General features: G+C 43.1%; 457 protein-coding genes, 10 tRNA genes, 2 rRNA genes, 2 other RNA genes, 38 pseudogenes and 3 riboswitches (2 of these 512 only partly in view). Of the genes and pseudogenes, 407 read left to right on the forward strand and 102 right to left on the reverse strand.

The features are described from left to right. The 3 genes from FNL97_RS06250 to FNL97_RS06260 all read left to right on the forward strand — a co-directional run. On the forward strand, positions 1-375 hold the 3' portion of the coding sequence (locus tag FNL97_RS06250; protein WP_015864323.1) for a CPBP family intramembrane glutamic endopeptidase. 231 nt of this gene lie to the left of the window's left edge; the window shows 375 of its 606 coding nt (coding positions 232-606); its start codon lies beyond the left edge, outside the window; its stop codon occupies positions 373-375. Beyond that, positions 372-947, forward strand: coding sequence for a LysM peptidoglycan-binding domain-containing protein (locus tag FNL97_RS06255; protein ID WP_015864322.1), 576 nt, complete (start codon positions 372-374; stop codon positions 945-947). The genes FNL97_RS06250 and FNL97_RS06255 overlap by 4 nt, the downstream gene beginning before the upstream one ends. 90 nt (positions 948-1037) lie before the next feature. Continuing rightward, entirely contained in the window at positions 1038-1490 is a 453-nt protein-coding gene (locus tag FNL97_RS06260; protein ID WP_015864321.1) for a YpbF family protein, read from the forward strand. 27 nt (positions 1491-1517) lie between these two features. Here FNL97_RS06260 and FNL97_RS06265 read toward each other — a convergent pair whose 3' ends face one another. Genes FNL97_RS06265 through FNL97_RS06275 form a run of 3 tightly spaced genes read right to left on the reverse strand, consistent with a single transcriptional unit; the run spans position 1518 to position 2609 of the window. Next, positions 1518-2087, reverse strand: a complete 570-nt coding sequence (locus tag FNL97_RS06265) for a manganese catalase family protein (RefSeq protein ID WP_015864320.1) — start codon at positions 2085-2087, stop codon at positions 1518-1520. A 34-nt stretch (positions 2088-2121) separates the two neighbouring features. Continuing rightward, a complete protein-coding gene (locus FNL97_RS06270) occupies positions 2122-2382 on the reverse strand; it encodes a spore coat protein CotJB (protein ID WP_015864319.1) in 261 nt (86 codons plus the stop codon). Beyond that, positions 2379-2609 carry a spore coat associated protein CotJA gene (locus tag FNL97_RS06275; RefSeq protein WP_015864318.1) on the reverse strand — a complete coding sequence of 77 codons (231 nt, stop codon included), beginning with the start codon at positions 2607-2609 and terminating at the stop codon, positions 2379-2381. The genes FNL97_RS06270 and FNL97_RS06275 overlap by 4 nt, the downstream gene beginning before the upstream one ends. A gap of 111 nt (positions 2610-2720) precedes the next feature. Between FNL97_RS06275 and FNL97_RS06280 the strand changes: the two genes are divergently transcribed. The 6 genes from FNL97_RS06280 (at position 2721) to FNL97_RS06305 (ending at position 8342) form a co-directional block, all read left to right on the forward strand. Continuing rightward, positions 2721-3113: a hypothetical protein gene (locus FNL97_RS06280; protein WP_235603552.1), complete on the forward strand. Its 393-nt coding sequence runs from the start codon at positions 2721-2723 to the stop codon at positions 3111-3113. 8 nt (positions 3114-3121) lie between these two features. After that, the gene (locus FNL97_RS06285) at positions 3122-3907 is read left to right on the forward strand and encodes a metallophosphoesterase (RefSeq protein WP_041269701.1); all 786 of its coding nucleotides are present in this window, start codon (positions 3122-3124) and stop codon (positions 3905-3907) included. 106 nt (positions 3908-4013) lie between these two features. Then, complete coding sequence (locus FNL97_RS06290; RefSeq protein WP_015864315.1) at positions 4014-4604, forward strand: genetic competence negative regulator; 591 nt, start codon at positions 4014-4016, stop codon at positions 4602-4604. A 255-nt stretch (positions 4605-4859) separates the two neighbouring features. Then, a complete protein-coding gene (locus tag FNL97_RS06295; protein WP_143415227.1) occupies positions 4860-6146 on the forward strand; it encodes a Glu/Leu/Phe/Val family dehydrogenase in 1287 nt (428 codons plus the stop codon). A gap of 88 nt (positions 6147-6234) precedes the next feature. Beyond that, on the forward strand, positions 6235-7215 hold the full coding sequence (locus FNL97_RS06300) for a YpdA family putative bacillithiol disulfide reductase (protein WP_015864313.1): 981 nt from the start codon (positions 6235-6237) through the stop codon (positions 7213-7215). A 161-nt stretch (positions 7216-7376) separates the two neighbouring features. After that, entirely contained in the window at positions 7377-8342 is a 966-nt protein-coding gene (locus FNL97_RS06305; RefSeq protein ID WP_062677587.1) for an asparaginase, read from the forward strand. A 195-nt stretch (positions 8343-8537) separates the two neighbouring features. Here FNL97_RS06305 and FNL97_RS06310 read toward each other — a convergent pair. Then, positions 8538-8680: pseudogene (locus FNL97_RS06310) on the reverse strand (asparaginase domain-containing protein); the annotation flags it as partial. Between the two features lie 167 nt (positions 8681-8847). On the opposite strand from FNL97_RS06310, the gene prsW reads away from it, so the two are divergent. From prsW to FNL97_RS06365, 11 genes are all read left to right on the forward strand, one after another. Continuing rightward, positions 8848-9522, forward strand: coding sequence for a glutamic-type intramembrane protease PrsW (prsW, locus tag FNL97_RS06315; RefSeq protein ID WP_143415228.1), 675 nt, complete (start codon positions 8848-8850; stop codon positions 9520-9522). Positions 9523-9614: 92 nt separating this feature from the next. Next, positions 9615-10427, forward strand: coding sequence for a spore cortex-lytic enzyme (gene sleB, locus FNL97_RS06320; protein WP_143415229.1), 813 nt, complete (start codon positions 9615-9617; stop codon positions 10425-10427). Positions 10428-10447: 20 nt separating this feature from the next. Next, complete coding sequence (gene ypeB, locus FNL97_RS06325) at positions 10448-11791, forward strand: germination protein YpeB (RefSeq protein ID WP_015864309.1); 1344 nt, start codon at positions 10448-10450, stop codon at positions 11789-11791. Positions 11792-11906: 115 nt separating this feature from the next. Continuing rightward, a complete protein-coding gene (locus FNL97_RS06330; protein WP_062677584.1) occupies positions 11907-12599 on the forward strand; it encodes a flagellar brake protein in 693 nt (230 codons plus the stop codon). 38 nt (positions 12600-12637) lie between these two features. Continuing rightward, positions 12638-12817 carry a YpfB family protein gene (locus FNL97_RS06335; RefSeq protein WP_041269932.1) on the forward strand — a complete coding sequence of 60 codons (180 nt, stop codon included), beginning with the start codon at positions 12638-12640 and terminating at the stop codon, positions 12815-12817. A 90-nt stretch (positions 12818-12907) separates the two neighbouring features. Next, positions 12908-13582, forward strand: coding sequence for a (d)CMP kinase (gene cmk, locus FNL97_RS06340; RefSeq protein WP_015864306.1), 675 nt, complete (start codon positions 12908-12910; stop codon positions 13580-13582). Continuing rightward, positions 13579-14166 (forward strand): lysophospholipid acyltransferase family protein, encoded by a 588-nt coding sequence (locus tag FNL97_RS06345; RefSeq protein ID WP_041269700.1) that lies wholly within the window; start codon positions 13579-13581, stop codon positions 14164-14166. The genes cmk and FNL97_RS06345 overlap by 4 nt, the downstream gene beginning before the upstream one ends. A gap of 153 nt (positions 14167-14319) precedes the next feature. Further along, positions 14320-15483, forward strand: coding sequence for a 30S ribosomal protein S1 (gene rpsA / locus FNL97_RS06350; RefSeq protein ID WP_015864304.1), 1164 nt, complete (start codon positions 14320-14322; stop codon positions 15481-15483). A gap of 13 nt (positions 15484-15496) precedes the next feature. Then, complete coding sequence (gene fni / locus FNL97_RS06355; RefSeq protein WP_015864303.1) at positions 15497-16546, forward strand: type 2 isopentenyl-diphosphate Delta-isomerase; 1050 nt, start codon at positions 15497-15499, stop codon at positions 16544-16546. A gap of 361 nt (positions 16547-16907) precedes the next feature. Continuing rightward, entirely contained in the window at positions 16908-18221 is a 1314-nt protein-coding gene (locus FNL97_RS06360) for a Ger(x)C family spore germination C-terminal domain-containing protein (protein WP_205729485.1), read from the forward strand. Beyond that, entirely contained in the window at positions 18221-18448 is a 228-nt protein-coding gene (locus FNL97_RS06365) for a hypothetical protein (protein WP_143415230.1), read from the forward strand. Before FNL97_RS06360 ends, FNL97_RS06365 begins: the two co-directional genes overlap by 1 nt. A 128-nt stretch (positions 18449-18576) precedes the next feature. Here FNL97_RS06365 and FNL97_RS06370 read toward each other — a convergent pair whose 3' ends face one another. Then, positions 18577-18711, reverse strand: coding sequence for a YpzI family protein (locus FNL97_RS06370; protein ID WP_015864298.1), 135 nt, complete (start codon positions 18709-18711; stop codon positions 18577-18579). A gap of 121 nt (positions 18712-18832) precedes the next feature. Here FNL97_RS06370 and FNL97_RS06375 point away from each other — a divergent pair, with 121 nt between their 5' ends. The 37 genes from FNL97_RS06375 to ypjB all read left to right on the forward strand — a co-directional run bounded on the left by FNL97_RS06375 (position 18833) and on the right by ypjB (position 50441). Continuing rightward, on the forward strand, positions 18833-19429 hold the full coding sequence (locus tag FNL97_RS06375) for a YphA family membrane protein (RefSeq protein ID WP_062677579.1): 597 nt from the start codon (positions 18833-18835) through the stop codon (positions 19427-19429). Beyond that, positions 19426-20313 carry a YIEGIA family protein gene (locus FNL97_RS06380; RefSeq protein ID WP_015864296.1) on the forward strand — a complete coding sequence of 296 codons (888 nt, stop codon included), beginning with the start codon at positions 19426-19428 and terminating at the stop codon, positions 20311-20313. Before FNL97_RS06375 ends, FNL97_RS06380 begins: the two co-directional genes overlap by 4 nt. Positions 20314-20319: 6 nt before the next feature. Continuing rightward, positions 20320-20505 carry a capping complex subunit for YIEGIA gene (locus tag FNL97_RS06385; protein ID WP_015864295.1) on the forward strand — a complete coding sequence of 62 codons (186 nt, stop codon included), beginning with the start codon at positions 20320-20322 and terminating at the stop codon, positions 20503-20505. A gap of 101 nt (positions 20506-20606) precedes the next feature. Continuing rightward, positions 20607-21917 (forward strand): ribosome biogenesis GTPase Der, encoded by a 1311-nt coding sequence (der, locus tag FNL97_RS06390; RefSeq protein ID WP_143415231.1) that lies wholly within the window; start codon positions 20607-20609, stop codon positions 21915-21917. Positions 21918-21997: 80 nt separating this feature from the next. Continuing rightward, the gene (locus tag FNL97_RS06395) at positions 21998-23035 is read left to right on the forward strand and encodes an NAD(P)H-dependent glycerol-3-phosphate dehydrogenase (protein ID WP_041269699.1); all 1038 of its coding nucleotides are present in this window, start codon (positions 21998-22000) and stop codon (positions 23033-23035) included. A 200-nt stretch (positions 23036-23235) separates the two neighbouring features. After that, positions 23236-23439 carry a DUF2768 domain-containing protein gene (locus tag FNL97_RS06400; RefSeq protein WP_015864292.1) on the forward strand — a complete coding sequence of 68 codons (204 nt, stop codon included), beginning with the start codon at positions 23236-23238 and terminating at the stop codon, positions 23437-23439. A gap of 24 nt (positions 23440-23463) precedes the next feature. Further along, complete coding sequence (locus FNL97_RS06405; protein ID WP_015864291.1) at positions 23464-24186, forward strand: YphF family lipoprotein; 723 nt, start codon at positions 23464-23466, stop codon at positions 24184-24186. A gap of 156 nt (positions 24187-24342) precedes the next feature. Then, positions 24343-25821, forward strand: a complete 1479-nt coding sequence (gene spoIVA, locus FNL97_RS06410; protein ID WP_062677576.1) for a stage IV sporulation protein A — start codon at positions 24343-24345, stop codon at positions 25819-25821. Between the two features lie 316 nt (positions 25822-26137). Next, entirely contained in the window at positions 26138-26410 is a 273-nt protein-coding gene (hbs, locus tag FNL97_RS06415) for a non-specific DNA-binding protein Hbs (RefSeq protein ID WP_015864289.1), read from the forward strand. Positions 26411-26545: 135 nt separating this feature from the next. Then, positions 26546-27112, forward strand: a complete 567-nt coding sequence (folE, locus tag FNL97_RS06420; RefSeq protein WP_015864288.1) for a GTP cyclohydrolase I FolE — start codon at positions 26546-26548, stop codon at positions 27110-27112. A 33-nt stretch (positions 27113-27145) separates the two neighbouring features. Then, positions 27146-27370: a trp RNA-binding attenuation protein MtrB gene (mtrB, locus tag FNL97_RS06425; RefSeq protein ID WP_015864287.1), complete on the forward strand. Its 225-nt coding sequence runs from the start codon at positions 27146-27148 to the stop codon at positions 27368-27370. A 69-nt stretch (positions 27371-27439) separates the two neighbouring features. Next, the gene (locus FNL97_RS06430; protein ID WP_015864286.1) at positions 27440-28276 is read left to right on the forward strand and encodes a heptaprenyl diphosphate synthase component 1; all 837 of its coding nucleotides are present in this window, start codon (positions 27440-27442) and stop codon (positions 28274-28276) included. Positions 28277-28280: 4 nt separating this feature from the next. Next, a complete protein-coding gene (gene menG, locus FNL97_RS06435; RefSeq protein WP_015864285.1) occupies positions 28281-28985 on the forward strand; it encodes a demethylmenaquinone methyltransferase in 705 nt (234 codons plus the stop codon). Between the two features lie 17 nt (positions 28986-29002). After that, a complete protein-coding gene (gene hepT / locus FNL97_RS06440; RefSeq protein ID WP_015864284.1) occupies positions 29003-29965 on the forward strand; it encodes a heptaprenyl diphosphate synthase component II in 963 nt (320 codons plus the stop codon). A 101-nt stretch (positions 29966-30066) separates the two neighbouring features. Further along, entirely contained in the window at positions 30067-30513 is a 447-nt protein-coding gene (ndk, locus tag FNL97_RS06445) for a nucleoside-diphosphate kinase (RefSeq protein WP_062677611.1), read from the forward strand. Positions 30514-30642: 129 nt separating this feature from the next. Then, entirely contained in the window at positions 30643-31416 is a 774-nt protein-coding gene (locus FNL97_RS06450; RefSeq protein WP_143415232.1) for a CheR family methyltransferase, read from the forward strand. A 118-nt stretch (positions 31417-31534) separates the two neighbouring features. Continuing rightward, positions 31535-32701 carry a chorismate synthase gene (gene aroC, locus FNL97_RS06455; protein ID WP_015864281.1) on the forward strand — a complete coding sequence of 389 codons (1167 nt, stop codon included), beginning with the start codon at positions 31535-31537 and terminating at the stop codon, positions 32699-32701. Between the two features lie 2 nt (positions 32702-32703). Beyond that, positions 32704-33831, forward strand: a complete 1128-nt coding sequence (gene aroB, locus FNL97_RS06460) for a 3-dehydroquinate synthase (RefSeq protein WP_015864280.1) — start codon at positions 32704-32706, stop codon at positions 33829-33831. Continuing rightward, positions 33797-34177, forward strand: coding sequence for a chorismate mutase (gene aroH, locus FNL97_RS06465; protein ID WP_062677574.1), 381 nt, complete (start codon positions 33797-33799; stop codon positions 34175-34177). Before aroB ends, aroH begins: the two co-directional genes overlap by 35 nt. A 196-nt stretch (positions 34178-34373) precedes the next feature. Continuing rightward, the gene (gene trpE, locus FNL97_RS06470; RefSeq protein WP_015864278.1) at positions 34374-35900 is read left to right on the forward strand and encodes an anthranilate synthase component I; all 1527 of its coding nucleotides are present in this window, start codon (positions 34374-34376) and stop codon (positions 35898-35900) included. Beyond that, entirely contained in the window at positions 35893-36912 is a 1020-nt protein-coding gene (gene trpD, locus FNL97_RS06475; protein WP_081189537.1) for an anthranilate phosphoribosyltransferase, read from the forward strand. The genes trpE and trpD overlap by 8 nt, the downstream gene beginning before the upstream one ends. Continuing rightward, on the forward strand, positions 36905-37681 hold the full coding sequence (trpC, locus tag FNL97_RS06480) for an indole-3-glycerol phosphate synthase TrpC (RefSeq protein ID WP_062752719.1): 777 nt from the start codon (positions 36905-36907) through the stop codon (positions 37679-37681). Before trpD ends, trpC begins: the two co-directional genes overlap by 8 nt. Continuing rightward, the gene (locus FNL97_RS06485) at positions 37668-38306 is read left to right on the forward strand and encodes a phosphoribosylanthranilate isomerase (protein ID WP_015864275.1); all 639 of its coding nucleotides are present in this window, start codon (positions 37668-37670) and stop codon (positions 38304-38306) included. Before trpC ends, FNL97_RS06485 begins: the two co-directional genes overlap by 14 nt. Next, positions 38299-39513, forward strand: a complete 1215-nt coding sequence (gene trpB, locus FNL97_RS06490; RefSeq protein ID WP_062677570.1) for a tryptophan synthase subunit beta — start codon at positions 38299-38301, stop codon at positions 39511-39513. Before FNL97_RS06485 ends, trpB begins: the two co-directional genes overlap by 8 nt. Further along, complete coding sequence (gene trpA, locus FNL97_RS06495; RefSeq protein ID WP_062752715.1) at positions 39467-40282, forward strand: tryptophan synthase subunit alpha; 816 nt, start codon at positions 39467-39469, stop codon at positions 40280-40282. The genes trpB and trpA overlap by 47 nt, the downstream gene beginning before the upstream one ends. A gap of 38 nt (positions 40283-40320) precedes the next feature. Further along, complete coding sequence (gene hisC, locus FNL97_RS06500; protein ID WP_015864272.1) at positions 40321-41418, forward strand: histidinol-phosphate transaminase; 1098 nt, start codon at positions 40321-40323, stop codon at positions 41416-41418. Between the two features lie 56 nt (positions 41419-41474). Further along, a complete protein-coding gene (locus FNL97_RS06505; protein ID WP_015864271.1) occupies positions 41475-42578 on the forward strand; it encodes a prephenate dehydrogenase in 1104 nt (367 codons plus the stop codon). A 15-nt stretch (positions 42579-42593) separates the two neighbouring features. Further along, positions 42594-43880 carry a 3-phosphoshikimate 1-carboxyvinyltransferase gene (aroA, locus tag FNL97_RS06510; RefSeq protein WP_143415233.1) on the forward strand — a complete coding sequence of 429 codons (1287 nt, stop codon included), beginning with the start codon at positions 42594-42596 and terminating at the stop codon, positions 43878-43880. Between the two features lie 88 nt (positions 43881-43968). Beyond that, positions 43969-44262: a hypothetical protein gene (locus FNL97_RS06515; protein ID WP_286173495.1), complete on the forward strand. Its 294-nt coding sequence runs from the start codon at positions 43969-43971 to the stop codon at positions 44260-44262. A 119-nt stretch (positions 44263-44381) separates the two neighbouring features. Continuing rightward, positions 44382-45638, forward strand: coding sequence for a tetratricopeptide repeat protein (locus FNL97_RS06520; protein ID WP_172713566.1), 1257 nt, complete (start codon positions 44382-44384; stop codon positions 45636-45638). A 56-nt stretch (positions 45639-45694) separates the two neighbouring features. Further along, entirely contained in the window at positions 45695-46228 is a 534-nt protein-coding gene (locus FNL97_RS06525) for a ReoY family proteolytic degradation factor (RefSeq protein WP_015864268.1), read from the forward strand. An 86-nt stretch (positions 46229-46314) separates the two neighbouring features. Beyond that, on the forward strand, positions 46315-46770 hold the full coding sequence (locus FNL97_RS06530; RefSeq protein ID WP_143415235.1) for a YpiF family protein: 456 nt from the start codon (positions 46315-46317) through the stop codon (positions 46768-46770). 149 nt (positions 46771-46919) lie between these two features. After that, a complete protein-coding gene (locus tag FNL97_RS06535; RefSeq protein WP_015864266.1) occupies positions 46920-47426 on the forward strand; it encodes a QcrA and Rieske domain-containing protein in 507 nt (168 codons plus the stop codon). A gap of 3 nt (positions 47427-47429) precedes the next feature. Further along, positions 47430-48104, forward strand: a complete 675-nt coding sequence (gene qcrB / locus FNL97_RS06540; RefSeq protein WP_015864265.1) for a menaquinol-cytochrome c reductase cytochrome b subunit — start codon at positions 47430-47432, stop codon at positions 48102-48104. A gap of 47 nt (positions 48105-48151) precedes the next feature. Beyond that, on the forward strand, positions 48152-48919 hold the full coding sequence (locus tag FNL97_RS06545; protein WP_143415236.1) for a menaquinol-cytochrome c reductase cytochrome b/c subunit: 768 nt from the start codon (positions 48152-48154) through the stop codon (positions 48917-48919). Positions 48920-49000: 81 nt separating this feature from the next. Next, positions 49001-49594 carry a lipoprotein heptaprenylglyceryl N-acetyltransferase LhaT gene (gene lhaT, locus FNL97_RS06550; protein ID WP_143415237.1) on the forward strand — a complete coding sequence of 198 codons (594 nt, stop codon included), beginning with the start codon at positions 49001-49003 and terminating at the stop codon, positions 49592-49594. Between the two features lie 58 nt (positions 49595-49652). Beyond that, complete coding sequence (gene ypjB / locus FNL97_RS06555) at positions 49653-50441, forward strand: sporulation protein YpjB (protein WP_062678518.1); 789 nt, start codon at positions 49653-49655, stop codon at positions 50439-50441. 28 nt (positions 50442-50469) lie between these two features. Here the strand turns inward: ypjB and FNL97_RS06560 are convergent, their stop codons facing one another. Continuing rightward, positions 50470-51339, reverse strand: a complete 870-nt coding sequence (locus FNL97_RS06560; protein WP_062678517.1) for a YitT family protein — start codon at positions 51337-51339, stop codon at positions 50470-50472. Between the two features lie 143 nt (positions 51340-51482). Here FNL97_RS06560 and FNL97_RS06565 point away from each other — a divergent pair, with 143 nt between their 5' ends. The 18 genes from FNL97_RS06565 (at position 51483) to FNL97_RS06650 (ending at position 67866) form a co-directional block, all read left to right on the forward strand. Next, positions 51483-51821 (forward strand): nucleotide pyrophosphohydrolase, encoded by a 339-nt coding sequence (locus FNL97_RS06565; protein WP_015864260.1) that lies wholly within the window; start codon positions 51483-51485, stop codon positions 51819-51821. After that, positions 51821-52621: a 4-hydroxy-tetrahydrodipicolinate reductase gene (gene dapB, locus FNL97_RS06570; protein ID WP_015864259.1), complete on the forward strand. Its 801-nt coding sequence runs from the start codon at positions 51821-51823 to the stop codon at positions 52619-52621. Before FNL97_RS06565 ends, dapB begins: the two co-directional genes overlap by 1 nt. A 26-nt stretch (positions 52622-52647) precedes the next feature. Next, positions 52648-53070, forward strand: coding sequence for a methylglyoxal synthase (mgsA, locus tag FNL97_RS06575; RefSeq protein WP_015864258.1), 423 nt, complete (start codon positions 52648-52650; stop codon positions 53068-53070). Next, positions 53060-53770 carry a bacillithiol biosynthesis deacetylase BshB1 gene (gene bshB1 / locus FNL97_RS06580; protein ID WP_015864257.1) on the forward strand — a complete coding sequence of 237 codons (711 nt, stop codon included), beginning with the start codon at positions 53060-53062 and terminating at the stop codon, positions 53768-53770. Before mgsA ends, bshB1 begins: the two co-directional genes overlap by 11 nt. A gap of 2 nt (positions 53771-53772) precedes the next feature. Beyond that, a complete protein-coding gene (gene bshA / locus FNL97_RS06585) occupies positions 53773-54900 on the forward strand; it encodes an N-acetyl-alpha-D-glucosaminyl L-malate synthase BshA (protein ID WP_015864256.1) in 1128 nt (375 codons plus the stop codon). Positions 54901-54904: 4 nt separating this feature from the next. Beyond that, positions 54905-56119: a CCA tRNA nucleotidyltransferase gene (locus FNL97_RS06590; protein ID WP_143415238.1), complete on the forward strand. Its 1215-nt coding sequence runs from the start codon at positions 54905-54907 to the stop codon at positions 56117-56119. Next, on the forward strand, positions 56077-57066 hold the full coding sequence (locus FNL97_RS06595) for a biotin--[acetyl-CoA-carboxylase] ligase (RefSeq protein ID WP_143415239.1): 990 nt from the start codon (positions 56077-56079) through the stop codon (positions 57064-57066). The genes FNL97_RS06590 and FNL97_RS06595 overlap by 43 nt, the downstream gene beginning before the upstream one ends. Before the next feature lie 262 nt (positions 57067-57328). Further along, positions 57329-58168 (forward strand): 3-methyl-2-oxobutanoate hydroxymethyltransferase, encoded by an 840-nt coding sequence (panB, locus tag FNL97_RS06600; RefSeq protein WP_143415240.1) that lies wholly within the window; start codon positions 57329-57331, stop codon positions 58166-58168. Further along, on the forward strand, positions 58165-59013 hold the full coding sequence (gene panC / locus FNL97_RS06605) for a pantoate--beta-alanine ligase (RefSeq protein WP_143415241.1): 849 nt from the start codon (positions 58165-58167) through the stop codon (positions 59011-59013). The genes panB and panC overlap by 4 nt, the downstream gene beginning before the upstream one ends. Positions 59014-59053: 40 nt before the next feature. After that, the gene (gene panD, locus FNL97_RS06610; protein ID WP_143415242.1) at positions 59054-59437 is read left to right on the forward strand and encodes an aspartate 1-decarboxylase; all 384 of its coding nucleotides are present in this window, start codon (positions 59054-59056) and stop codon (positions 59435-59437) included. 77 nt (positions 59438-59514) lie between these two features. After that, entirely contained in the window at positions 59515-62280 is a 2766-nt protein-coding gene (gene dinG, locus FNL97_RS06615) for an ATP-dependent DNA helicase DinG (RefSeq protein ID WP_143415243.1), read from the forward strand. 285 nt (positions 62281-62565) lie between these two features. Continuing rightward, positions 62566-62736 (forward strand): YpmA family protein, encoded by a 171-nt coding sequence (locus FNL97_RS06620; protein ID WP_015864249.1) that lies wholly within the window; start codon positions 62566-62568, stop codon positions 62734-62736. Positions 62737-62742: 6 nt separating this feature from the next. After that, positions 62743-63225 (forward strand): cell wall elongation regulator TseB-like domain-containing protein, encoded by a 483-nt coding sequence (locus tag FNL97_RS06625; RefSeq protein ID WP_015864248.1) that lies wholly within the window; start codon positions 62743-62745, stop codon positions 63223-63225. 21 nt (positions 63226-63246) lie between these two features. After that, positions 63247-64437 (forward strand): pyridoxal phosphate-dependent aminotransferase, encoded by a 1191-nt coding sequence (locus FNL97_RS06630; RefSeq protein ID WP_015864247.1) that lies wholly within the window; start codon positions 63247-63249, stop codon positions 64435-64437. A gap of 145 nt (positions 64438-64582) precedes the next feature. Next, the gene (asnS, locus tag FNL97_RS06635) at positions 64583-65875 is read left to right on the forward strand and encodes an asparagine--tRNA ligase (RefSeq protein WP_143415244.1); all 1293 of its coding nucleotides are present in this window, start codon (positions 64583-64585) and stop codon (positions 65873-65875) included. Positions 65876-65940: 65 nt separating this feature from the next. Continuing rightward, positions 65941-66648: a DnaD domain-containing protein gene (locus tag FNL97_RS06640; protein WP_015864245.1), complete on the forward strand. Its 708-nt coding sequence runs from the start codon at positions 65941-65943 to the stop codon at positions 66646-66648. Between the two features lie 59 nt (positions 66649-66707). Further along, positions 66708-67379, forward strand: a complete 672-nt coding sequence (gene nth / locus FNL97_RS06645; RefSeq protein ID WP_062678512.1) for an endonuclease III — start codon at positions 66708-66710, stop codon at positions 67377-67379. Further along, a complete protein-coding gene (locus FNL97_RS06650) occupies positions 67363-67866 on the forward strand; it encodes a YpoC family protein (RefSeq protein ID WP_143415245.1) in 504 nt (167 codons plus the stop codon). The genes nth and FNL97_RS06650 overlap by 17 nt, the downstream gene beginning before the upstream one ends. A 26-nt stretch (positions 67867-67892) precedes the next feature. Here FNL97_RS06650 and FNL97_RS06655 read toward each other — a convergent pair whose 3' ends face one another. Together FNL97_RS06655 and recU are read right to left on the reverse strand one after the other, a co-directional pair. Beyond that, positions 67893-70631 carry a PBP1A family penicillin-binding protein gene (locus FNL97_RS06655; RefSeq protein ID WP_143415246.1) on the reverse strand — a complete coding sequence of 913 codons (2739 nt, stop codon included), beginning with the start codon at positions 70629-70631 and terminating at the stop codon, positions 67893-67895. A gap of 36 nt (positions 70632-70667) precedes the next feature. Beyond that, a complete protein-coding gene (recU, locus tag FNL97_RS06660; protein ID WP_081189457.1) occupies positions 70668-71273 on the reverse strand; it encodes a Holliday junction resolvase RecU in 606 nt (201 codons plus the stop codon). A gap of 262 nt (positions 71274-71535) precedes the next feature. On the opposite strand from recU, the gene FNL97_RS06665 reads away from it, so the two are divergent. Then, positions 71536-71784, forward strand: coding sequence for a hypothetical protein (locus FNL97_RS06665; protein ID WP_143415247.1), 249 nt, complete (start codon positions 71536-71538; stop codon positions 71782-71784). Between the two features lie 63 nt (positions 71785-71847). Next, positions 71848-72216 carry a YppE family protein gene (locus tag FNL97_RS06670; RefSeq protein WP_062678507.1) on the forward strand — a complete coding sequence of 123 codons (369 nt, stop codon included), beginning with the start codon at positions 71848-71850 and terminating at the stop codon, positions 72214-72216. A 43-nt stretch (positions 72217-72259) separates the two neighbouring features. On the opposite strand, the gene FNL97_RS17925 is transcribed toward FNL97_RS06670, so the two are convergent. Both FNL97_RS17925 and FNL97_RS06675 read right to left on the reverse strand, forming a co-directional pair. Further along, complete coding sequence (locus FNL97_RS17925) at positions 72260-72430, reverse strand: hypothetical protein (RefSeq protein WP_162839696.1); 171 nt, start codon at positions 72428-72430, stop codon at positions 72260-72262. Positions 72431-72513: 83 nt separating this feature from the next. After that, positions 72514-72714, reverse strand: coding sequence for a YppF family protein (locus FNL97_RS06675; RefSeq protein ID WP_062678506.1), 201 nt, complete (start codon positions 72712-72714; stop codon positions 72514-72516). Positions 72715-72884: 170 nt separating this feature from the next. On the opposite strand from FNL97_RS06675, the gene FNL97_RS06680 reads away from it, so the two are divergent. Beyond that, positions 72885-73223, forward strand: a complete 339-nt coding sequence (locus FNL97_RS06680) for a YppG family protein (RefSeq protein WP_062678505.1) — start codon at positions 72885-72887, stop codon at positions 73221-73223. A gap of 35 nt (positions 73224-73258) precedes the next feature. Here FNL97_RS06680 and FNL97_RS06685 read toward each other — a convergent pair whose 3' ends face one another. Both FNL97_RS06685 and FNL97_RS06690 read right to left on the reverse strand, forming a co-directional pair. Then, complete coding sequence (locus FNL97_RS06685) at positions 73259-73513, reverse strand: sigma-G-dependent sporulation-specific acid-soluble spore protein CsgA (protein WP_062678504.1); 255 nt, start codon at positions 73511-73513, stop codon at positions 73259-73261. Further along, complete coding sequence (locus FNL97_RS06690) at positions 73513-73701, reverse strand: hypothetical protein (RefSeq protein WP_062752683.1); 189 nt, start codon at positions 73699-73701, stop codon at positions 73513-73515. Before FNL97_RS06690 ends, FNL97_RS06685 begins: the two co-directional genes overlap by 1 nt. Positions 73702-73829: 128 nt before the next feature. Between FNL97_RS06690 and FNL97_RS17930 the strand changes: the two genes are divergently transcribed. Beyond that, positions 73830-73973 (forward strand): hypothetical protein, encoded by a 144-nt coding sequence (locus tag FNL97_RS17930; protein ID WP_172713567.1) that lies wholly within the window; start codon positions 73830-73832, stop codon positions 73971-73973. Positions 73974-74014: 41 nt separating this feature from the next. Here FNL97_RS17930 and FNL97_RS06695 read toward each other — a convergent pair whose 3' ends face one another. Then, the gene (locus tag FNL97_RS06695; RefSeq protein WP_089097833.1) at positions 74015-74482 is read right to left on the reverse strand and encodes an Hsp20/alpha crystallin family protein; all 468 of its coding nucleotides are present in this window, start codon (positions 74480-74482) and stop codon (positions 74015-74017) included. 146 nt (positions 74483-74628) lie between these two features. On the opposite strand from FNL97_RS06695, the gene FNL97_RS18320 reads away from it, so the two are divergent. From FNL97_RS18320 to FNL97_RS06720, 7 genes and pseudogenes are all read left to right on the forward strand, one after another. Further along, the gene (locus tag FNL97_RS18320) at positions 74629-75189 is read left to right on the forward strand and encodes a hypothetical protein (protein WP_286173498.1); all 561 of its coding nucleotides are present in this window, start codon (positions 74629-74631) and stop codon (positions 75187-75189) included. Positions 75190-75225: 36 nt separating this feature from the next. After that, positions 75226-75375 (forward strand): hypothetical protein, encoded by a 150-nt coding sequence (locus tag FNL97_RS18325; RefSeq protein WP_286173500.1) that lies wholly within the window; start codon positions 75226-75228, stop codon positions 75373-75375. A gap of 35 nt (positions 75376-75410) precedes the next feature. After that, positions 75411-75752, forward strand: a complete 342-nt coding sequence (locus FNL97_RS18330) for a sensor histidine kinase (RefSeq protein WP_233131648.1) — start codon at positions 75411-75413, stop codon at positions 75750-75752. 16 nt (positions 75753-75768) lie between these two features. Next, positions 75769-75930 (forward strand): hypothetical protein, encoded by a 162-nt coding sequence (locus FNL97_RS17935; protein ID WP_162839694.1) that lies wholly within the window; start codon positions 75769-75771, stop codon positions 75928-75930. Positions 75931-75945: 15 nt separating this feature from the next. Further along, positions 75946-76509, forward strand: a complete 564-nt coding sequence (locus FNL97_RS06710) for a glycerol-3-phosphate responsive antiterminator (RefSeq protein WP_062678501.1) — start codon at positions 75946-75948, stop codon at positions 76507-76509. Positions 76510-76700: 191 nt separating this feature from the next. After that, complete coding sequence (locus tag FNL97_RS06715) at positions 76701-78365, forward strand: glycerol-3-phosphate dehydrogenase/oxidase (protein ID WP_143415248.1); 1665 nt, start codon at positions 76701-76703, stop codon at positions 78363-78365. A gap of 204 nt (positions 78366-78569) precedes the next feature. Continuing rightward, positions 78570-79491 (forward strand): annotated as a pseudogene (locus FNL97_RS06720) (alpha-galactosidase); the annotation flags it as partial. A 28-nt stretch (positions 79492-79519) separates the two neighbouring features. Here FNL97_RS06720 and FNL97_RS06725 read toward each other — a convergent pair. Continuing rightward, positions 79520-80302 (reverse strand): EcsC family protein, encoded by a 783-nt coding sequence (locus FNL97_RS06725; protein ID WP_143415249.1) that lies wholly within the window; start codon positions 80300-80302, stop codon positions 79520-79522. 142 nt (positions 80303-80444) lie between these two features. Between FNL97_RS06725 and FNL97_RS06730 the strand changes: the two genes are divergently transcribed. The 5 genes from FNL97_RS06730 (at position 80445) to FNL97_RS06750 (ending at position 86160) form a co-directional block, all read left to right on the forward strand. Further along, positions 80445-81629: a galactokinase gene (locus tag FNL97_RS06730; protein WP_143415250.1), complete on the forward strand. Its 1185-nt coding sequence runs from the start codon at positions 80445-80447 to the stop codon at positions 81627-81629. After that, a complete protein-coding gene (gene galE, locus FNL97_RS06735) occupies positions 81626-82612 on the forward strand; it encodes a UDP-glucose 4-epimerase GalE (protein ID WP_143415251.1) in 987 nt (328 codons plus the stop codon). The genes FNL97_RS06730 and galE overlap by 4 nt, the downstream gene beginning before the upstream one ends. A gap of 2 nt (positions 82613-82614) precedes the next feature. Continuing rightward, positions 82615-84132 carry a UDP-glucose--hexose-1-phosphate uridylyltransferase gene (galT, locus tag FNL97_RS06740; RefSeq protein ID WP_143415252.1) on the forward strand — a complete coding sequence of 506 codons (1518 nt, stop codon included), beginning with the start codon at positions 82615-82617 and terminating at the stop codon, positions 84130-84132. Then, on the forward strand, positions 84129-85064 hold the full coding sequence (locus FNL97_RS06745; protein ID WP_143415253.1) for an aldose epimerase family protein: 936 nt from the start codon (positions 84129-84131) through the stop codon (positions 85062-85064). The genes galT and FNL97_RS06745 overlap by 4 nt, the downstream gene beginning before the upstream one ends. Positions 85065-85134: 70 nt before the next feature. Further along, positions 85135-86160 carry a LacI family DNA-binding transcriptional regulator gene (locus FNL97_RS06750; RefSeq protein WP_089097826.1) on the forward strand — a complete coding sequence of 342 codons (1026 nt, stop codon included), beginning with the start codon at positions 85135-85137 and terminating at the stop codon, positions 86158-86160. 17 nt (positions 86161-86177) lie between these two features. Here the strand turns inward: FNL97_RS06750 and FNL97_RS06755 are convergent, their stop codons facing one another. Continuing rightward, positions 86178-86621, reverse strand: a complete 444-nt coding sequence (locus FNL97_RS06755; protein WP_062752630.1) for an Hsp20/alpha crystallin family protein — start codon at positions 86619-86621, stop codon at positions 86178-86180. 341 nt (positions 86622-86962) lie between these two features. Here FNL97_RS06755 and FNL97_RS06760 point away from each other — a divergent pair. After that, positions 86963-87301 (forward strand): annotated as a pseudogene (locus FNL97_RS06760) (helix-turn-helix domain-containing protein); the annotation flags it as partial. Continuing rightward, a pseudogene (locus FNL97_RS18700) lies at positions 87282-87401 on the forward strand (zinc ribbon domain-containing protein); the annotation flags it as partial. The pseudogenes FNL97_RS06760 and FNL97_RS18700, both read left to right, overlap by 20 nt. A 51-nt stretch (positions 87402-87452) precedes the next feature. Here FNL97_RS18700 and yoyC read toward each other — a convergent pair. After that, positions 87453-87743 carry a protein YoyC gene (gene yoyC / locus FNL97_RS06770; protein ID WP_015864218.1) on the reverse strand — a complete coding sequence of 97 codons (291 nt, stop codon included), beginning with the start codon at positions 87741-87743 and terminating at the stop codon, positions 87453-87455. A 388-nt stretch (positions 87744-88131) separates the two neighbouring features. Next, positions 88132-89409: pseudogene (locus tag FNL97_RS06775) on the reverse strand (IS110 family RNA-guided transposase). Between the two features lie 544 nt (positions 89410-89953). On the opposite strand from FNL97_RS06775, the gene FNL97_RS06780 reads away from it, so the two are divergent. From FNL97_RS06780 to FNL97_RS06830, 11 genes and pseudogenes are all read left to right on the forward strand, one after another. After that, positions 89954-91510: ribosomal RNA gene (locus FNL97_RS06780) — 16S ribosomal RNA — on the forward strand. 620 nt (positions 91511-92130) lie between these two features. Next, a 23S ribosomal RNA gene (locus FNL97_RS06785) occupies positions 92131-95065 on the forward strand. The 16S and 23S rRNA genes sit together here with 7 tRNA genes alongside, the layout of an rRNA operon. A 324-nt stretch (positions 95066-95389) precedes the next feature. Further along, positions 95390-95466 (forward strand) — tRNA-Arg (locus tag FNL97_RS06790). 3 nt (positions 95467-95469) lie between these two features. Further along, positions 95470-95546: transfer RNA gene (locus FNL97_RS06795), tRNA-Pro, on the forward strand. Between the two features lie 215 nt (positions 95547-95761). After that, positions 95762-95832 (forward strand) — tRNA-Trp (locus FNL97_RS06800). A gap of 47 nt (positions 95833-95879) precedes the next feature. After that, positions 95880-95954, forward strand: a tRNA-Gln gene (locus FNL97_RS06805). Between the two features lie 3 nt (positions 95955-95957). After that, positions 95958-96029: transfer RNA gene (locus tag FNL97_RS06810), tRNA-Gly, on the forward strand. A gap of 6 nt (positions 96030-96035) precedes the next feature. Further along, positions 96036-96109, forward strand: a tRNA-Cys gene (locus FNL97_RS06815). 5 nt (positions 96110-96114) lie between these two features. After that, positions 96115-96185: transfer RNA gene (locus tag FNL97_RS06820), tRNA-Gly, on the forward strand. A 1114-nt stretch (positions 96186-97299) separates the two neighbouring features. After that, positions 97300-97373, forward strand: a tRNA-Arg gene (locus FNL97_RS06825). Between the two features lie 182 nt (positions 97374-97555). Beyond that, positions 97556-97783: pseudogene (locus FNL97_RS06830) on the forward strand (alkaline phosphatase); the annotation flags it as partial. Here FNL97_RS06830 and FNL97_RS18335 read toward each other — a convergent pair. Beyond that, positions 97784-97958 (reverse strand): annotated as a pseudogene (locus FNL97_RS18335) (amine oxidase); the annotation flags it as partial. It abuts the pseudogene before it with no gap. Positions 97959-98312: 354 nt separating this feature from the next. On the opposite strand from FNL97_RS18335, the pseudogene FNL97_RS06840 reads away from it, so the two are divergent. The 4 genes and pseudogenes from FNL97_RS06840 to FNL97_RS06855 all read left to right on the forward strand — a co-directional run. Next, a pseudogene (locus FNL97_RS06840) lies at positions 98313-99605 on the forward strand (dynamin family protein); the annotation flags it as partial. Positions 99606-99730: 125 nt separating this feature from the next. Further along, positions 99731-100813 carry an RNA-guided endonuclease InsQ/TnpB family protein gene (locus FNL97_RS06845; RefSeq protein WP_143415254.1) on the forward strand — a complete coding sequence of 361 codons (1083 nt, stop codon included), beginning with the start codon at positions 99731-99733 and terminating at the stop codon, positions 100811-100813. 41 nt (positions 100814-100854) lie between these two features. Further along, positions 100855-101409: pseudogene (locus FNL97_RS06850) on the forward strand (GTP-binding protein); the annotation flags it as partial. A 397-nt stretch (positions 101410-101806) separates the two neighbouring features. Beyond that, the gene (locus FNL97_RS06855) at positions 101807-102136 is read left to right on the forward strand and encodes a hypothetical protein (protein WP_172713568.1); all 330 of its coding nucleotides are present in this window, start codon (positions 101807-101809) and stop codon (positions 102134-102136) included. A gap of 101 nt (positions 102137-102237) precedes the next feature. Here the strand turns inward: FNL97_RS06855 and FNL97_RS06860 are convergent, their stop codons facing one another. Then, positions 102238-103116, reverse strand: a complete 879-nt coding sequence (locus tag FNL97_RS06860; RefSeq protein ID WP_143415256.1) for an IS982 family transposase — start codon at positions 103114-103116, stop codon at positions 102238-102240. 276 nt (positions 103117-103392) lie between these two features. Here FNL97_RS06860 and FNL97_RS06865 point away from each other — a divergent pair, with 276 nt between their 5' ends. From FNL97_RS06865 to FNL97_RS06875, 3 genes are read left to right on the forward strand one after another with little or no spacing between them, the layout of a single operon-like run. After that, positions 103393-106230, forward strand: a complete 2838-nt coding sequence (locus FNL97_RS06865) for an SNF2-related protein (RefSeq protein WP_286173505.1) — start codon at positions 103393-103395, stop codon at positions 106228-106230. A 37-nt stretch (positions 106231-106267) separates the two neighbouring features. Next, positions 106268-109267, forward strand: a complete 3000-nt coding sequence (locus tag FNL97_RS06870; RefSeq protein WP_015864214.1) for a site-specific DNA-methyltransferase — start codon at positions 106268-106270, stop codon at positions 109265-109267. Between the two features lie 14 nt (positions 109268-109281). Beyond that, positions 109282-112428, forward strand: a complete 3147-nt coding sequence (locus tag FNL97_RS06875; protein ID WP_143415258.1) for a DEAD/DEAH box helicase family protein — start codon at positions 109282-109284, stop codon at positions 112426-112428. A gap of 618 nt (positions 112429-113046) precedes the next feature. Here the strand turns inward: FNL97_RS06875 and FNL97_RS06885 are convergent. Then, positions 113047-114288, reverse strand: a complete 1242-nt coding sequence (locus tag FNL97_RS06885; protein WP_143415259.1) for an aminopeptidase — start codon at positions 114286-114288, stop codon at positions 113047-113049. Between the two features lie 663 nt (positions 114289-114951). Here FNL97_RS06885 and FNL97_RS06890 point away from each other — a divergent pair. The 4 genes from FNL97_RS06890 to FNL97_RS06905 all read left to right on the forward strand — a co-directional run bounded on the left by FNL97_RS06890 (position 114952) and on the right by FNL97_RS06905 (position 119013). After that, on the forward strand, positions 114952-116115 hold the full coding sequence (locus FNL97_RS06890) for an NAD(P)/FAD-dependent oxidoreductase (protein WP_143415260.1): 1164 nt from the start codon (positions 114952-114954) through the stop codon (positions 116113-116115). A gap of 46 nt (positions 116116-116161) precedes the next feature. After that, entirely contained in the window at positions 116162-117127 is a 966-nt protein-coding gene (locus tag FNL97_RS06895; protein WP_143415261.1) for an ornithine cyclodeaminase family protein, read from the forward strand. 24 nt (positions 117128-117151) lie between these two features. Beyond that, positions 117152-118612 (forward strand): sodium/proline symporter, encoded by a 1461-nt coding sequence (locus FNL97_RS06900; RefSeq protein ID WP_143415262.1) that lies wholly within the window; start codon positions 117152-117154, stop codon positions 118610-118612. Positions 118613-118815: 203 nt separating this feature from the next. Next, the gene (locus FNL97_RS06905; protein WP_062677841.1) at positions 118816-119013 is read left to right on the forward strand and encodes a hypothetical protein; all 198 of its coding nucleotides are present in this window, start codon (positions 118816-118818) and stop codon (positions 119011-119013) included. Positions 119014-119064: 51 nt separating this feature from the next. Here the strand turns inward: FNL97_RS06905 and FNL97_RS06910 are convergent, their stop codons facing one another. Next, the gene (locus tag FNL97_RS06910) at positions 119065-119406 is read right to left on the reverse strand and encodes a winged helix-turn-helix transcriptional regulator (RefSeq protein ID WP_143415263.1); all 342 of its coding nucleotides are present in this window, start codon (positions 119404-119406) and stop codon (positions 119065-119067) included. 257 nt (positions 119407-119663) lie between these two features. On the opposite strand from FNL97_RS06910, the gene FNL97_RS06915 reads away from it, so the two are divergent. The 4 genes from FNL97_RS06915 to FNL97_RS06930 all read left to right on the forward strand — a co-directional run bounded on the left by FNL97_RS06915 (position 119664) and on the right by FNL97_RS06930 (position 122062). Next, a complete protein-coding gene (locus tag FNL97_RS06915) occupies positions 119664-120176 on the forward strand; it encodes a DoxX family protein (protein WP_143415264.1) in 513 nt (170 codons plus the stop codon). A gap of 320 nt (positions 120177-120496) precedes the next feature. After that, a complete protein-coding gene (locus FNL97_RS06920; protein ID WP_143415265.1) occupies positions 120497-120886 on the forward strand; it encodes a VOC family protein in 390 nt (129 codons plus the stop codon). Positions 120887-120905: 19 nt separating this feature from the next. Next, on the forward strand, positions 120906-121697 hold the full coding sequence (locus tag FNL97_RS06925) for a YhfC family intramembrane metalloprotease (protein ID WP_062756203.1): 792 nt from the start codon (positions 120906-120908) through the stop codon (positions 121695-121697). Beyond that, positions 121694-122062, forward strand: a complete 369-nt coding sequence (locus FNL97_RS06930) for a VOC family protein (RefSeq protein ID WP_143415266.1) — start codon at positions 121694-121696, stop codon at positions 122060-122062. Before FNL97_RS06925 ends, FNL97_RS06930 begins: the two co-directional genes overlap by 4 nt. A gap of 303 nt (positions 122063-122365) precedes the next feature. Here FNL97_RS06930 and FNL97_RS06935 read toward each other — a convergent pair whose 3' ends face one another. The 3 genes from FNL97_RS06935 to FNL97_RS06945 form a co-directional block, all read right to left on the reverse strand. After that, complete coding sequence (locus tag FNL97_RS06935; RefSeq protein ID WP_143415267.1) at positions 122366-123031, reverse strand: YwrJ family protein; 666 nt, start codon at positions 123029-123031, stop codon at positions 122366-122368. Positions 123032-123217: 186 nt separating this feature from the next. Further along, positions 123218-124537: a hypothetical protein gene (locus FNL97_RS06940; RefSeq protein WP_143415268.1), complete on the reverse strand. Its 1320-nt coding sequence runs from the start codon at positions 124535-124537 to the stop codon at positions 123218-123220. A 120-nt stretch (positions 124538-124657) separates the two neighbouring features. After that, positions 124658-125743, reverse strand: a complete 1086-nt coding sequence (locus FNL97_RS06945) for a CotH kinase family protein (RefSeq protein WP_143415269.1) — start codon at positions 125741-125743, stop codon at positions 124658-124660. 215 nt (positions 125744-125958) lie between these two features. Between FNL97_RS06945 and FNL97_RS18840 the strand changes: the two genes are divergently transcribed. From FNL97_RS18840 to FNL97_RS06960, 4 genes are all read left to right on the forward strand, one after another. Next, the gene (locus tag FNL97_RS18840) at positions 125959-126426 is read left to right on the forward strand and encodes a CotG/ExsB N-terminal domain-containing protein (RefSeq protein ID WP_502707799.1); all 468 of its coding nucleotides are present in this window, start codon (positions 125959-125961) and stop codon (positions 126424-126426) included. A gap of 282 nt (positions 126427-126708) precedes the next feature. Beyond that, on the forward strand, positions 126709-127881 hold the full coding sequence (gene bioF / locus FNL97_RS06950; protein WP_143415270.1) for an 8-amino-7-oxononanoate synthase: 1173 nt from the start codon (positions 126709-126711) through the stop codon (positions 127879-127881). A gap of 298 nt (positions 127882-128179) precedes the next feature. After that, positions 128180-129103 (forward strand): glutaminase A, encoded by a 924-nt coding sequence (gene glsA, locus FNL97_RS06955; RefSeq protein ID WP_015864197.1) that lies wholly within the window; start codon positions 128180-128182, stop codon positions 129101-129103. Positions 129104-129124: 21 nt separating this feature from the next. Then, a complete protein-coding gene (locus FNL97_RS06960) occupies positions 129125-129523 on the forward strand; it encodes a cytosolic protein (RefSeq protein WP_143415271.1) in 399 nt (132 codons plus the stop codon). Positions 129524-129793: 270 nt separating this feature from the next. On the opposite strand, the gene FNL97_RS06965 is transcribed toward FNL97_RS06960, so the two are convergent. The 5 genes and pseudogenes from FNL97_RS06965 to FNL97_RS18845 all read right to left on the reverse strand — a co-directional run bounded on the left by FNL97_RS06965 (position 129794) and on the right by FNL97_RS18845 (position 132359). Further along, positions 129794-130126 carry a hypothetical protein gene (locus FNL97_RS06965; RefSeq protein ID WP_015864195.1) on the reverse strand — a complete coding sequence of 111 codons (333 nt, stop codon included), beginning with the start codon at positions 130124-130126 and terminating at the stop codon, positions 129794-129796. 70 nt (positions 130127-130196) lie between these two features. Beyond that, positions 130197-130379: pseudogene (locus FNL97_RS18340) on the reverse strand (hypothetical protein); the annotation flags it as partial. 242 nt (positions 130380-130621) lie between these two features. Beyond that, positions 130622-131704 carry an RNA-guided endonuclease InsQ/TnpB family protein gene (locus FNL97_RS06980; protein ID WP_143415273.1) on the reverse strand — a complete coding sequence of 361 codons (1083 nt, stop codon included), beginning with the start codon at positions 131702-131704 and terminating at the stop codon, positions 130622-130624. A 62-nt stretch (positions 131705-131766) separates the two neighbouring features. After that, a complete protein-coding gene (locus FNL97_RS06985; protein WP_143415274.1) occupies positions 131767-131970 on the reverse strand; it encodes a hypothetical protein in 204 nt (67 codons plus the stop codon). 224 nt (positions 131971-132194) lie between these two features. Beyond that, a complete protein-coding gene (locus FNL97_RS18845; protein WP_502707800.1) occupies positions 132195-132359 on the reverse strand; it encodes a hypothetical protein in 165 nt (54 codons plus the stop codon). A 141-nt stretch (positions 132360-132500) separates the two neighbouring features. Between FNL97_RS18845 and FNL97_RS06990 the strand changes: the two genes are divergently transcribed. Together FNL97_RS06990 and FNL97_RS06995 are read left to right on the forward strand one after the other, a co-directional pair. Next, positions 132501-132827 carry a nucleoside triphosphate pyrophosphohydrolase gene (locus tag FNL97_RS06990; RefSeq protein ID WP_015864194.1) on the forward strand — a complete coding sequence of 109 codons (327 nt, stop codon included), beginning with the start codon at positions 132501-132503 and terminating at the stop codon, positions 132825-132827. Next, on the forward strand, positions 132820-135273 hold the full coding sequence (locus FNL97_RS06995) for a DEAD/DEAH box helicase family protein (RefSeq protein WP_143415275.1): 2454 nt from the start codon (positions 132820-132822) through the stop codon (positions 135271-135273). Before FNL97_RS06990 ends, FNL97_RS06995 begins: the two co-directional genes overlap by 8 nt. A 213-nt stretch (positions 135274-135486) precedes the next feature. Here the strand turns inward: FNL97_RS06995 and FNL97_RS07000 are convergent, their stop codons facing one another. After that, entirely contained in the window at positions 135487-136803 is a 1317-nt protein-coding gene (locus FNL97_RS07000; protein ID WP_143415276.1) for a M20/M25/M40 family metallo-hydrolase, read from the reverse strand. Positions 136804-136888: 85 nt separating this feature from the next. Here FNL97_RS07000 and FNL97_RS07005 point away from each other — a divergent pair, with 85 nt between their 5' ends. The 8 genes and pseudogenes from FNL97_RS07005 to FNL97_RS07045 all read left to right on the forward strand — a co-directional run bounded on the left by FNL97_RS07005 (position 136889) and on the right by FNL97_RS07045 (position 143734). Next, positions 136889-137812, forward strand: a complete 924-nt coding sequence (locus FNL97_RS07005; RefSeq protein ID WP_143415277.1) for a tetratricopeptide repeat protein — start codon at positions 136889-136891, stop codon at positions 137810-137812. Positions 137813-137816: 4 nt separating this feature from the next. Further along, entirely contained in the window at positions 137817-138260 is a 444-nt protein-coding gene (locus FNL97_RS07010; RefSeq protein ID WP_286173506.1) for a DUF4275 family protein, read from the forward strand. A 380-nt stretch (positions 138261-138640) separates the two neighbouring features. Beyond that, entirely contained in the window at positions 138641-140209 is a 1569-nt protein-coding gene (locus FNL97_RS07015) for a plasmid pRiA4b ORF-3 family protein (protein ID WP_143415278.1), read from the forward strand. Between the two features lie 94 nt (positions 140210-140303). After that, a complete protein-coding gene (locus FNL97_RS07020; RefSeq protein WP_235603611.1) occupies positions 140304-140723 on the forward strand; it encodes an HI0074 family nucleotidyltransferase substrate-binding subunit in 420 nt (139 codons plus the stop codon). Next, positions 140707-140989 (forward strand): annotated as a pseudogene (locus tag FNL97_RS07025) (nucleotidyltransferase family protein). Before FNL97_RS07020 ends, FNL97_RS07025 begins: the two are co-directional and overlap by 17 nt. 20 nt (positions 140990-141009) lie before the next feature. Further along, positions 141010-141864: a Cof-type HAD-IIB family hydrolase gene (locus FNL97_RS07030; protein WP_143415279.1), complete on the forward strand. Its 855-nt coding sequence runs from the start codon at positions 141010-141012 to the stop codon at positions 141862-141864. Positions 141865-142348: 484 nt separating this feature from the next. Further along, positions 142349-143128, forward strand: a complete 780-nt coding sequence (aroD, locus tag FNL97_RS07040; RefSeq protein WP_143415281.1) for a type I 3-dehydroquinate dehydratase — start codon at positions 142349-142351, stop codon at positions 143126-143128. A gap of 57 nt (positions 143129-143185) precedes the next feature. After that, positions 143186-143734: a shikimate kinase gene (locus tag FNL97_RS07045; protein ID WP_143416293.1), complete on the forward strand. Its 549-nt coding sequence runs from the start codon at positions 143186-143188 to the stop codon at positions 143732-143734. Positions 143735-143882: 148 nt separating this feature from the next. Here the strand turns inward: FNL97_RS07045 and FNL97_RS07050 are convergent, their stop codons facing one another. Beyond that, positions 143883-144296 (reverse strand): hypothetical protein, encoded by a 414-nt coding sequence (locus tag FNL97_RS07050; protein WP_143415282.1) that lies wholly within the window; start codon positions 144294-144296, stop codon positions 143883-143885. A gap of 466 nt (positions 144297-144762) precedes the next feature. Between FNL97_RS07050 and FNL97_RS07055 the strand changes: the two genes are divergently transcribed. Then, on the forward strand, positions 144763-145185 hold the full coding sequence (locus FNL97_RS07055) for a GtrA family protein (RefSeq protein WP_143415283.1): 423 nt from the start codon (positions 144763-144765) through the stop codon (positions 145183-145185). A gap of 160 nt (positions 145186-145345) precedes the next feature. After that, a complete protein-coding gene (locus FNL97_RS07060; protein WP_015864178.1) occupies positions 145346-145630 on the forward strand; it encodes a DUF3784 domain-containing protein in 285 nt (94 codons plus the stop codon). Positions 145631-145666: 36 nt separating this feature from the next. Here FNL97_RS07060 and FNL97_RS07065 read toward each other — a convergent pair whose 3' ends face one another. The 3 genes from FNL97_RS07065 to FNL97_RS07075 all read right to left on the reverse strand — a co-directional run bounded on the left by FNL97_RS07065 (position 145667) and on the right by FNL97_RS07075 (position 148917). Further along, entirely contained in the window at positions 145667-146908 is a 1242-nt protein-coding gene (locus FNL97_RS07065) for a glutamate-5-semialdehyde dehydrogenase (RefSeq protein WP_143415284.1), read from the reverse strand. Next, complete coding sequence (gene proB / locus FNL97_RS07070) at positions 146905-148029, reverse strand: glutamate 5-kinase (RefSeq protein ID WP_062756253.1); 1125 nt, start codon at positions 148027-148029, stop codon at positions 146905-146907. The genes FNL97_RS07065 and proB overlap by 4 nt, the downstream gene beginning before the upstream one ends. A 330-nt stretch (positions 148030-148359) precedes the next feature. Then, positions 148360-148917, reverse strand: a complete 558-nt coding sequence (locus tag FNL97_RS07075; RefSeq protein ID WP_286173509.1) for a VanZ family protein — start codon at positions 148915-148917, stop codon at positions 148360-148362. Positions 148918-149107: 190 nt separating this feature from the next. On the opposite strand from FNL97_RS07075, the gene ilvD reads away from it, so the two are divergent. Both ilvD and megL read left to right on the forward strand, forming a co-directional pair. Continuing rightward, positions 149108-150784 (forward strand): dihydroxy-acid dehydratase, encoded by a 1677-nt coding sequence (ilvD, locus tag FNL97_RS07080; protein WP_143415285.1) that lies wholly within the window; start codon positions 149108-149110, stop codon positions 150782-150784. Positions 150785-150915: 131 nt separating this feature from the next. Then, positions 150916-152106 (forward strand): methionine gamma-lyase, encoded by a 1191-nt coding sequence (megL, locus tag FNL97_RS07085; RefSeq protein ID WP_143415286.1) that lies wholly within the window; start codon positions 150916-150918, stop codon positions 152104-152106. 204 nt (positions 152107-152310) lie between these two features. Here the strand turns inward: megL and FNL97_RS07090 are convergent, their stop codons facing one another. Together FNL97_RS07090 and FNL97_RS07095 are read right to left on the reverse strand one after the other, a co-directional pair. Beyond that, entirely contained in the window at positions 152311-154275 is a 1965-nt protein-coding gene (locus tag FNL97_RS07090) for an ATP-binding protein (protein WP_172713569.1), read from the reverse strand. Positions 154276-154399: 124 nt separating this feature from the next. Then, the gene (locus FNL97_RS07095) at positions 154400-155107 is read right to left on the reverse strand and encodes a response regulator transcription factor (RefSeq protein ID WP_143415288.1); all 708 of its coding nucleotides are present in this window, start codon (positions 155105-155107) and stop codon (positions 154400-154402) included. Between the two features lie 126 nt (positions 155108-155233). Between FNL97_RS07095 and qhpC the strand changes: the two genes are divergently transcribed. From qhpC to paaX, 24 genes are all read left to right on the forward strand, one after another. Beyond that, positions 155234-155551, forward strand: coding sequence for a quinohemoprotein amine dehydrogenase subunit gamma (gene qhpC / locus FNL97_RS07100; protein WP_143415289.1), 318 nt, complete (start codon positions 155234-155236; stop codon positions 155549-155551). 28 nt (positions 155552-155579) lie between these two features. Next, on the forward strand, positions 155580-157214 hold the full coding sequence (gene peaA / locus FNL97_RS07105; protein WP_143415290.1) for a quinohemoprotein amine dehydrogenase subunit alpha: 1635 nt from the start codon (positions 155580-155582) through the stop codon (positions 157212-157214). Positions 157215-157256: 42 nt separating this feature from the next. Continuing rightward, on the forward strand, positions 157257-158681 hold the full coding sequence (locus FNL97_RS07110) for a radical SAM/SPASM domain-containing protein (protein ID WP_143415291.1): 1425 nt from the start codon (positions 157257-157259) through the stop codon (positions 158679-158681). 15 nt (positions 158682-158696) lie between these two features. Beyond that, positions 158697-159770: a YncE family protein gene (locus FNL97_RS07115; RefSeq protein ID WP_143415292.1), complete on the forward strand. Its 1074-nt coding sequence runs from the start codon at positions 158697-158699 to the stop codon at positions 159768-159770. 13 nt (positions 159771-159783) lie between these two features. After that, complete coding sequence (locus FNL97_RS07120; RefSeq protein WP_143415293.1) at positions 159784-160698, forward strand: hypothetical protein; 915 nt, start codon at positions 159784-159786, stop codon at positions 160696-160698. A 16-nt stretch (positions 160699-160714) separates the two neighbouring features. Beyond that, positions 160715-161710 (forward strand): peptidase U32 family protein, encoded by a 996-nt coding sequence (locus tag FNL97_RS07125; protein ID WP_143415294.1) that lies wholly within the window; start codon positions 160715-160717, stop codon positions 161708-161710. Further along, positions 161707-163488, forward strand: coding sequence for an ABC transporter ATP-binding protein (locus tag FNL97_RS07130; protein WP_143415295.1), 1782 nt, complete (start codon positions 161707-161709; stop codon positions 163486-163488). Before FNL97_RS07125 ends, FNL97_RS07130 begins: the two co-directional genes overlap by 4 nt. Beyond that, positions 163460-164188 (forward strand): S8 family serine peptidase, encoded by a 729-nt coding sequence (locus FNL97_RS07135; RefSeq protein ID WP_143415296.1) that lies wholly within the window; start codon positions 163460-163462, stop codon positions 164186-164188. Before FNL97_RS07130 ends, FNL97_RS07135 begins: the two co-directional genes overlap by 29 nt. 255 nt (positions 164189-164443) lie before the next feature. Next, on the forward strand, positions 164444-165595 hold the full coding sequence (locus tag FNL97_RS07140) for an iron-containing alcohol dehydrogenase (protein ID WP_143415297.1): 1152 nt from the start codon (positions 164444-164446) through the stop codon (positions 165593-165595). 24 nt (positions 165596-165619) lie between these two features. Next, positions 165620-167089, forward strand: a complete 1470-nt coding sequence (locus FNL97_RS07145; protein WP_143416295.1) for an aldehyde dehydrogenase family protein — start codon at positions 165620-165622, stop codon at positions 167087-167089. A 376-nt stretch (positions 167090-167465) separates the two neighbouring features. Further along, positions 167466-167867, forward strand: a complete 402-nt coding sequence (paaI, locus tag FNL97_RS07150; protein WP_062755107.1) for a hydroxyphenylacetyl-CoA thioesterase PaaI — start codon at positions 167466-167468, stop codon at positions 167865-167867. Between the two features lie 457 nt (positions 167868-168324). Further along, complete coding sequence (gene paaK / locus FNL97_RS07155) at positions 168325-169650, forward strand: phenylacetate--CoA ligase PaaK (protein WP_062755109.1); 1326 nt, start codon at positions 168325-168327, stop codon at positions 169648-169650. 94 nt (positions 169651-169744) lie between these two features. Next, positions 169745-170713, forward strand: coding sequence for a 1,2-phenylacetyl-CoA epoxidase subunit PaaA (gene paaA, locus FNL97_RS07160; RefSeq protein WP_062755111.1), 969 nt, complete (start codon positions 169745-169747; stop codon positions 170711-170713). Positions 170714-170731: 18 nt separating this feature from the next. Further along, positions 170732-171085, forward strand: a complete 354-nt coding sequence (paaB, locus tag FNL97_RS07165) for a 1,2-phenylacetyl-CoA epoxidase subunit PaaB (RefSeq protein ID WP_062755113.1) — start codon at positions 170732-170734, stop codon at positions 171083-171085. Next, on the forward strand, positions 171061-171903 hold the full coding sequence (paaC, locus tag FNL97_RS07170; RefSeq protein WP_062755114.1) for a 1,2-phenylacetyl-CoA epoxidase subunit PaaC: 843 nt from the start codon (positions 171061-171063) through the stop codon (positions 171901-171903). Before paaB ends, paaC begins: the two co-directional genes overlap by 25 nt. Positions 171904-171935: 32 nt before the next feature. After that, entirely contained in the window at positions 171936-172415 is a 480-nt protein-coding gene (gene paaD / locus FNL97_RS07175) for a 1,2-phenylacetyl-CoA epoxidase subunit PaaD (RefSeq protein ID WP_062755116.1), read from the forward strand. Positions 172416-172443: 28 nt separating this feature from the next. Continuing rightward, complete coding sequence (locus tag FNL97_RS07180; RefSeq protein ID WP_062755118.1) at positions 172444-172755, forward strand: EthD family reductase; 312 nt, start codon at positions 172444-172446, stop codon at positions 172753-172755. Next, positions 172748-173524 (forward strand): enoyl-CoA hydratase/isomerase family protein, encoded by a 777-nt coding sequence (locus FNL97_RS07185; RefSeq protein WP_081189481.1) that lies wholly within the window; start codon positions 172748-172750, stop codon positions 173522-173524. Before FNL97_RS07180 ends, FNL97_RS07185 begins: the two co-directional genes overlap by 8 nt. Before the next feature lie 16 nt (positions 173525-173540). After that, on the forward strand, positions 173541-174314 hold the full coding sequence (locus FNL97_RS07190) for an enoyl-CoA hydratase-related protein (RefSeq protein ID WP_143415298.1): 774 nt from the start codon (positions 173541-173543) through the stop codon (positions 174312-174314). A 25-nt stretch (positions 174315-174339) separates the two neighbouring features. After that, positions 174340-175857, forward strand: a complete 1518-nt coding sequence (locus FNL97_RS07195; protein WP_062755123.1) for an aldehyde dehydrogenase family protein — start codon at positions 174340-174342, stop codon at positions 175855-175857. A 97-nt stretch (positions 175858-175954) separates the two neighbouring features. Then, a complete protein-coding gene (locus tag FNL97_RS07200) occupies positions 175955-176833 on the forward strand; it encodes a 3-hydroxyacyl-CoA dehydrogenase (RefSeq protein WP_062755125.1) in 879 nt (292 codons plus the stop codon). Then, complete coding sequence (locus FNL97_RS07205; protein WP_143415299.1) at positions 176827-178035, forward strand: thiolase family protein; 1209 nt, start codon at positions 176827-176829, stop codon at positions 178033-178035. The genes FNL97_RS07200 and FNL97_RS07205 overlap by 7 nt, the downstream gene beginning before the upstream one ends. 14 nt (positions 178036-178049) lie before the next feature. After that, the gene (locus tag FNL97_RS07210; RefSeq protein ID WP_062755129.1) at positions 178050-178838 is read left to right on the forward strand and encodes an enoyl-CoA hydratase-related protein; all 789 of its coding nucleotides are present in this window, start codon (positions 178050-178052) and stop codon (positions 178836-178838) included. A 132-nt stretch (positions 178839-178970) separates the two neighbouring features. Beyond that, on the forward strand, positions 178971-179846 hold the full coding sequence (gene paaX / locus FNL97_RS07215) for a phenylacetic acid degradation operon negative regulatory protein PaaX (RefSeq protein ID WP_062755293.1): 876 nt from the start codon (positions 178971-178973) through the stop codon (positions 179844-179846). Between the two features lie 61 nt (positions 179847-179907). Here paaX and FNL97_RS07220 read toward each other — a convergent pair whose 3' ends face one another. Next, positions 179908-180432 carry a gamma carbonic anhydrase family protein gene (locus FNL97_RS07220; RefSeq protein ID WP_062755131.1) on the reverse strand — a complete coding sequence of 175 codons (525 nt, stop codon included), beginning with the start codon at positions 180430-180432 and terminating at the stop codon, positions 179908-179910. 68 nt (positions 180433-180500) lie between these two features. On the opposite strand from FNL97_RS07220, the gene FNL97_RS07225 reads away from it, so the two are divergent. The 10 genes from FNL97_RS07225 (at position 180501) to lpdA (ending at position 190994) form a co-directional block, all read left to right on the forward strand. Next, positions 180501-181454 (forward strand): NAD(P)H-dependent flavin oxidoreductase, encoded by a 954-nt coding sequence (locus FNL97_RS07225; protein WP_143415300.1) that lies wholly within the window; start codon positions 180501-180503, stop codon positions 181452-181454. 244 nt (positions 181455-181698) lie between these two features. Beyond that, complete coding sequence (locus FNL97_RS07230; RefSeq protein ID WP_062755135.1) at positions 181699-182712, forward strand: ABC transporter substrate-binding protein; 1014 nt, start codon at positions 181699-181701, stop codon at positions 182710-182712. A gap of 20 nt (positions 182713-182732) precedes the next feature. Next, entirely contained in the window at positions 182733-183725 is a 993-nt protein-coding gene (locus tag FNL97_RS07235) for an ABC transporter permease (protein WP_062755137.1), read from the forward strand. Beyond that, positions 183700-184494, forward strand: coding sequence for an ABC transporter ATP-binding protein (locus tag FNL97_RS07240; RefSeq protein ID WP_062755139.1), 795 nt, complete (start codon positions 183700-183702; stop codon positions 184492-184494). The genes FNL97_RS07235 and FNL97_RS07240 overlap by 26 nt, the downstream gene beginning before the upstream one ends. 149 nt (positions 184495-184643) lie before the next feature. Next, positions 184644-185042 carry a thioesterase family protein gene (locus FNL97_RS07245; protein ID WP_062755141.1) on the forward strand — a complete coding sequence of 133 codons (399 nt, stop codon included), beginning with the start codon at positions 184644-184646 and terminating at the stop codon, positions 185040-185042. A 14-nt stretch (positions 185043-185056) separates the two neighbouring features. Beyond that, the gene (locus tag FNL97_RS07250; protein WP_062755143.1) at positions 185057-186193 is read left to right on the forward strand and encodes a Leu/Phe/Val dehydrogenase; all 1137 of its coding nucleotides are present in this window, start codon (positions 185057-185059) and stop codon (positions 186191-186193) included. Positions 186194-186211: 18 nt separating this feature from the next. Next, positions 186212-187282 (forward strand): pyruvate dehydrogenase (acetyl-transferring) E1 component subunit alpha, encoded by a 1071-nt coding sequence (gene pdhA, locus FNL97_RS07255; RefSeq protein ID WP_062755145.1) that lies wholly within the window; start codon positions 186212-186214, stop codon positions 187280-187282. Then, positions 187279-188274, forward strand: a complete 996-nt coding sequence (locus tag FNL97_RS07260) for an alpha-ketoacid dehydrogenase subunit beta (protein ID WP_062677988.1) — start codon at positions 187279-187281, stop codon at positions 188272-188274. The genes pdhA and FNL97_RS07260 overlap by 4 nt, the downstream gene beginning before the upstream one ends. Before the next feature lie 17 nt (positions 188275-188291). Next, positions 188292-189545 carry a dihydrolipoamide acetyltransferase family protein gene (locus FNL97_RS07265; protein WP_143415301.1) on the forward strand — a complete coding sequence of 418 codons (1254 nt, stop codon included), beginning with the start codon at positions 188292-188294 and terminating at the stop codon, positions 189543-189545. After that, on the forward strand, positions 189546-190994 hold the full coding sequence (gene lpdA, locus FNL97_RS07270; RefSeq protein WP_062755149.1) for a dihydrolipoyl dehydrogenase: 1449 nt from the start codon (positions 189546-189548) through the stop codon (positions 190992-190994). Here the strand turns inward: lpdA and FNL97_RS07275 are convergent. Then, positions 190986-191294 (reverse strand): hypothetical protein, encoded by a 309-nt coding sequence (locus FNL97_RS07275; RefSeq protein WP_223812193.1) that lies wholly within the window; start codon positions 191292-191294, stop codon positions 190986-190988. The genes lpdA and FNL97_RS07275 overlap by 9 nt on opposite strands. A 303-nt stretch (positions 191295-191597) precedes the next feature. Between FNL97_RS07275 and FNL97_RS07280 the strand changes: the two genes are divergently transcribed. Next, on the forward strand, positions 191598-192767 hold the full coding sequence (locus tag FNL97_RS07280; RefSeq protein ID WP_021292746.1) for an ISL3 family transposase: 1170 nt from the start codon (positions 191598-191600) through the stop codon (positions 192765-192767). 370 nt (positions 192768-193137) lie between these two features. Next, positions 193138-193857, forward strand: a complete 720-nt coding sequence (locus FNL97_RS07285) for a CAP domain-containing protein (protein WP_062755151.1) — start codon at positions 193138-193140, stop codon at positions 193855-193857. Positions 193858-193927: 70 nt separating this feature from the next. Here FNL97_RS07285 and FNL97_RS07290 read toward each other — a convergent pair whose 3' ends face one another. Continuing rightward, positions 193928-194818 (reverse strand): LysR family transcriptional regulator, encoded by an 891-nt coding sequence (locus FNL97_RS07290; protein WP_143415302.1) that lies wholly within the window; start codon positions 194816-194818, stop codon positions 193928-193930. A 202-nt stretch (positions 194819-195020) separates the two neighbouring features. Between FNL97_RS07290 and hpaB the strand changes: the two genes are divergently transcribed. The 17 genes from hpaB to FNL97_RS18850 all read left to right on the forward strand — a co-directional run bounded on the left by hpaB (position 195021) and on the right by FNL97_RS18850 (position 210838). After that, entirely contained in the window at positions 195021-196496 is a 1476-nt protein-coding gene (gene hpaB / locus FNL97_RS07295; protein ID WP_062677983.1) for a 4-hydroxyphenylacetate 3-monooxygenase, oxygenase component, read from the forward strand. Positions 196497-196519: 23 nt separating this feature from the next. After that, entirely contained in the window at positions 196520-197503 is a 984-nt protein-coding gene (hpaD, locus tag FNL97_RS07300; RefSeq protein WP_062677982.1) for a 3,4-dihydroxyphenylacetate 2,3-dioxygenase, read from the forward strand. Between the two features lie 20 nt (positions 197504-197523). Then, a complete protein-coding gene (locus FNL97_RS07305) occupies positions 197524-198945 on the forward strand; it encodes an aldehyde dehydrogenase family protein (RefSeq protein WP_143415303.1) in 1422 nt (473 codons plus the stop codon). 23 nt (positions 198946-198968) lie between these two features. Further along, the gene (locus FNL97_RS07310; RefSeq protein ID WP_172713570.1) at positions 198969-199445 is read left to right on the forward strand and encodes a flavin reductase family protein; all 477 of its coding nucleotides are present in this window, start codon (positions 198969-198971) and stop codon (positions 199443-199445) included. Positions 199446-199449: 4 nt separating this feature from the next. Beyond that, the gene (locus FNL97_RS07315) at positions 199450-200328 is read left to right on the forward strand and encodes an adenylyltransferase/cytidyltransferase family protein (protein ID WP_172713571.1); all 879 of its coding nucleotides are present in this window, start codon (positions 199450-199452) and stop codon (positions 200326-200328) included. A 123-nt stretch (positions 200329-200451) separates the two neighbouring features. Further along, positions 200452-201369: a 2,4-dihydroxyhept-2-ene-1,7-dioic acid aldolase gene (gene hpaI, locus FNL97_RS07320; protein WP_081188912.1), complete on the forward strand. Its 918-nt coding sequence runs from the start codon at positions 200452-200454 to the stop codon at positions 201367-201369. Between the two features lie 24 nt (positions 201370-201393). Continuing rightward, complete coding sequence (locus FNL97_RS07325; RefSeq protein WP_143415305.1) at positions 201394-202209, forward strand: fumarylacetoacetate hydrolase family protein; 816 nt, start codon at positions 201394-201396, stop codon at positions 202207-202209. After that, on the forward strand, positions 202184-202921 hold the full coding sequence (locus tag FNL97_RS07330; RefSeq protein WP_062677977.1) for a fumarylacetoacetate hydrolase family protein: 738 nt from the start codon (positions 202184-202186) through the stop codon (positions 202919-202921). The genes FNL97_RS07325 and FNL97_RS07330 overlap by 26 nt, the downstream gene beginning before the upstream one ends. An 18-nt stretch (positions 202922-202939) precedes the next feature. Then, complete coding sequence (locus FNL97_RS07335) at positions 202940-203326, forward strand: 5-carboxymethyl-2-hydroxymuconate Delta-isomerase (RefSeq protein WP_062677976.1); 387 nt, start codon at positions 202940-202942, stop codon at positions 203324-203326. A gap of 22 nt (positions 203327-203348) precedes the next feature. After that, complete coding sequence (gene hpaE, locus FNL97_RS07340) at positions 203349-204863, forward strand: 5-carboxymethyl-2-hydroxymuconate semialdehyde dehydrogenase (protein ID WP_143415306.1); 1515 nt, start codon at positions 203349-203351, stop codon at positions 204861-204863. Positions 204864-204916: 53 nt separating this feature from the next. Further along, positions 204917-205561 (forward strand): GntR family transcriptional regulator, encoded by a 645-nt coding sequence (locus FNL97_RS07345; protein ID WP_062677974.1) that lies wholly within the window; start codon positions 204917-204919, stop codon positions 205559-205561. A 252-nt stretch (positions 205562-205813) separates the two neighbouring features. Beyond that, positions 205814-206983 (forward strand): ABC transporter substrate-binding protein, encoded by a 1170-nt coding sequence (locus FNL97_RS07350; protein WP_062755163.1) that lies wholly within the window; start codon positions 205814-205816, stop codon positions 206981-206983. Between the two features lie 82 nt (positions 206984-207065). Then, positions 207066-207947 (forward strand): branched-chain amino acid ABC transporter permease, encoded by an 882-nt coding sequence (locus FNL97_RS07355; RefSeq protein WP_062677972.1) that lies wholly within the window; start codon positions 207066-207068, stop codon positions 207945-207947. A gap of 14 nt (positions 207948-207961) precedes the next feature. Next, positions 207962-209026: a branched-chain amino acid ABC transporter permease gene (locus FNL97_RS07360; RefSeq protein WP_062677971.1), complete on the forward strand. Its 1065-nt coding sequence runs from the start codon at positions 207962-207964 to the stop codon at positions 209024-209026. Beyond that, a complete protein-coding gene (locus FNL97_RS07365) occupies positions 209023-209799 on the forward strand; it encodes an ABC transporter ATP-binding protein (protein WP_143415307.1) in 777 nt (258 codons plus the stop codon). The genes FNL97_RS07360 and FNL97_RS07365 overlap by 4 nt, the downstream gene beginning before the upstream one ends. Then, entirely contained in the window at positions 209800-210555 is a 756-nt protein-coding gene (locus FNL97_RS07370; protein WP_062677969.1) for an ABC transporter ATP-binding protein, read from the forward strand. It abuts the gene before it with no gap. Positions 210556-210652: 97 nt separating this feature from the next. Beyond that, positions 210653-210838: a flavin reductase family protein gene (locus tag FNL97_RS18850; protein WP_375781772.1), complete on the forward strand. Its 186-nt coding sequence runs from the start codon at positions 210653-210655 to the stop codon at positions 210836-210838. Positions 210839-211119: 281 nt separating this feature from the next. Here FNL97_RS18850 and FNL97_RS07380 read toward each other — a convergent pair. Beyond that, positions 211120-212559, reverse strand: a pseudogene (locus FNL97_RS07380) (IS1182 family transposase). 343 nt (positions 212560-212902) lie between these two features. Between FNL97_RS07380 and FNL97_RS07385 the strand changes: the two are divergent. Together FNL97_RS07385 and FNL97_RS07395 are read left to right on the forward strand one after the other, a co-directional pair. Beyond that, on the forward strand, positions 212903-214174 hold the full coding sequence (locus FNL97_RS07385) for an MDR family MFS transporter (protein WP_143415308.1): 1272 nt from the start codon (positions 212903-212905) through the stop codon (positions 214172-214174). 225 nt (positions 214175-214399) lie between these two features. Continuing rightward, complete coding sequence (locus FNL97_RS07395) at positions 214400-215164, forward strand: TcaA second domain-containing protein (protein ID WP_062677968.1); 765 nt, start codon at positions 214400-214402, stop codon at positions 215162-215164. Between the two features lie 30 nt (positions 215165-215194). Here FNL97_RS07395 and FNL97_RS07400 read toward each other — a convergent pair whose 3' ends face one another. Next, entirely contained in the window at positions 215195-215857 is a 663-nt protein-coding gene (locus tag FNL97_RS07400) for an SIMPL domain-containing protein (protein WP_015864161.1), read from the reverse strand. Between the two features lie 19 nt (positions 215858-215876). Further along, positions 215877-216011, reverse strand: coding sequence for a hypothetical protein (locus tag FNL97_RS18345; RefSeq protein WP_015864160.1), 135 nt, complete (start codon positions 216009-216011; stop codon positions 215877-215879). A 222-nt stretch (positions 216012-216233) separates the two neighbouring features. Here FNL97_RS18345 and FNL97_RS07405 point away from each other — a divergent pair, with 222 nt between their 5' ends. After that, complete coding sequence (locus FNL97_RS07405; protein WP_143415309.1) at positions 216234-216866, forward strand: 5-bromo-4-chloroindolyl phosphate hydrolysis family protein; 633 nt, start codon at positions 216234-216236, stop codon at positions 216864-216866. A 16-nt stretch (positions 216867-216882) separates the two neighbouring features. Then, the gene (locus FNL97_RS07410) at positions 216883-218073 is read left to right on the forward strand and encodes a toxic anion resistance protein (protein WP_089097787.1); all 1191 of its coding nucleotides are present in this window, start codon (positions 216883-216885) and stop codon (positions 218071-218073) included. Positions 218074-218102: 29 nt separating this feature from the next. Here the strand turns inward: FNL97_RS07410 and FNL97_RS07415 are convergent, their stop codons facing one another. Then, positions 218103-218564, reverse strand: a complete 462-nt coding sequence (locus FNL97_RS07415) for a YndM family protein (protein WP_143415310.1) — start codon at positions 218562-218564, stop codon at positions 218103-218105. Between the two features lie 27 nt (positions 218565-218591). Further along, positions 218592-218720 (reverse strand): hypothetical protein, encoded by a 129-nt coding sequence (locus FNL97_RS18350; RefSeq protein WP_286173512.1) that lies wholly within the window; start codon positions 218718-218720, stop codon positions 218592-218594. Between the two features lie 151 nt (positions 218721-218871). Here FNL97_RS18350 and FNL97_RS07420 point away from each other — a divergent pair, with 151 nt between their 5' ends. The 5 genes from FNL97_RS07420 (at position 218872) to FNL97_RS07445 (ending at position 223221) form a co-directional block, all read left to right on the forward strand. Further along, on the forward strand, positions 218872-219069 hold the full coding sequence (locus FNL97_RS07420) for a YozQ family protein (protein WP_143415311.1): 198 nt from the start codon (positions 218872-218874) through the stop codon (positions 219067-219069). 361 nt (positions 219070-219430) lie between these two features. Beyond that, positions 219431-219838 carry a vWA domain-containing protein gene (locus tag FNL97_RS07430; RefSeq protein WP_062678027.1) on the forward strand — a complete coding sequence of 136 codons (408 nt, stop codon included), beginning with the start codon at positions 219431-219433 and terminating at the stop codon, positions 219836-219838. A gap of 280 nt (positions 219839-220118) precedes the next feature. Next, positions 220119-221420, forward strand: coding sequence for an ammonium transporter (locus FNL97_RS07435; RefSeq protein WP_143415312.1), 1302 nt, complete (start codon positions 220119-220121; stop codon positions 221418-221420). 19 nt (positions 221421-221439) lie between these two features. Next, positions 221440-222483 (forward strand): DUF294 nucleotidyltransferase-like domain-containing protein, encoded by a 1044-nt coding sequence (locus FNL97_RS07440; protein WP_143415313.1) that lies wholly within the window; start codon positions 221440-221442, stop codon positions 222481-222483. Further along, positions 222484-223221, forward strand: a complete 738-nt coding sequence (locus tag FNL97_RS07445; protein ID WP_143415314.1) for an exonuclease domain-containing protein — start codon at positions 222484-222486, stop codon at positions 223219-223221. A 36-nt stretch (positions 223222-223257) separates the two neighbouring features. Here FNL97_RS07445 and FNL97_RS07450 read toward each other — a convergent pair whose 3' ends face one another. Further along, positions 223258-223752 (reverse strand): PCYCGC domain-containing protein, encoded by a 495-nt coding sequence (locus FNL97_RS07450; RefSeq protein ID WP_143416296.1) that lies wholly within the window; start codon positions 223750-223752, stop codon positions 223258-223260. A gap of 147 nt (positions 223753-223899) precedes the next feature. After that, positions 223900-224874: an ABC transporter substrate-binding protein gene (locus FNL97_RS07455; protein WP_143415315.1), complete on the reverse strand. Its 975-nt coding sequence runs from the start codon at positions 224872-224874 to the stop codon at positions 223900-223902. A 182-nt stretch (positions 224875-225056) separates the two neighbouring features. Between FNL97_RS07455 and FNL97_RS07460 the strand changes: the two genes are divergently transcribed. From FNL97_RS07460 to FNL97_RS07510, 11 genes and pseudogenes are all read left to right on the forward strand, one after another. Then, positions 225057-226058: a FecCD family ABC transporter permease gene (locus FNL97_RS07460; protein ID WP_143415316.1), complete on the forward strand. Its 1002-nt coding sequence runs from the start codon at positions 225057-225059 to the stop codon at positions 226056-226058. Continuing rightward, positions 226055-227101: a FecCD family ABC transporter permease gene (locus FNL97_RS07465; protein WP_143415317.1), complete on the forward strand. Its 1047-nt coding sequence runs from the start codon at positions 226055-226057 to the stop codon at positions 227099-227101. The genes FNL97_RS07460 and FNL97_RS07465 overlap by 4 nt, the downstream gene beginning before the upstream one ends. 20 nt (positions 227102-227121) lie before the next feature. Then, on the forward strand, positions 227122-227934 hold the full coding sequence (locus FNL97_RS07470; RefSeq protein WP_143415318.1) for an ABC transporter ATP-binding protein: 813 nt from the start codon (positions 227122-227124) through the stop codon (positions 227932-227934). Continuing rightward, positions 227934-228680 (forward strand): IucA/IucC family C-terminal-domain containing protein, encoded by a 747-nt coding sequence (locus FNL97_RS07475; RefSeq protein ID WP_143415319.1) that lies wholly within the window; start codon positions 227934-227936, stop codon positions 228678-228680. The genes FNL97_RS07470 and FNL97_RS07475 overlap by 1 nt, the downstream gene beginning before the upstream one ends. A 73-nt stretch (positions 228681-228753) precedes the next feature. Next, positions 228754-229677 (forward strand): annotated as a pseudogene (locus FNL97_RS07480) (diguanylate cyclase domain-containing protein); the annotation flags it as partial. 5 nt (positions 229678-229682) lie between these two features. Then, positions 229683-229898, forward strand: a complete 216-nt coding sequence (gene tnpA, locus FNL97_RS18705) for an IS200/IS605 family transposase (protein WP_205729486.1) — start codon at positions 229683-229685, stop codon at positions 229896-229898. Positions 229899-229913: 15 nt separating this feature from the next. Further along, complete coding sequence (locus FNL97_RS07490) at positions 229914-231377, forward strand: RNA-guided endonuclease TnpB family protein (RefSeq protein ID WP_108430373.1); 1464 nt, start codon at positions 229914-229916, stop codon at positions 231375-231377. A 267-nt stretch (positions 231378-231644) separates the two neighbouring features. Continuing rightward, a complete protein-coding gene (locus tag FNL97_RS07495) occupies positions 231645-232127 on the forward strand; it encodes a GNAT family N-acetyltransferase (RefSeq protein ID WP_286173513.1) in 483 nt (160 codons plus the stop codon). 434 nt (positions 232128-232561) lie between these two features. Further along, positions 232562-233511 (forward strand): annotated as a pseudogene (locus FNL97_RS07500) (IS630 family transposase). Between the two features lie 99 nt (positions 233512-233610). Further along, the gene (locus FNL97_RS07505; RefSeq protein WP_015864140.1) at positions 233611-234234 is read left to right on the forward strand and encodes a histidine phosphatase family protein; all 624 of its coding nucleotides are present in this window, start codon (positions 233611-233613) and stop codon (positions 234232-234234) included. Positions 234235-234277: 43 nt separating this feature from the next. Then, a complete protein-coding gene (locus tag FNL97_RS07510; RefSeq protein WP_205729487.1) occupies positions 234278-234715 on the forward strand; it encodes a hypothetical protein in 438 nt (145 codons plus the stop codon). A gap of 162 nt (positions 234716-234877) precedes the next feature. Here FNL97_RS07510 and FNL97_RS07515 read toward each other — a convergent pair whose 3' ends face one another. Genes FNL97_RS07515 through FNL97_RS07525 form a run of 3 tightly spaced genes read right to left on the reverse strand, consistent with a single transcriptional unit; the run spans position 234878 to position 237222 of the window. Then, positions 234878-236233, reverse strand: a complete 1356-nt coding sequence (locus tag FNL97_RS07515; RefSeq protein ID WP_172713594.1) for a nucleoside recognition domain-containing protein — start codon at positions 236231-236233, stop codon at positions 234878-234880. A gap of 7 nt (positions 236234-236240) precedes the next feature. Continuing rightward, the gene (locus FNL97_RS07520) at positions 236241-236975 is read right to left on the reverse strand and encodes a FeoB small GTPase domain-containing protein (protein WP_062677948.1); all 735 of its coding nucleotides are present in this window, start codon (positions 236973-236975) and stop codon (positions 236241-236243) included. Next, positions 236962-237222 (reverse strand): FeoA family protein, encoded by a 261-nt coding sequence (locus FNL97_RS07525; RefSeq protein WP_062677947.1) that lies wholly within the window; start codon positions 237220-237222, stop codon positions 236962-236964. The genes FNL97_RS07520 and FNL97_RS07525 overlap by 14 nt, the downstream gene beginning before the upstream one ends. A gap of 268 nt (positions 237223-237490) precedes the next feature. On the opposite strand from FNL97_RS07525, the gene FNL97_RS07530 reads away from it, so the two are divergent. The 10 genes from FNL97_RS07530 (at position 237491) to FNL97_RS07575 (ending at position 248822) form a co-directional block, all read left to right on the forward strand. Further along, complete coding sequence (locus tag FNL97_RS07530; protein ID WP_143416298.1) at positions 237491-239491, forward strand: acetoacetate--CoA ligase; 2001 nt, start codon at positions 237491-237493, stop codon at positions 239489-239491. Positions 239492-239680: 189 nt separating this feature from the next. Continuing rightward, the gene (locus tag FNL97_RS07535) at positions 239681-240652 is read left to right on the forward strand and encodes an iron-hydroxamate ABC transporter substrate-binding protein (protein ID WP_143415321.1); all 972 of its coding nucleotides are present in this window, start codon (positions 239681-239683) and stop codon (positions 240650-240652) included. A 27-nt stretch (positions 240653-240679) separates the two neighbouring features. Continuing rightward, the gene (locus tag FNL97_RS07540) at positions 240680-241717 is read left to right on the forward strand and encodes a FecCD family ABC transporter permease (RefSeq protein ID WP_286173514.1); all 1038 of its coding nucleotides are present in this window, start codon (positions 240680-240682) and stop codon (positions 241715-241717) included. Next, the gene (locus FNL97_RS07545; protein ID WP_015864132.1) at positions 241714-242709 is read left to right on the forward strand and encodes a FecCD family ABC transporter permease; all 996 of its coding nucleotides are present in this window, start codon (positions 241714-241716) and stop codon (positions 242707-242709) included. The genes FNL97_RS07540 and FNL97_RS07545 overlap by 4 nt, the downstream gene beginning before the upstream one ends. Before the next feature lie 112 nt (positions 242710-242821). Further along, positions 242822-243796 carry an ABC transporter ATP-binding protein gene (locus tag FNL97_RS07550; RefSeq protein WP_015864131.1) on the forward strand — a complete coding sequence of 325 codons (975 nt, stop codon included), beginning with the start codon at positions 242822-242824 and terminating at the stop codon, positions 243794-243796. Further along, positions 243793-244566 (forward strand): ABC transporter permease, encoded by a 774-nt coding sequence (locus FNL97_RS07555; RefSeq protein WP_062677944.1) that lies wholly within the window; start codon positions 243793-243795, stop codon positions 244564-244566. Before FNL97_RS07550 ends, FNL97_RS07555 begins: the two co-directional genes overlap by 4 nt. Positions 244567-244568: 2 nt before the next feature. Then, positions 244569-245357, forward strand: a complete 789-nt coding sequence (locus FNL97_RS07560; RefSeq protein ID WP_015864129.1) for an ABC transporter permease — start codon at positions 244569-244571, stop codon at positions 245355-245357. A gap of 371 nt (positions 245358-245728) precedes the next feature. After that, positions 245729-247564 carry a monovalent cation:proton antiporter family protein gene (locus FNL97_RS07565; protein ID WP_143415323.1) on the forward strand — a complete coding sequence of 612 codons (1836 nt, stop codon included), beginning with the start codon at positions 245729-245731 and terminating at the stop codon, positions 247562-247564. Between the two features lie 145 nt (positions 247565-247709). Further along, positions 247710-248258, forward strand: a complete 549-nt coding sequence (locus FNL97_RS07570) for an NUDIX hydrolase (RefSeq protein WP_286173515.1) — start codon at positions 247710-247712, stop codon at positions 248256-248258. A 195-nt stretch (positions 248259-248453) separates the two neighbouring features. Continuing rightward, positions 248454-248822 (forward strand): Na-translocating system protein MpsC family protein, encoded by a 369-nt coding sequence (locus FNL97_RS07575; RefSeq protein ID WP_081188889.1) that lies wholly within the window; start codon positions 248454-248456, stop codon positions 248820-248822. A gap of 215 nt (positions 248823-249037) precedes the next feature. Here FNL97_RS07575 and FNL97_RS07580 read toward each other — a convergent pair whose 3' ends face one another. Beyond that, complete coding sequence (locus FNL97_RS07580) at positions 249038-249451, reverse strand: hypothetical protein (protein WP_143415324.1); 414 nt, start codon at positions 249449-249451, stop codon at positions 249038-249040. Between the two features lie 86 nt (positions 249452-249537). On the opposite strand from FNL97_RS07580, the gene FNL97_RS07585 reads away from it, so the two are divergent. From FNL97_RS07585 to FNL97_RS07600, 4 genes are all read left to right on the forward strand, one after another. Next, the gene (locus FNL97_RS07585) at positions 249538-250212 is read left to right on the forward strand and encodes an SOS response-associated peptidase (protein ID WP_108430359.1); all 675 of its coding nucleotides are present in this window, start codon (positions 249538-249540) and stop codon (positions 250210-250212) included. Then, positions 250209-250604 (forward strand): thiol-disulfide oxidoreductase DCC family protein, encoded by a 396-nt coding sequence (locus FNL97_RS07590; RefSeq protein WP_143415325.1) that lies wholly within the window; start codon positions 250209-250211, stop codon positions 250602-250604. The genes FNL97_RS07585 and FNL97_RS07590 overlap by 4 nt, the downstream gene beginning before the upstream one ends. A 192-nt stretch (positions 250605-250796) precedes the next feature. Further along, complete coding sequence (locus FNL97_RS07595) at positions 250797-251441, forward strand: DUF4306 domain-containing protein (protein ID WP_143415326.1); 645 nt, start codon at positions 250797-250799, stop codon at positions 251439-251441. Beyond that, a complete protein-coding gene (locus FNL97_RS07600; protein ID WP_081188885.1) occupies positions 251441-251869 on the forward strand; it encodes an HIT family protein in 429 nt (142 codons plus the stop codon). The genes FNL97_RS07595 and FNL97_RS07600 overlap by 1 nt, the downstream gene beginning before the upstream one ends. Before the next feature lie 57 nt (positions 251870-251926). On the opposite strand, the gene FNL97_RS07605 is transcribed toward FNL97_RS07600, so the two are convergent. Next, on the reverse strand, positions 251927-253108 hold the full coding sequence (locus FNL97_RS07605) for an MFS transporter (protein ID WP_143415328.1): 1182 nt from the start codon (positions 253106-253108) through the stop codon (positions 251927-251929). Between the two features lie 255 nt (positions 253109-253363). On the opposite strand from FNL97_RS07605, the gene FNL97_RS07610 reads away from it, so the two are divergent. Continuing rightward, positions 253364-254890, forward strand: a complete 1527-nt coding sequence (locus FNL97_RS07610) for an NAD(P)H-hydrate dehydratase (RefSeq protein ID WP_143416301.1) — start codon at positions 253364-253366, stop codon at positions 254888-254890. A gap of 11 nt (positions 254891-254901) precedes the next feature. Further along, on the forward strand, positions 254902-255141 hold the full coding sequence (locus FNL97_RS07615) for a hypothetical protein (RefSeq protein WP_240345749.1): 240 nt from the start codon (positions 254902-254904) through the stop codon (positions 255139-255141). 37 nt (positions 255142-255178) lie between these two features. Here FNL97_RS07615 and pdxR read toward each other — a convergent pair whose 3' ends face one another. Continuing rightward, positions 255179-256573, reverse strand: a complete 1395-nt coding sequence (gene pdxR / locus FNL97_RS07620) for a MocR-like pyridoxine biosynthesis transcription factor PdxR (RefSeq protein ID WP_143415330.1) — start codon at positions 256571-256573, stop codon at positions 255179-255181. 105 nt (positions 256574-256678) lie between these two features. On the opposite strand from pdxR, the gene FNL97_RS07625 reads away from it, so the two are divergent. From FNL97_RS07625 to FNL97_RS07645, 5 genes are all read left to right on the forward strand, one after another. Next, positions 256679-257227 carry a pyridoxamine 5'-phosphate oxidase family protein gene (locus tag FNL97_RS07625; RefSeq protein WP_015864118.1) on the forward strand — a complete coding sequence of 183 codons (549 nt, stop codon included), beginning with the start codon at positions 256679-256681 and terminating at the stop codon, positions 257225-257227. A gap of 88 nt (positions 257228-257315) precedes the next feature. Continuing rightward, positions 257316-257540 (forward strand): hypothetical protein, encoded by a 225-nt coding sequence (locus FNL97_RS07630; RefSeq protein ID WP_062677339.1) that lies wholly within the window; start codon positions 257316-257318, stop codon positions 257538-257540. Beyond that, positions 257512-258213, forward strand: a complete 702-nt coding sequence (pxpB, locus tag FNL97_RS07635; protein WP_143415332.1) for a 5-oxoprolinase subunit PxpB — start codon at positions 257512-257514, stop codon at positions 258211-258213. The genes FNL97_RS07630 and pxpB overlap by 29 nt, the downstream gene beginning before the upstream one ends. Next, positions 258188-259174, forward strand: a complete 987-nt coding sequence (locus tag FNL97_RS07640; protein ID WP_143415333.1) for a 5-oxoprolinase subunit C family protein — start codon at positions 258188-258190, stop codon at positions 259172-259174. The genes pxpB and FNL97_RS07640 overlap by 26 nt, the downstream gene beginning before the upstream one ends. Continuing rightward, positions 259164-259919, forward strand: a complete 756-nt coding sequence (locus FNL97_RS07645) for a LamB/YcsF family protein (protein ID WP_143415335.1) — start codon at positions 259164-259166, stop codon at positions 259917-259919. Before FNL97_RS07640 ends, FNL97_RS07645 begins: the two co-directional genes overlap by 11 nt. Here FNL97_RS07645 and FNL97_RS07650 read toward each other — a convergent pair. Together FNL97_RS07650 and FNL97_RS07655 are read right to left on the reverse strand one after the other, a co-directional pair. After that, positions 259909-260561: pseudogene (locus tag FNL97_RS07650) on the reverse strand (LysE/ArgO family amino acid transporter). The gene FNL97_RS07645 and the pseudogene FNL97_RS07650 sit on opposite strands and share 11 nt — an antisense overlap. A gap of 129 nt (positions 260562-260690) precedes the next feature. After that, positions 260691-261047: a phosphotransferase gene (locus FNL97_RS07655; protein ID WP_062677343.1), complete on the reverse strand. Its 357-nt coding sequence runs from the start codon at positions 261045-261047 to the stop codon at positions 260691-260693. 137 nt (positions 261048-261184) lie between these two features. On the opposite strand from FNL97_RS07655, the gene FNL97_RS07660 reads away from it, so the two are divergent. The 9 genes and pseudogenes from FNL97_RS07660 (at position 261185) to thiE (ending at position 269900) form a co-directional block, all read left to right on the forward strand. Then, positions 261185-262039: a GNAT family N-acetyltransferase gene (locus tag FNL97_RS07660; RefSeq protein ID WP_143415336.1), complete on the forward strand. Its 855-nt coding sequence runs from the start codon at positions 261185-261187 to the stop codon at positions 262037-262039. Continuing rightward, positions 262036-262704: an HAD-IA family hydrolase gene (locus FNL97_RS07665; RefSeq protein ID WP_143415338.1), complete on the forward strand. Its 669-nt coding sequence runs from the start codon at positions 262036-262038 to the stop codon at positions 262702-262704. Before FNL97_RS07660 ends, FNL97_RS07665 begins: the two co-directional genes overlap by 4 nt. 151 nt (positions 262705-262855) lie before the next feature. Further along, the gene (locus FNL97_RS07670; protein WP_143415340.1) at positions 262856-263344 is read left to right on the forward strand and encodes an HAD hydrolase-like protein; all 489 of its coding nucleotides are present in this window, start codon (positions 262856-262858) and stop codon (positions 263342-263344) included. Positions 263345-263567: 223 nt separating this feature from the next. Next, positions 263568-264506: pseudogene (locus FNL97_RS07675) on the forward strand (AMP-binding protein); the annotation flags it as partial. 150 nt (positions 264507-264656) lie between these two features. After that, entirely contained in the window at positions 264657-266324 is a 1668-nt protein-coding gene (locus FNL97_RS07680) for a DUF6044 family protein (protein ID WP_143415342.1), read from the forward strand. Between the two features lie 12 nt (positions 266325-266336). Next, a complete protein-coding gene (locus FNL97_RS07685; RefSeq protein ID WP_062677348.1) occupies positions 266337-267368 on the forward strand; it encodes a glycosyltransferase family 2 protein in 1032 nt (343 codons plus the stop codon). A gap of 60 nt (positions 267369-267428) precedes the next feature. Next, positions 267429-267540, forward strand: a riboswitch (TPP riboswitch). A gap of 61 nt (positions 267541-267601) precedes the next feature. Further along, a complete protein-coding gene (gene thiM / locus FNL97_RS07690) occupies positions 267602-268411 on the forward strand; it encodes a hydroxyethylthiazole kinase (protein ID WP_143415343.1) in 810 nt (269 codons plus the stop codon). Between the two features lie 14 nt (positions 268412-268425). After that, positions 268426-269229 carry a bifunctional hydroxymethylpyrimidine kinase/phosphomethylpyrimidine kinase gene (gene thiD, locus FNL97_RS07695; RefSeq protein WP_143415345.1) on the forward strand — a complete coding sequence of 268 codons (804 nt, stop codon included), beginning with the start codon at positions 268426-268428 and terminating at the stop codon, positions 269227-269229. An 11-nt stretch (positions 269230-269240) separates the two neighbouring features. After that, positions 269241-269900: a thiamine phosphate synthase gene (gene thiE, locus FNL97_RS07700; RefSeq protein ID WP_143415347.1), complete on the forward strand. Its 660-nt coding sequence runs from the start codon at positions 269241-269243 to the stop codon at positions 269898-269900. A gap of 38 nt (positions 269901-269938) precedes the next feature. Here thiE and FNL97_RS07705 read toward each other — a convergent pair whose 3' ends face one another. Beyond that, complete coding sequence (locus FNL97_RS07705; protein WP_015864105.1) at positions 269939-270934, reverse strand: acyltransferase family protein; 996 nt, start codon at positions 270932-270934, stop codon at positions 269939-269941. A gap of 99 nt (positions 270935-271033) precedes the next feature. On the opposite strand from FNL97_RS07705, the gene FNL97_RS07710 reads away from it, so the two are divergent. The 3 genes from FNL97_RS07710 (at position 271034) to tatAY (ending at position 271639) form a co-directional block, all read left to right on the forward strand. Continuing rightward, positions 271034-271216 (forward strand): hypothetical protein, encoded by a 183-nt coding sequence (locus tag FNL97_RS07710; protein WP_081188854.1) that lies wholly within the window; start codon positions 271034-271036, stop codon positions 271214-271216. Beyond that, entirely contained in the window at positions 271216-271395 is a 180-nt protein-coding gene (locus tag FNL97_RS07715) for an H-type small acid-soluble spore protein (RefSeq protein WP_015864103.1), read from the forward strand. The genes FNL97_RS07710 and FNL97_RS07715 overlap by 1 nt, the downstream gene beginning before the upstream one ends. A gap of 76 nt (positions 271396-271471) precedes the next feature. Continuing rightward, positions 271472-271639, forward strand: coding sequence for a sec-independent protein translocase protein TatAY (gene tatAY / locus FNL97_RS07720; RefSeq protein ID WP_015864102.1), 168 nt, complete (start codon positions 271472-271474; stop codon positions 271637-271639). Between the two features lie 25 nt (positions 271640-271664). On the opposite strand, the gene FNL97_RS07725 is transcribed toward tatAY, so the two are convergent. Both FNL97_RS07725 and FNL97_RS07730 read right to left on the reverse strand, forming a co-directional pair. Next, positions 271665-273137 (reverse strand): amino acid permease, encoded by a 1473-nt coding sequence (locus tag FNL97_RS07725; RefSeq protein ID WP_143415349.1) that lies wholly within the window; start codon positions 273135-273137, stop codon positions 271665-271667. A 157-nt stretch (positions 273138-273294) separates the two neighbouring features. Continuing rightward, positions 273295-273484: riboswitch (Lysine riboswitch) on the reverse strand. A gap of 232 nt (positions 273485-273716) precedes the next feature. Next, positions 273717-275093: an ISLre2-like element ISGsp4 family transposase gene (locus tag FNL97_RS07730; RefSeq protein ID WP_143415351.1), complete on the reverse strand. Its 1377-nt coding sequence runs from the start codon at positions 275091-275093 to the stop codon at positions 273717-273719. A 410-nt stretch (positions 275094-275503) separates the two neighbouring features. Here FNL97_RS07730 and FNL97_RS07740 point away from each other — a divergent pair, with 410 nt between their 5' ends. The 5 genes and pseudogenes from FNL97_RS07740 to FNL97_RS07755 all read left to right on the forward strand — a co-directional run. After that, positions 275504-276691: an IS701 family transposase gene (locus FNL97_RS07740; protein WP_047817716.1), complete on the forward strand. Its 1188-nt coding sequence runs from the start codon at positions 275504-275506 to the stop codon at positions 276689-276691. Between the two features lie 180 nt (positions 276692-276871). After that, positions 276872-277051: an IS200/IS605 family transposase gene (tnpA, locus tag FNL97_RS18355; protein ID WP_233252989.1), complete on the forward strand. Its 180-nt coding sequence runs from the start codon at positions 276872-276874 to the stop codon at positions 277049-277051. Continuing rightward, the gene (gene tnpA / locus FNL97_RS18710) at positions 277026-277241 is read left to right on the forward strand and encodes an IS200/IS605 family transposase (protein ID WP_205729486.1); all 216 of its coding nucleotides are present in this window, start codon (positions 277026-277028) and stop codon (positions 277239-277241) included. Before tnpA (FNL97_RS18355) ends, tnpA (FNL97_RS18710) begins: the two co-directional genes overlap by 26 nt. 15 nt (positions 277242-277256) lie before the next feature. Then, positions 277257-278720, forward strand: coding sequence for an RNA-guided endonuclease TnpB family protein (locus tag FNL97_RS07750; protein ID WP_012749498.1), 1464 nt, complete (start codon positions 277257-277259; stop codon positions 278718-278720). 155 nt (positions 278721-278875) lie between these two features. Next, positions 278876-279268, forward strand: a pseudogene (locus FNL97_RS07755) (YitT family protein); the annotation flags it as partial. A gap of 15 nt (positions 279269-279283) precedes the next feature. Here the strand turns inward: FNL97_RS07755 and FNL97_RS07760 are convergent. From FNL97_RS07760 to FNL97_RS07770, 3 genes and pseudogenes are all read right to left on the reverse strand, one after another. Then, positions 279284-280642 (reverse strand): S8 family peptidase, encoded by a 1359-nt coding sequence (locus FNL97_RS07760; RefSeq protein ID WP_143415355.1) that lies wholly within the window; start codon positions 280640-280642, stop codon positions 279284-279286. Positions 280643-280726: 84 nt separating this feature from the next. Next, positions 280727-282121 (reverse strand): peptide MFS transporter, encoded by a 1395-nt coding sequence (locus FNL97_RS07765; protein WP_143415357.1) that lies wholly within the window; start codon positions 282119-282121, stop codon positions 280727-280729. A 372-nt stretch (positions 282122-282493) separates the two neighbouring features. Further along, positions 282494-283228 (reverse strand): annotated as a pseudogene (locus tag FNL97_RS07770) (histidine kinase N-terminal domain-containing protein); the annotation flags it as partial. 91 nt (positions 283229-283319) lie between these two features. Between FNL97_RS07770 and FNL97_RS07775 the strand changes: the two are divergent. From FNL97_RS07775 to FNL97_RS07895, 26 genes are all read left to right on the forward strand, one after another. Further along, entirely contained in the window at positions 283320-284327 is a 1008-nt protein-coding gene (locus tag FNL97_RS07775; protein ID WP_143415359.1) for a YncE family protein, read from the forward strand. After that, a complete protein-coding gene (locus tag FNL97_RS07780) occupies positions 284296-284973 on the forward strand; it encodes a response regulator transcription factor (protein ID WP_205729489.1) in 678 nt (225 codons plus the stop codon). Before FNL97_RS07775 ends, FNL97_RS07780 begins: the two co-directional genes overlap by 32 nt. Further along, positions 284974-286380, forward strand: a complete 1407-nt coding sequence (locus tag FNL97_RS07785) for a sensor histidine kinase (protein WP_143415363.1) — start codon at positions 284974-284976, stop codon at positions 286378-286380. A gap of 74 nt (positions 286381-286454) precedes the next feature. Further along, positions 286455-287378, forward strand: a complete 924-nt coding sequence (cysK, locus tag FNL97_RS07790) for a cysteine synthase A (protein WP_143415364.1) — start codon at positions 286455-286457, stop codon at positions 287376-287378. 288 nt (positions 287379-287666) lie between these two features. After that, positions 287667-288302 carry a Bax inhibitor-1/YccA family protein gene (locus FNL97_RS07795; RefSeq protein ID WP_143415366.1) on the forward strand — a complete coding sequence of 212 codons (636 nt, stop codon included), beginning with the start codon at positions 287667-287669 and terminating at the stop codon, positions 288300-288302. A 210-nt stretch (positions 288303-288512) separates the two neighbouring features. Then, the gene (locus tag FNL97_RS07800; RefSeq protein ID WP_143415368.1) at positions 288513-289295 is read left to right on the forward strand and encodes a hydroxypyruvate isomerase family protein; all 783 of its coding nucleotides are present in this window, start codon (positions 288513-288515) and stop codon (positions 289293-289295) included. 37 nt (positions 289296-289332) lie between these two features. Further along, a complete protein-coding gene (locus tag FNL97_RS07805; RefSeq protein ID WP_143415369.1) occupies positions 289333-290244 on the forward strand; it encodes an NAD(P)-dependent oxidoreductase in 912 nt (303 codons plus the stop codon). A 165-nt stretch (positions 290245-290409) separates the two neighbouring features. After that, positions 290410-291741, forward strand: a complete 1332-nt coding sequence (locus FNL97_RS07810; RefSeq protein WP_143415371.1) for an FAD-binding oxidoreductase — start codon at positions 290410-290412, stop codon at positions 291739-291741. A 1-nt stretch (position 291742) separates the two neighbouring features. Beyond that, positions 291743-293101, forward strand: a complete 1359-nt coding sequence (locus tag FNL97_RS07815; protein WP_143415373.1) for a (Fe-S)-binding protein — start codon at positions 291743-291745, stop codon at positions 293099-293101. Beyond that, on the forward strand, positions 293098-294555 hold the full coding sequence (locus FNL97_RS07820; protein ID WP_081189218.1) for an FAD-binding oxidoreductase: 1458 nt from the start codon (positions 293098-293100) through the stop codon (positions 294553-294555). Before FNL97_RS07815 ends, FNL97_RS07820 begins: the two co-directional genes overlap by 4 nt. Before the next feature lie 114 nt (positions 294556-294669). After that, a complete protein-coding gene (locus FNL97_RS07825; RefSeq protein ID WP_143415375.1) occupies positions 294670-296853 on the forward strand; it encodes a malate synthase G in 2184 nt (727 codons plus the stop codon). Between the two features lie 188 nt (positions 296854-297041). Continuing rightward, positions 297042-298250 (forward strand): NAD(P)-dependent malic enzyme, encoded by a 1209-nt coding sequence (locus FNL97_RS07830; protein ID WP_143415376.1) that lies wholly within the window; start codon positions 297042-297044, stop codon positions 298248-298250. Between the two features lie 266 nt (positions 298251-298516). Next, positions 298517-299287 carry an IclR family transcriptional regulator gene (locus FNL97_RS07835; protein ID WP_015864083.1) on the forward strand — a complete coding sequence of 257 codons (771 nt, stop codon included), beginning with the start codon at positions 298517-298519 and terminating at the stop codon, positions 299285-299287. A gap of 118 nt (positions 299288-299405) precedes the next feature. Continuing rightward, positions 299406-301664 (forward strand): DEAD/DEAH box helicase, encoded by a 2259-nt coding sequence (locus FNL97_RS07840; RefSeq protein WP_143415378.1) that lies wholly within the window; start codon positions 299406-299408, stop codon positions 301662-301664. A 17-nt stretch (positions 301665-301681) separates the two neighbouring features. After that, positions 301682-302947: a ribonuclease H-like domain-containing protein gene (locus FNL97_RS07845; RefSeq protein ID WP_143415380.1), complete on the forward strand. Its 1266-nt coding sequence runs from the start codon at positions 301682-301684 to the stop codon at positions 302945-302947. A gap of 344 nt (positions 302948-303291) precedes the next feature. After that, positions 303292-303525: a CotD family spore coat protein gene (locus FNL97_RS07850; RefSeq protein ID WP_015864080.1), complete on the forward strand. Its 234-nt coding sequence runs from the start codon at positions 303292-303294 to the stop codon at positions 303523-303525. Positions 303526-303591: 66 nt separating this feature from the next. Next, positions 303592-304158: an SLOG family protein gene (locus tag FNL97_RS07855; RefSeq protein ID WP_015864079.1), complete on the forward strand. Its 567-nt coding sequence runs from the start codon at positions 303592-303594 to the stop codon at positions 304156-304158. Between the two features lie 43 nt (positions 304159-304201). Next, positions 304202-304498 (forward strand): cell division regulator GpsB, encoded by a 297-nt coding sequence (gene gpsB / locus FNL97_RS07860; protein ID WP_015864078.1) that lies wholly within the window; start codon positions 304202-304204, stop codon positions 304496-304498. Between the two features lie 123 nt (positions 304499-304621). Beyond that, an RNA gene (rnpB, locus tag FNL97_RS07865) (RNase P RNA component class B) lies at positions 304622-305030 on the forward strand. A gap of 129 nt (positions 305031-305159) precedes the next feature. Then, complete coding sequence (locus tag FNL97_RS07870) at positions 305160-306866, forward strand: putative bifunctional diguanylate cyclase/phosphodiesterase (protein ID WP_143415382.1); 1707 nt, start codon at positions 305160-305162, stop codon at positions 306864-306866. A gap of 131 nt (positions 306867-306997) precedes the next feature. Beyond that, on the forward strand, positions 306998-308152 hold the full coding sequence (locus FNL97_RS07875) for a THUMP domain-containing class I SAM-dependent RNA methyltransferase (protein WP_143415384.1): 1155 nt from the start codon (positions 306998-307000) through the stop codon (positions 308150-308152). Positions 308153-308250: 98 nt separating this feature from the next. After that, positions 308251-308421, forward strand: coding sequence for a hypothetical protein (locus FNL97_RS17940; protein ID WP_015864075.1), 171 nt, complete (start codon positions 308251-308253; stop codon positions 308419-308421). 204 nt (positions 308422-308625) lie between these two features. Next, positions 308626-310566: an ATP-dependent DNA helicase gene (locus tag FNL97_RS07880; protein ID WP_143415386.1), complete on the forward strand. Its 1941-nt coding sequence runs from the start codon at positions 308626-308628 to the stop codon at positions 310564-310566. 92 nt (positions 310567-310658) lie between these two features. Further along, positions 310659-312161, forward strand: coding sequence for a carboxypeptidase M32 (locus FNL97_RS07885; protein WP_015864073.1), 1503 nt, complete (start codon positions 310659-310661; stop codon positions 312159-312161). Positions 312162-312253: 92 nt separating this feature from the next. Continuing rightward, on the forward strand, positions 312254-312580 hold the full coding sequence (locus FNL97_RS07890; protein ID WP_050497511.1) for a transposase: 327 nt from the start codon (positions 312254-312256) through the stop codon (positions 312578-312580). Next, complete coding sequence (locus FNL97_RS07895) at positions 312577-313461, forward strand: IS3 family transposase (protein ID WP_143415388.1); 885 nt, start codon at positions 312577-312579, stop codon at positions 313459-313461. The genes FNL97_RS07890 and FNL97_RS07895 overlap by 4 nt, the downstream gene beginning before the upstream one ends. A 176-nt stretch (positions 313462-313637) precedes the next feature. Here the strand turns inward: FNL97_RS07895 and FNL97_RS07900 are convergent, their stop codons facing one another. Genes FNL97_RS07900 through FNL97_RS07910 form a run of 3 tightly spaced genes read right to left on the reverse strand, consistent with a single transcriptional unit; the run spans position 313638 to position 315923 of the window. Then, the gene (locus tag FNL97_RS07900) at positions 313638-315287 is read right to left on the reverse strand and encodes a b(o/a)3-type cytochrome-c oxidase subunit 1 (RefSeq protein ID WP_143415389.1); all 1650 of its coding nucleotides are present in this window, start codon (positions 315285-315287) and stop codon (positions 313638-313640) included. After that, on the reverse strand, positions 315287-315757 hold the full coding sequence (locus FNL97_RS07905; protein WP_143415391.1) for a cytochrome c oxidase subunit II: 471 nt from the start codon (positions 315755-315757) through the stop codon (positions 315287-315289). Before FNL97_RS07905 ends, FNL97_RS07900 begins: the two co-directional genes overlap by 1 nt. 22 nt (positions 315758-315779) lie before the next feature. After that, entirely contained in the window at positions 315780-315923 is a 144-nt protein-coding gene (locus FNL97_RS07910) for a cytochrome c oxidase subunit 2A (protein ID WP_062677375.1), read from the reverse strand. 449 nt (positions 315924-316372) lie between these two features. Then, a riboswitch (purine riboswitch) is annotated at positions 316373-316474 on the forward strand. Positions 316475-316604: 130 nt separating this feature from the next. Here FNL97_RS07910 and FNL97_RS07915 point away from each other — a divergent pair. The 17 genes and pseudogenes from FNL97_RS07915 to FNL97_RS07995 all read left to right on the forward strand — a co-directional run bounded on the left by FNL97_RS07915 (position 316605) and on the right by FNL97_RS07995 (position 330281). Then, positions 316605-317192: a xanthine phosphoribosyltransferase gene (locus FNL97_RS07915; protein ID WP_143415392.1), complete on the forward strand. Its 588-nt coding sequence runs from the start codon at positions 316605-316607 to the stop codon at positions 317190-317192. Beyond that, positions 317189-318496 carry a nucleobase:cation symporter-2 family protein gene (locus tag FNL97_RS07920; protein WP_143415394.1) on the forward strand — a complete coding sequence of 436 codons (1308 nt, stop codon included), beginning with the start codon at positions 317189-317191 and terminating at the stop codon, positions 318494-318496. Before FNL97_RS07915 ends, FNL97_RS07920 begins: the two co-directional genes overlap by 4 nt. Before the next feature lie 277 nt (positions 318497-318773). Continuing rightward, positions 318774-319847 (forward strand): type III polyketide synthase, encoded by a 1074-nt coding sequence (locus FNL97_RS07925; RefSeq protein WP_143415396.1) that lies wholly within the window; start codon positions 318774-318776, stop codon positions 319845-319847. Further along, complete coding sequence (locus tag FNL97_RS07930) at positions 319847-320413, forward strand: isoprenylcysteine carboxyl methyltransferase family protein (RefSeq protein ID WP_143415398.1); 567 nt, start codon at positions 319847-319849, stop codon at positions 320411-320413. Before FNL97_RS07925 ends, FNL97_RS07930 begins: the two co-directional genes overlap by 1 nt. Before the next feature lie 88 nt (positions 320414-320501). Beyond that, positions 320502-324188 carry a dynamin family protein gene (locus FNL97_RS07935; protein WP_143415400.1) on the forward strand — a complete coding sequence of 1229 codons (3687 nt, stop codon included), beginning with the start codon at positions 320502-320504 and terminating at the stop codon, positions 324186-324188. Beyond that, positions 324185-324917: pseudogene (locus tag FNL97_RS07940) on the forward strand (DNA polymerase beta superfamily protein). Before FNL97_RS07935 ends, FNL97_RS07940 begins: the two are co-directional and overlap by 4 nt. A gap of 152 nt (positions 324918-325069) precedes the next feature. Further along, on the forward strand, positions 325070-326152 hold the full coding sequence (locus FNL97_RS07945) for an RNA-guided endonuclease InsQ/TnpB family protein (RefSeq protein ID WP_143415402.1): 1083 nt from the start codon (positions 325070-325072) through the stop codon (positions 326150-326152). A gap of 210 nt (positions 326153-326362) precedes the next feature. After that, on the forward strand, positions 326363-326641 hold the full coding sequence (locus FNL97_RS07955; RefSeq protein ID WP_143415405.1) for a YpbS family protein: 279 nt from the start codon (positions 326363-326365) through the stop codon (positions 326639-326641). Continuing rightward, entirely contained in the window at positions 326638-327474 is an 837-nt protein-coding gene (locus FNL97_RS07960; RefSeq protein WP_143415407.1) for a sulfurtransferase, read from the forward strand. The genes FNL97_RS07955 and FNL97_RS07960 overlap by 4 nt, the downstream gene beginning before the upstream one ends. A 65-nt stretch (positions 327475-327539) precedes the next feature. Beyond that, positions 327540-327680 (forward strand): protein YpzF, encoded by a 141-nt coding sequence (gene ypzF / locus FNL97_RS17945; protein ID WP_015864064.1) that lies wholly within the window; start codon positions 327540-327542, stop codon positions 327678-327680. An 87-nt stretch (positions 327681-327767) separates the two neighbouring features. Further along, positions 327768-328283 (forward strand): redoxin domain-containing protein, encoded by a 516-nt coding sequence (locus tag FNL97_RS07965; RefSeq protein ID WP_143415408.1) that lies wholly within the window; start codon positions 327768-327770, stop codon positions 328281-328283. Between the two features lie 127 nt (positions 328284-328410). Then, positions 328411-328542, forward strand: a complete 132-nt coding sequence (locus FNL97_RS07970) for an FbpB family small basic protein (protein WP_082798099.1) — start codon at positions 328411-328413, stop codon at positions 328540-328542. Positions 328543-328597: 55 nt separating this feature from the next. Continuing rightward, positions 328598-328741: an acid-soluble spore protein N gene (locus tag FNL97_RS07975; RefSeq protein ID WP_015864061.1), complete on the forward strand. Its 144-nt coding sequence runs from the start codon at positions 328598-328600 to the stop codon at positions 328739-328741. Positions 328742-328774: 33 nt separating this feature from the next. Beyond that, positions 328775-329008 carry a small acid-soluble spore protein Tlp gene (tlp, locus tag FNL97_RS07980; RefSeq protein ID WP_015864060.1) on the forward strand — a complete coding sequence of 78 codons (234 nt, stop codon included), beginning with the start codon at positions 328775-328777 and terminating at the stop codon, positions 329006-329008. Between the two features lie 116 nt (positions 329009-329124). Further along, positions 329125-329541 (forward strand): acyl-CoA thioesterase, encoded by a 417-nt coding sequence (locus FNL97_RS07985; RefSeq protein ID WP_015864059.1) that lies wholly within the window; start codon positions 329125-329127, stop codon positions 329539-329541. A 13-nt stretch (positions 329542-329554) separates the two neighbouring features. After that, positions 329555-329857, forward strand: coding sequence for a hypothetical protein (locus FNL97_RS07990; protein WP_015864058.1), 303 nt, complete (start codon positions 329555-329557; stop codon positions 329855-329857). 19 nt (positions 329858-329876) lie between these two features. Next, positions 329877-330281, forward strand: a complete 405-nt coding sequence (locus FNL97_RS07995) for a hotdog fold thioesterase (RefSeq protein WP_015864057.1) — start codon at positions 329877-329879, stop codon at positions 330279-330281. Between the two features lie 77 nt (positions 330282-330358). On the opposite strand, the gene FNL97_RS08000 is transcribed toward FNL97_RS07995, so the two are convergent. Further along, positions 330359-330646: a HesB/YadR/YfhF family protein gene (locus tag FNL97_RS08000; protein WP_015864056.1), complete on the reverse strand. Its 288-nt coding sequence runs from the start codon at positions 330644-330646 to the stop codon at positions 330359-330361. A 109-nt stretch (positions 330647-330755) separates the two neighbouring features. Between FNL97_RS08000 and FNL97_RS17950 the strand changes: the two genes are divergently transcribed. Further along, on the forward strand, positions 330756-330893 hold the full coding sequence (locus FNL97_RS17950) for a hypothetical protein (protein ID WP_015864055.1): 138 nt from the start codon (positions 330756-330758) through the stop codon (positions 330891-330893). 267 nt (positions 330894-331160) lie between these two features. Continuing rightward, positions 331161-332099 (forward strand): magnesium transporter CorA family protein, encoded by a 939-nt coding sequence (locus FNL97_RS08005; protein ID WP_062677371.1) that lies wholly within the window; start codon positions 331161-331163, stop codon positions 332097-332099. A 19-nt stretch (positions 332100-332118) separates the two neighbouring features. Here the strand turns inward: FNL97_RS08005 and FNL97_RS08010 are convergent. Then, positions 332119-332394, reverse strand: a pseudogene (locus FNL97_RS08010) (DUF502 domain-containing protein); the annotation flags it as partial. Positions 332395-332555: 161 nt separating this feature from the next. On the opposite strand from FNL97_RS08010, the gene FNL97_RS08015 reads away from it, so the two are divergent. The 7 genes and pseudogenes from FNL97_RS08015 (at position 332556) to yodN (ending at position 337319) form a co-directional block, all read left to right on the forward strand. Beyond that, a complete protein-coding gene (locus tag FNL97_RS08015; RefSeq protein WP_143415410.1) occupies positions 332556-333995 on the forward strand; it encodes an NAD(P)/FAD-dependent oxidoreductase in 1440 nt (479 codons plus the stop codon). A 114-nt stretch (positions 333996-334109) separates the two neighbouring features. After that, entirely contained in the window at positions 334110-334595 is a 486-nt protein-coding gene (locus FNL97_RS08020; protein ID WP_143415412.1) for a tetratricopeptide repeat protein, read from the forward strand. Between the two features lie 79 nt (positions 334596-334674). Then, on the forward strand, positions 334675-335670 hold the full coding sequence (bioB, locus tag FNL97_RS08025) for a biotin synthase BioB (protein ID WP_062755965.1): 996 nt from the start codon (positions 334675-334677) through the stop codon (positions 335668-335670). A 113-nt stretch (positions 335671-335783) separates the two neighbouring features. Continuing rightward, positions 335784-335903: an FAD-dependent oxidoreductase gene (locus FNL97_RS08030; RefSeq protein ID WP_015864049.1), complete on the forward strand. Its 120-nt coding sequence runs from the start codon at positions 335784-335786 to the stop codon at positions 335901-335903. Then, positions 335879-336079, forward strand: a pseudogene (locus FNL97_RS08035) (pyridine nucleotide-disulfide oxidoreductase); the annotation flags it as partial. The gene FNL97_RS08030 and the pseudogene FNL97_RS08035, both read left to right, overlap by 25 nt. Before the next feature lie 247 nt (positions 336080-336326). After that, the gene (locus tag FNL97_RS08040; RefSeq protein ID WP_041269683.1) at positions 336327-336545 is read left to right on the forward strand and encodes a YozE family protein; all 219 of its coding nucleotides are present in this window, start codon (positions 336327-336329) and stop codon (positions 336543-336545) included. 129 nt (positions 336546-336674) lie between these two features. Next, complete coding sequence (gene yodN / locus FNL97_RS08045) at positions 336675-337319, forward strand: germination protein YodN (protein WP_062677719.1); 645 nt, start codon at positions 336675-336677, stop codon at positions 337317-337319. Here the strand turns inward: yodN and FNL97_RS18370 are convergent. After that, the gene (locus tag FNL97_RS18370; RefSeq protein WP_255265223.1) at positions 337301-337423 is read right to left on the reverse strand and encodes a hypothetical protein; all 123 of its coding nucleotides are present in this window, start codon (positions 337421-337423) and stop codon (positions 337301-337303) included. The two genes, yodN and FNL97_RS18370, sit on opposite strands and share 19 nt — an antisense overlap. Before the next feature lie 137 nt (positions 337424-337560). Between FNL97_RS18370 and FNL97_RS08050 the strand changes: the two genes are divergently transcribed. Next, positions 337561-337746 carry a YozD family protein gene (locus FNL97_RS08050; protein WP_041269910.1) on the forward strand — a complete coding sequence of 62 codons (186 nt, stop codon included), beginning with the start codon at positions 337561-337563 and terminating at the stop codon, positions 337744-337746. Positions 337747-337763: 17 nt separating this feature from the next. On the opposite strand, the gene FNL97_RS08055 is transcribed toward FNL97_RS08050, so the two are convergent. Continuing rightward, positions 337764-338114: a DUF2515 family protein gene (locus FNL97_RS08055; protein WP_286173521.1), complete on the reverse strand. Its 351-nt coding sequence runs from the start codon at positions 338112-338114 to the stop codon at positions 337764-337766. On the opposite strand from FNL97_RS08055, the gene FNL97_RS18375 reads away from it, so the two are divergent. The 3 genes from FNL97_RS18375 to FNL97_RS17955 all read left to right on the forward strand — a co-directional run bounded on the left by FNL97_RS18375 (position 338064) and on the right by FNL97_RS17955 (position 339020). Then, complete coding sequence (locus FNL97_RS18375; RefSeq protein WP_082798123.1) at positions 338064-338270, forward strand: hypothetical protein; 207 nt, start codon at positions 338064-338066, stop codon at positions 338268-338270. The two genes, FNL97_RS08055 and FNL97_RS18375, sit on opposite strands and share 51 nt — an antisense overlap. Positions 338271-338427: 157 nt before the next feature. After that, positions 338428-338745, forward strand: a complete 318-nt coding sequence (locus FNL97_RS08065) for a YodL domain-containing protein (RefSeq protein ID WP_062677717.1) — start codon at positions 338428-338430, stop codon at positions 338743-338745. 116 nt (positions 338746-338861) lie between these two features. Next, a complete protein-coding gene (locus FNL97_RS17955; protein ID WP_160331302.1) occupies positions 338862-339020 on the forward strand; it encodes a hypothetical protein in 159 nt (52 codons plus the stop codon). Between the two features lie 72 nt (positions 339021-339092). Here FNL97_RS17955 and yoyE read toward each other — a convergent pair whose 3' ends face one another. Next, positions 339093-339251, reverse strand: coding sequence for a protein YoyE (gene yoyE, locus FNL97_RS17960; RefSeq protein WP_015864042.1), 159 nt, complete (start codon positions 339249-339251; stop codon positions 339093-339095). Between the two features lie 296 nt (positions 339252-339547). Between yoyE and FNL97_RS08070 the strand changes: the two genes are divergently transcribed. From FNL97_RS08070 to FNL97_RS17970, 6 genes and pseudogenes are all read left to right on the forward strand, one after another. Beyond that, positions 339548-339949, forward strand: a complete 402-nt coding sequence (locus FNL97_RS08070) for a hypothetical protein (RefSeq protein WP_041269682.1) — start codon at positions 339548-339550, stop codon at positions 339947-339949. A gap of 319 nt (positions 339950-340268) precedes the next feature. Beyond that, positions 340269-340976 carry a purine-nucleoside phosphorylase gene (gene deoD, locus FNL97_RS08075; protein WP_015864038.1) on the forward strand — a complete coding sequence of 236 codons (708 nt, stop codon included), beginning with the start codon at positions 340269-340271 and terminating at the stop codon, positions 340974-340976. 164 nt (positions 340977-341140) lie between these two features. Then, on the forward strand, positions 341141-341986 hold the full coding sequence (locus FNL97_RS08080) for a M15 family metallopeptidase (protein ID WP_015864037.1): 846 nt from the start codon (positions 341141-341143) through the stop codon (positions 341984-341986). A gap of 273 nt (positions 341987-342259) precedes the next feature. Continuing rightward, a pseudogene (locus tag FNL97_RS08085) lies at positions 342260-343428 on the forward strand (IS256 family transposase). Positions 343429-343642: 214 nt separating this feature from the next. After that, the gene (locus FNL97_RS17965; protein WP_012749540.1) at positions 343643-343783 is read left to right on the forward strand and encodes a hypothetical protein; all 141 of its coding nucleotides are present in this window, start codon (positions 343643-343645) and stop codon (positions 343781-343783) included. Positions 343784-343794: 11 nt separating this feature from the next. After that, positions 343795-343941 carry a hypothetical protein gene (locus FNL97_RS17970; RefSeq protein ID WP_012749539.1) on the forward strand — a complete coding sequence of 49 codons (147 nt, stop codon included), beginning with the start codon at positions 343795-343797 and terminating at the stop codon, positions 343939-343941. A gap of 223 nt (positions 343942-344164) precedes the next feature. On the opposite strand, the gene FNL97_RS08090 is transcribed toward FNL97_RS17970, so the two are convergent. Next, positions 344165-345094, reverse strand: a complete 930-nt coding sequence (locus FNL97_RS08090) for a DMT family transporter (RefSeq protein WP_100660200.1) — start codon at positions 345092-345094, stop codon at positions 344165-344167. 159 nt (positions 345095-345253) lie between these two features. On the opposite strand from FNL97_RS08090, the pseudogene FNL97_RS08095 reads away from it, so the two are divergent. Next, positions 345254-346422, forward strand: a pseudogene (locus tag FNL97_RS08095) (ISL3 family transposase). 458 nt (positions 346423-346880) lie between these two features. Here the strand turns inward: FNL97_RS08095 and FNL97_RS08100 are convergent. Next, a complete protein-coding gene (locus FNL97_RS08100) occupies positions 346881-348317 on the reverse strand; it encodes a DDE-type integrase/transposase/recombinase (RefSeq protein ID WP_143415414.1) in 1437 nt (478 codons plus the stop codon). A 169-nt stretch (positions 348318-348486) separates the two neighbouring features. On the opposite strand from FNL97_RS08100, the gene FNL97_RS08105 reads away from it, so the two are divergent. The 8 genes and pseudogenes from FNL97_RS08105 to FNL97_RS08140 all read left to right on the forward strand — a co-directional run bounded on the left by FNL97_RS08105 (position 348487) and on the right by FNL97_RS08140 (position 352896). Continuing rightward, entirely contained in the window at positions 348487-349074 is a 588-nt protein-coding gene (locus tag FNL97_RS08105) for a hypothetical protein (RefSeq protein WP_143415416.1), read from the forward strand. Positions 349075-349222: 148 nt separating this feature from the next. After that, positions 349223-349519: a hypothetical protein gene (locus FNL97_RS08110; protein ID WP_062754767.1), complete on the forward strand. Its 297-nt coding sequence runs from the start codon at positions 349223-349225 to the stop codon at positions 349517-349519. Between the two features lie 439 nt (positions 349520-349958). After that, positions 349959-350069, forward strand: a pseudogene (locus FNL97_RS08115) (D-alanyl-D-alanine carboxypeptidase family protein); the annotation flags it as partial. 206 nt (positions 350070-350275) lie between these two features. After that, positions 350276-351154, forward strand: coding sequence for a cation diffusion facilitator family transporter (locus FNL97_RS08120; protein WP_062677715.1), 879 nt, complete (start codon positions 350276-350278; stop codon positions 351152-351154). Between the two features lie 152 nt (positions 351155-351306). Then, on the forward strand, positions 351307-351441 hold the full coding sequence (gene yjcZ, locus FNL97_RS08125; protein ID WP_143416302.1) for a sporulation protein YjcZ: 135 nt from the start codon (positions 351307-351309) through the stop codon (positions 351439-351441). Between the two features lie 105 nt (positions 351442-351546). Then, positions 351547-352479, forward strand: a complete 933-nt coding sequence (gene rarD, locus FNL97_RS08130; RefSeq protein ID WP_062677714.1) for an EamA family transporter RarD — start codon at positions 351547-351549, stop codon at positions 352477-352479. 130 nt (positions 352480-352609) lie between these two features. Next, complete coding sequence (locus FNL97_RS08135; RefSeq protein ID WP_073967981.1) at positions 352610-352708, forward strand: YjcZ family sporulation protein; 99 nt, start codon at positions 352610-352612, stop codon at positions 352706-352708. A 35-nt stretch (positions 352709-352743) separates the two neighbouring features. Then, positions 352744-352896 carry a YjcZ family sporulation protein gene (locus FNL97_RS08140; RefSeq protein ID WP_143415418.1) on the forward strand — a complete coding sequence of 51 codons (153 nt, stop codon included), beginning with the start codon at positions 352744-352746 and terminating at the stop codon, positions 352894-352896. Positions 352897-353189: 293 nt separating this feature from the next. Here FNL97_RS08140 and FNL97_RS08145 read toward each other — a convergent pair whose 3' ends face one another. The 4 genes from FNL97_RS08145 to FNL97_RS08160 form a co-directional block, all read right to left on the reverse strand. Beyond that, the gene (locus tag FNL97_RS08145) at positions 353190-354557 is read right to left on the reverse strand and encodes an MATE family efflux transporter (protein ID WP_062677712.1); all 1368 of its coding nucleotides are present in this window, start codon (positions 354555-354557) and stop codon (positions 353190-353192) included. Positions 354558-354652: 95 nt separating this feature from the next. Then, complete coding sequence (locus FNL97_RS08150; protein ID WP_143415420.1) at positions 354653-355309, reverse strand: TatD family hydrolase; 657 nt, start codon at positions 355307-355309, stop codon at positions 354653-354655. Continuing rightward, complete coding sequence (locus FNL97_RS08155) at positions 355302-356486, reverse strand: alanyl-tRNA editing protein (protein ID WP_143415422.1); 1185 nt, start codon at positions 356484-356486, stop codon at positions 355302-355304. Before FNL97_RS08155 ends, FNL97_RS08150 begins: the two co-directional genes overlap by 8 nt. 164 nt (positions 356487-356650) lie before the next feature. Then, complete coding sequence (locus tag FNL97_RS08160; protein ID WP_015864029.1) at positions 356651-357814, reverse strand: tetracycline resistance MFS efflux pump; 1164 nt, start codon at positions 357812-357814, stop codon at positions 356651-356653. Positions 357815-358170: 356 nt separating this feature from the next. Between FNL97_RS08160 and ilvA the strand changes: the two genes are divergently transcribed. Then, on the forward strand, positions 358171-359379 hold the full coding sequence (ilvA, locus tag FNL97_RS08165; protein ID WP_097354572.1) for a threonine ammonia-lyase: 1209 nt from the start codon (positions 358171-358173) through the stop codon (positions 359377-359379). Positions 359380-359419: 40 nt separating this feature from the next. Here ilvA and FNL97_RS08170 read toward each other — a convergent pair whose 3' ends face one another. Continuing rightward, positions 359420-359671: a DUF6154 family protein gene (locus FNL97_RS08170; RefSeq protein ID WP_062754754.1), complete on the reverse strand. Its 252-nt coding sequence runs from the start codon at positions 359669-359671 to the stop codon at positions 359420-359422. Between the two features lie 30 nt (positions 359672-359701). On the opposite strand from FNL97_RS08170, the pseudogene FNL97_RS08175 reads away from it, so the two are divergent. Then, positions 359702-360127, forward strand: a pseudogene (locus FNL97_RS08175) (GNAT family N-acetyltransferase); the annotation flags it as partial. Positions 360128-360172: 45 nt separating this feature from the next. On the opposite strand, the gene FNL97_RS18380 reads toward FNL97_RS08175, so the two are convergent. The 3 genes from FNL97_RS18380 to FNL97_RS08185 are packed head-to-tail and all read right to left on the reverse strand — an operon-like array spanning position 360173 to position 361018. Next, a complete protein-coding gene (locus FNL97_RS18380) occupies positions 360173-360307 on the reverse strand; it encodes a hypothetical protein (RefSeq protein ID WP_269766142.1) in 135 nt (44 codons plus the stop codon). 5 nt (positions 360308-360312) lie between these two features. Further along, complete coding sequence (locus tag FNL97_RS08180; protein ID WP_015864024.1) at positions 360313-360561, reverse strand: hypothetical protein; 249 nt, start codon at positions 360559-360561, stop codon at positions 360313-360315. Positions 360562-360580: 19 nt separating this feature from the next. Then, entirely contained in the window at positions 360581-361018 is a 438-nt protein-coding gene (locus FNL97_RS08185; RefSeq protein WP_143415423.1) for a flavodoxin family protein, read from the reverse strand. Between the two features lie 155 nt (positions 361019-361173). Between FNL97_RS08185 and FNL97_RS08190 the strand changes: the two genes are divergently transcribed. The 14 genes and pseudogenes from FNL97_RS08190 to FNL97_RS08255 all read left to right on the forward strand — a co-directional run bounded on the left by FNL97_RS08190 (position 361174) and on the right by FNL97_RS08255 (position 373927). Continuing rightward, on the forward strand, positions 361174-361818 hold the full coding sequence (locus tag FNL97_RS08190) for a TetR/AcrR family transcriptional regulator (RefSeq protein ID WP_143415425.1): 645 nt from the start codon (positions 361174-361176) through the stop codon (positions 361816-361818). Between the two features lie 146 nt (positions 361819-361964). Continuing rightward, the gene (locus FNL97_RS08195; RefSeq protein ID WP_015864021.1) at positions 361965-363107 is read left to right on the forward strand and encodes an acyl-CoA dehydrogenase; all 1143 of its coding nucleotides are present in this window, start codon (positions 361965-361967) and stop codon (positions 363105-363107) included. Between the two features lie 61 nt (positions 363108-363168). Next, complete coding sequence (locus FNL97_RS08200; RefSeq protein WP_143415427.1) at positions 363169-364803, forward strand: AMP-binding protein; 1635 nt, start codon at positions 363169-363171, stop codon at positions 364801-364803. A gap of 75 nt (positions 364804-364878) precedes the next feature. After that, positions 364879-366231 carry an acetyl-CoA carboxylase biotin carboxylase subunit gene (gene accC / locus FNL97_RS08205; RefSeq protein ID WP_143415429.1) on the forward strand — a complete coding sequence of 451 codons (1353 nt, stop codon included), beginning with the start codon at positions 364879-364881 and terminating at the stop codon, positions 366229-366231. A 22-nt stretch (positions 366232-366253) separates the two neighbouring features. After that, the gene (locus FNL97_RS08210) at positions 366254-366466 is read left to right on the forward strand and encodes an acetyl-CoA carboxylase biotin carboxyl carrier protein subunit (protein ID WP_015864019.1); all 213 of its coding nucleotides are present in this window, start codon (positions 366254-366256) and stop codon (positions 366464-366466) included. A 13-nt stretch (positions 366467-366479) separates the two neighbouring features. Then, positions 366480-367379: a hydroxymethylglutaryl-CoA lyase gene (locus FNL97_RS08215; RefSeq protein WP_143415431.1), complete on the forward strand. Its 900-nt coding sequence runs from the start codon at positions 366480-366482 to the stop codon at positions 367377-367379. Between the two features lie 17 nt (positions 367380-367396). Continuing rightward, positions 367397-368179 carry an enoyl-CoA hydratase gene (locus FNL97_RS08220; RefSeq protein WP_143415433.1) on the forward strand — a complete coding sequence of 261 codons (783 nt, stop codon included), beginning with the start codon at positions 367397-367399 and terminating at the stop codon, positions 368177-368179. An 11-nt stretch (positions 368180-368190) separates the two neighbouring features. Next, positions 368191-369753, forward strand: coding sequence for an acyl-CoA carboxylase subunit beta (locus tag FNL97_RS08225; protein WP_143415434.1), 1563 nt, complete (start codon positions 368191-368193; stop codon positions 369751-369753). Positions 369754-369840: 87 nt separating this feature from the next. After that, positions 369841-370032, forward strand: a non-coding RNA gene (gene ssrS, locus FNL97_RS08230) — 6S RNA. A gap of 175 nt (positions 370033-370207) precedes the next feature. Beyond that, positions 370208-370648, forward strand: coding sequence for a MarR family winged helix-turn-helix transcriptional regulator (locus FNL97_RS08235; protein ID WP_143415436.1), 441 nt, complete (start codon positions 370208-370210; stop codon positions 370646-370648). Positions 370649-370652: 4 nt separating this feature from the next. Beyond that, positions 370653-371291 carry an HlyD family secretion protein gene (locus FNL97_RS08240; RefSeq protein ID WP_062677700.1) on the forward strand — a complete coding sequence of 213 codons (639 nt, stop codon included), beginning with the start codon at positions 370653-370655 and terminating at the stop codon, positions 371289-371291. Positions 371292-371301: 10 nt separating this feature from the next. Further along, a complete protein-coding gene (locus FNL97_RS08245) occupies positions 371302-372996 on the forward strand; it encodes a DHA2 family efflux MFS transporter permease subunit (protein WP_143415438.1) in 1695 nt (564 codons plus the stop codon). A 420-nt stretch (positions 372997-373416) separates the two neighbouring features. Beyond that, positions 373417-373643, forward strand: a pseudogene (locus FNL97_RS18715) (transglycosylase domain-containing protein). Positions 373644-373711: 68 nt separating this feature from the next. Next, a complete protein-coding gene (locus tag FNL97_RS08255; RefSeq protein ID WP_062677696.1) occupies positions 373712-373927 on the forward strand; it encodes a DUF6501 family protein in 216 nt (71 codons plus the stop codon). Between the two features lie 107 nt (positions 373928-374034). Here the strand turns inward: FNL97_RS08255 and FNL97_RS08260 are convergent, their stop codons facing one another. The 4 genes from FNL97_RS08260 to FNL97_RS08275 all read right to left on the reverse strand — a co-directional run bounded on the left by FNL97_RS08260 (position 374035) and on the right by FNL97_RS08275 (position 379142). Continuing rightward, positions 374035-375243, reverse strand: coding sequence for an MFS transporter (locus FNL97_RS08260; RefSeq protein ID WP_143415440.1), 1209 nt, complete (start codon positions 375241-375243; stop codon positions 374035-374037). A gap of 145 nt (positions 375244-375388) precedes the next feature. After that, positions 375389-376531: a Ger(x)C family spore germination protein gene (locus FNL97_RS08265; protein WP_143416303.1), complete on the reverse strand. Its 1143-nt coding sequence runs from the start codon at positions 376529-376531 to the stop codon at positions 375389-375391. Further along, positions 376528-378054, reverse strand: coding sequence for a spore germination protein (locus FNL97_RS08270; protein ID WP_143415442.1), 1527 nt, complete (start codon positions 378052-378054; stop codon positions 376528-376530). Before FNL97_RS08270 ends, FNL97_RS08265 begins: the two co-directional genes overlap by 4 nt. A 2-nt stretch (positions 378055-378056) precedes the next feature. Further along, the gene (locus FNL97_RS08275; RefSeq protein WP_143415444.1) at positions 378057-379142 is read right to left on the reverse strand and encodes a GerAB/ArcD/ProY family transporter; all 1086 of its coding nucleotides are present in this window, start codon (positions 379140-379142) and stop codon (positions 378057-378059) included. A gap of 311 nt (positions 379143-379453) precedes the next feature. Here FNL97_RS08275 and FNL97_RS08280 point away from each other — a divergent pair, with 311 nt between their 5' ends. Both FNL97_RS08280 and FNL97_RS08285 read left to right on the forward strand, forming a co-directional pair. After that, the gene (locus FNL97_RS08280) at positions 379454-380386 is read left to right on the forward strand and encodes a DMT family transporter (RefSeq protein WP_143415446.1); all 933 of its coding nucleotides are present in this window, start codon (positions 379454-379456) and stop codon (positions 380384-380386) included. Beyond that, positions 380367-381296, forward strand: a complete 930-nt coding sequence (locus FNL97_RS08285; protein WP_143415448.1) for a DMT family transporter — start codon at positions 380367-380369, stop codon at positions 381294-381296. The genes FNL97_RS08280 and FNL97_RS08285 overlap by 20 nt, the downstream gene beginning before the upstream one ends. A gap of 45 nt (positions 381297-381341) precedes the next feature. On the opposite strand, the gene FNL97_RS08290 is transcribed toward FNL97_RS08285, so the two are convergent. Beyond that, positions 381342-382598, reverse strand: a complete 1257-nt coding sequence (locus FNL97_RS08290) for a sensor histidine kinase (RefSeq protein WP_143415450.1) — start codon at positions 382596-382598, stop codon at positions 381342-381344. A gap of 242 nt (positions 382599-382840) precedes the next feature. On the opposite strand from FNL97_RS08290, the gene FNL97_RS08295 reads away from it, so the two are divergent. From FNL97_RS08295 to FNL97_RS08320, 6 genes and pseudogenes are all read left to right on the forward strand, one after another. Further along, positions 382841-383257: a GntR family transcriptional regulator gene (locus tag FNL97_RS08295; protein WP_062677690.1), complete on the forward strand. Its 417-nt coding sequence runs from the start codon at positions 382841-382843 to the stop codon at positions 383255-383257. Continuing rightward, complete coding sequence (locus FNL97_RS08300) at positions 383223-384122, forward strand: ABC transporter ATP-binding protein (RefSeq protein ID WP_143415451.1); 900 nt, start codon at positions 383223-383225, stop codon at positions 384120-384122. The genes FNL97_RS08295 and FNL97_RS08300 overlap by 35 nt, the downstream gene beginning before the upstream one ends. After that, positions 384097-385809, forward strand: coding sequence for an ABC-2 transporter permease family protein (locus FNL97_RS08305; RefSeq protein ID WP_143415453.1), 1713 nt, complete (start codon positions 384097-384099; stop codon positions 385807-385809). Before FNL97_RS08300 ends, FNL97_RS08305 begins: the two co-directional genes overlap by 26 nt. Positions 385810-385938: 129 nt before the next feature. Beyond that, on the forward strand, positions 385939-386103 hold the full coding sequence (locus tag FNL97_RS08310; RefSeq protein ID WP_286173524.1) for a hypothetical protein: 165 nt from the start codon (positions 385939-385941) through the stop codon (positions 386101-386103). A gap of 94 nt (positions 386104-386197) precedes the next feature. After that, entirely contained in the window at positions 386198-387280 is a 1083-nt protein-coding gene (locus FNL97_RS08315; RefSeq protein ID WP_143415455.1) for an RNA-guided endonuclease InsQ/TnpB family protein, read from the forward strand. 36 nt (positions 387281-387316) lie between these two features. Then, a pseudogene (locus tag FNL97_RS08320) lies at positions 387317-387811 on the forward strand (HAD-IC family P-type ATPase); the annotation flags it as partial. 35 nt (positions 387812-387846) lie between these two features. Here FNL97_RS08320 and FNL97_RS08325 read toward each other — a convergent pair. After that, positions 387847-388071: a YczF family membrane protein gene (locus FNL97_RS08325; protein WP_143415457.1), complete on the reverse strand. Its 225-nt coding sequence runs from the start codon at positions 388069-388071 to the stop codon at positions 387847-387849. Positions 388072-388199: 128 nt separating this feature from the next. On the opposite strand from FNL97_RS08325, the gene FNL97_RS08330 reads away from it, so the two are divergent. From FNL97_RS08330 to FNL97_RS08365, 8 genes and pseudogenes are all read left to right on the forward strand, one after another. Beyond that, positions 388200-389831 (forward strand): spore germination protein, encoded by a 1632-nt coding sequence (locus tag FNL97_RS08330; protein ID WP_143415459.1) that lies wholly within the window; start codon positions 388200-388202, stop codon positions 389829-389831. Further along, entirely contained in the window at positions 389828-391036 is a 1209-nt protein-coding gene (locus tag FNL97_RS08335; RefSeq protein ID WP_143415461.1) for a Ger(x)C family spore germination protein, read from the forward strand. The genes FNL97_RS08330 and FNL97_RS08335 overlap by 4 nt, the downstream gene beginning before the upstream one ends. Positions 391037-391049: 13 nt before the next feature. Next, positions 391050-392147, forward strand: a complete 1098-nt coding sequence (locus FNL97_RS08340; RefSeq protein WP_143416304.1) for a GerAB/ArcD/ProY family transporter — start codon at positions 391050-391052, stop codon at positions 392145-392147. Between the two features lie 184 nt (positions 392148-392331). Continuing rightward, positions 392332-393783: a SpoIIE family protein phosphatase gene (locus FNL97_RS08345; protein WP_205729491.1), complete on the forward strand. Its 1452-nt coding sequence runs from the start codon at positions 392332-392334 to the stop codon at positions 393781-393783. 40 nt (positions 393784-393823) lie between these two features. Further along, positions 393824-394255, forward strand: coding sequence for an ATP-binding protein (locus FNL97_RS08350; protein ID WP_143415463.1), 432 nt, complete (start codon positions 393824-393826; stop codon positions 394253-394255). Then, positions 394248-394679 (forward strand): STAS domain-containing protein, encoded by a 432-nt coding sequence (locus FNL97_RS08355; protein WP_062754706.1) that lies wholly within the window; start codon positions 394248-394250, stop codon positions 394677-394679. The genes FNL97_RS08350 and FNL97_RS08355 overlap by 8 nt, the downstream gene beginning before the upstream one ends. A 298-nt stretch (positions 394680-394977) precedes the next feature. Next, a pseudogene (locus tag FNL97_RS08360) lies at positions 394978-396714 on the forward strand (ABC transporter ATP-binding protein). Next, the gene (locus FNL97_RS08365) at positions 396695-398491 is read left to right on the forward strand and encodes an ABC transporter ATP-binding protein (RefSeq protein ID WP_143415465.1); all 1797 of its coding nucleotides are present in this window, start codon (positions 396695-396697) and stop codon (positions 398489-398491) included. Before FNL97_RS08360 ends, FNL97_RS08365 begins: the two are co-directional and overlap by 20 nt. A 34-nt stretch (positions 398492-398525) precedes the next feature. Here FNL97_RS08365 and FNL97_RS08370 read toward each other — a convergent pair whose 3' ends face one another. Together FNL97_RS08370 and FNL97_RS08375 are read right to left on the reverse strand one after the other, a co-directional pair. Then, positions 398526-399173, reverse strand: coding sequence for an MOSC domain-containing protein (locus tag FNL97_RS08370; protein WP_143415467.1), 648 nt, complete (start codon positions 399171-399173; stop codon positions 398526-398528). Beyond that, entirely contained in the window at positions 399174-400184 is a 1011-nt protein-coding gene (locus tag FNL97_RS08375) for an LLM class flavin-dependent oxidoreductase (RefSeq protein WP_143415468.1), read from the reverse strand. Between the two features lie 313 nt (positions 400185-400497). On the opposite strand from FNL97_RS08375, the gene FNL97_RS08380 reads away from it, so the two are divergent. The 12 genes and pseudogenes from FNL97_RS08380 (at position 400498) to FNL97_RS08435 (ending at position 408286) form a co-directional block, all read left to right on the forward strand. Then, positions 400498-401055, forward strand: a complete 558-nt coding sequence (locus FNL97_RS08380) for a thioredoxin family protein (RefSeq protein ID WP_062677452.1) — start codon at positions 400498-400500, stop codon at positions 401053-401055. A 200-nt stretch (positions 401056-401255) separates the two neighbouring features. Continuing rightward, entirely contained in the window at positions 401256-401456 is a 201-nt protein-coding gene (locus FNL97_RS08385; protein ID WP_143415470.1) for a cold-shock protein, read from the forward strand. A 233-nt stretch (positions 401457-401689) separates the two neighbouring features. Further along, positions 401690-402076 (forward strand): gamma-glutamylcyclotransferase family protein, encoded by a 387-nt coding sequence (locus FNL97_RS08390; RefSeq protein ID WP_015863997.1) that lies wholly within the window; start codon positions 401690-401692, stop codon positions 402074-402076. A gap of 6 nt (positions 402077-402082) precedes the next feature. After that, positions 402083-402391 carry an ABC transporter permease gene (locus tag FNL97_RS18385; protein ID WP_286173527.1) on the forward strand — a complete coding sequence of 103 codons (309 nt, stop codon included), beginning with the start codon at positions 402083-402085 and terminating at the stop codon, positions 402389-402391. Further along, positions 402295-402600, forward strand: a pseudogene (locus tag FNL97_RS08400) (type I glutamate--ammonia ligase); the annotation flags it as partial. The gene FNL97_RS18385 and the pseudogene FNL97_RS08400, both read left to right, overlap by 97 nt. 213 nt (positions 402601-402813) lie before the next feature. Beyond that, complete coding sequence (locus FNL97_RS08405) at positions 402814-403698, forward strand: sulfite exporter TauE/SafE family protein (protein WP_062677448.1); 885 nt, start codon at positions 402814-402816, stop codon at positions 403696-403698. Between the two features lie 259 nt (positions 403699-403957). Then, on the forward strand, positions 403958-404911 hold the full coding sequence (locus tag FNL97_RS08410; RefSeq protein ID WP_143416306.1) for an MBL fold metallo-hydrolase: 954 nt from the start codon (positions 403958-403960) through the stop codon (positions 404909-404911). A gap of 182 nt (positions 404912-405093) precedes the next feature. Next, positions 405094-405888 (forward strand): SGNH/GDSL hydrolase family protein, encoded by a 795-nt coding sequence (locus FNL97_RS08415; protein ID WP_015863994.1) that lies wholly within the window; start codon positions 405094-405096, stop codon positions 405886-405888. Further along, the gene (locus tag FNL97_RS08420; protein WP_143415472.1) at positions 405885-406802 is read left to right on the forward strand and encodes an ABC transporter ATP-binding protein; all 918 of its coding nucleotides are present in this window, start codon (positions 405885-405887) and stop codon (positions 406800-406802) included. Before FNL97_RS08415 ends, FNL97_RS08420 begins: the two co-directional genes overlap by 4 nt. After that, positions 406795-407775, forward strand: coding sequence for an ABC transporter permease (locus tag FNL97_RS08425; RefSeq protein ID WP_062754692.1), 981 nt, complete (start codon positions 406795-406797; stop codon positions 407773-407775). Before FNL97_RS08420 ends, FNL97_RS08425 begins: the two co-directional genes overlap by 8 nt. Before the next feature lie 263 nt (positions 407776-408038). After that, a tRNA-Pro gene (locus tag FNL97_RS08430) sits at positions 408039-408112 on the forward strand. Positions 408113-408193: 81 nt separating this feature from the next. Then, positions 408194-408286 (forward strand) — tRNA-Ser (locus FNL97_RS08435). Between the two features lie 133 nt (positions 408287-408419). Here the strand turns inward: FNL97_RS08435 and FNL97_RS08440 are convergent. Beyond that, the gene (locus tag FNL97_RS08440) at positions 408420-409055 is read right to left on the reverse strand and encodes an FMN-dependent NADH-azoreductase (RefSeq protein ID WP_143415473.1); all 636 of its coding nucleotides are present in this window, start codon (positions 409053-409055) and stop codon (positions 408420-408422) included. A 383-nt stretch (positions 409056-409438) separates the two neighbouring features. Here FNL97_RS08440 and FNL97_RS08445 point away from each other — a divergent pair, with 383 nt between their 5' ends. From FNL97_RS08445 to FNL97_RS08510, 14 genes and pseudogenes are all read left to right on the forward strand, one after another. After that, positions 409439-410521, forward strand: a complete 1083-nt coding sequence (locus tag FNL97_RS08445) for an RNA-guided endonuclease InsQ/TnpB family protein (RefSeq protein ID WP_015863580.1) — start codon at positions 409439-409441, stop codon at positions 410519-410521. 36 nt (positions 410522-410557) lie between these two features. Continuing rightward, a pseudogene (locus tag FNL97_RS08450) lies at positions 410558-410713 on the forward strand (pirin-like C-terminal cupin domain-containing protein); the annotation flags it as partial. A 273-nt stretch (positions 410714-410986) separates the two neighbouring features. Further along, positions 410987-411841 carry an MBL fold metallo-hydrolase gene (locus FNL97_RS08455; RefSeq protein ID WP_143415475.1) on the forward strand — a complete coding sequence of 285 codons (855 nt, stop codon included), beginning with the start codon at positions 410987-410989 and terminating at the stop codon, positions 411839-411841. 143 nt (positions 411842-411984) lie between these two features. After that, entirely contained in the window at positions 411985-412257 is a 273-nt protein-coding gene (locus FNL97_RS08460) for an autorepressor SdpR family transcription factor (protein ID WP_174525696.1), read from the forward strand. Then, complete coding sequence (locus FNL97_RS08465) at positions 412254-412892, forward strand: SdpI family protein (RefSeq protein WP_143415477.1); 639 nt, start codon at positions 412254-412256, stop codon at positions 412890-412892. Before FNL97_RS08460 ends, FNL97_RS08465 begins: the two co-directional genes overlap by 4 nt. A 78-nt stretch (positions 412893-412970) precedes the next feature. Further along, positions 412971-413720, forward strand: coding sequence for an oxygen-insensitive NADPH nitroreductase (gene nfsA / locus FNL97_RS08470; RefSeq protein ID WP_143415479.1), 750 nt, complete (start codon positions 412971-412973; stop codon positions 413718-413720). Between the two features lie 421 nt (positions 413721-414141). After that, a complete protein-coding gene (locus tag FNL97_RS08475; RefSeq protein ID WP_143415481.1) occupies positions 414142-414453 on the forward strand; it encodes a metal-sensing transcriptional repressor in 312 nt (103 codons plus the stop codon). 13 nt (positions 414454-414466) lie between these two features. After that, a complete protein-coding gene (locus tag FNL97_RS08480; protein ID WP_143415483.1) occupies positions 414467-416860 on the forward strand; it encodes a heavy metal translocating P-type ATPase in 2394 nt (797 codons plus the stop codon). 21 nt (positions 416861-416881) lie between these two features. Further along, a complete protein-coding gene (gene copZ / locus FNL97_RS08485) occupies positions 416882-417085 on the forward strand; it encodes a copper chaperone CopZ (RefSeq protein WP_015863983.1) in 204 nt (67 codons plus the stop codon). A gap of 693 nt (positions 417086-417778) precedes the next feature. Further along, positions 417779-418333: an SSO2105 N-terminal domain-containing protein gene (locus tag FNL97_RS08490; RefSeq protein WP_082798163.1), complete on the forward strand. Its 555-nt coding sequence runs from the start codon at positions 417779-417781 to the stop codon at positions 418331-418333. Further along, positions 418305-418622, forward strand: coding sequence for a hypothetical protein (locus FNL97_RS18390; protein ID WP_041269676.1), 318 nt, complete (start codon positions 418305-418307; stop codon positions 418620-418622). Before FNL97_RS08490 ends, FNL97_RS18390 begins: the two co-directional genes overlap by 29 nt. A 139-nt stretch (positions 418623-418761) precedes the next feature. Further along, positions 418762-419190: a DUF5082 family protein gene (locus FNL97_RS08495; RefSeq protein WP_286173529.1), complete on the forward strand. Its 429-nt coding sequence runs from the start codon at positions 418762-418764 to the stop codon at positions 419188-419190. Positions 419191-419255: 65 nt separating this feature from the next. Then, the gene (locus tag FNL97_RS08500; protein ID WP_286173530.1) at positions 419256-419972 is read left to right on the forward strand and encodes a transposase; all 717 of its coding nucleotides are present in this window, start codon (positions 419256-419258) and stop codon (positions 419970-419972) included. Positions 419973-420369: 397 nt separating this feature from the next. Next, positions 420370-420609, forward strand: coding sequence for a transporter suffix domain-containing protein (locus FNL97_RS08510; RefSeq protein ID WP_015863979.1), 240 nt, complete (start codon positions 420370-420372; stop codon positions 420607-420609). 532 nt (positions 420610-421141) lie between these two features. Here FNL97_RS08510 and FNL97_RS08515 read toward each other — a convergent pair. Continuing rightward, on the reverse strand, positions 421142-421837 hold the full coding sequence (locus tag FNL97_RS08515) for an LptM family lipoprotein (RefSeq protein WP_015863978.1): 696 nt from the start codon (positions 421835-421837) through the stop codon (positions 421142-421144). A gap of 420 nt (positions 421838-422257) precedes the next feature. Here FNL97_RS08515 and FNL97_RS08520 point away from each other — a divergent pair, with 420 nt between their 5' ends. The 7 genes from FNL97_RS08520 to FNL97_RS08550 all read left to right on the forward strand — a co-directional run bounded on the left by FNL97_RS08520 (position 422258) and on the right by FNL97_RS08550 (position 426678). Continuing rightward, entirely contained in the window at positions 422258-422806 is a 549-nt protein-coding gene (locus FNL97_RS08520) for a GNAT family N-acetyltransferase (RefSeq protein ID WP_143415485.1), read from the forward strand. 138 nt (positions 422807-422944) lie between these two features. Beyond that, entirely contained in the window at positions 422945-423406 is a 462-nt protein-coding gene (locus FNL97_RS08525; protein WP_143416307.1) for a hypothetical protein, read from the forward strand. Next, positions 423403-423732: a hypothetical protein gene (locus FNL97_RS08530; RefSeq protein WP_062679167.1), complete on the forward strand. Its 330-nt coding sequence runs from the start codon at positions 423403-423405 to the stop codon at positions 423730-423732. Before FNL97_RS08525 ends, FNL97_RS08530 begins: the two co-directional genes overlap by 4 nt. A 2-nt stretch (positions 423733-423734) precedes the next feature. Further along, a complete protein-coding gene (locus FNL97_RS08535) occupies positions 423735-425012 on the forward strand; it encodes a glutathionylspermidine synthase family protein (protein WP_143415487.1) in 1278 nt (425 codons plus the stop codon). Between the two features lie 5 nt (positions 425013-425017). Next, positions 425018-425416, forward strand: coding sequence for a DUF350 domain-containing protein (locus FNL97_RS08540; protein ID WP_143415489.1), 399 nt, complete (start codon positions 425018-425020; stop codon positions 425414-425416). Between the two features lie 54 nt (positions 425417-425470). Then, positions 425471-425932, forward strand: a complete 462-nt coding sequence (locus FNL97_RS08545) for a GNAT family N-acetyltransferase (protein ID WP_143415491.1) — start codon at positions 425471-425473, stop codon at positions 425930-425932. 77 nt (positions 425933-426009) lie between these two features. Then, on the forward strand, positions 426010-426678 hold the full coding sequence (locus FNL97_RS08550) for an HAD family hydrolase (RefSeq protein ID WP_015863971.1): 669 nt from the start codon (positions 426010-426012) through the stop codon (positions 426676-426678). A gap of 174 nt (positions 426679-426852) precedes the next feature. Here FNL97_RS08550 and FNL97_RS08555 read toward each other — a convergent pair whose 3' ends face one another. Then, a complete protein-coding gene (locus FNL97_RS08555; RefSeq protein ID WP_143415493.1) occupies positions 426853-428274 on the reverse strand; it encodes an amino acid permease in 1422 nt (473 codons plus the stop codon). A gap of 407 nt (positions 428275-428681) precedes the next feature. On the opposite strand from FNL97_RS08555, the gene FNL97_RS18395 reads away from it, so the two are divergent. The 14 genes and pseudogenes from FNL97_RS18395 to FNL97_RS08625 all read left to right on the forward strand — a co-directional run bounded on the left by FNL97_RS18395 (position 428682) and on the right by FNL97_RS08625 (position 438960). Continuing rightward, positions 428682-428816 carry a hypothetical protein gene (locus tag FNL97_RS18395; RefSeq protein WP_286173531.1) on the forward strand — a complete coding sequence of 45 codons (135 nt, stop codon included), beginning with the start codon at positions 428682-428684 and terminating at the stop codon, positions 428814-428816. Positions 428817-428861: 45 nt separating this feature from the next. After that, positions 428862-429614, forward strand: a complete 753-nt coding sequence (locus FNL97_RS08560; protein WP_143415495.1) for an NAD-dependent protein deacylase — start codon at positions 428862-428864, stop codon at positions 429612-429614. Between the two features lie 254 nt (positions 429615-429868). Next, positions 429869-430051 (forward strand): annotated as a pseudogene (locus FNL97_RS08565) (acyl-CoA dehydrogenase family protein); the annotation flags it as partial. A gap of 38 nt (positions 430052-430089) precedes the next feature. Continuing rightward, positions 430090-430854, forward strand: a complete 765-nt coding sequence (locus tag FNL97_RS08570; RefSeq protein ID WP_143415497.1) for a beta-ketoacyl-ACP reductase — start codon at positions 430090-430092, stop codon at positions 430852-430854. A gap of 22 nt (positions 430855-430876) precedes the next feature. Continuing rightward, positions 430877-431326 carry a MaoC family dehydratase N-terminal domain-containing protein gene (locus FNL97_RS08575; RefSeq protein ID WP_015863966.1) on the forward strand — a complete coding sequence of 150 codons (450 nt, stop codon included), beginning with the start codon at positions 430877-430879 and terminating at the stop codon, positions 431324-431326. After that, a complete protein-coding gene (locus FNL97_RS08580) occupies positions 431323-431724 on the forward strand; it encodes a MaoC family dehydratase (RefSeq protein WP_015863965.1) in 402 nt (133 codons plus the stop codon). The genes FNL97_RS08575 and FNL97_RS08580 overlap by 4 nt, the downstream gene beginning before the upstream one ends. An 80-nt stretch (positions 431725-431804) precedes the next feature. Then, positions 431805-431990 (forward strand): annotated as a pseudogene (locus FNL97_RS08585) (thiolase family protein); the annotation flags it as partial. A 54-nt stretch (positions 431991-432044) separates the two neighbouring features. Next, on the forward strand, positions 432045-432650 hold the full coding sequence (locus FNL97_RS08590; protein ID WP_062679169.1) for a TetR/AcrR family transcriptional regulator: 606 nt from the start codon (positions 432045-432047) through the stop codon (positions 432648-432650). A gap of 702 nt (positions 432651-433352) precedes the next feature. Beyond that, a complete protein-coding gene (locus FNL97_RS08600) occupies positions 433353-433781 on the forward strand; it encodes a MerR family transcriptional regulator (RefSeq protein ID WP_205729492.1) in 429 nt (142 codons plus the stop codon). A gap of 33 nt (positions 433782-433814) precedes the next feature. Beyond that, on the forward strand, positions 433815-434765 hold the full coding sequence (locus tag FNL97_RS08605) for a sporulation protein (RefSeq protein ID WP_143415501.1): 951 nt from the start codon (positions 433815-433817) through the stop codon (positions 434763-434765). Positions 434766-434794: 29 nt separating this feature from the next. Beyond that, positions 434795-435484: a zinc metallopeptidase gene (locus tag FNL97_RS08610; protein ID WP_015863960.1), complete on the forward strand. Its 690-nt coding sequence runs from the start codon at positions 434795-434797 to the stop codon at positions 435482-435484. A gap of 76 nt (positions 435485-435560) precedes the next feature. Then, positions 435561-436895, forward strand: a complete 1335-nt coding sequence (locus FNL97_RS08615; protein WP_015863959.1) for a hemolysin family protein — start codon at positions 435561-435563, stop codon at positions 436893-436895. A gap of 130 nt (positions 436896-437025) precedes the next feature. After that, a pseudogene (locus tag FNL97_RS08620) lies at positions 437026-437266 on the forward strand (YybH family protein); the annotation flags it as partial. Positions 437267-437808: 542 nt separating this feature from the next. Next, entirely contained in the window at positions 437809-438960 is a 1152-nt protein-coding gene (locus tag FNL97_RS08625; protein WP_143415503.1) for a DNA polymerase IV, read from the forward strand. A 102-nt stretch (positions 438961-439062) separates the two neighbouring features. On the opposite strand, the gene FNL97_RS08630 is transcribed toward FNL97_RS08625, so the two are convergent. From FNL97_RS08630 to FNL97_RS08635, 3 genes and pseudogenes are all read right to left on the reverse strand, one after another. Continuing rightward, positions 439063-439548, reverse strand: coding sequence for a QueT transporter family protein (locus tag FNL97_RS08630; protein ID WP_062754636.1), 486 nt, complete (start codon positions 439546-439548; stop codon positions 439063-439065). 284 nt (positions 439549-439832) lie between these two features. Next, complete coding sequence (locus FNL97_RS18855) at positions 439833-440207, reverse strand: DUF7852 domain-containing protein (protein WP_502707809.1); 375 nt, start codon at positions 440205-440207, stop codon at positions 439833-439835. After that, positions 440204-441125, reverse strand: a pseudogene (locus tag FNL97_RS08635) (IS256 family transposase); the annotation flags it as partial. The gene FNL97_RS18855 and the pseudogene FNL97_RS08635, both read right to left, overlap by 4 nt. 239 nt (positions 441126-441364) lie before the next feature. On the opposite strand from FNL97_RS08635, the gene FNL97_RS08645 reads away from it, so the two are divergent. The 6 genes from FNL97_RS08645 to FNL97_RS08670 all read left to right on the forward strand — a co-directional run bounded on the left by FNL97_RS08645 (position 441365) and on the right by FNL97_RS08670 (position 447946). After that, a complete protein-coding gene (locus tag FNL97_RS08645; protein ID WP_062679142.1) occupies positions 441365-443536 on the forward strand; it encodes a YhgE/Pip domain-containing protein in 2172 nt (723 codons plus the stop codon). A 263-nt stretch (positions 443537-443799) separates the two neighbouring features. Continuing rightward, entirely contained in the window at positions 443800-443940 is a 141-nt protein-coding gene (locus tag FNL97_RS18400; RefSeq protein WP_286173532.1) for a LacI family DNA-binding transcriptional regulator, read from the forward strand. Positions 443941-444186: 246 nt separating this feature from the next. Continuing rightward, positions 444187-444666, forward strand: a complete 480-nt coding sequence (locus FNL97_RS08655) for a PH domain-containing protein (RefSeq protein WP_015863954.1) — start codon at positions 444187-444189, stop codon at positions 444664-444666. Further along, on the forward strand, positions 444659-446140 hold the full coding sequence (locus FNL97_RS08660) for a PH domain-containing protein (RefSeq protein ID WP_286173533.1): 1482 nt from the start codon (positions 444659-444661) through the stop codon (positions 446138-446140). The genes FNL97_RS08655 and FNL97_RS08660 overlap by 8 nt, the downstream gene beginning before the upstream one ends. Positions 446141-446146: 6 nt before the next feature. Continuing rightward, positions 446147-446461 carry an NAD(P)H-dependent oxidoreductase gene (locus FNL97_RS08665; RefSeq protein WP_286173558.1) on the forward strand — a complete coding sequence of 105 codons (315 nt, stop codon included), beginning with the start codon at positions 446147-446149 and terminating at the stop codon, positions 446459-446461. Positions 446462-446809: 348 nt separating this feature from the next. Beyond that, on the forward strand, positions 446810-447946 hold the full coding sequence (locus FNL97_RS08670; RefSeq protein ID WP_041269672.1) for a KamA family radical SAM protein: 1137 nt from the start codon (positions 446810-446812) through the stop codon (positions 447944-447946). 118 nt (positions 447947-448064) lie between these two features. Here FNL97_RS08670 and FNL97_RS08675 read toward each other — a convergent pair. Continuing rightward, positions 448065-448514 (reverse strand): annotated as a pseudogene (locus FNL97_RS08675) (hypothetical protein); the annotation flags it as partial. Positions 448515-448945: 431 nt separating this feature from the next. Here FNL97_RS08675 and FNL97_RS08680 point away from each other — a divergent pair. Beyond that, on the forward strand, positions 448946-450010 hold the full coding sequence (locus FNL97_RS08680; RefSeq protein ID WP_143415507.1) for an RNA-guided endonuclease InsQ/TnpB family protein: 1065 nt from the start codon (positions 448946-448948) through the stop codon (positions 450008-450010). 284 nt (positions 450011-450294) lie between these two features. After that, positions 450295-451284: a lipoate--protein ligase gene (gene lplA, locus FNL97_RS08685; protein WP_015863948.1), complete on the forward strand. Its 990-nt coding sequence runs from the start codon at positions 450295-450297 to the stop codon at positions 451282-451284. Between the two features lie 491 nt (positions 451285-451775). On the opposite strand, the gene FNL97_RS08690 is transcribed toward lplA, so the two are convergent. The 5 genes and pseudogenes from FNL97_RS08690 to FNL97_RS08710 form a co-directional block, all read right to left on the reverse strand. Continuing rightward, positions 451776-453152 carry an ISLre2-like element ISGsp4 family transposase gene (locus tag FNL97_RS08690; RefSeq protein ID WP_286173534.1) on the reverse strand — a complete coding sequence of 459 codons (1377 nt, stop codon included), beginning with the start codon at positions 453150-453152 and terminating at the stop codon, positions 451776-451778. Between the two features lie 408 nt (positions 453153-453560). Next, positions 453561-453665: pseudogene (locus FNL97_RS08695) on the reverse strand (DUF1572 family protein); the annotation flags it as partial. 79 nt (positions 453666-453744) lie between these two features. After that, on the reverse strand, positions 453745-453894 hold the full coding sequence (locus FNL97_RS08700) for a hypothetical protein (protein ID WP_205729493.1): 150 nt from the start codon (positions 453892-453894) through the stop codon (positions 453745-453747). Positions 453895-454227: 333 nt separating this feature from the next. Continuing rightward, a pseudogene (locus FNL97_RS08705) lies at positions 454228-454590 on the reverse strand (MFS transporter); the annotation flags it as partial. Between the two features lie 592 nt (positions 454591-455182). Further along, positions 455183-455278 (reverse strand): annotated as a pseudogene (locus tag FNL97_RS08710) (transposase); the annotation flags it as partial. A gap of 246 nt (positions 455279-455524) precedes the next feature. Here FNL97_RS08710 and FNL97_RS08715 point away from each other — a divergent pair. Then, positions 455525-456352 carry an ABC transporter ATP-binding protein gene (locus FNL97_RS08715; RefSeq protein WP_143415509.1) on the forward strand — a complete coding sequence of 276 codons (828 nt, stop codon included), beginning with the start codon at positions 455525-455527 and terminating at the stop codon, positions 456350-456352. A 338-nt stretch (positions 456353-456690) separates the two neighbouring features. Here the strand turns inward: FNL97_RS08715 and FNL97_RS08725 are convergent, their stop codons facing one another. The 4 genes from FNL97_RS08725 to modB all read right to left on the reverse strand — a co-directional run. Next, the gene (locus tag FNL97_RS08725) at positions 456691-458154 is read right to left on the reverse strand and encodes an RNA-guided endonuclease TnpB family protein (RefSeq protein ID WP_143415511.1); all 1464 of its coding nucleotides are present in this window, start codon (positions 458152-458154) and stop codon (positions 456691-456693) included. 416 nt (positions 458155-458570) lie between these two features. Beyond that, on the reverse strand, positions 458571-459974 hold the full coding sequence (locus FNL97_RS08730) for an amino acid permease (RefSeq protein WP_143415513.1): 1404 nt from the start codon (positions 459972-459974) through the stop codon (positions 458571-458573). Between the two features lie 318 nt (positions 459975-460292). Next, positions 460293-460943 (reverse strand): ATP-binding cassette domain-containing protein, encoded by a 651-nt coding sequence (locus FNL97_RS08735; RefSeq protein WP_143415515.1) that lies wholly within the window; start codon positions 460941-460943, stop codon positions 460293-460295. Positions 460944-460987: 44 nt separating this feature from the next. Continuing rightward, on the reverse strand, positions 460988-461373 hold the 3' portion of the coding sequence (gene modB / locus FNL97_RS08740; RefSeq protein ID WP_015863942.1) for a molybdate ABC transporter permease subunit. It continues 289 nt past the right edge of the window; only the last 386 of its 675 coding nucleotides appear in the window; its start codon lies off the right edge, out of view; the stop codon is at positions 460988-460990.

Consider the following 461373-nt stretch of genomic DNA (forward strand, 5'->3'; position numbering starts at 1 on the left):
CCGGAACATTGGTATGATGATGGAGGAATTAACGAAAAAATTTTCCAAAACCGGTCGATTCCGCATATCTTTTTTTTATGTTTATTGATCGCTTTTAGTGAAGAACTATTGTTTCGTGGAGTGATCCAGACGCATTTTGGCTTGTTTATTGCCAGCATCGTGTTCGCTTTGTTGCACGTGCGCTATTTAGAAAAGTGGTTTTTATTTGGGATGGTCGTATTGTTAAGTTTCTTTCTTGGATATATTTACCAACGGACAAACAGTCTTTGGGTCACCATTTTTGCTCATTTTCTTATTGACTTTATCTTGGCGATCGATATTCGTCTTCATTATGTCCGCAACATGAAAGAGGGAGACGGGAGTGATAATGTGTGAATCATGATCAAGCAGAATCATTGCGCGAATTAGTGGAACAAAGAGACGAAATGGTGCAGCAAGAAGATGTATTATCACTTCCATCGCGCAGGGAGGTGCATAGACAAAAGAAATCAAAAAAACGGGTGAAATGGAAGTTAAAATATCCGCTTATTCGCTTGTTAGCACTATTTTTTATTTTACTTCCGATTTCGATGTTAAGCATTTATTATGCAAATGATGATTCAAAAACAGTGACTGTTGTAACACGCAGTGAGACGGGCAGCTACGAACAAATTGACATTGCTCCTGCTGAGGAAAAGGCGGCGCCGCCATCAAGCGAGCCAAGCTCGCAAAAAAAAGATCGGCCTGAATCAGACGCACAAAAAGAAAATAAAGCTTCGGATAAGCAAAAAAAGCAAAAGATTATTACACATACAGTCCAAGAAAATGAAACATTGTACAGCATTGCGATGAAATATTATCAAAGTGATAAAGGAATGGAAATGATAAAAAAATGGAATCATTTAAAGAGCGCACAGCTTCATAAAGGACAAGTGCTGCAAATTCCGGTGATGGACGCTGAAAAGTAAGGAGGCGTACCATCACTTTTTTGTTCTACCTAAATGGGCTCGTACATACGTTTATAATAGAGGTCAGTGAAAAAACGAGGGGATCCGGCCGTGAGCAAAGTATTTTTCGAACAGCTTCATATTGATGAAGTAACAAAACAAATGCTGCTTGGAGTGATTGAAAAGAAGCAAAAATGGGAACGTTTGAAGAAACGGGTCCTGTCTTTGCAGATTGTCACTTTAGGTGGATTTGCGGTATTTTTCGTATATGTTTTATTTTATCTGATTTTTCCCAGCGGTACATTGACTGCGTTTATTAAGATGTTTTTAGAAAAAACAGTGCATTTGTATATATTATTATTGTTGTTTACATTGTATTGGGCCATTTTATATTACAAAAAAAAGTGCGATAAAGCAGAAGAAGAATTTCATTCGCTTCGCTGTGAAATCATTCAAAAAAGCGCCGATTTATGGAAAGAAGAGCAGCAATGGAAAGAGCGCCATAAATTGTTTGAGATCATGAAAAAGGAGTACGATATTAATTTGTATTATGAAAATAGCTGAATGGTACTCCATTCAGCTACCTTTCGATTAAAAAATTTTCTTGCGGTCACGCTCTTCTTTTAAAATTTCGACTGCTTCGCGAAAACGCTGGGCATGAATGATTTCACGTTCACGTAAAAAGCGAAGCCCATCGTTTAAATCTGGATCATCGCTCATATTAATAATCCATTGATAGGTTGCCCGCGCTTTTTCTTCGGCAGCGATATCTTCATATAAATCGGCAATTGGGTCTCCTTTCGCTTGAATGTATGTCGCCGTAAATGGAACTCCAGCGGCATTATGATAAAATAAAGCGCGGTCATGATCGACATAGTGTGCGTCAAGACCTGCTTCTTTCAGCTGTTCTAGGGTGGCGTCTTTGGTTAATTTGTATACCATTGTCGCAATCATTTCCAAATGAGCTAATTCTTCGGTTCCAATATCTGTGAGCAAACCGACTACTTTATCAGGGATGGAGTAGCGTTGATTTAAATAACGAAGCGCAGCGGCGAGTTCTCCATCCGCACCTCCATACTGTTCAATTAAATATTTCGCCAATTTTGGGTTGCATGTGCTGACACGAACAGGATATTGCAATTTTTTTTCATAAATCCACATCGTCATTTCCTCCCTTTACAGCGAGTTGTTTTTGCTATACTTGCCAAGGCCAAGGAGAATCATTCCAATTCCACGGATAATTGGAATAGCTGTTTCCATATTGCTGAAGTGGACCATAACAGGATTCAAACTGTTTTTTCAGTTGTTTCCGTTTTTGCGCAAGCTGGTTAAATTGCTGGATGGCTTGGTAGTCAGTAGGATGGGTGTCGAGGTATAACGTTAAGTCGACGAGGGCAAAATCAACCGCTTGGAGCTGTTCTAAAAGTTCATAGTATTCTTTTGGCAACTGTTTCATTGGTAATCACCTTTAGTTTTCATTTCATAAGGACCATAATATGGATCATAAAAAATTTTCCAAAGGGTTCCTTTTTTTAACGCTTCATGCAATGGGAATTGCGGCAAGTTTGGCGGCTGAAATCCGACATATTGATTTGGAGCGGTGACATAGGTTTTGACGCGAATTGGCGGGCAAGGGTCAAATGGGCTTACATAAGGTTCGTATTGCTTTCGTGTTGTGAACATAAGAAACCTCCTTTTTCGGCAGAACTTCAGTCTATATTTATGACCATTGCGTTTTGTTCATGACTTCTTTTTTCGGTGAATACATGTAAGAAAAAAGGGAGGAAACAGGTTGTGTTTTATCTGTTATATATTGCTGTCGGATTTTTATGCGGGTATTTTATGATTCATTGGATGCCGCCAGTGACTCCGTTTGATTTTGCCTATTTTATCACTGAACTTATTTTTAATCCTTTGCGGACGTTTTTAGCAATGATTTGTTTTTTTATTGGTTTTTTAGCCAATGCAGTAGTGATCCGCACCGTCATTGAAGGAGTGATTTTATGCTTGCAGCGAAAGCAGGTGCGTTGGAAGGAATGGTTTATTTGCTGCGGGGGGATGGGAAGCTTTTATTGGCTATTTCAATGGGAAACGAGGCTCGCTGCTTTATTTTTTATTTTCTCTTTGATTTATGGTATGATATCGGTGGATTTGGATCGTTCTCGTCAATATAATCGAAACTTATAGGGGGAGTTATATTGATTTGGATCATTTTTTTTGCTTTTTTTTGTATATTGGCTTATATGTGGTGGGAAGCGCATCGAAACCGCGTTGTTCACATTGAATTGACCTTTCCTCAGTTTCCAAGTAGTTTTCGGGCGTTTTCCATTTTTTTTATTTCTGATCTTCATCGGCGGGTATTGGCAAAAAGAATTGTGGAGGAGATAAAAGGAAAAGCGGATATTGTTTTAGTTGGCGGGGACCTTACGGAAAAAGGGGTGCCCGTCGCGCGTGTCAAGGAAAATATTCGCCGTTTAAAAATGATTGGACCGGTTTATTTTATTTGGGGGAATAATGATTATGAAACGGAATATGATTTGCGCTCGCTTTTAGTGGAGGAAGGAGTGCATATATTGGAAAATAGCGCTGTTATGCTGCAATCCCCGAATGGGGAGAAGCTTGCTCTCATTGGAGTGGAGGATATGAGCAAACGGCGCGCAAGATTGGACCAAGCGCTTCAAGGGGTGGATGAGGATGCATTTCGCATCCTTGCTTCGCATAATCCGAAAATCGTCGGTCGTCTTCGTCCCGAACATCATATTTCGCTTGTGATCAGCGGTCATACGCATGGAGGGCAAATTCGTTTCTTTTCGTTTGGGCTCTATGAAAAAGGCGGTTTAAAAAATGTGAACGGAACAGCCGTTTATGTCAGCAACGGGTACGGGACGACAGCCGTTCCGCTTCGCTTTGGAGCCCCTGCGGAAACGAATTTGATCACCATTTGTTCACGGAAAGAAGATAAAGAAAAAATGCTTGTCTAAATGACTATAAACGATGTAAACTCATTAATAATAACAAACGAACCATTTATGAATTATTTCATACAATAAACATAAGAGATGGCTGTGTAGGTAAGGAGGGGTGTTGATGCGTCTTGAACGCTTAACCCACAATAAAATCAAAATTTTCCTTACGTTTGATGATTTGATGGATCGCGGTTTAACGAAAGAGGATTTATGGAAAGATACGTTTAAAGTTCATCAATTGTTTCGCGATATGATTGAGGAGGCAAGCGAGGAGCTCGGCTTTGAAGTAAACGGGTCGATCGCAGTGGAAGTATACTCTTTACCAGCACAGGGAATGGTTGTTATCGTAACAAGTGAGGGCGAATATGACGACATGGAGGAAGAATTTGCTGACGATTATATTGAAATGCAAGTAACGCTCGATGAGAGCGATGACATATTTTATGAATTTCAGACGTTTGAAGATGTCATTCAGCTCGCTCATCGTCTTTACTCGATCGGTTGTCTAGACGGAACCCTCTACTCCTACCAAAATCGTTTTTACTTGCATGTCGCTGAGGAACCGCCGATCCCAATCGATAACTTTGTTGCTTTATTAGCGGAATTTGCCAGCCCTTCAACGATAACGATACATCGCGTGCAAGAATATGGTAAGAAGCTAATTGAACATCGAGCCATTGAACAACTTGTTCGTTATTTTCCAGTGCGTTAATGCTTTATCAGACCCCATCGTATGGACAAGGGGTCTGGCTTTTTATTTTTTCCATATGTTAGATGACAAGGAAAATAAATATATACTAAGGAAAAGACAGCTTATTGACATAAAAGCGATGTAAATGGTTGTAAATAGCCGTAAATCTCTTGGCATTTTATTTTTTTTCCTTTGCATAAATAAAAAGAAAGTGTATACTATGACATGAAAGGTGACAATATCAAATATTACAGCGAATTTATAGGAGGTTTACGTATGGTAGCTGACAAGCATACCAACGAAGAAAATCTGGAAGAAAAAGCGGAAAAATATGATGTATTAACAGCAACACAAACTGTTATACATAGAGCATTGGAAAAATTAGGGTATCCAGAAGAAGTATATGAGTTGCTCAAAGAGCCGATTCGCATGCTGACAGTGAGAATTCCTGTGCGCATGGATGACGGTACTGTAAAAATTTTTACCGGCTACCGTGCCCAGCATAATGATGCCGTTGGTCCAACTAAGGGAGGCGTTCGTTTCCATCCAAACGTAACAGAGCGTGAAGTGAAAGCGCTGTCTATTTGGATGAGCCTAAAATGTGGCATTGTCGATTTGCCGTATGGCGGTGGAAAAGGCGGAATTGTATGTGATCCGCGTACGATGTCATTCCGTGAATTAGAACGATTAAGCCGTGGTTATGTTCGCGCGATTAGCCAAATCGTTGGTCCGACAAAAGACATTCCTGCACCAGATGTCTTTACGAACTCGCAAATTATGGCATGGATGATGGACGAATATAGCCGCATCGACGAATTTAACTCTCCTGGATTTATTACAGGAAAACCTTTAGTGCTAGGCGGGTCGCACGGGCGCGAAACCGCGACGGCAAAAGGGGTTACGATTTGTATTCGCGAAGCGGCGAAAAAACGCGGTATCGACTTGAAAGGAGCACGCGTGGTCGTTCAAGGTTTTGGAAACGCGGGAAGCTATTTAGCAAAATTTATGCATGATGCCGGTGCGAAAGTCATTGGCATTTCCGACGTATATGGAGCTCTTTACGATCCGAACGGTTTAGATATCGATTATTTGCTTGAGCGCCGCGACAGCTTTGGTACGGTAACGAAATTGTTTAAAAATACAATTACGAACAAAGAATTGTTAGAGCTTGATTGCGATATTTTAGTTCCAGCCGCAATTGAAAATCAAATTACGAAAGAAAATGCGCCAAATATTAAAGCAAGTATTGTCGTGGAGGCGGCAAACGGTCCAACGACGCTAGAGGCGACGGAAATTTTAACGGAACGCGGCATTTTGCTTGTTCCAGACGTATTAGCTAGTGCCGGCGGTGTAACGGTATCCTATTTTGAATGGGTGCAAAACAACCAAGGATATTATTGGACAGAAGAAGAAGTCGAAGAACGGTTGGAAAAAGTAATGGTCAAAGCGTTTAATAACGTGTATGAGATGGCGCAAACCCGCCGCGTAGATATGCGCTTGGCTGCTTATATGGTCGGCGTTCGAAAAATGGCGGAAGCGTGCCGTTTCCGCGGATGGGTATAAAGAGCGAGAGAACATATTTGCAACATTCCAAAAAATCCCCTATCATATGATAGGGGATTTTTTGCTGGTGTAAGGAGTGAATCGCGGAATGAAAGAAGAAAAAATCATTATTGTTGGCGGTGGTCCTTGTGGGCTTGCTGCGGCGATCGCTTTGCAAGATGTCGGTTATCGTCCGTTAGTAATAGAGAAAGGAAATATCGTTAATTCCATTTATCATTTTCCGATTCATCAAACGTTTTTTAGTACGAGTGAGCGTCTTGAAATTGGCGGGGTTCCGTTTATTACGGAAAATCGGAAGCCAAAGCGAAATCAAGCACTCGCTTATTATCGCGAAGTAGTTACGAGAAAACAAGTGCGTGTACAAACGTTTGAAAAAGTGGAGCAAGTAGAAAAACAAGAAGATGGAACATTTCTTGTCCAAACGACAAAAGAACGATATCGTGCCCAATACGTTATTATTGCTACCGGATATTATGACAATCCAAATTATATGAACATACCGGGAGAAGATTTACCGAAAGTAACGCATTATTTTAAAGAAGCGCACCCGTATTACAACACCGATTGTGTTGTCATTGGCGGAAAAAATTCTAGCGTGGACGCAGCGTTGGAACTTGTCAAGGCGGGAGCACGTGTCACGGTATTGTACCGGGGAAGCGGATACTCGCCAAGCATCAAACCTTGGATTTTGCCGGAATTCGATTCTCTCGTCCGCAAGGGAATTATTAAAATGGAGTTTAACGCTCATGTAAAAGAGATTACGGAGGATGCCGTCATTTACGAAGTAGGGGGCGAAATCAAAAAAATTAAAAACGATTTTGTATTTGCGATGACAGGATATCATCCTGATCATGAATTTTTGAAAAAGATGGGAGTCGGGGTCGATCCAGAAACAGGCCGGCCGCTTTATGATCCAGAAACAATGGAAACGAATGTACGCGGAATTTTTATCGCAGGTGTCATTGCGGCAGGAAATGATGCCAATGAAATTTTTATTGAAAACGGGCGCTTTCACGGTGAGCAAATCGCTGCTTGTATCGCAAAACGGGAAAAGGAGAAAGGGCAATAACAGAAGGAGGCTGGTTTTTTTCAGCCTCTTTTTTATCATTCCATAAACATTTCTTGCAGTTTCTGCGGATCGTTTAGACAGTCTATTTTTTTATTTATCGACAACCATTATTTTGTGTTGTAATTCATTTATGCTATTATGTTTCTAAAGAGGTGACATTAATGAAAAAAGTGGCACTAATTACTACAGGTGGAACAATAGCAAGCAAAAAGACAGAAGAAGGCAAATATGTTTCAGGGGAAATGACGGGAGAAGAATTAGCACAAATTTGCAATTTACCTGATGATATTAAAATTGAAATACATTCTTTATTTCAACTGCCGAGCATGCATATTACATTTGAGCATTTATTAACCTTAAAAAACAAAATCGAAGAAATTTATCAAGATAAAACAATTGATGGCATAGTTGTTACACATGGAACAGACACGCTCGAAGAAACCGCATATTTTTTAGATTTAACGATTTCAGATGATCGCCAAATCGTTTTAACAGGCTCACAACGCTCTCCAGAACAACAGGGAAGTGATGCTTATACAAATATTCGCCATGCGGTTTATACGGCTTGTAATGACGATTTAAGAGGTGTAGGAACGGTTGTAGTATTTAATGAACGCATATTTGTGGCCAGACATGTGAAAAAAGTACATGCTTCTAATTTACAAGGCTTTGATGTTTTTGGATATGGGTATTTAGGGATTATCGATAATGATAAAGTATACATATATCAAAAGCCAATTAGAAGGGAAACATACAAAATAAAAAATGAAATACCTGAAGTAGATATAATCAAATGCTATTTAGACGCTGACGATAAATTTATAAAAGCAGCCATAAACGCTAATGTAAAAGGAATTGTTTTAGAAGGGGTAGGCAGAGGACAAGTATCACCAAAAATGATGGGCGCAATAAAAGAAGCTGTATCGAAAGAAATAAAAGTTGTAATTACAACAAGTGCAGAAGAAGGGGAAGTATATACGACTTATGATTATTTAGGCAGCGCTTATGATCTTGTTAAAAATGGAGTTATTTTAGGGAAAGATTTAGACAGTAAAAAGGCAAGAATAAAATTAGCCGTATTGATTGCAGCCAATGAAGATAATTTAGAAGGGAAATTCAGTATATAAATGGGCACAAGGACAGTGTAGTTAACACACTGTCCTCTTTATTAAATAGGGAATATCTGGATGAGGTGAGCCGCATCATATTATCATATATACACTTTATACTCAAATATTCTCTATAAAATCGAACTTTTAATTTATTCATAAAATTATTATCGAATCTCTAGTTTTGTGCTTGTCTGATTTTATCTAGCACCACGGGTTAAATATATTTGATAAATCACACGTATGAGTTTTTGTCACGTTTTTAGCTGTGTGGATTTCGTCATTGAGTACGGCCCCAACACCCCTTTTCCGCGCGCTTCTTCTCTTCCGGCTACTTTGACAGATGAAATTAGGTTATCATCTTCCTTCATCGAAATAGTACCGCCTGTATGAATAATAAGGATTTTTTTCATCATTCTTCCTCCTTAAAGAAAGTTCTGCTATGATGAAATATCGGAAGGTTATTTTCAAATGCCACATTCTCATGTTACCATAAAGAAAACGGATGGAAACGGGGATTTGTATGTTAACGTTAATTTCGTCTGGCATTGCCCCAGGTGTTGCGCTGCTTAGTTATTTTTATTTAAAAGATGAATATGAAACCGAACCGCTATCCATTGTGTTGAGAACATTTGTTATTGGGGCGCTTCTTGTGTTTCCCATTATGTTTATTCAATATGTGTTTCATGTGGAAGGAATCGCAGCCTCTAAGATAGCTCGCGCCTTTTTTTTGTCGGGATTATTGGAAGAGTTTGTGAAGTGGTTTATTGTCTATTTTTTTATTTATGACCACCGCGAGTTTGATGAGCCGTACGATGGCATCGTATACAGCGCAAGTGTATCGCTCGGTTTTGCGACGATGGAAAATATTTTGTATTTATTGGCAAACGGTGTAGAATTTGCCGTAACAAGAGCGTTTTTACCTGTCTCAAGCCATGCTTTATTCGCGGTCATTATGGGGTTTTATTTTGGAAAAGCAAAATTTACTATAAAAAAGCGGCGCTACTTATTTCTTTCTTTTTTTCTGCCATTTCTATTGCACGGGACGTATGATTTCATTTTGTTGACACAGGAAAAATGGAGTTATTACATGGTTCCGTTCATGCTGTTATTATGGTGGTCTGCTCTTCGAAAAGTAAAACAAGCGAAAGGATTACATGATTACGATAGAATCCCTTCAGCAAAAAGCCAAGCATAATACGCTTGGTTTTTTGTTTTTTTTTGCATAAAAAGGCAAATTCGAAAGAAAATAGGGATAAAACAACAGAAGTAATACGGGAGGGTTCGCGTATGATAAGGAAAATAAAGTGGCATTTATGGTTTGCCGTATTGGTTGCTTGTTTGTTTATCTGTGGAAAACCAGCGGAAGAAGTAAAAGCGTTTTCGAATCAAGTGATTCAGCGTGGGGCGGTTGGAGATGATGTCATTGAATTACAAGCACGATTGCAGTATATCGGATTTTACAAGGGAAAAATTGATGGAGTTTTTGGCTGGAATACATATTGGGCAGTGCGCAACTTTCAATATGAATATGGGCTTCCAGTCGACGGGCTTGTCGGTGAGAGTACAAAAGCAAAACTAGTAAAGGTATCGAAATATCATGAGCAATTTGTGAAGGAGCAAATTCGCAAAGGCAATTCGTTTACCCATTACGGGGGCATTCCGTTAAGCCAGCAAGTAAAAAGAAATAAAAGGGGCGGCGGAAACAGCTCGGCAAAATCAACAGCATCCAATGTGCCAAACGGTTTTTCACAAAACGATATTCAATTGATGGCAAATGCCGTATATGGAGAAGCGCGCGGAGAGCCTTATATCGGCCAAGTCGCCGTGGCAGCCGTCATTTTAAATCGCTTAGAACATCCTTCGTTTCCAGATACGGTGGCGGGAGTGATTTTTCAGCCTGGGGCATTTACTGCAGTAGCCGATGGGCAAATTTGGCTGACGCCGAATGAAACGGCAAAAAAGGCGGTGCTAGATGCGATTAACGGTTGGGATCCTACCGGTGGAGCCATTTATTATTTCAACCCATCGACAGCAACGAGTGCATGGATTTGGAATAGGCCGCAAATTAAGCGGATCGGTCAACACATTTTTTGTAAATAATGCAGGAGGTGAACAAAAAAATGATACGAAATTTATTAATCGGAGTACTGTCACTTGGAATTGTCGGAACAGCGTATTGGGGATATCGGGAACACCAAGAAAAAAACGCGATATTAATTCATGCTGAAAATAACTATCAGCGTGCTTTCCACGACTTAACCTATCAAATTGACTTATTGCATGATAAAATCGGCACAACGCTTGCCATGAATTCCCGTGCATCACTTTCTCCGGCTTTGGCTGAAGTATGGAGAATCGCCTCAGAAGCCCATACAAGTGTCGGACAATTGCCGCTTTCTTTACTCCCGTTTAACAAAACGCAAGAGTTTCTTGCCAAAATAGGGGAGTTCAGCTATCGGGCAGCGATTCGCGATTTAGAAAAAGAACCGCTTACGAATGAAGAATATCGCACGTTACAAGCCCTATATAAAAATGCGGCAAATATTCAACAAGAACTTCGCAATGTTCAACATTTAGTTTTAAAAAACAACTTGCGTTGGATGGATGTGGAATTAGCGCTTGCTACAAACGACAGCCCTGACGATAACATTATTATTGATGGGTTTAAATCAGTCGAAAAAAATGTAGATACTTTCTCGAGATCATCAGAATTTAGCCCGACATTTATTGGGTTGAAGAATAAAGAAAAAGGTTTTGTCCGTGCGAAAGGAAAACCAATTTCAAAAACAGAAGCGAAACAAATTGCTCGTTCTTTTCTTGGGTTAAAAGGAACGGAAAACATAAAAGTGACAACAAGTGGAAAAGGAGCAGATGAGCGCTTTTACAGTTTGACGATCCGCGATCCAAAAAAGAAAAGCAGTATTTATATGGACATTACAGAAAAAGGTGGTTATCCGATTTGGGTCATCGATAGCCGTCCAATAAAAAAACAGGCGATTAGTTTGCATGAAGCGGCAAATAGAGGGATGAAATTTTTGCAGAAGCACAAGTTTAAGAATTTAGAGCTATATGATAGTTCCCAATATGATAACGTAGCTGTATTAACATTTGTGACAAATGAAAACGGAATTCGCATTTATCCGGAAGCAATTAAAATGAAAGTAGCTCTTGATGATGGAACGATTGTCGGCTTCTCTGCGCGTGATTACTTATCTTCTTCCGTTAAACGCCCGCTGTCAAAACCAAAATTGACAGCAGAACAAGCGAGGAAAAAAGTAAATCCAAATTTAAAAGTAATGGAACAGCGCCAAGCAATAATTGTAAACGATATGAACGAGCAAGTGCTCTGCTATGAATTTTTAGGAACACTTGGAGAAGACACATATCAAATTTTTATTAATGCAAACACAGGAATGGAGGAAAAAGTCGAAAAGCTGCAAAGCGTTGAACAAAACTATAGTTAAAGGATATGTTTGTATAGGTGCAAATCCTATCTCTCCCTTTACCAAAGGAAAAGCTTGATGCAAGCTTTTCCTTTTTGTTTTAATAAACATGAGAAGAAAATGAGAGGGAGAGACGATGTTAAAAATAGGGGATACGATAATGTTAGAACCAGCAGGCGGGGAAGAGGAAAAATATAAAAGCAAAGTGGCAGAAATAAGTGACGGTTATATACATATTAACTATCCAATTAATGTAAAAACAGAAAAAACCGTGTTTTTATTAAATGGAATGCAATTTAAAGCAAGTTTTGTTGGGCCGGATCATTGTCTTTATTTATTTGAAACAGAAGTAATTGGAAAAGTGCGTAAGCCGATACCAATGGTTGTTCTTTCCTATCCAGGAGTAGATAAGTTAGTGCGCATTCAGCGTCGCCGTTATGTAAGAGTGGAAGCGAATACGGATGTGGCGATTCATCCTCTCCATCAAGAATTTATGCCGTTTACAACGATGACGACTGATATTAGCGCTGGCGGAGCCGCGATCGTATTGCCAGAGCATAAGCAAAAGCAGCTGCTTCCTGGAATGGTGGTAGAGGCATGGTTTGTACTTGCTATGAAATCAGGAGAATATCATTATTTAAAAGTGAAAGCAAAAATCGTTCGTATATTTCAAGCGAAAAACAGTGATATATATAAAGCGTCCTTACAATTTTTGGATGTATCTCCGCAAGATCGCGTACGATTGATTCGATATAGTTTTGAACAGCAGTTAGAGATAAGAAAAAGAGAGGAAGATATTGCGAATAAATGGCGAAAAAGCGTGGAATAATGGCTATATAAAAAACGGAAAGCGGGCTGTTGGTTCCAATGAAACGAGTGGAATCTATTTTACTAAAGCTTGTTATTATTCAGTTTGTTTTTTTAATCATTGCTCAATGGCTCATTTTATATACTCCGCTTAGCCCTTATTTAGGAAAAATTTATGAATATGAAGGCGTTAGCAGACAAGAAAAGACAAAAACAATCGAAACAATCATCGACCGCTAGCGGCCTATATGGTAAAATGGCATCGAAGCACGCAGGAGTTTCCTGCTTTTTTCTTTGATAAAAAATCATGTAGATATGATAGGAGGAATTATGAGAAACAACATTCGCATTGCCATTGATGGACCAGCGGCAGCAGGGAAAAGCACTGTTGCGAAAATTATAGCGAAACGGCTCTCTTATCTTTATATTGATACTGGCGCGATGTACCGGGCACTAACGTACGTGGCGCTGCAACAAAAAGTTGCGCTTGATGACGAACAAGCATTAATTTCTTTGTTAAAAAATACATATATTGAATTAAAATCATCTGAACAAGGGCAGCTTGTATTTGTCAATGGAGAAGACGTTACAAACATTATTCGCAGTGAAGAAGTAACCAATGCAGTATCGCTAGTCGCAAAACACCCGTCAGTGCGGGAAGAAATGGTGGCGCGCCAACGCGCTCTCGCAAAAAATGGCGGTGTCGTAATGGATGGCCGTGATATTGGCACATATGTTCTTCCGAATGCAGAAGTAAAAATCTTTTTGAAAGCATCTGTGGAAGAAAGAGCAAAGCGTCGTCATGCGGAAAACATTGCTAGAGGATTTCCATCTGACTTAGAAACGTTGAAAAAGGAAATTGCACGCCGTGATCAAATCGATTCGGAGCGTGAAGTAGCACCGCTTAAGAAAGCGGAAGATGCGATAGAAATTGATACTACGTCACTGTCGATTGAAGAAGTGGTGGATCGCATTATGGAAATTGTAAACGAAAGGATTGGGTGACGGTGGATTTTTATTCGTTTGCCAAGGGAGTTGTAAAAAGCATTTTAACCCCTCTTTACCGTATTGAGGTGATAGGGGCGGAGAAGTTTCCGAAAGAAGGAGGAGTACTTCTTTGCGCAAACCATATTAGCAATCTCGATCCGCCAATCCTTGGAATTACTGCTCCAAGACCGATTCATTTTATGGCGAAAGAGGAATTGTTTCGTGTTCCGCTCTTAAAAAACTTAATTACGACTTTGCATGCGTTTCCGGTAAAAAGAGGAATGAGCGATCGCCAAGCATTGCGAACCGGCTTAGAAGTGTTAAAACAAGGGCATGTGTTAGGCATTTTCCCAGAGGGAACACGAAGCAAAGATGGAAAATTAAAAAAAGGGCTGCCTGGCGTCGGTTTTTTTGCGCTTCGAACAAGTGCCGCTGTTGTTCCATGCGCCATTATTGGTTCATATCGTCCGTTTGTGCCGCTTAAGGTTGTTTACGGATCACCGATTGATATGACGCCACTAAGAGAGAAAAAAGCATCACCGGAAGAAGCGACAGCTTATATTATGCAACATATCCAAGCGTTATTAGATCAGTATCGATAAGCATTCAGTTACATGTCTATTGAGAAAATATGGTATACTAAATAGAAAAACGGTCCTATTGTACATCATGGTTTGGATTGATATAGCGATGATGTAGGTGGTGCTTTCTTATGGAGGAAGCACGGACCGTCAGTCGATTAAGGAGGGTTTAACATGGCAGAGGATATGAATTTAGAAGTGAATGTATATAAGGTAGGTGATATCGTCCGAGGCAAAGTGGTAAAGCTAGAAGATAAACAAGTGCTTGTCGATATTGAAGGAAGCAAACAAAGCGGGATTATTCCAATTAGTGAATTATCTAGTTTGCATATTGAAAAAACAAGTGATGCTGTCTCTGTCGGCGATGAAGTGACGGCGAAAGTCAAAAAAGTAGAAGAAGGCGAAAACGAAGAGGATGGATTGTTAATTTTATCAAAAAAAGCGGTAGACGCAGACCGCGCTTGGGAAGAGTTAGAGAGAAAATTTGCCAGCGGAGAAACGTTTGATGTCGTCGTAAAAGACATCGTCAAAGGCGGGCTTGTTGCTGATGTAGGAGTGCGTGGATTTATACCCGCTTCTCTTGTAGAACCTCACTATGTTGAAGACTTTTCTGATTATAAAGGGAAGACGCTTGCAGTAAAAGTGGTAGAGCTTAACCGTGAAAAAAATCGCATCATTTTATCACATCGTGCTGTTGTGGAAGAAGAGCAAGAACGCAAGCACAAGGAGGCGCTTAGCCGTTTAGAGCCAGGACAAGTGCTTGAGGGAACCGTACGCCGTGTCACCGACTTTGGCGTGTTTGTTGATGTTGGCGGCTTTGATGGACTTGTACATATTTCGCAGCTTTCCCATACACGTGTCGCCCATCCGTCCGAAGTCGTAAAAGAAGGAGAAACCGTAAAAGTAAAAGTGCTTGCGGTTGACGAAGAAAATGGCCGCGTCTCCCTTTCGATCAAAGAAGCAATGCCGGGCCCTTGGGAAGGGATTGCTGAAAAAGTCGCCCCTGGCGATATCGTCACTGGCAAGGTAAAACGGCTTGTACCGTTTGGCGCGTTCGTTGAAATTTTCCCAGGCGTCGAAGGCCTTGTCCACATTTCACAAATCTCTAATAAGCGCATCGGCACCCCTCATGAAGTGCTAAAAGAAGGAGAAGAAGTAAAAGCGAAAGTGCTTGATGTAAACGAAGCGGAGCGCCGCATTTCGTTAAGTATGCGCGAGCTGATCGAAGAAGAAACAGCACCTGAAGAAGATTATAGCCAATATACAAAGCCGTCTAATGAAGTAAGAGGTTTTCAAATTGGCGAAGTCCTCGGGGAACAGCTGAAAAAATTAAAATAACGAGGATGAAGCAATGAGCAGAGCAAAGCGGAAAATCGAACATATTCAGCATGCGCTCTCTACTGCCGATCAAGGTGCAAGCGGATTTGATGACATTACGTTTGTTCATCAAAGTTTACCTGATGTACGCATGAACGATATTCACTTGCATACTGCTTTAGGCGAACTTTCGTTAAGTTCGCCTTTCTTTATCAATGCGATGACCGGCGGCGGAGGAAAACAAACGTTTGAAATTAATAAAGGATTAGCGGAGGCGGCAAAACATTGCCGGATAGCGATGGCCGTTGGTTCGCAAACATCGGCGCTAAGAGACAATAAACAGCGAGGAACGTTTGAAATTGTACGAAAAGTAAATAAAAACGGCATTATTTTTGCGAACATTGGCAGTGAAGCAACTGTCGATGATGCGAAGCGTGCTGTAGATATGATTGAGGCGGACGGTCTGCAAATTCATTTAAATGTGGTGCAAGAGCTTGTGATGCCGGAAGGAGATCGTGATTTTACGGGAGTACTGCTTCGCATCGAACAAATTGTTCAAGCCGTTCAAGTCCCTGTTATCGTAAAAGAAGTAGGATTTGGCATGAGCAAGGAAACTGCTTCGCGCTTAGAAGAAGTAGGCGTGAAAATCATCGATGTTGGAGGCTTGGGCGGCACCAATTTTGCCCGTATTGAAAATAAACGACGTTCCAACATAATAACGTATTTTAATGATTGGGGGATTCCAACGGCGGCATCAATCGTAGAGGTAGCGCAAACCTCTCCTTCTTTAGTCGTGATCGGCAGCGGCGGTGTCCGTACAGCGTTGGATGCTGCGAAAGCGATCGCCCTAGGAGCATCCGCGGTTGGAATGGCGGGACCATTGTTGCGAACGCTTGTCGAACAAGGAGTGGAAGCGTTAGTTGCCTCTATCGAGGAGCTTCATCACGATTTAACGTTGATTATGGGGGCGCTGGGGGCAAAGACGATCGATAAGCTGCAGCGTGTGCCGCTTGTCATTCGCGGTGATACGCATCATTGGTTAACGGAAAGAGGCTTTGACACGAAAGTATATAGTTGCCGATAAATTCACCCTTCATCCCGATGACCAAAATCACGGGACGAAGGGGTTTTTCATTAACCCCCTCTGAGTAAAGTGGGGAGATGAATCGCGGTGTTTTTTATTCTTTAAATCGAACATATATTCTATAAAAAGATCAACAAAATCTATGCTCCATGGACAAAAAAGGTTCTTTCGCACGCCGAAAGCTGGCCTCGTTTGGCTGTACACCTGCAACCGTGAGTTGGAATAAGTGCCTCCGGCTAGCGAAGGAATGATTTTTTCATGTTTTAAATAACTTTATTGTCAAAAAAAGGGGTTATCGTATTTTAAAAATGGAAAAAATAAAAGTTGAGAACGCCTGCTTGTTAGAAAGAAGGGGAATTGGATGTTTTTTTTTAAAGAAAGGAAGAAAAGAAAACAAATCATAAAGAAACAAGAACAAGATCAAAAACAACAGAACCAAAATCAGCAACAACAGGACTTTCTTTCTACCGACTTAAATAAAAATCTGCAAAAACTGCAAAATATCTATCAAAATTGTATGGATGTCGTTTTTCGCCCATTTCAAATTGGTGGAAAAACAAAGGCTGCCCTTATTTATATCGACGGTTTAGCTGACATCGAAGAAATCGATGCGGGCGTGCTCACCCCTTTGATGAAAGAAAATAATGCCAAGGAGAATACCGATCAGTTCATTCATGTCAATCATATACTAGAACAAAAATTGACCGTTTCTAAGGTAAAGAGAGTACAAACAATAACAGAGTGCATTGAACAGATCTCTGGTGGAAATCCGGTCTTGCTTATCGATCAACAAAGCGAAGGATTCGCTTTAGGTTTGGCACATTGGGAAAAACGTTCCATCGAAGAACCGGTGGGGGAATCTGTGATAAGGGGGCCGCGGGAGGGCTTCACCGACAATGTATTAGTGAGTGAAGGAACTGCGAAAAGTGTGCTTGAATTGGTCCCTCCGATTGAGCAAAGCTCATCAGAAGTGCTGCGGGAATTGTCAGAATCGCAGCTTTTATTGCGAGTAACGGTAAAAGATGTTCTGCAAATGCTAAGCGGCGATGCCGGTGCAGCGGCTCTTCCCATGGTGAAGATCAAGCCGCCGGAAGAAGGGAAAAAAGAACTGCAGCCCATTGCGTTTATCCAACGTACCGCCATTTTTAAGAAGGATAAAATGATCGGAGATATTGATGATCAGTTGACTCGGGGCGTGCTTTGGCTCAGAAATGAGATTAAAGAGGCGAATATCACGATTAAGCCGAAAGGGGAAAAGGGAAATATTACGGCCACGCTGATAAGAGCGCATACGGGACTTATCCCGAAATATGAGAAAGGCAAATGGAAGATGATCGTAAAGGCGACTGCGGAAGACGATATCATATTAAACGGAACAAAATTAGATTTGCTAAACCCTAAGTATACGAAAATGATCGAAAAAGAATTGGCAAAGGAGACGAATAAGCGCATTAGAAACACATTGAAAAAAGTACAAAAAGAAATGAAAGCCGATATTTTTGGCTTTGCAGATACTTTCCACCGGAAATATCCAAGAGAATGGAACCGGGTAAAGGATCGCTGGGAGGAAATCTTCCCTGACGTTGAAGTGGTTGTGAAGACGAAGGTATATGTCCGCAGACCGGGCATAGACACTGCTCCGCAAGGATTGCCTGAACAAGAGGTGAAAAAATAATGAAAATTGGATTAATACTAGGTACTCTTGTCTTGGTTGCCCTCATCTTTCTATACGAGTGGCCGCGAATAAACCGGACGCAGAAAAAAGAAAAAGCCGTTTTTGTTGTACTTTTAAGTCTGGGAACGATTCTTGCGATAGTGTTAATATGGAACCCCGATCTTCCAGGTCCGACGCAGATGATCGACTATATTTATAAACCACTCGGGCGAATGATGGAAAAATAAAAGTTCTTGATGTTCTGCTTTTTCAATTTGAAAGCTGACTCCATTTGTAATCATGGAGTCAGCTTTTTTGATGCTATCCTTTTTAATCTTTCTGCACTTGTCGCAGATAAATGCGGTGCGTCTACTTTTTAGTGTTGATTTCGTTCTCTTGCTGCTTCTGGGTCTTCGAGTCTTGTTGCGCCTTTGTGTTCGATAGATTGATCACGGTCGGACTCGACGCGGTGTGATTGTTTTAGCTTTTTTTCTTGCCGGTCTTTGCCCACTTTGTTTTCGCTCCTTTCTTTTTCTATGTCATTCTTTACTATAACTATTTTTTATTTTCCTTATGCGCGAATGAATGTTCATAAAAGATGAAATAATGAACATAATAAGGGGGCAGAAGGTATGGAAGGTATTTATTTTTACTCCTTTTTTTGGATAATATGGATGATCGCAACTTTTTTTATGAAAAAAACACGCCAACGGACGATGTTGGCCGCGATCGCATTGATTACCATTATCCTCTCATCTGTTTCGCTGTATATAGGCAGTTTTTGTGTAACGCTTTCTTTTTTATTTCTTTTTTTCTTATCCTGTTATTTCACGGCAAAGCAAACTCGTCGGAAGCTTCTATATTTAGTGATCGCCGCATTGACGATTGCCTTTGCCTATACATCTTTCCAATTGCTCGTTCTTTTTGACCCAGTATGGATATGGATGGATCGTACATGGATGCTTGCAGGGATGCTATTCATAATATGTTTTCTATTTTACGAAAATATTCAATCACGCTTAGTATGCTTGATCATTGGAAGCTGCCAAGGAGAAATATTGTACTCCATCATTTCCAAAAGAGTAGCGTTTTCATATGTCATTGGTTCTTTTTCTTTTTTAGACACAATATCCATTAGTGCGTTTTGCTTGCTTATTTGGACGCTATTCGAGCAGATTGCAGTGTATGTCGATGGAAAAAAACAAATAAGGGGGACAAGACAGCCATGAATGAATATACTTTTCCCATTCTATATGGAGTTGTGGTTGGAGTGCTGACACGGTTATATTTATTACGGACAGACTATCGTCAATATCCGACATATTTGCACGGAAAAACCATTCACATCGCTCTTGGTGTGATTGCTGCTGGCCTCGGCACCATTGCCGTTCCGGCCATTATGGAAAAAGAATTTACAGCCATCACTTTTTTAGCGCTTGCTGCGTCGCAGTTTCGTGAAGTGCGCAATATGGAACGCAATACATTGAACGAACTTGACCAATATGAACTTGTGCCGCGCGGAAAGACATATATTGAAGGAATTGCCATTGTTTTTGAAGGGCGCAACTATTTAGTTATTTTTACTTCTTTCTTTTCCACACTTGCGTATTTAATATGGAATGTTTGGGCAGCAATGGTTGTCAGCGTGATTTGTTTGTTCATTGCGCACCGGTTAATGACCGGGAATCGCTTAAAAGATATTGCAGACGTGGAATATGTAAAGCCGCATTTTGAAGGAGCGGGATTATATGTTGATAACATTTACATTATGAATATCGGGCTGCAAGCACGCCGCGAAGAGATTTTGCGATATGGGATGGGGTTTATTTTAACGCCGAAAAATTTTAATGCGCGCACAACGATTGCAAACCTGGGACAACGGCAGGCGATTTTGCATGACGTATCTTCCGCGCTTGGAGTATATCGCGATTCAGGGACGCCGGCGCTTGTGCCCCTAGCCAAACGGGATTTAAATGATGGGCGTGTGGGTATTTTTATTTTGCCGCAGGTGAATGACATCGAAAAGGCAAAAAAGATTATTGAGAATGCACCGATATTAGAAAATGCTATTCGTATGCCAAAAAAACGGCAGTTTATTCGAAGGGGAGAATAGAAGAATATGACACATGAGAAAATGATCCTAGCTGTCATTACAACGAATGCGCAAAAAGTTGCGGGAGGGGCTCCGATTTTTACATGTGAAACAAAAGAAGAAATGGAGAGGATCGCCGCCAATTTAGAAGCGATTCTTGATGGGATTGCTCATGAGCTGGCAGAAGAATTATTCATCATTGTCAAGCATTAGATTATTGTTGGCGAATGGTGTTTTTGATAAAATAAAACAGCTGTACCCTTCCTTGAAGGGTGCTTTTTTACAGTCGCGATACGTAAAGAAAGGGTGATAGCATGACCAATCCAGTTGTAGCAATTGTTGGACGTCCGAATGTTGGAAAATCAACGATTTTTAACCGAATCGTTGGTGAGCGTATTTCCATTGTGGAGGATGTACCTGGGGTGACTCGCGACAGAATTTACAGCAGCGCGGAATGGTTAAATCATAAATTTTACTTAATTGATACAGGCGGGATCGATATTGGCGATGAGCCGCTTTTAGTGCAAATTCGCCAACAAGCGGAAATCGCGATCGATGAAGCAGACGTTATTATTTTTATGGTAAACGGCCGTGATGGAGTGACAGCGGCTGATGAGGAAGTAGCGAAAATTTTACACCGTTCTAACAAACCTGTTGTCCTTGCGGTGAATAAAATTGATAATCCAGAAATGCGCGATCTCATTTACGATTTTTATGCACTTGGGTTTGGCGATCCATATCCGATTTCCGGTTCGCACGGAACGGGGCTCGGTGATTTATTGGATGCAGTAGTTCGCCACTTTCCAAAACGCGGTCAAGAAGAATACGAAGAAGATGTAATTAAGTTTTGTTTAATCGGACGGCCGAACGTTGGCAAATCATCCCTTGTTAATGCCATTTTAGGAGAAGAGCGCGTCATTGTCAGCGATATTGCCGGTACGACACGGGATGCTGTCGATACAACGTTTGTGAGGGAAGGACAAGAATATGTTATTATTGATACAGCAGGAATGAGAAAAAGAGGAAAAATTTATGAAAGCACCGAAAAATATAGTGTATTGCGCGCGTTAAAAGCGATTGAGCGCTCTGATGTCGTTCTCGTTGTTTTGAACGCCGAAGAGGGGATTATCGAACAAGATAAAAAAATTGCCGGATATGCCCATGAAGCGGGGCGAGGTGTAATCATTGTTGTAAACAAATGGGATGCGATTGAAAAAGATGACAAAACATTAATCGAATTTGAGCGGAAAATTCGTGATCATTTTCCATTTCTTGATTATGCGCCAATTATCTTTGTTTCTGCAAAAACAAAACAACGCTTACATAAATTATTGCCGCTCGTTCGCATGGTGAGTGAAAATCATGCGATGCGCGTGCAAACAAATGTGTTGAATGAAGTGATTATGGATGCAGTAGCAATGAATCCGACACCAACGCATAACGGACGGCGCTTAAAAATTTATTACATGACGCAAGTGGCTGTAAAACCGCCAACGTTTGTTGTTTTTGTCAACGACCCAGAATTGATGCATTTCTCCTATGAACGCTTTTTAGAAAACCGCATCCGCGATGCGTTTGGCTTCGAAGGCACACCAATAAAAATCATCGCCAGACCAAGGAAATAAGAAAAGCGAAGGGCGCCTGCTCATCGGCGACACCGAAAAGCGGAGGCGGCAAGCAATTTTATAAAAGGAAGTGAGAAACGATGGAGCAAATTACAGTGCTAGGAGCAGGAAGCTGGGGGACAGCGCTTTCCATTGTTTTAGCAGATAACAAATATCTTGTTCGTCTTTGGGGGCACCGTTCGGAGCAGATTGAGGAAATAAACACAAAACGGACGAATGAAAAATATTTGCCAGGGATTCAGCTGCCTGAAGGAATTGTTGGTTATGATGATCTTTGTCGAGCGCTAGATCATATTCAAACGGTTGTGTTAGCTGTACCGACAAAAGCAATTCGAGAAGTATTACGGAAAGTGGGCAATTGTATTCATGAACCAATCACCATTGTAGCAGTGAGTAAAGGAATTGAACCAGACACACATAAACGTGTCTCTGAAATCATTGAGGAAGAAATGGGAGAGCTTTTGCAAGATGTTGTCGTCTTATCTGGCCCGAGCCATGCCGAGGAAGTAAGCTTGCGCCATCCGACGACCGTAACCGTTTCTTCGAAAAACATGAAAGCGGCGGAGCGCATTCAAGATTTGTTTATGAACCACCAATACTTTCGCGTTTACACCAATCCGGATTTAATTGGGGTTGAACTCGGTGGAGCATTGAAAAATATTATCGCTTTAGCTGCCGGTATTACGGATGGATTAGGATATGGGGATAATGCAAAAGCGGCCCTTATTACAAGAGGTCTTGCAGAAATTGCCCGCTTAGGCTGCGCGCTTGGTGCCAATCCGCTGACCTTTGCCGGATTAACAGGCGTCGGCGACTTAATTGTCACATGTACAAGTGTTCATTCACGAAATTGGCGCGCTGGTCATATGTTGGGAAAAGGAAAAAAGCTGGATGAAGTGCTTGAAAGCATGGGAATGGTTGTAGAAGGGGTAAGAACAACGAAAGCGGCTTATCAGCTTGCCAAAAAACTCGGAGTAAAAATGCCAATCACGGAAGTGCTTTATGAAGTACTGTTCGACGGAAAAGATCCAAAAGATGCGGTGGATTCGTTAATGTCGCGCGGGAAAACGCAAGAGATGGATGATTTAATGAATATTCTTACGGAATCGCAACAGTAAAAATAAAGAAAATAGGCGTTCGATGATACAAGTTGTTTGTACTTCGCATACAATACTACGAACAACTATAGACTTGAGCTTCCGGAACAAGGGTATTATTGTTAAACTGAAGTAAAGAAAGCCCCGCTTTACTTCAGTTTTTTTTGCGCCGTGTATTAGGTGATATGCTATAATAAGTGTCGAAAAAAGGAGGAAAAACGATGTCACCGGCGTTGGCGAAAATGTGGATTGCCATTACCTCAATGGTATTCATGTTTATTTCGGTATTTTCAATTTATATTAGCCGTTATAAAGCAAAAAACAAGATTATTCGATTTATTTTGGCATTTATCGCTTATGTCCTTATGATTTTAGCAGGAATTATTATTATTTTTGTCGTATTTAGCGGACCTACACCAGAATAGACACGGTTAAAGGATGGATTGTAAATGAAATGGATTGTTCGTTGCATGGCATTGTGCTTGATGTTATTCTCTCTCTCAGGCTGTCTGTATCCAGAAGAACGGTTAAAACAAAATCAAATTCCGTACGAAGACCAAGTGGCTGCGGTGCAATCGGCAGTTAATCAATACCGTGAAGCGACGGGGGGGCTTTTGCCGATAAAAACGCGCGATATGAAAACTCCGATTTATCAAAAGTATCCTATTGATTTTAATAAATTAATACCACGTTATATGCAGGAACCACCAGGAAACGCCTATGAAAGCGGCGGGATTTTTCAATACGTCATTGTAGATGCCGAAAACAATCCAACCGTTAAGTTGCTTGACTTGCGCTCAGCCGAACAAATTCGCGAACTGAAATTGCGTTTGAAAATGTATCAAGATCAACATAAATATCCTCCGTTTAAGAAAATGATCGCAAAAGGAGTATTTACACTTGATTATAAAAAGCTCGGTTATAAAGAGCCGCCGCATGCTGTCAGTCCATTTTCGGGAAACAATTTGCCATTTGTCATTGACTATAATGGAGAAATTTATATCGATTATCGCATTGATTTATATAATGCGTTAAGAAAAGAAAAACACCATTATCGGCCAGGTGATGATATTCGCGATATATTAGTGAAACATTCGTTGTTTGTGCCGGCTTACTCCCTTCCATATACGATTGATCCCAAAACAAATGAACCAATTTTTTTAACGAATTAAGTCATGAACCCTTCTCTAGGAAAATACATTCTAGAGAAGGGATTTTTTATATTTTAGTCATAAATGAATAGGACAACATCATATTCATATAGTGTCCTACAATACTAGCAAATTTGGTTGTTAACTATAACGACCCAAAGACTGGAGGGGAGTCATTTGGAAAAAGTCGATATTTTCAAAGATATCGCCGAGCGAACTGGTGGCGATATTTATTTAGGAGTAGTCGGAGCGGTCCGGACCGGTAAATCTACTTTTATAAAAAGATTTATGGAACTTGTCGTCATCCCTAACATTAAAAACGAAGCAGATAAAGCGCGTACGCAAGATGAACTGCCGCAAAGCGCCGCTGGAAAAACGATTATGACGACGGAGCCAAAATTTGTACCGAACCAAGCTGTTACCGTAAAAGTCGATGAGGGATTAGAAGTAAATATTCGCCTCGTTGATTGTGTAGGATATGCTGTTCCAGGCGCAAAAGGCTATGAAGATGAAAACGGCCCGCGTATGATTCATACCCCATGGTACGAGGAGCCGATTCCGTTTCACGAAGCGGCAGAAATCGGCACACGAAAAGTGATTCAAGAACATTCTACGATCGGTGTGGTCATTACGACCGACGGCACAATCGGCGAGATTCCGCGCCAAGATTATGTGGAAGCAGAAGAGCGCGTCATTAATGAGCTGAAGGAAGTCGGTAAGCCGTTTATTATGATTATTAATACCGTTCGCCCTCATCATCCTGATACAGAAGTTCTTCGTCGCGAGCTTGCGGAAAAATACGATATTCCAGTGTTGGCAATGAGCGTAGAAGGCATGCGGGAAGCGGACGTTTATAACGTGCTTCGTGAAGCATTATATGAGTTTCCGGTATTAGAAGTGAATGTGAACTTACCGAGCTGGGTCATGGTGCTCCGCGAAGATCATTGGCTTCGCGAAAGCTATCAAGAAGCTGTGCGCGATACGGTAAAAGACATCAAACGGCTGCGCGATGTCGACAGAGTTGTGCAGCAATTCAGCGAATATGATTTTATTGAAAAAGCCAGCCTTGCCGGCATTGAAATGGGGCAAGGAATTGCGGAAATTGACTTATATGCACCAGATGAACTGTATGATCAAATTTTAAAAGAAGTCGTTGGTGTAGAAATTCGCGGAAGGGATCATCTATTACAGCTCATGCAAGATTTTGCCCATGCAAAAGCCGAATATGATCAAATTGCTGATGCGCTGAAAATGGTTAAACAAACCGGTTACGGTGTTGCAGCGCCGGCGCTTTCCGATATGAGCCTAGAAGAGCCGGAGATTATTCGCCAAGGATCTCGCTTCGGTGTTCGGCTAAAAGCGGTAGCTCCGTCCATTCATATGATTAAAGTGGACGTCGAATCGGAATTTGCTCCAATTATCGGTACGGAAAAACAAAGCGAAGAACTTGTCCGTTATTTAATGCAAGATTTCGAAGATGATCCTCTCTCCATTTGGAATTCAGACATATTTGGCCGTTCGCTTAGTTCGATCGTCCGCGAAGGCATTCAAGCAAAACTTGCCCTGATGCCGGAAAATGCGCGTTACAAGTTAAAAGAAACGCTAGAGCGTATTATTAACGAAGGCTCTGGCGGTTTAATCGCAATTATTTTATAAAAAAGGCTCCATGTTTGGAGTCTTTTTTTTACTGCCCGCATTACTATGTGAGAAAATGATAGAAACCCTTGAAAACAAGGATTTTATCTTGATAACGTATAGGACATATGATAATCTTTTATCAGAAAAAGTTGCTTTCTTTGGTGAAATGTGCCTAAATTTTATTGATTTGTTGAAAATGTGTTGAATTATAGCGATAAATTGTTTAATATTAGGCATGTCACCGAATTTTATACGTATAGAAATATGAGAAAATGTGAAGAAATGGAATTAGTAAGAAGTTTTTTTACAACTCTCTTGGGAGGAGGTGAATGGTATGAATAAAACGGATTTAATCAACGCAGTTGCTGAAACTAGCGGTCTTTCCAAAAAGGACGCAACAAAAGCAGTAGATGCTGTATTTGAATCTATTACGGAAGCGTTAAGAAAAGGTGATAAAGTTCAATTAATTGGATTTGGGAACTTTGAAGTGCGTGAGCGTGCAGCTCGTAAAGGGCGCAATCCGCAAACAGGAGAAGAAATGGAAATTCCTGCGAGCAAAGTTCCTGCTTTCAAACCAGGTAAAGCTCTTAAAGATGCTGTAAAGTAAGCTTACATAATAAAGCAATCAAGAGCTTTTAAGGAAGGGTAGCGATATGCTTCCCTTCTTTTTTGCTTTTTTTTCGTTATATATGCTAGAATCGGATTACATTCAGCTTTTATGATGCAGGAGGATGTTGTTTGTATGCCACACGTGAATTATGAACAAATTGAATATGCAGTTCGGTTGATTTTAGAGGCGATTGGGGAAGATCCGAATCGTGAAGGATTGGTCGATACGCCAAAACGAGTTGCGAAGATGTATGCCGAAGTATTTGCGGGATTGCATGAAGATCCAAAGCAGCATTTTCAAACCGTGTTTAGTGAAGACCATGAGGAGTTAGTGCTAGTCAAAGATATTCCGTTTTACTCTATGTGCGAGCATCATTTAGTTCCGTTTTTTGGAGTCGCTCATGTCGCATATATTCCTCGCGGCGGAAAAGTCACAGGGTTAAGCAAGCTGGCACGAGCGGTGGAAACAGTAGCTCGCCGCCCACAATTGCAGGAACGCATTACAGCGACAGTGGCTGATTCGATTATGGAAACACTCGATCCATATGGAGTAATGGTAGTGGTCGAAGCAGAACATATGTGCATGACGATGCGCGGCGTGAAAAAACCAGGAGCAAAAACAGTGACAACGGCGGTGAGAGGAGTATTTGAAACGGACCAAGTCGCCCGTGCAGAAGTGCTTTCGCTCATAAAAGGATAAAATATACGAATAACTAAAAAGGAGGAGAGAGTTATGAATATAAACAGCGACTATATCGTTATTAAAGCACTCGAGGATGGTGTGAACGTCATCGGGCTAACAAGAGGCGCGGATACACGTTTTCACCATTCGGAAAAGCTCGATAAAGGCGAAGTGTTGATCGCTCAATTCACTGAACATACATCAGCCATTAAAGTAAGAGGAAAAGCGTATATTCAAACGAGACATGGAGAAATTGAGTCAGAAGGAAAAAAGTAATTTAACGATTTTCTATTGAAACTAGAGCGTTTACAGAAAAATTATGTTATAATTACTCCGTTATATTGTATGCAAATTTTTGGGGCAAGGGTGATTATATTGAAAAACATCATGATAAAAATCGCATTGTTAAAAGAGCAAATTGAACGATTTCTTCACCATTCTTATTTGCTTCAGCATATACCGTCAAGACCAATCGACGAAGATCGCATTTTGCTATCATTATCCATGTTAGAAGATGCGCAAATTTCCCCAGAGAAAGCTGACCATTATATTATTCCAATGATGCTTGTCCAAATCGCCCTTGATACCCATGACGAAGTAACAAATTCTGTTTCCAACCATGAAGACGATGATTTGAAAACAAGACAACTGGTGGTCCTTGCAGGGGATTTATATAGCGGTTTATATTACGATTATTTAGCAAAGTTGAATGAAATTTCGATGATTCGTCTGTTTGCAGAGGCCATTAAAGAGATTAATGAGCATAAAATTCGATTATATCAAAAAGATATTGAACGAATTGAAACATTATTCGACAGTGTTGGAACGATTGAGTCAGCATTAATTTGCAAAATGGCAGAGCATTTTTCTGCGCCGTTATGGGTAAATTTTTCGTATGATTACTTGCTGTTAAAACGGTTAAACAAGGAAAGAGAGACGTTTATCCATTCTGGTTCTTCCGTTTTGTTTGAGCAAATGGCAAATATCGTATTTCCAAAAACAAAAACGGTGACAAAAGAGCAAAAACATTATTTGCTCCATATTTGTAATCGCTATATTGACCATTGCAAAGAGAAATTGCTAAAAATAAAATTAGAAGTCAATGAGGCGTTGCAAATCCGCATTTCCGAGTTAACTGGCGGTTTTTCAGCCATCGCGAAAAAGACGGTGGAAGAAGGGTAGAAGTATGTATCAATCAAAAGAAGAACGGGTTCATCATGTATTTGAAAAAATTTATAAACATTACGATCGAATGAATTCGGTCATTAGTTTCCGGCGTCATCTCAAATGGCGTGAGGATACGATGAAGCGAATGAATGTACAAAAGGGGAAAAAGGCGCTCGACGTTTGCTGCGGTACTGCCGATTGGACGATTGCGCTTGCTGAAGCGGTCGGGCCAAGCGGTGAAGTATACGGGCTTGATTTCAGCAAAAATATGTTGCAAGTTGGCGAACAAAAAGTAAAAGAACGCCAGTTGGCAAACGTAAAACTGATTCACGGCAATGCGATGAACATACCATTTCCTGATAATACGTTTGATTATGTAACGATTGGCTTTGGTTTGCGCAATGTACCTGACTATATGACGGTGCTGAAAGAAATGTATCGCGTTGTAAAGCCAGGCGGCAAAGTCGTTTGCCTTGAAACATCGCAGCCGACGTTAATTGGTTTTCGTCAGTTATACTATTTTTACTTTCGCTTTATTATGCCTCTATTTGGAAAGTTATTTGCAAAGAGTTATGAAGAATATTCGTGGCTTCAGGAATCGGCGCGCGATTTTCCTGGAAGAGATGAGCTTGCACAGATGTTCCGCGACGCCGGCTTCGTCGATATTGAAGTCAAATCGTACACATTTGGAGTTGCTGCGATGCATTTAGGTCATAAACGATAATAGTTAAGGTGAACAGGATGAAGTTAAAAGCAATGTATTCGTTTTTGAATACGGATTTACGTGCAGTTGAAAAAGAATTAGAAAAAACGGTCCAGTCCGATTACTCGCAATTGAGCGAGGCTGCGCTACACTTGTTGCAAGCGGGCGGAAAACGGATCCGTCCCGTTTTTGTATTGCTTGCCGCAAAATTCGGTACATATGATATTGAACGAATTAAACATGTGGCAGTGGCGTTGGAGTTAATCCACATGGCTTCACTCGTTCATGATGATGTGATTGATGATGCGGAGCTAAGGAGAGGAAGAAAAACGATTAAGGCAAAATGGAACAATCGTTTTGCCATGTATACCGGCGACTATATGTTTGCCCGTTCTCTTGAACAGATGGCACGCCTTGAGAATCCGCTTGCTCATCGCATTTTAGCGAATACGATTGTCGAAGTATGCCGTGGTGAAATTGAACAAATTAAAGATAAATATCGTTTCGATCAAAACCTTCGTTGTTACTTGCGGCGCATCAAACGAAAAACAGCGCTATTGATTGCGGCAAGCTGCCAGCTCGGAGCGATTGCCGCAAACGCTGCAAAAGACGTGGCAGAGCGTCTTTACTTATTTGGCTATTATGTTGGCATGTCATTTCAAATTACGGATGACATTCTTGATTTTACCGGCACGGAAGCAAAGCTCGGCAAGCCGGCGGGAAGTGATCTATTGCAAGGAAATGTAACGCTTCCTGCGTTATTCGCGATGGAGGATAAACATGCAAGAGAGAGAATTACAGCTGTTCATCCGAAAACAACGCCAAACGAAATGAAAGAAATTATTACGTTGATTAAACAAACTGGTGCGATCGAAAAATCGTATGCGCTTAGCGACCGCTATCTGCAAAAAGCGTTTCGTGTATTAGAAACGCTGCCAAACAATAAGGCGCGTTCCACATTATATGACATAGCAAAATATATCGGAAAAAGGGATTTCTAGCGCTTTCAAGGACATTATTGCTAATGCGCGAAAACAATGGTACTATTTTGTTGGGAATCCGATTTCCTAGTACATATCACAGTAGGGGTGGAGAATTGATGATGCAAAGAACGTTTATCATGGTCAAACCTGACGGGGTTCAGCGCAACTTAATCGGCGAGATTGTTGCTCGCTTTGAGAAAAAGGGATTCCAGCTTGTCGGTGCAAAGTTAATGCAAGTATCCCGAGAGTTAGCAGAACAGCATTATGCGGAACATAAAGAACGTCCGTTTTTCGGAGAGCTAGTAGACTTTATTACATCAGGCCCTGTATTTGCAATGGTATGGGAAGGCGAAAACGTTATTGCGGCGGCTAGACAAATGATGGGAAAAACAAACCCGCAGGAAGCAGCGCCTGGCACGATTCGCGGTGATTATGGTCTGACTGTCGGGAAAAACGTCATTCACGGTTCCGATTCCCCGGAAAGCGCTGAACGGGAAATTCGCTTATTTTTCAAAGAAGAAGAGCTTGTCAATTATTCAAAATTAATGAACGAATGGGTATATTAGAAAGAAGACCGGTCAGTGACATGGCCGGTTTTTTATTTCTAATTTTCTGTTCTCTTTTTAGCTGGTTTTACGATATACTAGGGCATAGGCGCACTCGTTTGGAAATGAGAAAAGAGAGGAAAAACGACAATGAACGGCTACCAGTGGTTTATTGAGAACATCAAGCGAAAAACAGGCATTGACCTTGCTCAGTATAAAGAAGCGCAAATGAAAAGACGCTTAACGTCGCTCTATGAAAAAAGAGGATTAAAAAATTTTCAAGAATTTTTTCAAGCAATGGAAAAAGACGAGGCATTGTTTCATGAATTTCTTGACCGAATGACGATTAACGTGTCGGAATTTTATCGAAATGCGAAACGGTGGGAAGTGCTTGAAAAAAAGATTTTGCCGAAACTCTTCGAACAAAACCGCCGCTTAAAAATATGGAGCGCTGCCTGTTCTACCGGAGAAGAACCTTATACGGTAGCGATGATTTTATCGAAATACATACCGCTAGCCCATGTCTCCATTTTAGCAACAGATATCGATGAAAACGCGATTGCCCGCGCGAAAATAGGGCTGTATACGGAACGGTCATTGCAAGAAATTCCGGAAGAAATGAAAAAAAAGTTTTTTAAGAAAGAAGGAATGTATTATAAAATCGACGAAAAGATAAAAAGAACGGTGACGTTTAAAAAGCATAACTTGCTTGCCGATCCATTCGGCCGTCAATTTGATTTAATTGTATGCCGCAATGTGCTTATTTATTTTACAGAGGAGGCAAAACAACAACTCTACTATAAATTTAATCAAGCGTTGCGGCCAGGCGGAATACTGTTTGTCGGCAGCACGGAACAAATTTTTAACCCAGCCTTGTACGGTTTTGAAATAGAAGACACATTTTTTTATCGCAAAATAAAATAGTTTATGAAAGAGTTCATCGGCAAGATGAATTCTTTTTTTATCAAAAACTATTTTCATTTTTTTAATTTATGATATATTGTTACTTAACCGCGTTAAAGAGTTGAAGGGAGAGAACAGGATGAGATATTTAACAGCGGGAGAATCACACGGACCACAGTTAACGACTATTTTAGAAGGAGTGCCGGCTGGGCTGACGCTGCTTGCTGAACATATTAATAAAGAGCTGGCAAGAAGACAAAAAGGGTACGGCCGTGGTCGGCGGATGCAAATTGAAAAAGATGAAGTGAAAATTTTCAGCGGTGTGCGCCACGGGAAAACGTTAGGCTCGCCAATCACGCTTGTCGTAGAAAACCGTGATTGGAAACATTGGCAAAACATTATGTCAATTGAGCCGATCGATTCAGCAGAAGAAGTAAAACGGAAGGTGACGCGTCCGCGTCCTGGGCATGCCGATTTAAATGGTGCATTAAAATACGGGCATCGTGATATGCGCAATGTATTAGAACGATCGTCAGCCCGGGAAACGACGGTGCGAGTTGCGGCGGGAGCGGTGGCAAAGCGGATTTTAGAAGAGCTTGGCATTCGCGTCGCCGGACATGTGATAGAAATTGGCGGAGTTCGTGCGGAGCGAATGGATTATCGTTCGCTTGAGGAATTGCAGCAAGTGACAGAAGAGTCGCCGGTGCGCTGTTTTGATGAAAAAGCGGCAGTCAAAATGATGGAAGCGATCGATGAAGCGAAGAAAAACGGCGACTCGATCGGCGGCATTGTGGAGGTCATTGTCGAAGGAGTCCCTGCAGGGGTCGGCAGCCACGTTCATTACGACCGGAAGCTTGATGCGAAAATTGCCGCGGCGATTGTGAGCATTAACGCATTTAAAGGCGTTGAATTTGGCATCGGCTTTGAAGCGGCGCGACGCCCGGGAAGCGAAGTACATGATGAAATTATTTGGAGCAAAGAAAAAGGATTTACGCGCCGGACAAACCGCGCCGGTGGATTTGAAGGCGGGATGACAACCGGGATGCCAATTGTCGTACGCGGGGTAATGAAGCCGATTCCAACGCTTTACAAGCCATTGCAAAGCGTGGATATTGAAACGAAAGAGCCGTTTACAGCAAGCATCGAGCGTTCGGACAGCTGTGCGGTACCAGCGGCAAGCGTTGTCGCCGAAGCAGTAGTCGCTTGGGAAGTTGCTTCGGCAATCGTCGATCAGTTCGGTCAAGACCGAATGGATCTCATTAAAGAAAACGTAGAAAAAATGCGCCGTTATGCAAGGGAGTTTTAACGATGGAACAAATCGTTATTGAAACGAAAACAAAACAGTACCCGTTATTTCTCGGTGAAGGGATCATTGAGTCTCTTCCGGACATTCTCCGGCAATTGTCTTTTTCCAAAGGGACGAAATTGCTTATTATCACCGATAAAACGTTGGAACAATTGTATTTATCGAGACTTTGCGCATTGCTTGCCAATGATTATGATGTGTACACATATGTCATACCGAGCGGGGAAGAGGCGAAATCATTTGAGCAATACTATGCATGTCAAACCGCTGCGCTTCAATACGGGCTTGACCGCAAATCGCTTATTCTTGCCTTTGGCGGCGGCGTTGTCGGCGATTTAGCTGGATTTGTCGCTGCCACTTATATGCGCGGCATCCCATACATTCAAATCCCGACGACGCTTCTTGCGCATGACAGCGCCGTTGGCGGCAAGGTGGCGATCAATCATCCGCTTGGAAAAAACATGATCGGAGCGTTTTACCAGCCGGAAGCGGTCGTTTATGATATTGCTTTTTTGCGTTCCTTGCCGGAAAAAGAATTGCGCTCCGGTTTTGCCGAAGTAATTAAGCACGCGCTTATTCGCGACCGCGATTTTTATCAATGGCTGCGGCAAGAAATCCGCGAGCTTGCGGACTTAAAAGGGGAGCGATTGCAATATTGCATTAAAAAAGGAATTGAAGTAAAGGCAAGCGTCGTGCGGGAAGATGAAAAAGAAACTGGCGTTCGCGCGCATTTAAATTTTGGGCATACGCTTGGGCATGCGCTTGAGAATGAACTTGGCTATGGAGCGATGACGCATGGCGATGCGGTGGCGCTTGGGATGCTCTTTGCGATTTTTGTAAGCGAGCGGGTGTATAACATATCGCTGGATTACGATCGTTTTTCTTCTTGGTTTCGTACATATGGATTCCCTGTTTCCATTCCGAAACAACTAAATATAAACCGTCTCCTTGAAAAAATGAAAGGGGATAAAAAAGCAAGAGCAGGAACGGTCCGCATGGTGCTTTTGAAAGACATTGGCATGGCAGAAATAAAACCGCTCGATGATGAAACGCTGCTGGCATTGCTTCGCAAATTTCAGCGGGAGGAGGGAGAGAATGATCCGCGGAATTCGAGGTGCCATTACTGTTGAACGCAATGAAGCGGAGGAAATTGTCGATGCCACAGAAACATTGCTGAAAGAAATGATTCGCGCCAATGACGTAACCGCAAGCGATGTATCGTTCGTTCTTATATCTGTTACCGAAGATATTACCGCGGCGTTTCCAGCACAAGCGCTGCGCCGCATAGAAGGATGGACGTACGTTCCGGTTATGTGTATGAGAGAAATTCCGGTTCCCAACTCATTGCCGCGTTGCATACGTGTGATGATGACTGTTGAGACAACGAAGAAACAAGAGGAAATTTCCCACATTTATTTACGTGATGCCGTCACATTGCGCCCAGATTTGTCATTGACAAAAAAAACAGAAATGTAATATCATAGTAAACAAAAGTAATAAGCAGAGTAAGAGCAGAGCTTAGGGTAGATGAGAATGAGTGAGTTTAGTTGAGGTGAGTTTTTTTGTACGTGTGATGAGAAATCTACCCAAAGACATCTGTCTTTGGGTTTTTTATTCCCCTTTTTCGCCTCATAAACCCTCATTCTCCATCCGAATGAACGGAGGAGAGATAATGAAAAACTGCACAATCACCACTTTTTTGGAAGATGCGGTTCATTTCCAGACCATTCCGATTGTACGCCGCTTTTTTGCAGATGTGTTTGAACCAGTGAAAATATTTGAAAATTTAAAAAGTGAAGCGGTGTTTTTGCTAGAAAGCAAAGATGATCAATCGCCATGGGCCCGCTATTCCTTTATCGGTTTATCGCCGTTTTTAACGATTGAGAGTGAAACCGGCCATACGTTTTCTGTGATGGATGAGCGCGGCGAAGAAATGATGAAAGCTTCTTCGTTAAAAGAAGCATTTCTGTTCATTGAGCAGAAGCTGCGCGTCAAGCAGCTTGCAAGCGAGATACCATTTACCGGCGGCGCGGTCGGTTTTTTAGGATATGATTTCATTTCCGCAATCGAAAAAGTCCCAATTCATTCCAATCGCGATATTTCCTTGAAGACGGGTTATTTTACGTTTTGTGAATCGTTGATCGTGTTTGATCATCATAAGCGTGAGATTGTGTTTATTCATTATGTCCGCATATCCGACAAGGACACAGAAGAAGCGAAGAAGAGAAAGTACGGGGAAGGGTTAAAGCGAATCGAAACATTGATGAAAAAAGCAGCAAGCGGAAGGGAAGAGCCATTGTTATTGCTTCATCACGATGACGAAGAAACGCGTGTTTCCTTTCAAGGTGTCATATCCAATTATGACAAAGCATCATTTATGAGGGATGTAGAAACCATTAAAAGCTATATCGCCAACGGAGATGTTTTTCAGGCGGTATTGTCCCAGCGATTTACCGTTCCGATTCAAGTGAGCGGGTTTCACATTTATCGAATGCTGCGTCATATTAATCCGTCGCCATATATGTTTTATTTTCAGCTAGACGGTATCGAAATTGTCGGAAGCTCTCCGGAAAAGTTAATTCAAGTGCATAACCGTCATATGGAAATCCACCCGATCGCCGGGACTAGAAGAAGAGGACGGTCGGCAGAAGAAGATGAGCATCTTCAAAGGGAGCTTTACAATGACCCGAAAGAGAGAGCCGAACATTATATGTTAGTAGATTTAGCCCGCAACGATATCGGAAAAGTAGCGAAATATGGTACAGTCGAGACGCCAGTGTTAATGGAAATTGGAAAGTTCTCCCATGTCATGCATCTGATTTCGAAAGTAACGGGTGTGTTAAAGGAAGGAATTCACCCGATTGACGCGCTGTTAGCGGCCTTTCCAGCCGGAACGGTAAGCGGTGCGCCGAAAGTAAGGGCGATGCAAATTTTACAGGAGCTAGAACCGACGGCAAGAAATTTATATGCTGGAACGATTGCCTACATCGGTTTTGACGGCAATATTGATTCATGTATCGCGATTCGCACTGCGATTGTAAAAGACGGTTATGCTTACGTGCAAGCAGGCGCGGGAATTGTCGCGGATTCCGTTCCAGAATTGGAGTGGAAAGAAACGCGCAATAAAGCGAGCGCCTTAATCAAAGCGATGGAACGTGCCGAACGATTGTTTGCGAAAGGAGAGAATATATATGTTTAAGCAACTTCTTGCCAAATGTATTGAGGGGTATACGTTGACAGAAGAAGAAGCGTATGAGGCGATGATGATGATAATGTCTGGAGAAGCCTCTGCCAGCCAGATTGCCAGTTTCTTATCCATTTTGCGATTGCGCGGGGAAACGGTCGATGAATTGACAGGATTGGTGAAAGCGATGCGCAGCCGAATGATGACGCTCGATTATGAAGAAGAAGCCATTGATACGTGCGGAACAGGGGGAGACGGGGCATCGACATTCAACATTTCCACTGCGGCGGCGATCGTCGTATCATCACTTGGTGTCAAAGTGGCCAAACATGGCAACCGAGCGGTTTCCTCAAAAAGCGGAAGCGCGGACGTATTAGAAGCGCTTCATATTGATATTCAAGCAACCCCGGAGGAAGCGAAACGAGCGCTAAAAACGAAAGGATTGGCTTTTTTGTTCGCGCCGCTATATCATTCCGCCATGAAATATGCTGCATTGCCGCGTAAAGAAATCGGGTTTCGCACTGTATTCAATTTAATTGGACCACTTTCGAATCCAGCACGGTGCAAGCGGCAAGTAATCGGTGTTTATTCGACACAATACGCGGAAAAACTTGCGGAAACTCTTCACCGACTTGGCTCGGAACACGTTTTATTGGTAACCGGAAAAGACGGACTTGATGAATGCAGCATTTCGGCGGAAACAGATGTAGTCGAACTGAAACATGGTGAAATTCGCCGTTTCACGATCGCGCCGGAACAATATGGGCTCGCGCGTGGAAAGTTAGAACACGTTCAAGTTCGTACGGTTCAACAAAGTGCTGAACTATTAAAGGCAGTAGTGGAAGGAAGAGCAAACGAAAGCGCGATCAATATCGTCATTCTTAATGCTGGCGTCGCGTTATATGCGGCGGGGAAAGCAGCGACGATTCGCGAAGGGGTCGAAATGGCAAAAGAAGCGATGATGACAAAGAAAGCCTATGAACAATTTGAGCGACTGCGCATGAAAGAGGTAGAAAAGTATGCTTGAACAAATTATTGCAACGAAAAAGAAAGAAATAGAGACACTCACATTGCCAAAGCCTTTGCAAAACGTACAGCGTCGTTCGTTATCGGCGGCGCTGAAAAAACCAAACCGTTCTATCGGTCTTATTGCGGAAGTGAAAAAGGCTTCCCCGTCAAAAGGGTTAATTCGACCGGATTTTCATCCTGTGGCGATCGCAAAAGCGTATGAAAAAGCGGGGGCGGATGCGATCAGCGTATTGACGGATGAACGATATTTCCAAGGACACCGCGGCTATTTAAGCGATATAAAGCAAGCGGTACAGCTTCCGATTTTGCGCAAAGATTTTATTATTGATCGTATTCAAATCGAAGAGAGCGTACGAATTGGAGCTGACGCGATTTTATTAATCGGCGAAGCGCTGCCGGCAAAAACGTTGTATGAGCTATATCAGGAAGCATACGACAAAGGATTGGAATGTTTGGTCGAAGTGCATGAGCGTAAAACGCTGGAAAATATTTTAGATATTTTTATTCCAGAAATCATTGGGATTAACAACCGCGATTTGCATACGTTTGTCACCTCTTTGGAAACGACAAGCAAGGTCATTCCGTTTGTACCAACCGCAAGCATCATTGTCAGCGAGAGCGGCATTGGCACTTCTCTTGATTTAAAAACGGTGCAAACATACGGTGCAGACGCCGTGCTCGTCGGAGAATCGCTGATGAGAAAAGACGACGTGGAAGCAGCGATTTACGAATTATTTCGGGAGGTTGAATCCATTGCCGGTCCTTAAATATTGCGGCAACCGCACCGCGTCTGATTTACAAAAAAGCGTTCGAAGCAGAGCAAATTATGTTGGGCTGATTTTTGCGGAAAGCAAACGAAAAGTGGAAGTGGAAATGGTAAAACAATGGCTCCAATATATATCGCTTGGCGGCAAACAGCTTGTCGGCGTGTTTGTCAACGCGCCAATCGATCAAATCATCCACGCGGCGTCACAACTTCCGCTTGCGGTGATCCAATGCCACGGCCATGAAACAGTCGAACACATTGCAAAAATAAAAGAAATGACAGATCTTTCCGTTTGGAAGGCGATTCATCACGATGAAAAGGCGCTCGCGAAGATGAAGCAATATGCCGGTGTTGCGGACGGATATGTAGTAGATAGTCGTGTAAACGGGGCGTGGGGCGGAACCGGAATGACATTCGATTGGGAAAATGTTCCGTTTTATTTAGAGGAAGCTGCGCGGCAAGCAGTTCCTTGTTTCATTGCCGGGGGAATCACCCCGGAAAATATTGAAAAGCTGCTTTCGTACCGTCCTTACGGCATCGACATCAGCAGCGGCATCGAAGAAAACGGAGAAAAAAGCATAAAAAAAATGAAAGAAATTGAAGAGAAGGTGGCGAATTATGTATAACGTTCCAAACGAGAATGGCAGATTTGGCGATTTTGGCGGAAAATTCGTTCCGGAAACATTAATGCGGCCGCTTGAGGAAATAGAAGAAGAGCTTGCCAAAGCACTTGCCGATGAGGAGTTTAAAGCAGAATACGTCCGAATTTTACAAGAGTATTCTGGACGTCCAACACCGCTTACTTTTGCGTCTAATTTAACGAAAAAACTAAATGGTGCAAAAATTTACTTAAAACGAGAAGATTTAAACCATACAGGCGCCCATAAAATCAATAACGCGATTGGGCAAGCATTGCTTGCAAAACGAATGGGAAAGAAAAAGATTATTGCGGAAACGGGAGCAGGTCAGCACGGTGTTGCCGCGGCGACGGTAGCGGCTCATTTCGGGATGGAATGCATCGTATTTATGGGGGAAGAAGATATAAAACGTCAGGAATTAAACGTATTCCGGATGAAATTATTAGGTGCCAAAGTCGTTCCTGCATATAGTGGAAATCGTACCTTAAAAGACGCGACAAACGAGGCGATCCGCTATTGGGTGCAACATTGCGATGATCATTTCTATATGATCGGTTCTGTTGTCGGCCCGCATCCATATCCGAAAATGGTGCGCGAATTTCAGCGTATTATCGGTGATGAGGCGAAACAGCAATTCCTCGAACGGGAAGGAAAACTTCCGGATGTGATTGTGGCGTGCGTGGGCGGCGGAAGCAACGCAATTGGCATGTTTTATCCGTTTTTAGAAGATAACGTGACGCTTGTTGGTGTAGAAGCGGCGGGAAAAGGAATCGATACGCCGCACCATGCTGCAACGATCACAAAAGGGACAAAAGGAGTCATTCATGGGTCGCTGACGTATTTATTGCAAGATGAACATGGGCAAATTATTGAGCCATATTCTATTTCCGCAGGCCTCGATTATCCAGGTGTTGGACCGGAACACGCTTATTTAGCCAGCATCGGCCGCGTTCGTTACGAAAGTGTTACGGATGAGGAAGCGATTTGGGCATTTCAATTGTTATCTCGGGAAGAAGGGATCATTCCGGCGATCGAGTCAGCGCATGCTTTAGCGAAGGCGGTTCAACTTGCGAAAACGCTTCGAAGCGATCAAACGGTGCTCGTATGTTTATCTGGCCGCGGTGATAAGGATGTGCAGACAATGATGAATGTTGCAAAAGGAGGAAACGGCATTGCAGTTGCTAACCGTAACTAAACCGATGTTTATTCCGTTTATTGTCGCCGGAGATCCCCGGCCGGATATAACGATCGAACTCGCATTGGCGCTTCAGGAAGCAGGAGCTGACATTCTTGAACTAGGCGTTCCGTATTCCGATCCGTTAGCGGACGGACCGATTATTCAACGGGCGGCAAAAAGAGCGCTTCGCCAGCAAATGACATTAAAAAAAGCAATTGAATTAGTTCCGGAAATGCGAAAAAAAGGAGTAAAAATTCCGATTATTCTCTTTACGTATTACAATCCTGTGTTACAATTAGGAGAAGAATCCTTTTTTGCTTTAGCGCGAAAAAATGAAGTGAACGGCATTTTAATTCCAGATCTGCCGTTTGAAGAAAGTGAGCTGATTCGTAAACTCGGTGAAGCGACGGGAATTCCACTTATTTCTCTCGTAGCACCGACGTCGAAAAAACGAATTGAAATGATTGCCTCCAATGCGCAAGGATTTTTATATTGCGTTTCATCACTCGGTGTGACCGGCGTGCGTGATACATTGCCGGAAACATTAAACGACTTTTTAACCGAAGTAAAGCGGCATAGCCGCGTTCCTGTCGTTGTTGGATTTGGCATTTCGACAAGCGAACAAGTTAGCATGCTAAAAAACTATTGTGACGGGGTCGTCATTGGCAGCGCGCTTGTTCAAAAAATTGAACAGCTTAACGACCTTTTGCAAACGGAAGAGAAAAAAGAGGAGGCGCTTGCCGAGTTTCGCCGTTACGCTCGCTCGCTAACAGCACCGTTGCGATAAATACGGCATGCAATAACTGAAGGATAGGGAGTGTCATCATGGAAATTAAAACACAGTTGCGGGGGCTTCCCCCTTATCAGCCGGGAAAATCTATTGAAGAAGTAAAACGAGAGTACGGGCTTACCGATATTATTAAACTAGCATCCAATGAAAATCCATATGGTTGTTCACCTGCTGTGAAAGAGGCGGTGATGAAACAATTAGATCATCTTGCCATTTATCCCGATGGATACGCACGTCTGTTGCGCGAAAAAGTTGCCACACATTTAGGGGTCAACGAAACACAGCTTATTTTCGGCAACGGGTCGGATGAAGTCGTGCAAATTATTTGCCGCGCGTTTTTATCTCCGAATACGAATACGGTGATGGCTGCGCCGACGTTTCCACAATATCGTCATAACGCGGTGATTGAAGGGGCGGAAATTCGTGAAATTCCGCTGGTGGATGGGCGACATGATCTAGAAGCAATGCTGAATGCAATTGATGAACAAACGCGCGTCGTTTGGATATGCAACCCGAACAACCCGACAGGGACGTATGTGAACGAGCAGGAATTAACCTCTTTCCTTGAGCGAGTTCCTAGCCATGTCCTTGCCGTTTTGGATGAGGCGTATTATGAATACGCAACGGCGAATGATTATCCGCAAACCGTTCCACTTCTCCGCCAATATGATAATTTAATGATTTTGCGTACGTTTTCAAAAGCATACGGTTTAGCAGCGCTGCGGGTTGGATACGGTATTGCCAGCGAAACGCTCATTCGTGAGATCGAACCGGCGCGCGAGCCATTTAATACATCAAGCGTCGCGCAGGCAGCTGCCATTGCTGCTTTAGATGATCAAGCATTCATTCGCGAATGTGTCGAAAAAAATAAACAAGGGTTAGAGACGTTTTATCGTTTTTGTGAGGAAAACGGGCTGCGCTATTATCCGTCACAAGCGAACTTTATTTTAATTGATTTTGGTATCGAGGGAAACGAAGTGTTTCAATATTTGCTTGAGCGGGGCATCATCGTTCGCTCCGGCAATGCGCTCGGTTTTCCGACATCGGTGCGCATCACGGTTGGTTCCAAAGAGCAAAACGAACGAATCATTCATGCATTAACGCAAATGTTGAAAGAAAAGCAGCTTATATAAGGCCGTCCCGTTGCTTTTAAGCAACGGGAGCATTTTTACACAAGAAGGTGAAGCAGTTGGAAGGAAACGTCTTTGTTGTTGGACTTGGTTTAATCGGTGGTTCGATGGCGCTAGCGATAAAAAAAGCGCATCCGAACGCCGTCATTATCGGATATGATGTAAATGAGAATGAGCTGAAACTTGCTCGTTCATTAAAAGTGATTGATGAAATTGCTTCTTCCCTTGAACAAGGGATGAGACAGGCTGATCTAATCATTTTAGCCACTCCTGTTATGCAAACGGAAAAAATCTTGGCGGAGATGCCTTTCAGCGTATTAAAAGAAAATGTAATTGTCACGGATGTTGGAAGCACAAAGCAACGAATTGTCAAACATGCAAAACAGTTAGGAAAGCAAGGAATAACGTTTATCGGCGGCCATCCGATGGCAGGTTCGCATAAAAGCGGCGTTGCTGCAGCAAGGGCGCATTTGTTTGAAAACGCCTTTTACGTTTTGACGCCGACGAATGATGTAGCGGCAAGGGATGTGGAACGGCTAAAAGAGTGGCTAAAGGGAACGAAAGCACAGTTTGTTGTGCTGTCGCCAGAAGAACATGATCGCATTACTGGAGTGATTAGCCATTTTCCGCATATTATTGCAGCAAGTCTTGTCCATCAAGCACAACAGTATGAAAAAGAAAATCCGCTTGTCAGCCGTCTTGCCGCAGGGGGGTTCCGCGATATTACGCGCATCGCTTCAAGCAACCCGGAAATGTGGCGCGATATTTTTATACATAATAAAGACGAAATGTTGGCGCTATTTGATGGCTGGATTTCAGAGATGCAAAAGCTTCGTTCCATTGTGGAAGAGGAAAATAGCGAAGCGATTTACCGGTATTTTTTACAAGCAAAACAATTTCGCGACGGGCTTCCAGCGCGAACGAAAGGGGCAATTCCATCTTTTTACGATCTATATGTCGATGTTCCTGATTATCCTGGGGTTATTTCCGAAATTACCGGCTATCTTGCAAAAGAACAAATTAGCATAACAAATATTCGTATTATTGAGACAAGGGAAGAAATTTACGGTGTGCTCCGCCTTAGCTTTCAAAGCGAGGAAGATCGGGCGAAGGCGAAAGCCTGTATTCAAAGACATACGAATTACGAAACATATGAAGTGTAAACGGAGGGGGAAGATGTGCAACCGTTGCGAACCAATATTTCATCATTACGAGGAACCATCAATGTTCCAGGGGATAAATCGATTTCCCATCGCGCTGTGATGCTTGGAGCAATTGCTAATGGAACAACGACCATCGCGAATTTTTTACAGGGAGAAGATTGTTTAAGTACGATCGATTGTTTTCGAAAATTGGGAGTGTCGATTGAGCAAAACGGAAGCGATGTTGTTGTCGAAGGAAAGGGATTAAAAGGTCTTAAGGAGCCATCTGACATTTTAAATGTTGGCAACTCCGGGACAACAGCGCGATTATTGCTCGGGATTCTAGCGGGCTGTCCGTTCCATTCTTGCTTAATTGGCGATGAATCGATCGCCAAAAGGCCGATGGCTAGAGTGACAAAGCCGCTAAAAATGATGGGTGCGCACATTGACGGCCGCGAGCATGGGAACTATACCCCGTTATCCATTCGCGGCGGCGAACTTCAGCCCATTCATTACGAGTCTTCTGTCGCGAGCGCACAAGTGAAGTCGGCGATTTTATTGGCGGGATTGACAACAAATGGAACTACGACAGTAACGGAACCACATCGTTCTCGTGACCATACAGAACGGATGATTCGGTTATTCGGTGGAAACGTAACAGTGGACGATCTTACAGTTTCCATTACCGGACCGCAGCAGCTAGTAGGCACAAATATATACGTTCCGGGAGATATTTCGTCTGCCGCCTTTTTCTTAGTAGCTGGCGCGATTGTACCAAACAGTGAAATTACGTTAAAAAATGTCGGACTCAATCCGACAAGAACGGGAATTATCGATGTGCTGCAAAAAATGGGGGCGGAAATAGCGATCGAGAATATTCGTAATGAACAAACGGAACCGCTTGGTGATATTACCGTTCGCACCTCGAATCTAACAGCAGTGGAAATTAGCGGTGCTCTTATTCCGCGGCTAATTGACGAAATTCCAATTATCGCCTTGCTCGCAACGCAGGCCGAAGGTACGACTGTTATTAAAGATGCAAGCGAATTGAAAGTGAAGGAAACGAACCGAATTGATACGGTTGTGGCAGAATTGCGCAAACTTGGCGCCGATATTGAAGCGACAGACGATGGTATGATCATTCATGGAAAAGCACCGTTAAAGGCAAAGGAAGCCGTCGTGGATAGCTACGGTGATCACCGCATCGGCATGATGTTAGCGATCGCTGCCTGCATTACGCAAGGAACTGTCTGTTTAAAACGTCCAGAAGCGGTGGCAGTCTCTTATCCATCGTTTTTTGATCATCTTCATTCCTTAATGTAGAAGCAAGAAACCAAATACAGGTTTCTTGCTTTTTTATTCATATGTCTTTTCATTCCTTCATAGCTTGTCGTAAAGGGGGAATGAAGACATGCCATATGTGATTGAAGGAGCGTACGTCATTCGCCAAGAACAGCTGCAACGCTGCTCGCTCGTGATTGATAGTAATCGCAATATTCCATTTATCCCATTTCCATTACAGGAACGAACGCCGCTTTCGCTTGATGTGTTAAAGAAAATTGGGATTTATCCGCAAAAAGGAGATCTTCGTATCGGTGGAGAAGTAGATTATAATTTATATAAAAAAGAATCAGTGAGCCGTTTAGTTGCCGAAACGCCTATTGTCGATTATGATAATCATGTTCCTTGTTATTACGGTTCATAAAGGAAGATTGCTTAAAGCAGGAAATCAAATATACTTTTATCCCGGATTTGGCATGGAGCGGGTGATCCGCGCACCGGGAATGTTTGTTGCACATCTTCAGTAGGAAAGGGTTTATGCATATGAAACGAATCGAGGAAATCGTTCGTCTTGTGGAAAACGGAGAAGTAGACAAAGCATTAGCACTTGTGCCTGACATCAAAAAAAATGGCAGTGATGAAGAAAAATACGAGCTTGCGGATTATTTATATTCATGGGGAATGTTAGAAGAAGCGAAAGAATTGCTTGAGGAGCTATCGCTTCGTTATCCTGATGAAGGAGAAGTGCGGCTATTTTTAGCTGAAGTATACACAGAGCTGGAAGAGGAAGAAAAAGCGCTTGAAATTTTAGAACAAATCGATGAAGATGATCCCCTTTTTGCCCGTGCGTGTCTGATTGCCGCTGACTTGTATCAAATGCAAGGGCTCGAGGAAGTAAGTGAACGAAAGCTCCAACAAGCATATGAAAAAATGCCGGATGAGCCGATTATTCAGTTTGCGTTAGCAGAGCTATATTTTTCGACGGGACAATATCCAAAAAGCATACCGTTTTATGAAAAAGTATTAAAAAAAGAAAAGACGATTGCCGGTACGCACATTCCAGAACGGCTCGCCGAAGCGCTCAGTTTATGCGGGGAATTTGAGCAGGCATTGCCATATTACGACGAAGCGCTGCAAGAAAAAATCGACAGCCGGACATTATTCGGTTATGGATTTACGGCGTTTCAAGCGGAGTATTACCGAACCGCAATCGAAAAGTTAAGCGAGCTAAAAGAGCTTGACCCTGAATATGTGCCGCTTTATCTATATTTAGCCAAAGCATATGAGCAAGAAGGACAGCTTGAGAAAAGCTATGAAATTGCAAAAGAAGGGATTCACGTTGATGAGTGGAATAAAGAATTATTGTTATATGCCGGAAAAGTCGCATTAAAACTAAAAAAACCGGATGAAGCAGAGTCGTGGCTGCGCAAAGCCATCGAGATTGACCAAGGATATATCGAGGCGCTGACTACGTTATGTGCGTTGCTATTGCATCAAGAGCGATATGAAGAAGTCGTTTCCTGCTTGGAAGAAGCGATGAAACAAGGGGAGTATGATCCTCAGTTTGAATGGGATTTAGCGCGCGCGAAACATAAGCTTGAGATGTATTCTGATGCATTAAACCATTACCGGGAGGCATATACTTTCTTTAAGGATAATGTTGATTTTCTTGAAGAATATGGCTATTTTCTGATCGAAGAAGGAAATAGAGAGAGAGCGAAAGAAATATTTCAACAAATCGTACGTCTCGATCCTGGGCACATAGAGGCAGCAGACATATTGCTTCAATTGGAGGAGTAGGGGATTGCGGTGAATATCACCTCTTTCTTGGAAAACGATTGAGGGGGAAGCGCATAATGACGCATGTATCCGTGAATGAGAAAAAAGAGTTTATTCGTTGGTTTTTAAATCATTACCAGTTAAAACGCCGGGAATGTGTCTGGATTTTAAACTATCTAATGAGCCATGATCAGCTGATGCAAAAGGTTCATTTTGTGGAAAATGCCCAATATTGTCCGCGCGGCATCATTATGTCAACTCATTGCGTCGATGATGTCCCGTTCCGTTTTTATAAAGGCAATGTCATGACGACAGATGCGGAAAAATCGTTTCATGATATTCGTTTAAATCGGGATGAAGATATTTATATCCAGTTGAATTTCCGTGCTTCTTTCCATTCGCCGCAATATGTCGCAGTATTGGAAGAAAATCCATATGCTCCAAAACAAGTGCAAGTAAATGAAAACGATCGGCGGTTGGCTGAGCAATTTTTAAAAAAATCGCTTTATGAATTTCAACGAGAACGGTTAATGAAACTCATTGACGACGCGCTAGACCGTCAAGATGAAGAGGCATTTCGCCGCCTTACTGATCAGTTGAAACAGTTGTGAAACCTTGCGGAACGCAAGGTTTTTCTTTTTGCAAAAAATATGGTATGGTGATAAAGAAAATGACGTTGAAAAGAAGGAGAATGTGCATGAAGTGGACAGCAGCAGATGTGGAGATATATGTGAAAGAAAAAGATTATATTGACACAGCTTTAATTCCGCTTATTCCGATTACGATTGCCGATGGCGCCAAAGCGGCTGCATCCGGAGGAGAGTTTGTGCAGCTAATTGTTCATGAGGCGGAACGTCAACTAAAGGGGAGGTTGTTTTTATTTCCGCCATTTACGTATTTTATGAGCGAACAGCGTGAAGAACTCATTCGGCGGCTTGGGGATTGGACAAGACAGCTGATGGAACATGGGATGAAGCATGTTTTTTATGTGACATGTGACCGCACATGGAAAGAATATGAAAATCAGCTTTCTGGCAGGCTGTGGATGGTGCCGGCGATTCCACTGCAGGATATGGATGAATCATATAAGCAAGAAATCATTCGCGAACAAACATCTCAGTTGCTGAACTTTTTCATTTCGCAATGGTCATGAAGCAGCGTGATGAAGAAGTTGAAAGGTTAAAGCGATGACGATATTGACCTTGTACGCTGAATGAGCTATCATTAGAATGTCCTAGTTTTATATTGTGTTATACAAATACCGTCCGGTTGGACTTCATTTTGTATAGAGGGGGGAAGACAATGAGTGAAAAAAACCGCGTAACAAGACGTCAATTTTTAAACTACACGTTAACTGGTGTAGGCGGCTTTATGGCTGCTGGCATGCTAATGCCGATGGTCCGTTTTGCTGTTGATCCAATTTTAAAGGATGAAGCGGGAACGGACATGGTAGCGGTAGCGGATGTAAAGGACATTACGACCGAACCAAAGCGTTTTGATTTCAAAGTAAAAATAAAAGACGCTTGGTATGAGTCGGAAGAGCCGCGATCCGCATGGGTGTATAAAGACGAAAAAGGAGAAATCGTAGCGCTGTCTCCGATTTGTAAACACCTTGGCTGTACGGTAGACTGGAATACGGACAAGGAACATCCGAACCAATTTTTCTGTCCTTGCCATTACGGGCGTTACACTAAAGACGGTACAAATGTTCCTGGAACGCCGCCAATAGCTCCGCTAGACCGTTACGAGTACAAAGTGAAAGACGGCAAATTATACTTAGGTAAAGCGAAACCACGAGGGGAGGCGTAATACGTGTTAAATAAGCTTTATGACTGGGTTGACGAGCGTTTAGATATTACGCCTTTGTGGCGGGATATCGCTGACCATGAAGTTCCGGAACATGTTAACCCGGCCCATCACTTTTCCGCATTTGTTTATTGTTTTGGCGGATTAACATTTTTTGTTACTGTTATCCAAATTTTATCTGGAATGTTTTTAACAATGTATTACGTTCCGGATATTAAAAACGCTTGGGAATCGGTTTATTATTTACAAAATGAAGTGGCGTTCGGACAAATCGTCCGCGGTATGCATCACTGGGGGGCGAGCCTTGTTATTGTCATGATGTTTTTACATACGTTGCGCGTCTTTTTCCAAGGTGCATACAAAAAGCCACGCGAATTAAACTGGATCGTTGGTGTACTTATCTTCATGGTCATGATGGGGCTTGGTTTTACCGGCTACTTATTGCCATGGGATATGAAAGCGCTATTTGCGACAAAAGTAGGCTTGCAAATCGCTGAAGCAACGCCGATTATTGGCCCGGCCATTAAAACGTTGCTCGCAGGAGACCCGGAAATTGTTGGGGCGCAAACGCTAACAAGATTCTTTGCGATTCACGTTTTCTTCTTGCCTGCTGCATTGCTCGGCTTAATGGCTGCGCACTTCTTAATGATTCGCAGACAAGGTATTTCTGGTCCACTGTGATTCGCATAAACGCTGTTTAGTGAGAAGAAAAAGGAGGGAAACATGCAATGCATCGCGGAAAAGGAATGAAATTTGTCGGCGATTCCCGCGTGCCCGCAGTGAGAAAGCCGAATATTCCAAAAGATTATTCGGAATATCCCGGGAAAACGGAAGCGTTTTGGCCGAACTTCCTATTAAAAGAATGGATGGTTGGCTCCGTCTTTTTGATCGGTTTTTTATGTTTGACGGTCGCCCATCCATCTCCATTAGAGCGTATCGCTGATCCGACGGATACGGCATATATTCCGCTTCCGGACTGGTATTTCTTGTTCTTATATCAATTGCTTAAATATTCGTATGCATCAGGTCCTTATACAGTGGTCGGGGCAATTGTGATACCAGGGTTGGCATTTGGTGCGTTATTGTTAGCGCCGTTTTTGGATCGCGGTCCGGAACGTCGTCCATGGAAGCGTCCTGTCGCTACCGGAATGATGCTTTTAACGCTTGCGTCAATGGTATATTTAACTTGGGAAGCCGTTGTTACGCATGACTGGAAAAAAGCTGCTGAACAAGGAAAAATCCGGGCGGAAGTGGAAATTGACAAAAACGCAGAAGGATATAAAATTGCCCAAGCTAACACATGTACGTCCTGCCATGGTGAAAACTTATCCGGCGGTGCAGCTGCGCCATCGCTTATTGGCACAGGCTTGAAACCGGAAGAAATCGCGAAAATCGCAAAAGAAGGTAAAGGCGGCATGCCTGCAGGCATTTTCAAAGGTACGGACGAAGAGTTGAAAAAACTCGCTGAATTTATTGCGGGACTTAAAGAGAAATAAACATTCACCAAAGGAAAAGCTGACTATGATTAGTCAGCTTTTTCTATTACAGCGATCAACAGGAAGCAGGTGTGTATTTTCATGAAATGGTTTTATCCGCTGCTGGCCCATCGTTCCGTGTTATGGCTTTTGCTTATAGTCAACGTGATCGGGACGATTTACGGATATATATGGTATCGTTATCAATTAGCGGAGACGCCGCCAATTTTTTTGCCGTTTGTTCCAGATAGCCCAACCGCAAGTTTATTTTTTGTGCTAGTTCTGATTGCGTTTTTGCTCGGCCGTCATTTTCCGCTGCTTGAAGCGTTGGCAATCGTGACATTAGTGAAGTATGGCGTTTGGGCGGTCGTGATGAACTTGTTAGTATGGAAAGTGACCGGAACGCTTGATGTCGCAGGATGGATGTTAATCATTTCTCACGGTGCCATGGCGGTCGAGGGAATATTATATGCTCCGTTTTATCGGTTTCGCTTGCCTCATTTAGCGTTCGCCGCGGTTTGGACGTTACATAATGACATCATCGATTATGTTTTTGGAATGATGCCGCGTTACAGCGTTTTAAATCAATATATGCCGCCAATCGGCTATTTTACGTTTTGGCTGAGTATCATTTCGATCGCGATTAGTTATATGTTATGTGTACGAAAAGGGAGACTTTTTCTTTCATTAAATTAATGGTCTACTCTTGTCCACTCCTTCATACATTGTAATAGTTAATGGAGGAGGGACAAGAATGAAGCGAATATGGCTATTTGCTTTTATCACGCTCATTTGTTTATTTCCATTGCATAATTACGCCGCCGAAAATGATGGTAGTTGGAAAAAACTGGATCGAATTTCTGATCAAGCGTTACAGTTGGCGAAAAATGGACGTTTCGAAGAAGCAAAGGAAGTATTGACGTATTTTTCCGATCAGTTTTTTCAAATGAACGCCCGGGACCGGCTTAAAACAGCAGATGAACTTCGCGCGATCACGATTACTCACGAAAATGCACTGAAAACGGTAACAGCATCCTCATTGCCGGAGGAGGAAAGAATTGATAAAGTAACACAGTTTCGCCTTGTTGTTGATGCGATTCATTCGACACATCAACCTCTTTGGTCAGAGATGGAAACAACAGTGATGGGGTCGTTTGATCAGCTTGAGAAAGCGGTAGAACAAGGAAAAGAGGAAGCATTTACCGCCTCTCTGCGTCAATTTTTAAACCATTATGAGCTGATTGAGCCAAGCGTCAAAATTGATGTGCAGCCTGAGGAAGCGAAAAAAATAGATAAAGAGATTGAAATGTTGCAAACACCGGCATTTCAACAATTAAGCCAAGAAGATCAGCAAAAACATTTAAAAAATATGCGCGCAGACTTACAGACGTTATTTGACGGCGTCAAAAAAGACGAAGCCGATCCATCCTTAATATGGGTGATCATTTCTACTGGAGGAATGATTGTATTGACACTATCTTATGTTGGATGGCGGAAATATCGCGGGGAGAAAGAAAAAAACCGCACCCATGAAAATGAATAGGGAAAAGGGGGGCGAGTGGCGCCCCTTTTTATTGTTCTAGCGGCTGCTTCCGTTCATCGAGTGTGAAACCTTCACCAAGCACATCATGGACGTCGGTGACAGCGACAAACGCATGGGGATCAACGGAAATAATGACGTTTTTTAAACGAGGCAGTTCGTTTTTCGCCACCACGCAATATAATACATCCCGATCGCGTTTCGTATAAGAGCCCCGCCCTTTTAAAATCGTTACGCCGCGATCCATTTCCGTTAAAATTTTGCTGGCAATTTCCTCGCTTTTTTCTGAAATAATCGTTGCTCCCTTCGCCGCATATCCACCTTCCTGCATAAAGTCGATGACGCGGGCGGCGATAAACACTGCAACGAGCGTATACATTGCCTCGCGGTAAGAAAGGTAAAGCAATGAAAGAGTAATAACGGCGGCATCAAACGTAAACATCGTTTTTCCCATGCTAATCCCTTTATATTTATGGACAAGTCGCGCGATAATGTCGACGCCGCCTGTGGTTCCGCCGTAACGGAAAATAATGCCCAGACCGACGCCGATAAATACGCCAGCAAATAACGCCGCTAGCGTCATATCATGCTTTAGCGGCATATGAATGGCGTAACGTTGAAAAATCCAGAGGAAAAGAGAAAGGCCTACCGTTCCGATAATCGTATATAAAAACGAATTGCGCCCAAGCAATTTCCAACCGATAAAGAAGAGAGGAATGTTTAACGCTAAGTTTGTAATGGATGGATCCATGTCAAATAAAAAGTAGAGAAGCAGCGTAATTCCTGTAAAGCCGCCTTCTGCTAAATTATTTTGCATGTTGAAATGGACAAGTCCAAACGCAAAAATGGCAGCACCAAGTAAAATGAAAATAATATTTTTTATTTTTAGCCCGAAAATCATATGGCTACCTCCGTTTTCATAGTAGTCAGCGTCCTTAATTATAGATGAAGTTGTTTGTATAAGCAATGTGCGCGCGTTAGGCGCAAAAATATTTGTCAAAAACGTTGCTTTTAGCTAACATGAAAACATGAGAGGTGACGTTTATGCAAGAAAAGACGATGAAGCAGCTGCAACAAGAGGTAGACGAATATATTAGCCAATTTAAAGAAGGGTATTTCAGCCCGCTCGCCATGCTTGCGAGACTTACCGAAGAGCTTGGCGAATTGGCGCGGGAAGTGAATCATTATTATGGCGAAAAGCCGAAAAAACAGACGGAAAAGGAAAAAACCATTGAAGAAGAACTAGGGGATTTGCTATTTGTCCTTATCTGTTTTGCCAACTCTCTCCATATCGATTTGCAACAAGCACATGATATGGTGATGGAAAAGTTTCGTACCCGTGATAAAAACCGCTGGACGCGAAAAGAAGAGGAGGAAGCATAATGGAGACAATCCGTATCGTCATTGCCGGTCCGCGTGGCCGAATGGGACGCGAAGCGGTTTCCCTTGTACAAAAGACCGATCATTTTCAGCTTGCTGCCGTCATTGACCGTAAAAATGACGGGGGAAATTTAGCGGATGTCGAAGGATTTTCCGGCATTCACGCCCCGATATATACCGATGCTGCCCGCTGTTTTGAAGAAATCAAACCGGATGTACTCATCGATTTAACGACACCGGAAGCAGGAAAAAAACATGCTGAAATCGCGCTTCGCTACGGAGTCCGTCCTGTCGTTGGCACGACCGGTTTTACGGATGAAGATATTCAACGTCTTACCACGTTAGCGGAAGAAAAAGGAATTGGAGCGATCATTGCGCCTAACTTTGCGATTGGGGCCATTTTAATGATGAAATTTGCGCAAATGGCGGCGAAATATTTTCCTGATGTTGAAATTATCGAATTACATCACGACCAAAAACTCGATGCTCCATCCGGAACCGCAGTGAAAACGGCACAGCTTATTTCGATGGTACGCCCGACAAAAAAACAAGGCCATCCGGATGAGAAAGAGACGCTTGCCGGAGCGCGCGGCGCGACGTATGACGGCATACCGATTCATAGTGTCCGCCTCCCGGGGCTTATCGCTCATCAAGAAGTGATTTTCGGCGGAAATGGACAAGCATTAACGATTCGCCATGATTCGTTCAACCGCGCTTCGTTCATGTCTGGAGTAAAATTGTCAGTAGAAACAGTCATGAAATTGCATACGCTCGTATACGGTTTGGAACACATTATCGAGTAAAACGGCCACTAAGCGGGGGTGCTATCGTGAAGATCGCGTTAATCGCGCATGATAAAAAGAAAGCGGATATGATTGAGTTTGTTACTGCCTATCAGCCGATTTTAGAACAGCATGAATTGTATGCGACCGGGACAACAGGTCTTCGCATTCAAGAGGCGACAGGACTGAAAGTGCATCGCTTTCAATCAGGACCATATGGTGGAGATCAAGAAATTGGCGCAATGATTGCCCGAAATGAAATGGATATGGTGATATTTTTCCGTGATCCGCTGACCGCGCAACCGCATGAGCCGGATGTCAGCGCATTAATTCGTTTATGCGATGTATATTCGGTGCCGCTTGCGACAAATATGGGGACGGCGGAAATTTTAATTAAAGGGTTAGAGCGCGGCGATTTTGCATGGAGAAACATTGTTCGTGGAAGAAAAGGTGAAATAAATGGATTATGAGCAATTACATATGTTAGCGTTCGGCGCCCATCCGGATGATGTCGAAATCGGGATGGGTGGAACGATTGCCAAATATGCCGAAAAAGGCTATCGCATTGGCATTTGCGATTTAACATTAGCCGAATTATCGTCAAACGGAACGGTGGAATTGCGGCAAAAAGAAGCAAGGGAGGCTGCGGATATATTAGGAGTGGCCACAAGAATAAATCTTGGCCTTCCGGACCGCGGCTTATATGTGACAGAAGAAGCGGTTAAAAGCATTGTTTCAGTAATTCGCCGATACCGCCCGCACGTTGTGTTTGCCCCTTATTGGGTGGACCGGCATCCGGATCATGGCCGCTGCGCACATCTTGTGGAAGAGGCGGTGTTTTCCGCTGGCATCCGCCGCTATAAAACAGAGCCGGACTTGCCGGCACATCGCGTTCATTCTGTCTATTACTATATGATTAATGCGTGGGACCGCCCGCATTTTGTCATCGATATTAGTGATACGATCGACAAAAAAATAGCCAGTTTGCGCTCCTATGAAAGCCAATTTACAAAAGCGGCTGGATCTGTCGATACACCGCTTACAGACGGCTATATTGAAATGGTGGAAAGCCGTGAGCGGTTATTAGGAAAAGAAGCTGGCGTGATGTTTGCGGAAGGATTTTTCGCAAAAAAACCACTTAAGATTGCCAATGATTTATTAGGAGTGTGACAATGAAGCTAAAAATAGGGATTGTTTGTTATCCAACAGTAGGCGGCTCTGGTGTCGTTGCGACCGAATTAGGGAAATTGCTGGCAGAAAAAGGGCATGAAATTCATTTTATTTCTTCGAGCATGCCGTTTCGTCTCAATAAAGTGTATGGCAACATTTATTATCATGAAGTGGGCGTCAATCAATATTCCGTATTTCAATATCCGCCATATGATTTAGCTCTGGCAAGCAAAATTGCTGAAGTGGCGAAGCGGGAGCGGCTCGATGTGTTGCATGCCCACTATGCCGTTCCGCATGCGGTTTGCGCTGTATTGGCGAAGCAAATGGTAGGCGGGAAATTAAAGATTGTTACGACATTGCACGGAACGGATATTACGGTGCTTGGATATGATCCATCGTTGAGCGATATGATTAAATTTGGCATTGAACAATCAGATGTTGTCACCGCCGTTTCGAATGCGCTTGTCAAGCAGACGTATGAGCTTCTTGACGTACAAAAACCGATCCAAACCGTCTATAACTTTGTGGACGAGCGTGTATATCACAAAAAAAATGCCAATCATTTAAAGAAAGAATATGGGATTGATGAGAACGAAAAAGTCATCATTCATGTATCCAACTTTCGAAAAGTCAAGCGGGTTCCTGATGTTGTGCGCGCTTTTTCTCTCATTCGCAAGCATCTGCCTGCGAAACTGCTGCTTGTCGGCGATGGACCGGAAATGACTGTCGTCAGCCGCCTTGTGACAGAGCTTGGACTTAGTGATGATGTACGCTTTTTAGGAAAACAAGACAAGCTCGATGAATTATATTCGATTAGCGATGTGAAGATGCTATTATCAGAAAAAGAAAGCTTTGGTCTTGTGCTATTAGAAGCGATGGCCTGCGGCGTTCCTTGCATTGGTACGACGATCGGCGGCATTCCTGAAGTGATTGAAGACGGTAAAACAGGGTTTTTATGTGAGCTTGGAAATGTGGAAGAAGTGGCAAATAAAGCGCTTCGCATTTTAACAGACAAACATCTTCACATGTATATGGCCAAGCAGGCGGTTCAAACGGTATATCAAAAATTTTATTCGGAACAAATTGTGGAACAATATGAAGATATTTATTTTTCATTGGCAAAGGGGTGAGGTGATGAAAGAACCATTTCAAAAAGCGCTCGGCATTATTCAAACATTGCAGCAGCACGGATATGAAGCGTATTTTGTAGGCGGTGCGGTGCGCGATCTTTTATTAAATCGAGAAATTGGCGATATTGATATTGCTACATCCGCGCTGCCAGATGAAGTGATGCAATTATTTCCAAAAACGATTGATATCGGTTCGCAACACGGAACGGTAGTGGTTGTCCATAACGGAATTTCCTACGAAGTGACAACGTTTCGAACAGAAAGTGAATATGAAGATTATCGTCGGCCGGGGGCGGTTACGTTTGTCCGATCCCTTTATGAAGATTTACAGCGCCGTGATTTTACGATGAATGCGATCGCGATGGATGCAGAAGGAAAGTTGATCGATCCATTTGGCGGGCAAGAGGCGATTGCAAATCGTATCATTTGTACGGTCGGTGATCCAAAAGCGCGTTTTTCAGAAGATGCGTTAAGGATGATGCGCGCGATCCGGTTTGTTGGTCAATTAGGATTTTCCCTTGATGAAGAAACAAAGCAGGCGATTATAGAAAACGCTGCGCTTCTTGCCCATATTTCGGTGGAACGGATGACGATGGAGTTTGAAAAGCTGCTTGAGGGTCCGTTTGCTAGCCGAGCTTTGTCTTTACTAGTAGAAACAGGGTTGTTTTTATATTTACCGATGCTGCGTGACAAAGAGAATGAATTGCAGGCAGCTGCCCGCTATAATTGGAGGCTGCTTGATTCACGCGGGCAGCGGTGGGGATTTTTATGCTATATCCTTTGCATCGATTCGGCCGCTGACTTTTTACGAGCGTGGAAGCTGCCGAATCGGCTGATCAAAGAAGTGGAGATGGCGTTACGGATTTTACAAACGATTCCTTCGAACAGTGATTGGACGAAAGAGCGATTATTTGAATTCGGACTTGAGCATGCGATTGCCGCGGAAACGATTCGTTCAGTGGCAAGCGGCGAAAATGTGGAGGAACATCGAAAGAAATTGAACGAATTGTTTATGTCTCTTCCGATTAAAACAAAGAAAGAATTAGCAGTAAGCGGAAACGACATCATGAAATGGTTTGGCAAACCGGGAGGGCCTTGGGTAAAAGAGATATTGACACTCATTGAACGAGCGGTTATTCATGGAGAAGTAGATAATCATAAGGAGCGGATTCACGAATGGCTCATTCATCGCAATCTGATACGCGGAGAAAATTGTTAGAGCTATTTTCAGAGGCGAATGGAGATTTTATTTCTGGACAAAAAATTAGTGAAGTGCTAGGTTGTTCACGTACGGCTGTTTGGAAACATATCGAAGAATTGCGGAAAGAAGGGTTTGAATTAGAAGCGGTGCGCCGTCTCGGCTACCGCATTGTAAAAACTCCTGATAAAGTGACAGCAAATGAAATTCAACTTGGTTTAAAGACGGAAACGTTCGGCCGCTATATTCATTTTGAAGAGGAAGTAACATCTACGCAAAAGATCGCTTTGCGCCTTGCGTATGAAGGAGCAAAAGAAGGGACGCTTGTGATCGCGGAACAGCAAACGGCGGGACGCGGACGGATGGACCGCAAATGGTTTTCTCCAAAAGGAACGGGAATATGGATGAGTCTCATTTTGCGTCCGCCAATTCCGCCGCAAAAAGCGCCGCAGCTTACTTTGTTAACAGCAGTTGCGATTGCGCAAGCGATCCAAGAAAAAGTGAACATCGTCCCGGACATTAAATGGCCGAACGATATTTTAATCAATGGAAAAAAGTGTGTCGGTATTTTAACGGAACTGCAAGCAGACCCTGATCGGATTCATTCGGTGATTATCGGCATGGGCATTAATGTCAACCAAACATTGGATCAATTTCCAGAAGAAATTCGCACGATTGCTACATCGCTCGCCATTGAAAAAGGGGAGCGCATTCCACGCGCGCAGCTGGTCCAAGAAATTCTGCTGCGGCTTGAAAGATTATATCAACAGTATTTACAATACGGCTTCCGTCCCATTAAACTATTATGGGAAGGATATGCGACAAGCATCGGAAAAGAAATTACCGCACGAACGTTAAACGGGACGATCAAAGGAATTGCACTGGGCATTACCGATGAAGGTGTGCTTATGCTTGAAGATGAAGAAAAACATATCCATTATATTCACTCTGCCGATATTCAATTATAAACATTCATCTAGAAAAAATGTAACAATTTTGTTAAAATACGAACTAACAAGGAAATGGGCAGTATCTTTTGCGAAAGAACTGCACCGGGCAAGAAGGACAATCAAATAAAAAACGATCTGCCTTGATCCTTAGAAGGACTTGGACAGAGGGATGAACTCAGCCGATTGTTGCGATAAGCGTCCTTCTTTCTCAAGGTAGAGAAAGAAGGTTTTTTTGTTCGGTGATTCATCTCCTCTGCGACAAAAGAGGAGGGAATAGATAATGAAAACGAAAAGCGATTTTTTCAAAATGAAGCAAGAAAATGAACCAATTGTCATGCTGACTGCTTACGATTTCCCGTCGGCGAAACTGGCGGAGGCGGCGGGTGTTGACATGATTTTAGTCGGCGATTCGCTCGGAATGGTCGTTTTAGGGTATGATTCAACGATACCTGTTACCGTCGAAGATATGATTCATCATACGAAAGCGGTTCGTCGCGGAGCGCCGAATACGTTTATCGTAACCGATATGCCGTTTATGTCTTATCATTTATCCATGGAGGAAGCGCTCCGCAATGCTCAACGCATAATGCAAGAATCAGGAGCGAACGCAGTGAAAGTGGAAGGCGCCGATGACGTTGTAAACGTTATTCGCGCCTTTACAAAAGCAGGGGTTCCAGTTGTTGCCCATCTTGGACTTACTCCGCAGTCTGTTGGAGTGCTTGGTGGTTATAAAGTGCAGGGGAAAGATGCGGAAAGCGCACGAAAATTAATAGAAGACGCTAAGTTATGCGAGGAAGCCGGCGCAATCGCCCTCGTTTTGGAATGTGTGCCGAAACAAATTGCCGCGGAAATAACGAAACAGTTGACGATTCCAACGATCGGTATCGGCGCTGGTGACGAAGTGGATGGCCAAGTGCTAGTATATCATGATGTTCTTGGATATGGGGTAGATCGTGTTCCAAAATTTGTAAAAAAATACGCTAATATTCAAGAAACCATTTCTCACGCGCTCGCAAATTACATCGCTGATGTGAAATTACGGCAGTTTCCAGAAGCCGCTCATATGTTTACGATGAAAGAAGAAGAATGGATTGCGCTATATGGGGGAAAACGAACATGATCGTGACAACGAAAATACAGGATATGCAAACCATGATGCAGCAATATCGCCTTGAAGGAAAAACGATCGGTTTTGTACCGACGATGGGGTATTTGCATGAGGGGCATATTGCTCTGTTAAAAAAGGCGCGCGAGGAAAATGATATCGTTGCATTAAGCGTTTTTGTGAATCCGCTTCAGTTCGGTCCAAATGAAGACTTTGCGCGATACCCGCGCGATATAGAACGTGATGAGCGCATTGCAAAAGAAAACGGTGTAGACGTTTTCTTCTGCCCCAGTGTAGAGGAAATGTATCCACACCCATTGAGCGTACAAGTGACCGTGAAAGAACGCGTTGATGTGCTTTGCGGAAAATCAAGACCTGGTCATTTCGATGGAGTGGCTACCGTTTTAACGAAATTATTTCATATTGTCATGCCGACCCGTGCTTATTTTGGAATGAAGGATGCGCAGCAAGTTGCTGTTGTGGATGGACTTATTCGGGATTTTCATTTTCCGATCGAATTAGTGGCTGTGCCGACTGTTCGCGAAGAAGACGGCCTTGCAAAAAGCTCTCGTAATGTTTACTTATCGCCGGAAGAACGGAAGGAGGCGCCGGCGTTATATCAAGCGCTGCAGCAGGCAAAAACAGCGATTGAGAACGGAGAGCGCAATCCAGAGACGATTTGTGCATTAGTGAAAAATTATATTCAAACACATACACATGCAGAGATTGATTATGTAGAAGTTTATTCTTACCCAGATTTAAAGCCGCTTGAAAAGCTGCATGGAAAAGTGATTATCGCGGTTGCAGTTCGCTTTATAAGCGCTCGCCTCATCGATAATATTACACTGGACATCGTGTAATTATGATTTTGCTACTTGCTTTCTTTAGGGGGGATTTTTCATGTTTCGGACATTAATGAATGCGAAAATTCATCGCGCGCGTGTGACAGAAGCAAATTTGAATTACGTTGGCAGCATCACGATCGATGCCGATATTTTAGATGCAGTTGGCATGGTGGCTAATGAAAAAGTGCAAGTTGTCAACAATAACAATGGGGCGCGTTTTGAAACATATATTATTCCTGGCGAGCGCGGCAGCGGAGTATTTTGTTTAAATGGCGCAGCTGCCCGTCTTGTGCAAAAGGGTGATGTCATTATTGTGATTTCCTATGCCATCGTTCCTGAGGACAAAATTGCCCAACATCGTCCGAAAATCGCTATTATGGATGAAAACAATCGCATTCAGCAGCTAATTGTCGAAGAGCCAGCACATACGGTTTTATAATAAAAGAAAGGGAGAGGGGGCTGTTTCGAGAGCGAAAAGTCCCCTCTCGTTACGTTTTTTTATTTTGAGGTGACAACATGAAAGACCGTTTTGTCATTATTGATTTAGAAACAACGGGGAATGTTCCGAAAAAAGGCGACCGCATCATTCAGCTTGGCATGGTGGTCATTGAGAACGGGCAAATTGTTGATCGTTTCTCTAGTTTTTTTAATCCAGAACGAGACATTCCTCCATTTGTTCAGCAATTAACAAATATTACTGAACAAATGGTCGCGGATGCACCTAGTTTTGCTGAGGAAGCTGCAAAAGTGGCTGACATGTTGCAACAGTCTTATTTTGTTGCTCATAACGTCTCTTTTGATTTGCAGTTTTTGCAGGAAGAATTGCATATGGCAGGATTGCCCCCGTTTTCAGGACCAACGATTGATACGGTCGAACTTGCTCGCATTGTCTTTCCGACTGCCGAAAGCTATAAATTAGGAGATTTAGCAAAACAGCTGCATATTGACCATAACCAGCCGCATCAAGCCAATAGCGATGCGGAAGTGACAGCGAAATTGTTCATTGCGTTACTGAACCGTTTGCGTCAACTGCCGCTTATAACATTGCAGCATCTAAAGAGATTGTCTCCTTATCTTAAAAGTGATTTATATCCATTGTTAGACAATATCATTATGGAAAAGATGGCGTCTTTAGCGGATGAAAAGTCGTATATATTTTACCGCGGCATTGCACTGAAAAAACCTGTTTCGATGCAAAGAAAAGAGGAAGATCATCATAAAGACGCCTCATTTGCCGCGTTTTTTGCTGGCCCGCATACGCTTCCGCTTGATCATTATGAAAGACGAGATGGGCAATGGGAAATGATGAAGCTCGTTTATGAGGCGCTCGAAACGTCTCAGCACGCTTTAATCGAAGCGGGGACAGGAATTGGCAAATCGCTGGCGTATTTAATTCCAAGCGCTTTTTTTGCATATGAACAGCAAAAACGTGTTGTGATTAGTACACATACGCTTCAGTTGCAACAGCAACTTCTTGAACGGGATATTCCTTTTTTAAAAGAGGTCGTTCCGTTTCCGCTTCGCGTAGCGGTGCTGAAAGGAAAGCGCAATTATCTTTCATTGGACAAGTTCATCGCTTTTTTGCAGGAACATCATCAAAATTACGATGTTGTGTTATTAAAATGTCAGCTTCTTGTTTGGTTGACGCAAACGGAAACGGGAGATATGGATGAATTGAATGCATCGTCCGGCGCGCGTTTATTTTGGCCGCTGTTAGTTATGGATGAAGAAGATAATGGCGGCAAATATAATTTCTTTTGGAGAGCGAAGCAGCGAGCGGAAGAAGCTCATATTGTGATTACGAATCACGCTTTTTTATTGCATGATGTTACTGCTTCTACTCCGCTTCTGCCTGATTATGAGCATATGATTATGGATGAAGCGCATCATTTAGAAGAGGTAGCGTCCCATTATTTTGGACAGCAAGTGGATTATGTTTCGATTCGTTTAATACTAACAAGAATTGGAAAAGTGAATGAAAATGGTTCGCTCGCAAAATTAATGAAATTATTTGCCGGGCGCCATTGGAATGCGGATGATCATTTTTTTCGCTGCGGGCAGCTTGTAGAAGAACTTCAGTTTGAGTGTGATGAACTGTTTCGCATGATACGCCGTTATGCATTAGAAAGGAAATCAGCGGAATCTGGACGCTGCCGCTACCGATTTGAACCACAAAAAGAAAGCGGCCGCCAATGGAGTGCAATGAAAGAATTGCTTTGGCGCATCCGCGGCCATGTTGCCAACCTTGTCGATGAAACAAAACAGTTGCAAACGTTTTTTTCAGAAAACAACATGGAATCATCCATATCTGCCCAGCCCTATTCCTATTTTTCCGACGTTTCATCCTTGAACCAAATCATTGATACATTATACGATTTATTCGAAAGCGATGACCCAATGGTGGTCCGGTGGATTGAAGCGGAAGAAAAAGGAGCAGCTAATGCAACGGCTGTTTACTCACAGCCCATTCAGTTGGATGAATTTTTTGCCGAACGGCTGTTTATGCCGAAAAAAAGTATTGTGCTTACCTCGGCGACATTAACGATGAATGGCAGCTTTGCATATATAATATCCCGTTTTGGATTAAGCGATTTTTATCCGATTTGCCAAACGATTCCGTCTCCGTTTTCGTATAAAGAACAGGCAATGTTAATGATTCCAAGCGATTTTCCGCCGATTTCTTCTGTATCTTTGGAAGAATATGCTGCCGTAGTTGCTGAAGGGGTATCACAAATTGCCGAACGAATCAAAGGAAAAATGCTTGTTCTCTTTACGTCATATGAATTGCTCAAATTGACGGCAGCCGCGATGAAGATGGAGGAACGGAATGAAGACTATGTATTGATTGCTCAAGGGGTGCAAAGCGGGAGTGCGACAAAACTGACAAGAGCGTTTCAACAGTTTGATCAAGCCATTTTGTTTGGAACAAGCAATTTTTGGGAAGGTGTAGATTTGCCTGGTGACGAATTGTCGGTAGTAGTGATTGTCCGTTTGCCATTTGCACCGCCAGATGATCCAGTGATCGAAGCAAAAAGCGAGTATATTCGCGCCAAAGGCGGGAATCCTTTTTACGAGTTGTCTCTTCCGGAGGCTGTACTTCGCTTTAAACAAGGTTTTGGAAGACTAATTCGAACGAAAAAAGATAAGGGTGCGATATTTGTTTTTGATCGCCGGCTTACATCTGCTTCATATGGAAAATACTTTTTAAACTCGTTGCCGTCGCTTACGATTTATGAAGCATCGCTTGATCAACTTTTGCAAAAACTTGAAAAATGGCTATGATAAATGGACGGAAAATGGCGTAATCTATAGCTAAACTGACTGGTCCAATTTATTCGGCAAATAGCTGGAAAAAGCGCCTTGCCGCACGCATATAGATGCAAAAGCAAGGCGCCTGTTAAAAATATGTGTGGTGTAGGCGGGCAATTTTTTATGAAATAAACAGGCAAACCTGTTATAATAGTGAAGAAATACAACATGTCATATTGTTGTTGTATTTGTATTGTTGCCGTTGTACCTTATTTGTATAAGTAACAAAATTTGTGTCGCACAGGAGGAAGCAATATCATGGAAAGTAAAATTGAAGTGCTTGCTACCGTAAAAATTCAACATTCTGATGATTTATACAAAATTGTTGATTGCCTGAACCGAACGTTGAAACGAAATAATCTTATGTTTGGATTAGCTTTGGATGAAAAGGATAAAAAACAGGCTATTTTTACGATTTATCGTACGTAAGATGTGATGGAAATGAAAAAATGGGGTGTTTTCATCTTCATTTTTTTATGTCTTGGAGTTTGGCAGGCGATTTCTGTTTATCAAGATGCCTTGAAGCCGAAACAGTCGTTGGAAGAAAAGGCATTAGAACGTGCGAAAGAAAAAATTGCTTTCACGCATATCGAGCGCACTTATACATACTACGGTGAAAAAACTTATATTGTGTTTATCGGCAAGAATAAGCAAGGGGAAAAATATATTGCTTGGGTTCCTGAAAAAAAAGGAAATATCGTTGTCAAACGAGCGGAAAGCGGCATTACGGAAGCAGAAGCGATTGCGAAATTAAAAGCGGAGCGTCATCCGAAAAAGCTCATTTCCGCTAAGCTTGGCATGGAAAAGGGTGTACCTCTTTGGGAGTTGACATATATCGATCAATATAATCGCTATTCGTTTTACTACTTAAGTTTTACTGACGGGACATTTCTAAAGAGGTACAGTTTTCAACAATGACGTAATTAGGGGGAAGAAACGATGAAACTTGCAAAGCGGGTTGCTTCACTTACACCATCCACGACATTGGCGATTACGGCAAAAGCAAAAGAACTAAAAGCAGCAGGCTATGACGTGATCGGCTTAGGGGCAGGCGAGCCGGACTTTAACACGCCTCAGCATATTATCGACGCAGCCGTAAAAGCGATGAATGAAGGGCATACGAAATATACGCCATCAGGAGGCCTGCCGGCTCTAAAGGAGGAAATTATTAAGAAATTCGAAAAAGACCAGCAGCTTCATTATGAGCCGTCAGAAATTATCGTTTGTGTCGGAGCAAAACACGCGTTGTATACGTTGTTTCAAGTTATTTTAGACGAAGGGGATGAAGTGATCATCCCGACTCCATATTGGGTTAGCTATCCAGAGCAAGTGAAGCTTGCCGGCGGTGTACCCGTTTACGTCGAGGGGCTAGAGGAGAATCACTTTAAAATTACGCCAGAACAGTTAAAAGCGGCGATTACCGACCGGACAAAAGCAGTGATTATTAATTCGCCAAGCAATCCAACGGGAATGATTTATACGGAAGAGGAGCTAAAAGCGCTTGGGGAAGTTTGCTTGCAGCACGATATTTTAATCGTGTCTGACGAAATATATGAAAAATTAGTGTACGGGAATGCAAAACACGTATCCATTGCGCAGTTGTCGCCAGAGTTAAAAGAGCAGACGATCGTGATTAACGGTGTTTCCAAATCGCATTCGATGACAGGGTGGCGGATTGGATACGCGGCTGGAAATAAAGAAATTATTCGGGCAATGACCGACCTTGCAAGCCATAGCACATCAAATCCGACCTCGATCGCGCAATATGCGGCAATTGCCGCGTACAGCGGACCACAAGAGCCGGTGGAAGAAATGCGAAAAGCATTTGAAGAACGGTTAAATATCATTTATGAAAAACTGATTCAAATTCCGGGGTTTACTTGCGTTAAACCACAAGGAGCATTTTATTTGTTCCCGAACGCTCGTCAAGCTGCGGAAATGGCTGGTTATGATACGGTGGACGAATTGGTTAAAGCGTTGTTAGAAGAAGCAAATGTTGCGCTTGTTCCAGGATCTGGATTTGGTGCGCCGGACAACGTCCGTCTATCTTATGCAACTTCGCTTGATGTGTTGGAAGAAGCAGTGAAACGCATTAAACAATTTATGGAACAAAAACTTCAGCGCTCTTGATCAAAAGCGGCTTTGCCCACGGCAGAGCCGCTTTTCTAACGCAGCTCCGCTCCTTTTCTATTGCCTCTATTTTTGTCGAAATGTATAATATTGAATGATTGTGTTACATACATTGCGTTGCAACAGATGTTGGAGGGAAAAGTACGTGAAAACAACAATTGCAGAAGTAAAAAATTACGTAGGACAAGAAGTAACCATTGGCGCTTGGCTTGCCAACAAGCGTTCTAGTGGAAAAATAGCCTTTTTGCAATTGCGTGATGGAACAGGTTTTATTCAAGGAGTTGTCGAAAAAGCAAACGTAACAGAGGACGTTTTTAAAATTGCCAAATCCATCACACAAGAAACATCGTTATATGTAACAGGAACGGTGCGTATCGATGAACGTTCTCCATTCGGTTATGAGCTTTCCGTCACGAATTTAGAAATTATCCATGAAGCGGTTGACTATCCGATTACTCCGAAAGAACACGGCGTAGAGTTTTTAATGGACCATCGCCATCTTTGGCTTCGTTCACGCCGTCAGCATGCGATTATGAAAATTCGCAACGAAGTGATTCGTGCGACATATGAATTTTTCAACAATCACGGTTTTGTGAAAGTTGACCCGCCGATTTTGACGGGCAGTGCGCCGGAAGGAACGACGGAATTATTTCATACAAAATATTTTGATGAGGACGCCTATTTGTCGCAAAGCGGCCAGTTATATATGGAAGCGGCGGCAATGGCGCTTGGTAAAGTATTTTCGTTCGGTCCGACATTCCGTGCTGAAAAATCAAAAACGCGGCGCCATTTAATTGAATTTTGGATGATTGAACCGGAAATGGCGTTTTATGAATTCGAAGATAACTTAAAACTTCAAGAGGAATACGTTTCGTATATTGTTCAGTCTGTATTGAAAAATTGCCAATTGGAGTTAAAGACGTTAGGACGTGACACGGCAAAGCTCGAGCTTGTTAAACCTCCATTCCCGCGCATTACATATGATGAGGCGATACAACTTTTGCATGAAAAAGGGTTTAACGACATTAGCTGGGGCGACGATTTTGGCGCTCCTCATGAAACAACGATTGCCGAAAGTTTTGACAAGCCTGTATTTATTACGCATTATCCAACCACATTAAAACCGTTTTATATGCAGCCGGATCCAAAGCGTCCAGAGGTCGTGTTATGCGCGGACTTAATTGCGCCGGAAGGCTACGGAGAAATTATTGGTGGCTCAGAGCGTATCCATGACTATGAATTGTTAAAGCAGCGCCTTGAAGAGCATAACCTGCCGATGGAAGCGTACAAGTGGTATTTAGAGTTGCGTCAGTACGGTTCCGTTCCTCACTCTGGATTCGGTTTAGGACTTGAACGCACGGTTGCTTGGATTTGCGGCGTCGATCATGTTCGCGAAACGATTCCGTTCCCGCGTTTGTTGAACCGTCTTTATCCGTAAAGAAATCCCCCGAAAAGGGGGTTTTTTTATCTCATTATGCTATACTATAATTGAGGTGCATCCGTATGGATAAAAAGAAAATGGCCGAATGGCTGTCACAAGGAAGCATTGCCATTCCAAAATTATTATTGAACCACTATAAACATCTCGGTTTGTCTGAAACGGAATTCGTGCTATTGCTCCATCTGCATTCCTTTATTGAAGAAGGAATTTTATTTCCCACTCCAGCTGAGTTAGCCGAAAAAATGACAGCCACTCCTTCCGAGTGCATGGAAATGCTTCGTAAATTGCTGCAAAAGGGGTTTATTTCGATTGAAGAGCATATGGATGAGCGGGAGATTCGCAGTGAAAAATATTCGCTGCAGCCGCTTTGGGAAAAGCTTGTTCATTATTTATACACCGAGTCGCTAAAAGAAGAAAAACAAGAGCGGCAAGAGGAAGAGCAAAGTTTGTATACCGTGTTTGAACAAGAGTTTGGCCGCCCGCTCTCTCCGTTTGAATGTGAAACATTATCGATGTGGATTGACCAGGACGGACATAGTCCGCTCATCATTAAAGCGGCGCTTCGTGAGGCGGTGTTATCAGGAAAATTAAACTTCCGTTATATTGACCGTATTTTATTTGAATGGAAAAAGAATGGAATTCGCACGATCGAGCAGGCGCAAAATTACGGAAGAAAATTCCGAAAACATCAGCAGTCAGCCAAATCGATACAACCTGTGCAAAATGAGTATAAACAAACGATTCCATTTTTTAATTGGCTGGACTCGTAAGCGAGAGGCGTTGTCTCTCGTTTTTCTTTGCAAGTAGGACAGGAGAAAGGAGAAGATGGATGCTTACGAAACAACAAATTCGCTATTGTCTAGATAAAATGGGAGAAATGTTTCCCGACGCACATTGTGAGTTAGTGCACCGGAATCCGTTTGAGTTATTAATTGCTGTCGTCTTATCCGCCCAATGTACGGACGCATTAGTCAATAAAGTAACGAAACGTTTATTTGAAAAGTATAAAACTCCGGAAGACTATGTGGCTGTCCCGCTTGAAGAACTGCAGCAAGATATTCGTTCGATTGGGCTTTATCGCAACAAAGCAAAAAATATTCAAAAATTATGCGCGATATTAATGGAAAAATATAATGGACAAGTGCCGAAAGATCGCGATGAGCTAATGAAATTGCCGGGAGTCGGACGGAAAACGGCGAACGTGGTTGTTTCTGTCGCCTTTGGTATACCCGCAATTGCTGTGGATACGCATGTCGAGCGCGTCAGCAAGCGGCTCGGTTTTTGCCGATGGGATGCTTCCGTATTGGAAGTCGAGGAAACGTTAATGAAAAAAATTCCGAAAGAAGAATGGTCGATTACACATCATCGCATGATTTTTTTCGGCCGTTATCATTGTAAAGCGCAGTCTCCGCAATGTCACGTTTGTCCGCTTCTTGATTTATGCCGGGAAGGGAAAAAGCGGATGCGCAAAAAGGGGGAAAATGATGCGCGTACCAAATGAGTTTGCTCATCCACTGTTTTTTCATGAAGGAGAAGTCATTGCAATAAAGGATGAGCAGCCTTTTCCGCATATGATGAAAATCGTTTATTTTTATTACGATATGATCGAACGCGAACCATTTCCTTGGAATAATATCGAACAGTCGATTCCTGCAGTGCTGCAGTTATGGAGCGAGGAAAAAGAACGATTAGAAAGATGCTTTGCCAAACGCGACCGCCGCTCTGCTCGCGCTCCGATGATCCGGGGGCTTTCTTATTTGCTTTCCTGTTTATTTTGGCTGAACGGAAAGCGAGTAAAAAACGTGCGTCATTGGCAAGAAGAAATACATGCGCTGCCGGTGAAACCGGTCAATTGCTCGGAACGGCTTCAATTTGTTTTTGACCGTTGTGATATATATCATTCATTTATTCAGTTGAGCGAATTATTGGAGGAAACGGCAAAATTAGCGTACAAACAAATGGCAATAAACAAAAGGATGTCTCGATAGGCGAGACATCCTTTTGTTATTGTTTTTTAATTTTCACTTTCTTGTTTTATGACATTGGAACGATAAGGATTGGTTCCAATAGCGTTGTTATGCTGGGTATTATGAGTATTACCATTATTTGCCCCATTAGGAGGGGTATTGCCGTTATTTCCCCCGTTGTTAGGCGGGGTATTTCCATTGTTTCCTCCGCCATTGTTGTTATTATTTTGCGGCGGAGGAGTTGTCGGATTGGTAGATGGCGGCGTCGGGGAAGTAGTGCCATCAGAATTGCCATTATTATTGCTATTATCATTGTTATTGCTGTCTTCGTTAGTTCCATTATTATTATTTTCATTTGGTTGTTGTTCGATATTTTCACCTTGATTTGTTTGATCAGAAGGAGAAGTTTGATCTTGATTTTCCTCTCCTTGTTGGTTTTGTTCTTCCCCTGGCACTCGTACGCTAGTCAATGCTGGTCTGCTTTGGATTTTTCCATCTTTTGCGTAAACAGCGAATGTGTAAGTGCCTGGTGTTGGATTATTGACAGTAATCGCTTTTTCTCTTGTCGTAACGACATTTTGCTCGCCTTTGTCATTTTTTATACGAACTTCAAAGATGGCGTTGTCGTTGCTATAGTTCCATGAAACAGAAATGGAGTTTGTTTCCGCGTTATACGCCGCTTGCAAATTCGTTACTGATGGCAATGTTTCCGGTTCGTCTTTCGCTGTTTCTGTCGGTTCCGTTCCTCTGACGAAACATTCGTAACTAATTTCGCTTTCTGGCGTATATTTGCTTGCTAGTTTTGGCGGATTAGTGCCTTTTTTAATCGGCAGTTTTACAACGCTATTCGGCATTTTAAAATCGCTGCCGCCATCATCTACGTAGGAAATGACCTGTTTAAATAAAAGGCGTGAAATCTTCTGCTCATATTGTGATAAATCAGCGGTGCTGCTGCGTTTGCTGAATCCGGTCCAAACCGCTGCCGTATAGTTTGGTGTATAGCCGACAAACCAGCTGTCCGGTACGGCGCGTTCAGATAGACCGTATTTTCTCGCCACTTCGCTAGGATAGTTCGTTGTTCCCGTTTTGCCGGCAACATGAAGCCCTGGAACGTTCGCAAGCGTACCCGTTCCGTATTGGACAACCGATTTTAACATATCTGTAATCATGTACGCTGTATAATCTTTCATCACTTTTTTCGGTTTTGGTTTTAAGTTCATCTCTGTGCCGTCCGGAAAGACGATTTTCGTGACAGCGTGCGGCTTAATATATACCCCATTATTGCCAAAAGCACTATAAGCTCCAGCCATTTGCAATGGAGAAACACGGTTTTCCAATCCGCCGATCGCATACGCTTCATGCACTTCGTCCAATCCCATGCCGAGTCTGTTAGCAAATTCTTTTGCACGCTCTTTTCCAACAGCTTGAAGCGCTTTTAACGCTGGAATGTTGCGGGATTTTGCCAAAGCATAGCGTATGGTCATCGGACCTAAATATTTTCTATCAGCATTTCGTATCGGCTTTCCGTTAGAGTAAGAGTATGGTTCATCGACGATTTGATGGGCAGTCGACCATTTTAAGTATTCAATTGCCGGACCGTAATCTAAAATTGGCTTAATGGATGACCCAGGCTGACCGACTGGTTGAATCGCATAGTTAAACCCAAACGTTACCTTTTCGCGATGGCGTCCGCCGCCAAGCGCGCGAATTTCGCCTGTTTTTGTATCAACTAGCGCGATTGCCGACTGCAAGTCTTTTTTATCTGTAAACAACGTATCGGAATTTAATAAATCCTCCACATGTTTTTGCGCATCTTGGTCTAGCGTTGTATAAATTTTTAATCCGTCTTCAAACACGTTAACATTCGCTTGATCGGTAACTTCTTTAATAACTTCATCGATAAACGAGTCATACGGAATAGAGTTATCATGTTTTTTTCGTTCAACCAGCATCGATTTGATCGGTACTTGCTTTGCTTTTTCCGCTTCCTCTTTTGTGATAAAGCCATGTTTTGCCATTAGCGATAATACAAGATCCCGGCGCTTTTTCGCAGCTTCCGGATGGTCATATGGGTTGTAGTTGTTTGGGCTTTGAGGCATTCCCGCAAGCAAAGCCGCTTCAGGAAGCGTCAAGTCTTTTAAATCCGTCTTTCCAAAATAATATTCCGCGGCTCTAGCCACGCCATAAATGCTGTCTGAGTAATAAACTTTATTTAAATACATTTCTAAAATTTCCTGTTTCGAATACTTTTGTTCCAAACGAAGGGAAAGCCATAATTCTTGCGCTTTTCGTTTTAACGTTTTTTCCTGTGATAAGAAAGTAAGTTTGGCGACTTGCTGAGTGATCGTGCTTCCGCCTTCGGCCCCGAACCCTTCTTTTATGTTAGCAACAACAGCGCCGGCAAGCCGGATAAAATCCACGCCGTGATGCTTGTAAAAGCGAACGTCTTCTGTCGCCAAAACAGCGTTTTCTAACACTTTTGGAATATCTTTATAAGAAATATAGGTTCGTTTGTAACCGCCGAGCTCCGCCACTTTACGGCCATTCATGTCATAAACAGTGGACGATAAAGGGTCTTTAATTTTTGCTTCATCAAACGGCGGCGCATCTTTAATGAAATAGGCAAATGTGGCAATTCCTCCCACCATTCCTATCATCATGAACAATAAGACAGCAACCGTTAATTTTTTAAAGAGCGATGTACCTTTTTGTTTTTTCGCTTTCTTTTGCCTTGCTCGCTTGGATGCTTGTTTTCGTTCCACACGAGAACGATATTCACCAGACATAAGCGAATCCTGCCTTTCTTATGAAATTTACATCTGTTAATGAGAAAAGTAGACTTTTTCTACTACACTAATATAATCAATTCTCGGTTGGTAGCCAAGTGCAATGTAATGGCCGTACCGTTCGATTTCTCGTTTCGGGATGGATTTTCTTCCTCCTGATCGTTGTTGTTCCCAAAACATAATCAAATGGTTCGCATCAAGAAGATAAACTTCATTCAGTGTAGTAAAACGCAAAATGACAAAACAAATTCCCCCGTGCCGCAATACTTGTTGCATATGATGAATTTGGTGTTCATGGAAATTTTTTAATGGAAACGATGTTTTATTTTTCGTTTCTTTTGCTTCAAAATCAATGTATTTCCCACGATATACACCGTTGTAGTCAGTGGTGGATGCTTGTTTAAAATATGCTTCTTTAATGACTGCGGCACTTCGTTTTGGGTAGTCGACACGAACGATTTGCACCGGCGTCGGTTTTTTATAAATGACGGCAATCCCGTGTTCGCGGTAATATTCGTTTGTTGCATTCAAATCTTCTTCTAGCGTCATTCCCCGATTTCCGTAGTTTGTCTGAAATGGATGAATCGGCTTGTTTATTTGTTTTGTTTCATACGTTTTGCCTCCAGGATATTTAAACATAATCTTCATCTCCTTTGAATGTTTTCTATTATACCATAGGAAATCGAGAAACGGGTGCAATAAGCGTCTCAATTCATCCTTTCACATACATGATTACGCAGACAATTTTTTTCTTGACCGTATTTTACATATGTCGAAATTGTTCGAAGTAATGATTGCGGACACTTTCTTTGCCGAAATAGTTCTAGTTTTGTCATATAGGAAGGGAGTCAAGGTTTTATCGCGAATTGATTATCATCATTGAGAGATGGGAGGGAAAATAACAGTGGATCAGCGGTGGGTCAAAAAAGAGGAAGTGGAAAAACAACTATATGAAATTTTCCAATTAATACAGCAAGTAGACGCCAAAATGGAAAAAGTGATCGAAGATATCATTGAGGAGCGTTATGAACAAAACCAAACACAGTTTGATCGATTAGAGCAACAATTGGCGAATGTCGAAGAGCAATTAGATGATTTTGCGGAAGGAGAGGATCCATCACTTCCATTTGCTTCAAAGCTTTACTTTGTGTAAGTTTTTTCCCTTCAGCGCAAATGGTATGGTATAGTTAAAAAGGACGCTTGGAGGGAAATCGCCATGGAAAAGCAGTTAAAAGTGTTGACAGAAAAGTTATTGGACTACAATAAGCAATTGTTATATATTTCGCAGCAAGCTCAAGAGCAACAAAAGGAACCGGATTTTTTTGAAGAGGTAAAGCCATTTGCTGATCAAGTAAAACAAGTAGTAGACGAATGGAAACAAATGGCGCTTTTATGGGTGAAAAAAGTACGACCAAAGCATATTTACGAAGTACAAATTGAAACGGCAGGAGAAAATATCGAAAAAATATGTGTGGAAGCATTTTATCCATCGGTCCCACATCGGCGCATCAAGCAATTTTGCCGATCGATTGAATATACGTTGTTGCTTATCGAAGAACGCTTAGAAGAGAGCGTTCAGCAATGATAGACGGAAGCTGTCTTCGATGTAAAAGAAGACAGCTTTTTTATTATAAATCTTTTTTCACCTTTACAGAAACAGGACCGCTGTTTTCTGTTGCGACGGTTCCAATTTCATATTCGACGCGCTCTGTCGCTTTTGGCGAAACATTGTTTCCATGCTTCGGTTTCTCATGGTCATGGCCTTTTAGCTTATGTTGAAAATGGACGCCTCTACCCATTGCAAACACCCCCTTGTTATTACTTTGGCAAAAAAAAAGAGAAGTATACAAAAAAAGAAAGGGAAAAGCAACCCTCTCAGGATTTATAAGCCGATATATTCGTTTTTATTATCTGGTTTATAAGCACCAGCGAGTTCCAATTCACGAACAAGATCACGGTACTGTGCAATCGTGATCTCTCCTCGTAAATACATTTGCCGCGCAAAATCAAGCAGCTCATTCACATCAGTCGGTTCATAGTTTTTTACTGCGATAAATTTGTTTTTTAATTCCGCCATGTTCATCCTGCTTTCCCCCTTCCCCTTTTATATATAAATAATAGTACCATAAGAAGATGGGATTTTTTTAAATTCGGAAAATTAAAACTTCCGACAATTCATGACATGTCCATCCTCACGTTCATCTGTTTTTGCACATATACTATGTCAGCCTAGAAATTGGGGGGAGTAGATGTATGTATCGATATCCACGTCCTTTATCCACGCCATTTTCTCCTTATGCGCCATATCACCATGCGTGGCATCCATATCCATATGCCCCGCCGTTTCCTAGCTATTTGCCGATCGGGCATCATCAACATACCGCTGTGTCTCCGTACCCTGCGCCATACCCAAAACCTGGTCCTTTGTTAACACCGCCATCACCTGGTATTCAGTCGTTAATGGCACAGTTTAAAAAATCCGATGGCACATATGATATTAATAAAATGATGAACACCATGGGGCAAATGATTAATACCGTTAATCAAGTAAACGGGGTGCTTAAAGGATTAATTAACACATTTAAAAAGTAAACTCCTCCGCGGACGTTCGTGGAGGAGTTTGCTTTTTAAATGAGCAGCTCATACACTTCATTTAATTGATATACTCGCTCAAAATCGCGCTCATCCATCGCGTAGCGAATTTCATGAGGCAAAATGCGGTCTAAAAAAGCGGCTTCTTTTTGCGACAGGTCGCGGACGAATTCGCTTTCACTTTTGTATGGTTTGCTGAGCAGTTTTTTATAAATGCGGCGTGGGGTGTCATCATGGTATTCTGTATAGTTCGATAAAATTTCCCGCAAATAAGCAAGCGTCTTTTCCATTACGTTTCCTCCCCTTTAAAAAACGTTTCAAATGTTTTGCTGACGGTTTGTTTTCCATGTGTGTACGGGTTTTCTTCGGTAACTTGCTTCGGATCCAGATTCGTTTTTATGACTACCATCGGTTCATCAGATGGTTCATTAATGAGCCGGTCGGTTAATCGATCAAAATCAGGCAATGACTTTTTCATCATCCGCACCTTCTAGTAAGTAGAGTGAGTTAACCGTGACAAAAGTATGTATGATGCATAGCGGTTAATAAAATAGAAAACAGCATAAACTAACGAAGACAGATCCGTTTTTATGGAGGTGACTGGATGTGACAAATCGCAATGACAATCGCGAACAAAAAAACAAATATCCAAACAATCGTGAAAAAACCGCGAAAGAATGGGATATTCAAAAAGACCCGACTCCTGAAATCAATAATAAATACGGAAGTAAATCACATAAAAATTCATAATATAAGAAAGGGCTGCCCATGTTTTGGACATGCCCTTTTTCTTATTCGATATCGATATATTTTCGCTTTTGCGGCAGCCGGATGATCAGTTTGCCGTTTTTCCATGACGCCTTTACTTCTTTTTCACTTACTGCGTAAGGCAATGGGATTACGCGAGCAATATGTTGATGCATTCGTCGTTGTTGATAAAAATGACTTTGTTCGTCTATTGATTCGATCATTTCATTATTTTGGATGATAAGCTGTAAATGATTATCGATAAATTCCAACTGAATCTGGTTTCGTTTTACATTAGGAAGATGAGCGATAATCGTATATTCATCTTTCGTTTCGCGAACATCAATTGGAATATAGGTGTGGGAAAGCGTTTTCTGGAAGTATTCATCGAGCGTTTCCATCATTTTTTTTAACGGTCGTTCATCAAAAAATTGGTCGACCATTTCCCATAAATGTTGGAGCGGGTTACTATTTCCCTCTTTTTTCATCGGCGGCTGAAAATGATCGCTCATTCCCCCATAGCCCTCCTTTCGCATGGCATTCCTTAGTTTAAATGTATGTGCAGTAATGGAAAAAAGTCACTCTTATTTTTACTTGATGAAACCGACAAAGAACGTTATATCCAAACAGTACGAGGCGCTGGATATGTGATGCGGTCATGAAACTTTTTCGATCGGAAAACGTCTCATTAAAATGGAAGCTTACTTTTCTTTCTGCAATCGCTATTTTTATTACTTATTTTGTTTTCACGTTTTTGCAATATCATGTGGTGAAGCAATGGTTGTTAAACGAAGAAGAAAAAGCGATGAAAAAAACGGTTGAAGAAATTGAAACTTATTATGCGGAAAAACGTAATCTATCATGGAAGGATATTCGTCAAAGCAAACAGCTGCTCGAAGAATTAAACGAAAAATATCAATTGATTCGGGTGCTTGATCGTAAAGGAAACGTTGTTGTCTCTGTTTCTAACGGCGCTTCCATTTCCTTATCGCCAAGCGGTGCTCCAAAAGAGTTGCAAATGGATTATCATTTTGTAAACGATGAACGTTTCATTATTTTACGGGAGCCTTTACATACTTCGACCTTGAATGGAACGATTGAAATTGCACGCCGTCTTGTGAAATTTCAACAAATGATGAATATGCTGTTTTTCATCATGACTGTCATTGGGGTCGTGGCAATGATTATGAGCGCTTTCATCAGCAGGCTTGTTGCCTAAAATTTTGTTGGACGTCTAAAAACGTTAACAAAAACAATGATGGATATTAAAAATAAAGGGATGAAAAAGCGCATCGACGTTCCAGCTTCTAATGATGAAATGTCGGAACTAATGATGATGTTCAATAAAATGATGGACGAGATTGAGCAATTGTTTGATCAACAAAAACAATTTTTCAATTTGTGATCGATGATTTATCGAGTAAAGCGGCGCGAATTCGGATGACGAAATATCATTTTGAACAATTGTTGTTAATTGTATTAGATAATGCGGTAAAATATTCGCAACAAGCAAAACAAGTGACCATTTCGATCAAAGAAGAAGAGCGGTTTGTTACGGTTGCGGTAAGAGACTACGGGATCGGAATACCACGGGATCAATTAGAAAAAGTATTTTTGCGGTTCTACCGTGTGGATAAAGCGAGAAGCCGCGAAAAGGGCGGCGTTGGTCTTGGATTAGCCATCGCAAAAGAAATGATCGATAAATACGATGGGCAAATTACGATTGACAGTGAGGTCGGCAAAGGAACAACCGTTGAGCTATCGATTCCTAGAGGAAAGTAAAGAAAGGTGAGATCAAATGGAACATCTTCACGAAAGTACGATGATGCAGAAAAAAAATATCCAGCACGTCGTAGAAAAATTTCGCAAACGAGGAGTAAAAATTGCGACTTGCAAACCGCGGACAATGATGTCATTATCTTGCATGGAAGAAATCGAGGCGGAAAAAAATAGAGCATGAAAAAGGTGGAAAACGATGGATATTCATTGTCAGAAGATCATCCCTGCGATGAAAACGATGAAAGATTTTGAGAAATTTTTAAATAGCCGCTATATTTATGGAGTGTTATTAGAAGTGCATATTTCTCAACTGAAAAGCGTGTTTCATTACGCGCGGCAGCATGGAAAAAAACTGATCATTCATACGGATTTAGTTCAAGGGTTGAGCCACGATGAGCATGCGGCGGAATATTTATGCCAAGAATTTCATCCGTACGGGCTTATTTCTACGAGGGGAAATGTCATCACCAAGGCAAGACAAAAAAAGGTGCTTGCCATTCAGCGCATTTTCTTGCTCGATTCACATGCGCTTGAAAAAAGCTATCAATTGATTGAAAAAACAGAACCTGATTGCATTGAGGTGATCCCTGGGGCAATGCCTCATATTATTCGGGAAGTAAAGGAACGAACAGGCAAACCGATTTATGCCGGCGGCCTTATTCGCACCGTGGACGACGTTGAGCGCGCGTTAGAAGCAGGGGCGGTTTCCGTAACCACTTCGAATAAAGATTTATGGAAACACTATGAGTGTTTTTTGTAAGAAACATGAAAACAGTCATTTCAAAAAGATACCATATTTCACTAGCCAAACAAGCTGTTTTTCGCTATAATAAAAGTAAGTTAATAATAAGTCAGGAGATCAGGAGAGACCATGCATGCATGGTAAGCGGAAGCTTATCGTGTTTGCAATGGTCTCTTTTTGTCTTTTAACAATAAAGGAGGAATTTTTTCATGACAGCGACATTGTTTTCAAGCAAACAACATCGTCAACGTTTGGAAGAAATGAGCAAAGAATATTACGATGTATTAGTGATAGGAGGAGGCATTACCGGCTGCGGTATTGCGTTAGACGCAGTCACGCGCGGCATGAAAACGGCGCTTGTGGAAATGCAAGATTTCGCGGCAGGTACTTCCAGCCGTTCGACCAAGCTCGTACACGGCGGACTTCGTTATTTGAAACAATTCGAAGTAAAAATGGTGGCCGAAGTGGGAAAAGAGCGGGCGATCGTTTATGAAAACGGTCCGCATGTCACTACGCCAGAGTGGATGCTTTTGCCGATTCATAAAGGGGGAACGTTCGGCAAATGGAGCACATCTATCGGCTTATGGGTATATGATCATTTAGCCGGGGTGAAAAAAAGCGAACGACGAATCATGTTAAATGCCCAACAAACATTGCAAAAAGAGCCGTTGATTAAACAGGAAGGCCTTCTAGGAGGCGGCTATTACGTCGAATATCGTACGGATGATGCCCGTTTGACGATAGAAGTCATGAAAAAAGCGGCGGAATTCGGCGCTCATGCCGTAAACTATACGAAGGTGGAAGAATTTCTTTACAATGAAAGCGGCAAGGTGATCGGTGCGCGATGCCGCGATCAGCTAAGCGGCCGCACTTACGAAATACGCGCGAAAAAAGTGATCAACGCTGCCGGGCCATGGGTAGATACGCTGCGGGAAAAAGACCATTCAAAAACGGGGAAAATGCTGCAGCTGACAAAAGGAGTTCATATTGTCATCGATCAAAAACGATTTCCGTTGAAACAAGCGATTTATTTTGATACGCCGGACGGCCGCATGGTATTCGCGATTCCACGCGATGGAAAAACGTATGTCGGCACGACCGATACGTTTTACAACGGAGATATTGCCAACCCGACAATGACAAAAGAAGACCGCGATTATTTACTGCGTGCGATTCGCTATATGTTCCCATCCGTAAACATTACCGCGGATGATATTGAATCAAGCTGGGCGGGTGTTCGGCCGCTTATATATGAAGAAGGAAAAGACCCATCGGAAATTTCACGCAAGGACGAAATTTGGCAATCTCCAACAGGGCTGATTACGATTGCTGGCGGAAAACTAACCGGTTATCGGAAAATGGCAGAAACGGTCGTCGATTTAGTTGCGAAACTGTTGGAAAAAGAAGAAGGACGAACATTCCGTCCATGCCAAACAAAACATTTACCGATTTCCGGCGGAGATGTTGGCGGCTCACAGCAATTGCCAGCCTTTATCGCGAAAAAAGCCGAAGAAGCGGTGCGCTATGGTTTTACGAAAGAAGAAGGGGAACGATTAGCGAAAATATACGGCACCAACGTCGATCAATTATTTGAACTAAGTGAACAATACGATGATTCATGCGGCCTTTCCCGCGAGCAGTTTGTTCGCCTTGTATATGCCATTGACTATGAAATGACCGCAAAACCGATTGATTATTTCATCCGTCGTACTGGCGCGCTATTGTTTGATATCGCTTCTGTTCGCCGCTGGAAAGACCGCGTCACTGCCTTTATGGCCAACTATTTGCAATGGACGGAAGAGCAGACGGCAGCCTATGCAGAAGAACTGGAAAAAGCGTTGCATCAAGCGGTTGTTCCGAGTGAACATGATTAATAAGATAAGTAAAAGCGTTTCGGGAAGCGGCGAGGTCTCACTAAGACTATTTTAAAGGATGGTGCTCAATCCTATTTTCTTGAGCACCATTTTTTATGTATTATAGATAGCATACAATTGTTTTTTACTGAATTTTTACTTAAAATAAATAAAAATAATGCAAGCGATTACATCTAATTATTGTTAAGTTGATGAAGAGGGGGGATAAAGATGGGGATTACATATAATCCAATTGATTTTACTTGGCTGTTAGAACCAGGCGAGTCGTTTCAAACACCTGAAGTTGTCATGGTGTACTCAGATAAAGGGCTAAACGGGATGTCGCAAACATACCATCAGCTATATCGAACTCGTTTGGCGCGCGGAGTATATCGGGATCGCGAGAGACCAATTCTTATTAATAACTGGGAAGCGACGTATTTGGATTTTAATGAAGAAAAAATTTTGCGCCTTGCGAAAACAGCGGCAGAATTAGGAATTGAGCTATTTGTGTTAGATGACGGTTGGTTTGGCAAACGCGATAATGACCGCAGTTCGTTAGGAGATTGGTTCGTCAATAAACAGAAGCTGCCAAATGGACTAGAAGGGCTGGCAAAAAACATTAACCAAATGGGCATGCAGTTTGGTCTATGGATAGAACCGGAAATGGTTTCAGTGGACAGCGAGCTGTATCGGAAGCATCCAGACTGGTGCCTTCATGTTGGAAATGCGCGGGCATGTGGCGATGTCGGGAAACTTTGGCTATGAACTGGATTTGACAAAGTTAAGCGAAGAAGAAAAAGCCATTGTCAAGCAGCAAGTCGCATTTTATAAAGACATTCGCCGTCTTGTGCAGTTTGGAACGTTTTACCGAATATTAAGCCCATTTGAAGGAAATGAAACGGCATGGATGTTTGTAGCGGAAGACAAATCAGAAGCGTTTGTCGCCTATTTTCGCGTGCTGGCGGAAGCGAATGCACCGCTGTCGTTCTTGCGGCTTAAAGGGCTGGATCCAAATAAAGATTACGAAATCACCGGAAGCGGAGAAGTGTACGGCGGCGATGAACTGATGTATGTGGGACTGAATGTTCCGGAGCGCCGCGGCGATTTCATCAGCGTCATTTGGCATTTAAAAGAATCACATTAATAAAGTAAGACCGGTGTCTAGAATGCGGCTAGACACCGGTTTCTAGTTGAGAGAGTCTTTCTAAAATCCGCCGCTTCCGATACAGTATTTTCCCTGTTTCAGCGATATCTTTAATAAAAGCTCTATTAAACACCGCACCAAAAATAATGCCGACAATTGGAACAAATTGAAACAGCTTTTTCCAGCCGTATTGGTCACGGAATGTCATCATCACTTCACGCCATCCTTGGATTTGGGAAAAAACTTGCCGATGCTCGTTGGAAAATGACGTAAGCTCGTCCAAAATCGCTTTTTTGCCGACAATATCAGCGGAAGTAAATTGTAAACATTTCACAATAAAAATACGTTCTTTTTTCTCTTTCGGGTTATAACCGTAAACAATGGCGATTTCCTGTAATGTTTTTAACGCAAGACCGAGCAATGCCGGAATGTCAATGGCAAGTGTCAGTATTCCGCCGACACCTGTCGTTGCCCCCTGGTATTGCGCGAATGTTACTCGCGATTGAATCAACTCATCACAAACGCGGTCCATTGTCGCAAGCGGCAGATGTGCAGCTTGTTGCACCGTTGTGACGTGGAGTTTCTCTAATATTTTTTCTTCATTGACAAGATATTGCCCGCCTGTTTGTATATAACTTCCTAATTCGTCAAGCAATTGCCCGAGTTTTTTATGTACGATGCTCGGTGTCAGCTGATCAAGTACTTTAAACGGCAAGCGCCCAAGTTTTTCCCAAAACCATAAGTCTTTTTGGTCTTGTTCCCAGCGGTGGATTGATTGCAGTTCTTGTTCTAATACTTGTTTTGTTTCCATTGGATAACCCCCCTTATATATAAGATGATGGAATAAGCTACTTCTTATACGTTTTCCAAAAAGAAAATGTTTCTTTTTTATTGATCCATAATAAAATTTTTACTAAAATATTTACTAAAGGTATATTTAGGGGGTATCATTCATGATCACCAATTTAATAAAAACGTTTACTGAAATATTTGGAGGCGGAAATGAAGAAATTCGTATTTTCTTCGCGCCTGGCCGCGTGAATTTAATTGGCGAGCATACGGACTATAACGGCGGGCATGTGCTGCCGTGCGCTTTAGAAATGGGGACGTATGCGCTTGTGCGAAAAACGGCACATCCGTTTATCCGCTTTTACTCAAAAAATTTTCCGGAAACAGGGATCATTACCGTATCTTATGACGACCTATCCTACCAAGACAAGCACGGATGGGCAAATTATCCAAAGGGAGTTATTGCTGCGTTTCAATCGTTTTATCCGATCGAGACGGGACTTGATATTTTGTATTATGGAACGATCCCGAACGGTGCCGGGTTATCGTCTTCCGCTTCGATTGAATTAGTTACGGCGGTGATGATGAATGAGTTATTCGAGCAGCATATCGATATGCTCGAACTTGTGAAAATGAGCCAAAAAGTAGAAAATGAATATGTCGGCGTCAACTGTGGCATTATGGATCAATTTGCCGTCGGAATGGGAAAGCGAAATCATGCGATTCTCTTAAATTGCCAAACGCTGGCATACCGCTATATTCCTGTGGCGTTCAATCATTGTTCGATTGTCATCGCAAATACGAATAAAAAGCGTGGTTTGGCCGATTCAGCGTATAACGAACGAAGATCGACGTGTGAAGCTGCTTTGTTGAAATTAAAAGCGCAGCTAAATATCGAGTCGCTTGGCGAGCTGACAAGCAAGCAGTTAGAACAATATGATCACCTTCTTTCTCCAATCGAACAAAAGCGAGCACGCCATGCCGTGACGGAAAATGAACGAACGATAGAGGCGGCTACTGCGTTGGGAAAAGGAGATTTGGCGCGCTTTGGCGAGTTAATGAAACAATCCCACATTTCGTTGCGCGATGATTATGAAGTGACAGGATTAGAGCTTGATACGCTTGTTGAAGCGGCGTGGAACCACGAAGGGACGATTGGAGCCCGTATGACTGGAGCTGGTTTTGGCGGCTGTACCGTAAATATTGTAAAAGATGAGTTTATTCCTTCTTTTATTGAGCAAGTAGGCAATGAATATATGAAAAAAATTGGCTATGAAGCTAGTTTTTATGTTGTGAAAATTGGTGATGGAGCGAAAGAAATAACGGGAGAAAAGGAGATGAGCGTATGATTCTTGTCTGCGGCGGCGCAGGCTATATCGGCAGCCATGCGGTATATCGCTTAATCGAAAAGGGAGAAAAGGTCATTGTTGTTGATAATTTGCAAACAGGGCATCGGGAGGCCGTCCATCCGGAAGCGACCTTCTATCAAGGGGATATTCGCGACCGCGCGTTTTTGCGCGATGTATTTCGTAAGCATGAGATCGATACGGTGATTCATTTCGCCGCCAACTCCCTTGTCGGCGAAAGCATGCAAGAGCCGCTTAAATATTACGACAATAACGTTTACGGTACGCAAGTATTGTTAGAAGTAATGAACGAGTTCGGCGTGAAACAAATCGTCTTTTCCTCAACGGCGGCGGTGTATGGGGAACCAAAACAAATTCCAATTGTGGAAACGGATCCAACGCTGCCAACCAACACATATGGAGAAACGAAATTGGCGATGGAAAAAATGATGAAATGGGTCGATCGTGCTTACGGAATTCGTTACATCTCTCTTCGTTATTTTAATGTCGCGGGGGCATACGGGACGATCATCGGCGAAGACCATAATCCGGAAACGCACTTAATCCCGTTAATTTTAAAAGTGCCGCTTGGGCAGCGGGAAGAGATTCATATTTTTGGAGATGATTACGATACGCCTGACGGCACCTGCATCCGCGACTATATTCATGTTCTTGATTTAGTCGACGTCCATATTTTAGCTGTTGAAAAATTGCGAAGCGGTGCGGAAAGCAACGTTTATAATTTAGGAAACGGCAGCGGATTTACCGTAAAAGAAGTCATCGAAGCAGCTAGAAATGTAACAGGCCATCCGATTCCGGCACGCGTCGTGGCGCGGCGTCCGGGAGACCCGGCGAAGCTCGTCGCATCCTCGGAAAAAGCAAAACGAGAGCTCGGTTGGGAACCGAAATATACATCGATTATTGATATTGTCGCTTCCGCATGGGAGTGGCATCAAGCGAAACCGAACGGATATCGAGGTGTGTGACGGTGGCAGACATTTTTGAAGCGTTAGAACAGCTCATCCAATACGGGATCGCAAACGGACTGATTCATCGTGAAGATATCGTTTACACGCGCAATCGCCTGCTCGCGGCGCTGCAGTTAGAGGAGTGGAAACCAGTGGAGGTAAAGGATGTGTCCTTTTCCTCTCCTTCACCGATATTAGAGGCCATTTTAGATTGGGCGTACGAAAATGGCCGCATCAAGACGAATACGACGACAGAGCGGGATATATGGGACGCCAAGCTGATGAACTGTTTAATGCCGCGTCCATCCGAAGTGATCCGTGAATTTTATGCCAAATACAATAAAGACCCGAAACTAGCAACAGACTGGTTTTATTCTCTTAGCAAAGCCTCCAACTACATTCACACAGCGCGGATTGCGAAAAATAAACAATGGAAAACGAAAACAGAATACGGAGAGATTGATATTACGATCAATTTATCCAAACCGGAGAAAGACCCGAAAGAAATCGCCAAATTAAAAGACGCGCCGGCATCTTCGTACCCAAAGTGCGTGCTATGCAAAGAAAATGAAGGATACGAAGGAACGTGGCATCATCCGGCGCGCTCTAATCATCGCGTCATTCCTCTTACGTTATTAGACGAGAAGTGGTATTTCCAATATTCTCCATATGTGTATTACAATGAACATTGCATCGTGTTCCATGCTGAACATGTTCCGATGAAAATGGAACGAAAAACATTCGCGCGCTTACTTGATTTCATCGAAAAATTTCCGCATTATTTCATCGGCTCGAACGCTGATCTGCCGATTGTCGGCGGCTCGATTTTAGCGCATGATCATTTTCAAGGTGGAAACTACACGTTTGCGATGGAAAAAGCTGAAATCGAAGAATATGTTTCTTTTTCTGCTTTTCCGTCACTCGCGGCAGGGATCGTCCGCTGGCCGATGTCAGTCATTCGCCTTCGTGGCAAAAAAGAGGAAGTGCTCGAAGCGGCTGATGTCATTTACCGGACGTGGCAGACATATAGCGACCCGAGTGTCGATATTTATGCCAAAAGCGGCACTACTCCGCACAACACCGTCACGCCGATCGCGAGACGGCGCGCCGGTTTATTTGAAATGGATATCGTTTTGCGCAATAATCGGACATCACGTGAACATCCATACGGCATTTTTCATCCTCACGAAGAATTGCATCATATTAAAAAAGAAAATATCGGCTTAATCGAAGTGATGGGGCTTGCCGTTTTACCTGGAAGACTTGCGAAAGAATTGGACATATTAGCACAATATCTTATTCAACATACGAAAAAAGAGGATTGGGACCCAGCGTTGTTAAAACATTGGGACTGGTATGAAGAAATTCGCAGCAAATATACAGACATTACGAAAGAAACCGTGTTGGATATTTTACAGCATGAGGTAGGGCAGCGATTTATTACCGTATTAGAACACGCTGGTGTTTTTAAACGAACCGAGAGAGGAAAACAAGCATTTCGTACTTTTTTACGGAAAGTGCAGGAGAAGTTGTCATGATTCGGGAAGGAACGTTCAAAGGACTAAAAAGCATCATTTTGGAAAACAATTATATAAGAGCCGTGTTTTTGCCGGAGTACGGCAGTAAACTCGCTTCGTTAATCGATAAAGAAACGAATAAAGAATGGTTGTTTCAAGCAAAAAGCGATACGCTCACCATACCGAGTTACGGCGCTGTTTTTAGCGACTATGATTCTAGTGGATTCGATGAAGTATTTCCAAGCATCGATGCTTGTTTTGATCCTGTAACGGGAAAGCCGATTCCTGATCACGGAGAAGTATGGGCGCTTCCGTGGGAATATCGTTTGGAAGGGGAGACGGTTGTTTTTACTGTCAAAAGTCCTGTTTTCCCATATACGATGACAAAGCGAGTTTGGTTAGAAGTGAATCGACTTTGTTTTGATTATGCGGTCACCAATGATGGCGACACACGATTTTACTTTATTTGGACCCCTCATGCGCTTTTGCGATGTGACGAATATACAAAAATCATCGTTCCTGACAGTTTGACCAGCGTAATGACCGTCGAACATCAGACGGAACATCTTGGCGAATGGGGAACGATTCATCCGTATCCCGTTACGATTTCGCGAAAAACCGGGAAACCGTTGGATTTATCAAAAATGGAGCCGCCATCTGCGAACAACTGTGAGAAATTTTATTTTACCGAGCGCGTCCCGAAAGGAATGTGCGGAATCGTTCAAGAAAATACAGGACGCAAACTAATGTACCACTATCCAGCGGAAAAAATTCCGTATTTAGGAGTTTGGAAAACGCAAGGTGGCTATCGCGGCGACTATAATTTGGCGCTCGAACCGTGTACTGGAGTGTACGATCATTTGTCTGTCGCTCATGCCATTCGGAAAGTTTCATTTGTGGAACCAAAGGGAGTATTTACATGGTGGTTTCAAATAGAAATAGGGGCAGAATGATATGATCTAGAACATTGGTAAAGAAAATTTATTGTAAAAAAACATATGGAGGAAGGGATCTATTTCACTAATGGCGACGTTAAAAGAAATTGCGGAAAAAGTCGGCGTATCTGTTGCCACTGTATCACGCGTTCTTAATTATGATACAACCTTATCGGTATCGGATGAAACGAGAAAACGCATTTTCGAAGTAGCTCAACAATTGAATTATAAAACATTGCGGGAACGCAGCCAACAAACGAAAGAACGATTTCGATTTGGGCTGGTTCATTGGTATTCGGAACGGCAAGAACTTGATGATCCGTATTACATGGCGATTCGCTTAGGGGTAGAAAAAGAATGTTTTGAACGGCAAATCGAGCTGGTAAAGTTGTTTAAACAAAATGGTTCCTATCCAGAGGAGCGGATGGAAAATTTAGACGGAATTATTGCGGTTGGAAAGTTTGGGCCAAAAGATGTCAGTGCGTTTGCGGCAAGCACTGAGCATATCGTGTTTGTAGATTGTTCGCCAGATGAGCAAAAATTTGACTCCGTTGTCATTGATTTAAGGAAATCAACGATTACCGTGTTAGACTATCTTCTTCGACTCGGCCACAAAAAAATCGGCTATATTGGCGGGCGCGAATATGTAGACGGACAAACGCTTCTTCATGATGAGCGCGAAGCGACGTTTTACGAATATTTATACTTGAAAGGAATATATGATTCGCGATATGTATGGACAGGAAGTTTTACCGCTGAAGACGGCTATCGATTAATGAAACAAGCAATCTCTGCAAAAGACATTCCAACCGCGTTTTTTATCGCCAGTGATTCGATGGCGATTGGGGCGCTGCGCGCGCTTCATGAAGCGCAAATTCCAGTTCCTGATGATATATCTATCGTCGGATTTAATGATATTCCAACCGCGAAATTTATCCACCCGCCATTAACAACGGTAAAAGTGTATACAGAGTTTATGGGAGAGACGGCGGTAGAATTGTTAGTAGAGAGACTAACGACGAAGCGAACCATTTGCAAAAAAGTGGTTGTACCAACAAAACTCATTGTTCGAGAAAGCAGTCAAGTTTGTTCAAAAGGGAGCTGTTCAATGTAGCAGCTCCCTTTACTGCATTAGTGAAATTCGATATCAACGCGCTTTTTCGGACTAGATGTTGTTTTTGGAATATGGATATCGAGCACACCATTTTTATATGTTGCTTTAATGTTATCTGTTGCTGCATCCGATGGCAGCGTAATGGAACGTTGAAAACGGCCGAAGAAACGTTCGCGGCGGTGCATTTGTTCTTCTTTAATGTTTTGATCTCGCTGGATGGTGCCGCTAATCGTTAAAATATTGTTGTGTACGTCGATGTGCACGTCTTCTTTTTTCTCTAGACCAGGGAGATCGCACGATACGACATATTCGTTTTCCGTTTCATGCATATCCATGCGCGGCATCCCGATATGGTCATCCATATGGGTGAAAAGAGAAGGGAAATCGGTTGAAAAAAATCGGCTAAGGTCCTTGCGCATTGTTTCTAAATGGCGAAATGGATCATAAGGGATTAAAGACATAAACCAGCGCCCTCCTTTGGATCGTTAATATATTTGTCATCAAATAGTTTGTTTTAGGCAGCGCTGTTTTATACAAAGATTCTGTGAAAGGTTATTGTATAAAGAATGGGACTCCCAAATACGGAAGCCCCTTTACGCTTTTTATATAACCGACTCGCCCATTCGTTTTATTAGGACTAAATGTTTTATCTTAAACGAAATGACCTTACTATAAAAAAGCCCATCGAACCGAAAAGGATGATAAGAAATAGAGCTAAATCCCAAGTCCCGAAAGCTATATCGTGTCCATATGCTATTTTTACATCTTTCCAAATGCTGTAAGATATATAAATTAGTATTTCATTTTTTACAACGTTAATTACTCAATTAACAAATCGATTGGCTGCAGTCGTTTCGTTTTTAATTACTTCTTAGCCAAGTGGAATGAAGCCTATGAACAAACAGGTAAAGTTCTAACCTATAACATTTGTGCCAATCAGTTAAACCAATTGAAAAAGGAATTGGAATGGTTAAAAGAGGTCGATTCTACCGCACTTCAAAATGTGCTAAAACATCTGGACGATTTTCAAAAAACAGAATAACGTCCACGCTTCAAAAGCAAAAAAATCCTGTTTACAACTTTGCTCCAATTGTGGATATCAAAACAAAGAAGTCAAAACCCTAACCTTGCGGGTGTGGACATGTTCGAATTGTAGAACACATCATGACCGAGATGTAAACACCGCAAGAAATATCTTACAAGAAGGTATGAGATTAATCACTGCTGGACCGGCGGATTGAGCTCGGTCCATTTCTCTTCGGTAGAAGGGATTACCCAAGAATCCTCTGCCTTTAGGCACGGGGGGTGGTCAATTGTTCCATCACATTTATATGAATATGAATTAAAGATAATTTTTCTTGTTCTGATAGATTTGAGTTTATAATTCTTTTGATTGCATAATAAAATTTTATTTCAGGAGACTGACGTGTACGAGGATGAGACATTTCATCACGTAGTTCTTTTGCGATCGTTTCATAAAGAAGTGATTGGCTTTCTTGTTCATTCAGTTTTTCTGTTGTTAGGGAGCGATTTTTCCATAGGCTTTGATATGCTTCTAACAATACGGAAAATGAATGTTCCATTTATATATACTCCTCCCTCTATAAATGTTGATATATCAACGGTTGTGGCCGTTTCAGGGGTGTCAAAAAAATATTTTTCGACAAAGTTTCTAACATTATTTCTTAAATATGTGTATATCTTACATTGACTGGGTACGCTTCGCGGTCACTACTGGTTAAATTTGGTTGTAGTGGGGGAAGCGTATGGGATGCACCGTGGATCTCTGCATCGCTGATGATGACGAACCCTCCCATGTCTCTTGGCATCCTTGTGCCTACATTCCTTCGTTCGGTCTAGTCATCAGGCAGAGGCCGGCTAAGCTCCTTTAGGGACTCAAGGTCGAATGGATGATATCGCGCCAGCTTCTCCGTGTCATCCTTGTTGTCTAGAGAATCGAGACTATAGGCATCAAGCAGCCGTTTCGAGGCCAAAGATGTCCTGCATCATTCGCTTCGCATCGAACGCTTGGTGCTTCGTACATACAGCGTGCAATACCTTCAATAATTTTCCGCATCACACCACAATCGATTGCTTCTTCCGCAACGGATTATCAGGACGTGTCGTGTAATAGTCGTGCAGCTGCCGAAACGCTTCGTTGTGACGGATCATCGGCATCATCACCCGGAAGAGGAGGGCGCGCAACCGCCTTCTTCCACGCTTCGAGATCCGTTTTTGCCCTTTGTGTTGGCCGGAGGAATGTTCCCGCAGCGTCAGGCCCGCTAATTGGATAAGCTGCCGCGGATCCTGATAATGGGAGAAACTCCCGATCTCTGATAACAGTTCTACGATGGTCGCATCGCCTAAGCCCGGAACGGTCTTCAATCATTCGTACTCGATCGATGTCTGTACGAGTTCAATCAGCTGCTCTGTCAGTGCCTCGATTTCTTCTTCCAGTTGGCGGTACCGGCGGACAAGCGTGGCAATTTCGATACGGGCCATCTGTTGTCCTTCCGTTACGCCAATGGAGTGTTGGGCAAATTCCATCAACTTCTTCGCTTTCGGCTTTTGTGGCGATTGTAATCCCTCACTTTGCCGGTAAAGGGCCAGCACCTCTTCTAGTTCTTTTCCTGCCAGATCACTCGGAAATGGCGTATATTCCAGCACCGCGAGCGCCATTTTCCCAAATGACGGGAAGACTTGGGAAAACTCCGGAAAATATCGATCAAGCCAGCGAATCATTTGATTTCGAATCGCTCCCTGTTCTTCCACCAATTTGGAGCGAAATGTCGCTCCCACGCGCAGCTCCGCCTCCATCCCTTTCAGAATACGCGGATAGCTGAATCGGCCGTCTTTCACTAACCGGGCAATGACGAGCGCGTCTTTCGCATCATGCTTGGTTGGAAGGTTATCGTCCAGCTCTTTGGATCGCTTCACGTGCATCGGGTTTGTCATGACGAGAGGAATGCCCTTCTCGTCAAGAAAGTAAGCGAGATTGAGCCAATAATGTCCCGTTGGCTCGATGCCAACGATCACCTCGGTTTTTTCAAATTCCTTCATGGCTTCCACGATGCACTGGTACAACCATTCCAATCCTTCTCTCGATTGCAGAACGGGAAACGGCTTTTTTAACACCCTCCCTCGCTCATCTACAAAGCAGGCATAATGTTTTTTCTTTGCGATATCCATCCCAACCACCAGCGTTTGATCGGTGACTTGATTAATCTTCTTGTTTGAGATAGAATTCATGTATAGTCCTCCTTGGTATCCAAATTAGGGGTCAATTCGGTTAATTGACACCCTTGAATCATACCAAGAGGGCTTTTTTTATTCAAGTCCCCGAAAAAACTTCTAACAGGAATGCTCCTTTAAATAAATGTATGTATATTTGCAAAGATGTGTCGATGATATTATATACTAAAGTGGAAATAGGTTGGCAAAATAACATGAAAAAGTTACTTTTAAAAAATATATTGACAAAACATAAATAAGTTTGTAATATACAAAACGTCGCTTTAAGTGTGTCGAGTGGATAAACAAAAAAGTATTGACAACATATGATGATTTGAATATAATTATGATTTGCGTGAAATAACGAAGCTATTAAATGTAGGAAATTAAATATATTGACAATCTTGGATATTTAGTTATAATTGTTGTTGTCAGATGAATGAAGGTTTGATGTTAATGTTCCTTGAAAACTGAACAAAACGAAGCGTCCGCATAGAAAAGCGAAGGCGAGCGACACCTTGCGGTGTCGGCGCTGAAGTTGAAAAGAAGCCAATCAACTTTCTTTTTGGAGAGTTTGATCCTGGCTCAGGACGAACGCTGGCGGCGTGCCTAATACATGCAAGTCGAGCGGACCGAATGGAAGCTTGCTTTCATTCGGTTAGCGGCGGACGGGTGAGTAACACGTGGGTAACCTGCCCGTAAGACCGGGATAACTCCGGGAAACCGGGGCTAATACCGGATAACACCGAAGACCGCATGGTCTTTGGTTGAAAGGTGGCTTTTGCTACCACTTACGGATGGGCCCGCGGCGCATTAGCTAGTTGGTGAGGTAACGGCTCACCAAGGCGACGATGCGTAGCCGGCCTGAGAGGGTGACCGGCCACACTGGGACTGAGACACGGCCCAGACTCCTACGGGAGGCAGCAGTAGGGAATCTTCCGCAATGGACGAAAGTCTGACGGAGCGACGCCGCGTGAGCGAAGAAGGTCTTCGGATCGTAAAGCTCTGTTGTTAGGGACGAAGAAGTACCGTTCGAATAGGGCGGTACGGTGACGGTACCTAACGAGAAAGCCCCGGCTAACTACGTGCCAGCAGCCGCGGTAATACGTAGGGGGCGAGCGTTGTCCGGAATTATTGGGCGTAAAGCGCGCGCAGGCGGTCCCTTAAGTCTGATGTGAAAGCCCACGGCTCAACCGTGGAGGGTCATTGGAAACTGGGGGACTTGAGTGCAGAAGAGGAGAGCGGAATTCCACGTGTAGCGGTGAAATGCGTAGAGATGTGGAGGAACACCAGTGGCGAAGGCGGCTCTCTGGTCTGTAACTGACGCTGAGGCGCGAAAGCGTGGGGAGCAAACAGGATTAGATACCCTGGTAGTCCACGCCGTAAACGATGAGTGCTAGGTGTTAGAGGGGTTTTACCCTTTAGTGCTGTAGCTAACGCGTTAAGCACTCCGCCTGGGGAGTACGGCCGCAAGGCTGAAACTCAAAGGAATTGACGGGGGCCCGCACAAGCGGTGGAGCATGTGGTTTAATTCGAAGCAACGCGAAGAACCTTACCAGGTCTTGACATCCCCTGACAACCCTGGAGACAGGGCGTTCCCCCTTCGGGGGGACAGGGTGACAGGTGGTGCATGGTTGTCGTCAGCTCGTGTCGTGAGATGTTGGGTTAAGTCCCGCAACGAGCGCAACCCTCGCCCCTAGTTGCCAGCATTCAGTTGGGCACTCTAGGGGGACTGCCGGTGACAAACCGGAGGAAGGTGGGGATGACGTCAAATCATCATGCCCCTTATGACCTGGGCTACACACGTGCTACAATGGGCGGTACAAAGGGCTGCGAACCCGCGAGGGGGAGCGAATCCCAAAAAGCCGCTCTCAGTTCGGATTGCAGGCTGCAACTCGCCTGCATGAAGCCGGAATCGCTAGTAATCGCGGATCAGCATGCCGCGGTGAATACGTTCCCGGGCCTTGTACACACCGCCCGTCACACCACGAGAGCTTGCAACACCCGAAGTCGGTGAGGTAACCCGTAAGGGAGCCAGCCGCCGAAGGTGGGGCAAGTGATTGGGGTGAAGTCGTAACAAGGTAGCCGTACCGGAAGGTGCGGCTGGATCACCTCCTTTCTAAGGACTGTATGTGTGTGAAATAAGGTGGGCGCTTCGGGTTTGTTCAGTTTTGAGGGAGCATTCTACTCCTTCAAGTGCTTTGCGTCTGCGTCTACGAGTGGATTCAGAGAAGCTAGATTCCTCGACGCAAGGCAGCAGAGAAGTTGATTCAAGGCAGTAGCCTTGTTCAGTTTTGAGGGAACATTACCCATTCCTTCAAACGTTTTGTGTCTGCGTCTGCTAGTGAATTCGAGGAAGCAGGATTCCTCGACACAAGGTAGCAGAGAAGTTGATTCAAGGCAGTAGCCTTGTTCAATTTTGAGGGAACATTTATTCCTTCAATTGCTTTGCGTCTGCGTCTTCTAGCAGATTCGGGGAAGCTGGATTCCTCGACGCAAAACTGCAGGGAAGCAGACTCAAGAAGCCGTTTCGTTCCTTGAAAACTAGATAACCGGAAGGAAAAGCGGAGGCGCCGCGATCAGCTCCGCGATCAGCTCTCGAAGCTAAATGTTCTTCACCTGCAGAAGTGCTTGCACTTCAAGGGAGAAGGTTATTTGGCACAAGAGAGCTAGGCGCCGAAGCTAGACATAGGAAGAAGCCGAGAAGCGAAGGCGGCAAGCATGAAGCTGTTTTCGCATGGTTAAGTTAGAAAGGGCGCACGGTGGATGCCTTGGCACTAGGAGCCGATGAAGGACGGGGCAAACGCCGAAACGCTTCGGGGAGCTGTAAGCAAGCGTTGATCCGGAGATGTCCGAATGGGGAAACCCACTGCCCGTAATGGGGCAGTATCCATACCTGAATCCATAGGGTATGGAGGGCACACCCGGGGAACTGAAACATCTAAGTACCCGGAGGAGAAGAAAGCAACCGCGATTCCCTGAGTAGCGGCGAGCGAAACGGGAACAGCCCAAACCAAGAGGCTTGCCTCTTGGGGTTGTAGGACCACTCACATGGGAGTTACAAAGGAACGGGGTAGACGAAGCGGTCTGGAAAGGCCCGCCAGAGAAGGTGACAGCCCTGTAGTCGAAACTTCGTTCCCTCCCGAGTGGATCCTGAGTACGGCGGGACACGGGGAATCCCGTCGGAAGCAGGGAGGACCATCTCCCAAGGCTAAATACTCCCTAGTGACCGATAGTGAACCAGTACCGTGAGGGAAAGGTGAAAAGCACCCCGGAAGGGGAGTGAAAGAGAACCTGAAACCGTGTGCCTACAAGTAGTCAGAGCCCGTTTATGGGTGATGGCGTGCCTTTTGTAGAATGAACCGGCGAGTTACGATGACGTGCGAGGTTAAGTCGAAGAGACGGAGCCGCAGCGAAAGCGAGTCTGAATAGGGCGTTTAGTACGTCGTCGTAGACCCGAAACCAGGTGATCTACCCATGTCCAGGGTGAAGGTAGGGTAACACCTACTGGAGGCCCGAACCCACGCACGTTGAAAAGTGCGGGGATGAGGTGTGGGTAGGGGTGAAATGCCAATCGAACCTGGAGATAGCTGGTTCTCCCCGAAATAGCTTTAGGGCTAGCCTCAAGGGAAGAGTCTTGGAGGTAGAGCACTGATTGAGCTAGGGGCCCTCATCGGGTTACCGAACTCAGTCAAACTCCGAATGCCAATGACTTATCCTTGGGAGTCAGACTACGAGTGATAAGATCCGTGGTCGAGAGGGAAACAGCCCAGACCACCAGCTAAGGTCCCAAAGTGCACGTTAAGTGGAAAAGGATGTGGAGTTGCCCAGACAACCAGGATGTTGGCTTAGAAGCAGCCATCATTTAAAGAGTGCGTAATAGCTCACTGGTCGAGTGACTCTGCGCCGAAAATGTACCGGGGCTAAACGTGCCACCGAAGCTGTGGGATGACCGTTGGTCATCGGTAGGGGAGCGTTCTAAGCGCGCCGAAGCGAGACCGGAAGGACTCGTGGAGCGCTTAGAAGTGAGAATGCCGGTGTGAGTAGCGAAAACAGAGGTGAGAATCCTCTGCACCGAAAGCCTAAGGTTTCCTGAGGAAGGTTCGTCCGCTCAGGGTTAGTCGGGACCTAAGCCGAGGCCGAAAGGCGTAGGCGATGGGCAACAGGTTGAGATTCCTGTACCACCTCCTCACCGTTTGAGCAATGGGGGGACGCAGGAAGGTAGGGCGAGCAGGCTGCTGGAATAGCCTGTCCAAGCGGTTAGGCTGCCAGATAGGCAAATCCGTCTGGCGCAAAGGCTGAGCCGTGATGGCGAAGGGACCATCGGTCCCGAAGTCCCCGATCCTACACTGCCAAGAAAAGCCTCTAGCGAGGTGAGAGGTGCCCGTACCGCAAACCGACACAGGTAGGCGAGGAGAGAATCCTAAGGTGCGCGGGAGAACTCTCGTTAAGGAACTCGGCAAAATGACCCCGTAACTTCGGGAGAAGGGGTGCTCTCTTGGGTGATGAGCCCGAGAGAGCCGCAGTGAAAAGGCCCAAGCGACTGTTTACCAAAAACACAGGTCTCTGCGAAGCCGAAAGGCGAAGTATAGGGGCTGACACCTGCCCGGTGCTGGAAGGTTAAGGGGAGCGCTTAAGCCGCAAGGCTGAAGGTGCGAACCGAAGCCCCAGTAAACGGCGGCCGTAACTATAACGGTCCTAAGGTAGCGAAATTCCTTGTCGGGTAAGTTCCGACCCGCACGAAAGGTGTAACGACTTGGGCACTGTCTCAACGAGAGACCCGGTGAAATCATACTACCTGTGAAGATGCAGGTTACCCGCGACAGGACGGAAAGACCCCGTGGAGCTTTACTGCAGCCTGATATGGAATTTTGGTATCGCTTGTACAGGATAGGTGGGAGCCTGAGAAGCCGGAGCGCCAGCTTCGGTGGAGGCGCCGGTGGGATACCACCCTGGCGGTATTGAAATTCTAACCCGCACCCCTTATCGGGGTGGGAGACAGTGTCAGGTGGGCAGTTTGACTGGGGCGGTCGCCTCCCAAAAGGTAACGGAGGCGCCCAAAGGTTCCCTCAGAATGGTTGGAAATCATTCGTAGAGTGCAAAGGCACAAGGGAGCTTGACTGCGAGACGGACAGGTCGAGCAGGGACGAAAGTCGGGCTTAGTGATCCGGTGGTTCCGTATGGAAGGGCCATCGCTCAACGGATAAAAGCTACCCCGGGGATAACAGGCTGATCTCCCCCAAGAGTCCACATCGACGGGGAGGTTTGGCACCTCGATGTCGGCTCATCGCATCCTGGGGCTGTAGTCGGTCCCAAGGGTTGGGCTGTTCGCCCATTAAAGCGGTACGCGAGCTGGGTTCAGAACGTCGTGAGACAGTTCGGTCCCTATCCGTCGCGGGCGCAGGAAATTTGAGAGGAGCTGTCCTTAGTACGAGAGGACCGGGATGGACGCACCGCTGGTGTACCAGTTGTCCCGCCAGGGGCACCGCTGGGTAGCTATGTGCGGAAGGGATAAGCGCTGAAAGCATCTAAGCGTGAAGCCCCCCTCAAGATGAGATTTCCCATCGCGTCAAGCGAGTAAGATCCCTCGAAGATGACGAGGTCGATAGGTCCGAGGTGGAAGCGTGGCGACACGTGGAGCTGACGGATACTAATCGATCGAGGACTTAACCAAGCGGAAAAGCGGAGGTGCCGCGCTTAGCTCTCGAAGCCAAATGTTCTTCACCCGTAGAGGTGCTTGCACCTCAAGGGAGAAGGTTATTTGGCGCAAGAGAGCTAGGCACCGGAGCTAGACAAAGCGAAAAGTGGAGGACGCTAGGAGCTAGACAACGGAAAAGCGTAGGCCGCCTACGCAAAACGGCTTCTTCCAAACAGACGGTTATCTAGTTTTGAGGGAATGAACATATATAAAATAGAAGTAATTTAGTGATAAAACGCCGTTTTGCTAAGATAGGAATCATGAATTTTAAGTTTCGTCTTTTGCTTCATAAAGTAATGTGCGCTCGTAGCTCAACTGGATAGAGCGTCTGACTACGGATCAGAAGGTTAGGGGTTCGAGTCCTCTCGAGCGCGCCATTTCGGGAAGTAGCTCAGCTTGGTAGAGCACATGGTTTGGGACCATGGGGTCGCAGGTTCGAATCCTGTCTTCCCGACCATGAGAAGAGTTTACATACATATACATAACTTTTATACATAATGTCTATTAAAGAGTAAATACAAAAACTCTTGGCTTTAGTCATGTAGAGTTTTAAATTCCATTAGAACGGCAAGTTAAGTATTTCATGTTTATTTGGGATAGGTAGGGAAGTGGATAGACTTCGAAGAGTGTAAATCCGCTCCCTTTGGATTGGCGGTTTGAATGATATGATATAGGGGCATAGTTTAATGGTAGAACAGAGGTCTCCAAAACCTCCGGTGTGGGTTCGATTCCTACTGCCCCTGTATAAACCTTAAAATGAAGTTTAGCAAGCGATGAAATGATGATACATTGGGCTATAGCCAAGTGGTAAGGCAACGGACTTTGACTCCGTGATGCGCTGGTTCGAATCCAGCTAGCCCAGCCAATTGCGGAAGTAGTTCAGTGGTAGAACACCACCTTGCCAAGGTGGGGGTCGCGGGTTCGAGTCCCGTCTTCCGCTTTTCTTGGCGGCATAGCCAAGTGGTAAGGCAGAGGTCTGCAAAACCTTCATCCCCGGTTCGAATCCGGGTGCCGCCTCCAATTGTGCGGGTGTAGTTTAGTGGTAAAACTTCAGCTTCCCAAGCTGACGTCGTGGGTTCGATTCCCATCACCCGCTTTTTTTTCTTGCTTCTAGTTGTCGCAATATCATTAAAAACTGTTAGAGCATTGCCTCGATGCATCTGGCTTCCCTTGAGTCAGCTCGTAGAGGAAGAGGCAGCCGTTGAAAAAATAGGAGTGTAAATAATTCTATGTCCCAGTAGCTCAGCCGGATAGAGCAACGAGCATTACATCTATGAATCCACTGCGAGTTGTCTCGACGCATCCCGCTTCCTTGAGTTAGCTAGTAGAGGAAGAGACAGCCAGCTAAAAATATAAGTATAATAACACCATGTCCCAGTAGCTCAGCCGGATAGAGCAACGAGCATTACATCTATGAATCCGCTCCGAGTTGCCCCGACGCATCTTACTTCCCTGAATTCGCTAGTAGAGGAAGGGGCAGCGAAGCTAAAGAGTGTATAACACCATGTCCCAGTAGCTCAGCTGGATAGAGCAACGAGCATTACATCTATGAATCCACTGCGAGTTGTCTCGACGCATCCCGCTTCCTTGAGTTAGCTAGTAGAGGAAGAGACAGCCAGCTAAAAATATAAGTATAATAACACCATGTCCCAGTAGCTCAGCTGGATAGAGCAACGAGCGATGCATCATTGAATTCGCTGCGAGTTGCCTCGACGCATCCAGCATCTTTGAATCAGCTGGTAGAGGAAGAGGCAGCTGTTGAAAAATAGGAGTGTAAATAACACCATGTCCCAGTAGCTCAGCTGGATAGAGCAACGAGCATTACATCTATGAATCCGCTCCGAGTTGCCTCGACGCATCCAGCATCTTTGAATCAGCTGGTAGAGGAAGAGGCAGCTGTTGAAAAATAGGAGTGTAAATAACACTATGTCCCAGTAGCTCAGCTGGATAGAGCAACGAGCGATGCATCATTGAATTCGCTGCGAGTTGCCTCGACGCATCCAGCATCTTTGAATCAGCTGGTAGAGGAAGAGGCAGCTGTTGAAAAATAGGAGTGTAAATAACACTATGTCCCAGTAGCTCAGCTGGATAGAGCAACGAGCGATGCATCATTGAATTCGCTGCGAGTTGCCTCGACGCATCCAGCATCTTTGAATCAGCTGGTAGAGGAAGAGGCAGCTGTTGAAAAATAGGAGTGTAAATAATACTATGTCCCAGTAGCTCAGCTGGATAGAGCAGCGGCCTTCTAAGCCGTCGGTCGGGAGTTCGAATCTCTCCTGGGACGCTATGCAAAAAACCAGCCTTAACGGCTGGCTTTTTGTTGTAATTGCAAGCGATAAAGTGATAAGAAGACAACCCGGATAGTGGGGGGCAATGAAAAAGCGGTCAATAGCCGCTTCTTTTTTTATCTTTTTTTTACCAAGAAGCCCCCACTTCTAAGCGAAGCATAGGCAATGAAATGATGATGTAATGCCGGATGAGCGCACCGCTTACTTTGGAAACGATGGTGAATATACAGCGCTGTTTATGTATGTGGCTGATAAACCGCGTGATTTGTCAGCCGACACCTTATATGCGGCGAAATTTATGCAAACAAGCGCAGAAAACGGCGGGACCGGCAAGTTAGAATGGATTAAACTTGGATATGCTGCGGATAAAGAAATTAAACGCATGATTGATAAAGGCATTAAATTTTTCATAGAAGCGAATATTAGGGGTAAACAATTAGTTCACGTAACAGTTCTAGGAAAGAAAGATCCACTAATCGTTCCAGTGAAAGAAGTACTTTGATCATGTCGATGGCGCCTGCAGATAACCTAACTCCAAACGGGTTGTATCTCAAATAAGCGTCCATCGAATATTTATCCAATTCAGCAGGAAAGTGCAGTTATGCAAAAATGGAGCAGCATACATCCTGCTTCTTTTAGTTCTAGTGCAAGAAATCTATAAAACCAGGACATACTGATACTACTAAAATAGTATTGATGATGGAAAAACAGGTGTCAGTATTCTCAGGAGGATTATGCAGCTTTTTACATTTCAATCCAATTAATAACATAATTTAGCTGAAATTTTACACCATGATAAAAATCTGTATTGTAAATGAAAACAATTTGAAACTTTATTGCAAAAGTAAGTTTGCTAGAATATCTAAGGATAGAAACAGGAAAGTTTTAATAACTATATAATACGGTATGTAAAATATATAGGTCGGGGGATAAACATGACGTTAGAGAATCAACTGATCAAAAAAACATTTTATGAAACATTGATGGAAGCAGATGAAAAAAATCCTGTCCGTGTGCTCGGAGAAGCTTTTCTTGCCGGGCATAAAGATCAGACAGCTGACATCTCCACCATCCGTTTTGCCCAGGGAGAAGTATATTTTCATCACAAAGATTATGAAGCAGCTATTTTCAAATGGGAAAACGTTCATAATGATTTAGAACCGTGGGCGAAGAAAAATATAGCGGATTGTTACCATGAAATCGGGCAATTATCAACAGCTGAAGAGATTTATAAATCCATTGATACGGAAAGCAGTGTCTTGCAATCGGAAGTTGCACTGCAATTATTTTCGCTTTATATAGACCAAGGCAAGCTTGAAAAGTCTGCTTTTATCAATTCGGTCCTCGGAGAAAATATCCAAACTGCTCCGACATCTTCCGCTATTGTATTTAAGGGGAATGAGGAGACGGAGATTAGAAAAATATCCGATGAAGAATTAACCACATTTTCAAGTTTCCATGAATTCCAGGAGGCAGTAGATAGACGGCTGAATAAGGATTTTGACAATGCGATTGTGGAGTTTTCTCTTCCATCGCCAATTTTGCAGGAAAACAGGCTAGTTCTTATGGATACGCCGGGATTTAGCGACCGTAATGATATGGAAGAAGCCCTAAAATATCTGCATTTTGCCGACAGTTTATTATTTGTGCTTGATGCGAACGATCCTTTTACCGAACAAGAACAAGAGATCCTAATGCTGATTCGGGAATATGCCCCTAATCTTTCAATTCATTTTCTGCTCAATAAAATCGATGAAATTTATGATGAACAAGAAGCCGCCGAAATTATTGAAGACACTCGTTCGAGAGTTCGGGCATATATTCCGCAGGCTCGGGTGTTTGCCTATTCATCACGTTTAAGAAGCAGAAAACAACAAAATGATCTGGCCGAGTTCTTGAAAAACTTGAGCAGACCAATTGCGGAAGACGATCGAATGGAAAAAATATTAATCTTTATTCGTCAATTAATCAATCATTTATTGGATAAACGGGCAGAAATGGAAAACAGCCTGGCTGATTCGATTAAATGGAATGAAGAGATGGTTACAAAGTTAAACGGTGCAATCCATCAATTAACGGATTTGAAAGAAGAAAAAGCGCGAATTATCAAGAGAACGTTCCATAAAGTCTTGGAGGAAATCAGATCGGACCTATCGGAAAATATTCCGAAAATTTTACGAGAAAGTTCTAATCTGATTAGAGAAGACAGTGATTTCCGTAAAATTCACGAGAACATCCGCTGGAAGCCCACTGCTTTAGCTGTGGGAGGAAGGCGGGGTTTATATTTTCAGTATATATTGAATTTTTCGTTCAATGTAAGTACACTGGATTTAGAAAGGTAGGTGAATCAAGAATGCTCTGCACTCTCAAGATTAAATTAATGCCAACTCTTGAACAGTTTCATGCGCTGCTGGAAACAATGAAACGGTTTAACCAAGCATGCAACTATATTAGCGAGATTGCTTTTCGCTCCAGAACCTTTTCCAAAACGAAAATCCAGCGGCTTTGCTACTATGACGTCAGGGAAAAATTTGGCCTCTCTGCCCAAATGACCGTTCGTGCCATCGGCAAAGTGTCGGAAAGCTATCGTTTGGATAAAAAAAACTTGCATAACTTTAAAGAAACCGGTGCCATCGTGTATGATGAAAGAATCCTGTCCTTTAAAGGGTTAGAGTATGCTTCCATCCTTACCTTGCAAGGAAGAAAGGAAATCCCTATGGTCATTAGCCGCTACCATCAAGGTTTGCTGTGCGGCAACCGTGTTCGGGGTCAAGCCGATTTAGTCCTTCAAAACGGTATTTTTTATTTACTGCTCGTGGTGGACGTTCCCGAAGGCCAGCCCAATTCCGAAAACGGATTTATCGGTGTGGACCTTGGCATCATTAATATCGCCGTCGATAGCACCGGTGAGGTATTTTCCGGCTCGAAGGTCAACGGGCTGCGCCGCCGCCATGCGAAACTTCGCGCCAAACTCCAAAAGAAAGGCACCAAGTCAGCGAAACGCCTGCTTAAAAAGCGTTCCAAGAAGGAAAAACTATTTGCCCGTGATGTGAACCACTGCATTAGCAAGAAGATTGTTGAAAAGGCAAAGGCACTCGGATGCGGCATTGCCCTTGAAGATTTAAAGGGCATCCGCCAACGCACCGAGAAAACGGTTAAAAAGCAACAGCGTCGTCAACACTCTTCTTGGTCTTTTTATCAGTTGAGAAAGTTTATTGAGTATAAAGCGGCGATCGCTGGCGTGCCGGTGGTATTGGTTCATCCAAAAAATACTTCCCGCACCTGTCCGGTTTGCGGACATGTGGCCAAAGAAAACAGACCGTCAAGGGATCAGTTTTGTTGTCGAGCTTGTGGGTACGCTGCCCCTGCCGACAACGTGGCTGCGGAAAACATCCGCAGGGCTGCTGTCAACCAGCCGAACGCGGCAGCCAATTAGGCTAGCTGCAAGCCCACGGCTTTAGCCGTTGGGTAGTTGACTGTCAATCTTTCCTGGATGAAATATGCGATGGGTTTAATGCGATGTATGGGGAAGAGCGGCTTAAGCTGAATTGCGACTTTAAAGTGCTTGATGACTGGCGACGGGATGCAGACCGGATGACGAGCGGCGTGCAAATGGAGAAGGTGAATATTTTTCTCCGCCGCACACCGTATCAAATTTTATTGAAAGGTGCCGGCAAGCTGTTTGGAGCATTCCAGCAAAACAATGCGATGTTATATAACAAATACAAGCAGTTTGTTGAAAATCAGGATTATTTAGACGTTACCGAATCTATTGTGAACAAGCTGCTTCTGCAATTCGAATTGTTTGAGAAAGCATTGGAACGAGATATTTCAATCTTCTTCCGAAACCCGTTTGACGTATTGAATCAAACGGTAGAAGAAACGAAAAAAGAAATCAATGAAAAAGAAGAAGAGCTGGAGAAAATGAGATCGAATCCGGAAACGTACCGCGATCCGCTAACATTGTTCGAAGTGAAGCTCCGCCAATACGAGTGGATTGCCATTTCCGCAAAAAGAGTTCTTCAAGTATAATGAGATTGAACGAAAAAATCGGTCTATGGGGCCGATTTTTTCGTTGAAATACAAACATCAAAATTATGGGTGAAGATAGAAGTCCGACTTCTGAATAAAATCACCATCTTCCTCAACTCCCATGGAAGAACGAATAAACTTCCATTATCTGTGGTGAAGCTTGCTTCATGGTTGGATAACGGTGCTTTAATTCAAAAAGGAGTAAAGTTGTTCAACTAACAGGGCAAGTCAGGTGAAAAAGGGGCTATTTTCCTGTGGCACATTAGGATATTAACCGTAATCAAAACAACAATTTCGCAAGCGTCATAATGGGCAAGAATCTATACCTCTTTGAATATGGACGCATACACTATTTTAAAAACAGTTAAGGGGAGATATAAAATGGAAAGACAATTCATTGGAAGTTACGATAGTTATCCTGGTCACGGTTATCATCATGGCCACGGTGGGTATTATCCTGGTCATGGCTATCATCATGGCCACGGTGGGTATTATCCTGGCCATGGCTATCACCATGGTCATGGCGGATATTATCCTGGTCATGGCTATCACCATGGTCATGGTGGGTATTATCCTGGTCATGGCTATCACCATGGTCATGGTGGGTATTATCCTGGTCATGGCTATCATCATGGTCACGGCGGGTATTATCCTGGTCATGGCTATCATCATGGTCACGGCGGGTATTATCCTGGGCATGACAGCTTCCAACGTTAAACTATCGTAGTACTAAAGGAATTGAAATTAAAATTTTAAGTCAGAAAATAATGCTGGATTTCTCTATGTATAGGAATAAATATTAAAAATACCCGTGGTGCTAGTTGAGTTTTAACACTCAACTAGCCTAAGAACAACAAGCGAGTAAGCCAGTAAAATACCATCCAGTGCCGTTTCAAATCCAGAAACCGAGTTCGCTCGAATCTCGGTGATCCGATACGAATCGACTAAAATCGAAAACACGGTTTCAATCACTTTGCGTTTTCGTTTCATCCACTGTTTCCATGCGTCGGATTGGAGAATTCGCTGATTTTTTCGAACGGGCGTCCAAAAAGCGACTCGATGCTCTTCGTACAGCTTCTTTGGCAGTTTTTGGCTGATGTACCCTTTGTCACCTAGGTTATATGGATGTGGAATTTGCGTCATGACGGTTTCAGCGGCCACCCGATCGTGACAAGACGCTTCGGTGACGACATATCCCATCGGAAGCCCTTGGTCGGTGGCCTGCAGATGAAGTTTCAACCCATAGAAAGCGATCTTTTTCGAAGCACAATAGCCAATATCGGCGATTCCACGAAACCGTTTGACGCGATGCATTCGAGCTGAATGACACAACTCGATCGGCAAGCTGTCCACGACCGCATACGCATGGTGTTGCCCGCGCTTGGCCAGCTGGTGCCGAATCCACTTGATCGCAAAGCCAAGCGCTCGGCAGCGACGGTTGTACCGAGAACGCTCAGGGAATAAGTCCTTGGGAAACAAATTCCCAATCACAAACCGATGCCAAGCCCGTTCGGAAGTGAAGCCCAACAACTTTCCAAGGACATGGATGGTGATGATGACTTCGTCTTTCTGTTTCAACAAATGACGATTTCGACGTTGAAGATGAATCTGGATACTCGATAGTTGAGCCGATACAAAAAGCAAAATCGATGCATATTGTTTTTGAAGTTTGACACGATCTGTTGTAAAATGAAAGTGCTCTTGCATGAGAACCTCTCCTTTTGATGTTTGGTTGCACTTTCATTTTAAGGAGTTCCTCATGCAAGGGCTATTTTTATGCTTGTCTGATTTTATCTAGCACCACGGGTTAATTGAAGTATTTCATTATTATAATAGATGGTTTAATATATGTAGTATGCAAGTGATTAGTGGGCAATTAAAGTAAGCATTTCACAATGCTTTCTATGGGAGGGACAAATAACGAATATGAGTACACCATATCATTCGAAATATTATGCATATGAAATAACGAGACGTTCAGTCGTGGATGGTGTCGAGAAGTTATCCCGGTCCCTGTTTGATGCTACCGTTGATTTAAATCCTCATCAAATAGAAGCAGCGTTATTTGCATTACGTTCTCCATTATCCAAGGGAGTCTTACTGGCTGATGAAGTAGGATTAGGGAAAACAATTGAAGCTGGTTTAATTCTTTGCCAATTTTGGGCCGAGAGAAAACGAAAACTCTTAATTATTTGTCCTGCTTCACTCCGTAAACAATGGAGTATGGAGTTGCAAGAGAAGTTCAATTTACCAAGCCTTATTTTAGAAACAAAAACATATCGTGAAGCTATAAGACAGGGGCACTCAAATCCTTTCCTACAGAACTCGATAATCATCACGTCGTACCAGTTTGCAAATAAAATGAGAAATGAGATTCGCTTAGTACCATGGGACTTGGTTGTCATAGATGAAGCACATAAACTACGCAATGTTTATCGAAGCAGCAACAAAATGGGCCAAGGAATTAAATGGGCGCTTGAAAACAGAAAGAAAATCCTCTTAACGGCTACGCCGTTACAAAATTCTTTGTTAGAATTGTACGGGTTGTCACTTTTGATTGATGAACATTTGTTTGGAGATATTACCGCTTTTCGGGCGCAGTACATGAACAGTAAAGGGGATTTACGGGCTCTAAAAGAGCGTCTTAAAGGGTTCTGCCATCGTACATTAAGGAGGCAGGTTTTAGAATACATACAGTATACGGAGAGAAGGCCAATTACTTTCCCTTTTCACCCGAGTGACGATGAGCAAGCGTTATATCAAGCAATTTCCGAATTTTTAATGCGAGAAGATACTTATGCTATACCGCAAAGGCAGCGAACGTTAACCACATTGATTATAAGAAAATTACTTGCTTCATCCTCCCAAGCGCTTGCAGGGACACTTACAACGATGAAAGAGCGTCTTGAGAAGTTACGAGATGGTCTTTTACAACAGGAGGAGGCAGACTGGATTGAGAACATTATTGAAGAAGATGAAATGGGTTCTGACTTGTCCGATGAGGGAATGGAATTGGAAACAGAGGGTCACGATAGGGAAGAGGTAGCAGCAACCGCTGAACAAATCAACGTTAACAAGGAAAAGCTTGAAGCTGAAATTAAAGAATTAGAACGTTATATTCTTTGGGCACGTTCGATTCAGATTGATAGTAAATCGCGTGCATTACTTAAAGCCTTGAAATTAGGCTTTGAGAAAATGCAGGAGATGCAGGCTAGCCGTAAAGCACTTATTTTCACAGAATCTAGAAGGACACAAGAATATTTGAAAAACTTCCTTGAGGCCAATGGTTATGCTGGTAAGATTGTATTGTTTAATGGAACCAATACAGATGCGGAATCCAAGATGATATATGAGAGATGGTTGGATAGACATGGGAAGAGTGGGGACGGAACAATAAGTGGCTCCCGAACTGCAGATATGCGTGCCGCTTTGGTAGAGTATTTTCGTGAAAAAGCAGAGATTATGATTGCCACAGAATCTGCAGCAGAAGGAGTAAATTTGCAGTTTTGTTCTCTAGTGGTTAACTATGACTTGCCCTGGAATCCACAAAGAATCGAACAGCGTATCGGACGTTGTCATCGTTACGGGCAAAAGCACGATGTCGTAGTAATAAACTTCCTCAATCAACGAAATGAAGCAGACCAACGTGTTTATGAATTGCTCGAACAAAAATTTAATTTGTTCACTGGTGTTCTTGGAGCCTCAGATGAGGTTCTTGGTGCGATTGAATCAGGAGTTGACTTTGAGAAGCGTATCCTGGCTATCTATCAACAGTGCCGGACACCCGAAGAAATTAAACAAGGGTTTCAAGCTTTACAAGAAGAGCTTGAACAATCTATTGCCAGCAGAATGGCTGAAACACATCGTGCTCTTTTAGAGAATTTTGACGAAGATGTTCATACTCGTTTGAAAATCAATCTAGATGATGCACAATATCAGTTGGACCGTTTTAGTAAGATGTTTTGGGGATTAACCCGTTTTGTACTAAGAGACAAAGCTGTGTTTAATGAACAAGAGCTTTCTTTCAGTCTTAATGATTCACCTGTTCATAGTGTTGAAACGGGTGATTACCAATTGAATACGAAGGGAAGGAAAGAGCTAGAAAAGGCAACACTTTACCGTCTTTCCCATCCTTTGGGGGAGTATGTAATTGAAGCCGGTAAAGCTCTACCTACTCCACCAGCTGAGCTCGTGTTTGATATCACGAATCACCCTGTGAAAATCAGTGTCGTGGAAGCTTTAAAAGGAAAGAGTGGCTACCTAATTTTGAACAAACTTACTATTGAATCCTACGAAACAGAAGAGTACCTGCTTTTTAATGCTTTCACGGATGACGGAGAACCGATTGACCAAGAAGTATGCGAGAAACTCTTTAATTGCCAAGCTAAAGTTTATCCTCTTAAAGACTGGCCGAAGTCAGTCGAAAAACGATTGATTAGTGAGGCAGAACGTCACGTTGCAGCAACCATTGCCAAGTCACTTGAAAAAAATAACCGCCACTTCCAAGAGGAACGTGAACGATTAGAGAAATGGGCCGATGATTTGATTTTATCAGCTGAAAGAGATTTGGCAGATACCAAGGCAAAAATTAAGGAATTGAAACGCCAGGAAAGGCATGCTACTACATTGGTTGAACAACATGAAATACAGCTTAAAATTAGAGAATTAGAGAAAAAACAGCGGAGACAACGTCAGCAAATTTTTGATGTAGAAGATGAAATCATAGAGAAACGGGACCAGTTGATTGATGAGTTGGAAAAGAGAATGAAACAGAAAACTGAACAAGAAACATTGTTTATGATTCGCTGGAAAGTGGTTTAATGAATAGATAAATTGAGCAATAAAGTAGGAGGGTAATATGAAGACGAAATATGAACAGCTAATCAGTTTGTTAGAAGAGATGTTTCAGTTTGATAACGAAGATTTAGATTTTGGTATTTATCGCATTATGAACCAAAAACGTGAAGAAATAAGAAAGTTTCTTCATCAAGATTTACTACCGCAAGTAAAACAGGCATTTGAAAAGTATCAAAGTGTTGACCAAGTGAATATTCGCAAAGAATTAGAGCAGCTCAAGAAAAGCTTACAAGACGCAGGAGTTGAGCCAGAAACATCTCCAAAATATAAGGCTTTGCAAGAAAAGTTGTCTCAAAGTGTCGACATTAGTGTGTTAGAGAATGAAGTGTATTCTCATTTAATTACTTTCTTTGGCCGTTACTATGATAAAGGAGATTTTGTCTCTCAACGTAGATATAAGAAAGATACATATGCTATTCCTTATGAAGGAGAAGAAGTTAAGCTCTACTGGGCCAACGCTGACCAATATTATGTCAAAACTTCTGAGTATTTTAGGGACTATTCATTTAAGCTACCTTCTGGGAAAAAGGTACACTTTGTTCTAACAGAGGCATCTACAGAGCAAGACAATAATAAAGAACAAGAGGGAAAAGAACGTCGGTTTATCCTATGTGAAGAATCCCCTTTGTATGAGGAGCAGGGGGAACTTTATATTCGTTTTGTATACAGAGTGGATAAAGAGAAACAAGCGGTGTTAAATCAACGGGCTATCGAGAAGATTTTAAGAACTGAAGGTTACACTGATTGGATTCAAGAGTTATGCACGTTGGCACCAACAGAGAAAAACAAGGAACGAACATTGCTTGAGAAGCATTTAAATGACTATACTACTAAAAATACTTTTGACTATTTTATTCATAAAGACCTCGGCGGCTTTCTGAGACGTGAATTAGACTTTTATATCAAGAATGAAATTATGCACTTGGATGATTTAGATACGGAAAACGAAGCTCAAATTGAGCAATATTTATCCAAAATAAAGGTTATCAAAAGTATCGGACATAAAATCATTAAATTCTTAGAGCAAATCGAAAATTTCCAGAAAAAACTTTGGTTGAAAAAGAAGTTTGTTGTGGAGACAAATTATTGTGTCACGCTGGACCGTGTACCAGAGGAATTATACCCAGAAATTGTGCAGAATTTTGAGCAAATTGAAGAGTGGAAACGTTTATTTGCTATTGAGGATATTTCCGGTTATTGTGAGCCATTAACAGTAGAGTTTCTGAAATCAAATCCATATTTGGTTTTGGATACCAAATTTTTTGATAGGTCATTTGTTGAAAAATTATTAATGGGAATTGACGATATTGAAGGCCAATTAGATGGCGTACTCATCAGAAGTGAGAATTTCCAAGGACTTAACCTAATAAGAAAACGTTATGAGAGACAGGCTAAATGTATCTATATTGACCCACCTTATAATACAGGGCCTTCTGAAATTCTTTATAAAAATAATTTTAAACACTCTTCATGGCTTAGTTTAATTGAAAATAGATTAAATATATCCAAAAACCTCCTAAAAGATAAAGGGGTTATTATTATTGCAATAGATGATTATGAACTAGTTCATTTATGTCAATTAGTAGATAATATACTTCCGAGTTATGAGAGAAACATTATTGTTGTTAATCATCATCCCCAGGGAAGTGGAGGGAAAAACATTTCACGAACCCATGAATATGCGGTAGTCTTAACTCCTAAAGGAATGGATATTTTAAGGGGAAGTGTGAAAGAGGATTATGTAGAACATAGGAGTTTTATGCGAAGCGGTACCGCTGAGAATAATTTTAGATATGGACGCCCTAATAGTTTTTATGCAATTTTGGTCGATGAGGCAACCTTTGAAATTAAGGGAATAGAGAAACCTCCCACTGGAAGTGATTATCCAAAGGGGAAGACAGAAGAAGGATGGGTTAGAGTATACCCTTTGAGTAGGGATGGAAGTGAAAGGGTATGGAGATTATCGTATGAGGGCGCATGTCGGGCATTAGAAAATAACGGATTATATTGTTCACCGAACTTAACGATTTATCAAGTGATAAATCACAATAAAAAGAGAGTTACATTATTTAGTAATTGGATAGATAAAAAATACAATGCTGGAACTCACGGGACAAATTTAATATCGGATTTATTTGGAGTAAATGGTTTGTTTTCGTATCCAAAATCATTATATACTGTTTCAGATATTGTAGATGCTTCGACATATGATGAAGAAGGAGCATTAATTATTGATTATTTTGCTGGGTCTGGAACAACGGGTCATGCAGTAATATCTTTAAATCGAGAGGATAACGGAAACCGAAAATATGTGCTTATTGAAATGGGCGAATACTTTGATACAGTATTAAAACCTCGAATACAAAAAGTCATTTACTCAAAAGATTGGAAAGACGGTAAACCTGTCTCTCGCGAGGGCATTAGTCATATGTTCAAGTATATTCGCCTTGAGTCTTATGAAGATACATTAAACAATCTCGAAATTAAACGAACAGAGCAACAACAATTGGCATTGGACTTGATGCCAACAGAAACTCGTGAGGAGTACCTTCTATCCTATATGCTTGATATCGAAACGAAAGATAGCGCTTCGCTCTTAAATCTTGATGTATTCGAAAATCCGTTTGATTACAAATTAAAAATTTCCGACGGTACAGAAACGACAGTAAGAACGGTCGATGTGGTAGAAACTTTTAATTATTTGCTAGGACTTACAGTTCGGCAAATGGAAGTCGTTCAAGGATTTAAAGTGATTAAGGGAGAATTGCCTACTGGAGAGAGAGCACTCATTATCTGGAGAAATCTAAAAGAGAAGTCAAATGAGGATTTGGAAAGGTTCTTTACTAAAAGCAAGTATAATACCCGTGATAACGAGTTTGACTATATCTATGTTAATGGTGACAATCACTTAGAAAACATCAAATTGCAAGGGGACATGTGGAAAGTAAAACTAATTGAAGAAGAATTTAAGCGTCTCATGTTTGATGTGCAAGATGTGTAAAGGGGGGAATCGAGATGCCGAGAAATTCAAACAGAGCAACTACTATTCCCTTTAACAAACGGCTTGTTTTGAACCGTTTTATGCTTCATTTATTTGAAGCGGATGATTTTGATGATTTAGTAATGGGGATGAAAGAGCCGGAATTAGAGGGGTGGGATAGTGATAACATATCCCACTTCTACCACTTTCTTTCCAATCGGACTTTTGACCGTCAAAAGTTAAGTAATGAGATGTTACGTCAGTATGATGAAAATATTGTAAGACATACAATGCGTATCAATCTAAAGAGAAAAGAAGCGATTAAGTGGAAATACTTCCAATATTTATCCCTCTTGTTTACAGAAATATATCTGGACCGTTATTTTACGGACCCAGAAGCGTTGTTGAATGAGTTAAATAACTTCTTAGATACATTCAATGCAAAGGAAAATGCTCAAATTGACAAGTACAGCCGAGAGGACTTAAATAAGTTAGCCTTTTGGAACGCAACAGGTTCTGGAAAAACGCTATTGATGCATGTGAACATATTACAATATTTGCATTACTTATCAAAGCATCGTAAAGAAAATGAGCTAAATCAAATTATCCTTCTTACTCCAAAGGAGGACTTATCCATTCAGCATTTAAGAGAATTTGAGCTTTCTGGAATCGATGCAGAATTGTTTGATAAAGACCAGGGTAGCCTGTTCCGTCAGCAAAGTGTGACCATCATTAATATCCAAAGAATCAGAGAGGAGTCCGGGGAAAAGACGGTAGCCGTTGATACATTCGAAGGTAACAATTTGGTTCTTGTGGATGAGGGACATCGTGGTTCACGTGGACAAGAGTGGAAGAGAATGCGAGACCGTTTAAGTGAACAAGGGTTTGCATTCGAATATTCGGCAACATTTGGTCAAGCAGTTTCAGGAAATAAGGACTTACAACAAGAATACGCCAAGTGTATCTTATTTGATTACTCCTACCGTTATTTCTATAGGGATGGATTCGGAAAGGATTTTCAAATCCTGAATTTGGCTGATGATTCAAATGAGGATATTCGTCGTCTCTACTTAACAGCATGTTTGGTAACATTCTATCAACAGCTTAAGCTATATCAAGAGCATGAGCATTCTATACGACCTTTTCTGATTGAAAAACCTTTATTAGTGTTTGTAGGAAGTAGTGTAAATGCAGTTAGAAGAGAAAGAGGGAAAAAGGTTTCTGACGTAACAGATGTTCTTTTATTCATTGCACAATTTGCAAAAGAAGAAAGACGAAGTATATCATATCTAGAGCGGTTAATGAATGGTAATGCTGGTTTACGGGACGAAAAAGGCAGGGAAATATTCCGTAATGCATTTACCTATTTAACAACGTTGGAAATGACCCCGGAAGCTCTATACGCGGATATGTTATCTACAGTCTTCCATGCAAGTCATTCTGGAGCAGTGTTACATGTTGTGAATTTGAAGGGAGTAGACAATGAAATTGCTTTACGATTGGGGGACAATAAGCCATTTGGTGTTATCAATGTAGGTGACGCCGCGGCATTATGCAAACTATGTGAAACGTATCCTGAGTTACATGTAACGGAAGAACAATTTAGAGATTCTTTGTTTCATCGGTTAAATGAGCGTGAATCGGACATTCATGTACTGATTGGTTCCAAGAAGTTTACAGAAGGTTGGAGTAGCTGGCGGGTAAGTACCATGGGGCTAATGAATATGGGGAGGGGTGAAGGTGCGGAGATTATTCAACTCTTTGGTCGTGGTGTACGCCTTAAAGGATATGGGATGAGTTTGAAGCGAAGTGAAGCTTTACGATTAGAAAATACAGATATTCCACATCATATTAAGGTTTTAGAAACACTTAATATTTTTGGTGTTCGAGCTGATTATATGCAGCAGTTTAGAGAATACCTTGAGGATGAAGGAATAAAAACGGATAACGATAAGGAAACCATACACTTAAAAGTTATTCCTGATTACGCAAGAAGAAAGATAAACTTAAAAACCCTTGCCCTAAAGGATATCGATATCAACTCCTTTAAGAAAAAGGGGCCAAAACCTTCCCTTGAACCAGCGACCGAAGAAATGAATTTAAAAGTAATATTGAATTGGTACCCTAAAATTCAGAGGACAGAAAGCCGAAAACAGTTCTCTTCACAAGCATCGGTAATACCTGATGTAATGGATGAGTGTAAGTTAGAGTCCATGCACCTTGCATTCATGGATATAGACCGGATATATTTTGAACTTCAAAAGTTTAAAAATGAACGTTCTTGGTACAATCTCAAGCTTTCAAAAGAAAAGATTAAAGAACTACTCAACAGACAGGATTGGTATATCCTTTATATTCCGAAAGCGGAGATGGTCTTTGATTCTTTTCAAAAGGTCAAAAGATGGGAAGAGATTGCAATTTCCCTATTGAAGAAGTATTGTGAGCAATATTATTTGTACCGAAAAAAAGAGTGGGAAGCTCCTTTTATGGGGTACAAGGATTTAAACGAAGAGGATAAGAACTTTATTCGTGAGTATCGCGTAACTTATGATACATCTGAAACGACCTTGAAAACAAAGCTAGAGCAGCTTCAGAAGATGCTTGAATCAAACAACATGAAGCCGGTTCAACATGGTACAATGGAAATATTTGATTTTGAGCAACATCTTTATAAACCTCTAATTTATCTAGAGGGCAATGTGGCTACTGTATCACCGAAACCACTGAACAAGGGTGAATACCAATTTATTAATGATTTACGAGCTTACTATGAGAAGAATAAAATCTTCTTCCAAGACAAAGAGTTATATTTGCTACGTAATCAATCAAGAGGTAAAGGAATTGGATTCTTCGAAGCGGGAAATTTCCATCCGGATTTTATCTTATGGATTCTCTATCAGGGTAAGCAATACATCACATTTGTTGACCCCAAAGGCATAAGAAACATGTCTGTGTATGATAAGAAAATCCAGTTTTACCGGACCATCAAGGAGAAAGAAGCTGAACTTGGGAATAGCTCCATTGTGCTGAACTCGTTCATCATTTCAAATACGGAATATGTAAATCTCTTAAATACAGGAACAAAGTTAAGCAAAGAAGAGCTTGAGAACTTTAATGTATTGTTCCAAGTAGAGGACAAAGCAACATACATTGGTAAGATGATTAACAAGATTCTAGCATAAACAGAGGTAGCTTCAAGTTACCTCTGCTTTTTTATAGGCTACCCTGAAAATGGGTGGTATACAAAGATATGAACCTAATAGCATGGACAATACAGCTTATTTTAATGCATTGTTGTTCCAAAAATTAACAAGAATGTCTCTGTTAAAGAATGGTGTTGTTTCTTTTTAAGCTCTCACAGAAGAACGAATTACCTTCCATCATCTGTAGTGAAGCTCACTTTATGGTTGGTTAGCGGGCGCTTTAATTGATATAGATGTAGAGGTGGGGATATTAAAAATCTAAACACCTTTTTTCATTTTCATGTACATGTGAAACTCTTTCAGCCACTCCCTACAAAAATTTCCGATATGATTACACTTAACAGAAAAAGAAAAATAAGAACATTTTTGCTTGATGAATATACATTTCCATTGAAAATAAATAACGATGTAACAAAATGTGAATGCAAAAGTAATATCAGAACGATTGGGACACTCTTCAACCCACATCACATTAAATCAATATAGCCACGTCCTCCCAAGTATGCAGAAAGACGTGGCTAGTAAGTTAGATAACTTATTTGAAGCGCAAATTTTCAGTTTTATGATCAACGTGTGGTAAACGCATCACTTCCACCATTATTTCCATTCAAACGCCCAATTTCCGTTGCGGAAAATTGGTTCGCGCTTGCCGTCTTTCGTGACGCCATCGATGTTTAGTTCGGCAGAGCCAACCATAAAATCTTCATGGATGAGGCTATCGTTGACACCATGTTTGTCGAGTTCCTCTTTGGACATAGCGGTGCCGTTTTGAATGTTCGTTGGGTATGCTTTTCCGAGCGCTAGGTGACATGCCGCGTTTTCATCGAACAATGTGTTATAGAAAATTAAATTCGATGTGGAAATCGGTGATTGATGTGGAACGAGTGCCACTTCTCCTAACCGGCGCGCACCTTCGTCCGTGTCCAATAAATGCTTTAATATTTCATATCCTTTTTCAGCAGTGAAGTCAACGACTTTTCCATCTTTAAACGTAAGGGTAAATCCATCTATCAGGTTGCCGTTATAATTAAGCGGCTTTGTATTGCGCACTATTCCGTTTACTCCGTCTTTATGCGGCATCGTAAACACTTCTTCTGTCGGGATGTTCGGGTTGAAACGAACGCCTTTCTCGCTGACGGCCGCACCGCCATGCCATACATGGTTTTCTACAAGTTCGATCGTTAAGTTTGTTCCAGGCGCTTCATAGATGAGTTGTTTATATTGTTTATTGTTTAAGTAATCAACGATTTTGGCGAGTCGGTCGTTATGTTGCTGCCACGCTTGGATAGGGTCGTCCTGGTCGACGCGGGTAATGCGGAATATCGCCTCCCATAACTTGTCGATCGCTTCTTCTTCGCTGAGGTCTGGAAATATTTTTTTCGCCCACGCCGGCGTAGGAACGGAGATCAATGACCAACAGTTTTTATCCGCCATTAAGGCACTGCGATAATTGCGTAATGCTTGAGATGCGGTTTTATTTGCTGTTGCGATTCGTTTCGGATCAATGTCTTTCAATAAATCCGGGTTTGGCGAATAAATGGATAAAAATGCCGCTCCTTCTTCCGCAAGCTGTTCCATTCCTTTCGCACGCCACATTGGATATTCCAAAAACGCTTCGTCGGGAGCATATTTGAATTTAATGTATGTAAGATCTTCGTCATTCCATTCGACATAGACGTGTTTGGCGCCGACTTCATATGCTTTTTTTGCGATTTTCCGCACGAGCGGCGCGGCTTCAAGCGGGGCGTTCACAAAAAGCGTTTGACCTTTTTGGACGTTGACGCCGACTTGAACAGCAAGCGCGGCATATTTTTCTAAATTTTGCTCCCAATTGCTCACGTTTTTCACTCCTCGCTTTTCATAATTATTTATGTAGAATTTTATTATATATGAAGAACTCGGAACATTCAAATATTTGGATGAATTGGTATTGCTAAAAAGGCGAGAAACAATTGGTCAGAAAGTATAAGACGAAGATACAGCCATTGATGTTAGTTTAACGTTTTTCTCAAGAAGTTTATCACCTCAAGATGGAATGTAGGTAGAAGAGGTTCATTCAATGGATTTCAACGCGAATATTATTTTGCTTTCTATCCATCATTCTCTAAAACGGTTACGGTTGGCCGAAATAACGAATCAATTAGCATCCTTATAGTCGTTTCTAATATGCCAAGCTCTTATTTTGTTTATGAAAGACGCATAATGATTGTAGATGCGGAATAATTTGAATAATAACCATGTCTCGTTGGAGAAAAGGAAATCGAAATACTGTGTAGTCTATTTGCATCGTCTTTACCGATGATGCGCCCAGTAGACATCAGCCAGTATCGTCATTGTGTGTGATGGTTTATACTGGCTTTTTGTTTTGCTGTGATGAGTTTCGTTTACGAAAGGAGGGAGCATCGTCGCGAGTTATTTTTAATGTTGAAGGGCGTGCAACGAATGAGCGGAAGCAATGATAGGCAGACAGGGCTGTATGTCTATGGAGGGAGGAGAATTTGGATGAAAACAGCGGATATTATCATTGTCGGCGGGGGAGTAATGGGGTCGAGCGTAGCTTTTCATCTTCGAAAAATTGGCTTTGATGGCAGAATTGTTGTCTTTGAAAAAGACCCTTTGTACGAGTTTTCGTCTACGCCAAGAAGCGCGGGAGGAATTCGACAGCTATACACGACGCCGATCAACATTCAATTAAGTCGATATAGCCTGCAAATATATAAGCAATTTCCTGAAACGATGGCGATCGATGGCGAACCGGCGGAGATTCATTTTCGTCAAAACGGATATCTCTTTTTGGCTACGAAAGAAATGCTTCCATCGTTGAAAAAACATTGCTCGCTGCAAAACCAATACGGCGTTCCGTCGCAAGTATTATCAGCCCAAGAGTTGCTGAACATCATTCCCGAACTAAATATCGATGATTTAGCGGGCGGGCTTTATTGCCATGAAGATGGCTATTTAGATCCTTATTCGGTTATGCAAGGATATAAGAAAAATGCCCAGCGATTAGGAGTGGAATATATTTATAAAGAAGTAGAGACAATTACAACCGATGAAAACAAAGTGAGCGGAGTTCGGCTTGTAGATGGCACCGTGCATCACTCTCCGACCGTGATCAACTGCGCCGGGGCATGGGGAGTATATCTTAGCGAAAAAATCGGAGTTCCGTTGCCGGTCCATCCGTTAAAACGGCAAATTTTCCAATTTGACGTAGCAACACCGTTAAAAAAGGAATTGCCGCTGACCATTGATCCAACCGGCGTGTATTTCCGCCATGAAGGAAGTAAAATTTTATCGGGCTTTTCCGAAGATACAAAGCCGGGAATTGATTTCACTGTGACACGTTCCTTGTTTTATGAACAAATGTGGCCGATTTTGGCGCAGCGCATTCCAAACTTTGAAGCGGTGAAGGTAACAGCGGCGTGGGCAGGACTGTATAGCTTTAATACGGCAGACCATAACGCCATTATCGGAAAACATCCGTCACTGCATGGGTATTATATGGCGCTCGGATTTAGCGGGCATGGCATGCAGCAGGCTCCGGGAGTCGGTATAGGACTGGCTGAATTAATTTATTACGGAAAATATAAAACGATTGATCTCACTCCTTTGCGTTTTGAGCGGTTTGCGGAAAACGATCCCGTGTTGGAAGATGCTGTTGTGTAAATGCTGTAAGGCATGTTTCCATAAGCAGAGGAAAGGAGGATACGCAATGTTAGTGCTTGATGAAAAAACAATGCTCGAAACCGTTTCGATGAAAGATGTCATGGAAGCGATGGAGCGGGCATACCGTCTCTATGAGAATAAACAGTACGAAATGCCGCTAAGAACTCAGCTTCAAGACAATGAAAATACATTTTTGTTAATGCCTTCGATTGCCCATCAATCGTTTAGTTTGAAAATTGTAAGCGTTTTCCTGGGTAATCAACAGCATCCTGTAACGCAAGGAATCGTTATATTAATGGACCGTCAAACAGGGTGTCCGAAGGCGCTGTTCAATGGTGCTGCCTTAACGGGTTTGCGCACGGGAGCGATAGGGGGATTAGCGGTAGATTATTTATCTCCAGCCGATGTAAAAAACGTCGGACTAATCGGCACCGGATATCAAGGGCTATATCAATTGCTAGCCGTTTGCGCGATCCGCAACATTGACCGCATTTACTTATATAATCGAACATCTTCAAAGTATCCTGCTTTTATTGCCGCACTGAAAAACCGTCTTCCATCGGAAGTGGAAATCCACATTGCCGCACAACCACTCGATTTAGTTCAACACTCCGACGTAATTATCACCGCTACGACATCATCAATGCCTGTGTTGCCAGATGAAACAAATATATGGAACGGCAAATTAATTGTTGGAATCGGGTCATACCAGCCTCATATGAGAGAATTTCCTGATGCGTTATATAAAAACGCGATATGCATATTTGTCGATACGCTCGATGCCATAAAAGAAAGTGGAGATATCCGCTATCCAATGGAACGGAGTTGGCTAACGGAATTGCAAATGATTGCTTTTTCTAAAGTCGTCACAAACAAGGTGAATCATACTTTTCAAGCAGATTGTCCGACTATCTTCAAGTCTACTGGCATGGCGCTGTTTGACCTTGTTGTTGCGGAAATGATGTATGAAAGAGCAATGGCAAAACAGACGGGTGCGTACGTCCATTTGTAAACCTGCCAAAAGGAGTGAGCTCCATTGCAAACGATCATTATGGTTGAATTTATTCTATATTGTTTATTTATGTTAGTCATTGGTTACTTGTATAGTAAAAGAGATATTAACCATTCCGATTTTCTTTTAGGCGGAAAAAAGCTTCCAGGATGGGCTTTAGCATTTTCGGAAAGAGCTACCGGCGAATCTGCTTGGCTGCTGTTAGGATATACGGGCTTTGTGTTTGCGACCGGTTTATCGGGAATTTGGGTAGCAATCGGAATTTCGCTAGGAATTATCTTTTCATGGCTGTTTTTAGCAAGGAGGTTTATGGAAGAAGCAAATAATTATAAAGTGCTGACATTGCCGGGTTATTTAGCTAAGCGGTTTGGAGCGCACGGAAAAATAATTTTATGGATTTCTACAATTCTTATTCTTAGCTTTATGATGTTTTATTTTGGCGCACAAATTGCAGGAGCGGGAAAAACCCTTTTCACTGTTTTTCGTATTGATCCTGTGATTGGAATGATTATCAGCACAATCATCGTGGTTGTTTTATCGTATGTAGGAGGATTTATAAGTGTTGTATGGACGGATATGATTCAAAGCTTAATCATGCTTGCGACGCTGGTAGTGCTTCCGATTGTTGCTTTGTTTCATATTTATAGCGGAGATTTATCCATCAGCCAGGCGCTGCAAGCCGCTGAGCCGGGGATTGATTCGTGGACTGGCGGAGTGACGGGATTCGCCTTAGGATTATTGCTGTTTAATAACTTTGCTTGGTTTTTTGGCTTTCTTGGCGGCCAGCCGCAATTGAGCGCGCGTTTTATGGCGTTGAAGAATGGCAAAGAGGCCAAAACCGCCAGCATCGTGGCGATTGTATGGACGCTTTTAGCTTATAGTGGCGCGTTTTTAATCGGAATTACCGCCATTACGTTGTATCAAGGCCATCATTTTGCTGATGTAGAAACGGTTTTACCGCATATGGTGTTGGATCTTTTGCCGCCGTGGATTGCCGGAATATTGCTGTCTGGCATTCTTGCTGCGATCATTTCCACAGCCGACTCCCAGCTTCTCGTTGTCACTAGCTCCATTAGTGAAGATATCATTCGAAACGCGTTAGGAGTGAAATTAACAGAAAAACAATTGGTGAAAATTTCAAGAATTGTTGTCATTATTGCGGGAATAGCAGGGCTAATCATTGCGTTAACGTCTAAATCGCTAGTCTATCTTGTCGTCAGCTGGGCGTGGGCGGGAGTCGGATGTACGCTGTCGCCGGCGATCATTTTGACGTTCATTTGGAAACGATATTCCGGTATTGGTGTGATTGCGACGATCATTGCCGGGTTTGCCAGCACGATTATTTGGATTTCCTCACCTCTTGAAGCAATCATCAGCTCACGTTTTACGACTTTCTTTATTGCCATGCTCGCTGGGGTTCTATTTAGTCTCCTTTTCCCAGATAAAGAAGAAATGAAAGAAATTCCGACTGAAACAACCATATAATATTTCATAATTGTTAAAAGGAAACATCTCCATTCATCGTTGAGGAGGTGTTTCCTTTACGCAAACATTCAACACAGACAAGCGATTTATGTTATAACGAAATGAATGCTGGAAACCAATGTAGAAAAGAGATTACAATAAAATTACCACTATTTATACAATAAAAATGTTATGTTAACAATACCCGGAAGGAGAAAACAACCATGACGCAAACGAGCCAAAAGTTGCAAGAGCATGAAGAGATGTTGCATCTTTCTAGAAAACTAGCGAAAATTTATTGTGATCTTCCGATAGCGTTGCGAATCGAGGAGGCGAAGTGGGACGTAGACAAAGAAAAAGTGGAGCAGGCTTTCCTCGCTTTAGAATTCAAAGGGGTGGACCGTTTGTTGACATATACGTAAAAGGCAGTTTCAAACTGGATTTTACGTATATGCCATCTCATGTAATCGCTATCATTCAACATCAACCCATGTTTGGGCCCACTCTTCAATCGCTTCAATTACCGTTTGCAAAGCACGCCCTTTTTCGGTCAACGTATATTCAATACGCACTGGCACTTCCGGATATACGTTGCGGTTTACAATTCCTTCTTCCTCTAACTCTTTTAATCGTTCTGAAAGCAGGCGCCCGCTGATTGGAATCGACGCTTCGATTTCGGAAAAGCGCGTTTTTCCTTCTAACAATTGACTAATAATAAGGCCGACCCATCGTTTGCTTAATAATTTCATTGCGGCTTCGAATTTAGGGCATAAATTCGATGGAGAACAGGACGTTTGTATCATTTTTTTCCTCATATTTCCCACCTTTAAGAATATATTGAATACGTTCACCGTTATTATAGTTCTATTTTACGATATATTAAAAAAAAGGAAAAGACGGAAAATGCTATATGGATGTAACCGCTTGCGCACGATTTCATCCTTCCCGTTTCGTTGCGAAGTTGTCAAAACTTTATTAAGAAATTGTGAAATAGTGAACAAAATCATTTTCATCCCTATAAAAAATAGTACGATATAAGTGTAAGGAACAAAAAAATGGGAGGGGATGAAACATGTTTGTAAAATGGCTGCGCGAACATGCAAGCTCTGCTGCAATACTAACATTGTTTCGCTTATATCTTGGATATGCTTGGATCACGGCAGGATGGCATAAAATAGTGGATGGATTTGACGCAACAGGATTTTTAAAAGGCGCGCTCGCAAAAGCATCTGGTGAGCATCCAGCCGTACAAAGTTGGTGGGCTGCTTTTATCGAACATTTTGCCTTGCCAAACGTCGAGGTGTTCAATGTGTTAGTGCCTTGGGGTGAATTATTAGTAGGTATTGCACTTATTCTTGGTCTTTTTACAACGTTTGCTGCGCTGATGGGAGCAGTCATGAACTTCGCATTCATGTTCTCTGGAACAACTAGCACCAATCCGCAAATGATTTTACTAACTATGTTCATCCTTGTTGCAGGTGCGAACGCAGGAAGATATGGTCTCGATCGTTGGGCGATTTCTTACATTCGTAAATTTATGAACAAAACGCCTCGTCCACATCGCCCAGTTGCGTTTCATAGATAGATGGATGATCAACGGCCGTGCACTTACGGTTTTAGAAAGTGCTCGGCCTATTTTTTTATTCCTGCGTATAAGCGAAATCTCCCTGAAATATATATAAAGGTGAAATTGGATGTTTCGTGTGTTGGCAGAACAAATACATGCAACGATATTTTCCGTACTTTTATATTATTATCAATTTGTTTTTAACATCGTCTTTTTGCTAGTTTAAGAGTGCGAAATACTCGCTCTTTTTTTCCTTTGATGGTATTATAAGGATGGAAAAGTAGATATCAACAGTTTAGGATGAGGAATCTAAAAAGCTAGGGGAACGAAACGAACGAATGAATGTACAAGGATTTAGCCATGTGACCATTAATGTGAAGAATTTGGCTCGTTCGCTTCGTTTTTATGTAGACATATTAAACATGAAGCTTGTTCATCGCGGACGAAAGGATGCATATTTAGAATGGGGAAGCGCATGGATTTGTTTGCAGGAGCGTCCGGACATGGAAGATCAGTGTCCGCAGATTGGCGTGGATCATGTTGCATTTTTCATCGATGAGCAGCATTTTTGGGAGGCGGTACAGCATTTAAAAGCAAATCATGTGCCGATTGTCCGGGGACCGACTCAGCGCGGCCGCGGTCTTTCGGTCAACTTTCTTGATCCGGATGGCACTCAATTAGAATTGCATACATCCACATTGGCGGAGCGAATGAAGGTATGGAAATAAATACGAGAGGGTAAATGCGATGATAAACACAGCGATAATTGCGGGTATGGTTACCCAGCTAGTCATTTCACTTTTTGTGCCGATTGGCTTGCTTTTATATTTTCGAAAAAAGAAATGGCTTTCGTGGAAACCGTTTGGCATCGGCGTCCTTATTTTTGTTCTATTTTCGCAAGTGCTGGAAAAAGCGCTGCATGTTGTGATGATTGACCCGAGCGGCACCTCATTAAAATGGACGGATAGCGTAGCGTTGTTTGTCCTGTATGCGACATTGGCCGCGGGAATTTTTGAAGAAGTCGGCCGTTATATTGGTTTTCGATGGATGTTAAAAAAGCACCGCGATTATAAAGACGGGCTGTCGTTTGGATTAGGGCACGGCGGCATCGAAGCGATTTTGATCGGCGTGCTTGGCGCCGTTAACGCGATCGTTCTCGCAAGCTTGATTCAATCCGGCGCGTTCGACAAGATGATTGCACCGACGCTTCCGAAAGAACAAGCGGCGTTCTTAAAAGATATGGTGCTGCACACCCCGTTTTCTATGTATGTGTTAGGTGGTCTTGAGCGAGTGTTTGCGATTGCGTTCCACATTGCGATGTCACTTGTTGTATTGCTTGGCGTGCGCGAACGGAAATTTCGCTATGTCATCTATGCGATTTTGCTGCACGCGCTAGTGGATACTGCGCCTGCGTTATACCAAGCGGGCGTTGTCGCGAATGTTTGGCTGATCGAAGCGGTGGTCTTTTTATTCGCGGTCGCTGCATTTTTGTTTACACGTGAAATAAGGAAAAAATTTGAGAGCGGGGGAGAAGGATGAAGATTCACGTCAAACGATTAGATCATGTGCAAATTTGTATTCCAGTGGGAGCTGAAGATGAGGCGCGCGCGTTTTATACGGATTTGCTCGGCTTTACGGAAATTGAAAAGCCGGAAACGCTAAAAGCGAACGGCGGACTTTGGTACCAAGTCGGCGATATCGAGCTCCATATCGGCGTTGAAGACCGTGGCGGCTACAACAGCAAAAGCCATCCCGCATTTGAAGTCGAAAACATTGATGAAGTGCGCCGCTACTTGGAGGAAAATGGCGTTCCGACCAAAGACGAGAAACCGATTCCAGGGGTGAAGCGTTTTTCGTTCCGCGATCCATTCCACAATCGGATTGAGTTTTTGTCGAGAAGATAAGTTCAAGGTAGTTTGCCATGGAAAGAAGCGCTGCTACTGAAAAAATAAGGTTCATCACGCAAGACGTTGAAGCATTGGCTTTTTCCCTCTCTTGCCTCTAGTTGAAGTGGGGGACTTTTCGTTCGGTTATAATAATATTGTTTAATAAAACATTTGACGAAGCGATTTTGTTGAAATCAAATCTACTTTTGTCTAGTGAATGACGAAATCGGCCTTTGCATGTATGTCATTCGTACTTGCACCAAAATAAAACTTCCCTCCTGTACATGAAGCTTTTGGCGTTACAGGGAGGGAAGTGCATCATTAAGGAAGATGAACCGTTTTTACGTGTATTATTTTCCAAAATACAGATTCCCCGCTAGCTGTTACAAGTTCAATGATGTTGTTTTTTACTTGCTTAAGCAATCCGATTTTCATCGGATGATCGCCTAAATCAAATACGGCTAACTGTCCTTCAAATTTTTTTAATTGTTCTTCTAACGATCTTTGCAGTGGAATGTCGGTTGGTTTCACTGGCAGTACTTCATTGCCTAGTGTGTATGGAGTAATGTTTGTCTGATAAGGGGTTAGCCATTTCAGATGGTTTAGAGAAATAAACATCGTCTTATACACTGGTGAGTAGAAAACGAAGTAATCATTTAAAATAGCTGTGATATAGCCATGGATCGATTTATTTCCTGTCACATAAATTTCGACAAAGCGTCCTTTCGCGTTGGTTAATGTTTTCCGATAGGAAATCATGTCATCTTCATCAAAAGGCAATTCAGGTGTCACACCCAATAATTCCGTAGATGGGTTCGTAGATGATCTGATGTTGTGAATGTGCAAATGAGGAATATAAAAATATTCTTTTCCGTTATAAATTACAATGATATCTAACCCTACATCGACAAGTATTCCTGCCAACTGTACTTTTCCAGAGACTTCTAGTTCTACTTGCTTTCCGATTAAAGAATGTAGGTTATTCATTTTCTCCCTCCTTTCAATAGAATAAAGGAAAGTAGTAGATGCACAAATTCGTTTACACTTGTGCATCTACGAGAAAAATGATTTTCGTGTCAGAAGCGGAAAATGACAGGAAATCGGCATTACAACAGCAATATTTATGCAAGCTGCAAGGGACAGACGGTTTTAAAGCAGGGAACATGAAACGATTTATCGTTTCGGATCCCAAATATAATCAATCGTTTTAACGATTGTTTCCTGTGGAGAGCTTCTTCGACTTGAACGCTGTTCTCTGCCCGCTGTTCTGTCATCTTCTCCAACGATGGTTTCCTGTGAAGAGCTTTTTTGACTTGGACGATTGTCTTTGTCTGATGTTCTCCCATATTTTACTTCATATTCCACTTTTGTCCGCTGTTCTCTGCCCGCTGTTCTGTTATCTTCTACTTTGTTGGTCATATTCATATCTTGGGAGTTTTCATTCTCAGCAGCTTCATTATTATTTTGTTGCTGCTGTTGTTGTTTGAGAAAGCCTTTTGTACCAATACTGATGCTTTTAATGTGATAAGGGTAAATCCGAATGACTTCATCATTGTTCACTAACGTATAATGTTCTCCTTCTTCTTGCACAAGAATTCCTTCTGCTGCTTCAGGACCGCCGCGGTTAATAGAGACCCATTTATAAGCAAAATAATCAAATAATTCAAGGAAGTTTTGTGCATGGATGTCATCAAAATAATTATCATAATGGATAGGGGAATTGCTGAGAGGGGTGCTTTGATCGATATTTTGATCGATATTTTGGCTTCTATTTTGCACGCTTATACTTTTGATGTGAGTTGTATTATAAAATACAATGCCATCGTCTTCCGTTAAGAGGCCCATATAATCACCGGCAACGAGGAGCACTATTCCTTTTTTAGATTCAGGACCGCCTTTATTCACCTTGACCATGCTGCCAGTTAAATTTTTTAATAATTCTGTGAAATTATTCACTGACACCAATTCTGGATGATTATCAAAATCGATCGACCATTCAATAGAGTTAGCTTTTGAATTTTCACTGACGTTTTGGGCAAGTTTTAAGTTAGATTCAACAGAGTTAGCTGTTGAATTTTTATCGATGCTTTGAACATGTTTTAAGTTAGCGATTAAATTTTCACTAATGCTTTGGACCTGTCTTAAGTTGCTATAAATATTTTCACTGATGCTTTGGACGATGTTTTGGACATGTTTTAAGTTAGATTCAACAGAGTTAGCTTTTAAATTTTCACTAATGCTTTGGACATGTCTTAAGTTATAGTAAATAATTGCGTTGTCCTTTTTTGCGTTGTTGTTATTGTTTGCGTTGTTATTTTGTTTATTGTCGTTTGATTGCTCTGGCATTAGTGCAACATAATCGGATTGAACATCTAAAAGCCTACCTTCGCAAGATTCTGGTCCCCCTCTGTATACTTTTACTCTTTTGCCCACTAACGATTTTAGATAAGCATTTGACTCCACTGATTGACTATCTTTTTGCTGCCTAATCATTTATTTGTTCCTCCTTGTTTTTTATCCATAATGGTTATTCGTAATGCATATATACGTATCCTATAATTCAAAAGTTATCCATCAATCGCCCAACATGAAAAAATTCCACTTCAGCCTATCTTATAATAGGGTGGATAGCTGGCTTTTTAAATAAGTGTTTCGTTTTTCGAGAAAATCGCAAATCCACTCGGGTTCACCATCAAACTGTTCAATATGGTCTTTTATATACGGATCATCGACGACATGCGGCCGCAATTGCTGATAAAGTTGCTCCGCTTTTGGCCTCATAAACTCCACCGTGAATTCATGGTCTAATGTATGTTTCATGATGTCATAATACATTTTTCGGAAGCGCTTTATATCTAATAATCGAGCGGTTAACGTATTAAATCCTTCGATACGTACGTAATCATAATCCATTTGTTTGCCGTTAATATCCCGTCCCCAAGTAGCGTCAAAATCCCACGGAATGATTTCAAATAAACCGGAATCTGGATTGCGATATAACGCGTAATTGTGAACGAAGCCATCGAAATTTTGCGTGCAAACAACTCCCGCAAGCCAGCGCAAATATTTATTGACGTCCAAAAGCTTTGACATGACAGATTCGTACTCATATTTTGGCGTTGTGTTTAATTTGAAAATGAATTCCTCCAGATATCGGTGATCCTCCCAAGTTCCCAGCTTCCTTTCATAGCCCGCATCTAAAGCAGTTTTTGGTTTTTTGTCAAACGATCCAATCAGCGAAAAATTAGCGTTATCATCAATTGCATAAAAAATAGGTCCTGCCGGCAATTGCCGTTTTTTTAAGAAAAATTCATCGACCGATTCTAATTGAAGATAAATTCCTTCATGCTTTCCATTGATCGATAAAAGAACGTGCCGGGAAGAAGGAGAAAGGACGCCAAGTGCCGAGAAAAAATCGAGGGAAAGTTTATTTCTCATGAGAGAAGGGTCTTTATATTCCGCATTCAAGTGAAGTTCATGAACTCCATGAAAGAAGTAAGGTTTATAAAACGAGATAAAATAGGATTTTTTCTTAAATTTGCGAATGTGTGAGCCTCGATAGCTTATATCGATATGAAATTTTTTTTGAAACGTAAATGTGGCAGGAACAAGGTCATCGTTCCAGATGTCGCGGCGCAGCTCCCGCAAATCATTAGGATGGATATAAATCGCATACAGAGGCAGCTGACTAGTGGACATCTATCATTTCCTCCCTCTATAAATGTTCAATAAATCCTATGTGAATGGTAAGGCGCTTGTTACTCTAGGCATTTATCTATTTTTGTAAAAAGCAAGACAAGTGTCTAAGTCAACATATAGTCGCACAACGTACATTGTTTATAGGCAAAGATAGATGACCGCCAATTATCCTTACTCTATCTTTCCGAAAATGACATATATTAGGAGGTCAAAAAATGAGCGTTTATACGCAGGATGACATTCAAAAGGCTGTTAAAGAACTTGAGACGGAGGGCTTAGAGGACTTTTTATATCAAGAGCCGACAGGCCGCAAGCACAGCTCAGGCCATAAGCACAGCTCAGGCCGCAAGCACAGCTCAGGCCGCAAGCACAGCTCAGGCCGCAAGCGCAGCTCAGACCATAAGCACAGCTCAGGCCGCAAGCGCAGCTCAGGCCATAAGCACAGCTCAGGCCGCAAGCACAGCTCAGGCCGCAAGCACAGCTCAGGCCGCAAGCGCAGCTCAGGCCATAAGCACAGCTCAGGCCGCAAGCACAGCTCAGGCCGCAAGCACAGCTCAGGCCGTAAGCACAGCTCAGGCCGTAAGCACAGCTCACACCGCACGAGCTGCTTCCGCCCTCGCAGAAAACGAAGATACTGGCGTGACAGTAATATGCATACGTTATGGTTAGAATTAGATGATTGACATGTTATAAGATTCCATATTTTCCTATATTACAAAAATAGGCGATGATAACAAAGACGTCGCCTATTTTTACTCTCTTTTAAAAGGATTTGTAATAGCTTATATGACGAATTTTTTATTAATAAAACATTGTTCTAAATAAACAGATTAAAAAAAGAAAATGATTCACTAAGATACGTTGATTTTCCATGGCAAAAATATTTCGAAGTATTGTGTAGATTCAAGGCATATAGTTATAATGTAAACACAAAAATTATTTTGGTTAACAATTGGGGGATGAGGATGAAAAAGCACATTCAGTCAGAGCTTCAACGATTAGAAGAAAAGACGCAAAGACGCATGTTGAAGAATGTATCTTCTTCGGATGGCACATGGATCGTCATGAACGGAAAGAAGATGTTAAATTTAGCGTCGAATAATTATTTAGGACTAGCGAGCGACGAACGATTGATCGAAGCGGGATATCAAGCAATGCGTACATACGGTGCGGGAGCTACTGCTTCGCGACTTATTGTCGGCAATTATGAACTATATACGAGAGCCGAAGAAGCGTTAAAAAAATGGAAAAAGGCAGAAGCAGCGCTCATTTTCAATAGCGGATATACGGCCAATCTCGGAATCATTGCGGCTCTGATTGGCCGCGATGATATTGTGTTTAGCGATTGGCTCAATCATGCGAGCATTATTGATGGAATCAGATTAAGCGGGGCGGAACGATATCGTTATTATCATAATGATCTCGATCATTTAGAGTCATTATTGAAACAAGCATCTCCGCATAAACGAAAATTGATTGTCACCGACTCGATTTTCAGCATGGATGGGGATATGGCGCAGTTAGAAGGATTAGTAACATTGAAGAAACGTTATAACGCCATCTTAATGGTTGATGAAGCGCATAGCAGCGGCATTTATGGAGAAAGAGGTGAAGGTCTTGTTCACCATCTTCATTTGCAAGATCAGGTTGACATCCAAATGGGCACCTTCAGCAAAGCGTTAGGCAGCTTTGGCGCTTATGTTGTGGGAGAGCAATGGCTGATTGATTATTTCATTAATACGTCGCGCAGCTTTATTTTTACGACCGCTTTGCCTCCGGCTGTTCTTGGTGCAATTGAAAAATCGATGGAGATTGTTCAAAAGGAACATATAAGAAGGCAAACGTTGCAATTTTACAGTCATTATTTTCGCACTGAACTCCAAAAGTTAGGATTTGACATTGGAAAAAGCACGACGCACATTGTTCCGATCATCATCGGATCAAATAAGCAAACGGTTCAAATGAGCGAGCGGCTTCAGGAACACGGAATCGCCGCGGTAGCGATCCGGCCGCCAACCGTTCCCGAAGGCACGTCCCGCATCCGCTTCTCTCTTTCTTCCTCTTTGACGAAGGAAGAATTAGATTGGGCGCTCGAACGGATTGCAAAAGTAGGAAGAGAAATTGGGGTGATAACTTAAGATGATTGTGCGGATTGTTCCTCCAACTTTTGACTGATATGATGGTCATACGAATCGTCTATAAAAGTTACACCCGCGCTCCGATGCCGCATGTTGTTTGAGTTTCTATAATCAACAATAAATAAGGCAGAGGAGCGTGAGATGATGCTGCTTATTCATGATGTCATTCATAAAATGATTTATGATTTGGAAAAGAGCTCAGATGTACTAAACTACAATCAAAAAAGCCGCTGAAAGTCCAGCGGTTTTTTTACATATCGGCCATCTAGCTGGCCATACTAACAATAGGTGATGGCAAATGTACACAAAAGCGGAGTTGGAACAGTTTGTTGAACAAGCAAAACAGTATGCGCGTTATGGAAAAGTCGCCGATTACATTCCCGCTCTTGGCAAAGCGGATCCAAACGATTTGTCTATCGCTATTTACTTGCCCGACGGCAATGTCATCGATGCGGGGGATACGACTCATAAAGTGACGCTCCAAAGCATTTCGAAAATTATTGCTCTCGCCCTTGTCCTAATGGACCGTGGGGAACAAGAAGTGTTTCGGAAAGTAGGCATGGAGCCGACGGGAGATCCATTTAATTCAATTGCCAAACTGGAGGAAGTGCAGCCGGCAAAGCCGCTCAATCCAATGATCAACGCCGGGGCGCTTGCGGTGACGCATATGATTGCTGGTGCTTCCGTCGCGGAGCGGTTCGAGCGGCTTTTGCAGTTTGTCAGGAAACTGGCGGGAAATCCGACGATTACATATTCGCAAGAAGTGGCCCAGTCCGAATTTGAAACGGCGTTTTTAAACCGCTCGCTCTGCTATTTTCTCAAGCAGCATGGTATCATCAATGAAGATGTCGAAGAGCTAATGGACCTTTACACAAAACAATGCGCGATTGAAATGACGTGCATCGACTTGGCGCGAATTGGTCTTGTCTTTGCGATGGACGGATGCGACCCGTTCACTGATGAACAGATGATGCCGCTTGATGTCGCTCGCATTTGCAAAACATTTATGGTCACGTGCGGCATGTACAACGCATCAGGTGAATTTGCCATCAAAATCGGCATTCCCGCAAAAAGCGGCGTTTCGGGCGGCATCCTCGCCGCTGTCCCAGGCCGGTTTGGCATCGGCATTTTCGGTCCTGCATTAGACGACAAAGGCAACAGCATCACTGGCATGAAACTGTTAGAACTGCTTTCAAAAACGTATTCGTTAAGCATTTTCTAAAAACAAGGGGGGAAACAAATCATGAAAACATTTACGGTTCAATTTCACCGCGAAGATGAAGTAGAAGCGATGAAAGTGCAAAAACTAAACCAACAAGACTTTGACAAAGCAACCGAAGGCGGAACAAGGCATTTATTTGATTTGGATACAAATATCGGCTTTTTCGTCTTTTTTGATGCCGAGGACGCAGAGAGAAACGTTTCGTATCTCGTTTTGCAATATGAAGAAGACAATGAAGACCCAAGCGCGTGCTACGGATTTGAGCTGAAAGATTTTTACGAATTCGTCGCACTTTACTTAAATGATCTAGAATTTGGAGATGAGGAAGAAGTCGACGAAGAAGAACAATACGGTCCAATTCACCATTTGGCACATCTTCTTTATCATATTGTGGAAGAAGGAAATTCAATCGAAGTGTAACGAAACGATCCTGGATCACGTGCGATCCAGGATTTATATTGCCCGCTTTTTGCATTTTTCGACACTGCCTCTCACCAGCCCCGCTTATGCCTGTCGATGATCCAATTATTTAGCGCTTCGTTGGCAAAAGTTTTTATCGAAGGCGATTGATTTCCTAAAAAAGCTGCTTTTCAAAGAGGAATTGCCAAACATGTGGTGGGCATAGGGTGAAAAAGGAAGGTGGCGAGGAGGTCTCCGTCCCTCTTTGCCACCTTATTATTGCAACTGACGTCATATTGCTTGCTTCTCATATTTTTCGGCATTGCCTTTCAATAGTTTCAACTCCTGCCCATCGATGCTTAAATCAATCAGCACCCCATTGAAAACATCTTCATTTGTCTTTTTATCATTCGACTGCAAATATCGTACGCGATACCACTTTTGTCCGTATTGAAAATACATATACCGCCCTTTTGCAAAGTCAAACCAAAACTTAACCCGTTCTCCGTTCACTGTTTTCCAGACGTAGCCCCATGCCCTTTTTTGAGGGAAATTTGTCATTTTTGGTCGGCCTGAATTGATAACTTTGTAGAATAGCTTGTTTTTCACATCGTACAGTATCATGATCTGCTGCCTCCTTTTATCATCTATTACTACATATATAGAAGCAGCGACAGAAAATTAGACTTCTTTTTTAGAAAGTAGCGGCATGTGTGCAGTTCCTATCAGGCATGATCTCATGCACATATCCTGTTGATTGCTCCCTTTTGTTGATTAGCTCCATAATCATGCGCACGAAAAACGATAGGATAAAGATGGTTATAAACGAATACATCCATGTCCATGTATGATAGTTAATTAAATCTGTATATTTTTCACTTCCAGCACAAGTAGACAAAAGATGCGCTTATTGATCTCTAAATACGATCATGCCGCAAATCATCGGAATGATCATTAACATTGCGACGGTTAGAGTAGGTATCGGCAGCCGGTTTGCGAATATTGCACCCATCTCTCCCAGAAAACCGCCTATAATAAAAGGAATGGCGGTTTTTGTCTTGTCCGCATTTGGTTTTGCGTCAACTACCCAACGGCTAAAGCCGTGGGCTTGCAACTAGCCTAATTGGCTGCCGCGTTCGGCTGGTTGACAGCAGCCCTGCGGATGTTTTCCGCAGCCACGTTGTCGGCAGGGGCAGCGTACCCACAAGCTCGACAACAAAACTGATCCCTTGACGGTCTGTTTTCTTTGGCCACATGTCCGCAAACCGGACAGGTGCGGGAAGTATTTTTGGGATGAACCAATACCACCGGCACGCCAGCGATCGCCGCTTTATACTCAATAAACTTTCTCAACTGATAAAAAGACCAAGAAGAGTGTTGACGACGCTGTTGCTTTTTAACCGTTTTCTCGGTGCGTTGGCGGATGCCCTTTAAATCTTCAAGGGCAATGCCGCATCCGAGTGCCTTTGCCTTTTCAACAATCTTCTTGCTAATGCAGTGGTTCACATCACGGGCAAATAGTTTTTCCTTCTTGGAACGCTTTTTAAGCAGGCGTTTCGCTGACTTGGTGCCTTTCTTTTGGAGTTTGGCGCGAAGTTTCGCATGGCGGCGGCGCAGCCCGTTGACCTTCGAGCCGGAAAATACCTCACCGGTGCTATCGACGGCGATATTAATGATGCCAAGGTCCACACCGATAAATCCGTTTTCGGAATTGGGCTGGCCTTCGGGAACGTCCACCACGAGCAGTAAATAAAAAATACCGTTTTGAAGGACTAAATCGGCTTGACCCCGAACACGGTTGCCGCACAGCAAACCTTGATGGTAGCGGCTAATGACCATAGGGATTTCCATTCTTCCTTGCAAGGTAAGGATGGAAGCATACTCTACCCCTTTAAAGGACAGGATTCTTTCATCATACACGATGGCACCGGTTTCTTTAAAGTTATGCAAGGTTTTTTTATCCAAACGATAGCTTTCCGACACTTTGCCGATGGCACGAACGGTCATTTGGGCAGAGAGGCCAAATTTTTCCCTGACGTCATAGTAGCAAAGCCGCTGGATTTTCGTTTTGGAAAAGGTTCTGGAGCGAAAAGCAATCTCGCTAATATAGTTGCATGCTTGGTTAAACCGTTTCATTGTTTCCAGCAGCGCATGAAACTGTTCAAGAGTTGGCATTAATTTAATCTTGAGAGTGCAGAGCATTCTTGATTCACCTACCTTTCTAAATCCAGTGTACTTATATTGAACGAAAAATTCAATATATACTAAAAATATAAACCCCGCCTTCCTCCCACAGCTAAAGCAGTGGGCTTCCAGCGGATGTTCTCGTGAATGGCTTCGTTTATATGTCCGAATGCATTATCAAAGTGTTCTACAATGATAAAGAAGACACCCTTTATGAATTGACCATTATATATTTGCCCGAATCCAGGCATCAGTAATGAAAATAAAGCAGCAATGTTTCTCATCGTATCCCCTTTCGTTTTCTAGCAGTGGAAATCATCATCGTGTGTTACTTATATTTCCTGATGAGCGTGTACAGTATGTATATAATGTTTCGGTTTGGATGCGAATTTTTTCATTCATGGATACCGCGTTGTCCAAAGTCTCAATGAGACGTGTTGATGAACCATAGATACCATTTATGAACGATTCATCCCATTTTTTCTCCAGCATTCGCTTTCCTATTTACTTACGTTGATAAATGTTGCTGTTTTGGTGTTAGAGTTGAAAAGGAGAACTTGAATGGTGCATTTTCTAGATTGGCGGTGATGTCATCCAATTTCCCAGCCCATGTGAGATTATCTTGTTTGAGAGTTGGATAAAGAAGAAGTCGCCAACTAATAACATTGATCATAAAGACAAATCCTTTAAATCGATTATCGTTTCCCAAAGACGATGATTCATTTTTCGATAGAGGGCAGAAAAGTGCACATTTCAAACAAGAGAAAAATCTTGTAGAATATGTAAAGAGAAAATAAAAATAGGAGAGGGTATCATGCCAGTATACAACAAACTTGTCCGTGATAAGATTCCACAAATTATTGAACAAACGGGAAAGACATTTACAACGAGAATATTGGAAGATGACGAATATCGTAAAGAGCTGCGAAAAAAAGCATTTGAAGAATTAGAAGAATATATGAATGCGAGTGATAATGAAACAGCGCTGGAAGAATTGGCGGATGTGCTGGAAATTATTCATGCTCTTGCCGAATGCCACGGATCGTCGATCGAACGCGTTGAACAAATTCGAGCGGAAAAAGCAGAGAAGCGGGGAGGATTTAAAGAAAAAATCTTTTTAGTCGAGGTACACGATGAGTAAGGTCGAATTAATTCAACGCAATCTTATCGAAAAGATACAGGAACATATCGAAACATCGTCAACCATATACATACTAACCTCGTTCGTGATGAAATCGGGTGTCCGCCTGCTGAAAGAAACATTGAAAAAAGCGGCGGAACGAGGGGCGGATATTAAAATTTGCGCTGGCGATTATCTCTTTGTCACCCAGCCGGAAGCGCTTCGTGAGCTGATCTCTATTCATCCGGACATCGAGATACGATTATGGCGAAGCAGGGGAGTATCTTTTCACCCAAAAGCATATTTATTTGAAAATACAACAAGCGGCTATTTTATTGTCGGTTCCTCCAACTTGTCGAAATCGGCGTTGACAGAAGGGATCGAATGGAATATCGGGTTGGACAAAAGCGTCGATGAAAACGTATTTGCAGAGTCAATGGAAGAGTTTTTGAAGCTGTTTTACGCTGATGAAACAGTACAAGTGAACGAAGAGACGTTAAAGGACTATGAAAAGCAGTATCATGACTATCACCAACGGCATCCGAATCTCGCGCGAACGTGGGCGGAAGCGGAAGAAGTTGAATTAATGCTTCCATTGGATAAAGCGGAGACGGAAATCAATGAACGTGATCATGACGTAATTTACGATCCAGCAACGGTTACATACGAAACGATTCGACCGCGCTTTGCCCAAGTGGAAGCGCTCGAACGGCTAGAAGCGACTTATGAAGAAGGCTACGATAAGGCGATGGTCGTCATGGCGACAGGGCTTGGGAAAACGTATTTGGCAGCGTTTTTTGCCCGCCGTTTTCAAAAAGTACTGTTTATTGCGCATCGTGAAGAAATTCTTCGGCAGGCAAAACGTTCGTTTCAAAGGGTTATCCCGAATAAAACATTTGGCATTTATGACAGAAATAAGAAAGATAAGGATGCCGACATTATTTTTGCCTCCATTTTTACGCTAAGCATGAAAAAACATTTAAAAGCCTTTTCCAAAGATGCGTTCGATTTAATTATCATCGATGAATTTCATCACGCCGCGGCGCGTTCTTACCAGCGGGTGCTTGACTATTTCGAGCCAAAATTTCTGCTTGGCATTACCGCAACTCCAGATCGAAATGACAACAAAGATGTATATGCGATTTGTGACGGAAATGTTGCCTACAAAATTGATTTTATTGAAGCGGTTCAGCGCGGATGGCTTGCCCCATTCCGTTATTACGGGGTCTACGATGATACGGATTATTCCAAGATCAAATGGCTCGGCAACCGCTATGATGAGGCAGAACTGCTTCAAGTGCAGCTAAGGGAAGAAATGGCGGACAAGATTTTAAAGGCATGGGAGAAATATAAGAAAACAAGAACGCTTGTATTTTGTTCATCGATCAAGCAAGCCGACTTTTTATCGGAATATTTTCGAAAACGAAATTATCGAACGGTCAGCCTTCACTCCAAACAAACAGATATTCCGCGTGATAGGGCAATTGCAATGCTGGAAAAAGGAGAATTGGACGCCATTTTTACGGTGGACTTATTTAATGAAGGTGTCGATATTCCATCGGTGGATACGTTGCTGTTTGTCCGGCCGACGGAGTCGCTTACCGTGTTTACCCAGCAAGTGGGCCGCGGACTTCGGCTGTATGAAGGAAAGGATTATTGCGTCATTATCGATTTAATCGGAAACTATCGCAATGCAGACGTGAAATTAGCGTTGTTTGATACGGAACGTGGGGAAGGTAAAAAGAAAAAAGCGTCACTGATCCCAACTGTTCCAGAAAATTGTTCGATTCACCTCGATGTACGAGCAATTAATCTATTAGAGGAAATGCGGAAAAAACGCCAGCCGCGTCGTGAGAAACTATTATTTGACTATCAACAACTAAAACAGGAACTCGGTTATCGCCCGACATACTTGCAGCTTCATCTCTATGGAAGAAGTGAGGCGTCTGAATATAAATCAGAGTTTAAATCGTATATCGGGTTTCTTTATTGGGCTGGGGAGCTGTCAGAACGAGAGAAAGAAATTTTCTCAAAGTATGAATCATGGTTAGTGGAAGTAGAACGCACTCCGATGACAAAAAGCTACAAAATGGTTGTTTTACAGGCGATGCTTCAACGGGGTTCTTCACGATGGCATTTGCCGATTACGCCGCAAGAGGCAGCACCATTTTTCCATCGCTATCTAACCGAGAAAGAATACCGGAAGCGCATTGATTTTTCAGACAAGGAAACAAAACGGCTATGGGTTTACGATGAAGAAAAAGTAAGCAAACTTATCGCTAGAATGCCGATGACGAAATGGAGCGGGAGTTCAAACGGACTTCTTTCCTTTGACAACAATGTGTTTTCTTTAACATTTTCCATCGGACCGGAAGACGAAGAGATTTTATACCAATGGACGAAAGAGATTTGTGAGTATCGGTTGCATGTATATTTTGAAAGGAAAGACAATAAAAAAATAGAATAGTTTTGTATTTTGCATGCTGTCTTTTAGGATGGAGTCGCTTTTTTCATTATACATTGGCAAGACAAGAGCATAACAATTTCAGGCAAATCGGAGCTAACGAAATATTAGGAGATGATTCTCCAAGAGTGTCAAAAAGCGGATGCGCAGCGACAGAAACAAAAAATACATAAAAGTAGAGTGGTTATTTTGCTCCACTCTACTTTCTATTTTCTCCTAACCCTTACACGTTGTGACGAGTTCTTTTGTGATCATGTTATTTTCGAACACTGCTTCAAGCAGTAGCACAGTTTCAAGCGCTGCTTTGTAGTCAAGCGTTTCGAGTTCAGTATGTTCGTGCTCATAGCCGACAGATAAGTTGACAGATGGAATGCCGAATTCGGCGAAGACTTTGGCGTCGCTTAGTCCGCCATGGGTCATTTTCCAGTCGGGCATGCCGGCGAGCGCTCCGGCTGTTTCGAAAATGCGGCCGTAATTATCATCGCAAAATGGCACAATGCCAGCGTAAGAAGTGACGATGTCGCGCATTCCTCGTCGGTCAACGACAATCGCGGCATCGACGTCTTGCAAAAATGTTGGGTCGATGTTACGCGAGCCGAGGCAGCCGATTTCTTCTTCGATGGCAAGGAAGATTTTAAGCGTTCTTTGGAAGCGGGAATGGCGAATGAAATCAAGTATTTCTAAGATGACCGCGATCCCCGCGCGGTCGTCGGCGCCTAAGATGCCGCGCGAGTTGTTTAATACCGTTCCGTTTTCGATAATCGTGCGTTTCGGTGAAAACGGGCGAACCGTATCCATATGGGCGGAAAGCAGAATCGTCGGGCCGTTTCCGCAATAAACCGCGGCAAGCAAGTTTCCGTAATCGTCGATTTCGCGCCAATCTGTTTTTTGTTGGAGCTTTCGATAGAGCATTTGCCGAATCATCGCTTCTCTGCCGCTTTTTCCGTTTATGGAAAGAAGGGAATATAGGCGATGTTTGAATGTTTCTAAGCGATACGTCATTAGCAGCTCTGGATTCCGCCAGACGTTGTATAACCGTTCGGCCATCGTTAAAAGGTCATCGATGTGTCCACGCTGATAGAATAAGGTTGCTTTTCTTTTTTCCGCTTTAATTCGAATTTGCTGCGGGGTGCAAGCCCGGATGATGGCGAGCTGCTGGGCGGATAAGTCGTTGAGAAAATAAATCGTTGCCGGGCGAACTCCCTCTCCGTCGCAGCTGTAAACGGTGTAAATATGCATCATGTTCAGCCAGCGGACGATGCCGCGGACGTACGGATCGATTTGAATGAGAGGAAGTTCGTTTTTCGTCGGGTCGACCAGCGTTTCTTTTCCTGGAATGTCATTACGAAAAACCATCTGTTTGGCGGTTTGTTGGAGCGCTTCCATCCAGTCCGTTTCGGAAATGGCGTCAAGGTGCTGGCGTTGTTGGATGAGCGTTGCGAATGTTTGCGCAAGCCATTGTGATGTAATTCCTGTTTCCTCATCTTCCGGATGAAATCCGTGCCGAATCATGAGTTTCGTCCATTTTTCCATACTATCCATCTCCTTTTCAAATTCGTTACAATACAACTGTACAAATCAGTGTGTGACACCCCGTCACAAAGGGAGGGAGTGTGGAGTGGAAGAGTACGAGTTTTTTCCGCATCAAGAAGAACGCCGCTTGCTTACGGAGTGGAAAAAAGAAAAAGATCGAAAACGGCGGGAAGAAATCGAAGACGAATTGATTCATCTGTACGTTTGGTTTGGCGAGTATTTCAAAATGTCGGGCAACCCTGATCCGAAGCAGGCGAAAATGTATTTGCAAAAGGCGTTAAAGCGAAAGCCAAACCATTCGATTGCGAATTATCGGTTAGCGCATATTTACTATAACGAAGGAAGGTATGCCGAAGCGGCGTACCATTTTCATCAGGCGCTTTCGGGATCGATGGATGAGCCTCTTAATGACACGCAGGCGATGTTAAGCCATATGTTTCTTGTCAATTGCGGCATTTTTCTCGCGTCGAACGCATTAAAGCAGATAGAAAAGATGGAAACAAAACCATATGATGAAGAAACGGTCGAGCGCTATCGCCAAGCGATTTTTCTCCATCGCATTGAAGATTTTCACCGCGCGCTTTATCGCATTATTACACCGGAAAGCGACGAAATTGTAACAGAGGAAATATATTTTTCCGAGCAGGAGCGGTTTTCGCTACATGAGGTGATGCTTTGCCTCAGCGAACAAGACGGTTTTGTCGTTCGTTACGCAGGCGAGTTGGTGAAGCTCGAATACCAATCGTTTTATGCGCTTGCGACAATTCTGCATAGCGAGCGGCCGATGACAGGGGAAGACGTCCGCGAAACATTGTTTCAATCGTTTTTTGGCAGAGACGTTACCGATGCCGCCGTTCGGAAGATGTTTGAGCGGCTGCGCGCGCGCATTCCGTTTTGGGATGAGATCATCGAAACGACGAGAATAGGAAACAAAGCGGCGCGGCGCCGCAAACAAGGCGTTTCGTATCGGATTTTTTGCCGCGCGAGCGATATATTTCCTTGGGGGTAGGGAGATGGAAATGAACATACGAAAAATATTGGAAAATCGAGGAATCATAGTCGAAGAATGGAAGGGAAAAGGAGAAGAATTTCGCAGGCGTTGGGAACGAGCGTTTACGGATGCCATTAGTCCACAGGAAAAACAGTCGATTTATTTTGAGCAGTTTTTGTGGCATGTATTCAGCTACGAAAAACTGCCTTGTCTTGAAGGAAAAGCGGCGATGCGCGCGTTTCATGAGGAGAACCGATTCGTTTGTTATTTGTTTTATCAAGAAAGGGAAGAGGCGTATATGCTTGTCAACGCCGAAAATTTGCGGGCGGAAGATTTGCGGCGCGAGCACGATGTGTATGTCGTCGACCCGCAGTTTACATGGACATATGTGCAGACGCATGAATACTATTGCGGGCCGTATTTTTATCGAAAATATAGACAAGAAGGTTTCCGATTCAACAAATAAATCGAGTAGGTGGCAGATAATAGAGATGACAGAGCAGGAATCTCCCACCCTAAGTGTAGCGTAGATGGGAGAGATTCTTAAAATAGGAGATGTCTGTATAACTTGCGGATTTTTCGCTCGTGTCGGGCGATTTTGCTGAAGTGAAGTTTCCGTTAGCTCAATGCGCAAGCTGGCTTTATTTTGTTTCCAGCCGGTTAAACGGTTCGTTCACTCGTTTAGTTCCGCAATTTGGGTGCGAATTGTGTGACGAAAAGATCTATTGTGTTAATCATTTCTTGCAATCGTATTTTGTACCATTTTGCCATCTTCTTAGCAATGGTGATAAATAAATGATAGAATGAAAAGAAGGAAAATTTCTCGATGATATGGAGGTAAATAGATTGATTTATCAACTAAAGGTGCAGTTAAAAGGTATTCGCCCGCCGGTATGGCGGCGGTTATTGGTGCCAGGCGATATGACGTTTGCCGAGCTTCATCGCGTGCTGCAAAAAGCGTTTGACTGGGAAGACCGGCATTTGCATACGTTTTACATCACGAAGACGCGCGGAACGGCGAAATTGCGCATCGAAATCGGCAATGATGTCGGTGATGGATGGGACGATGCGGACTATAAGGAGCATAAGGAGCGGCTTTTCGATTGGCTCGTGCAGGAGGGAGACCGCTGCTTGTATATTTATGACTTCGGCGACGATTGGGAACATGAGATCGTGCTTGAAAAAATAGTGAAGCCGCAGCCAGATCTCGTCTATCCAGTTTGCCTCAAGGCGGTGCGTGTTGCGCCTGAAGAAGACAGCATGGGCGAAGGGTGGAATCCAGAGGAGATCGAGACAAAGGAATTGACAGCAATGGTCAATGCAAAACTGGCTCCACTGAGCAAAAAAGTTGGTAAGGAAATCCAAAAGAAAGCGCGAAAAGAGATGGAGAAGGGAGCGCAGGCCACACAAGGCAACGTATGGCGGGCACTGTTGGAAAAAGCGGTGGCGTTTAACCGGTTAGCGCCGTGGCAATGGATGGATGATGATGAAATTTTCCTTGTCATCGATCCGGAAACGAACGAGCGCTTATATTGTTCCGTCATTGGCGCGCTTGGCCAAGAGCATGGCATGGTCGTATATATCGGGGAGCAAGGATACAAAAGCCTGCAGCATTTATTCAAACAGCCATATCCCGAACAAGATCTCGTGTATACACAGCGGGCGGTGCTCATTTCCTTTGCCGACCGAAATGAATTAAGCAAGGAAGACTATGAGCTCCTCCGCTCCCAAGGCATGACGTTCCGCGGCAAAAAGCAGTGGCCGCAGTTTCGCAGCTTTGTCCCAGGGTACTATCCGTGGACGATTTCCGAAGAAGAGGCAAAATTGGTGACGGCGGCGCTTGATCAGGCGCTGGATGTCGCGCGGCGCGCTGGGGAAGGGGAGCTTTCGCTTCCAGTGTTTCCGCAGGATGAAAAGATGTTTGCCCGCATCGGTGAAAAGAAGGATGGGAATGTCGTTTGGCGCGATGACCACGTTCCGCTTGCCGAGCTGGAAGCCGAGGAAAAAGCGCCGACGTATGAACTGCTTGTCGATCCGAAGTTGATTGAAATGGTGAAAAATATTGGGCAAGTATACTATGGCAGCATCGAATTTGACGCGGGGTATATCAACCGGCCGGTTCAAGAGAAGCGCGGGGAGCGCCCGTATTTTCCGACATTTGTACTGGCGGTGGATGTGAACACTGGGTTTATCATCCATAACGATTTGCTTCCGATCGAGAATGTGGCGATGCGCGTGCAAAAAAGCTTTTTGGACATGCTGTTGCGGCTTGGGAAAATACCGCGGGAAATCCGCATGAAAAAAGAAACGAAGCAAATGCTCGCCCCGGTGCTGCGCAAACTGCCGATCCGGACGATGGAAGTGCCGCGGACTCCTGCGTCCGAACATGTCCGCAGAACTTTTGAAATGTTTTAGGATGAGATTCAAGGAGGAGTCTAGATTTGGATGGCAAATATAAAGAATCTATTATTATATTTTGGATGACAAATATAAAGAATCCATTATTATATTGTCGTATCAGTATGTGTACCGATTATTGACGCATTTAAAAAATATTATCCATGTCTTCCAGCAAATCAAAAATCCAGATGACATCACCAAAGAAGTGTACCGTGATTCGATTGTCAAAAAGTACGAAATTTTAGAGGATCAATTGTGGAAATTATTATCGAAGGTTTTTAAGTCTTGGGGACTCGAATTAAGCAATCCGCGTGCTTGTTACAGGCAAGCATTCAAAGAAGGATGGATTGAAAATATTGATACGTGGAACGACATTGTAAGTTCGCGTAATGCGACGGTTCATGTCTATAATGAGGATGATTATGAAAAAATTAAAAACAAGATAATAGCACAATATGTGGGGGAAATCGAAAAGCTGCTTGAAAATATAAAAAAAGAAGTGATTGATTGCGATGTATGGAATTCATGAAGATGTATATCGAAAATTATTGGACTACTTTCAACGCGAACGTGGCATTCGGAAAGTGATTTTATTTGGTTCAAGGGCCAGGGATACGGCGCATTATAATTCGGATATTGATTTGTGTATTGATTATGAAGGAGAACAGAAAGGAAAAATTGTTCAAGATATCGATGACATTGTCGGAATTTATTCCTATGATGTACTGTTTGCCGATTTATTAAATAAAACGGCAAATTGACCGCGATGGAGTAGTGATTTACAAACGTACATAATGAGAAAGAGGGATGCAATAGTGTTAATCGCATTGGATATGGACGGGACGCTGCTCAATTCGAATGGACAGGTAAGTAGAAGAAATAAAGAGGCCATTGTGGCAGCGCAAAAGCAAGGCCATATCGTGGCGATCGTGACGGGCAGGGCGTATAAAGACGCGCGCGCGCCGCTTCGGGATGCGGGGCTTGTTTGCCCGATTATGAGTTTAAATGGCGCGGTGATGACATTAGAAGATGGGACGGTGCTTGGCGATGTGCCGCTTGACAAGGAAAAGTTGATTCCAGCACTCGAATGGGTGCGCGCACAGCCGGATTTATATTTCGAAATTTATACGGGCGATGCCGTCTATGTCGGGCTCCATAACCGCGCCCATCTTGAGGCGATGGCCGAAAAGGCAAGCGATATCGCGCCTGAATTAAAGCGCATCGTCGAAAAGCAGTTCCAGCAGGCGCGCGTGACGTATGTTGATGACATCCGCGCCATCTGGGAGGAGCGGCAAACCGTTTTTTATAAAGTGCTCATTTTTTCTCTCGATCAAGAACGTTTACAAGAAGCAGCTGCCCAGTTTGACGGCATTTCCGGCATTACTGTCACCTCGTCACATCCAAACAACATTGAGATTAACCATGAACAAGCGACGAAAGGGGAGGCGCTTGTAAAACTGGCCGCTCATTACGGCATTGATCTGAAAGATACGGTTGTTTTCGGTGACAGCCATAACGATTTATCGATGTTCGCCGTCGCCGGATACCGCGTCGCGATGGAAAACGCCGCACCGGAATTAAAAGAAGTCAGCGACATAGTCACTGCGTCACACGAGGAAGACGGCGTGGCGATCGTGTTGGAAGAACTGATCGACAAACGAAAACAGTGACGGTGGGCATCATGCTCTTTCCACCGTCTCATTCCGTATTAATGGAATCCGTTAAGAAAAATCAAGGTTTTCCAGTGCGGCAAGCAGAATTTTTTGCAGCAAATGCATGTGAACAGCCAGCTCTCTATAAACAGAGGGCTGGCTGTATTTGTATGAATCCATCGCGAATATTGGTTGGAAGGATTTTCAGACTGATCTATTTTGTTGTACTATATATGAATAAAGGCAATTGTTGCGGGGGTTGCTTTATACGTCTGTTGTTCTGCTCTATGTCGTGTCGCAGTTTATGTTTGAAAGCGTCATTCGTTATAGCACCGGGATTGGCGATGGCTGTGCCTATTTTCATATTAACGGTGAAGTTAAGGCATGTTTGACTGTTTTAGATCCTACGAACCGATTCATTTCTGAAGCAATAGAGAAATAGTCAAAGAAGGGGCTAAGGCCATTTCAGAAAAGTCAGGATATCGAGAATAGGGGGATAATCATGAATATATCACAAAAAATTGTATCCGTAAGGGGCACGCAAATTGGCGGAGAACAGCCATGCATTTGTACTCCTATAGTAGGAGCGAGTATGGAACAAATCTTGTCGGAGACGGAAGAAGTATGTCGAAAGGGGCCTGATATTATTGAGTGGCGCGCCGACTTTTTTAAAGATATTTACGATCCGCAAAAAGTGCTCGAAACAGCGCTAGCCATTCGAAAAATTGCAGGGGAAATTCCCATTCTTTTTACGATTCGTTCGGAAAAGGAAGGCGGGAATCCTGTTCCGTTAACAGAAACAGAAAAAATCCGATTATTTATAGAAATGTGCAAAAGCCGATTAGTGGATATGATTGATTACGAGCTGCTTTATGAAAAGGAATTGACATCGCTTCGCCAAGTATCAAAGGAATATGGCATTCTCATGATTATGTCCTATCATAATTTCAGCTCAACTCCCCCAAAAGAAGAACTTGTCCAAAAAATGCTGCAGGCGGAATCATATGGTGCTGATATTGCTAAAGTCGCTGTTATGCCTGCTTCTCCGCAAGACTTGCTTGTTTTATTCCAGGCGACCCAAGAAGCGAGAAGCCAGTTAAGCATCCCCCTTATCACCATGTCAATGGGAGGATTAGGGGTCATTACTCGCTTGGCTGGATGGATGTTTGGTTCGGCAGTTACTTTTGCTGTTGGTCAAAATAGTTCGGCACCAGGCCAAATCCCAATCGAGGATTTGAAAGAAGTCCTTCATATTGTGCAAAAGCATATGTTTCACGGCTAATGGATATGGAAGGAGTAAATAATTTTTATGATTTGTTGTAAAGAAAGGGCGGCAGATATGGGTACATATTGCAACATTCCGCTTCGGGAAAGAAATATCGTTTTAATCGGCTTTATGGGAGTAGGAAAAACAACGATTGGCCAGCTTGTGGCGAAAAAGCTGTACCGAGACTTTATTGATGTAGATCAGGAAATCGAAAAACGCCATCAAATGTCGATTCCGGCCATTTTTGAACAAATGGGAGAAGACTATTTTCGAAAAGTGGAGAGGGAACTAATCGTTGATCTTTGCACGAACACCCGCTTAAAAATTATTTCCCTCGGGGGAGGCGCGTATTTGCAAGAGGAAGTAAGAAAGGCTTGTTTATCCCACGGCATTGTTGTTCTCCTCGATTTGTCATGGGAAAACTGGAAAGAACGTCTTCCGTCCCTTATCCATGACCGTCCTTTGTTGAAAAATAAGACGCTCGAGGAAATCAAGCAATTATTTGAACAGCGGAAACAAGCTTATTCTCAGCATCATTATCGCTTGGCGACAGATGGGCTTGATCCGGAAACGGTAGCAACCCGCGTAATGGAATTGATTCGCGAGCGGGATACGGAATAATCAGGAAAAACACCCTTTGTTTTGTACAAGGGTGTTTTCTGTTGGAATTTATGATACGTCTCTGAATCAAGGAATGTTCTTTTCAGGTGATTCGTTGCCGAAGGAAACACTTAAGGAGCAGCAGGAGGAAAATGAAGAGAGGAGACGGTCATTGTTGCCGATACAACTCGCGGATTTTCCGTTCATGCTGGAGCGTTTTGCTTGAGAGGAAATCGACCGTTTCCTGTGTTTCCGACAGTTCGATGCGCAGGCTGTCTACTTTTGTTTCTAAACGGTTGAATCGCTCGTTCATTTTTTCTTCAAGATTTTCTACCATCTGTCTCATTTCTGTTCTGAGTTGATTTCCCATTTTCTGCATTTTTGCTTCTAATCGATTTTCCACTTCTTGCATTTTTGCTTCTAATCGATTTTCCATTTCTTTCATTTTTGTTTCCAACCTATTTTCCAGTTCTTCCATTTTTGTTTCCAAACGGTTTTCCATTTCTTGCATTTTTGTGTGCATATGGTTGGAATGAATCTCCAATGCTTTCAAAATTTCTTTTAGCATTGTTTCCTGTTCCATTTCTCTCACCTCCCTTACTTATCTCATTATAAAAGAAGAAAGAAAAGAAGGAAAGGAAAATCTACGATGCTTACGAGAATAAAAGATTGTCGAATGAGTCCATCACTTTCATTTGAGAAAGTTTATACTCAATTTTCATCGTACTTTTATATTGATGATGTGGGAAAAAGAAACACTAGAAAAAGAAGAGAAAATGCGCGAGAAAAGGCGGCGGCTTGCTATTGTTTTTTGGATTAATGTTCTTCCATTTTTATCGTATTGACATGCTTTCTTCCTCAAGTGATGTGATATTATAATTAAAGATATTTCCTTATTCCACGGTAGCGAAATAGCCGCCGCATCTGATGGTTATACTGTTTTGTAGCTTATGCCTTAGGATTATTGGAGATATATCGGTTGCTTATACAGGAAGTGAAGCAACGTTCGTTATATATCGTGAAAGACGTGTGGGGAGTCGGAAATAAGCATGAAAATGCATCGTTTTGCGTGGAACAGCCGCAAAAATATTCAAACATTATGGCGTTTTTGCCTTGTTGGAGCTGGAAATACATTTGTGGATTTTATTGTCTTTTTTCTCCTTGCCTCGTTTGGCGTTTCCGTTCTGTTGGCGCAAGTATGCTCTTATACGGCCGGCGTGGTCAACAGCTATGTATGGAATCGGATATGGACGTTTCGGGTAAAACGAAAAGCAAGCATTGGAGAGTTTTTGCGTTTTATCGTGGTGAATGTGCTGTCGCTTGCGGTGACGCTTCTTCTGCTCTTTCTCTGCCGGGACGTTGGGCACTGGCCGCTGTTTGCCGGAAAACTCGCAGCGACGTTGGGAGGGATTGCCGTCAATTTTGCCGGCAGCCGCTTCTGGGTGTTTGCCTCAAAACCGTCCCATTCCTAACATGGGTGTACGACAAATTTTGGATTGGTTAGAGCCTGATATTCCGAATCGGATGTGCAAAACGGTACCATATAGAACAATAGCCTTAATTTTCTATAAAAATAATGATACAATAATAAATAGTAAGAAATAGGATAAACGGATGGGAGCAGGTGACTAAGTGATTTACTCTTTCGAACTGTTGTTTTTAGCAGCCGTTTCGTTTTTGCTGGCGTATTTTATCGGGGCGAAAAAATATACGTGGCTGCTGTCCGGATATAATCAGCGGCGCATTCGTGATCAAGAAAAACTGGCGAGAATCGTAGGGAAATATAATATGATCGTTGGCATTGCCGCAGCGGCTGGAAGCATGATTGACCATCCTGATATGATCGTGATTTTTCCGATTGCCGTCATCGGGCATGTGGCGCTTGCGGCTTATGCAAATGTCAAAATGGTAGAGTAAAAGCCGAATCCATCGCGTTGGATTCGGCTTTTTCCTTTAGGAGCGAATTTGCCCCGTGCCGTATACGAGCGATTTCGTCGTGGTGATCGCGCGCAATCCCATTGGACCGCGGGCGTGCAGTTTTTGCGTGCTGATGCCGATTTCCGCCCCGTAGCCAAACTGTTCGCCGTCGGTAAAGCGGGTCGAGGCGTTATGATAAAGCACGGCGGCGTCAATCGCTTGGAAAAAGAAGCGGACGTTGTCGTTTTGTTCGGAAATAATTGCCTCGGAATGTTTCGTGCCGTAGCGGTTAATATGGTCGACTGCTTCTTTGACGTTCTGCACGAGTTTAATAGCTAAAATCGGCGCCAAATATTCGGTGCTCCAGTCGGCTTCGGCAGCCTGCTGGATAAAGGAATACGATGAAGCAAGCTGCGAATCGCCGCGCAGCTCTACTCCGCGCGCGTGCAATGTTTCGACGAGTTCGCTGATATACGGCCAGTTTTGATGGATTAATACCGTTTCCACTGCATTGCAGACGGATGGGCGCTGCAATTTCGCGTTCAAGACGATATCGATGGCCATTTGTTTTTGCGCTGATTCATCGATGAAAATATGGCAGTTGCCAACGCCAGTCTCCAGCACGGGAACGGTGGCGTTTTCGATGACGGAGCGAATCAGTCCTGCGCCGCCGCGTGGAATTAATACATCTAAGTAGCCGTTTAAACGAAACATTTGCTGGGCCGCTTCCCGGCTCGTGTCTTCGAGAAGCTGGATGGCATCGGCAGGGATGGCGGAATCGCGAAGCGCCTCCTTCATGACATGGACGAGCGCTTTGTTCGAATGAAGCGCCGATGAGCTGCCGCGCAATAAGACGGCGTTTCCTGTTTTTAGGCAAAGGCTTGCGGCATCAACGGTGACGTTCGGGCGCGCTTCGTACACCATTCCGATGACACCGAGAGGCACGCGAATTGTTTGAATGCGAAGCCCATTCGGCCGCGTCCATTCTTCGACGATTTCGCCGATTGGGTCAGGAAGATCTGCAACTTGACGGACGCCGTCGACAATTTGCTCGATTCGTTCGTTTGTTAGCTGCAATCGGTCGATTAAAGCAGGAGAAAGACCTTGTTCTTTTCCAAGCGCAACGTCTTTTTCGTTTTCTTGCAAAATCCATTCTTTTTGTTTGATCAGCGCTTCGGCGATGCGCGTTAATGCTTCGTTTTTTTCTTCTGTTGACAGAAGGGCTAACGTTTTCGCTGCTTGTTGAAGCTGTTCTGCTTTTATAAGCAATTCGTTCATTTTACGACACTCTCCTTTCGTAATGATACCCAGTTGTCGCGGTGGATTACTTCTGGTCGATGGTTAATCGAATATTTTCTCGCTTCATTGCTAGAAAGGCCTTTGATTTGTTCTAAGTCGCTAGCGGAGTAATATACTTGACCGCGGCCGATGACGGCTCCTTTTCGGTTGACGACCTCGACGACATCCATGGCGGAAAAATTTCCATATACCGCGGTAACGCCAGCGGGAAGCAGACTTTTTCCACGCTGCAACAGGGCGGTTTCGGCGCCTTCGTCAATTTCGATTTTTCCGGCGACCGGTGCATGGTATGCAATCCATTGCTTGCGCATTTGCATATGTCCATGAAACGGCGCGCCGATATATGTCCCGTCTCCTTTTCCTTCCAAAATGTCGCAAAGTTTTTCTTTCCCCGCACCCGTTCCGACAAAGACGCTTACTCCAAACGAGAGCGCTTTTTGCGCGGCGAGAAGCTTTGATTTCATCCCGCCTGTTCCGACCGCAGAGCCGCTGCCGCCCGCCGCTTCAATCATTTCATCGGTAATATTCGGAAGAAATGCATATTTTTTCGCCTTCGGATTCGTTTTCGGATTATCATCATATAGTCCGTTAATATCCGTTAAAATAATGAGCGCATCCGCGTGCAAAAAGCCGCTGACAAGCGCGGAAAGCATATCGTTGTCGCCAAACGTCAATTCCTCGACGGACACGGAGTCGTTTTCGTTGATGATCGGCAAAACTCCGCATGCCAGCAATGTAGTGATTGTGGAAAATAAATTATGAAACCGTTCACGGCTGTAAAAGTCTTCTCTTGTTAATAAAATTTGTCCTGTCGTAATACCGAACTGTTTGAATGCGGAAATATAGCCTTGCATGAGCAGCCCTTGCCCGACGGCTGCCGCTGCTTGTTTTCCCGCGGTGGTAGTCGGCCTAGACGGATAGCCGAGCGGTCCGAATCCAGCGGCGACCGCACCCGATGTGATTAAAATGACCTCGTGGCCTAATTGTTTGATATAGGCGATCGCTTCGACATGATCGAAAAGTTTTTCATGGCAAAGAGCGCCTTTTGTATCCGTTAATGAGCTGCTTCCGATTTTCACGACGACTCGCTGCTTTTTCACGTTTTTCCTCCTTTCGGTTTGCCAATAAAAAACGCTTTTTCCCTTCCTTGCAAAAGGACGGAAAAAGCGTTCCGCGGTACCACCTTTTTTGGCGCATCATGCGCCCACCTCTTGCCCGTAACGAGGGCGGACGGCTTATGTTTGCATAAGCGGCCTTTCTAGGGCAGGTTCAATCGACTTCCCGTGAGGAACCTTCCAGCCTACGGGTTCCACTCTCTTGCACGTTCCATCGATTTACTAGTCCCGTACCGTTTTCCGTATCAACGATTTGTTAGAAATTATCCATACAAATCAGAAAATTGTCAAGGGGTTTTTCTTCGACAACGATGATTAACTAGAGTAATTGCTTTGCTTAGCGCGAGATGTCTTAACCATCAGCCGGTCTAATAGACGGAACAATAATACTCCGATTGCTGTTCCGAACGTGTTTAAAAGAATGTCATCGACATCAAAAGCCCGAAACGGAATGAAAAACAATTGGACGATTTCGATGCATAAGGAAAGAAGAAATCCGACGATAACGATGGTTTTCGGACGAAGGATAGAAGAATAACAAGAAGCAAAAAACCCAAATGGTATAAACAACGCGATATTGCCGCCAATGTTTCGCAAGGGAACGAGCCAGTAAAAATGGTGAAGCGACTGCCGGATGCTCGCAAGTGGAATGAGATTGATGCCGGCATACGTTTCCCTTTGTAATAGCGGATATGTATAAAACGGAAATGGGAAAATCGTCACACTATATATAAATACAAGGGAAAAAGCGAATAATCCATGGATGATTTCGTGTTTGACAGAAAAGGTTCGCTTCCGTATGTACACAATACCGCGAAATAATGTCCAAATGACGACAAAACCAATCAATGGCACCTTAAAATCAAACATCATAAACTCTCCTTTTTTTAGAATTGTAATATATAACCACGTACGAATTCAAGCAGTTTCCAATTTTGACAAAGTGATAGATTTAAAGGGATAATCGCTGTTATCGAAATAAATATAATTGTCATTTTATTTTAAAAAATGGTACAATACTAAAAACATCGAGACTACAAAACTACTAACGGAGGGATTTAGATTGAGAAAGCTTCGCAGCGATATGATTAAAAAAGGATTTGACCGGGCGCCGCACCGCAGTTTGCTGCGCGCGGCAGGCGTAAAGGAAGAAGATTTTGACAAGCCGTTTATCGCCGTGGTGAACTCGTATATTGACATTATTCCGGGACACGTGCATTTGCAGGAGTTCGGGAAAATTGTCAAAGAAGCGATTCGCGAAGCGGGCGGAGTCCCGTTTGAAATGAATACAATCGGCGTCGACGATGGGATTGCGATGGGGCATATCGGCATGCGCTATTCGCTTCCAAGCCGCGAAATTATCGCGGATTCGATCGAAACGGTCATTTCTGCGCATTGGTTTGATGGAATGGTCTGCATTCCAAACTGTGATAAAATTACGCCGGGCATGATGATGGCGGCGATGCGGCTAAACATTCCGACGATTTTTGTCAGCGGCGGGCCGATGAAGGCTGGCGTGACGAGCGACGGGCGAAAAATTTCGCTTTCTTCCGTATTTGAAGGGGTCGGCGCTTATCAAGCAGGGAAAATTGATGAACAAGGATTGCAGGAATTAGAAAAATACGGCTGTCCGACGTGCGGCTCCTGTTCGGGCATGTTTACAGCCAACTCGATGAACTGTTTGGCGGAAGCATTAGGGCTCGCATTGCCAGGAAACGGCACGATTTTAGCGGTAGATCCGGCACGGAAAGAATTGGTTCGCCAATCGGCGAAACAATTAATGTATTTGATCGAGCATGACATTAAACCGAGCGATATTGTCACAGAAAAAGCGATTGATAACGCGTTTGCGCTTGATATGGCGCTTGGCGGCTCGACAAATACCGTATTACATACGCTTGCAATTGCAAACGAGGCAGGGATCGATTATTCGCTCGAACGAATTAACGAAATCGCTGCAAGGGTGCCGCATCTTGCCAAACTGGCGCCAGCTTCCGATGTGCATATTGAAGACTTGCACGAAGCGGGCGGCGTATCGGCCGTATTAAATGAATTAGCGAAAAAAGAAGGAACGCTGCATCTCGATACGTTGACCGTAACCGGAAAAACGCTTGGGGAAAACATCGCCGGCTGTGAAGTCAAAGACTATAATGTCATCCGCCCAATTGATAACCCGTATTCCGAAACAGGCGGACTTGCCGTATTGTTTGGAAATCTCGCTCCAGATGGCGCGATCATTAAAACAGGAGGCGTGCAAGCCGGCATTACGCGCCATGAAGGGCCAGCGATCGTATTTGATTCGCAAGAAGAGGCGCTCGAAGGCATTGCGAGCGGGAAAGTAAAACCAGGCCATGTTGTCGTCATCCGCTATGAAGGACCAAAAGGAGGACCGGGAATGCCGGAAATGCTCGCGCCAACTTCGCAAATCGTCGGCATGGGGCTTGGAACAAAAGTCGCGCTTATCACCGACGGACGTTTCTCAGGGGCATCCCGCGGTTTATCGGTTGGACACGTTTCCCCAGAAGCGGCGGAAGGCGGTCCGATTGCCTTTATTGAAGACGGAGACATTATTGAAATCGATATTACGAACAGAACGATTAACGCAAAGCTTTCTGACGAAGAATGGGAAAAACGGAAAGCGAACTGGAAAGGGTTTGAACCGAAAGTAAAAACCGGCTACCTCGCACGCTACTCGAAGCTCGTTACTTCCGCGAGCACGGGAGGGATTATGAAAATTTAACAGCCTATCAAAAAACCTGTTCGCCGGTCCCATGACCAGAGCGGACAGGTTTTATTTTTGCAAAAAAATCTAGTTGGAAACGATTACAATTGAGGTAAAGATGTATATGATAGAAATATAGGAGGGATTTGATGGACAATACGAACAAACGAATGGAAACGATCGTTATTCATCACGGATATGACGCGAAACAGCATCTTGGCAGTTTGGCGGCGCCGATTTTTCAAACATCGACGTTTACGTTTGACACGGCGGAACAAGGAGAAGCGCGGTTTGCTGGGCAAGAAGACGGCTATATTTATTCGCGCCTCGCTAATCCGACGGTGCGGATGCTGGAAGAAAAAATGGCGTGTTTGGAAGGTGGGGAAGCGGCGCTCGCGTTTAGTTCCGGGATGGCGGCCGTATCCGCAGTGTTGCTTGCATTAACGAAAGCCAATGACCATATTATATGTTCACAAGGAGTATACGGCTGTACATTTGGTTTGCTGCAGATGTTGAAAAAGAAATATCACGTTTCCCACGATTTTTGCGCGATGGAAACGGAAGAGGAGATCCGCCGCCTTATCCGTCCGGAAACGGTTTGCATTTATGTGGAAACACCGATTAATCCAACGATGAAACTCATCGATTTGCAAATGGTTGTAAACGTGGCGAAAGAATATGGGATTACCGTTGTGGTGGACAATACGTTTTGTTCGCCATATTTGCAGCGGCCGCTTGAATTTGGCTGTGATGTTGTCGTGCATAGTGCGACAAAATATATCGGGGGCCATGGCGATGTCATTGCCGGCATCGCGGTCGGGAAAAGAGAATTGATGGAGGAAATCGCGAAAACAACGCAAAAAGATATCGGCGGCGTTCTTTCCCCGTTTGACGCTTGGCTATTGCTAAGAGGATTAAAAACACTTCCGGTGCGGATGGACCGGCATTGCGATAATGCAGAGAAAATTGTGGAACGGTTAAAAACACATCCCCTCGTTGAACGCGTTTGCTATCCTGCTGATCCAGACAATCGCGATTATCCGATTTATCAAAAACAAATGAAACGCGGTGGCGGCTTGATTTCGTTTGAAATTAAAGGAACAAAACGAGACGCCCAGCGCTTTCTCAATCATCTTCAGCTCATTCAAATCGCTGTCAGCCTTGGCGATACGGAAACGTTAATTCAACATCCGGCAACGATGACCCATTCTGTGGTGCCGGAAGAGGAAAGAATAAAGATGGGAATCAGTGGCCAACTCATCCGTTTGTCCGTTGGTTTAGAGGCGTGGGAAGATATTTGGGATGATTTGGAGAAGGCGCTTTGTTTATTAGCGAGATAACAAGGCGAATGTTTGGAGAAGTGTTGGACTAAGGTGATTGGATTGCCCGTGTTGCCTAACTTGCCAGGACACGGGCTATACATGTATATAAGTTAGAATAAAAAGTTCATAAAGATGAAACAGCAAGTTGCATTTATTTAATGTAGTAAGAGAAAAAGTGGAGGCATAGAACTGTCAACATGTTTATATCTCGGAAATATATTCTTAACAAATTGGGAGATAAATGGTGAATGTTGTTCCCTCACCAAGTTTGCTTACAACGTCGATTTTTCCACCATGAGCATGAACAATTTCTTTAACGATTGTTAGTCCTAAGCCATTTCCAGGTTTATGTGAGTTTCTTGCTTTATCTACACGATAAAAGCGGTCGAATATATACGGTAAGTCTTTCTCTGATATTCCCCAGCCAAAATCACGTATTACAATGACAATAGATTGCTCTGTGTTTTTTACGAGAATTTCTACAGGCGAATGGGCATCTGAGTATTTTAGCGCGTTATCAATTAAATTGAACATAGCGCGTTCCATATATTTTGTATCCATTTTTACAAACGGCAAATCATTTTGAATGGAAATATGAATGTTTGGATAATTCTTATAGACATCTTGAATATAGGTAAAAAAGCTGTTAGCATCTACCTGTTCGAATTGAAACACGTTTGTCTGGGCTTCGATATGGTTTAGTTCATAAATTCCTTTTACCAGGTGATTGATCGAGTGCAAATGTTTTTCAATCCTTTTTAAATATTCCTCATTTTTCTCCTTTCCTGCTATTCCATCTTGAATAGCTTCGATGTAGCCCAGCACTAAAGTAATTGGGGTCTTTAAGTCATGTGCGATATTTTCAAATATTTCACGGCGAGTTTGTTCGAGCTGTTTTAGTCTTTCATTAGCTTGTTTTAAAGATTCATTAACCTTTGTCAGTTGAGCGGTCCGTTCTGCTACTTTTTCTTCTAGTTGTAAATGCAGTGCTTCGTAATTGCTGATTAGATCATCCAACTTTTTTGCCATGTTGTTAAACGAAGAGTGAAGCACCTTAAATTCGTGTAACGACGGCTTTGTCATCTTGGTACGAAAAATTCCTGCACTTACTGAGCTAATTCCCTCAAGAAGTTCCTTGATTGGATTAGTAAAATGTTTCCAAATCGCGATGGAGCTGATAATTAAAATAATAGCAACGAAACATAGTAAACTGATAAACTGAAAGGAAAACGATTTTTTATAATCTGTTAATTTTTGTAAAGTAATTTGTTTGATCGAATCAATAATTTCTTCTTTAGGAATGACTGATATGAGACTCCAATTTGTATTTGGAATGATAGAACATAATATGATTTTATCTTTATCATTAATATTCCAAGAAATAGGCTTCTGCGCGCCGATAATTGTTTGAAGATGAGAGGATAAAAATGATAAATCATCTTTTGCCTTAGGCTGGTAGGCGATAAAACGGTGATTTTTGCTAATTAAAACAGCGTATGCAGAGGGTTCCTGGAATTTAAAATTCAGCAAGTGTTCTACTGCTTGAGAAATCGTAATGTCGATGCCAATGATGCCGATAAACTTTCCATTGCGGTCACGTATCGGCGTAGAAAGGGAAAACATTTCTTTGCGATGCGTTAAATCAACGTATGTATCAGTCCACACAGGTTCATTATTTGGAGAATGGGCTGCTAACGAGAAAAAATCTTTCTTTGTCAAATCAATATTGGGGGATAAATAACCGTTATTGATTTCCTGTCTCACATTCATTTTTGGATAAATACGCCAATAAGACTGTGGACTGATATAATAAATAGCCGCTACATGCGCATTTTGTTGAACAACTTTTTTAAATACAGGCTCTAAAGCTTTCGATAATATTAATCTTTGCCTAATTTCAGGTGTTAATTTATTGATAGCGCTTATACCTACATTTGATACATCTCCTTCTATCTCTTCCCAATAATATCCTTCCTTTTCTTTTGTTAATTTTAATTCGTAGTGGGAGTAACCGCTAGGTTCAGTGAGAAAAAAGGAGGCTGTCGTGCTAATCATCTGTATTTGTTTTTCCAAGGAATTTAATTGTTCGTTAATATGGGCAGCCTGTTTATCTAAATTTTCCTGGTGTAAATATGTAATGTAATGAAGCATCGCTTTTTCAATTTGCTGCTTTGTCGTGTATAGCATATGTTTAGAACCTGTAATGGCAAAATAAAGAATAAGAAGAAGGGGACTAATGGATAAAAAAAAGAGTGTAATAAGCATTCGGCCGCGGAATGTGGAGAATATTTTCTGATAAATTCGACACAAACTATTGAATTTCCTCATTAAATTTATATCCCGCCCCTCTAATGGTAATAATGATAGAAGGGTTTTTTGGATCCTCTTCTATCTTTTTCCGTAATTTACCGATATGGACCATGACCGTTTGTATATCCACTTCACTATCATACCCCCATACTTTTTCCAATAAATGTTCAGCGCTAAAAACTTGTTGAGGATGCCTCATTAGAAAATGAAGAAGCTGAAATTCTTTCGATGTTAGGAAAATAGGGTTGCCACGGACATAACATTCATGCTTTTTTGGATTTAATCGGATAGACTGCGAGCAAATTGTATGATCTGTATCCCAAAACTGATTCATATGGGATTTGTAACGGCGCAAATGTGCTTGAATACGCGCTAATAGCTCATGAATGCTAAATGGCTTTCCAATGTAGTCATCCCCGCCGACATTCAGTCCGACGACTTTATCAATCTCTGAATCTTTGCAGCTTAAAAATAAAATAGGTGCGGTAGTAAGATGGCGAATTCTGCGGCACAATTCAATGCCATCGAGGTCGGGAAGACGCACATCTAAAATGATTAAATCAGGCTGAGAGTTTTTTAGTTGGCTTAGTCCTTTTTCGGCATTATCCGCCTCGTAAAAACGATAGCCCTCTTTTGTTAAATAAAGTCCTACCAGTTCGCGAATTTCCTGTTCATCGTCAATCATTAAAATCGTTGCATTTTCTTTCATTGCATCCTCCTTATATCTCTTTATTTTTTAGAATTTTAAGTTAATTTTACATTATTTTTGATTTTTGTTTAACAATTTTCTTTATAATGTTCGTAAAAATTAGCTGAAGCGGCAGGAGGGAAAATAGTGAAGCATAGTAGACCTCTTAATTATAAAGGAAAACAGATAATTCGTAAAATTGAGAAGGGAGAAAAGATGGAAGTTCAGGGATTGCAGTTGCCAATTGGCTGCACAACCGTATTTGATCCTGGCTGGGAAGCAGATGGATCAGGGATGGGATTGGCAATGGCCTGTCAGCCGATGGAAAGGGATTTATACGGCTGTTACGGGGATTGCTGGTGGGCTGCTCAAGTACCAGACGGTTTAACGAAATATCCGGATTGGCATCAGGAATGCCCTGCTGTAGTAAGAGACTGGCAAAAATTAAAGTTTTTTGATGAATAATTTTGCCTATAGAGAGGAGGGATAGTCAGTGAGGAAAATTTGGTTTGGGGTAATTATGGTAATCATTATTATCGTAGCTATTGTAGCGGCTGTTTATGTGACAAAGAAAGAAAAAGAAAGTGCCCTGCCGGCTACAGCTGTTCGTCAAAATGGCACGGAACAATGGGGAGAGGCCATTCAAAAAAATTGCCTGACATGCCATGCGATAAGAAGCGACGGAAGCATTGAGAGAATTAGCGATGTTCGCAAAACTCCTGAAGGATGGGAAGATACGATTTCTCGCATGCAACAAGCATGGGGGCTTCAAATTACACCTGAAGATAGAATGGCGGTCGTAAAGGAATTGAGTGAGAAAAACGGTTTAGCTCCCGAAGAAACAGAAAAAGTGATGTATTGGTTGACAAGCAATGGTTCAACTATAGAACCAAAGTTGGGAAATGAAGCGATTGAAAAATCTTGTATTTCATGTCATGCAGGAGCAAGACCTTTGGCGCAGTACCGCACAGAGGAAGAGTGGAAGAAGTTGAAAGATTTCCATATTGCGTTTAACCCTTCGATGATTTATCAAATGCGAACCCAAAAGTGGGAAGAAGAATCAGAAAAAGTAATTGAATATTTAGCGAAAACACATGCGTTAAGTACGAAAGAATGGACAGAGTGGAAAAAGAGAAAGAAAGAGTATAAGTTAGAGGGAAGATGGCGTATTGTTGGCTATCGTCCAGGCATTGGAATGTATAGCGGTTATGCCGAGTTTCAAAGAAAGGGAGAGGATTTTTACGAGAATCGTACGATGCTGATGCCTGACGGAAAAACAGAAACATATAAAGGGAATGTTCGGATATTCACTGGTTATTCTCTTCGAAGCAGTCTAGAGGGAAAGAATAAGAAATTGCGCGGTGTATTTAACATTCAAAAAGATGGAATAACCATTAGAGGGCGCTGGAACCAAGTGCGTGATATTGGTCAGTACGCTGATGAGACATATTACAAAGCAGACCGTACTACACTTTTGGCTGTATGGCCGAAAGCCATGAAAAAAGGAGAGACATCTGTAGTTCATATAATTGGAATGAAATTACCGGAACACGTGAAAAAAGAAGATTTTAAAACATCTGCTGGCATAGCCATTCGCAAAATTGAAAAACAAAAAAAAGATGATGTTTGGGTTCAACTTGAAGTTTCAAAAGATGTTAAGCCTGGTCCGCAAACAATTCAATTAGGAAATAAACAAATTACAATTCAAGTGTACGAAAAAATCGATTATATCAAAGTGACTCCGGAATATGGAGTAGCGCGTCTTAACTATTACGGACATCAACAAAGCGTACAATTTGAAGCTGTTGGCTATCACGTCGGTGCTGATGGAAAGAAAGGAACGAATGATGATGTAGAAATTGGTCCTGTTCCTGCCAAATGGAGCATGAAGGAGTTTTTATTAGGCCCAAATGATGATCATGACATTCATTTTGTAGGAACGATCAATACCGATACAGGTTTATTCACACCAGCTAATGGTGGACCGAATCCAAAAAGAGAATGGTCAACAAATAACGCTGGAAACGTAACGATTATTGCGACATATACAGATCCGTTGACAAAGAAACAAGTTCAAGGAGAAACATTTTTATTAGTAACGGTACCTGATTACATTTACATTCGTTAAGAAGGGAGAAAGGAGGAGATTTTTATTTTACAGGAAAATGATATGCTCTCTTTAACAAATGAGTTGATGTTTGAGGTTAACAACCAGCCTTATATTTTTCAAGGGTTAAGCGGAGTGATTAGCGAGCTATCTTCCGTCAGCGAGACAGTGTTAAAGAACATTCCAAAACGTGGGATTTCCTTTCGAATGTTGTGCGATTCATTAAAAGATCAGTATTCGGTGGAACTACTCACAGAGGTTGTCGAAGAATTGATCCAACAGGAAATTGTTATTAGGAACGGGTTAATAGGGAAGATGAGCCAAACGCCAGGCGTTCCAATTGGCGATCTCCCAGTCCAAACTTTGGTCTTTCACTTGATTAATGAATGTAATTTAGGCTGTACGTATTGCTATGCAGGAGGCGGACATTATGGAAAGCCGATGAAAACCATGGATCGGCAAACTGCAGAACAGGCGCTTCATTTTCTAATGGAATCATCGAAAAATAGCCCTTCCGTTTCCGTTATTTTATTCGGCGGGGAACCTACATTAAATTGGGAACTGTTAAAACATACGGTTGAATATGGCACAGAGCTTGCAAAGAAGTATGGGAAAACAATTGATTTTTCCTTAACGACAAATGGCACTCTTTTAACAGAACGGAGAATTGATTTTTTAGCACAACATCGTGTTGGTGTATCAGTAAGCATCGATGGAGATGAATCGGTACAAAATCAATGGCGTCCTTTTAAAACTGGGTTTGGCTCATACGAGATTGTAAGCAAAAATGTAAAAAAATTAATTGAGCGCCACCGTACCCGGCCCATTGCTGCGCGGGTAACATTAACTAAACATTTCCCGCCGATTCGTGAGACGTTTTTTCACCTAAAAAACATGGGATTTCACGAAGTTGGATTTGCCCCTGTAACAGAAACAGAAGAAGCATTTATTTTAAACAATCAAGAACTTTACCGTTTGCTTGATGAGTTTGAAGAATTGACACAGTTATTTATTGAAGAGGCAAAAGAAGATCGCTATCTTGGCTTTTCTAATCTAGTAAATATTCTGGTAGAACTGCATAAAGGAGTCAATAAAGGATATGGATGTGGCGCAGGCATGGGTTTTTTTGCTGTGAGTCCGAACGGGGAACTATTCCTTTGTCATCGATTTAATGAACAGCAAAATTATCAGTTAGGAAATATTTATACAGGAGTAAACCGCGATGCACAAAAAGCTCTGCTAGGATCGTTGCATGTTGATAATAAAACTAGTTGTTCCCGCTGTCCATTGAAGCACACGTGCGCGGGTGGATGTTATTACGAAGCGAAAGAGAGAATGGGGGAAATTACGTCTCCTAATTTGCACTACTGTCAATGGATGAAGCGGTGGTATACGATTGGACTAAAAGCATACGTGCAAATTATGAAATATAATTCGGCCTTTTTAGATCGGGTCGCGGGTTTTCAGGCTAATTGCCACACTTCCTAGCAGAAGGGGGAGAGGATGTTGAAAAGAGCCATTTACCGTAGTTTATATCTTTGTGCTATGTTTGTCTTCCTTTTCACGCTGCCGTTTCAAGCAGAAGAAACGGCGAAAACGAAAGAAATGCTTTACATTGGGGGATTGGATTATGTATTTGCCGTAGACCCAAAGACGAAAGAGGTTACGGAAATCCCTGTAAAAGGTGCTGCAAGAAACATGTCTTGGACAGAAAATGGACAAAAATTATTTGTTGTAACAGGGGCAAGGCAAACGGTTGAAGTGATTGATACGTTAAAAAATAAAGTCGTTGATACTCTCTCCTTTTCTTCTGGCAATTCGATTAACCGCATTTACGGCTTAGCGGTTGATCCAAAAGGAGATTATTTGTACGCAACAGTGATGCGTGCGAAAAAGACGGGAACGGAATTAAAGTCATTACCCCCTGTTATTCAAGTGATAGATGTAAAAACAAAAAAAGTCGTGAAAGAAATAGATGTTCCGTGGGGAACGCATACGCTGCAATTTTTTAAAGACGGGAAGCGCATTGCCGTATGGGCGAGAGATTTATATATATACGATATTGAAAAAGATGAATTGAAGTTACACCACTCTATCATGTATCCCGATGATGTGAAAAAAGGAATCGGGAACGTGCTCTATTTTTGGGACCGTGCAGCAGACGGTCATTATCTTTCCGTATCCACAAACTATAAATTTTATCCAGAAACAGGAAAAGTAACGGAAGGAATTTTAACGCTTGATCTTGTTACAGGGGAAGTAAAGGAGTATGAGTTTCAGGGAGAAATGCTCGGACTTTTTTCCGGAGCAGTTACAAAAGATCGAAAATATGCATATGTCGGGATGAATATGTTAGCAAAAGTAAATTTAGAAACGGGAAAATATGAGAAAGTCGTTCCAAATGTTCCAGGGACGTCATACGGATTTAATATTAGTGGGGATGACAAGACGGTTTACGTATCGGGAGCAGGCCCGGATGTCAGTTTTTATGATGCAGAGACATTAGAGCTATTGGAGACGATTCCGCTTCGGACAGATACGATGGATGTACGGGTCGTTCAAGTTCAACAGCCATAAGGAAGTGGTATGTATGGAGTTAGCAGTTGCCTGTCAAGATATTCAACAGCTTTCATTAATTAAAGGGGATAAGGGGTTGACAGCACTCAATTCGGTTGAAAGAGAAACGTATTTATATATCCAAAAATGCGTGCGCTCCCGTTTAGGGCATTTTTCCCCAACCCGCCTTTATTTCGGATCTGAGTTTTGTCAATATCGAATTCCGAAAGAAGCGGATTTAAAAACAGCATATGCTTTTGCAAAGGAAAACGGATATGACTTTACATTCGTCACCCCGTATGTTCCAGAGGCGGGGATGAGAAAACTGCTTCCTCTTTTAGAATGGCTTGAAACGGAAGGAAGTGGTGTAGAGGTAGTCGTAAGTGATTGGGGAGTGTTGTATATGATTGTGACAACATTCCCGTCGCTGCAACCTGTGGTGGGACGGTTATTAAACAAGATGATTCGCGATCCACGTGTCGCCCATCGCTATGATCAAACAGAGGCACCAAAGCAAGCGAAAGAAGTATTTTTCCATTCGTCCTTTGAAACTGCCTCTTTTCAAACATTTTTTCGCCGGTTTCATGTCAAATCGGTTGAATATGATTCGTTTATTCAGACAGTACATGCATTGAAAACTCCGCTTTCTATATCGCTGCATCTCGGATTCGCCGTCATTGCGACGGGGAGATCATGCCTTGTCGGCACCCTTCATCAGCCGAAGGAAAAGAAATTTAAGGGAGATGTTTCTTGTAAACAACAATGTCGTCATTATGCAGCCGAGTTAATCAATAAAAAGCCGCAATTAGGAGAGCTGCCTGTTCGTATATTTCAAAAAGGCAATACAGCATTTTATAAGCAAACGTTTGAACTAGTTGAAAAAGGGCTCGATTGGGCTTTTGAAAATGGGGTTCGCCGCCTTGTTGTACATCCGAAAATACCTGTTTAGCAAAGGGGGAGGTTGTTTGAAAGTATTGGCGCCGATCAGCAAGGCAGAAGAGGTGGAGATGCTTGTAAAAAGCGGAGCGGAGGAATTTTATGTAGGATATATCCCGTTTAAATGGCTAAAGCATTTCACTGCGGGAGTATGGATGAACCGCCGCGCCCCTCAGGCAAGTATTCCTTCGATTGAAGAGTACGCAGAGTTAATTGAGAAAGCGCATTCATACGGTGTTCCGGTTTTTATGACATTGAATGCGCCGTATTATACAAATACTCAGCTTCCGCTTTTGTTGGAGATAGCTAAGGAAGTTTACGACTGCGGAACCGATGCATTCATTGTTAGCGAAATTGGATTAATGATATCGATTAAAGAGGCAATCCCTGATGCGGTAATTCATGTAAGCAGCTTAGCAGCACCGATAAATAGCCAAAGCGTAAAGCTGTATCGAGAGATAGGGGCTTCACGAATCGTATTTCCACGGAGTTTATCTTTAGCGGAAATGAATGAAGTGATGGAAGCAGGAGGACGTGATTTAGAGTACGAGTTATTTATTTTAAATGACGGATGCATTTATGAGGAAAGCTTTTGTTTTACCACCCATAACCAAGTTGGTGCGTTTTGCGCATCGCAAAACTGGGATTTTCAATTTATGTCAGCGAGAGAGGAAAAAGAATTATCGGTGAAGGAAAGAGAGAAGCTGCAAAATCACTTAAAAGATTATCATGAATTTGTTTGGTTTACACATAGCTGCGGATGCTCGATATCAAACAGTGGGATTCCTCTAGGTCCTTGCGGGCTATGTTCCTTAAAGAAGATTGCCGAATTAGGCATCGATTCATTGAAAATTGTTGGACGCGAGGCAAATTCCTTAAGAAAGCTAGCCAGTGTTCAGCTTGTTTCTGCCGTTGTCAAAGCGGTAAGGGAAGGAATAGATGAAGTAGGGTTGCAAAAAAAGGCAAAACTGCTAAGAAAAACTCCAGAATTTTGTGATTCAGGATATATGTGTTACTACCGATGAAAGATAATATCCGTCTTCTTCAATGGTTGCAGCCTTTTTTTGCGCCCTATCGCTGGGTCTTGCTTGTGGTTCTCTGTTTAGCTTTGATTACGACGATAGCAGATTTGTCTTATCCATACTTATCGAAGGTGTTTATCGATCATGTATTAATAAAGCAAAAGTATTCTTTAGAATCGGTCATTTCGGTAACACTTGTAATCGTTGTACTTAGCGTGATTTTGCAAAATGTGAACAGCTATATTTATCTGTATATTACGTTAAACATCACGAAAAAATTGCGGATGTATTTTTTCGATAGACTAGAACGCTTGCCGTATGAATTTTTTGTACGAACAAAGATCGGGGACTTAACCAACCGATTAAACAGCGATTTGAATATCGTACACGGAACGTTGACAGATGGCGTTTTCCAATTCATTATGTCTGTTTTTAACTTCTTGTTTATCACTGCCATGTTAGTTTATTTAAATTGGCAGCTCTTTTTGGTAACGCTGATTATATTTCCGATATTACTATGGTCTATGTTTTATTTTCGGCCTAAGCTTATGCAAAAAACGAAAGAAATTCGCATTCTTCAAGGTGATATTCAATCACATATCATTGACACATTCAGTCATATACGTTCTATCAAATTATTGCAGGCTGAGGCGGACCGGACAGAGCGCTTAGGAAGAAAAATCAATGTATTAAATACTACTTCCCTTGGGTATGCTCTTTTAGAAAGTATTGCCGCGGGTATTCCGAGAGTCACAACAGCAGCAGCGACAGCTCTTGTTCTATTCATTGGTGGAATGAAGGTGCTAAACGGAACGTTAACCGTTGGCAGCTTGCTTGCCTTTACCACGTATTTGAGCCGCTTTTTTGCGCCGGTTCAAACAATCGCTGGGTTATACATTCGTTTTCAAAATATGTTTGTTTCATTAGAAAGGATTATAGAATATTTGCATCTGCCAAGCGAGGATACTCATTTTCCGGAGCATCCGAAGAAGATAGATGAAACGTCAACATTCCAGTTTATCAACGTATGTAAACAAATGGGGAAACGAAAATATTTGTTTAGCGATGTAAACGTTACGATTTGTTCCGGTTATTCGTATGCGTTAGTAGGGGCAAGTGGAATTGGGAAAAGCATGTTTGTCGATTTACTTGTCCGTTTGGCGAAACCATCGCGTGGAACAATTTTATTCCAAGGCACCGATCTAGAAAATTTGCCGATTTATGAACTTCGCCAAAAAGTGATTGTAATTCCTCAAGAAGCGGAGATGATTCACGATACGGTGAAAGAGAACTTATTGCTTGGCTTTTCTGAGGAAAAGCGAAAACAAATAACAGAAAACGAGCTTTTCCATGTTTGCAGGCAAGTAGGCCTACATGATGAAATTCAGAGTCTTCCTCATCAGTATGAAACGGTCATTGGCGAAAAAGGCAAATTATTTTCTGGGGGGCAAAAACAGCGTCTCGCCATTGCCCGTGGGTTGCTGCGAAATCCCGAAGTTCTTGTTTTGGATGAGGCGACAAGCGGACTGGATTTTCTAGCGGAAAGGGAAATTTTCACCAGACTCGATGAATGGCGCAAAGCTCGCCCTAACCGTACTTTAATCATTATTTCGCACCGAATTGCATCGCTTGATTGGTTAGATCGTTACTTGGTAATTGAGAATGGAAAAATTGTAGAGACAACTAGCTATGAGGAAATGATAAATAAAATCGAGGTGGCTGAACGTGCAGGGGAGAAAGGAGAGGAGCGAAGTGGAAGCGTCTATCAGCCAAGCTTGTAATTCTCAGCGAAATGAATTGAAAATTGCTGTCATAGATAGCGGTGTGAATCCTTATCATTCACATATAAACGGGATTGACGGCGGCATCGCCTTGCGTGTGAACAGGGAGGGATGGATCGAATACCACGACGACCTTCGAGACCGACTGGGACATGGAACTGCTGTTACAGCGGTGCTCAAATATCTACTCTCGGACGTCCGCATTTTTGCTGTGAAAATTTTCGATGAAAAATTGGCGACCTATCCTTCTGTTTTAGCAGAAGCCATCTATTGGTGTATTAATGAAAAGATGAATATTGTTAATTTGAGTCTTGGAATTGCGAGGGATGACAAGAAAGTGCGGGAAGCTTGCCAAGCAGCGTACGAGGCAGGAATTGTGATGGTATCCGCTTATGATGAAGGGAATCAGCTTTACTGGCCTGCGAAGTACGAAACGGTTTTAGGGGTATGTGCTGGGGAAGTTCCTCGCCATGAATGGCGGTTTGTAACGAAAAAGTTTTTCCGTGCTTGTGGCTATCCCCGTGAACTACCTACTAACCTGCAATTATATAACATTCACGGGCACAGTTTTGCCGCTGCGCATTTTTCTGCCTCAGTGGCCCGCCTTTTACAGGAGCATCAAGACTGGCAAAGCGGGGATGTATTTATGTATTTTGAAAATTTATATAGAAACAAGGAGAAGAAAAATGATTTTACATAAATTGATGTATCTTCAAGAAATGAAGGTATTGAGCTGAAGAGATTAGATTAAACGCTATTTGTTAAGTTTATCAATTGCAAAATGTTGTAGTTAATGTTGATATAATATATAATATCATATATAATATAAATATATTTAATTTTTGTAATTTTTTATAAAATAAGGTGGGATTTTTTAAAATTATGTAATTTTAATCTTAATGGTGGAATAGTATTTGCAAATGGCAGGATAAGAAATATTGAAGGAGGGTTTTGCATGGAATTTCAATTTGGAATTCCATGCCAAGCAATATTTGGGGAGGGAAGTATTCAAAAACTTCCAGAAGTTTTAGCACAATTTGACGCGAAAAAGATCCTATTAGTGTATGATAGCGGTGTGAAAGCAGCAGGTATTATAGATAATGTTCATAATCTATTAAGTAATGTGGAAGTGGATGTTGTTGTTTTTGATAAAGTACTTCCAAATCCACCAGATACAATCGTGGAAGAAGGGGGGGAATTAGCGAAAAATGAACAGGTGGATGCAATCATTGCAGTTGGTGGCGGAAGCACAATTGATTGCGCGAAAGCTATCAATATATTGCTAACAAATCCAGGGCCTATTCATCAATATGATGGATTAAACCTTGTAAAAAACCCGACAAAACCTCTCATTGCCGTTCCAACTACAGCAGGCACGGGCAGTGAAGTGACGGCATTTACTGTGATTACCGATACGACAGGTCTAAAAAAGATGGTTATTGGCGGGCAACATTGTGGAGCAACGATCGCTTTGCTAGATCCTGAACTAACTATTGGTCTTCCGCCTGCGGTTACAGCGGCCACTGGAATGGATGCTTTGACTCATGCTATTGAAGCGTACGTTTCAAAAGCTGCCTCCATCCCAAGTGATATTAATGCGCTAAAAGCGATTGAACTCATTTTCAATAATCTTGAAGAAGCTTATAAAAATGGAACAAATAAAGAAGCTCGAACAAATATGCTTCTCGGAAGCATGTTGGCTGGATACGCTTTTAATTCTGCAGTGCTTGGATTGGTTCATGCGATTGCCCACCCACTTAGCGTTCATTGCGGGTTAGCTCACGGTGTGGCGAACGCTTGCTGTTTACCTTATGTAATGGAATTTAATGCGGAATGCGAAAATGTTGCGAAAAAATACAAAGACATTGCTATTGCTATGGGGCTTAATGTACAAGGTTTATCTATTAAAGAATCTGCTCAATATGCAATTGATGCAGTTAAAAAACTATCTAAAAGAATCGATATTCCTACTTTACGGGAGTTAGGTGTTAGAAAAGAACAATTTGACAGACTTGCAGAAGATACTTTAAAAGAGATTGCGATTTTATTTAATCCGAGAGAGGCAACAAAGGAAGATGTTTTACGTATCCTTGAAATCGCTTACTAAAGCTATGGGTAAAGGGGGAAGATGATGAAAAAGTATCAACTATTCATTGACGGAAAATGGGTAGATTCTGTTTCTGGAAAAACGTTTACGTCGATTAATCCGGCAACGAAAGAAATTAACGGAATTATCGCAGAAGGGGATGCAGCTGATATTGATTTGGCGGTAAAAGCGGCCCGCAAAGCATTTGAATCGGGTCCATGGGCTTCGATGTCTCCAAGTGAACGCGGTCGATTATTATATCGAGCTGCCCAAAAACTATGGGAGAATGTTGATTATTTAGCAGAAGTTGAATCAAATGACAACGGACTCACGATTAATGAAACAAAGCTGATCGCCATTCCAGCTGCCATTGATGTACTTGAATTTTACGCGGGAATGGCAAACAAAATTCAAGGGGATACGCTTGCGTCTCCAGGAAATCGTTTTAATTATACGCTTCGTGAGCCAGTTGGAGTAGTCGGCGCAATTGTTCCATGGAATTTCCCGATCATGCTGACAATGTGGAAATTAGCGCCGGCTCTGGCAGCCGGGAATACGATTGTGATCAAACCAGCGGAACAAACACCGATTAGTGTATTGGAACTTGCAAGACTGTTGCAGGAAGCCGGTATTCCAGACGGGGTTATTAATGTAGTGAACGGTTACGGCCCTACGGCAGGGGCTGCACTTGCTTCTCATCCAGATGTGGACAAAATCGCATTTACCGGTTCAACGGCAACAGGAAGGCTTATTATGCAGGCAGCAAGTAAACATTTAAAGCCGATTTCTCTGGAATTAGGAGGAAAATCCCCAAATATCGTGTTTGACGATGCTGATATTGATGCGGCAATTAGTGGGTCATTATTTGGCATTTACTTTGCGCAAGGGCAAGTGTGTGCGGCAGGTTCAAGGCTGTTTGTACAAGAAACTATTTACGACCGTTTCGTCGAAGAGTTTGCCCGCAAAGCAGAGTCAATCCGCGTCGGCCATCCGCTTGACCCGAATACACAGATGGGTCCGCAAGTATCCGAAGAGCAGTTAAATATCATTGAAAGGTATGTTCAAATTGGTAAGCAAGAAGGTGCCACACTTGTAACAGGAGGTAAACGAAATGAAGAGTGTGGAAATGGATTCTATTATACTCCGACCGTATTTGCGGACGTTGACAACAATATGACGATAGCAAAGGAAGAAATCTTTGGTCCTGTCGTATCCATTATTCGTTTTAAAGACGAAGAAGATGCATTAAAAAAGGCAAACGAAAGTATTTACGGATTAGCATCAGGTGTATGGACAACAAATTTGGCCCGCGCCCACCGAATGGCACGCGGATTGAAAGCTGGAACAGTGTATGTTAATACGTTTAGTATGCTAGACAGCGCCGCCCCGTTTGGCGGAATGAAACAAAGCGGATTTGGACGTGAGCTTGGTATAGAAGCAATGAACATGTATACACAAACAAAACATGTGTGGGTTGATTTAAGTCAAGAGAAATTTAATTGGTATGGCTTATAAAATAACCATTACTCGTTTAAGGTCTTTCCATGTTCTTCTCAGGAAAGACCATTATTTTTGAAATTCTTCTTTTTCGCGTAAAAGCAATAAAATAATGATTGACAATTTATAATATTCTAGATATTTTTAATATAAATATAATAATAATATTCATTACGTTATATAAACGTTATATCATATAACTTAAAATGAGGATGAAATATTTTGTGATGGCATTGTTTTAGCACTTATCAGAAGAAAAGCAGATGTCGAAGTAGTTGTCTTATCCCTTCGAATTGTTTCAGGAATAGGAGAAGTGGCACAGTACATCATCCATAAAGATTGATTTTACTAAATAGAGAACTATTGATAAAAAGCAATTAAGGGGGTGAGGAAGATGGGTGGCTTTATTGGGAAAATGAAGGAAGATCCCTTTGCTAATTATTTAGGCATCACTATAGAAGATGTCGGGGAAGGATATGCAAAAGTATCAATGGAAGTAAAGGAAAATTTGCTGAACTTTCATGGTAGTACCAATGGAGGAGCTATTTTTTCTTTGGCTGATGTGGCTTTTGCCTGTGCTAGCAACTCTCATAATCAAACAGCGGTTGGTATCGCGATGACAATGTATTATATGCAAGCTAGCGGAATAGGCGATAGGTTAGTGGCAATCGCACGCGAAGAAACGAAACCAAACCGTCTTGGGGTATATCGAATCGAGGTTTTAAATGACAAAGAAGTGTTAATTGCTTTAGCCGAAGGAATGGTATATCGCAAGAAAGACAAACTTGTTCCGTAAATATCAAAGAAGTGAAAATAAAGTTCAGTTTCGTGAGAGTGTTCAAAAAGCAACCAAGGTTTTGCATAGAGCAGAAAAAGTTGTCCAAATGATTATAGGAAATTCTAGGGAAGCGAACAGAGGTCGTTTCAAATTTGGTATCTTGAGTACGATGAACAGACAGGCCCAAGCAGCCTGGTACACTTGCGAATGTCACTTCGTTTGGGGAGCGCGCAGGATTAAAGTTCCAATGAGAAGTTACTGCTTCAGCCGCTCATCCCCGCGTCGATCTCAAGGAGGTTTTCTCGATGCAAGTACTCTATGAGCATTTATGTGGATTAGATGTCCACAAAAACCGACCACTATTCCAATATTTTCAACTTATATATGATGATAAATATATACTACATTAAATAAACGTTATGTATATTTATTTTTTAAAATATTGATAAAAACGCTTTAAAAAGGAGATGGGAGAATGATTTTACATCGTATTGAAACGGCTTCGAGAAAGGAAATGGGAGTGTTGCAATTAGAGCGGTTGCAACAGACAGTTAAGCGGGTATACGAGCATGTACCATTTTATCGCAAAAAGTTTGACGAAATTGGTGTAAAACCGGATCATATCCGCACGTTAGATGATCTTAAAAAGTTGCCCTTTACGACAAAAAAAGATTTGCGGGATAATTATCCATTTGGACTGCTTGCGGTAAGCATACAAGATTGTGTCCGAGTCCATGCATCAAGCGGAACGAGCGGAAAACCAACAGTGGTAGCGTATACAAAAAACGATATCAACCATTGGGCAGACATTGTAGCACGCGCTATTGCAATTGCGGGTGGAGTCCCGGGAAATATTGTGCATAATGCCTATGGATATGGATTGTTTACTGGAGGATTAGGTCTCCATTATGGAAGCGAGCGGTTAGGTGCAGTGACTGTTCCGGTATCAGGAGGGAATACGGATCGACAAATTATGATTATTGAAGATTTTAAGCCAGATATTATTTGTGGTACACCTTCCTATGTATTGAACATTGCTGAACGGATGAAAGAGCTTGGCAAAGATCCGCGACAAACGTCGCTAAAATACGGGATTTTCGGAGCAGAGCCTTGGTCGGAGGAAATGCGGAGAACGTTAGAACAGGAGTTTGGAATTAAAGCGTGTGATATTTACGGATTGAGTGAGGTCATCGGACCTGGGGTTGCCATGGAGTGTCATGAAGCGCAGAACGGATTGCATGTAGCCGAGGACCATTTTTTTGTAGAAGTCATTAATCCAGATACGCTCGAGCCAGTGGGAGAAGGTGAGGAAGGAGAACTTGTCTTTACCAGCTTGACAAAAGAGGCGTTTCCAGTCATTCGCTATCGCACAGGTGATATCGCTTCAATTACGAAAGAACCGTGTATCTGTGGACGAACAACAACAAGAATGTCGAGAATTAAAGGGCGTGTTGATGATATGCTCATTATACGCGGTGTTAACGTTTTCCCATCAGAAATAGAACATTATTTATTGACAGTCCCAGAGCTTGCGCCACATTATCAAGTTCATATTTTACGAAAAGGAACGCTTGATGTCGTTGAATTGCAAGTCGAGGTAAGCGAGCGATTCTATCAAGAAATCGGAAGTGATCTTCACGATGAACGCGTCCGCGATTTGGTGAAGCGAATACAGTATTTGTTGAAAACCCACTGTCTTGTGTCTATCGACGTCAACGTCCATCCACCAAAATCCATTCCACGTTCAGAAGGGAAAGCGATTCGTATCGTAGATTACCGTAAGGAAAAAGCGTTATTATAAGAAAATTAGTAATTTTATGATTGAAATATTTATAACGTTATTTTATAATTACGTTAAACAAACGTTATATAATTAATTAGGAGGCAGGAGAGAGATGCCTGTAGTAACATTGTTTAGACGGCTATCTGAAGAGGAAAAGTACGAGCGGTTTATGAAGAGAATTGAAGCGGGGGAAAAAATTGAAGCAGATGATTGGATGCCAGAAGACTATCGCATGACGTTAATTAAGCTTATTGCGATGCATGGTATTAGCGAAATTATGGGAGCGCTTCCGGAGAAGGAATGGGTTCCGAAAGCTCCTTCGTTAAGAAGAAAGCTTGGCATTATGGCGAAAGTGCAGGATGAAATGGGGCATGGTCAGCTTCTTCTCCGCGTTGCCGAAGATTTAATGGCACCACTTGGAAAAACGCGCGAGGAAATTATGCAAGATTTGTTCAAAGGAGATTTAAAGTTCCATAACGTGTTCCATATGCCTGCGCCGACTTGGGCGGATGCAGGATTGATCGGCTGGCTCGTTGACGGAGCTGCTATTATTACGCAGACAAACATGCTAGATGCTTCTTACGGGCCGTATGCCCGGGCGTTAAAGCGGATTTGTGCGGAAGAAGTGTTCCACGCCCAGCACGGCGAATCGATTATTTTGGCGCTTGCAGAAGGAACGAAAGAGCAAAAAGAGATGCTGCAAGACGCATTGAATCGTTGGTGGGAAGCATTGTTAATGTTTTTCGGTCCTGATAGCGCAGCAACAACGGGAACATCGAAGCAAGACATTACGATTAAATACCGCATACGGACGAAAACAAATGAACAATTACGCCAAGATTTCTTTACGAAATATGTGCCACGCATTTTGTCGATAGGATTAAAACTTCCAGATGAAACGATGCATTTTGATGAAGTGAAAGGGAAATGGGTTTACAAACAGCCAGATTGGGACAGGTTCAAAGAAATTATTCGCAACAATGGACCAAAATCGAAAGAGCGGCTTCGTCTTCGAGAGTTATCGTACCACAATAACGCTTGGGTTCGTGAAGCGTTAGGCGGTCAATCAGCAGCAGTGTGAGAAGTGGGGGAATGGGCAATGAGTGATAGCGGAAAAGGTTTTTATCAAGTGTTTGAGGTATTTAGTAGGAGAAATGACACAGCGCCGCTTCAGCATCAATTTAGCCTGCTTGCTCCAAACCATGAAATCGCTTTAGTGATGGCGCAAGAAAATTTTATGCGGCGCGAAACTGTTTCCGACATATGGGTCGTGAAACGATCGGACATCCGCATGATGACGGAAGAAGAAAAAGAATCGTTAAAGAGACTTGATAATAAAGATTATCGTACTACAAAAGGGTATGGATACTTGAAAAAGAAATGGCGTCAATACGAACAGAAAATGTTCGATGAAAAAGAGATTCTTTCATGGAAGGGCGAGATCCAACGATGAAAATCACGAAACCAGAGGAACTTCAGCAACATCCCGAATATAAAGAAGCGCTTGTTGAGCTATTGTTTCAGCTAGCGGATGACGATTTTATTCTCGCTTATCGCGGTTCGGAATGGCTTGGGCTCGCGCCGCACATTGAAGAGGATATCGCATTTTCTTCCATTAATCAAGATACGATGGGTCATGCGGCAATGTATTATCAATTGCTAGAAGACATTGGTATCGGAAAGGCAGACGATTTGGCGCACCAACGTCCATCGTCCGAACGCCGAAACGCAGTTTTGCTCGAAAAGGTAAACGGTCCTGGTCATTATTTGCACGAGCCCCGCTATGATTGGGCGTTTACCGTTGTTCGTCATTATTTTTACACGCAGGCGAAAAAAGTGCGCATCGACTCGTTGAAACATAGTTCGTATGAACCACTCGCTCAAGTTGCTGTCAAAATCAACATGGAACTTTATTACCACCTCATGCATTGGAGAACATGGTTCATTCAACTTACGAATGTTCAAGGAGAGGCTCGCGAACGTATGAAAAATGCGGTTGCGAAAGTATTTGAAGATTTTGGCGGGGTGCTGACGCTCGGAGCGAAAGGAGATAGAATGGCGGAATTCGAAATTATCGAAAGCGAAGAGACGTTAAAACAACGTTGGGTTCAAGCGATGAAACCGATTTTTGAAGAAGTAAACCTCGATTTGCCAAGCGAGTTCGGCATGAAGCGAGGCAACGGACGAAACGGGGAACATACGGCAGATTTAGATGAAGCGATTATGACATTGTCGGAAGTATATCGCATCGACCCTCTAGCGGCGTGGTAATCTACAAGTTTTTCAGAAAGAAGGGGGTAACGATGGTAGAAAGAATTATAGAAACATTAGATTCCGTCAAAGATCCTGAAATTGATTCGGTCAGTATCATAGATTTAGGAATGGTCGAAGACGTTCAGGTGCAACACGGTGAAGTTACAGTCAAACTGATTCCGACGTTTATCGGCTGCCCGGCACTCGATATTATTCGACAACGTGTCGAACAGACTCTTTTGCGGTTAGAAGGGATCGAGCACGTTAATGTAGAATTTATTCGCCATCCACCATGGACATCTGACCGAATTACGGAGAAGGGACGGGAAAAGTTAAAAGAATTTGGTATTGCGCCACCGCCGCGTCAAGTCGGTCCAACCGGAGAGTGGCATGTCGAGTGTCCGTATTGCCACTCCTCCTTTACAGTAATAGAAAACTTGTTTGGACCTACCGCTTGCCGAAGCATTTTCTACTGTAAACAATGCAAAAATCCGTTTGAAGCGCTGAAACCGATTTCAACATGGATGTAAAAATTTTATAGAAAAGGAGAAGAGAACGATGGTTAAGATGATTGCTCTTTACAAGCAACCAAAAGATAAAGAAAAATTTGATGAACATTATTTTGGTACGCACGCTCCAATTACCGCGAAAATTCCGGGACTTCGCAAAATGGAAGTAACGAAAATTACCGGTACGCCGATGGGAGGGGAGAGTGAATACTACTTATTATGCGAAATGTACTATGACAGTTATGAAGCGTTCAAAGAAGCAATGAAAACGAGTGAAGCGAAAGCGTCGGGAAAAGACTTAATGTCGTTTGCAGGTGATCTCGTAACATTAATGGTAGGCGAGGAAGTGAAAAATGACTGAGTTTGCGCACATTCGCACGCATGTTGATGAGAATATTGCCGTGATTGAGCTGCATCGTCCTGACGTATTGAACGCATTGAACAGGAAAATGGTAACGGAAATCGTCACAGCGATGGAAATTTACGACCGTGATGAACGCGTGCGCGTCATCGTCTTGACGGGAAGCGGTCGTGCGTTTGCAGCAGGAGCGGATATCGACGAAATGGCAAACGATGATTCCATTACGCTGGAATTGCTTAATCAATTTGCCGAATGGGATCGCCTTGCGCTTATTAAAAAGCCTACGATTGCCGCTGTACACGGTTTTGCATTAGGAGGCGGATTTGAACTTGCGCTTAGCTGTGACCTGTTATTTGCGGCCGATACGGCGGAATTCGGATTTCCGGAAGTGAATATCGGTGTTATGCCAGGTGCGGGCGGAACGCAGCGTCTCACTAAATTAATCGGCAAAACAAAAGCGCTCGAGTGGCTTTGGACAGGCGAGCGTATGTCGGCAAAGGAAGCGTATGAATTAGGAATTGTCAACCGTGTTATCGCGCCAGAGTTATTGTATGAAGAAACAATGCGGTTTGCGAAAAAGTTGGCGAAACAGCCTCCCTTATCCGTTCGCTTAATTAAAGAAGCCGTTTATAAGGCGGTAGATTATTCACTATATGAAGGCATGCAGTTTGAGAGAAAAAATTTTTATCTTCTCTTTTCGTCTGAGGATCAAAAAGAGGGAATGGCGGCATTTATCGAAAAACGGAAGCCGCGTTTTCAAGGAAGATAAAGGAGGTGCTGTCGGATTGTACGAAACGATTCATTATGAAGTACGCGACCGTATAGCATGGCTTACGCTAAACCGTCCTGACAAACTGAATGCGTTTACCGAACAAATGAACAGGGAAATTACGAAAGCACTGAAGCAAGCTGCTAATGATGAAAACGTTCGCTGCCTTGTGATTACTGGGGCAGGACGGGCGTTTTGTTCCGGTGAAGATCTCGGCGGTGTGACGGAGGAAATGAATCACGGGGAAGTGCTAAGGACGCGCTATGCGCCAATGATGAAAACGCTCTATCATTTTGAAAAACCAGTGGTCGCCGCTGTGAATGGTGTTGCGGCCGGCGCGGGAATGAGCTTGGCGATCGCGTGCGATTTTCGGCTTGTTTCGGAGAAAGCGAGTTTTGTAGAAGCGTTTATTCACGTTGGTCTCATTCCGGATGCGGGAAATTTGTATTATTTGCCGCGTTTAGTCGGGCATGCGAAAGCACTTGAATTAGCGATTCTCGGCGAAAAAATTTCCGCGCAAAAAGCGGTCGAACTCGGACTTGCCACCGCTGTTGTTCCTGAACAATCCTGGGAAGAGGAAGTACAGCGTTTTGCTGATCGGCTTGCTAACATGCCGACGAAAGCGGTTGGTTTGATAAAACGCTATTTGCGCGAAAGCTGGCATTGCACCTTTGAAGATTACTTGGAAAAAGAAGCATATGGCCAACGTATTGCTGGATTGACGGAAGACCATAAGGAAGGCATTCGTGCTTTCTTTGAAAAACGCTCACCATCATTTCAAGGAAAGTAAGTTAAGGAAAAGGAGTGGAAAGTAAATGACAACAGTAAAAGAACAAAAAATGGAGAAGCTCGAAACAAAACGTGAAATGTATCATCTTATTATTAACGGAGAACGCGCCGAAAGCGTTTCTGGCGAAACGTTTACGACATATAACCCTGCTACAGGAGAGCCGGTTGCGAAAGTGGCGAAAGGAACGAAAGAAGATGCGGAACGCGCAATTCAAGCGGCACGTCAGGCATTTGACTACGGCAAATGGCGCCATTTTCCTGTCAACAAACGGGCGCGTATTTTAAACAAAATTGCTTCTATTATGCGTTCTCGTTTTAACGAGCTAGTAGAATTAGAGATTTTAGATACAGGAAAAGCACTTTCCGCCGCACAAGGACAAGTGATGCAGGCAATTGAAGACTTTGAATTTTACGCCAGCGCCATTGTCGGCCATCGTGGTACGGTCAACAACATGCCAGGTGCGTTTCATAATTTTACAGAAAAAGAGCCTGTTGGGGTATGTGCGCAAATTATTCCATGGAATTACCCGTTAATGATGGCGGCGTGGAAAATTGCCCCAGCGATTGCAGCAGGCTGCTCTGTTGTTGTCAAACCGGCTTCACTAACGCCATTGACATGTATTGTACTTGCTGAAATTTGCCATGAAGCTGGTGTCCCGGAAGGCGTCGTCAACGTGGTTACCGGGTCTGGCTCTGAAGTCGGTAATTATTTAGTTGAGCACCCGCTTGTTGATAAAGTCGCATTTACTGGTTCGACTCCGGTTGGGAAAAATATTATGGAAAAAGCGTCGAAAACGCTAAAACGAGTAACATTAGAACTTGGCGGCAAATCGCCGAACATCATCTTCGAGGATGCGGACATTGATGCAGCTGTTAACGGCTCATTATTCGGAATTTTCTATAATACCGGACAATCTTGTGAAGCGCGCTCCCGTTTGTACGTACATGAGAGCATTTACGATCAATTCATGGAAAAGTTTGTAGAAAAAACGAAAAAATTAAAGCTTGGCAACCCGTTTGAACAAGATACGCATGTCGGTGCCATCATTAGCCGCGAACAACTAGAAGTTATTGACAGTTATGTTAAATCTGCCATCGAAGAGGGAGCTACGATTGTCACTGGCGGGAAAGAAGCGAAAGTGGAAGGGTTTGAAAACGGTTTTTGGTACGAACCGACCATTATCACGGACGTCAATCATCAAATGAAAGTCGTCAAAGAAGAAATTTTCGGTCCGGTTGTCGTTGTGATGAAATTTAACGATGAAAAAGAAGTCATTAAATTGGCTAATGACAGTGAATATGGTTTAGGATCGGCCATCTGGACGAAAGATCATGCACGCGCAATTCGCGTGGCGAAACAAATTCAAGCCGGTATTGTCATGATTAATAGCCCGTTCTCCGCGTTCCCAGGAACGCCGTTTGGTGGATATAAACAGTCCGGATTCGGGCGCGAGCTTTGCATCGAAACCCTCGATTTATATACGGAAACGAAAAGCATTCTTTCTTATTACGGAAGCCGTCCGCTCAATCCGTTTGGCGTGTAAACAAAAAAATATGGCAGCAAAGCACTCTATCCGGCAGGGTGGAGTGCTTATTTTCCATTGTCCAACATACATATAGAACGATTAAGGAGGGACTTTTATGGTTCACCGCATTGTTGTTGTTGGATCTGGAGTCATGGGGAGAGGAATTGCCTATGTCAGTGCCGTAGGAGGTTTTGAAACGATTCTCGTCGATGTGAAGGAAGAACAGCTGGAAAGCGCGAAACAAGAAATAACCGAGATTTTTGTACAAGCTGTCTCCCGCGGCAAGTTAACGGAAGCCGAGCGGCAGGAATCGGAATCGCGCCTGCGTTACTTCTTGGATTTAGCCGAAGTGGTGCGGGAAGCGGACTTAGTGATTGAAGCCGTCCCGGAAAAATTAGAGGTGAAAAAACAAGTTTTTGAGACGATTGACAAGTATGCGCCGGCGTCTTGCTATTTCGCGACGAACACATCGACAATGAGTCCGACGGAAATCGGCTCGTTTACGAAGCGGCCGGAAAAAGTGATCGCGATGCACTTTTTCAATCCGGTCCACAAAATGAAGCTCGTCGAAATCATCCGCGGTTTAGAAACGAGCGATGATACAGTCAACGTTATTCAGCACGTCGCGGAAAAAATGGGCAAAGAAACGGTCGTCGTGAACGAGTTTCCGGGATTTGTGACAAGCCGCATCAGCGCGTTAATCGGCAATGAAGCGTTTTACATGCTTCAAGAAGGAGTCGGAACGCCGGAACAGATTGACAAGGCGATTAAACTTGGCCTTAACTTTCCGATGGGGCCGTTTGAGCTCGCCGATTTAGTCGGGCTGGATACAAGGCTGAACAACTTAAAATATTTGCATGAAAAGTTGGGAGAAAAATACCGTCCTGCTCCGCTCCTCGAGCAATACGTGAAAGCGGGACGGCTTGGTCGCAAAACGGGAAAAGGGGTATATGATTACACCAAACAAGAAAACAAGGGGGACGAATCATGTTAAGAGAAGTCGTGATTGTCGATGCGGTGCGCACGCCAATCGGGAGATATAAAGGAGCGCTCAAAGACGTCCGTCCCGATGATTTGGCGGCGACGGTCATCCGCGCGCTCGTGGATCGCAATCCGAGTCTTCCGGTCGAACAAATTGAAGATGTAGTGTTTGGCAACGCCAATCAGGCGGGGGAAGATAACCGCAACGTCGCGCGCATGGCGGCGCTGTTGGCTGGCTTGCCGATCGAAGTGGCGGGAACGACGGTAAACCGCTTATGTGGCTCTGGGCTCGATGCTGTCAATTACGCAGCGCGTGCGATTATGACAGGAGAGGCGGAAATCATGATCGCCGGCGGAACGGAAAGCATGACGCGCGCGCCGTTTGTCATGGCAAAGCCAAGCTCCGATTTTCCGCGCGGTAATATCGAAATGTTTGATACGACGATCGGCTGGCGCTTTATCAATCCAAAAATGGAGGAAATGTACGGAACTGACAGCATGCCGCAGACGGCGGAAAATGTTGCGAAACGGTTCGGCATCACTCGGGAGGAGCAGGATGAATTTGCTTATGAAAGCCAAATGAAAGCGAAAAAAGCCATCGAAACGAACCGCTTTGCCGATGAATTAGTGCCGGTCGTCTACTATGACCGAAAAGGCAATCGCGTCGTCGTCGACAAAGATGAACATCCACGTCCGGATACGACACTCGAAAAGCTAGCCAAACTGCCGCCGCTGTTTGAAAACGGCACGGTGACAGCGGGAAATGCTTCCGGCGTCAACGACGGGGCAGCGGCTCTGCTACTAGTGAGCGCGGAAAAAGCAAAAGAGCTCGGGCTGAAACCACTCGTCAAATACGTCATGTCTGCCGTGGCGGGCGTAGAACCGGCCGTGATGGGAATCGGCCCGATTTTCGCAACGAGAAAAGCGCTTCGCCGCGCAGGGCTGACGATCGCTGACATCGGCCTCGTCGAATTGAACGAAGCATTTGCCTCGCAATCGATTGAATGCATCCGCCAGCTGGAATTAGACCGCACGAAGGTCAATGTCAACGGCGGAGCGATCGCCCTTGGGCATCCGCTTGGAGCCAGCGGTGCCCGCATTTTAACGACGCTTATTTATGAAATGAAAAAACGAGGCGTGAAATATGGACTGGCGACGATGTGCATCGGTGTCGGACAAGGAATTGCCACGATCGTAGAAAATACGGAGGAATAAAGAGGGGGAATGATATGGAAATGACAATGACCAACGTATTGCTGGAAAAGAAAAACCATATCGGCTACGTGACATTGCACCGTCCGGAAGTGATGAATTGTTTCGATTACGCTACGCTATGCCAGCTTGGAGAAGCGGTTGAACGTATTCATCTTGACCGCGACATTCGCGTTGTGATTTTTACTGGCGCGGGAGACAAAGCGTTCAGCGCTGGCGCGGATTTAAAAGAACGAAAGACGTTAAACGAAATGGAAGTGCGTCGCAACGTGAAAAAAATTCGCGATGTTTTCGATGCTGTGGCCAACTTGCCACAGCCGACGATTGCCGCGGTAAATGGCTATGCTCTTGGTGGCGGATTTGAACTAATGCTTGCCTGTGATTTCAGAATAGCGGTGAAAGAAGCGGTCATGGGCTTAACTGAAGTGAGCTGGGCGATCATCCCAGGAGCTGGCGGAACGCAACGGCTTCCTAGGTTAATTGGCGAAGCGAGGGCGAAAGAGTTAATTTTAACAGCCCGTAAAATTACCGCCGAACAAGCTTATGAATACGGTCTGTTAACAAAAGTAGTAGAAAAAGAAAATTTAATGCCTAGCTGTGAAGCGTTGGCACACGAAATGATGCAAAATGGTCCGATTGCTTTGCAGCAAGCGAAGTATGCAATTCAACAAGGCATGAATGTCGATTTGCAGACAGGTCTTGCCATTGAAGCGAAAGCGTACGAATTAACGATTCCGACGAAAGATCGTTTAGAAGCGTTAGCTGCATTTAGTGAAAAGCGCAAACCACAATTTATAGGGGAGTGACTCATCGCCGAGCCTCCCTCTTTTTATCCAAAATGACAATTTAACGTTTTTTTTTTTGCTCGTCTTGTCATCGTAATAAAAATTTGCTACGATTATGTCTTGAAAACGAGATAAAGGGTGTCCACAATGAGCATGAATACGCGATCGATGATTTTTACGATTTACGGCGATTACATCCGCCATTACGGCAATGAAATTTGGATCGGCAGCTTAATTCGGCTGCTGAAAGAGTTTGGCCATAACGACCAAGCGGTACGCGCAGCGATTTCGCGCATGAGCAAACAAGGATGGGTCAAAGCGGAAAAGCGCGGCAATAAAAGCTACTATTCGCTCACCGAGCGTGGAGTGAAGCGAATGGAAGAAGCGGCAAAACGCATTTATAAAATCCGCCCCGAAAAATGGGACGGAAAGTGGCGCATTTTAGTGTATACGATTCCAGAAGAAAAGCGGAGCGTGCGCGACGAATTGCGCAAAGAGCTCGTGTGGAGCGGTTTTGGCACGATCTCAAACAGCTGTTGGATTTCACCGAACAACTTAGAAAAGCAAGTGTACGACCTGATCGATAAATATGAAATTGAACCGTACGTCGATTTTTTTATTGCCCAATATGATGGACCGCATACGAACAAGCTGTTAGTCGAGAAATGTTGGGATTTAGAAGAAATCAATAAAAAATATGAGGAGTTTATTTCCGTCTACAGCCAAAAATACATCATCGACAAACATAAAATCCAGCGCGGAGAAATGTCCGATGCCGAATGTTTTGTCGAGAGAACAAAGCTTGTCCACGAGTACCGCAAGTTTCTCTTTATCGACCCGGGCCTGCCGGAGGAGTTGCTGCCGAACGAATGGATGGGCGGCCATGCTGCGGCGCTGTTCAGCGACTATTACAAGGAATTGGCGGTGCCGGCGAGCCGCTTCTTCGAATCGGTGTTTATGGACGGAAATGAGTTAAAGAAAAAAGATGAGGAGTACGACGTGTACGACCATCCTTTTATTGTGGAGTGATGCTTTTTTGCAGAAAAGCAGAGACGCGCTGCCCCGTAAAAGCAGCGCGTTTGCTTTCCTTTCATTTGTGCTGGTTGGCTAGCAATTGACGGTACTCTTTTCCTTTTTGCACATACGTGTCAATCGATAGTTGAATCAAAGCCAAGTCTTTTTCTGTAATTTCGCGCACGACTTTGCCCGGCGACCCAACGACCAGAGAGCGTGGAGGAATTTTTTTACCAGAAGGAATTAACGTGTTTGCCCCGATAATGCATTCTTCCCCGATTTCAGCACCGTCTAAAATCGTGGAACCCATGCCGATAATAGAGCGTTTTCGAATTGTGCAACCGTGAAGAATGACATTGTGACCGACCGTCACCTCGTCTTCCACAACAAGAGGTGATCCCTCATATAAATGGCATGTCGAATTATCTTGAATGCTGCAGCGTTCTCCAATAATAATCGGTGCTTCATCGCCTCGCAACACGGCGTTAAACCAAATTGTTGATTCTTTTCCAATCGTAACATCGCCGATAATATGAGCACCAGGAGCGATAAATACTGTATCGTCCACTTTTGGCATTTTACCATTGTAACAATAAAGCATTCTCATCCTCCTCAAAATATGATAAGGTTATGATAAGTATAACATAATTTTAACGGGGTGGGAATTTTATGAATGATGTTTGCCGTTTGTTACATATTCGTTACCCGATCATTCAAGGGGGAATGGGCAATATTAGTAACGCGCAGCTGGCTAGTGCCGTATCCGAAGCGGGAGGACTTGGGATGATTGGTGTTGGTACAATGTCGCCTGATGAAGTGGAAGAAATCATCATTGAAACAAAACGACGAACAAATCAGCCATTTGCCGTCAATATTCCTGTTCAAGTAACACCGTATGTAGACGAAATGGTATCGTTAGTCTTAAAACATCAGGTTCCTGTCGTTTCTTTATCAGCGGGGAATCCAGCACCGCTTATTCCACGTCTTACGGAACAAGGAGTGAAAATAATTGTCGTGACCGCTTCGGTGAAACAAGCGAAAAAAGCGGAAGCAGCAGGAGCGAATATTATTGTTGCTGAAGGGTATGAAGCAGCGGGAATTAATTCGACGTTAGAGTTGACGACGATGACGTTGATTCCACAAATCACCAGCGCTGTCCGCGTTCCTGTCGTAGCCGCTGGAGGAATCGGAGATGGGCGGGGATTGCTTGCCGCGTTCGCACTTGGTGCTCAAGGAGTACAACTAGGTACGCGATTGATCGCTACAAAAGACGCACCATTTCATGAGGCGTACAAACAGTTAATTACCAATGCCAGAGAAAACGAAACAGTGATTGTTGGTCGCTCAGTTGGAAGAGTGCGGAGAATTATGCGCACTCCATATGCGGATAAATTGTTGCAATATGAAAAAGAAGGAATGCCGCTCGAAATGTTCAATGAATATACATCGGAAGACCGTCATCGCCGTGGAGCGCTTCAAGGAGATTTTCATGAAGGATTTGTCAATGCAGGGCAAATTGCCGGACTCATCGAAGACATGCCGACAGTGGCAGAGCTATTTCAGCAAATGATGGAAGAGGCGAAACAGCAGCTGCATAAATTACATACGCTTCTCCATTCATAATATTTCTTCATTGATGAATAAAGAACATCTTCCTGCCAAGATGTTCTATTTTTTTATAATTATTATTTTTTAGAAAATTATTGACTTTATATCTTTTTAATTGATAATATTTATTTAGCATAACGTTATTTTAACGTTACTAAACATTTTTATGATGTTTATTTGTAAGCGTTCCCAAATAAAGTACATAACAAGAGGAAAATTGGTACTATGTCAATTTTGATAAAAACAAGGGGGAGTAAGGATGCAAGGAGTAATCAAACGATTAGCGGCGCCTATGCTTGTTTGGATGTTAGCGCTTTCTGGATGTGCGAAGGAGGAGGCCGCGAAAAATGGTGTTAAAGGGGATGAGAAGGAGGGAAAAGCGGTCACGATTGGCGTCACGCAAATTATTCAGCACCCATCATTGGATGCTGCTTTCAACGGGTTTAAGAAAGCAGTGGAAGATGGCGGATTTAAAGAAGGGGAAAACGTCAAGTACAATGTGCAAAACGCGCAAGGAGATATGAACAATAATCAAACGATTGCTAACAATTTTGTGTCTGATGAGGTTGATCTTATTTTCGCCAACTCTACTCCAAGTGCACAAAGCGCGCTAAACGCAACGAAAGAGATTCCAATCGTATTTACGTCTGTTACTGATCCAGTCGGTGCTGGTTTAGTTCCATCTATGGATAAATCTGGTGAAAACATTACTGGAACAACAGATAGTCATCCAGATGCGATTCGAAAAACAATTCAATTTATTGATGAGCAAACCGACGCCAAAACGGTTGGACTCATTTATAACGCAGGAGAACAAAATTCGGTGGCACAAATTGAAAAAGTGAAAGATGCCGCGAAAAACACTGATTTGAAGTTTGTTGAAACGTCCGTTTCTACAACAGCGGAAGTGAAACAGGCGGCAGAGTCGTTAGTTGGCAAAGCGGATGTGTTTTACATTGTAACCGATAATACGGTTGTATCGGCAATTGAGTCGGTCGTGAGCGTTGCAAATGAGAAAAAAATCCCCGTTTTTGCGGGAGAGCTAGATTCACTAAAACGAGGCTGTTTTGCGGCGTATGGGTTTGATTACTATGACATCGGTTATCAAGCTGGAGAAATGGCCGTTGCAATTTTAAAAGGAGAGAAAAAGCCATCGGAAATTAAACCGGAATATCCGAGCAAATTAAAGCTTGTTATCAATAAACAAGCAGCAGAAAAGCAAGGAATAAAGCTGAAGCCTGAGTGGGATCAAATGGCGGAATACATCGAATAAATTCGAAAGGATGAATGCCTTTGTTGACGGCGATGGTAGGTGCGATCGAATCAGGAATTATTTATGCAATTATGGCGTTAGGAGTATATTTGTCGTTTCGTATTTTAGATTTTCCTGATTTAACGGTGGATGGCAGCTTCGTTACGGGAGCTGCTGTCGCGGCGACACTTATTGTCAGCGGAGTAAATCCGTTTGTAGCTACATGTCTAGCGCTCTTTATTGGGTTTGCTGCTGGATGCATGACTGGATTTCTTCACACAGTCGGGAAAATTAACGCTCTTTTATCAGGGATTTTAATGATGATTGCACTGTACTCCATCAATCTTCGTATTATGGGACGTTCTAATGTACCACTTTTAAACCAAAAAACGGTATTTACAATGATTCAAGAGTGGGGGACGAAGCTCGGTCTTGATTCAGCGGCGGCGAAAACGTGGGGAATTTTCGTATCGATGGCGATTCTTACCCTTCTGTTTAAATTTTTCATGGACTGGTTTTTACAGACGGAAGTCGGGCTTGCGATTCGGGCCACGGGTGATAACCCGCGTATGATTCGTAGCTTGTCGGCGAATACGAATTTGCTCATCGTCTTAGGTCTGGGGCTTTCTAATGCAATGGTTGCATTCTCAGGAGCGCTTATTGCGCAGTACGGTTCGTTTGCCGATGTTGGCATGGGAATCGGCATGATTATTATCGGTCTTGCTTCCGTTATCATTGGGGAAGCGGTATTTGGAACAAAAACGATTGCGAGAACGACACTTGCGGTCATCGGCGGATCGATCATTTACCGCATTGTTGTCAGTCTTGCTTTGCGTGCGCAGTTTTTAGAAACAGGAGACGTGAAGCTTATCACGGCATGCATTGTCATTTTAGCGCTCGTCATGCCGCAAATCGTTCGCCAACAAAAAGAGAAAAAGCGCAAAGAGCAGAAAAGACGGGAGCGTGCGCAGGTCATCGCGATCTCCGCAAACGGAAAGGGTGAAAGCGATGTTGCAATTAAATCGGATTTATAAAGTGTTTAACGAAGGGACGCCCGATGAAAAAATTGCCCTTCAAGATATCAATTTGACACTTCGAAAAGGAGACTTTGTTACGATTATCGGCAGCAACGGCGCAGGAAAGTCAACGCTGATGAATTTGATTTCGGGTGTACTGTTTCCTGATGAAGGAACGATTTACATTGACGGCCAGGATGTGACGATGATGCCGGAATATGTTCGCTCATGTTACATTGGAAGAGTGTTTCAAGACCCAATGGCAGGAACGGCACCAAGCATGACGATTGAGGAGAATCTCGCGATGGCGTACGCGCGCAATCAAAAACGTACGCTCCGTCGCGGAGTGACGAAAAAGCGGCGCGATTTCTTTCGCGAGGTGCTCGAGACGCTTCATCTTGGATTAGAAAACCGCTTGCAGGCGAAAGTAGGCTTGCTTTCGGGAGGAGAGCGGCAAGCGCTGTCCTTGTTGATGGCGACGTTTACGGAACCGGCAATTTTACTGCTGGATGAGCACACGGCCGCTTTGGATCCGGCAAGAGCAGAATTGATTACCAATTTAACGAAAGATATTGTTAAGCAGTACGGATTAACGACATTGATGGTCACCCATAACATGCAGCAAGCCATCGACTTAGGAAATCGCCTTATCATGATGGACAAAGGACAAATCATTTTGGAAGTGGATGAACACGAAAAGAAAGGTTTAACAGTAGAAAAATTATTGGCAGAATTCCAGCGTATTCGCGGCACACAACTAGCGAGCGATCGCGCGGTGTTAAGTTGAACAATGAAAAGAATCGGATAAGCGTTTTCAAGCTTATCCCCTTTTTTCGATTTAAAAAATATAATAAATAATAAATATAACGTTTTTAAAACGTATATATATTTATAAGTTATATATGAGTATTAATAATAATGAAGAGGTGAAACAAGATGAAACCGGGAATGAAAATGGGGGATACCGCTGTGGTAGAAGCGGTTGTGACTCCTGATATGTTTGCACAATTTGAAGGGAATGTCGTCCATCCAGCTTATTCCACCGTATCGATGGTATATCACATGGAATGGGCTTCCCGCAAAATTATTTTACCTTATTTAGAAGAACATGAAGAAGGAATGGGAGTAGCTGTATCCGTGAAACATATTGCTCCAACAACGGAAGGATCGACCGTGACGGTGACAGCGACAGTGACCGAGATTCGTGACAATGTCGTCGTGACAAAAGTGGAAGCGAAAAACGAGATGCAAGTAATCGGAATCGGCGAAGTGAAACAAGTAATTTTACCGAAACAAAAAATCGCGCAAATGTTACAGAAACAGTTGCATTCATAGGAGGTTGAAAGAATATGAATACCGTCACAAGTCAGTGGAAAGCGGTTGATATATTTACGCAAATTCGTGAACATGAACAAGTCGTATTTTGTAATGATGAAAAAACGGGGTTAAAAGCGATTATTGCCATTCATAACACAACGCTAGGTCCAGCGCTTGGCGGATGCCGAATGTACCCATATGTGGCAGTCGAAGACGCACTATTTGACGTGCTCCGTCTTTCGAAAGGGATGACGTACAAATGTCTTGCAGCAGACGTCGATTTTGGAGGCGGAAAAGCGGTTATTATTGGAGACCCGCGCAAAGACAAGACACCGGAACTGTTCCGTGCGTTCGGTCAGTTTGTCGAATCGTTGAATGGTCGGTTTTATACGGGTACTGATATGGGAACGACGCCAGATGATTTCGTTCATGCGATGAAAGAAACAAACTGCATCGTAGGTGTTCCCGAGGAGTATGGTGGCAGCGGCGATTCTTCCGTGCCGACCGCGTTAGGTGTCATTTACGGTATTCAAGCTACCAACAAAGTGATTTGGGGAAGCGACGAGCTTCACGGAAAAACATACGCTATTCAAGGGTTAGGAAAAGTGGGTAGGAAAGTAGCAAAGCGCTTATTGGAAGAAGGCGCGGATTTATATGTGTGCGACATTAACGAAGCAGCGGTTGAGGAAATTGTATCGTATGGAAAAAAACTTGGAGCGGGTGTAAAGATCGTGCATGGGACAGAAATTTACGGAACGGACGCGGATATATTTGTTCCATGTGCGTTCGGCAATGTCATAAATGATGACACCATATATGTGTTGAAAGTAAAAGCGATTGTCGGTTCTGCCAACAATCAATTGCTTGATGTGCGCCACGGACAGATGTTGAGAGAGAAAGGAATTTTATACGCGCCAGATTACATCGTTAACGCTGGAGGGCTCATTCAAGTAGCTGATGAACTATACGGACCGAATAAAGAGCGTGTACTACAAAAAACAAAAACTATTTATTCGACGCTCCTTCATATTTATTCCCGAGCGGAAGCGGACCATATCACAACGATCGAAGCAGCGAATCGCTTTTGTGAAGAACGGTTGCAGCAGCGTAGCCGCCGCAATAATTTTTTTACGCACCGCAAACGGCCAAAATGGGATATCCGACGATAACGGCAAAGGAGGGATTCGATGGAATTTCAGTTTCCTATTATACAAATTATGAATGAACAAGGGTGCATTGTGCGATCTGAATATCGCGAACAAATTACAAAAGAACTGGTGATGACAATGTACCGTCATCTCATCCGCACCAGAATGTTTGATCGGAAATGTGTCAGTCTGCAGCGGCAAGGTCGCATTGGTACTTATGTTCCGTACGAGGGACAGGAAGCGTGTCAAGTTGGAAGCGCTCTTGCATTGCGCAATGGTGACTGGATGTTTCCGACATACCGCGATCACGGAGCGATGATGACGTTCGGCCGCTCCTTAACGCAAACGCTTCTATATTGGAAAGGTCGAACGGAAGGGTGTGTTCCATCTGAAGGAAAAAAAATCGTTCCGCCGAGCGTTCCGATTGCCACGCAGCTTCCGCATGCAGCAGGAGCAGCCTACGTCGAAAAGAGGAAAGGAACGAAAAATGCGGTTATCGTTTATTTTGGAGATGGGGCAACATCTGAAGGAGATTTTCACGAGGGACTCAATTTTGCAAGCGTTTTCAATTTACCTGTGGTCTTTTTCAACCAAAACAATCAATATGCGATTTCCGTGCCGATTACTCGCCAAATGAAATCGAAGACGATCGCGCAAAAAGCGCTGGCGTATGACATTCCTGGCATTCGCATCGATGGAAACGACATTTTTGCCGTGTATTTTGAAACGCAACAAGCGCTTGAACGAGCAAGAAATGGAGGAGGACCAACATTAATTGAAGCGGTCACATGGCGTTATGGCGCCCACACTACTTCCGATGACCCATCGAAATACCGCGATCAAGAAGAAAGTAAGCGAAGACGCGAAACGACCGATCCAATCAAGCGGATTGAGCGATTTATGCAGCAGGAAGGTTGGTGGGATGAACAATGGATGAATCAAGTACAGAAGGAAGTGAGCGTGGAAATCGAGCAAGCGGTAGCAGAAATGGAACGATATCCAAAAGCGAACCCAGCTGACATGTTTGATTATGTTTTTGCCCAACCGACGTGGACGATTGCCGAACAGAAAAACGCGTATTTCCAATGGAAACGGGGGATCGAAGGATGACGACAGCGGTGAACACCAAGACACTAACGCTTGTGCAAGCGGTTAATGATGCACTTCGCACGATGTTAAAAGAGAGAGAAGATGTTATTTTGCTTGGAGAAGATATCGGAAAAAACGGGGGTGTATTTCGCGCCACGGAAGGATTACAGGAGGAATTTGGCGAGGATAGGGTCATCGACACGCCGTTAAGCGAAGCAGGATTTACTGGTGCGGCGATCGGGATGGCGATCAATGGACTTCGGCCTGTCGTTGAAATTCAGTTTTTAGGCTTTATTTATCCAGCATACGAGCAAATTATGACGCATGCCGCACGGATGCGCGCGCGGACGATGGGACATTTTACCGTGCCGATGGTCATCCGCGCCCCGTATGGCGCGGGAGTTCGCGCTCCAGAAATTCATTCCGACAGCACCGAAGCACTGTTTACCCATATGCCAGGTATCAAAGTCGTCTGCCCATCTACGCCATATGACGCAAAAGGTTTACTCATTGCCGCCATTGAAGACCCCGACCCGGTGCTGTTTTTAGAGCCAATGCGCATCTATCGTGCATTTCGAGAGGATGTACCAGAAGGAAAATATACGGTTGAAATTGGCAAAGGAAAAAAATTGCGCGAAGGAGACGATGTAACCGTCATCGCGTGGGGGGCGATGGTGCCAGTAGCGATGAAAGCAGCCGAATCTGCGGAAAAAAAAGGAATTCATGTCGATGTTATCGACTTGCGCACACTCTACCCACTTGACAAAGATATCATCGCCGATTCGGTTCAAAAGACGGGGCGGACGGTTATTGTGCAGGAAGCTCACGCCACTGGTGGATTGGCGAATGACATTCTCGCTGTTATTAACGATACATCGTTTTTATATCAAAAAGCGCCAGTAGAACGAGTGACTGGATTTGACGTTCCCGTGCCGTTTTTTGCTTATGAAGATGATTATTTACCTACACCAGAGCGCGTTTTGCATGCGATTGAAAAAGTAATGAACTTCTAGCGGAAGGGGTAGAAACAATGGAAGTGAAACTTCATGATATCGGTGAAGGAATGACCGAAGCTACCGTATTAAATTATCTGGTCAAAAAAGGAGATCATGTAAAGGCAGACCAACCGCTAGTCGAAGTACAAACGGATAAAATGGTAGCGGAAATTCCCGCACCAGCCGCAGGTATCATCCAAGATATTCTCGTTCCCGAGGGGGAAACGATTTCAGTTGGCACGACGATTCTTACGTTAGAAACAAAATCATCGCCACTTGCAGAAACGCCGTCCAGTCAGCCAAATGTGGCGACGGAATCCACTCGCCCGTTTGCCATCAAAGAAGAAGAGACTGTTTCCGTTAAGCGGACGATAAAACGGCGCGTGCTTGCCTCGCCGTATACACGGAAAATTGCCCGCAAACACGGAGTGGATTTGGAACAAGTTGTCGGTACAGGACCAGGCGGCCGAATTACTGACGATGACGTGTACCGCTTTATCGAAACTAACAATACGAAGCAAACGAATCATTCGTCGATCGCAGGCAGCGATGTGGAAGCTCAATCATTCGAAAAAGTGGGTGACAACTCACAATCATCTTCCATCATCCCGTTCCACGGTCGCCGCAAGCAAATCGCGAAAAAAATGGCGCAATCGTTATATACGATTCCGCATTGTACGCATTTTGAAGAAGTCGATGTCACCGAGCTCATCCGATTCCGTGAAGAGCTGAAACAGCAAAACTTCCATATTTCCGCAACGGCGTTTTTCATTAAAGCGTTGTCGCTCGCGTTAAAGCAGTTTCCAATATTTAATTCTAAGCTTGATGAAGAACGCGAAGTGATCCATCTTCAGCAAGAGCATCATATTGGCATTGCCGTCGACACAAAAGAAGGATTAATCGTGCCAGTCGTCAAACATGTCGAATGCAAGTCACTGCGGGAGATTCATGAAGAAGCGAAACATCTCACGAAAAAAGCGCAAGAAAACAAATTGACGCTTCAAGAAATGACAGGAAGCACGTTCACCATCAGCAACGTAGGTCCGCTCGGTGGCAGCATTGGCGCAACACCAATTATTAATTATCCGGAAGTAGCACTTATGGCGTTCCATAAAACGAAAAAACGTCCTGTTGTCATGGAAAATGATGAAATCGCAGTTCGCTCAATCATGAACATCTCGATGTCATTTGACCACCGCGTCGCCGATGGTGCGACGGCTGTGGCGTTTACAAACTATTTTGTAAGACTGATCGAAAATCCAAAACTAATGTTAATGGAGTTGGTGTAAATGGTAGTTGGAGAACTTGCCCATGAACGAGATGTCGTCATCATTGGCGGAGGACCAGGCGGATATAACGCTGCGATTCGCGCTGCCCAGTTTGGTCTGTCTGTCACACTCATCGAAAAAGAGGAGCTCGGTGGTGTTTGCTTGAACAAAGGCTGTATTCCGTCAAAAGTGTTCACTCATGCTGCGCAGAAAATGGCAGAGCTTCCTCACATTGAGGAAATCGGGATTGAATTGGGACATGTTTCGTTTCAATTAGGAAAACTACAAAACTATAAGACAAAGGTAGTTACTCAGCTTCGTCAGGGCGTAGAAGCGCTTTGCAAAGCGAACCGTATCGAAGTCATCCGCGGCAAAGCGTCCTTTTTAGCGGAAGACCGCATCGGCGTTGAATCGGGAGAAGTGTTTGACGTGTACCGCTTTCGGCACGCCATCATTGCCACCGGGGCATCGTACGTTTCACCACCATCCATCAATATTGACCATGAACGCATTTTAAACGTGTATTCGATATATGGATTGGAAACATTACCCAACCATTTGATCGTTTACGGAAACGACTATATCGTGATTGAAGTGGCAATGAGTTTTCGCGCGTTTGGTTCGCAAGTGTCTGTCATTACGGATGATGGCACATTTGGGCTAGATGAAACGGTCGCTAATGAATTGCAGAGAATATGGAAAAAACGGAAAATCAAACTTTATCAGCATTGTAAAGTAGAAAGCGTCACGTTATTGCTGGATGCCGTTGCCGTCACGTTAAAGACAAAGACAGGAGAAACGGTGACGGTCGAGGGCTCGCATGTATTTGTGGCATGCGAAGCGAAAGCGAACATTGATGAATTAGGCATCGACCGTCTTGGCATCCAGCGCACGGAGCAAGGATTTATTGAGATCAACCATCAAGCGAGAACATCGCTTCCCCATATTTTCGCTGTGGGGGATGTAACAGGCGGGCCGATGCTTGCAGTGAAAGCAGTCAAACAAGGAAAAGTCGCCGCTGAAACAATCGCTGGAAAACAGTCCGAAATCGACCTCACCTTTCTTCCAACGATTGTACATTCCATTCCGCCGATAGCGAGCGTTGGATTGACGGAAGACGAAGCAAGAGTGCAGTATGAGGACATTCGTGTCGGAAGTTTTCCGATAACTGGAAACGGATATGCTAGTATTATTGGCCAAAAAGATGGATTGGTAAAAATCATTAGTGATGTAAAACAAGATGTGATACTAGGCGTTCATATGATCGGTGCGGGAGCGGTTGATCTCATTTCGAGCGGAATTATTGGATTGGAAATGGCCGCACGTGAGGAGGATATGAAATTTCCTTTTTACCCGCATCCGAGTAGCAATGAAAGTTTGTTAGAAGCAGTAGAAGCATTACGAGCGGAAGCAGTTCATCTCCTGCCAGCAAAGCAGAAAAAGAGCGAGAAAAAAGCAGTCTCACACTGAGACTGCTTCTGTTTGGAAAAGGTCATGGTGCTTTATTTGAAGTGTCTGTTTCAATTCGGCGAGGGAAGGAGATTTGTTTTCAAATGTATATACATCAAGGCAGACAAGGGAATATTCATTGCCAGGATCAAAAACAACAGTAATAACCTCTTCCGTTCCGCAGTCAAATTGTTGAAACACATCCGCGCTACACTGATGGATATCTAACATGTTGTATTTCTCACGAACAACGTAATATCCTTCCTTTAACTGCCCTGCAAACAAGTTTTCCGTACCAACTAACTCATGAACGATCATCATTGCACGCTCCCTAGAATATGAAATATTACCTAATCGCACTATTACTATACTACAAAATTAAAGCAAATATAATGATTTTAAGACAATGTTCGAAAAATTGTCATGAAATCATAAAGACTTGACGAGACGCTATAAAAAATTCTTGCAAAAACTTTCAAACAAAATGTTATATTGTAACACTATCGGCTCTTCACCACAAAATGTACTTGACAATCAGGTTGTTTTCTGATCAAGGGTACAAAAAATGCGAAATTTCCTGTATGGTAAAGGTGACCAAACCATCAACCATGGAGGAAATTTCGCATGCAATCTCAGTTTATCAAAGATTTGATCACTTTACCAGGCTTTCTTATTCATGGAGAACGAAAAGAGGGAGAACGATGGATTTTTGAACTTTCCCTCCCTCCTCATTGTCCGATCTGCCCGACTTGCTTCGGACGGACAACCAAAATATCATCGAAACGAAAACAATGGATTCATGGCTATACCAATACGGTCGGTTTATTTTGGATTGAACTTCCCATAGAAAGACGGCGTTGCCAAGCCTGTTTTCTGACGTTCACCGTTTCTTATCCGGGACTTCCGTCTCACAGTATCGCGACGGAATCGTTTCAACATTGGGTCGCCCAGTTATGCATCGGAAAAACGATTCAAGAAGTCGCTCGCTTGTTACAACTCGCCTATACGACAGTAGAACGCTGGTTTTATCAATATGCCCCGGCTCTTTTACCAACATCGAATCCTACAGTAGTATGTGTGGATGAATTCGCTTTCCGAAAGGGACATGATTACGGAGTAGCGGTGATGGACACACAGACTCGGAATGTCCTTTCCATTGCTTCTGGAAAAAATGAAGAAGCCATTGTGGAGGCGCTTCAACCCGTCGCCTCCAAAGTGAAGTATGTTGTCAGCGACTTGGCTCCTGCCATGAGAAAAGCCATTGAAAAGGTATGTCCAAAAGCCATCCATGTTCTTGACCACTTCCATGTGATTCAGTTATTCACCGATGCACTGGAACGTTGTCGCAAATACCTTGCCAAAGGCGGAACCAAACATGGAAGCGTTCGCCGCGTGTGCCGATTGTTAAGCCAACGTCCAGAAAAATTAACAGAAGAAGAGAGACAGGAAGTTCGACAATGGTGCCAAGAAAGTGCTTATTTACGTGATGTCTATCAAGCACTTCAACATTTCCGTTACGTATCCAAAAGCCAAACAAGAAAGCAAGCCGAAACTCGTTTGACCCAATGGTTTGACCGGTACCTTTTTAGCGACTGTGCCGCCGTACGCAGTATTGCCAAGGCACTCATCACCCGAAGAGACGCAGTGCTTTCTTGCATCGTTTTTTCTTACTCAAATGGTCCAATGGAAGGAATCAACAACAAAATAAAATTGATCAAAAGGCGAGGATATGGGTATCGAAATATCCAGCGTTTTACTTTGCGTGTCCGTCTAGAGACCTCTATCACATTTTAACGTAAAAATCAAGTACATCTTTTGGTGATGAACCACACTATCGTAAAAAATGTTAATTTTTACCCTTTTCTTAAACTTTGTCAATCTTTATTTTTAAGTAATAGATGGGTAGGATTACTATTTATTCAGCTCACTTTATGATGTGGCTGAATAGTTACCATTACAAAAAAGGATTTAATAATAATGAAAGATAATTTTTTACAACCCTAGTTCTCATCGGGGATAGACTAGGATTTTTTTATGAAAAAATCCCTTCTTGCAGAACAATAATGGTAAATTAATGTAATTACCATATTTATCTAAAAATTTTACAAAAAACTCGTGTTATGATGTATGTGCAAGCAAGAGTGAGATTGAAGGAGGAGAAACAATGAATAAAAAAATCGTATTTTCACTTGCTGCATCTTTAGCGATTGTAGGAGCATCTTTTACAACTACAACAGCGAAAACGGAAGCGGCAGGGCCTGCCCCATGTCCGTCTATCCAAAACTATGAAGTTAAAACTGTCTATCCATCTAATATTCAAGATATCGAAAAATGGGTGCAGTTTATTTTAGATCAAACAGGATATGCAGAAGTGGCAAAAACAGTACAGCCAAAACCAGCCACAACTACTGTCCAAAAACCATCAGCGAATGTACAAACTCCTGTAAGCAAGCCAGCAACGCAGGCGCCTGCACCAAGTCAAAAAGCAAATGTAAATGAAGCAGGATTAAAAGCTTATGAACAACAAGTAGTAGATTTAACGAACAAAGAAAGAGCGAAATATGGCTTGCCGCCTTTAAAGGTTGATTTAGCGTTAAGCAAAGTGGCCCGTGAAAAGTCAAGAGACATGGCAGTGAACCATTATTTCTCCCATAACAGCCCGACATATGGTTCTCCGTTTGAAATGATGAGAAAATTCGGCATTTCTTATACGGCCGCCGGAGAAAATATTGCAAAAGGCCAACGGACTCCGCAAGAAGTAGTGGCGGCTTGGATGAATAGCCCAGGCCATCGGGCGAATATTTTGAACAAAAACTACACGCATATCGGAGTAGGTTTTGAAGAAAACGGATATATCTGGACACAACAATTTATAAGAAAATAAGGATCAATGATTCTGAGGCTGTCCTCAAAAGGTCGTTTTACGGCCTTTTGGGACAGCCTCCATAATTTTGTTATTTACTACTGAGTTCTGTTTTTAAAATTTCTAAAAAATGGATAGAACTTTTTGATATATAGCGATTTTTTTCAATAATAACTGCTGCTTCAGCCTGGATAGAGGAATCTATAATTTCAAGTACGGTGATTTCTGGAATCCGGAAAATGGAAACAGTAGATTTTGGTACAATTGTTGCTCCAACTCCTTTGGAAACTAGCGATAATAATATAGTAACGTCAGGGCACTCACAAATAATTTTTGGTTCAAAACCGTGACGTCGGCATTCATTAATAACGAGTTCATATTGACCTTTTCCACTGATTCGATGGAGAAGAAGAAGAGGAATATCAGTAAATTCTTTCATGTAAATATAATGGTGATGATATTTCCATTGCTTTGGTATAACAGCTACGTAAGGGTCACTTGGCAAACTAATAATTTCATATTGATTAGAATCAATTGGAAGACGAACGATACCAATTTCAATTTCTCGTTGTTTTAACAATTCGCTAATTAGAAAACTATCTCCCTCTCTTAAATGAAATTTAACATCTGGGAAATTTTTGTTGAATTTTTTTATTGTTTCAGGTAAGTAGAAAAAACAAGATTTTACGCATCCTATGGACAGTATACCTTTGATTCCTTCATTTGTTTCTCGAACTTCTAAAATAGCATCATCTAATTGCTGTAGTAACTGTTTTGCTTTATGATATAAAATTTTTCCTGATTCAGTTAATTCTAATTTTTTACCGTTTCTTTCTAGCAACGTAACTCCCAAAGTTTCTTCGAGCTGTTTTAGCTGTTGGCTTAGCGGAGGTTGAGCAATATGTAGTTTTCTAGCCGCTTTTGTAATTTGCCCTTCTTCAACAATTGTCGCAAAATATTTTAATTGTTTTATATCAATCATGCTTATTCTCCTCTCTTGTATATATTTTTCATATACTTAACCAATGTTTTTTATATTTTTCATATATGAAATCATATGTTATATTAATTCTAAAGATTCAGAAAATAATTCTGGTGAAAGAGGTGAGTTTTTAAACAAAGGAAATCGCTTACTATTGTAATTATACATGAAAATGGAAAAAGAATGTAGGAGGGAATAACAAATGCCAGCAAAAACAGGTAAAGAGTATATCGAACGTTTAAAAAAAGCGAAAAGTAATGTCTATATTCACGGGGAAAAAGTTGAGGATGTTACCGAACATCCAGCGTTTAAAAATGTCATTCAATCGATGGCACGTCTGTATGATCTTCAATACGAAAAGCCGGGAAAAATGTTATATACGTCACCAACAACGGGAAACAAAGTTGGTATGACATATATTCAGCCTACGACGAAGGAAGAATTGATTGCCAGACGGGAAGCAACGCAAGAATGGGCACGTACTTCCGCGGGAATGATGGGGCGTTCACCAGATTACTTGAATGCGGAAGTGATGGCGATGGGAGTAGCTAATGACTTGTTTGCCGAAGATGACCCGATGTTTGCTGAGAACGCGAGAAATTATTATGAATATGCACGTGAAAACGATATTAGCCTTACACATACACTCATTCATCCACAAATGAACCGTTCAAAAGCTCAACATGAACAAAAAGATGCAAACGTTCCTTTGCATTTAGTGGAAAAAAGAAAAGATGGCATTATCGTTGATGGTATCCGTCTATTGGCGACGCAAGGTGGAATTACTGACGAAATTTTAGTATTTCCGTCCACGGTTAAAAAAGTGGGATCAGGTGAAGATCCATACTCGTTAGCGTTTGCCATTCCAAATAATACTCCAGGTGTAAAATTTATTTGCCGTGAAGCGTTTGACTACGGCAAAAGCGTTTGGGATCATCCACTAAGCTCGCGTTTTGAAGAAGGGGATGCCATCGTTTCATTTGAAAACGTATTCGTTCCATGGGAGCGCGTGTTTGTTTGTGGGAATTCTTCCATTTGCAATCGGACGTTCCGCGAAACAAACGCAGTTGTTCATATGTCTCATCAAGTGGTAGCCAAAAATATTGTGAAAACAGAATTTATCCTCGGTGTTGTTCTTTGTATTATGGATGCAATTGGTATTGAACAATTCCAGCATGTCAAAGACAAAGGAACAGAAATTATGTTAGTGCTCGAGACGATGCGCAGCCATTTATATCGGGCGGAACATAACGCTAAATTGGACAAATGGGGAACGATGACGCCAGATTTTGAGGCGCTTGACGCTGCAAGAAATTGGTATCCGAGGATTTATCCGCGTCTAGCAGAAATTGTGCGCATTCTTGGCGCCTCTGGATTGATGGCGATTCCGACCGAAGCTGACTTCAACAATGAAGAAATCGGCTCGATTGTGCGAAGAGCGATGCAAGGGGCAAATATCGATGGATATGAGCGCGTGCAATTGTTCCGTTTGGCGTGGGATATGACAATGAGCGCCTTCGGAAGCCGGCAAACGCATTATGAATACTACTTTTTTGGTGATCCAATCCGTATGGGAATGACTTATTTTGATAACTATGAAAAAGATTATTACAAAAATTTAATTTACGAATTTTTAGGAACACCGAAGCTTGCTAATGTTTCTGTCAATACTAATTAATCAAAAAGAGGGGGCTAAATCGTATGAAGTTTAATATTATCCGCTGTGCGAGGGCAGTGTTAAGAGTGACCGATTTAAATGCTTCACGTGATTTCTATGAACGTGCTCTAGGCTTTGTTGTGACTGAAGCAGACAACAACCATCTATATTTAAGAGGATTGGAGGAATACCATCATCATAGTTTATTGTTGAAAAAAGCGGAACAACCTAGTGTAGAAGTTATTAGCTATAAAGTGCATTCTGAAGAAGATTTAGAGGCTTTGTATCACTTTTTCCGACAAAAACAGCTGAATCCGAAATGGATAGAAGAAGGTCAACAACATGCAATTGGAAGAGCCTTCCGTGTTCAAGATATATCTGGCCTCCCATTGGAATTTTTTGTGAAAATGGATACGGTTGAACGGCTGTTGCAGCGATATGACTTGTATCGTGGTGCGAGAGTACAGCGAATTGATCATTTTAACTGCATGGTTACAGATGTGCAAAAAGCGTACGATTTTTATGTAAAAGAATTAGGGTTTGCTTGTTCAGAATATACAGAAACAGAAGATAAACAGTTATGGGCAGCTTGGTTGCATCGGAAACCGAACGTTCATGATGTTGCGTTTATGAATGGCAAAGGGCCACGTCTTCACCATATTGGCTTTTGGCTTTCCGATCAACTTAGCCTGATTCACGCTTGCGATGTGCTTGCTTCGATGGGATATGCCTCGAGCATCGAACGAGGGCCGGGCCGCCACGGGTTGTCCAATGCCTTTTTCCTTTATTTGCGGGACCCAGATGGGCATCGAATTGAATTATATACGGGAGATTATTTAACAAGTGATCCTGATTTTCAACCGATTCGTTGGGATATTAACGATCCGCGTCGCCAAACATTCTGGGGACATCAAGCTCCAGACAGCTGGTTTGAAGAGGCATCCATAGTGCTAGATGTTCATGACGATAAAACGGTAGAAGTAAAAGAACCAACTTTGCAAAAAATGAAACCTACATTCATTATTTAAAAAATAAAGGGAAGAGAGATATGAGAAAAAAATTATTTATTGATGGAAAATGGGTGAAAGCCGAAAAATACACTTCACTTCTATCTCCATATAATGAAAAAATCATTGCTGAAATTCCTGTTGCTACTTTAAACGATGTCGATCAAGCAATTGCAGCTGCTTACCATGCGCGTGAAAAAATGGCGAAAATGCCGAAACATGAACGGGCAAAAATTTTAGAAAACGTAGCCTCCTTGTTAGAACAACGAAAAGAGGAGGCTGCACACATCATTGCACAAGAGTCCGCTAAACCGATTCGCACAGCATTAGAAGAAGTCAATCGTACGATCCAAACATACAAATTTTCATCAGAAGAGGCAAAGAGGATTCATGGCGAAACGCTGCCGTTAGATGCGGCACCTGGTGGGGAAAATCGAATTGGTTATACTATTCGGGAGCCAATTGGTGTGATCGGGGCGATTACTCCATTTAATTTTCCGATGAATTTAGTTGCTCACAAAGTTGGACCTGCTATTGCTTCTGGAAATACGATTGTCTTAAAGCCAGCTTCGCAAACACCGCTATCCGCTTTCTTTATCGCCGAACTACTGCAAGAGGCTGGCTTGCCTGATGGTGCATTAAATGTTGTGACAGGTAGAGGGAGTCTTATTGGTAACCAAATTGTACAGGATGAACGAGTGAAAATGATTACGTTCACAGGAAGTCCTCAAGTAGGAATTGCGATTCGCAACAAAGCAGGGTTAAAACGTGTCACACTTGAACTTGGTTCCAATTCAGCTGTAATTATTGATGAAGGTGTAGATTTACGTTCAATTGTTCCGAGATGTGTGAAAGGGGCATTTTCCAACCAAGGTCAAGTATGCATATCTTTGCAACGAATTTATGTGCATAAAAATATATACGAAGAATTTGTTGATCGATTTGTGTCAGAAACAAGAACATTGACAATCGGCGATCCGCTCCATGCCAGCACAGATATATCTGCATTAATCTCTAAAAATGACGTGCAGCGTGTATTAAATTGGATTGAAGAAGCAAAACAAGCTGGGGCTACGGTGGCAACTGGAGGAGATATAACAGGAAACATCGTACATCCTACGGTGCTGCTTCATACAAAGCCAGATATGAAAGTTTCCTGTCAAGAAGTATTTGGCCCTGTCGTTCTCATCAATAAAGTAGCTTCCGTAGAAGAAGCAATTCAATTTGTTAATGATTCTCGATATGGGTTACAGGCAGGAATTTATACGAATCATATTGCCCGTGCTTTGGATGCGGCAGAGAAGCTAGAAGTAGGCGGGGTAATGATCAATGATATTCCAACATTTCGTGTTGATCATATGCCGTATGGTGGAGTAAAAGAAAGCGGGATAGGAAGAGAAGGGATTAAATATGCTATAGAAGAAATGACAGAGTTGAAATTAGTAGTGATAAACCGACAGTGATCGTGATAAAAGGAGTGAAGAAAGTGGACGATCGTACATTTAGAAATGCGATGGGGAAATTTGCAACCGGTGTTACTGTCATTACGTCCTCTTTAGACGGTCAAGTGCGTGGAATGACAGCAAATGCATTTATGTCAGTGTCATTAAATCCGAAGTTGATTCTTATTTCTGTTGGAGAAAAGGCTAAAATGAATTCAGTCATTCAACAAACAGGGAAATTTACTGTCAATATTTTATCTGATCAACAACAAGATCTTTCTATGTTATTTGCTGGACAATTAAAAGAAGAGCGGAACGTGGAATTTAATTGGATTGATGGCCATCCGATATTACCAGATGCCTTAGCCAATATTTTGTGTGATGTCGATACATCATATATCGCAGGGGACCATACGTTATATATTGGAAAAGTAACAGACATTTACATGAAAGAAGGCGATCCGCTGTTATTTTTTGAAGGAAAATACCGCAATATCGCTAGCCTTTCAAATGGGGGATGAGTCGGTGAAAGTTATTTATATAGACAAAAACACAGACTTGTCTGCCTTTAAGCCTGAACCATGTGTAATGGCGCTCGGTTTTTTTGACGGAGTACATGTAGGTCATCGAAAGATTATTGAAACGGCAAAACGCCTCGCAAAAAAGAAACAATTAACACTGGCCGTGATGACATTTTTTCCGCATCCAAGCCAAGTGATTCCGACATCTAAAAAAGTGAACTCGTATCTTTCCCCTCTATCAATAAAACAAGAGATTTTTGCAAAATTAGGAGTGGAAAAGTTTTATATTGTCAAATTTGATGAGGATTTTTCGAAACTTTCTCATAGAGAATTTGTTGATCGATTTCTTATTTCTCTCTGCTGCCGTCATGTGGTGGCAGGATTTGATTTTACGTACGGATATAAGGGAAAAGGGACAATGGAACAGCTCGAACAGGACGGAAAGGGGATATTTGAAGTTACAACCGTTCCAGAAGTGAAGTATCAAAACAAAAAAATTAGTTCTTCGATGATTCGGCAGTTATTATTGTCCGGAATGGTTCATGATGTTCCGCATTATCTTGGGGATTATTATAGTGTTTTGTGTACGATCACTAATTCAGAAGAAGAGGATAAAGAAAAGATGACTTTTCATGCCCGATTAGAATATGATTATATGATTCCGAAAATAGGTGAATATGTCGTTCAAATAGAAATAGGCAGAAACTATTATAGAGGAATCTGCAATATTTCTACCAAAACTTTACACACGAATATGTTGAATGGAACGATTATTGGATTAAACAAAATAAACGATAAACAATCTATAAAGCTCGCTTTTATTAGACGTCTGTCAGATGAAGAAAAATCTGCCAATAATAAAAAATTAAAGTCAGTTATATAGAAAAACTAGCTTACGAAATATCATATATGATTTACTCGTTGAAAACATATATAATTTTATATATAATATAATCAAATTTTAGAAAATTAAGAAATGAACAGAAATTATAGGAGGGCATATTTTATGGCTTACGAAGAGATTAAACAAAGATTAAGAGGGTCCATCGCTCCTGTCATTACACCGTTTGACAGCGAAGGGAATATCGATTTTGAAACGATGAAAAAATTAATTGACTGGCAAATTGAAAGTGGAAGCCATGGAATTTCCGTCACAGGAACATCGGGAGAACCTAGTTCCTTAACGATTGAAGAACGTAAGAGAGTAATGGAAACAGCGAAAAAAGCAGTAAATGGAAGAGTTCCATTTATTCCGGCGACCGGTTCCACGAATCATGCGGAAACACTTGAATTGACAAAGTTTGCTCAAGAGATTGGCGCGGATGCTGCTATGGTGATTGTGCCTTACTATAATAGACCATCCCAGCAGGCACTTTATAAGCATTTCAAAGCTGTCGCTGATTCGGTAGATATTCCGATTATTATTTATAACATTCCAGGAAGAACGGCAGTGAATTTAGAAGTGCGGACGATGGCGCGGCTAGTAGAAGATTGTCCGAATATTATCGGAGTGAAAGAGTCCAATAAAGATTTTGAACACGTCAATCGCGTTCTTCTTTATTGCGGCAGAAATTTTCTCTTATTCTCCGGTATTGAGTTATTATGCTATCCGATGCTAGCAATTGGTGGAGCAGGATCGATTAGTGCAACGGCAAATGTGGCACCAGCAAAAGTAGCGGAAATGCACAACGCATGGTTTGAAGGAGATGTGAAACGGGCGCAAGATCTTCATTTTGAACTGATGGAGTTAAACGATATTTTATTCATAGAAACGAATCCAGGACCGGTAAAGGCAGCGTTAGGAATGATGGGAAAAATTACACCGAAGCTACGGCTGCCGCTTGATTTGCCAAGCGAAGAGATTCAAGAGAAAATCCGGCAAACGCTCGTGAAATACAATCTATTAACGGAAGTAACATCATGATTGCCGGGAGCGTGGTGGAAACAGGTGGCTAAAGCATTTTTTAAAATTGCTGGAATTTCTTATACGATGGAGTCGGAAGTAGATCCAGAGAGAAATACAGTGATCATTGATGGAACGGAGTACGATGCGAATCAACTGCAATGGGGAGCACCAGCGATGGGTGCCATTTACGGCGTACTTTTAAACTACAAAGAGGAATGGGAGCGGTTTCGGAAGCAAATGACGAAGCCGCCGTACCATCACCCTCCTAGTGCTCCGATTTTGTATATGAAACCAAGCAATACGGTAAATGTGCATGGGGGATGTATTCCATTGCCAGATGATGCGTCTGAGCTGCAGGTCGGGGCGGCGCTTGGCGTGGTCATTGGGCAAACTGCGACAAAGGTCGCAAAAGAACGTGCATTCGATTATATCGATGGATATACGATCGTAAACGATGTTACCATTCCGCACGAAACGATTTATCGTCCCGCTGTAAAGGAACGCTCAAGGGATGGATTCGCTCCGATGGGACCTTGGGTGGTCGAGAAAAAGGAAGTGGTTGACCCAGATTCGCTCGATATACGAGTGTTTGTCAATGGCCGCTTAGTCCAGCATAATAACACGAAACATTTAATGCGTCCTGTAGCGTCATTATTGGCTGATATTACTGAGTTTATGACGCTATATCCAGGGGATGTCCTACTTGTTGGTGTTCCAGAAGGTGCGCCGCTTGTGAAAGCAGGAGATCATGTACGCATTGAAATCGAAAAAATCGGAAGTTTAGAAAACACGGTTGTGCATGAAAGCGATTGGATAAAGGAGATTGGACGTCATGAAACGCGCGCGCGTAGCGTTTAACGGTGCTGTTTACGGGGCGGTAGTAGAGGAAAGTGGGCTCCTGCGATTGAATAATGGACGCACCGTGAAAGAAGAGGAAGTAACATGGCTTCCTCCTGTTGAGCCGCGGACGATTTTCGCGTTAGGACTAAATTATGCCGATCATGCACAAGAATTATCGTTTTCGGCCCCGAAAGAGCCGCTTGTCTTTTTCAAAGGGCGAAATACATTAATTGGACATCGCGGCGAAACACCAAGACCTCCCGATGCAACGTTTATGCATTATGAATGTGAGCTTGTTGTTGTAATCGGAAAAACGACGCGGAAAGTTAAGGCGGAAGAAGCATATGAATATGTGCAAGGCTATACAATTGCGAACGATTACGCAATTCGCGACTATTTGGAGAATTATTATCGCCCGAATTTTCGTGTGAAAAATCGCGATGACTGCACGCCGATTGGTCCATGGCTGGTCGATAAGGCCGATATTGATGACCCGATGAATCTCACGTTGCGGACATATGTGAACGGGAAGTTGGTACAAGAAGGAAATACGAAAGATATGATTTTTAGTATCCCGGCACTAATCGAGTATTTAAGTAGTTTTATGACGCTGAATGCCGGCGATATGATACTCACTGGAACACCAAAAGGAGCAGTCAATGTCAATGTAGGCGATGAGGTCGTCGCCGAAATCGAAAAAATCGGCCGATTAATGAACAAAATCGTATGACAAAGGGGGCCCGTTTTCATGCCTCACTTTATTTTGGAATACACCGATAATATTGCAAAAGAAGCGAATATTCATGAACTATTGCGCAAAGTTCATCAAGTGCTTATCTCGCAAAGCGATTTGTTCCCGATCGGCGGCATTCGTTCACGAGCGATTGAATTAAAAGAATATTACGTTGCCGACGGCACAGAGGACGATGCGTTTGTGCACGGCACGTTGAAAATCGGCGCAGGACGTTCGGAAGAGGATAAAAAAGCGGTTTGTGAGGAAATTTTTAGCGTCATGAAGGAGCATTTCTCCGCGCTTTACGAAAAGCGGTACTTGGCGCTATCTCTAGAACTACATGAATTTAGTGAATCGGGAACATACAAACATAATAATATTCATCGCCGTTACCAAACGTAATCACTCTTTAGGAGGGAAAAGAATGGCAGACAAAATCAGCAACGTGCTTCACTATATCAATGGAGAATTTGTTGAGGGTGCATCAGGCAACTATTTTGAAAATATAAATCCATTTACGAACGAAGCCATTAATGAAGTGGCAGAAGGCTTGAAAGAGGATATTGACGCAGCTGTCCGTGCGGCGAAAGAAGCGTTTGACAATGGTCCGTGGCGAACGATGGCCGTCCAAGAACGAATGACATATATTTTGCGGATTGCCGATTTAATTGAAAAATATGCGGAGGAAATTTCGTATTTGGAATCGCTTGATACGGGGCTTCCCATCAGCCAAACGAAAAAGCAGGCGGCTCGTGCTGCCGAAAACTTCCGATTTTATGCGGAAATGGTGAAAAGCCGCATGGTTGGGGAAGCGTATCACGTGGACGGACAATTTCTCAATTACACCATTTACAAACCAGTCGGTGTAGCAGGATTAATTACGCCGTGGAACGCGCCATTTATGCTAGAAACATGGAAAGTTGCGCCGGCTCTGGCTACTGGAAATACCGTTGTGTTGAAGCCAGCCGAATGGTCGCCGCTGACGGCAAATAAACTGGCAGAAATTATTCATGAAGCGGGGCTGCCAAAAGGGGTATTTAACGTTGTGCACGGCTTTGGAGAAACCGCAGGAGCTTCCCTTGTCGCCCATCCGGATGTGCGTCTCATTTCCTTTACTGGCGAAACGGCAACAGGCTCGGAAATTATCAAAAACAGCGCCGATACGTTGAAAAAGACGTCGATGGAATTAGGCGGAAAATCTCCGGTTATCGTCTTTGCGGATGCGGACTTAGAAAAAGCGCTTGATGCGGTAGTATGGGGCATTTTCTCCTTCAATGGCGAAAGATGCACCGCCAATTCCCGCCTGTTTTTAGAAAAATCGATTTATGATTCGTTTGTCGAAAAACTCAAGGAACGAGTGAAAAATATTTCCATTGGCGACCCGATGGATCCTTTGACGGAAGTCGGACCACTCATTCACCGAAAACATTGGGAAACGGTGATGAATTATATCGAAATCGCAAAACAAGAAGGAGCGGAAGTTTATTCGGCGGACGTTCCGGAGGAGCTGAAAAAAGGAAACTTTGTACCGCCTACGCTGCTATTGAATTGTCATAACAGCATGAAAGTGGCGCAGGAAGAAATTTTTGGCCCAGTTATGGCAGTAATGTCATTCGAAACGGAAGAAGAAGTGATTCGAATGGCAAATGACGTAAAATACGGACTAGCGGCATATGTATGGACGAACGATATAAAACGAGGCCATCGCATCGCCCAATCGATCGAAAGCGGAATGGCGTGGGTAAATTCGCAAAACGTCAGGGATTTGCGCATTCCGTTTGGAGGCACGAAATACAGTGGTATCGGCCGCGAAGGCGGTCATTACAGCTTCGACTTTTATACGGAAGTGCAAGTGATTCACGTTTCTATCGGCGATCATCCGATACCAAAATTCGGAAAATTGAAACAACCTTCCGCTGCTTCCGCCCAACATGGATAAAATAGAAAAATTACATGCTTGTGAGCATATAGCATATGATATATGATAATAGTATGGAATCCAAAACAAAAAACAAAACACAAATTGCCTATGAATATATTCTTTCTCGCATCGAAAACGGCTTGTATGGGCCAGGATATCGGATCGTCATCGATCAAATTGCCCGAGAGTTAAGCTTGAGTAGCATTCCGGTCAGGGAGGCAATCCGCCAATTGGAAGCGGAAGGGTGGATTCAATATAAGCCTTACACGGGTGCTATCGTCAGCAACATTAACGAGAAAGAATATTTAGAAACGTTGTCTGTCTTGGCGGTGCTTGAAGGATACGCGACAGCGTTAAGCTCCAGTAATATGAAGGAGGGGATGATTCAACAATTAACAGAATTAAATAAAAAGATGGAGCAGGCGCTGCAGGAATTTGACTTTGAGCGATTTAGTGAACTCAATTATGAATTTCATGCGCTCATTTACAAACATTGTGGCAACGCGTATTTAGAAGAGCAAATTAAGCAAATTTGGCAGCGAATGAGGCGAATCCGCGCGTATGGGTTCACCTTTGTGCCGCAGCGGGCGAAGGAATCCATTAAAGAACATGAAGAAATTATCCGGCTGTTAAAGGAACAAGCGCCACGAAACGAAATTGAGGGCTTTGTTCGTCAGCACAAATTAAATACGGTGGAAGCTTTCAAAAATCGCTAGTATCACTTCTCCATTCAACTAAAGCGGTAATGCTTTAGTTGAATGGGATGATAAATAAGTGATTGTCATTTACGCTTTGTCATATATTATTTCATATACCGAAAATGTATAAATGCTACCTCCTATCTTACTACGACTCCAGTTTTTTGCCTCTCTTTGCATAAATAATTCGTGCCACACAGCTGTGTGTAGACTTCGCATAAATGAAAACGGTACCATTTATCAGGATTTTTAAGGGGGATTCGATGAGGGATGAGAAAGTTTTTATCGGTCATGATATCTATGTTATGCGTATTCATTCTTGCTTCGTGTGGCAAGGAACATTCAAGCGGCTCCGAATCCGAAGTGATTAAAATTGGTGGAATATTTTCTGCTTCTGGGGGAGCTGCGCCATTAGGAAAACCGGAAATGGAAACAGTGAAGATGCTAGTCAAGGAACTGAATGAAAATGGTGGGGTTAATGGCAAAAAAATAGAATTGATTACTTATGATGATAAGTCTGATCAAAATGAAGCCGTATTATCCACGAAAAAACTTATTGAACAAGAAAAAGTCACAGCGATTATTGGTGGTACGATTAGCGGTAATGCACTCGCCATGATTCCTCAAATCGAAAAAGCAGGTATTCCATACATCTCCTTAGCAGCTAGTAAACAAATAGTCCAACCTGATGATCATTCTCCAAGAAATTGGACATTTAAAACCGCTCAAGGTGACGACATCGTGATTTCTAAACTATTAAGCTATTTAAAAGAAAATGGCCTACAAAAAGTGGCATGGCTCAATGTCGCGAACGCTTACGGAACAAGCGGACATGAGGAATTTAAACGTTTAGCCCCTAATTACGGGATAAAAGCAATTATTGAAGAAGAGTTTGAAGCAACCGTAGACGATGCAAAAGCGATGCTGACGAGAGTGAAAAAAGCAAACCCTCAAGCGATTATCGTATGGGGGACCACTCAAGAATCAGCAGTTGTTACAAAAAATATTCATCAGTTAGGTATTCATATACCAGTTATTGAAAGCCATGGAATCGGTACAAAGAGCTTTATTGATTTAGCGGGGGAAGCAGCGGAAGGGGTTATCTTCCCAATTGGACGTATTTTAGTGGCAGAACAATTGCCGGATAGTGATCCGCAAAAAGAAATGTTACTGAATTATAAGAAAGATTTTGAGAAAGCGTATAACTATGAACCAACTACATTTGGCGGACATGCATGGGATGCGTTCCATTTATTGATCAATGCGATCAAAGAAGCAGGAACGGATAAAGAAAAAATAAAAGAAAAATTGGAAAACACGAAAAACTTTATTGGAATATCGGGAATCTTTAATATGACGAAAAACGATCATACCGGATTAACAGCGGATAGCTTAGTAATGGTGCAAATCAAAGATGGCAAGTTTGTGCTTGCGGAGTAAAACCTCGTATAAGGAGGGAATTAGATGACTAATTCCCTTTCTTTTACATTAAAGAATGATTAGAAAAGGAAGTGGGAAGAAGATGGATGTATGGAGTCAGTTTGTGCAGTTACTTTTTTCGGGATTGACGGTTGGTAGCATTTATGCATTAGTCGCACTGGGATTTGTGATTACCTATAGCATTACTGGTATTTTAAACCTAGCTCAAGGTGATTTTGCGATGCTGGGGGCGCTTATTTGCATTTCCTTTGTAAACAGCGGTTTTCCTTTTATTCTCTCTATATTGCTTAGTGTTGTTTTAGTGATGATCATTGGTGTATTATTTGAAAGATCTGCCATTCATCCAGCGAGGCATTCATCTACAGCTACATTAATTATTATTACGATTGGGGTAGCGTTTGTTTTTCGTGGAATCGCGATTTTTGTTTGGGGAACGCAGCCTTATGCGTTACGACCGTTTACCGGCAATGATTCCTTACAGATTTTCGGGGCTGTCATTCAAACACAAAATATATGGGCGATTGGAATTTCTTTAATAAGTTTAGCCGTTTTATATTTCTTCTTTAATAAGACCTATATGGGAAAAGCGGTGACAGCTTGCGTCGTGAATCCTTTTGCTGCTCGTCTAATGGGAATTCAACCACGAAAAATGTCATTTGGGGCCATTGTTATCAGCGCGGGGCTTGGGGCATTAGCAGGAATCATTATTGCTCCTATTTCTGGCGCTTCGTATGACATGGGAGTGATGATAGGACTAAAAGCATTTATCGCCGCGGTAATTGGAGGACTGACAAATGCGCCCGCTGCCATTGTCGGAGCTTTTATAATAGGGATTTTGGAGGCGTTTACAGAGGGATATTTTTCTTCAGGGTATAAAGATGCGATTAGTTTCGGATTACTTTTGCTTGTTTTGTTTTTTATGCCAAATGGAATTTTTGCAAAGGCGTCTGGGAAACGGGTATAAGGGGGAAAAGCAATATGGGCCTAGATTTAAATAAAGTATATAACAGAAGCACAAAAGGATCGATTCTGTTTGTTGTAATTTTGCTTGGCCTGCCACTTGTTTTTTCAACGAATAACTATTTGTTAAGCACGCTTATTATGATTGGATTTTATACGATTGTGAGCACAGGATTGACATTACTGATGGGATACGCAGGACAAATATCGCTAGGACAAGCGGCATTTTACGGAATAGGAGCTTATACGTCTGCATATTTCACTACCCACTTTGGACTTTCTCCATGGCTTGCCATGATGGTGGGAGCGGTTATCGCGGCAATGGTAGCATTTATTATTGGCATTCCTGCATTTCGATTAAGAGAACATTACTTAGCATTGGCTACTTTAGGTTTTGGTGTCATTGTATTCACTTTTTTTAAGGAATGGAAAGAAATAACTGGTGGACTAAACGGATTTTTTGGAATTCCGCCTATCAGTCTATTTGGGATTACCATTCAAACGGATTTTCAGTTTTATTATCTTGTATGGATCTTCGCATTGATCGGCATTCTTTTTGCTCGTAATATTGTTCAATCTAGAATAGGCAGAGCGTTGTTATCAATTCATGGAAGTGAAGTTGCAGCGAATTCGCTAGGAGTGAACATTACAAAATATAAGCTGCAAATGTTTATGATCAGCGCCATTTATGCAGCCGTTGCAGGCAGTTTGTACGCGCATTATGTTACATTTATTAACCCGCAATTATTTGAAATGATTACGTCTATTTATTTTTTAATTATGGTTGTAATAGGTGGAACTGGAAACGTCTGGGGTGGTTTGATTGGCGCGGCAGTATACGTATGTCTAGGAGAGCTGTTAAAAGAGATTGTCCCGCTATTTATTCCGAATGCGAGCGGGGAATTTGAGATTGTATTTTTTGGAATTTTGCTTGTTATTATTCTTATTTACATGCCAAACGGATTGTCTCATTCCATATCGAAAATAGTAAAACGAGTGTTACCTGCCTGGCGACGAAAAAACGAGTCAATGCTTGTTTCGGAAAATGAGAATGCCAGTTCTATAGGGGGCGAACGTCTATGAAGGAAAATGTACTTTTACAAGTCCATCAATTATCAAAATCGTTTGGAGGCGTTCATGCCGTGCAGAACGTTTCGTTTCACGTTCATGATCGAGAAATTGTTGCGGTCATTGGACCGAACGGGGCAGGTAAGACGACGCTGTTTAATGTTATTACAGGTATTCTCTCGCCAACGAGCGGTTCTATTGTTTTCAAAGGGAGTTCCACCGTTGGTAAAAAACCTTTTCAGCTTGCACAGTTAGGAATAACAAGAACGTTTCAAAATCTTCAAGTGTTTGGAAATATGACCGTAATTGAAAATGTTATGGTTGGTCTGCACCCGCGGTTAAAAACGGGGATATTCAGCGCGGGGATTCGTTTGCCGCGGGTGTCAAAAGAGGAGAAACAAGCGCTGGAACAAGCATTCGCATGTCTGCAACAAATTGGAATTGAACATCTTGCTTTTGAAAAAGCAGACGTATTACCGTACGGAACGCAGCGGTTAGTAGAGATCGCAAGAGCAGCTGCCTCCAATCCTTCCCTTATTTTGTTAGATGAGCCGATGGCTGGGTTAAATCCGCATGAATCAAAAAAATTAGTCGAGGTTTTATTGACTATGAGAAGCAATGGCATGGCATTTTTGTTTGTCGAACATGATATGGAAACGGTGATGTCGATTGCGGATCGAATCGTTGTATTAGATTACGGAAAGAAAATCGCGGAGGGGAGCCCTGAAGAAATTTCACAGCACCCGGATGTCATTAAAGCGTATTTAGGGGAGGAGGAGATGATATAGATGCTGGCGTTAAATGATCTTCATGTTTATCACGGTCATTTGCACGTACTAAAAGGAATTCATTTGCAAATTGGTAAAGGGGAAATTATGGCGATTGTGGGGGCAAACGGAGCAGGAAAGAGCACGTTGCTAGGTACAATTGCAGGCATATATCTACCGAAAGAGGGCGAAATTATTTTTGAAAACGAGGCACTTCCTTATGGGAAAGTAGAACAAATCGTAAAAAAGGGGATTTGCCTCGTTCCGGAGCGCCGACAAATTTTCGATGATTTGTCTGTAAAAGATAACTTACTGTTAGGAGCGTATCATCGATATCGGCACGATTTTCAGCAAGTGATGAGGGATTATGAAAACGTGTTGGAAGTTTTTCCAAAGTTAAAAACGATGCTAGACAGACCCGGGGGCTTGTTGAGTGGAGGAGAACAACAGATGTTGGCAATCGGACGAGGATTAATGGCAAAACCGACATTGATGTTGTTAGATGAACCTTCTTTAGGTCTTGCTCCGCTTGTTGTGAAAGAGATTATGAAACTGCTCGAGCAATTACGGGATCAGCTTGGCATGACTATTTTGCTAGTAGAACAAAACGTACGAGCAGCATTGCAAATTGCAGACTATGCTTGTGTGCTCGACCGCGGTGAAATCGCTATTCAAGGCAAAGCGGATGAGCTATTGCACGATGAACGAGTAAAAAATGCTTATTTAGGAATTCAAAAAAGGACCTCATATGATGAGACAACAATATCAAACAAGTAGGAACATAACATAATTAATTAACTCCATTGAAACGCGATGGGAAAATTCGCGACAGGTGTTACGGTTATATCGACATTTTCAAGGAGAAATAAAAGGAATGGCATCAAACGCGTCCATGTCCGCTTCGCTTAATCCGAAGACAGTTCTCGTTTCTATTAGGGAGAAGGCAAGAATGAATCCAATTATTAAACAAACGGGCAAGTTCGCTGTGAACATTTTAGTGAGAGAGCATGAGGATCTTCCCCGCCTGTTTGCCGAGCAACTAAAGGAAGGGAAAAGGTAGATTTCTATGGGTAAACGGACAACCGATTTTACCTTATGTAAATACATAGCTCCTATTTATCGGGGACCATACGATGTATTTTGGCGAAGTGCGGGACATTTTGATGAAAGACGAAGCTGGAGATCCTTTATTGTTCTTTGAAGGGAAGCGAAGCACCGCGAAGGAATAATAAACGAAAAGGCTGTCCCAAAAGGTCGTAAAACGACATTTTGAGGACAGCCTTCTGCTTTGCTTTTACTTCATTTGGATATTTTTTGCTTTCTCAAAGGATCTGCTTCTTCTTATCCCTGTATGTTCTCCCTTTTTCTTTTCATTGGGTTGACGGTGGCCGCCCACTTATTCAAATTGTGGGCAGCACAAATAAGCCCCCATTCCACGGTAATTTTTGGGAGACCTCTTAACAAAAAGCGCTGGAATTGCTGGTTATGCTTGATTTGCCCAAGCACCGGCTCGTTTTCGATACGTTGCCGCTCCTTCTTCCGTGGACAGCCGTTCCCGAATTTCCTGCCGTTGTTGTTTTTTCAAAGAAACGTGGATGGTTTTTGTGTCTTTGTCTTTGGTGCATGCCGCTTGAAACGGGCATCCGGCACATATCGTACAACGATACGTCCGTTTGACGGTGACGTGCCCGTTGTCGGTCGTTTCGTTCCGTTCATACACAAACCCCAACTGTTCCACTTTGGCGCAAATCCACTCATCCAGTTCCTCATCATACGTCATGTTCTCGATTCGGCCGATCTCTTTCGCCTACGATTCGTTTGTTCTAGGCCCAGCGTGTTGTGGCGGAATCCGCAATGGCACGTTTGGGCATTGGGCGTCCATAGGCGGCCAATTGCTCCAAATACGGAATGAAACATCCGGCATCCTCTGCCCGTTGATGCACGCTAAACCCAATGATAAATTGGTTTTCTGTTCCTATTTGTACATTGTATCCCGGTTTTAGCTACCCATTTTTCATATGGTCGTCTTTCATCTGCAGGAATGTCGCATCCGGATCCGTTTTCGAAAAGCTGTTCCGTTCGCCTAACACTTTTTTGTATTCTTCATATTTCTTCTTGCGAAGGAGAAGATCTTATCCCAATTGCCCGTTTGGCTTTCTTTAACGTGCGGTTCTTCGGAACTTTCTTTAAGCGTTCTTCCACTTGTTCGATCACGGCTTCGATCTCTTCCGACGTGATCGGTGAAGCCTCCAGTTTTTCTTGAAAATCCCCTTCTTGTTCCGTCTCTTCATCTTCTTTTGCCACCTGTTCGATCTAGGCAACGATTTTTCGGAATTTCTCTTCCAACTTCTGATCGTACTTTTCTGTTGATTTGCACCAAACAAAGTCGTATTGGTTGGCATTGGCCTCGATTTTCGTTCCATCCAGAAAGTAATCCTCTAGTTTGACGAGCCCTTCTTGACGCAGAAGATCGACAATGGAGAAGAATATTTCGTAAATGACGTCCTTCATCCGTTCCGAGCGAAATCGGTTGATCGTGTGGAAATCCGGTGTTTGATGGCCGGAGAGCCACATAAAGTAAATGTTTTCTTTCAACTGCTTGGCGATTTGGCGAAAGGAGTAGATCCGATTGGCGTAGGCATACAGGATGACTTTCAACATCATTTTCAGGTGATAGGCTGGGCGGCCTCCGCCAGGATAGAGGGAAACGAACAGAGCTGGATCCATTTTTTCTACTGCTAGATCCGCGATCCGGCAAAGATGATGTTCGGGAATGAGAATTCAAGATCCATGGCAAAATCGGTTATAATAAATGTACATAAAAAACTGTCCTTTCTTGGTAGGATTGTGTATACCAAAAAGGAACGGTTTTCTTCTTTTTTTGCCCAAAAGCGAGTGCTATGCGAACACTTTTGGGACAGTCTCTTTTATTTTATACGACTCTTGACAACAGAATATTTGTATTAGACTCAATAGTTACAGATGAAAACAAATAGTGTTTTCGCTAAAAAATATTCCCGAAAAGATACAAACATAAAACTATATGGTATAATTGGCAGGCGATATAGTGATTGTGTCAGATATTTGTCTACTAGGATGCAGCAAAAGAGAGGAAGGTGTGTATATGAGAATACGCGACTGGGATCGGAATTTAAAGATGCGTTTATTTGGCGAGGCGCTCGTCCATATCGCATTTTGGATGTTTTTTCCGTTTATGGCGATATATTTTACTGAGTCATTTGGAAAGGATAAAGCAGGACTATTATTGATTGTTTCGCAAATTTTTTCCGTGATCGCTAGTTTGATGGGCGGATATTGCGCGGATGTATTCGGACGCAAGCGGATGATGGTGTTGTCTGCCTATGGTCAAGGGGCAGCGTTTTTCTTTTTTGCGCTTGCTAGTTCTCCGTGGTTTACTTCGCCGTTCGTGGGGTATCTTTGCTTTACGATCGCCGGAATTTGCGGGGCGTTTTACTGGCCCGCAAGCGAGGCGATGGTTGCCGATGTGGTGCCGGAAGAACATCGCAGCAGCGTCTTTGCCGTGTTTTATATGTCCATCAATGTTGCTGTTGTGGTCGGACCGATTATTGGCGGGGTGTTTTATGAACATTATCTTTTTGAGTTATTGCTTGCTACGGCATTTTTGTTTTTGTTTCTCGCTGCGGTATTGACAAAATGGCTTCGTGAGACTGTGCCCGCGCGTGAAAACGGAGAGCTGCTGCACGGGAAATGGTATGAGTTTTTGTGGCAGCAAGTCCGTCAGTACAGCGTGATTGTGCGCGACCGAATATTTCTATTGTTTATCATTGCAGGTATTCTTGTCGCACAGACGGTTATGCAGCTGGATTTACTGATTCCTGTGTATACAAAAGATGCGGTGGAGAGGCAAACGTTATTTTCTTTCGGTGATTGGTCGTTTACGCTTACTGGAGAGAAAGCATTTGGCCTTCTTATTTCCGAAAACGGCTTGCTTGTTGTGCTGTTTACCGTGTGGGTAACGAAATGGATGGAACGTTATCATGAACGGACGGCGTTTGTTGGGTCGTCCATTGTTTATGGAATTGCGATTTTTTTGTTTGGACAAACGACATCGATTTGGGGACTTATTTTGGTGATGGGATTGTTTACGTTTGGGGAGCTGATGACAGTAGGAATCCAGCAAACGTTTATTTCCAAGCTTGCTCCGGAGGAGATGCGCGGGCAGTATTTTGCGGCTGCGAGCTTGCGCTGGACGATCGGACGGGCGATTGCCCCGCTTTCGATCACGGCAACGATATGGCTCGGGTATGAATGGACGTTTTTCTTGTTAAGTATGCTTTCTTTCATAAGTGCGGCCTTATATATGATTATGTTTCAATTGCTTGAAAAACGGCAAACACACAAAGCATTAACATAATGTTCAAAACCAATGAAGGTGACAGGTGCAAGCGCCTTGTTTGTGCGCAACTAAAGAATGAAGGCTGGAAACTAACCGCATCGCCAAGTGCAAAACATTGGCATGCGGTTTTGTACACGTTTTATAATAATAAACACTAGGGCATACTGGTTGTTTTCGTAACATAGATTCCCTGATTCTGGCATAAAGATGAACTAGAAATAAAGACAGGAGAGGGGAAGCACAGTGAAACAACAGGTGTCTCTCGATGAAACGATAAGGGGGTCAAATCGTACAGAAACAAGAACCGAGGGAAGCGGCACAGCGATGTTAGCGCGCTATGAACAGAGAAAACAAGCGCGTCTTTTTATGCAAAAGCGGCGAAAAAAATATTATCGCCTCATTTGGCGCATCGCTCTCGCTGTCATGGCGGTATGGGGCATTGGAGGGCTGATTTTAAAAGGATATGGAGCCCTCAAAAATACTGCGGAGAGAGAAGTGGCGATTATGCGGTTGGAACAAGCTTTAAAAGACGAAGATATCGCCGATTTGAAAAAGTATATCCGTATTCCTGATGAGTCGCTTTCCGTCAATGAAACGACGCTTCAGCCTTTATTCGCCTATTTAAAGGATCATCCGAACGCGTATGAAAAGTTAGAGAAGGACTTTGAGAAACAGCAGAAAATGAAGCACGTATATATAAAAGGGCTGACGTCAAAACCGCCTATTTTTACCATTAAAGTATATGGAGATCGCTACGTTTTTGAACCGACCTTGTACTTTTTTAACATTCGTTTGAATGAGCCGGATGATAAAATTATCATTAATGGCAAGGAAGTAAAAGGAAAACCGACAAAAGATCCATTGGTGAAAAAGGTCGGTCCGTATTTGCCTGGGACATATACGATTACTAGCGTAAAAAAGGACGGGGAAAAACGTGAAAAACAAACAAAAAAAGTTGCTTTATTTGGCGGTTCACGAGTACATGAAGTGGATTTGACGAGAGAATGATGGAGATCCTTCACGAAGTGGAAGGATCTTTTAATATGGGAATACGGCCTGCACTGTAGCGGTGATGATAATATCTTGCGTCTGAATCGGCGTGACTGCTTTTGAGGCGGCTAGCGTTGCGATGGAGGAAGGAGTGCGCGGAATCGATGGAGCGACGCTTTCTTCTGTTACTTGGATCGGTATGTCGTGCAATGGAAGACCGAGAGTGCGGGCAATCACGATGGCTTTTTCTTTCGCGTTTTTTACGGCAAGAGAAAGTGCTTGCTGGTAGTACGGTTGTTCATTAGCGAGGCGGAATTGAATGTGGCGGGCAATGTTTGCGCCGTTTTGGACAGCGGTATCGTAAATGTTGCCGACCGATTTTGGATCTTTGACGGTAATGTCGAAAATATGCTCTACTTCATAGCCGATTAAAGCGGCATTTCCGTTAGAGTAATCATATTTCGGATAAATCGAAAAGGAAGCAGTATCGATATTTTCTTCCCTCACTCCAATTGCTTTCAGCGCGTGAATCATGGCATTCGCTCGTTTTGCGTTTTCTGCGAGCGCTTCGTGTACGTTTTTATGTTCTGTTCGTACTCCGAGTGTAATGATGACCGTATCGGGTTTCGTAATGATGGTCCCTTGTCCGGTGACCGTGATCGTTTTCACGGCTGGCTTGCTTCTTTGAATCGGCATATACCATTCTTGCATCATGATTCTCCTTTCATTTTTATGCTGCTTTATTATTATCCTCATAATCGTTGATGCTCCAATAGTAAACGCGCGGCAGCCCGATATAGCACCAATATTCTTTTAATAACGTGGCACCGACAAAATATACCATTTGCCAATCAATATGTTTCATGCGGCCCAGCTCCTTTGTATATGCTTTTTGTTACAGCATATTCGTCCGTTATGTTGTCCTATGCGCGAAGAGGTGATAGATCCATGACAGCGTCACAAATTTTCCATATGAACTCTAACGATTACCAGTTAGATAAATGAAACAAAATCGGCAATTGACACGTATGAAAGAAAATGGACATGCTATAATGAAAGTAAATAGATCAGGAGAAAGGGATGGACGATGAAACAGTTGCTTAGAACGTTATGGCGCTGGTTTGTTTCTTGGAATGTAGGTGTTATAGTGGCGGTAACAACGTTTTTTCTCACTGATTTTCGCTTTTTTCCTTCCTTTTTATCCGGAATGGGAGCAATGCTTGCTACATCGTTCGTGATGAAAAAGAGGGATGGAAAAATTACGCCGGGAGGGCTTTTAAAAGAAGAGAAAGTGTATATTCACTCACAGCTTCATGAGGCGCGGAAAAAATGGAAACAAATGCGCATCGCTCGTTTCCGCGTTCGCTCCCTTGTCATGTGGCAAAAAATTTCGCGAATATGTACGGCTGTCGATAAAATGATTCGCGCGGTGGAACAACATCCACATCAATTTCGTCTTGCCCAATCGTTTTTCTTAAACGAACTGCCAATGGCGGTGACGATGATCGAAAAATATGTTTATTTAATCAATCAGCCTGTACGCAATCAAGAGATGAAAGAGGTGTTGTGGAAGACGGAACGGCTTCTTGATGAAGTAGCCGCTTCAGCGGAGCGGCGGTTATTGGAGATACTTTCGAATGATGTGTTTGATTTACAAGTAGAAACGAAACTGCTCGAGCAGTCGTTAGAGCAACAAAAGCTGCCAGAAACGATAAAGTGAAGAAAGGAGAACGACTATGAAACCGTCTGATCACATGCCGGCAAACGATCTTCGCGAGCAGTGGACAAGCTCGCTGGATTCGCTTTTGGAAAATCCGTTTTCCTTACCGAATGAACAAGAGGAGACGGATATTCATAAACAAACGCAGCCGACAAGACTGATCGATACGTTAAAGCCGGAACATCGCGACAAAGCACTGCAGCTTGCGAAACAAATCGATCCGCGCAACCAGCAAGCCATCATTCAATACGGGGTTGCGGCGCAGGCAGAGCTGTCGAAGTTTTCCCATACGATTTTACATCATGTGCAAACAAAAGATGCAGGGCCCGTTGGGGAAGTGATCAGTGATTTAATGACGAAAATTAAAGAAGTGAATCCGGATGACTTGCTTCCGGCGAAAAAAGGATTGTTTGCGCGGCTGTTTGGCTCTGTGTCAAAATCGCTGCAAGGCATGATCGCGAAGTATCAAAAAATTGGCGTGGAAATTGATAAAATCGCCGATCAGCTCGAAAAGCACCGTCAATTGCTGTTTCGCGACATTATGATGCTAGAAACATTGTACGAAAAAAATAAAGAATACTTTGATGCGCTTAACATTTATATCGCGGCGGCAGAGCATAAACTGGAAGAATTGCGGACGAAAGTGATTCCGGAAAAACGCGCCCAAGCAGAACGGGCAGGAAACCAAATGGAAATGCAAGAAGTGAATGATTTGTTGCAGTTTGCCGATCGGCTGGAAAAACGTATCCACGATTTAAAATTAAGCCGGCAAGTAACGATTCAAACCGCACCGCAAATCCGCATGATTCAGCATATGAACCAGACGCTGGTCGAGCGCATTCAATCCTCGATTTTAACCGCGATTCCGCTATGGAAAAACCAAGTTGTGATCGCACTGACGTTATTCCGCCAGCAAAAAGCGGTCGAGGCGCAAAAACAAGTAACGGAAACGACGAACAATTTGCTGCTTCGCAATTCGGAAATGCTGAAAACAAACAGCATTGAAGTCGCGAAAGAAAATGAACGTGGGCTCATTGATATTGAAACGTTGAAAAAAACGCAGGAAAATTTAGTGACGACATTAGAAGAAACGTTAAAAATCCAGCAAGAAGGCCGTCTCAAACGGCAGCAAGTAGAACGAGAGCTCGTTACGATGGAAGAACAGCTGAAACAAACGTTGTTGTCATTAAAGCGAGACGAGCGATGAATAAAAAGCTGACCTCTTATCGAGTGAGGTCAGCTTTCTTGTTTGTCTTCTCCTTGGTCTGTTGCGCTTCGAACATCGAATTCTTCCGCAATTTCTGTTTGCATCCCTCGCCGCATAGAATGTTCTTTTTTCTCATCTTGATGGCGAAGAACGATTCGATTCATATAGGCGTGAAACAATATTTCGCCTAGTGCGACAAGCAGTGCGGAAAAGAATGCGGCGTTTATAACAGCAGCACCGCCAGCATTGTAAAAAACGCCGATTCCGATCCATACGCCGACAAAAGCAAGGCCAAAATCGGCAATCACCGCTGATAAATTGCCAAAACGCGGAAGAATGTACAAATCTCCGAGCACATAAGCAACGAATGTCATCCATAAGCTGAACCATAAAAGTTCCGCTGAGGAAACGCGTAAAAATAACGGGATTATCGCAAAAAAGACAGTGGCAAGCAGCACGTATTTCCATGTAAGTGCGAGTAAATGCCTCATTAATGAACGCCAGCCTTTAATCTTTCGCTATTCAGCAGGAAAATTTGGCCCTTCCAGTTTTTTATCCCCGTATCCGGGCTGTTTCTCCATATCTTTTTCCGGTTGGCGCTCTTTTTTTTGTTGTTCGGTGCTATTGTTTTGTTTTTCTTGTTTCATGTTGCTCTCATCCTCTCTTAATAATCATTCTTTATCATTAGTTTGTCGTTTTGGTGTGAAAGTATACATGCAACATCCATAAAATTCCTCTTTTTATTTTGTCCGCTTGTCCCACATTAATAATGAGTGGAGTGAACAAGGAGGCATGAAGATGGAAAAACAAGAAAACTTAAATATTGCGGGAAAACAATATGATCCGTCTGATTATGAACGTACTGATTCTTTATCTTCCACGTTGGCGACAACGCACGAACAAGTGAGCGATGTGTATATGGAAGGGACAGTCGATGGGGTCATTGAGGATGTAAATGGAAAAGATATTCCCCTTTCTGGACAAAATGAGCAGTAAGCAAAGGCGTCAAGGTGTGAAAATCCTTGACGTTATTTCATCTTCTCGATTTATAATAAAAGTTGTACATCGTCACCAGGGAGAGAGACAAAAGTGTGGTTGGCTGCTTCTGTATTCACCGCTGTTTGTTTCGGCATTAACAATACGCTGTTGAAGTGGAGCACGCGCCATTCGATGTCGAAACTACTTATTTAAGGAAAAATTGAAATCATACCAGCTTATTGGAATTATTACTGCGTTATTCGGATTGATTTTGACAAAATTGTAGGAGAAAGAGGAAAGAAAAACAGTTCGTACTCAGCTTCCTTCCCGTCCATACTAATACTGATTTTTAACATCATAATTAAGGAGGCTGATGATCATGAAATGGCAAAGGGCGCTTCTTTCACTGCTGAAGGAACGAAAAGATCATTCCATTGCCTTGGCGATTGATACATCCAATCGTCCGTCACGCCCGATTTTAATTCAAAACATTGTTAAGCTGTTTGAAAAAGTAAGACCGGATACATTGTTAGTACAGGCCGATTTTAAAATTCGTGACGTGTCTCCTGTCGGAATGGCGGCTATTAAATATTTTAAACATGGAAAATCGTCATATACGGAAGTATTGGAATGGGCAAAAGAACAAAAAATTGATACGCTTTTTTACATCACCGATGTAACCGGATATTTTTACGAAGAATTGGAAGTAGATTATGAAGTGTTTTGGCTTGTTCCAGATGATTATATGCCGCGCGTGCCGTTTGGCAAGCCGATTCGCGTTGCCTAAATGGTCAGAACGCCTTAAACCAAAGCGGTTTAAGGCGTTCTGTTTTTTTATTTTTATGAAACGGGCAATCCGCGTAATTGGTTAGATCACGGGAAGGTACAACCGTTTTTTCCATCATCTTTGAGGCTTCATCCAATAGAATGACGATAATGTAATAAAATATAACAAAAAATATTTAGAAAGCGTTAACAAAATAAAATTGATGTTGCAAATTTGTTTTAAATGTAATATATTTTTACATATAAAGTTATAAAATATAACAGAAAGGGAGAGGAGAAAGATGGACGAAAAAATGTTAGCGGCAGGACTTGATGCGCTTTGGGTGATGGTGAGCGCGATACTAGTGATCAGCATGCAGGTTGGATTCGCTTTGTTGGAAGCGGGATCGACGAGAATGAAAAATTCCGGGCATGTCGCAGGAAAACAAATATTGAGCTTTGCGATTGCTTCACTTGCGTTTTGGGCATTTGGTTTCGCGATTACGTTTGGCGCGGGAAACCGGTTTATCGGAACGGAAGGATGGTTTTTGCAAGGAGATGAAAAGACGTTTGCTTCGCTGTCATGGGCGAATGTTCCGCTATCGTTAAAGTTTTTGTTTCAGTTAGGTTTTGCCGGAGTATCGCTTGCGATTGCATGGGGTGGATTTGCCGAGCGCGCTAAATTATCCGTCTATTTTCTGTTTGGAACGATTTTTACGATTGCGATTTATCCAGTGATTGGCCACTGGGTTTGGGGCAGCGGCTGGCTCGGAGAAATAGGAATGCAAGATTTTGCCGGCTCTACCGTCGTACATTTGCAAGGAGCGATTGCCGCGCTGATTGCGACGATTTTGCTTGGGCCTCGGATCGGAAAATTTAATAAAGATAAAACGCCGAACGTCATTCCAGGGCATAACCAAGTATATACGGTAATCGGCGGCTTGATTTTATGGATCGGCTGGTTCGGATTTAATGCGGGAAGCACGATGGCAGTAGGCGACGGATTTTTCGGCCATGTCGCGTTGACGACGAATTTGGCGGCCGCGGCGGGAGCGATTGCCGCTATTTTAACGGCGAAAGTCATGATCGGAAAAGCAGACATTCCGGCGATGGTCAACGGTGTGCTCGCGGCATTAGTGGCGATTACCGCGGCGTGCGCGTTCGTGGAACCGTGGGCGGCGGTCGTGATCGGAGCAGTGGCCGGCTCATTGACGTTTTGGACATCGATTTATTTTGAACGAAAAGGCATTGATGATCCGATTTATGCGTTTTCGGTGCATGGTATCGCCGGCATTATCGGTACGATTTCAACGGGATTTTTTGCTTCGCCGCGTTTAGTGGAAATAACGGGAGTTGGCAAAGCGGGGCTGTTGTATGGCGGAGGATTTCATCAACTGATCGTACAGACGGTTGGAGTGCTTGGAGCGGCGGTATATGTAGCAGCAGTATCGTTTGCGGTGTTGTTTTTATTAAAGAAAACAGTGGGATTGCGTGTGACGGCAGAACAAGAAATTTCCGGCTTGGATATTAGTGAGCACGGCTCATACGGTTACCCTGAGCAACTTGACCCTGCTTACCAATCAAAGCCGATTATGCAACAGTAATGTTTGGATGTGCGTTTTCATGCAATCGTTATACGAATGGATGAAGCAAATGGAAGAGGCGGAGACGATCGGCGAACTTCGCATGTATCATGACGAACTTGCCAATCGGGTTCGTGATATTTTGCGATGGGAGGAGATTGAATCGATTTCTCCTATCATCAGTGATGCGCATGATGCTCTTGTGAAGCGGGCTTTTCTGTTTGCGGAAGAGGAAACATTGCGCGCGTCGGTAGGAATACGCCCGCGAAAATGGTGTTGGTATGTGATGGGGAGCATGGGGAGACGAGAGCCGACTATATGGACAGATCAAGATCATGGCATTTTGTTTGAATGCGGTGAACATGAAGAGAAACAATGTTATGAATTCATCCGTCATGTTGCGGCAGTCGGAACCAATTATTTATACGAAATTGGCTATCCATATTGTTCAGGATATGTGATGGCGACAAACAAACGATGGGGGCAGTCGCTTCGCGATTGGGAAAAACAGATAGAGATGTACATCAGCGGCTGCCTCCCTAATGATATTCGTTTTTTGTTTATCGCGATGGATATGCGGCCGATTTATGGGGATAGCGAGCTGGTTACCGATAGCCGGCGGAGACTGTTTCACTCGATCAACCAGAAGATGCAGTTGCTGCGGCGCATGGGGGAGCATGTGATATTTCCTGCCGTCCCTTTAGGCTGGCTGCGCAACGTACAAATGGAACGATGGGGGCCCCACAGTGGAGCGATTCATATGAAACATAGCGGTTATGTACAAATCGTCAACGCGTTAAAGTGGCTAGCGTGTGCTGCCAATATTTCCGCAGCGACGACGTGGGAACGGTGGCGAGAGATCACAAACAAGAAGCTGCTTTCGTTGCCGCTGGCGGGAGAGACGAAGGAGGCGCTTTTGACGTATTACTACATTCGTCTAAAGTATGCAAAAGAAGCTGGAAGTGACCGTGACTATGTATTATGGCGCACGCTTGAAGCAAATGAACGAAAATGGCTGAAAAAAGCGATGAGGACAGCAAAAAAGATGCAGCGGTTTGTTGCGCGGCAGGCAGGTGGTAAGTAAATGGACGGACAGCATCGCTTTTGGCAGCGGGCGCTTCGCTTTTTATCGCTTGGAATACCATCTGGAAATGTCCCATCCGCGCTTGCTGACGGGGAACATTCATTCCAGCAGGAAATGTGGCTGCGCACGTTGCGGAAAGAGCAGCAAAAAAAGCAAATCGATATGAGCATGTCTCTTGATGAAGTCACGTTCATGATCATTGACATGGAAACGACCGGGTTTTCACCGCAGCACGGCGATGAAATTTTGGCGATGGCTGCGGCAAAAACGGTGCGCGGAGCGGTAAAAGAGACATACTACACGCTTGTTTGCCCGGAAAAAGCGATTCCGCCGCACATTTCCGCATTGACCGGAATTACAGCAAAAGATGTGCAGTATGCTCCGCGGCTGCATGAGGTGCTACGTTCGTTTCTATCTTTCATCAGCGGAGGGGTAATGATCGGATACCATATCGGCCATGATTTATCGTTTCTTAATCATTTTCTCTGGACGTATTACCGGACAAAATGGACTGCGCGTTTTTTAGATATGCAGCCCATTGCCGAAATGGTGCGGCATCGTCCGTTTCCTTCGCTAGATGCGGCATTACAATACTACGGGATTTCCTGCGAAAGACGGCATACGGCAGATGGCGATGTGCAGGCGATGGCGGAGCTATGGGCGCGGCTGTTGCAAGAATTAAAAAACAAAAACATCGAAACGCTGTATGATTTATATAGTGCGCTAAGCAAACGATAAAAAGGCGGTCACCAAAACAGGTGATCGCCTTTCGCATTACAGCGGTTTTGTTGGCGTCGGTTCCGCGTAGCCCTCTTTATATTTCTCGTCAATCATTTTCCGTATTTCTTTGATCGATTTGCCTTGGTCATATTCTGCAATCGCTTTTTTTGCGATTTCGAGGCATACACCACATTTTGTTCCGTGATCATCCCAAACGATGGAGCCATCTTTTTTCGTTTCATGAACGAAACAATCGTAGTTATTTTTATGACCCGCCGCTTCTCCGCAGCCGCAGTAGCAAGGAATATGCTCGAGCAAGTCTTTATGCTTGGCGGCTTGCTGATACAAAACAGCCATATCTTCTTCAAAATTGCTTAAAAAGGTTGGAAGATGGTCGATCGATTTTGTCGTTTCGCGGATATCCCCGGAATTGGTTGTATATGTCATGGAATGGTCATGCTTTGTTTCGCTTGCTTTGTCATCGGAGCAAGCGCCCATGATGATGCCAAATGAAAGCAGACACGCTGCCATAATGGCGGTGCGCTTCATGCCATCGTCATCCTTTCTATAATAAACTTGTACTTTCAATCTAACATAGTGCAGCGGAAGCGGCAACGTTTTTCTGCCGACAGCGCTGTTGATGGAGGCTGCTTGCACAAAAAACTGCCCTGCGTATGCAGGGCAACTTTATTGCATTCATTGTTGTTGCAAGAAATATTTTTCGATATCGTCGAGCATTAAATGGGCAGCGAGCACACCGCCTGCCGTGTTCCAAATCGTGTCGCTTACTTTGTACACTTTTCCTTGTTTTGCGACGTTTAAGCTTTTAAAGAGCGGATCGTTAATCCATTCTTTTTCTAGTTTGCTTGCTTCTCCGTCTCCTGTTTCATAGGTGAAGTAGAAGAGGATATCGCCGTCCATCGCCGGGATGCGTTCTTTCGTTACACCCATTTCGGCAAAGTCGTTGACATTTTGCGATTCCGGACGGGAAAATCCTAGCTGATCTAAAATGACACCGGAGAAGGAGTCTTTATGATAAATGCGGACATCTCCTGCCATAAAGCGAACGATGGATACTTTCATTTTCAATTTATCGCCTAATTTTGCTTTTAAGTCTTCAATACGCTTGTCATATTCAGCGATGACTTCTTTTCCTTTTTCTTCTTTATTCACAGCTTTGGCATAGAGCATAAAATTATCTTTCCAGTTGCCGCGAAGCGTTTCGGAAAAAACAGTCGGGGCAATGGCTTTTAGCTGTTCGTAAATTTTTTCATGGCGCAATTTATTGCCGATAATTAAATCCGGTTTTAATGCGGCGATCGCTTCTAGGTTTGGTTCTGATTCCGTTCCAAGCTCCTTGACGCCTTCCATTTTGTCTTTAATGTGATCGTACCATGGGTTGCCTGTCCATGATTTGACTGCGCCGACCGGTTTGACGCCTAACGCCAATAGCGCTTCGGTTCCTTCATTCGTTAAAATGACGACGCGCTCCGGTGTTCCTTTTATTTCTGTGGTGTCCATGGCGTGTTCAATGGTATAGGTTGTTTCTGTTTGTTTTTTATTGCTGTTCGTTTGTTTTGGATCTGCCTCCTCATTTTTGCCGCAGCCGCCGAGAATGGCAAGAAGAGAGAGAACGGCGGCAATGAGAAAAGAGAGTTTAGATTTGAACATTATGTATCCCCCTTTAATTTATTTGATAATGATTTTCATTTATACCGAAAATAATAAATGATGTCGATAATCATTGTCAATAAAAAATATGGGTGAAAATAAAATAAAAAACCATTGACGTTGAGAGTCATTATCAAATAGACTTATCGATAGAGATAGATAATATATAAGGGAGATTTACGATGTTAGCCACAAACCAGAAGAAATCGATTGGCTTGTTTATACTATGTTTGTTGTTGATTACAACCATTTGGATGAGCATCATTTACGGATATACCGATACAAGTTGGAAAATTGCGATAGAGGCATTTACAAACAATAACGGTTCGAATGCCCATATCATTATTGAAACGGTCCGTCTGCCGCGGGCGCTGATTGCTGCGGCGGTAGGAGCGAGTTTAGCAATGGCGGGAGCGCTCATGCAGGCGCTGACGAAAAATCCGCTTGCTTCTCCAGGAATTTTCGGCATTAATGCAGGTGCTGGCTTTTTTATCGTTCTATTTGTGACCTTTTTCCAAGTACATTCGCTGCAAGTATTTACATGGCTCGCTTTTAGCGGTGCCGCCCTGGCAGCGGCAATCGTGTTCATCATTAGCGCTGTTGGAAAAGACGGAGCAACCCCCTTGAAATTAACGCTTGCCGGCACGGCGGTCGCCGCCTTGTTTGCTTCATTAACACAAGGAATGTTAGCGGCGAATGAAAAGGCGCTTGAAGAAGTCTTATTTTGGTTGGCTGGTTCGGTAGCCGGACGGAAGCTGGAAATGTTAACAGCCGTTCTTCCATACTTTATCGTTGGCTGGATTGGTTCGCTGCTGTTTGCGCAAAAGGTGAACATTTTAATGATGGGAGATGATGTGGCGAAAGGTTTAGGACAGCGCACGAATGCGGTGAAAGCAGGAGCAGCGCTTCTTGTCGTGCTGCTTGCCGGAAGTTCGGTTGCTGTTGCCGGACCGATCGGGTTTATCGGCATCATCGTTCCTCATATTGCGCGTGCGCTAGTTGGCGTGGACCATCGCTGGGTATTGCCGTACTGTGCCTTGATCGGAGCGATTTTATTAATTGCGGCCGATATCGGGGCCCGCTATATTTTAATGCCGCGCGAAGTCCCGGTCGGAATTGTGACAGCGTTTCTCGGCGTTCCGTTTTTTGTTTATATTGCCCGTAGGGGGATTTTAGCGAAATGAAGAAGTATACATCGTTGCGAATTGGGAAGTCGATCTCGTTTTTAGTCGACAAAAAAGCGATAACTATTAGTTTGATACTATTAGCTGTTAATGTGGTTATATTTCTTGTCAGCATTGGAAGCGGCGAAATGTATATTTCCCCGTTGGAAATAGCGAAGACGTTGTTTGGAAATGGTTCGGATATGAACGAAGTCGTGATTTATACGTTTCGCTTGCCGCGGATTCTTGTCGCATTGTTAGCAGGAATGTTGCTTGCGGCGGCGGGAGCGATCTTGCAAGGGATGATTCGCAATCCGCTCGCCTCGCCAGACGTGCTCGGCATTACGGGCGGGGCCGCGGCAGCGGTCGTTGCGTTTTTGACGTTGTTTAGCGATGAAAACCATTCCTTGACTATTAGTATTCATTGGCTGCCGTTCGCCGCTTTTCTTGGTGCAACAATAACGGCGCTTCTTGTCTATGTCCTTTCATGGAAAAATGGAATGGCACCGCTAAGGCTTGTATTAATTGGGGTTGGAATATCGGCACTCATGCAGGCATGCACAACGTTATTGATGATTACCGGACCGATTTATCGGGCGAGTCAGGCGAACGTTTGGATTACCGGAAGCGTCTATGGCGCTTCGTGGAAACATGTTACACTGCTTGCACCATGGGCATTGATCTTATTAGCAATCAGTTTTTTATCAGTACGGAAGATGAACATTCAAGAATTAGGCGATGAATTGGCAATCGGCGCAGGAGTTTCCTTGCAAAAGCAACGTTTTTTCCTTCTTTTATTAAGCACTGCCTTAACGGGAGGAGCGGTCGCTTTTGCGGGGGGCATTGGGTTTGTCGGATTAATGGCGCCGCATATGGCAAGAAGGCTTGTCGGTTCTTCGTTTGGCGCACTTCTTCCTGCATCCGCGTTATTAGGAGCCATTTTAGTGATGGCGGCTGACCTTGCCGGACGCACATTGTTTGCGCCGATGGAAATTCCTGCCGGGGTATTTACGGCGGCAGTTGGGGCGCCGTATTTTATCTACTTATTATATAAAAAACGATAATGTATAAAGGGGTGGAAGAAATGAACGCCTTACAAGCAAAGGAGCTAACGTTATCATATGGAAACACGATCATTATTGATGAATTAGATTTAATGATTCCAAAAGGAGAAATTACCGTATTTATCGGGGGAAATGGCTGCGGGAAATCGACGTTATTGCGCGCTTTGGCACGGCTTTTAAAACCAGCAGGCGGTGCGGTTTTATTAGAAGGAAAGGAAATCGCGAAATTGCCGACCAAAGACGTGGCGAAAAAGCTAGCGATATTGCCGCAATCACCAACTGCTCCGGAAGGGTTGACGGTGCTGCAGCTTGTTAAACAAGGGCGATATCCGTATCAAACGTGGCTGAAGCAGTGGAGTGAAGAAGACGAAAAAGCAGTGCGACGTGCGCTTGAAGCGACGAAGATGACAGAGTTAGCGGAGCGTCCCGTCGATTCGCTTTCAGGGGGACAACGGCAGCGGGCATGGATTGCGATGACGCTGGCGCAGGATACGGACATTATTCTCTTAGATGAACCAACGACATACTTGGATATGACGCATCAAATCGAAATTCTTGATTTATTGTTTGAGCTAAACGAGAAAGAAAAACGCACGATTGTCATGGTGCTGCACGACTTAAACTTAGCATGCCGCTATGCCCATCATATTGTGGCGATTCGCGATAAAAAAATATATGCCCAAGGAAAACCGGAAGAAATCATTTCATGCCAGCTTGTGAAAGATGTGTTTCAAATGGATTGTCAAGTGACATATGATCCATTATTTGGGACTCCGCTTTGCATTCCGTACGGAAAAGGAAGATGTATTTTACAGAAAGAAGGCGTTTCATAATGACTCTTTCCGCTGATGAAATGAAAGTATTAGAAAAGTATCGGCTTTCAACCGTTCCAACCAATTCGCCGCTATCGATTCGCTTGGATCATCTGTCTGAGGATAGCGTGCTCATCGATTATGTAGCAAAAGTGCGCGACAGGCTTGGCGCTGCCAATGACGCTGTCGCGGCATCGATGTTGATCAAACGATATAGCTTCCTTGTCGCGATGTCGCTTTATGCGATGTCCGTTTGGAATAAACGGCTTGTGCTGTCACCAGAGCGGATTTGGATGGAAACGGACGATCATGATGATAGGTGGCTGCCGACTTTTCGTTTTGAGGAGCCCAAGACAGAAATATGCACGGGCTGTCGTGACCAATGGCGGGAAGAGACGGTGAGACAGCTATTTGCGGTGCACCTTTTCCCGCTGATAGAAAAATTGCGGAAAATCACAAAAATATCTGCCCATATATTATGGGAGAATATCGCGATTTACATTTATTGGCTGTATGAAACGCTTATGAATGATGAAACCCTTGCCCATGTCCACGAACAGCTTTGCGATGATTTTCATTATCTCGTTCACGACGCAGATGGAGCGTTATTCGGCACTCCTCGACAAAATCCGTTAAAACGATTTTGGAAAGGAAACGCTCATCCGAGACAGCGGTCAACATGTTGCCTTTATTATCAAACAGACGGAGGGTCGCATTGCCAGACATGTCCGCACATAGCTCGTCAGCGCTATCAGGCGATCAGCTGATAACCTGATGAAGCAACATCGCAAAAGCGGTGTTGTTTCTTTTTTTTTTCAAGAAATTTTCACGAATTTTGTTGATTTTTGTATATGTTTTCGTAAAAATGAAAGTATACAAGGCAGCTTTTTATACATACCATCATCTCTTGAGAAAGTAGGAACGGCAATTCACCAATATTCGTATGAAGATATCTTACAATTTGTGCATCCTGATGATTTGCCGAACATTGTGAGAAAGTTTGATGAGCTATATCGTACATATGACACGCAAATCGCTGAATTTCGCAAGCGCGATAACGAAGGAAAATGGATATGGATGGAAGCGCAAGGGAAAGCGATTGTGAATGAACAAAATGAACTTGATTATGTGATTGTGACGGTGAAAAACATTGGCGAACGGAAAAAATACGAGGAAAAGTTACGGCAGCTTGCCTACTTTGATTCGTTAACAGGCATTGCGAACCGCAGCTATTTTGAAAGATACCTAAAACAGCTGATCGAAAGCCAAACCGATTTTGCGTTATGTTATTTAGATTTTGATAAGTTTAAATGGATTAATGATCACTTTTCCCATCAAGCGGGCGACTATTTTTTGCGGGAAGCGGTAAAACGTGTACAAAGCGTGCTACGTACAGAAGATTTTTTTGCGCGCATTGGCGGAGATGAATTTGTACTTTTGCTTCCGAACATAACGAAAGAAGAAGTGACGAAACTCGCCGATGAGCTTGTTCAAACGTTTCATAAGCCGTTTTATTATGAAAAACAGCTTATTCAGTCTACGCTATCGATGGGAATTGCTTTTTTTCCAAAAGATAGCGACCGAATCGAGCAGGTCATGAAATACGCCGATCAAGCTCTATATAATGTGAAAAAAAGAGGAAAAAATGGTTATGAGTTTTATCGTCCGACGCAAAATCGGAAAGCGATCATTGAACAAGATTTGCCGTTTGCGATTTTGCGTGAGCAATTTTATTTATGCTACCAGCCGAAAATTAATCATGCCTGACCATGTTCATTGGTTTATTTCCTTATGATCCAAGAATTCATATTCATGCGTTAATCCAGAAATTGAAAGGTCGAAGCAGTCGTATTTTTCGTGAAAAATATCCGCCCTTGAAAAGTCGACTGCCTTCCCTTTGGACTCGCGGCTATTTTTGCTGTACAGTTGGATGTGTTTCAGAAGAAACCGTTAGGAAATACATTGAAAATCAAAAACATGTGTAAAGGAGGTGGGTTGCATTGGCGGGAGCGAAAACACCAAGCTATGTATTGACGTTGCGGCTCCAGACAGAATCATGGCAAAAACATATCCTCGAAAAGCGGTTTGAAATCGGCCGCTGTTTGTATAACGCCTGTTTAGAGGAATGTTTGAAGCGGTACAAAAAACTCCAACATGATTCCCGCTATCAAGACCTTGCTCAACAGAAGCCCTCCAAAGAAAAAAATCGCCAACTTTCCGACCTGCGAACCGAGTACGGACTCTCCGAATATGCGATGCACGCTTTCGTTCAGCCAATGCAGCGCCACTTCCGCAAACACATGGACGCGCATACGGCGCAAAAAATCGCCACCAGAGCGTGGAAAGCGGTAGAAAGGTTCTTGTTTGGCGCTGCCAAACGGGTGTATTTTAAACGGTTCGGCGAAATGGGTTCGTTAGAGGGAAAATCGAATTCCGCAGGGATTCGCTTCAAAAGCCATGCCATCCATTGGAATGGGCTGATGATCCCTGTCATCATCCAACCAAATGATGTGTATGCCCATCTCGCCTTGCAAGACCGAATCAAGTATTGCCGCATTGTACGTAAACGGATTCGGGGGAAAGTAAAGTATTATGCCCAACTCATTTTGGAAGGGGTTCCGCCGCAAAAAATCAATCGGCAAACCGGCAAAGCCAAGCATCCCCGTGGTGAAGGAGTGGTCGGCATTGACATTGGCACGCAAACGATCGCCATTTGCGCTCCGAACGAAGTAAAATTGTTGGAACTCGCTCCAAGTGTGGATGACATCCATCCGGAAAAAAGGCGGCTGCAGCGAAAACTAGACCGGCAGCGGAGAGCAAATAATCCAAATAAGTACAACGAAGATGGAACCATCCAGCGAGGAAACAAAGAAAAGTGGGTGTGGAGCAAAAATGATATCAAAACAAAAAATCAATTAGCGGAACTGCAAAGGAAGTTAGCGGAAAAACGCAAGCAAGATCATAATAAGCTGGCAAATTGGATATTATCGTTAGGCAATGATATTAAAGTGGAAACAATGAATTATAAAGCATTGCAAGCAAGAGCGAAAGAAACAACGATGAATGAGAAAACAGGAAGGTATAATAGAAAGAAACGATTTGGTAAAAGTATAGCGAATAAAGCTCCAAGCATGTTTTTAGCCATATTAGACAGAAAATTACGGTATGACGGAAAAACGCTCAAAAAAATAGATACATTCTCTGCGAAAGCCAGCCAATATAATCATATCACGGGTGAATATGTAAAAAAGAGGTTATCCGAACGATGGAACGATATGAATGGCTGTAAAATTCAACGAGATTTATATAGTGCGTTCCTCATCATGAATGCGAAAGATCACTTAAAAGAAATCGATAGAGAAAAATGTTTTGCGACATGGGAAAGATTTAAGCGACTGCATGATAAAGAAGTAGAACGTTTAAAAAATAGTGGTAATAAATTATTAAGCAGTATGGGAATTTAAATGATGAAAAGCGTCTTGAACCGGGCGCACAGGGCGCTAAGCACCATTGAGGTGTTTGCCCATGAAAGTCTTGTGGAATGAGAGTGAGTGTCTATACGAAGGTATAGACGAAGCTCTTTAGTACACAAGAACCTGCCGACTTTAGTCGTGCAGAGGTTCAGTGATAGACGATAACGAAGACGATTGATGCCGCCAGGCAAGATCGTCTTTTTTCGTGAAGCAAAAAGGAAAACAAAGCGATCATCGAGAAGTAAAAATGGATGGCGCATGATGAAACAGAAAGGAAAGGAAGGCATGATTCAGGAAATAAACATAGAGGCAGACGAATGGGCGGAGGCGGTGCTGCTCCTTCAATTCCGTTCTTACGCTGTCGAGGCGCGGCTGATCGGATTTCCCGGCCTTCCGCCATTGCAAGATACAGTCGCAACGTTGCAGCAGTGCGGTGAACGGTTTTATGGATATATAAAGCAGGGACAACTGGCAGGAGCGATTTCCTATGAGCGGGCAGAAAAGACCGTGCACATTTGCCGCTTGATGGTGGATCCCGACTTTTTCCGGCAAGGGATCGCAAGCGCCCTGATCGAATTTGTTTGCCATAAAGAACGAGATGCGAACGAAATCATCGTTACGACAGGAAGCGCGAATATACCTGCGCTTCGTCTATATGAACGTCACGGTTTCCGCGAAGTCGAACAAATGAGGATGCCAGAAGGGATATGGATGACCAAACTCGTAAAGTGGCTGAACTGATATGAGGAAAATCATCGCGCTTGGAGGCGGCTGATTTTCTATGAAGCTGGAAAATCCGCTGTTAGATTGGTATATTTGGAGACAAGCAAAAAAGAAAATCCAAAAATTTAGCTGCCAGCTCTAAAACCAATGCGAAAGCATACCGTGTGCGCAAAACGAACAAGGAGTAGAAGAAATATATCAAAATGGGAACGATGTATTTAGGAGAAGGAGAACTATATAAATCCAGTTTGAAATTCCGACATGTTTAATCAACCTGCATCCTTGTCTATACTGCTCCTAAATGAGTAAATCAAAGGAGCGGAAGAAGAATGAGGAAAAAAGGATTACAAATTACAAACGATCATGGTTGGACGATCGAACGTCTTCAAGAACAGGAACGCAAAATGAAAAAGGCGAACATGGCAAAACGAATTGCAGTCATTCGTCTGATTATGCAAGGCTATTTGGGGATCCAAGTCGCTGAGCTCTTGAATCTCCACCGTGAGACCGTTTCGATTTACGTGCAAAAGTTTAATCAAGGTGGGATGGATGCGCTATTAGAACGTCGATACGCCCCGGGCAGAAAGCCGTATCTATCTCCAGAAGAAGAACGGGAATTAAAAAAAATGCTGGAAGAAAGCACTCCTGCCGATGAAGGATACGGCATTGAAACGGGCTGGAATACCCGGATTATTCAACATGTGTTAGAAGAGAAATTTTCTGTCGCCATGTCCCGTGGCGGTATTGGTGATATGCTTCATCGATGGGGATTTCGCTATACACGCCCTACGTATACCCTCAAACGGGCCAATCCACAAAAACAAAAAGAGTTTCAACAGGAGATGGAACTCATAAAAAAAACTTGTCCGACAACATGGTCATAATCTATGAAGATGAAAGCCATATTCGGGATTACCAAACTCTACGGGCCACATGGAGTGTGAAAGGGCGTCAAAAACAAATCCCTACGTATGGACATCACGCAACCGTTAGCTTATTAGGCGGTGTGAATATCAAAACGGGGGAATTTCACTGTATGGAAACCAATCAATGCAATGCACAGGCTTTTCTGCAATTTCTTCAATACACATTGGACCAGTATCCGGATAAACATGTCGTGATGGTCTTGGATAACGCAAAAATTCATCGTGCCAAAATTCTTCAGCCTTTTCTACATGAGCACGAAGAACGGTTGACTTTGATATTCTTACCTCCGTATTCACCGAATTTAAATTTGGTCGAACGGATTTGGGGATGGCTGAAAGAGAGCGTGATTGCCAATCGGTTTCATGCCAATCGAAAAGAGTTGCGGGAATCGATTGTTTCGTTCTTGGAGCATCTCACTCAATTTCCAGAAAAAGTGCTCCAACGCATTGGACAGATAGTTATGTCGGAAAATTAATCTGAATCTATATAGTATGAGTGAGTATTTGATAGTGAAAAAACAAAAACTGGAGCCGGCGGTGGAACAATAAGAGACAACAGGAATGGGGGAACGAGAATGGCAACGTTATATTTAACTAGACATGGAGAAACGCGATGGAACGTTGAAAAGCGGATGCAAGGGTGGCAAGATTCGCCGCTTACGGAAAAGGGGCGGCAAGACGCAATGCGGCTTGGAAAAAGATTAGAAGAGGTTGACTTGACCGCGATTTATGCCAGCACAAGCGGACGAGCGCTCGAAACCGCCCAGTTAATTCGAGGCGAGCGGCTGATTCCGATTTATACCGAAGAACAGCTGCGGGAGATTCACCTTGGCGACTGGGAAGGAAAGACCCATGAGGAAATCAAAGAATTGGATCCTATTATGTTCGACCACTTTTGGAATCATCCGCATTTATACACACCACGGCGCGGCGAGCGGTTCATCGATGTCCAAAACCGGGCGTTTGCCGCCATTGAGCGAATTATCAAACGCCACCCTGAAGGAAACATTTTAATTGTTACGCATGGGGTGGTGTTAAAGACGGTTATCGCTCGTTTCAAAAACATGCCGTTAAAAGAGCTTTGGGCTCCTCCGTATATGTATGGAACCAGCGTTACGACCGTGCAGGTAAACGATGGGAAGTTTGAATTGATTACTGAAGGCGATGTGTCGCATTTGGAAGAAGTAAGGGAAGTATGATTGACCATATCCCGCTCCTTTGTTTTCGAAAAGGAGCGGGTGTATGGTTAAATGCAGCGAAAAGACATTTTTTATCCAGCAAAATGTAATTGGAAGCGTAGTTTCCTCAGGAATAAGCAATATATTTGTTTCCGAATTGGTTCATTTATTAGGCACGATGGAAGATTATATGGAAAAAATGATTCTTTCTCTTAAACAATTAATGGCTTCTTCAGCGTTTAAAATGACCGATTGGAAACAAAACGGCCTATTTTCTGTAATTAAATTGCTTTTGAATGGTAAATTTCGTTCATTGGCCTCGACGGCAAAGAAATATATTGAGGTCAGCAAAAAAGGTGGGCGTTTACTTGATCCAATCTGGACAGATTTAGCTGAAAATTTTGTTACGTTCAAACGTTTTCTGCATTTTCTATGCGATCACGACGTGTGGAAAATACATAATTCATCATCTAACCCACGAGTATTTACATATTTTATGTAGTTATTACGTCGGAAACTGATTGAATGGAAGCGATTATCGTATTTAACGGCGAGGGGAAATTTGACAGGACGATGGGTAAACTAACTTGATTAATAGAAAACCATAAAGTTACAATCACACGCAAAAATCCCCGTTTCCTCTAAACAAGGAAACGGGGATTTTTCATACAAAGCCAAACCATTTGGCAAGTTGCGCGGTGAAAAACGTGACAGCAATAGCGATGCTTGTCGGAAGCGCAAAAGCGACAAACGTCCATTTTTTGCTTTTCGTTTCTTTGTAAATATTAACGAGCGTGGTGCCACACGGATAATGAAGCAAGGAAAACAGCATCATATTGAGCGCGGTCAGCCATGTCCAGCCGTGGTCGACGAAAATTTGTTTGAGTGAGTGCAGACCATCGACTTCCGTCAAGGAACCAGTCGATAAATACCCCATTAATAAAATCGGCAAGACGATTTCATTGGCGGGCAATCCTAAAATAAACGCCATTAAAATATAGCCATCAAGCCCAAGTGCTCGCGCGAATGGATCGAGCCAATCAGCGATATAGGCGAGGACGGTCGTATCCCCGATATGAATGTTTCCTAGTATCCATGTTAATACTCCAGCTGGAGCGGCAACCACAATGGCTCGCTTTAGCACATAAATGGATTTGTCTAATGTGGCGCGAACAATCGTATCCCATATTTTCGGGCGCCGATACGGCGGCAGTTCTAATGTGTAATGGGTGGGGATGCCGCGGAGCGCCGTTTTTGATAGCACCCATGAGACGGTAAGCGTAACGACGATGCCAAACAGCACCATCGCGACGACGACACTAGCAGTGACCAATGTTTTCCATCCGCCAGTGTAGCCTGCCGCCATAAATAAGGAAGACAGCAAGATCAATGTCGGCCACCGTCCGTTGCAAGGGACGAAATTGTTCGTCAAAATCGCCAACATTCGTTCGCGCGGCGATTCAATGATGCGCGTTGACATAATAGCCGCGGCGTTGCATCCGAATCCCATCGCCATCGTGAGCGATTGTTTTCCGTGCGCTCCCGCTTTTTTAAACAAGCGATCCATATTGAAAGCGACACGCGGGAGATATCCATAGTTTTCTAGCAATGCAAAAATTGGAAAGAAAATCGCCATCGGCGGAAGCATCACGCTGACGACCCAAGCAGTGCCTCGATATAACCCTAACACAAGCAACCCGTGCAGCCAGTCAGGGGCATGCAGCGCTTGAAAGAAAAGGGTAAGATATCCTTCAAGCCATCCGAAAAAGTCTGCTAACATGCCAGATGGAATATTCGCACCGGCAATCGTGATATAAATAACGACCGCAAGCATCGCAAGCATGATCGGAAATCCCCATAATTTTGAAGTAAAAATGCGGTCTAGCTTTTCCGTTTCGTATTGTTTTGCTTGATTCGTATAGGTGACCGTTTCATTGCAAATCGCTTGGGAGGTGCGAAAAATAGCCGATACGATTTGTTCGCGCGTATCCGCAGGCGCCAGTGCTCGCGCTTCATTCATCAGCTCTTCAAACGGACTTTGCGGTATCGTGGCATGCATATATAGACACCTCCTTTACGGATGGAAGCGGTTGTTGTTGGAGAGCCTGAAGCAAAGACATATCTCCGTCAAGCAATCGAAGCGCGACCCAGCGGGCAGGATACGCATCGCCAATAACCTCTTTCACGCGTGGAATGAGCTTTTCGATGCATTGTTCAATTTCTGGACTGTACCGGACGGCAATCGGGTTTGTTTTGATTTTTCCGCGCACCATCGAATCGATTGTCTTTAATAACGTGTCGATTCCTTCTTTATTGCGCGCGGAAATCGGAACGACCGGCACTCCTAATGTTGCCGCTAGTTTCTCGGTATCGATGCGGATTCCTTTCTTTTTCGCTTCGTCCATTAGGTTCACACAGACGATGACGCTGCTTGTCATCTCTAACACTTGCAAAGCAAGATTTAAATTTCGTTCCAAAGCGGTAGCATCGAGTACCACTATCGTAACATCGGGTTTTTCAAAAATAATAAAATCTCGCGCCACTTCTTCATCCGCCGAATTCGAATAAAGCGAATAGGTTCCGGGCAAATCGATCATTTTATAGCGGTTGTTATTGTACGTAAAAAATCCTTCCGCATGAACGACCGTTTTTCCCGGCCAATTTCCGGTATGCTGTCGCAATCCGGTCAAAACGTTAAACAATGTGCTTTTTCCTGTGTTCGGATTTCCCGCAAGTGCGATTGTATATTCATTTGTGGACATCGCGTATCCTCTCCCCATAAATATGGTCACTTTCTTCTTTCCGCAATGCAATCGTTGTGTTGCTGACACGATATGCGGTTGGGTCTCCCAGTGGGCTTTTTTGCAGAACGCTTATTTCGCATCCTGGGACAAATCCTAAGTCAAGCAATCTTCGTTTCATTGTTCCATCTTGTATGTCAAGCTTCACAATACGGAAACGTTCTCCTTCTTCTGCCTCGGATAAACGTTGCAATTTTACTGAAGGCATAATAGTTTCCTCCTTATCAATAAATTGCGTTAAGGTTATAATTTTGCACCAAACCAAATTTTATTTTTTATCTTATTCCGCCTTCTTTGTTTTGTCAATCATTTTGTTTTTTGGTTTTACGACGAATTTTTTCATTATCTTCACACAGTCCGTTTTCTGCTTTTGTATTCTCAATAATAGGAAAAGATGATATTATATAAATAGTCTAAATTTTCAATCGAAAATAGGTGGGAGAGGGGTGAATTCTGCGTTTTTTGCGCAGATGAATATGAAAGCGATTACGGATGGGGCGGTATTATGGACGCCGACAGAGGAACATATTCAACGATCGAATATTAAGCGCTATATGAATTGGTTAAAGGAAAAAAAGGGTCTGTCATTTGAAACACATCGACAATTATGGAATTGGTCCGTTGAACAGCTAGAAGAATTTTGGGAATCGGTGTGGGAGTATTGCGAGGTGAAATCGGCGACTCCTTACCGTTGCGTTTTAGAAGAGCGGAAAATGCCGGGAGCGAAATGGTTTCCAGGCGCGACATTGAACTACGCGGAGCATGTATTTCGAAACGAGCGATCCGACCGCCCGGCACTTCTTTTCCGTTCCGAGCGCGTGCCTTATCGTGAAGTGGCTTGGAAAGAGCTGAAAGAAAAAACGGCGGCGGTCGCAAACGCGCTCAAAAAAATCGGAGTCAAACCGGGAGACCGAGTTGTGGCATATATGCCAAACATTCCGGAAACCGTCATCGCTTTCTTAGCGTGCGCCAGCATTGGGGCGATTTGGTCGAGCTGTTCACCGGATTTTGGCGCAAGCAGCGTCATTGACCGATTCCAGCAAATTGAACCGGTTGTGCTTTTTGCGATTGACGGATGCCAATATGGCGGCAAAGAGTTTGATAAACGTCCGATTGTCGACGAATTGCGGGAAAAATTGCCGTCGCTCAAAAAAACGATTTTGCTTTCATATTTGCGGGAAGACGTACAAGCACCGGATGATTCCGTTTTATTATGGGATGATATCATTCGGGAAAAAGCGGAACTTACTTATGAATACGTTCCGTTTGACCATCCGCTTTGGATTTTGTATTCCTCCGGTACAACAGGCTTGCCGAAGCCAATCGTTCAAGGGCATGGCGGCATTTTGCTCGAACATTTAAAATCGCTATTGATTGAAGAAAATTTGACAAAGGAAAGCACATTTTTCTGGTTTACGACAACGGGATGGATGATGTGGAATTTTCTCATCGGCGGATTGTTAGTTGGAGCGTCGGTCGTGCTTTATGACGGGAGTCCGACGTATCCGGATGGAAACGTGTTATGGGAGCTGGCGGAAAAGGCGCGCATTACCCATTTCGGAACAAGCGCAGCGTTTATTAACGTTTGTATAAAGCTTGGCATTAAGCCAAAAGAATTGTACGATTTTTCCGATTTGCAAGCCGTTCTTTCAACAGGTTCGCCGCTGACGACGGAAGGATTTGCTTGGGTATACGAAAACGTGAAAGACGATATTTGCCTAGTTTCGTGCAGCGGCGGGACGGACGTATGCACCGCTTTCGTTGCCGGTTCGCCAATCTTGCCGGTTCGTGCGGGGATCATCCAATGCCGTTCGTTAGGGGCAAACGTACAGGCATTTGATGAAAATGGAAATCGCTTAATTAATGAAGTGGGAGAGCTAGTCATTACCGACCCAATGCCATCGATGCCGCTGTTTTTCTGGAATGATCCAAATTACGAGCGATATTTGGACAGCTATTTCGATACGTATCCAGGAATTTGGAAGCACGGGGATTGGATTAAAATCGACGAAGAAGGCGGCTGCGTCATTTACGGGCGTTCTGATTCGACGATTAATCGCGCCGGCGTCCGCATGGGAACGAGTGAAATTTACCGCGCTGTCGAATCACTCGATGAAGTGCTCGAAAGTTTGATCATCGATTTAGAACTGATGGGAAGAAAATCGTTTATGCCGTTGTTTGTCGTGCTTCAGCCAGGAACATCATTAGATGAGGAGCTAAAGGAGAAAATCAAAAACGAAATTCGCCAAAAAGTATCGCCGCGCTTTGTCCCAGATGAAATTTACCAAGTCGAGCAAATTCCAAAAACATTAAACGGAAAGAAAATGGAAATTCCAATTCGCAAGCTGCTGCTCGGATTCCCGCTCGAAAAAGCGGTCAATCCTGGATCGATGGCGAATCCGGAGGCGCTACAGTTTTTTATTGAATTATCAAAGCAGTTAGCAAACAGTAAACAGGATAGTTTATCTAATCATTAATCGTATTTCGCAAAGGGCTGAGCCAAAGAGTTTTGGACCAGCCCTTTCTGTTTGGTTGGAAAAGTAGTTTAAGAGTTCTGGATTGTGTAAATAGAATGCTAGTTCATGTTGTTGGTTGACAGTTATAACGAAAATGATTATCATTTTTATTGGTTGTGGTTTTCATTATCTTTAGAGGGGGACAACGAGATGTTGACGAGAAAAAGAAGTATCGTATTCATGCTGATCCTGGTTCTCGTTCTCGCAATGATGAGCGCTTGCGGGAATCAGAAAGACAATACAGCATCGGAAAAGGAACCCAAGACAGAAGAGAATGCAACGAAAACATTTACGATGGCGAACGGGAAAAAAGTCGAAATTCCCGCTCATCCAAAACGGGTGGTAATGCCATATGAATTTTTAGGAAACGCGCTGGCGCTTGGGGTGAAACCAGTCGGTGTCACGCAGGCAGTTATGGAGAACCCGTACATAAAAGAACAAGCAAAAGGGATTGAAAACGTCGGCAATCCGATTTCCCTAGAAAAAGTTGTTGAATTAAATCCAGATTTAATTATTGTATATTTAGAAGACCAATACAAACAGCTATCGAAAATCGCTCCGACTGTTTTCATTCCTTTTGGCCATTATAAAAACATCCAAGAAGAAATGCGGGTATTTGGCGAGCTTTTTGGCAAGCAAAAGGAAGCGGAGCAATGGATTCAACAATTTGATAAGAAGGCGGCAGCCGCCCGTGAAAAAATTAAAGGCGTCATCGGCGAAAATGAGACCGTTGGCATTTATAAACTGCAAGGAAAAAATTTTTATGCCATCGGCGACAATTTTGGCCATGCCGGTCAAATTATTTATAACGCTTTGCAGCTGACACCGCCAGAAAAAATTAAACAAGAAGTGATTCAAGGTCCGCAATGGAAATTGATTTCGTTAGAGGCGTTGCCTGACTATGCCGCTGATCACATGTTTTGGACGGTATATAAAATGGACGGAACCGAACAGGCGGAAAAAGAGCTGAAAAACAGCGCGATTTGGAAAAACTTAAATGCGGTGAAAAACCATCATGTTTACGAAATGAAGATCGAAGACATTTGGTTTTCTGATGCCATTTCACTTGAACATCAGCTCGACCTTGTTGTCGATACATTGCTTTCTGCAAATCAAAAGTAGGGTGGAATGATGGTAAGGAGAGGAAAGATGGAAATAGAGAAAAGAGAGAAACATATAAAACGATCATCGCGTTCGTGGGCGGCAATATTGGTGCTAGTCGTTGGACTAAGCGCCATTCTTTTTAGCATCGCCCTGTCCATTTCGGTCGGTGCGGCGGATATCCGTTTAACGACAGTATGGGATGCAGTTTTTCATTACGATTCGCGGCAAACCGCCCATGCAATTATCCGCGATTTGCGCCTTCCTCGTTCCCTTGCGGATGTGCTTGTCGGAGCTAGTTTTGCGGTGGCGGGCGCCATCATGCAAGGAATGACGAGAAATCCGCTTGCTGATGCGGGGTTGTTAGGATTGAATGCCGGTTCGACATTGATGGTAGCAATTTGTTTTGCGTTTTTTCCTGGACTTTCTTATCAATCACTCATCATATGGTCGTTTTTCGGAGCGGCGGCGGCAGCCGGGATGGTGTATGGAGTCAGTGCGCTCTCAAGAGGCGGCGTTACTCCGATTCGCCTCGTGTTGGCGGGCGCGGCGGTAAGCGCATTGTTTACCTCGCTTAGTGAAGGAATCGCCATTCATTTTCAGCTTAGTCAAGAATTGGCGTTTTGGTATGCCGGCGGTGTCGCCGGGGTGAAGTGGAGCCAGCTGAAGCTTTTGGCGCCGTGGATTGTTGCGGCCTTAGTCGCAGCATTATTATTGTCTCGGTCCATTACTATATTGAGTTTCGGGGAGGAAGTTGCGACCGGATTAGGTCAGAAAACAAAGATCGTCAAACTAATGGGAGCGATGATCGTGCTTGTGCTTGCCGGCGGCGCAGTGTCCGCAGTCGGCCCAATCGGGTTTGTCGGTCTTGTCGTTCCGCATCTGGCCCGCTTTTTTGTTGGCGTCGATTATCGTTTAGTTATTCCATGTTCCGCGGTGCTCGGCAGTTTGTTGATGCTTTGGGCGGACATCGGTGCTAGAATGATTCATCCGCCATATGAAACGCCGATTGGCGTGTTGTTCGCTTTAATTGGTGTGCCGTTTTTCCTTTATGTCTCCCGCAAGCGGAAGGGGGAATTTGCATGAAACGCCGCGCTATTGTTATTACTGCCCTTTTTTTTCTTTTGCTTTTGGTGGTTATCATCAGTCTGAATACCGGAGCAAGCAAAATGTCTCCATTAGAAGTGGCAAAAACGCTTGCTGGCATGGGGACAGCGAAGCAGGAGTTAATTTTATTTGAATTTCGTCTTCCCCGCATGTTGATTGCGATACTAGCAGGGGCTGGGCTGGCGTTGTCCGGATGCATTATACAGACGATATCGCGCAATCCGCTTGCCGACCCTGGTCTTTTAGGCATTTCGACCGGAGCGGGTGTAATGGTCGTATTATATCTTTCGTTGTTTCCAACGGGTACGGATGCCCCTGCATTATTTCTTCCTTTTCTTGCTTTTATTGGAGGTGCGTTGGCGGCGGCGCTTGTGTTTGGCTTGTCCTATGAAAAACAAGAAGGGCTGCTTCCGGGACGTCTCGTTTTAACGGGAGTGGCGGTCGCTGCTGGATTAAGTGCGCTCATGACGGTGCTGTCGCTTCGGCTTAGCAGAGAACTGTATCAATTTGCGGCAGTTTGGCTGACGGGAAGCATTTGGGGGGCGTCATGGGAATATGTATGGGCGCTTTTGCCGTGGATTCTCGTGTTGTTTGTCTTCGTTTATTACAAAGCGCGCGTGCTTGACGCGTTATCATTTGACGAAGCCACCGCAACAGGACTCGGCGTTTCAGTGGCAAAAGAACAAATTCAATTATTGGTGGCAGCTGTCGCATTAGCGGCCGCTTCGGTATCCATCAGCGGAGGCATCGGTTTTATCGGGTTAATTGCCCCACATTTGGCACGAAGATTAATCGGCGTACATCATGTCTATGTACTGCCGGCGTCCGCATTGCTTGGCGCTTGTTTGCTGCTGGGGGCGGATACGGTCGGACGAGCAATTTTGCAGCCATCGGAAATTCATGCAGGCATCGTTGTCGCCATCATTGGGGCGCCATATTTTTTATATGTATTGGCGCGTTCTGCACGTTAAAGGCAGGCTTCAAAACGAAGCCTGCTTTTTTGTTTGCGTATTTCTAATTGCTTAATATATATAAAAATAATGTAAGGACAAAACTTCTTGGCATCAGTTGGAGGAAAAAACGATGATTCACGTTAAGCATTTACATAAATCATTTCGCGTGCATGTCCGGCAAGCGGGCTGGCTGGAGTCGGTCCGCAGCTTGTGGAACCGCAAATATCGGATTGTAGAAGCGGTCAAAGATATTTCGTTTACGATTCAAAAAGGAGAGATTGTTGGGTTTCTAGGTCCGAATGGGGCGGGAAAGACGACGACGATGAAAATGCTCGCGGGACTCCTTCACCCTACATCGGGAGAAATTACGGTTGGCGGCTTTGTGCCATTTGAACAAAAAGCGGAATTTAAAAAGATGATGAGTTTAGTGATGGGGCAAAAAAGTCAGCTTATTTGGGATATCCCGCCGATGGAAACATTTTTGGTGAACAAAGCGATTTATGAGATTGACGATCGAACATTTCGGCAAACATTAGACGAATTAGTGGAATTGTTGGAGTTAGAGCCACTGCTAGACAAACCGACGCGCAATTTGTCGCTCGGGCAACGGATGCGCTGTGAACTTGCAGCGGCGTTGCTGCATCGTCCGCAAGTATTGTTTTTAGACGAGCCGACCATTGGTCTTGATGTCCATACACAGGAAAAGGTGCGCCGTTTTATCGTTGATTACAATCGCGAGCATGAAACGACGATTTTGCTGACGTCGCATTATATGGGGGATGTGACGGCACTGTGCGACCGCGTCATGATTATCAATTACGGAAAGCTGATTTATGATGGGGAGCTGACGGTGCTGACGGAGAAACTCGCTCCATACAAGCGGCTTGAAGTTCGCTTTGCCAAACTTCCGGACGTGCGCTGGGAAGATTACGGAGAGGTTGTGGAAATCGAAGACGGAAATGTGGCATTGCGGGTGGCGCGGGAAAAAGTGGCAGAAGTGTCGGCGCACTTTTTGCAGCATTTCCACGTGCATGATATTAACATTCAAGACCCGCCGATGGAAGAAGTGATTACGCGCGCGTTTCAGGAGGGATTGAATGCATGATTCGTAAATACATTGCCCTTCTGCGCATGAAGTATGTCGAAATGTTAGCCTATCGCCTCGCAACAATTGTTTGGATGACAGGAGCGATTGTCCAGCCGCTCATTACGATGGTCGTCTGGATGAATATCGACCCGTCCCAATCGGACGCGTTCATTTTTTATTTTATGGCCGTTATTTTCGTAGAGCGCATGACGAGCGCGTGGGACGTTTGGGAACTCGACCATGAGATTCGCGATGGGACATTTTCCAACTATATTATTCGCCCGCTCCATCCGATTCATTGGGCCATTGCGGAAAACATCGTTTATAAAGTGTTGTTTCTCGTCATATTAGTGCCGATATGGACGGTGGCAGCGCTGTTTGTGCCCGCGCTTCGCTTTGACATGACAGGCGGACAGGCGCTTCTGTTTTTGACGGCGGTGCTAGTTGGCGCGGCGCTTCGCTTTTTGCTCAGTTATGCTTGCGGCCTGCTTGGTTTTTGGATTACGAAAGTAACGGCAGTATATAGTTTGCTCGAAGTGATTTCTTTGTTTTTGTCAGGGCGGATTGCGCCGTTGTCGATGTTGCCGCCGCTATTGCAGCAGTGGAGCGTCTTTTTGCCGTTTCGCTATATGATTGGCTTTCCGATTGACATTATTACAGGAGCGATAAATCAAAAAGAAATAATGACCGGTTTTTGGATTGCGTTCATTTGGGTTGTTTTGTTTATTATTGCCGTGCAATGGTTATGGAAAGCGGGATTAAAGAAAAATCAAGCGGTAGGTGGGTAAAAATGCGGAGATATGCGCGGATTTTTCGCGAATTTTTCCGAACGTGTTTCGTCGAAGAACTGGAATATCGAAGCGAGTTTCTTGGCAATTTGCTGTCCAGCTTTTTTGGAATAGGGATTGCGATTTTAACGGTAAATATCTTTTTTTACCAAACTGATCAATTAGCGGGCTGGACATATGCTGATGTGCTTGTCTTGCTTGGCGTCTTTAATACGCTCAGAGGGCTGATTGATTTTGCGCTTCGCCCGAATATGCCGCGCTTATTAGAACATGTCCGAAAAGGGACGTTGGACTATATTTTAACAAAACCAGTCGACAGCATGTTTTATGTCAGCTTTCGTCACTTAGTATTTTGGCGGCTGATTGATGTTTTGCTTGGTCTTGGTGTTATTGGCTATGGATTAGTAGAAAAGCATTATATTCCGTCACTAGTGGATGTGGCCGTTTTTATCATGACGATCGCTGCTTCATTTGTGTTAATTTATTCGTTATGGATGATGTTGATGACGACATCGTTTTGGGTCATCCGCATTGATGATTTATCGTTTATTTTTGATTCGTTTTTTGAAACAGCAAGATTTCCGATCGGCATGTACCGCGGCTGGGTGCGCATCGTGCTGACATATGTACTGCCTGCCGCAGTAATCACGAACATGCCTGCATTGTCGCTGTTAGGAAAGTGGAACATTGTTACCGCGCTGATATCCGTTGTGCTCGCTGGCGTCTTTTTATGGCTGTCGCGCCGCTTTTGGCGTTTTGCGCTTCGCTTTTATACGAGCGCGAGCAGTTAAGGAGGGAAGCCCTCCGTTTAGATTGACAGCAAGTAAAAAAGGGTTACAGACATTCGTCTGTAACCCTTTTTGTCAACAGTCTGAAAACAGAGCCGTTTATTATGGCTCTGTTTTATTTTTTATTGTTATCATCAAGTTATTATTGCCGCGTAAGGAAACATGTTTGATTAACAAGAATTGATTCTCATCCAAAAAAACGTGTTGAACTGCAATATAGAGGCGGTGTGATTGCACCATGGTATCGAAAAGTGGTCGGTGCAATCGATGGGAACCAAGGCTAATCTACGACCTCAAGATTTTTTAGTTGCCAAATCCACTCATATCGGATAATATCTAAAGTCTAAAGAAGAAGTTTTGGAAAGGGGAATTTCATGGCGGAACATTCATCCATCACCTCTTTATTAATTGTAGTAGTCGTCGCATTTTTGACGCCAATTTTATTGCATCGTTTACGGCTGCAGGCGATCCCGGTTGTTGTGGCGGAAATTATCGCAGGCATTATGATCGGTAAGACAGGATTTGATATTGTAAAACCTGATATGTGGATTGAAACATTATCGACATTAGGATTTTTGTTTTTAATGTTTTTAAGCGGCTTGGAGATTGACTTTTCCGCGTTTGCGCGCAAACCGAAAGCGAGCAAGAAAGAGAAGGAGCCGAATCCATTTATCGCCGCGTCGATCATCTTTATGGCGATATTCATTTTATCGTACGGACTTTCTTATTTGTTTGTTTTAACCGGATTTATGGATAACGCGTTTTTAATGACGTTGATTATTTCGACGATTTCTCTCGGCGTCGTTGTTCCAACGTTAAAAGATGCCAATTTAATGAAAACGACGATTGGTCAAACGATCTTGTTAGTCGCGGTCATTGCTGATTTGGTGACGATGATTTTGTTGGCCGTATTTGTTTCCATGAATGAGCCAGATCATGGAAGTACATGGCTGCTTCTTGGGTTGTTTGCCTTCGGTGTTCTCTTCTATTTTATTGGTAAATATTTCAAAAAACGTTCATTTGTTGAAACAATGGCAAAAGGAACAGTACAAATCGGCACACGCGCGGTATTTACGCTCATCATTGTGCTCGTCGCTTTATCGGAAACGTTTGGCGCGGAAAATATTTTAGGGGCGTTTTTAGCGGGCGTGCTCGTTTCGCTATTGTCGCCGAACAAAGATTTAGTGCATAAATTAGATTCATTTGGATATGGGTTTTTCATTCCCATCTTTTTCGTGATGGTTGGAGTGAATTTAGACTTACGCGCATTGTTGGCAGAACCGAAAATTTTAACGCTTCTTCCGCTTTTACTGCTTGCGCTCGTTGTTTCCAAACTGATACCTGTTTCAATTTTAAAAATTTGGTATGATACGAAAACAACGATCGCGTCGGGGTTTTTGCTCGTGTCTACGTTGTCGCTTGTCATCGCGGCAGCGACGATCGCGGAACGCATTAACGTTATCGATGAGAACATGAAAGGCGCGCTGATTTTAGTGGCTGTTATATCCAGTATCGTTTCACCGATTGTCTTCAAAAAGCTGTACGCAAAGCCGGACGATAACGAGAAAAAAATAAACATTTCGTTTGTTGGCACCAACCAATTTACGCTGTCAGTCGCAAGGGTATTAAACGAACAGCGCTACGATGTAACGCTATATCATATTCGGCAAGAAAAAATGGAGCTGTCCGTTTCCGATCACGTTTTTCCGATTGTCGATATCGAAGACTATTCGCTAGAAACGCTTGAAAAACACGGAGCGTTTACGGCGGACATTTTAGTTGTGCTGACAGGAAACGAAGAGATTAACGCAAGTGTCGCATTAGCCGCGAAAGAACGTGGAATCGAGCGGGTGATTGCTTTGGCGGAAACACCGAAGCAGGTCGAACGGCTGAAAGCAGAAGGAATCGAAATCATGTCCGCCTTATTATCGACAACGGCGATGCTGCAAGCGTTCATCGAATCACCAAGAGTGGCGCGGATGTTTATAAACAAGGATGCGACATTGCATGAAATTACGATGAATAACAATGAATATGATGGAATCCCGCTTCGCCGCTTTCCGTTTATGGGAGATTGCATTATCGTACGGATCTTCCGTGAAAATGAATCGATTGTCCCACATGGGGATACAAAGCTGCATAAGGGCGATCGCCTAATTGTCACCGGATCAAATGAGTATGTTGCCGAGCTTAGGGAGCTGTTGGAATAGTAGAGCATCTGTTACGAGAGATCGACTGACAATGAGATATAGAAAATGAATACAATGTTCCTCGCTTAGCCAATATGGTGGAGCGGGGATTTATTTGCAGGGTGAATTTTTACTATTCTTAAAATATAATAAGGCGGGAAGAGGAATGGAACTACAGCTAGAACCGCGCAGACGGACGTGGAAATGGCGGCTTTCGGCACTGATAAAAAGTTTTGAATGTATCCGGGTGAATATGCGGAGAAAGTATTGGCATTTTTGCAGCAATTGCGGAAGGAGAGCGACAATGAAGCGAGTTGATGTGGTGTATGTGCTTCTATACAATGAAGTGGAACAAAAGGTATTAATGGTGTACAACAAACGAGGAACATGGTCGCTTCCTGGCGGGGGAGTGGAGAAAGGAGAAACGTTGTGGGAAGCGGCGATTCGCGAGGTAAAAGAGGAAACGGGATATGACGTGGATGTTCATGATATCATTGCCCTTAATGAAGCGTTTATGGACGGTAATCATGTCTTTTTTATTACGTTTCGTGGAACGATTGTTCATGCGCCTGTGGTAATAAGTAAGGATGAAAACATCATAGACGTTCAATGGGTGGACATCGAAACAGCAGAACAACGGATGCCGTATCATCCAAATGGGATTCGCGCTTTTCTCCGGCCAACAAGCGGTGCACAATATACGATTCAACAGTAAGTAAAATAAGTTCAATAAAACTTTTTCTTGACATGAAAAATATATGGATGATTATAATAGTGAATAAATTATGCCGTTCATTGATAGATAGCCAAATTGCTAGAATGACAGTGCAGTTTGGTTATAGCCGATCGGGATGTTTCACTAAAAATAGTGGGCATGCCGTTTTTTTATGGAAAAGGGGGGAACTAAGACATGCCAGTATCAAAAGGAGAAATGGAAGATCAAATTAGCCGCGCGCTTACGCAATGGGAAAAAGAATATTTAGGACGGGGGTCCGTTGCTGTTAAGACCGATATCGTTCGTAACATTATTCTCATTCAATTAAAAGGAATTTTAACGCCGGCGGAAAAAAACTTAGCAAGCACGAAGGATGGATTATTGTCAATCAAGCGCATTCGCGCGGATTTAATTGAATCGGGCAGCGACCAGCTAAAAAAAATGATTTCAGAAATTACCGGAAAAGATGTCATCAGCATGCACACCGACATCAGCACCCGTACCGGGGAGCGAGTGATTGTTTTTTTATTAAACGAGAATTTAGAGGAAGAGCTGCGGAAATAACGATTTGGTGGTGATGAACTGGAGACATTTTTCAGCCATCGAAAAATGTCTCCGGTTTTTATATCTTTTGTAGAATCGTTATAGCAACAGAGGCTAAAATGAAATAAGGAACTGTTTTAAATGAAAGAATTGCTTGTGTCCATTCCGCCGTTTTGAAAAAAGTAAACATTATACATGAAAGCAGCCATGAATCCCTTTCATATCAACATAAAACACTACGGTGCAAACGGGAAAAAGAAGAAAGCGACAAAAAATAACATGATGTAAACTGCGGCGACATAAATGAGCGTAAAGAAGAAGGCGAAAACAAACAGCCATACCCGCGCTTCAGAAGGTGCTTCCATTGTTTTTTGGATAAAGCGAAACAAAATAAGCAGAAGCAATGAAAGGGCAAATACGAGATATGACGGAACAGCCCATTTTCCTAACGAAATTGAACCACCAGCGTTTCGCCATTCCAAGCGGCTGAGATGGAAAAAGCCAGTTTGATAGCGAATCCATAACGAACCGATAATAAATATAGCGACCAAAACAGCAAACGTGCCGCCAATCCATCGTCTTTGCGTCGATGTTGTCCCTCGCAACAAAAGCATCACAACACCAAAGTACCCAAGTGCAACGAGTTCCATGCATATAACTCCTTTTTTAGATTATAATTCTACTTATATGAAGGAAATTCCTTTTTTATCCGTCTAAGGATAGGAGGAGATTTTTCATGTGTGGACGATTTTCATTAACAGTTGGAATCGAGCAATTGCAATCGCTTTTTGGTTTTGGCTATAGCGAAAACATCGCTCCTCGTTTTAACATTGCCCCAAGCCAACAGGTGCTAACCGTTGTGGAAGAGGATGGAGTGCGAATTGGGAAGATGATGAAATGGGGGCTCGTGCCGTCTTGGGCGAACGATCCGAAAATCGGCTGGAAGATGATCAACGCCAGGGCGGAAACCGTCGATGAAAAAGCCAGCTTTCGCCGTGCGCTCAAGCAGCGGCGCTGTTTGATTTTAGCGGACGGATTTTATGAATGGAAAAAAGAAGGAGAGAAAAAAATTCCATATCGCTTTACATTGCAAAACGAGCAGCCATTTGCGTTTGCAGGTTTGTGGGAGACATGGGACAAACAGGGCGAAACGCTGTATACGTGTACGATTATTACAACAAAAGCGAACGAATTGGTAGGTACGATTCATGATCGCATGCCCGTGATTTTGCCGCAAGAGTGGCATGACGCATGGCTAGACACGAAGTTAGAGGATACTGATTATATCAAATCGCTATTGCAGCCGTATCCTGCCGAAGAGATGAAAATGTACGAAGTGTCAACGATCGTTAATTCTCCGAAAAACGATGTCGCTGATTGCATAAAGCCAGTAAATGGGGGAGAAACATGAATCCAATTGTATTGTTTGATGACATTTGCTCGCTGTGCAATGCAAGCGTGCAGTTTATTATCGTGCGTGATCCACATGCCGTATTTCGCTTTGCTTCTTTGCAAAGTGAAACAGGCGCGGCGCTGCGGGAAAAGTTTGGTGTTCCCGAGGTGGACAGTCTCGTGTTGCTCGAAGATGGCCGCTATTATATGAAATCAAGTGCCGCTCTCCGCATTTGCCGGCGGCTTGCCGGCGCTTGGAAACTGTTTTATATATTTTGGCTTGTTCCAAAGCCGCTGCGCGATTATGTATATGATTTTGTCGCCAAGCATCGGTATGAATGGTTCGGAAAGCGCGATCATTGCCTGATGCCCACTCCCGACATCCGCACGCGGTTTCTCGATGATGATTGATGACAAGCGCGATTGTTGAATGACGCATTTGTAAGAGAATTAGCTTGGCACAAACAGACACAATAAAATAGGACTGCCCTCTCTCTTTTTTTGCAAAAAATGTTGACAATCGAGGGAAAATCCTCATATTATATGAGTAAATAGTGTAAAATTACACTAAAAGGGAAATTTGGTATAAAAGGGGTGGTGGTTTTGAAGTACGGATGGTGGATTTGGGGGTTCAGCCTTCCTGTCTTTTTAGTGACGTATGTGTATTCATTCTTTCTTGCCAGCAAAATTGCCTATGAATCCCAGACGGATTGCCGACCAAAATTTATTTTTACTCCGAAAGATGTGGAATATTGCAGCGATATTTACCCCATCGATGTTTTTCTCATCTCGTTAAAGACATACCCGCTTTCCTACCTTTGTATTGCATCAGGAATGTTCTTCATTCTGCATCCACTGTATCAGCTTTATAAAAAAAAGCTTTCATATAAAACGGTATATTTGGCACTGTCATGGATTCCTGTCCCGTTTCTCTTTCATTTTTTCGAATATAATCAATATATTTCGATGCGTTCGTCTGCATCCCCTGTGATTGTATTATGTGTCGCTATTATCATTGTAGGAGGCCTATCCACACAAGCGAACTGGAAAACGTTTTTCCTGATGAACGGAATCGCTGCGGTTTTGACATTGTGTCTTGCGTCGCTTGCGGTCCCGAATGATCTGCATTGGTTTAAGCCTGTTACGAGAAATGTAGCTATGGTGTTTACAGCGATTGTGTATACACTTGGCCAGCTTGTCGTGCACTTCCTTGTCAGGGGCGTCATCACGCTAGTAAAGAGGGGATAATGGTGGATTGTTTAGGATGCCGGATTGCGCATGGATTAGAACCAACATATATCATATATGATGATGAGCTAGTCACTTGTGTGCTCGATATTGATCCATTCAACGAAGGGCATATGCTTATTTTACCTAAGCAACATATTCGGGAATTGGAGGAAATGGATGAGGAGCTGTCGCTGCATGTGATGAAAACATCGCAATTATGTGCAAACGTGCTAAAACAACGGTATGGGGCGGACGGCATTACTATTTGCCAAAATGGCGGTGTGTTTAACGATTTGGGGCATTATCATATGCATGTTATTCCTCGGTTTATCGGGGACGGATTTACATGGAGCGAGTCGCAGTTCGATACAGGAGCGAAGCAGCGGCTTGCCGAAACAGCCGCTAATCTGAAAATCTATTTTCATCGCGTTTTAGGAAAGTCCTAATCAAGAAAAGAGAGAAGGAAATTGCGTCTCCTCTCTCTTATGTGGTAATCGTGGGAATTACTCGAGCTGCTTTTGAGCATAACCAATAAGTGGAAAGCTTAATAGCAATAAAGTTACGATAAATGCGATGACGCCAAGCCAATGAAAGTGGGTCCAAAAATAGCCGCCAGCTGTGCCAGCGAGGCTGGAGCCTAAATAATAGAATAAGAGATAAAGAGAAGAGGCTTGCGCTTTATTTACGTTTGCACGTTCGCCAATCCAGGCGCTCGCGATGGAATGGCAGCCGAAAAAGCCAAAGGTAAATAACGAAAGCCCGATGATGTTGACAACAATAGACGGAACGAGTGTAACGACCGCACCAAGCACGGTCAATGCCACCGAAATGCTTAACACCAGCGCATGGCCGTGTAAATCGGCTTTTCTTCCCATATAAACCGAACTGAAACTGCCAAATATGTATACGATAAAAAGAAACCCGAGAACGGACTGGCTGAACGAATATGGCGGTTCGCTCAATAAAAAGCCGATATAGTTATACAGCGTCACAAATCCGCCCATAAATAAAAAGCCAAGTGCAATGAGAGCCATTAGCGGTTTATTGCGCAAATGAACGGCATACGCCTGCAGTGCGGTTTTGCCATTGAGCGGTTTTTTTATTGAATGTCGAGGCGTCGGGAGAATGAAAGCAAAAATCATGCTTAATAGAAGAGAAATTGCTCCAATGGAAAATAGCGCCGTCCGCCACGAAAACAAATCGGTCAGCACGCCTGTTACAATACGTCCAGCCATACCGCCGATGCTCGTTCCACTAATATAGAGACCCATCACTTTTCCAATCCCAGCCGGATGAAATTCCTCAGCGACGTAAGCCATGGCCAGTGACGGGATGCCCGCGGCCGTCATGCCAAGAAACGTGCGCGCAAGGACAAGGGAAAGAAAATTAGGGCTAAACGCCATGGCCATCGCTAATATCGATGTCAACAGCATGGACATCATCATCACATTCTTTTTGCCGATGCGGTCGGATAAACTGGCCGCTATGAGCATCATTACCGCCAACGTTCCGGTAGACGCGGAAACCGTTAAGCTGGCGGACGCCGCAGAAACATGAAACTCTTTTGAGAAAATCGGCAACAGCGGCTGCGTCGTGTATAAAATCGCAAAGGTGACAAACCCGCCGAAAAATAGCGCCAAACTTGCTTTTATGTATTCGGCGCTGCCTTTTTGGATGTACGTCAATGTTCTCGCCTCTTTTGTTTCGTGTATTGCTATAGTTTTACTATAACTCTTTTATATAATATAAGGAAGATATTCTGAAATGCCAAAGAGATAGAGGATTTAAAATTGCGAAAACAAACACGCCGCAATCAGACGGTATGTTTGCATCATTGCTGCGGTTTTCTTTCCAGCATCTATGAAAACATTTTTACAGGTGTTTTTCTCTTTCATGGAGAACAAGTTAATGAATACATATTTATAGATGAGGTGAGCATGATGCATATCGTTACAGCCGCAGAAATGTACGAAATCGACCGTGATACAATTGAACAAATCGGCATCAGCGCCGATTCCTTGATGGAAAACGCCGGGCAGGCGCTGTTTCATGTGCTGCGCGAACGCATTCCGCATTCGGCGCTTGTGGCGGTGCTAGCGGGAACAGGCAATAACGGCGGTGACGGATTTGTTGTTGCAAGAATGTTGAAAAGCTGTGGTTATAACGTGGATTTATGGCTTATTCCGCCGAAAGAAAAGATCAAAGGTGCAGCAAAGACAGCGCTAACTACTTATGAGCGTTCGGGATATGACATCAAAGAATATATCGGAAATGAACAATACTTTGCCGAACAGGTTCGTCATTATGATGTAATCATTGATGCGCTTCTTGGGATCGGCATTCAGGGGGCCGTCCGTTCTCCGTACAAAGAGATTATCGAACTTGTCAATCGTTCTAACGCAATCGTCTATGCCGTTGATATTCCGAGTGGAACTCCAGCGGACGGAGGAGAGGTCGAAACTGCCGTTCGCGCTGATATCACGATTACGATTCAATGTCCAAAACTAGGGGCGTATACGTTCCCTACAGCAGACTATTACGGCGAACTGCTCCTTGTCGATATCGGCATTCCACCGATTGCCGTGAAGCGGAATGCTGCTCCTCGCTTTGTCTGGAAAGAGGACGATGTCATACGGACATTGCCAAAACGAAACCGGTCGTCCCATAAAGGAACGCATGGAAAGTTGTTGGTTGTTGGCGGTTCTCGCTCGATGACAGGTGCGATTACGTTAACGGCAAAAGCCGCACTGCGAAGCGGTGCGGGATTATTGACAATGGCAGTGCCGGATGACATTTATTCCGTTGTCGCCAATCGCGTTCCGGAAGCGATGTACTATCCGTGCCCGGCGCGAGACGGAGCGTTTTCCGGCGCCGTGGATGTATCGGCGCTCGATATCGAAGCGATCGCGATTGGCCCGGGGCTTGGCCGTACGGATGGCGTCCGCAACCTTGTTTCCGCCATCGTGCAGCAGGAAGTGCCGATTGTTATCGATGCCGACGCCCTCTTTTTCTGGAACGAGTATGCTTCACTCGTTCGCGAACGGAAGGATGCGACCGTTGTTACTCCGCACCCTGGAGAAATGGCGCGCATGCTTGATCTGTCTATCGATGAAGTTGAACGCGACCGGTTTGGCATTTCGAAGCAGCTGGCAACGGAGTATGGCATCTATGTGGTGTTGAAAGGGCCTTATACGATTGTCACAGCACCAGACGGCTCGCAATACGTCAACACAACCGGGAATCCCGCCTTGGCAAAAGGCGGAAGCGGCGACGTGCTGACAGGAATGATTGCCGCGTTTCTCATGCAGCATCACTCCGCACAAGCAGCCATTAGCAACGCCGTTTGGGTTCATGGAAAAGCCGCTGATATGCTTGTAGAACGCGGTCATTCACAATGGGACGTGCTTGCTGGCGATTTGATTGAAGCAATTCCAGCGGTGCTTTCGTATGTGCAGGAAAAACAATAGGGGGGATATGATTGAAGAATTGGAAATGGTGGCTGGACATTGCAATGGTTGGAATCGGCGCTTTTTTGCTTTGGAAAAGCGTGGACCTTGGCGAAGCATACGCCAATCATTGGCTTCGCGAAAGTGGGGGACATGCAGACACGGATACTTATCATATTATCTTATCCGAAGCGATTCGTATGTATCGATGGGCGGGCGCGATTTTATTCGCTATCGGCATATGGTTTCTGCGTAAAGAAGCGATGCGCTAGAATATAGAAGCGCATCGTTTTTCTTTTTGGGAGTAGTTCAAATCTCCCATACTCGTTTTAGTTCGCGAATTCCAGCTCGGATGTCCGCCTCGCTCATTCCTCCAAAGCCGAGCAAAAGATACGGAGGCGGCGTTCCGCGGTTTCCAAACCAATATTTCGCTGCCGAATAGACGAGAATGCCCGCTTGTTCTGCTTTTTGCACAAGTTCGATGGTGTCCTTGCCTTTTATTTTTACAAGAAGATGAAGCCCCGCTTTGTCGCCGATGATCGTTGCTTGATCACCGAAGTATTCGCGAATCGCTTCGATAAGCGCCTGCCGTTTTTTTGCGTAGATGGTGCGCATGCGGCGGATATGGCGTTCAAAATGGCCTTCACGCATAAATCGGGCTAGCGCTTTTTGCACGATCGTGGCGACGGTCTGATGATAGTTGGCGCAGCGTTCATGAAACCGCTCTAGCAAATGTTGCGGCAGCACCATATAACTTGTGCGGATGGCAGGGGTGAACACTTTTGAAAACGTGCCGACATAAACGACACGGTCTTCCGTATCGAGCGCTTTTAACGCTGGGATTGGTTTGCTCCCGTAGCGGAATTCGCTATCATAATCGTCTTCGATAATAAATCCGTTTGCTTGCTGCGCCCATTTCAGCAGCTTTTGCCGCTTTCCGATCGGCAGCACCATCCCGAGCGGCAATTGATGCGAAGGAGTGACATAAACGACTTTCGCGTTGGTTGTTTGCAGCTGGTCGATATTCAGACCATCTTCTTCCAGATCGATCGGGATAATGGAAAAATGGTGGTTTTGAAACACGGTGCGAATGACATTATAACAAGGGTTTTCTAAAGCGACCGCATCGTGCCGAAAATCAAACAGCTGGCATAAGACGCCAATCAGTTGCGGCGTGCCAGAGCCAATAATGATTTGTTCGGCCGAACAGCGAATGCCGCGCGCGTGATACAAGTAGCGTTGGATTTCTTTGCGCAAGCCGATATCTCCTTGGCGGTCGCCATACCATAATAATTCGCTTCGCTCCGCATCGATCGCCGCGAGAAGACATTTTCGCCATGTTTTCATCGGAAAATGGTCAAGGTCAATATGACCGTAGCGAAAATTGTAGCGAATTGGCGTGCTTTTCGGAGCCTCCGGCAGAACATCGATTTGGGAACCCTGCGGTGCGAGAGGTTCTTCTAGTTCTTGCACCATAAATCCTACGCGAGGTTTGCTTTCGATATATCCTTCGGCAAGAAGCTGCTGGTAGGCGGTTTCGACGGTATTTTTGCTGATGCCTAGGTGTTGGGAAAGCACGCGAATCGATGGGAGCTTGCTTCCTTTTTTAAGATGGCCGTTTGTGATTTCCTCTTTTATGTACGTATACAGCTGCATGTAAAGCGGCGTACCGTTTGTTGGATCGAGAATGGGCTGCAATTCCATTATGTTTTTCCTCCTCTGACCCTTCTTTTTTATTTAATTCTGTCCCTGTTCATAAGGTCAGTTTTTTTCTATGATTCCATTATAAACTAGGAAGGGGGAAAATAGATGAGAAGGGATATGTTGGAATGCAAAGATGAACAAAAAATCAACCGGTTTTTGCAGGAAGCGTTGACCGGATTTTTAGGTTTGGCAGACGGTGGTGATCCATATGTCGTACCGCTTAATTTCGTATGGTGGAACGGCTGCATCTACGTGCATGGAGCGGAAGAAGGGAGAAAAATCGATATAATCCGTCGCAATCCGCGCGTTTGTTTTACCGTTAGTGAACATATCGGGACAATGGTGCATCCCGTTCCAGCCAAAACAAGCACTGCTTATATGAGTGTTATGTTGTTTGGCAAAGCCGAGATTGTTTCCGATTTAGACGAAGCGACGCAAGCGCTCGACCAGTTGCTTGGCAAATATGTGCCGGGCTATTTTGACCGACCGCTTTCCGAGAAGCATGTATCATCTTACCGCTCATCGGCAGGAAGCGCGACTGTTGTCATCAAAATCGTTCCTGACCTTATTACTGCGAAAGAAAAACCGTTAGAGAAAGAGCGAAAGTTTTATAAAGGACGAACTGTGCGGGATGATATCGGCAGGGTTTTTTGATCAAAAATAGATAGAAAATTTCGTTTATTGTTATTATAATGAATATACGTTTCATTTAAAACAAGGGGAAGCATGATAAATAAAATAGTTGCCTTCAGCGGGATATGATCGAACAAGAACGAAGGCGGCAATATACGGTCAGCTAGTCGGCCGCAATGGCGGTGCCGATTTTCAATGTAGTGGCGGGATTCAGTACGCTGGTTCGGGAGCATCGGTTTTCACCGGAAGCGGCCGAAAAGCGAAACCAGACCGCCCAGCATTGTTTTTTCAAGGAAGGGATGGCAATGGATTATACGATGTTTCCATTAAGTGAATATGCGGTGACGATCCGTTTTTCCACGAAAGTAGACGAAGCAGTGAATGACTATGTTCATCGTGTCGCTGCTTTTTTGGAACAACAGAACAAAGACGGGATTTTTGATATTGTCCCAACGTTTTCCTCTGTGACGGTGTATTACGATCCGCTTGTCGTTGGAAGCTACGAGGAAATGTGCGAGTGGCTGCGAACCGAGCTCGAGCGGGTTGAACAGGTGGAAGCCCCGCTATCGCGAACGGTTGTCATTCCCGTTTGTTACGGTGGAGAGTTTGGTCCGGATTTAGAAGAGGTCGCCCGCTTTCACGGGATGACGGAAGACGAGGTCATTGCCATTCATGCGCAAGGGCGCTATCGTGTTTATATGATTGGTTTCGCTCCAGGTTTTGCCTATTTGGGAGGACTGTCGCCTAAAATCGCGACTCCGCGCCGCTCTACCCCAAGAACGCTTGTGCCAGCCGGTTCGGTCGGCATCGCCGGCAGCCAGACAGGGATTTATCCGCTGGCGACTCCAGGAGGATGGCAAATTATCGGAAGAACGCCGCTTGCTTTGTTCCGGCCGCATGATCCGGAGCCGAGTTTGCTTCGTGCAGGAGATATCGTACAATTTCGTCCAATTACCGAAGAACAGTATAGGATGTGGGAGAATGAGCACGATTCAAGTAATACATAGCGGATTTTTCACAACCGTGCAGGACGGAGGACGTTTCGGATATCAAAAAGCCGGTGTATCCGTTGGAGGAGTGATGGATTCGTTTGCGAGCCGGATTGCGAATTTGCTTGTCGAAAATGACGCAAATGAGGCGACATTAGAAATTACGATGAACGGCCCGACGCTTCGCTTTGAAACGGATGCGCTCGTTGTGATTTGCGGCGGCGTGTTTCGCTGTGCATTAAACGGCAAACCAATATCGATGTGGAAGCCGCTTGTCATCCGATGTGGTGATGTGTTATCGATCGGGGCGTGCCAAGGCGGCTATCGTGCATATATCGCGTTTGCGGGCGGGCTTAACATTCCGCTTGTGATGAACAGCCGTTCTACCCATGTACAAGCGCACATCGGCGGTTTTCATGGAAGAGCGCTGCAGCCGGAGGATGTATTGTCCCTGCGATCCAAGACGCTAACGATTCCAAAAAATCCCATTCGTTGGGGGATTGCGTTTTCTGCGAGAAATTACATAAAAGGGAAAAGAAAAATGATACGTGTCGTGAAAGGCCCGGAATATAACATGTTTACCGAGCAAAGCCAAAAACGTTTTTTTTCTTCCGCGTATGAAGTGACGACGCAATCGGACCGCATGGGCTACCGCCTGCAAGGGCAAGCTCTTGAGCGCAAGACGAATCAAGAAATGATTTCGGAAGCGGTCACGTTTGGAACGGTGCAAGTGCCTGCTTCCGGCCAGCCGATTGTATTGATGGCCGATTGCCAGCCGACAGGAGGGTATCCGCGCATCGCTCAAGTAATTAGCGTGGACCTTCCGATTTTAGCGCAGGCGCGCCCAGGCGATCATATTCAATTTCAAAAAGTATCGTGGCAAGAAGCACAACGGTTATATATCGAACGAGAGCAAGAAATAAAAAAATGGAAAATGATCATTCGTCAAAAATGGAGGGAAATCGGCTATGCGCGTTGATTTGAATTGCGATTTTGGCGAAAGCTTTGGAATATATCGCCTCGGCGAAGAAAAAGAGATTTTGCAGTATGTCACATCGGTCAATGTCGCTTGCGGCTTTCATGCCGGGGACCCGATCGTGATGCGAAAAACGGTGCAGATGGCATTAGAGCAAAAAGTCGCGATCGGCGCGCATCCAGGGTTTCCGGATTTGCTTGGATTTGGCCGGCGCAACATCGCGGTAACTCCAGAAGAAGTGTATGCGTATGTTGTTTATCAAATTGGGGCGCTCGCTGCGTTTGTGAAAGCGGAAGGAGGGACGATGACGCACGTCAAGCCGCACGGCGCGCTTTATAACATGGCGGCGAAAGACGCGACGCTGGCGGAGGCGATCGCCAAAGCGGTGTATGATGTCGATCCAGCCTTAATTCTGTACGGACTTGCTGGAAGCGAGCTAATTCGCGCAGGAAAGAAAATCGGCTTGCGGACGGCAAGTGAGGTATTTGCCGATCGAACGTACCAACAAGATGGTTCATTGACACCAAGAAGCGACCCGCGCGCATTGATTGTTGATGAACAGGAAGCGGTTCTTCAGGTGCTTGCCATGGTGAAAGAAAAACGCGTCCGCTCTTTACAAGGCATCGATGTTCCGATTGAAGCGGAGACGATTTGCATTCACGGGGACGGCAAGAAAGCGGTGCTGTTTGCGAAGCGGTTATATGAGGCGCTACAGAAGGAAGGCGTGGATGTTTGTTCTATAAAATGACATTTTTTAGCGTAAATCTTTTATGAATTACATTGTTCAATAATTCCACAGCGAGATACACCGCCACCGCCCATATAATGAGAGCGGAAAGTTGATTGATGCGTTTCATCAGCGTTCCTTTTTGATCAATCTGGCCAATCGTTTTTCCGGCAATGGCAAGAAAGAAAAACCACAGCCAGGAAACAGAAATGCAGGCACCGGTAAAAGTAACTTTTTCGGCCCCGTCATAATTCAATGAATTGGTGCCAATCATATCCCGATGGTGTCCAATATCGCGTGAGGATTTAGCAATGAAACAGAAAGGGCAAACAGTATTTGTTTTTTCGGCGGCATCGACCCTTGATCGTTCGCAGAAGACGGCTGGCTCTTCCAAACCGTCCATCCCATATATAATAGAAAAAAGAAACCAACGGCAAATAGGATCGTTTGCAGCCAGGGCACCGTAAACACAACCACCGACACGCCGAGCACCGCCAATAAAATGAGCGCCGTATCACACAGCGCCGCGGTAAGCACTGCGGGAAGCGCCCGCAAAAAGCGGGGCTGCGCCGCTCCTTGCTGAAAGACAAATACATTTTGCGCACCGAGCGAAAGAATCAGGCCAAGCGCTAGGATAAAGCCGTGAATGAAAGCAGTAAGCACGTTCCATTTTCCTTATCTATGTATGATATTCTCTAGAAAAACTCGTACAATCCGTTTGCGAAATACTCATATTCTTCTTTTGTGATCGGTTTTTTCCCATATCCTTCAAAAAACACGATGACGTCCGATTCATGTTGAAACGCGTTTTGCTTCGTTCGTTTCTTTCTCTAATGCTTGTTGGAGCGTTTCTCCCTCGATATATTCCAGTAGCGCCCACGCCTCTTTTTTATGCTTTGTTTCATGAAACCGGTATAAGGTCGGGATCGGCAGCGCTGTAGAGGACAGACAAGTTAATGCTTTTGCATCTTTTTCGAGCGATGCGCAGAAACGTTCGTCTTTCGCTCGTTTGACGACATACGTCCCGTTAGCTGTTTCGATTATTCCTACATCCGATGTATATCCTTGCTTTGGAAAATGGATAGCATATATCGTTCCCACATCATTTTGAATATGTTCAGGAATTTCTTGAATGGCAATTGGTTTCATTGTTTTCCTCACCAGTTTACTTCGTTTAAAAATACACATTTGTCATAAAAAAACAGTAAATCCTTTTATTTCTATGCTATAATACTATAACAATAGTTTTGAAAATTCAAATAGATACATAGAGGGAGGGGAAAGCGATGCTTGAATTGCGGCGATATAGCGATTTTTCTCTGTTCAAACGGGATGTCTTGCCGTTTCTTGAGCAACATGAAGGAGAAAACAATTTGCCGCTAGGCGTAATCATGAATATGAATCCGGAACAGAAGCCGGTGTATATGGGAACAGTGAATAAAGATGGAAAGCTGGCGCTTGTCCTGTTGCAAACGCATCCGCGCCAGCTTATTTTGTCAAAATCGTTGCCATTTGCGACCGAAGAAATAGAGGAAATCGCGAAAAAGCTGTACGAAAGCTATCCGAATATACCGGGGATAATCGGCGAAAAATGGCTGACGACGGCACTCGCGGAAAAGATCGCCAAGCTTCAGCACCGCCGTGTCCATATTCAGATGAAACAGCGGATTTATGCACTGAAAAAAGTGAAAAGGCCTGCCTCCAAACGCGGCGTGCTGCGTCCGGCGCAAATGAGCGATATGGAAATGCTGTGCCAATGGTTTATCCGGTTTTGTGAGGATGTTAAACTCCCGACATCCGCAGAGGAAGCGGCGCAGGCGGTGCAAGGAGCGATCGCCAATCAGCAACTATACGTATGGATGATCGATGAGGAGCCGGTTTCGATGGCGCGCTGGGCCCGTCCAACGAAAACGAATGTAACGATCGGCTGGGTATATACGCCGCCGGAAAAACGAAAACACGGATATGCGTCCGATTGTGTGGCGGCACTGACGCAGCAGCTATTAGATTCGGGATATAAAACCGCTTCCCTTTATACCGATTTAGACAACCCTACTTCGAATAAAATTTATATGGAAATCGGCTATGAGCCGGTGATGGATTCGATGTTGTTGCTGTTTCAAAAGGAGGAAACCCAATGAGCAAAATCCCGTTTGCCGTCATTTTCGATATGGATGGCACGCTGTTTCAAACGGAAACTGTCCTTGTTCCTGCCCTGCATAAGACATTTGATCGGCTGCGCCGCGAAGGGCTGTGGCAAGGTGACACCCCAGTCAAGGAATATTTGCGGATTCTTGGCGTCCCAGTTTCAGAAGTATGGCGCCAATTGATGCCGGAAGCGAGTGAAGCGGTGCGCGACCGAGCAGCCGCATGGTTTTTGGATGATATCATTGATGAAATCGAGCATGGAAACGGGCGGTTATACCCAGACGTGCTCACAACGCTTTCGGCCCTTGCCGATCAAGGAATTCCGCTTTTTGTCGCAAGCAACGGGCGTTCCCGCTATCTCGCCGCGATTCGGACCGCCTTTTTGCTCGAGCGCTATTTTATCGATTTTTACAGCCTCGATCGGTTTTCTCTGATGTCGAAGTCTGCGTTAGTCAAACAGCTGTTGAATGATTACGGGATTGAAAAAGCGGTGATGGTCGGAGACCGGCGTTCCGATATTCAAGCGGCGAAGGATAATGGGATTTGGTCGATTGGATGCCGGTTTGGATTTGCCGCGGGGGAAGAGTTGGCAGAAGCGGATGTAGTGATCGAGCAGTTTCGCGAATTGGCCGCGCTCGATTGGCCACCGCTTGTTTGACAGCGTGTAATTTCCATTATTTGCGTTTTAGTGCGGCCGTCTTGTAATATAAAAAAGTGTGCCATTCGCGCTACCGATCAGGTTGCCGCACGCTTGCGGCCGGAAAACAAACATATGAAGCGGCCGCAGCGATCAAGAAAGGGAAAGCAGCATGAACAACAGAAACATAAAAGCGCTTGTCTTTGATTTAGACGGTACATTGTATGAAGAAACCCATCATTTTGAATATTACGCCGCACAGGTCGCCAAGCGGCTGCACAAAGAAGATCAACACCGTTTTTGGGAAGATTACCGCACGGTTCTTTCCGGCCGCCATCCGCTTCGCATCGGCAGCGTGTACGACACGGAGAAGGATCTTATTTTGTTTTTGCAAAACGGCATCGTTAGCGAAGCGTACCGCTGGAACGGCGAAAAGCTGGGTGCTGCCGAAGTAAAAACGATCTACCTCGGGCAGGTGAAAATCGATCTTGACCGCTTATTTAGCATCGGCGACAATTTGGAAAATGATATCCTCCCGGCACGCCGGCTTGGCTGCCGCACCATTTTTATCGATGCGTACAGATTGGCTAAGCACGGTGACGCCGATGTCATCGTCGCTTCAATGTCGGAATGCGTCCCTGTCCTGCGCCGCTTCCTATAATGCCGGCATTGCGATGTCCTTTTATTTTGGCGCCTTGGTTAGAATAGCTTTTACGGGGAGCGGGCGGCGGGGAATTTATTTCAAATAATATTCAGAAAATTATCGAAATTATCAGTGGAGCGTAGTATGATAAAAGAAAACATATACATACTAACTGGTTGGTTAATAGATAATGTATAACAAGTAGTAATAGGAAGAATAACAGAAGCGTATTTTTTTGTAAACGCTTTCTAAATTTGTTGTTGAGGGAGGAGGCATGCATCTTCCAATTTTTGCGGGAGCGGCGATGGTGCTGTTGACCCGTTGGAATCGCGATAGTGCCGCGCGTTTGATTGAAATGCATCGCTGTACACATTGGGTCAATATTAGCACGATGCTTATTGACTTTTTGGCCAATCCGTCATTGTCAAAATATGATATTTCTTCTCTTGCTAGCATCGCTGGCGGGGGCGCGCCGCTTCCAGAAGCGGTCGGAGAAAAATTGTTTAAGCTGACAGGAGTGCAATACATGGAAGGATATGGGCTTTCCGAAACGATTTCGCATACCCATTTCAACCCGCCGGATCGTCCGAAATTGCAATGCTTGGGCATTCCATCGTTTGACGTCGACGCCCGCATCATTGACCTGGAGACCAGAAAAGAGCTTGGCGTCGGGGAAATCGGGGAAATCGTCGTGCACGGCCCACAAGTGTTTAAGGGATATTATCGCCGTGAAAAAGAAACGGAAGAAGCGTTTATTGAAATCGATGGAAAACGGTTTTTCCGCACCGGCGATATCGGCCGCATGGATGAGGAAGGATATTTCTTCATTGTCGACCGCGTCAAGCGGATGATCAACGCGTCCGGCTATAAGGTATGGCCGACCGAAGTTGAATCGTTGCTCTATAAGCATCCGGCCGTGCAACAAGCGTGCGTCATTGGTGTTCCTGATCCGCGCCGCGGCGAGACCGTGAAAGCATTTATTGTGCTTCAAGATGAGTACGTAGGCAAAATCACAGAAGAAGAAATTATGGAATGGGCGAAAACTCAAATGGCCGCCTATAAATATCCGCGCATCGTCGAATTCCGTTCGTCGCTGCCGATGACATCAAGCGGAAAATTATTGTGGCGGAAATTGCAAGAAGAAGAGTATCAAAAATTAGAAAAAGGGGCAAAAACATGAAAGTGTGTGCATAATCAGCAACACATGGCCGCTTCCAAAAAGCAAAAGCTGCTTTTTGGAGCGGCCTTTTTTCTATGATAGAAAAGATGCATATTTTTCCTTTTTCGTTAGAAAATAAAGGAAGACATTTTAAAAATGGAGGGGGATGAGGTGACGACAATAGAAAAGCAACTCCTGTTTTTTTCATTCCTTGCAATCGCCCTGTTTGTATCGCCATATTTTCTGCTTGGCGAAGATGCGCATATGCGTGTGCATGATAATTTAGATTCCAATATTGCATGGTATAAAGTCGTCACAAAAAGCGGAGAGTTATTTGGTTCGGTTCATGCGGTCATCCCGCAAATTATTAACGGGTTGCCTCGAAATGCGTTCGGTACGGAATTTAGCGGAATCGTTTGGCTTCACGCGCTATTTCCATCCATTTACGCATATGGACTTAGTCAGGCGATTACTCGCGTGTTTGCGTTTATCGGCATGTACTTGCTGTTAAGGAAATATGTCGTTCCAGATGAAAAATGGGTATGGATTCGCATTGGAGCGTCGCTTGCTTTTGCGCTGACACCGTTTTGGCCATCAGGGATGCTTAGCACGCTTGGAATGCCGCTTGCGCTGTGGGCGCTTCTGAACATCCGCGCTGGCGAGCGTTCATGGGTAAACTATCTTGTGCTTACGCTATTGCCGTTTTATTCGAGTCTCGTGCTCGGTTTCTTCTTTTTCCTTAGTGCGATGGGAATATGGTGGCTTGTCGATGTCATTCGCGGGAAAGGATGGAATTGGCGCTTTTTCTTTGCCATTGTGTACATGACTGCCATTTATTTGGCGGTGGATTACCGCCTTGTTCATTCGCTGTTATTTTCTGATGAACCGACAAGCCGTGATGAATATTTTCATGCCCGCTTGCCGCTTTGGCGTGTCATACGTCTAATTTTTAAAAACTATATTCTCGGCCATACACATGTGATGACGGTACACGGACTGATTATTTTGCCGGTGACGTTAGTGGCGTTGTATATCGTTTGGAAGAAAAAGTTATGGAAGCGGGAAAAGCTATTTGTATTTTTACACGTATTGAATTTTGCGCTGTCGACGTGGTACGCGTTTTGGTTTTATAAAGGCTGGGTCCCGTTAACAGAACGTTTTGATCTTCTGGATAAATTTAATTTTGCCCGCTATCACTTTTTGCGGCCGATGGTCATTTACGTGCTGTTTGCCATTTCCCTTAAAATTTTATGGCAGCAAGGCCATTCATGGAAAAAGGCATGTTTTGCAGCGCTTGCCGCTCAGTTAGTCGTTCTCACTGCTTTTAACGAGGAAATTGCGCATCGCAATAAGCCGTCGTTTCGCGAGTTTTATGCGGAAAAGCAATTCAAAGAAATAAAAGAGCACATCGGACTGCCGGTTCACAAATATCGTGTCGCCAGCATCGGCATTCATCCGGCGATTGCGCAATATAACGGATTTTACACGCTCGATACGTACAACAATTTTTATCCGCTCTCTTATAAACATCAGTTCCGCCAAATCATTGCCAACGAACTCGCAAAAAACAAAAAGCTGCGCGAGTACTTCGATGAATGGGGCGGACGCTGCTATATTTTTGTCGATGAGCTGGGCAAACATTATATGTTTAAAAAGAATTCCAAGCGAACGATTAAACATTTAGAGCTCAATACCGATGTGTTTTATCAAATGGGCGGCCGTTATATTTTCTCGGCATTGCCGATTGAAAACGCAAAACAAAATCAGCTGACGCTTGAAAAAGTGTTTCATTCCAAAGAATCGGCATGGACGATTTATTTGTACAAGGTGATACCGTAAGGAGGGGTTAACATGAACGAACCAATGCTTACGATTGTTGTGCCGTGTTATAACGAAGAGGAAGTATTGCCGGAAACGATTCGCCAGCTCCGCAATCTTCGGGAGGAGCTGATTGCCGAGCGCCTTGTTTCTCCTGAAAGCACGTTATTATTTGTCGATGACGGAAGCGGCGATGTGACATGGGACATTATTTATAAAGCAAGCTTGCGTTATCCGGAAGTAAAAGGAGTGAAACTTGCGCGCAATGCGGGGCATCAAAACGCGCTGTTAGCGGGGCTGTTTGCTGCGAAAACGCGTTCTGATTGCATCGTTTCGATCGATGCGGATTTGCAAGATGATATTTCCGTCATTCGCGATTTTGTCCAAAAGTTTCATGAAGGATATGAAATTGTGTATGGGGTGCGCAATAAGCGCGATACGGATACGTTTTTTAAACGCCATACTGCTCAATGGTTTTATAAACTGATGAGAGCAATGGGAGTCGATCTCGTTTATAACCATGCCGATTATCGGTTAATGAGCCGGCGGGCGGTAGAGGAACTCGAACGGTTCGAGGAAGTGAATTTGTTTTTGCGCGGAATTGTGCCGCTGCTAGGGTTTCGCTCCACAACCATCTATTATGATCGGAAAGAGCGGTTTGCAGGAAAAACGAAGTATCCGCTCAAAAAAATGATCGCGTTTGCCCTTGATGGGATCACTTCGTTTAGTATTACGCCGATTCGCATTATTTCGCTCATTGGGTTTGTTTCCTTTTTCGTCAGCTTATTGTTTGGAGTATATTTTCTTCTTTTAAAATTTACCGGCCATACGCAAACAGGCTGGACATCGCTCATTACATCCATTTGGTTTCTCGGCGGCTTGCAGCTTATTGCGTTTGGGTTGATCGGAGAATATATTGGGAAAATTTATAAAGAAACAAAACGGCGCCCCCGATACATTGTCGATCTTGATTTATTTAATTTGCCGATGCCGCAGCCGTGGCACCAATCTCCTTCACTAAGTGAAGGATCAACGATGCCGGAAATTTCAAAACACCGTTCATAATGTGATATTTTTACTTGCAATATGTGAAAAGAAGGAGTAGACTCTTTTGTGAAAAACTATATATTGTTTTGCGGGAGCTTGCGGAAGCAGGCTGAGAGTACGGCTAATTCCGCCGTTGACCGTTCGAACCTGTTTGGGTAATGCCAGCGCAGGGAAAGTGACTGTGGGATCCGTATACACTTTGCTTGCGCGCAAAGTGTTTTTTTATTTCGCAAAAAGGGAGAGGATGGGAAATGAACAACCAGGAAGCGATAAACGCATTGCAAATGGTTAGACAAGCCAATCCGCTTGTACATAACATTACGAATGTTGTTGTAACGAATTTTACGGCAAACGGACTGCTTGCGTTAGGTGCTTCACCGGTCATGGCGTATGCGAAAGAGGAAGTTGCGGATATGGCAAAAATTGCGGGGGCGCTTGTCTTAAATATCGGAACATTAAATCCAACAGAAGTGGAAGCGATGATCATTGCCGGAAAAGCGGCAAACGAAGCTGGCGTTCCTGTTATTTTCGATCCGGTTGGCGCCGGGGCGACGCCGTATCGCACGGAGACGGCGCGAAACATTGCGAGCGCGGTCCAACTGTCTGTCATTCGCGGCAATGCGGCGGAAATCGCGAATACTATCGGCGAATCGTGGACCATTAAAGGCGTTGATGCGGGAGAAGGCAGCGGGGATGTCGTATCGCTTGCGAAAAAAGCGGCTGAGCAGCTGAAAACAGTAGTCGCCATTACAGGAAAAGAGGATGTTGTAACAGATGGAAATACGACGTATATCATTCGTAACGGACACCCGTTGTTAACGAAAGTGACCGGAACTGGCTGCTTATTGACATCTGTTATTGGCGCATTTGCGGCTGTAGAGCGGGATGTGCTAAAAGCGGCGGCGGCGGCGCTTGTCATCTATGGAGTTGCCGCGGAAATCGCTGCGAAAAATGCAGGAGACGAAGGACCGGGCAGCTTTCAAATCGCCTTTTTGGACGCGCTTTTCCGCGTAGGAGCGGATGAGATCAGCCGATACGGCCGCATTGAACAAGGAGAATGAAGGGAGAGGAAATAATGGTATATAAAGCGTTAACAATAGCCGGTTCTGACAGCGGCGGCGGTGCTGGGATTCAAGCGGATTTAAAGACGTTTCAAGAATTGCGTGTATTTGGGATGTCCGCATTAACAGCGGTAACGGCGCAAAATACACTCGGTGTCCAAGGAGTGTATCCATTGCCGCCGGAAGCGGTCGCACAACAAATTGAATCCGTCGGAACCGATTTAGGAGCGGATGCGGTAAAAACGGGGATGCTGTTTAGTGCAGAAATTATTGAAGTGGTTGCTTCGAAAGTAAAGCAATTTGGTTGGGACCGTCTCATCGTCGACCCGGTCATGATTGCCAAAGGCGGCGCTCCGCTATTGCAAGAAGAGGCAGTAAGCGCATTAAAAACGCATTTGCTTCCGATTTCGATGGTGGTTACTCCGAACATTCCGGAAGCGGAAGCATTAACCGGCCAGACGATTCGAACGATTGAGGACCGTAAGGAGGCGGCGAAACGTCTGCATGAACTAGGAGTGAAATACGTTGTGATCAAAGGCGGACATGACGATGATGGAGAAGAAACGGTCGATGTATTATATGACGGAAGTGAATTTTTCTATTTCACAAGCAAGCGAATCGATACAAAACATACGCATGGAACAGGATGCACGTTTGCCGCGGCGATAACGGCAGAACTCGCAAAAGGAAAAACAGTGCAAGAAGCAGTGCAGACAGCGAAATCGTTTATTCAAGCCGCCATTAGTCATGAATTAGGCATCGGCCACGGTCACGGCCCGACCAATCATTGGGCGTACCGGGAGAAACAAGCGCGGTAGGTGAGTGGAAAGTGGCCCGAATTGCAAGCGAAGCAATGAGAGAACGATTGAAAGTATATTTTATTATGGGAAGTACAAATTGTAAAAAACAGCCATTAGAAGTATTAACAGAAGCGATTGATGGCGGAATTACGCTGTTTCAATTTCGCGAAAAAGGGAGCGGTGCGCTTGTCGGTGAACAAAAATACGAGTTCGCCAGACAGCTGCAAAATATTTGCAAAAAGCGCGGCATACCGTTTATCGTCAATGACGATGTCGAACTAGCGTTAGCTCTTGATGCCGATGGGGTGCATATCGGACAGGATGATGAAGATGCGCGCATCGTCCGCGAAAAAATCGGCGATAAAATTCTTGGAGTGTCGGCACATAATTTGAAAGAAGCGCAAGCGGCGATCGCTGCTGGCGCCGATTATATCGGAGTTGGACCAATTTATCCAACGAAATCGAAAGAGGATGCGAAGAAAGCGCAAGGCCCTGAGATTATTCGCTTTCTTCGTGGTCAAGGAGTCGATATTCCGCTTGTGGCCATTGGAGGCATTACCGCGGAAAATGCCGGTGAAGTGATGAACGCCGGAGCGGACGGTGTTTCCGTCATTAGCGCGATTGCTTCGGCTGCATCTCCATTTATGGCAACGAAGCAGCTCGTTCAAGCGGTGTTCAACAACAAATAAAGGTGCCACGAATGTCGGGGCACCTTCTTTTTTGCCATTTAAGAAACAGCCTGTTTCTTTTTTGGGAATCGCCATTCCAAAAGTGGGCGCATAATGCGTACAATCGGTTTGCTTCCAAGAACAAGCACAACGATGACGGACAATCCTAGTAATAGCGGGTAACCGTGAATGCTCATAATAAAATCTGGAAGTTTTGTTTCATGCAAGTATTTTAAAATAAACCCGTGCAAAATATAAATATAAAATGTTCTTGCGCCTAACACCGAGAAAGAAAAACGATGGTTTGGAATAAGCGAGAGAAAACTGACCATCATCAGAGTGCTTGCGCCATAAATAACCAGGCGCACGAAAACTCCTTTTTCCTCTGGTACGCCGAGCGTATCGTATGATTTGGAACCGTATAGCCATTCTTGCGGCAAATCAGGAAATCCGAAATGAATCATGATAAACATCCCGACTAGTGCAAATAGTGAAAATAAACGTACGCGCCATGTAAATAATCGTTCAATATTCTTTTTTTGAAGGAAAAATCCTAATAAAAAGAATGGGAAAAACGTAAACGTACGCGATATACTTAGCCATTTCTCTGCTTCGATCATGCCCGCTCCTACTCCTAAGAGAAGGGCAAGCAATAGTGAAACGTGTTTTGGGATTTTGGCAAAGATCCATAATAACAAATTCCAACTAAATAAGCTAATTAAAAACCATAGACTCCATTGGGGAGTGAGCAAATCGAATTCAATGGAATCTTTTTGATATAAAAAGTAATAGTAAACCGAATACAACAGTTGAAAAATAAGGTAGGGAAGCAATAATTTTTTTGTTATCTTTTTTAAATATCCTTGTTCATGAAATTTTTTAGCAAAATAACCTGAGATAAAAATAAACGCCGGCATGTGGAAAAAGAAAATCCAAATATATAAGCTATGCACCCATAGTACACTATCGATATACGGGCGGAGAAAATGACCGAACACGACGAGAAGCATCAGTGCGCATTTTGCATTGTCAAAGTAATAATCGCGTTCGCTCATTGTATCTTCCTCCCTTCTTATCTATACCAATTCGAATGATACTTCTTCTCTTTTGAGGGGTCAATAGTATATCAATTTTTGGAAAGGTGTGATAATTTGATGGTAGAACGCGAAACGACCGATATGACCCAGTTATTAGAAATAATCAACGCGAAAGGGGACGAAGGAGAACTTGAACAAATTGTGCACCTTGTATGTAATGACGAATTGTTTTGGAAAAGTCTACATTCATTAGCGGAAGATAGCGCCAAAGCGGACGAAGAAGGGAAGGAAAATTGGTAATGGAAGTCATACGTGCAAAGCAAATCGCAAAATCGGGAAAAATCGTGCCAGTCACATACGAAGGGCAGCAGGTAATGATTCAACACGTGGATGAAGAACGGGAAATGGCGCGTATTTATAAAAAAAATCGCCCAGAGGAAGAAATGGAAGTACCCGTTCGTCTTCTGCAAGAACAATAATCGTATTCGAATGGCGCTTGCGGTTTAGGTATGGTATAATAATAAAAGAATTGAATAAGCATATGGAGTGAATCGTATGAACATCGGGTTTGGAGAAATTGCCCTTATCGTTTTTTTCGCGCTATTAATTTTTGGCCCAAAAAAATTGCCGGAATTAGGACAAGCGGCTGGAAAAACGTTGCGTGAATTTAAAAATGCGACAAAAGGAATTATCGATGATGAAGAGCAAAAAGTACAAAAATAAGGACTTGGTAATACATACCAAGTCCTTATTTTTGTTCCAAATCGCATTCATGCAACGGAACGATTTTTGTTTTTTTCACAAACTTATACCCGAGCCAGACGATAATAAAGAGCGGCAGGCCAATATACGAAACAAGAACCCCATACCAGTCGATCGTTCCGCCAATAAAAGCCGGATAGTTTTGTCCTAAAATAACAATCGCGCAAACAATAAATGCAAAAATAGGACCGAACGGGAACCATTTCGCTTTATACGGTAAATCATCTAGACTTTTTCCTTGAGCAATGTACGCTTTACGGAATCGATAATGGCTGATCGCGATACCGATCCATGCAATAAACCCTGACATTCCGGAAGCGTTCAATAACCATGTATAAACAACACCGTCGCCAAAGAAAGAAGCTAAAAAGGCAAGCGTTCCTATTAATGAAGTGACAATAAGCGCATTCACTGGAACTCCGCGTTTATCCAGTTTCGCTAAAAATTTTGGCGCTTTCCCTTCACGGGCTAAATCCCAAAGCATGCGGGTAGACGCGTACATGCCGGAGTTGCCTGCCGATAAGACAGCAGTTAAAATGACGGCGTTCATTACCGAAGCGGCAAAGGCAATTCCAGCTTTATCGAATACGAGTGTAAACGGGCTAACTGTAACATCGCCGTTGGCAAGTCTTTCGTCTGTATAAGGAATTAACAAGCCGATTGCCAAAATAGCTAATACATAGAATAACAAAATGCGCCAAAACACCCGGCGAATGGCGCGGGGAATGCTGTGTTCCGGATCTTCTGTTTCTCCAGCAGCGACCCCTAACAATTCCGTTCCCTGAAAGGAAAATCCCGCCGCCATAAAGATTCCTAACATGGCCATAAAGCCGCCGTGAAACGGGGCATCTCCAATGGTAAAGTTTTTAAAGCCAATCGCTTCACCGCCCATGATTCCGAAAATCATCAGGAAGCTGACAATTAAAAACACGATGACAGTTGCCACTTTAATGAGGGAAAACCAATATTCCGCTTCTCCGAACCCTTTCACCGATAAGTAATTTAAAAGAAACATAATGCTTAAGCAAAGCGCGCTCCATAAAATCGATGGGCTATGTGGAAACCAAAATTTCATAATCATCGTGACCGCAGATAGTTCCGCGGCGATCGTAATCGCCCAGTTGTACCAATAATTCCATCCTAATGCAAACCCTAATGCAGGATCAACGAATTTCGTTGCATATGTGCTAAAAGATCCAGAAACAGGCATGTATGCCGCCATTTCCGCAAGGCTTGTCATTAAAAAGTACACCATAATGCCAATGGCTATATATGCCGCAAGTGCTCCACCGGGTCCTGCCGTATGCACTGCTCCGCCGCTTGCCAAAAATAAACCTGTACCGATTGTTCCTCCGAGGGAAATCATCGTTAAATGGCGTGTTTTTAGTTTTCGCCGCAATCCGCTCTCAGAAAGGGAAGCTGAAGAAGGAGCAACCATTGTTTTTGTTGCTGTTTTCATTAATGAACCACTCCCTTATTATTTACAAATATTATGATAAAAATCTGAAAATTATTAATTTTTATTAATAGGATGTTCTGTGACATCCATATAATAAAAAAAGCCGTCGAAGGAGATTCGACGGCAGTGTTGAGATAACTGCATACATCAACTCTCCCATGAAGATAGCGCTCCATACCCGCAAATTCATGCGGGTATGACAGTGTTGCCCCTATTCGGTGACAACCCCAGCCTGAGCACCCAGAGAAATGCCCAGACTTCGGCAGCTTTTCCTTTCCGGTAAAGTCGTTGACGTGCTCTGCGTCTCGTTTACCGTACTCATAAAAGCTGCGACCTCTACTTCAATGGTTGAATGAGCGGCATATTCAATTATATTAATATACCTTTATTCTAATCTATTGTTGTAATTATAGCAATAGAAAATTAGAAATAGAGTCAGTCAAGACTTTGTGGGAACTTTTTTGATTCGCTGAAAACAGATGTAAGTCATAGGTCAGCGAACCATTTTTTTGAATTTCATCCGTAAGCGCTTTCGGACTCTCATCCCTTGCCATGACAGACCGATATGTATACCTTTTTTTACCATCCCTTGAGTTCAGACAGGGCATGATAGATCGGTGTCCCGGACGATTGCTGTAAATATGGCACGTTATTCCGCGTTACCTCCGGAAGAAGACGGCGGACGCGTTGTTTCGCCTTGTTCACGATCGTCTGTTTGGTGGATGCCGTCGACGCCGTTTCCTCCGCCGGCTGCGACGATTCTTCTCCTAAACGACGTCCGAAAAGACGAATCCCATCCATCCGGGCAATCATTGCCTTGAAAAACGCCCTGAGTCCCTTGTCTGTCCAACTGCGGCGGTATTTCACCCGATACGCCAACTGGCTCATCACGCTTTCAGCCCTCCCCATCGGATACATGCCCGTTGTGTCCACTCCTTGCTCCTTCAGCCATTCCCGGTAATCACGGATGCATCCCGGCATCGATTCGATCCGGTGGATCAAGGCAGCCAGCTGTTGTTCTTTCGCTTCGTCCCCCAGCGTGCCGAGGGCGCTGTTCCGTTCCACAAGCAACCCCTCTTCATCCTGCTTCGCCAGCTTTTGCCGAATCGCCTGCCACCGTGGATGGCCCGAGAGGCATTGGCGCAACTCACGCGCCACGTGGAATCGATCCAATTGGAAGCAGACCCGTCCCTTGAAATACTCCCGGCACGCGGTAATCCATGGAGCGCCGTCCCCGTTGATGACAAGAAGATCCCGACACGGATCATAGGCATATTCGTTCATCAAAAATTCCTCGAAGCCTTCCCACACCTCCCTCTTGCCCTCATGGACGTAATGGCGCTGATTGACAAATTCGATCCGTGAGCCGTTGCGCTTCCACCCTTCGTGAACGGTCAGGATTTTGTCTTCCTTGGCCCGTTTTCCCTTCCCTTGGCGAGAGACAAACAGTCCATCGGCCTCCACAAACAGCACCCGTCCATATCGCTGGTCAACCGGGCAGTGCAGCGGAACTTCGGCCTCGAGCACCAACTGGCGGATCGCCTCATGGCTCATCACCGGATACCCGACCATCTGAGCAAGCGTACGAGCCGCTTTGCGATAGGAAGAGCACTCCACCGCCAATCCCACCGCCGTTTCTTCTAGACAAGGGCTGATTGACTGCGATCCATCAAACGCTAAAAAGGAATCAAGCAAAAACGTGTAACGGTTTTGTTCCCGGTCTAAATAGTAGTTTCGCTCAAAGGTGACTTCGCCAAACAGGGTTTGAATCGTGGTGCGTCGTTTGTCTTTCAAGTGGTACCGGCGCTTGTCCCGGGTTTCCGCCAATTGTCGGTCGATGTCCTCCAACAGAGCCGTAAACAGCTCAGCGAAGGCGTTTTGCAGGGCTCGAAACAAATCAAGTTCGATCTCTTTCCATGTCAACGAATTTGTGGTAAGATGTTGTTGAATATTCATGGGACTCTCTCCTCCTGTTTGATGGTGTGGCAATGATCATCTTACCAGGGAGAGAGTCCTTTTTTCATGTTTCCTGCTTGGGATCCTACCGCGCTTCGCTTGGTGGCCCCGATGAGGGGGATTGCGAACCTACGTTCCCAACCCCCTCATCGGGGAATTCTAAGAATTTCTCCCACAAACATTTTACTCACACTTAGAAATAAGAGACAAGTCTTTGAAATTGTTACAAGAATAACTGCTACGAAAGCCCGTGACTTTAGTCATCGGGATGAAGTGGCTGAATAATAAAATTCTGTAGATGAGCAAATTCACTGACATAAATTGACAACTAAACAAAAAAGGAGACATGAACCCGATTCCTTGGTTAGAATAGATGTACCACCAACTATCCACAAGGAGGTTCATGTCTCATGAATAGATTAGCACATCACCAAGGAATCCACAAGTTTTTCTTCACGCTGGGGTTGACGCTGCAGCTTTCCAAACCGGTCATCAAGCATCTCATTCATATTGTCGATGCCTTGACCACCAAGGGATTCTCGGGAACATTGACTGATATTCATTACTGGAGCTTTCATCCGAATCATCGAACGACGCTCAGTCACTTTTTCACGAAAAGCCCTTGGAACGAGGAAAGGCTGCTTGGGAAGCTTCAAGAGTGGATCCTTTCCCAGGTCGAACGACTGGCCAAACGGAAGAATCAACCCCTTTTTGTTTCGATTGATGATACGATTTGCCAAAAAACAAAGCCTTCGTCACGGGCTGTGCACGCCATTCAAGGGTGCGACTGGCACTACTCGCATAAAGATCATCAATCGGTCTGGGGGCATTCGCTCGTTTGGCTGATGGTGCACACCTTCACGCAGGCGTTCCCATTTGCGTTCCGCCTGTATGACAAGAAAGCGGGAAAAAGCAAGATCGACCTGGCGATCGAGATGCTTTCCTCGCTCAAGGTGAAGCGGGCTCAGCCGGTGTATGTGCTCATGGATTCGTGGTATCCGTCTAAGAAGCTCATCGAAGCCTGTCTGAAACAGGGATTCCATGTCATCGCGATGCTCAAGACGAACCGGATTCTCTACCCGAAAGGCATCGCCATCCAAGCCAAGCAGTTTGCCCGCTATATCGAGTCCAAAGACACCCGCCTCGTCACGGTGGGGCAGGAGCGTTATCGCGTGTATCGCTATGAGGGGGCCATCCATGGCCTCGATGACGCGGTGGTGCTGCTGGCTTGGAAGGCGGATCAGCCGATGGCGCCGGAACATCTTCATTGCATCTTGAGCACCGACCGGGAACTCGGGGACGAAGACATCTTGCGTTACTATGCTCAGCGTTGGACGATCGAGTGCTTTTTCCGGCAGGCGAAAGATCAACTGAAGCTGGATGGATACCGCGTTCGCCACATTCGGGCGGTGAAACGGTATTGGGCGGTGGTGCTGCTCTCCTGCGTGTACAGCATCGCCGAATCCCGCCAAAACCTCTCCACCGGGCTGGAGCTTCTTCGGTCGCGGAAAGACCACAGCGTCGTCGAGTTCATTTATGACGCTGCAAAGCAAGATATTCCCATTGATGTGATCAAAAAACAGCTCCGTATCGCGTAAGGGGTACCCTGTTTGTCTCTCTAACCATGGAAATTATTGTAATGAAAAATGCTCATCTACAGTAAAATTATTAGAATATTCTTTATTATTATAATTGTAACCTATCTAATGTTTGGTTATCATGATATTAGATAGGGGTGATTTATTAAATCTCTATGATCAATATTACATAAAGAAGGAATGGTTTATCTTCATCCATATCATGTGATTTTCTACCCAAAATACAGACGAAAAGTGTTAGTCGGTGAGATGGAAAAAGATTTAAGAAAAATTTTTTATCAAGTGGTGAAAGAAAAGGATGTTGAAATCCAATCGTTAGAAATCATGCCTGACCATGTTCATTGGTTTATTTCCTTATGATCCAAGAATTCATATTCATGCGTTAATCCAGAAATTGAAAGGTCGAAGCAGTCGTATTTTTCGTGAAAAATATCCGCCCTTGAAAAGTCGACTGCCTTCCCTTTGGACTCGCGGCTATTTTTGCTGTACAGTTGGATGTGTTTCAGAAGAAACCGTTAGGAAATACATTGAAAATCAAAAACATGTGTAAAGGAGGTGGGTTGCATTGGCGGGAGCGAAAACACCAAGCTATGTATTGACGTTGCGGCTCCAGACAGAATCATGGCAAAAACATATCCTCGAAAAGCGGTTTGAAATCGGCCGCTGTTTGTATAACGCCTGTTTAGAGGAATGTTTGAAGCGGTACAAAAAACTCCAACATGATTCCCGCTATCAAGACCTTGCTCAACAGAAGCCCTCCAAAGAAAAAAATCGCCAACTTTCCGACCTGCGAACCGAGTACGGACTCTCCGAATATGCGATGCATGCTTTCGTTCAGCCAATGCAGCGCCACTTCCGCAAACACATGGACGCGCATACGGCGCAAAAAATCGCCACCAGAGCGTGGAAAGCGGTAGAAAGGTTCTTGTTTGGCGCTGCCAAACGGGTGTATTTTAAACGGTTCGGCGAAATGGGTTCGTTAGAGGGAAAATCGAATTCCGCAGGGATTCGCTTCAAAAGCCATGCCATCCATTGGAATGGGCTGATGATCCCTGTCATCATCCAACCAAATGATGTGTATGCCCATCTCGCCTTGCAAGACCGAATCAAGTATTGCCGCATTGTACGTAAACGGATTCGGGGGAAAGTAAAGTATTATGCCCAACTCATTTTGGAAGGGGTTCCGCCGCAAAAAATCAATCGGCAAACCGGCAAAGCCAAGCATCCCCGTGGTGAAGGAGTGGTCGGCATTGACATTGGCACGCAAACGATCGCCATTTGCGCTCCGAACGAAGTAAAATTGTTGGAACTCGCTCCAAGTGTGGATGACATCCATCCGGAAAAAAGGCGGCTGCAGCGAAAACTAGACCGGCAGCGGAGAGCAAATAATCCAAATAAGTACAACGAAGATGGAACCATCCAGCGAGGAAACAAAGAAAAGTGGGTGTGGAGCAAAAATTATATCAAAACAAAAAATCAATTAGCGGAACTGCAAAGGAAGTTAGCGGAAAAACGCAAGCAAGATCATAATAAGCTGGCAAATTGGATATTATCGTTAGGCAATGATATTAAAGTGGAAACAATGAATTATAAAGCATTGCAAGCAAGAGCGAAAGAAACAACGATGAATGAGAAAACAGGAAGGTATAATAGAAAGAAACGATTTGGTAAAAGTATAGCGAATAAAGCTCCAAGCATGTTTTTAGCCATATTAGACAGAAAATTACGGTATGACGGAAAAACGCTCAAAAAAATAGATACATTCTCTGCGAAAGCCAGCCAATATAATCATATCACGGGTGAATATGTAAAAAAGAGGTTATCCGAACGATGGAACGATATGAATGGCTGTAAAATTCAACGAGATTTATATAGTGCGTTCCTCATCATGAATGCGAAAGATCACTTAAAAGAAATCGATAGAGAAAAATGTTTTGCGACATGGGAAAGATTTAAGCGACTGCATGATAAAGAAGTAGAACGTTTAAAAAATAGTGGTAATAAATTATTAAGCAGTATGGGAATTTAAATGATGAAAAGCGTCTTGAACCGGGCGCACAGGGCGCTAAGCACCATTGAGGTGTTTGCCCATGAAAGTCTTGTGGAATGAGAGTGAGTGTCTATACGAAGGTATAGACGAAGCTCTTTAGTACACAAGAACCTGCCGACTTTAGTCGTGCAGAGGTTCAGTATCGCCCGTTTTTTTATAATAGCCTTCATGGTTTACTGTTTTCCTCATTGATGATTGATATATTTTCCATGCTGCGCGGCATCATTATCCTTGATCCCATGATCAGTTCCGTCATTGGCGGGGGGTTGGTCGGCATCGGAATCGGCATCATGCTGCGCGAAGAGACGAGCACAGGAGGCACGGATTTATTAGCACAATTTATTGCGAAAATGACAAATTGGAATGTCGGGATTATTATTTTTATAATGGATGCGCTTATTATTACGGTTGGGAGTTTTGTCATTGACTCCACTTCGTTTCTTTACTCGCTTATTGTAGTAACAGTTGTAGGCATCGTGACAACAATGTTAACACAGACAAGGGGATGGAGACACCATGTTATGTAATCTCCCCCCGTATCGCTAACGCCAATGGTTTGCCAGCTCTAGCGCTCGATATACATTGATTAAACCATATCCATAATACGGATCTTTGCCGTTTTCGCCAAGATCGGTAGCTGTCTTGATAATGATTTGTTTTACATCATCGTTTGTAAGATGTGGATTTAATGAACGAATGAGGCCAGCTAATGCAGTTACGTGCGGTGCAGCCATGGATGTTCCAGAAAGCGCCGCGTATCGATGCTGTGAAAAAGTGCTGGCAATATTTGTTCCTGGCGCTACCACATCTAAATAAGTTCCGTAATTAGAATAGTGAGCGAAAGAAAGATCAGGATTAACAGCGCCAACGCTAATAACTTCAGGGTATGCAGCTGGAAAGCTAGGCTGTGCCGTGCTATCATTTCCAGAAGCGGCAATGAGTACGACATCGCGATCATATGCATAACGGATGGCCTCTTCTAATACAGTGGACGGCTGATAATTCCCAAGACTTAAGTTGATGACTTTTGCACCGTGGTCAACTGCCCAGTGAATGGCTTTTGCCACGTCAAAACTTGTGCCGTATCCTTCGGAATTTAATGCTTTTATCGGCATAATGGGGTTAAACCAAGTTATTCCAGCAACACCTTCGCGGTTGTTTGGCTGTGAGGCGATAATGCCGGCTACATGCGTACCGTGACCATTATCATCTTCCGGAACGTTATTATCCGCGAGAACGTTATATCCTTTTTGCAGGCGATGAACGAGATCGGGATGATCTAAATCAACGCCGCTATCAATAATGGCAATGGTGACGCTTTTCTTTCCTCGAGACAATCGCCAGCCTGCCTCAGTGTCGATTGCTGGCAAATTCCATTGATAACGTGAATATAATAAATCATTTGGAATTTCGTTTTGTAAATAAATATAGTTTGGTTCACTGTAGGAAACAGTCGGGATGGATTCAAAATAATCATGTAATTCATGATATGTTTTGCTGTTAGAACGAAAGATAAAAAAGCGGCCAAACTGATTGATCAATTTCCCATCGATTGCTCGTTCTATTCGTTTGACCTCTTGTGCTGCAGGAAGTTTTCGAAACCGAACCGTAATTTCATGGTTAAAATAATGGCTTTTGTCGCGGCCGTTATGATCGATTTTTATTATTTTCGGGTGGCTGTTTAACTTGTTTTTGATTTTTTCGCCCATTGCTAGACTATTCAATGTAACGACAGTCGGATGGGAACGGGGCGTTGTTGCCACATAAGGGGCTGGTTTCGGTCTTAACTGATTCGTTTCTTCATGGTGGACTGTCGGACGATATGTCGTTGCAATTGCTGCAATCATAATAAAAAGAATAGCAACTCCAGCAGTGATAGCGAAAAGAGTTTGTTTATTCATCAATGTGTCACCTCACTAGTTATAGGGTGAGCCAACAGAAAAAAATTATGAAAAAAAGCTGGTCCCAAAAAGGGATCCAGCTTTTTAGTTCATCATTCGCACAAGTTTTTTCGTCAATAATAGCAAAATAAGCCCTAGTCCGATGGTTACACCGCTAATTAAGCTGAAAATTTCTAAATAGCCTAACGACTGCGTAAACGCAGCTAATTGGCCAGCCAACAATTGCGCGACACCAGTTCCCGCTAGCCATACACCCATGAGAAGCGATGCTAATCGAACAGGAGCAAGTTTACTTACCATGGACAATCCAACCGGTGATAAGCAAAGTTCACCGAGCGTGTGAAGGAAGTAAGTGAAAATAATGAACAACAAATTCGCTTTTTCAACAACATGATGTTCGTCGCTTCCTGTTTGTAGTACAGCCGGAATTAATACAGCAAATCCAAGACCAAGCAAAATCATGCCAAGACCCATTTTTGCCGGAATTGGCAAGTCACCACGTTTTGAATTCGAAAGCTTGATCCAGATTTGCGAAACAATTGGTGCCAACACGATAATAAAGAATGGGTTTAGTGATTGGAACCAAGAAGTAGGCATCGTCCAGCCGCCAATCGACTTATCAACGAATTTATCGGTATATAACGTTAACGAGCTTCCAGCTTGTTCAAAACCAGCCCAGAAGAAAATAACAAAGCATGTTAAAATAAAAATCACGGCAACGTTTTGTTTTTCTTGTTTTGTTAAAGGAGCTTTTGTTTTTGGTTCTGTTGCTTTGTTTGTTTTCGCTGGTGCACCGGCAGGTTTTTTACCGATATCTCCTAAATAACGATTTCCAAATATATTGAAAATTAATTGTCCAATAATCATACCGATCGCAGCAGCTAAAAATCCGTATTTAAATCCGTAATGGATGACGCCATTGATGTTCGTTGCGAAATATTTTTCCGCTAAATATCCGCATACAAGTGGCGCAAATAATGCTCCCAAGTTAATTCCCATATAGAAAATGGTGAATGCTGCGTCTTTCCGTTTATCGTTTGGAGCATAAAGTTCCCCGACAAGTGTTGAAATATTTGGTTTAAAGAAGCCATTACCGATAATCAATAAAATTAGGCCGATATATAGTCCTGTTTGGTTATTAATGGCAAACAGTACGATGTTACCGAGCGCCATCGTAATACCGCCAATCGTAATCGCCAATCTTCTGCCTAAAACTCGGTCAGACAAATAACCGCCAACGAGCGGGGTGAAATAAACAGCGCCAGTAAAGAATCCATAAATCGTCATTGCGACGCTTGGTTTTATTCCTAATCCGCCGCTGACAAGTTCTGTTGTTAAATAAAGAACAAGGATCGCTCTCATTCCATAATAGCTAAATCGTTCCCAAAGCTCTGTAAAGAATAATAAATAAAGCCCGGGAGGATGCTTCATTTTTGTGCGCTGACTTTGCAGCGTCTGTGTTTCCGGTAATGCACTCATTATATTTCCTCCTTGCTAATATAATGACTTTGTTAATACAGTGTTAATTTTAATTTACAAAATATTTATATGTCAATAAAATTATATATAAATAGATAATTCCAAATTTTTAACAAGGTTTTCACTGTTATTTTATACAAAAGATCAAATAAAATACTTTTATTAAAATAATTTTTTATTCTATTTTAATAAAATTTAAAAGATTGTATATGTTAATAAAGTTTCATAATCAGATAGATGCAAAGGTTTACTCCTCTTTTTTACTGTAATAATATGGGTAATTTCCATTAAAGGGGGGCACACTATGCGTGTTACATATTCTTAATGGACGGTGAGAAGGAATGCGCAAAACATCTATCATCGTTATCATTTGTTAGTGATTTTAATATAAACGGACTCGTTCTGACGGAAAGCGTCGATATAAATGCAGCGGGGCTTGTCTTTTTCTTTCACCGCTTCAATGGAATTTAACAAAATGTTGATGAATACTTGGCGAAGCTGATCTTTATAGGCAAAGATATGTATCGATTTGTCGATGTCCATGGATACTTCTACGTCACCATCGACAATACTTGCATATAAAAATTCAATAATTTCCTCGAATAGACGCAAAAGCGAAAAGGTTTCTTTTTCGCTTTCTATGATTTCTTTTCTTGATGCATGAAGAAATTGCGAAATGCGGAATTTTAATTGCTGAAGTTCATGATCAATAATACCGAGATATGGTAAATCTGGATGTTCGAATTTTAATAATTGGATAAACCCCATAATGGCAGTAAGTGGATTACGAAATTCGTGTACGAAGCTCGATGACATTTGTCCAAGCAGTGTTAAGCGGTCCTTATGGGATTGGGTGATAAATAAATTTTTCTCCCGCAATTCTGCTTCTTTCAACTCAGCATATTTTGTAACGGCATAAAACAAAAATTGATCAAACAAAAGATTGATTTCGTCGATGAGAGGGCGCAATTCTTCCATTGACAATGTTGACTGAAGTGCATACTTCACGACTAATCTTCGTCCAAGATTTGTATTGTAAACAAACTCACCGATATTCATGTTTGTTTCTGCACGTTCTTTTGCAATTTTGTAAGCAAGATGCTTTATTTGATGAATAAATGTGGACAATTTTTCACAAATTTTTCAACATATTTGTTTATAATCAACTTATCAACAAAAGGACAAATGGAGGGCGGCAATGAGAGCGATATGTGTATTGCTAGCGGTGTTAGGAATGTTTTTCATTCATGGATGTGAACGAGAAACGTTTCCGGCTGTTCCAAAACGCCTCGAAGTGCTAATAAGCGTAAATGTGAACGATGAAAGTGTGACCTTTTTTGATCTTCAAACAGGAAGGAAGGTCGCAGAATGGAACTTGCAGAAACCGATAAAAGGCGCCGTATTGCTTCGGGACGACAGAACGTTGTTATTGTACGGTAATGAACTAGATCGTGTTTATTTATATGATATGAGGACCGGAGAGGCGAAAAGAGAATGGAAAACGGGAAAAGGAATTGTCGGTGCGCTTGTGTCTAATAAAGGGAATACAGTTTTTTTGGCAGACGAACGGCAAAAAGCGCTTCGGGTATTTGATGAAAATGGAAAAGAAAAAGCAAAAATCGAAGTAGGGGATAAACCGCTGACTTTATTACAAAATAAAGCAAGTACAACCATATACGTGATTGATTTTCACAATGCAAAAGCGTATGTCATCGATGTCGGCAAACGGCGCATCATTCGTAAGTTTTCCGTTCCAAAATTTGCGTTTGGCGGCTTGCTTCGCGAGCGACAGCAGGAATTGTGGATCGGCGGGCATGGAAGCGGCAGTACAGTGGAAACAAACATCCGTATTTATTCGATAAAAACGGGAGCGTTAATAAAAGTGATGAAGGCGCCGACAATGCCGGTTGGTTTTGTGGAAACAAACGAAGGAATATTTGCATTAAGTCATGGCTCTAATACGGTACGAAAATGGAATGATTCCGAAAATTTGCAAGCATCTGTAACGGTAGGAGCAAATCCTTTCACCATGATTGCAGCGAACGAACGGTTATATATTGCCAGCTATGATAGCGATGAAATTTATGTCGTTGACCAGCGTACGATGAAGATAATCGCTCGATGGAAAACAGGGAAAGGTCCATTTCAATTACTCATTCGAAAGGGGAATGACGGTGGAAAAGAAAACGGTCTTAATCGTGGATGATGAAGAAGATATGCGATTTTTAGTCGGGATGTATTTGGAAAATGCTAACTTTTCTTATTTAGAGGCGGAGAATGGAGAAAAGGCGTTACAAATTCTTAAAAACAATAAGGTGGATGTGATTTTAATTGATGTAATGATGCCAAAAATGGATGGATTTACGTTATGCGCCCGCATTCGCGAACAATCCGATGTTCCTATTTTATTTTTAACGGCAAGGGGAGATGAATGGGATAAAGTAAAAGGATTGAAGCTTGGCGGTGATGATTATATTGTGAAACCGTTTAGTCCCGGTGAGCTTATTGCCCGCATCGAAGCGATTATGCGCCGTGCATACCATAACAAACAAAAGAACGAAGATCTGTCGTTCGGGCCGCTCGTGATTGATGAAAGAGGGAGAAAAGTAACGGTGGATGGTGAGTCGGTGGTGCTTACGTTAAAAGAATTTGATTTGCTTTTATTTTTGGCTAAACATCACGGACAAGTGTTTAGCCGGGAAGACTTGCTTGCCCAAGTATGGGGATATGATTATACAGGAAATGCAAGAACAGTGGATACACATATTAAAACATTGCGCATGAAATTAAAAAAAGCGAGCAATTTTATTCAAACCGTTTGGGGAATCGGATATAAATTTGAGGTGTCGTGAATGCAGCCAAAGTCGATGACGTTAGGGCAAAAAATTTGGTTAATGATTAGCATTGGAGTTCTTTTGACGGTTTCATTTTCTTATTTTTTGTTAAATTATTTTTATCAAAAATTGTATGTCGATAAAGTAGAGCAGACGTTAATGGAAGAAGGAAAACTGCTAACAGCTGATTATAAGGGCGGTCCGATTACCGATGCGTTCCGCAAACAAGTCGAATGGTATAATGAAAAATCAACGGCGGAAGTACTTTTAGTTAATAATCCTCGCGAATTAAGTGCTTGTTTGCCGTTTGGAGTTGAATATGAATCATTAATTAACGGCGATGATCGATCCAAATTATTGCGCGGTGATACGGTCACGAAAATCGGTTATGAAAAGCGATTTCACCGCAAAATTATGGGGGTGATTGTACCGCTTTTAGATGAGCATCGGTTACAAGGAGCGCTTTATCTTTATATTCCGCTCGCGAGCATTAAAGAATTGACAAAAGATGTCGCTGTCATTTGGCTTCCTCTTGCCACCTTATTTGTGTTTGTCCTTCTTCTTGCCGGAAAGCGAATGGCTCGTCATATCACAGATCCGTTAAAAGAAATGGAAAAAGTAGCATATCATATGTCGCAAGGAGATTATCGGGCGCAAATTCCGGTTCGGGCGAACGACGAAGTTGGCAGGCTTGCCAAAGCGTTTAATGTGATGGCAAAAGCAATTGCTGAAGAAGATATGCGAAAACGCGAATTTTTAGCGAATGTTTCTCACGAATTGCGGACGCCGTTAAGCTATGTGAAAGGATATAGCGAAGCGATATTACAAGGGCTGGTGAAGACAGAAGAAGAGGAAAGAAAATATGTTCAACTCATTCACCGTGAAGCAGACCGGATGGAGCGGCTTGTTCGTGACTTGCTTGATTTGGCGCGATTAGAAGGAAATAATGTACCGCTGCAAAAAACACCGCTTGTATTTGCGCAAGTGATCGAAGATACGGTCGCAAAATACGAACCGTTTTTACAAAAAAAACAAATTACACTTAATATGGAATTAGATCACGATATTATTTTGGAAGGAGATGCCGACCGGCTGGAACAAGTGGTGCAAAACCTTTTAGATAATGCTGTTCGTTATACCCCAGCCGAGGGAAAGATCCATATACGACTGAAAAAAGTTAGCGATGCGAGTTGTCAACTGATCATTCGTGATTCAGGAAAAGGAGTTCCAAAAGAAAAGCTGCCGCTTCTTGGACAACGATTTTACCGCGTTGATCAAGCACGAACAAGAAAAGAAGGCGGTACGGGATTAGGTTTGGCGATTGTCAAACAAATTATTTCCCTTCATAATGGCACGATATCGTTTTTCAGCGAAGAAGGGAAAGGAATGGAAGTGGTAATTCAGCTTCCGATATACACTGAGTAGCCATCATTGAAAGGAAATGAAAAAAGCCCTATAATCATATAAGAATAATTTTTAATAAAGGTTGGGGATTTACGATGAAGCTATACAACTCTATTTTAGACTTAATCGGCAACACGCCGATTGTCAAATTAAACCGAATTCCTGATCCAAATGGCGCGGATGTGTATATGAAACTAGAATCGTTTAACCCCGGGGGAAGCGTAAAAGATCGGGCAGCGTTTGAAATGATTCGGCGCGCGGAGCAAGAAGGAAAGATTGTGCCGGGGAAAAGCACCATTATCGAACCGACTTCAGGCAATACCGGAATCGGTTTGGCGATGGTTTGTGCGGCCCGCGGCTACCGTTGCATTATCACGATGCCGGATAATGCGACGGTAGAGCGGGTAAAAATTTTAAAAGCGTACGGGGCGGAAGTATATTTAACGCCGGCGGAAAAACGGATGCAAGGAGCGATTGATAAAGCGAACCAGCTTGCCGCGCAAATCCCGGACAGCTTCATCCCGATGCAGTTTGAAAATCCGGCGAATCCAGATGCGCATCGCAATAGCACGGCACGGGAAATTTTTGAAGCGTTTGGCGGCAAACTTGATGCATTTGTGTTAACAGCTGGTACTGGCGGAACGGTGACAGGGACAGGAGAAGAACTAAAAAAACAAATTCCTCACTTACGAATTTACGTAGTAGAACCATATGGCTCTCCTGTATTATCTGGAGGAAAGCCAGGGCCGCACAAAATCCCAGGTACAGGTCCGGGTTTTATTCCGAAAATTTTAAACCGCAATATTTATGATGATATTTTCCTAATTAAAGATGAAGATGCACAAATGATGGCACGCCGTCTTGCTGCAGAAGAAGGCATTCTCGTCGGCGCTTCCGCCGCTGCGAGTGCGTATTATGCGGTTGAGGTGGCCAAACAGCTTCCAAAAGGGGCTCGTGTCCTTTGTATAGCACCGGATTCGGGAGAGCGTTATTTATCATCCGATTTATTTGCGGAGTAACAAAAGGCCCGCTTAGGCGGGTCTTTTGTTTTCTCGCTATTTCCAATTCCTGCAAAAAACATAAAACGCGCAATGAACTATCCCAACGGTCCGTAACAGAACTGGTCTATGCGAATCGGTTTGCGTAAAGACTGCCAATCCGTTTGAACGCAAACAGAAAAATCCACCGCGTATACGAATGAACATAGTTTCAAACCTTTTGTATTTTTCGTACAAAAATGCCGTTTTAACTAATGGTTGCTCACGGTCAAATATGATAAACTAAGTAGAAAAAGGGGGAATGTATAATTGAATTATTCAACAACGTATTCATCTAGTCCCATTGCTAAACTGACAACCACATTTTTTTTAGCATTGGCAGTAGCAACAGGGGGTCTTTACATCGGTCAATGGATTCCAATAGGGATGTATTTGCCGCTTACAATACTTGAGATCATTTTATTAATGGTCATGGTGTTTGCCCGCAGCAAAAAAGCGGTCGGCTATCCGCTTATGTACAGCTTTATGCTCGTATCTGGCGCTACGCTGTATCCGCTCATTGGACACTATGTTGCCATTATTGGCGCTGAAGCTGTGCTCAAGGCGTTTGCGCTGGCGGTTATTTCATTTTCCGGTGTGGCGATTTATGCGGTGAAAACGAAAGAAGACTTTTCATTTCTTGGCGGCTTTTTAACATTAGGTGCGTTTGCATTGCTGGGGCTTCTTATTATTCAATGGTTCATTCCATTTTCAAGCGTTGGGCAAATGGGTATTTCTGCATTAGGAATTCTTATTTTTCTCGGTTTTACGATTTATGATATGAATCGCCTCGCCCGTCATGGTTTTACGGAAGCTGACATTCCAATGGTTGTCGTAAACATTTATCTTGATTTTATTAACTTGTTTATTTACATTTTGCGCTTTTTTTCCAGTGATGAAGATTGATCGAGCTTTATACAAAAAGGACTGTTTTCCCTGCATGTCAGGGGAATAGTCCTTTTTCATTATAAAAGCATCCTCAACCCAACGACCGTATGGTTCGTTATCCGAATCTCCAGAAGGTGCTTCAATGGATAAAACGTTTGTTCAAATAAGCAGGAATATAGCACTTCGAGCGAGAATTGTAAGCAATAATTGGAAAGGAGGAAAGAAAGAATGAATCGATTTGCCGTTAACGTATCGACAATTTTTACAGAAGTGCCGTTTCTAGAGCGGTTTCAAAAGGTGAGAGAGTGCGGCTTTTCGTTCGTGGAATGCCAGTTTCCATACCAATATCCTGTCGAACGAATTCGTGATGAGCTTCATCAGCACCAATTGTCTCTCGTATTAATCAATTTGCCTCCAGGCAATTGGGAAAAAGGGGACAGAGGGATCGCGATTTTCCCAGATCGGACGGCCGAGTTTCAGCGTTCCGTGGAAGAAGGAATTCGGTATGCGACCGAGTTGAACGTTCCGTATATCCATTGTATGGCGGGAGTGCTTCCAGCCGATTTAGACAGGCAAAAGGCGAAAGAAACGTACATGCGCCATCTTTATGATGCGGCAAAAGAAATGGCGAACCATTCGTTAACGCTTTTAATTGAACCGATCAATCCGTTTGATATGCCGAATTATTTTTTGACGAATATTCATGAAGCCGTTTCGATGATTAAAGAAATTGGGATGGCAAACATCAAACTTCAATACGATTTTTATCATATGCAGCGAATTCAAGGAAACTTAGCGGCGACATTTGAAACGTATTTTGAATGGATTGCACATGTACAAATTGCTGACGTTCCAGGACGGCACGAGCCGGGAACGGGAGAAATTCGCTATGAATATATTTTTCGGCATTTAGAGAAATGTGGATATAAAGGGACGATCGGTCTTGAATATATTCCATCGGGAAAAAGCGAACAAAGTTTTTATTGGCGTACGTTATACGCTTGTCATTGATTTGGAGTGAAAAACAGAAGGGGGAAGTATCGCCGCAATGGAGACGAAGGAAATGAAGGTTGGATTTATTGGCACAGGCGTGATGGGAGCGAGAATGGTAAAACGGCTGCTTGCTGCAGACTATCTAGTTATTGTATACAATCGTTCGATCGAAAAAACGGAACCGTTAGTAAAGCTGGGTGCAAAAAGAGCCGGCACAATTGCGGAGTTGGCGCAGTGTTCGAATGTCATTTGCACATGTTTATCGATGCCGGATGATGTCATCGATGTTTATTTGCAAAAAGGCGGTGTGATCGAAAGCGCGTGGCCGGGTACGATTTGCCTTGATTTTACGACAGTAGGACCGGATACGAGTAGAATGGTCGCAAACGAAGCGGAAGGGAAGGGGATATATTTTCTGGATGCCCCGGTAAGCGGCGGGCCAGAAGGAGCGGAACAAGGTACATTAACGATTATGGTCGGTGGAGTGAAATCTGCTTGGGAGCGAGTATTACCGCTTCTTAACGTGCTTGGCGAAATGGTGGAATATTTAGGTCCGAGCGGTTCGGGAAGCGTGGCAAAACTAATCAATCAATATCTTGTTGCGGTGCATTCTGTTGCCGCTTCAGAGGCGATGGTCGCTGGGACAGCGCTTGGACTAGATGCCGAGCAGCTTTACCGAATTTTGAAAGCGAGCTACGGAGACAGCCGCATGCTTCGCAGGCATATGGAGCAATATGTTTTACCGCGCAAGTTCGAACCAGGCGGAGCGATAAAATATGTACATAAAGATGCCCGTTTAGCTAATCAGTTAATGGGCGCAATTGGGATAAAGCGATTTTTAGGCCAAATTGCGGAAGAGGCGTTTGCTAGTGCGATGGAACAAGGATTATCCGATTTGGATATGTCCGCAGTCATCCAGCCGCTAGAAAAGCGGTGCAATGTGACAGTGAAAAAGAACGAAATGTAAACAGAATTATTCATCAATTTGAAAAATTTATTGAAAAATATGAAAATGGATGGTTTAATAATAATAAAATTATTGTACAGAGGTTCAGCTTCAGAAATTCATATATTTTTTTACAAGTTTAAAGAAACAGCGTTTCTTATTACAAAACAACAGGAGGTGCAAAGCGTGCTGCCATTAGAATGGAAAGACGATCTAACAGCGTTTCTATCGGAAAAACAAGTACAGACGGGGGAATATCAGCCACATCCGCTCGGCAACAGCGGCAATGTGACTGTATATCCACAATCAGAAGAGGAAATTTCATCCATTTTACGTTATGCAAACAGCCATGGAAAAAAAGTTTGTATTGTTGGCGGAGGAACAAAGCGAGGGTTTGGCGGACAAGTTGAATGTGTGGATATTTTGCTTTCTTTGGCAAACTATAGCGGCATTGTCGAGCATGCCGCTGCGGATATGACAGTGACGGTCAAATCAGGGACGGTGTTTCAAAAACTGCAAGATTACTTGGCAGAATACCGCCAAAAAGTTGCGATTGACCCTGTGTGGCCGCAATATGCGACGATCGGCGGCGTCATTGCGGCGAACGACAGCGGTCCAAAGCGGCTCGGTTACGGTTCCGCGCGCGATAGTGTCATTGGTTTGCGCACGGTGTATCCGGATGGAACGGTGATTCGTTCCGGAGGGAAAGTCGTTAAAAATGTGGCGGGTTATGATATGAACAAGCTGTTTATCGGTGCGATGGGAACGCTTGGTGTGATATCGGAAATAACGCTAAAACTTCGCCCGCTTCCGAAATATGAAAGCCTCGTATTGCTATCATTTCCATCAGGGAATTTAGAAGAAGTCCGTTCATTTGCGATTCAATTTCTTGATTCAATGATGGAACCAGTCTGTTTCGAGTTATTGAGTCCGTCGTTGTCGGAACGGCTCATCGGCCAGCGTGCTTATACGTTGGCGATGGCGTTTGAAGATGTCAAAAGAGCCGTTCATTACCAGGAGGAATTTGTAAAGCGTCTGCAGCCTCCTAATACAGCGATCCGTATTCTTCCACAAGAAGAAGCAAAATCGTTTTGGCAAACGTTTTATACGATCGGTCCGAATGGGGCGATGCCGTATGAGTCAGTCGGAAACGAAATCGAAGCAGCGGTGAAAATCGGTGTCGTGAATTTAGATGTTATTCATATCATTCGTGAAAGCGACTTACTGCAAGAGATCTGTCATGTTCATATAGAGGCGCACGGCGGGCTAGGACATGGACTATGTCAAGTGTATATGAAAGGAGAAAGCGAGTCGATCATTGCAGCGATCGAACGGCTGCGGATGGCGGCGACAGGCTTGGGCGGATATGCGATTGTGAAGCATTTGCCGTTTTCACTGCGAAAGCGCGTTGATGTGTGGGGAGAAAAGCCATCGTATTTTTTCCTGCTCGATGGAATTAAACGAAAAATCGATCCAAATCGAATATTGAACAATCAACGGTTTGTCGGAGGGATATAAGATGAGTTTGCGAGAAAGTGAGATAAAAAGCGGACCGGCATGTACGACTGTTAGTCTTGGAAACTATCGTTTTAGTGATCCTCCTGATCCTAGCAAATGGGCTGACTGCGTTCATTGCGGCATGTGCTTAGAATCGTGCCCGACATACGAACAAACAGGTCAAGAACAACATTCGCCGCGCGGACGCGTGCATTTGATGAAATCGGTAGCAGAAGGGAAGTTAGAGATTACAGAAGATTTGATTGATCCCATTTTTATGTGCCTAGATTGTCGGGCTTGCACAACTGCGTGCCCTGCCGATGTCGATGTCGGCGGATTGATTGAAGAAGTACGCGGACAAATCCGGCAAGCGATTCCGCTGACAGGATGGAAAGCGTTTGTCAACAATTTCTTCTTAAAAGGTGTATTTCCGCATCCATCCCGTCTTCATCTGCTCGGGAGTTTGTTAAAGCTATATCAAAAAAGCGGACTGCAGACGATCGCACGCAAGACGAAACTGCTTCACATCATGCCGAAGCATCTAGTGGAGATGGAAGCGATTTTGCCGGAAGCAGGCGTGCCGGTCCGAAAAAAATATAAACATATGAATGTCATTAAAGCAAAAGGAGAAACGAAACATACGGTCGCGCTTTTAACAGGATGCGTCATGGATGTAATGTTCAGCGATATTAACGAGGCGACGATTCGCGTGTTGACACGAAACGGAAACGATGTCGTCATTCCGCAAAATCAAACGTGCTGCGGGGCGCTTCATGTGCATGCAGGGGACCGCGAGATGGGCCGGAAGCTTGCCAAACAAAATATTGAAGCATTTCAGCATGCAGACCGCGTGATCGTGAACGCGGCAGGGTGTGGCTCTATGTTAAAGGAATATCCAGAGTTGTTCCGCAACGATCCAGAGTGGCGGGAAAAAGCGGAAGATTTTTCCCGTAAAGTCGAAGATATTTCGAAATATTTGCATGATACGGGGTATGAAAAGCCGAAAGCGGAATTAAACATGCGCGTTACGTACCATGACGCTTGCCATTTGGCGCACGGCCAAGGAATTCGTCAAGAACCGCGCACGATTTTATCGAGCATTCCGGGAGTGGAAATGGTTTCGATGCCAAACGCCGACCGCTGCTGCGGAAGCGCGGGAATTTATAATCTTACCCATCCGGATATGGCAAGCGCCGTATTGGAAAGCAAAATGGAAAACGTTCCGGAAGATGTGGAACTTATTACAATGGGGAATCCTGGATGCATGTTGCAAATGGCGATGGGAGTTTTGAAATACGGCCGAAATCAAAAAGTCGTTCATACCGTACAGCTCCTAGACTGGGCATATCAAAAAGAAGACGGAAAGGAGGTACGTGTATGAGAAAAAAGGGAATACAAACAAATGATCCGCATATTCAAGCGTTAGCTCGCATTGTCGGCGGTGAAAAATCGATTTTGTACAAAAAAGAAGATTTGATTGCCTATGACTGCGACGGATTTACCGTTCACCGCCATTTGCCGAAAGCGGTTGTGTTCCCGAAAAATACGGAAGAAGTCGCTGCCATTGTGAAATATTGTCATGAGCATGATTTGCCGTTTCTTGCCCGTGGGGCAGGGACGGGATTAAGCGGTGGCGCGATTCCGTTAAACGGGGAAGTGATCATTAGCTTAGTCCGGATGAAACGGCTCATTAGCGTCGATTTAGAAAACCGCCGCGCGGTTGTCGAGCCTGGATTTGTTAACTTAAAATTAACCAACTCCATTTCCGACAGAGGATACTATTATGCTCCAGATCCATCGAGTCAATATTGCTGCACGATTGGCGGAAATGTTGCCGAAAACGCCGGCGGTGCGCATTGTCTAAAATATGGCGTCACGACCAACCACATTTTAGGGCTCGAAGTCGTACTTCCGAACGGAGAAATTATCGAAATCGGCGAAAACGGCATTCCTGATCCGCCGGGATATGACTTATTAGGATTGTTGACCGGTTCGGAAGGGACGTTAGGGATTGTCACAAAAATAACGGTACGCATTTTAAAGAATCCGGAAGCGAAACAGACGGTGCTCGCTTATTTTGACCGCGTGGAGGATGCAAGTCAAGCCGTTTCCGACATCATCGCTGCGGGAATGGTTCCGGCAGCGCTGGAGATGATGGATCAAACGGCGATCGAAGGAGTGGAGGCGGCTGCTTTTCCAGTGGGGCATCCGAAAGATATTGAGGCGCTTCTTTTGATTGAAGTCGACGGCATTTCTGCAGGAATTCCCGAACAAATCGAAGAGATTTTGCGTATTTGCCGAAACCGAAATGTCCGGGAAGTAAAAGTGGCGCAAACAGAAGAAGAGCGGGCGCGCTGGTGGGCGAACCGGAAAACGGGATTTGGCGCGATGGGCGCGATTTCTCCAGATTATTTAGTGCAAGATGGAGTCATCCCGCGCAGCAAGCTGCCAGAAGTGTTAAAAAACATTCAAGAAATCAGCAAAAAGTATGGGTTGCGCATCGCGAATATCTTCCATGCCGGCGATGGAAATCTTCATCCGCTCGTTTTGTTTGATGCAAGCAAACCAGGAGAAACAGAAAAAGCGCTTGCTGCGGGAAGTGAATGCTTGCAAGCATGCGCAGCCGTCGGCGGATCAATTACAGGAGAACATGGGGTTGGCATTGAAAAGAAAGAAGAGATGCGCTTTATTTTTAGCGATGAAGAAATTCTCGCGCAAACCGACATTCGCGACGTGTTTAATCCAAAAAACTTATTAAACGCAGGAAAGCTGTTCCCGACACCGGGGCGGTGCGTTGAGGTAAAAAAGGAGAAAAAACAAAAACAATTGTTATAAAATGAGTGAAAATTGTTGAAATATATTTTGCTCCATGCTATGATTTTTTTAAATAATTTTAGAACATCGTTTCGTAATAAGAAACGAATAAGTTTGATATGGAGGAGAGGGAAAATGGGGGAATACGTAAAAGTAGGAAATCTTCAAGTGGCAAAACTATTTTATGAGTTTATGAACGATGAGGTACTTCCGGGAAGTGAAGTGAACAAAGAAAAGTTTTGGAAAGACTTTGAAACGCTTATTGTTGATTTAACGCCGAAAAACAAAGCGCTTCTTGCGCGGCGCGATGAGCTTCAAGCAAAAATCAATGAATGGCATAAAGAGCATCGCGGCAATTTTGATATGGAAAAATATAAAGCATTTTTAACAGATATCGGTTATTTAGAGCCAGAAGTGGATGATTTCGAGATTACGACAGAAGGAGTAGACGAGGAAATTGCCGTTCAAGCGGGTCCGCAATTAGTCGTTCCGCTTACGAACGCGCGTTACGCGTTAAATGCGGCAAACGCCCGCTGGGGAAGCCTTTACGATGCCTTATATGGAACGGACGCAATCAGTGAAGAAGATGGCGCGGAACGCGGCGATTCCTACAATCCGGTCCGCGGGGCAAAAGTGATTGCCTATGCGCGCGAGTTTCTCGATCAAGCAGTACCATTGAAAGAATATTCTCATAAAGATGTCGTACAATATACGATAGTGGATGGAAAACTAGCGGCGTCCGTTGAAGGCGGGATCACAACAACGCTAAAAGAGGAAGAAAAATTTGTTGGCTTCCAAGGAAATCCGGAAAATCCGACAGCAATCTTGTTAAAAAATAACGGTCTTCACATTGAAATTCAAATCGACCGCAACCATCCTGTCGGGAAAACGGATAAAGCAGGGGTAAAAGATATTTATTTAGAAGCGGCCGTTACGACCATTATGGATGGTGAAGACTCGGTAGCAGCGGTAGATGCAGAAGATAAAGTGCTCGTATACCGCAATTTGCTCGGCCTTGTCAAAGGGGATTTGACGTCTACGTTTACGAAAGACGGAAAAACGATTACACGTGCGCTTAACCCGGACCGCGTTTATCGAACAGCAGATGGCAAAGAAATTACGCTGCCAGGCCGTTCGCTTATGTTCGTCCGCAACGTTGGCCATTTAATGACGAACAACACGATTTTGGACGCAAACGGCGAAGAAGTATATGAAGGAATTATGGATGCGGTCGTGACAAGTTTAATTATGAAACATTCTCTTCTTGGCAACACCCGTTACTTAAATTCTCGCAAAGGCTCGTTCTATATCGTAAAACCGAAAATGCACGGTTCAGAAGAAGTCGCGTTCGCAAATGAGTTATTTGACCGCGTTGAAGATATGCTTGGATTGAAACGCAACACGATTAAAATCGGTGTCATGGACGAAGAACGCCGCACGACATTGAACTTGAAAAACTGCATTTATCAAGTTAGAGATCGCATCATCTTTATTAACACAGGCTTTTTAGATCGGACAGGGGATGAAATCCATACGTCAATGGAAGCCGGTCCGATGATTCGCAAAAATGACATGAAAACATCGGTATGGCTGCAAGCTTATGAAAAATCGAATGTAACGATCGGCTTAGCTGCTGGATTCCAAGGGCGCGCCCAAATTGGAAAAGGAATGTGGGCAATGCCGGATATGATGGCGGAAATGCTGAAGCAAAAAGGCGGACAGCTAAAAGCAGGCGCGAATACGGCATGGGTGCCTTCGCCGACAGCCGCGACGCTTCATGCGCTGCATTATCATCAAGTTAATGTGGCAGAAGTACAAAATGAATTGCGAAAAGAACGGAAAGATTACCGTGATGAAATTTTACAAATCCCAGTCGCTGTAAATCCACAATGGACGCCGGAAGAAATCCAGGAAGAGCTGGATAACAACTGCCAAGGCATACTCGGATATGTCGTCCGCTGGATCGATCAAGGAATCGGATGCTCGAAGGTGCCGGATATTAATAATATCGGATTAATGGAAGACCGCGCGACATTGCGAATTTCTAGCCAGCATATTGCAAACTGGCTCCATCACGGCATTTGCACGAAAGAACAAGTATTAGAAACGTTAAAACGTATGGCGAAAGTCGTTGACGAACAAAACGCTGGCGATCCGAACTATCGTCCAATGGCTCCGGACTATGACAACTCGGTCGCATTCCAAGCAGCATGCGATTTAATATTTAAAGGTTATGAACAGCCTAACGGTTATACGGAGCCGATTTTGCATCGCCGTCGTTTAGAAGCAAAAGCAAAATATGCAGCCGTTCAACAATAAAAAATAGGCTGAACAAGGGCATTCCCGTCTAAATGGATGCCCTTGTTCACAAATATCATCAAATTATTCTAAATATTCAAAAAATAAATAAGGAGGTGTGAATCCTAGTTACTACACGTGTTGCAGAACCAAAAGCAGCAGTAAGGCGGCAGAAGTAAATGGGAAAGGTTAGTAGCTAGGTAAAGAAAATGCGGAACCTTCGGGAAAAATCGCTATTGGTTCATCAACAAGCAAAAGGAAAGTTGCGTGTGGATGTTAAAGTTTCGGTAGAAAACGTCAATGATTTAAGTGTCATCTATTCTCCAGGAGTGGCGGAACCATGCAAAGCGATTCATGCAAATCCGGAATCGATTTATGATTATACGATGAAAGGAAACTTTGTGGCGGTTGTTTCCGATGGGTCTGCGGTATTAGGATTAGGAAATATTGGCGCAAGTGCGTCCATGCCTGTTATGGAAGGAAAAGCCGCCTTATTTAAAGCGTTTGCCGGCATTGATGCTGTGCCACTTTGTATTAACACAAATGATCCGGAACAAATTATTCAAACGGTAAAATTGTTGGAACCGACGTTTGGCGGAATTAATTTGGAGGACATTGCTGCGCCAAACTGCTTTTTGATCGAGGAACGCCTTAAGCAAGAACTGTCTATACCAGTATTTCATGATGATCAGCATGGGACAGCGATTGTAATCGCCGCCGGATTGACCAATGCATTGAAGGTCGCGCAAAAGCGTTTGAGCGATTGTAAAGTGGTTGTAAACGGAGCGGGTGCTGCCGGAATTGCGGTCGCAAAACTGCTTCTTTCTATGGGAGTAGATGATCTCATTTTATGCGATTCAAAAGGGGCTATTTATGAAAATCGTCCGCACGGAATGAACGAAATAAAAGAATCGCTGGCAAAAGTAACGAATCGAAACCGTGTGCAAGGGTCTTTAAAAGAGGTCATTAAAGGAGCCGATATATTTATTGGGGTTTCTGTCGCAGGAGCGTTAACGCAGGAAATGGTTCGCTCCATGAACGACAATCCTATTGTTTTTGCGCTGGCCAATCCTGTTCCGGAAATTATGCCGGAAGACGCAAAAGCTGCTGGTGCTGCAGTTGTAGCAACGGGAAGATCGGATCTTCCAAACCAAGTGAATAACGTCCTTGCCTTTCCGGGTGTTTTTAAAGGGGCGTTGCAAGTGAGAGCTTCTGAAATTAATGAAGAAATGAAACTGGCTGCTGCGGATGCCATTGCCAATTTAATCAGTCCAGAAGAATTAACGAGCGATTATGTCATCCCTAATCCATTTGATAAACGCGTTGTTGATGCGGTGGCAGACGCGGTTGCGCGCGCGGCGATAAGAACGGGAGTTGCAAGAAAAACTGTTGAAATAAAGCAGGATAACGTCATTTGAAAGAAGTAATTTCCGTAGAAGGCAATATACAATCGTTATAGAAGATGACATGGAAGCCGGGGATGTTATTTTAACAGCAAGCCCAGTCGGTGCTGATGTGATTGAATGAGAAATCGCTGATTAGAACGCTTCGACTCCGTTTGTGACGGCCTGGGAGCGGATAAAACATTTAAATATGCTGCCGTTTGCGACCGATCCACTATTGGGTAATGCCCGGCAATAAGTGTATAATGACAATGGATGAAGGAATATTAGAGGTGAACAAGATGGAAAGAGAAAATTTAGTGAAATCGGTAAGCCGGGCACTACATATTATCGATATCGTTAGTTCCGAAAAAGATGGATTAGGCGTGACGGAAATTGCTAAACAAATGGATATTAATAAAAGTTCTGTGTATCGTATTTTGTCAACGCTAGCTCAATATGGGTATATCGAACAAGATAAGGAAACGGAACGGTACAAACTTGGCTATAAATTTTTGGATATTAGTTCCAAATTGCTCGAATCGATTGATTTGCGGCGAGAAGCAAAACCGTACTTGCGAGAGTTGGAAAAAGAAACGAACGAAGTCATTCATCTTGTCGTATACGATCAAGGAGAAGTCATTTATATTGAAAAATTAGAAGGAACAGAAACGTTGCGGATGCATTCAAAAGTAGGAAAAAGGGCGCCGATGCATTGCACGGGGGTTGGAAAAGCTATTCTTGCCCATTTGCCTTTAAATGTAGTGCTAGAGATCATCGATCGAAAAGGATTGCCAAAACATACGGATTTTACGATTACGGACCGGAATGAGCTTCTAAAAGAATTAGAGAAAGTAAAGCAAAAAGGGTATGCGCTTGATTTAGAAGAAAACGAGTACGGAATTCGTTGTATTGCTGTTCCTATTTTTGATTATACTGGAAGCGTTGTTGCCGCGGTCAGTATTTCTGGTCCGACGATTCGCATGACAGACGAACGAATAGAAAAACTTCAGGAACGCATTCGGCATATTGGCAGGCAGATATCCGAAAGACTTGGATATAGACAAAAATAGACATATCGCTCGGCAGCAAACTGCCGAGCCTTTTTATTGTGAATAAAGTCATTTTTCTTGGCAATATCTCTATTCTTTCTATTAAAATAGAAAGATGAAATCATTGAGGTGAGCTGATATGAAGAAAAAAAGCTTATTCGAATTGATAGAACAATTGCGAAACGATCCGAATGTCGTGTATTGGCATGAAATCGAACCACAAGAAGCGAACACCGTTCCGATGCCGGAGCATCTTGATTTGCGTTTACGAACAGCGCTCGAAAAGCGCGGCATCGCTTCTCTTTATACACATCAGACAGCAGCTTATGAAGCGGTGCAAAACGGAAAAAATATCGTTGCCGTTACTCCGACTGCTTCAGGGAAAACGCTTTGCTACAATTTACCTGTACTGCAAGCGATCGCAGAAAATGAACATAGCCGGGCGCTTTATTTATTTCCGACAAAAGCGCTCGCGCAAGATCAAAAAAGCGAATTGCACGAAATCATTGAGGAAATGGGCGTTCCGATTCATAGTTATACATATGATGGCGATACAGCGCCAGGCATTCGCCAAAAAATTCGCAAAGCTGGCCATATTGTCATGACAAATCCGGATATGCTGCATTCTGCGATTTTGCCGCATCATACGAAATGGGTGGCGTTATTCGAAAATTTGCGGTATGTCGTCATCGATGAGCTTCATACGTATCGCGGTGTGTTTGGAAGCCACGTGGCAAACGTCATCCGCCGATTGAAGCGCATTTGTCAGTTTTACGGAAGCAAGCCGATCTTTATTTGCACATCAGCGACGATTGCCAATCCGAAAGAACTAGCCGAACGCCTGACAGGGGAGCCAATGACATTGATTGATAATAACGGGGCGCCGCGCGGAAGAAAACATTTTGTTTTTTATAATCCTCCGGTTGTTCATCAACCTCTTAATATTCGCAAAAGCGCTACGGTCGAAGTAAACCGGCTAGCAAAACAGTTTTTAGAAAACGGCATTCAAACGATTGTATTTGCCCGCAGCCGTGTGCGTGTCGAGCTGATTTTAAGCCATCTTCAAGAACTTATTAAAGATCAATTGGGCGCCAAAACGATTCGTGGGTATCGCGGCGGTTATTTGCCAAAAGAAAGACGGGAAATCGAAAAAGGATTACGGAGCGGGGAAATTATCGGGGTTGTTAGCACGAACGCGCTTGAACTTGGCGTCGATATTGGCCAGCTGCAAGTATGTATCATGACAGGATATCCCGGCACGGTCGCAAGCACATGGCAGCAGGCAGGAAGAGCTGGCAGACGTCACGGCGATTCCCTTGTCATTATGGTAGCGAGCTCTAGTCCGATTGACCAGTACATTGTGCAGCATCCGGAGTATTTCTTTGGCCGTTCTCCGGAAACGGCGCGCATCAACCCAGACAACATGCTGATTCTTGTCGATCATCTCAAATGCGCTGCATATGAACTTCCTTTCCGTCAAGGGGAAAAGTTTGGCGACCTCGAAGTGGAAGAAGTGCTTGAGTTTTTAACAGAACAAAAAGTATTGCATTACCGTGCAGGCAAATGGTATTGGATGAGCGATGCGTTTCCGGCGCATGATATTAGCTTGCGTTCTGCATCCCAAGAGAATGTCGTCATTATCGATATTTCGAAAACTGGCAACCATCGCGTCATCGGCGAGATGGATCGATTTAGTGCAATGACGTTATTGCACGAAGAGGCGATCTATCTTCATGAAGGTGTGCAATATCAAGTGGAAAAGCTTGATTGGGAAGAAAAAAAGGCATATGTTCGGGAAGTGAACGTAGAATATTTTACGGATGCGAATTTAGCTGTACAGCTTCATGTATTAGAAGAAGACCGCAACGAGCAAAGACAGCTGCTGAGTCTGCATTACGGCGATGTTTCTGTTCGCGCGAAGGCTACCATCTTTAAAAAAATTAAATTATCCACATTTGAAAACATTGGCTCAGGGCCGATCCATTTGCCGGAAGAAGAACTACATACGACGGCAACATGGATCGAATTAGGAGAAGAACTATCGAAAATGGACGCGCCTATACTCGAACAAGCGCTCGTTGGCATTTCAAATGTGCTTCGTCACCTCGTACCGATGTTTGTCATGTGCGACCGCACCGATATTCACGTCGTACCACAAATGAAAGCGCCTCATTCCGGAATGCCGACGATTTTTTTATACGACCGTTATCCAGGCGGCATCGGCTTATCGGAAGCGGTTTTTGAGCGGTATGATGAAATCATGGGAGAAGTGAAACATTTACTTGAACGCTGCCCGTGTGAAAATGGCTGCCCTTCTTGCATTGGGGTGATCGAGGCAAGCAATCATTCCGTGAAAAAAAACGTAATCTCATTTTTGCACAAGCTTCTAAGCAAGTAAATGAAGGGATGAACACCATGTCAATGAAGCAGAAATTAGCAAGATGGAAGGAACAACTTGCATCCCGGGCTTCCGTTCAGGAAGAACGGCCCGGTGTGCTCTTTGAAGAGCAACAAGAGAAAGAGGTTCCATTTCTTGATGAATGGCAGAAAAAACATGTGCAGCCGTTCTTTTTTGATGGGGATTATTGTTTGATTCGCGAAGTAGTATATCCGTTAGATTATCAGCATGGACGATATCGACTTGGAGAGTTTCATCATATTCATGCCCGTTGGCAAGACGCTTCTTTTACACATCCGCTTTCGAGCAAAGGGCATGAAGCGAGCGATTTATTTTTCTTTGATACGGAGACGACCGGGCTTAGCGGCGGAACGGGACATGTCATTTTTTTGCTTGGCCATGCCCGCGTATATGAAGATCGGGTTGTTGTCCGCCAGCATTTTTTGCCGCACCCGGGAGCGGAAGTGGCATTGTATCAAAGTTTTTTATCGGAAGTCGACTATACGACACTTGTTACGTATAACGGAAAAGCATTCGATTGGCCGAAAGTCAAGACGCGCCATACGCTGATTCGTGATGCTGTCCCGAAACTGCCGGCGTTTGGCCATTTCGATTTATATCACGCATCAAGGAGAATGTGGAAACAAAAGCTTGAGTCTGTTCGCCTTTCCAATGTCGAAAAAGAGATATTGCAAATTGAGCGAGAAGAAGATGTTCCCGGTTTTTTGGCGCCGATGATGTATATGGACTTTCTATCGGCGCCGCATCCTGATCGAATTTTTCCGGTATTTCTCCATAATGAACTTGATGTTTTATCGTTAATTTGCCTCTATATTCATTTATCGAAACAGCTGCTAGAAGCGCCGCAACTAAAAGATGCATTGGAACAGTTGGAAACAGCTCGTTGGCTCGAGACGTTAGGAGAAACAAATGCCGCGAAAAACGTGTATGAGCGCGTGATCGAAAAAGAAACAAAAGAATCGTGGCAGGCCAAATGGCAACTATCGCTGTTATATAAAAAAGAAAAACGGTACGAAAAAGCAGTGGACATATGGAAACAATTATGGCAGCATGGCAGTGATACGTGGAAGATGAAAGCCGGGGTTGAATTGGCAAAAGCGTATGAACATTATTTTCGTGATGCCCATCAGGCGCATCACTATGCGATCAACGTATATGAACGATGGAAAACACTATCTCGTTCCTATAAACAGCGGAATACTACACAAGAGTTAGAGTTGATCAGGCGTATAGAACGGCTTCAGCGGAAATTAAATCATTAAATATTTCCGTGGAAAGCGCAGGATGCGACAGAAAATAAAGAAAATTTGATTTTTCCATTTCGAATCTTGTAGAAAAAACAAAAAATATGTACAATTGCTTCGGGATAGATAAAAACAAACGAAATGGCGGGGAGAAAACGATGCGGAGCATGTACAAAAAAATTTTTTACTTGTTTTTTCTCGTGATATGTTTAACGTTTGTTGTGTTTAGAAACTTAACGTAATTTGGCTGTCCGTTACAGACGAATATGGAAAAATGGGTGTCTATACTAGTACATGTCCGCTCCTTTCATCATAGGCTGATATTGTAAAACATAAGCTTATGAAAAGAAAGGAGAATGGATATGCATTGCAGACCACATGTATTGGCACCGATTGTTCATCCACCAAGATGTTGTGTACAACATCATTTCCAAGCAACAATCGTACCACACATTCATCCATCACATACGACACATGTCAACCATCATCTTTTCCAACATCAGCATTATTTCCCACATACGGAGTCGGTTGTCAACCAAGTAGCCAACCAACATTGCAATTTTCCTGGTCCTGCTCCGTTCCCATGGGGATGTTAATCCCAATGAAACAGGAGCCGCCATGGCGGTTCCTGTTTTTTAGCAAAGAGAAGGAGTATAAAAACAATGAGAGTGCTTGCGATCACAGGATATAAACCGTATGAGCTGAATATTTTTTCTAATAATCATCCAGCTGTTTCCTATATTCAATTAGCGATACGTCGAAGGTTGCTTTCATTGTTAGAGGAAGGACTGGAATGGATTGTGATTAGCGGACAATTAGGGGTGGAACTTTGGGCGGCTGAAATAGCATATGACCTGCGAGAGGAATATCCTCAGTTGCAAGTTGCTATTCTTACGCCGTTTTTGAATCAAGAAGAACGATGGAATGAAATGAATCGTGAATATTATGAATGGATTGTATCGCAAGCTGATTTTGTCGACAGCATTACAAAACGGCCATACGAAAGTCCTGCACAGTTTCGCTGGAAAAATGAATGGATCGTCCGAAAAAGCGATGGCTTGCTCATTGTCTATGATGAGGAAAAAGAAGGGACACCGAAATATATGTTAGAAGTTGCGAAACGAAAAGAAAATTACGCCATTTTTCCCATTACGTTTTCCGATTTACAAGCTATTATAGAAGAAGCGCAGATCAATGAAACGCAAATTGACAATCGATTTGATTTCTGAAAAAATAAAGATAATAGCGGAATGTGGAATTGAGGTGAAAAAGATGTTAGCCGGTCGTATTAAATTAACGCCAAAAGAAATTTTAGAAAAAGAATTTAAAGTAAGTATGCGGGGGTACAATCAAGACGAAGTCGATCAGTTTTTGGACATGATTATTAAAGATTATGAAACGTTCCAACAGGAAATTGAGCAGCTCCAGCAAGAAAACGCTCGTCTGAAACGGCAAATAGAAGAGCTGCAAAAACGGCCATCTGCGCAAGCGGGAACAACAAACTATGATATTTTGCAGCGGTTATCTAATTTAGAAAAACATGTATTTGGCAATAAATTATACGATTAATTTTTATGCGGACAAAAGTAAAGCATCATTGTGCTGTTATGTAAAATACATATAGTTAGAAAATTTTCCTATTGAAATAACCTGAAAAATGAACTATACTACAATGTGCAAACGACGTTAATAATGTTCGGGTAATCGCTGCGGCAATTCATTGCCGTAGAGGAAAGTCCATGCTCGCACGGTGCTGAGATGCCCGTAGTGTTCGTGCCTAGCGAAACCATAAGCTAGGGCAGTCTGGCGTAATGCTGGGCTGACGGCGGGGAAAGAACCTAAGTCCCAAGGCCTCTCTTGGGATATGGTTCGATTACCCTGAAAGTGCCACAGTGACGCAGCTCTAAGGGAAACCTTAGAGGTGGAACGCGGTAAACCCCACGAGCGAGAAACCCAAATTATGGTAGGGGCGCCTTCCCGAAGGAAATGAACGGAGGGAAGGACAGATGGAAATTTTTCCATCTGTAGATAGATGATTACCGCCGGAGTACGAGGCGATAAGCCGCTTGCAGTACGAAGGTACAGAACATGGCTTACAGAACATTATTAACGTCGAAAATGGTATAATGAAAAAGCTCTCCTGTATAAAGGAGAGCTTTTTCATTGTTTAAAAAATGACTATAATCGTAATATAACTTGTAGTGATTAAGGAAAAGGGAGAGGGATATAAGTGTATGATCATGATCAACAACTAATAGATATACATACGTTCGCTGGAATTGCAAAAAATATTTTTGAATATTCTAACGAAAGCATTATTATTACAGATGCGCAAAATAGAATTTTATTCGTGAATCCGGCATTTGAAATTGTCACCGGATACAGCGCGGAAGAAGTAATCGGTAAGAATCCGCGCATTTTGCAATCTGGAATGCATGATAAACAATTTTACAAAAAAATGTGGAATGATATAAAACAACATGGAGTATGGAAAGGGGAAATATGGAATAAGCGAAAAGATGGGGAATTGTATCTTGAATGGTTAACTATTAGTGTGGTAAAGGATCAAAAGGGAAATGTGACAAATTATGTGGCGATGTTTTCTGACATTACAGAACATAAACGAAATGTCGAGCAATTAACGAGACTAGCGCTTTATGATACATTAACAAACGTGCCGAATCGGTACTTGCTTGAAAAACGATTAGAAAGTATTATTCGAATGTCCAAAAAACATAATCAGTCATTTGCTTTATTATTTCTAGATTTAGATCGCTTCAAAAACATTAATGATACGTTAGGCCACCGTGTGGGAGATATGTTATTGAAAGAAACGGCGCAACGTCTGAAAAGAATGTTGCGAAAACAAGATACGATCGCGAGGTTTGGCGGTGATGAATTCGTCATTATTTTGCCAAATTTAAAACATATTCGCGAAGCAGCATATATGGCGGAAAAAATTGTGGAATCATTGAAGAGGCCGTTTTGCTTTAACCATCAAGAAATATATATATCTACTAGCATCGGTATTAGTGTTTATCCATACGACGGAACAGATAAAGAAACGTTGATACGCATGGCCGATCGCGCGATGTACCAAGCAAAAAAGAATGGAAGAAATCAATATGCTTTGTATCATGCTGGAATGCATGGTAACGGTAAACAATTGTTTCAGCTTGAAACTGCATTGAGGAAGGCGCTTGAAAGGGGAGAATTTGAACTTTACTATCAGCCGCAATTAGATATAAAAACGAAACAAATTCGTGCGGTAGAGGCGTTAATCCGCTGGAACCATCCAGAAAAAGGATTTATTTCTCCAGGAATGTTTATTCCGCTTGCCGAAGAATCGGGGCTAATTACGCCGATTAGTGATTGGATTATGATGCAAGCATGTGAACATTTGAAACAATTGCAGTTACGTTTCCCTTATGTAAAAATGAGCATAAATATTTCTCCTATCTATTTTCAACAAATTGATTTTTTGAAGAAATTGCAAAAAACGATCGAATCGGTAAACGTGAATCCACGTTTGATCGAGCTGGAATTGACGGAAAGCGCCGTCATGCCTCACGCTGAACAGTCAGTGGAAAGGCTCACCAAGTTAAAAACGATGGGAATGAGCATTGCGATCGATGATTTTGGAACGGGATTTTCCTCGTTAAGTTATTTGCATCGTTTTCCGATCGATATACTGAAAATCGATCGAAGTTTTACCAAGCAATTATCTCGGTATCAACAAGACTCGGCAATTGTCAAGGCTATTATTATGATGGCGCACAGCCTTCAGATTCGAGTGGTGGCTGAAGGCGTGGAAACGAAGAAACAGTATCAAATACTGGAAAAGCAATCTTGTGATTTTGTACAAGGATATTATGTATCTAAGCCGCTATCAATTAGCGAATTATATGAGTTTTTAGATATGTGGAACCATCTTTAGATTGAATAGCGCCGTGCTTGCTAGTGTTTTATTTAGATTGAATAGCGCCGTGCTTGCTAGTGTTTTATTCGGATGGTTACATACAACTGCGAGAGTTTGAGGTTTTATAACATAAAAATAGGAGGACAAAAATGGGTTCGATTACGTTAATCGCTACGGCGGCGATGGGAGTGGAATCGATCGTCGCCGATGAAGTGCATCGTCTCGGTTATGAGTGTCAAGTGGAAAATGGAAAAGTGACGTTTACCGCTGATGAGCTGGCGATTTGCCGCGCTAATTTATGGTTGCGCACCGCAGATCGCGTGAAATTGAAAGTCGGAGAATTTAAAGCGACAACGTTTGAGGAGCTGTTTGAGCAAACAAAAGCGTTGCCATGGGCGGATTATTTGCCGGTGAATGCGAAATTTCCTGTCATTGGAAAATCAGTAAAGTCAAAGCTTTTTAGTGTTTCCGATTGCCAGGCGATTGTGAAAAAAGCGGTGGTGGAAAGTTTAAAAAAACATTACCGTGTTTCATGGTTTGAAGAAACCGGACCGCTTTATCGCATTGAAGTAGCCTTGCATAAAGATATTGCCACATTAACCATTGACACAAGCGGAGCAGGGCTGCATAAGCGCGGTTATCGCGTTGCGCAAGGAGAAGCGCCATTAAAGGAAACATTGGCAGCCGCGCTCGTGCAGCTGACGAATTGGACGCCGGACCGGCCATTTGTCGATCCGTTTTGCGGATCGGGAACGATTCCGATCGAGGCGGCGCTGATTGGCCAAAATATCGCGCCAGGATTTAATCGTGACTTTGTCTCCGAACAATGGGACTGGATTGGTGAAAAAACATGGGAACGAGCGCGGGAGGAAGCGGAAGATTTGGCCAACTATGACCAGCCTCTCGATATTTCCGGATTTGACATTGACCATCGCATGGTGGAAATCGCAAAAACAAACGCGCTGGAAGCCGGATTTGCCGATTTAGTGTCATTTAAGCAAATGCAAGTAAAAGATTTTCGCACACGCAAAGAATATGGCGTGATCGTCGGCAATCCCCCGTATGGCGAACGGCTTGGCGAGCGTAGAGAAGTAGAAACAATGTATCGGGACATGGGCAAAACGTTCTCTGCCTTAGATACGTGGTCCATTTATATTTTGACGGCGCATAAAGAGTTTGAAAAACATTATGGGAAAAAAGCGACGAAGCGCCGCAAATTATTCAACGGCTTTATCGAAACACATTATTACCAATACTGGGGTCCGCGTCCGCCGAAAGAAAAAGATATTGCCGAACGAAAATAAGCTTCTCATGTTGCTATGCTTGCAACGAATGGGAACATCCCTTTCTGCATATAATATGGATATTATGATGAACTATTTTAGCAGGAAGGTGATATACAATGAGACATTCTTCCATTGATTGGATGAAAATTTCAGAAGCGCTCGATAATACGTATGAATTATTAGTACAACAAAACATTGAAGATGAGCATTTAAAACAAATCGAAATGGCGAAAAATATGTGGAAGCAGGCTTTTACATACCGCATATCTAGTTCGATGAAAGCATAAAGCAATAAAAGGTTGCGCTCGGCTCATTGCTCATTATTGACTTCTGCTGTACGATGAATCATAATAATATCTTGTTAGACTTTTACAAATGATTTGTCAGATGATAGACAGCGCGCAGCAGTAAAAGCATTGCGCGCTAACGTTTGTTGAATGGATTTGGACAGGCGTGAAAGTCTTATTATATTTTTGGAGGGTTTTTCGACGATGAGCCGTGAGCGCTATCCTTTTACATTAGAAAAAAACGAAAATTTCTTTGATAAACTAGGGGAATGGATTGGCGATGTCTTTTACGACATTTTGCCAGAAGCAGGGTTTGAGCTGCGGGATGAACAAATATATATGGCGTTTCAGCTAGAACGCGCGTTTAGAGAGAAAAAGGTGATGTTTGCCGAAGCGGGGGTCGGTACCGGAAAAACGATCGTATATTTGTTGTATGCAATTTGCTACGCCCGTTATACAGGGAAGCCCGCCATTATTGCCTGTGCCGATGAAACGCTCATTGAGCAGCTAGTGAAGAAAGAAGGGGATATAGCGAAATTATCGAAGGTGCTAGGTTTACATATTGACGTACGCTTAGCGAAATCACCAGATCAATATTTATGTTTGAATAAACTGGATGAAGTAGTGATGTATGATGATAAAGACATCGAGCTTTACGAACAAATTTACGACGAGCTCCCTGCGTTCGTTCACGATAATAAGCCGCTGCAAGCATTCTATCATTATGGAGATCGCAAAGAATACGCCCATTTAAGCGATGAACAATGGAAAAAAATCGCGTGGGATCCGTTCCAAGACTGTTTTACATGTGAAAAACGCCATCGCTGCGGCCAAACATTATCGCGGGAATATTACCGGAAAGCGGCTGATTTAATCGTCTGTTCACACGACTTTTATATGGAACATGTTTGGACATATGAAGCGCGCAAACGCGAAGGGCAGCTCCCGCTTTTGCCGGAAGCAAGCTGTGTTGTATTTGACGAAGGGCATTTGCTAGAGTTTGCCGCACAAAAAGCGTTAACCTATCGGATGAAAGAAACAACGTTAGAAAACCTGCTCACACGGCTGTTAGAAAATGATATCCGCGAAGAGCTTGCTTATTTGATCGAAGAAACGCTGCAAATAAGCGTGCGGTTTTTTGACGAGTTGAAATCTTGTTCAAAAGAAGTAGCCGGTTCTAACCGTCAAGAAATTACGTTTTCGGAAAAACTGCTTCGCCTTGCCAAACAATTGCATGCCAAAATTGTCGACATCGGCAATGAGCTTGTGTTTGAAAGCGAAACATATACGATTGACCATTATCAATTGAATATTGTGGATGAATATTTAGACCAACTTGAATATTCGCTTGATTTATTTATGAATAATGCCGATGCCATTACGTGGGTGGAGTCATCACGTCAAGAAACTACTCTTGTCGTTATGCCGCGCACTGTGCAGGAAGTATTGCGGGAAAAAGTATTTAATAAGCGTATTCCGTTTATTTTTTCCTCTGCCACACTATCAAACCGCAAATCATTTCAATATATTGCAGAAAGTCTTGGAATTGATGAGTATTTATCGTTTAGTGTGGAATCGCCATTTGATTACGATAACCAAATGACGATTTTTATGCCAACGTTTACCAATGATGAAAACTTATTTTCACAAAAATATGAATATGCGTTGCGTAAAATTCGCGAAACAGAAGGACGAGCGCTTATTCTGTTCCCGTCAAGACAAGAGTTGCTGCAATTTAAAGAGCAAGCAAGCGGCGATAAGGAATTTGCCTTTTTGTTTGAAGGAGATCAGGAAATTAGTGAGCTTGTTGCGACATTCCAAGCAAATGAAGAAACGATATTATGCTCAGAACATTTATGGGAAGGATTGGATATTCCAGGGCCATCACTATCGAACGTCATTATTTGGTCGCTACCGTATCCTCCGAATGATCCGGTATTTCAGGCGAAGCGAAAGGCATATGATGATCCATTTTGGGGTGTCGATGTGCCGTATATGCTGCTAAGGCTTCGTCAAGGAGTAGGCCGCTTGATCCGCACACGCGAAGACCGCGGCATCGTTTCTATTTTTGTGACAAATGATGAGAATGATAAGGTTATTGAAGCAATTAAAGAGGTATTGCCGACAAAAGTGAGGGAAGAATAATTTCTTTCCTCATTTTTTATCGCAAAAAAGAGGAAATCCGCTTTTGGTCATGGAAATATTATCATGCAACAAAAGATACAGGGGGAAACAAGATGATCAAAAAAATAGAAGAGCAGTTTTTGCAATACGTAAAAAAAATGATGAGCTATAATGAAGCGATTCAATTAATGTATTGGGATTTGCGGACGGGCGCTCCAAAAAAAGGGGTGGAACAACGTTCAGAAGTCATCGGAATTCTTTCACAAGAAGTGTTTAAAATGTCCACGTCAGAAGAAATGGCCGCCTTTATCGCTAAATTGTTGCCAAAACATGAACAGCTTTCGGAAGTCACTCGCTATACGTTAGAAGAATGCAAAAAAGAATACGAGCGAAACAAAAAAATCCCAGCAGATGAATATAAAGAATATGTTGTATTGCAATCAAAAGCGGAAAGCGTGTGGGAAGAAGCAAAGGCAACGGCTGATTTTGCCTTGTTTCGTCCATATTTAGAAAAATTGGTGGAGTTTAACAAACGATTTATTGAGTATTGGGGATATAAAGGAAATCCGTACAATACGCTTCTTGATTTATATGAACCAGGAATGACGGTGGATGTGTTAGACGAAGTATTTCGGAAGCTGCGTGAACATATCGTTCCGCTTGTGCAAGAAGTCGCCGCCTCTCCAAATCAGCCGGAAACGTCGTTTTTATTCCATCGGTTTCCAAAGGAAAAACAGCGCGCTTTTAGTCTGGAGCTGTTGCGAGAGCTTGGCTATGATTTTGCGAAAGGCCGGTTGGATGAAACGGTTCATCCGTTTGCGATTGGCCTCAATCCGAACGATGTCCGGATTACAACACGGTATGATGAACGCGATTTTCGCACCGCTATATTCGGAACGATTCATGAATGCGGCCACGCCTTATATGAACAGCATATTTCAGAAACATTGATTGGGACGCCGCTGTGCACAGGTACATCGATGGGAATTCATGAATCGCAGTCGTTATTTTATGAAAACTTTATTGCCCGTCATTATTCATATTGGAAACGAAATTATCCGCGCTTGCAGCAATATGCTCCTGAGCAATTTTCTGGCGTATCTCTCGATGCGTTTTATCGCGCGATTAATGAAGTAAAACCATCACTTATTCGGATTGAGGCAGATGAATTAACTTATCCGTTACATATTATTGTTCGTTACGAAATCGAAAAAGGATTGTTTAATGGAACGATCGAAGTAAAAGATTTGCCGGAGATTTGGAACGATAAATATAAAGAATATCTCGGCATCCGTCCGGACAATGACGCGGTTGGCGTATTGCAAGACGTGCATTGGTCCGGAGGAAGCTTTGGATATTTCCCATCTTATGCGCTCGGTTATATGTATGCGGCGCAGTTTAAGCACGCGATGCTAAAAGATTTGCCGCATTTCGATGAATTGCTCGAAAAAGGGGAATTAACGCCGATTCGTGAGTGGCTGACAGAGAGAATCCATCGATTTGGGAAGACGAAAAAGCCGCTGGAAATTTTGCAAGAGGCAACCGGAGAGGCGTTGAATGCCGACTATTTGATCCGTTATTTAGAAGAAAAATATAAAGCCATCTATCAATTATAAAAAAATTCCCTCCTCGTTTGATATTATCCCTCTAGTGTAGACAGTTGGGAAAATGCCCATACTGTCATTAAAAACACTGGAGGGATTTGTTTATGTTCGAGAACAAGCAAACACCGAAAGGGAAGACCACTTATTCCGTGGAGTTTAAATGGAGGGCTGTCCAGATGTACATCGAAGAAGGATGGGGATATAAGCGGATATGCCAAGAGTTAGGGATTCCCTGCACGAAAACGATCAGACTTTGGGTAAAACGTTACCATGAACATGGTCTAAAAGGGCTCGAAGAACGGCGCGGGACATCCAAGTCTCCATTCAAGGGAAGGCCTCGAAAAAAAGAGTGCAGTTTAGAGGAAGAGAATCGAAGACTGAAAGCAGAGAATGATTATTTAAAAAAGTTACGAGAGCTGGCAAGGAGGTGAAACCGAACGAGCGGTTCTCGATCATTCAGGAGTTATCCAACACCTATCCGATTGCCTGGCTATGCCAACTGGCCGGTGTGTCAAGAAGTGGATACTATCGATGGGTGAACCGGCAGGGAATCGTCACAGAGAAGCAAAAGGAAAATGAACAAATCAAACAAATGATCCTCGAATGCCATCAAAAGGTCAATGGGATCTATGGATACTACCGCGTGAAGGCATGGATCAAACGAAATTATGGGAAGACCGTGAATCATAAGCGAGTGTACCGACTGATGAAAGAGTTGGGGGTTCAGGCCAAAATCCGTCGAAAAAAGCCGAAGTATAAAGCGGGAAAGGAGAATATCGTAGCGTCGAACGTGTTAAACCGTGATTTTGCGGCCACTGCAGCCAACCAAAAATGGGTGACGGATATTACCTATGTGCCATTTCAAGGAACCTATTTGTATCTGTCTGCTATTAAAGATTTGTACAACAATGAAATCATTGCGTATCGCATCAGTCGTTCGAATGACTTAAAATTGGTGATCGAAACTGTCAAGGATGCCATCAAAAAACGGGATGCGCGAGGAGTCCTTCTCCATAGCGATCAAGGCTCCCAGTACACATCCCGCCAGTACCATCAACTGCTGAAGGCTCATCATATCATTCCTAGTATGTCCAGAAGAGGAAACTGTTTAGACAATGCCTGCATGGAAAATTTTTTCGGGCATTTGAAATCGGAAATGGTGGACCTTCCCACCTTTGAAACGGAAGAGGAAATGATCGAGGCGATCGATCAGTACATGTATTTTTATAATTATGAACGGTGCCAGAAAAAACTAGACTACCTCAGCCCAGTGGAATACCGAATTGCCCAAGCAGCGCAGACGAACGGCTGAGAATGTCTCCTTCTTCAGCTTGCCAACGATGAAGTGGAATGAAGGAGACGTTGTCAAGTGCTTTCCTTGACAACGTTTCCTCATTCCACTATCCTAACAAGCAGCTGAAGAAGGTGGGTATTTTTCACACTGTCTACTTGACAGGGATATGTTCAGTTTGGAGGAGGGAATCTGTTTTACCATAATTTATATCCTTTTGATCCTGGCGGTGCATTTTGAATCATATCGACAAACGGGATTGTGTAAGCGATCAAGATGAGTGCGACGGTAATACCAATCCATAGTTTCCAGTTTTCCATCGCAAGTGCTGTGCGTTCTTGCGGTTCTGCCGCTTCAGCAACAGGAAACTCTGTTTCTCCTTTTGGCGCGAAAAACGCTAAGTTGATGACAATGACAAGGACTAAAATAATACCGATGAATAAAATCGTGCCGCCGACCGCTTGGGCGATTTGATATGGAATCCACTCGAGCGCTTGCGGCGAGTTTCCGTAAGTGGAAAATGCCGAACGGCGCGGTGCTCCAAGCAATCCGGCGAAATGCATCGAACCGGACATAAACGACATGCCGATCGTCCATACCACCGTTTGAATAATCGCTAAACGGTTCATCGCTTTTGTCATGACGCGGCCGCTTAAATGCGGAATGAGCCAGTAGGCGGCGCCGAAGAACGTAAGCACGACCGTTGTCGCAACCGTTAAATGGAAGTGCCCCGTTACCCAAATCGTATTATGCACTACTTGGTTCATTTGGTGAGAAGCATTGATAATTCCGCCGGCGCCAGCAGGAATAAAGAAGACCATTCCAACAAACGGTGCGAAGAAGCGTGCATCTCCCCAAGGCAGTTTGCGAAGCCAGCCAAATAGCCCAGTTGCTCCTTTCGATCGTCCATATGCTTCAAATGTCGCAAACATCGCAAACGCCGTCATTAGCGATGGAACGACTACCATAAGTGTTAAGAAAACTTGTATGAATTTCCAAAACGGCTTAATACCAGGTTCAAGCAATTGATGGTGGAATCCGACAGGAATCGAGAGAAATAGGAACAAGATAAATGCTAAACGTGCTAAAGAATCAGAGAAAATTTTTCCACCAATGATTTTTGGAATGACCGCATACCAAACCATGTAAGCTGGAAGCAGCCAGAAATAGACGAGCGGATGCCCGAAATACCAGAACAATGTCCGGCTGACTAAAACGTTCACTCGGTCAGTGATGCCAAGCGACCACGGAAGCAATTGAATCAAAACGGTTGCAGCAACACCTAACGTACTAACAAGCCATAAAATCATATTAACAACAGCCATAAATGTAAGCAATGGGCTTGCTTTGCCAGGATTTTGTTTTTTCCAACGCGCATAGTGGGCAAAGGTCGCAAAGCCGCTAATCCAGCTGCCAACAACTAAGAGCGTTAAACCAATATAAAAGCCGGCATGTGCTTGCAATGGCGCATAGAATGTGTAGAGGACTGAAGCCTGACCGGTTAAAATGTAGAATACTGTCATCGCTGTGCCGATCGTCATCGTCCAGAAGCCAACCCAAGCCCAAAAGCGGACGCGATCAGATAACGTTCCGGACGTGCGGCTTATTGCGGCGAATTGAAATCCGATAATAAAGAATGTCGTTAATACGAGACCAAGCAATGTACCGTGTGTCGTTAAAATCGTATAATAGCTGATGCCTGCTGGTAAATTAAATTTTCCAGAGCGCACCAGCGTTTGTAATAATCCAGCCAATCCTCCTAAAGCAAGGGCGGTAAACGCGACATAAATATGCGCTAAAGCTAATTTTGCGTCACGGCGATCTACTTTCATTGTTTCGTTCATCATTAATCCACCACCTTAATTCGTCCAGTCATCATATGGTGACCAGCACCGCAATATTCATTGCAAAGGATCGTATATTCGCCTGGTTGATTAAATGTGTGTGTAAGAGTATTGATATACCCTGGCTCCACCATCATGTTAACGTTTGTGCCTGCTACTTCAAAACCATGGATCACATCTTTCGACGTCACATTAATCGTCACTTTCGATCCTTTTGGAATTTCAATTTGGTTTGGTGTAAACGCAAATGCACTTACGACAATATTAAGTTGATACTCATTATCCCCGGTTTTGACTAATCCAGGTTTGTCAAATGGCGGTGTTTGATCTACCTTCTCAGGATCGATCGTCGTCAAACAGCTTGGCGGCTGTTGGCCTTCAGCGAAGGCGCTTACACCGACGATGACCAAAAAAGCGAAGAGAACGCCGATTCCGAACACAAGCCAAATTTTTTCGTATTTGTGGATATGCATGCTATATCCCCTCTCTTATAGCTTATAAGCGATGCAAGTATAACAAATAGACGCTACCCCATGAGAGAATGATGAAAAACCCGAGAAAAAACACGGAAGCGAGCGTGCCTTTTAAAGGCGGTTCTTGCTCTTTTGTTTTGGTTTGTTGTAATTCTGTTTTCGCCATCGTTCTATACCTCCTCCCAAAAAATCATCCCAACTTCATCATACAAAATCATTTGGAAAATGGTAGGTGTATTTTACTAGTTCACAAATTGTTCATTTCTTACTTTAACACTATAATAACCTTAAAAAATTGATATAACAGTGATTTTTCTCACATATGGCAGGGAGGAAATGTGAACATATTGTGAACATCGGCCTATCAGATGTAGTTTCCGATATGTTCCCTTGCCATATGAAAATCATTTTTTGATAGACGGCGTAATCGTTCTTCCCCTGGTATACGGAAAGCATGCTGATAAGCGTATCGTGAACGAATTCATTTTTTTCGATGGGATTTCCGTTCATTGTACATATAAATAAACGAACAATAAAAAACTTTTTCATAAAAAATGTTCGTAAATATATAAAAATAGCTTTCCAAATGGTAAAAATCATGCTATACTGCTAGTAACTTTATATTGCTGACTCACTCATATAATTGCAGGAATATGGCCTGCAAGTCTCTACCGGCCGACCGTAAATCGGCCGACTATGAGTGGCAATGTCAGAACGGGGTGATCAGATGAAAGCTGTATGAAGGCGTTCGTCTGGTCTGTTTTCTGCTTAAAAGACATTGCCTGACTCATGGAATGAGTGAGGCCAGTGTTTTTTAAGCTTTTTTGTTTTTAAAGGGGGAAATGGTATGCGCGAGTTAATAGAAAAGATTATAGAAGAAGGAGAAGTGCTTTCCGAACATGTATTAAAAGTAGATCGATTTTTAAATCATCAAGTAGATCCGCAACTGATGAAAAAGATTGGTGAAACGTTTGCGAACGCGTTTTGTCATGAAGGGGTTACAAAGGTGCTGACACTTGAATCATCAGGAATTAGTCCGGCATTGATGACAGCGTATGAATTAGGTGTCCCTTTGTTAGTGGCGCGTAAACGAAAACCGGTTACGCTTTCCGAAAATTTGTATACGGCGAAAGTATATTCATTTACTAAACGAGAAGAAACGGAAATTTTCGTTTCCCAATCGTTTCTCCATCCTCAAGATCGTGTTTTAATCATTGATGATTTTTTAGCAAACGGTCAAGCGGCCTTAGGTTTGACAGATATCGTCGAGCAGGCGAAAGCACATGTTGTCGGAATCGGCATTGTCATTGAAAAAGCGTTCCAAGACGGTGGGCAATTGCTTCGATCACGCGGATTTCGCGTTGTGTCGCTGGCGCGCGTTGCATCCATGAAAGACGGAACGGTCCAATTTGCTGAAGAGGTGATGTGTCAATGAAACCAATCCAATTAGCTTCACTAGGGATTCAACATGTGCTGGCAATGTATGCAGGAGCGATCATCGTTCCGCTTATTGTCGGCGGAGCGTTGCAGCTGACGCCAGAGCAGTTAACTTATTTAGTCGCGATTGACTTGTTTACGTGTGGAATTGCGACGTTATTGCAGGTATGGAAAAACAAGTTTTTCGGCATCGGCCTTCCGGTCATGCTCGGCTGTACGTTTACGGCGGTCGGCCCGATGATTGCGATCGGCAAACAGTACGAATTGTCTGCGGTGTATGGGGCGATTATTGCGGCTGGATTATTCGTTGTTATTATTGCGAAATATTTTAGTAAGTTACGAGTTTTGTTTCCGCCGATTGTGACTGGATCTGTCGTTACGATCATTGGGCTTACGCTAATTCCGGCGGCGATGAATAATATGGCAGGCGGGCAAGGCGCGAAAGACTTTGGCGATATGACGAACATCGCTCTTGCGTTTGGCGTGCTTTTACTCATTGTTGTTTTATACCGCTTCTTTACGGGATTTATTCGCTCGATTGCCATTTTGCTAGGGATGATCGCAGGAACGATCGCGGCGGCATTCATGGGGAAAGTCGATGTCAGCGCGGTGGCGAAGGCTTCATGGATTCACATGCCGCACGTATTTTATTTCGGGGCGCCGACGTTTAATGGAACAGCGATTTTGACGATGGTGCTAGTAGCGGTTGTTAGTTTAGTCGAATCGACAGGAGTCTATTTTGCGCTTGGCGATATTTGCAACCGGAAATTGTCAGATAAAGATTTGGCAAATGGCTATCGCGCTGAAGGATTGGCGATGATCATCGGCGGTTTGTTTAATGCGTTTCCGTATACGACATATTCGCAAAACGTCGGTCTTGTCCAACTGTCAGGAGTAAAGACGAGGAAAGTCATTTATGTCGCCGGAATAATGCTGATTGTGCTCGGATTGGTCCCGAAAATCGCCGCGTTAGCGACCATCATTCCGGCACCGGTGCTTGGCGGAGCGATGCTGGCGATGTTTGGCATGGTCATTGCGTACGGAATCAAAATGTTAAGCCAAGTCGAATTTGCGTCACAAGAAAATTTATTTATTATTGCTTGTTCCGTTGGAATGGGGCTTGGTGTTACAGCGGTCCCTAACTTATTTGCTGAGCTGCCGGCAAGCGTTCGTATTTTGACAGACAGCGGTATCGTTGCGGGCAGCATAACAGCGATCGTGCTAAACATTTTATTCCATGTGGTGCCGTCGAAAAAAAGAGTACAATCTTCGTTGCGATTGAATGAGCAAAAAGTTTCGTAACCCTTTTTCCCTTCATATCCAACATATTTAGACTAAAAATATGTTAGTATGTTGGCTACATGTCATCAACGTTTTCTTATCGAAACGATTAAGAAAACGGGGGTGACATTTTTATTTGCTATGAAACGGAAGAAAAGATTGGCAGTTAGAGATGCGATAGAGAACGGAATCAAACAAATATTATTCGCAGGAAGCGGTTTTTTATGTAAATTGAATAAATGCAACGATTGGTAACAAGATAACAATAAAGGAAAAGTGAAAAAATCGAGGTGTTTTTATGCCAACGATCCTATTCGTTGGAATCGCAGCAATGCCTTATCAAGTAAACCAAGAGGAAACAAAACGGTATGTAAAGCAGTTATTTGCACATTCATTTTCCCATATTGACCAGCTATTACAGGTGTTTGAAAATGGAGAAATTCGATCACGATCGTTCGTGCAGCCGCTTGAATGGTATAAAGAGAAACATCGGTTTTCGGAGAAAAATGATGTATATATAAAAAGCGCAGTTCAATACGGGTGTGAGGCGATCCGAAAATGTTTGCAGCATCCGGTATTTTTACAAAAACCGATCGAGTATGATGAAATAGACGCGATTTTTTATATCTCCACAACAGGTTTGGCAACCCCAAGCATTGAAGCACGTATCATGAATGTACTGCCATTTTCTCCACATACGAAGCGCATTCCGATTTGGGGGCTAGGATGCGCAGGAGGAGCGGCGGGCATTGCTCGTGCATACGAGTATTGTCTAGCGTTTCCAAATGCGAAAGTGCTGGTGATTGCGGCAGAATTTTGCAGTTTAACGTTTCAGCCAAATGATCATTCGAAAAGCAATTTAATTGGAACTTCGTTGTTTTCCGATGGTGTGGCATGCGTATGTGTCGCAGGGGACAAGGCGGCGGATGCACGCGTTCGCCCGCGCGTGATCGCAACGCAATCAGCACTCATGCCCAACTCGGAAGAAGTGATGGGCTGGGATATTCGCGATGAAGGGTTGTTCGTTATTTTTTCCAAAGATATTCCTTCTCTTATCCGGTCTTGGTTAAAGCCGCAAGTACAATCGTTTTTACAAAAACATCGTCTATCGATCAGCGACATTGACCATTTTGTTGCCCATCCAGGCGGAAAAAAAGTCATCGAGGCATACGAAGATGCGTTTGGGATCGATAAAGAAAAAACAAATGAATCATTTCAGGTGCTTCAGGAGTTTGGCAATATGTCATCCGCGACCGTATATGTTGTGCTGGAGCAGTTTATGACAAAATCGATTCCGTCCGGCGACTATGGATTGATGGTTGCGCTCGGTCCAGGATTTAGCGCGGAAATGATATTGCTCAGGTGGGAGTGATGGAGACGATGTTTTATCTTTTCTTTCTTTTTATTGTCACCGAGCGCATCGTTGAGCTAATGATAGCAAAACGGAATGAACGAATATTAAAGGCAATGGGGGCAAAAGAATTCGGTGTTCGCCACTATCGCTGGATCGTCATCATGCATATATTGTTTTTCCTTTCATTTGCCGCAGAGTCGTTGTGGAGGGGGGCTGAGCTTTCCCCATGGTGGCCGTTCCTTTTCAGTTTGTTTATCGTTGTGCAAGGATTGCGGGTTTGGACATTGCGGTCACTCGGGCGGTTTTGGAATACGAAAATTTTAGTGCTGCCAAATGCAAAAGTGGTTGCGAAAGGACCGTACCGCTGGCTTCGTCATCCAAATTATTTGGTTGTTATCCTCGAAATGTGGCTCATTCCGATGATGTTTCAAGCTTATTGGACAGCGTTTATTTTTTCCACTGCAAACGCGGTCATGTTGCCGATTCGAATATATGCGGAAGAAAAAGCGTTAAAGTCTTTGACCAATTATGCGGATCAGTTTGGCAAGCGTCCGCGCTTTTTGCCGTTTCGTCCCGTCAAATAGATGACGGATTTTTATATTTTTTGTATTGGGAAAAGTGCGTAAATACAGTAAAATGATTGTATATGATATTAAGGCGAGGGGTTTGAACATGGGACCAGTTACTCAACAAACATCGTTAACGACATGGCTCAAAAGAATCATCGATGTATACGATGCGTTTGTTGCTCATGGCGATGAGACAAATGCCAAAAAAGCGAAGCAGCTGCTTGAAAAAACGGCGAACGAACAATTTGCCATCGCCTTTTGCGGTCATTTTTCCGCAGGAAAATCGAGCATGATTAACGCTCTTCTTGGCGAACCGTTATTGCCATCTAGTCCGATTCCGACAAGCGCCAATCTTGTGAAAGTGAAATCAGGACAAGAATACGTGCGGGTGTTTTACAAGCATGAACCGCCGGTGGAGTACAAACCGCCATATCATCTTGAGCTTATTCGCGCTCAATGTAAAGATGGAGATGCGATTGAATTAATCGAAGTAAGCCGGCAAACATCGCGCATTCCAAACGGAATTGTAATGATGGATACGCCGGGAATCGATTCCACCGATGATGCGCATCGGCTTGCGACCGAATCGGCGCTTCACTTAGCCGATGTGGTGTTTTATATGATGGATTACAACCATGTGCAAGCGGAATTAAATTTTCAATTTACGAAAGAATTAACAAACTACGGAAAAACGTTATATCTCATTATTAATCAAATCGATAAACATCGTGACAATGAGCTGTCGTTTCATGAATTTCGCCAGTCCGTCGAGGAAGCGTTTCGAAATTGGGGCGTAAAGGCAGAACGCATATTTTTTACCTCTTTGAAAGCACCGGATAATCAGCGTAACGAATGGAACGAGCTAGTCGAGTGTTTTCAGAAGCTTTTCCGTGAAAAAGACGAACGTCTTTTCTACGGTGTGGAGGTTGCGTTGAAGCGGCTTATTGACGAACACGTTCGCTGGCTTGAGGAGAAAGATGCGGAGGAAGAAGAAGCGATCCGAGCTCGCCTTGCTGCACTTTTAAGTGATGAAACGGAAGAAGAACAAATACGAAAGCGCCTTAACCGGATGCAAGAGGAACTCGAGCAGCTGGAAGCAGCCCATATGAACTTGGAAACAGAATTTCGCAAAGAGTTAGATCATATTTTGGAGAATGCTTATATCATGCCGTTTGAAACGCGGGAACTTGCGAAAGCGTATTTACAATCCATGCAGCCGGATTTCAAAGTCGGTTTTTTATTTACGAAAGGAAAAACCGAACAAGAACGGGCAAACCGGTTGCGTGCGTTTTATGAAAACGTAAAAGAAAAAGCGGTTTCGCAAATCGAGTGGCACGTTCGCCAGCTGTTGATCCGTTTTCTCAAAGAACACGATATAGAGGATTCCGTCCTGCTAAATCAATGTCAGCAATGGACGGTGGATTGGGAAGCGGACGTTTTAAGCGCACTGGTGAAAAAAGGAGCAGGCGCAACCGGAGAAGCCGTTCTGAATTATACGAACGATGTTGCTTATGAAGTAAAAAAGCGATACCGAAATGCGGCAATGCAGTTATTTGAGAGATTATTATCGAAATGGAGAGAGCAAACAGAAGAAAAACGCCGTCATCTTGAAGATCAAATTGCGTCGGAAACAGAAAAATATGAATGGATCGAACGGCTTCACCATCTTCAAAAAACGCGCAAGCAGGTGCATGAAAATCTTGTTTGCTTGCTGGCGTCCGACCGCGTTTTAGAAGATAGTGATGACAAGCGGCTCGCAGAGTTGACCGCTTTGCCTGTGATAAGAAAGCTGGAATCTTCAGCGCTGACGGTTCCTTCGAAACAAGGTCACGAAAAGAAACGTCCGCACATTCCAGAGCAAGCGCTCAGTCAGGGGAAATCCGCGCGGCAAAAAATACAAAAAACGACAGAATGTATACGACAAGCGGTAAATATCATCACTGGATTAAATGGAATGAATCGATTTGTCCGCGAATTAACGGAGAAAGCCGATCGTTTGGAACAACGCACATTTACGGTTGCTCTTTTTGGAGCGTTTAGCGCCGGGAAGTCGTCATTTGCTAATGCGCTGATTGGGGAGAGGGTGTTGCCGTCATCGCCAAATCCAACGACAGCGGCGATTAATAAAATCGTGCCCCCGACAGAAGAACACCCGCATGGCACCGTGATCGTTCAAGTCAAAAGCGACAAGCAGCTTTTTTCAGACGTTCAAGCTTCGCTCCGCTATTTTCATATGAAGGCGGAAACGTGGGACGAAGCGCTTGCGATGTGCGAAAAGATAGCGGGCTTGCAGGCGGCAGGTGCGCATGAAAAACCACATTATTCTTTTCTTCAATCGGTTGTCTTCGGCATTGAGCGCATGAGAGAACATCTCGGCCGCAAGCTGCGCATCGGGATCGATGAATTGCATCAATATGTTGCTGAAGAAACGACCGCTTGTTTTATCGAATCGGTTGAACTGTATTATGACTGTGCTCTAACTCGACAAGGAATTACGCTGGTCGATACGCCTGGGGCGGATTCGATTAATGCCCGTCATACGGGAGTTGCGTTCGAATATATTAAAAATGCTGATGCGATTTTGTTTGTCACCTATTATAACCATGCGTTTTCGAAGGCAGATCGCGAATTTTTAATCCAACTTGGACGCGTCAAAGATACATTTGCGATGGATAAAATGTTTTTTATCGTCAATGCCGCGGATTTGGCTCATTCAAGAGAGGAACTCAACGCAGTATTGGCGTATGTGGAAGAACAGCTTGCTCAATTTGGTATTCGTTTTCCGCGCCTTTACGCACTTTCCAGCCGTTTCGCCCTTGATGAAAAAACAGGCAAAAAAGCAGATGGAGGATACGGTTTCTTAACGGAATCGGGAATTCGGCAGTTTGAAGAAGATTTTACTCGATTTATTACGGAAGAGTTGACGGAAGTAGCGGTTAGAGGCGCATATGCCGAAATGAAGCGCGCACAAAAGACGCTTCTTGACTATATTGATGCCGCACAGCAAAGCAATGAGGAAAAAGCCGCAAAACAACGCGCGCTTTCGCAAGAGCAAACGGCGATTCACAAGCTGCTTGACTCTGTCTCCATCGACCATGATATACATGCGATGAAACAAGAAATCGCCGAGCTTGTTTATTATGTAAAACAGCGCGTATCATTCCGCTTCAACGATTGGTTTAAAGAATCGTTCAATCCGGCTTCACTGCGCGACGACGGCCGTGATATTCGCCAAGCACTTCGGGCATGTTTAGAAGAATTGCTGCATTCTGTTGGGTTTGACTTGTCGCAAGAAATGCGTGCAACAAGCTTAAGAGTCGAACGGTTTTTGAAGGAGCGCCTTCATGAACAATTTGTCGATCTATGCAACAAAATCGAACGGATTCATAAAGGAGTGCCTCTTTCTTCTTTAGAAACGATTTCGTTTGCTACTCCAGAATTTCCGCTCGGTTTTAAACAAATCGATGAAGCAAGATTTTCGAAAGCATTGTCGATGTATAAAAATGCGAAATCGTTTTTTGAACGGGATGAAAAACGCTATATGAAAGAAGAAATAGAAAAACAAATACAGCAGCCAATCGACGATTACGCCGCTCGACAAGAACAGCGTATGTTTCAGTTTTATCAAGAGCAATATGAAATGGCGATTAAAGAGTTTATCGCTTTTCTTGCAAGTCAAGTCGATGACTATTTTTCCGGACTGCAGGCGACATTAAGAGCCGAAGTCGATGTCGAACAGCTGCGCGAATGCGCGCGGCAGCTGGCGGATTTATTGGAGGAACAGAAATGAAGGATGTCATTCAAAGTGAATTAACAAAGATCGAGAAACAGCAATCCGTTCGCGTGTTATACGCGTGTGAGGCGGGAAGCCGGGCATACGGAATGGATACGAAAGAAAGCGACTATGACGTCCGGCTTATTACGATCAAACCAATTCGGTCGTATTTAACCGTTTCCGAATGGTCGGAGACGTGGAGTGATTCGACTCCGCCCATTGAATGGCATAGCTGGGACGTTTTTAAAGCGCTTCAGCTTTTCGTCGCTTTATGAATGGTTTTCTTCTCCGATCATTTATGCAAAAGACGATGTTTTTTATACAAAAATGAATGAGATGATCCGACAGTATTATTCATTGCAAAGTCTGGCTTATCACTATCATTCGTTGACAGTGAAGAATGCCAATTTGCTTAGAAAAAAGGAAATAGGAAGCAAAGTGTATATCAAAACGTTTGTGCAAACATTGCGCGGGGCATTGGCTTTACATTGGATCATGCGGTATCATGCGTTTCCGCCGCTTTCGCTTTTCCAACTGGCGGATGGGGATGAATCCATCATGGAGCTTATTCGATTGTTGCGGCAAGCGAAAGCAGAAAAGCGGATGGATTTTTCCTTCGCATTACCTGCAAAAATATTATCCGTTATCAATATGGAACGGTCGGCGCTTAAGTGGCTGCCAGACAAAAAAGCGGTCGACGCTCGTTTGCTCGATGAATTTGTATGGGCGCTTTTAGGAGTATAAAAGGGGAGAGACGATGACGCGGTTTCACGAGAACATCCGCCGGAAGCCCACTGCTTTAGCTGTGGAAGGAAGGCGGGGTTTATATTTTCAGTATATATTGAATTTTTCTTCAATATAAGTACACTGGATTTAGAAAGGTAGGTGAATCAAGAATGCTCTGCACTCTCAAGATTAAATTAATGCCAACTCTTGAACAGTTTCATGCGCTGCTGGAAACAATGAAACGGTTTAACCAAGCATGCAACTATATTAGCGAGATTGCTTTTCGCTCCAGAACCTTTTCCAAAACGAAAATCCAGCGGCTTTGCTACTATGACGTCAGGGAAAAATTTGGCCTCTCTGCCCAAATGACCGTTCGTGCCATCGGCAAAGTGTCGGAAAGCTATCGTTTGGATAAAAAAACCTTGCATAACTTTAAAGAAACCGGTGCCATCGTGTATGATGAAAGAATCCTGTCCTTTAAAGGGTTAGAGTATGCTTCCATCCTTACCTTGCAAGGAAGAATGGAAATCCCTATGGTCATTAGCCGCTACCATCAAGGTTTGCTGTGCGGCAACCGTGTTCGGGGTCAAGCCGATTTAGTCCTTCAAAACGGTATTTTTTATTTACTGCTCGTGGTGGACGTTCCCGAAGGCCAGCCCAATTCCGAAAACGGATTTATCGGTGTGGACCTTGGCATCATTAATATCGCCGTCGATAGCACCGGTGAGGTATTTTCCGGCTCGAAGGTCAACGGGCTGCGCCGCCGCCATGCGAAACTTCGCGCCAAACTCCAAAAGAAAGGTACCAAGTCAGCGAAACGCCTGCTTAAAAAGCGTTCCAAGAAGGAAAAACTATTTGCCCGTGATGTGAACCACTGCATTAGCAAGAAGATTGTTGAAAAGGCAAAGGCACTCGGATGCGGCATTGCCCTTGAAGATTTAAAGGGCATCCGCCAACGCACCGAGAAAACGGTTAAAAAGCAACAGCGTCGTCAACACTCTTCTTGGTCTTTTTATCAGTTGAGAAAGTTTATTGAGTATAAAGCGGCGATCGCTGGCGTGCCGGTGGTATTGGTTCATCCAAAAAATACTTCCCGCACCTGTCCGGTTTGCAGACATGTGGCCAAAGAAAACAGACCGTCAAGGGATCAGTTTTGTTGTCGAGCTTGTGGGTACGCTGCCCCTGCCGACAACGTGGCTGCGGAAAACATCCGCAGGGCTGCTGTCAACCAGCCGAACGCGGCAGCCAATTAGGCTAGTTGCAAGCCCACGGCTTTAGCCGTTGGGTAGTTGACGCATGCGCTACTTGCATTCATTACGGAATTCAAAAAACAGATAAAGGGCTTTACACTTATTGTCAACGGCTTGGTTACGAAACGAAACCATATTATCAATTCCGATGTTGGACGCCAAAGCCGCACGTTCGCATTCTAATGGAAAAGGAAAAGAGAAAGGAAGGTTCTGATGAGTGAAGTACATCAAGCGATTACCGCCCATATCCAAAAACAGCATGCGATCATAAAACGTTTTGTGCAATTAGAAGCAGAGCGAGAACGCTATATTGACGAAGCTGTTGCGCTTTGCCAAAACGGTCAGCCGTTTACGGTCGAAAAAATTAACGAAGCAACGAAGCAAATAAATGAATTAGCGAAGAACGGCGTTGTACCGCAGCGAAAATACGTGACGGTCGAAATGGTAAAAGACTATGCGGAACGCTTAATAAAGCGGGGGAAAACGAAATGAACCATATTGTTTCACACGAATGGCTGGCAGAGCGGCTTCATAACGAAGATATCCGCGTTATTGATTGCCGTTTTTACCTTAATGATCCGACTCGAGGATTCAACGAGTATATAGAAGCTCATATTCCAGGAGCGCTATATTTTGATTTGGAAAAAGATTTATCCGCGCCTGCCGGAGAACATGGCGGGCGGCATCCGCTTCCGCCTGTCGAAGAGTTGGCGGAAAAGCTGTCAGCGGCAGGAATTGATGAAACGGTTACGATTGTTGCATATGATGATCAGGACGGGGCGATGGCTTCGCGGTGTTGGTGGCTGCTTCGCTATCTTGGGCATGAGCGTGTTTATGTCCTGGATGGAGGCTATACAAAATGGAAAGAAGCGGGGCATCCGGTTACAGCGGAGGTTGCTGCCGTAAAACCGCGATCATTTCAGCCGCGTCTTCAGCCATCGTTGTTAGCGACTGTCGATGACGTGCGTCGCGCTCTTTATGAACGATCAGCGATTATTATTGATTCACGGGAATGGAAGCGATACGCAGGCATAGAAGAACCAATTGACCGCATTGCCGGGCATATTCCGGGAGCTTGCCACATGTTTTGGAAAGACTGTGTGACGGACGAGGGGTATTGGAAAAGTCCGCAAGAACAGGCAGAGCGCTTTTCCGGAATCAAAAAAGATACACCCATTATTGTGTATTGCGGTTCTGGGGTGACGGCATGTCCAAACGTGCTTGCGTTGAAAGAGGCAGGTTATACGAACGTGCGATTATATGTTGGAAGTTGGAGTGACTGGGTTTCTTATCCAGACAATCCGATTGCGACAGGGGAAAAATAACAATATAATTTTTTCGCCGTTTACCTATACTACCGATATACCCTTGTTGCAAAGGAGGAAGTCGCATGGGTCGTACGAAGCTTGGCAATGCCAATGCACAACGCAATAACAATGCAAAACAAAAAAACGGGTTTAATAACGAATTTGCTTCCTATGCAGAAGTAGAAGCGAAAAAAATGAAAAACGAACATAAAAATATCCGCTAATCTAAACGGGGGTGTCTTATGGACATCCCTTTTGCTTTTTTTCTTGATCATTTTATGTTTTAATTAAACGTAGTGGGAGGGAAACAGATGAGAAAATTCATTGTCGTTATCTTGCTGCTTGCTGTTACTGGATATGGCATTTGGAATACGTTGGCAGCAGAAAAAGCAAAGGAAGTCGGTCTTTCTGTAGGTAACGCTGCGCCCGATTTTTCATTGCAGACATTGAATGGCCAAACGGTACATTTATCTGATTTTCGCGGAAAGCCGGTAATCGTCAATTTTTGGACAACATGGTGCCCGCCGTGTAAAAAAGAAATGCCTGATATGGAAAAATTTTATAAAGCCTATCATTCTGACGTGGAATTGCTTGCGGTTCATTTAACGTCGCAAGATACTCGTGAAAATGTAAAGTCATTTATCAATGAATATCAACTATCGTTTCCAGTGGTGTTGGATGAAAAAAAGAAAGCATTAGAACTATATCATATTCAAACGATTCCAACATCGTATATCATTGATAAAGATGGTGTCATTCGCAAAAAAATTATCGGTCCGATGACATATAAACAAATGGTGGAAATAACAGCGGCATTCCGTGAATAAAAGCATCTTTCTTAACAGAAAGGTGCTTTTTTATTTGCAACATAAAATTTTTCGAAAAGTTGTAATAATTTTCAGCTATTTTGGGAATTAATGAAATTAAAATAATAATTGAGAGGAGGGCTAAGAAATGAGAAGAACCCGTAAAATGACATTTCAAGAATTAATTATGGAAAATAAACGTCAATTACTCAATGACCGTGAAGCAATGGAAAAAATCGAAAAAAAATTGGAAGAACGCATGTTAAAAAAAGCAGAATAAGCCATGCATAGCGATCATCCGGGCGGACAGACTAGATGGTGAGGAGGCGAGGTACATGAGCAATCCGAGGGGAAACCCAAAATATTTCAATCCGAACCATCTAGGCACCCAACCTCGTGCCGCTGGAGGAAATAAAGGGAAAAAAATGCAAGATCAATCTGGGCAACATGCTCAAGTGATTCAAACAAAAGGCGAATAAACACCGAATGACAATCACGAAGGAGGAAACGTGATGGCACATCATCGTCCTAAACCGGATGATCGTAGCGATAATGTAGAAAAATTGCAAGATATGGTACAAAACACCATTGAAAATATCGAAAAGGCTGAAGAGACAATGCAATTCGCTTCTCCGGAAGAGCGAGAAAAAATCGCTGAAAAAAACAAGCGGCGCGAAGAAGCGATTGCAGCAATGCGTGCTGAAATTAAAGATGAGGCAGCGGCACGCGAAAACGGCTATCGATAATATAGACAACGGAGTAATCCTGATTGCAGGATGACTCCGTTTTTTTATCTAATAAAACATGGAGTATGATAAGATATAGTTGTATACACGCAAGGATAGTAACGGAGGGAGAACTAATGAAAGTCGCTGAAAAGCAAATTGAAGTACGTTATGCGGAAACGGATCAAATGGGGGTTGTTTATCATGCTAATTATCTCGTTTGGATGGAAGTCGGCCGAACAGAGCTGATCAAACAGTTAGGTTTTCATTACGCCGATATGGAGAAACAAGGGATTATTTCTCCGGTTGTTGATCTTCAAGTTTCGTACAAAAAACCGCTCCATTATGGGGAAACAGCGACCGTCCGTACATGGATTGATGCGTATGACGGCATTCGTGTGACATATGGCTATGAAATTTTGACACCGGACGGAGAAGTTGCTGTGACGGGCAAATCCCAGCACGTTTGTGTAAAGCGCGATACGTTTCGCCCGATTGTCATTCGCAAATATTTCCCGGATTGGCATGAAGCATACGAACGTGCGAAAAAGTAAGGAGATACATACGATGGCTTTTGGCATTCGCAGGCAGGAATTAATCGAATGGAAGGAGAAAGTAAAAAAAGGGGAAATCGCGTTTTTAACTCATTATTGGTATGACGAACGGTTTCCACAATATACGACAGTAACAAAAGTTGGCTGTTCGGATGTAGAAAAACTTGCGGCATGGGGAGAAAAATACGGATTGCGAAGAGAATGGATTCACCAGCGTGAGTTGTTTCCACATTTTGATTTGCTTGGAGAAAAGCAAATCATGATTTTGCAGCAAGAGGGTCTGTTTGATCATCTCAAACGGTTTCGTCTACTGTAAGTAAAGGGGAGAGGGAAAGATGAATTTGGCTAATTTAAAAGAGATTGGAAAAGGAACGTTATTAGAAGCATTAGGCATTGAGATTACAGAGTTAGGAGAAGGACGTGTCGTAGCGACGATGCCCGTTGACCATCGCACACATCAGCCGTTTGGGCTTCTCCATGGCGGTGCTTCCGTAGCTTTGGCAGAAACGGTTGCGAGCATCGGCGCGTATGCGCTTGTCGATCAAGAAAAGGAAAGCGTTGTTGGTTTAGAAATAAACGCCAATCATGTACGCGCTGTTCGAAATGGCACCGTCACTGCTACAGGCACCGTTCTTCACCGAGGAAAGACGACGATGGTATGGGATATTAAAATCGTCGATGAACAACAGCGGCTTGTCTGTGTTTCCCGCTGTACGATCGCTGTTATCAAAAAAAGCTAGCCTTTTCGAAAAAGTGCTAGCTTTTTCTGCTTCAGCAATACGTTCCTTCTTTTCATCACCATGGGAAGGGGGAGCGATCATTCGATAATAAACACCGGTTCATTTGCCTGCTCATTGAAATCGATGATTAAGTTATGGCGATCAAAATACCATATGTCGCTATCCTCTACAAAAAAGGTGACTCCACCAACCGTTGTTTGCGCTCTTGGTTCTACAGGCTCATCTTTTGCCACACCAAGCGAAAATCCTTTTTGTACGGTGCTGCATCCACCGTAGCGCGCGAAAAAGCGGACAGCATCCCCCTCTTGTAAGTCAAGCTCTTCTTTGTACCATTCGAATGCTTTTGGCGTCAAAATAATGTCCATTTTTCACCCTCCTCATCTTTATTATAACATGATGTAAAAAGTTCATAATGTGACTAAATCGTGTCCAGTTGACAAAAAGTAAAAAGAGAAATAAAAAGGAGGACTAAAAATGGAGAAAAAAACCTCGTTTCCGCTGAGCTACGAATCCGATGGAGTGATGGGAAAAAAATCGAAAAAACGATCCAATAGCCGCAAAACAGAAAAAAATGATCGTGATTTTTTCAACACTACACCATCAAGCGAATAAAGTAGCCAGTAGGCTGCTTTTTTCTTTAGAAAACTACTATACAAATGCGCCATTCAACGTTATTATAATCAAGGAGTATTTTTTACGAAAGGAGTGACGTTTTCGTATATGAGTAGTCGAAGTTCGAGTGAACCAGAGCCGGAATATAGCGGGGGAGCATTGTCTTCTTCTTTTTCGATCACTGAGCTACTCATCGTACGAAAACGGGCTCCGATCGGAAAAGGAGAAGCGCAAACTTCCTCGCGGTGAAAAGGAGGAAGGATGCGTATGATGAAAATGTATTTATCGGATGCAAACGGAAAAATGAGAGAAATCGATGAAATTCAAAACGGCTGCTGGATTAATTTGGTAGCTCCGACGGAAGACGAAATCCGTTATATTGCTAATCATCTTGATATTCCAATCGATTCAATCACAGATGCGCTTGATGATGAGGAACGATCACGCATAGAAAAAGAAGATAATCACGTATTGATTATCGTTGATATTCCCATTGCCGCAAATGATGAAGTAGATGGTCCAATGTATGAAACGATTCCGATCGGCATGATTATTACGAATACGTGCTTCATTACTGTCTGTCTGCAGCAAAATCCGATTTTCGAGGAGTTTTCGAAAAACAAAATTAAAAACTTTTACACGTTTATGAAGACGCGTTTTGCTTTGCAAATGCTATATGTGATTTCCACTTATTATTTGCGTTATTTAAAACAAATTAGCCGCAGAACGACGGAAATCGAAAAAGAGCTTCATCAATCGATGAAAAATAAAGAATTGCTTTCGCTCCTCAGTGTGGAAAAAAGCTTAGTCTATTTTATGACGTCGCTGAAGGCGAACAATATTGTCATGGAACGGCTATTGCGTCTGAATTATTTGCGCATGTACGAAGACGATCAAGATTTGCTGCAAGATGTCATTATCGAAAATAAACAGGCGATTGAAATGGCGGAAGTATACAGCAGCATTTTAAGCGGAACGATGAACGCGTTTGCTTCGGTCATTTCGAATAACTTGAATATTGTAATGAAGTTTTTAACAGCGATTACGATTGTAATTTCCTTGCCGACAATGGTTGCAAGCTTCTATGGCATGAACGTGCCGATTCCATATCAGCATTCACCGTATGCATTTATGGTGGCGATGTTGATTGCTGGTTTGTTATCGACCATTACTGCGCTTATTTTTTGGAAAAAGCGATATTTTTAATTGCCAAAAGGGCTGCCTGTTATGTTTCAGGCAGCCCTTTCTTTTTGGATGAGGCCATTCCGCCGGAAAGCACAAATTTCATTGCTTCTTCCGGCTTCATATCAATAACCTGGACTTGTTCTTTCGGTACTAAAAAGGTAATGCCCGCTACCTGGAACGTTTGCGGAATATAGACAGCGACATGGTCTTGGAGCGGATTGAGCCAGTTTGCGACTTCTTCTGACGTGATAAATCCGATGCATTTCATTCCTGTATTAGGCAATTCCACCAACACTACTTTTGAAAAGGACCGTTTGTTACTTTATCAACTTATCAGTTTTTATCTGTGAAAACAAGATAGAAAAATGACGAACATTATTTATATATACATGAAGAAAAGTTCGTGTTTTATATTGACGAGAAGGAAAATAATTGATATAGTTACAAATGGAATACGGGAAGTGGGGGATTGAACAGATGAAGAGCCATTATGATGTCATTGTCGTCGGCGCAGGTCCGGCAGGCATTTTTACTTGCTATGAATTAACGCTGAAACTTCCGGGGGCGAACGTCCTGTTAATTGATAAAGGGCATGATATATATAAACGCAATTGTCCGATTCTTCAGAAAAAGATTGACAAATGCCCGCCGCCGGCCGGCAAAAAAGATTACGCCGGATGTGTGCCGGCATGCTCGATCACAAACGGATTTGGCGGCGCAGGTGCTTATTCGGACGGGAAATTTAACATCACCAGCGAATTCGGCGGCTGGATGACCGATTATTTGCCGGCTTCTAAAGTATTGGAACTCATCCGCTATGTTGACGAAATTAATTTAAAACACGGGGCGACAACAGCCATTACCGATCCAATGACGGAGAAAGTCAAAGAAATTGAGCGCCGCGCTTACGCAGCTGGGCTGAAGCTATTGCGCGCCCAAGTCCGCCATTTAGGGACGGAACAAAACTTAGAAATTTTAAAAAGCATTTTTGAATATTTGCGTGAACGAATCGACATGCGTTTTAAAACGGAAGTGGAAGATATTATAACGGAAAAAACGAACGATGGGCATCGCGTGACAGGAGTAGTTCTGAAAAACGGCGAAACGCTGACAGCAGTGAAAGTCGTCATCGCACCGGGACGCGACGGCTCGGTATGGCTGACAAAAATATTGCGGAAGCGCCGCTTGCGCATGATGAACAACCAAGTCGATATTGGCGTGCGCGTGGAAACATCGAACATCGTCATGGAAGAAATAAATGAACATTTGTATGAAGGAAAATTTATTTTCAATACGTCGGTTGGCACGCAAGTACGCACGTTTTGCAGCAATCCTTCGGGACACGTTGTCGTCGAAAACCATTCGGGCATCATGCTTGCGAACGGCCACGCGTACAGAGATCCAAAGCTTGGCAGCAACAATACAAACTTTGCTTTGCTTGTATCGCATAAATTCTCCGAACCGTTTGATAAACCGAATGAATACGCCCATGAAATTTCGCGGCTGGCAAACGCCTTATCGAACGGCGGCATCATCGTGCAAAAGTATGGCGACATTTTAAAAGGAAGACGCTCTACCGAAAAACGGATTAAGGAAGGGTTTATTGAGCCAACATTGAAAGAAGCGGTTCCTGGCGATTTAGGGCTTGTTCTTCCGTACAATACGATGAAAAGCATCATTGAAATGACGGAAGCGCTCAACCACGTCACACCTGGGATTGCTTCCGAGCATACGCTTTTTTACGGAGTCGAAGCGAAGTTTTATTCCGCCCGGCCAAAATTAAACGACCGATTTGAAACGGAAATTTCCGGACTGTATGTCGGTGGGGACGGCGCGGGAATTACGCGCGGCCTTGCCCAGGCAAGCGCCTGTGGCGTATGGATCGCCCGCGACATCGTAGAAAAATTAACCAAATAACAGTAAAAGGATATGTGTCCTGTATGGATACATATCCTTTTTTATATGACTAGTGAAGGATTTTTCGCTCGTTTGCTCGAACAACCACATATTGAGGAGAAGGAGGAAAATTAAATGTTGAATCAGGTGATAAAACTGATCGAAGCAAAGCGGTATGAAGAAGCGCAAACGATATTGCAGTCGTTGCTTGATGTACATCCTCAAGATGGAGCCGTTTATTTTTATTATGCAACTGCTTTGGATGCGTTAGGTTTGGAAAGAAGGGCAATTCCGTATTATGAAAAGGCGATTGATTATGGTATTGAAGGCGAACTTCGTCAGAAATCATTTATCCAATTAGGAAGCAGTTATCGCTGTATAGGCGAGTATGAAAAGGCAGCAAACGTATTGGCACAGGGATTAAAAGAGTTCCCTGAGAATGTAGCCTTACAAGCATTTTTGGCAATGACGTTTTATCATATGGGAGAAGAAAAAAGGGCGGTATCAATGTTGATTCATGCGTTAGTCGCTTCTTCCCCCGATCCTTGGATAAAAACATATGAAAAAGCGTTAATATTTTACGCCGACCATCTTGATGAAGTATGGGATCAAAATAGTTAACCTTTATAAAATTTTAGTTGACAATATAACTTCACTTCCGATACGATAAATGTAATCATATGGAAAGGGGAGAGGAAGAATGCCAAATTGGCTGGAATTAGCCGATCGTGTCATCGAAGGGTATGAATTGACAGATGAAGAAGCGCAAGCAATTTTAGATTGTCCCGATGAAGAACTGCTTTTGCTGATGCAAGGCGCGTATAACATTCGCCGCACATATTACGGCAATAAAGTAAAGTTAAATATGATTATTAACGCGAAATCCGGGCTTTGTCCGGAAAACTGCGGATATTGCTCACAGTCTGCCGTTTCGACAGCGCCGGTAAAAACGTATAAAATGGTGGATAAAGAAACGCTTATTCGCGGAGCGGAAGAAGCATATCGCATGCGCATAGGGACATACTGTATTGTCGCAAGCGGCCGCGGTCCGAGCGAAAAAGAAATCGATACCGTTGTTTCAGCGGTCAAAGAAATTAAAGAACGCTTCGGTTTGAAAATTTGCGCATGCCTCGGCATTTTGAAACCAGAACAAGCAGCGCGCCTGAAGGAAGCGGGAGTAGACCGCTACAACCATAACATTAACACATCGAAAGAACATCACCCGAACATCACGACTTCCCATACATATGATGACCGCGTAAGGACCGTTGAAACGGTAAAACAAGCTGGCATTTCTCCTTGTTCCGGCGTCATTATCGGCATGAAAGAAACGAAGCAAGACGTTATTAACATGGCACGAAGCTTGCGCATTCTTGATGCGGACTCCATTCCTATTAACTTTTTACACGCGATTGATGGCACGCCGCTTGAAGGAACAAATGAGCTCGATCCACGATATTGTTTAAAAGTATTGGCATTGTTCCGCTATATGAATCCAACGAAAGAAATTCGCATCGCCGGCGGACGGGAAGTGAATTTACGCTCGCTTCAGCCGCTTGGCTTATATGCGGCAAATTCTATTTTTGTCGGCGATTATTTAACAACAGCTGGCCAAGAAAAATCAGAAGATTATCGGATGCTGGAGGACCTTGGCTTTGAAATTGATTTTGCCGAGGAACAGCAGGCTGTCTGTTAATGGTTGATTTACGCTGTCTCTTTTACGGAGACAGCTTTTTTTTGTAAAGTGCATGAATACGAATCAGTAACGAACAATAAAAAAATAAAAGCAATGATGGGATGTGACATACGATGTACGAATGCATCATTATCGGGGGCGGCATTGCCGGATTGCAGGCGGCGATCCAGCTCGGCCGTTATCATCATCGCGTTCTTGTGATCGATGCAAACAACTTGGCGTGGAACGATTAGAAAACAAGCATATTCCTACAAATCCACGGACAAAACAAACAAATGTCCCGAATATTTGGGCGGCAGGGGACATTGGCGTTCATTCGGAACAAGTGACGATCGCCATGGGGGAAGGAACACAGGAAGCCATTTGGATTCATAAAAGCATTGTGAATGAACAAAGTGATCAAAACTAATAAGAAGCGTGCAACTCCTATTTTTCATAAGGTGAAACATAAAATATTTTCATGAAAATGCATCTTTCAGCGTACTATTTCATTACAAGAAAAAAGGGGGGATGGAAGCATCTATCATTGAATTTTACATAAAATGCTTGACGAAGATTAACGAAGAAAAACGCGGCTTTAGTTGTTTGACAGATGACAAAATCAAAAAAACTCACTAAAATGAACAACAAAGAATAGAAGGGAGAGGATGAGGACAATGGCGCGTTCGTTTTACCATTATTTATTGAAATTTCGTGATGGAAAAAAAGAAGATCCGTTCGTTCGGTTTGCTAACGGGGCATATTACGATCATAGTTTCCCGAAAACATCCGCCGATTATGATGAAATTAGTCGATATTTAGAACTAAACGGCGATTACTTAGATAGCATGATTATATTTGACGAACTATGGGAACAGTTTTCACAGGAGGCGTAAATGTCTTCCCATTCCCATATTTCTTTTTTGTAAGCGTTCTCAAAATACTTTTTTCGGGATGGAAAGGGGTGTCCACTTATTTTTGCCTGCATATAATGTAGTATCACTGCTTTTAAACGGGGGATATAGATGAGTGGTGCAAAACGGCCAAAATTTTCTATTGGAGATATTGTCGTGAATATGTTGTATGGAACGGTCGGCACGATAACGAATATTCAACAAATAGATGATGCATTTTTATATGAAATTAATCACAGCCGCAGTTTATTTATGGAACATGCGTTAGTTTTATTATCAGAATTTACTGGCGATTTATGGATCACGCAAGAAATAGAAGTGGAATTGCCGTTTTTCTTAGGTGAAATCGTTCGCGTCCACGATTACGGCGACGATCTATTTAAAGTGATTGGGGTGCGTACGGAAATTTATCGCTATCAAGAAGAAGGATGGGAAGAAATTGTCTATGAATTAAAACGATTGATCGACGGCTGGGAAATTGAAGTCAATATGGAGGATGTCATTCCTTTAGCAGATGACGAAGAATCATCCGTCATTATTTTGCAAGATATTGTCCTATCGGCGCCGATAAAAGCATACGTGCTTCTTTCTCCTTCCGAGGAGACGACCCCATCACAATCCATTGATGAGCTGCTTGATATGTATAATGATTACAAATATTTATACGAATGGTTTGGCGATGAACAATATAAACAAATGATGGAAACAGTTGTAAAACGTTTACGAATTGTTGCCAATTACCATAATAAAAATTGAACTAAAACGAAAATGAAATAAGGAACGCCAAGCAATATCATAGCCGCTCCCAGCAAATTCACAACTGTTTCCATTGTTTTATCGATGATTGACTGCTTGTCCATACAATTTCCCTCCGCTATTGTTTTTTACGCTACTAATGTATGGGCGAAGAGGGAAAATTAGTACATAGATGATCAAATTCTTTTGACATAAAACGGTATAAGTGCACATAAAACAATTACAAAGGGGGCGAGATGTGGTGAAGGAAATTGAGGTTGTTATTGATACGGAAGAAATTGCCGAATTTTTTTATCATGAATTGATCCGCCGCGGTTTTGTACCGACGCAAACGGAACTAGAAGAACTAGCGGATATTACGTTTGATTATTTATTGGAAAAATGTATTATTGATGAGGAGCTTGACATAGGAGACAACGACGAGTAAGCACTACTCGTCGTTTTTTATTGAACTGCTTTGACAGCTGCGTTTAGTGTTTGAATATTACGCATATAGTTTGCCGTTATATCTTCTTCTTTCATAACAGGGATGGTTTCCATCATTTTGATAATAGTTTTATCTGTAAACCAGTCACGGCGGTCGGAAAACGGATGGGAGATATTCGGCCATACCATCTCCAAACGTGGACTATAAATCCGGAAAGGATCTGCTTTTTCTGCAGAAAATAGTTGCGGCCAAAAATCGGCGCGTGAACCGGTATGCGCATGTTGTGAGGCAAATTGGTATGCTCGCTTTGCCAGCCGATGTTGAAAAAAATTATCAAAGCCATTTTCAAAGGAAGCATGTCGCATCATTATCATAAAGGCCATTACAGTAGCAGCGACCATTATCATAATTCAAAGGAGCATTATTCACATACCCATCCTTCCCACTACGGTTATAAGCATTATAAAAAGAAACACCATAGCGGCAGCTTCGGCAGCTTCTTTTCAAGCTTTTTTGGGAGTTAACGATGCGTCTACCTTATTTTTTCTCTTCGTTTGCCTGCTTATTCGAACACCGGTATTGAAAAGTCATTCGACAAAACAAGAGCAATTTTGCTGAAGGAATCGACATCGCTTATCACTAATATTTTATGAAATAAATGGGTAAAAGGAGCGATGTCGAATGGTACGTCTATTAATGAAAAAAATGCTCCATGTAGAGCGTAAGTATGATATCACTATATTTCAAACCCCGAGTTTTGGGCAGACGAAAGGGTACAGACAAGTATACAGATTGACGATCAATGCGTCCAATCACCAAGAAGCATTATCATATCTTTATCGTATGTTTAACGTATCCGATTTAATGCCAAAAGATTACCAAGCACGTTTTATGAGTACAGGAGATATCGTCTTAATTGATGAAGGACTAAAGGGGCAAGTGTATTACAAACTATGTCCGGAAGGATGGAAAAAAATTAATCGCATTCATATTCGTTAGTATAAAAATTCTAAATATTCTGTTTGAAAAAGAAAAAATGATGATATAATGAAGAAAAAAGTCGAATAGTTTACGTAAATTTCGGGTATGGATAATAAAGGAAGGGAGGCGATCACTTGGAGCGAAAAAAGAATAGCCACGAATTTCCGAAACTAGCGCCGGGAATGGATGATGAGAAGGAGCTTGACGAAAAAGCGACAAAAGAAGAGATTGCCCGGGGGGAATATACAAAAGTAGTTACTTTATCATTTGATGAAGTAGATCCTTCCACATAGAAACCCTTGTGTTACACAAGGGTTTCTAGATTATTTTTTCATATAAAACGGCTTTCATCATTGATTGCATTGTTATGAATCAGGGTTATCGTGATGACCCGGTCCGTTTTTTCTGCCTCCCGCGGCGGAGAATTCTTTCGCATGGGCGGCATCCTCAGCAATCAACGCTTCTTTTGGGATATGGTTATTCTTTTTTTGGCCGTTGATGCGGTTTCGGTGTTTTTTACCCATAAACAGCTTCCTCCTTCATTTATTGTATAACTAGAAAAGCCTGTGACTGGAGCGATTGGGTGAAGTGGAAAACGGTTTTGAACCGATCCGACAGGCGCTAAACACTAAGGAAGTGTTTGTCCATGATACTTACGGAACAGAGTGAGTGCCTGCACGCAGGTGTAGGAAAAACTCTTACGTCCGTCAAAATCTGCGACTTTTCTCATGCAGAGGTTCAATATTAGTTTGTACAGTTAAAAGCGATTCATTCGCGAAAGTTTTTGCAGTTAAATGATGATGGGGAAGGGGAAACGATGATGGCCGCGCTTTTTGTTTCCTTGTTGCTTTGCGTAATATCTGCAGCCATTTTGTTATTTGTCAAAGAACAAATAGAACGAATATTTTTTCGTTGGAAAGACGTTCCTTTTTTACATGTGATGAACGTGCTTATTGCAGGGGGGATTGTGGCAACTTCTTATTATATGTTTAGCGATATTGACGTGCATTTGTCAAAAATGACATGGACAAAACAGTTTTTGTACGTTTATGCAGGAGCAATAGAATTATTTCTCCCTATGTATATACTCGGCTGTTGGTTTATTCGCAAACGAAAAGAACGGGAGAAAAAATATACACTGAGCAAAGATAAAAAAGTATTGTATATTAATGAAAAATATTTAGCGCGCCGCCGGGATGATTATCACTCAAAGACGTCATAAACAAAGGGAGAATGTTTCTCCCTTAAAACTTTGTTTTTTCTTTTTTCGAAGTAGACGGTTGATTACTCGAACGGGATGATGGATTTGTTTTATTCGCATATTCCACTGCTTGTTCCAATTTCTTTTTCATCCGTGTGATGCCTCCTTTCGAAAGTTGAGACGAATGTATACAGCAAAAGTGCCATGAATGTTGCCAAGGGGTATACTCAGTATGCCCGTAGCGATTATTTTTTACACATCATACTGATTGTGTGATATGATAAAAAGGGCATAAAACGTGGTGCCAAAGAAGATAGGATGAATAAAGGAGGTATACCGCTTGAGCATTCATATCGAAGCAAAACAAGGAGAAATTGCCGATAAAATTTTGCTGCCGGGTGATCCGCTTCGCGCCCAATATATCGCGGAAACATTTTTAGAAGGAGCGACATGTTACAACCGCGTGCGCGGCATGCTTGGCTTTACTGGTACATATAAAGGCCATCGCATTTCCGTGCAAGGAACGGGAATGGGAGTTCCTTCAATTTCTATTTATGTCAATGAGTTAATCCAAAGCTATGGTGTACAAACATTAATTCGCGTCGGAACATGTGGAGCAATTCAAAAAGATGTGAACGTTCGTGATGTCATTTTAGCGATGAGCGCATCAACGGATTCGAATATGAACCGTTTGACTTTCCGCGGGCGGGATTATGCACCGACAGCGCATTTTGATTTGTTGCGGACTGCTTATGAAGTCGGTGTCGAAAAAGGGTTGAAGTTAAAAGTTGGCAACGTCTTTACCGCTGATATGTTTTATAATGACCAACCGGACTGGGAAACATGGGCGCGTTACGGCGTTTTGGCTGTCGAAATGGAAACGGCGGCGCTTTATACGTTAGCGGCAAAATTTGGCCGAAAAGCGCTTTCTGTACTAACGGTAAGTGACCATATTTTAACAGGAGAAGAAACAACAGCCCAAGAACGGCAAACCACGTTTAACGAGATGATTGAAGTGGCGCTAGAAACGGCGATCCGTGTTGGATAATAGATGTTTAAGTTCAACGCGCGGCTATCGTATTTCATTGTCATTCGCATTTAATTATAGCCGCTTCTAACAGTCATTGTGATGAAGTGGTGCCAAATATAGCGAAACGGGATATGCTAGAACGTGGGCTTTCTGTCGTGTATAGATTCGGAAAAGGTGAAATAATGAAACAGCTGTTTCGATGGATGATTTTTGTATTGCTTTTTTTATTTAGCGGATGCAGTCAATGGAATGATTTTCCAGGGGAACATGAAAAAGCATCAGATAAAACGAATAAACATATAATCACTCATCATGAAAAGAAAGAAAATGAAACGCCAAAAAAACCGGATGATTCTAAAGATCGTGAAGCGATAGATCCGGATCTATTGTTAGAACCGGAATATTGGAATATTGTTGAAGTGCAAAACGGCCAGAAAGTGATTATGAACCCAAGTAATATATTAGCGCTTGTGAATAAAGAACAATCGCTGCCAGCTGCATATAAGCCGAACGATTTAGTTGCACCGCGCGTTCCGTTTTCGTTTGCCGAAAAAAATGTGGACAAGCGGTATATGCGCGCCGAGGCAGCGAAAGCGCTCGAAGCGTTATTTGCCGCCGCTCGTAAAGAAGGAATCCAGCTTGTAGCCGTGTCTGGCTATCGTTCATATGAGCGCCAAAAAATGATATTTGCGGAAGAAGTAAAAGAAAAAGGAAAAGAGAGGGCGATTCATGCGGTCGCACTGCCAGGGCAGAGCGAACACCAAACTGGATTGGCAATGGATATAACAAGCCAAAGTGTTGGGTACAAATTGACGACTGCTTTTGGAGAAACAAAAGAAGGAAAATGGGTCGCCCTGCATGCGCATGAGTACGGATTTATTATTCGCTACCCAAAAGGAAAAGAAGCGATTACGGGATACCAATATGAGCCGTGGCATCTTCGGTATGTCGGCAAAAAAGCAGCAAAAGTGATGTTTGAAAGACAAATTACGTTAGAAGAGTATTTTCAAATCGTAAGGAAAATGTAAGGAGAAATTGCAAAAAGGCGAGATATAACCAAGACCAAATTTACGCCTTCTTTCATGTTGTAAAACATGAAAGAAGGCGTATTTTATTTTGGCTAAAACAAAAACGAAAAAATATACCCGCAATCATTCTGATAAACCTTTCACCATTGACGATGCCTGAAATTTCGTGATGATGTATAAAATTTTGTGTAAAGCATTTTGCTAGAACAAAAGAAAAAAGTAGGGTATTCTCTGATTTGGACCAAAAATCTTAGAGAAAGGAGTACCCTACCTATGTCTAAAAGAAGTATACCGAATGTCGACTGGGCAAATCAACTGGAAAGTGTCATTCGTCAGTTTGTAAAGGAAAAATTAGAGCTGATTATGTGGGAAGAAATCAAGAATTTCCTCGAAATCGAACAGGATGGAACGCCGAATAGGAGAAACGGCTACTATCAACGAAATCTAGATACGCAATATGGCCGGATTGAGGGTCTTTTGGTTCCAAGAGACCGAAACGGGGAATTTCAAACACAGTTGTTTGCCCCTTACCAACGGCACACCGGCTGGCTGGAGGAAGCCATCATCAGGATGTATCAAAGTGGCATGAGCACGCGTGAAATTGGCAAGTTTATTGAACGAATTTTAGGCAATGCCTATTCTCCTGCAACCATCAGCCGTATTACCGATGTAGTGAAGGAAGACATCGAGAAATGGCACACTCGTCCACTGCACAAGCGTTATTCCGTCTTATATTTGGATGGTTTATACGTAAAACTTCGTCGCGAAACCGTGGAGAAAGAAGTCATTTATGTGGTGTTAGGGGTGAACGAAGAAGGATATCGCGAAATTCTTGATTTCTTTGTGGGAGGACAGGAAAGCGCCTATGTATGGCAGGAAATTCTTCAACAACTATACAACAGGGGCGTAAAGGAAGTGCTTCTTGGCGTATTCGATGGACTACCGGGGTTGGAGGAAGCCTTTAAGGCGGTTTGTCCGAAAGCCGATGTGCAACGTTGTGTCGTTCACAAAGTCCTCAACACGCTCCATCGTGTTCGGAAAAAAGACCAATTCGAAGTGGCCGAGGATCTCAAGCTGATTCATCGCGCGCCGAATAAGGAGATGGGTTACAAATGTTTCAACAGTTTGAGTCGAAATGGTCCAGCAAATATCCAAGAGAAGTTCAATCTTGGGCCAATGAGTTGGATGTCCTCCTTACATTTATGGATGATCCAAGCAGTATTCGAAGTGTGATTTACACGACCAATGCCATCGAACGAACGATCAAGGAGATTCGGAAACGCCTAAAACCGATGAACAGTTTGAATAGTTTAGAAGCCGCTGAAAAAATCGTGTATTTGACCATTCAAGATTTTAATGAGAAATGGGCAGGGCGAAAGTTGCGAGGATTTGCCGAAGCGCATGAAGCTCTTCAACGAATGTTTGAAGAACGTTATTGTTAACCAAATATTGTAAATAAACAAAATAAGGGGATTCTCCCTTTCCACACAAGAGACTGAATATTCAGTCTCTTGTGTGGAGAAAATCAGTCCCCTATCAATTCAAATCCATTTCAGAGAAACCCTACCCCATTTACATTACACAAAATTCTTGACGGTACCTATCTTTATGTTAATGTTATTGTATAAATAATAAAGATTTATGGAGGAATTCAATATGAAAGTATTGGATTTAATTATCGATTTTGTTAACCGTCAGGATACATTTATTAGAATAGGATTTTATGTAGGGGCATCTTTTATTATTTTATTAGCAGGGTATTTAGTAGGAGGATTTATTGCTAGAATAACGGGGTAGGGGAAAGAAAGATGATTTGGGTTGTTGGTTTGATTTTTTTTATTGTTACTGTATTAAGTATTATCTTTTATTTTAAATGGAATGACAAAAAATATCTGATTTTAGGTGGTATTTCTCTTTTTCTAACCTCTTTTGTTATTGGTTATATAAGTAGTTAGTGGAGTTTTGTTTTATGGACTGTTCGAACGCAACACGATGGAATTTACTGCTTATAATCTTGATTATGTTGCATTCCAAACTTATCCAGAAATCATCCCCCTTGAAACATCAGGGGGCGAGTGTATCGTAAAAGCGTCATTTTAAATTGCGTATAATTTACGTTATGCTCACACTCCAACGTTTAATATAGAGTCCAATAATAAAAGCTAAGCGACAATTTGCTTAGCTTTTTATATTTGTAGAAAATCGTTCTATTTTACGCCTTTCTTTAGGTTTAGCCACGGTTGCTAAGTAAACACCAATCGTAACCAACAATGCTCCAATTGCAATATTAACAGTCATTTTTTCTCCGAGTAACAACCAGTCTAGAAAAATAGCCACAAGAGGAACAAATAATAGGGAAATAGAAGCTACTGTAGTATCAAGCTTTGTTAACACCACATACCAACATGTAAAGCAGAATGAGGATGCAATAACTCCTGTGTATATCAGAATAAAAATACTTATAGGTGTAAACTGTATAGGTTGACCCCACTCCATAAGAATGGCGGCAACTACTACTCCAATGGTTCCGAAAATCATTTGCCAGGTTGATACTATAATTTTATTATGATTGCTAAAATATTTTTTAACAATTACATTTGCCCCAGCCCAAGAAATAGCAGCTAGTAAAAGTAAACATTCACCGAAAATGACACTTTTGTTTTGAATAGTAAAAAATTCAAACCCAATAATGGATAGTAAACCAGAAATACCCAGGACAAGACTAATTACCTTGTAATAGTTTAATGATTCATGAAGAAAGATATATCCGAGGATTCCACTCCATATAGGCATCGAGTAAATCAGTATTGAAGATTTGCTCACATTTACAAACATCATTCCGTAATTGATTAATAAAAACATGGCGGTTGTTTGTAACAAACCCACTATAAAAAGGATAATCCATTCTGTACCTTTTGGTCTAGTGGGCTTTAAAAAAAATAAAACTAATATCATCGCAAATGAAGCAAGTAAAAAGCGTAAAGCCGCAAATGTAAAGGGTCCCATGTAACTTAATCCAATCTTCGTTAGAACCCATCCATAACTCCATAACAAAATAATAGTTACTAATAAAAAGGTGTATAAATACTGACTTGACATCTTTTTCATTTTCCATTACCCCCAAATAAATACAAAAATATCTTTAATTGGCTCTTCACCACAAAATGTACTTGACAATCAGGTTGTTTTCTGATCAAGGGTACAAAAAATGCGAAATTTCCTGTATGGTAAAGGTGACCAAACCATCAAACATGGAGGAAATTTCGCATGCAATCTCAGTTTATCAAAGATTTGATCACTTTACCAGGCTTTCTTATTCATGGAGAACGAAAAGAGGGAGAACGATGGATTTTTGAACTTTCCCTCCCTCCTCATTGTCCGATCTGCCCGACTTGCTTCGGACGGACAACCAAAATATCATCGAAACGAAAACAATGGATTCATGGCTATACCAATACGGTCGGTTTATTTTGGATTGAACTTCCCATAGAAAGACGGCGTTGCCAAGCCTGTTTTCTGACGTTCACCGTTTCTTATCCGGGACTTCCGTCTCACAGTATCGCGACGGAATCGTTTCAACATTGGGTCGCCCAGTTATGCATCGGAAAAACGATTCAAGAAGTCGCTCGCTTGTTACAACTCGCCTATACGACAGTAGAACGCTGGTTTTATCAATATGCCCCGGCTCTTTTACCAACATCGAATCCTACAGTAGTATGTGTGGATGAATTCGCTTTCCGAAAGGGACATGATTACGGAGCAGCGGTGATGGACACACAGACTCGGAATGTCCTTTCCATTGCTTCTGGAAAAAATGAAGAAGCCATTGTGGAGGCGCTTCAACCCGTCGCCTCCAAAGTGAAGTATGTTGTCAGCGACTTGGCTCCTGCCATGAGAAAAGCCATTGAAAAGGTATGTCCAAAAGCCATCCATGTTCTTGACCACTTCCATGTGATTCAGTTATTCACCGATGCACTGGAACGTTGTCGCAAATACCTTGCCAAAGGCGGAACCAAACATGGAAGCGTTCGCCGCGTGTGCCGATGGTTAAGCCAACGTCCAGAAAAATTAACAGAAGAAGAGAGACAGGAAGTTCGACAATGGTGCCAAGAAAGTGCTTATTGACGTGATGTCTATCAAGCACTTCAACATTTCCGTTACGTATCCAAAAGCCAAACAAGAAAGCAAGCCGAAACTCGTTTGACCCAATGGTTTGACCGGTACTTTTTAGCGACTGTGCCGCCGTACGCAGTATTGCCAAGGCACTCATCACCCGAAGAGACGCAGTGCTTTCTTGCATCGTTTTTTCTTACTCAAATGGTCCAATGGAAGGAATCAACAACAAAATAAAATTGATCAAAAGGCGAGGATATGGGGATCGAAATATCCAGCGTTTTACTTTGCGTGTCCGTCTAGAGACCTCTATCACATTTTAACGTAAAAATCAAGTACATCTTTTGGTGATGAACCCTCTTTTTAGAATTTTATGAAAAAACAACCAAATATAATGTATAGTATTAAATATAAGACATTGATATCAAAGTGCTAAAAATTGTTTAACTGTACTTGATGTTACAGAGTAGATGGGCATTTTTATTTTCATTACTTTTACTTGTCAGTATAATGGATGGGTAGCGTCAAAAGTTTTATGAAAACTCCACATCCGCCATCCCATGGAGCATCGTAAGGCATCCTTGGAGCCGGATTCGCTCTTGACCAACACCCGCCAAAGGTGTGAAAGGGACGTCAAGGGCGACGGGGACAAAAAAGAGGGCATAGGAAAGCCGCCCTTGCCCTTACCGAATTTTACCTTTGACGAGGTTCGGTTGGTCAAGGGTTCGCTTCGACGAATCCGGCTGTTCTTCTGATCCATGGGCTCCGGCGGACAAAAAAGTTAGGCTGCCTCTTGTTGGAGGAAATCTTGAGCCATGGCGATCAGCTTCGTCCACCGGGCCGGCATATGGGGCAGGTCGGCGAGCTCCGGGATGACGACAGGAACCCGGCCTTCGAGTGCACCGTGCGGGCGCAGGAAGTTGAAATACGCTACAAACAGCGTGACAAAGGAGACCGAGCCTTCTTCCGCGCCAAATCCGTGAGTCGGCCGATAGTTGCCTTTAAACGTCCGGTTGAATCGCTCGATGATTTGTTTGAGCGCGCGGAACTCCTCGGACACCGGATCCTCATTGGTCAGTCCGATCACTTGGCGGACGTCAAACGGAATCCCGTGCTGGGCAAAAAAGTGCTGCGCCAGCAGGTAAATGGGATTGCCGTCGACGACGAACGACAAATCGTCCGGGATGGACGGCAGCTTTCGCAGGACGTCATCGATGGCGTGGATGGCCGACAACGTATCCCGGTGGGGCGAGACGCGATACGACAACACCACTTTTTTCACGGCATCAAACATAAAAAACAGGTAATGCCAGCGTCCTTTCACGCGAATATACGTCTCGTCCCCACAGAACGAGCCGGACAGCTCGTACGGGAACCGGTCGACAAACGGCTGAATCATGAGCGCGACGCTATTGGCGTAGTTGAGTACCGTCTGATGGGAGATCGACACGCCATGCACATCCTTCATGATTCCGGCTGTCTGTCTGGAGGACATCCCATAGTTAACGTAGTACGTCAACACGAGTCCGAGGGTGTGCGACGACACCGCCAGACGAGACAAATCGACCTTTGGCTTTTTCGGCGACGATGGGGCCAATGGTTGAAAGTCAAACAAAAACTCACGGAACAGATACCGCACCTTGAAGGCTTGAGGGTTCTGCTGGAACCGTTGGCGTTCTTTTTGGCTCATCCGGCGAAGGTTCTTTTGGTAAAACGGGCAGTCGTTGTTCTTGCATTTGTAGATGTAGTAGTCCTTGCGTTCTTTGATTTTCTCAAGCGTTTGGAAGCAGTGCGGGCAACGAAAGACCGCTTGCTTTTTGAACCGATTTCGATGGTTGAACCGGCATTGGCACACTTTGCATTGGTACTGCCCTTTTCCGCCGTTGTTGGCGTACAGGTAGGATGACGGCGCCTGGCAACGGGGACACGTCAACGAATCCGGAACACGGTGTTTAGCGTTGTCCCGGCGTTGGATCGGCGGCAACGGACGGCCGTGCCGGGCTTCGTAGTCGGCTAAAAGCTGCCGGTAGTCGAGTGTTTCTGGGACATCGATGATGGGAAGGTCATCGACTTGAAGTTTTCGGTACGGTTTTCGAACCGGTTCGTCCATGTCTTTGCGGCTTAAGGATTTTCCTAATAAGGCACCAATTAAATAGACAATGATTTGATGTTGGGACTTGATTATTTCGAGCAAATAGGCTAATAATTGAGGTAACAAGCTTGTCACTCCTTTGTTTTGGTGTGTTGGGTGTGGGGTTACCTCAATGATGGCCTAAAACAACGGGGGTGGCAAGCTTTTTTTATTCTAACCGTTGAAACTCAATGAAAAACAGTGAGTGTGGAGGATAAACTTTTGACAATACCAATGGATGGAAGGGGGTGCTAAAATGAAAAACATATGGAAAAAATGGTGGTTTTGGGCCATCCTTGTGGTTTTATTTATTATCGGAAGTGTGACTGGGAACAGCGACGATGAACAGAAAGCACAACCGATATCAAAACCAAAAGCTACGCAGGAAGAGAAGAAAGAGGGGGATACACAAGAAAAGCAGCAGGGAACAACTGATAAGCAGCAACAAACTAAAAAGGATATAGAACAGCAGATAAGCAACGAAACCTTTTTGACAAAAGACGAATTTAATAAACGGTTTAAGCTCGATCCTAACGAAAAACAGTATGAGAATGGAAAGTTTCAGTTGAAAGATGGTTCGACCATAAACGTGGATTACTTAACATATGGAGAATCCGAATTGTTTACATATGCTACAGCTACCTTTTATCAGGGGAATTTAGTTCATCTTCAAGTTGAAACCGACAAATCACTCGAAGAAATACTTAAAGGACTGGGAATAACGACTACAAAAGACACCAAAGTGGAAACCCAGAATTGGGGAGATACATTTGTACATGACATTACGCTTGATAAGACATTCGATGACTCTAATATTGCTGTTTTCCCAAACGAACAGGATTAATTTAAAGATTAGACCGTTTATCAGAAGCAGAAAGAAGTATCAAATTTAATATTGGGTGCGTTAATTCAAAAAGCGATTCATCCTTTTTATTGAGCTAAAGGGCATCAATAGTTGAATAAAGAATATTACGATAGTAAGGGGGGATAATATGAGCAAAAGTGACTTTAAAGCATTTCTGGGTGGAAAGGTAGATATTTTTTCTCGAGGCACTTTTCAGCAACTCACTTTTCTAATTATCTTTTCTCCCCTTTTCACAAGCATGTTTAAGGAAAAAGTTTTGCTTTATGCCATCTTTGTTTTATTAATTACAATCAGTAATTTGGGTGTTGAGTATTTTGCTATAACAAAAAAAGGTTCTAGTCCTAAAAATTATATAGGATTGTTTTTGTTAATTAGTCTCCCTATCAATATTATAATTTTGTTGATTTTTTATATCATGCCTTAATAAGTATTTTCAAAGTAATGACCCTATAATTTATCATTTTATAAAAAAACGCCTAGCAGAATGAAGTAATCCAAAAGAAAATACCTCCTGAATCGAATGTATAATTAAGATTATTCAAGTTCATTTCGAGCGCCCGCAGAGACTCCATGTCAAGCAACAAGAGGTATGAAATTTTATACAGATAATTGTATATGCTTATTTGCCATTTAATACATTTTTTAATTGCCAAAAACACAATAAAGTTCAAGTAAATGTTGACGATTATCACATGAGTGGAATCATGCGAATGAAGCAGATGAAGAATGAAACTGCGCTTGAAAGAGTGTGGTTTTTAAAAGATATTCTTGATAAAACCAAAACTTAGATGATAGAATGAAGAAAAGATAACATGAAAGAAGGCTATTTTTCAATAATTTTATATGGTTATATCTTTTTACGTTACCAATATGAGCCGTGGCATCTTCGGTATGTCGGCAAAAAAGCAGCAAAAGTGATGTTTGAAAGACAAATTACGTTAGAAGAGTATTTTCAAATCGTAAGGAAAATGTAAGGAGAAAACGGCCTGCAACCATCGGCAGGCCGTTTTTTTACGTTCTGTTGCATCATACGCAGTAGTGGTTTGCCTTTACTCAAAAAAGTTACCCAAGTAAGAAAAAGTTTGTCCACATCTATACTCCTTCCAAAAGCCAACTTTGTTGCTATAGACTTACATGTTTTTATATTGGTACACTTATAAATGCAGAAAGGACAGCTAGGTTGGTGAAATGTGTGGAAACAAAAGGAAAAGCAGAATTAGGGGCTTGGGTCAGTATCGTTAGCTACATAATATTAGCGATAAGCAAACTCATCGTCGGTTCTATTGCTCATTCTGACGGCGTCAAAGCGGACGGATGGAATAATTTTAGCGATATTCTTGCTTCTGTCGCGATTTTAATTGGGATTAAAATTGCCAAAAAACCGCGTGACCGCAACCATCCGTATGGACATTCACGCGCGGAAAATATCTCATCCTTAATTGCTGCGTTCATGATGATGTCCATCGGCATCGATGTGATCATTGAAGGAATTTCTTCCGTTTTTCAATCCGAAAAAGAAAGTGCTCCTGAGCCTTTCGCCGCATTTGTCGCTGTTGCATCTGCTCTTGTAATGATAGCCGTATATTATTTTAATGCACAGTTAGCGAAACGAACGAATAGTCAAGCGCTTGCTGCGGCCGCAAAAGACCATCTGTCCGATGCGCTTGTAAGCATTGGAACGGTCGTTGGAATTATTGGAGCGCAAGTTCGTCTATTGTGGCTTGATCCGCTTGTGGCTGCACTGATTGGAGGAATGATTTGTAAAACCGCTTGGGAAGTATTTATGGAAACGTCCCATACGTTAACCGATGGGTTTGACGAACATATGTTGACGACATACAAACAAGAAATCGCAGCCATTGATGGGGTAAAGAACGTTGCCGATATAAAAGCAAGAATGTTAGGCAGTTATGTCGTCCTTGATGTAACAATACATGTTGATCCAAATTTAACGGTGGTAAAAAGCCACGAAATTGCCGATGAAGTGGAACGCCTGATGAAAAAACGCCATAATATTGAAGCGACGCATGTCCATATCGAACCGGAAAGAACTCCTTAATCTGGGCATTTGCCCGGACGTTATGATGGGCGGATGCATATAATGACGGTGAATCGTCAAAGAAGGCGCCCGCTATAAGCGGTGTTTACTCTTAAATGATGGTTGTTTGTACTTGCCTTGGCCGTTATTTAACGAAAAAGGAGGAGATTATGATGTGGTATTATGATGGATATGCGCCGCATTACTATGGTTACGGTTATGGAGGCCGCTTTGGTTACAGCTTTTCATTTACTTTGATTGTTGTATTGTTTATTTTGCTCATCATTGTGTTGGCGGCAATTAAATAATAAAGACGCCTGTTTATTGCAGGCGTTTTTTCTTGGAAAAAAACAGAAAACGAATTATAATAAATCAGTAAAATGAAAGCAATAAAATAAAAAGGGGATAGAGCATTGAGTCAAGCAAATGAAGAGAAAATCGGAATATGGTATACGGCGTTTTCTTATTTGTTGTGGGGAATTTTACCGCTCTATTGGAAGCTTTTGGAGTCTCGTCCTGCGATGGAAATTTTAGCACACCGCATTATTTGGTCGTTTTTCTTTATGGTTGTGCTGCTTATTGCAACGAGGCAAATAGCATCGTGGCGAAAACAGGTTTCGATGATGATGAAAAAGCCAAAATTAGCAGGAGGAATAATCGCAGCGGCTATACTAATCAGCGTGAATTGGTTTGTATACATATGGGCGGTTACCCATGGGCATGTGGTGGAAACAAGCTTAGGTTATTATATTAATCCACTCGTCAGCGTTGTATTAGGAGTGGTGGTGTTAAAAGAACGGCTTAATTTATGGCAATGGATTTCCTTTATTCTTGCGAGTATCGGAGTTTGTGTGATGACTTTTCAATACGGTACATTTCCATGGATTGCGTTAACGCTTGCTTTTTCTTTCGGGATTTATGGGCTGGTGAAAAAACTGGCAAGCGTTGATTCCGCGATTGGTTTAACAGTGGAAACGATGGTCGTCACACCGATTTCTTTCATCTATTTGTTTATTTTATATGATCATTCTTCACTGTTATCAACGCTCACTATTTGGCAATTGTTATTATTGATTGGTGCTGGTCCGGCAACTGCGGTTCCGCTCTTATATTTTGCAAAAGGAGCAAGACGGATTTCGCTTACCATGCTCGGATTTCTTCAATATATCGCTCCGACGTTAACGTTATTGTCTGGCATATTTTTGTTTCACGAAGCGTTTACGAAAGCGCACGTATATACGTTTAGCTGTATTTGGGCGGCGCTTGTCATTTTTTCTTTTTCTAAAACAAAATGGATGCAAGGATGGCATGATAAAATTATTAATCGTAACTCATTTGGCATATAGAAAACGGATCGATGATATCGGTCCGTTTTTTATTTTGCATTGTGTTGAACACCCATTTTTATAAAAATATCTAACCATTTGCCATCCAAATGAATAGTCTACTAGTACAAAAGTGAAGGAGGTGCTCATGATGGGTGCAGGTTACGGTGGAGGATTTGCGTTAATCGTTGTCTTGTTCATCTTGTTGATTATTGTTGGATGCGCATGTATTGGTGGTTGGGGGTACTAACCGCTCGTTAAATTTAACATAAGGAGGTGCATACTATGTCATTTGGTTATGGTTTTGGCGGCTGGGGCGGCTGCGGCTTCGGCCATGGCTATGGCTTTGGCTATGGCGGGTTTGGTCAAGGCCGTAGTTTCGTGCTAATCGTCGTCTTGTTCATCTTGCTTATTATTGTCGGATCAGCATGGTTCTAATTGCCGGCTAGATAACACATGACAATCGGGAAGAAGCCGATCAACGGCTTCTTCCTCATTTTATTTTTACGAAAGACTTTTCGAGATCACCAATATAACGTTAGTGGTCGAGAATTACGCCGTCTGCGATGATTATTGTAAATAAGAAGAACGTGAACTAGAAAAAGCGAAAATATTGAAATAAGCATAAATGAAAAAGAGGCTTCCGCACAGCCTCTTTTTCATATGAACAAATCCGTTTCATTCTCTCTTCACCTTTCACAAATATAATAATGGAGAATGCCGGCTTTTTTTCATCCGTTTTCATTATGATGAACATGCTTGTAGCGGCGCTGGACATAGAGAAGGCGGAAAAAGAGGAATATCGCCCCAGAAGCTAATCCCGCAATCAGCCCAATCCAATATCCAAACGCTCCGAAAGAAGTGAAATTGGCAAGCGTATAACCGAATGGCAGCCCAATGCACCAATACGAAACGAAAGCGGCCCAAAATGTAGCGTTGACATCTTTATATCCTCTAAGCGCGCCTTGAATCGGAGCAGCTACGGCATCCGAAAATTGAAAGAAAATCGCATATAGTAAAAATTGCTCCGTCAAAAATAGCACATCTTGTTCGTTCGTATAAATTTTGGCAATATCCCCGCGGAAAAAATAAAGCAAAAGCGAAGTAACAATCGCTGTTGATACTGCCATTCCAATGCCGATAAAGCTATATTGTTTCGCATCTTGATAACGATTCGCTCCAACTTCAAAACCAACGGCGATCGTCAATGCTGTAGAGATGCTTAATGGGATCATATAAAGAAACGACGCGAAATTCATTGCGCTTTGATGAGCGGCGATCGTCGTTGTATGAAACTCGCTCATCAACAATGTGACAGCGGCGAAAATGCTCGTTTCAAAAAAAATCGCAAAACCGATCGGAAGCCCGATTTTTAATAGTTTTTTCCACGTAGCAAAAGAAATACGATAAAAACGCTCGAATAGGTTAAAGCGATCAAATCGCTGAAATCGGCGGACGATGATGACCGCTATAAAAAACGAATACCAATATGTGATCGTCGTTGCATAACCAGAGCCGACACCGCCGAGCTTCGGAAAGCCAAATTTTCCATAAATGAGTAAGTAGTTAAACAAAATGTTAATAGGAAGTGCCGTTAATGTGATAAACATCGTAATTTTCGTCTGGCCAAGCGCATCAATAAAACAGCGCAGAACGTAATAAAGAAATAACGGGATTATGCCAAATGAAAGGGCGATTAAATAATCATAAGCAACTTGTTGTACTTCTGCTTCTAAATTCATGTGATTCAAAATCGGATTTAAGGCGGCGGCACCGCCAGCGATGATGGCTAGGGAGATCACAATCGCTAAATACATCGTTTGGATCACCACATGAGGAATTTGCTCGTACCGCTTTGCTCCGAAATGTTGAGCGACAATTGGCGTCAGAGCGAGTAAAATGCCGCTCATTCCTGTAAAAATCGGAACCCACAAACTTGATCCAATGGCGACTCCTGCTAAATCACTTGAACTGGCATGTCCTGACATCGTAACGTCAGCAAAGTTCATCGCATATTGACCAACTTGAGTAATAAAAACGGGTAGAAAAATATGAAGCAGCTGTATGATTTTCTCTTTGTGTGTCATCGTTTGCTGCATCAAAACCGCCTCTTTTCCAATAAAGTTGCACTATCCATATAGATTACGAAAAAAATCGGAAAGAAACAATCATTTTGTTTTTAATAACGATTATATTATTTAGTCACACATTGTTCTAAATGCAAAATCGGAATGATCGCAATAAAAGATATATCCGTCTCTAAAAGCAATTGTTTGATTGGCACACGGGACAAAAGTTTTTGGTCCCGCGTGCGATAACAAACTTCAGGAGTGATTGAAATAAAGTAGCCGCATGCTACAATTCTCTCAATGATCGCCGGCTCCGCTTTCAACCAGTGAAAGTGAGCCTTTTTTATCTTATTTTTCTGCAATATATGTAAAGCAGTTGAAGCTTTGTCGTAAACCGCGTGTATTGCTAGCGGTAATGAGGCCGCAGCAGCAGTACGAACGATTTGTTCAAAGAAATCGCGATAATCAGAAAATCGTAAAACAGCTTCAGCAGAATAATAAGGAAGACCGACTTCTCCAATAGCAGAAAGATGTGGGCGTTCGATCTGAAGAAGACGAAGCCATTCTTCCCATTCTAATGATGATGGAAGAGGCTGTTCGGGATGAAACCCAATCGCCACATAAATGAAATCAGGAAATTTTTGTTTTAGTTCGAGCGTCCGATAGCTGGAACGAAGATCGGTCGAAACGGCCACTACCGCGGCAATTCCTGCTTCTTGCCATTTTTTTATCTCTTCTTCGATATCGTTATATTGATCTAAATGAAGGTGGGCATCAATCACTAGCAATCACCTTTGTTATTTCCGTTTCTAATAAGCGAATAAATGTGTGCATGTCATGGAGCGAAGAAAATGTTGCTTGTGCTTGACGATCACTTCCTCCTCCTTTTCCATTCACTGCTTCTAGCTTTTGCTTCAACCATTGGCCGACGTGCAGTGAAAGGGAAGGAGCTTTGATGATGACGATGCGATGCTCCAACAAAGTCGCTAAAACGGCCGTTTTATGGTAACGATTTGCAATTTTGTTGGCAATTGCTTGCAAATCTTTTAACGTATATTGCTCATAGATGCGAATGATCACCTTTTCTGCTTGCTGTGCCGCTTTCTCTGCTTCGATATCGTACATCACTTCTTTACATTGTTGCAACTGTTTTTGTAGTTCTTTCTTTTCGTCCTCCCATTTTGCAAGCACGTCTAACAGCATATCCCGGTTTGTTCCAAATTGTTGGGAAACGGTAGTAAGAATACGATGGGAAATGCGATAATCGCCAAGAGCACGTTTGCCGCAAACAAATGACAGGCGCGTCATTCCGCGATGACGTTCTGTTTTCAGCAGCTTAATGATCCCGATTTCTCCTGTACGCGATACATGAGTTCCGCAGCAGGCTGAGACATCGACTCCTTTGATTTCGACGACGCGAATATTCCCTTCGATATCGGGAAACTTCCGAAACGGAATTGTGTGTGCTTCTTCTTTTGTCACATAGTACGTTTCTACAGGAATATTGGCGTAAATAAGTTCGTTGGCGCGATTTTCAATGGCGGTGAGCGCTTGCTCGGATAAAGAAGGAATGTTTAAATCAATCGTTACTACATCAGTGCCCATATGAAAACCGACCGTATGGGCGTCAAAAAGCTCTATGCAAACAGCGGATAATAAATGTTGCCCGCTATGTTGTTGGGTATGGTCGAGACGGCGAGCCGCATCGATTTGGCAATGAACGGTGGATGTTTTAGGCAAGGAAGGGAGACAATGATACACTTCCTCGTTTTCTTCAAATACTTCTAATACACGCATTCCTTCAATCGTTCCGCAATCGGAAGGCTGTCCGCCGCCTTCCGGATAAAATGCTGTTTCGGCTAATGTGACGATATATGTATCCCCGTCTCTACGAGCGCTTGTTATTGTTGTTGTCCATTCGCTTGTTGCTGGAGAAGTGTAATATAATTTTACGGTCATTGTCATTCTTCCTTTCCCGACATGGTCTGCTTTTATCTTACCAATTTTTATAGCGATTGCCTACTTTTGCACGGTTTTTAACTTACAAACAAAGAAGGAAGTGTCCTTATATTTTAATTACACTATGTTCTAAATAATCAACCAAAAAAGAGGGAGCTTCCCTCTTAAGACGAAACTTGCTGTGACTGTTTTGCAAAAACATGATAAAGGATCAACGCGAAACAGGATAATACAATACCTGCTAAGTATGGAAGTTCGATCATTGTTGTAAACATCTGTCCGGCAATTGGAGGTCCGATGATGCGCCCAAGGGAGTCAAACGAAGAAAGCAATCCGGTAGCACGCCCTTGGCCGCTTGATATATGTTTAGTAACTAGCGAGGATACACAAGGGCGGATGACACCGTTTCCGATGCCAAAAATCGATAAAAATATAGCGGCGGTCAGGAAGTTGTGAACGAATAAAATGAGGGCAAATCCAACGGCTGATACAATGATTCCGCCTTGAATGACGCGGCCTTCACCAAATTTTTGAATTAGTTTTCCAATGAGCCCTCCTTGGACAATCGCACTTGCAAGCCCCATAATCATAAAAATATAGCCTAATTGCGAGGAATATAATTCTGCGCGTTTTGCTGCGTAGTAAGCGAATGTTGCTTCTAGCCCAGCCAATGAAAAAGTAATAAGCCATTGAAGAAGGTACAGAAATAAAAGCGGCCCTTTTAGTATGTACCATATCGGTTCTTTTGTTTTTAAAGTTGCCGGTTGTTTTTCTTTTGTCAATGATTCTTTCAAAAAAAGAAGCACGAGACATGCGGTAACAGCGGATAGTGTTCCTGAGATAAAGAAAGGAATATGCAAATTTATTTTCGAAAAAATGCCGCCAATCGCAGGACCAAAAATAAATCCAAGACCGGTAGCGGCGCCGATAGCCCCCATTGCTTTTCCACGTTCTTGCGGTGTCGTGACGTCAGCAACGTAAGCCATTGCGGTAGGAATCGTAGCTGCTGATAGCATCCCGCCGATAATACGGGCGATAAATAACATCGTAAGTGTTTTTGACACGGCAAACAAAAAGAACGAGAGCGACAATCCGGCGATGCCGATGAATAAAATTGGTTTTCGCCCGTAACGGTCGGACATCTGGCCCCAAAATGGAGCGAATAATAGTTGCATCAAAGAGTACGTTGCCATTAGCAGTCCTAATTGCGTAGGAGTGGCACCCACTTCTTCTGCTAAAAAGGGAAGAACCGGGATGATAATGCCAAAACCAGACATCACCAAAAACATAACGGCAAATAAAAGAGAAAGAAAATTAGCCTTTTTCATATTGTTACCTCCGATCGTTCATACTTCTTTATCATAATGAAGTTTATGGGAATTTGCAAAACATTCTAGGAGGAAGCGCACGAGAAACATCCTAACATTGCATCATATTATTGGAGAGATAGGATTTGCCTCGATTAGGAACGCATTGGGCAGATTTTTAATTTCTGTATTGGGGTGATGGATGGAGTCAGTATATTCGGCTTGCTTGCGTCATGATTAGGATTTCCTTTCTTTTTATAGCACATTTAAAAAAAGATGAAAAGTTATATTGGGGTATAGTTTGTAGACAAACTACTGTTTTATGTATAATTATCAGGGGCAACTTTGAAATGAATGATAGCTAGGTGATGAAAACGATGTTAACATTGAACGATGTTTTAGAGGCAAGGGAAAAAATGAAAGGGATTGTTCATCAAACTCCGCTTGAGCATTCCCAAACATTTACCAATCTTTCTGGCAATGAAGTATACATGAAGCTCGAAAATTTGCAAAAGACGGGATCGTTTAAAGTGCGGGGATCATTTAATAAAATTATGTCGTTAAGCGAAGAGGAACGAAAGCGCGGGGTGATTGCCGCTTCAGCTGGAAACCATGCTCAAGGGGTCGCCTACTCCAGCGGCATGATCGGTATTCCATGTACGATCGTCATGCCCAAAGGAGCGCCGTTAAGCAAAGTGGAAGCAACGAAAGGTTATGGAGCGGAAGTTATTTTACATGGCGACGTATTTGACGAATCGCTTGAGTGTGCGTTCGAATTGCAGCGGCAGCGAGGAGCGACGTTTGTTCATCCGTTTGATGATTTAGCGGTCATGGCAGGCCAGGGAACGATTGGCTTAGAAATTATCGAACAGCTCCCGGATGTCGATGTTGTCCTATGTCCGGTTGGGGGCGGCGGACTTCTTGCCGGATTGGCATTTACATTAAAACAGTTGAAACCATCGATTCAAGTATATGGAGTCGAATCGTCTGCTTGTCCTGGAATGACGGCGGCGCTCCGTCATAAAAAGCCAATAACCATTACTTCTTCTGATACGATTGCCGATGGCATCGCGGTGAAAAAACCAGGAAATATTACGTATCAATATATTGAAAAATATGTCGACGGCGTCGTCTGTGTCGAGGAAGCGGAAATTTCTCGAACGATGCTATATTTATTGGAACGTAACAAGCTGCTGGTCGAAGGTTCTGCGGCGTGTCCGCTTGCGGCGCTATTGTATCAAAAATTTCCATTTACTAGAAAAAAAGTTGTCACCATATTAAGTGGGGGCAATGTCGATGTCACCCTCATTTCACGAATCATTGAACGCGGGCTCGTCGAATCTGGACGGTTTGTGACATTTACGACTGTTATCTCCGATAAGCCTGGTCAGCTCAATAAACTGTTGCGAATTATCGCCGAATTGGAAGCAAACGTTATGTCGATTCACCATCAGCGCATCGGAGCAAAAGTGTTGCCGGGGCAGGCAGAAATTCATTTCTCTCTTGAAACAAAAAATCAAGATCATATCCAGCAAATTCATCAAGTATTATTGAAAGAAGGATATGACGTCGAGTTTCTCCAATAACATCAAGGGATGGCGCAGGCACGCCATCCCATCTTGTTTTTCAATGAACATTTGGCATATCTCGCAGTTTTGTTTGTCCGATTCCATCATGTGCCATTTTCGCTTTTAGGCTTTCAAGAATGTAAAGCCCCACCATCCCCATTAATTCCTCATCGGTCATTTCTTGAATGAGCTGCAGCAAATCATTGCGGTCGAGCTCTTCCAAAATCGACATCGTCATCACTTCCGCATCTTCTTCATCACCTGTGAGTCGGTTTTTATAGTATTCATATAGCTCATCAACAAATTTCATTCGTTTTTCCTCCATCTGGATGAATACGCAAACGAATACGCGAACCAAATGGATTACTCTATAGAAATTAAAAAGGCCACGCTGGAGGACGTAGATCGCATTATCGAGCTGCGGCAACGCATCGCTGAATTCGCCCCACTGCCCCAAGAACGAGAGAGCCTTGCAAAAAGTTTAGAGACAAAGACAGGAAGAACGTATTACATTGAGCAAGATGGTAATATGGTCGCTTCTGCGTCCACGACGGCAGAAAATTCGCTATCCGCGATGATTGTCGGCGTCTGTACCGATGAGGCGCATCGACAAAAAGGGTATGCGAGCGCCATCATGACAAAGTTGATTCAAGATTTGATTTCGGAAGGGAAAACATTATGTTTGTTTTATGATAATCCGCAAGCAGGCAGCATTTATAAACGCCTTGGTTTTCGCGATATCGGTACATGGACGATGTATCTCTAGAAAAGGCGGGTTTACTTGACTAAGAAGTAGACCCACCTTTCATGGTTATTGCCCGTCCGCTCCGTTTGGCGTAACCCGGCGAATATGCTGGTCGCCTTTTTCTCTCATCGCCTTTGCCTTGTCGTTAACAAGCTGTTTTTGGTCGACCAACGATGATGGAGTTTGTTTTTTGTTTGCCATATTGATCACCTCATTTGTGATGATTTTGCTCGTTGAATAAACATTTCAGCATCCTCAATTAATCCACATGCGCCGCATTGCACGCGATAGCTTGGGCCACGGTAAGGAAGATGGAACGGTTCTAACGCATCGTTTGTATATTCTTGTTCAATTTCACCGGTTTGCGGATTGAGTTTTACCGCTTTGGGCTGCTGCTCGATTAAATGAAAGCGAGTTCGGTTCGTTTTACAGTTTGGACATAGCATCGGTTCCAAATGAAACCACCTCCCACCCTTATTTTTTTGAAAAGCCGCCGTGATTATGTATGAAATGGTGAAAAAATATTCCATATGCCATGGAGGAATCACCGCCGCAAATGATGACAAAGGCTTTTTTCTTTTTCATTTCCTCTTTAAAAGAAAAACGCGTATCTCGCAAACTTTGTGACCAGCGATCGATAAATTGCTTCATATGCCCGCTCATTCCATACCAATAGATTGGCGTCGCAAATATAAGCACGTCATGCTGGAGAACGAGTTCAATGATTTGATCATAATCGTTGGCAACTGTCGTAAATCCTTCTGGAACATGGCGTTTGTCGACAATCGGCTGAATCAAAAAGTCTCTTATATTGATACGGGTGGAGGAGACTCCTTCCAAAATAACGTCTGTCAGCTGTTCGGTATTTCCGTTTTCTCTTGAACTGCCATTTAACACTAAAATTTTTGCCATCGTATCCATCCTTTCTTTTCCAATCATATGATGATAAACGATAGTTGACATTTCCAGCAACCATTCCGTATTTTATAATTAAATGAAATTAATAGGTAAAAAATATTTTATTTTTTCAGAAAATAGTGGTAATATAAAAGCAAAGGAGACTTTCCATGGCAGAAAAAACATTAAGAGATCGAATTATCGATACTGCTCTTCATCTATTTGAAAAATACGGCTATCATGGTGTGACGGTTGATCGGATTGTGACGGAAAGCAACACGTCTAAAGGTGGTTTTTATCATAACTTCAAGTCAAAAGACGAGCTTCTTTATCACATTCATGACGTATTTATTACCTATGTGTTGAATAAAGCGCAAGAAGCGTACGAAAACTACACCACTTCGACAGAACGCTTATATGCAATTATTCAGTCATTTGTAAAAGTGTTTCATTTATATAAGCCACATATTACTGTTTTTTACCAAGAAAGCACGTATTTAAAACCGGAATATTCCGAGAAAATCAACCGAAAACGCGATGAGTTTAAGGAAGTGATTTTCCGCGTTATCCGCGAAGGAATAGAGGCTGGGGAGTTTCGTTCCGAGTTATCGGTAGAGATTACGGGAATGTCCATTATCGGCATGGTGAACTGGACATACAAATGGTATAACCCAGACGGTCCGATGACCATCGAACGAATCGCAAACTACTTTGCTGATTTTATCTTGCATTCCATTTTGACGGAAGAAGCAAAGCGGCGTCCACAAATATCGAACTTTTTCATCAAGCCGTTTTCCGGTTCATTTTCAAAATAAAATTTTTTAAAAAATGAGAAAAGGGTCAACGCTTTTTCATACACAAATCAAACCAACTAGTCGGTCTTAATGGTTAAGTGTTTTATTTCCTCTTTAAAAACCGACTAGTCGGTTCAAAGATAAATCTATGAAATGGGGGAGAGAAGATGAATTTTGAACTAACAAAAGAACAACAAATGATTAAAGAAATGGTTCGTGAGTTTGCGGAGAAGGAAATTGCACCAAACGCGGCGAAATGGGATAAAGAAGCGTATTTCCCTGTTGAAGTTTTTAAGAAGATGGGCGAGTTAGGACTTTTAGGAATTCCGTTTCCGGAAGAATATGGCGGCGCCGGCGGAGATACGATTTCATATGCGATAGCCGTAGAAGAAATCGGCCGCGCATGCGGCGGGACTGGATTAAGTTATGCTGCTGCGGTTTCCCTAGGAGCAAGTCCGATTTATTACTTCGGCACGGAAGAACAAAAACAAAAATGGCTTGTACCGATGGCAAAAGGAGAAACGTTGGGCGCATTTGGGCTAACTGAACCAAATGCTGGGTCTGATGCGGGAGGAACGCGGACGACAGCGGTATTGGATGGCGATGAGTATGTCATCAATGGAGAAAAATGCTGGATCACAAATGCAGAATACGCACGACAAGTCATTGTTACCGCCGTGACAGGAAAAGACGAACGGGGCAAAAACATCATTTCCGCAATTATCGTTCCAACGGACACTCCAGGATTTACGATCCGTTCAAACTATGACAAAATGGGCGTCCGCGCCTCGAATACGTGCGAATTAGTGTTTGAAAACGTACGTGTGCCAAAAGAAAATGTTCTCGGAGATCCGAAAAAAGGCTTTAAGCAATTTTTATATACGCTGGATGGCGGACGCATTTCCATTGCTGCGCTAGCGGTTGGCATTGCCCAAGCGGCATTTGAGAAAGCGCTTCAATATGCGAAGGAGCGTGTCCAATTCGGTCAGACTATTTCAAAATTTCAAGCAATACAATTCAAGCTTGCTGATATGGCGATGGAAATTGAGCTGGCGCGCAATATGGTGTATAAGGCAGCTTGGTTAAAAGACCAAGGGAAACCGTTTACAAAAGAAGCGTCATTCGCAAAACTGTTCGCTTCGGAAATGGGATTCCGCGTTTGCAATCAAGCCATTCAAATTCACGGAGGCTATGGGTATATGAAAGAGTACGGAGTCGAGCGCCATTTACGAGACATCAAACTGATGGAAATCGGAGAAGGTACGTCAGAAATTCAACGTCTTGTTATTGCCCGTCAACTTGGATGCTAAATACCGGGAAATGCGCATAAGGTAGAAATGAACTTGTACGAAAAAGGGGAGGAAACGGTTTATGTTGACGGTCACGGTGGGGAAGTTGTTGGAAGAAAAAGCAAAGCTGCATCCAGATCATGAAGCGGTGGTGTACGCAGACCGCGGCTTAAGAATGACGTACAAACAATTTGATGATTATTGCCGTCTTGTTGCGCGAGGATTCATGAGGCTGGGAATCGAAAAAGGAGAACATGTTGCGATTTGGGCGACCAATGTGCCGGAATGGCTTGCATGTCAGTTTGCCACAGGAAAAATGGGCGCAGTGCTTGTCACGGTAAATACGAATTACCGTGCGGCAGAGCTGGAATATTTATTAAAACAGTCTGATTCTACAACCCTTCTTTTGATTGAACAATATCGCGATTCCTCCTACATCGATATCCTTTACGAAATTGTTCCGGAGTTGCGTGAATGCGTACCTGGGCAATTACAGTCAAAACGGCTTCCAAAATTGAAAAACGTTATCGTGATCGGTGATAAGCGTTACCCAGGTATGTATACGTGGAACGATATTCTCGCAATGGCGCATGAGGTGACGGAAGAACAACTCGATGAACGGATGAACTCGCTTGATCCGCATGATGTCATCAACATGCAATACACCTCAGGAACAACAGGATTCCCAAAAGGAGTTATGCTCACCCACTACAATATTGTCAACAACGCTTATAACATTGCGCAATGTATGAAGCTGACAAAAGAAGACCGGCTTTGCATTCCAGTGCCATTTTTCCACTGCTTCGGATGCGTGCTCGGTACATTGGCGTGCGTCTCGGTCGGCGCGACGATGGTGCCGATTCAGGAATTCAATCCAAAACAAGTGCTTCAAACGGTCCAAGACGAAAAATGCACCGCACTGCACGGGGTGCCGACGATGTTTATTGCGGAATTAAACGACCCTGATTTTGAAAAATACGATTTATCATCGCTTCGGACTGGAATTATGGCTGGCTCACCTTGCCCGATTGAAGTAATGAAAGCGGTCATGGAGAAAATGGGGGCGAAGGAAATTACGATCGCATACGGGCAAACGGAGTCATCGCCGGTTATTACGCAAACGAGAACAGACGACCCGATTCACCTTCGTGTCGAAACAGTCGGACGTGCGCTTCCAAATGTGGAAGTAAAAATTGTCGAGCCTGGGACAAATAAAGAAGTGCCGCGCGGCGTGCCAGGGGAATTGTGCACACGCGGTTACCATGTAATGAAAGGCTATTACAAAAATCCAGACGCGACAAAAGAAGCCATTGATGAAGATGGATGGCTGCATACCGGCGATTTAGCGGTGATGGATGAAAACGGATATTGCCGCATCACCGGCCGTCTAAAAGACATGATTATTCGTGGTGGAGAAAACATTTATCCGCGCGAAATCGAAGAGTTTTTATACCAACATCCAAAAATTTTGGACGTTCAAGTCGTTGGTGTACCAGATGAAAAATACGGTGAAGAAGTGATGGCATGGATTATTTTGAAAGAAGGGGAAACAGCGACGGCGGAAGAAATTCGCGAGTTTTGCCGCGGAAAAATTTCCCGTCATAAAATTCCGCGCTATATCGAATTTACTGATTCGTATCCAATGACAGCTTCTGGAAAAATCCAAAAATTCAAATTGCGGGAAATGGCGAAGCAGCGTCTTAGATTAACCAATTAAACAGCTGCCGTCAAGCGGCGCTTCTTGTGTGAAGCACCGCTTGACAATAAAACGATGACGTAAAGGGTGGATGTGATGTTTTCGAAAGTATTAATTGCCAATCGCGGGGAAATTGCAGCGCGTGTCATTCGTACGTGTAAAAAATTGGGGATTCAAACGGTTGCCGTTTATTCGGAAGCGGATGCCGATTCGCTCCATGTTCAATGGGCGGATGAAGCGTATCTTATCGGTAAGCCGCGCGTTAGTGAAAGCTATCTAAATATCGAGAAAATTATCGAGGTTGCGAAAATGACGAAAGCGGAAGCAATCCATCCAGGGTATGGGCTGCTGTCGGAAAATCCGGAATTTGCTCGCCGTTGTGAAGAAGAAGGAATTGTCTTCATTGGGCCGAAAGCGGATGTGATCGCAAAAATGGGAAGTAAAATTGAAGCGCGAAAAACGATGGAAGAAGCTGGCGTTCCGATCGTTCCAGGCATTTCGTTTCCGCTCAAAGATATCGATGAAGCGGCGAAAACAGCAGAAAAAATTGGCTATCCAATTATGTTAAAAGCTTCCGCAGGCGGCGGCGGCATCGGCATGCAAATCGTACGCAATGAAGAAGAGTTGCGCAAAGCTTTCGAAGGAAATCAAAAGCGCGCTGCTTCATTCTTTGGCGATGGTGCGATGTATTTAGAAAAATATATCGCCAACCCTCGCCATATCGAAATCCAGCTTCTCTCTGATGAACATGGAAACTGCATTTATTTATGGGAGCGCGAATGTTCGATTCAGCGCCGTCATCAAAAAGTCATTGAAGAAGCACCATCTCCGTTTTTAGATGAAGAAACGCGGCGGAAAATGGGGGAAACGGCAGTAAAGGCGGCGAAACATATCGGGTATACAAACGTGGGGACGATTGAATTTTTAGTCGATGAGCAAAAAAACTTTTATTTTCTTGAAATGAATACAAGATTGCAAGTTGAACATCCGGTAACAGAAGAAATTACCGGTCTTGATTTAGTCGAGGAACAATTGCGCATCGCCGCGGGGGAACCGCTTCGTTATAAACAGGAAGACATTCGCCGCGACGGCCATGCGATAGAAGTGCGCATCTATGCGGAAGACCCGAAAACGTTTTTCCCATCTCCGGGGAAAATCACGGCCTTTGTGCTGCCGCAAGGTGAATACGTGCGCAATGAAACGGCGGTGCAAAGCGGCATGACGGTCACGCCGTTTTACGATCCGATGATCGCCAAACTGATTACAAAAGGAAACGACCGCCAAGAAGCGATCGAGCGCATGGTAGAAGCGCTAAACAACTACCAAATTGAAGGAATTAAAACAAACATTCCAATGCTAAAAGATGTGCTTTCCCATCCTGCGTTTCAAGCGGGAGACACAACAACCAACTTCGTAGAAAAACACTTGCAAACAACAACGACAAAATAAGAAGAAATGGGGGAAGAAAATAGTGAGTCAAGTAGTCGCATCAATGGCAGGAAGTGTATGGAAAATTGTCGTATCGGTAGGAGACAAAGTAGAAGAAGGGCAAGATGTCATCATTTTAGAGTCGATGAAAATGGAAATTCCGGTCGCCGCTGAATCTTCCGGGGTCGTTAAACAAATTCATGTGCAAGAAGGGGACTTCGTCAACGAGGGCGATGTGCTTCTCGAACTAGAGTAAGAGGTGAAATGCAATGAGCAAATGGCCAAAGCAAGTTACGATTAAGGAAGTCGGTCCGCGCGATGGCCTGCAAAATGAAAAAACGGCAATCTCGACAGAAGATAAAATCGCCTGGATTAATCAATTGTCCAAAACCGGACTCACCTATATCGAAATTACTTCATTTGTCCATCCGAAATGGATTCCGCAACTTTCGGATGCGTTGGAAGTAGCGATGAGAATTGAACGGGCACCAGGCGTGACGTACGCCGCGCTCGTTCCAAATCAAAAAGGATTGGAAAAAGCGCTGGCGGCACAAGTGGATGAGGTCGCGGTTTTTATGTCGGCGAGCGAAACGCATAACCGCAAAAATATTAATAAATCGATTGAAGAAACGTTTCCGGTGCTAGAAGAAGTGGTTCGAGCAGCGAAACAAGAAGGGAAAACCGTACGTGGCTACGTATCGACCGTATTTGGCTGTCCGTATGAAGGAAACGTATCGGTCGAACAAGTCATTCGCGTTTCTGAACGTTTGTTTGACATGGGAATTGACGAGCTTTCTTTGGGCGATACCATTGGTGTCGCTACGCCAAAGCAAGTACAAGAGCTGCTTAAAATCGTCTTAAAGCGGTTCCCAAAGGAAAAGCTTGCGATGCATTTTCATGATACGCGCGGCACGGCGCTAGCGAATATCCTTATTTCGCTCGAGATGGGGATTACCACTTTTGACAGCTCTCTCGGCGGGTTAGGAGGATGTCCATATGCACCGGGCGCATCAGGAAATGTGGCGACCGACGATTTAGTATATATGCTTCATGGCATGGACATTGCCACGGGAATTGACGTCGGGCGTCTTGCGGAAGCAGCGCTGTTCATTCAAGAGAAAATCGGCCGCCCGCTTTCAAGTCGTTACTTGCAAACGATTTCTACGTAAAAAGGGGGCAATCATATATGTCAGAACTTGTTCAATACACGGCACTGGAAAACGGGATTGCGATCATTAAGTTAAACCGTCCTGAATCGGCAAATGCGCTATCGATGGCATTGTTATATGAATTATCGCATCTTCTTTACGACCTCGCTTTCCGGCGGGACGTTCGCGTTGTCATTTTTACCGGAGCAGGTGAAAAAGTATTTTGCGCTGGAGCTGATTTAAAAGAGCGTGCAGGCATGAACGAAACGGAAGTACGCAAAACGGTGGCGCTGATTCGTGAAACCATTAATCAAATAGAACAGCTCCCGCAGCCGGTGATTTGCGCGCTAAATGGTTCCGCGTTTGGCGGAGGGCTTGAGCTTGCGCTTGCGTGCGATATTCGCGTTGCCGCAGACACGGCGCAGCTTGGTCTTACGGAAACATCGCTTGGAATCATTCCTGGTGCAGGAGGGACGCAGCGGCTTCCGCGCCTAATCGGAAAAGGGAAGGCGAAAGAATTAATTTTTACAGCAAAACGCATAACCGCTAAAGAAGCGGAACAAATCGGTCTTGTAGAATACGCCGTACCGCGCGAGCAATTGATGGAAAAGGCGATGGAAATCGCCGAACAAATCGTAGTGAATGCGCCAATCGCCGTCATGCAAGCGAAAATTGCGATCAACCGCGGTTTAGATGTTGATTTAGCGACAGGATTGCGCATTGAACAAATGGCATATGACATCACGATTCCGACGAAGGATCGTCTGGAAGGATTACAGGCGTTTAAAGAAAAACGGAAACCGGTCTACAAAGGGGAATAGGGGGAAGGCACATGCAAACAAACGATGTGATGAACAAGCAAAACAAAACACTTACAGAGCAATTGACGGAACGAATCAAAAAAATCGAACAAGGAGGCGCTCCAAAATATCACGAGAAAAACGCCGCACAAGGGAAACTGTTTGTCCGTGACCGCTTAAAATTATTGTTGGACAACGGACTGGAATTTGAAGACGCCCTCTTTGCGAACTGCCTAGCTGATGGACTTCCTGCCGATGGCGTTGTTACAGGAGTCGGAAAAATTAACGGTCAAACGGTATGTGTAATGGCGAATGACTCTACGGTGAAGGCAGGTTCATGGGGAGCGCGCACCGTTGAAAAAATTATTCGTATTCAAGAAACCGCAGAAAAGCTTCGCTGCCCTATTCTATATTTAGTGGACTCTGCTGGCGCGCGCATTACTGACCAAATCGAAATGTTCCCGGGCCGGCGCGGTGCAGGAAGAATTTTTTATAACCAAGTGAAATTATCAGGAAAAGTGCCGCAAGTCTGCCTCTTGTTTGGGCCGTCTGCAGCTGGCGGGGCTTATATTCCAGCGTTTTGCGATATCGTCATTATGGTGGAAGGAAACGCGTCGATGTATTTAGGTTCGCCGCGCATGGCGGAAATGGTGATTGGGGAAAAAGTAACGCTCGAAGAAATGGGCGGCGCTCGCATGCACTGCACTGTTTCTGGATGCGGGGATGTGCTCGTAAAAACGGAAGAAGAGGCAATCGCCTACGCCCGCCGTTATTTATCGTACTTTCCAGCAAACTACAGCGAAAAACCGCCAGTAGCGGAAGCGAAACCGCCGAAAGCATTTGAAAAGACGATTGAAGAGATCATTCCGGAGAACCAAAACGCTTCGTTTAATATGTACGATCTCATTGAGCGCGTGATCGACGAAGGATCGTTCTGTGAAATTAAGAAGCTGTTCGCGCCGGAATTAATTACAGGATTGGCGCGCTTAAACGGACAGCCGATCGGGATTATCGCCAATCAGCCGCGCGTAAAAGGCGGTGTCCTGTTCCATGATTCTGCTGACAAAGCGGCAAAATTCATCACTCTTTGCGATGCGTTTAACATTCCGCTTCTCTTTTTAGCGGACATTCCTGGGTTTATGATCGGGACAAAAGTCGAGCGCGCCGGAATTATTCGTCATGGCGCGAAAATGATTTCAGCAATGTCGGAAGCGACTGTCCCGAAAATTTCCATTATCGTGCGGAAAGCGTACGGTGCCGGACTTTATGCGATGGCAGGGCCGGCGTTTGAGCCAGATTGTTGCTTAGCGTTTCCAAACGCGCAAATCGCCGTGATGGGTCCGGAAGCAGCGGTAAACGCCGTGTATGCAAATAAAATTGCGGAATTGCCAGAGGAAGAGCGGGCGGCATTTGTTGAGCAAAAAAGAGAAGAGTACCGCCGCGATATCGATATTTACCGCCTCGCATCCGAAATGGTCGTAGACGGCATCATCGCTCCGAATAACTTGCGAGATGAGCTAATTCGCCGTTTTGATGCGTATATGTCCAAGTATATGACGTTTTCGGAAAGAAAACACGGTGTATATCCGGTTTAAAGTTTTAAAGCTAGTTGACGAAAAAATAAATAAATCATCCACTTGCAAAACAAAAAAAGATTTTGTATTATAATAATCACCAAAAATCATCTGCTGCGTTGCACGTTGAAGAATGAAGTTTCAACCGATGGCAATAGAAAGGGAGTTCTATATCGAAACGGGAATGTCATGCCTCCCTACTTTGGTAGGATCGAGGACGACAGGAACGTTTCTGCGAACACCCACCTGGTGGAGTGTGGTTGAGAAACTGCATTCAACCAACGGCAAACGCGGCAATATGCATGTGAAAATGAAAAAGCCGATCTCTTGCATAGAGATCGGCTTTTCTCATGCATGTTTTTAAAATGAAAACAATAGAATTGATTTTTAACATAAACATGTTATAATCATATTTCGTATAGAAATAATTCGTATTGAAATTATTTCTATTAGATACATATAAGGAGGGGGGTTCATGGAAAAACTCAGTCGAGAAATTATGTATTCGGTTTTCCGAATGCAAAAAGCATTGTATCGGCTCGTCCGAGAAGATGCTGCCCGGGTGGGAATTACGGAAGTACAATTAATGATTCTTTATACGTTGTTAAAAAAAGAAAATATTCGTTTAAACGATTTAGCAGAAAAATTAAATTTAAGTAATAGCAATGTCAGCGGTACGGTAGAACGACTTGTCAGCGCTGGGTTAGTAGCGCGTGAAACATCGAAAGAAGATCGCCGTGCTGTTATATTGAGTTTAACCGATAAAGGCAGGCAAAAGATTAAAGAAGCGTTTAATCATGAATCCATCCTTTTGCAACGGCTACGAAAAATAGAGCAAACGATTGATATGGAAGAAATTTTGCAATTTCTTTCAATCCAGCAAAAAATGAAAAATATTTTATTAGGGGAGGAATAAGAAAGTGAACGTAAAACGATTAATCGCGTTAAATATTATCGTTCTCATTTTGCTAGTCGGCGGCGGTTTTGCTGCTTACTATTATCTAAATGAAGTAACAAATTATATTAAAACGGACAATGCGCGTATTGACGGTCAAGCCATTTCTATTGCTTCGCCGTATTCCGGAAAATTGACAAGCTGGTCGGGAAACGTTGGGAAAACGTTTAATAGCGGCGATCAAATCGGTGAAGTATCAGACGGGAAACATAACATTCCGATCACCGTTCCACATCATATGACGATCGTCCAACAAAATGCCGTCGAAAATTCGTTTGTCCCAGCGGGAATGACGTTGGCGCGCGGCTATGATTTAGACGATTTATGGGTGACGGCAAATATAGAAGAAACAGATATTGAAGATGTCAAAGTAGGTCAAGATGTTGATATTTATGTGGACGCCTATCCAGATCGCAAATTTACGGGGAAAGTAGAGAAGCTTGGATATGCGACTGCCAATACGTTTAGCTTGTTGCCAAGTTCCAATAATACAGGCAACTATACGAAAGTGACGCAAGTAATTCCGGTTACGATTTCGATTGACGATGATAACGGGGCGGGGCTAGTACCAGGAATGAACGTCACTGTTCGCATTCACAAGTAGGTGATTGGATATGTCAACGTTTTTAACTGGTTATATTATATTTTCCGTTATCGTTCTCGCCGTTATCAATGTTGCGGTGAGAAGACGAAAAAGCGCACCCGTCCCGCGTGACGCGGAAAAAGCGGAGCTTTCGAACGGCATCATGGTAAATCGTAATATGGAGACCGCTTCGACAGCGGCGCCGCCGCGCCAAGCGGAATTGGCGAATATTGGCGATAGTCGGGCTAAAGTAGTGGCTACGATTATGCTTGGAGCGTTTGTGGCGATTTTGAATCAGACGCTCATTAACGTTGCGCTGCCGCATATGATGAATGATTTCAATGTGGAGACGTCAACGATTCAATGGCTTGTGACAGGGTACATGCTTGTAAACGGTGTGTTGATTCCGATCAGCCCTTTTTTGATCGCGAAGTTTCCTACGAAGAAATTGTTTCTTGCGGGGATGGCATTTTTTGCGATCGGCGCCTTTATTTGTTCAGTCGCTCCTTCCTTCGCCGTCATGCTAACCGGCCGCCTTATTCAAGCGATCGGTGCGGGGATTATTATGCAATTGATGATGGTTATTATGTTAAATATTTTTCCGCCAGAAAAACGCGGAGTGGCAATGGGAACGGTCGGAATCGCGATGATGTTTGCGCCGGCTGTCGGCCCAACGTTATCCGGATGGATCGTTGAACACTATTCGTGGCGCCTTTTATTCTACGTCGTATTACCGATTGCGATAATTGATATTGTGCTAGCTTTTCTTTGGCTGAAAGATACATCGAGAACAGGCAATCCGCCATTGGATCTACGAGGAGCAATTTATTCCACCATCGGTTTCGGCGGTGTGCTATACGGATTTAGTGAAGCGGGAAGCAATGGCTGGGGACAGACGAGTGTAATAGTGTCCATTATCATTGGTGCCATATTCTTGATTTTGTTTACATGGCGTTCGTTAACGGTAGAAAATCCAATTTTGAATTTCCGCGTGTTTAAATATAACGTGTTTACTTTGTCCACCATCATCGGCTGCGTCATTAACATGGCCTTGTTTGCCGCGATGGTGCTGCTTCCGGTCTATTTGCAAAACTTGCGCGGCTTTACACCGCTTGACGCCGGTTTACTGCTCTTGCCTGGCGCGATCGTGATGGCCATCATGTCGCCGATTTCCGGATGGATTTTTGACCGCATTGGCGCGCGGATGCTGGCTATTGTCGGTTTAGTCATTACGGTTGTGACAACATGGGAGTTCAGCAAGCTGACGATGGATACGCCATATAGCCATATTTTGGCGCTTTATATTTTCCGCATGTTCGGCATGTCGATGCTAGGGATGCCGATTATGACGGAAGGGCTCAACGCGTTGCCTCGCCATTTATACAGCCACGGAACGGCGATGGCGAATACGTTGCGTCAAGTAGCGGCATCGTTGGGAACAGCTTTCCTCGTTACCGTGATGTCAAACCGATCGAAGTTTCATGCGGAAAATTACCGCAATGAAATGACCGAAAATAATCCGTTCTTCATGGACATTGTAACGCATCTCAAACAAGTCATTCCAAGCGATGAGGCAATCGCGCAGCTTTTGTATGGCATCGTGCAGCAGCGTTCCGCGATAGAAGGCATTAACGACGCGTTTTTTGTCGCGACAGGGCTCGCGTTTCTCGCGCTTATTTTGGCTTTCTTCTTAAAAGGGAAAAAGAAAAATATTCCGTCCTCGTAACGCGGAAGAAAATGCTGACGCAAAAGGGTCGTTTAATACGTCCTTTTTGCGTCAGCTTTTTTATTAAAGTTTTTCCATTTTGTATTTTTTACTCTAGATCGATCATCATCCCCTTTCCCTTTTTCTATGATCGTTATCCATGATGTACGAAAAATGGGGTGATGTTTCGAATCGTATAAAAGTGAAAGAAAAGGGGGGATTCGGTTGGAACAAAGCCGATGGCAAACGAGAAAAAACAAGAGGAAATCATATTGGAAGAGAGCGGGAATCATTGTTGCTCTTTTCCTTATTGGCAGCTACATTGCCGTTCAAGCGTATATTGCGACTAGAGATATTAGCAAACTTGATCATCCGCTGCCTGCTCCAACCATTATTTATGATCAAAATGGGCGCGTGGCGAGTAAAGTTTCCGCATCCAAGATGGAAGCCGTATCGATAGAGCGCATTCCAAAACACTTTTTAGAAGCGATCATCGCCACGGAAGACCGCCGTTTTTATGATCATGAAGGAATTGATTATTTCGGTATTTTGCGGGCGCTCGTCCACAATATGAAAGCTTTAGAATGGGCGGAAGCACCATTACACAGCAGTTAGCAAAAAACGTGTTTTTAACGAATGAAAAATCGTTGCGTCGCAAATTTAATTGATATTGCAGCCAAATCGAAATATCGTTAAAATGGGAATAGTAATGATGACAGAAAAAGGAGAGTCGAACATGATTCATCGTACTTGGTTAGAACGCCCAACGTTAAAAAAAGTGAAATGTGTACATACAAACGCGGAAAAATACATCGTTAATCATGTGTTAACACCAGGGAAAATATATGAAGTGAAAAACGAAACCGAAGAGTTTTATTTTATTATTGATAATACCGGAAAAATCGGCGGATTTTATAAAGACTATTTCGAGGAAGTACAAGAGGCGAAGTAAGGGCAGGCAAATTCAGCGTTCTATGAATCGTGAGATCATTGCTCGATGAATGCTATCAAGCTATAAAGGCAGTCTTCTTTTATCAAAGAAGACTGCCTTTTCGCCTATTAGGAAGCGAACGATTTCTCTTTCGGCAACCACCATGTAAGTACCCCAAACAGCGGAAGGAAACTGCATAATATCATAAGAGTATTTAAATTATACAAATCAGCAATTTTTCCAAGAACCACGGCCCCAAGCGCTCCCATCCCAAACGCAAGGCCAACGATCAGCCCCGACGCCATGCCGACATTTCCGGGAAGCAATTCTTGGGCATACACGACAAATGTGGAAAAACTTAATGATAAAATAAAACCGGCAAGAAAAATGACAGGCAGTACCCATGCAAGTGGAAGATATGGAAGCATGAGGGCAAACGGCGCCGTGCCGAGCGTCGAAAACAACATTAAATTTCGTTTTCCGAATCGATCCGCCAGAGGCCCGCCTACAAATGTCCCGATGGCTCCGGCGATCATAAAAACAAACAAATAAACTTGTGCTTCTTGAATCGGCACATGATAGTGTTTCATTAAATAAAATTGATAATAATTGGAAATGCCGGACGAGTACCATGACCTTGCAAACACTAAAAAGATTAATAGCGTTAAGGCAAACATGATATTTCGTTGCTTTTTGACATCGCCTTTTTCTGCCTTGGTTTGTTTCTGAACCGTTTCGTATTCTTTAAGACGGAGCGAATACCAGCGCGACACGCGAAACAAAAGAACGATGCCAAAAGCAGCAATCGCGGTGAACCAAGCTGCGCCTTTTTGCCCAAACGGAACAAAAATCAGTGCTGTAAATAATGGAGCAAGGGCATTTCCCGTATTCCCACCCACTTGATAAATGGATTGGGCAAATCCTCTTTTTGCTCCTGCGGCAAAATATACAACGCGCGACCCTTCCGGATGAAAAATCGCTGAGCCGAACCCTACAAACAAGACGGATAATAAAACAAAGAAAAAATGCGGTGCAAACGCAAGCCCAACCATGCCAAGCAAGCTCGCTGCCATTCCGAGCGGCAGGAAGTAAGGAGAGGGGGTTCGGTCCGTAAAAAAGCCAACAACCGGTTGCATCACCGAAGAGGTCATATTTAAGGTAAAGGCGATCCATCCAATTTGAGTATACGATAAATTCATGGATGCCTCTAAAATCGGAAACAACGCCGGAACGACCGCTTGCATCGAGTCATTCAATAAATGGCCTACACTAATCGCGATTAAAATGGGATATACGGTTGTTTGCACCCCCGTGACACGTTGGACATTCACTTGCATTTCTCCATCCCCCTTATCGTTTTCAAAAAAAATCCCCTTCGCTTAAAGCGAAGGGAGCCATTTATTCTTTATTCCATTATAACCCATTTGAAGGTGATTGCAATAACATATGTTTACGTTCTAGCCAAAAATGATCGAAGATGCATCACTGTCTAAATTTCTCTTTTCCAGACGTATCAATGGAAATTTTTACTTTAATCTTTTTTAAATTTTCGTCTGTTAATGGAATCTTTCCGTTTTCGGAAAACTTCTTCCAATCTTCTGGTTTTTTGCGATACATCGCTTCAGAGAGGTTAAGGATATCCATATCGTATTTCAGCCCCAATTTGTAGAGGCTTCTTATTTCCTCTTCCACCGTTTTTTGCGCCAAGCGAATTAATTGTTTTTCCGTTAATTTTTCTCTTAACTCCACTACACTTCCTTTGCCGGATACCTTGATGTTAAACACGGGAGTATTTCCTTTGATTTGGTAGGAAATTTTGGATTTAGGTTTAAGAATGACGATCGATGCGACCACTTTGTTTCCTTTTTTTACATAAATAGGAGTTCTGCTTATATCTTTTTCAAACCACCTGATTCCCAGCAACTTGGAACGATCGATACATTGTTGAAGCTCATAATGGTCAACAAAGCAAATTCCTTTTACATTTAACATCGGTTTTTCTTTTTCATTTTCCGCCCAACTACGCGAAGCAATGTTGAGATAAGGGAGTCGTGCAGTTTTTGAATCTTCATTCATATCAGCGACAAAGCGATTTAAACGAATCGGCCGAATAAATGAACTTTGTTGAAAAAGCATCTCAGGATTGGATAACAAAGAATAGAATGGAGTTGTATGCAAAAGTGGTGTTGCCTCAAAAATTTTTTTTAATGGCTCATCTGTCGCATAAACCCATAGTGTAGGCCTAATTTCGTTATATCGGTCTAAAATGTCCAAGACGTCTTCTAATACTACTTTCTTCAAGGCTCTTTTTGTAAACACGATACTTTTCACATGCCCCCATGATACCATTCGTTGAATAGAAGTATACAACTTATCGGTTGCAATATTAAACGTTTCGCCTGTGAATTTTCCAACGGCAACGGAGGTTTTTTCTTGGGCGCCTCCAGTCTCGACTTTCGCCAATCCGGTAAAGCTAATGAGCTGCACATAAACGATAAAATGATGATCCTTATAATCAACACCTATTGCATCAATATAAACAAGTTGATCAATATTGCGCGCTCCCCAGCAGCCTGTTAACAAGAATATAGAGATGATAAAGGGAAAGGCGGGTTTGAAATTCAATTCGCTTCCCCCCTTGGTGTATCGTCCTGCGGTTTTAGCAAATCTGCTCTCTTTTTGAATTTTTTCCATCCATTCGGGATTAAGACTTTGAAAATATCCCTGGTTGGAGGAGAGAGCGGAGTAAGATACGGTATTCCAAATATGGTTAAATTTAACATGTATGTTAAAATTATAAATAAAGAAGCGATAAACCCAAAAAACCCTAGTGCAGAAGAAGCGGCTAAGACAATAAAACGCAATAACGTCACGGTTCCAGCCAAGTTTTGATTCACTAATGTAAACGCGGCGATAACGGAAAGGGCCGCAACAACAAGGCTTCCCGGTGTGAATAAGCCAGCGCTGACAGCCGCTTGCCCAATAATCAATCCGCCGACAATCGATAACGTTTGCCCGATCGCTAACGGCAAACGCATGCCCGCTTCTTTAACGATTTCGAACAGCCCCACCATGATAAACATTTCTAGCGGAACAGGCAATGGCACTCCTTGCCTGGAAAGCACAACCGTTCCTAAGAGAGTGAATGGCACTTCTTCTGGGTGAAACGATAATAACGCGACCCAAAATCCAGGTAAATAAATAGACACGGAAATTCCCATGGTGCGAAGGAATCTCTGAAAAATGACGAAGAAAGGTGATGTAACGTTATCTTCCGATGTATTTAGTAAAAACAATAAGTTTCCTGGACCAATAATGACGGTGGGAGCACCGTCTAGCAGGATGATAAATCTTCCATTTAATAAACAATTGGCTGCAAAATCCGGCCGTCCTGTGTATGCAAACAACGGAAACAGCGAGAACCGTTTGTCGCCAATCAGCTCTTCCAACTGATTGGTACTCATCAGGGAATCAATATTTAACTGTAAAATTCTTTTTTTCACCTCATGAATCATTTCGCGGTTCGCGATGTCCTCTATGTACATTAATCCCACTTTTGTTTGGCTTCTTGTTCCGACGATAAATTGTTCATAACAGAGCTTATGGGATTTGATCCGCTTGCGGATGAGCGCGACGTTTTTCGAAATTTCCTCAATAAAACCGTCTTTCGGACCGCGGATCGACACTTCCGTGTTCGGCTCTTCCGGGTTGCGGTTCGGCGGATTGGCAAGCGTGAGGGAATATAAAACATCCGCTTCTTGAAAGTAGACTAATAAATCGCCGTTAAAGAGAAGAAAGTTCAGATCATCAATCAGCACTTCTTTTCCAAGCAACTCTATTGGCAGCAGTTTGTTCGCTTCAATCTCCTCCACCGATTGGCAAGGATATTCGCGGCACATTTCGCGAAACGTTGGAAAAATGGCCTGTTTCATCAGCTGGTTGTCACACAGCTCCTCACAATAGACAAACACTAAAGTAAGCGTGCCGCTTGCGGTTTTTGCAGGTCGAATCGTCGAAGTAAGAATCGCGACATCTTTACAATTTGAAAAATGATCGCGCAACGTTTGCTCAGAAATAATGAGTGTTTCCTGCCCGCTATGATCATTTGGATTTTTTTTGATTTGTGGCGCTCTTGAAGGAATTTTCATGATTAAGCTCTCCTCTTTTTGAAATATGAAATGAGTGCCAATATCCCAATGAACAAAGAGAGAGATAGAATGGATAGCAGCGAAAGCGGCAAAACCAATTGATATAGCAAATCTAAAAATTTATCGTCGCTGATCGGAATCAATGATAATAAAAACAGAGTGATATAAATAACGGCCAGAATCCATAATCGTGCTTTTTTATCCGTTACATGAAATAGCTCTGGTATAAGCGCGGAAGCCAGGGAAATTCGGATAAACGCTCCAGACATCCACTGATAAACAGCAAGAAAATCGAGATATTCAATATACGTTCCTAATTTAATCAATCGCCATTCGTCAAAGGCCGGATAACGTAAATTTGCTGCTTCTTTCGGTCCATATTCAATAATCGCGCCAATCGTTGGACCAATGCTTAAGCTTGCGGCGAGAACACTAATGATGAAAAGAGCTTTAAAAGAAAAACGAGTTTGAAGATGATGTTGCATGAATAAAATAATAAAAATTTCCACATATCCGGCACCGGCATAGATCATTCCTTTGAAAACAGGAGTAAAGCCATTCTCCATGATTGGCTTTAACAATGAATAATCTTTATGCGGCGTAGTTGCGATCGCAACTAAAATCCCAAAAATAAAAACAAATGGTAAAAGAATAACCGCCGTCTTTGCGATGGATGGAATGCCATGATATGCGTTATAAAAGCACATCACTGTTAAGATTAATAAAATGGCCCAATCGGGTGTCCGCGTTAAGTAGGCAGTAGTAGTAAACGTAACCGTGTCGTTGAGTGTAACATAGCCGATAACAAGTAATAATAGGCTTCCAAGAATGGCCACGAAATATGCAATAGCACGATTAAATTCTGTTTTTAACCATAAGAATAAATTCATTTGATTGGATTGCTTCATGACAAAGTACAACAGCGGAAGCCATAATGGCAATGCCGCAAGGGCTATGATTGACGAAATCCATGCATCACGACCGGCTGCTTGTAATAGCAACGGGACTACGATGACATGATTCATTAGCCCGATAGATAACATAAACACACAAGCCAGTTGAACAGTATTTAACGGAGTATTATTCACGGCGGACACCTTTCTTTTGGATGAATTACTAATCATGTTACTATTTTTTCCTAAAACAGAATACCTATTCTTTTTTGCAACATACATGGAATAATATGCAAAAATAGTAATGTGTATTTGACGATCATTTGATACAATGAAACAAAATGGAATGATATAGAAAAAAGGTGGGAACGGTGAGAATGTATTTCGATTTATTGGAAAACGACCAACCGTCTGCTTGTTTCTAAGACGAGGCGAGCAGCCAATAACCACGCCTTGTCTTAGGGATGAGGTTTTTAATCCCTATAAAGACGGAGGTTTGTTTCACGATGAAAAATACATTTTTTGGCGCTTTCTGTTTATCTTTGGCAGCAAGCATTTGGGGCGGAATGTACGTTGTCAGCAAATACGTCCTTGATTTTGTTCCGCCGTTTACGTTAGTTTGGCTTCGTTATGCAATCGCGTTCGTTGTTTTATTTGGGATATTAAAAGCCCATCAATATAAAACAAAAACGAGGATATCCATTCGAAAACAAGATTGGCTTTTGCTAGGGTGGATCGGTTTTATCGGTTATTTTGTTTCCATCTCATTGCAGTTTATCGGAACAAAATTATCCGATGCGCATACTGGTGCGTTAATCACGTCGGCAACTCCAGCGTTTATTGTCGTGTTTGCAAGATTTGTCCTAAATGAGTTGATCACCTTGAGAAAAGCTTTTGCTCTTTTGCTGGCTACCATCGGGGTTGTCATCGTCATTGGTTTTGACCATAGCGGGGGACAATCATTTTGGGGAAATATGATGTTAGTTGGGGCGGCGCTGACATGGGCGCTTTTATCTGTGTACGTGAAAGTGGCATCAGCCCGTTTTTCGACCTTAATGATCACAACATACGCCATTTTGTTTGCCTTATTATTCACTACCCCGGTTATGCTTTGGGAGCTGCATGGGCAACCTGTTTCTTTTCCTAATATGATTGTCATATTTGGAATTTTTTATCTTGGGATTATTTCGACCGCAGGGGCGTTTTTTCTCTGGAATAAAGGAATGGAAATGATGGATGCCGGGGTTGGCTCATTATTTTTCTTTTTTCAGCCGCTTGTTGGCGCCGTTTTTGGCTTTTTGTTTTTACATGAACAGATAACCGCTTCGTTTTATTTAGGCGGGTTGCTGATTATCATAGGGGTGTTTATTGCCGTTAAGTCTCCTATCCATCAGCGTCAGGCAAAAGAAGGGGAGAACCATGGCCGTACAAGTCTCTAACCGAATAAAAGGACTAATGATGGTCATCACCGGTGCAGCGCTCTGGGGACTATCAGGAACAGCGGCGCAAGTGTTATTTCAGGAAAAGCAAATAACCGCAGAATGGCTTGTCGTGGTGCGAATGATGATCTCAGGAAGTACGCTGTTATTGTTTGCGGCATGCAAACGGATGGCGATATTTTCGATCTGGACCGATATCAAAAGCATCGTAAGCTTGCTCTTGTTTGGATTTGTCGGCATGCTTGGTGTGCAATATACATATTTTGCATCGATCGCCACCGGCAATGCGGCTACGGCGACATTATTGCAATATTTAGCTCCTGTCTATATCGTGTTATACGTCATGGTTGCTCAAAAGCATCGTCCCACGAAAGAAGTGGTTTTCTCTATTTTATTGGCTCTTTTAGGAACTTTTCTATTAATTACAAACGGTTCAACCGGAGAATTAAAAGTGCCGTTGATATCTGTCGTTTGGGGAATTCTTTCTGGTGTTGCCTTAGCATTTTATACGTTATCTTCGGCACAGATGCTGAAAAAGTGGCACTCCATCATCGTTGTCGGCTGGGGAATGGTCATCGGTGGGGGAGGCATGTGTTTCGTTTTTCCTCCGTTTCCTTTGCCAGCGGTTCGCTGGGATGTGGAGACGTGGCTGCTTATCTTCTTTGTCGTTGTATTTGGCACTTTATTTGCATTTTTATTATTTGTCGAAAGCATCCGCTACTTATCGCCAACGGAATCGAGCTTGCTGTCTAGTGTAGAGCCGCTGTCAGCCGTAGTAGCCTCTATTGCTTTTTTACATGTCCCGTTCGGCCTGTTTCAAGCTATTGGAGCCGCTTGCATTATTGTGACCGTTCTTTTATTGTCTCCAAAAAAAGAGAGACAATCCTCCAACTCGACATCTATAACATAAGAAAGGGATGTGGATTAGCTCCACCTCCCTCTTTTACTGACAGAATCAGTTTGCAGCCTTAGGAAACGTAATCGATAATGTAGTTCCTTTATTAACCTCGCTTTGAATATGCAACGTTCCCTGCATCGTTTGAATCATCTTTACAGCTACCATTGTTCCGAGGCCAGTTCCTTTTTCTTTTGTACTAAAATATGGCTCACCAAAACGGTTTACTTGTTCCGTTGTCATTCCCACTCCTGTGTCTTTAATCGTAATGATAACATGATCGCCATGCAAACGGGATGAAATCGTTAATGTCCCTCCGTTCGGCATGGCTTCGATGCTGTTTTTTATCAAATTCAAAAAACATTGTTGAAAGTACTGAATGTTTCCAACAATCGCACCGGGCTCTAGCTTTTCAACAATTTCAATCGAGTTCATATGTGCCATCGGCGCTAACATCTGAACTACTTTTCGCAACTGGGCATCTACCATGAGACGTTCCACTTTGTTCGATGCTGGTTTGGCAAAAGTTAAATAATCGTTAATAATCGCTTCTGCTCGATTAATTTCGTCTAAAGCAATTTGAATGTAGCGATCTTTTGCGTCTTGTGAAAGAGAAGGAGTTTTTAATAATTGAATAAATCCTTTGACAACAGTTAATGGATTGCGAATTTCGTGTGAAATGCTAGCCGCGAGTTGACTCACCACTTCCATTTTCTCGACTTTTACTAGTTTGGAGCGCATGATAATCGCTTCTTTTAATGTTTCCATTATATACACGACAAATAGCATTCCAATGGGAGGAAGTAAAATGAAATAAACAATATAAGAGTCCGTTACTGGAAATTGGGCGATGATAATGGCAAGAAATGTGGTGAGAACCGCCAGAAACAAGGTTAACCAGACCGACATAGAAAGTTTGCTTGAACGTTTTAATGCCTTAAAGGTTGGTGAAACGAGAGCCGCAATAATAAACATGGTCATGTACACAACCGCGGTAGTATATTCAAACCCGTAAATCAGAGAGCGAGCAGCCAGCAAAATCAGCAGCAAAATAAAGCCAACGATTCCACCGCCATACAGTGTGCCTACAAGAAAAGGAATTTGTCGAAAATCATGAACGCACTGTTCATCAATGTAAATAGGAAATTTCATGCATAAAATGATCGGAAGCCCCATGCAAACAGCAAGAAGAGCATTTCTGCATAATGTTCGCTTTTTAAATATCTCCCCGTGGTCATAAATAAAGTAAAAAACAAATACGCTCACTAAAATATAAAACAAATTGTTCAATACATGCTGATTTATGTAAGAACCCATATAATATCTCCTATCTATGAAAATTCCATACTATTATTATACGGAAAGAAGTGATTGGAAAAATAGCTTTTTATGAAAAAGGGAGCTGCTATTGCTTTTTTGTGCAAAAGTATCAGTAACGTAAGGAATACTATGCCTTGCGTTGCGTTTTTTACATTTATGAAAAGTACTTGTCATTTGTCTGTTATAAGTGTACTATTATTGATAGTACAGTTGGTACAGAAAGTGAAAGGAGGAGGGGGATGTTTGAGTTAGATGTCCGCAGCCGCCAGCCAATTTATGAGCAGCTGGTCGAAAAAATGAAAGAAATGATCATCCGCGAAATATGGAAACCGCATGAGCAGCTGCCATCCGTTCGGATGTTGGCGAAACAATTGACGATTAATCCAAACACGATTCAAAAAGCGTATCGGGAATTAGAGCACCAAGGGTTTATTTATTCAATTCCAGGAAAGGGAAACTTTGTTTCTCCGCAGCCAAAAGCAGCAAGCCAAGAAAAAATCGAAGCCATTCGTCACGATATTGTCCGCCTAGCTGCCGAGGCGCTTTTTTTAGGGGTGGCCAAAGAGGAAGTGCTACAATGGATTGAACAAGCGGAACAAGGGGAGAGAGGGGGAGAAACCGATGATTCACTTGACGAACGTAACGAAAACATTTGATCGCTTTCAAGCGATTCGCAAAGTGAACATGACAGTGCAAAAGGGAAGAATTTACGGCCTGCTCGGCTCCAATGGCGCCGGAAAAACGACATTGCTAAAGATGATGGCTGGCATTATCCGTCCTGATCATGGTACGGTGCTCATTGATGGAGAAGAAGTATGGGAAAATCCAGAAGTGAAGCGTCGAATCATGTTTTTGCCGGATCATGTATATTTTTTCCCGCAAACAACAATCGAACAAATGGCTGCGTTTTACGAAAGCGTCTATCCATCTTTTCATCGGGAGCGGTTTACAAGATTACAAGAATTATTTTTGCTCGACCCGCGCAAAAAAATTCACCAGTTTTCAAAAGGAATGCAGCGTCAAGCCGCGTTTTGGCTCGCCTTTTCAACGATGCCGGACGTGCTCATCATGGATGAGCCGCTTGATGGGCTCGATGCGGTCGTTAGACAAAAAGTGAAAAATATTATCGTCCAAGAGGTCGCTGAACGCGAAATGACAGTGGTTATTTCTTCACATAACTTGCGGGAGATGGAAGATCTTTGCGACTGTATCGGCATTTTGCATGAGGGAGAAATGCTGTTTGAAAAAGAGCTGGATGCGATGAAAACCGATATCCATAAAATTCAAGTCGCTTTTCGGAATGGAATTCCAAAGCAATTTGCCGAGCAGCTTGATATCGTTTACAAAGAGCAGCGCGGCAGCGTCCTTCTCCTTATTGTGCGCGGCGAAAAGCAGGAAATCATTTCTTATATTAAGCCGTTTCAGCCGCTCATTTTCGATATCCTGCCGCTTACGCTCGAAGAAATTTTCATTTACGAAATGGGGGATGTCGGCTATGCCATCGAAAATATTATCGTTTAATCGCGGGCTTTTGGTGCAAAATCTTCGCAGCGTCGGATGGATTGGCATCGTGCATTTCTTGCTGTGGTTCGCCGCCATTCCGCTGCAATTATTGATGGCTTACTCCCAGCAGGAAGATGGCGGTATTTTTCCGGAATGGGAAAACTTATACAGCATTTCTGCGGAATTTCAAACGATGATCGTTTTTACGCTGCCAGTGTTGTTAGCCACACTGTTATTTCGTTACATGCAAGGAAAACAATCCTCTGATTTTATGCATAGCTTGCCTGTGCAGCGAGCGGAGTTGTTTTGCCAGCAAACTGTGTTTGGAGTGGGACTTGTTGTCCTCCCGATCGCGCTTATTTCATTGCTTACCATCGTTTGTCGCTATGGATTAAGTCTTTCCATGCCGCTTGCCATCGGTGACATCATCCGCTGGATGTGGGAAACGGTGATTATGGAACTGTTTGTTTTTGCAGCTTCTGTTTTTGTTGGCATAATGACAGGCATGTCGACGCTGCAAGTCGTATTTACTTACATTTTGTTTTTATTCCCGGCAGGCATCACTGTTTTGTTATTGACCAATACTTCGTTTTTATTGGTTGGCTTCCCGGCTGATTATTATTTATCGAAAAATCTGGAGAAAATTGTTCCATTTTTCCGCTATTGGCAGCTTGAAGCAGCACCGTTGACGGCAGGGGAATCGCTTGTTTATCTGCTTTTGATGATGTTGTTCCTTATTTTCGCGATTTGGCTGTACCAAAAACGGCATAGCGAGGCGGCGACGCAGGCGCTGGCGTTTCCGGTGCTTCGTCCGGTCTTTAAGTACGGCGTCGCTTTTTGTACGATGCTTCTTGGCGGTTTTTATTTCGGCGTTACACAAAACCAGTTTTTCTGGATTGTGTTCGGATATATCACCTTCTCATTTATCGGCTTTTTCGTTGCCGAAATGATTATCGAAAAAACATGGCGCGTTTTCCATAAGTGGAAAGGGTACGCTTATTTTGCCGCGGCGATGGTGGTCATTGGCATTTTGGTTCATCTGGATATAACCGGATATGAAAAACGGCTGCCGGCGCTAGAGGATATCCGCCAAGTCTATTTCGGCGGTTCCGTTTATGATTTTGTCGAGAATGGCCAACGTTCGTATGAGCCGTTTGAGCAAGAAAACCAATTTTTAAAGGAAAAGGAAAACATTCACGCCATCTACGCGTTTCACCAACAGTTAGTCAACGATCAGCCAAAACCGTCGCCGTTTACGGAACAAAGACAAGTGGTCATCGGCTATGTGCTAAAGGACGGCAAGCGGATGATTCGTCAGTACCATGTGCCTAGCGATCAATATTTTTCCTATTTCCAACCAATTTTAGAATCGAAAGAGTATAAGAAAAACTATTATTTATTGCTCCGCGATCAAGGATATTCGCCGATTCGCCAAGTTGCCTTCCACACCCCGGAAACGGGCGAGAAAACGTTGACGATCATCGAGCCGCAGCAAATTGATTCATTTATCGAAGCGTTAAAAGCCGACTTAATGGAAGAGCCGGCAAGCGCAATGCTGGATGACAACGTATGGGAGGGGGATATTGAATTGCTGCAAAGCGACGGTGATATCATCCATCTTGAATGGAAAAAAACGTATACTCATGTCGAAAAATGGCTCAAAGACCACCATCTGCTCGAAAAAGCCAGGGGGAATGCGGAATGATAAAAGGGAATCATTGTGATTCCCTTTTTTTGATTTAAAAACATTCAAATTATCGTTTGAATGAATTGACGTTTTTGTTGATGAAGGAATATACTATATTCAAATGAATATTTGAATGAAGGTGACAAGATGGCGAACGATGTATGTGAAGTATTTTCCATTAACGCGGAAAAAGTGGATGCCGTCCGGCAGCGCATCAATGAAATCAGCGGGGTGGAACAGCTGTTTAAAGCACTTGCCGATGCGACGCGCTTAAAAATCACGAGAACATCCGCCGGAAGCCCACTGCTTTAGCTGTGAGAGGAAGGCGGGGTTTATATTTTTAATATATATTGAATTTTTCGTTCAATATAAGTACACTGGATTTAGAAAGGTAGGTGAATCAAGAATGCTCTGCACTCTCAAGATTAAATTAATGCCAACTCTTGAACAGTTTCATGCGCTGCTGGAAACAATGAAACGGTTTAACCAAGCATGCAACTATATTAGCGAGATTGCTTTTCGCTCCAGAACCTTTTCCAAAACGAAAATCCAGCGGCTTTGCTACTATGACGTCAGGGAAAAATTTGGCCTCTCTGCCCAAATGACCGTTCGTGCCATCGGCAAAGTGTCGGAAAGCTATCGTTTGGATAAAAAAACCTTGCATAACTTTAAAGAAACCGGTGCCATCGTGTATGATGAAAGAATCCTGTCCTTTAAAGGGTTAGAGTATGCTTCCATCCTTACCTTGCAAGGAAGAATGGAAATCCCTATGGTCATTAGCCGCTACCATCAAGGTTTGCTGTGCGGCAACCGTGTTCGGGGTCAAGCCGATTTAGTCCTTCAAAACGGTATTTTTTATTTACTGCTCGTGGTGGACGTTCCCGAAGGCCAGCCCAATTCCGAAAACGGATTTATCGGTGTAGACCTTGGCATCATTAATATCGCCGTTGATAGCACCGGTGAGGTATTTTCCGGCTCGAAGGTCAACGGGCTGCGCCGCCGCCATGCGAAACTTCGCGCCAAACTCCAAAAGAAAGGCACCAAGTCAGCGAAACGCCTGCTTAAAAAGCGTTCCAAGAAGGAAAAACTATTTGCCCGTGATGTGAACCACTGCATTAGCAAGAAGATTGTTGAAAAGGCAAAGGCACTCGGATGCGGCATTGCCCTTGAAGATTTAAAGGGCATCCGCCAACGCACCGAGAAAACGGTTAAAAAGCAACAGCGTCGTCAACACTCTTCTTGGTCTTTTTATCAGTTGAGAAAGTTTATTGAGTATAAAGCGGCGATCGCTGGCGTGCCGGTGGTATTGGTTCATCCAAAAAATACTTCCCGCACCTGTCCGGTTTGCGGACATGTGGCCAAAGAAAACAGACCGTCAAGGGATCAGTTTTGTTGTCGAGCTTGTGGGTACGCTGCCCCTGCCGACAACGTGGCTGCGGAAAACATCCGCAGGGCTGCTGTCAACCAGCCGAACGCGGTAGCCAATTAGGCTAGTTGCAAGCCCACGGCTTTAGCCGTTGGGTAGTTGACTCAAACCATCATGTTAACCGGCGATCACGAAACGACAGCGCGGGCCATTGCTTCTTCCCTTCCGCTTACCGATATTCGCGCTGAATTGCTTCCAGAAGAAAAATTGACGGCGATTCAAATGCTACAGCAACAATCAGGACGTATCGCGATGGTTGGCGACGGTGTCAACGATGCTCCCGCGCTCGCTGCGGCAAACATTGGCATTGCCATGGGGGATATTGGAACAGATGTAGCGTTAGAAACAGCGGATGTTGTTTTAATGGGCGATGATCTTGGGAAACTCCCATATGCCATTCGGTTAGGACGGAAAACGATGCGCATTATTCAACAGAACATTGCGATTGCTTTTTTGTTAAAAGTGCTGGCACTTGTTCTGATTATTCCAGGTTGGCTTACGTTATGGATGGCCATTTTTGCGGATATGGGAGCGACGCTGCTCGTATTGCTCAATTCGATGCGGCTGCTTCGTCTAGGCGCGGTCAGCAAATGATAAAAAAGGTTTCTTGCCTTGGCAAGAAACCTTTTTTACGTTTTCTTTTGTTTTTGAAGAAATAGCGCCGCTAACACATCGAGCACCCATAACAATAAAATGAAAAATAAAATAAACGTTTCCGGTGTTTCCATGACACGAAATGGGTTCAGGACGTTGCGCATCGATTGACGTAATGTAAAACCCATTAACATATCCATTTCAATGGCGAGACCGATTAAAATGCTGCCAATGAACAATGAAATGCCTAGCACTTTCATTGAATCCACCTACTGTTGTTTTTTTCTTTAGTTTTTGTTTTCTACCATGGAATCATTCTTTGATCGTATATTCACCCCCCTTTGTTGTCTATAATGGCAAGTAAATGAGTTGGAGCGAGGGGAGTACGATGCTGTTTCAGTGGGGATTGCGAAAAAAACAACAAGATAAGCAAGGAGCGGCAACACGCCAAGAACGCGATCAAAGCGGTCAAGTCCAAGATATTCCGCATGAGCCGATTCATTCGCTGCTGGATGTGAATATCGATATCATTCGCCATACGACAGGAAACAGTTCCGATATTGTCATCCGTCGTTTTACGATTGGACAAGAACGTTCGATTCGTGCTGCTCTCATTTTTATCGATGGGCTTGCCGATGAAAAAAATGTGTATCAATTTTTGTTGGAACCGCTTATGACAGCAACGTTTCCGACTACCTTATCCCCGAAAGATACGTTTTTCTTTATGGAAAAAAAACTGGCTGCTGTCGGCAAAATCGAGCGCATCTCCCAGTGGGTTGATTTATTTTTGGCACTTATGTCAGGGGAGACGATTATTCTTCTTGATGGAGTGACGTTTGCTTTAAGTGCAAGTACGAGTGGGGGAGAATATCGAGCGATTGAAGAGCCGCAAACACAGCTAGCTATTCGCGGTCCGCGCGATGGATTTACGGAATCGCTGCGCATGAACACCACCCTCATTCGCCGTCGCATTAAAAATCCGAATCTATGGCTCGAAACAATGAAAATTGGCGAAGTGACACAAACGGACGTTGCCATTATGTATATTAAAGGAATTGCCAACGATGAAATCGTAGAGGAAGTCAGAAAACGGCTTCGCCGCATACATATTGATAGTGTCCTTGAATCGGGATATATCGAACAATTAATTGAAGATCAAACATTTACCACTTTCCCGACAACGTATCATACAGAGCGGCCGGATGTGGTGGCAGCCAATCTTCTCGAAGGTAGAGTGGCCATATTCGTTGAAGGAACTCCATTTGTGCTCATTGCACCCGCTTTGTTTATCCAATTTTTTCAAGCGGTTGAAGATTATTATGCTCGCTTTGATATTGCAACAGCACTTCGATTTTTGCGTGTTCTTGTTTTCTTTCTTTCACTTGTTGCCCCGGCGATTTATATTGCAGCAACGACGTTTCATCAAGAAATGATCCCAACTACGCTTGTCATTGCGATCGCTGCTCAACGGGAGTCAGTTCCATTTCCGGGGTTTGTCGAGGCGTTGGTAATGGAAGTAATTTTTGAAATTTTGCGGGAAGCAGGGGTGCGCTTGCCGCGTGCTGTTGGTCAGGCTGTTTCGATTGTCGGAGCGCTTGTCATCGGACAGGCGGCGGTGGAGGCAGGGTTTGTTTCATCGGCGATGGTGATTGTCGTTTCTATTACGGCAATCGCAAGCTTTGCGACCCCTTCGTTTGCGATTGCAATTTCTGCGCGCCTCATTCGTTTTGCGCTTATGTTTCTTGCCGCCATGTTTGGATTTTACGGCATTATTATGGGAATTTTGGTGATGACGATTCATTTATGCAGTCTTCGTTCCTTTGGCGTTCCATATATGTCACCGCTTGCTCCGTTTATTCCATCCAACATGGGCGATACGCTTTTCCGTGTGCCGACATGGGCGTTTAAAGAACGGCCACGTTTAATCAACCAGAAAAATATTATTCGCCAAAGAAAACAGCAACGACCTCAGTCGCCTGCTTCGAACCGTCAGGAGAAAAACGAGGGAGAGCAATCATGAAACAAAAAATGGCAATCACCCTTTTACTTCTGTTATGTGCAACCGTTCTTTCCGGATGTTGGAGCAAAAAAGAGCTGACCGATTTGGCATTTGTCATCGCTGTCGGAATTGATAAAACGAAGGATGGAAAGTATGTGATGATATTTCAAGTTGTCAACCCAGGAAACGTTGCTGGTTCGACACGGAGCGGTGGAGGTAGTGGCGGGGTGCCGGTTTCCATCTACAAAGCAACAGGAGACAACCTCGTCGAGGCAAGCCGGAAAGCGTCCAAAAAACTATCGCGGCTTATCTATTATGCGCATACAAACTTAGTGGTTATTGGTGAAGAAGTGGCAAAAGAAGGAGTCAACAGATTGTTTGATGCACTCGAAAGAAATAGTGAATTTCGCGCGACAGCAATGGTCGTGATCGCCCGGCATCATTCAGCGGAAGAGGTTCTCAAAATATTAACGCCCATTGATAAAATTCCAGCAAATCAAATTATAAAAACATTACAATTTTCTGAAAAAATATGGGGGCAATCGATTAATGTTGATATAGGAACAATAATTAACGATCTTGCTTCTCCAGGAAAAGCGCCTATCATTAGCGGTGTTGAGATTGTTGGGAGCGTGCAAAAAGGAAAACGGCAAACAAACGTGCAAGCTTCTGAACCTGATGCACGATTGAATGTCAATGGTTTAGCGATGTTTAAAGATGATAAACTTGTCAGATGGATTAATGGCGAAGCAGCGCGTGGAGTGTTATGGATTCTTGATAAAATGGAACAAACAGGCGTTACGATCGAATGGAAAGAGAAAAAAGAAGCAGCTGTCTATAAAGTCGTTCGTGCCAAAACGAGCGTAGCGGCGCATATGAAAAAAGGAAAACCATCCATTTCCATTCATATTCAGGCAGAGGGAGATATCGGCGAAGAGTTTGGCTCCATTGATTTTACCAATCCTAAGCAAATTTTTGCATTAGAAAAAAAAGCGGAAAAAAGTATAAAGAAGGAAGTGGTCAAAGCGATAGAAGAAGCAAAAAAAGCAAAAACGGATATCTTTGGGTTTGGAGATATTGTCTATCGTTCCTATCCGCGGCAATGGAAAACAATGAAATCAGATTGGCATGATCACTATTTTCCGCAGCTAGAGGTGAATGTAACGGTAGAAGCGTTTATTCGCCGGACAGGATTGCGAACGAAATCGTACCTATTTGGACAGTGAGGGCGGTGAAATGATGGAACGAGCGAAGATAGACGCACGGCAATTGTTTGTATTAATCATACTGTTTGAACACGGAAGTGCTACCGTCATTCCGCTTGGTGTAGGCGCCAAACAAGATGTTTGGCTTGCGATATTATTAGGTTTAACATTTGGTTTATTATTGTTTTTTATTTATTACCGTCTCTATCGTTACTATCCAAATGCCCCATTGACTGCGTATGTGCAAGACATTACTGGCCCTTGGATCGGTAAAGTTTTGGCGTTTGCATATATTGTTTATTTTCTTTATATTGCTTCCCGGGTCCTCCGTGATTTTGGCGATCTGTTGTTAACGTTTGCGTATCCAGAAACACCGCTCTTTATTTTAAATGCGATTATGATATTAACGGTGATGTATGGCGTTTATAAAGGGATTGAGGTCATTGCGCGGACGGGGGAATTGTTTCTTACCTTGCTTTATCTCCTCGCAGTATCTGGATTGATTTTAGTCATTTCTGCAGGACTGGTGGATCTCCATCGGCTGCAACCGATGTTGGAAGATGGATGGCAACGGGTATTTAAAGTTGTGTTTTCCGAGACGCTTTACGTTCCATTTGGGGAAATGATTGTTTTTACGATGTTGTTTCCATATATGAATAACCCGGAAAAAATGAAACAAGCGGCGATAGCAGGTATGGTGTTAAGCGGTCTTAATTTGGCGATCATTATGACGATCAACGTTGCCGTCCTTGGAGCGGATGTTGTCGCCCGTTCTGCGTTTCCACTTTTAGACACGATACGGAGAATTCGAGTTGCGAATTTTTTGGAGCGTCTGGATATATTTTTTATGATTGCCCTTATTATTGGCGGATTTTTTAAAGTATCCGTATTTTTTTATGCTGCGGTGATTGGAACAGCGAATGTATTTCGCATTCAAAATCATCAGCGTCTCGTATATCCGCTTGGGCTAATGGTTTTGCTGTTATCGATCGCCATTGCAAGCAACTATCCGGAACATATTACAGAAGGATTGAAAATGGTGACAATTTATATGCATGTACCACTGCAAATTATCATCCCGTTATGTTTGCTCATTATTGCCGCCATCCGTCACCGCTATTTTAAACAATAAAAAAGAAGAAAAAATACTTACTTCTATGATGAAAAAAAGCAGGAAAAAAAGTATGATAATCGAAATAGATAAAAAGAAAACTTTTTATTTTTGGGAAAACTGGTCTCCTTTTTGAAGGTGGCCTTTTGTCATAAGAAGGAATTTTATGTATTTTTGAAAGATTACGATGAAAAAGGGTTGAACAATGGTGAAACTAGATTCACAGGTGAAAGGAAAAACATGCGGTCATCATACAAGCGAAGGAATTGTCATCACAGATCGGAATAAAATTATCGTGGCAGCAAACGATGGAGCGGTAACATTAACCGGTTATTCCAAAGAACAGTTAATCGGTCAATCCTTTCAAATTCTCCTTTCCGATGAACATTATGTTGAGAAGTACGAATTAATCTGGAAATCAGTGTTGGAAAACGGCTATTGGGAAGGAGAAATTGAACATCTTATTGACAATGACCGGAAATTAGTCCGAATGTTAACGGTTTATTCACTCACAGGTACAGCGGACGAATTTTACGTCTGGCGTTTTTCTGATGTGGAAACAATTATTCGTTCACCAAAATCAGAACAAATGCTTCAAGCTATTTATGAAACGGCTCCCATTGCTGTTATTCCGTTATGTAAAAATATGACGGTAATGGATTGGGGAAATGCCGCAGAAACATTGTTTGGATGGAAACGGGAAGAAGTGATCGGCCGGCAATTTTTCTCGTTTTTTCATGATCATCCTCAATGCATAGCGATGTTTTCTCATCAGTTAAAAAATTCAACAGGCGAACGCACAGTTAGACGAAAAGATGGAACGTTCGTGGACGTTGCTTATTCTGCCATTCCTGTTACTGATTCGGATGGAAATGTTACGGGATATATGATGATGGTTATGGATATCACAAAACAAAAACAAAAAGAAGCAGAGTATAAGAAGCAATTGGAGCTTGCGAAAAAAATTCAACAAAGCGTGTTAACCCCTCCGATACAAAACGATGCAGTGACGATGGATGCCATTTATATTTCATCGGATGACTTGTCTGGCGACTTGTATGCATGTTACCAAATTGATTATGACCGCTATGGCGTCATTATTATTGATGTGATGGGACATGGCATTTCCTCTTCGCTTGTCAGCATGTTGCTTCGTTCACTATTAAGGGGATTAATTGTGCGTGTCATCGATCCAGTGTATGTCGCTATAGAACTCGAAAAGCATGTACAAAACTTATTTCCTAACGACGCAAATGGAATAAGATATTTATTTTCCATGATCTATTTAGTGATTGATACGAAAAAAAAGCAGATTGAATATACGAATGCAGGTCATCCTGCTGGATTGTTGGTTACGGAAGATGGAGAAATCATTGAATTGGATAAGGGAGGACTAGCGATTGGCAGTCCGTTTTCCGTCCCGTTTGAAAAAGAAGTTATTCATTATCAAAAACGAACAAGATTATTTTTATACACGGATGGGATTTTAGATGAAATGGATTCATCCATTTTACAAAGCATGAATAAAATTCGCAACTATACAAAAATGTATAGCCATTTACCAGATAAACAATTTTTGCATATGCTGATTGATCATAGTCGATCGCCAATGAATCCTGCCGATGATATATGCTTATTATCTATTACGATTCAATAACGATCGTTTCTTGAAATTAATGATCAGTGGGTGTAAAGCAATGTACGAAATGAAGATTCAATGTGAAGCGACGGACGAGGCGATTGATTTTTGCGATTTGCTAGCGGAACAAATTGCTCGTTTTTTTTCGGTTCACGATCGCGATATGTTTGTGTTATCTGTTCATGAAGCGGTTATTAATTCAGTGGCAGCAATAAGACAATCGGGAGAAGAAACAGAAAAGAATACATTTGTATTATCTTTGCGAATTACGGAAGAGGATGTAACTGTCACTGTTACGGATGAAGGCAGCGGAATTCCTATCAAACAAATTGAGCGAATGCGGGAGAAAAGCCTTGAAGATATGTTGCTTGCTGAATCTGGCCGCGGGCTTTTGCTGATTAAAGAAACCATGGATGATATATGGTTTGAACGGCGAGAAAATGGAAAATGCACAATTGCGATGAAAATGAGGAGAGGGCGCAATGGATAGTCGGATATCCACTCTTGAACTGAAAATTACATCGTTAGAACAATATGAAAAAATATTGCTGAAAGGGAAGTTGGTTTACAGCACGCAGCAGCTTGCTAGACAAAAGATTCAAATGGCATTGGCGGAAATAAAGGGAGATATCGTCATTATTGATGTCCATGAGCTTCTGTTTATCGACAGTACCGGTTTGGCACTATTAATCCATTTTTTAAAAAAGGAAGTTGCGAAGAAAAAGAAAGTGGTCTTTGTCGTTTCATCGAATAAAACAGTCGAAAAACTATTGATGATTGCGAAATTTCATAAGTTGTTTCCAATCGTGGAAAACGAACAAGATATTATCCAGTTTTTTGCTTCGCAAAACAGAGCGATTGCTGACCAAGAAATGTTTATGCAAATTTGGGCTAACTACCGGAAACGGAACTGACAACTTTAATGGATATCGGTAAACAAAATGTTCTGCAACATCGATGTCAAAAAAGTGACACTCCCTCGGTCATTCGCTATGGTAACTAAATTTTACACATGAAATCCCGTGACTTAAGCCATCGGGAGAAAAACGGTTTTGAACCGAACCGACAGGGCGCTAAACACCAATGAGGTGTTTGTCCATAAAAGTTTGGCCGAACAAGAGTGAATGTTTGCACGCAGGCGCAGGAAAAACTTTTTAGTGCCGACTTTCCTCATGCAGAGGGTTGAGATCACAGGTACGGGGGAGTGAAAGGATGCAGCAAGTACTATCTTACTTAAAACCGTATCGAAAATGGATGATCGTTGCATGGTCGCTCATGCTGATTGAGCTGTTAGTAGAATTATGGCAGCCGTTGTTGATGGAGAAAATTATTGACGATGGAGTAATGGCAAAAAACCTTTCTGTCGTCTGGACGTGGGGAGCGGTCATGCTCGGCGCTTCGCTTTTGTCATTTGCTGCTGGGATTGCCAATTCTTTTGCTGCTAGCTACGTGGGCCAAGAGTACGGATTTGCGATTCGAAAACATTTATTTGAAAAAATTCAATCGTTTTCGTTTGCGAATTTGGAACGCTTTTCAACTGCTTCGCTGATCACGAGAATGACGAACGATGTGACGCAGATACAAAATATGGTGTTTATGAGTTTGCGAATTGCCTTAAGGGCGCCGCTTCTTGTCGTATTTGGGGTAGTCATGTCTTTTGCCGTTCACGTTCAGCTGGCGTTTGTGCTTGCTGTTGCCGTTCCGATGTTAGTGATGTTCCTTTTATGGATGATGAAAAAAGCGGTTATATCTTTTTCGATCGTGCAACAAGCGCTTGATCGTGTCAACAGCGTGATGCGCGAAAATTTAGCGGGGATGCGCCTCATTAAAGCGTGGATGAGAGGAACGTACGAGCAGGAGCGGTTTATAAAAGCGAACGAAACGCTAATGAAACGGACAATCAGTGTATTACGTTTAGTAGAAACGATTACCCCTGTATTGTTATTTGTCATGAATATGGCGATTATTGTCATTCTTTTCATCGGTCGTATCGATATTCAAGCAGGAAGCATAACGGCAGGTCAAGTAGTGGCAATTGTCAATTATACGACTCGTATTACTTCGGCGTTATCGATGTTTGCATTCATTACGATGGCATTTTCGCGTGCTAAAGCATCATCTGGGCGCATTGCGGATGTGTTAAGTGTGGAAGTGGATATCGAAGATGATAAACAGGCATGCAATAAAGCGGTCGAACAAGGAGAAGTCCGCTTTGAGAATGTGTCATTCCGCTATCCGAATAGCCGTGTTCTCGTTTTAAAAGATGTCTCGTTTGTCGTTCGCCCTCATGAAACAGTGGCGATTTTAGGAGCGACCGGTTCAGGAAAGTCAACTTTGCTTCAGTTGATCCCTCGTTTATACGACCCGGTGGATGGGCGAGTGATGATCGATGGCATCGATATTCGACAAATGAAACAAGAACAGTTGCGTGCTTCCATCCGTTTCGTTCCACAAGAAGTGTTGTTATTTTCCGGAACGATTGCCGAAAACATTCGTTTCGGAAACGAACATGCTTCGATGGAAGAGATGATCCAAGCGGCGAAACATGCGCAAATTCATGATACGATTATGAAGTTTCCGAATGGATATGAGACATGATTGGGCAGAAAGGGGTAAACTTGTCTGGCGGGCAAAAACAGCGCCTTTCGATTGCCAGGGCACTTGTTGGAATGCCGAAAATTTTATTGCTTGATGATAGCACAAGCGCGCTAGATTTAAAAACAGAGGCAAAATTGCTGAAGGAGTTAAAGTGGTATACGTGTACCACATTCATTGTTACACAAAAAATTCAAACGGCGATGGAAGCAGACACGATTTTCTTGTTAGACGATGGCAAGCTTTTAGCAAAAGGCAGCCATGATGAGCTGTTAGAGAAAAGCGAGCTGTACCGGAAAATTGTAGCATCGCAATTAGGAAAGAAGGGGCACGAATGTTACGACCGCGACATAGAACCATGGCAGCTGCGGGACAAAAGCAGCAAGCAAAAGACAACATAGGAACATTAAAGCGGCTTTGGTCATTTCTTTCGCCTCAAAAAGGATGGCTTATTGCGGTTGTTGTAATGGTGATCGTAAGTTCCTGTTTAAGTCTGCTTGGTCCATATATAGTAGGAAGAGCGATTGATACATATATTGTCACGAAGCAGACAGACGGTTTTTTTCTTGTTTTAGCGCTTCTTCTTTTTATTTATGTGGCACTTTCCGCCTCAACTTTTTTGCAAAACTATTGGATGATCCGAATTGCCCAAAAAACGATTTATGCGATCCGGAAACAGCTGTTTCGCCATTTTCATGAACTGCCGATTTCATTTTTTGACAAGCGCCGGCAAGGGGAATTAATGAGCCGGATTACAAACGATATCGATAATATGAGCCAAACATTTAATAGTACCGTCATCCAAGTAATATCAAGCACGCTTACGCTTGTCGGAGCGATCTGCGTCATGCTCTGGCTAAGCCCGCTTCTAACGTTTGTCACTTTGCTAGTTGTCCCGATGATGTACATTGGGATGCGATGGATTACGAATCGCACGCAGAAACGGTTTCGTGAGCAACAACGTTGTTTAGGAGAGATGAACGGATTTATTGAAGAAGTCATTTCTGGGCAAAAAGTCGTAAAAATGTTTTCGCAAGAGCGGAGAATGATTGATGGCTTTTTACAAAAAAATGAGCAGTTGAAGCAAGCGGGATTTTGGGCGCAAACGTATTCGGGATTTATCCCGAAACTAATGAACTTTCTAAACAACGCCAGCTTTGGTCTTATTGCTGGCGTGGGTGGTGTTTTAGCGCTTAAAGGGATGATTTCAATCGGCGTCATTGTTGTGTTTGTCGAATATGCACGCCAATTTACACGCCCGTTAAATGATTTGGCGAACCAATGGAATACGCTGCTTTCGGCGCTGGCTGGCGCGGAACGAGTATTTGAAATTTTAGATATGGAAAAAGAAGAACGGGACGAAACGGGAGCGATTTCGCTCAACCATATACAAGGAAAAGTGGAATTTGACCATGTCGTATTTTCCTATGATAAAAAGCGAGATGTCATTCGCAATGTCAGCTTTTCGGTTTCTCCAGGAGAAACGGTGGCGCTCGTTGGTCCGACCGGTGCAGGAAAAACGACGATTTTACAGCTGCTAGCCCGCTTTTACGATCCGGATCGCGGTCATATTTTTATCGATGGGCACGATAGCCGTACTATTAAACGCGCAAGCTTGCGCGCCCATATGGCGTTTGTTTTGCAAGATACGTTTTTATTTGAAGGAACGATTCGCGATAACATTCGATACGGAAGATTAGATGCAAGTGATGAAGCAGTGGAACAAGCGGCAAAATGGGCGAATGCGCACTCGTTTATCACCAAACTGCCAAACGGTTACGATACGGTGCTGAAGCAAGATGGCAGCGGCATTAGCCAAGGACAAAAACAACTGTTAGCAATTGCGCGTGCGATGGTCGCCAATCCATCTATTTTAATTTTGGATGAAGCGACGAGCAACATTGATACAATGACCGAAATGAAAATTCAAGAAGCGCTCGAGCGGCTTATGAAAGGGCGGACGTGTTTTGTCATTGCCCATCGCCTCAATACGGTGCAAAACGCGGACCGCATTCTCGTGTTACATGAAGGGAAAATCGTTGAGCAAGGCACGCATGAATCGCTGCTTAAGGCAAAAGGGTTTTACTACGATTTGTATCATCGCCATTTGCAAAAAGGGGAAGTATCGTAAAAACACCTTGTACGCGCGTACAAGGCGTTTCTTTTTAAGAGTTAGCGGCGGCGGAAATCCTTGCGGCAAATACGTTGCGCCAGCTTTCCGATAAAGCGGGTTCGGCAAGGATTGTCCGCATCGCTTCCACGTTGTTCTTTTCTTCGTAGTAAATTCGGTTAACATAGTCAATCGATAGCCGGGATGGTTGGCGTTCGACTAGTATCAGTGGATCGCCTTGCTGAATGACGCCTTCTTGCAACACGCGAAAATAAAAGCCGGTCCGCCCCGTTTGCTGCACCACAAGTGGAAGGTCCGGCAGACCGTGCCGCTTGGCAAGCTTAAAGCATGGCTGTCTTGGCTGGGATACTTGGATGACGGCTGTTCCGACGGAAAAAATATCGCCGATGCATGCTTCGTCTTCCGTCAGTCCTTTTAGAGTAAGGTTTTCGCCAAACGCTCCGGGAGAAAATGGGCGGTGATACCGTTTTTCCCATTCCGTAAAATGCTCAGACGGATAGGCGCAAATCGCTTTGTCACGTCCGCCGTGATGTACTAAATCCGCTTGCCCATCTCCAGTGAAGCTAAGTTTTGCCACGAAGAGCGGTCCCGACACAGGTTCTTTAAAAATTCCAGTTGTGAGCGGTTTTCCATCGATCATTACCGTTTTTGGCTTTCCTACATTAATAGAAATTACTTTCATCTATTTTCCTCCCCATAGTTCTTCCGCGATTAATCGGAATGATGTTAATTTATCTTGAAAATCATACGTAATCGTTACTAACATGATTTCATCCGTTTCATATGCTTCGCTTAACCGGAAAAGCTGTTCTTTGATTTGTTTCGGCGAGCCGACAATCATCCGTTTTCGGTTTTCGAGAATACGCATTCTTTCATACGGACTATAGGAGTAAGACATTGCTGTTTCCGGACTTGGGATGCCGTGCGAAGCCATGCCTTGTTCAATCATCAGAAGCGATAGGTCAAGGCTTGATGCCACCCATTCCGCTTTTTCTTCCGTTTCGGCGCAAATGGCAAATACAGCGACCATATTGCGCGGCTTGTCCAAATATTTCGATGGAACAAACTGTTCGCGGTACAATTTTGTGTAATATTCTCCACCTTCGCCGTTAATAAATTGCGCAAATACATATGGAAGGCCTTTTTGTGCTGCTAATATGGCGCTTGAGGAGCTCGAACCGAGAAGCCATACATCCGGTGCTGTTTGTACGTTTGGTGTAGCTTTTAAGCCATGTAACGGATGTTCTTTAGGCAAATCGTTATGCAAGTATGCTAGCAAGTCATCAATTTGTTGTGGATAGCGGTCAATGTCTCTTCGTTTCCCTTCTTGGAGGGCAATGGTTGCGATTGGCATGCCTCCAGGCGCTCTTCCGACCCCTAAATCAACCCGGCCGGGATGAAGCCCTTCGAGAACTTTAAAGTTTTCTGCTACTTTGTATGCGCTATAATGCGGTAGCATCACCCCGCCGGAACCGATGCGAATGCGGGACGTTTTTGCACCAATATGACCGAGCAGCACTTCCGGAGATGAACCGGCGAGATTGTTTGTATCATGATGTTCTGATACCCAAAAACGTTCATAGCCAAGCTCTTCCACAAATTGCGCGAGCCGGACGGTATTAGCAAGCGCTTCTTCCGCTGTCATGCCTTCCGCGATTGGCGATTGGTCTAACACACTTAATTTAAGGCGCATCAAAAACATCCTTTCTGTTATTGTAATTATTTTTATTATGTTTCGATTGCAAAAAATTGTCTATTTATTTGCCTATCCGGTAAAAATCCTTGCGCAACGCAAAGGGCTACGAACGCATTAGTTCTTTTTTAGTTTAGCGTTTTCTTCCGTTTTTGTGCTTGTTGATTCTCCGTAAAATGACTACTCCTTTTTCTAAATGCCTAAGCGATATCATATGCAGCTATTCTTTGTCCATTTAGGCGGAGAATTTGTGAACACATTCGCTGCTTTGGTATAATAAGACAAGCAGAAAATTTGGAAAGGGTGTGGATGTATGCCAGCAGTTGAATCCAATATGTTTCCGTTAGGAAAAGAAGCACCATCGTTTGAACTAGTGAATGCGGTGGATGGAAAAACAGTCCGTTTAGAAGATATCAAATCGGATGTCGCAACAGTTATTATGTTCATTTGCAACCATTGCCCGTATGTAAAACATGTACAGCATGAACTTGTCCGTCTTGCTAATGATTATCAGCCAAAAGGAGTTACGTTTGTCGCCATTAATTCCAACGATGTCGAAAAATATCCAGAAGATTCGCCGGAAAATATGAAAAAAGTGGCAGAAGAATTAGGGTATCCGTTCCCATATTTATTTGATGAAACCCAAGAGGTAGCGAAAGCGTACCAAGCAGCGTGCACGCCGGATTTCTATATCTTTGACCGCGACTTAAAATGTGTTTACCGCGGACAGTTGGATGATTCACGGCCAAATAACGGCATTCCGGTTACAGGAGAATCGATTCGCGCGGCATTAGACGCATTATTGAATGGCGAACCAGTGCCGGAAAAACAAAAGCCAAGCATCGGTTGCAGCATTAAATGGAAAGAATAGCAAAAAATCTTGACTTTCTTTTGTTTATAAAGTATTATTAACGAAGCGCCATTTCGTTCGTTATATGGAAGGATCGTAATAAGTCGTGCCTCATTCAAAGAAAGGGCCTTCTTATGTATGCTCCCTTTCTTGCATGAGCGCACGGCTTTTTTCTATCGGTAACGGAACGATGGTCAACTTTTTATTTTGGAGGAATCCCAATGAATAAAGGAAAAGTAAAATGGTTTAATGCGGAAAAAGGGTATGGATTTATTGAGATGTATGGCGGCAATGATGTGTTCGTTCATTTCACGGCGATCCAAGGCGAAGGATTTAAAACGTTGGAAGAAGGCGAAACGGTTACGTTTGATATCGTAAACGGCGGCCGTGGCCCACAAGCGGCAAACGTTCAAAAAGCATAAGTGATAAAACAAAAGTGATACTGCTTTTGGCGGTATCACTTTTGTTGTGGCGGTCATCTCCTTTTGAAAAGACAAATTCACACTGGCGCAGCTTCGGAGCTGCAAGGATGGATGAGAGGCAGGGCTTCCATTGTTTTTGTTTTTTCGGTATGGTTAGTAGTAGATATAATTTTCTACTTTACATATAACCGTAATATTATTATGTAAACTTATAAACCTAGAGGGGAGAAAAAATGAGACCGCTGCTGTATCGTGTATTTGTATACGGAACACTGCTAGTCGGGGAACAAAATCATCATATTGCGGCACCGTACATTCGCCATATTCAGCCAGGAAGAGTGAAAGGGCGCTTATATGACGTCGGTGCATACCCCGCGCTCGTTATCGAAGAAGAAGGCGAAGTAATCGGCGAATGGTTTACCGTAACAAAAGAAGGGCTGAAAGCGATGGATGAGCTTGAAGAATATGAAGAAGGCAGCCAATATAACGAATACGAGCGGGTTTGGGTGAAAGACATTGAACAGCCAATCGAAGGCTACGTGTATGTGTATCCGAAAAGCAAAGCGGCACACCTTCCTTTCATTCCGTCAGGTTCATGGCGGCATCGGCATATGAACTAGCGGCGTATGGGAAAGAAGGTGTCTTTATTGAATCAAATCAATAATACATCGCTTTTCATCATATGGCTGTTTATTCTTGTGCCGGTATTTATCTCATACCGGCAGTCGTTAAAATTGGAAAAAGAGATTATTTGGTCCGCTTTACGCGGATTTATCCAATTATTAATATTAGGGTTTTGCATTTCCTACCTTTTTTCTTTGGAAAAATGGTATGCCATTACCGTGCGTTTGCCATCATTGCTGCCGCTGGGTTGGACGGAATCGAAAAAGGTTTGCAGGTTCCGGCGCCAATTGATGAAGATATTTTCCATATGACAGAAGAGCGCCGCGCCGAACTTGGCATCGAAAATCTTCCAGCTAGTTTAGGAGCGGCAATTCAAGAATTCGAAAACGGCACAATCGGTCGCAAAACCCTAGGTGATCACGTATTCGGTGAATATGTCGCCATGAAAAAAGCGGAGTGGGACAGCTATCGCACCGCTGTGCATGCTTGGGAAGTTGAACAATATCAAGCCAAATTTTAATATTTTTCCCCAATCCCCCCTCGAAACGAAAGTAAAGGGGGAGATGATCACATGATAAAATTCCGTTGGTTTACACTTGGACAAAACAGGGTTCAGACGATGGGTCTGAACCCTGTTTTGTTTTTTTATAATTCATAGTTGACAACTTTGATTACTTGGTATTAATGTATAAATTAATAGGAATATTTCGATTATTTTAGGTGGAGGGAAAAAATGAAAAAGTTAATCGTGTTTGTGATTGTTGGATTCATCGCTCAGCTCATCGACGGTTCGCTCGGAATGGCGTATGGGGTTACATCAACAACACTGTTGCTTGCGTTCGGGATTGCTCCGGCGGTCGCTTCCGCCTCGGTGCATCTAGCGGAAGTGGTCACAACTGCAGCTTCAGGCGCGTCTCATATTAAATTTGGAAATGTCGACCGTGACATGGTGATCAAATTAATTATTCCCGGCTCGCTTGGCGCGTTTTTCGGTGCCTGCTTTTTAAGCAATCTTCCAGGGGATGTCATTAAACCATATATTTCACTATTTTTGTTGGCGCTTGGGTTTTATATTATGTATCGGTTTTTATTTCTTTCACCTAGACAAGATCAACAACCACCGCGGAAATTTTCGAATAAGCAGCTTGTTCCTCTTGGTTTAGTGGCCGGCTTTCTCGATGCCACTGGCGGAGGAGGATGGGGCCCGATTTCCACCCCTGTTCTTCTTGCGAATAAAGGAATGGAAGCGAGAAAAGTGGTGGGAACAGTTGATACGTCGGAATTTGCCGTTGCTTTATCCGCTACCATTGGATTCGTCATTTCGTTAGGCTGGGAACAAGTCAATTGGTTTTGGGTAGGAACGCTAATGTTAGGGGGAATCGTCGCTGCGCCAATCGCCGCGTGGCTTGTTCGTAAGATGCCATCCCATTTGCTTGGGGTTCTAGTTGGAGGCATCATCATTTTCACAAACATTCGCACCTTGCTTCATGCATGGGAAACTCCTAGAAATTGGCATGCAACGATTTACGCAATCATCATATTTGGCTGGGCTGTTTCGATATGGTGGGCAATCCGCACACATCGAAAAGCGTCTCTATCTAATCATCTTGCGTCATAATGACAGTTGAATAATTTTTTTCGCAAAGGATATTTAGTTCCGCATTGTACTGATCGCTAAATTCTCCTGTTAGCTGCGAATATTATAGACGCTTCTTTACAATGGAACAATTTTCATTGGGCATGAACGATGGATTTCAAAGTTGTCTTTGCTTGAAATCGGTTCATGTCCTTTTCCATTTTTTAAAATAATATAGTTTCTCTATTTATATGTAATTTGGTAGAATATTCAGTAAAGATAAAAAGTAGGAGATGATATGATGAAAAAACCTCGTGATTTAGGGCACAACATTTCGATGATTGATCTGTTTGATTTAGGAGTTGCAGAGCGCACCGGTACATATGTGCTTCACGAAGAAGAGCTTGCTATTATTGAGACAGGTCCAAGCCCTTCTGTTCCGTATTTATTAAAAGGACTAGAAGCGCTTCAAATTGATCCTGCGGATATCCGCTATATTATTGTGACACATATTCATTTGGACCACGCTGGCGGCGCTGGCGTGCTGCTTGAAAAATGTCCGAACGCCCTTGTTGTTGTTCATCCGAAAGGGAAGCGGCATCTAGCAGATCCATCACGGTTAATCCAAGGAGCAAAGGCGGTGTATGGGGAAAAATTTGACCAATTGTTTTCCCCGGTTGTACCGATTCCAGAGGATCGTCTCATCGTGAAAGAAGATGGTGATACGCTTACGCTCGGCAGTGAGCGTACGTTGACGTTTTTGGATACGCCTGGCCATTCCAACCATCATTTTTCGATTTACGATTCGCGCAGCCGCGGTGTTTTTACTGGCGATACGATCGGAGTGTTTTATCCGCAATTGCTAAAAGATGGGCTTGAATATTGTTTGCCGTCCACTTCTCCGAACCAATTCCGGCCAGAGGCGATGCTGCAATCGGCAGAGCGATTGGAGCAGCTTCAACCTGAACGCATTTATTTCGGTCATTTTGGCATGCTAGAAAACCCTCGCGCAGCGTTTGAACAGCTTCGTTTTTGGCTTCCAAAGTTTGTCGAAGCAGGAGAAAAAGCGATTGCCAACATGCCTGGCGCATCGATGCAGGAAAAAGCTGAAGCGGTTTTTCGCAAGCTGTATGAAGAAGTCAGCGCTTTCTTGCAAGAAAGAAATATTTCACCGACATCAGAAGCGTATGACATCATCCGTCTCGATTTACAAGTATGTTCGATGGGAATTGTAGATTATTCGCAAAAACGGTAAGGCACTAGAAATTTGTTTGAACATAATCCAGTAAGAACGGCTTGGTGAAATCACCAAGCTTTTTCATTGTGGCGGCTGTTTTATAACGGCGTGCTTTTTACTATCAAATGCGGAGAGTCTAAAGGTGTAGCCTGGATGAAAATATTGTATGATAAGTAACAAAGATAAGAAAGGATGATTGCATGAGACGCGGTATTGTAAGCACCATCACGATTGTATCCGTGCTGGCGGGAATATTATGGCTTGGCGGTTTTGCCATGGGCATTCAAGATCAATTTTTTTCCGCCGCGATGCCGCCAGCAGGCACGACGAAATATACAAAAGAGAAAAAAGCGGACAACCGTGAAATTTACATTGTCGCTCTTGGCGACTCGCTGACAAGGGGAACGGGAGACGAAAGCGGAAAAGGGTATATTGGCTATATGGTCGATTCTCTCCGTAAAAAAACAACGAAACCGATTCGTGTAACAAACTTGGCTATTAAAGGACAGCGATCTGACGGACTCCTTAAGCAATTAGGACAAGCTGAGATAAAGAGGCAGCTAAAAATGGCTGACATCATCGTGATGACGATCGGCGGGAATGATTTGTTTCAAGGCGGAGAAGCGCTAAAGCTTGCGCCAAAGCAAATCGAGCAGGCAAAAAACGCGTATTTACACAACTTAGACCGTATTTTTCAAACGATTCGCAGCGTCAATAAAGATGCAGTTGTTTTTTACATCGGGCTATACAATCCGTTTAGCGACCTCGGTGACGCAAAGAAGACATCCGCGATCGTAAGGCAGTGGAATTTTGCTTCGGCAGAAACGGCAGCTCGCTATCCAAATATCATTGCTGTGCCGATATTCGATTTGTTTGAGCTTCATGTGAATGATTATTTGTACAGCGACCATTTCCATCCGAATAAGGAAGGCTATAAACGCATTGGCGAACGTGTCGCTTCTTTAATTACGTGGACGGAGGAGGACAAACAATGACGACAACACACGCACCGCTTGTCGTAACCGATTTACGCAAAACAATTCGCCGCAAAGAAATTATCAAAGGAATTTCATTTGAACTGAAGGAAGGTGAAGTATTTGGGTTTTTAGGACCGAATGGCGCGGGAAAAACGACCACCATCCGCATGCTTGTCGGGCTTATCAAGCCAACATCGGGACATATTTCTATTTGCGGCTATGACCTAAAGCGTCAGTTTACCAAAGCGATTCGCCATATCGGCTGCATTGTCGAAAATCCAGAATTATATCCGTATTTAAGTGGATGGGAAAATTTGGAGCACTTTGCGCGCATGGTTCCCGATATTCCAAAAGAACGAATCATGGAAGTGGTGGAGTTAGTCGGTTTGCAAAACCGCATTCACGATCGGGTGAACACGTATTCACTTGGGATGCGACAGCGTCTCGGCATTGCGCAGGCGCTGCTAGGAAAGCCGAAAGTGCTGATTTTGGACGAGCCGACCAATGGGCTTGATCCTGCCGGCATTCGCGAAATGCGCCAATTTATCCGCTTTTTGGCAGAATCAGAAAGATTGAGCGTGCTTGTCTCCTCACATCTGTTAAGCGAAATTCAATTAATGTGCGACCGCGTGGCGATTATGGCAAAAGGGCTGCTGCTTCGGGTGGACACGGTGGAACGGCTGCTTAAAGAACAAGCGCGAGTTGTCTGGAAAGCCGCCCCCATCGAAACAGCGAAAGAAATACTAGAGAAAGAAACGTCGCCTGTCGCCATTCAAGGAGATAGGCTGGTGACTCCATATGAAAGAAAGAATTTAGCTATATGGAACAAAAAACTAGTAGAAGCGGGAGTACACGTCCATGAAATTCAGCCGAAACTGCCGACACTGGAGGATTTGTTTATTGAATTAACGGGAGGGGATGCGATTGAGTAACCTCGTGTACAACGAAATGCTGAAAATTGTCCGCAAAAAGCGGTTATCGGTAATTGCGGCGATTGTCGCCGTACTCGTTGTCCTTTTTACATACGCGCAATATAAGCAGGTGCAGGAAATACAGGAACGGCTCGGAACAACAGATTGGCGGACGCAGCTGCAACAGCAAATTATTGACGCGCAAAACCGTCTGAATTCAAGCAGCATTTCGGAAGAATGGCGCAAATATTTGCACATTCGCCTTCAGCAGCAACAATATTATTTGGAACATGACATTAATCCATCCGCTCCCGGTGCGCCAACGTTTATGCGCATGTTTATTGAAAACGCGATCGATTTGTTTCTTCCGCTTTTAATGATGGTCGTCGCGGCGGATTTAGTATCCTCAGAAGCAAGCATAGGAACGATTAAACTGCTGCTTACAAGACCGGTCAAACGCGGAACGATTTTGCTTAGCAAATACATAGCGCTTCTTCTATCGATTTCGTTTATTTTATTGATGGTCGCTCTGCTTTCTTATTTGATTTCGGGGATTGTATTTGGGTATCAAGGATGGCGGCTGCCGTTACTAACTGGTTTTACCATTAACGGTGAAGAACTTAATACGGAAGGGGTACATTTGCTTCCACAATGGAAGTACGTGTTAATCGAACTAGGGCTTGCTTGGTTTGTTTCGATTGTCGTTGGAACATTGACGTTCATGCTTTCTGTATTGATGCGCAGCACCGCCGCAGTGATGGGCATTATGCTTGCGGCATTGATTTCCGGAGCGATTTTATCGAATATGGTGTCTTCGTGGGAATCGGCAAAATATTTGTTTATGGTCAATCTTCGCCTTACGGATTATGTCAATGGGACAGCGCCACCGATTGAAGGCATGACGCTCGGGTTTTCCATGACGGTGCTGGCGGTGTGGGGACTTGCAGCACTCGTGATTTCATTTATCGTCTTTACGAAGCGGGATGTATATTGAAAATAGAGGGGGACTTTCCTCTGACATAAGAGGAGAGTCCCTTTTTCTCTTAAAAAGATGATTGGGATGGTGGCTTGGTTAGTCGACGATTGATCACGAACATGATAGAGATTGTACATCATATACGTAGAAAAATGCTGGCGAAAACATGTCAGGATGCGTTATTCTTTATTCGAAAAGTTTTTTACTAAAAAAGTATTGACTACCCTATTTTTTTAATATAGAATACTAATTGGCGCTAACGAGAGAACAATCGATATGAACGGGAAGTAGCTCAGCTTGGTAGAGCACACGGTTCGGGTCCGTGAGGTCGCAGGTTCAAATCCTGTCTTCCCGATCATTTCGTGATGGGGCTTTCTTTCAGCTAGGAGAGCGCCTGCCCCGCACGCAGGAGTCCGATAGGCTCCATCAACGAAGTGGAGGAGTACCCAAGTCTGGCTGAAGGGGTCGGTTTCGAAAACCGATAGGGGTGTCACAGCCCGCGGGGGTTCGAATCCCTCCTCCTCCGCCATTATCATTATTTTAACTACATATTATACTAATTTGAAATCATACAGCTTGTCGATGTCATCGGCAAGCTTTTTTATTTTTAATAGAAAGAATAGAAAATGACCTGCCCCTTACCAAAGGAGCAGGTCATTTTGTTAAAAGTTTTTCGCAACTTGTTCTGCTTGCTTGATCGCGTTTTGTTTAATTGCCTCTGCTTCATTCGGGAATTGCGCCATTCCTTCGACAAAAATGGACTGAACATCAGTAATGCCGATGAAGCTGAGCACTGCCCGCAAATAACGGTCTCCGAATTCCATTTCTTTCATTGGTCCTTCTGAATAAATTCCGCCGCGTGCTTGAATGTGCACCGCTTTTCTTCCTGTTAATAGCCCTACCGAACCATTTTCCGTGTAACGGAACGTTTTGCCTGCGATGCAGATTGTATCGATATAAGATTTCATTTTTGGTGGAAAACTAAAATTCCACATCGGTGTGACAAACACATATTTATCTGCGTTGATAAACTGATCGGTTAGCTCATTGATGCGGCTGATTTTTTGTTTTTCTTCTGCACTTAACTGTTCAAATGTATGCCCTTGTTGCAATTTGCCCCAGCCGTTTAATACATCGGCATCAATGTAAGGGATGTCAGTACGATAAAGGTCTAATTCGACAATCTCGTCTTGCGGGTTTTGTTGTTTATAAGCGTTAAGAAACGCTTTTCCAACGGATAAGCCGTAAGATTCCTCTTCCCGTTTTGGATTTGCTGTAATGTACAATAATTTAGCCATGTTCTTTCTCCTTTCGTTAGTATAAATAGCGTGGAATGAAAACAACAAACACTATGGAAATCCATGTAATATCAATGGCATAGTGTTTTAACGCAAATATAATAATGTAACTAACTTACTTTTGTAAAGTAATTTACTTTTAAGAAAAAAGATGATGCGTCAGCAGGAACATAAGCATCTTATGACGAAATGTATGTAAAAGGAAAATAAAAAGGGGGGAGAAAGGAGTGAAATGTCTTCGTTGCGGACATGATTCACGAGAACATCCGCCGGAAGCCCACTGCTTTAGCTGTGGGAGGAAGGCGGGGTTTATATTTTCAGTATATACTGAATTTTTCGTTCAATATAAGTACACTGGATTTAGAAAGGTAGGTGAATCAAGAATGCTCTGCACTCTCAAGATTAAATTAATGCCAACTCTTGAACAGTTTCATGCGCTGCTGGAAACAATGAAACGGTTTAACCAAGCATGCAACTATATTAGCGAGATTGCTTTTCGCTCCAGAACCTTTTCCAAAACGAAAATCCAGCGGCTTTGCTACTATGACGTCAGGGAAAAATTTGGCCTCTCTGCCCAAATGACCGTTCGTGCCATCGGCAAAGTGTCGGAAAGCTATCGTTTGGATAAAAAAACCTTGCATAACTTTAAAGAAACCGGTGCCATCGTGTATGATGAAAGAATCCTGTCCTTTAAAGGGTTAGAGTATGCTTCCATCCTTACCTTGCAAGGAAGAATGGAAATCCCTATGGTCATTAGCCGCTACCATCAAGGTTTGCTGTGCGGCAACCGTGTTCGGGGTCAAGCCGATTTAGTCCTTCAAAACGGTATTTTTTATTTACTGCTCGTGGTGGACGTTCCCGAAGGCCAGCCCAATTCCGAAAACGGATTTATCGGTGTGGACCTTGGCATCATTAATATCGCCGTCGATAGCACCGGTGAGGTATTTTCCGGCTCGAAGGTCAACGGGCTGCGCCGCCGCCATGCGAAACTTCGCGCCAAACTCCAAAAGAAAGGCACCAAGTCAGCGAAACGCCTGCTTAAAAAGCGTTCCAAGAAGGAAAAACTATTTGCCCGTGATGTGAACCACTGCATTAGCAAGAAGATTGTTGAAAAGGCAAAGGCACTCGGATGCGGCATTGCCCTTGAAGATTTAAAGGGCATCCGCCAACGCACCGAGAAAACGGTTAAAAAGCAACAGCGTCGTCAACACTCTTCTTGGTCTTTTTATCAGTTGAGAAAGTTTATTGAGTATAAAGCGGCGATCGCTGGCGTGCCGGTGGTATTGGTTCATCCAAAAAATACTTCCCGCACCTGTCCGGTTTGCGGACATGTGGCCAAAGAAAACAGACCGTCAAGGGATCAGTTTTGTTGTCGAGCTTGTGGGTACGCTGCCCCTGCCGACAACGTGGCTGCGGAAAACATCCGCAGGGCTGCTGTCAACCAGCCGAACGCGGCAGCCAATTAGGCTAGTTGCAAGCCCACGACTTTAGCCGTTGGGTAGTTGACTGTCACCGCCAAAGAAAAACTGCGCCTCCTCCTTTATGCCGGTGAGCCAATTAACGAGCCGGTTGTCGCTTACGGACCGTTTGTGATGAACACGCAGGAAGAAATCCGCCAGGCGATCCGCGATTATCAAGAAGGAAAATTTGCCGAGTAACTGTAAAAAAGCGTTCCGATGTGGAGCGCTTTTTTATAGTTTGATTATTTAAAAAAATTCATACTAAATAGATACAATTGTTTTTGGGAAACAAAGCGAGTTATTTATTATGAGCGATAAACCAATCCATATCTGCAATTTTCGGATGGAGATGTTTGCGGCGAACAAAAAACAACGGATCATCATAGCATCGGTGAGCAAACGTATCACATTTTGTTAGACGGAGACAAATACGGTGTTGTTTCTGAATAATGACAGAAGCGAGGGAAGGATATGAAAATTGAATTTTTAGGAACAGGCGGAGCGGTGACGATTCCGCGTCCGCTTTGCCAATGCCGCGTATGCGTCGAGGCGCGCGTGAAAGGAATCCCTTACAGCCGCAGCGGTCCAAGCCTGTTTGTGCACGGTCCGGACGTCTTAATCGATACGCCGGAAGATATTTATATGCAGATGAATCGTTCTAAAATTAAACAAATCAACGCGGTGTTTTACTCGCATTGGCATCCTGATCACGTGATGGGAAGGCGGGTGCTGGAGTCCATCAATGCCGATTTTCGGAATTATCCTCCTGCTTCCACGACGACGGATGTCTACTTGCCGCAGCAGGTCGCCATCGATTTTCAGCACCGCCTCGGCAGCGGCGAACATCTCTCTTTCCTCGAAAAGATGAAATACATCCGCCTTCATACGCTGCAAGATGGGGATAGCGTATTGATAGAAGGAGTGGAGATTCGCCCGTTCCGCTTAGCCGAAGACTACGTGTATGCGTTTTTATTTTCAGAAGGGGAGAAGCGGGTGCTGATTGCGATGGATGAGCTGAATAATTGGGATCCTCCACGGGAAGTACAGGAAGTAGATGTTGCGGTTTTACCGATCGGCATTTTTGAGCTTCATCCGCTGACAGTGGAACGGCTGCTGCCTGAACATCACCCTATATTGAAAATAGAAGCAACATTTGCAGAAACATTGAATATTATTCACAAATTAAAGGCGAAGAAAACTATATTGACTCATGTCGAAGAAATGAACAGATTAGGCTTTGATGATCTCAAAGAAATAGAAAAACAGTTGCAAAAACAAGGGCTGTCCATCGAAATCGCCTATGATACGATGATGGTAGAAGTATAGTTTTTCGTTGATGGAGAGGACACATGGTGTTCTCTTTTTGTTTTCTCAGGTTATTAACAGAAAACTGAATATTTTATATAATGTAATTAAATAATTAGATAATTTTCTAAATAACAAAATAAGCACGGTGAACGTATATGAAAATGAACCTTGTTTATAAAGCGCTAGCCGATCCGACGAGAAGAGACATTCTCAACCTGTTAAGGAACAAGGATTTAACAGCAGGGGAAATCGCCGATCATTTCCGCATTTCCAAACCGAGCATTTCCCATCATCTAAATTTGTTAAAGCAGGCGGATTTAGTGCACGCTGAAAAAGACGGGCAGTACATCTATTACTCCATCAACACAACGGTGTTGCAAGATGTACTTGCTTGGATTTTATCTTTGCAAGAAGGAAAGGGGAAGAGGGAATGAAAAAGCATTGGTATTTTTTCTTGTTGAGCATCATTAGTGTGGGGATTTCCTTATGGGCATATCCGCGGCTGCCGGAGGAAGTTCCGATTCATTGGAACTTTTCGGGGGAAGTGGATGGCTATGCATCAAAACTTTTCGCCGTTTTATTTGGGCCGATTTTCTTGACATGGATTTATGGGATATTGTTTGGGGTGTCGAAAATCGATCCGCGCAAAGAGAATTATGAAAAATTTGCAGGAGCGTATCGTGTTTTTATGAACGCGTCATTAACGTTTTTCGTCGTCATTCACATCGCCGTTATTTTTAGCGGTCTTGGTTATGATGTCAATATGGATTGGATTGTAAATATAGGGTTAGGTCTGCTTTTTATCATTCTCGGAAACTATATGCCAAAAGTTAAAGCGAATTATTTCATCGGCATCCGCACGCCGTGGACGCTGGCGAACGAGACCGTTTGGGCGCGGACGCACCGGTTTGGCGGCAAAGTGTTTTTCATCGGGGGAGGGATGCTCATCGTTTCCGCTTTTATGCCTTCATCGATTCGCGGCTTTCTTCTCATTTCATCCATTGCCTTTATCGCGGTTGTGCCGATTGTGTATTCTTATTTCGCGTATAAAAAAGTAACGCAGATATAGAGACGAGTGTCAATCATTTTTGATTTTGATATGATAGAATACAAAGCTATTCAATCTATTGTATAGGAGGCATTTACTGTGAATTCAGTCATCGAAACAATTTTGCGGCACCGTTCGATTCGGAAATTTGAAGATCGTCCGTTATCGGATGAACAAATTCGCACGATCGTCGAGTGCGCGCAAGCGGCATCGACATCAAGTTACGTACAAGCTTATTCCATCATTGGGGTGAAAGATAAAGAAACGAAACGGAAGCTTGCCCAAATCGCGGGAAATCAATCTTATGTCGAGCATAATGGCCATTTCTTTGTGTTTTGCGCCGATTTTCACCGTCATGAAGTGATTGGCGAAATGGAACAGAAAGAGGTGCTGCCATCACTTGAGAGCACGGAAAAATTTATGGTCGCGCTTATTGATGCAGCGTTGGCGGCGCAAAACGCGGCCATCGCCGCAGAATCGATGGGGCTTGGCATTTGCTATATCGGCGGGCTGCGCAACAACTTGCCGGAAGTGTGCAAGCTGCTCAAAGTGCCGAAGCGGGTCATTCCGCTCTTCGGGCTTGCCGTCGGCTACCCGGCGCAGCAGCCTGGCAAAAAACCGCGTCTGCCGTTTGAACACGTATACCATGAAGAAACGTATGAGCAAGACCGCTCCAAATTCGAAGCACAGCTGAAACAATATAACGATATCGTTTCCGCGTATTACGAAAAGCGGACAAACGGCAAACGCCGCGATACATGGACCGGGCAGATGGCGAACATGCTCAGCAACCCGGTGCGCATGTATATGAAAGAATTTATTGAAGGAAAAGGTTTTAATTTACGTTAGTCTCGCTTCGTTTCGAAGCGGGTTTTTTTTGAAAAAAGAAACAATTATTGTCAGTCTATTGGCATGAAACAAATGAATGTTTTTTATGCATATTTATCTCGAGGGCTTCGCGCTTTCCTTATTATTTGTCCTTTTGTGATCTCCTTTTTCGGCATCGAGATTAATTAACAGCCGTAGAAAGCAGGAGATAAAGTCAATGCCGGCTTTGTTACATAGTGAAGGGAACGATTTTTCTTTATTAAAAAGGAACAGCCATGCAATTGTAATGTATCGCTGATTATCAAGGATCAGCGGTTCATTCTTGCATAATGGCGAAGCAACTAAAGGAGTTTTATGCTAGAAAAAGATTAATGCATTTCAATTGTTATTTATACCCATTACCGGTATAATGTATATAGAACAATGGAATGAGGTGAAATTCATGAATCATCGTGAAGAGAATCAGCTCAATCCAAAAATGGTTCCGCGGACGGAAGAGGAAATTGAAAACATTATCAAACGCCTAAAACGCATTGAAGGACAAGTGCGCGGCGTGCAAAAAATGGTTGAAGACAATCGCTATTGCATCGATATTTTAATCCAAATTTCCGCAATTGAAGCAGCGTTGCATAAAGTCGGTTTGAATTTGCTAGAGCGACACGTTCGTCATTGCGTCGCCAAGGCGATTCGCGAAGGCAACGGTGACGAATCGATACAAGAATTAATGACCGTTATCCAGCAGTTCTCGAAATAGAGGAGGAAGCACCATGGGTGAGAAAAAGCATGTTACGTTGCATATTACCGGCATGACGTGCGCCGCATGCTCGAGCCGCATCGAGAAAGTGCTCAATAAAATGGACGGAGTCGAGGCGAACGTCAATTTAGCAATGGAAAAAGCAACGATTGAATACGATCCCGCAAAGCACAGTCTTCACGACATTCAAGCCAAAATTGAAAAGCTCGGATACGGCGTTGCGATCGAAAAAGTGATGCTCGATATTGAAGGGATGACGTGCGCTGCTTGTGCGGCTCGCATCGAAAAGGGACTGCGGCGCATGGAAGGCGTGGAAAGTGCTACGGTCAACTTAGCAACCAACAGTGCGGTTGTGGAATATAAAGAAGGCATCACATCGGTCGAAGCGATATTAGAAAAAATAAAAAAACTTGGCTATAAAGGACAAGTGCGGAAGGAAGAAGAGAGCGCGGGGTTCAAAGAAGAACAGTTGAAACAAAAACAGCGGCAGCTTATGATTTCGATTATTTTATCGCTTCCGCTTCTATATACGATGATTGCGCATCTTCCGTTTGATCTTGGTCTGCCGATGCCCGCTTGGCTGATGAATCCGTGGGTGCAGCTTCTGTTAGCGACACCTGTCCAGTTTTATATCGGCGGTCCTTTCTATGTCGGTGCGTATCGCGCGCTAAGAAACAAGAGTGCGAACATGGACGTCCTTGTCGCGCTCGGCACGTCTGCCGCTTACTTTTACAGCTTGGTGGAAGCGGCTAAAACGATTGGAAGCCCTCACTATATGCCAAATTTATATTTTGAAACAAGCGCGGTGCTTATCACGCTTGTGCTTGTCGGCAAATACTTCGAAGCGCGGGCAAAAGGGCGGACGACCGAAGCGATTTCAAAGCTCTTAAGTTTGCAGGCAAAAGAAGCGCTCGTGCTTCGCGACGGAAAAGAAGTCAAAGTTCCGCTCGAACAAGTGGCAGTCGGTGACACGATTATCGTCAAACCAGGCGAAAAAATACCGGTAGACGGTATCGTGATTGCGGGAGCGTCCGCTGTCGATGAGTCGATGATTACAGGGGAATCGATTCCGGTTGATAAAAAAGAAGGCGACCGCGTCATTGGCGCAACGATCAACACGACAGGCACTCTTACGATTCGGGCGGAAAAGGTCGGAAAAGACACAGCTTTAGCGAATATCGTGAAAATCGTCGAAGAAGCTCAAGGTTCGAAAGCGCCGATTCAACGGATGGCCGATGTTATCTCGGGAATTTTTGTGCCGATTGTTGTTGGTATTGCTGTGTTGGCGTTTATTGTCTGGTACTTTTTTGTTGCACCGGGCGATTTGCCAAAAGCGTTGGAAGTGGCGATTAGCGTGCTTGTCATCGCTTGTCCGTGCGCTCTCGGTCTTGCTACGCCGACATCGATCATGGTCGGCACCGGAAAAGGAGCGGAACACGGCATCCTCTTTAAAGGGGGTGAGTACTTAGAAGAAACGCATAAAATCAACGCGGTGCTATTGGATAAAACAGGAACGGTGACAAAAGGAAAGCCACAAGTGACGGATGTCCTTGAATTTCAAGAAGGAATGCTTAATTTTGCGGTGTCGGCGGAAAGCGCTTCGGAACATCCGCTCGCGCAGGCGATTTTCGAATACGGCAAACAGCAACAAATCGCTGTGAAGCCGCTTGAGCACTTCGCGGCGCTTGCGGGCCACGGTATTGAAGCGAAAATCGATGGCAAACGTGTTCTCGTTGGAACGAGAAAACTAATGAAAGAAAACAACATCGACATTTCTCGACATGAAGAAAAAATGATACAATTAGAAATAGAAGGAAAAACAGCGATGTTCGTGGCCATTGATGGACAGCTTGCCGGCATCATCGCCGTCGCTGATGCGATCAAAGAAAATGCCAAAGAGGCGATTCAAGCATTAAAACAAATGGGGCTTGACGTCTACATGGTCACAGGCGACAATGAACGGACGGCAAAAGCGATTGCCAAACAAGCGGGCATCGATCGTGTATACGCCGAAGTGCTTCCGGAGGACAAAGCAAACATTGTCGAAACACTGCAGCGGGAAGGGAAACGGGTGGCCATGGTCGGCGACGGCATTAATGACGCTCCGGCGTTGGCAAAAGCCGATATCGGCATGGCAATCGGCACGGGAACGGATGTCGCCATCGAAACGGCCGATGTCACATTAGTTGGCGGCGATTTATCGCATATTCCGAAAGCGATCGAGCTTAGCCGTAAAACGATGACAAATATTCGGCAAAACTTGTTTTGGGCGCTGTTTTACAATACGATCGGCATCCCGGTTGCCGCCGCTGGACTGTTGGAACCTTGGATCGCCGGAGCGGCGATGGCGTTTAGCTCCGTATCGGTAGTAACGAACGCACTTCGCTTGAAGCGAGTGAAACTATAAAAACATAAGGAGGAATACATCATGACAACAACATTACAAGTACAAGGAATGACATGCAACCATTGTAAAATGGCTGTCACAAACGCTCTTCAAGAGTTAGAAGGAGTCAACCGCGTCGAAGTACATTTGGAAAAAGGCACGGTCGATGTCGATTTCGATGAAACGAAAGTCAGCATCGCCCAATTGAAAGAAGCTGTTGAAGAACAAGGGTATGATGTGGAATAAACGAAGGCCTCCCTTTTTCTAGGGGAGGTCATTATTTTTCTTCCAAAAATTGTTTTCTTATCGAAAGGAGCATATCCAAATAGTTCGAATCCACTTTTTGGTGATCATTTTCTTACAAAAACATCATGAGAAAGGATACCAATATCTCTTTGTCAAAATGCACAAGAATTGCCATCGCATTTTCACTGATTTGACAGGTTACAGCGTTGGTATATGTGAAGAAACATGCAATATGTAGCTGAAGTGGCTTGCTGTATGGTTTTCTTGTGCGCAATCGCGTTGTCCATCAATAATGTAAGGGATAATAGTATTAATTTTTTGCAAGCTGTAGACATAAAAAATAATAACTAAACACATTTATTAGTCTCAAAGTCCTTAAATAAAAAGGAAAGGAATCCACCTTTCCTCTCTTTTTGTGGGTATATTTCCATGATATAGTAAATCTGGTTACCTACTAAAAGTAGGAGTTTTACTAATGTAGGAGGTATAAGCATTTTGTTAAACATCTATAAAAATGTATGAAATCATGTAAATATTTCCTGTTATTGGACGTGGCGAATGTTCTCCATCTTTTTCTATCGTCCCCTGTCTTATCATAAAAAATCATCTCCCCCTTCCTCATGTAAAAAGGAAAGGAAGAAGATTTAGCGAATATATGTTCTTAAGGGTCCAAACAAGGGGGAAGGCAAGGGGATGAAAACGGTTCGGGGGATGAAAATCGTTTCTCATGATGAATTACAACTTCGTTCATTAGATGAGTTGATGCGCGTTTTTGGTTCCGCGAAGCGATACGCGTTCAACCGTTTGCTGGAGGGAAGGAACGCCAAAGACATCATCAAGCACCTTCCACACCAATTTCAGCTCAACAAACGGTACGCCGAAGACGCGGTCTTGCTTGTTCAATCACTGATTTCTTCTCAACGTGAGCTGCTCCCAATGCGCTTGGAGGATGTGCAGGCGAAAATCGAAAAAACCGAAAAGAAAATCGATGAGTATCAACATGGAAGAAAAACACCGAAAAACATTGATCTTCAAACATGTCTACGTGGATTGCACCAGCGGTTAGAAAAGCTCAAAGCGAAAGAAGCCGAGCTAAAGCACCATCTCGACCAAGGAACGATTCCACGTGTGATTTTTGGTGGAAAAGAGAACTTTTATAAGCGCTTGAAAGGAAAAATCACGAACGAAGAATGGAAAGATTTGCGCTCGAATCAGTTATATGAAAAAGTATGGGTTATCCGTTCATGAAAGCGCCGCTTTGGTGATTGGCAGACGGGGGTTAGGGCATCAGGAGCGGTTGCCAAAAGAACTCATTGACATCATAAAAACGAAAGTGAAACGCCATTTGATTGCCGTTTTAGGGTCGATGGAAGAATCCTATAAGCAATCGAAAAGCGGCAAGAAACAACGCCAATATATCGCGATGATGTTACGCAAAATCGAGAATTTCAAACAAGAGCATGAATGGTCGTTATGGAACATCTTGCACAAATTCTGCTGGTTGAACCAGTACCAAATTCAACTCAGGGAGGTGTAAACCTGGTTGCTAAAATCATTGTCGTGTACTGACCGATGGAAGGAATGGTGCACGACAGGTGCCGTCGCTAACAGCGAACCACGGGGTGTCTTTCACAGCAGGTGAATGACAAGGGAAATTCCCTTCCTGATGGAACTCGGTGAGAATCCGAGCGGCAAGCGGTGTTTCCTGGTTCCATCGCGATGAATCGATTTTTATAGATTTTAGTAACCAGGGCAATTGCATGACCCTTGCTTACTATTACTCTTTATTGCGCAAGAAGGAAGAAGAGTTACAGCGTGTTTACCATTGTGAATCAAAGTTGTTGAGTTCGCAGGCGGAGTTCCAGGCTTATCAGCGTTTTATAATGGATCCTGAACTATCGTCTAACACGTGGAACGGGAAGAAGGCGGAAAAGTTCCAGCAAATAAGGAATGAAGATATGTTGGAATCCTATCAAGATATTATTGAACAACAATTTTCAGTAGTTTTCGATCAGCTTTCATCTAAAGCAAATGACATCAAAGAAGAAATTTATTTGATTAGACAAATGATTGCGCAACTAGAAGCACAACAAGCGGAGCAATAATTATTCATGCTTCTATGTTTGTTTAGAGTGATGAAACGGATTGAAAAAGAGGGGGAGAGTTGTAATTGAGCGGTGAAATCCATATACAATTTGCACAGGTAGAAAAAAAGCTTCGTCAACTGCAAAACTCCACGGAAGCGTTAAGTATTTCCTATCCTTCTTCTGTAGCCGGAGGAAATGAGCTAGGTGTTGTTAGGAAATTGGATGAACTTAACGGCGAATTCATTGGGGTGACGGAAGGGACGACGATGGCCCGGTTTGAGATCGCCGCGCTCGTCCGCCGATACCGCCAATTGGAGGCGGAGATCGCCGCACTGGACGCCGAGTTGAAGGCATTGGTTCAAACGACGATGGAGTATCAATGGTTGAAAACGGTCGACGGGTTGGGAGACGCCACGATCATCGATCTGTTGGCGGAGATCGGCAGCTTCGCCCATTATCGGGACCCGCGCCAATTGGTGAAGTTGGCGGGCCTGACGCTCAAGGAGAACTCCTCCGGCCAGCGCAAAGGGCAAAAGCACATCTCCAAACGGGGACGGAAACGGCTGCGCTCGGTGCTGTTTCGGGCGATGATTCCGCTGATCCGGCATAACGAGGCGTTTCGCGAGCTGCATGAATATTACACGACCCGATCCGTCAACCCGCTGACCGGAAAGCAATCCATCGTCGCCTTGTGCCGGAAGCTGTTGAATGTGCTGTTTGCGATTTGTACGAAGAAACAAGCCTTTGACGCGGAGCGAATGAAACAGGACGTCTTGTCCCAAGTGCAACGGGCGGCCTAAGGCCTCCCCCTGCGAACGGAAGAATCGTTGGACAACCAGATGACACCGGAGAAGCTGGCGTGATTTTATCCATTCGACCTTGAGTCCCCAAAGGAGCTTGGCCGGCCTCCGCCTGATGACGAGACCGAACGAGGGAATGTTGGCGCGAAGACGCCCGGAGACATGGGAGGGTTCGTCCTCATCAGCGACGCGGAGATCCAAAGGGTGCATCGAATACGCTTCTCCCCACGGAAGGAAAATATAACCAGCCATGGCCGCGAAGCGCACCCTAGGTCTGTAAGATATCCACAAAACTGAAAAAGGATGTAAGGGATTTTGTCGAAAAATATTTTTTGGACACCCCTGAGAGGCCGAAAAGCCTTGATAGATCAACATTTCTAGAGGGAGGATTCCATTTATGAGGCGGAACATCGCAACGAAGCGAACCGGTTGGATACTCATTGTTCTATCCACGATTGTATTTCTCGTTCCTTTTGTGATCCCGTTTTTTCCCGTTTCTACCACAATAAAAGTGGCAATTGGCGGAGCGGCATTGGTAACGGCGGAAGCGTTATTCTGGCTAGGAGCGCTGCTAGTCGGCAAAGAAACAATTCAAAAATATAAGAAGCGGTTGTTCAAGAGAAAAGTAAAAGAATAGATTAAATGCTATGAAGGTAGTGGTCTATGAAAAGTTGTAATAATATTAACTTTTCTTCGGATATTTTGATTATATTTGGTCTATTGCACGAGTGATGTTGTTGTATTCAATAATATTATTATGTAAACTTACTGGGGATAACATGAAAAAATCAGGCTATGAAATGAACCTTTATTGCAATAAGAAGTGCCCCCTTTTTGTTGTACTAACGGCACTAACGGGTCAAGTTTAGTTGAAAAAGGAATAAAAGCGAAACAAGAAGAATAAATAAGAGTATCGATTTACGGAAAGTTACAATGAAAAAAACTTTCTTATTTGTAATTCTTTTGGTTTCAATTTTGGTCGGATGTAATAATAAACAAATTTTTCTTTCTGGGGAAAGTGAGAACTGGAGATTAATATTGTTATGTCCGAAAAAATTGACATCTCAATCATCAATCTAACTAATTTACTTAATTGTGATTTACAGTTGGGAAATTTCTGAGTATATAGTTAAATATCAAAGCCCTTCTCATTCGAGAGGGGCTTATAATTATTTAGTAACACTATCATGTTTTTTCTTAAGTGCCAAAAATAAAATGCCAGCAAGAATGATCAACCCACCTACAATTGACAAGATAATATTCGTTATATTTGGTACAACAGCCTCCATATATATTTTGTTTTTGTCTCCAGGAATTAATTGCCATTCAAGTGTTTGGCCATCATTTTTTACATCTGAGGCATTGTGATTTTTTGCTTTCACTGGAAGGTCGAGTAAGAATTTTAAATCCATTTGATTTAGTACAGCATTATTAATATTTGACATTTCTTCAGTTGAATCCATTGCCATATCACTTAGATCGAGTTGTGTATCCAATACATATCGCGTACTAAAAAAGTCTTTTTCAATTTTTACAGGTTTTTCGTCTTTACTGTTCACCATAGTATAGAAAATAGGAACATCATTTAACTTATCAACATGCTTCTTCGCTCTTATTCCTGTATATCCGTTCTCTTTGTAGTTAGCAACTGTAAATCCTTGTTCTTCAGCTTGTTTACGTATTTCCTCTATCGGATTTTGACCATCTGAACTAGCAAACCCCAATAAAGTACTCTCAAATCCTAGATCATAATTTAAGTCTGCACTTCCATCCTTATTAACTTTTACATGAAATACGCCTTTTACACAGCCACTTAACAACCCTATGGATAAAATTAAAACAAAAAGTGATAGCAATTTTTTCATTACGATTCCCCCTGTTCAAGTATATGAAAATGTTAATTGTACCAATATTTTTATAATATCCTAAATTATAGTAATAATCCATATTTCAAAAGCAGATTACAAAAAATAAAAAAGCCTACTCGCTTTGTAACTGATTCCGTTTTGGGATGCAAAACAGGCATTTGACACACAAAATGGCGTGCGAATTGGCAATCGATTCGGCATGTTATTTGTCTTTATAAGGTTTTTCAAATAAAGTTATTCACTTTTGCAGGGGAAAGTTTGAACTATCTAGAAGATGAGAAAATGAAAAGAATTTATGGGAGTGTCAATTACATACCAATTCAAGTGTCATTTCTAATGCCGATTTCCATGAAACGAGATACCCCATCCATCACAGGATTCCTGTGGTGTTTATATGTGAAGAAGGGATGAGGAAAGATGAAATTGGTGGGAAACAAAATCTATTTGCGATTTTTAAAGAATACAGATGTGGGTCCGTTGACAGAGATGCACCGTAGAAACCGAAAATTTTGGCAACGGTATACGCCAGATAGGACCGAGGAGTTCTATACGGAGGAATATCAGTTAAATCGAATTCGAACCAGCTTGGCGAAGATGGAAAGAGACGAGCAATACACGTTCGGCATTTTCCTCATCGGTACTGATGAACTGATTGGCATCATTGAGTTGACTGAAGTGGTCCGTGGTCCTTTACAGGTATGTTGGCTAGGCTATTATGTAGATCAATCGCACAACGGACATGGCTATACTACTGAAGCTGTGCGCCTAGTCGTTGATTATGCCTTCGAAGTTCTCAAGTTGCACAGAATTGAAGCAGGGGTCATGCCACATAACATCGGATCGATTCGAGTTTTGGAGAAAGCAGGATTCCATAAGGAGGGGCTTTCCAAGAAGAATGTGAAGATTAACGGAAGGTGGGAAGATCATTTACACTTCGCTATCGTGAATCCAAATGATTCAGAATGACCAGAATTACCCAATTTTCCTATTTATCTCTTAGATTTTTTCTAATTATTGAAAAGAACCGTTAATTGAAGAATGGAACCAAATTCCTGTTATATCCGTACTAGTAGTTGCATCAGATCTGGAAAGGCAGGGAATATGGTGAATCGATTAGAGTATCGTCTCTGGCTTGGCGAGGAAAACTACCGCTTGCTTTATTTTTATGAATCGATAGATTTGCCGCAAATCATTGCCCGGCGCGAATGCGAGTTCTTTGTGAAAGATGGAGTGACGTATCGGCAAGTTTCTTCCGCGCTCGAACACGATACGTTTGTCATTTACATCGAGGAGTATGAGCGGGGACCGAAAGAAGCGGAAGTCGACAGCAACGATTTACTGCTGGAAGTTCGCGAACTCGATTCGGAGAATGGGCATCCCGTGATTGCAACGCTGGAGCTTCCTTCCCATCTTGATGTGATGGCGTACATCGGCAATTCGTTTACGTATTTTCAAGGGAAAGAATGGCTTCGTGACAGCTCGGAAATCGACGAGGACCGTAAAGTGTATGTTCTTTATGTCACTGCAACAGGATTGGTCATAGAAGAAGGAGAGAATGACCGATGAACAAGACGAAAAAAATGATGGTTGGCGTGCTGACGACATTGATGACCGCTTCACTTACTGCCTGCAGCGATGAAAGCTTGCCGCCGAAACCTAATGATCAGGATTGTGACGATTGGGAGTGGGATGCATCAACGGGGACGTATGTTTGTGACGATGATGACAGCTCTCATTATCGCCATTATTACTATGGAGGCCATTATTATCCGTCGAAACGCAAGCTGCAACGTTCTGCGGCATATAAAAGTTATCAACAGAGCGCGGAATTTAAGGCAAGGGCGAAATCCGGAATCGGTTCAGGGACAAAAGGCAGCTTTTTTGGAGGGTAACAATGTATTCGATTGAAGAACACCGCCAGCGCCGCGCCCAATTTTACGGGGCAATCCCCAATTTTTGGGCCGACTTATACGGCGCGGAATATGCTTTGTTCGATTACTATACGTTAACAGCTCGGGAAGTCGAGCAAATACGAACGACAACGGACCGCATCGGCCATCTGTATCGAAAAACGGCCAAACTGTTGCGCCAATTGCCTGATGAAACTCTACGGCTGTTAGGGTTTCATCCAGATACGCTTCCGTTTTTGCGCGCTTCCACACTTCCGGCGGAAACGGTGATCGCACGTGCCGATCTCGTATATGTCGACGGAACGTTTAAGTTGATCGAATTGAACGCGGATACACCAACATTTATCCGTGAAACGTTTGATATTAATGAGCAAGTGGCTTCCTTCTTTCGCATGGCTTCACCGAATGAAGGAGCGGCAAAAAACGTAACCAAAGCGGTCCGGCATGCCGTTTGGCAGTCATACCGTTTATTGCATTGCGATGGAGAGCCATATGTTGTGTTTACTTCCCATGAAGATCATATGGAAGACCGCGAGACGGTTCGGTATTTGCAGCGAATAAGCGGAATGGAGGCTGCCTATGTGTCGCTTCATGAGCTCCACGTTGTTGCCGAGGATGTTCCACTAAGTGGCGGCGGTGTGCTGCGGCGCGGATTGTATGATGGGGAAGGAAGACGGATCGATGTGCTATATCGTCAAACATATCCGCTTGAGCATTTAGTCGAAGACCGCTCGGAGGATGGAACGAAAGTAGGAGTACAGCTGCTGGAACTGTGGAAGGAGCGGGAAGTTGCCCTCATCAATCCGCCGTCGGCGTTTTTGCTTCAGTCGAAAGCGGTGCAGGCGCTCATATGGGGACTTTATGAGGAAGGGAGTCCGTTTTTCACGGAAGAGGAGCGTCAATGGATTGCCGAACATTTTCTTCCTACGTATTTAGATGAAGAGTATTTCCTTACAAAACGAACGATGTATGTACAAAAACCCGCGTTCGGGCGCGAAGGAGACACGGTAGTCATCAAAAACGGAAACGGTGAACCAATCGCTGTCGACAGCCAGCAAACATATAAGGACGAAACACCTGTTTATCAGCAATATGCTCCATTGCCCGAAACCGTTGTCAAAACGGTAAACGGATATGAAACGGTGAAACGATTACACACATGTTTTTTAATAAACGGAAAAGCGGTTGGAATCGGTCTGCGTGCAGGAGGAATGATTACAAACAACTTGTCCTATTATTTACCTGTCATGATGAAAGGGTGAAGAAAATGACGTATGTGGTGAATTTTCTGCTTTATACCGTTTTAGGGCTTGTGCTGATGGGAGTCGGAATCGGCTTATTCAGCTTAACGACGAAATTTTCCGAGCGGGAACTCATTCGCCAAGGCAATATGGCGGTAGCGCTGAAATTGTGGGGAAAAGCGCTAGGATTGGCGATTGTCATTTACGCCGCCTGGAGCAACAGCGTCAGTTTGCTTGATGCCATTGTGTGGGGCGTGATCGGGATTATCACGCAAATACTCGTGTATTTTGCGCTCGAGTACATTTTCACGCCAAAGACCAACTTAGCAAAAAAAGTCGAGGAAGGCAATCTCGCGGTCGGCTTCAGTTTATTTGCCATTTCCATTATTGTCGGCTTGATTGTCGCGGGAAGTATGTCGTATTAAAGTGAGCCCGTTACGCTTGTTTCGGGTTCTTTTTCTAAATGAGGAGGGAACGGGATGAAAATCATCCAAACCACTAATGCAGACATAATTGCAAAATTAAATCGATCTGTCCATGATTTGCATGTTCAACGGTATCCGCAGTATTTCAAAGAGTACGCTTATGAAGCGGTGAAAGCATTTTTTCAAAGCATTATAAATAAAGACAACTTTATTTTTCTTCTTTTGGAGGATAATGAAGAAGCCATTGGCTATGCTTGGATAGAGATAAGAAAATACCAAGAAACTCCTTTTCGAAAGGCGTATAAATCTATATACGTTCATCAAATCAGTATCGTAGAAACCGAAAGAAAAAAAGGATATGGTTCAAAGTTAATGGAAGAAATTTATCGTATTGCCAACCATAACGAAATCGATTTAGTCGAATTAGATTATTGGACAGAAAACGAAGCAGCAAAAGATTTTTATCGGAAGCAAGGATTTTCTACCTATAGAGAAATCGTTTATAAAAGGCTATAGATTTCCAATCATCGTTTTGGAGAAACGGTTTATAATCATCACTTCCAATTCGAAATAATTTGGAAAGGAAAACAATAATGATGAAGGCAGTCATCTTTGATTTGGATGGCACATTGCTAAATCGCGACGTTTCCATACAAAAGTTTATCGAATACCAGTATGAGCGCTTGCAGTTATGGTTAAGCCATATTCCGAAAGAATCGTATATCGCTAGATTCATTGAATTAGATAATCGAGGGTATGTTTGGAAAGATGCTGTATATCAACAAATGGTCAAAGAATTCGAGATTATTGGCATCACGTGGGAAGATTTACTAGAAGATTATATGAATCATTTTCACAAAAGCTGTGCCCCGTTTCCTCACCTTGTATGGATGTTAGAAGAGTTAAAAAGAAAGTCATTGAAATTAGGAATCATCACAAATGGAAAAGGACAATTTCAAATGCATTCGATAAAGGTGTTAGGCATTGAAGGCTATTTTGATACGATTCTTATCTCGGAATGGGAAGGAATTAGTAAACCAGATCCCCGACTATTTCAAAAAGCGATGGATCATTTGAATGTCCTGCCAAATGAAAGCGTATTTGTTGGCGACCATCCAATCAACGACATTCAAGCGGCACGGAATATAGGGATGAAAACCATTTGGAAAAAGGATGTGGCATACGAGTCTGTGGAAGCAGATTTTGTCATAGAAGATTTAAGAGAAATTCCAGGAATCATCGAAACGCTTCAGCAACAATAAAGGGAGAGAAGAAACGAATACAATTTGTTTGGGAGAAAGTAACGTTATTGTTCGAGAAATTTGTATAGCCGATTCTTTGGAATTATATTGAAGAAGCGGAAAAGTAAGGATAATCCAACGATAAGTGCAGGCGGAAAGAAAATAGAAGCGAAAAGGACCAGCGATTTGGTCCCTTTACGCGCCTTTTAATTCCACCGATTTGTGATCGAGCGATTTTGGTTTCATGATGAATGGATATAATACCAACCCGGCGACAAATAAGCCGATTCCTAAGAAAAACGTGTACCAGTCAGCCGTTCCGGTTTTAATGACCCAAATCGAGTACACTAGTGCCGCTGTTGTAATGATGCCGTCTCGGATGCGAATGTGTTTCGCGTTTTCATATGTTTCTCCCGTTATAATTAATTTCAGCTGATATAAAGCGGAAACGAGATACGGAACTAAATAGGCGAGCGTTGCAACGACAATCGCGAAATTGTACGCTTCGTTCACCGTTCCCGATACGGTCGAAAATAGAAAAATTTGCGTCATGAAATTCGTAATGAACAAAGAACGAACAGGGCTGCTGTTTCGGTTCGTTTTCGCAAAGAAAGTAGGGAACAATCCTTCTTTTGCCGCTTGATAAGGCACTTCTGAGCTGACGACAATCCAGCCGATCGTTGAGCCGAACAACGAAATGAGCGCCAAAATTGCCATGATGTAGGCGCCATTGCTGCCGATGACAGCGTATAGCGCATCTACGAGCGGTTTTTGCGATTGCTGGAGCTGTTCTTGTGAAAGAGCCCCCATCGTTAACAGTGTGATTCCCATATAAATAAGCACAGAAATAAGTAATCCAAGCAATGTCGCTTTTTTCACATCTTTTTGCGACTTCGCGCGATTGGAAAGCATAACGGCCGATTCGATGCCGATAAATGCCCATAGCATCGTAATCGCCGCTCCGTTTATTTGGCCTGGAACGGACACCGCTTGCCCTTTTTCATTCGTGAATGCAAACCCGCCACCTAAATTAGCGGCGTTAAACACCCAAACGGTCGCGATAATATAAAGAAGAAATCCGATGACTTTCGCTCCCGTCGTCAAAATATTAATGCTTCCTGCGCGTTGAAAATCGCGGGTAAGAATCCATTGAATTCCCCATAACACGATCGTGCAAACCGCAAAAGTGAGCACTTTTCCTGTCTCTAATTGAAACGTTCCGATCGTAAGTAAGACGTGTTTGCTTTGCATAATCGGGAAAAACGTGCTTAAATAGCCGGCAAACGAGATAATGACAGACGCGGTTGCCGCCCAGTTCGCGGCCCAATATCCCCACGCCATGCTGTAGCCTGCTACCGTTCCCGCTTTCGGAGAGGAAAACATTGCTTGCGCGTAGCTTTGTGGTCCTGCTTTCAGTTCTGGCTTTCTTGTCACTAAGCTACCGAACACGAGTGCAATCGTTAAAACTCCCAATCCGGTTGCCATCCAGGCAAGAGCGGATCCCATCGGGCTTGCGACTTGCGCTAGACTTGCCGGAATCATAAATATGCCACCGCCAATCATATTTCCGACGACAAAGGCGGTTAAAATCCATAGTCCCCATTTTTTTGTTGACATCGTATAATCCCCCTTATATGCAAGGTCTGATGTGAATCTATGATTCATCCTAATTTTGTTTACTTATTCATCATATACTATTATTTTAATTTGGTAAAGTGATAATATGGTAAAGTAAAAAAGTTGATAAATTGCGAATAATGCCTACTTTTTTAGGACGATTTATCCAATGAGATTTATTAGATTTTTCGCTTTTTTCATGACTCTAATATTTCTCTTATCGTTTCTATTATTGTTTTCATGAAAAAAAGCATAAAATGAACTCAGAAAAGTCCCCGCTTTTTGGGGGCTTTTTTATTGAGGCACCGACAGAAGAAAATAGTATATTGCTTGTGGAAAGAAAAATCGGGAGTACAATACTTATTGTAAGGCATTGCGTTTTAACCTCTAAACGAAGGGGACAGGAGATGAATCAGGAATTTTTGATGCATAAAAACGAAAATATGTTTAGAAGACTTCCGATGCAGCATCAAGTAGAAGGCGGCAGCCTTTTCTATGCAGAATCTTCTTCGGTGGAGATGGTAAGAAACTCCCATCTCTAAATAAAATGGTGGTGGGAGAGTTTGATTCAGGAAAGGAGAGAGAGCATGGACGCTATCAAAGAGTTCGCACAAATGATCAATAGTGCTGACAAGATTACTGTTTTAACCGGAGCGGGAATGAGCACCGAATCGGGAATTCCAGATTTTCGAAGCGAAAACGGTATTTATGCTCAAGAGGGAAACGTCGAGCATTATATTTCTGAATATTATTTTGAAACACATCCTGTCGATTTCTGGCATAAATTTAAACGCATTTTTTCATTAAAGTTAATGGGAAATTTTGCGCCAAATCAAGGACATCTCTTTTTGAAACAATTAGAAGACATGGGGAAAAAGGTGACGATTTTGACGCAAAATATTGACGGACTGCACAAAAAAGCAGGCAGTTCGCGCGTCATTGAATTACACGGCACGCTGCAAACAGCAACATGCCCGAAATGCCAAACAAAGTATGATTTAGCGTTCATCAATAGCCATGATGTACCGCGGTGTGAGCAGGAAACATGCAATGAAATTTTAAAACCGGATGTTGTTTTGTTTGGAGGAATGGTTCATCGGTTCGAAGAGGCGCTCGAAGCTGCATATGATAGTGATTTGTTGATTGCGATGGGAACAAGCCTTGAAGTAACACCTGTCAACCAAATCCCGTTTTATGTATCCACAGAATCTCCTCGTGCTCATAAAGTTATCATTAACAAAACACCGACGAGAATGGATTATTTATTTGACATTGTTATTCATGCAGGAATCGGAGAAACAGTTGCCAAAGTGCAGCAATATATCGCGGATGCTCGTTGAACATTGGTTCAACTGCATCTGCTTATTTTATCACCTTCTTGGTGAGAAATCATTTTTTAAATCCAAAATATATTGTATTTTTTAAAATTTTAGAATATAATAACATTAACATACCAACTGGTTGGTATAATTTCCGGCAATACGTATATGCATGAATATAGAAATTCAGATAAAAATGGAGGGGACAAGATGCATTTGCGCCTTAGTGATGAACAACGGATGGTGCAAAAGGGCATTCGCAAATTTGTCGAAAAAGAATTGTCGACCGCGTCCTGCAAATTCACGGCGGCATGGGCTATACGAAAGAAATGCCGATCGAGCTCTGGTACCGCGAGGCTAGACTTTGGCGCATTTATGATGGCACCGATGAAATTCAGCGCATGATTATTGCCAGAAACCTGCTTAAAGGGCATGTCAAATTGGGGCAATTTCTATAAAAGTTGAAAGCGTTATCGAATAAAAGGGGGAAGCAATCATGAGTCAAAGATTTACAGGAAGAGTCGCATTCGTTACAGGAGGAAGCCGCGGAATTGGCAAGGCGATCGTTACGCGTTTTGCCGAAGAAGGAGCGAAAGTGGCGTTCATTGACTTAAATGAAGAAGCATTGCAGGCCACTGCAAGCGAATTGCGCGAAAAAGGCTATGAAGTATATGCAAAAGTCGCAAGCGTCACCGATCGCGAACAAGTCGAGGCGACGGTAAAAGAAATCGTTGACCAATTTGGCTCGATTGATATTCTCGTTAATAATGCCGGAGTCATTCGCGATAACTTGTTGTTTAAAATGACGGATGAGGACTGGGACACGGTCATGGATGTCCACCTTAAAGGGGCGTTTTACTGCGCGCGCGCCGTCCAAAAATACATGGTTGAAAAACGGTACGGCCGCATTATTAATGTTTCTTCCACTTCCGCGCTTGGCAACCGCGGACAGGCGAACTATGCGGCGGCGAAAGCTGGAATTCAAGGGTTTACAAAAACATTGGCGATTGAATTGGGCAAATTCGGCATTACAACAAACGCTGTCGCTCCTGGATTTATTGAAACGGATATGACAAAAGCAACAGCGGAAAGATTAGGCATTTCGTTTGAACAATTAATTCAAGCTAGCGTTGCAGCCATTCCGGTCGGACGAAGCGGCAAGCCGGAAGATGTCGCGCAGGCGGTGGCGTTCTTCGCCGATGAGAAATCTTCCTTTATTAACGGCCAAGTGCTATATGTAGCCGGAGGTCCAAAATGTTAACGGAATAAGGAGGAAGCGATGCATGTTTGCCGAACATATCGGAAAATGCTCCAATAAAGTAAAAAACGTCGTCGAGCGGGGAGCGGTGAAAAAGTTTGCCGAAGCGATCGGCGATCCGCATCCGATTTACTGGGACGAGGAAATGGGAAAAAAATCGCGATATAAAACAAATATCGCTCCACCGACATTTCCAAGAGTGTTTGACTATGGCGTGATTGAAGAGTTGAAGCTTCCAAGCAAAGGGCTTATTCACGGCGAGCAACGGTTTCATTATGAAAGACCGCTTTATGTTGGCGAGGAATTGTATTGCTATTCAAAAGTGGAAGATTACTATGAAAAGAAAAGCAGCATGGGTGAGCTTGGATTTTTAGTCATCACGAATTACGGGGAAGACCCTTCCGGAAACGTTATTTTCACGTCCACATCGACAATTATTATTACAGAAGCAGTAAGAAAGGCGATGGTTGTATGACGAAAATCAGTGAATTGAAAGTAGGAGAGTCGTTGCCGGAGGTTAAGCTTTCGCCTGTTTCCCGCCTCGATCTCATTAAATATGCCGGTGCTTCCGGCGACTACAACCCGATTCATACGATTGACGAAGAGGCGAAAAAAGCGGGGCTGCCGGGCATTATCGCCCATGGAATGTGGACGATGGGCAATCTTGCCAAACTGTTTACCCCTTATTATGAAGAAGGATTTGTGCAAGACTATTCCGTTCGCTTTAAATCCATGGTGTTTTTAAATGATGTCGTCACGTTAAAAGCGATGGTGAAAGAAAAAGAGGATCACGCTTTGCGCTTTGATGTGGCGGCTATCAATCAAGACGGAAAAGAAGTCGTAAAGGGAGAAGTCGTGTTTTCTATCTATTAATTGGTTGCAACATCCATCCCGGTAACAATAAAACCCTTTTGTTACCGAGATTTTTATAAAAACGAATGGGAGTGGCATACATGAAACGAGATGCGGTCATTGTTTCCGCCGTCCGCACGGCGATCGCCAGACAAGGTGGTGCATTAGCGACCGTGCCAGCGCATATTTTTGGTGCGGAAGTGATAAAAGAAGCGATGAGGCGGGCAAATATCGGCCCGGAAATGGTTGATGATGTCATTATGGGCAATGTGTTAAGCGGCGGCGGGCAAGGAATCGCCACCATTATCGAACGAGAATAAATAATGAAAGGAATCGGCAATATGAAAGAAAAAATCATTGAAACAAGCATTGAACTATTCGACCGCAAAGGGTTTAAAGAAACATCGGTGCAAGAAATTGTCGAAGCAATAGGAGTGACAAAAGGTGCATTCTATTATTACTTCAAAAGCAAAGAAGAGCTGCTAAAAGATATATGCATCTCCTATATAGAAGATCTTTTAGAGCAGCAACAACGCATTTTGCAAGATTCGGAGAAAAGCTGCACGGAAAAACTGTACGAAATCGTCTATATGCTCATTCGCAATATTAAAGCAAGGCGGAAAAGTGCACGCATTTTCTTCCGTGAAATGCGGCATTTGCACGAAGATCATTTGCAAGAAATTAAAGCAAAGCGGCGGGCGTTCCGACAACATTACCAGCAGTTGATCGAAGCGGGAATCGCCCGCGGGGAATTTAAGCCGATGCTGACTCCGGATATGATTACATTTGGCATTTTGGGCATTACAAACTGGAGCTATTACTGGTTTCAGCCGGATGGCGAAATATCGGAAGAAGCGCTGACAGACATTTACGTCGATCTGATTTTAAACGGAATCAAAAATCGCGAATCATTGAAGGAAAAATATTCGACACATATTAATGTGTAAATCATTTTTTTCTTCTTAGTTACTACACAAAACGCCCCACTTGATAAAAGTGGGGCATTCGTGTTGATTAGCAGCAATGAGTAGGGTATCCAGGGTCAACAACTACGTTTCTTGTGATAGGTCTATAAATATGTCTAGGAACATTGACGATATTGTAACGATTAACATGTACAACTGGATGGATATAAGGAACTACACGAGGAATGAAACAGTCGCGCACCACACATCTAGGTGGACATATAACTGGTCTAGGACAAAACATGGAAAATCACCTCCTATAAATATCTATAAACATTAAATGCACTAGTGGAGCTTTTTGAAACGGACAGATGTCACGAGGTATATAAAAAAATAAATGGAGTTGTAAAAGATGAGACAATATTCACTATTCGCCTTATGTCTCTTGGAAGTAAATCGAACCCCATTAGTGAAGTAATAAAAATATCGTCGAACGGTAATTTTACTGAACTGTAAACGTCGACTCTCCATCTCCATATCAAAATGTTGAGCTAGTTTTTAGACCTAAAGGTTTTCTTTAGTTTTTTTTCATTGTATGAATCCAAAATCAGAATATATTCGTATGTAGTGATTGAAACGAATTTGAAACAAAAATCAACAGTATAACGTTTGACTGTACAGTTTTTTAAGAATATAATCTAATTAGCATTATGAAAAATATTAGGGAGTGAGTTCATTGGGAAGTTGTTTAAAATTGGTGAACTTGCAGAATTAGCTGGCGTTTCGAAACGAACCATTGATTATTATACACAATTAGGGTTGCTAGAACCTGTCCGCTCCGAAACAAATTATCGCTATTATCCCGAAGAAAGTATCGAACGTTTACGGTTAATCGATGCATTAAAAAAACAGCATTTAACTCTGGAGGAAATCAAAGAGCGATTGCAGATTATCCAAAATCAACCAGATGCTGCGGATGAAATTGTAGATAAAATTGAGCACCTTCAAGAAGAAATGAAACATATTCAAGAAGAACTGTTGGAATTAAAACCGTTACTCAAACAATTAAATGATCAACAGATCAAGCTGATGACAAAACCATTGGCCCAACAAGGTTATGCTTTGTTACACACATTAGCGATATTGCTTGGAGGAGATCCTTTTATTAATTAAAAAAATAAATGTTTAAGGAGAGAGATAAAAAGGATGTTTAGAAAATTTTTATCGAAGCTGGGGATTGGTTCTGCGAATATCAATCTTGTGCTGCATCATTCTCAAGTACGGTTAGGAGAGACCATTAGTGGTGAATTTTTCATTGAGGGCGGGACAGTAGAACAGGATATCAACAAAATTGATGTAGAACTTCGGTTAACATTAAACCAAAACGGGCAAGTGCAGACAAAAACAGTGGCAACGATCCCGGTAGCTTCTGCTTTTGTCATTCAAGCTGGTGAGAGAAAAGTGCTGCCATTTACATATGAACTACCAAAAACTCTTCCAGTGTCAAGACATGGCATTCGCTATACCTTTGTTACTCGCCTTGATATTGCTGGCGGTATCGATCATTTAGATGAGGATGCGTTGCAAATTCTTCCACCACTACCATTAGAGAAAATCTTTGCTGCTTTTGAAAAATTAGGCTTCCGGGAAAAGGCAACTTCAGGATCACTAAAGCCGTATGGCCAAGAATTTGAGCTGTTCCCAACTGAACAATTTAGAGAGATTGTTCAAGAAGTGGAGTTTTTTTCATTTCTAGAAGAAGAGGGAGTTCGTCTGCTTCTTGAAGTAGATGTACATGCAGGAGCCTTTGGTTTACAGGAGAAAGAGTTAAAACGGGAAATCTTTTTCTCATATACAGAATTAACCGATGTAAGCATACTAGCTGACAAGCTGCGCGAAATAATTCAAGAAATGATCGAGCAGCCGTATCAATATACAGCATCATCTTACATGACTCATTATTCCCATACTCCTCATTTGCATGGACACGGACATGGCATGATGGGAGCGATTGGTGGTTTTGCTGCAGGAATGTTTGCAGGAATGTTAGCAGAAGAACTCGTAGGTGATGCCATCGAGGAAGCACTAGGCTTTGATGGGGAAGCTGAAGAAGGATTTTTTGACAATTTCTTTGGTGGAGAAGATGAAGAATTTTAATACCAATAGTAGTGTAAGGGGGGAACGTAATGTTATTTCATCCAATGGATATTCTCATCTTTTTAGCATTTGGACTGTCACTTTGGGCACAATTTAAAGTAAAAGGTACATTTAATAAATGGGCGGAAGTCTATGCTAATTCGTCTCTCACTGGGGCTGAGGTAGCACGAAAAATTTTAGATTCCAACGGTTTATATCATGTTCCCGTTGAACTGGTGCCTGGTACATTAACAGACCATTACGATCCATTGTCACGCACCGTTCGATTATCTGAGCCTGTTTATTATGGACGTTCTATCGCTGCTGTATCGGTAGCTGCCCATGAGGTTGGCCATGCAATTCAGCATCAACAATCCTACGGTGCATTAGTTTTGCGGCATCGTATGTTTCCAGTAGTGAATTTCTCTTCTGGAATTGCTCCATTTCTATTGTTAGGCGGGTTTTTGTTGCATCAAGCTTCACTCATTGGGCTTGGCATTATTCTCTTTTCAGCAGCCGTGGCATTCCAAGTAATTACGTTACCGGTAGAATTTAATGCGAGTTCTCGCGCCAAAAAGCTTCTTCTTGCTGAAGGATTTATTCGCAATGATGAAGTACGGGGAGTGAATAAAGTCTTAAATGCTGCTGCATTAACCTATGTAGCTGCGGCATTAATTTCTGTGTTAGAGCTAATCAAGTTTGTTATGATTTTCTTCCAAGGGAATAATGAAGAAGAGTAATGTAATAAATTAAATGTATAGCCAAATTAACAGGAGGTGGATTCTCTAGCTGTTTGCATACAGCTAGAGAGCTTAATTGGAGATAGTTAATTTACTGATGGTTGGTGTTTTAATTGCTTTAACGGCATTCTTTGTTGCATCCGAATTTGCCATTGTTAAAGTACGCAGTACACGTATTGATCAACTGATAGCTGAAGGAAATCGAAACGCTAGGGCTGCAAAACGAGTCATTAGCAATTTAGATGAATATTTATCGGCTTGCCAGCTTGGTATTACTATTACCGCATTGGGGCTTGGTTGGCTTGGTGAACCAACGGTGGAGCATTTGCTTCACCCTGTATTTGAACGAATGAATTTAAGTGAGTCCGTAGCGTCTTTCCTTTCTTTTGCGATTGCATTCGCAACGATTACCTTTTTGCATGTGGTCGTTGGAGAACTGGCTCCGAAAACATTGGCAATTCAAAAAGCAGAAACCATTACGCTGTTATGTTCAAGACCTTTAATCTTTTTCTACAAAATAATGTATCCGTTTATTTGGGCATTAAACGGCTCTGCTCGCGTCATTACCGGATTATTTGGGTTAAAGCCAGCATCCGAACATGAAGTGGCCCATTCAGAGGAAGAATTGCGCTTGATTTTATCTGAAAGTTATAAAAGTGGAGAAATTAATCAGTCGGAATATAAATACGTAAACAATATTTTTGAGTTTGACGATCGGATTGCCAAAGAAATCATGGTACCGCGTACAGAAATTGTCGCACTGGATAAAAACCGTTCCATTGCGGAATATTTTGAAACGATAAAGCAAGAAAAATATACGCGCTATCCTGTTATAGACGGAGATAAAGACCATATCATTGGGATGGTCAACATAAAAGAAATATTAACGGATTGTATTCAAAATCCAAAGGCCACTGAAAAGAAGTTAGGTGATTATATCCGCCCGATCATACAAGTAATCGAATCCATCCCTATTCATGACTTGCTCGTAAAAATGCAGCGTGAACGAGTTCATATGGCGATCTTAGTTGATGAATACGGCGGAACAGCAGGGCTTGTGACGGTTGAGGATATATTAGAGGAAATTGTCGGTGAGATTCAAGATGAGTTTGATATTGACGAAGTTCCGATGATTCGCAAAGTGAACGAACACACCACCATTGTTGATGGAAAAGTATTGATTGAAGATGTAAATGACTTACTTGGAACGGATATCGATGATACGGATGTTGATACGATTGGTGGTTGGATTTTAACAGAAAAATTTGATATTCAACAAGGCGGCATTATTTCCTACGGCGATTATGAATTTAAGGTATTAAAAATGGAAGGGCATCACGTCCAATTAGTTGAAATCACAAAACGCGTGAAGGCTCCTTCTCTTATTGTACAAGAAGCAGCAATAGAATAGCAGCTAAAATAAAATAACGAAAGACGGCAGCTATAAATGGCTGCCGTTTATTTTTTGCGAAAAAGACAAGTTCTTTATATGTAGGACATACATATAGACAAGAAAGAAAGTACAACTGAGGAGAGAAAAAATACAAGAAATCCAAAATTATTTTGAAAATGCTTGGGATATCATTAAAGAAGAAGTTTATACTGCAAACAATGTACATTGGTTAGCCGTTGACCAAAATTCTGCAACTTGTACTTATACATATCATTGAAGGTTATCACAACGGAAAATTTGTTACGGGTAGTGGTAGAGCCACTAATGTGTTCATTAAGAACGAAAAAGGAGAATGGAAATTAATTCATGAGCATTTAAGCAGTCTTTAATATTATAGCGGTTTAACAGAATTTAGAGCGGCAAAGGAAGCCTCTTATCATTCATGTTTAAACTGTAAGAGGCTGTTTTATAGGATAAAATTAATTTATTTAAACTATGTTCTAAATAATCAATCAAAACAAAAAAAGAAAATAATCAACAAAGTAAATGAATGGAAGAAATGATTTTTCATACGAGATAACATCTACTTCTAATTGGGGCGGGGTGTAAACCAATAGAAGTGGGAAGAGGAATTGCTATATCGTAGAAAATAACGAACATATGTGCTATAATTAGATTATCTTATACAGATTGCTCTGTGAAAATGAAAGAGGTGGAGGAAAGGGGCTGTTACGTAAAACTTTCCACCATCATACATTCACGCTGATCGAAAAGCTAAGCTTTCGCATACGCCAGCATGTTGAGTCCAACGTACAAGGAACTCGCATTCAGTGCTGAAACGGTACATAGAGCTTGGTCAACTTCTCTTCGTTAGAAGGGATTATCTAAACAAAGTAAAAGTGGGAGCAGTTTAAAAAAGGGGAAAAATAACATGGAGGCAACGTACCAAAAGCGAAGTCGCGTAATTTTCCATGTCGACTGTAATTCGTTTTTCGCCAGCTGCGAAATCGCTCGAGACCCCTCATTAAAAGGAAAAGCGGTTGTTGTAGCGGGAGATCCGAAAGAACGAAAAGGAGTTGTGTTAGCGGCGAACTATATCGCGAAACAGCGTTTTGGTATTTATACGACAATGCCATTATGGGAAGCGAAGAAAAGGTGCCCGCAACTTGTTGTTCTAAAACCCGATTTTCATTTATACCGCAAGATAAGTGAGAAAGTATTTCAATTTTTAGCAACGTTTACACCCGTTTTAGAGCGCGCTTCGATAGACGAAGGATACTTGGATATCACCGATTGTTATTCGCTTGGTTCACCGTTGGATATCGCGGAGCAAATTCAAAAAGAGTTGTTACAGATGCTACATATTCCTGTAAGCATTGGCATTGCACCGAATAAGTTTTTAGCCAAAATGGCAAGCAACATGAAAAAACCATTAGGCATCACGGTGCTGCGCAAACGCGATGTGCCGAAAGTACTTTGGCCTCTCCCTGTTCAGGAGATGCACGGCATCGGTGACAAAACGGCAAAAAAATTAAATAGCATCGGCATTTTTACGATTGGCGAATTGGCGAAGGCGGAAAAAGTGACATTGCAAAATTTACTTGGCATCACCGGGGTTCGATTAAAAGAGTGGGCTAATGGGATTGATCCCCGTCCTGTTGATCCAGAATCGGGAGAAAAGTGGAAATCCATCGGAAGCTCCACAACGCTTCCCCGCAATGTGACAGAAGAACGGATTCTTCTTGAAGTGCTGCGCGATTTGGCGCAATCCGTCAGCAATCGCATGAAACAAAAAGGCGTCGTCTCTTCCACGGTTCAAATTATGATCCGCTACAGCAATTTTCAAACGATCACCCGCAGTAAAACATGGGAAAATCCGTTCCAGGAGGCGGAAGAAATTTTTCAGCGCGCCGTCTACTTATTAAAACGCCATTGGAATGGCAATCCGGTAAGACTGTTAGGAATTACCGCCGTAGACGTATTTGATAAAAAAGAGGCGGTGAAACAATTAGACTTGTTTCACATCTTTAATAAACGCATCCCATCATTCCTGATTATTGAGAAAATGAAGGGGATGTTGTAAGGAAAGAACCATACCGATTGTGATAGCAGTGGTAGAGAAACTAGCGGCCTAAATTCGTCTAATGTAAGAAAAAGCGGCAGGTAACCCCTTGCCGCTTTATATTTATACTAATTTATCCAGATGGGCCCGCCGGTTTACCGCGTACATAATTGGTGCGCCAACCGCCATGACGACAAATTCGCCTGCGGCGGTCGTCAGCCACGTGAAAAGGAATGGCAGGTCAAACGCCAGCTTTAACTCCCACGCAATCAAAAACATCGTAAACGTAAATACCAGCGTATTGACGGCCATCCGCGCCCATATATTTTTCACATACCGCATCGAAAAAATCGTGATCAGAAGGGCGATAACCGACTGCCCGACCCCGAAAATGAGATCGTACGCTACCATCGGCGAAAAAAACAGATTGGCAAAAAAGACGCCTAACACAATGCCAAAGAAATACTTTTTATTAAACACGATGAGATGATTCAGCATTTCCGACATGCGAAACTGCACATTAGTAAATCCAAACGGCTGAATCAGCATCGTTACCGCGATGTACACAGCTGCTAAAATGCCGTTGACGACGATCGTTCTAATGTTCATATGCTTCTCCCCTTACATCGTTAAGGTATATACAAAAAAGCACCATCGGTATACATGGTGTGGCAAGAAAAGCAACATTTATTATTTTAGCAAGAAAAGAAGGAAATGCAATGATTGTTTTATTTTTCGTGATAAATAAGGATAATACCATTTTAATCATTTTATTATAAAAGAAAAGTGTGACAAAATGCATAGGGAGACGACTTGTTGTTTGTTATTTCCTATTTATCCTGAAATCGTTGGAGGTTCGTATGCCGTATTATGTTTGGATAATCATTAATGTGTTATTCATCATTGGTTCTGTACTGTATATATGGGGCGCTCATTCGTATTAAACATATTTCAATTTCGTATTCCCCGACTACAACCGGAACTCTAATTTGTATGAAATCATGATGAGTACAAGATTGATTATTTGTTTTTTTCTCATGGACGGGAAACACAACCGATTTATAAAGGTTTTTTTTGTTCTTCGCGCCATAGGTGTGAACAGTGTCAGTGAAGAATATAATTTCATGAATTTTAGAGCAGATCAAATGACAATAAGGCTGTTCAGGATAATAAGTCGTCGTATGAAATAGTTTCGTGTCTAATTGAGGAGTTTGTCTATTGTTTAGGTCAAGAAATTCAGCTGTATGTTGTGCTTTACCTCCAAAGATAGGAGGACATCCAACTCATTGGCCCAAGATTGGACTTCCCTTGGGTACTCGCGAGACCATTTGGATTGAAACTGTTGAAACATCTCCAATGCGATTTCTTTATTCGGAGAACGATAAATGAGTTTCAGATCCTCCGCCATTTCGAATTGGTCTTTTTTCCGAACACGATTTAGGGTGCTGCGGACTTTGTGAACGACACAACGCTGCACATCCGCTTTCGGATAAACGGCCCGAAAAGCTTCCTCCAGCCCCGGAAGACCATCAAATATGCCCAGAAGCACTTCCTTGACGCCTCTTTGGTAGAGGTATTGAAGAATTTCCTGCCATACATAGGCGCTTTCTTGTCCTCCCACAAAGAAATCAAGAATTTCGCGATACCCTTCTTCGTTCACCCCTAACACCACATAAATGACTTCTTTCTCCACGGTTTCGCGACGAAGTTTTACGTATAAACCATCCAAATATAAGACGGAATAACGCTTGTGCAGTGGACGAGTGTGCCATTTCTCGATGTCTTCCTTCACTACATCGGTGATACGGCTGATCGTTGCAGGAGAATAGGCATTGCCTAAAATTCGTTCCATAAACTTGCCAATTTCACGCGTACTCATGCCACTTTGATACATCCTGATGATGGCTTCCTCAGCCGGTGTGGCGTTGGTAAGGAGCGAACAATTGGGTTTGAAATTCTCCGTTTCGGTCTCTAGGGACCAAAAGACCTTCAATCCAGCCATATTGCGTATCTAGATTTCGTTGATAGTAGCCGTTTCTCATATTTGATGTTCCGGCCTGTTCTATTTCGAGGAAATTCTTGATTTCTTCCCGCATGATCAGTTCTAATTTTTCCTTTACAAACTGACGAATGACACTTTCCAGTTGATTTGCCCAGTCGACATTCGGTATACTTCTTTTAGACATAGGTAGGGTTCTCCTTTCTCTGGAATGTGTTGTGGCCCAAATCAGAGAATACCCTACCTTTTTTCTTTTGGTCTAGCAAAATGCTTTACACAAAATTTTATACATCATCTGCTGGTTAGCCAGCAGTTTTTTGTAAACATACTGTGCTCGTTTCCAATCCGCCGCTTATGTTTAGTTTTTTTTTCATTGGTTTATACTAACAAAAGCAGTTTAATCACACTAAAGGGAAGTTGAGGTTCGTGAAAAAGATATGGAATCTTTATGTTCATGATATGAAGCAAATAGCAACAAACTGGGTAGCGGCGGTATTGGTAGGCGGATTGCTTCTTCTGCCATCGCTTTATGCGTGGGTGAATATCGAAGCTTCTATTGATCCGTATGCCAACACGAGAAACATTAAAGTAGGAATTGTCAATGAAGACAAAGGGGCAAAAATTCAAGGACATGCGTTTAACGCCGGAAAAGAAATTGTTAGGGCGCTACGAAACAATCATGACTTAGGCTGGAAATTTGTTGGCAAACAAGAAGGAATGAAAAACGTCCGCTATGGCGATTATTTTGCGACGATCGTCATTCCAAGCGATTTTTCAGAAAAATTGGCTACCATTGTGCAAGATAGGCCGGAGCAGGCCGTCATTCATTACTATGAAAATGACAAAAAGAACGCGATTGCGCCGAGAATCACATCCAAAGGAGCAAGCACCATCACCGAGCAAGTAAGCGATCAATTTGTCGCTGTTGTCAACAGCGTTTTGTTTTCTATCTTTCATGAAGCGGGGGTGGCATTAGAACAACAGCTGCCAGATATTCGCCATTTTGAGACCCTGATTTTTCAGCTGCAGACGAAGCTGCCGGAAATCAAGCGGCTGTTAAACCAATCGATGTCCGACGCGAAAGAGGCGGAACGGCTCGTCAATAAAGCGGAAAAAACGCTTCCCGAAGCGAAACGGATCGTCAACAGCGGCATTGCGTTTCTTGATGAAATGAATCAGTTTTTCACGAAAGCGGAAGCAAAAGCAAAGACATTGACGCCGCAAATCACGGAAAATTTGCGTACGCTGCAGCAAATCGCCATGTCCATCTATGCCGTAACTAACAAGCTGCAAGAAAACCTTTCCCTTGCCCAGCAGCGGCAATGGCTTTCCGACGTCCAGAGCATGGCCGCAGCTGGGGAACAAATGGCAGATGAAGCGCAAACACAGCTTCGCATATTCAATAACATGATCGAAAAGCGAGCTTTCTCTCGCACGGCTTCCGCCAATATGGAACAATTGTCCGGCCGTCTGACAGGCATAAAATCCAATTTAAGAGAAGCACAACGCCTTGCCAAGTTAGCGTACGAGCAAAGTGAAAACGGGGCGCAGCTAGGCAACCATCTTCTCACCGACCTAAATGAGCGGGCGGCAGCTGCGGTAAAGCAAGTCGATCGGGTGATGAATGAATACGAGCAACATATCGCACCACTCATGAAAGAAAAAATGAACGAAACGAAGCAGACGCTTCAAGACGCCCGCCGCATACTCGCGGACATCGCCAACACCATTCTGGAATTAGAGCGGTTTCTTCAGCACGCCGGCAGCGGTCTCAAGCAGGGGGAAGAAATGTTGCAGACGGCAAGCGATCAGTATCCGTTTCTTGCGCGGAAAGTCAACGATATCGCTTCCTTTCTTGTAAAATTGAAAAAAGAGACAAACATCTACGACATCATTCGTTTATTAAAAAATGATCCAAGAGCAAAAGGTGAATTTTTGGCCCATCCCGTCGACTTAAAGACGCATAGATTGTTTCCGCTTCCGAACTATGGATCGGGGATGAACCCGTTTTATACCGTCTTGTCCATATGGGTGGGCTGTCTGCTGTTAGTGTCGTTGCTTTCTACCGAACCTTATGAGGCAGAAGGGTATACCAGCAGAGAAATTTATTTTGGCCGGCTGCTGACGTTTTGGACATGCAGCAGTATTCAGGCGCTTATTGTCACGTTAGGAGATGTATTTCTTTTAAAGAATATTTATATTCATGACTCCGGCTGGTTCATCCTCTTTGGGCTGTTATGCAGCTTTGTGTTTATTGTCATTGTCTTTACGCTCGTATCAGTATTCAGCGACGTCGGCAAGGCGCTGGCCATCGTCCTGCTCGTTTTCCAAATCGCCGGAGCAGGGGGGACGTATCCGGTTCAGCTTATTCCGGAATTTTTCCAAAACATCAACCCGTTTTTGCCGTTTACGTATGCGATTGATTTGATGCGCGAAGCAGTCGGCGGCATTGTGTGGGGAAAAGTGAAAAACGATGCGGTTCGTCTCATGATGTTTGCCGTCCTGGCTCTCTTATTAGGTACGCTTCTGAAAGAACCGTTGAACAAATACATGCATTCGCTGCATGCGAAAGCGAAAAAAAGCGGATTGTTTCATTAAACCATGCGACATAGGCAAAATGACCGCCTGGCTTTTTTGTTTATATCCGGTGACGCCATCGATGGGAAACAGAAACAGCCAGCGCGGATATGGACGCTGTTTTAAAAAAAATAGATTCGTTACGGCGGAAGGCACGGATTTGATTCGTGCCTTTTTTCATGACGAAGTTGCAAATGATTTGACAAATGAATGCATGTATAACATCCATCTTGGAAAGCGGCTTTGAAAACGAACCGGACCAAACGGTATAGAGGTTAACTTTAGTGGGCTACACCATTAAAGACATCGCGTTGAGGGCTGGTGTTTCGAAGTCGACGGTTTCGCGCGTCATTTCGGGAAAAGGGGTTGCAAGTCCAGAGACGCGTGAAAAAAGTATTAAAAGTGATGAAGGAGCTGCAGTATAAACCAAATGCCTTGGCAAGGGCGATGGTTTCGCAGCGAACGAACAATATAAGCGTAGTGGTTTATCATTCACGTTCTCCAATGGCTTCGATCCTATAATTTTTCTTGAAACATGCTCATTTTCCTGCTTTTCCAAAAGTTTGTTATTCTACAGTAACAGATAGTTAAAGATGGAAACTTCTTGTATACTAAATACGTATAACCATTACGTCGATGGATTGTCTTTGTTTAAGGGGGATAGAGAAATCATGAATGGAGAGCCTAGAAAAAGAATCTCCGAACGAGCGCTATCGGTATGGCGGATATACGGTATGATCGGATTGGCCGTTTCTTTTATCGTCTTTGCGGCTATCATTATCCTTATTATCGTTTTTGACGGACCGAAATGGATTATTCCGATGCTGATTATTATATTGATTGGAGAAGGCTATTTTTTTATCTTCTTTATTCCCGCATTGCGTTGGCGGAGATGGCGTTATGAAGTGCGTGAACAGGAAATCGAGATTCAAAAAGGACTGTTTGTCGTGAAACGTACATTGATTCCAATGATTCGGGTCCAGCATGTTGATTCAAGTCAAGGGCCGTTATTAAAAAAATACAGACTGGCATCTGTCACCATTTCCACTGCCGCAACGGTGCATGAAATTCCGGCACTTGATGAGGAGGAAGCGGAGGAGCTGCGTTATTCTATTTCCAGATTGGCGAGGGTGGCGGATGAAGATGTCTAAGAAAAAACGACTGCACCCCATTTCCGTTGTAGCCAATATCGTAAAACAACTGAAAGACGCGATTTTACCGATCATTCTCGTCATTATTGTCGGGAATAAAACGATTTCCTCTATGTGGGATATCGCCGTGCCGTTTGCTATTATCATTTATACGATTGTCATTGGAATTGTTTCATGGATTCGTTTTACCTATCGTTTGGAAGAAGGGGAATTGCGAATCGAATATGGTGTTTTTGTAAGAAAAAAACGATACATTCCTTTTGAACGCATTCAAGGCATCTCCATATCACAAGGCTTTCTGCAAAGAATGTTTGGCGTTGTAAAAGTAAATGTAGAAACAGCTGGCAATCAGTTGGGAGAAGCGGAGGCTGTGTTAACAGCCGTGACAAGGGAAGAAGCGAAACAGCTTCAATGCTTGATTCAAAAATCAAAAGAAAAAGCAGGAGCAATCGAGAACATTCTGCCGCAAGATGAAAGCGCAACGTCTTTTGCACAAAATGATCAAGAGTTGGAACAAAAAGCGAAAAACATTATCTTTTCGATGAGTTTTTGGGAAATTTTCCAAGTAGCCGTGACTAGCGGAGGAGCATTTGGCGTTATTTCCGCCATCGTCATTTTTGTCTTACAATTTGACGACATCATTCCTTATGAGAAGTTATATAAAGATGCGCAAAAATTTATTGCGCATGGCATGTTTTATACCGTGGTGACCATCATATTGATTTTTATTGCTGCCTATATTATCTCCATCATTCAAAATATGATGAGATACGCATTTTTTACGGTGGAAAAAGCAGGGGAGAACATCATTATCTCAAGAGGGCTCCTTGAAAGGAAAAAGATTGCGATCCCGACAGAGCGGGTGCAAGGCATTGTGGTAAAGGAAAACATTATCCGACGGTGGTTTGGGTATGCTTCCGTTTATATCATTCATGCAGGAGGAGCTTTCAATGAAGGCGATCCCGAGAGTATTGTCCTTTGTCCTTTAATCGAAAAAGAGCGGATCGCTTCCGTTATTCTATCTTGTCTTCCGGATTATAGCTTAAATCATGAATTCATTGCACTGCCAAAGCGGGCGCGCATCCGCTACATGGTCCGTCCTTTATACTTTTTGCTTTTACCGGTTTGCATAGTAGCTTATTGGCTGCGTCCGTGGGGATTATTGCTTTTGCTATTACTGCCAATGGCTTCTTATTTTGGCTACCTCAGTTATCGGTTTGCCGGTTGGTCGATTTCAAATTATCAGCTTGCGCTAAGAAGCCGCTTTTTGAATGTCAGAACCGTATATATGTTAAAAAATCGGATTCAATCCATGGAATTTTCTTATAATTGGTTTCAGCAAAGGAAAGGTCTAGGAACCATTTCGGCAACGGTCATGTCGGGAATTGGCGGTGCTCAAGGGGAAGTGATAGACCTTGATAAAGAAGATTTACAAACAATTTATACGTGGTTTAAACGTACAAAAGGGGAATAAAGTTTTATAGACCGGGTATGGAACTATGGTTTTGCTTATGGAGGAGCGCGTCTCCCACACAAAAAGGTATTGTGGATTCCGCTTGTCGGAGAGACAGAGGAAAGTCTTAAAAAAAGAAATTTCGATACGATGATTTTCCATTATTTGAATGTTGGTTTAGCCGGCTATACAGGTATTCCTCAGTCGGAAGTGGCATTTTTGTATAATACGTTAGCGGAAGATATCGAAAACGAAGAGGAATTCAACAAACATTACGAAAGTCTTTTCAATCGAGCGTATGAGCTAGGGAGTACATATAGCCATTCACTAACGGAAAAATAATTATGGTACATGGTGATTCCGCTATAAGTTTTCCCGCTTATTATGATGGAGATCATCGTCGGCTTCATTGTATGGGAGCTTTCTGTAAAGTTTGCATGTCCACAGTGCGGTGGAAGTAAAAAGCTTGTTGCTTATCACGATGATGGAACTGATGGCAACTGTTAGTTTCAAGTAATTCATTAAAAGAGGCATTGCGGTTTTCGCAATGCCTCTATTTTTAAGTCAAAATAAATTCATGATGTTAACTTTTCGTGTCCAAAATTTTGCGATTATTTGACTATTAAACTGCATCTCTTTTATACTTTTGTTAGCTTTATTATAAAAACGTTTTTATGGGAGGGTGATATGATGGCACAACCGAAGTATATTACAAATATCGAAAAAATCACACAAATCCCTAAGGAAGAGAGAGAAAAGTTAAAAGAAATCACTAACAAATTTGTATTTAGAGTGAATGATTATTATCTTAATCTGATTAATTGGGATGATCCGAACGATCCTATCCGAAAATTGGTGATACCGAACGAAGGGGAATTAAATGAATATGGCAGTTGGGATGCTTCAGATGAGGCGGCCAACTATGTGGTGCCGGGATGCCAGCACAAGTATAAAACGACTGCATTACTCATCGTTTCAGAAGTTTGTGGAGCATATTGCCGATTCTGTTTCCGGAAGCGTTTGTTCCGTAACGATGTAAAAGAAGCTATGTCAGATGTAACGCCTGGTATAGAATATATTGCACAAACTCCTGAAATAAATAACGTTTTATTGACTGGCGGAGACTCTCTTATTTTGGCAACCAAAAAAATTAGATATATTGTAGAAAGATTGCGAGCGATTGACCATGTGAAAATCATCCGTTTTGGTTCAAAATTGCCTGTCTTTAACCCTATGAGAATTTATGAAGATCAAGAACTGCTTGATCTGTTCCGGCAATATTCCACACCAGAAAAACGCATTTATGTCATGGCACATGTAAACCATCCACGTGAAATAACAGAAGAAGCTCGTAAAGCGTTCCAAGCTCTTCACGATGCTGGAGTTATCGTTGTGAATCAAACTCCTATTTTAAAAGGAATAAATGATGATCCTGAAGTGTTGGCAGAATTGCTAGATAAACTGTCATGGGCGGGAGTAACACCGTATTACTTCTTTGTTAATAGACCGGTAGCGGGTAACAGCGATTTTGTATTAACACTGGAAGAAGTATACAAAATAGTTGAACAAGCAAAAGCAAGAACATCGGGATTAGGCAAACGCGTTCGCCTCGTTATGAGCCATTCCTCAGGAAAAATTGAAATATTGGCAATCGAAAATGGCAAAGCATATCTAAAATATCATCAGTCAAGAGATGATGAACAATATGGAAAGTTTATGATTTTGGATTGTCCAAAAGATGCCACTTGGTTTGATGACTTACCTGGAAGTGAACAATATTGGAAAAAACCAGTAAAAAAAGCAGTTCAATTGAGCTCGGTTAACTAAATGGACCTCTCCCACCTTCATTTAAGGGGTGGGAGTTTTTTATTGCCTTCACTGAAGAAGGTTCTGATTAAGACATAAATTTGATGTTAGTCTAAAAAGCGGACACACCAACAAATAAACGGTAATATTCACCGCCTTTTCCAGGCGCATCACACCCAGCAATCACAAAAAACCGTTGGATTTTACCATCTTTTACCGCCTGAATAATTTCTGGAGCGATGCCGATGACCGTCTCATGATGGAATCCAGTCAGCAATGTTTCATCGGATTCAATATTCGCTTCAGGAAGTTCTAACGCTTTTTCGATCAATGGAGTAAAATCATCATTTTCAATTTTTCGGACATTTTCCAATCCTGCGACATCATACGAGAACATTCGATCGGCGTATGTTCCTTTAATAGGCATGACACAGTTTGTCGTCGCTAAAATAGCACCTGGGAATTCTGCAATTCCTTTTAAAGCAAATACGATAATGTCTTGTAAACTCGCAATCGTTTCATCTTTTCCACATACCCCAGCGACGGTGCAGCCTCCCATTGTCGTTTGTTCACACTGATGGCAAAACATTACTTCCCCTCCCTAAATATAGTCGGCATTTTAAAAAATATAAGAAATATTTTCCAGCATAAGTGATTTATATCACACTTCAAATCGGAAGTGTGGCAAAAATATGAAGAAAAGATGACGACTAACAATGGGTATAGATTCATGTATGTATAAAATGTAGTGGGCGAAGGGGATTCTTAACTGTCGCAAAGACGTTTTTGGATGTCATAAAAAATTCACCAAGTATCATTATACTGTTTTTGTTTTAACCGTTCTTCAAGAACACGAATCATGAATAAAAAGTGTTCAGCTTCGCGAAGAACGTGGTCAGCTAGCATGGTCAAAAGAACTGCTGCGATTGTCATTGTTTTTTAATGTTGGTCTAAAAAGTGGACACGTCAAATATAGAAACGTTATCATAAAACTAAGGATGCTGTTACGATACTCTCAAGATTAAATTAATGCCAACTCTTGAACAGTTTCATGCGCTGCTGGAAACAATGAAACGGTTTAACCAAGCATGCAACTATATTAGCGAGATTGCTTTTCGCTCCAGAACCTTTTCCAAAACGAAAATCCAGCGGCTTTGCTACTATGACGTCAGGGAAAAATTTGGCCTCTCTGCCCAAATGACCGTTCGTGCCATCGGCAAAGTGTCGGAAAGCTATCGTTTGGATAAAAAAACCTTGCATAACTTTAAAGAAACCGGTGCCATCGTGTATGATGAAAGAATCCTGTCCTTTAAAGGGTTAGAGTATGCTTCCATCCTTACCTTGCAAGGAAGAATGGAAATCCCTATGGTCATTAGCCGCTACCATCAAGGTTTGCTGTGCGGCAACCGTGTTCGGGGTCAAGCCGATTTAGTCCTTCAAAACGGTATTTTTTATTTACTGCTCGTGGTGGACGTTCCCGAAGGCCAGCCCAATTCCGAAAACGGATTTATCGGTGTGGACCTTGGCATCATTAATATCGCCGTTGATAGCACCGGTGAGGTATTTTCCGGCTCGAAGGTCAACGGGCTGCGCCGCCGCCATGCGAAACTTCGCGCCAAACTCCAAAAGAAAGGCACCAAGTCAGCGAAACGCCTGCTTAAAAAGCGTTCCAAGAAGGAAAAACTATTTGCCCGTGATGTGAACCACTGCATTAGCAAGAAGATTGTTGAAAAGGCAAAGGCACTCGGATGCGGCATTGCCCTTGAAGATTTAAAGGGCATCCGCCAACGCACCGAGAAAACGGTTAAAAAGCAACAGCGTCGTCAACACTCTTCTTGGTCTTTTTATCAGTTGAGAAAGTTTATTGAGTATAAAGCGGCGATCGCTGGCGTGCCGGTGGTATTGGTTCATCCAAAAAATACTTCCCGCACCTGTCCGGTTTGCGGACATGTGGCCAAAGAAAACAGACCGTCAAGGGATCAGTTTTGTTGTCGAGCTTGTGGGTACGCTGCCCCTGCCGACAACGTGGCTGCGGAAAACATCCGCAGGGCTGCTGTCAACCAGCCGAACGCGGCAGCCAATTAGGCTAGTTGCAAGCCCACGGCTTTAGCCGTTGGGTAGTTGACAGTAATTATCAAGAAAGAGCTTGTTTTTCTTGAAAAATAGGAGGAAAAGGCCAAAGACAGTGATTTTGAGCATATCAAGTGTTTTTATCATTACCAACGAGTTCATTTTAGTAATGGCCATCTCCAGTGATACATGAAAAGGCATACGAGTCATCTGTTTTCCTAACATGGCCAGCAAGCGGAGCGAGGTAGAAAAAAAATCTCTATTTTTTGACATAATTATAAAGTCGAGGTGCATAGGAAATGTTGTTTATTGATAATAAGGGGATTACAGATCCGAGAATTAATTTGGCAATCGAAGAGTATGCCTTAAAAAACCTTGACATTAATGAAACGTATTTATTGTTTTATATAAATGAGCCTTCCATCATTATCGGAAAAAACCAGAATACTATTGAAGAAATTAATACAGAGTATGTAGAGAAAAACGGGATCCATGTTGTCAGAAGGCTGTCAGGCGGCGGAGCCGTTTATCATGATTTAGGAAATTTAAACTTTAGTTTTATTACGAAAGATGATGGCGACAGTTTTCTTAACTTCCGGAAATTTACGGAACCTATTATTAAAGCATTAAAAAAACTTGGTGTTAATGCAGAATTAAGCGGTCGTAACGATATTATTGTGGAAGGAAGAAAAATTTCCGGGAATGCCCAGTTTTCAACAAGGGGAAGAATGTTCAGCCATGGTACACTGCTGTTTGACTCGAAAATAGAGAATATCGTTTCAGCGCTTAATGTAAAAAAAGATAAGATTGAATCAAAAGGAATTAAGTCCATCCGCAGCCGGGTGGCAAATATTTCTGAATTTCTAAAAGAAAAAATGACAATAGAAGAGTTCCGTTCCGTCCTGTTAGAGAGTATTTTTGGAAAAGACAAGGACATTCCTGAATATGTCTTGACAGAAGAGGATTGGGCTAACATTCACAAGCTCTCTAGAGAACGCTATCAAAATTGGGAATGGAATTACGGAAAATCACCTAAATTTAATCTTCAGCATTCACACCGGTTCCCGGCCGGCCAAATAGATGTGAGACTCGAAGTTCAAAAGGGAATCATTGAAAATTGCAAAATTTACGGCGACTTTTTTGGCGCCGGAGACGTATCGGAAATCGAAGAGAAACTTATCGGAAAACGATATGAGAAATCTGAAATTGAAAAAGCGTTGCAAGATGTCGATATCAAGCATTATTTCGGGAACATTGAGAAAGAAGAATTTATCAATTTGATATATTGAACAAAAAGGCAAGCGGCCCCATTTAGCCCTGACAAACATTGACCCTGCACTATCGTGCAAGGTTTTTACTTTATCTGGGGATGATAAGGAGAAATATTATAGAAGGTGTTTCAGTGTTAACACCTGAACCTCCCGATGGCTAAAGCCACGGGGTTCTTGTGTACTATAGAGCTTCTTCCATACCTTCGCATGGATACTGACTCTAATTCCACAAGACTTTCATGGGCAAACACCTCACTGGTGCTTATCGCCCTGTGCGCCCGATTCAAGACGTTGGATTTTTCTTCTCTATAAGAGTAGTATACCATCTTTGACTACGTCAAAGCAATCGGTTCATCCCATGTGAGTCAGTCAAGACTTTGTGGGAACTTTTTTGATTCGCTGAAAACAGATGTAAGTCATAGGTTAGCGAACCATTTTTTTGAATCCCATCCGTAAGCGCTTTCGGACTCTCATCCCTTGCCATGACAGACCGATATGTATACCTTTTTTTACCATCCCTTGAGTTCAGACAGGGCATGATAGATCGGTGTCCCGGACGATTGCTGTAAATATGGCACGTTATTCCGCGTTACCTCCGGAAGAAGACGGCGGACGCGTTGTTTCGCCTTGTTCACGATCGTCTGTTTGGTGGATGCCGTCGACGCCGTTTCCTCCGCCGGCTGCGACGATTCTTCTCCTAAACGACGTCCGAAAAGACGAATCCCATCCATCCGGGCAATCATTGCCTTGAAAAACGCCCTGAGTCCCTTGTCTGTCCAACTGCGGCGGTATTTCACCCGATACGCCAGCTGGCTCATCACGCTTTCAGCCCTCCCCATCGGATACATGCCCGTTGTGTCCACTCCTTGCTCCTTCAGCCATTCCCGGTAATCACGGATGCATCCCGGCATCGATTCGATCCGGTGGATCAAGGCAGCCAGCTGTTGTTCTTTCGCTTCGTCCCCCAGCGTGCCGAGGGCGCTGTTCCGTTCCACAAGCAACCCCTCTTCATCCTGCTTCGCCAGCTTTTGCCGAATCGCCTGCCACCGTGGATGGCCCGAGAGGCATTGGCGCAACTCACGCGCCACGTGGAATCGATCCAATTGGAAGCAGACCCGTCCCTTGAAATACTCCCGGCACGCGGTAATCCATGGAGCGCCGTCCCCGTTGATGACAAGAAGATCCCGACACGGATCATAGGCATATTCGTTCATCAAAAATTCCTCGAAGCCTTCCCACACCTCCCTCTTGCCCTCATGGACGTAATGGCGCTGATTGACAAATTCGATCCGTGAGCCGTTGCGCTTCCACCCTTCGTGAACGGTCAGGATTTTGTCTTCCTTGGCTCGTTTTCCCTTCCCTTGGCGAGAAACAAACAGTCCATCGGCCTCCACAAACAGCACCCGTCCATATCGCTGGTCCACCGGGCAGTGCAGCGGAGCTTCAGCTTCGAGCACCAACTGGCGGATCGCCTCATGGCTCATCACCGGATACCCGACCATCTGGGCAAGCGTACGAGCCGCTTTGCGATAGGAAGAGCACTCCACAGCCAATCCCACCGCCGTTTCTTCTAGACAAGGGCTGATTGACTGTGATCCATCAAACGCTAAAAAGGAGTCAAGCAAAAACGTGTAACGGTTTTGTTCTCGATCCAAATAGTAGTTCCGCTCAAAGGTGACTTCGCCAAACAGGGTTTGAATCGTGGTGCGTCGTTTGTCTTTCAAGTGGTATCGGCGCTTGTCCCGGGTTTCCGCCAATTGTCGGTCGATGTCCTCCAACAGAGCCGTAAACAGCTCGGCGAAGGCGTTTTGCAAGGCCCGAAACAAATCAAGTTCGATCTCTTTCCATGTCAACGAATTTTTGGTAAGATGTTGTTGAATATTCATGGGACTCTCTCCTCCTGTTTGGGTGTTTTGGTCAATCATTATCATAATAGGGAGAGAGTCCTTTTTTCATGTTTCCTGCTTGGGATCCTACCGCGCTTCGCTTGGTGGCCCCGATGAGGGGGATTGCGAACCTACGTTCCCAACCCCCTCATCGGGGAATTCTAAGAATTTCTCCCACAAACATTTTACTCACACATCCCATGTCTAAAGACGGGCTACACCCTGCATGGGCTTTCTCCGATTGTACTTGTAAATATCGTTTACAAGTGAATATGACATGTACTGGGTGTGAAGAGCACGCTAAAGCAGCTCTTAATAGCATAGGAGCAAAGATTTGTGCATCGATGGAGGCATGAATCATGTGTGAAAGGGAGAGTTTTTCATCATTCGGATCGTGGAAGTCAAAATTCATGGCCTTTTTCTTGGTATCGTTAATGTCTTCCAATCTTTTGATTTTATTTGTTTTGAGATGTAGACAATTTGCCCAATATGATAGGAATAATGGTACATTTGATTTAATTTAGACGTTCACGATCTAAATTAGACAGTGCGGCTTTTCTAGATTGGCAAGCTAGAGCGGTACTATATAGATTCAGATTAATTTTCCGAAGCCTTGCATAATCAGACGAATGACTGCAATTCGTTTTACCATGTTCGCCTTTTTCATTTTGCGTTCCTGTTCTTGAAGGCGTTCGATCGTCCAACCATGATCGTTTGTAATTTGTAATCCTTTTTTCCTCATTCTTCTTCCGCTCCTTTGATTTACTCATTTAGGAGCAGTATAGACAAGGATGCAGGTTGATTAAACATGTCGGAATTTCAAACTGGATTTATATAGTGCCACTAATTTTGTATGGATTGAAAGTTCCAATACGAAACAACCATATTCCGTTGGTGAAGGTCAAGGGCTAACAGAGTTCAATCGTTAGTAATCATCGTCGGTTTTCTGTTTTCAAGTAGGTGCATGTCCGTCTCGAGCCTGTTCATAAATTCATACGTTAGTAGTGAATATCGGGAATCAATCTATGGCGATTGAGGATTATTTTTCAATAAAAATAAGCTGTTTGAACATTTATTGAAAGCCGAGCTTCATTTCATGCCAGAGCGATGTTTCTCTTTCCTCCTTTTCCACCATCCGGTCGGGAGGCAATAAGGTCAGTACGAGAGCAGATAATAGAAAAGCTATACCTACTACCGCCATAGAGATGTATATACCGAATTGTTGAAAGACGAAGGTGCCTAATATCGGACCGATGATCATAAAAATAGCCATCATTGTCTGGAATAATGACATACCCGCCTGCATCTGTTCTCCCGGAACATGTATTTTGAATAGCTTCATCCCTGAAGGCTGAGAGAACTGCGATAGGATCGCGGAGACAAATGTTGCGAGGAAAACAGCCTTCCATGTGCCAAACAGGAGCGCCATTAATATTACGGCGAATATATTTGTTTTGCCTCCCATTTCCGAAGAAACGAGTTTTTCCATTAGAAGTCACCGCTACCGCAGGAACTTTTAGTCCGAGATCCACACCCATGACCTTTTCCTTTTTCTTTTCAGTCACAGGGATGCCTAATGAAACTTGTGCATACCACTTTCCTCTCTTTTCCACAATGCGCATCAGTCCAAGTTTGGCATGTTGGATCAGGTTTTTATCACGCTCTGTCACCATCGCTCGAAATCTTGTTTTTCTCGTTTTTCCATCCAACATAATCGGAAATGCGATCATTTGCTCGCCAATGGTATAGTTTTGATTATTGACGAAATATACCGGTTTTTTGAGGATGGGGCGCTTCCCTTCTTTTTTCATTTTCTTTGATACACTTTTCGCATCACGAATCGCTTGATTCAGAACAGCCGAAGGAAGATGGGCGTCCACATCTTTTGTTGTTACTTTCGGGAAAGAACCTTCTTTCTCGGCTTGTTCGGTTAAAGCATTTACGGTATGGATATATTCTCTGCTCAACTGACGAAGCAGTTCAGGGTTATCTGGAAAGAATCGAATTTTAATTGTCAATGCTTGCACCGTTTCACCCCCCTTGTTTTTTTGTTCTTCCACATATCGTTGGATGGTTTCACTTGATACGTTTCCTTCGGTGCTGACAAAGAAGGAACGTGTCCATAGACTAGGCTAATGAGCAAGATGAGTGAATTCTTGCTTTAAAATCCGGGAATTGAGCGAACATACGTTCCTATTACATTATCTGTAATCGGACACAAATTGTCAACTGTTACAATTTTATCTTGTTAAACAGAAGAGAAATATTCACATATTTAGAACTGCTTACTAGCCTGTAAAAATGTAGACGGATTCTTATATTTTTGCTAATGATTTGTTATAATATTCTCAAAAATAGAGGGGCAGTGTGAAATGGAAAATATCATAAGCATGAAAAATGTATCCTTGATAAGAGGAGACCGGGTTATTTTAAAGGATATCAATTGGGAAGTAAAAGAAAAGGAACAATGGGTCATACTAGGTTTAAACGGTTCAGGCAAAACGTCCATATTAAATGTCGTAACAGGCTATCAATATCCGACAAAAGGGGAAGTTTCTGTTTTAGGACATCAATTCGGGAAAACGAACTTGCCTGAGCTTCGAAAGCAAATTGGATTTGTCAGCAGTTCTCTTGACCGTTTTAGTCAAACTTTAAGATCAGAAATGGTAGAGGATATTGTAATAAGCGGTAAATTCGCTACGATCGGATTATACGAAAATGTGACCGATGAGGATCGAGAGCAGGCCGAACAGCTAATGGCATCTTTGCGAATCGATCACTTAAAAGGGAAAACGTATGACACATTATCAGAAGGAGAAAAAAGAAAAGTACTTATTGCAAGAGCGTTAATGGCAAAACCGAAATTGCTTATATTAGATGAACCGTCTATAGGATTAGACATTTTAGCAAGGGAAGATATTTTATCATTAACGAAAGAAATTATTGCACATCAACAATGCCACGTACTGTATGTCACTCATTATATTGAAGAAATTATAGAAGAGATGACACACGTATTATTGTTAAAAGAGGGACAAATTGTAGCCGCGGGACGAAAAGAGAAAGTATTAACCGATGAATGTTTATCAGAGACGTTTCAATTGGCAATGAAAGTTCATTGGGAAAATAATCGACCATGGGCTTCCATACATAAAAATATTAGCTGGACAAAATTTGCGAAGGTAGAATCAAATAAATAAAGGAAACTTGGTCTCTCCAAGTTTCCTTTATTGCTTTATAGCAGCAGGACATACAGGATGTCTCAAATGAGCGGTTTCGTTTTGCGGGATAATCAGATGGTTGCCCGGCCAATGCGGTTAGCTTCAGGTACTTCAATCAGACGGCCGCTTTTTACGTCGTAAATAAAACCGTAGATCCTGAACCTCTGCACGACTAAAGTCGGCAGGTTCTTGTGTACTAAAGAGCTTCGTCTATACCTTCGTATAGACACTCACTCTCATTCCACAAGACTTTCATGGGCAAACACCTCAATGGTGCTTAGCGCCCTGTGCGCCCGGTTCAAGACGCTTTTCATCATTTAAATTCCCATACTGCTTAATAATTTATTACCACTATTTTTTAAACGTTCTACTTCTTTATCATGCAGTCGCTTAAATCTTTCCCATGTCGCAAAACATTTTTCTCTATCGATTTCTTTTAAGTGATCTTTCGCATTCATGATGAGGAACGCACTATATAAATCTCGTTGAATTTTACAGCCATTCATATCGTTCCATCGTTCGGATAACCTCTTTTTTACATATTCACCCGTGATATGATTATATTGGCTGGCTTTCGCAGAGAATGTATCTATTTTTTTGAGCGTTTTTCCGTCATACCGTAATTTTCTGTCTAATATGGCTAAAAACATGCTTGGAGCTTTATTCGCTATACTTTTACCAAATCGTTTCTTTCTATTATACCTTCCTGTTTTCTCATTCATCGTTGTTTCTTTCGCTCTTGCTTGCAATGCTTTATAATTCATTGTTTCCACTTTAATATCATTGCCTAACGATAATATCCAATTTGCCAGCTTATTATGATCTTGCTTGCGTTTTTCCGCTAACTTCCTTTGCAGTTCCGCTAATTGATTTTTTGTTTTGATATAATTTTTGCTCCACATCCACTTTTCTTTGTTTCCTCGCTGGATGGTTCCATCTTCGTTGTACTTATTTGGATTATTTGCTCTCCGCTGCCGGTCTAGTTTTCGCTGCAGCCGCCTTTTTTCCGGATGGATGTCATCCACACTTGGAGCGAGTTCCAACAATTTTACTTCGTTCGGAGCGCAAATGGCGATCGTTTGCGTGCCAATGTCAATGCCGACCACTCCTTCACCACGGGGATGCTTGGCTTTGCCGGTTTGCCGATTGATTTTTTGCGGCGGAACCCCTTCCAAAATGAGTTGGGCATAATACTTTACTTTCCCCCGAATCCGTTTACGTACAATGCGGCAATACTTGATTCGGTCTTGCAAGGCGAGATGGGCATACACATCATTTGGTTGGATGATGACAGGGATCATCAGCCCATTCCAATGGATGGCATGGCTTTTGAAGCGAATCCCTGCGGAATTCGATTTTCCCTCTAACGAACCCATTTCGCCGAACCGTTTAAAATACACCCGTTTGGCAGCGCCAAACAAGAACCTTTCTACCGCTTTCCACGCTCTGGTGGCGATTTTTTGCGCCGTATGCGCGTCCATGTGTTTGCGGAAGTGGCGCTGCATTGGCTGAACGAAAGCGTGCATCGCATATTCGGAGAGTCCGTACTCGGTTCGCAGGTCGGAAAGTTGGCGATTTTTTTCTTTGGAGGGCTTCTGTTGAGCAAGGTCTTGATAGCGGGAATCATGTTGGAGTTTTTTGTACCGCTTCAAACATTCCTCTAAACAGGCGTTATACAAACAGCGGCCGATTTCAAACCGCTTTTCGAGGATATGTTTTTGCCATGATTCTGTCTGGAGCCGCAACGTCAATACATAGCTTGGTGTTTTCGCTCCCGCCAATGCAACCCACCTTCTTTATGTAATATTGATCATAGAGATTTAATAAATCACCCCTATCTAATATCATGATAACCAAACATTAGATAGGTTACAATTATAATAATAAAGAATATTCTAATAATTTTATTATTCAGCCACTTCATCCCGATGACTAAAGTCACGGGCTTTCGTAGCAGTTATTCTTGTAAACATTTCATAAAAGAGTTTCGGCATAGCTCAGCTCTCTCTCTGTTTAACGTGTCCGTTTTCTTGACATAACACCATATTCGACTGTCATGACAATAGGTTTACAAAAATGAGAACAGCCAAGGCTTTCTTGAAAAAGCGCTTGGCTGTTTGTTTATTCTTATGATTGATAAATGGCATCAAAATTTTGTATCAGCATCCTATTTATAACCTTATGATTATTCTGTTTTCTAGTTTGCTTTTTTCATCATATACGCTTGCTCTTGGTGAGAATCTTTTTGGCGCTTCGTTCTATAGATAAAATAAATACTCAAGCCTATAATCATCCAAATGCAGAAATACAACCACGTTTCAAGCGCAAGGCGAGTCATTAAGAAGATACAACACGCGATCGTCAATATTGGAAGATACGGAACAAGCGGCGCCTTAAACCCTCTTTGCAGATTTGGATGTGTTTTGCGCAGTACCATAACGGATAAGGCCACCATCACAAAGGTTAACAAAGCACCAATATTGATTAAGTTGGACAATGCTCTCAAATCAATAAATCCAGCAATTGCCGCTCCAGTAAATCCTGCAATCCGTGTCGAAAAAACAGGTGCTTGAGAGTGTGGATGAACTACTGAAAACGGTTTTGGCAGTAAACGATCGCGACTCATAGAGAACAGAACGCGCACTGTTGCGTAAAGATAAACAAATATAACTGTTGTGATGCCGACAATTGCTCCAACTGATATAACCCCTGCAGCAAAATCTTGTCCGACTGCATGAAGCGCAAATGCCATTGCGTCCGAAACATTTAATAAATGATATGGAACCATTCCTGTTAAGACTAAGCAAACAATAACGTATAAAAGAGTGCACACAACTAAAGAAACAACAATGCCGATTGGCAAATCACGCTGCGGTTTTTTCACTTCTTCTGCCGCAGTTGCAACTGCATCAAACCCTAAAAACGCAAAGAACACCGTAGCAGTTCCCGCGAGAACCCCTTTCCATCCAAACGGCATGAATGGATCCCAATTTTCCGGTCTAACATAGAATATTCCGACAATAATAAATAATAAAATGATAGATAATTTGATGGCAACCATCGTATTATTCACTTTCTTACTTTCTTGCACACCTTTTGACAGCACCCATGTCATAAGTAAAATAATGCAGACAGCCGGCAAGTTTATCATTCCGCCTTGCTGGGGTACTGCACTTAGCATTTTCGGGATATGCAAATGAAATCCTTCCAACAATGAGCGAAAATATGCAGACCATCCATTTGCCACCGCTGCAACGGACAAAACATAAATTAAAAGTTGTGTCCATCCTATTAAATACGCAACTACTTCCCCGACTGTTACATACGTGTATGTATAGACGCCTCCGGAAACGGGAAGAGCAGATGCTATTTCCGCATAACAAAACGCTACAAATCCACACACTAATGCCGCAAGCATAAACGAAAAGATAATCGAAGGACCTGCATCATTTGCTGCTGCGACACCTGTCAACACAAGAATGCCGATCCCAACAATCGCCCCGATACCAAGCAATATTAAATCATAGGCCCCTAATGTCTTCTGCAATGTTTTCTTTTGACTTAACAAGTGAGTAATTGACTTTTTTTGAAGTAAATTCATGACGTCTCCTCTCTCTTCTCTTATGCAATTAGTTTAAAACGCCAAGCAATTTGCTATTATATCATATTTCTACTTTTTTCGACATATTTTTTAATTCTAATTTTCTGGAATCGACAACGAAAATCTGATAACTAGTTAGGCGGCTAACACAATAGCTTGCGAATAAACTTCCATATAATACAATTATGCAAAAATACCCATTATTCTAAAATAGTCTAAATCTTAAAACTCCCCAGGCTATTAGATGATTGAAACAAGGGAAGGGTAGTAATGATATTTATCCCCATAGTAGACAGAAAGTGAAATCATCGACCAATTTTACATCTCTTTTATGTTACATAGATGGATTTCATTGTCATGAATTTTTCCTTCGTGTAAATATAAAATTCGATTCCCTAATTTTTTTGCTTCCTCATGATGATGTGTTACTAATATAATTGGAATGCGCCAAAGTTTATGGATACGTAATAACTCCTCATGGCCTTTCGCCCGTGTTTGATCATCTAAAGCAGAAAATGGCTCATCTAAAAGTAAGGCATCCGGCTCAGTTGCAATCGCTCGTGCAATGGCGACACGTTGTTTTTCCCCGCCTGAAATTTCAGATGGATATTTGTCTCTAAGGTGTTCAATTCGCAGCTCTTTCATTAATTCTTTTGCAAAGCTTTCGTTTTTCATGCCATAAGCGATATTTTTCCAAACGGTCATATGGGGAAAAAGCGCATAATCCTGAAATACATAGCCGATATTTCTTTTTTGTATAGGAATAAATACCTTTTTATTTTCAAATAAAATGGTGTCATTTAATCGGATTATGCCAGCAGTAGGTTTGCTTATTCCAGCAATACAATTTAAGATTGTCGTTTTTCCAGAACCAGAAGGGCCAAAAAGAACAACAATCTCATTGGCTACCGAAAATTTGACATTTAATTCAAAATGGGAAAGTTTTTTTTGGATGTCGACGATAAGCATAAGAAAAACTCCTTTACACACACAATAAGCTGTATATATTGATTTCATTTGTGTACATGCTTCATCATGTTCTTTTTGCTCCACCAATTAAGCCATAAAATAGCGCTAAAGCCAAGGGCGATGATAATGATCACCCAAAATTTTGCCACCTCCATATTACCTGACTCCACTGCAAAATAGATGGCTAGAGGAATGGTGTCGGTGACATTCGGAATATAGCCGGCGATCATGAGGGTGGCACCGAATTCTCCTAACGCTCGTGCAAAGGATAAAACTAAACCAGATAACAGTCCTGGCCATGCAAGTGGAAATGATATCGTCCAAAACACTCTCCATTTAGATGCTCCCATCGTATAAGCGGCATTTTCAATATTTGGGTCATACTGCTGGAACGCTGCAGCTGCACTTTGGTACATTAAAGGAAAGGATA

The organism is Geobacillus sp. E263 (genome assembly GCF_007197795.1).
Taxonomy (GTDB): domain Bacteria; phylum Bacillota; class Bacilli; order Bacillales; family Anoxybacillaceae; genus Parageobacillus_B; species Parageobacillus_B toebii.

Bases quoted from the DNA above. Each gene is read 5' to 3' on its own strand.
- FNL97_RS06265 (WP_015864320.1), bottom strand. From the start codon at position 2,087: ATGTGGATTTATGAAAAAAAATTGCAATATCCTGTTCGTGTCAGCACA.
- FNL97_RS06270 (WP_015864319.1), bottom strand. From the start codon at position 2,382: ATGAAACAGTTGCCAAAAGAATACTATGAACTTTTAGAACAGCTCCAA.
- FNL97_RS06275 (WP_015864318.1), bottom strand. From the start codon at position 2,609: ATGTTCACAACACGAAAGCAATACGAACCTTATGTAAGCCCATTTGAC.
- FNL97_RS06290 (WP_015864315.1), top strand. From the start codon at position 4,014: ATGCGTCTTGAACGCTTAACCCACAATAAAATCAAAATTTTCCTTACG.
- FNL97_RS06295 (WP_143415227.1), top strand. From the start codon at position 4,860: ATGGTAGCTGACAAGCATACCAACGAAGAAAATCTGGAAGAAAAAGCG.
- FNL97_RS06300 (WP_015864313.1), top strand. From the start codon at position 6,235: ATGAAAGAAGAAAAAATCATTATTGTTGGCGGTGGTCCTTGTGGGCTT.
- FNL97_RS06305 (WP_062677587.1), top strand. From the start codon at position 7,377: ATGAAAAAAGTGGCACTAATTACTACAGGTGGAACAATAGCAAGCAAA.
- prsW (WP_143415228.1), top strand. From the start codon at position 8,848: ATGTTAACGTTAATTTCGTCTGGCATTGCCCCAGGTGTTGCGCTGCTT.
- sleB (WP_143415229.1), top strand. From the start codon at position 9,615: ATGATAAGGAAAATAAAGTGGCATTTATGGTTTGCCGTATTGGTTGCT.
- ypeB (WP_015864309.1), top strand. From the start codon at position 10,448: ATGATACGAAATTTATTAATCGGAGTACTGTCACTTGGAATTGTCGGA.
- FNL97_RS06330 (WP_062677584.1), top strand. From the start codon at position 11,907: ATGTTAAAAATAGGGGATACGATAATGTTAGAACCAGCAGGCGGGGAA.
- FNL97_RS06335 (WP_041269932.1), top strand. From the start codon at position 12,638: ATGAAACGAGTGGAATCTATTTTACTAAAGCTTGTTATTATTCAGTTT.
- cmk (WP_015864306.1), top strand. From the start codon at position 12,908: ATGAGAAACAACATTCGCATTGCCATTGATGGACCAGCGGCAGCAGGG.
- rpsA (WP_015864304.1), top strand. From the start codon at position 14,320: ATGGCAGAGGATATGAATTTAGAAGTGAATGTATATAAGGTAGGTGAT.
- fni (WP_015864303.1), top strand. From the start codon at position 15,497: ATGAGCAGAGCAAAGCGGAAAATCGAACATATTCAGCATGCGCTCTCT.
- FNL97_RS06360 (WP_205729485.1), top strand. From the start codon at position 16,908: ATGTTTTTTTTTAAAGAAAGGAAGAAAAGAAAACAAATCATAAAGAAA.
- FNL97_RS06365 (WP_143415230.1), top strand. From the start codon at position 18,221: ATGAAAATTGGATTAATACTAGGTACTCTTGTCTTGGTTGCCCTCATC.
- FNL97_RS06375 (WP_062677579.1), top strand. From the start codon at position 18,833: ATGGAAGGTATTTATTTTTACTCCTTTTTTTGGATAATATGGATGATC.
- FNL97_RS06380 (WP_015864296.1), top strand. From the start codon at position 19,426: ATGAATGAATATACTTTTCCCATTCTATATGGAGTTGTGGTTGGAGTG.
- FNL97_RS06385 (WP_015864295.1), top strand. From the start codon at position 20,320: ATGACACATGAGAAAATGATCCTAGCTGTCATTACAACGAATGCGCAA.
- der (WP_143415231.1), top strand. From the start codon at position 20,607: ATGACCAATCCAGTTGTAGCAATTGTTGGACGTCCGAATGTTGGAAAA.
- FNL97_RS06395 (WP_041269699.1), top strand. From the start codon at position 21,998: ATGGAGCAAATTACAGTGCTAGGAGCAGGAAGCTGGGGGACAGCGCTT.
- FNL97_RS06400 (WP_015864292.1), top strand. From the start codon at position 23,236: ATGTCACCGGCGTTGGCGAAAATGTGGATTGCCATTACCTCAATGGTA.
- FNL97_RS06405 (WP_015864291.1), top strand. From the start codon at position 23,464: ATGAAATGGATTGTTCGTTGCATGGCATTGTGCTTGATGTTATTCTCT.
- hbs (WP_015864289.1), top strand. From the start codon at position 26,138: ATGAATAAAACGGATTTAATCAACGCAGTTGCTGAAACTAGCGGTCTT.
- folE (WP_015864288.1), top strand. From the start codon at position 26,546: ATGCCACACGTGAATTATGAACAAATTGAATATGCAGTTCGGTTGATT.
- mtrB (WP_015864287.1), top strand. From the start codon at position 27,146: ATGAATATAAACAGCGACTATATCGTTATTAAAGCACTCGAGGATGGT.
- FNL97_RS06430 (WP_015864286.1), top strand. From the start codon at position 27,440: ATGCAAATTTTTGGGGCAAGGGTGATTATATTGAAAAACATCATGATA.
- menG (WP_015864285.1), top strand. From the start codon at position 28,281: ATGTATCAATCAAAAGAAGAACGGGTTCATCATGTATTTGAAAAAATT.
- hepT (WP_015864284.1), top strand. From the start codon at position 29,003: ATGAAGTTAAAAGCAATGTATTCGTTTTTGAATACGGATTTACGTGCA.
- ndk (WP_062677611.1), top strand. From the start codon at position 30,067: ATGCAAAGAACGTTTATCATGGTCAAACCTGACGGGGTTCAGCGCAAC.
- FNL97_RS06450 (WP_143415232.1), top strand. From the start codon at position 30,643: ATGAACGGCTACCAGTGGTTTATTGAGAACATCAAGCGAAAAACAGGC.
- aroC (WP_015864281.1), top strand. From the start codon at position 31,535: ATGAGATATTTAACAGCGGGAGAATCACACGGACCACAGTTAACGACT.
- aroB (WP_015864280.1), top strand. From the start codon at position 32,704: ATGGAACAAATCGTTATTGAAACGAAAACAAAACAGTACCCGTTATTT.
- aroH (WP_062677574.1), top strand. From the start codon at position 33,797: ATGATCCGCGGAATTCGAGGTGCCATTACTGTTGAACGCAATGAAGCG.
- trpE (WP_015864278.1), top strand. From the start codon at position 34,374: ATGAAAAACTGCACAATCACCACTTTTTTGGAAGATGCGGTTCATTTC.
- trpD (WP_081189537.1), top strand. From the start codon at position 35,893: ATGTTTAAGCAACTTCTTGCCAAATGTATTGAGGGGTATACGTTGACA.
- trpC (WP_062752719.1), top strand. From the start codon at position 36,905: ATGCTTGAACAAATTATTGCAACGAAAAAGAAAGAAATAGAGACACTC.
- trpB (WP_062677570.1), top strand. From the start codon at position 38,299: ATGTATAACGTTCCAAACGAGAATGGCAGATTTGGCGATTTTGGCGGA.
- trpA (WP_062752715.1), top strand. From the start codon at position 39,467: ATGTTGCAAAAGGAGGAAACGGCATTGCAGTTGCTAACCGTAACTAAA.
- hisC (WP_015864272.1), top strand. From the start codon at position 40,321: ATGGAAATTAAAACACAGTTGCGGGGGCTTCCCCCTTATCAGCCGGGA.
- FNL97_RS06515 (WP_286173495.1), top strand. From the start codon at position 43,969: ATGCCATATGTGATTGAAGGAGCGTACGTCATTCGCCAAGAACAGCTG.
- FNL97_RS06520 (WP_172713566.1), top strand. From the start codon at position 44,382: ATGAAACGAATCGAGGAAATCGTTCGTCTTGTGGAAAACGGAGAAGTA.
- FNL97_RS06525 (WP_015864268.1), top strand. From the start codon at position 45,695: ATGACGCATGTATCCGTGAATGAGAAAAAAGAGTTTATTCGTTGGTTT.
- FNL97_RS06530 (WP_143415235.1), top strand. From the start codon at position 46,315: ATGAAGTGGACAGCAGCAGATGTGGAGATATATGTGAAAGAAAAAGAT.
- FNL97_RS06535 (WP_015864266.1), top strand. From the start codon at position 46,920: ATGAGTGAAAAAAACCGCGTAACAAGACGTCAATTTTTAAACTACACG.
- FNL97_RS06545 (WP_143415236.1), top strand. From the start codon at position 48,152: ATGCATCGCGGAAAAGGAATGAAATTTGTCGGCGATTCCCGCGTGCCC.
- lhaT (WP_143415237.1), top strand. From the start codon at position 49,001: ATGAAATGGTTTTATCCGCTGCTGGCCCATCGTTCCGTGTTATGGCTT.
- ypjB (WP_062678518.1), top strand. From the start codon at position 49,653: ATGAAGCGAATATGGCTATTTGCTTTTATCACGCTCATTTGTTTATTT.
- FNL97_RS06560 (WP_062678517.1), bottom strand. From the start codon at position 51,339: ATGATTTTCGGGCTAAAAATAAAAAATATTATTTTCATTTTACTTGGT.
- FNL97_RS06565 (WP_015864260.1), top strand. From the start codon at position 51,483: ATGCAAGAAAAGACGATGAAGCAGCTGCAACAAGAGGTAGACGAATAT.
- dapB (WP_015864259.1), top strand. From the start codon at position 51,821: ATGGAGACAATCCGTATCGTCATTGCCGGTCCGCGTGGCCGAATGGGA.
- bshB1 (WP_015864257.1), top strand. From the start codon at position 53,060: ATGGATTATGAGCAATTACATATGTTAGCGTTCGGCGCCCATCCGGAT.
- bshA (WP_015864256.1), top strand. From the start codon at position 53,773: ATGAAGCTAAAAATAGGGATTGTTTGTTATCCAACAGTAGGCGGCTCT.
- FNL97_RS06590 (WP_143415238.1), top strand. From the start codon at position 54,905: ATGAAAGAACCATTTCAAAAAGCGCTCGGCATTATTCAAACATTGCAG.
- FNL97_RS06595 (WP_143415239.1), top strand. From the start codon at position 56,077: ATGGCTCATTCATCGCAATCTGATACGCGGAGAAAATTGTTAGAGCTA.
- panB (WP_143415240.1), top strand. From the start codon at position 57,329: ATGAAAACGAAAAGCGATTTTTTCAAAATGAAGCAAGAAAATGAACCA.
- panC (WP_143415241.1), top strand. From the start codon at position 58,165: ATGATCGTGACAACGAAAATACAGGATATGCAAACCATGATGCAGCAA.
- panD (WP_143415242.1), top strand. From the start codon at position 59,054: ATGTTTCGGACATTAATGAATGCGAAAATTCATCGCGCGCGTGTGACA.
- dinG (WP_143415243.1), top strand. From the start codon at position 59,515: ATGAAAGACCGTTTTGTCATTATTGATTTAGAAACAACGGGGAATGTT.
- FNL97_RS06620 (WP_015864249.1), top strand. From the start codon at position 62,566: ATGGAAAGTAAAATTGAAGTGCTTGCTACCGTAAAAATTCAACATTCT.
- FNL97_RS06625 (WP_015864248.1), top strand. From the start codon at position 62,743: ATGGAAATGAAAAAATGGGGTGTTTTCATCTTCATTTTTTTATGTCTT.
- FNL97_RS06630 (WP_015864247.1), top strand. From the start codon at position 63,247: ATGAAACTTGCAAAGCGGGTTGCTTCACTTACACCATCCACGACATTG.
- FNL97_RS06640 (WP_015864245.1), top strand. From the start codon at position 65,941: ATGGATAAAAAGAAAATGGCCGAATGGCTGTCACAAGGAAGCATTGCC.
- nth (WP_062678512.1), top strand. From the start codon at position 66,708: ATGCTTACGAAACAACAAATTCGCTATTGTCTAGATAAAATGGGAGAA.
- FNL97_RS06650 (WP_143415245.1), top strand. From the start codon at position 67,363: ATGCGCGTACCAAATGAGTTTGCTCATCCACTGTTTTTTCATGAAGGA.
- FNL97_RS06655 (WP_143415246.1), bottom strand. From the start codon at position 70,631: ATGTCTGGTGAATATCGTTCTCGTGTGGAACGAAAACAAGCATCCAAG.
- FNL97_RS06670 (WP_062678507.1), top strand. From the start codon at position 71,848: ATGGAAAAGCAGTTAAAAGTGTTGACAGAAAAGTTATTGGACTACAAT.
- FNL97_RS17925 (WP_162839696.1), bottom strand. From the start codon at position 72,430: ATGGGTAGAGGCGTCCATTTTCAACATAAGCTAAAAGGCCATGACCAT.
- FNL97_RS06675 (WP_062678506.1), bottom strand. From the start codon at position 72,714: ATGAACATGGCGGAATTAAAAAACAAATTTATCGCAGTAAAAAACTAT.
- FNL97_RS06680 (WP_062678505.1), top strand. From the start codon at position 72,885: ATGTATCGATATCCACGTCCTTTATCCACGCCATTTTCTCCTTATGCG.
- FNL97_RS06685 (WP_062678504.1), bottom strand. From the start codon at position 73,513: ATGGAAAAGACGCTTGCTTATTTGCGGGAAATTTTATCGAACTATACA.
- FNL97_RS06690 (WP_062752683.1), bottom strand. From the start codon at position 73,701: ATGAAAAAGTCATTGCCTGATTTTGATCGATTAACCGACCGGCTCATT.
- FNL97_RS06695 (WP_089097833.1), bottom strand. From the start codon at position 74,482: ATGAGCGATCATTTTCAGCCGCCGATGAAAAAAGAGGGAAATAGTAAC.
- FNL97_RS18320 (WP_286173498.1), top strand. From the start codon at position 74,629: ATGAAACTTTTTCGATCGGAAAACGTCTCATTAAAATGGAAGCTTACT.
- FNL97_RS18325 (WP_286173500.1), top strand. From the start codon at position 75,226: ATGATGGATATTAAAAATAAAGGGATGAAAAAGCGCATCGACGTTCCA.
- FNL97_RS18330 (WP_233131648.1), top strand. From the start codon at position 75,411: ATGACGAAATATCATTTTGAACAATTGTTGTTAATTGTATTAGATAAT.
- FNL97_RS17935 (WP_162839694.1), top strand. From the start codon at position 75,769: ATGGAACATCTTCACGAAAGTACGATGATGCAGAAAAAAAATATCCAG.
- FNL97_RS06710 (WP_062678501.1), top strand. From the start codon at position 75,946: ATGGATATTCATTGTCAGAAGATCATCCCTGCGATGAAAACGATGAAA.
- FNL97_RS06715 (WP_143415248.1), top strand. From the start codon at position 76,701: ATGACAGCGACATTGTTTTCAAGCAAACAACATCGTCAACGTTTGGAA.
- FNL97_RS06725 (WP_143415249.1), bottom strand. From the start codon at position 80,302: ATGGAAACAAAACAAGTATTAGAACAAGAACTGCAATCAATCCACCGC.
- FNL97_RS06730 (WP_143415250.1), top strand. From the start codon at position 80,445: ATGATCACCAATTTAATAAAAACGTTTACTGAAATATTTGGAGGCGGA.
- galE (WP_143415251.1), top strand. From the start codon at position 81,626: ATGATTCTTGTCTGCGGCGGCGCAGGCTATATCGGCAGCCATGCGGTA.
- FNL97_RS06745 (WP_143415253.1), top strand. From the start codon at position 84,129: ATGATTCGGGAAGGAACGTTCAAAGGACTAAAAAGCATCATTTTGGAA.
- FNL97_RS06750 (WP_089097826.1), top strand. From the start codon at position 85,135: ATGGCGACGTTAAAAGAAATTGCGGAAAAAGTCGGCGTATCTGTTGCC.
- FNL97_RS06755 (WP_062752630.1), bottom strand. From the start codon at position 86,621: ATGTCTTTAATCCCTTATGATCCATTTCGCCATTTAGAAACAATGCGC.
- yoyC (WP_015864218.1), bottom strand. From the start codon at position 87,743: ATGGAACATTCATTTTCCGTATTGTTAGAAGCATATCAAAGCCTATGG.
- FNL97_RS06845 (WP_143415254.1), top strand. From the start codon at position 99,731: ATGCTCTGCACTCTCAAGATTAAATTAATGCCAACTCTTGAACAGTTT.
- FNL97_RS06860 (WP_143415256.1), bottom strand. From the start codon at position 103,116: ATGCAAGAGCACTTTCATTTTACAACAGATCGTGTCAAACTTCAAAAA.
- FNL97_RS06870 (WP_015864214.1), top strand. From the start codon at position 106,268: ATGAAGACGAAATATGAACAGCTAATCAGTTTGTTAGAAGAGATGTTT.
- FNL97_RS06875 (WP_143415258.1), top strand. From the start codon at position 109,282: ATGCCGAGAAATTCAAACAGAGCAACTACTATTCCCTTTAACAAACGG.
- FNL97_RS06890 (WP_143415260.1), top strand. From the start codon at position 114,952: ATGAAAACAGCGGATATTATCATTGTCGGCGGGGGAGTAATGGGGTCG.
- FNL97_RS06895 (WP_143415261.1), top strand. From the start codon at position 116,162: ATGTTAGTGCTTGATGAAAAAACAATGCTCGAAACCGTTTCGATGAAA.
- FNL97_RS06905 (WP_062677841.1), top strand. From the start codon at position 118,816: ATGACGCAAACGAGCCAAAAGTTGCAAGAGCATGAAGAGATGTTGCAT.
- FNL97_RS06910 (WP_143415263.1), bottom strand. From the start codon at position 119,406: ATGAGGAAAAAAATGATACAAACGTCCTGTTCTCCATCGAATTTATGC.
- FNL97_RS06915 (WP_143415264.1), top strand. From the start codon at position 119,664: ATGTTTGTAAAATGGCTGCGCGAACATGCAAGCTCTGCTGCAATACTA.
- FNL97_RS06920 (WP_143415265.1), top strand. From the start codon at position 120,497: ATGAATGTACAAGGATTTAGCCATGTGACCATTAATGTGAAGAATTTG.
- FNL97_RS06925 (WP_062756203.1), top strand. From the start codon at position 120,906: ATGATAAACACAGCGATAATTGCGGGTATGGTTACCCAGCTAGTCATT.
- FNL97_RS06930 (WP_143415266.1), top strand. From the start codon at position 121,694: ATGAAGATTCACGTCAAACGATTAGATCATGTGCAAATTTGTATTCCA.
- FNL97_RS06935 (WP_143415267.1), bottom strand. From the start codon at position 123,031: ATGAATAACCTACATTCTTTAATCGGAAAGCAAGTAGAACTAGAAGTC.
- FNL97_RS06940 (WP_143415268.1), bottom strand. From the start codon at position 124,537: ATGATTAGGCAGCAAAAAGATAGTCAATCAGTGGAGTCAAATGCTTAT.
- FNL97_RS06945 (WP_143415269.1), bottom strand. From the start codon at position 125,743: ATGTCCACTAGTCAGCTGCCTCTGTATGCGATTTATATCCATCCTAAT.
- FNL97_RS18840 (WP_502707799.1), top strand. From the start codon at position 125,959: ATGAGCGTTTATACGCAGGATGACATTCAAAAGGCTGTTAAAGAACTT.
- bioF (WP_143415270.1), top strand. From the start codon at position 126,709: ATGAAAAAGCACATTCAGTCAGAGCTTCAACGATTAGAAGAAAAGACG.
- glsA (WP_015864197.1), top strand. From the start codon at position 128,180: ATGTACACAAAAGCGGAGTTGGAACAGTTTGTTGAACAAGCAAAACAG.
- FNL97_RS06960 (WP_143415271.1), top strand. From the start codon at position 129,125: ATGAAAACATTTACGGTTCAATTTCACCGCGAAGATGAAGTAGAAGCG.
- FNL97_RS06965 (WP_015864195.1), bottom strand. From the start codon at position 130,126: ATGATACTGTACGATGTGAAAAACAAGCTATTCTACAAAGTTATCAAT.
- FNL97_RS06980 (WP_143415273.1), bottom strand. From the start codon at position 131,704: ATGCTCTGCACTCTCAAGATTAAATTAATGCCAACTCTTGAACAGTTT.
- FNL97_RS06985 (WP_143415274.1), bottom strand. From the start codon at position 131,970: ATGAGAAACATTGCTGCTTTATTTTCATTACTGATGCCTGGATTCGGG.
- FNL97_RS18845 (WP_502707800.1), bottom strand. From the start codon at position 132,359: ATGATCAATGTTATTAGTTGGCGACTTCTTCTTTATCCAACTCTCAAA.
- FNL97_RS06990 (WP_015864194.1), top strand. From the start codon at position 132,501: ATGCCAGTATACAACAAACTTGTCCGTGATAAGATTCCACAAATTATT.
- FNL97_RS06995 (WP_143415275.1), top strand. From the start codon at position 132,820: ATGAGTAAGGTCGAATTAATTCAACGCAATCTTATCGAAAAGATACAG.
- FNL97_RS07000 (WP_143415276.1), bottom strand. From the start codon at position 136,803: ATGGAAAAATGGACGAAACTCATGATTCGGCACGGATTTCATCCGGAA.
- FNL97_RS07010 (WP_286173506.1), top strand. From the start codon at position 137,817: ATGGAAATGAACATACGAAAAATATTGGAAAATCGAGGAATCATAGTC.
- aroD (WP_143415281.1), top strand. From the start codon at position 142,349: ATGAATATATCACAAAAAATTGTATCCGTAAGGGGCACGCAAATTGGC.
- FNL97_RS07045 (WP_143416293.1), top strand. From the start codon at position 143,186: ATGGGTACATATTGCAACATTCCGCTTCGGGAAAGAAATATCGTTTTA.
- FNL97_RS07050 (WP_143415282.1), bottom strand. From the start codon at position 144,296: ATGGAACAGGAAACAATGCTAAAAGAAATTTTGAAAGCATTGGAGATT.
- FNL97_RS07055 (WP_143415283.1), top strand. From the start codon at position 144,763: ATGAAAATGCATCGTTTTGCGTGGAACAGCCGCAAAAATATTCAAACA.
- FNL97_RS07065 (WP_143415284.1), bottom strand. From the start codon at position 146,908: ATGAACGAATTGCTTATAAAAGCAGAACAGCTTCAACAAGCAGCGAAA.
- FNL97_RS07075 (WP_286173509.1), bottom strand. From the start codon at position 148,917: ATGATGTTTGATTTTAAGGTGCCATTGATTGGTTTTGTCGTCATTTGG.
- megL (WP_143415286.1), top strand. From the start codon at position 150,916: ATGGACAATACGAACAAACGAATGGAAACGATCGTTATTCATCACGGA.
- FNL97_RS07090 (WP_172713569.1), bottom strand. From the start codon at position 154,275: ATGCTATACACGACAAAGCAGCAAATTGAAAAAGCGATGCTTCATTAC.
- FNL97_RS07095 (WP_143415288.1), bottom strand. From the start codon at position 155,107: ATGAAAGAAAATGCAACGATTTTAATGATTGACGATGAACAGGAAATT.
- FNL97_RS07110 (WP_143415291.1), top strand. From the start codon at position 157,257: ATGCTCTCTTTAACAAATGAGTTGATGTTTGAGGTTAACAACCAGCCT.
- FNL97_RS07115 (WP_143415292.1), top strand. From the start codon at position 158,697: ATGTTGAAAAGAGCCATTTACCGTAGTTTATATCTTTGTGCTATGTTT.
- FNL97_RS07120 (WP_143415293.1), top strand. From the start codon at position 159,784: ATGGAGTTAGCAGTTGCCTGTCAAGATATTCAACAGCTTTCATTAATT.
- FNL97_RS07130 (WP_143415295.1), top strand. From the start codon at position 161,707: ATGAAAGATAATATCCGTCTTCTTCAATGGTTGCAGCCTTTTTTTGCG.
- FNL97_RS07140 (WP_143415297.1), top strand. From the start codon at position 164,444: ATGGAATTTCAATTTGGAATTCCATGCCAAGCAATATTTGGGGAGGGA.
- FNL97_RS07145 (WP_143416295.1), top strand. From the start codon at position 165,620: ATGAAAAAGTATCAACTATTCATTGACGGAAAATGGGTAGATTCTGTT.
- paaI (WP_062755107.1), top strand. From the start codon at position 167,466: ATGGGTGGCTTTATTGGGAAAATGAAGGAAGATCCCTTTGCTAATTAT.
- paaK (WP_062755109.1), top strand. From the start codon at position 168,325: ATGATTTTACATCGTATTGAAACGGCTTCGAGAAAGGAAATGGGAGTG.
- paaA (WP_062755111.1), top strand. From the start codon at position 169,745: ATGCCTGTAGTAACATTGTTTAGACGGCTATCTGAAGAGGAAAAGTAC.
- paaB (WP_062755113.1), top strand. From the start codon at position 170,732: ATGAGTGATAGCGGAAAAGGTTTTTATCAAGTGTTTGAGGTATTTAGT.
- paaC (WP_062755114.1), top strand. From the start codon at position 171,061: ATGGAAGGGCGAGATCCAACGATGAAAATCACGAAACCAGAGGAACTT.
- paaD (WP_062755116.1), top strand. From the start codon at position 171,936: ATGGTAGAAAGAATTATAGAAACATTAGATTCCGTCAAAGATCCTGAA.
- FNL97_RS07180 (WP_062755118.1), top strand. From the start codon at position 172,444: ATGGTTAAGATGATTGCTCTTTACAAGCAACCAAAAGATAAAGAAAAA.
- FNL97_RS07185 (WP_081189481.1), top strand. From the start codon at position 172,748: ATGACTGAGTTTGCGCACATTCGCACGCATGTTGATGAGAATATTGCC.
- FNL97_RS07195 (WP_062755123.1), top strand. From the start codon at position 174,340: ATGACAACAGTAAAAGAACAAAAAATGGAGAAGCTCGAAACAAAACGT.
- FNL97_RS07200 (WP_062755125.1), top strand. From the start codon at position 175,955: ATGGTTCACCGCATTGTTGTTGTTGGATCTGGAGTCATGGGGAGAGGA.
- FNL97_RS07205 (WP_143415299.1), top strand. From the start codon at position 176,827: ATGTTAAGAGAAGTCGTGATTGTCGATGCGGTGCGCACGCCAATCGGG.
- FNL97_RS07210 (WP_062755129.1), top strand. From the start codon at position 178,050: ATGGAAATGACAATGACCAACGTATTGCTGGAAAAGAAAAACCATATC.
- paaX (WP_062755293.1), top strand. From the start codon at position 178,971: ATGAATACGCGATCGATGATTTTTACGATTTACGGCGATTACATCCGC.
- FNL97_RS07220 (WP_062755131.1), bottom strand. From the start codon at position 180,432: ATGCTTTATTGTTACAATGGTAAAATGCCAAAAGTGGACGATACAGTA.
- FNL97_RS07225 (WP_143415300.1), top strand. From the start codon at position 180,501: ATGAATGATGTTTGCCGTTTGTTACATATTCGTTACCCGATCATTCAA.
- FNL97_RS07230 (WP_062755135.1), top strand. From the start codon at position 181,699: ATGCAAGGAGTAATCAAACGATTAGCGGCGCCTATGCTTGTTTGGATG.
- FNL97_RS07240 (WP_062755139.1), top strand. From the start codon at position 183,700: ATGTTGCAATTAAATCGGATTTATAAAGTGTTTAACGAAGGGACGCCC.
- FNL97_RS07245 (WP_062755141.1), top strand. From the start codon at position 184,644: ATGAAACCGGGAATGAAAATGGGGGATACCGCTGTGGTAGAAGCGGTT.
- FNL97_RS07250 (WP_062755143.1), top strand. From the start codon at position 185,057: ATGAATACCGTCACAAGTCAGTGGAAAGCGGTTGATATATTTACGCAA.
- pdhA (WP_062755145.1), top strand. From the start codon at position 186,212: ATGGAATTTCAGTTTCCTATTATACAAATTATGAATGAACAAGGGTGC.
- FNL97_RS07260 (WP_062677988.1), top strand. From the start codon at position 187,279: ATGACGACAGCGGTGAACACCAAGACACTAACGCTTGTGCAAGCGGTT.
- FNL97_RS07265 (WP_143415301.1), top strand. From the start codon at position 188,292: ATGGAAGTGAAACTTCATGATATCGGTGAAGGAATGACCGAAGCTACC.
- lpdA (WP_062755149.1), top strand. From the start codon at position 189,546: ATGGTAGTTGGAGAACTTGCCCATGAACGAGATGTCGTCATCATTGGC.
- FNL97_RS07275 (WP_223812193.1), bottom strand. From the start codon at position 191,294: ATGATGATCGTTCATGAGTTAGTTGGTACGGAAAACTTGTTTGCAGGG.
- FNL97_RS07280 (WP_021292746.1), top strand. From the start codon at position 191,598: ATGCAATCTCAGTTTATCAAAGATTTGATCACTTTACCAGGCTTTCTT.
- FNL97_RS07285 (WP_062755151.1), top strand. From the start codon at position 193,138: ATGAATAAAAAAATCGTATTTTCACTTGCTGCATCTTTAGCGATTGTA.
- FNL97_RS07290 (WP_143415302.1), bottom strand. From the start codon at position 194,818: ATGATTGATATAAAACAATTAAAATATTTTGCGACAATTGTTGAAGAA.
- hpaB (WP_062677983.1), top strand. From the start codon at position 195,021: ATGCCAGCAAAAACAGGTAAAGAGTATATCGAACGTTTAAAAAAAGCG.
- hpaD (WP_062677982.1), top strand. From the start codon at position 196,520: ATGAAGTTTAATATTATCCGCTGTGCGAGGGCAGTGTTAAGAGTGACC.
- FNL97_RS07305 (WP_143415303.1), top strand. From the start codon at position 197,524: ATGAGAAAAAAATTATTTATTGATGGAAAATGGGTGAAAGCCGAAAAA.
- hpaI (WP_081188912.1), top strand. From the start codon at position 200,452: ATGGCTTACGAAGAGATTAAACAAAGATTAAGAGGGTCCATCGCTCCT.
- FNL97_RS07330 (WP_062677977.1), top strand. From the start codon at position 202,184: ATGAAACGCGCGCGCGTAGCGTTTAACGGTGCTGTTTACGGGGCGGTA.
- FNL97_RS07335 (WP_062677976.1), top strand. From the start codon at position 202,940: ATGCCTCACTTTATTTTGGAATACACCGATAATATTGCAAAAGAAGCG.
- hpaE (WP_143415306.1), top strand. From the start codon at position 203,349: ATGGCAGACAAAATCAGCAACGTGCTTCACTATATCAATGGAGAATTT.
- FNL97_RS07345 (WP_062677974.1), top strand. From the start codon at position 204,917: ATGGAATCCAAAACAAAAAACAAAACACAAATTGCCTATGAATATATT.
- FNL97_RS07350 (WP_062755163.1), top strand. From the start codon at position 205,814: ATGAGAAAGTTTTTATCGGTCATGATATCTATGTTATGCGTATTCATT.
- FNL97_RS07355 (WP_062677972.1), top strand. From the start codon at position 207,066: ATGGATGTATGGAGTCAGTTTGTGCAGTTACTTTTTTCGGGATTGACG.
- FNL97_RS07360 (WP_062677971.1), top strand. From the start codon at position 207,962: ATGGGCCTAGATTTAAATAAAGTATATAACAGAAGCACAAAAGGATCG.
- FNL97_RS07365 (WP_143415307.1), top strand. From the start codon at position 209,023: ATGAAGGAAAATGTACTTTTACAAGTCCATCAATTATCAAAATCGTTT.
- FNL97_RS07370 (WP_062677969.1), top strand. From the start codon at position 209,800: ATGCTGGCGTTAAATGATCTTCATGTTTATCACGGTCATTTGCACGTA.
- FNL97_RS18850 (WP_375781772.1), top strand. From the start codon at position 210,653: ATGGCATCAAACGCGTCCATGTCCGCTTCGCTTAATCCGAAGACAGTT.
- FNL97_RS07385 (WP_143415308.1), top strand. From the start codon at position 212,903: ATGAGAATACGCGACTGGGATCGGAATTTAAAGATGCGTTTATTTGGC.
- FNL97_RS07400 (WP_015864161.1), bottom strand. From the start codon at position 215,857: ATGCAAGAATGGTATATGCCGATTCAAAGAAGCAAGCCAGCCGTGAAA.
- FNL97_RS18345 (WP_015864160.1), bottom strand. From the start codon at position 216,011: ATGAAACATATTGATTGGCAAATGGTATATTTTGTCGGTGCCACGTTA.
- FNL97_RS07405 (WP_143415309.1), top strand. From the start codon at position 216,234: ATGAAACAGTTGCTTAGAACGTTATGGCGCTGGTTTGTTTCTTGGAAT.
- FNL97_RS07410 (WP_089097787.1), top strand. From the start codon at position 216,883: ATGAAACCGTCTGATCACATGCCGGCAAACGATCTTCGCGAGCAGTGG.
- FNL97_RS07415 (WP_143415310.1), bottom strand. From the start codon at position 218,564: ATGAGGCATTTACTCGCACTTACATGGAAATACGTGCTGCTTGCCACT.
- FNL97_RS18350 (WP_286173512.1), bottom strand. From the start codon at position 218,720: ATGAAACAAGAAAAACAAAACAATAGCACCGAACAACAAAAAAAAGAG.
- FNL97_RS07420 (WP_143415311.1), top strand. From the start codon at position 218,872: ATGGAAAAACAAGAAAACTTAAATATTGCGGGAAAACAATATGATCCG.
- FNL97_RS07430 (WP_062678027.1), top strand. From the start codon at position 219,431: ATGAAATGGCAAAGGGCGCTTCTTTCACTGCTGAAGGAACGAAAAGAT.
- FNL97_RS07435 (WP_143415312.1), top strand. From the start codon at position 220,119: ATGGACGAAAAAATGTTAGCGGCAGGACTTGATGCGCTTTGGGTGATG.
- FNL97_RS07440 (WP_143415313.1), top strand. From the start codon at position 221,440: ATGCAATCGTTATACGAATGGATGAAGCAAATGGAAGAGGCGGAGACG.
- FNL97_RS07445 (WP_143415314.1), top strand. From the start codon at position 222,484: ATGGACGGACAGCATCGCTTTTGGCAGCGGGCGCTTCGCTTTTTATCG.
- FNL97_RS07450 (WP_143416296.1), bottom strand. From the start codon at position 223,752: ATGAAGCGCACCGCCATTATGGCAGCGTGTCTGCTTTCATTTGGCATC.
- FNL97_RS07455 (WP_143415315.1), bottom strand. From the start codon at position 224,874: ATGTTCAAATCTAAACTCTCTTTTCTCATTGCCGCCGTTCTCTCTCTT.
- FNL97_RS07460 (WP_143415316.1), top strand. From the start codon at position 225,057: ATGTTAGCCACAAACCAGAAGAAATCGATTGGCTTGTTTATACTATGT.
- FNL97_RS07465 (WP_143415317.1), top strand. From the start codon at position 226,055: ATGAAGAAGTATACATCGTTGCGAATTGGGAAGTCGATCTCGTTTTTA.
- FNL97_RS07470 (WP_143415318.1), top strand. From the start codon at position 227,122: ATGAACGCCTTACAAGCAAAGGAGCTAACGTTATCATATGGAAACACG.
- FNL97_RS07475 (WP_143415319.1), top strand. From the start codon at position 227,934: ATGACTCTTTCCGCTGATGAAATGAAAGTATTAGAAAAGTATCGGCTT.
- tnpA (WP_205729486.1), top strand. From the start codon at position 229,683: ATGTTCATTGGTTTATTTCCTTATGATCCAAGAATTCATATTCATGCG.
- FNL97_RS07495 (WP_286173513.1), top strand. From the start codon at position 231,645: ATGATGAAACAGAAAGGAAAGGAAGGCATGATTCAGGAAATAAACATA.
- FNL97_RS07505 (WP_015864140.1), top strand. From the start codon at position 233,611: ATGGCAACGTTATATTTAACTAGACATGGAGAAACGCGATGGAACGTT.
- FNL97_RS07510 (WP_205729487.1), top strand. From the start codon at position 234,278: ATGGTTAAATGCAGCGAAAAGACATTTTTTATCCAGCAAAATGTAATT.
- FNL97_RS07515 (WP_172713594.1), bottom strand. From the start codon at position 236,233: ATGAATGAAGCGCGAGCACTGGCGCCTGCGGATACGCGCGAACAAATC.
- FNL97_RS07520 (WP_062677948.1), bottom strand. From the start codon at position 236,975: ATGTCCACAAATGAATATACAATCGCACTTGCGGGAAATCCGAACACA.
- FNL97_RS07525 (WP_062677947.1), bottom strand. From the start codon at position 237,222: ATGCCTTCAGTAAAATTGCAACGTTTATCCGAGGCAGAAGAAGGAGAA.
- FNL97_RS07530 (WP_143416298.1), top strand. From the start codon at position 237,491: ATGAAAGCGATTACGGATGGGGCGGTATTATGGACGCCGACAGAGGAA.
- FNL97_RS07535 (WP_143415321.1), top strand. From the start codon at position 239,681: ATGTTGACGAGAAAAAGAAGTATCGTATTCATGCTGATCCTGGTTCTC.
- FNL97_RS07540 (WP_286173514.1), top strand. From the start codon at position 240,680: ATGGAAATAGAGAAAAGAGAGAAACATATAAAACGATCATCGCGTTCG.
- FNL97_RS07545 (WP_015864132.1), top strand. From the start codon at position 241,714: ATGAAACGCCGCGCTATTGTTATTACTGCCCTTTTTTTTCTTTTGCTT.
- FNL97_RS07550 (WP_015864131.1), top strand. From the start codon at position 242,822: ATGATTCACGTTAAGCATTTACATAAATCATTTCGCGTGCATGTCCGG.
- FNL97_RS07555 (WP_062677944.1), top strand. From the start codon at position 243,793: ATGATTCGTAAATACATTGCCCTTCTGCGCATGAAGTATGTCGAAATG.
- FNL97_RS07560 (WP_015864129.1), top strand. From the start codon at position 244,569: ATGCGGAGATATGCGCGGATTTTTCGCGAATTTTTCCGAACGTGTTTC.
- FNL97_RS07565 (WP_143415323.1), top strand. From the start codon at position 245,729: ATGGCGGAACATTCATCCATCACCTCTTTATTAATTGTAGTAGTCGTC.
- FNL97_RS07570 (WP_286173515.1), top strand. From the start codon at position 247,710: ATGGAACTACAGCTAGAACCGCGCAGACGGACGTGGAAATGGCGGCTT.
- FNL97_RS07575 (WP_081188889.1), top strand. From the start codon at position 248,454: ATGCCAGTATCAAAAGGAGAAATGGAAGATCAAATTAGCCGCGCGCTT.
- FNL97_RS07580 (WP_143415324.1), bottom strand. From the start codon at position 249,451: ATGGAACTCGTTGCACTTGGGTACTTTGGTGTTGTGATGCTTTTGTTG.
- FNL97_RS07585 (WP_108430359.1), top strand. From the start codon at position 249,538: ATGTGTGGACGATTTTCATTAACAGTTGGAATCGAGCAATTGCAATCG.
- FNL97_RS07590 (WP_143415325.1), top strand. From the start codon at position 250,209: ATGAATCCAATTGTATTGTTTGATGACATTTGCTCGCTGTGCAATGCA.
- FNL97_RS07600 (WP_081188885.1), top strand. From the start codon at position 251,441: ATGGTGGATTGTTTAGGATGCCGGATTGCGCATGGATTAGAACCAACA.
- FNL97_RS07610 (WP_143416301.1), top strand. From the start codon at position 253,364: ATGCATATCGTTACAGCCGCAGAAATGTACGAAATCGACCGTGATACA.
- pdxR (WP_143415330.1), bottom strand. From the start codon at position 256,573: ATGGAATTGCAGCCCATTCTCGATCCAACAAACGGTACGCCGCTTTAC.
- FNL97_RS07625 (WP_015864118.1), top strand. From the start codon at position 256,679: ATGAGAAGGGATATGTTGGAATGCAAAGATGAACAAAAAATCAACCGG.
- pxpB (WP_143415332.1), top strand. From the start codon at position 257,512: ATGGATTATACGATGTTTCCATTAAGTGAATATGCGGTGACGATCCGT.
- FNL97_RS07640 (WP_143415333.1), top strand. From the start codon at position 258,188: ATGAGCACGATTCAAGTAATACATAGCGGATTTTTCACAACCGTGCAG.
- FNL97_RS07645 (WP_143415335.1), top strand. From the start codon at position 259,164: ATGCGCGTTGATTTGAATTGCGATTTTGGCGAAAGCTTTGGAATATAT.
- FNL97_RS07655 (WP_062677343.1), bottom strand. From the start codon at position 261,047: ATGAAACCAATTGCCATTCAAGAAATTCCTGAACATATTCAAAATGAT.
- FNL97_RS07660 (WP_143415336.1), top strand. From the start codon at position 261,185: ATGCTTGAATTGCGGCGATATAGCGATTTTTCTCTGTTCAAACGGGAT.
- FNL97_RS07665 (WP_143415338.1), top strand. From the start codon at position 262,036: ATGAGCAAAATCCCGTTTGCCGTCATTTTCGATATGGATGGCACGCTG.
- FNL97_RS07670 (WP_143415340.1), top strand. From the start codon at position 262,856: ATGAACAACAGAAACATAAAAGCGCTTGTCTTTGATTTAGACGGTACA.
- FNL97_RS07685 (WP_062677348.1), top strand. From the start codon at position 266,337: ATGAACGAACCAATGCTTACGATTGTTGTGCCGTGTTATAACGAAGAG.
- thiM (WP_143415343.1), top strand. From the start codon at position 267,602: ATGAACAACCAGGAAGCGATAAACGCATTGCAAATGGTTAGACAAGCC.
- thiD (WP_143415345.1), top strand. From the start codon at position 268,426: ATGGTATATAAAGCGTTAACAATAGCCGGTTCTGACAGCGGCGGCGGT.
- FNL97_RS07705 (WP_015864105.1), bottom strand. From the start codon at position 270,934: ATGAGCGAACGCGATTATTACTTTGACAATGCAAAATGCGCACTGATG.
- FNL97_RS07710 (WP_081188854.1), top strand. From the start codon at position 271,034: ATGGTAGAACGCGAAACGACCGATATGACCCAGTTATTAGAAATAATC.
- FNL97_RS07715 (WP_015864103.1), top strand. From the start codon at position 271,216: ATGGAAGTCATACGTGCAAAGCAAATCGCAAAATCGGGAAAAATCGTG.
- tatAY (WP_015864102.1), top strand. From the start codon at position 271,472: ATGAACATCGGGTTTGGAGAAATTGCCCTTATCGTTTTTTTCGCGCTA.
- FNL97_RS07725 (WP_143415349.1), bottom strand. From the start codon at position 273,137: ATGAAAACAGCAACAAAAACAATGGTTGCTCCTTCTTCAGCTTCCCTT.
- FNL97_RS07730 (WP_143415351.1), bottom strand. From the start codon at position 275,093: ATGAATATTCAACAACATCTTACCACAAATTCGTTGACATGGAAAGAG.
- FNL97_RS07740 (WP_047817716.1), top strand. From the start codon at position 275,504: ATGAATAGATTAGCACATCACCAAGGAATCCACAAGTTTTTCTTCACG.
- tnpA (WP_233252989.1), top strand. From the start codon at position 276,872: ATGGTTTATCTTCATCCATATCATGTGATTTTCTACCCAAAATACAGA.
- tnpA (WP_205729486.1), top strand. From the start codon at position 277,026: ATGTTCATTGGTTTATTTCCTTATGATCCAAGAATTCATATTCATGCG.
- FNL97_RS07760 (WP_143415355.1), bottom strand. From the start codon at position 280,642: ATGAATAAACAAACTCTTTTCGCTATCACTGCTGGAGTTGCTATTCTT.
- FNL97_RS07765 (WP_143415357.1), bottom strand. From the start codon at position 282,121: ATGAGTGCATTACCGGAAACACAGACGCTGCAAAGTCAGCGCACAAAA.
- FNL97_RS07775 (WP_143415359.1), top strand. From the start codon at position 283,320: ATGAGAGCGATATGTGTATTGCTAGCGGTGTTAGGAATGTTTTTCATT.
- FNL97_RS07785 (WP_143415363.1), top strand. From the start codon at position 284,974: ATGCAGCCAAAGTCGATGACGTTAGGGCAAAAAATTTGGTTAATGATT.
- cysK (WP_143415364.1), top strand. From the start codon at position 286,455: ATGAAGCTATACAACTCTATTTTAGACTTAATCGGCAACACGCCGATT.
- FNL97_RS07800 (WP_143415368.1), top strand. From the start codon at position 288,513: ATGAATCGATTTGCCGTTAACGTATCGACAATTTTTACAGAAGTGCCG.
- FNL97_RS07805 (WP_143415369.1), top strand. From the start codon at position 289,333: ATGGAGACGAAGGAAATGAAGGTTGGATTTATTGGCACAGGCGTGATG.
- FNL97_RS07815 (WP_143415373.1), top strand. From the start codon at position 291,743: ATGAGTTTGCGAGAAAGTGAGATAAAAAGCGGACCGGCATGTACGACT.
- FNL97_RS07820 (WP_081189218.1), top strand. From the start codon at position 293,098: ATGAGAAAAAAGGGAATACAAACAAATGATCCGCATATTCAAGCGTTA.
- FNL97_RS07825 (WP_143415375.1), top strand. From the start codon at position 294,670: ATGGGGGAATACGTAAAAGTAGGAAATCTTCAAGTGGCAAAACTATTT.
- FNL97_RS07830 (WP_143415376.1), top strand. From the start codon at position 297,042: ATGCGGAACCTTCGGGAAAAATCGCTATTGGTTCATCAACAAGCAAAA.
- FNL97_RS07835 (WP_015864083.1), top strand. From the start codon at position 298,517: ATGGAAAGAGAAAATTTAGTGAAATCGGTAAGCCGGGCACTACATATT.
- FNL97_RS07840 (WP_143415378.1), top strand. From the start codon at position 299,406: ATGAAGAAAAAAAGCTTATTCGAATTGATAGAACAATTGCGAAACGAT.
- FNL97_RS07845 (WP_143415380.1), top strand. From the start codon at position 301,682: ATGTCAATGAAGCAGAAATTAGCAAGATGGAAGGAACAACTTGCATCC.
- FNL97_RS07850 (WP_015864080.1), top strand. From the start codon at position 303,292: ATGCATTGCAGACCACATGTATTGGCACCGATTGTTCATCCACCAAGA.
- FNL97_RS07855 (WP_015864079.1), top strand. From the start codon at position 303,592: ATGAGAGTGCTTGCGATCACAGGATATAAACCGTATGAGCTGAATATT.
- gpsB (WP_015864078.1), top strand. From the start codon at position 304,202: ATGTTAGCCGGTCGTATTAAATTAACGCCAAAAGAAATTTTAGAAAAA.
- FNL97_RS07875 (WP_143415384.1), top strand. From the start codon at position 306,998: ATGGGTTCGATTACGTTAATCGCTACGGCGGCGATGGGAGTGGAATCG.
- FNL97_RS17940 (WP_015864075.1), top strand. From the start codon at position 308,251: ATGAGACATTCTTCCATTGATTGGATGAAAATTTCAGAAGCGCTCGAT.
- FNL97_RS07880 (WP_143415386.1), top strand. From the start codon at position 308,626: ATGAGCCGTGAGCGCTATCCTTTTACATTAGAAAAAAACGAAAATTTC.
- FNL97_RS07885 (WP_015864073.1), top strand. From the start codon at position 310,659: ATGATCAAAAAAATAGAAGAGCAGTTTTTGCAATACGTAAAAAAAATG.
- FNL97_RS07890 (WP_050497511.1), top strand. From the start codon at position 312,254: ATGTTCGAGAACAAGCAAACACCGAAAGGGAAGACCACTTATTCCGTG.
- FNL97_RS07900 (WP_143415389.1), bottom strand. From the start codon at position 315,287: ATGATGAACGAAACAATGAAAGTAGATCGCCGTGACGCAAAATTAGCT.
- FNL97_RS07905 (WP_143415391.1), bottom strand. From the start codon at position 315,757: ATGCATATCCACAAATACGAAAAAATTTGGCTTGTGTTCGGAATCGGC.
- FNL97_RS07910 (WP_062677375.1), bottom strand. From the start codon at position 315,923: ATGGCGAAAACAGAATTACAACAAACCAAAACAAAAGAGCAAGAACCG.
- FNL97_RS07915 (WP_143415392.1), top strand. From the start codon at position 316,605: ATGCGCGAGTTAATAGAAAAGATTATAGAAGAAGGAGAAGTGCTTTCC.
- FNL97_RS07920 (WP_143415394.1), top strand. From the start codon at position 317,189: ATGAAACCAATCCAATTAGCTTCACTAGGGATTCAACATGTGCTGGCA.
- FNL97_RS07925 (WP_143415396.1), top strand. From the start codon at position 318,774: ATGCCAACGATCCTATTCGTTGGAATCGCAGCAATGCCTTATCAAGTA.
- FNL97_RS07930 (WP_143415398.1), top strand. From the start codon at position 319,847: ATGGAGACGATGTTTTATCTTTTCTTTCTTTTTATTGTCACCGAGCGC.
- FNL97_RS07935 (WP_143415400.1), top strand. From the start codon at position 320,502: ATGGGACCAGTTACTCAACAAACATCGTTAACGACATGGCTCAAAAGA.
- FNL97_RS07945 (WP_143415402.1), top strand. From the start codon at position 325,070: ATGCTCTGCACTCTCAAGATTAAATTAATGCCAACTCTTGAACAGTTT.
- FNL97_RS07955 (WP_143415405.1), top strand. From the start codon at position 326,363: ATGAGTGAAGTACATCAAGCGATTACCGCCCATATCCAAAAACAGCAT.
- FNL97_RS07960 (WP_143415407.1), top strand. From the start codon at position 326,638: ATGAACCATATTGTTTCACACGAATGGCTGGCAGAGCGGCTTCATAAC.
- ypzF (WP_015864064.1), top strand. From the start codon at position 327,540: ATGGGTCGTACGAAGCTTGGCAATGCCAATGCACAACGCAATAACAAT.
- FNL97_RS07965 (WP_143415408.1), top strand. From the start codon at position 327,768: ATGAGAAAATTCATTGTCGTTATCTTGCTGCTTGCTGTTACTGGATAT.
- FNL97_RS07970 (WP_082798099.1), top strand. From the start codon at position 328,411: ATGAGAAGAACCCGTAAAATGACATTTCAAGAATTAATTATGGAAAAT.
- FNL97_RS07975 (WP_015864061.1), top strand. From the start codon at position 328,598: ATGAGCAATCCGAGGGGAAACCCAAAATATTTCAATCCGAACCATCTA.
- tlp (WP_015864060.1), top strand. From the start codon at position 328,775: ATGGCACATCATCGTCCTAAACCGGATGATCGTAGCGATAATGTAGAA.
- FNL97_RS07985 (WP_015864059.1), top strand. From the start codon at position 329,125: ATGAAAGTCGCTGAAAAGCAAATTGAAGTACGTTATGCGGAAACGGAT.
- FNL97_RS07990 (WP_015864058.1), top strand. From the start codon at position 329,555: ATGGCTTTTGGCATTCGCAGGCAGGAATTAATCGAATGGAAGGAGAAA.
- FNL97_RS07995 (WP_015864057.1), top strand. From the start codon at position 329,877: ATGAATTTGGCTAATTTAAAAGAGATTGGAAAAGGAACGTTATTAGAA.
- FNL97_RS08000 (WP_015864056.1), bottom strand. From the start codon at position 330,646: ATGGACATTATTTTGACGCCAAAAGCATTCGAATGGTACAAAGAAGAG.
- FNL97_RS17950 (WP_015864055.1), top strand. From the start codon at position 330,756: ATGGAGAAAAAAACCTCGTTTCCGCTGAGCTACGAATCCGATGGAGTG.
- FNL97_RS08005 (WP_062677371.1), top strand. From the start codon at position 331,161: ATGATGAAAATGTATTTATCGGATGCAAACGGAAAAATGAGAGAAATC.
- FNL97_RS08015 (WP_143415410.1), top strand. From the start codon at position 332,556: ATGAAGAGCCATTATGATGTCATTGTCGTCGGCGCAGGTCCGGCAGGC.
- FNL97_RS08020 (WP_143415412.1), top strand. From the start codon at position 334,110: ATGTTGAATCAGGTGATAAAACTGATCGAAGCAAAGCGGTATGAAGAA.
- bioB (WP_062755965.1), top strand. From the start codon at position 334,675: ATGCCAAATTGGCTGGAATTAGCCGATCGTGTCATCGAAGGGTATGAA.
- FNL97_RS08030 (WP_015864049.1), top strand. From the start codon at position 335,784: ATGTACGAATGCATCATTATCGGGGGCGGCATTGCCGGATTGCAGGCG.
- FNL97_RS08040 (WP_041269683.1), top strand. From the start codon at position 336,327: ATGGCGCGTTCGTTTTACCATTATTTATTGAAATTTCGTGATGGAAAA.
- yodN (WP_062677719.1), top strand. From the start codon at position 336,675: ATGAGTGGTGCAAAACGGCCAAAATTTTCTATTGGAGATATTGTCGTG.
- FNL97_RS18370 (WP_255265223.1), bottom strand. From the start codon at position 337,423: ATGGACAAGCAGTCAATCATCGATAAAACAATGGAAACAGTTGTGAAT.
- FNL97_RS18375 (WP_082798123.1), top strand. From the start codon at position 338,064: ATGTTGAAAAAAATTATCAAAGCCATTTTCAAAGGAAGCATGTCGCAT.
- FNL97_RS08055 (WP_286173521.1), bottom strand. From the start codon at position 338,114: ATGATGCGACATGCTTCCTTTGAAAATGGCTTTGATAATTTTTTTCAA.
- FNL97_RS08065 (WP_062677717.1), top strand. From the start codon at position 338,428: ATGGTACGTCTATTAATGAAAAAAATGCTCCATGTAGAGCGTAAGTAT.
- yoyE (WP_015864042.1), bottom strand. From the start codon at position 339,251: ATGGGTAAAAAACACCGAAACCGCATCAACGGCCAAAAAAAGAATAAC.
- FNL97_RS08070 (WP_041269682.1), top strand. From the start codon at position 339,548: ATGGCCGCGCTTTTTGTTTCCTTGTTGCTTTGCGTAATATCTGCAGCC.
- FNL97_RS08080 (WP_015864037.1), top strand. From the start codon at position 341,141: ATGAAACAGCTGTTTCGATGGATGATTTTTGTATTGCTTTTTTTATTT.
- FNL97_RS17965 (WP_012749540.1), top strand. From the start codon at position 343,643: ATGAAAGTATTGGATTTAATTATCGATTTTGTTAACCGTCAGGATACA.
- FNL97_RS17970 (WP_012749539.1), top strand. From the start codon at position 343,795: ATGATTTGGGTTGTTGGTTTGATTTTTTTTATTGTTACTGTATTAAGT.
- FNL97_RS08090 (WP_100660200.1), bottom strand. From the start codon at position 345,094: ATGAAAAAGATGTCAAGTCAGTATTTATACACCTTTTTATTAGTAACT.
- FNL97_RS08105 (WP_143415416.1), top strand. From the start codon at position 348,487: ATGAAAAACATATGGAAAAAATGGTGGTTTTGGGCCATCCTTGTGGTT.
- FNL97_RS08110 (WP_062754767.1), top strand. From the start codon at position 349,223: ATGAGCAAAAGTGACTTTAAAGCATTTCTGGGTGGAAAGGTAGATATT.
- yjcZ (WP_143416302.1), top strand. From the start codon at position 351,307: ATGTGGTATTATGATGGATATGCGCCGCATTACTATGGTTACGGTTAT.
- FNL97_RS08135 (WP_073967981.1), top strand. From the start codon at position 352,610: ATGGGTGCAGGTTACGGTGGAGGATTTGCGTTAATCGTTGTCTTGTTC.
- FNL97_RS08140 (WP_143415418.1), top strand. From the start codon at position 352,744: ATGTCATTTGGTTATGGTTTTGGCGGCTGGGGCGGCTGCGGCTTCGGC.
- FNL97_RS08145 (WP_062677712.1), bottom strand. From the start codon at position 354,557: ATGCAGCAAACGATGACACACAAAGAGAAAATCATACAGCTGCTTCAT.
- FNL97_RS08155 (WP_143415422.1), bottom strand. From the start codon at position 356,486: ATGACCGTAAAATTATATTACACTTCTCCAGCAACAAGCGAATGGACA.
- FNL97_RS08160 (WP_015864029.1), bottom strand. From the start codon at position 357,814: ATGAAAAAGGCTAATTTTCTTTCTCTTTTATTTGCCGTTATGTTTTTG.
- ilvA (WP_097354572.1), top strand. From the start codon at position 358,171: ATGTTAACATTGAACGATGTTTTAGAGGCAAGGGAAAAAATGAAAGGG.
- FNL97_RS08170 (WP_062754754.1), bottom strand. From the start codon at position 359,671: ATGAAATTTGTTGATGAGCTATATGAATACTATAAAAACCGACTCACA.
- FNL97_RS18380 (WP_269766142.1), bottom strand. From the start codon at position 360,307: ATGGCAAACAAAAAACAAACTCCATCATCGTTGGTCGACCAAAAACAG.
- FNL97_RS08185 (WP_143415423.1), bottom strand. From the start codon at position 361,018: ATGGCAAAAATTTTAGTGTTAAATGGCAGTTCAAGAGAAAACGGAAAT.
- FNL97_RS08190 (WP_143415425.1), top strand. From the start codon at position 361,174: ATGGCAGAAAAAACATTAAGAGATCGAATTATCGATACTGCTCTTCAT.
- FNL97_RS08195 (WP_015864021.1), top strand. From the start codon at position 361,965: ATGAATTTTGAACTAACAAAAGAACAACAAATGATTAAAGAAATGGTT.
- FNL97_RS08200 (WP_143415427.1), top strand. From the start codon at position 363,169: ATGTTGACGGTCACGGTGGGGAAGTTGTTGGAAGAAAAAGCAAAGCTG.
- accC (WP_143415429.1), top strand. From the start codon at position 364,879: ATGTTTTCGAAAGTATTAATTGCCAATCGCGGGGAAATTGCAGCGCGT.
- FNL97_RS08215 (WP_143415431.1), top strand. From the start codon at position 366,480: ATGAGCAAATGGCCAAAGCAAGTTACGATTAAGGAAGTCGGTCCGCGC.
- FNL97_RS08220 (WP_143415433.1), top strand. From the start codon at position 367,397: ATGTCAGAACTTGTTCAATACACGGCACTGGAAAACGGGATTGCGATC.
- FNL97_RS08225 (WP_143415434.1), top strand. From the start codon at position 368,191: ATGCAAACAAACGATGTGATGAACAAGCAAAACAAAACACTTACAGAG.
- FNL97_RS08235 (WP_143415436.1), top strand. From the start codon at position 370,208: ATGGAAAAACTCAGTCGAGAAATTATGTATTCGGTTTTCCGAATGCAA.
- FNL97_RS08245 (WP_143415438.1), top strand. From the start codon at position 371,302: ATGTCAACGTTTTTAACTGGTTATATTATATTTTCCGTTATCGTTCTC.
- FNL97_RS08255 (WP_062677696.1), top strand. From the start codon at position 373,712: ATGATTCATCGTACTTGGTTAGAACGCCCAACGTTAAAAAAAGTGAAA.
- FNL97_RS08260 (WP_143415440.1), bottom strand. From the start codon at position 375,243: ATGCAAGTGAATGTCCAACGTGTCACGGGGGTGCAAACAACCGTATAT.
- FNL97_RS08270 (WP_143415442.1), bottom strand. From the start codon at position 378,054: ATGAAAATTCCTTCAAGAGCGCCACAAATCAAAAAAAATCCAAATGAT.
- FNL97_RS08280 (WP_143415446.1), top strand. From the start codon at position 379,454: ATGAAAAATACATTTTTTGGCGCTTTCTGTTTATCTTTGGCAGCAAGC.
- FNL97_RS08285 (WP_143415448.1), top strand. From the start codon at position 380,367: ATGGCCGTACAAGTCTCTAACCGAATAAAAGGACTAATGATGGTCATC.
- FNL97_RS08290 (WP_143415450.1), bottom strand. From the start codon at position 382,598: ATGGGTTCTTACATAAATCAGCATGTATTGAACAATTTGTTTTATATT.
- FNL97_RS08295 (WP_062677690.1), top strand. From the start codon at position 382,841: ATGTTTGAGTTAGATGTCCGCAGCCGCCAGCCAATTTATGAGCAGCTG.
- FNL97_RS08300 (WP_143415451.1), top strand. From the start codon at position 383,223: ATGATTCACTTGACGAACGTAACGAAAACATTTGATCGCTTTCAAGCG.
- FNL97_RS08305 (WP_143415453.1), top strand. From the start codon at position 384,097: ATGCCATCGAAAATATTATCGTTTAATCGCGGGCTTTTGGTGCAAAAT.
- FNL97_RS08310 (WP_286173524.1), top strand. From the start codon at position 385,939: ATGGCGAACGATGTATGTGAAGTATTTTCCATTAACGCGGAAAAAGTG.
- FNL97_RS08315 (WP_143415455.1), top strand. From the start codon at position 386,198: ATGCTCTGCACTCTCAAGATTAAATTAATGCCAACTCTTGAACAGTTT.
- FNL97_RS08325 (WP_143415457.1), bottom strand. From the start codon at position 388,071: ATGAAAGTGCTAGGCATTTCATTGTTCATTGGCAGCATTTTAATCGGT.
- FNL97_RS08330 (WP_143415459.1), top strand. From the start codon at position 388,200: ATGCTGTTTCAGTGGGGATTGCGAAAAAAACAACAAGATAAGCAAGGA.
- FNL97_RS08335 (WP_143415461.1), top strand. From the start codon at position 389,828: ATGAAACAAAAAATGGCAATCACCCTTTTACTTCTGTTATGTGCAACC.
- FNL97_RS08340 (WP_143416304.1), top strand. From the start codon at position 391,050: ATGGAACGAGCGAAGATAGACGCACGGCAATTGTTTGTATTAATCATA.
- FNL97_RS08345 (WP_205729491.1), top strand. From the start codon at position 392,332: ATGGTGAAACTAGATTCACAGGTGAAAGGAAAAACATGCGGTCATCAT.
- FNL97_RS08350 (WP_143415463.1), top strand. From the start codon at position 393,824: ATGTACGAAATGAAGATTCAATGTGAAGCGACGGACGAGGCGATTGAT.
- FNL97_RS08355 (WP_062754706.1), top strand. From the start codon at position 394,248: ATGGATAGTCGGATATCCACTCTTGAACTGAAAATTACATCGTTAGAA.
- FNL97_RS08365 (WP_143415465.1), top strand. From the start codon at position 396,695: ATGTTACGACCGCGACATAGAACCATGGCAGCTGCGGGACAAAAGCAG.
- FNL97_RS08370 (WP_143415467.1), bottom strand. From the start codon at position 399,173: ATGAAAGTAATTTCTATTAATGTAGGAAAGCCAAAAACGGTAATGATC.
- FNL97_RS08375 (WP_143415468.1), bottom strand. From the start codon at position 400,184: ATGCGCCTTAAATTAAGTGTGTTAGACCAATCGCCAATCGCGGAAGGC.
- FNL97_RS08380 (WP_062677452.1), top strand. From the start codon at position 400,498: ATGCCAGCAGTTGAATCCAATATGTTTCCGTTAGGAAAAGAAGCACCA.
- FNL97_RS08385 (WP_143415470.1), top strand. From the start codon at position 401,256: ATGAATAAAGGAAAAGTAAAATGGTTTAATGCGGAAAAAGGGTATGGA.
- FNL97_RS08390 (WP_015863997.1), top strand. From the start codon at position 401,690: ATGAGACCGCTGCTGTATCGTGTATTTGTATACGGAACACTGCTAGTC.
- FNL97_RS18385 (WP_286173527.1), top strand. From the start codon at position 402,083: ATGGGAAAGAAGGTGTCTTTATTGAATCAAATCAATAATACATCGCTT.
- FNL97_RS08405 (WP_062677448.1), top strand. From the start codon at position 402,814: ATGAAAAAGTTAATCGTGTTTGTGATTGTTGGATTCATCGCTCAGCTC.
- FNL97_RS08410 (WP_143416306.1), top strand. From the start codon at position 403,958: ATGAAAAAACCTCGTGATTTAGGGCACAACATTTCGATGATTGATCTG.
- FNL97_RS08415 (WP_015863994.1), top strand. From the start codon at position 405,094: ATGAGACGCGGTATTGTAAGCACCATCACGATTGTATCCGTGCTGGCG.
- FNL97_RS08420 (WP_143415472.1), top strand. From the start codon at position 405,885: ATGACGACAACACACGCACCGCTTGTCGTAACCGATTTACGCAAAACA.
- FNL97_RS08440 (WP_143415473.1), bottom strand. From the start codon at position 409,055: ATGGCTAAATTATTGTACATTACAGCAAATCCAAAACGGGAAGAGGAA.
- FNL97_RS08445 (WP_015863580.1), top strand. From the start codon at position 409,439: ATGCTCTGCACTCTCAAGATTAAATTAATGCCAACTCTTGAACAGTTT.
- FNL97_RS08455 (WP_143415475.1), top strand. From the start codon at position 410,987: ATGAAAATTGAATTTTTAGGAACAGGCGGAGCGGTGACGATTCCGCGT.
- FNL97_RS08460 (WP_174525696.1), top strand. From the start codon at position 411,985: ATGAACCTTGTTTATAAAGCGCTAGCCGATCCGACGAGAAGAGACATT.
- FNL97_RS08465 (WP_143415477.1), top strand. From the start codon at position 412,254: ATGAAAAAGCATTGGTATTTTTTCTTGTTGAGCATCATTAGTGTGGGG.
- FNL97_RS08475 (WP_143415481.1), top strand. From the start codon at position 414,142: ATGAATCATCGTGAAGAGAATCAGCTCAATCCAAAAATGGTTCCGCGG.
- FNL97_RS08480 (WP_143415483.1), top strand. From the start codon at position 414,467: ATGGGTGAGAAAAAGCATGTTACGTTGCATATTACCGGCATGACGTGC.
- copZ (WP_015863983.1), top strand. From the start codon at position 416,882: ATGACAACAACATTACAAGTACAAGGAATGACATGCAACCATTGTAAA.
- FNL97_RS08490 (WP_082798163.1), top strand. From the start codon at position 417,779: ATGAAAACGGTTCGGGGGATGAAAATCGTTTCTCATGATGAATTACAA.
- FNL97_RS18390 (WP_041269676.1), top strand. From the start codon at position 418,305: ATGAAAAAGTATGGGTTATCCGTTCATGAAAGCGCCGCTTTGGTGATT.
- FNL97_RS08510 (WP_015863979.1), top strand. From the start codon at position 420,370: ATGAGGCGGAACATCGCAACGAAGCGAACCGGTTGGATACTCATTGTT.
- FNL97_RS08515 (WP_015863978.1), bottom strand. From the start codon at position 421,837: ATGAAAAAATTGCTATCACTTTTTGTTTTAATTTTATCCATAGGGTTG.
- FNL97_RS08520 (WP_143415485.1), top strand. From the start codon at position 422,258: ATGAAATTGGTGGGAAACAAAATCTATTTGCGATTTTTAAAGAATACA.
- FNL97_RS08530 (WP_062679167.1), top strand. From the start codon at position 423,403: ATGAACAAGACGAAAAAAATGATGGTTGGCGTGCTGACGACATTGATG.
- FNL97_RS08535 (WP_143415487.1), top strand. From the start codon at position 423,735: ATGTATTCGATTGAAGAACACCGCCAGCGCCGCGCCCAATTTTACGGG.
- FNL97_RS08540 (WP_143415489.1), top strand. From the start codon at position 425,018: ATGACGTATGTGGTGAATTTTCTGCTTTATACCGTTTTAGGGCTTGTG.
- FNL97_RS08545 (WP_143415491.1), top strand. From the start codon at position 425,471: ATGAAAATCATCCAAACCACTAATGCAGACATAATTGCAAAATTAAAT.
- FNL97_RS08550 (WP_015863971.1), top strand. From the start codon at position 426,010: ATGATGAAGGCAGTCATCTTTGATTTGGATGGCACATTGCTAAATCGC.
- FNL97_RS08555 (WP_143415493.1), bottom strand. From the start codon at position 428,274: ATGTCAACAAAAAAATGGGGACTATGGATTTTAACCGCCTTTGTCGTC.
- FNL97_RS18395 (WP_286173531.1), top strand. From the start codon at position 428,682: ATGAATCAGGAATTTTTGATGCATAAAAACGAAAATATGTTTAGAAGA.
- FNL97_RS08560 (WP_143415495.1), top strand. From the start codon at position 428,862: ATGGACGCTATCAAAGAGTTCGCACAAATGATCAATAGTGCTGACAAG.
- FNL97_RS08570 (WP_143415497.1), top strand. From the start codon at position 430,090: ATGAGTCAAAGATTTACAGGAAGAGTCGCATTCGTTACAGGAGGAAGC.
- FNL97_RS08575 (WP_015863966.1), top strand. From the start codon at position 430,877: ATGTTTGCCGAACATATCGGAAAATGCTCCAATAAAGTAAAAAACGTC.
- FNL97_RS08580 (WP_015863965.1), top strand. From the start codon at position 431,323: ATGACGAAAATCAGTGAATTGAAAGTAGGAGAGTCGTTGCCGGAGGTT.
- FNL97_RS08590 (WP_062679169.1), top strand. From the start codon at position 432,045: ATGAAAGAAAAAATCATTGAAACAAGCATTGAACTATTCGACCGCAAA.
- FNL97_RS08605 (WP_143415501.1), top strand. From the start codon at position 433,815: ATGTTTAGAAAATTTTTATCGAAGCTGGGGATTGGTTCTGCGAATATC.
- FNL97_RS08610 (WP_015863960.1), top strand. From the start codon at position 434,795: ATGTTATTTCATCCAATGGATATTCTCATCTTTTTAGCATTTGGACTG.
- FNL97_RS08625 (WP_143415503.1), top strand. From the start codon at position 437,809: ATGGAGGCAACGTACCAAAAGCGAAGTCGCGTAATTTTCCATGTCGAC.
- FNL97_RS08630 (WP_062754636.1), bottom strand. From the start codon at position 439,548: ATGAACATTAGAACGATCGTCGTCAACGGCATTTTAGCAGCTGTGTAC.
- FNL97_RS08655 (WP_015863954.1), top strand. From the start codon at position 444,187: ATGAATGGAGAGCCTAGAAAAAGAATCTCCGAACGAGCGCTATCGGTA.
- FNL97_RS08660 (WP_286173533.1), top strand. From the start codon at position 444,659: ATGTCTAAGAAAAAACGACTGCACCCCATTTCCGTTGTAGCCAATATC.
- FNL97_RS08670 (WP_041269672.1), top strand. From the start codon at position 446,810: ATGGCACAACCGAAGTATATTACAAATATCGAAAAAATCACACAAATC.
- lplA (WP_015863948.1), top strand. From the start codon at position 450,295: ATGTTGTTTATTGATAATAAGGGGATTACAGATCCGAGAATTAATTTG.
- FNL97_RS08690 (WP_286173534.1), bottom strand. From the start codon at position 453,152: ATGAATATTCAACAACATCTTACCAAAAATTCGTTGACATGGAAAGAG.
- FNL97_RS08700 (WP_205729493.1), bottom strand. From the start codon at position 453,894: ATGAGGAAAAAAGGATTACAAATTACAAACGATCATGGTTGGACGATC.
- FNL97_RS08715 (WP_143415509.1), top strand. From the start codon at position 455,525: ATGGAAAATATCATAAGCATGAAAAATGTATCCTTGATAAGAGGAGAC.
- FNL97_RS08730 (WP_143415513.1), bottom strand. From the start codon at position 459,974: ATGAATTTACTTCAAAAAAAGTCAATTACTCACTTGTTAAGTCAAAAG.
- FNL97_RS08735 (WP_143415515.1), bottom strand. From the start codon at position 460,943: ATGCTTATCGTCGACATCCAAAAAAAACTTTCCCATTTTGAATTAAAT.